The sequence below is a fragment of the Sphingobacterium thalpophilum genome (assembly GCF_901482695.1).
Lineage (GTDB): Bacteria > Bacteroidota > Bacteroidia > Sphingobacteriales > Sphingobacteriaceae > Sphingobacterium > Sphingobacterium thalpophilum.
This window is the reverse complement of sequence record NZ_LR590484.1, coordinates 1266686-1728058: the sequence shown is the minus strand read 5'-3', so window position 1 is coordinate 1728058 and position 461373 is coordinate 1266686. Positions and strand designations below refer to the sequence as shown.

The following is a 461373-nucleotide window of genomic DNA, read 5'->3' as shown; positions in this document are numbered from 1 at the left end:
TCTTCTTTAAGATATTGAAAAAAGCTGTGGCTTTTTACATGGCGCCCTTCCCTGCTGCTTCGAGTTTATAGGGTATCAAGTTAAGACCATGTTATTACCAAGTTCGCCCTCCAGGTACAGTGAGTACACAGTGAGTCTACAATGAGTCCATCTTTTTTAGTGTTTTTCACTGTGGCTACATGTTTTTTTCAAACCGCGATCAGGCCGAACTTATCCTTAACTTGTTACGGTCTTATTGGCAAGAAGGTAGGCGGGAACTGCAATCTCTGTATTTCATCACTTTTTCTCCTTGGGTAGAAATACTTCTGCCATCATGTGGCGTACACTACCGCCACCGCAGGTTTCGATGACATGTAAATCTTGGTGGATGATTTTACCATGTTTCTCCAATTGGGCCGTTTGATACAGTGTGAGTGATGACAGGGCCTTATCCGATAACACAATAAAGCGGTTTCCGTATTTATTTCTAACCTGCAGGCAATTTGCTGCAAAGTGCTCCAATTGATTCTCGTTGATTTCGATGATTTCCTTTCCAGTTTCCCTCAGTTTTTTCAGCAATGTTTCGCGTTCTACCGGATCGTCGATGGCCGAAGGGCACAAAATGGCAAAGTCTTCTCCTACAGCCAATACTACATTGGTATGGTAGATAGGACGCCGCTGACCGTTGACAGTCTGGTAGGCATGGAAGACGACAGGACTATAGTTTTCCGTCCGGCAGTATTCCTCCAGCATTTCGCGGTCTGCCCGTTCGGAAAGGGCACAGTAGGCGACGCGATGTGCACGATCCAATACAAGAGCGCCCGTTCCCTCCAGATATTGTTTGTTATTCTCAGCGCTACTCAGGTCTTTAATCAGTTTGACGTAGTAGCCATTCTGCTTTAAGGGACCTTCGAAATCCAATAAATGTTCTTTGCGGCGGTTGGGAGCGAACATCGGATAAAAAATAATCTTACCGTCCTGGTGGAAGGATACAATGTTGTTGGGAAATATACTGTCTGGACTTTCTGATTTTTCATCGTCCTGAATGACAGTGACCAAAATTCCATGTGATTTTAGCTCATTGACCAAATTGTCAAACTCGTCCTGGGCCTCTTTGTTTAATTCTTCACCGCTTAAATTTTCGATGTCTTTCTGAAAGTAATTGTTGACTGCGGTCTGCTCATTTTTACGGAAGACAGAGGGTCTTACTAAAAGCACACTGTCTGTTACCTGTTTTCTCATGATTTATAATCGTTACTTCGCTGGTTTATATTTGATAAAAGAAATGATCTCATTCGCCTATTGCCGTATCATGGGCTGCTGATCTGTAATTTCGCAATTATGCGCTTTATACCGATATTGTGTATTCAGTTCGGGATGCAGTGCATTGCAGCGGGGACACCCTTTCAGCTGGTCCTTATACTAATGTATCGAAAAATCAGACGCTTTGCAAAAAGAATATCATTTAGAACAGATTTTGGTCTTAGGAAATTAGGGGTATATCGGGTTGTTTTTTGCCAATATATCAAATGAAGAAGCTGCTAGTTGATATATTCTTAATGACACTAGTTGTTGGTTGTTTTTATTGAAATTTTAATCCGCCAAGGACAATCGATTGCATATTAAACCTTCGATAAAACTGACTTTTTATCCACTTTTTTGCTTCGTTTTCAGCCATTTATTTTGCTATCTTTGCTCATCCAAAAAACGACTGTTTATAAGAGAGTTAATTACCTAATTATTATGTCGCTAACTATCTATAAGCGTTAACTTTTTGCACACATGAGCAATATACACTTCCAAGAAAAATTCGAAAGTCGCCACAATGGCCCAAGTCCAGTTGAAGCGAATGAAATGTTGGCCAAATTGGGCGTAACGTCAATTGACCAGCTAATTGACCAAACGGTCCCTTCACAAATCCGCGCTCCAAAACCTTTAAATCTTCCAAAAGCGTTATCTGAGGTCGCTTATTTAAAGCGCATTGCAGAGATCGCGGAGAAAAATAAAGTTTTCAAATCTTTTATCGGCCAAGGTTATTACGACGTTATCCTTCCCGGTGTTATTCAGCGCAACGTATTTGAAAACCCCGGATGGTACACGCAGTATACACCTTATCAGGCGGAGATTGCACAAGGTCGTCTGCAGGCATTGTTAAATTTTCAGACCGTTATTTCTGATTTTACAGGACTGGAGATCGCAAATGCATCCCTTTTGGACGAAGCTACAGCAGCGGCAGAAGCCATGTTTATGTTATACTCGGCTAGAAAAAATAAAGACGCCAATGTCTTCCTGGTTTCTGAGAATACATTTACCCAGACGATTGATGTGCTCAAAACACGGGCATTGTCTTTTGGTATAGAACTAAACATTACTGCGATTTCCGAGGAAGCATTGACCGATGATGTCTTTGCCGCATTTGTTCAATATCCGGCCGCAGACGGTACGATTTTCGATTATAAATCATTTACTGAAGCCGCTCACGCTAAAAATATAACGGTCTGTGCAGCTGCTGACCTCATGAGTTTAGCTTTGTTGACTCCTCCGGGAGAATGGGGTGCCGATGTGGTTGTAGGTAACTCGCAACGCTTTGGTGTACCGATGGGCTTTGGTGGTCCTCATGCAGCATTTTTTGCGACTCGGGATAGTTTTAAACGTAATATCCCTGGCCGTATCATTGGAGTAACGTCCGATTCGAATGGTAAATATGCATTGCGTATGGCACTTCAAACGCGCGAACAGCACATCCGTCGCGATAAAGCTTCGTCCAATATTTGTACGGCGCAGGCGCTATTGGCTATTATGGCTTCGTTCTATGCAGTCTATCATGGGCCTGAAGGAATCAAGAATATTGCATCCCGCATCCATGCATTGGCCAACCTGCTGGATCAAGCCCTACAAGCGCTTGGATATACACAGTTGAATAACGCTTATTTCGATACACTGCGTGTAGACTTAGGCGCACATGCCGGCGCATTGAAGTCAGAAGCGTTAAACAATGAACTGAATTTCTATTATAAGGGGTCACAGGTTTCTGTTTCAATTGACGAAAAAACCACTTATGAGGATATTAAAACAATTGTCAAAGTATTTGCAAAAATTCAGGGTAAGACCTTGAACGATGTAGATTTTGACACTTTAGAACAACAGGTAACTTCAGCGATCCCAACCGAGCTAGTTCGTACGTCTGCCTACTTAACGCATCCAAACTTTAATAGCTACCATTCAGAGCACGAAATGTTGCGTTATATCAAGTCATTGGAGGCCAAAGATCTGTCTCTTTGCCACTCCATGATTCCGTTGGGGTCCTGTACGATGAAGTTGAATGCGACCGCTGAAATGATCCCCGTGACCTGGGCAAGATTTGGCGGGTTGCATCCATTTGCACCAGCGGATCAGACCTCAGGTTATATGCAGATGATCGGTGAACTGAACGACTGGTTGTCCGAAATCACTGGATTTGCGAAGATGAGTTTTCAGCCAAATTCGGGTGCACAGGGTGAGTATACGGGGTTGATGGTGATACGCGCGTATCACGAAAGCCGTGGGGACCACGATCGTAATATCTGTCTGATCCCTGCTTCGGCTCATGGTACCAATCCTGCTTCGGCATCAATGGCTGGTCTTAAAGTCGTCGTCGTGAAATGTGATGAACTTGGGAATATTGATATTCCGGATTTAAAAGCGAAGGCAGAAGAACATGCTGCTCACTTGAATTCATTGATGGTAACTTACCCATCTACGCACGGGGTATTTGAAGAGTCTATCATTGAGGTCTGTGAAATTATCCATGCAAATGGTGGTCAGGTATATATGGACGGTGCGAATATGAATGCACAGGTTGGATTGACCAGTCCGGGTCATATCGGAGCCGATGTTTGTCACCTCAACCTCCATAAAACATTCTGTATTCCGCATGGTGGTGGAGGTCCGGGCATGGGACCTATCGGTGTAGCTAAACATCTTGTACCTTTCCTACCCAACCATGAAGTTGTCTCTACTTCTGGAGAGGAAGGTATCACAGCCGTATCAGCCGCACCATTTGGCTCGGCATCGATCTTGGTTATTTCACACGCTTATATTTCCATGATGGGCGGTGAAGGGCTGACCAATGCGACCAAGACAGCGATCATGAACGCTAACTACATAAAGGCACGTCTTGAAAATGCTTATCCTGTACTTTATTCGGGCAGCAATGGCCGTTGCGCACACGAAATGATCTTGGATTGCAGGGGCTTTAAAAATGCAGGTATCGAAGTGGCGGATATTGCTAAACGTTTGATGGATTACGGATTCCATGCACCGACGGTATCTTTCCCTGTTGCTGGAACTCTGATGGTAGAACCGACAGAATCTGAATCGAAGGCCGAACTGGACCGTTTCTGTGATGCGCTGATTGCCATTCGTCAGGAAATTGCTGCGGTGGAAGCCGGAGAAGCTGATAAAGCAAATAACGTGCTGAAGCATGCGCCTCATACCGCTGCGGTGGTGACTGCCGATGAGTGGGATAGACCCTACAGCCGTCAGACAGCTGCGTATCCACTGGAGTATGTCAAAGAGCGTAAATTCTGGCCTTCTGTTGGCCGTGTCAATGATTCACAGGGAGACCGCACATTAATTTGTTCCTGTCCCTCTATTGAAGAATATGCTGAGGCATAAGGTCCTTCATAAATAGAAACTGCGGGCTGCCAATTTTTTTGGCAGCCCTTTTTGTTTCGTAACTCTTCTGTTATTGGTCGCTCTGACTCCTGATACCATACACTTAGGCGCATCCTTTTATTCACGTTCGTTTCTGCGTACACCCAATACATCAATACCGGTCTGATAGGGCGATTGTATCAATTTAAGCTACATTATGGGGTATATGGGATTTTGGGAGTATATTTGTTCGGAAACACGCCGGAGCCATCAGAATGATGTATTTACATTTGTTCAGTAGAAGATGACATCACCGCTCTATTCACAGTATCGATAACACTATAGAGGCTAGTTTGGGTGTATGTGAACCGTCGTGGACAGGTTAAAGTTGATGCTGTCGGATTTATTCGCACAGTGATGTCCGTGAAAATGAAACGATCATTCCAATACGCTTGGAAAGCAAATTTAAATAAATGAATATAACAGCAAGATTCAGCCTTATAGCCGCAGTAGCATTGATGACCTCCTGCGCAGGCGGCAAGTATGCCAAGACCGAAAAGATATACAAGCAGCAGGCAAAGACTTTTTCTAAGTTGTATCGCCAGTCTCCCGTAACGGGGCAGTTAGAAAAAGTAAATGTAAACGATCAGCAGTGGATCGCTTCGATTAACTTCGGCATCCGGAAGCCTAATTTTGTCGTGATCCATCATACTGCCCAGGACTCCATGGGTCAGACTATTCGTACGTTCCATTCGGCAAAAGCAGGTGTGAGCTCCCATTATGTCGTGGGACGAGATGGAAAGGTCGTGCAGATGGTCAATGATCTTTACCGGGCACATCATGCCGGTCTCGGCAAATGGGGAAATGATACCGATTTAAATTCCTCCTCAATTGGTATCGAACTGGATAATAATGGTACTACGGATCCTTGGACAGACGTGCAAATCAATGCGTTGATCCAATTGCTGACCTACTTAAAAAATACATATAGGATTCCGCAGGCCAACTTTATCGGCCATATGGATTTGGCTCCGACCCGTAAAAATGATCCATCGCGATTCCCATGGAAAAAGCTTGCAGATCAAGGGTTCGGTTACTGGTACGAGGAGTTTTTGGAAACACCGCCGGTGGATTTTAACCCCAAGATGGCGTTACGCATAATTGGTTACGACGTCAGCAATCTGGATGCAGCCATCAAAGCATTTAAAATACACTATATCCAAACGGATGTAAATACCGCTTTTTTGAACGAAAATGATCTTAAGATTTTGTATTCGATCTATAAAAAGTTTTTATAATAAATAGTTTTGAATTTTTTATAGGAGCAGGCCCAAGCGGTTTTACAAGGCAGTTTGCAGATAATTAATTATTTATATCGCGTAATATACTGGTCAAACGCGCGCTTGTAGATCAATTTGAACCAAGGCGTAAAGTGGCTGGGCTGGAGGCTGATTTCACGATCAATGCTTTTTTGGTCCAGATAGCGGACGGCAGCAACTTCGGCAGGGTTAAAGCTTGGTGTGCCAGTGAATTTACCCAAAAGCACATGATCAAATTCGTGTTCGGTGAGGCCGTTTTCAAATTCCGCTCGATAGACAAAGGAAAAGACATCGCGTAAGTCAGATGCTTCTATCCGAAGTTCTTCCTGCAGGCGCCTTTTGGCTGCCTCCAGATTTGTTTCTCCTAGGCGCTGATGCGAACAGCAGCTATTGGTCCACAAGCCGCCGCAATGGTATTTGTCGAGTGCGCGTTGCTGTAGAAGAAGCTCATCATGGTCGTTAAATAAGAAAACACTGAACGCACGATGTAACAGACCTTTTTCGTGCGCCTCGTACTTTTCCATGCTTCCGATCATCGTATCCTCGTGGTCGACCAATATGACATTGTCCTGCTTCATAGGCTCAAAATAACAAAAAAAGCCCAATTTTCGAAAAATTGGGCTATCATTCCTAATATTTGCGATAGACGTCTTAAACGGTTTTTACAAATTTCTCATCGTAATTTTCAATATCGATAATATAACCGTTTTTGATTAAGAACTCAAACAACGGCTTTGCCTCTTCCGAAACCGGCATATTTTGCGTCGTGATAATTTTGTTTTCTTTTTTCAATAAATAAGGATAAGCGTAAAGCTTCACATTTTTATTGAACATACCCGAAATATAAGACAGGAGTTCATTGGTATACAGTTCCTTGTTATAGTTATCGGAATTAAAAATATTTTTTAAGTTGTAAACGTTGGTTGCGATGCCGATATTTTTTGGTTTAAAGTTGCTGATGAATTCAGCAAGGTGATTGTTCCTGCGAAAGTTGCTGACAATAATATTGTTTCCTGTTGCGCATAATTCATCTGCCCGGGAAGCAAATTCCTGCAGGTCCGCATCGGTAATCTCATGCGTATCTTCCAGTAGGTTTCCCATCAGTACCTCGATCAGTACAATCGTGTCGGCATCTGTGGCCCCCGTATTTTTTTTAAACTGTTCGACAGCAAGGTTGAAGAGATCAAAGTTGGGCAGCGATTTTTGGCGATATTTTGTCCGTAGTAGGATGATGTTCTTTTTGTACAGAAAATCTTTGATCTGCACGGCTTTTCCATCGGGCTGAAAGATCGCAGCTTTCGCAAATCCCTTGGCAATGAGATAAAGATTGATAAGCCGCTGATTGACATTTTCAAAAAGAGGTCCGCTCAACTTGACCAAATCGATTTCGACAGATCCTATGGATAGATTGTCGACCAACGATTCAATCATGGTCTGTACATTGTCAGCATAATAGTATGCGGCAAACAGTAAGTTAACACCAATAATTCCCAGTACTTTTTGCTGTAACTGATTATCACTGTCCAGCAGCCTTACATGGACGATGATATCGTTAGTAGGACCGCCGACTTCATGCTGAAAACGAAGGCCGATCCAGCCGTGCGGCTCATTGGTCTTGGTAAAATTGAGCGTGGTCACTGTATCCGCAAAGGCAAAGAATTTTTTATTGCAGTATTTGTCACCATGTAACCGTTCGGTGAGGAGATTGAATTCGTGCGAAAGCATCTTTGTCAGCCGCGTTCTGCTCACGTACCTTCCATCTTCTTCTTCACCATATATTGCATCACTGAATGCCATGTCGTAGGCAGACATGGTTTTAGCGATTGTGCCTGAAGCAGCCCCTGCGTTGAAAAAGTTACGTGCGACTTCCTGTCCCGCACCGATCTCTGCAAACGTCCCATAAATCTCTGGGTTTAGATTTATTTTTAGGGCCTTTCGCTTGGTTTCAAAAATTTCTCTTGCCATGTTACAAAGGTACAAAAATCAGCAGGCTAGTGAAAATTAAAAGTATGAAAGCTAAAAACAGAATAAAATTAGGCTTGTTCTAAAACAAGCCTAATTTATTAAAAGCGTAGAATAAAGCGCTACTATGTAGAGCCTGACTGAATCTGTTGTCCAGAAGCATTTTTTTTGCTTCTGGAAGGGGGACAAGATAGACGTCGATCTCCTCATGATCATCCAATGCCTGTTCCTGCACTTTTCGTCCACCGGTCATCAGGTAAGTGTACGTCACATTTCCGCTCGTCGCCGGATTGGCATAGAGCGTTGCGATCTCCTCTATATGATCAAATGCATAACCAGTCTCTTCCAGCATTTCACGGATTGCGGCATCCACAGGATTTTCGCCGGGTTCCATCGTACCTGCGGGGATTTCCAGTGATAGCATACCAGCACCATGACGGTACTGCTTGATCACCAGTAGTTCATTCTGCTCCGTGATGCCGACCATATTCACCCAGTCCGGATATTCAAGGACATAATAATGATCATTGATCCTACCATCGGGCAGTTCACAGGTATCCTTCCGTAAGGTGGCCCAAGGTTCCTTGCAGATGTACTCCGAAGAAAGTAATTTCCACTTTTCCATCAGCCAATAATATCTTTCATCATACGGTCTACTTTTTCTTCCAGCACCTGCTGCAGCTCAGGATACTCCGCTGTGTCGTTCAGCTGCTCTTTGACAGAACAGTAAAATTTGATTTTGGGCTCTGTACCCGACGGCCGGGCCGATATTACGTCGCCATCGACGGTGATGAACTGCAGCACATCGGACTTGGGCAGTGTGATCCCAGTTTTTTTGCCTGTTTTCATGTCGGTGGTCTGCGAAAGCTGATAATCGCGGATTTCCTTTACCTCAACTCCGCCCAGTGCGGTCGGCAGATTGCGGCGTAGACCCGCCATCATGGCCTGAATTTCCTCCGCACCCGCTTTACCCTTTTTGGTCAGGGAAATCAGTTTCTCCTGGTAGCAGCCAAACTGTTTGTAGATATCCAGGAGCACTTGATAAACTGTTTTGCCCTGAGATTTGAAATAAGCGGTCATTTCAGCCAGAAAAGCACATGAATTCGGTGCGTCTTTGTCACGGACAAGGTCGCCCACGAGGTAACCGTAGCTTTCTTCGCCGCCGGCCAGATACTGGGCCGAATCCCCCAGCTCGGTGATCAGTTCGCCTATGTATTTAAAGCCTGTGAGGGTTTCGTAATGTGTCACACCATAATGGTCAGCGATGTCGGCCTGCAGGTTGCTCGTTACGATAGTTTTGACGATATACGGATTTTGGGCCAGCTGTTTTAACTCACTTTTTGTACTCAGTACATAGTAGATCAGCAGGCTGCCGATCTGATTGCCGTTGAGCAGCTGGAATTGTCCCGCGCTGTTTTTGACAGCAATGCCCACCCGGTCTGCATCCGGGTCGGTGGCCAGCACAAGGTCGGCATCGATTTCTTCCCCTTTCTTTGTCGCCATCGCCATGGCATCCTCTTCTTCCGGATTGGGATAGATCACGGTCGGAAAATTGCCGTCCGGTGTAGCCTGCTCGCTGACGACCGTAACGTTTTCAAAACCCCAGGAAGCAAGCATTTTGGGTACAATCGTGATCCCTGTACCATGGATCGACGAATAGACGATTTTTAGGTCTTTCTGCTCAGCCACAGCCTCCGGATGGATGCTCAGCGCTTTATTGGCGTCGATGTAGATCTGATCGATCTCTTCGCCAACTGGCACAATATTCTGCGTGCTGCCCTCGAATTTAATATCCTTAACCGAAGCAATCGCATTCACTTCGTCGATTACATTTTTGTCATGAGGTGCAGTGAGCTGACAGCCGTCGCTCCAGTAAGCTTTATATCCATTGTATTCCTTCGGATTATGGGAAGCCGTCAGCATGACTCCGCTCTGGCATCCGAAATGACGGATAGCAAAGGACAGCATCGGCGTGGGGCGAAGCTCATTGAAGAGATAGACCCTGATGCCGTTGGCGGCAAATACCTGAGCCACGAGCTGGCCAAAAGCCTGTGAATTGTTGCGGCTGTCATACGATACGGCGACCTTGATATCCTGACCCGGAAATTGCTTCCTCAGGTAATTGGCAAGCCCCTGTGTCGCTTTGCCGATCGTGTATTTGTTCATGCGGTTGGATCCTACCCCCATAATGCCCCGTAGGCCGCCCGTTCCAAATTCAAGATCTTTGTAAAATGAATCAATAAGTTCTGTCTCAGCCTCTTCATCGATCAGCTTTTGAACAGCAGCGCGTGTTTCTTCATCGTAGCTTGAGGTTAACCAACTGTCGACCTTCTGTTGTATCTCTTTATCTAAATTTCCCATTACGTGTTAAAATAAGGCTAAATGTAAAAAAATCTTTTAAGCGTCACAACCGGCATATGCACGGTCAATGACCGTGATATACCACTTTCCTCCCTCTTTCGTGACGTGAAATACCAAGGGCTCTTCCGTGTCGCTAGAGGTCATGATGGCGCGGTAGCTTCGGGCTTCCATATTTTTTAGGCGCTGCAATTCGCTGCTGCTAATTTTTGCATCCAAAATTTCGTTCATAAATCTCGCCGTCTGTGAAAGTTCGTTCGGCCGGCTTTTCTTGTCATAATAGAAGCCTGATTTGTCCCATTTCATTGTTCCGCAATCAAACGCAGGGAGTTTTCCCGATTTTAATGGCCCTTTATAGCTTAATTTTTCGTAAGAATGGTACTCAGGTACCGGCTTGGAAAAGCTAAAGCTGTTTTGATGCACATACGAATCCAGAGCGCCCGGACGATAAATGATATATATACCCAACTTGGGATGAATGTAGTTGTTGATGGTTTTACCATCTTGTTCGGTGTAGGCCTTCGCTATGTTTTCGAGTACCTCTTCTACTGTCTCTATGTCCTCTTTCTTAGGCTCCTTTTGTAGGGTATCGGGCTTGCTCACCGTATCCAAGGGGATGGAATCCTGGGCAATGCGTATCGCTTTGTCTTCTTTTTTATTATTTCTGCAGGACGTTATTCCGGCCGAAAGGGCGATAAGAACAAAGAAAAGGAGTTTTCTCATGTTGTGTTTATTTATTTGATCGTATTTTTTGACGCCAGATTCTCGATAATGGATTTTAAAATCGCGCGTGTAGCGGGCAACCACCATTGCTCCAGAATCCGCTGTATGGTTTCGTCTCTATTTTCGCGCAATTTAAGAATTATTTCCTTTCTGAAGTTTAGTTTTGAGGTTTGCCAGGTGGACTGATTTAATTGCGTGATCTGCTTTATTTTCTTTGTCGCCGTATTAAAGAGGACATTCGCAGGAACAACCTCGTCTACCAAACCCTGTGCTTTTGCTTCCACAGGAGATAACAGTTTTCCTTCAAGTAAGTTTTGGTAAGCATGGCGTTTTCCGATCCAGAATGCATAGAGCAGAAAGATGCTTTCGGGGACAATCAGGCCGACAGGTATTTCGTTGAGGCCAATGACAAAGTTGCCTTCGGCCATAATCCGATAGTCGCAGCATAGCGCCAATACGCAGCCCCCTGCGGGACTATGGCCAGATATAGCGGCCACAATTGGCTTCGGAAAAGCAGCTAGAAGTGTGGTGGTCTCCATAAAAAGTATCCAGAATTCGCTGATCTGCTCTTCATTATAGTTGTATAGGGTGATCAGGTCAAGCCCGGCACTAAAAAAGTTCTCTTTTCCGATCAGGATGATCCCTTGCACGCTGTCGTTGTCCTGGGCGGTTTCCAGTGTGACAATAAGTTCTTTCAGCAACAAGGTGTCGATTGCATTGGACTTTCCACGGTCCAGGAAAATACTTAAGATGCGGTCTTCTATTTTGGTTTTTATATGTTCCATACGCAGCAGTATATAATTATAACGGTTTGTTTGTTGCACTATTGTGGTTTTACTTCTAATAAGTGTTCCTGATGGCCAATTTTTCCCTCCATATCTACTCCTTCGATAGTGATCTTGTATGTTCCGGGTTCGTCGGCGGTGAAAAAATCGAATTGTGTTTTTCCATTTTTATCGGTGATGAGATTGGGCTCCCAGGCAATAGTAGTTCTCAGATCGCGTTTAAGTGCTTGTTTTTGCGTGGCATCATACTGTGGTTTGAAAAAGTTGCGGTTTACATGTAGCCCTTTGGGTACAATTGTAACAATCCCTGTCGGCGTATAGGATGATAATACGGCGTCGCCCGATTTGGTCGTGATGACCAGGACACCATTGCCACCATAGGACCCATAAATTGCCGTGGTGCTGGCAGTACGTAGTACTTCAATGCTGGCGACATCCTGGACATTGATCATGCTGATCTGCTCCGCCTCAATGTACATGCCATCCAAAACGACCTGCATGGGGCTTCCACCGTTTAGTCCCATCGATCGCGTGCTATAGGGGACTCCATTTCGAAACATCACACCTACAAGCCTACCGGCAAGACATTGTTCCAAGGTCGTACAAGTCGACAATTCCTCTGCCGTGATGACCTGATCCGCATTGCCGGGGCCATTTAAATTTCTAGAGTTCTTGTCAGCCTTGTTAACTCTCGTTCGGCTGATCTGGACCTCTTCGAGTACAATGCTTTTCTGGATAATGCCCGCGGCCTCCAGTTCTGCTAAAAACTGCTGGTTGTTTTTAAGCTGGCTGATCAATTCAGTATTGATATCATTGGTCATCAAGGGGTCGTCTTTGCTCTCTTCAATTCGTGGGATCACCGGTTCATCGACAACGATATCCACTCTATTTTTTTCCTTTTTACCCTTGCCTGTCACAATAAATTTGACGCTGTCTGCGAATAGCAGCTCGTCAAAGGCAAATTTGCCTTCTTCGTTGGTTAGGGTATCGATGCTCAGCATCATATTGCTGGTAGGTATCAAGGTAACCGTGGCACCCGGTACAACGGCTTTCCTACCCGTTTTCTTCACGGTGCCTGAAACGGTAAGTCCCTTTTCGGGAGGATACTGCTTTTGGGTGCTGTCAAGATAGTGTTTCCAGTCAAGTTTTCGCCACCCCTGAATGAACATGAGGTTGTCGAGCTCATCCAGCTTGACGTTATTTAAATCCGCAAAGTAGTAGTTGGGGCGTTCAATGAAGCCCCGAAGATCCGATTTTAACAAAAGTTCCGAAACGATGGAGGAGTAATGAAGACCTGTAAGGGTATCGATTTTTGTCAGGTTAACAACAGATGCCGAAAGCGCGGCTATTTTTGAGGTATCACTGCTGCCTTCATGAACGGTGAGACTGGCAAGGACATGGTCACGTGTGCCGAATGCCGGTTTGTTTAACTGTACAGCAATCGGCAGCATTGTTTTTGCGGCGTTGTAGTTAAATACAAGCCTTTCGATAACAGGAACCAGTTGTGCATTGAGAATGGATAGCTGGAGTACTCCTGAAGGAAGTTCTTTCTTTGGAATATTGAACAAGATCTCACCGTGATTTAACTTTTGTTTAGCAGCATGGAGTACCAGACCATTGTACTGTGCAATCAGATACATCTCCTGGCCATTGACGAGGTCCGCAGTCGCCGACAGCTGCGTTACGATTTTGTCTTTGAGGCCTGAGTTAACTGTAAGCGCATAACCCGAAGCTGCTATGGGCGGTATGGAGGCACTTACCGAGCTGCCGTCTTCAAAGGTTGCAGTCGCGATGTATTTTTTTTCCGCATTCAGGATCAGCGGTATACTGCCCATACCGAGCGGATTTGTTTCAAATTCCATCAGTGGAGTCAGATTGTCTTCCAATATTTTTATTTTAGCTTTAAGTCCAAGGCCTGTCGGGGAAAGCACTTTGAAGCCAGTTTTACATAATATATTGTTGACCAGTTCACCACTTTCCGGAAATATCTGGATACTGTTCTGCCGAGTGGGATCGGGGATTCTAAAGCTCTTTAATATCCGTCGTTTGTCTGAGGAGAGAAAGTGCAAAGACAGTAGGCCACCTTTAAAGTCATCTTTTAATTCAAGCGATATGGTTCCGTTTTCGTCGGATTTTAGCCTTCCGGTTCGCTCTTTTTTACCTTCCTGCTTTAATGTGTACTGCACATTGTTGTTTAAAAGGGGCGCCCCTTGGAAAGTCTTCATCCTGATCTGAAAGAATCTCTCCGGACCATCGTTGACAAGTGTACTCTGCGTAACGATGTTGTCCGACCTTCCATTGGTAATCGGGACAACACGTTCGTAAAAATTGGAAGTGGAGTCATTTTGCATCCACTGTGTGTATGCTCTGATTCGGTAGGCTCCTTCAATGAGTGTATCCGGTAGATTGAAGTCGCCGATCCCAAGTCCTAGCGTGACGGGTATTTTAATGCTTTTGACGATGGTATTTGACGGTGAGATCAATTCGATGTTAGCGATCTTGCTGTTGTTGCTGAGGTAATTGAACGGGGCGATCGTACAATACAGTTTAAACCAGATATTTTCACCTGCCGTGTAATCATTCTTATCCAGATGCAGGTAGATTTTTTCGACGGGATGATGTGCACGGTAAGAATCCAGTTTCTGCAGCGTCTGATCAATCTGAGCGAAAGTCAGTAAGGGGAATACCAGGCAATTGATTAATAACAGTATTTTGGCATACATATGACTAAATGTTTCTGGTAAATTAGAAAATATTTTTTCTTTAATCAACTTATAAATCAAAATATTATATCGTGGCAGAGTATTAGCAGCACCGGAAGCCGGTTTGCTCACGGATACAAATTTAAAATGTGTTTTTAAGGTCCGCTGATGGCTGAAAATTAATATAAAAAAAATATATTTGTGCTATGAAAATCCTTATCATCGGTTCGGGAGGCCGTGAGTCCGCCTTCGCCTATACATTGTCGAAAAGTCCACGTTTAGATCAGCTGTTTATTGCGCCCGGTAACGCGGGTACTGGCGCCTATGGGGAAAACGTAAATATAAAGGTTACAGATTTTGAAGCTATCGCTTCCTTTGTGCTCGAAAAAGACATCACGATGGTTGTTGTGGGCCCCGAAGAGCCTCTGGTTAAAGGTATTCATGACTATTTTTTAAACCGGGACGATATAAAACATATTCCGGTGATCGGCCCGCAGCAGGAGGGAGCGCAACTAGAAGGGTCAAAAGATTTTTCAAAACAGTTCATGGATCGCCATGGAATCCCTACAGCAGCGTCACGGTCGTTTGATGCGGCGTCGTTGGATGAGGGATTGTTGTACCTCGAAGGTCAGAAGCTGCCCATCGTATTAAAAGCAGATGGTCTGGCAGCTGGTAAGGGCGTATTGATCTGTGAAACACTTGAGGATGCCAAGGCAGAACTGAAAGCGATGATCGCAGAGGCCAAATTTGGCGATGCGAGCCGTGTCGTTGTAGTGGAAGAGTTTCTAAAAGGGATTGAACTTTCCGTATTTGTGCTTACGGATGGAAATTCATATAAAGTGTTACCATCAGCTAAAGATTACAAGCGCATTGGTGAGGGTGATACCGGTTTGAATACAGGTGGAATGGGTTCCATCTCTCCAGTTCCTTTTGCAGATGATATTTTTTTGAACAAGGTCGAAGAACGTATTATCAAACCTACAGTCGAAGGGCTGAAAAAAGACGGCATTCCTTACAAAGGTTTTATTTTCATCGGTTTAATGAATGTGGGTGGGGATCCATATGTTATTGAGTACAATGTTCGTATGGGAGATCCTGAGACCGAATCTGTGTTGCCACGCATCGAGTCTGACCTCTTGGATCTTCTGGAGGGCGTAGCACAGGGCAACCTTGAGCAACGTTCGTTTACTGTTTCACCGAAGACAGCCGTGACAGTCATGCTGGTCGCAGGCGGCTATCCGGGAGCGTATGAGTCCAGCAAGGAAATCACCAATATAGAAAATGTAAAAGAGTCTCTCGTATTTCATGCCGGTACGAAAGAGCAGGACGGAAAAGTCGTCACAGCCGGAGGAAGGGTCATCGCAGTAACAACCTTGCAGAACACGCTTTTCGAGGCGTTACAGCAAGCTACAGCAGATGCCGGAAGGATCTATTTTGAAGGCAAATATTTCAGACGGGACATCGGCTTCGATCTGATCTAAAAAATATTCGAAATTATTTTTTGCAATTCTGATTTTAAAATCTATATTTGCAGCTCCAAAAGCAATAAAAGCTTCTGGAGCTCATAAAAGGCCCGTTCGTCTAGGGGTTAGGACGCAAGATTTTCATTCTTGAAACAGGGGTTCGATTCCCCTACGGGCTACACATCTAAAAGTCAAAACATACAAAAGCCTGCAAATATTCAATTTGCAGGCTTTTTTGCCTTATGGTGTTTGCCGTTAGAAAGCCCCATTCATAATCAATTCATCCACAGTAGTTTTATTTTTCCTCCTTTGATACAAAATAGCAGACTATTGAGAAAAATCGTTAGTCTCAAAAATTTTACGTTCTCTAATTTTGGATAATCAATTATAGAACGCAGTTCCTAAGAGAAGTATTTGAAAACGTAAATTATAATAATCAACATTTATCTTCTGGCCTAGCAGCCCAATAAACGAAACAGAATTAGTAAAAATGATTTTAACAGGACGTCATGTCTTTTTTTTAGTAAAAATAAGCTAATACCATTTAGCTTTTATAAAATAATCAATTATGTGGAAATCAATTCAAACAACTTACAAGAGCGTAGGGCGGGTGTCGATCCGTTCGTCCTGAAATTGACCTTTAGAAAGTAGTTAAACCAGCATGCTTTTAAATAAAGAATGCTGAAGGAATCAGGTCAAGGACCTGTTCGTTTAGGCATATGTAGAAGGCAGTATTAAGAACAAATTATAACCGAATAATACCTTATGAGAACAAAACAAGTAGCCCACGGAAGGCAGCGCCTCCGTAGCAGACTTTGGGTTTTTATGCTACTCATGCTTGGACTCTGGGCATGCAAAAATGATACACCTGAGATTGGCGGTGAGGCAGCACCTTTCGATCCATCTAAACCTGTTGTGGTCTCCGACTTTGCACCCAAATCAGGCGGAATGGGGCAACGGCTAGTAATCTATGGAAAGAATTTTGGCAATGATCCAAAAAATGTAGAAGTCTTTATCGGCGGGAAAAAAGCTATAGTAATCAATGTTTTGGGTGAGTCACTTTATTGTCTGGTGCCCAAGCAGGCTTTTAAAGGAGATATTGAGGTGCGTGTGGGCGGAGACGAAAAACCTGTTGTCGGCAAAGCAGAAGCGCTTTTTGACTATCAACGCAAACTGGTTGTGTCAACCTTGGCTGGTTATAGAAATGCACGTGGTGATGAGCCCTGGAAAGACGGTAAGTTTAAAGATGCGGATGAAAACAAGATGGCCAGCGGTTTTTGGCTGTCGTCGTTCATGAAGTTTGATCCGCTTAACCCAAAACACTTGTGGGTTACATTCGATGAAAATAACGGTCTTTACCTGATTAATTTCGAGGACAGTACAATCACCAAAAAACGCTCAGATTTCAGTCGACCGCGAAGCGTTGACTTTTCACTGGATGGGAAATATATGATTGTAGCGCAAGACAGGGGAGGTGAAAATGATGAGTCTACCTTATTATTTTCCCGAGCAAGGAATTTTTTGGATAAAGAAGTACTGACAAAAAGCAAGCAATGCAATGGGGCATCTATCCACCCGGTCAATGGTGAAATGTACTTCAATAGCTATGCAAAAGGCGAATTTTACCGTTTCGACCTGAATCAATATTTTATAGATAAAACGACTAAATCAGAGTTCTTATATGTAATCCAGGATCCGCAGTGGGAATATCGGGCGCTGATCCATCCAAGTGGAAATTATGCCTATATCTTGGTCATCAATCAAGGATATATTATGCGGGCCGATTACAATTGGGAAAAAAAGCGATTCAACCAACCCTATCTTATCTGTGGCAAAGTCCGGGAATCTGGTTATAAAGATGGAGTCGGGTCTTCGGCACGGGTCAATCAGCCTTATCAAGGGGTATTCGTCAAAAATCAGGCATATGTGGATGCCGGTAAGCCAGACGTATATGATTTTTATTTTACAGACATGATGAATCATGCGATCCGTGTACTTACACCGGAAGGTGCTGTGACAACTTTTGCCGGCAGGGGAAGTTCAAGTCTCAATAGCAATCCCTATGGTTATGTCAATGGAGACCTGCGCGAAGAAGCCCGTTTTGACCGCCCATCGGGCATCGCCTATAATGAAAAAGAAGGTGCTTTTTATATCGGGGATCGCGAGAATAGACGAATCCGCAAAATAGCATTGGAAGAAATGGATGAAAATGACCAAGATTAACCTAGCATAAAATGATGAATAAAATAGTATTAACCTGTATGTTGCTTCTCGGTATCACCTTCAGTGCGTTGGCACAGGATATTGTGGAAGTAACCGGAGTTGTTGTTGATCCTCAAAAAATTCCATTGATAGGGGTCAGTATTTCTGTGAAAGACGCACCCGGTCTAGGCACAACGACGGACAATAAGGGGCATTATAAGATAAAGGTCGAACGCTACAAAACGCTAGTCTTCTCCTCTGTCGGATATCAAAAACAAGAGATTCTTGTTAAAGATGTCCATTCTATTAATGTGACATTGAAAGAGTCGGAAACCAGCGTGTTAGATGAAGTCGTCGTAACGGGTACCGGTACGCAACGGACGCTCACATCGACTGCTGCAACCAGTAGTGTGGATCTGAGTACGATGAAAGGGAATCCGACATCGAGCATAAGCAACGCGCTGATCGGAAATGCGCCCGGGGTCTTGGGGATGATGCAGTCGGGCCAGCCCGGAAAGAATATTACTGAGTTCTGGATCCGCGGTATTTCTACCTTTGGTGGAGGAGCCTCAGCGCTTATTTTGGTCGATAATATTGAACGGGATATTAATGATATCAATATTGAAGATATCGAAACCATTAATATCCTTAAGGATGCAGCCGTGACCGCGATTTATGGTTCCAAAGGAGCAAATGGCGTTATCTTAATCACAACCAAGCGTGGTAAAGACGGTAAAATTAGTATCAACTTCAAAGATGAGAATATTTACAATACCCGCACGATTACCCCTGAATTTGAAGATGGTGTTAGCTATGCCAATTTATTGAACGAGGCACGTATTACACGGAATTTTGAACCCATTTATCAACCCGAGGAACTGGAAATCTTACGTTTGGGATTGGATCCAGACCTTTATCCGAATGTCAACTGGAAAGACCTCTTACTAAAAGATGGCGCAATGACTTACCGTGCTAATCTCAATATGACCGGCGGTGGAGCTACTGCGCGTTATTTTTTGTCCGGAAGTTATATCGATGAAGGTGGTATGTATAAAACCGACGAAACATTGCGGAATGACTACAATACAAATGCGAACTACAAAAGATATAATTATCGGTTGAATACAGATATTAATGTGACCAAAAGCACGGTGTTAAAAATCGGTGTTGCTGGTTCGCTCAATAAAAGAAATAGCCCCGGCTTGGGAGATAATGATTTTTGGGGAGTGTTATTTGGTTACTCACCAATTCGGACACCAGTACTATACTCAAATGGATATGTTCCTGCCATTGGCACCGGCAATCAGACCAATCCCTGGGTCGTGGCCACACAGACAGGGTACAATGAAAATTGGCAAAATAAGATACAGACGAATATTTCCATCGAACAAAATTTTGATTTTATAACCAAAGGGCTACGTTTTAGAGGTATTATTGGTTACGACACAAATAATGATAATAATATTTACCGCCGAAAATGGCCGGAGCAATGGCGGGCAGAGCGCGCCCGGGATGAAAATGGAAATTTAATATTTACTCATATTTCCGATCCGCGTGAGTTATTTCAGGAAAGTAGCGCTAGTGGTGACCGTCGCGAATTTTACGATATGATGTTCAACTATGACCGAAGTATAGGGAACCATAATATTGGTGCTGTTGCCCGTTTTACGCGCGATGCACTCGTTCGAACCGTCAATCTTGGCGATGATATTAAAAATGGAATCGCAAGAAGGAATCAGGCCTTAGCGGGACGTGTTACCTACAATTGGAAATCGCGTTATATCGCCGATTTTAATTTTGGTTATAATGGCTCGGAAAACTTTGCTCCGGGGAGGCAATATGGTTTTTTCCCGGCTGTTTCAGGGGCATGGAATATTGGGGAGGAACCTTTTGTGAAGGATAATATCTCTTGGATGAATATGTTTAAGGTCCGCTATTCTTGGGGAAGAGTGGGTAACGACCAATTGGCCGGAGGAGCACGGTTCCCTTATTTATCGACGATCTCGGAAGTTGATGGTGGATATGACTGGGCCGATTATGGGTTTATTCGATCGTATCAGGCAATTAAATATAGCCAGGTGGCCTCCCCAAATGTGACGTGGGAAATAGCGACGAAAAGGAACTTAGGATTTGATTTGGCACTCTTTAAGGATAAAATTATTGCCAACCTGGATTTCTTTAATGAAAAACGTACGGGCATTTATATGGCTCGGAATTATTTGCCTGCTCTCGTGGGATTGGAATCCGTTCCTAGTGCCAATGTGGGTGCGGTAAAATCCAGCGGTTTTGATGGTCGTCTATTATATAACCAGAAAGTAGGGGAAGTAAATTTAACTGCCAGAAGTAATATAACCTATAGTAAGAATGAGATTACGGAAATTGACGAAGAAAACAATGTCTATGGTTATCAAAATCAAAAAGGATATCGTGTTGACCAGGCGAAAGGGCTTATCGCTTTAGGCTTGTTTAAAGATTATGATGATATACGTAATAGCCCGAAACAAACATTCGGTACATACCAGCCCGGAGATATCAAATATAAGGATGTTAACGGCGATGGTATCATAGACGATGGTGACCGTGTTGCTATTGGCGCTACGAGACGCCCCAACCTGGTTTATGGGGTGGGTGTATCAGCAAGCTGGAAAAGTCTCGACGTCAGTGTCCACTTTCAGGGAGCGGGAAAATCGACCTTCTTTACCTATGGAAAAACAGTATATGCTTTTAGCGAGGGAGAGTGGGGACAGGTGTTAAAAGGAGTAATGGGCGATAACCGCTGGATTTCTGCCGATATATCGGGCGATCCATCCACCGAAAACCCGAATGCATCATATCCACGATTAAGCTATGGGCCCAATCCGAACAACTTTAGGGAATCGACCTTTTGGTTGAAAAACGGCCAATATGTGCGGTTGAAAACCATCGATATTGGGTATACATTGCCGAAAGAGCTAACGAATCGTATCAAAACCAATAGCATTCGGATTTTTGTCGTGGGATCGAATCTATTCACCTGGTCAAAATTCAAGCTTTGGGACCCGGAGCTGGCGACGCCACGGGGAGAAGATTACCCATTGCCTAAGTCATTTACCTTTGGCATCAATGTTAACCTATAAAATTTATAAAGATGCAACGAAACAAATTATATATTGTGATAACGCTTGTCCTGGGAGCAAGTCTTGTCTCATCTTGCAAAAAAGATTATCTCAAGTCGGATCAGTATTTTAAGGATCGGCTCAATATAGAGAAAACCTTTAAAAGTAAGCGCTATTCGGAAGAATGGTTAGCCCATATATTTGAGGAATTTAAAGGTGAGAATGCCGATGTCGCCAGCAAGGGATTGACACCACATTGTTTTGCAGATGACATGTATTATGGTGATCGTGACAAAGATTATGACCCGTCGAAGAATGAATTGTCGTATAATATGTTCAAAATGGGGCAATATACCGAAAGTGATAAGCAGGGTACATGGGTACAGTCCTATCGCGGTATTCGTAATGCGTCAACCTTCATTCAGTATATTTATATGAATACGGAAATGTCGGCTGTTGAAATATCGGATTATCGCGGTCAGGCACGTTTTGCCCGGGCCTATCTCTATTGGTTACTGCTTCGTAAATACGGCCCGATTCCGTTATTGCCCGACGAGGGGCTAGATTATACCGACAGTTACGACGATTTGGCTATTTCGAGAAATACCTATGAAGAATGTGCTGAATATATCAGTAATGAATTGTTGCAGGCCGCTAAGGAGATGGAAGCTCTCGGTATGAAGCGTGGACAAGATGGTTCAGCACGTCCGACTGTTGGAGCTGCATTAGCTGCGCGGGCCAAGGTACTACTCTATGCCGCGAGCCCATTGGCCAATGGCAATAACTCAAGCTATGCGGCATTGCTGGTGGATAAACAAGGGAAACGTCTGCTCTCTGCAGATTATAAGGAGGAAAAATGGGCCAAAGCAGCGGCGGCGGCGCGGGATGTGATGGAACTGGGCATATATCAGCTGTATACAGCTCCTTTTCAGGAGACCGGTGATGACGCGACTATCACACCTCCTCAGGATCATAATTTTTCCGATAAAAATTGGCCTGCAGGCTGGGCCAATATAGATCCTGAAAAATCTTACGCTCAAGTTTTCGATGGCACACTTTCCGCTTCGGGTAACCCCGAATTAATCTTTACACGCGGGAAAAATCAGCAGAATGAGGGGGTTGACCAAATGGTAATCCATCAATTACCGCGTTCTGCAACAGGATGGAATACACATGGGCTCACGCAGAAGCTGGTGGACGCCTACTACATGAATGATGGTACAGATGTGCCTGGTAAAGATAATGAAATCGGGCGTGGAAATGGTTCACACAGAGTTGCGGGTTACGTTAGCCAGGAAGATTATAACGCAAAAAAATACAGGCCATTACGTCCGGGAGTTTCGCTGCAATATGCTAACCGTGAGCCTCGGTTTTATGCCTCGGTGGCTTTTAATGGCAGCTTTTGGACTTTGCTTAACGAGACGAAAGAGGAAAATCGCAACAAACAAATCTTTTATTATAGCGCGGACCCCAAAGGAAATGGCTTTAACTCTGCTAATGGATATTGGTTGCGCACAGGCTTTGGGGTGAAAAAGTTTGTTCACCCAAGTGATACGTACGAAGGCGGCCTTGGCTCACGTATTGTCGCTAAGGCCGAACCTGCTATCCGTTACGCAGATATTCTGCTTATGTATGCAGAAGCATTAAATGAGTTAAGCGGTTCATATACCGTGCCGTCTTGGCGAGGCGGAAGTTATACGATAAGCCGTGACATCGCCGAAATTAAGAAAGGTATTCAGCCTGTGCGCATCCGTGGCGGCGTACCTGATTATGCTGCCAGTACCTATAGTAGTAAAGACGAACTGCGCAAAACGATAAAGCGAGAGCGTTTTATCGAACTTATGGGCGAAGGGCAACGTTATTACGATTTACGACGCTGGATGGATGCGCCGGTTGAAGAATCCTTGCCTGTGTACGGATGCAATGTCTTGATGAATGAGCAGGAACGGGATCTTTTTCATCAGCCCGTCGCCGTCTGGACATTAAAAACAACTTTTGCAGACAAAATGTGGTTCTGGCCGATCAGTCATACCGAACTTAAACGCAATAAAAACCTGACACAGAACCCAGGATGGACCTATAACGATTAATTAAATCCGAAGCTTATGAATAAGTTATATAAACTGTTGCTGTTGGCCATTTCACTTTTTATCTGTGGCTCATGTAACGACGAATGGAAGGACGAGCAATTTCAACATTATGTTTCTTTTAAGGCCCCTTTAGAAAACGAGGGGGTCACTAACATCTACGTCCGGTATCGAGAAAGTGTTAAGACAACTTTTTATCAACCCTTGGAAGTTAGTGGGTCGACTACAAATGATACAGATCTGCGGGTTAACATAGGTGTCGATGCTGATACGCTCGGCGTGATCAACTATGCGCGCTTCCAGAACAGAGAGGACTTTTATTATAAACAATTGCCTGAAAATTACTATACCATTCCTCCAATCGTCAATCTTAAATCTGGAGATAACACCGGACTATTGCCGATAGACTTTTCCTTAAAGGGCATCGATATGGTGGAAAAATGGGTGCTTCCCTTGACCATATTGGATGACCCGTCCAACACCTACAAAGCCAATCCCCGCAAACATTATAGAAAAGCGTTGTTGCGCATCAATCCTTTCAACAATTATTCGGGGACCTATAGCGGGACCGCCCTGAAAGTCGTTATGGAAGGGCATGAAAACGAAACGCCGATCGTAAAAAGCGAGATCAAGAGTTATGTCGTCGATGAACATACGATTTTCTTTTATGCCGGAAATATTGATGAGGAGCGTAAGGATAGGAAAAATTATAAGGTTTTTGCTACGTTTAACGATAAAGGAGGGGTAAGTTTTCATGCCGAAAACCCTAATATGAAATTTAAAGTCAATAAAGATGCAAGCTATACGGTATCCGAGCAGATGGACGCTGTTCGTCCTTATCTATTGCACCGGTACATTACCCTTAACAATATTGATTATGAATTCACCGATTACACCTTGGTTTCGACTACGGCTATTAAGTTCAAGGTATCCGGTTCATTAATATTGGAACGTCAGCTCAATACGCAGATCCCCGACGAGGATCAAGCGATTGAATGGTAATTTTCTACAAACCATTCGGCATGCTATTGGTTATACCTAAGGTCTAGTAATAGTAATTATGATTGGTATAGTAGGAGGGCTTGGCCCTTATGCGGGCTTAGACATAGCCCGTAAAATCATTGATGAGACAGTGGCAAAGTCCGATCAGGAACATTTGCCACTGTTGTTGTTTTCTTGTCCCGGTCTGATTCCGGACCGTACAGCTTATTTATTGGATCGTACAAATGAAAATCCGGCTAGAGCCATTGCGGCGGTATTAAAGCAGCTGGAGCAGGCTGGTGCGACTGTTGCAGCCATACCATCCAATACGGCCCATGCAGCACCCATCTTTTCGGTCATTCAGGATGAGATGGCCCAGTTCGGCAGTCAGCTGAAATTGCTGCATATCGTCCATGAGACGGTGCGCTTTGTCGAGCAGAATTATCCGCAAAGTACAGTTGGCGTGCTGTCGACGGCAAGTCCCGAATCGTACGGTTTGTACCGGGAACTCTTCATGAAAAAAGGATTCTCTGTGGTCGAGCCCGAAAGTGCGCAGCAGGACAAAGTAAACAGTGCGATCTACGATAAGGATTACGGGATCAAGGCCCAGCCGGAGCCTGTTGCCAACAAAGCGAGAGAAGACCTGCTGATGGTGATGGATGAACTGAAGAAACAAGGGGCACAGGTTATTGTGCTGGGGTGCGCAGAGTTGCCATTGGCCATTCCAGAACGAGATCATAACGGCATGGCCGTGGTCGACCCAAACCGTGTCCTTGCTCGTGCACTTGTCCATGCAGTATATCCTGCTAAGCTCAGGGCACTCTGATTGTATTATTCCTCTTGGTCGGGCTCCTGCGCAGGAGATATCTTCTGCAGTAAGCTGCTGACTTCGTCTTCGGTGGCCGTTAACTTGGCTCTGCATACCTCGATGAGCAGAGAGGCCCGACTGATTTTTTCGGCCAGCTCATCGATATTCGTTGTGCCGTTTTCAATGTCTCTTACAATGGATTGCAGCTCATTGTAGGCATCGGTATAGGTGTAGTTTGTTGGATCCATAAGGTACAAATTACGATTTTTCTTTAATTATCGTCCGGTTTGTGATTTTCTTTTGTCGTATCGGCAGGCTGCATGTCCAGAACGGTGCTGACAACAGTGCCATTTTCCAATAGCGTGTGGATGACATCCCCTGGCGAGAGCTGCTCAATGGACTGAAGTAATCTGCCATTGACTTTTGTGATCGAAAAACCCTGTTTTAGCAGACGCATCGGGTCCGACAGCTGCACGATGCGTTCGGTATGATCCAATGCGGTACGGTGTTCATAGAAACGTAGGCGGATAAGTGCACGGAGTTCATTCTGGAGATCCTGCACGCGGGTACGAGCCCCTTGGAGCTCTCTTTTGCCAGCCCACTGGATCTGAGTCGTCAGTTGGGAGAGCATGTTGCGCTCTTCCTTAAAACGGGAGCGGACAAGTTGCTGTATTCCTTCTGCAGATCTGTCTATGGGGATCGCAAAATTATGGAACTTCTGAATCAGAAAGTCGGCAAGCTCACTGGGCGTTATAGCATTCTTGTAGGCGACCATCTCACTTACTGTATAGTTGGTAGAATGGCCAATTCCAGTTAATACCGGGATTGGAAAGATCGCTATAGCCCGTGCCAGCAGATAATTGTTATAGCTCGATAGGCCCACCTCGCCACCGCCGCCGCGAATAATGGCAACAACGTCAAATTCAGAGATGCGTTCCGCGACAACCGCTAACTGCCTGATGATGGAAGGAATGGACTTATCGCCTTGTAGCAGCGCAGGAAACAGCGTGCACTCTAGCCTATAGCCCCAGGGGTTCTGATGAATGATCTTGTAAAAGTCGGAAAGGCCTTTGCTGGTTTCTACCGAAATAATTGCTATCCTTTTCGGAACTAGCGGAAATGGTAGCATTTTGTTGGCACCATAGATTCCCTCTTCCTTAAGTTTACGGATACTTTCCAGTTTTTCTTTTTCGAGCTCCCCCAAAGTAAAGGTCGGATCGATATCCACTATTCTTAAACTCAAACCATACATAGGATCGTAGGAAATGGCCGCCTGAAACAGCATCGTTATGCCTTCCCTGAGCGGTTCCTGTGCAACTTTCAGAAAATTGGAATTGATGCGGTTAAAATCGGCCTTCCACAGGGTCGATCTGATCTCAGCGACTATTTTGCCGTCCTGCTTTTCAACCAGTTCGGGGTAACAATGCCCCGAATGGGTGTAGTGGTTGAGTTTGTTCATTTCTGCCTTGATCCAATATAAACTCTTGTACCGTTCGGCCAATGTCTTCTGGATACTGCGGCTTACCTCCAGCAGGGAAAAAATCGTTCTATCGTGAATCAGTTCTGGCATTGATCAAACTTACAGAAAAAAAAGATTTTTACCTATGCCCAAAGATGCGGGAATAAGCCGCTTGAAGATTATACGTAACAAAAATGATTTTTTTGGCGGAAAGGTCGACCCGTGTACAATTTATTCGTATTTTTATTTGATAGAACCTAAAAAACGATAAAAACAGAATGAAAAAACGATTTTTTGGGGCGTTATTTGCAGGTTTGTTCTGTATTTCCCCCTTGTTCGCCCAATATAAGTCCAGCTTAAAAAACGAAACCGTCCTTTATAACAATATCGATCAGCTATTGCCTTTAACGCATCTGGACCAACTGCGTATAGCGGTTGTGGTACCCCATGCAGATAAGTACGCAGCTTTTACAGCGCAGTTGTCGCGGTATGCACAAGTCGACCTATTTGATTTCAGCAAGTTTGATGAGAATATTAAATATTATAATACCATCATTGTTGGGGGAAAGGAAGATGACCTGGATGCAGATTGTCTGACCCAGCTCAATCAGGCTGTACGCAACAATAAGAAAGTTATACTTTGTCATTTTGTCGAGAATGAGGTTCAGAAAGAGGCCTTGTCCGGGCATCTGCAATCGGACCTGATTGAACTACAGGCTCCATTTACCGAACTTGGCCAGCGTAATGCGGCGATGTCTATTTTCGGTGGTGTCCCGATTACGGCCGGCGACGTGAAGACTGCCCAAACCAGATTGCAGTACAGTTATGGCACCAGTTCCGGACTGGACCTAAAGAAGCTGACCAAGAAGATCGATGCCATAGCCCAGGAGGCCATCGATAAACAGGCGACGCCGGGAGCTGTCGTTATGGTGATCAAAGACGGGCAAGTGCTGCTCGAAAAATCTTACGGATATCATACCTATTCCAGAGCTGTGCCGACACGGATAAACGATATTTTTGATCTCGCGTCGGTCAGTAAGATAGCAGGCACGACACCTGCTATCATGCGGCTGACTGAACAGAATGTGATCAATCTGGACAGCACAATGGGGTATTACCTCTGGCAGGCACGGATGACCAATAAAAGGGATATCAAACTACGTTCTGTCATGCTCCATGAAGCGGGCTTTACACCATTTATTCCTTTCTACAGACATCTGAAGCCCGGCGATGTAGTAGCTTCGCCGGATCCGCAGCATCAGGTCAAGATGGCTGACAACAGTTATATCCTAAACCATTATTATCGCGATGTAATGTGGCCCGAAATGTTGCGCTCAGCTGTAAAACCTACGGGAAGCTATGTCTATAGTGATATCAGCATGTATGTCATGAAAGAAGTTGCCGAACACCAGACGGCGACACCGTTACAGGAGTATGTGCAGGAACAGTTTTACAGGCCTCTCGGTATGATCCGTGCGGGATATCTGCCAAGAGAGCGGTTCTCGCCATACGAGATTGTTCCGACCGAACAGGATACTTCTTTCCGCCGAACGCTGCTGGAGGGTTACGTACACGATCAGGGAGCAGCCATGGCCGGGGGCGTTGCAGGTCATGCCGGTTTATTCGCTACTGCCAATGACTTGGCGATCTATGGACAACTCCTGCTCAACAGAGGCGAATATGGTGGCGAGCGGTACTTCAAATCCGAAACCGTCGATCTCTTTACCTCCAGACAATCTGCGACAAGTCGCAGAGGGTTGGGCTTTGACCGTTGGGATCCGAATCCAAAAAACGAATATCCCTCCAAGCTGGCCAATAGCAGTGTATTTGGCCATACCGGCTACACAGGTACATGCATCTGGATCGATCCGCAAAACCAGCTGATCTATATTTTTCTGTCCAATCGTGTACACCCGCAGGTCAGCACAAAATTACTCGACCTCAATATCCGCAGCCGTATTCAGGATGCTATTTACGAAACAATCAATGAAGCTAAGAGATGATACGTAACCTGTTGTTGATCGTAGGTATGATAGCTTTTAAGCTGGTCAGTGGGCAGGATGACCGACTGTTTCACGATGATCTTGTCGTGGTCGATGGACACAATGACGTGATCTATGAATCGATTTTGCCCGGAAAAGATATCGGTCAGCGTCTGTCCTCGGGATCCACGGATCTGCCACGGCTAAAAGAAGGAGGTGTAGATGTGCAGGTATTTGCCGTCTGGTCGGACGATGCAAAATGGCGGTCAGGGGCCTTCCGGCATGCCAACGAGCAGCTAGACGCACTGGAAAAAATGATTGCTGCCAATACAGATAAAATTGCGCTGGCCAAATCGTCAGCCGATATTGGTCCCATCCTGCAGGCAGGAAAGATAGCGGCGCTGATAGGTATAGAAGGTGGAAACATGATTGAAAACAGTATCGAGAACCTCGTCAGGCTACATGAACGAGGCGCCAGATACCTGACCTTGACCTGGAACTATAATTTGGCCTGGGCAAGCTGTGCCGCCATGGAGTCTGATAAGACGATGGCGGCGGAAGGAAAAGGACTGACAGCCCTTGGAAAGGAAATCATAAAGAAAATGAATAAGATCGGCATGATGGTCGATTTATCACATGCCGGCGAACAGACCTTCTATGACGTTATCGCTGTTACTGACAAACCCATATTGGTATCGCATAGCAATGCCTACAGCCTTTGTCCGCATCCCCGCAACCTGAAAGATGCGCAGCTGGAAGCCCTGAAAAAAAACGGTGGGGTCGTTGGTGTGAATTTTTATTCCGGTTTTCTGGACCCAGATTACGAAACAAGACTAAAGGCGATCTATAGCAGACACTTTGGGCGGCCAGATGTGAGCATGAGTACCTGGGCCATGTACGAACAGTTGCCTAAGGAGCTGCAGCGTCAGGCCGATGCGCCCTTGTCCAAGTTGTTGGACCATATAGACTATTTGGTCCGCAAAGTGGGCATTGAGCATGTGGCTGTCGGATCTGATTTCGATGGCATAGAATCTGCCCCACAAGGCCTGGAAGATGTCTCTAAATTTCCTGTGCTGACAAAAGCGCTTCTGGAAAGAGGATATAAAAAGGAAGATATTGCCAAAATCATGGGACAAAATTTCCTGAGGATCTTAAAAGAGAATGAAGGCGTACGATAAACGCACGTACCGCGGATTTAGCCCATACTTCGCCAATGCGGGGACAGCTGTAATGTGATTGCTCATTTAACAGTATAATTTGTAATTTCGTAGAATGGCAAAATCAAAATCAGCATACTTCTGTCAAAACTGCGGTTACGAGTCTCCTAAATGGATGGGGCAATGTCCTTCCTGTAAGCAGTGGAACAGTTTTGTGGAAGAAGTAGTCGAAAAGGCGGGCTCGAAAGTTCCGGAATGGCGTAGTACGACAACCGTAGGAAACACCAAACGGGCCAACAAAGCCGCGATCATCCATGAGATTGTCTACCAGGACGAGTCGCGCATTTTGACGCCTGATCAGGAGTTCAATCGCGTGCTCGGCGGAGGCATCGTGCCCGGGTCACTGGTTTTGATAGGCGGTGAGCCCGGAATAGGCAAATCCACGTTGATGTTGCAGTTGGCGCTGTCCATCCCGCAGGTTAAGACGCTTTATATCTCGGGCGAAGAAAGCGAGCAGCAAATCAAGATGCGTGCCGAACGATTGTCGCAGTCGTCCAGAGCCAATTGTTATATCCTGACCGAAACGTCTACACAGAATATATTTAAGCAGATCGAGACCGTGCAGCCCAATGTGATTGTGATCGATTCGATCCAGACTTTGCATTCTGCACAGATCGAATCCGCGCCCGGTTCGGTGTCCCAGGTACGTGAGTGTACTGCCGAATTATTACGCTTTGCCAAAGAAACCAGTACACCCGTATTTATCGTGGGACATATTACCAAAGATGGATCCATCGCTGGGCCGAAAGTCCTCGAGCATATGGTGGATACGGTGCTGCAGTTTGAAGGAGACCGCCACCATGTCTATCGTATATTGCGCGCAGTTAAAAATCGATTCGGTTCGGCTTCCGAGCTCGGTATTTATGAAATGCAGGGATCTGGCCTGCGCGAGGTATCCAATCCTTCAGAGATTATGATCTCGCAACGCGACGAACCGGTGAGCGGCGTTTCTATCGCCGCCATGCTGGAAGGGATGCGGCCGATGATGATCGAAGTGCAGGCGCTGGTCAGCAATTCTGCTTTTGGTACAGCACAACGTTCCTCCACAGGTTATGATACCAAGCGGCTAAATATGCTATTAGCTGTTTTGGAAAAGCGATTTGGTTTCCGGCTGAGTGCACAGGATGTTTTTTTGAATATAGCCGGCGGCCTCCGTGTGGAAGATCCCGCGATCGATCTGGCTGTCATCGTGGCCATTATATCCTCACAGCAGGATATGCCAGTCCGTACCAATCTGACCTTCGCCGGCGAAGTGGGACTTTCAGGGGAGATCCGCGCCGTAAACCGTATCGAACAGCGCATTCAGGAAGCAGAGAAGCTCGGCTTTGACGGTATTTTCATTTCCAAATTCAATACCAAGGGGCTGGACGCCAAAAAATACAATATCGCTATTCGGCCGGTGGCCAAGCTCGAAGATGTCTTTAGCGCTTTATTTGGCTAATACTTCTTTGAGCTTGGCCCGCAAAGCATCGCCGTGCAGGTTTTTTGCAATGATTTTTCCATTGGGGTCGATCAGTACATTCTGCGGAATGGATTTCACACCATACAGTGTACCTACATCGTTTTGCCAGCGCTTTAGGTCCGACACATGGCGCCAATGCAATTTGTCGGCGTGGATGGCTTTGATCCATGAGTTGCGGTCTTTGTCAAAGGAAATGCCGAGAATTTCAAAGTTGTCGCCCTTAAACTGTTGATAGGTTTTCACCAGGTCTGGACTTTCCACGCGGCAGTCGGGGCACCAGGAAGCCCAAAAATCGAGCAAAACATATCTGCCCTTAAAGTCTGACAGCTGCACAGGATTACCCGAGGTATCATTCTGTGTAAATGCAGGCGCCATCTTTCCGATCTGAACGGTCTCAAGCGTATTTAGATATTCTTGAAACTCTTTACCTTCCTCAGAACTCTTGACGGCATCACTTAACGTATTATAAAGCGCCTGTAATTCGGTATATACAGGATCATAACCTCCTACACGCCGTAGATCCACCAAAGTAGAGATCGAATCGGGAGCAGCTTTGACCCTTGCGATATACTCCTCTTTTGTTCGTTCTTTTTTCTGGGCAGATCCCACAAAAGGTAGGATCAAAAAAAGTAGTGTGATGTATTTTATCATATTGCTATCTTGTATATATTTACAAATATAATAAAATCCACTAATCAGGTAGATTAATTAAATGTCAAAAAATGAACTTCAGCCTAATCACTAAACTCCCACATGTCGGTACGACGATCTTTACCAAAATGACAATGCTTGCCAACGAATATGGAGCCCTCAATCTCTCACAGGGATTCCCTGATTTTGATACCGATCCAAGGCTCACAGGCTTGGTGGCCGACGCCATGAAAGAAGGGCACAATCAATACGCTCCCATGATTGGTGTGCAGGCACTGCGTGACACCATCGCAAAAAAATACGAGTCTATATATAATATTTTGGTTGACGCTCAGGATGAGATTACCGTAACTGCCGGCGGGACCCAGGCCATATTCACAGCCATAGCGACTATCGTCAGGCCGGAGGATGAAGTGATTATATTCGAACCCGCTTACGACTGTTATGCCCCTACAGTCGAACTGTTTGGTGGAAAGGTCGTTCCGGTGCGTTTGCTGGCACCGGATTTCCGTATTGACTGGACATATGTAAAGGGGCTGATCAATGACAGAACGAGATTGGTCATCATCAATAACCCGAGCAATCCTACGGGCAAAGTGCTTGGACGAGAAGATCTGGAGACACTTGCTGTACTGCTCGACGGAACGAATGCCCTGCTGTTGAGCGATGAGGTTTACGAACATCTCGTGTTCGATGGCGCGCAGCCCCAGTCTGTTCTGAACATTCCGAGATTGCGGGAGCGGAGTTTTGTGGCAGCATCATTTGGCAAGCTATTACATACAACCGGTTGGAAGGTCGGCTATTGTATAGCCCCTGCGGCCTTTACACACGAGTTTCGGAAAGTGCACCAATTTAACGTGTTCAGTGTCAATACACCCATGCAATATGCGATTGCCGAATATCTGCATGACATCGCATACGTGCGTGGGCTGGCGGATTTTTTTGAAAAAAAGCGTGATTTACTTAAAGCAGGACTCCAGCAGTCCCGTTTCCATGTTCTGCCCTGCGAAGGGACCTATTTCCTGAATTTGGATTACAGCGCCATCAGCAGCGAAAAAGAGGTTGACTTTGCCTGCATGCTGACCCGGCAGCACAAAGTAGCGACCATACCCCTGTCCGCGTTTTATAAAGAGCCTACAGATCAGCAGGTTTTGCGTGTCTGCTTTGCGAAGCAGGATGATACCTTACAGAAAGCGATCAGTATTTTGGCCCATATTTAGGCCCTTTTCATGCTGTGATCTTCTGCTAAAAGGTTTTATTTAAAATATGATTAAAAACTAGGGACTTTATTAAAATTTTGCTTCAACTTAACTCACTAATTTCATAAATTTGTAATTCACGTTTATCAATATATCCATAAAATGGCTAGATTAAATTTATTGGAAGAAACGCGCTTCGAAAGAGTCCCCGTAAGCGTCTATCCAGATCAAAATTCAGCTTCGAAAAACGTTGCAAATCGTATCGCTGAAATTATTCGTGCAAAGCAGGAGAAAGGTGAAAAAGCAGTTCTAGGTCTCGCAACTGGAGCTACGCCGGTGAAGGTTTATCAAGAACTGATCCGCTTGCATAAAGAGGAAGGTTTAAGCTTTAAGAACGTGATTACCTTCAATCTTGACGAATACTACCCCATGCAACCTGATGCCGATCAGAGCTATGTGACATTCATGAACAAAAACCTGTTTGATCACGTGGACATTGATCGGGCTAATGTAAATATTCCAGATGGTACCCTGGCGCCTGAACAAGTGAATGCTTTCTGTGAAGCATATGAGCAGAAGATTACGGCAGCCGGAGGTTTAGATATTCAATTATTAGGCATCGGACGTACCGGCCATATTGGTTTTAACGAACCCGGTTCCGCGCCCAACTCCGGTACGCGTATCGTTACTTTGGATGACCTGACACGCCGCGATGCCTCCCGTGCTTTCGGTGGTAAAGAAAATGTACCTCGAAAAGCCATTACCATGGGCGTAGGTACGATCTTTAAGGCCAGGGAGATCATCTTGATGGCCTGGACCGAAACGAAAGCCGAGATTATCAAAAAAGCTGTAGAAGGCGAGATCTCATCGGAGATTCCGGCAACCTATCTACAGTTATCCGATAATGTGGAGTTTATTCTGGATGAAGCTGCAGCGTCCCTGTTGACCCGCTTCGATCTTCCCTGGCTCGCCGAAGATGTAACCTGGACGCCTTCATTGATTAAAAAGGCCGTTGTATGGTTGTCCTTGGAAATCAACAAACCGATCTTAAAGCTGACAGACGAAGACTATAACAACCACGGTATGGCGAAGTTGGTGACGGAGAACGGTCCCGCTTATAACATCAACATCCGTATTTTTAATGAACTGCAGCATACCATTACCGGATGGCCCGGAGGGAAGCCCAATGTGGATGATTCACAGCGTCCGGAGCGTGCTAATCCGGCCAAGAAGAATGTTATCGTGTTTTCTCCGCACCCTGACGATGATGTGATCTCGATGGGAGGTACCTTTATCCGTCTGGCGGATCAGGGACACAACGTACACGTGGCCTATCAGACCTGTGGGAACACGGCAGTATGGGATGATGATGTGGTGCGCTACCTGGAATTTGCCGAAGACTTAGCCAAGCAGATCGGAGCAGAAGCAGAAGCAGCACAGATCAATAGGATCTATGACGAGGAAAGAGCAATCTTTGCAACGAAAAAGCCCAATCAGATTGATACGGAGCTCGTCCGCAAAATCAAAGCATTGATCCGTAAGGGTGAAGCCATTGCAGGTGCCCGGTTAGTCGGACTACCAGACGAGAATATTCATTTCCAGGATTTGCCGTTCTACGACAGACAGAAATTTGCCAAAGAGGTGTCTTTCGAAGATGATATCCAGCAGACCATGGAATTATTGCGTCAGGTCAAACCGCATCAGGTATTCGCTGCAGGCGATTTTGCTGATCCGCACGGAACACACAAAGTATGTTTCGATATTTTGTTTGAAGCCCTGAAAAGATTAAGCAAAACAGATGAATGGACTAAAGACTGCTGGTTGTGGCTGTACCGGGGGGCATGGCACGAATATCCGATTCATGAAATCGAAATGGCAGTTCCGCTCTCTCCCCAGGAGGTCTATCGCAAACGTCTTGCGATCTTCAAACACCAGTCGCAAAAAGATTTACCTGTATTTCCGGGAGATGATCCGCGCGAGTTCTGGGTCCGTGCAGAAGATCGTACGAGTGAGACTGCAGCCCTGTACGACCGCTTAGGTTTGGCTAACTATGAAGCTATCGAAGCGTTTGTGCGATGGAAGTTTGATTAATACCCTTCGTGTTTAAACAGAAAAGCCCTGAATCTGAGAAGATTCAGGGCTTTTCTGTCTTTAATTGTTCTAAATAAAATAAATTTTATACCTTTGAGGCATCTATTTAGATTAATTAAAAATAATTACCAGTATATTAACATGGACAAACACTTATTTGCACTTGCCTCCACTTGCTTATTTGCGAGCGCTTTATATGGTCAAACTTCCGGAATAGTCAAAGGAAAAGTCATTGATGCCAACGACAATCCACTTAGTTCAGTAACCGTTTCAGTCGGTGATCAAACCGTGCGTACCGATCATAAGGGTCATTTTAGACTGCACGGCGTGGATAAAGATGCGGTGATCCGATTTTCCTATTTAGGCTATCAATCGACATCCATCGATTATGTATTTAGTGCTGCGAGCCGTGAAGTGGTCATCAAGCCGGTGGTTTTGGTGAGCAATGAGCAGGCTATTGATGAGGTTGAGGTGTTCGGTGAGCGTAATAAGAAGCCGAAAGGTCTGGAAATGATCACGCGCATGCCGTTGAAGCCATCGGATCAGATTCAGAGTATCTCTGTTATTTCCAGCAAAGTTATCCAGGATCAGGGTATTCTGACGTTGACAGACGCGGTGCGCAATATTCCGGGGGTCACCCTATTCGGCTCCTACGGTGGTGTCAAAGAATCGCTGTCCACCCGGGGTTTCCGCGGAGTCCCCGTGTTAAAAAATGGGGTGCGGATGGACTCACAGTTTCAGACGGCTTCCGGCGTTGTGGATATGCAGGGAGTGGAATCCATTCAGATGATCAAGGGATCTGCAGCCGTGACTCAGGGCGTTATTACCGATCTCGGTAACGCAGGGGGGGTGATCAATGTGGTAACGAAAACACCAAACTTCACAAATTCGGGCGAAGTCGGGGTACGCGTGGGTAGCTGGGGACAATTCCGGCCTACTTTTGACTTTCAGACCGTACTGGATAAAAAACAGACCGTGGCAATCCGCATGGATGGAGCCTACGAACGGGGCGACAGTTTCCGTAAAGGCGTATCGGCCAACCGCGTATACCTAAACCCTTCGCTGGCCTGGAAACCGACCGACCGAACCACCATAACGATCGAAGGGGACTACTTTAATGATAATCGTACACCGGTCAATTCGGCTGTAAATAGGGATACTTCACAGTCGGTTAATGCACTTTATGTCATTCCCAATAATCGTTTTCTTGGATTTAATTCGGATAATAATAACACGGAAATGAAGAGCTTTATGGGACAGATCAATCATGAATTGACGGATCGTTGGAGTGTACGGGCATCATTTGCTACCTCATCTTATCAGGTAGATAATCAATCTTCATCTGTTAAATTAATTAAGGATAAAGAGTCCAAGTTTAACATGTTTAACAGATTTGTTGGCAGAAACACCCGAGACGATAAAAATAAAACTTTTCAATTTGATTTAATCGGAAAGGATCTCTATACAGGAGGAGTGAAACATTTGGTCCAAGCGGGTGTAGACTATAGAATTGCTGATGCTACCAGTACTAACTATACAGCAACAGTTTCAGGAACGGATATCGCTCCATATGATATCAACGAGAGAAAAGGTGTCGGTATTGATCAGATAGATGTATTGGGAGATTGGACCAATGATTTGTCGGCGGTTGAGTACATTGACAAGAACGGGGTTAAGCAAAAAGGAAAAACGGTAAAATTTACCGCTGGTGAGGGAGTGCGGTCATATTATTCGAGTATAGGCTTTATGGCACAGGATGTGATCGAATTCAATAAATATATTAAAGCTGTTTTAGGTCTGAGATATTCCGAGATTATTACGAAAGATTTTGTTTCCACCGGAAATAAAAAAGAATCCGCATGGAATCCAATGGCTGGATTTATTGTTACACCGTTTGAAAACTTTAACATATTCGGATCCTATACGAATTCGACCAATCTCCGAAGTGCTGCAAATCGTTTAGAAGATGGCACGACTGCTGGCCCATCCCGAACAGAGCAATTTGAAGGTGGAATCAAGTCCGATTGGTTGGAAAATCGCTTACGGTTTAATTTGACTTACTTCCATATTTATACCTCTAATTTAACTAATCAAGCCTACAAACCAGGAAGCTCTATTGAAGAAACGTTTTATTTCAAGGCGGGCTCGCTCTTAAGAGATGGTATCGAAGCGGAATTAAATGGTCGTATATTGGAAAATCTGACGGTGATGTTGGGCTATGCATACCTCAATGCGAGATATGAAGATTCTCCTTCTTACGTAAATGGCTCTGCTCCGATGAATGCTCCAGAACACACCGCAAACGCCTGGGTGCAGTATGTCTTTAATCAGGGCGCCTTAAAAAATCTGAGTTTGAGTGCCGGGGTTTATTATGTTGGAGATCGTCCGGTCAATGAGTACAGCTTGACACCGAATGGGCATGGCGAGTATTATGGAACTGAGCCATTCAATATGCCGGCTTATACCACTTTAAATGCACAGGTCGGGTACAAATGGCGGCGGTTTGATGCCAAAGTGTTTGTCAACAATATCACCAACGAGATCGGTTTAAATTCATACTTCCGTGGCGGATTTATCAATCAGATCGATCCGCGGAATGTGGCAGCTGCATTGAGCTACAAATTTTAATGCACAGTATTAGTTTCTTATTCAATATACCAGGGCCGGTTTTCTAAACCGGCCCTGGTATATTCATTTCGCGTCGAGCTGCCGTATCGCCAACCGCCCCGCGAAGCTATGTGCTAGTAAATGATCACATCGCTAGACCGGCCTGCGGTATCAAATACTTTAAACTGATATTTTTTGCCTTGCTGATAGGGAATACTACCATCCACCTGTTTTGACTGTGCTGTCGGGACGCTGCCATTATCCGTATAGTAAACCTTAAATTCAGGATAATCGGTATTGATCAAGAGTTGATTATTTTCCTGTTTGACACCAATTTTTGGCATGCGGTACCTGTAGCCCCCATTTATGAGTCCAAGCTTTCGCAGTTCATCTTCTCCTAATTTTCTCGCAAAAGCCGTATATGCTTTCCGGTAAGCGGCTTCGTCAAACGAATCCCCTTTTTCCCAGGCCTGTTCTGGTCCCCAGGCGCGGTCGGCAATGGCGATCAGCCGTGGGAATATCATTTCTTCCAGGCGTTGATCCGTTGCGACTTTTTCAGACCACAGCGCCCCCTTGATGCCCAGCAGATTTTGCCTGCCCCTGGCTGTAAGCGTTTCTTTGTTGGTATAAGCTTCTTTTACCAGATCTTTTCCCGTATCGTCCTTACGCAGGTTGATGAAGAAGTTTTCCGGTGCAAATGAGTACGTTTTATTCAGATTGACGGTGCCTACCCAGCTGTGTCCGGGATCTGCAAAGTCGCGGTCCCACGACATATCGAGATAGTTGTTGGCGGCGCTGGTGTAAACCACCTTGTAGCCGGCGTTGGCCAGACGGTAAGCCAGATCTTCCTGTCCTTGCCCGGGCAGGTTGTTCCAGACATTGAGCTGTATACCCGATGTGCCCAAGTCGGCATTGACTTCCATGCCTTTCCCTTTGTTGCGCATACCCATTTCTTCCCAGCCAGACATTGTTAGCCCTTTTTCCTGCACCAATTTGTTGATTTTGGCAATGTATAGTGGCCATACATCCAGTACGTTGCTGATGTTGTTCTGTTGCATGAAGGCGGCCACTTTAGGTGATTTTTCCCAGACGCCACTGGGAGTTTCATCTCCGCCGAGATCGATGATTTTCAGTGGCACGCCGGCTTTATCGTGTATGGCCTTGATTTCGTCGACGACAGTGCTCAAAAAATGATAGGTAGAGGGCAAGGCTGGGTTCATGACGTTGTCGTTCCAGTTTTGCGCCGAGTTATAGACGGACTTGTCCGCTGCGTCGTCAAGCAAAAACTCCTCCGCTTTCTGCTTATTACCATTCTTCATAAAGTGTTCATAGCGTGCACGCATCGCTTTGATGGCTGCTCTGGCATGTCCCGGTGTCTCTACCTCGGGGATGACCTCTATATGCCTTGCCTGTGCATATCGTAAGATCTCCATGTAATCAGCCACGGTATAATACTGTTTTGAGCGGGTTCCAGCTCCAGATCCGTATGCCGGCTGGATGGCCTTTCCACTTTCAAAATCCGTTGAACGATTGGCTCCGACAGCTGTGAGCTCGGGCAGCGAAGGGATTTCCAGGCGCCAGCCTTCGTCGTCAATAAAATGGAAGTGAAACTTGTTCAGTTTATATGTAGCCATCAGGTCAAGGATGCGCAACACTTCGTCCTTGCTGTGAAAGTTGCGCGCTGCGTCCAGCATAAAACCGCGGTAGCCATAACGGGGACTGTCTTCGATCCGGCTGTGTGGTAAAGCAATTGACTTTGCTGTTTTGTGCCATTGCTGATGGTTGAGTAGTGACTTTAAGGACTGGATAGCATAGAAAGCGCCAGCGTTGTCCGTGGCTTCTATGCGGACACCGGCAGCGTCGATTGTAAGGCGGTAAGATTCTGGTTTTAAGCCTTTGGTCTTGATTATACGGATACTGCTTTCTTGTTCCCGACTATTCGAAAGGTGGATCCCCGTATATCTGCTCAGGAAATCGGTTAGGAAAGCACCTTCTTTTGCAAAACCGCTATCGACGAAATATTTGGTACCTGCTTTAAGCGTGAATTTTTTAGTATTGTCGGTCTGTATGCTGGCCGGCATCGGAATGATAGGCTGTGCTGCAACTCCGTCTACGAGTTTATTCTGATCGTACTTATAAGCAAAGTAGTTGACTTTTTCAGTTTCTGATTGAGGAGCCGTTTTGCTGGCTACGTAATCCACAACATCTGTTGCTTTGCCACTTCTGTTATTTTTGAGGTATAAGCCTATCGGGCCATCGGTATAGTTGACCAGTCCGGTGGTTACAAAATCGATATGAACGGTGTCCTGCGGTTTCAGGATGAAATTAGATCTGTGAAAGCTCAGTTCGAAAAGATCTCCATTTCTGTGTGCAATGGCAAAGCGCTTATCAATGGCATTTGGGTCGATGGACCGGATAAAGTTAAACCAGAGACTCCAGTCGTTGAGCTGCAGATTGCTTTTTCCTTTATTTTTGAGGATAAGCGTCGAAACCGGATTTTTTCGAATGTTCTGTCCTTCTTTTACCTGCCAGCTGACCTGTAACTGATCGGCGCTGCTGCCTCGATCCTGTGCAAAGGCACCTTGACCCAAAAGCGTCATGCTAAGGCCAGCATAGAGTAATGGTCTTTTGATTTTTTTTAAATTAGTCATGTTGGTTACTTTTTTCAATGAACCTTAAATATAGCTATTTTACAAGTTCTTAGGATACACCCCGAAAAAAATGAATAAAAATTTTATAAAAATTTGGTGATATTTAGAAAGCTTTCTATATTTGCACACCGAAACACAAAACGGCCCGTTCGTCTAGGGGTTAGGACGCAAGATTTTCATTCTTGAAACAGGGGTTCGATTCCCCTACGGGCTACACATCTAAAAGTCAAAACATACAAAAGCCTGCAAATTAAACGTTTGCGGGATTTTTTGTTTTTCAGTATCTACAAAACTTACACGAATTCCCAATAAAAAAGTGAGTCATTCAGTGAGTCATTTTCGCTCATTTGCTTACTCACTGAAATGGTGGTAATATTCTAATAATCAAGATGTTTAAAAATAAAACATCTTGATCCATTTTAGTTGCAAGGCTAATTTTGCATCGAGTTTCATTGTTTTTTCAATGGCGATGCAGAGCTTGTCCCGAAAGTCGGGACAGGCTTTGTTTGTCTCGTCCTACTATGGGGTTTACAATTGTTTAATAAGATAATTGAATTCCTTTACAATTTGATTTGCATTCAAATTATGTATATTTATCTATTGAAATGTTTCTGCAAAATTAATGGGTGTAAATGCAACTCAACTTCCATTTTTGAAATAAAAATGTATATTTTTAAGCTTCAGAACTTATGGAAAATAAAAAGATCTCAATAAATGACATTGCGAAACACTTAAATATTGCAAAGTCAACCGTGTCATTGATCATTAACGGAAAAGCTGATGAGAGACGCATCAGTAAAGAATTACAGACTAAGGTATTAGATTATGTCAGAGAGGTTCGTTTTTATCCCCATCACTTAGCGCAAAGCCTTGCAACAGGACGGAGCAACAGTATCGGACTTATTGTTGAAGATATTTCTGACTCATTCTTTGGACCAATAGCACTTATGATCGAAAATCTAGCCAAAACGAAAGGTTATAGAATAATGTATAGTAGTACGCTCGGTGACACCAATACAGCCATTGAGATTATCAATTTTTTCAGACGGAGCCAATTAGATGGTTATATTATTGCGCCAACCAAAGGAATAGAAAATATAGTGAAAGAAATGGTCGATGAACATATCCCAATTGTTCTATTTGATCGGGATCCGGTCGAAGGGGTAGATTTCGTCGGAACGAACAACAAGGAAGCAACGATAGAAGCTTGTATGCATCTTTATGATAGGGGTTTTCGTCAGATTGGATTCGTTACACTCGAATCTACACAAAGCCAAATGCATGAGCGATTATCAGGTTATGAACAGGTTATGGTGAAATTAGCTATTGATCCTAAAGTGGCCTTTATACCGTTTGAATCAAAAAAAGCAATCAAACAGCAGCTTATTAAAGATTTTCTTGAGAACAATCCGGAACTGGATGCTATCATCTTTGCAACCAATTATCTTTGTCTAGCAGGATTGGCTGCAATAAATAACCTAACGACTAACACGAAAACGGATTTCGGAATTGTGGCCTTTGACGATCATGAGGCGTTTAACCTGATCTCTCCAACGATCACCGCCGTACGCCAGCCGTTGGAAGAACTAAGTAATAACATCATAAAATTATTGCTAAAGCAAATAGAAAAGCCAACAAGGGATAATGCTAGTCATGTGGTATTGCCCTCAGTGATAAAAACAAGAAAATCATCTGAAAGAAAAAGTTTTACATAGAATAGTATTAAAGGGAAAAAAGACTCCTCAAATTTAAGATATCATGAGTACTAAAATAATCTTCTTCCGATAGGTAGCAATAACTAATCGAAAGAAGATTATTAAAAAAAAGAGTGTAATCAGTTATTATTGCACTTTCATTGAAGAGGCCTTATCATTGCCCGATGGTGTTAATTGAGAAAACAGTGGTGTATCCGTCGTCAACACCCAGTTGATCCCTAAGAAATTCTGGTGTTCATAGATCGTCAAAGTAAGCCCATTTGGTACTCTAGCCGAAGATGCCCAGTCATTTTCAATGCCTCGGGCATTGAGATCAGCTAAGTTATAAGTCCCTCTCGGCAAGAAAACTCCCTTACCACCATAGTGTGCATCTTTGAAAATACTTACTCCATCGATTTTTAAACGGGCAATAACAGGAAAATGATCAGATGGCAATATTTCTCCCGGATCTTTATGGTACCAATCGACTAACCTGGAGGAAACTGACCATTGACCGGTAACAAAGATATGGTCGATCTGACTATCCCCGCTTGGGCTAATGTTCCATCCATTACCGGTAACACGTAATGCAGGCGACTTAGAACCAGCGATATTCCAGCTTTCTTCTAACCATGACGGACTATTAAGCACACTATATGCGGCAGAATTTTGATTTGCATTTAGGTCGCCCATCAGTACCGCCGGAAGATCGCCGATTTTGTTTTGCATATAGGTCAACAAAAGATTCGCACTATTAACCTTAGCATCAGCACCTTTATGATCAAAATGCGTATTAAATACATAAAAGGTCATTGCCGTCTGTTTGTCCTGTAGTTTTATCCAGGTACAAATGCGCTTGTATGCAGCATCCCAGGCAGGCCCTGTAGGGGTTGTGGGAGCTCCGGGCGCCAGCCAAAATGTACCGCTTTCCAAGGCATTAAATTTTGTGTTTTTATAAAATATGGCAGAGTGCTCAGAAGAACTATTTCCTTCTCGTCCTGTGCCCACTTTGCTGTAGCCTTGTAGATCTGAGGCCATGTTGTCCATCTGATTTCCTAAAGCTTCCTGAACCCCGACTACATCACAGTCATGTTCCAAGATTCTTTCTTTGACCAAAGATCGCCTGACCGTCCATGCACGGTTTCCCACATCGGGCGCATCCTGCCGGATATTAAAAGTCATCATGACGTACCCCCCGCTTCCGGCTATTGTTGCTGAACTTTGTACTTCGGTTGGTAAGGACAGCGTTTCGTCAGCCGGTGATGACTTTGCTAAATCTTTCGCACAAGCTGCAAAGATGCAGGTGGACAGAAGTGCCAGCTGCAGTCCATAAATTAATTTTCTCACAATTTATATCTTTTGGTTAACATGAAACAATTACGACTATATCGTTCACTAAGACTATTTCAGATTAAATGTTCCCACAACTGGATAGTGGTCTGACTCTTTGTCCGCCCAAAATTGAACTGCGTAGTCCTTAACTTTAAAAGCCTGGTGAGGTGCATATATTAACCAGTCACAGGTATATGTCGGTTTTGGAGTCGGTACGGTCCATTCACAATTTGAGATTTGACAAGGTAAAGTAAACCATTTCTGCAAAGCTGGCATCGTCTGCGAATTAGGCCGTGAATTCAGGTCAGCGCCTAAAATGATCGGCTGCTTTAAGTTTTTAATTTCCTTCAAAATTTCAGCGATCTGTTTTAAACGGGTGGCATCGTCCTTTTTATAGCCCAGGTGAGTTGTGGCGAAATAAAACTGTTTACCATCCTTTTCCAAGAGCGCATATCCAAAAGATCGCGTATCATCCCCATCATTAGCAACCCCCAGATGAATGGACTTTGTTTGCAAAAGCGGATATTTTGAAAGGATAACATTGCCATAGTCCCCTTTCTTCAGGGTAAGCGCATGTGCAAAAAAATAATATTTCATTCCCGTCAACGCCGCTATTTCCTTTGGAAAATCCATCGGATTCACATCGGTATTGCGTTCTACTTCTTGTAGAGAGACCACATCGGGGTTGACCTTTCTGATTACCGCTGCAATAGCTTCAATACCCATTTTTCGAGCACTATAGATGTTGTAGGTCATCGTTTTGATCTCAACTTCACCGCTCAATTTTTGAGCAGAAGTTTCGTTAGCACTAACTGCCACCAGAAGAGCGGCTATTAAAACAAACAGCAAGAGACGCAAGTTTAAATTTCTTGCTGTAGATAAAGCTATCATCATGATCCTATTCTTTAATTTAAGTAAGAATTTGGTAAAACATATTGTAGTTATTCTATAACTATTTTTCGAATAACGTGATTCCAGGTATCAGCGACGTATAATGCTCCGTCAGGACCAAATTGCAGGCCTTCGGGCTCATAAAATTTTGCTGATGAAGCATTTCCATTCTGCAGGCCATTTGTACCTGCAATACCCGCATAAGTAGTTACCGTACCGTTGGTCGTAATTTTTCGAATACAATGGTTTTTACGATCGGCAACATATAAGTTTCCATCGTTATCCAGATCCATTTGTGCAGGTGTATTAAATCGGGCAGATTCTCCATTTCCCTCCGCATTCCCCGTTGTATTGGCATTTGGTCCAGCAAGTACCTGTACTGTTCCAAAACTCTTGGTGCTTATGTCATAAGGCACACGATAAACACTGTGTGCATTGTAAGCGCCAGAAATATACATGGTTTGACCATCCTTAGAGAAAATGATGTCCATGATATTCACATTTTTTGAATTGACACCAAACAGTCCCTCCAGACTACCGTCGGGTTTTAATCGACATATCTTTCCCCCGGAATATACTCCCACGAATACCTCATCTGTCACTGGGTTAGTTGCGACAGCGGTTAATCCCCCTTGAGCTGACAAAGCTGTCAAATTGTTGTACTTACCTGAAGATCTCGTCATTTTGCCAAGGCCCATGGAGCCATTTGCGTTATTGTCATTAGTAAGAAACAATGTACTCTGATCCATTGAAAAGTCAAAAGACCGGAGGCGTTCAAACAGCGTACTTTCAGAAGCCTTGAGTAAGGTCGTCACATTGTTATTTGATGCTACACGGAGTGCTGCGAAGTTATCTCGGCTGCTCGCCCCCTCTTCGACAAAATAAAGCGCATTATCCTTGCTCCATTTCAAATATCGTGGCCCCGACAATTTGGCTTGGGCATAGTCCCCATCCATATCGTCCTTGGTACTTCCCAAGTACGTATAGACTACAGTCTGGTAGCCATATTCAAAAGCCTGTTTGTAAATATATTCTTTCCCGCCAATGGTCAATTTGACTTTTCCAGAACCGGCATTCTGTGGAATGCGGGCCGTAATGATACGTCCATTTGAACTCAATACCGCCGCGTCCTTATCATTTATGGTCACCTTAATTTTTGTCAGATCTGTTTCAAAGTTGCTTCCGTACAGCGATATCTCAGTTGCGGACCCTCCGGAGATCGGCGTATACTGTGTAATTTGAGCCCCATCAGTTTTATCAGGGTAAGACATGTCACTGCCTTGATCTTTATTACAGCTCACAACGCCCACGCTGAATGCCATCAATGCCGCAAAGCAGAGGTTTCTGGCACCTGACCGTTTAAAAAAACTAATTATTGTCATGGTTTGTTAGGTAAAAATTTTATGGATTTTTGATCAAAAAGTTTGCAACGACCGGAAAATGATCAGATTGCGAATAAGAACTATAATCAACATCATATGTCTCTGTCACTGCTGCATCTGCTGGCGCATACATCAGATAATCTATGGTTCCATCAGGCTTAGGCGTCCCAGCCGTAAAACCGCAATATCCATTGAGGCATCCAGATGTAAACCATTTGGTCAGCACTTTATAGGCTTCTTCCGTAGGTTTGGCATTTAAATCTGCGGACAGAATGACCGGCAATGCAAGATCTTTGGTATATTGGCGGATCAGATCAATTTGATGGAGCCTATTTGCATTATCGGACAAATGATCCAGATGGGTTACGGCGAAATAAAAGTCCTTATTTTCTTTGCTTACCTTGACAGTTCCGAGCGCCCTAATGTATGCATTGGCTTCCGATGTAAGTACATCCAGCAAATATGTTTTCGTCTCTTTGAGGGGAAATTTAGACAGGATTAAATTTCCATACTCACCTTGTGCCAAGTTACGTGCCTTAACAAAATAATAATATGGCATTCCAGTGAGTTCCGAAAGGCGCTTCCCAGTATCAAAATTCAGATTGGCGGAGTTTACCTCCACCTCCTGCAGCCCCACCAGTTCGGGGTCATTTTTCTTAATTACTTCGGCGATAGCCTCTATACCCTTTTTTTGCGCCGAATAGATGTTATATGTCATTGTTTTGACAGATATGCCAGTTACAGGCGGCTCTTCCACCTTGGTATCATTTTTACTACATGAGACCAATGACAAGCCTATTATACCTAATATTACCATTTTTTTCATCTGAGAATTTTTTGTAGGTTTCACTTTGCGTGTTATTTGATCAGTCATTTGCTATCAATTCTATGGTATCACTATAATTCACGACACCGTTTACCGTCGCACTTACCCTGACGTAGATTTTGTTGCCATTTGCCTTGATTTTGTAGAAGTTCTCGACAAATTGTTTGTCATTGGCCAGTTCAAAGACATGTGTACCTTCTTCTATCTTGCCTTTAGCGGTCTTTGTGACATAATTAGCATTATTTTCATCTACTCGCGGTGTATAGTTCCACATGACAGATACATTGGTCAACGTAAAGGATTCATCCGCCTTATCAACCTTAAATGCTATTTCGACCTGGTTTCTTGCGGAAATGGTCGCCGACGCTGCAATACGGGAAAAAGGGGTAGCTTTCAAATCGTACTGCGTCTGCCCATTAACCGTGGTATAGCCTTCACAAACCCCTATAAAAGGACCATTTACGACCACCCTATACTTCCCGTTAAACACTCTATTATTGGTATAAGATCCGTCTGCGTTCGCTCTGAAATCGACAGAAGCAGTCGCATTTGTCCCTATTTCAAATAAAGAAACCAGTACGCCACCCGATCCCTCCACGGGCAGCGGAATAGGCGTGTTTGTTTCCATATCATATACGGTACCGTGCAGTCCACCATTAGGAGCCTCCAGATTATCGATCTCATTTTCACAACTGTTCATGACAGCCATCAGCATAACACCGAGCATAAAAAAAATATTCTTCATACTTATCATAATTTTATACGTTTCAATTAGTTACCGTAGCCCGGGTTCTGAACCAGCTGCGGGTTTGTGCTCAGGTCCGTTGGGCTGATGCGGATATAATAGTTTCTTTCCAGAAACAATCTTTTTTGTTTGGGCGGAACACCGGTTTCGAAAGTAAACTTCTTGCTTTTGACATTGAACCAAGGATATAGTGCTGTACCCCTATAATTGGTAAGCCCCCCTTGCGATTCGTCCAGATGGGCGACCCGCCATCGTTTGAGGTCCCAAAAACGCAGCTTTTCAAAAGCGAGTTCTACCTTTCGCTCCTGTCTTACTTTAGCGACGGATATCGCTTCAAGAGGCTGGATCCCGGCCCGCGAACGAATGGCATTAACCGCCTGGAGAGCCTCTGCGTCTCTTCCGCCGAGCTCTACACAGGCCTCGGCAAGATTGAGATATATCTCACCAAGGCGAAATACTACCCAAGGTGTTTCCGAGCGTTTGGCATCAATATTAGTCATATCCGTAAGCGTTTCATCAAAAAACTTCCGCATATAAAACCCCGTTTTTGAAGCATCCCCCACGTCCGCACCGCCATCTTTGCCGGAAGTATTGTATCTTACACCATCGATTGTAGCCGTATTATCTTTGTCCGGCTGATTCTGTGCCTGATATTTTTGTCCCGAGCCATTCTGTCCGTTGATCACCCCCCGTATCCATTCGACCTTGCTGCCCTTTAAAGGAGCTCCGGGTACATAAATGGAAGCAAATAGACGCGGATCCTTGCCAGCGAAAAGATCGTAGGGACTATCAAAACTACGTGGTGTCCCATCCGTATTTTTTAAGGCCAATTTACCGGGGCTTCCATCGCTGTATTCAAATGCTTCGACCATTTCAAGCGTAGGAGTTACACCGCATCCCCATCCGTCACCGCGATAGGAAAAAGGAGCATTCATCTTATCCCACATGTGACCTTTTCCCGCTGAAACATTGAATGTTTTCTGAAAGATATATTCCCCATTGTCACCATTTACACTTTTGGAAAACAGTTCATAGAAATTCTCCGCTTTGTCGGCATTTTTATTGTAAAGGCTATAGGTACCTGCGTCCAGCAATGCTTTTGAAGCATTGTATGATTCCGTAAAATACCGCGTTGCCTCACTGGATGCTATTCCCACGTATCCACGTGTGACCGCCTCACCGCTTAAATTGGCGTTCGAACCATATTTTGCAATTGAACCAGCATAAAGCGCAGCTCGCGAACATAGAGCAAGCGCGGCACCTTTAGATGCCCTATATTTACTTTCAGCAGTTCTCGATACGGGAAGGATATCACTGATTGCCTTACACTCAGCGATAATAAAATCATACACTTCTGACTCCTTATTTCTTGGCACCTGCAATCCTTCAAAATCACCGGGCACATATTCTTGCGGCACTGTCAGCAGAGGAACTCCTCCATAGCGTTTAACCAGTCCGAAATATTGCATTGCCCTTATCCAGCGTGCTTCAGCGTCGATCACACGTTTTTCTTCCGTACTCAGGACAGCAGTCTCGTTCAGCTTCTTGAGGAAGTCGTTGGTGCGGCGTATCTGTACGTATCTGGTCGCAAACGGATCTTCAAATACATAATCACTATAGGTATATATCGAATTGGCATTACTGAACGCATAATCCTTCTGGTACGCCCCTGTGGCTTCGTCCGACAAGGAAGTCAAGTTGAGCAGATTAGATTTCCCTGTAAACCAGTCGTCAAATTCATCTAATCTTAATCCTTCATCGTACATGGTGACCAGCACGGACTGTATCGCCTGCGGGCTTTCCCAGATCAAATCAGAAGTTATGACACCGCTAGTGAGTTCCCGATCCAGATAATCATTACAGCTATATAAACTCAGTGTAAGTGCACAACTCACAAAGAGAGGACTGAAATATTTCATTTTCATAGTATAACGGTTTTTATAAAACTAAATTAACACCCAAGTTGAATGTTCTCAATTGCGGATAATAACGTAATCGGCTTTGATTGCTTTCAGGGTCTATATTTTTTAATAATTCATCGCTTCCCGTAAAAGTCAGCAAGTTATTGGCATTGAAATAAATTCTGCACCGGTCAATTTTTAAAGACTGTATCCAGCTTTTTGGGAGCGAGTATCCAACTTCCAAAGTTTTTAAGCGCAGATAATCCGCTTTATGTAAGGACCATGAGTTATCGGATCTGTTGTCTACCTGCCCTGTTACACGAGCAGCCGGCATAGTTCCGGGGATCCACTCACTATTGGGATCCGAAGGATCTGCGCGATGCCATCGGTCGGTCATAAAAGCAAAGCCATTGCCGAGTCCCTGCTGTATAAATGGATCGAGGATATCACCGCTGATGTAGATGTCATGACCTGCGGCCCCCTGAAAGAATAACGTCATGTCAAAGCCCTTATAATTAGCTCCTAGATTAAGACCATAATACATTCTTGGCGTTGCACCGTGCCCAATTGGTTCCACATCGTTGCCGTCTATGATCCCATCGCCATTTACATCTTTGAACTTTAAATCACCCGGAAGCAGAGAACGGTTGCCATTATTATCCTGAACGGGAGAGTTTAAGATATCCTCATAAGATGAGAATTGGCCTAAGACCGTCTTTCCCCATCGGATATCTTTATTTCTATCGTTATTATTGTTCTGCCAGTTATCGTAAAGATTGGTTGACGCGGCACGTTCAACATAGCCATATCGAATCCGTGTAACGGAAAAATTAGCCGAAACATTATAGGCAAAATCAGCGATCTTGTTTTTATGGCCGACAGTCCATTCAAATCCAGTATTGATATCAGAATTTAGATTTTCCTGTGGCATAGACTCGCCAAATGTTGTCGGAAAAGTACCTTGTCTTGTCGCCGGTAATCCAGAACGTTCCCTTCTAAACCAGTCGAACTCAGTATTGATCAATCCATTTTTAAAAGAAGCTTCAAACCCTAAATTCATGATATTAGATTCATACCATGTCAACCAAGGATTAGCCATCCCACTGCTTCTCAGCCCCGAAGATAAGCCACCAGTCCCCAGTACATAACTTCCGCCATAAACATATCCATCCAGATATTGGAATGCAGAAAAATCTCCCTCATCGCCGACTTTGGCGTATGAACCCCGGATTTTTACATTGTCAAAGTGGGAGAGGTTTTCCTTGAAGAATTTCTCTTCCGAAATCCGCCAGCCGGCCGACACCCCCGGGAAAAAACCCCATCTCCGGTCGCGTCGAAATTTATAAGACCCATCATAGCGAAAATTCAGTTCAAGCAGATATTTTCGATCATAGGCATAATTAAACCGTCCCACAAGACCAGCGTGAGCCGTTTCCACACTTTTGCCGCTTGTATGCTGGTTCTCGGTGTCCCCCTTACTGATATCGTCAATGATACCGATGGAAGATTCCCTAAATCCTAGAATATCGGTCAAGCGGTCATGATAAGCCTCCCATAACAGTAAACCGCTTACATCATGTTTTTGTCCAAATACACGGTTGTAATTGATAGAATACTGCTGTGTGGGCATATACAGATTTTCCATCTTGGACTCTAGACTGGCCTTTTTTCGCAAAGCGACCTCCGTATACTGTTCATTCGTCTGATTATACTGGTAATCGCTCAGAGCTTTTTGCCAGGTTTTCCATTCGCTATTTTTGTAGTCATAAGCCACCATGGCGCGCAATGAAAGACCGGATACCCAAGGCAGCTTCCAATTGAGGTCCAGCGAGCCATTGAACTCTCTTCTCAGGCGTGACTCATAGCCACTATTATCAATGTAGGAACTATGGATAGGATTGGCCATATTTCCGATTGCCTGCCAGTAATCCGGATTATTGTTGGCATAAATATTATAAATCGGAATAGCCATCTGAGCCTGGGTAAACAGATCATCAGCGCCATATGGTTTCTCACGGTCTTGAAGACGCCCTGTCAATTTAAATCCGACCGTAAAATTTGGCGCGACATTCAGGTCTATATTGGAACGTAAATTATACCTTTTGAAGTTCCAGTCATCTGATTTCAAAATCCCCCCCTGATCTACATATCCGACGGAATTATAATATTTGACCTTATCATTCCCGCCATAGATGCTGACATTGTGCGAACTCTGTGGAGCATTGTTCCGTACCATGGCATCCCACCAGTCGGTACCTTGCGATCCGCTTTTATAACTATCGAGCTGTTCTTGGCTATAGGCAGGCACCCCTGTATACGGATTGGTGTTATAGATCGCTTCATTATACAGTGATGCATATTCGTAAGCGTTCATCATGCGTGGATAGCGGGTTACCTGCTGGATGCCGTAATACCCATTGTATTCCACTTTGGTTTTCGCGTTAGTCCCTTTTTTGGTAGTGACCAGTAATACTCCGTTTGAGCCTTTAAACCCGTACACCGCAGCAGCAGCGTCCTTTAATATCGATATAGATTCAATATCATTTGGATCGACCTGCGCGAAATCCCGTTGTACACCGTCGACGATAACAAGCATGCTGCCGTATCCACGGATATCCACCGAGGCACCATCATCGCCCGGAGCACCGCTGCGCTGTACAGCGCGGATCCCCGGCAGTCTGCCTGCCAGCATATTTGTTACATTCGGTGTTTTCACCTTGATCAGTTCATCGGCCTGTATCGAAGCAACAGCGCCTGTTACGGAAGCACGTTTCTGCACACCATATCCCACCACGACCACCTCATCCATCATCGCTACACTATCCTGTAATATAATGGATAAGTTTGTTCTTCCCCCCAGCATGATTTCCTGACTTTTATAGCCAGTGGCAGATATCAGCAGCGTTTCATCGGGTTCTGCTGCAATGGAAAATTTTCCAGTACCGTCCGTACTGGTTCCGATGGATGGAGTACGCTTTATTTGTACAGTAGCTCCTGCAATCGGATTATTGGCGGCATCCACAACTTGTCCGTTTATCTGGACGGGAGCTTTGGCAATGGACACGTGTATGGGACTATTGTCCCAACGCTCATGTCCGTAAGCCGCGGATGTCATTAGTGCAATCCCTAACAAGCTCGCTTTTAAAGCTTTTTTGTAGGGTACATTCAAATCACGCTGTATCATACTATAAGATTTCTATATGGTTATTATGTTGTAAACGTAGATGTTCTTCAATTTGGCGATATACATCTAAACTTATTTCACTTTAGGCAGCGGATCCAGAGCAGCTGGCTTCTCAGGATCAAAAATGGCCACTCCTACTTTTGAGTCAGCGCAGCCATAGTAGAGAAACCATTTCTGCTGAAAATATACAAGACCTTCAATAAACACTGTACCGTCTACATACTGTCCGCTTTTTTCAAACGCTTCCATGGGCCTTAAAAAAGGCACGTCCATCCTTGCCAATACTTTACCCGGATCTTTGCTGTCGAAAAGAACCTGCCCCGCCGAATAAGTGCCTCTGTTAAACCGCTTATCTCCTTTTTCAGGATGGTTTTTACCGTTGTACAATAGCAGGATTCCTTTATCTGTCAGGATGGCTGGCGGGCCGCATTCTGTTAAAGAACTATCAAAATACCCCTCCCTGGGAGAGATGAATGCTTTCAGTTCACCCCTTTCATCGACAATCGGTTCCCAATCTACCAGATTGTCTGAGGTGGCGCCATATACCCCATGCTCGCCCCAATACATCCAGTACTTCCCGTTTACTTTAGCAATCAGCTGCTTGCCGTGCTCCAGTTTGGTGACGATCGACGCGGATTTATGCGATCTGTTGACCAGGTCAGGCAGTACTTTCGATTTTTTAAAAATAGGGCCATATTTCGTCCAGTTTTTAAGATCCCTTGAGGTGGCCACACCCAAGCGGGGTACTTTTCGGTTCCACTGCGTATAGAACATCACATAGGTGCCATCCGCAGCTTCTGCTATCCGAGGATCCTCAGTTCCGCCTGGCCACTCAAATTCACGCTGACTATCATCTGCGGGATAAAAAACAGGCGTATGCCGGCGATTAAAATGTGTCCCATCCGCACTCGAGGCAAGTCCAAGCCGGGAAGTCCGATGTCCGATTTTTATACCAGTTTTATCTTCGGCCCGATAAAGCACATAAATACTATCGCCTTTTACAACGGCCGCGGGGTTGAAAGTGTCATTATTCTCCCAATGCACTGCTTTTCCATACATGGGATCCATAAAAGTTGTCGTACTATCCGGCTCAATGACTGGGTTTACCCCTGCTGGACGAACAAAACCGCCCATCACCCAGTCTTGGGCAGTATGGGTTTGTTGTTTTTGCGTGCTACAGCCCCAAAAAGTGAACATAATCGTCATTATGGATAGGGGCTTGTACAGATTTTTAATTTGTTTTATCATATTTCAGCTAATTTAATATAGGGTGTTATTGAAAATATATTTATCGTCGTCAAAACAAGTAAACGACTATAGAAAACCGGTTTTGCAAAGCGAAACTAAGAAGTTTATACTACACTATCGCATCATGATGGAGAATTAATAATTATTTAATATGATTAGGGCTCAATTTATTTCCTCAAGTGCTTTACCTTTCGTTTCAGGCATAAATAGGATAAAAACGAACGAAGCAACGACCATCAGTGCATAAAAAAGAAAAACATAATAACCGCCGAGCACGCTCCCTTCTACGATAATGGGAAACACCCAGGATATAATGGCCGCGAACAGCCAATGCGTCGTACTTCCCAGTGAAGAGCCTTGTGCGCGGACCTCATTGGGGAAAATTTCGGCCAGAAACACCCAGATAACAGCCCCCTGTGATAAGGCAAAAGATGCTATAAATCCCATGATATAAAAAAGTAAAAACTGCGGATTTACTCCTTTTAGGCCAAATGCAGCCAATAGCAGGAATAAGAACATGCCGATTGCACCCGTCAGCAGCAATTTCTTCCGGCCAAAACGATCGATAATGCTCATGCCGGCCAAGGTGAAGAGCAAATTGGTACCGCCGATAAAAATAGGCTGAAGGTAGGCCAGCTCTGCATTAAAACCAGCCATTTCAAAGATCCGCGGGGCATAATATAAGATCGCATTGATCCCTGTCATTTGATTGAAGAATGCCAGCAGAACCGCAAAAAGTATCGGCCTGGCATATCTTTTTTGAAATAGGCTGACATTTTTAGCTGGTATTTGGGGCTGGTTGCCCAACATCTCAGCCGCTGTTTCTAGCCGCAGATAACTTGCACGCGCTTTATCGGCCTGTCCGCGCTGCAGCAGCCATCTGGGACTTTCGGGAATGAGATTCAATAACAGCACAAATAATAGGGCAGGAACCGCCATGATACCGAGCATGTATCGCCAGCCGGCAGATTCAACGCTCATAAAGAGAAAATTGGTCAGGTAGGCAGTAAAAATGCCAAGTACGATCATAATCTGAAAGGTTCCTGTAAGTTTGCCCCGGTCTTTTGCTGGCGCTATTTCAGACGTATATACCGGTCCGACCACAGAGCTGATGCCGACAGCAAGTCCGCCCAGCAAACGGAAGAGCAGGAAAAGTTCCCATATGGAAGCTAATGCACAGCCCAACGCCGAGAGCAGGTATAAAGAGGCAACAAAATAAAGCACGGGTTTGCGCCCATAACGGTCGGCCATACGTCCGGCGACTATGGCTCCTATAATGGTCCCGATCAGGGAGATCGATACGGTAAGTCCGTGACGGACAGCATCCAGATGCCAGAGTTTCTGTATAATCTGTTCTGCACCCGAGATTACGGCTGTTTCAAAACCGAACAAAAAGCCGCCCAAAGAAGCGATTAATGTAAATTTCCAGACGGGTTTCATATACTAAATGTCTTAAGGGTTAATCCAAGAAATAAGTTGCGTTCATCAAATGATGCAAGGGACAGATCCACATCAAGGGCAGACCGGAGCTTATCAAAAAAATAGATGTGTGCTTTGGCAATACTGCCTCCAATGATTATTGAATCAGGGTTTAATGGACAGATATATTCCTTAATGAAAGCAACCAGCTGCTCGCTTAAGAAACCAAAAGCTTCCTTTCTGTACTCATCCAGACCATCCAGGTGTACCAAGTCTTTTATATTGCTTACCGGCGCGGATCCAAATACTTCTTTTAAATGCGACAGCATCCCGCGGGTCGAGATCACATCTTCAACGATGCCCGTATGAAATCTTGCTGATCCTAAATTGAGATCTACGATTGTCCCATTTTCATAAAGCGAAGAGCCCAGTCCTGTTCCTAAGGTCAGCCCTACAACGCGCCTAGTTTCCATCTTTTTATTGACAACCTCCCCCAATAAAAAAGCCGAAGCGTCATTATAAAAGTAGATTGACGCTACATCAACACCAGTGATAGCCGAAAAAAATTTTTTTAGATTAACATGTAGCAGGGCTTGATATTTATTCATGCCGTCCATTAAAGATATGCCATTTTCATAATCGAAAGGACCGGGACAGGATATAAAAATTTTGGATGGACGAACCGTGGCTGCGCTCAGCGTCTTATCAATCGTTTCTTTTATCTCAGACAAGATCTGCCCTCTTTCCGCAAGGCTATTTACATTCCCCCGGAAATAGGATCCTTCTAGGACATACCCAGATGACACCTGCACAAGACCCGATGAACAATGTGTACCGCCTAAATCAGCACATAAAAATAAATTGTCAGTATGAGGCATTTTGTTTTTAAAATTGGTTATTAGTAAATAACTCTAGCAAAACCGGTTTTGCTATATATTGCGAATATAGTATATAAATTTTAAAACCAAATATTTTTTATTTTTTTTAACGATTTTTATAATATTCCTAACTGATTCTTCGTTTAGCAGCATTAATATTTGCCACAATGAGTCTATCAAAAAGTATATCACCAAAATATTTTCTGTTCAGCTTGTAAATAAACTGTCTATTTCGGTAATGTTGCCGTTTGACCCACATGTGGAACAACTGATCCATGCACAGTTCTTCCGCTTTCATAGTATCGCTCACGTAGCGGGAAACAAGATGGAGCATCCTCGAATAGAATCTGGAAAATAGTTCATTATACGCCTGCAGGTCATCCTGCCGACAGCCTTGCCATAATTCTATATCAGATACCTGTTTATAGTCCATTTAGATATCGCTAATCCACACAAATTGCTGTTTTAATATTACTTAAATATTAATTTTGCATAAAGACAGCGTATTACTGTTAGGTGCGCGCATAATGCCCCTAACCTTAAGAATTCTAATAATCGAACTATGGCTTAGAAATAAAAGATGTAATTCTTTTTACTTTAATTTAACGATTTAAAAAAACTATACTAACATAAGGTGATTATGTTTATCCAGTTAAAATCCAATAAATGAAAACATACTTTATTCCATTTGTTGCGCTACTTGTCAGTGCAAGTTCTTGTAATCAAACCACTGATCGTCAAGCGCATAAAACCGGAGATGTCGATACGCTACAATTGAAATCGGATGCAAAGTTAAAGACAGCCTTTGGGTTCAACCTCGATCAGATACCTGTCTCGACATCTGAAGTTGGCGAATTTCCATATTTGTCGGCTCCCTTGGGATACCGCCATGCAGGTGAGAAGACCAAATTTTTGGAAGAAAAATACTTCTTTTACAACGACAGCCTAATCAGGAAAGTAAGTGGCCAATATTATTACACCTCGGTATTTAAAGAGGGAGACGTGTTTGAAGACACTTATTTGGTCAGTGAGTACAAAAAGGTTATCGAAAATCTTGGTGGAGTGGAGTTCTACTCAGGTGGGCTACCAGCTTCGGCATCCGAACTCCTTGACAAGGAGCAGCCTGCATACGTATCGGATATGTACGACCCTCGTCCTTATAAGTACAAACAATTCCTGATCCGTACCCCGGAATCGAATATATGGATTGAGCTGTGTCATGGCCTCAACGCTAATCAGGTCGACCTGACGGTGGTGAAAGAAGAAGTTACAAACACAAAAGGAAATTAAAAACATTGAAAGGGATGGAAGCTATAATTATTACCACCGACTTTTCAGAGGCTGCGATGAACGCAGCCCGGTATGCTGCAGGATTATCGAAATCCATCGGGATTAAGCGTATCGTCCTTTATCATTCGTACGACAATGCTCCTGCGGCTACGGATGTTCCGGTTGCCGAAACGGACACGCCCCTGGCGCATGAGGGAAGTCTGTTGGCTCTGGAAATCGTGGAGCGGGAAATCGGCTTGGTGATTGGAAGTGACAGCGGTATCGCCATCGATCTGGTGGCGAATGGGATGCCATTGGAGCTCGGGGTAGAGCAGCTTGCCGAACAATGGCGTACGGGGCTTGTGGTGGTAGGCACCACAGGCAAAAGCGGATTGGAAAAATTCTTTGTAGGGAGCAATACGGTAAGTTTAGCAACCTCCTGCCCGGTACCGCTATTGATCGTACCGAAAGAGGCTAAATTTGAAGCTATCGAAAAGATCGTGTTTGCTTGTGACCTCAAAAAGGTAACCCGAAGTAAGCCGGTATCGGAAATCGGCTGGTGGCTGGACAGGTTTCAGGCGAAGCTGTTGGTGCTGAATGTGGCCTTGGAGGGTAAGCGGTTTGATCCGGATATGATACCGGAGCAGTATAAGATGCACGAATTGCTAGATGGCTTTAACCCTTCGTACCATTATGAGGAGGGGGAAGATATTGCGGAGGAGATTGCCGATTTTGCGGAAGACGAGGAAGCGGGGCTAGTAATAACGGTTCCTAAATCCTACGGATTTTTTGAAGGGTTGTTCCATCGGAGCGTAAGCCGGAAGCTGCTGGATAAATCGGAAGTCCCTTTGCTACTACTGAAAGAAAAACAATAGGTTTGTATAGGTTAACAGATAACACATGAAATTACTTAGCACAATTTTAGTCCTCCTTACGTTATGCTGCAACGGTTCACTGTTTGCCCAATCGGACTTCGAGGGAACCCTGACCACGCGGGTTACCATGGCCGGGGTGGATCTGAGCCGGGTCACAGAAAAAATCGATTACGAAAAGGGAGATATTCAGGAGCAGCTAGCAACGCTATACAAGACCATTCCGGCACAGGACCTCGCCCGGATGCAAATCCTGATGGAACAGAACCCGATGATGGGATTGGCCATGGTCATGACACCGCCGAAAGCGACCATTCATGTCAAGGGTAAGGTTGCTTTTGTAAAAACCCGGGGACTGGGTTACGAAATCCAGCATTACCATAACGAGCAATCGGATGAAGCATTCCTCTATACCGTTTCATTGATCCAACCCGGGGAAGCAGTTACGGCGGCATACAAGCCGTCGCAGGGATATGATGCGCTGTTCACGGATGACAAACGTATCACGGCCGATAATTTCAACGTAGAGCGTTCGCCAAAGACAGCAGACGTAGCTGGGTATACCTGCGCAATGTCCACTTACACGCCAAAGTCGCTGCAGTCTGGGACAGATTCGCCCATGGGAATCCCAAGTGTGCAGGTACATAAGCTTGTGGTGTATACCAGTAAGGATCTCCCCAAGGGAATCAATTTCTCGCATCCTTATTACCTGCCGGAGGACAACGGTATCATGCGCATCGATATCTACCTTACTAACGGAGCGGAACCCACGATGGTTTATGAAATGGTAGAGGTGAAAAAGGCACCGATTAGCGATACCATGCTTGTACCTAAGAAAACGGAGCCTTTGTATGCCCTGACCGACATGAATTACGGAATGAAATTGTTGGGTATCATGATGGGCGGCATGGCGGCCATGGATATGGGGGATGACGAAGGGGATGACGGCGATGACGAGGAAAACGAATAGCGATCAAGGTAGGCTGATATGAAAGTTGCCCTACATACGCGCTACGGCGGTCCGGAAGTGGTCAGCATCGGAGATATTCCCAAGCCTGAGCTTGGTGAACACGATGTTCTGATTCGTGTTCGTGCCGGTACAGTCAACCGTACGGATTGTGGCTTCCGTAGTGCGTAATACTTCATCTCGCGGTTGTTCAGCGGACTTCTCCGTCCTAAGAACCCTGTGCTCGGTTGTGAGTTTGCGGGCGAGGTAGTGGAGCAAATTGGGCGCAGATGAGGTAATCGATTATCAGACGCAGGATTTCACCCAGACCGATCGTCGGTTTGATTTCATATTCCATGCGGTAGGCAAAAGTTCCTTCGGCCAATGTAAACCATTGCTGAAACCCAAGGGGATTTATATATCCACGGAATTGGGAAAGCGTTCGGAGAATATCGGACTGGCGTTGACCACACCGCTCTTTGGTGGTAGGCGGGTCTTGTTCCCGTTGCCGGTGATGCGCAGGGATAATATGCTTTACCTGCGGGATCTGGCACAACAGGGAAGTTTCCGGCCGGTGATCGACCGGAAGTACGCTCTTGACGATATTGTGGAAGCATACCGCTATGTCGAAACCGGGCAGAAGACGGAAATGTTATTATCACGATAGATTAATTGATTTGTGACATGAAATCAAAGCAGCAAAGACTACAGGCGATATTGGATACAGCCACTGACCACAAAAAAGTGTTCGGGACTTCGTTTTGTATCACATACCAAGGACAAATGTGGTGCGGTGCTTCTGGTAATCTACAGACCGAGCAGCCCTATTTTATTGCCAGCACGACGAAGTTGTTTGTTACGGCGGTCATCATGCAGTACCGCACTAAGGGTTTGCTATCATTGGATGATAAACTGACTAAATTCCTTGATGCTGATATCGTCAGTGGGTTGTGTGTATATAAAGGAAAGGATTATTCGAACAATATTACCATTGCCCACCTGTTGGCCCATACATCGGGCATACCGGATTATTTTCAAAAGAAAGACGATAAGGGTGACAGCCTTGAAAAGATGCTCTTGCGAGGGGTTGACCGCAAGTGGAGTTTCGAGCAGGCCATTTCGCGGAGCAAGGAGTTGAAGGCTCCGTTCGCACCAGGGACAAAAGGCAAAGCACATTATGCGGATACCAATTACCAGTTGTTGGGACGGATCCTTGAGATTCTCTCGGGTAAGGAAATCGATCGCGTGTTTGAAGAATTGATTATTGAACCTTTGGGTCTAAAGAAAACCTACCTGTATCGGGACGAGAACGACGAACGCCCGAAGACACTATATTACAAATCGAATACCTTGCATATCCCCAAGGCCATGGCTTCGTTCGGGCCTGACGGTGGCATTGTTTCTACTTCCAAGGAAATGATGGTTTTTCTGGAAGCCTTCTTTGGCGGTGTGTTTTTTCCGACAACATACATTGACGAGATGCGTATTTGGAATAAGATATTCTTTCCGATGCAATCGGGGATAGGCATACATCGCTTTAAATTGCCTTGGTTTTTCGATCCTACAGGTGCGATTCCAGAACTCATCGGACATTCGGGGCTTTCGGGTGCCTTGGCTTATTACAGCCCGTCGAAAGACCTGTTTGTCACGGGAACCGTCAATCAGGTAGCCTATCCGGACACTTCGTTCAGGCTGATGATCAAACTTGTTCAGCAGGTGCTGAAGTAAATCATGGATTTTCCCAAACAACACATTGCCATGGCGGATCGGTTGATTCCACTGCATTACCTGTGTGGATACCGTGCTGCCTCATCCGGTCATGATGGGATATCAAAGAGCATCCTGAAATTCAAAGAGGGCGATACGTTGCATATCGCAGCTTGGGCTGAGGTTGCGCTGCTGGCCTTGCAACAGGCTGGTCTGGGTAAAGGCGACATACTGGTACGGGCACTCGGACATCAGGAAACGGCGGTACTGTGGCGTTCCGACCCTAAACCGATGGATGCGCTTTGCAGGTTTATTGCTGAGAAGTCAGGATGTGCCTATTCGCCGGACATTATTCGTAAAAAGTGGAAGACGGAAAAACTAAGGGGTATGAACCGCGCACAAAGGGAACGGGCCATGGACGGTGCGTATGAATTGGCGCCTGTATTTGGATGGGGACAGCAACGGGTTTGGATCATGGACGATGTAGTGACAACCGGATCAACGGTTCGTGCAATCGCTGCGGCATTATTAAAACGTTATCCAGCGGTAGAGTTGCGTACTTTTTGCCTTGCACGTACTGATGGACATCTTGGTGATTTGGAAAGGGGATTGGTGAAAGGTGAGCATTATGGATGGGATGCGACGGCAGGGAATTGGATGGTCATGGAAGACCCGCTGTCGTATGGGGGTGATTGGTTGCCAAATACGGAGAACTTATACTGTCCTCGGTTTGGGGATGAGGGGACGTGGCTGGTTAGTAACTTATAAGAAGGCTTTACGTTTAGATGTAAAGTCCTAAATAATCGTAACAACAGAAAAGCCGGGAGTGTAACGCCAACTGTGTCATTGGATTTAAAACTTAAATACCTCTTTCCAGTTTGAGCCTATCCCCAAATCTAATATAAAGTTGGGATATGGTCAACCCCCAATTGTGCATTGGCATCGTCCATTTTTTAGAAATATCCTTTATAATCAGATACATTAACTTCATTAGAGCCTGTTCAGAGCTGAAAGCTCCTTTAGACTTGGTGATCTTCCGTATCTGGCGGTGCATACCCTCAATCGGATTTGTTGTGTATATGATCTTGCGAATCTGATCCTCGTATTCAAAGAAAGTGGAAAGGTTGGTCCAGTTATCTATCCAGGATTTGGCAGCGAGAGGGTATTTCCTGCCCCATTTTTCTTCGAAAGATAGGAGGTTTTCATACCCCATTTCTTCGTTTACGGCTTTATAGACCGGCTTTAGATCATCCATTACAAGCTTTTTATCTTTCTCGGTTACGTACCGCATGCTTGTTCTGATCTGGTGGACAATGCACAGTTGGATCTTTGTTTTCGGAAAAATAGCTTCTATGGCTTCTGGGAATCCTTTTAGACCATCAATACAGGCAATAAGGATGTCTTCCACGCCACGCTGCTTAAGGTCAGTAAGAACCGAAAGCCAGAACTTCGCCCCTTCATTTTCTGAACTATAAAGTCCGATCAGCTCTTTTTTACCATCCATACCCACTCCCAGTATGTTATAAATAGCTCTTGATTCTACGGTACCGTTTTGACGGACTTTATAATGCATACAGTCCAGGAAGACAAAAGGATACACCGCTTCCAATGGCCTGCTCCGCCATTCATTCACAGCAGGAAACACACTTTCGGTAATCCGGGATATCTCCGTGGCAGAGATCTCCATGGCGTACATTTCACGGATAAACTCACTTATTGCCCGTGTGCTCATTCCTTTAGCATACATGCTCAGTACATGGCCTTCAAGCTGTTCGGTAATGATTAACTGTCTTTTTGGTACCACTTTCGGTTCGAACGTTCCTGACCTATCCCGTCCTGTTTCAAGCTCAAAAGTTCCGGTATTGAGACCCCGGACTGTCTTTTTTGTTTTGCCGTTGCGCCGGTTGCTATTGCCCGAAGCTTTTTCTTCGTTCAGGTGGTTCTCCAGTTCGCCATCCAGCATCGATTCCAATAGATGCTTCATCAACGGCGCTAGAACGCCATCATTGGGAGACAAACTTTTACCTTCGTAAAGACCTTGCATGGCTTCTGCCTTGAAGCGTTCAAAACGGCAAAGCCCTCTTGAGTTCTTTTTAAAACAAACACTAACGAAAAATCAAATGGGTCTTTTTCTTTCATGACCGTGTCGTTTGAATAATTGAATATAAATAATCTTATCGAATTATTCCGTTGACACAGTTCAAATTACAGTCTCACCTTTGAAGGTTTTCCTGACAATTAACAAATGTTGTGGTTACGTTCTGTCCTTCAAAGCCCTTAATGCCGAGGTAATGGAAATCACATCCACCACTTCCTGCAATCCTGCACCAATCAATGCCGGTAAAACACCGAAGGCTGCAATCAGCATCAGCACGGTACAAACGGCAATGCCAATGAAAACGGATTGACGGGCAATCTTCATCGTTTCTTTGGAAATGAGAATAGTATCACTCACTTTTTGCAGATTGTCTCTTAAAATCACCACATCAGCCGAATCGCTGGCGGCACTCGATCCTTTAGCACCCATCGCAATGCCTACATCGGCAACGGTTAACGACGGTGCATCGTTCACGCCATCACCCACCATTACAACCGGGCGAAATTCGTCGGGCATACTTTTCAGGATTTTCAGTTTGTCTTGAGGCAAACAGCCACCGTGCACTTCCGTAATGCCAATTTCTTTGGCAATGTTTTCAGAAATACTTTGTTTATCGCCGGAAATCATCATAATTTTTTGGACACCCATTTTTAGTAATTGGGCAATGGTTTGCCGGGCTTCGGGACGCACCTCATCGATAAAGGTGATTTCCCCAACATATTTGTCATTCACCGAAACAAACAACGAGGTTTTTTCCGTTTTAATTTGAATGGGTTCAGCCGTTACAAAACTCAGTTTACCTACTTTCACCAGTTTGCCATCAACTTTTCCTTCAATACCATTTCCTTCTATTTCCTTTAAATCTGTTGCCAGAAGAATCGTTTTATCGCCGATATATTTCATCACCGAAACCGCCAAAACGTGGGAAGATTGCTGTTCCACGCTGGCTACAAAATCAATCAGTTCGTCTTTCGAATAAGGATTTTCCGGGTTGATGTTGTCCACGATAAGATCGCCTTTGGTTAAGGTTCCGGTTTTATCGAAGGCAATGGCTTTCATTCTGTCCAGCTTTTCGATGACGGTTCCGGATTTTATCACCACGCCATTTCTGCTGGAACGGCTCATCCCTGCGATCAAGGCAATGGGAGCTGCAAGAATTAATGGGCAGGGTGAAGCCACCACCAAAACTTCAGCAATGCGATTAGGATCTTTGGTAATCAAATAAGCAATTCCAGCAATCAAAAAGGCAACGATGGTAAAAGGCAAAGCATACCGATCCGCCATTCGTACAAAATGAGCAGGCTCTTTTTCGGAATGATGAACCAACTGCACGAGCTGCTGGTACTGGCTGTCTTTGGCGAGTTTGGAAACCTGAATGGTAATGGCTCCCGAGCCATTCACGGAACCCGACCATAGGCTGTTTCCTTTTGTTTTGTTGACCGGTTTGGATTCGCCTGTGAGCGAAGATTCATCCAGCAGCACATCTTCACTCAGTAAAATTCCGTCCACGGGAATAATTTCCTTGGGTTTTACGATGATAAGGTCGCCGATTTTAATATCATCCACCGGAACATCTTCTAAATCGTCACCTGTTTTTTTATGGGCAATTCGGGGGGTGTTATCGAGCAGTGATTTTAAATCTTTTCGGGCTTTCTTCTGAGCGTAATCTTCCAACGAATCACCTCCGGTAATCATAATAAGGATAATGAGTGCCGCCCAGTAATTACCAACGGCTAAGGTTGCTGCAATGGCAGAAATCGCCAAAATATCCACTCCAAAATTCCCGGAACGAATCACATCGATCATTCCTTTAAGAAGAACAATGGACATCAAAATGCCGATTGCCGAAATTAAGATTTTAGCATAATAGGGTTCTTTCAGAATAAATTCCAGAACAAGTGCCACTAAGGCAATGCTGAGAACGAGAATGAATTTAAATATATTTTTCATTTTTATAAAGTTAAAAGTTTAAAGAAAAACCTAATCCCATTGTTTTATTTTGATAAAAGGGATATACAAGAGCACTATTTTTGCTATGATCTTTTGAAAATAATTGACTGACTTTCGGGAACAACCAGTAAGCAACTTCTGCAGAGAGAATACCAATTCCTGCACCGGCAACCACATCACCTACCCAATGTTTGTCATTAAAAATCCGATAAACTCCCGTAAAAACAGCAATCGGATAACCAGTCAAACTTAACCAAATATTTTCATCCTGATATTCCCGAAACATAAAATGTGCTGTTGTAAAAGCAGTTGTAGTATGTCCCGAAGGAAACGACAAATTATTAGAACCATCCGGTCGTTCTTCTTTTACCAAATGCTTGGTAGGTAATACAACAGCACTTGAAATCAACAGTGATGTGCCTAAAATAATACTTCGGTCTTTTAAATTATGTTTTCCTTTAAGTCCAATAGCATTTAATCCATAAACCAATATTGCAGGTACGTATTGGGTATAATTATCCAGTTTTATTTTATCCGGCTGATGCTCCCCAATTTCATATTGGGTGGAACGGTTCAGCTGTTTCAGATCATCAGACGTCAGGCTCAGTATTCCGTATCCGATAAAAACAGAAGGTACAATCAGCTTTTTATATTTAAATTGATAGGCGTGGTCAAATGATTGATCCATCTTTTGACCTGTTACCAAACTATCCGTTTGTGCTATTCCCAATTGATAAACGCACAATATGAGTATCAATAATAAATGTCTCATTCTTAAATTTATTAATCATCTCCGCCAATCATTTTGGAAGCAATTCCCTTTTGAGCTGTTTTTTCTGCCAGCCAAATCCCGCCAAAATGCAAAATAATAAAAATCGAAAACCAGTAAATTGCCCATTTATGAATGGTTTCCATTGTATCTTTCAGGTCTCCATTCCACCATTTCAGGTAGGCTCCGGTGATGGATGAAACAATCACAAACAAGTAAAATAGCAGATAAATAAATCCCTGAAATTTTTCTTTTGCTGATGTATTTGCCGAAAAAGGATTTGGAAAACGAATGCCCTTTACCAACATATAAATGATGCGAACCGCAATGATTACAAAGAAAACATACGCTGCATATTCGTGCCATTGCCACATAGGGGCCAGAATGCTTTTTACTGTTCCGATGGTTTGTTCATTGGTTAAATCAATGCCTTGCATATTTTTTTCAATAGCTCCCAGAATGGCTTTTTTACCCATCCAGTTGATCCGAAGAAATCCGGTGATAAACAAAACCGTCATTAGTAGAGCTGTGCCCCAGTGTAAACCACGATGAAGCGGGGTAAATATTTTTGTTGAATTTCTCATTATTTTAAATTTTTATATCAGATTTTATCTGACTGTTATTCTTCATCTTCACTGGTATTTTTCAACTTCATCAATAAGGTATAGGCGTTTTTGACCACGATTTTCTTACCTTGAAAATCAGCAAAGTTGAGGATTTCAACAAAGCCATTTTCGGAAATTCCCAATGTGACCGGGACCATCTTCCAGGTCTGTTTCCCGGTTTCTGTAAAGACATAACTTTTCCCTTCAAAATCCACCACGCTTTCTTCCGGAATAGCATTGGCAAAAGAATTTTCTGTTTTCACTTCTGCATTCATATACATTCCGGGAATGAGTGCAGGATCGTATTTTTCAAAATGACAATGAACCTCAGCCATGCCGCTTCCGTCCACGTCTTTACTCGTCAGCAAAATTTCACCGGCATATTTTTTTGAAGGATCTACATTGGTATAAGCCACAATCTGTTGCCCGGTTTTCAGCATTTCCAAATCCTTTTCATACACTTTTAAATTGAGGTGAATATCAGAAGGATTGATGAGTTCAAACAGCACATCCGAAGACGTTACATATTTGCCTACATTCACATTCACCTTGCTCACAAAACCGTTGATGGTACTATAGACAGGTACGCTCTGCTGAATATTTCCGGCAGATATCTTAGCCGGATTTATGTTGACCAACTTCAGTTGCTGGGCAATGGAATTCATCAGAATTTGCTGATCGCTCATAATGGATTGTGCCTGCTGCATCACTTTATCACTACTTGCCTGGCTTTGGTTGAGCTTAGTTTGTCGGTTATAATCCAGTTGGGCAAAGTGGTATTTGGATTTTGCCATCAGATAATCCTGCTGCAACTGTACAAACTGCGGATTTTCAATAACGGCAATTAACTGACCTTTAACTACTTTCATCCCTGGCAAAAGGCGGGTGCTTTTCAGATAGCCGCCCAGCGGTGTACTTACGGAAACCAGATTTTGCGGTGGTACATCAATTTTACCGTTGAGTTTCAATACGGTGGAAATATGCTGCATCGACAGTTCCGCGGTTTCAATGGGGGTATTGTGTAACTGTGCATCGGTGAAAATAACCGTGTTTTCGTCTTTCGGATTTGCAGTTTTGGTGGCGGTGGTTTCTTGTTTTTGTTGACATTGAACTGCGGAAAGCAGTACTATCAAGACCAAAAAATAAGAACCGTATAATTTTAATATTTTCATTTTCTTGTCTAATTATATATTGATTTGAAAAATTCTGTTTACTGTTTAAAATATCCTGTTCATCAACTACTGAAGCGTGATATAATTCAGTTCAACCACGCTTTCGTTTAGTTTCAATAGGGCATCTGCATAATTGCTTTTGAGCAAAACTGCCTGATTGACGAGCATTACAAATTCCAGATAATTGATTTCTCCGTTAATGAATTGTTGCTGTGCTGTTTTGGTAATGATGTCTGCATTTTTCAGTTCATCAGTTTCGTAACGGTTGATGATTTCGAGATTCGTTTGATACATTTGCTTGAGCTGTTGCTGTTTTTTCTCTAATGCAAATTCCGTATTATGCCAATCGTTTTCCGCAATGCTTTCCGCCACTTTAGAAGCGTGAATTCTTGCCTTTTGTCCGCCTGAAAATATTGGAATGCCAACACCTACCATCACCGAATGAAACTGTGGTGTAGCAGAATACAGTTTATCATCAGGTCCCATACCTTTCAACGAATTGAGATTATAACCGATTTGCAAACCCGGAAGAAGTCTGGATTTTTCCACTTCGGTTTGTTTGCCGGCAACCGTTTTTTGCTGTTCCAATACATGTAACAAGGGATGCGAAGCATTTTCCTGAAGCAAAAGAACCGGTCTAGAATTTTCCAAAGGAAGATATTCCGTTTCGGAATTGAGCAACCAACTGAACTGCAACTGCAAGGTTTTTATTTCCTGCTGCACTTGTTTCAACTGAATCTCAATCGACGATTTTTGGTTGGAAGCCGTTGTTTTTTCCAGAATATTGCTTTCTCCTGCTTTTAAACGCAAACTGGCTTTGTCTAAAAATTGGGTGTACAGTTGCAACGTTTCATTCAGCAATTTTTCCTTATCTTTCCAATACACCATCTGGAAATAACTTTGGCTGACGGCTTTTTTCAGTTCAAATTCTTTAAGCGAAACATTCAACTGGCTTTTTTTCCATTCTTCGGAATGCAAATTTTTCTGTTTCTGATACACAGTCGGAAAAGCGATGCTCTGTGAAATCCCGAATTTCATATCGTTGTATGCACTATTTATTTGTCCGTAATCTGCTGTAACTGCGGTTTGCGGAATATCGGCATTAGAAGTTTTAATCAATGCTTTGGCATAATCCGAACGCAGTTTTTCATTTTTCAGGTTGCGATTGTTTTGTAACGCTGTTTGCACGGCTTCATCTAAAGAAATTATGGTTTGTGCCTTCATTTTTATTCCTGAAAACAGCATAAAAATCAACAGAACAGAGGCGACATGTTTAGATTTTGGTTTTTTCATTTTAAATCCATTTTCGATATTGACATATAAAAGCGGTAGGACAAAAAGGGTGAGCAAAGTGGCCAATATCAGTCCGCCAATTACCACGGTCGCCAAAGGTCGCTGCACTTCTGCTCCAGCACCTGTGCTTATTGCCATCGGGATAAAGCCGAGGGAGGCAACGGCTGCGGTCATCAACACCGGACGCAATCGGCTTTCGCCGCCATCAATCACAATTCTGACGATATTTCTAATGCCGTTTTTATGCAGTCGGTTAAATTCTGAAATCAATACAATACCGTTCAAAACCGCTACGCCAAAAAGAGCGATAAAACCAACGGCAGCACTGATGCTGAAAGGCATTCCGCGTAAATTCAACATAAATACACCTCCGATGACCGACAACGGAATGGCGGTGTAAATCAGAAGACTTTCTTTAATCGACCTGAACGCCATAAACAACAGGACAAATATCAATGCCAATGCCAGCGGAACGGCAATCATCAACCGTTGTTTGGCGTTGTTCAGATTTTCAAAAGAACCGCCATACGTAATAGAATAGCCGGCCGGAAGTTTAATCTGTTTGTCCACTTTACCCTGCAATTCTTCCACAATGCTTTGCACATCACGGTCTTTGATGTTGAAGCCGACGACAATACGGCGTTGTGCATTTTCACGTTGAATTTGATTGGGACCTTCCACCACATCTACGGTTGCCAGCTGATTGAGCGGGATCTGATTGCCTGCAGGTGTTGGAACCAATAGATTTTGAATATCATTGATGTTTTTTCGGTCACTGGCATTCAGGCGTACTACCATATCAAAGCGTTTTTCGCCTTCAAAAACCAAACCTGTACTCTGTCCGGCAAAAGCGGTATTAATCACCCGATTGACACCTGCAACAGAAAGATGATACTGAGCAATCACGTGACGATTGTATTTTACCACCACCTGCGGAAGCCCGGAAACCGGTTCTATATAAAGGTTTTGTGTACCTTTTACCGTTTCAATGATTTTACCGAGTTGGTTGGCATTTTGCACCAAAGAATCCAGATTATCGCCAAAGATTTTGATGACCACATCCTGTCTTGCACCAGTCATCAGTTCATTAAAACGCATCGCTACCGGATACTGAAAACCAACTGTAATACCGGGCACATCTTCCAGTGCTTTGCTCATTTTTTCTGATAATTCGGGAAACGTTTTGGCGGAAGTCCATTCTTTTTTGTCTTTCAGAATGACCATCATATCCGAAGCATCCATTGGCATCGGATCGGTAGGCACTTCTCCACTTCCTATCTTGGTGACCACTTTTTCCACTTCGGGGAAACGGGTTTTTAAGATATGGGCTGCTTTTTGCGTACTTTCAATCGTGGTGGTAAGGTTGCTGCCCGGTAAAACGCGGGTATCCACCGCAAAATCACCTTCTTCCAAAGACGGAATAAATTCGCCGCCCATTCTGCTTAGCAGAATTATTGCCGTGATGAACAATATCCCGATTATGGTAAAAATGGTTTTCGGAATGCGTAAAACTTTCAGCAAGGTTTTCAAATAAAGCGCTTCTACTTTCTTCATTACCCTGTCCGACCACGAAGGTTTTAAACTTCTTTTCTTCAACAAAACCGAACTCATCATCGGAATGTAGGTTAGGGAAAGCAGAAATGCACCTAATAATGCAAACGCCACCGTTTCTGCCATCGGGCGGAACATTTTCCCTTCAATCCCTTGCAATGTTAGGATCGGAATGTACACAATGAAGATGATAATTTGTCCGAAAACTGCACTGTTCATCATTCTTCCGGCAGATTCTGTAACTACACTATCCATATCATTGGACGGAATTTTCAGCAGGCTCTTGAACTTAGGATTGAGGGATAACTGATGCAGGACGGCTTCTACAATAATGACTGCTCCGTCGATGATTAATCCAAAATCCAGTGCACCCAAACTCATCAGATTGCCGCTCACCCCGAAAAGGTTCATCATACAAATGGCAAAAAGCATTGCTAGTGGAATCACCGAAGCCACGAGCAAGCCGGCTCTGAAATTTCCGAGAAATAAAACGAGGACAAATACCACGATTAAAGCACCTTCCAGAAGGTTTCTCTCTACCGTGCTGATGGCATTATTCACCATTTTGGTACGGTCAAGAAAGGGTTCTATCACCACGCCTTCGGGCAGGGTTTTCTGGATTTGAGCCACTTTGGCTTTTACATCTTTGATGACCTGACTACTGTTGGCACCTTTCAGCATCATCACCACCGCACCGGAAACTTCGCCCTGATCGTTGTAAGTCATCGCTCCGTAACGGGTGGCAAAACCAATTTTGACATCAGCTACATCTCGGATAAACAGCGGTACATCGTTGTTTTTATTGGTAATGGAAATGTTTTGAATATCCTCAATATTGCCCACCAAACCTTCGCTCCGAATGTAGAGAACGGTTGGCCCTTTTTCGATATAAGCACCGCCGGTGTTCTGGTTATTGGCATTCAGTGCATCAAAAACATCATTGATGGTAATGCCGTAAGCATTAAGTCGGTCGGGATTCACGGCAATCTCGTATTGCTTCAATTTACCGCCAAAACTGCTGACTTCCGCTACGCCTTTGACCTGAAGTAGCTGTCGACGCACAATCCAATCCTGAATGGTACGGAGTTCCGTAACGTCGTATTTTTGTTCAAAACCTTCTTTAGGACGAACGACATATTGATAGATTTCGCCCAAACCGGTAGAAATCGGCCCTAATTGCGGTGTTCCGATACCTTGCGGAATTTCATGCTGAACCTGTTGCAGCCGCTCTGCCACTTGTTGTCTTGCCCAATACACATCAATACCATCATCAAAAACAATGGTAACCAAGGACAATCCGAAACGGGAGAAACTGCGGATTTCTTTGAGTCCGGAAATATTGGAGTTCGCCTGTTCAATTGGGAAAGTAACCAGACGTTCGATATCGGTTGCCCCAAAAGACGGAGCGATTGTAATAACCTGCACCTGATTATTGGTAATGTCCGGCACAGCATCAATCGGTAATTTGCTTACCTGATAAGAGCCAATGCCGATTAAACCAAGAACCAATAATGCTATAATGAGTTTGTTCTTTACAGAAAACTCAATGATTTTTGTAAGCATAATTTATTCTGTTAATCGTAAATGATAAATAAAGAGATTTGACGTTTCCAATACATGATCAATCCTACAGGCGGACACAAAATACACCGACTGCCCGAATGAAAGTATTATCAAACAGCAAATGCACGATGAAAGGATTCATCGTGGACATCAAAAAAGATTAACAGAATTTCGGAGGTTGCCAGATGGCAGAAAGGTAATTGTTATCAGAAAATGTATCGTCCAAAGGCAAGGTTTTGGGTTCTTTGCCTACAAGTTTTTTGGTTTCTATATCAATACTAAAAGGGGAGGCAAGTACAAAACTGATATTCAAAACATCGATATGTACGATAAACGGTAATTGTTTGTCTTGTTCATAATCGTCATCGTGTGGATGGTTTTCTAGATGGTTCCCGGCGTAATGAACTTCCAAAAATTGCAAAACAGTAACCTCCGGATTTTTTTCTTTGTGATCGAAATAATGCTCTATAAGTATAGGAAACTTCAATAACTGACCTAATTCAGTTGTCGAAATTAAATACACAGACAATAATAATATTGAAAACATTTTTTTCACTTAACAAAGTTAATAAAAAAGTCTGCTCTCTTTTATAAGACGCTGTAATTTAGAATATTTCAAAATAAATGGGTCTGTAAAATGAACTGTGTCAAGGGGTGATTTCCAGCCCTGCGGGGCTGGAAATCACCCCTTGCGCTTACCGCAAATCTAGCACCATTCTCCCGGGAAACCAAATCGCCAGTTTTTGTGCCGTTACCGCCCAGTTCGCCAAAGGCATCGTCCATTTCTTTTTGATGTTCTGGTGCGCCAGATAGATCAGTTTCAGCAGCGCCATATCCGAAGTAAAAGCCCCTTTTGTCTTGGTCACCTTGCGGACCTGACGGTGGAAGCCCTCGATCGTATTGGTGGTATAGATCAGTCTTCGGATGGCCTTGTCATACCGGAAATACGCCGTCAGTTTTTCCCAGTTACGCCGCCAGGAATCGATGACCACGGTATATTTTTTGCCCCACTTGGCCTCCAGTTCATCCATGCGCAGTTCGGCCTGTTCCAAGGTATCTGCTTGATAGACCGGTTTAAGATCTTTCATGAATTCTTTCTGATCTTTGCTGGCGACGTATTTCAGACTGTTGCGGATCTGGTGCACCACACAGGTCTGAACCTCCGTCTTGGGGAACATCGCCTGAATGGCCTCGGCGAACCCGTTGAGGTTATCGATACAGGCGATCAGGATATCCTCAACGCCGCGGTTCTGAAGGTCGGTCAGTACGCCCATCCAAAAGTTGGCCCCCTCGCTCTCTGACACATACATCCCCAGAAGCTCCTTGTGGCCGTGGCGGTCGATGCCCAGTACATTGTATACCGCACGGGAAACAACCCGGTGGTCCTGCTTCACCTTATAGTGCATCGCATCCATCCACACGATCGTGTAAAGACGGTCCAGGCTCCGCGACTGCCATTCTTTGACCTCCGGTATGATACGGTCCGTAATGGCCGACAATGTACTGTGGCTGATCTCCGTGTCGTACATCACCTTGATATGCTCGCTGATGTCACGGAAGCTCATCCCAAGGCCGTACATCCCCAGTATCTTCTTCTCCAGGCTGTCCGCTAGGATCGTCTCCCGCTTCTTGACAAGCTGCGGATCGTAGCTTGAATGCCGGTCTCTCGGTGTGCTCAGCTCGATCGTACCGTCCGAGGTACGAAGGCGCTTGTGCTGTTTGCCGTTGCGGCGGTTGCCTCGCATGCGCTCAGGCTCATCTAGATGGGCATCCATCTCGGCCTCGAGTGCAGCTTCCAAAAACTTCTTTAATAGCGGAGCGAATGCCCCGTCTTTCCCGTAGAGTGATTCTCCGCTGCGCAGCTGGCGCAGCGCTTTCTCTTTCATTGATTCAAAGTCTAACTCTGTTTCTCTGATGTCCATAATACTATGTCTAAATTAATACTTATTTCTTAATCTTGACACGTTCATTTTACACTCTCGGTCCCCGCTCGTTATCGTTTACTCGAGCGCTCTTATCCGCGGGCTGATATCCTCCAAGGATCTGCATTAGTACGGTGGAGATGATTCCCCGCTATCAGACGGCATGTTGAAAATACTCTCCGGATCCAAATGTATCGTTTTAAGATCTACTTTCAATGTGTCTCCAAACTGTCCAGTGAACTGCTTTGGGCCTTGCTCAGCGCCCGGGTTATAAACCTTGAGTTGGGCCGATGTGGTAGCATATAACACGATATTGAGCAAAATGATGAGATAATATTTCATAACTGAGAATTTAATGGCCTTCAGCTTCTTTTTTTACCAGCATCGTGCGCAACGATACGTATACACCAATGAGTACGATAAGAATACCGGTCAGCACAAGTCCCAGGTACTCCACTACCCAGCCAATGAGTATGGCTACGATGTGAATTTTTCCATTTTCAGGCTGAAACATTTTACCAGAAAGCATGTATATAGCGAAATAAACAAAAAGGCCCAGCCATATAAGGGCATAGATGTAGTGTAAAGGGTTTTTACTAAACTTATATTTTTTAAACATAGCATGTATTTTCTCTCAAATATAGCTCTCAGAACGGTAATTGATTCGGCGATTTACAATTCGATCGCCTGTTTTTATTATTTGCGAATGTCCGTTTGAAACCTCTGTTTAATGATAAAAAAAATCGTAAGCTATTCCCTGGAGAAAAGCTTACGATTCCGAATGTGTCTGTCACGGTTTAAAAATTCGGCTGTCTATGTTATAGCCGGGCATCGACCAGGTTTCGGTCCAGGATGCCTTTGATATCAAAGACGACGGCAGGGTCGTTTTTCAGGTTTTTGAGGTCGAGCTGTACGAACTCGCGGTGTCCCACTGCCAGGATAATGCTGTCATAGCAATCCGATTCCGGCAGTGCCTCCAGCAGGCTGATGCCGGCATGTTTCTTCAGTTCTTCCGGATTTACCCAAGGATCATAGACATCTACATGGAGGCCAAATTCTTTGAGGTCCTGAATCATGTCGATCACTTTACTATTGCGGATGTCAGGACAGTTTTCTTTGAACGTGATGCCCAGCACAAGCGCTCTGGCGCCTTCAAATTTTATATTTTTCTGGATCATAAGTTTGACCACTTTGGAGGCGATGAATGAAGCAATATGGTCGTTCACCTCCCTGCCGGATAGAATCACATGCGGGTGGTATCCCAGCTGTGTTGCCTTTTGCGCGAGATAATATGGGTCTACCGAAATACAGTGGCCGCCCACTAATCCCGGCTTGAAACGCAGAAAATTATATTTTGTGCCGGCAGCGTCAAGGACGTCCTGGGTATCTATGCCAATGCGGTCAAAGATCAGCGCCAGTTCATTCATGAAAGAAATATTGACATCGCGCTGTGCATTTTCAATGACCTTCGCGGCCTCGGCAACTTTTATGGAAGGAGCCAGGTGGGTGCCTGCTTCAATGATAGTCCTGTATAACGCATCCACCGCAATTCCTGCTTCAGGCGTGCTGCCCGAAGTCACTTTCATGACCTTCTGAAGTGAATTGACCTTGTCGCCGGGATTAATACGCTCCGGAGAATAACCGACAAAAAAATCATGATTAAACGTTAATCCCGAGCATTTTTCCAGGACAGGCACACATTCCTCCTCGGTACATCCCGGATACACGGTAGACTCATAGATCACCAAATCGCCGGCCTTGAGCAGTCCGCCAATCATCTTCGATGCCGATAGCAGCGGCGATAGATCCGGTGAATTATACCGGTCAATAGGCGTCGGCACGGTTACGATATAGACGTTGGCGTCGGCGATGTCTTCAATCGTTGAAGTTGCATCATAACCTTTGCTACTGCCGGATGCCGTATACAGATTCCGCGCCCGCATGAGTTCGTCGGCATCGGTCTCCAATGTCCGGTCAATACCGGATTTAAGTTCATGAATACGTGTTTCGTTGATATCGAAGCCAATCACCGGAAAGAAATCAGCGAACGCCAGGGCCAGCGGCAGTCCCACATATCCTTGTCCAATGATGGCAATTTTTTTAATCTGAAAATCTTTCATACATTTATTTAAGGTAAAGATACATTCTTTACGTTGAAATTAGCCTCTTGTCAACCAGCCCCGTCGTCCTGCTGTTGCAATTGCATAAGGTGTAATCCAAAATAAGCTAAAAGCGTAGAAAATGCTGTAGCTGTACGCCCAGAAAGCCTCTTTGGCGTCTGAGTTTTTGGATGCGAAGAAATATGCCTGTATACTCGAGAAGATTAAGATCCCCACGAGCGTGGAGCTCAAGAACATCAGCGGATAGTGAAATACTGTCCAGAGCATCAGTAGCATCAAAGGGTAAGAAAGCAATACCTTTTTCCATTGCATGATCAGTAGGATGCGAGCACCCCATTTAGGTCCTTTCCGGAAGTTTTTGAATGCAAACTGGCTCATCATGATATTTTCACGCACGTTGCTTCGTTCCCAGCGGATAAACATTTTATATAAATTGCGGTAACGTACCGGGGTATCGGTGTAGACATAAGCATTCGACTGAAACAGCACATGGTAACCTTGTTTCAAGATCATGTTGGTCATGGCGCGGTCTTCACCGATGTCAGAGGGCTGACCCATGAAGGTTTGGTTGATCCAGTCTTCCAGACAGTTCATCACCGCCTCCCTGCGGTAACCGGATAGCGCTCCGGGAGTACACATTACGGTGCCGAGCATGCTCTGCGCCGACCGTACAAATTCAAAACTGAATACGAAACTAACATTCAGCATGCGCGGTATGATCGCTTTCTTCGTGTTTAGCACGCGCACATTACCGGCCACGGCACCGCATTCTTTATTGGTCACAAAGGGACTGGCCATATTACGGATCGTGTCTTTCTTGACCACAGAGTCACTGTCAACGGTGATGAACACCTCGCCAGTACCTAAGTGGAAACCACGGTATAACGCATGGCGCTTGCCCATATTCTTGGGCTGCTGATATATTTCCACCCGGTCACCCAACTCCATTTTGGCACGCTGTATCCAGGCAAAAGTATTGTCCTTACTACCGTCATCAATAGCGATGATCTGAAGTTTTTCCTCAGGATAGTCGCTGCCTGCAAGACTGTGTAGCGTATCATAAACAAGCTGTCCTTCATTATAAGCGGGCACAATAATGGTACAGGTCGGAAGTTCCTCGTCCGAAACCGAAGCAATCGGTTTGTACCTGCGGTGCAGGACAACCAAAAATATCAGGAAGCTGATGGCCACCACTGCCAGGAATATACCAAACCCGATTAAGAGCGTACCACCTAGACTGTCCAGACGCTGGAAACGCAAAGCATCAAAATCAGGCTGCAACATGTATACGCCAAACACGGATGCAAATAGTACGATAAAGGTAGCGCCAAAAATTCCGTATTCTTTTAATCCAAAATTGCTGTCTTCGGCTTTCTTTGCTGTTGCCTGAGATCGCTGCTGCTCTTCATTTACGTCGTATACAGCAGGCTGCCAAGGAGTGGTCAGCTGCTTCGATACGATGGAGTTTTCTTTCATGTAATTCATAACCGTTCTATTTTTTGATACACATTCTCTTTTTGTTGCTGTGCACAGTCCCTGGCTTTTTAATTCATCCCGCCAGGGGATATGCCGCTTTTGTAATGAAAATATTACGATTTCCATAAACGCAAAACACATGCCTTTATTTTGTGCCAAAAAATGATGAAGCATGCTAATTGTAACGTTCTTGATACAATATAATTGTTTGTAAATGTTTGATAATCAATAGTATTTACTGGTAATTACACCGATTTTTAACTAAAAACGACAGACTAGCGGCAGACTCGACTTTTAAGATTTTTTAACGTTTCAAACTTTTTCGTGACACAAAAAAGCCTGATGCTGACAGCAGACTGTGTACGAAAAGGGGCAGGGCGGGGGGACTATAAAAAAAGGCGCCCCTTGTCTGGAGCGCCTCTGTACTGGGATATGTTTATCTTTCATCGAAGCTCGTTCAGCTGCCGAATTCCATCAGGTAATTTTTGAGGAAATCGTTCAGATCGCCGTCGAGCACGGCCTGTGTATTCGATGTTTCGTAATTGGTACGCAGGTCTTTGATCAGTTTGTACGGGTGCAGCACATAGTTGCGGATCTGGGATCCCCATTCAATTTTCTTTTTGCTACCCTCAATTGCTGCAGTGGCTTCCTGACGTTTCCGCATTTCGATCTCGTAGAGCTGCGATTTCAACAGGCGCATGGCATTTTCCTTGTTTTGCAGCTGTGATCTGGACTCCTGGTTCTTGATGATGATGCCTGTAGGTTTGTGATGCAGGCGTACCGCGGTTTCGACTTTGTTGACGTTCTGCCCACCGGCGCCGCCCGAACGGAACGTGTCCCATTCGATTTCCGAGTCTTTGACGTCGATTTCAATATTGTCATCGATCAGCGGGTACACATAGACAGAGGCAAATGAAGTATGCCTTTTGGCGTTGGAATCAAATGGCGAAATACGCACCAGGCGGTGTACGCCATTTTCACCCTTGAGGTAGCCATAGGCAAAGTCGCCGGATATCTGTAAGGTCACGCTTTTGATACCTGCCACATCACCTTCCTGCGAATCTTGTTCGGTGACTTTGTAGCCATTTTTCTCGCCCCACATGATGTACATGCGCATGAGCATGGCTGCCCAGTCACAGCTCTCGGTGCCGCCGGCACCGGCCGTGATCTGCAGGATGGCATCCAGCTGATCCTCCTCAGCACTGAGCATATTTTTGAACTCCAGTTCCTCCACCTTTTCCAGTGCGAGCTGATACTGCTCATCGAGTTCCTTTTCGGTAGCGTCGCCCGACTGAAAAAACTCATACATCACCGATGTGTCCTCCACAGCAGCGGCGACTTCATCAAAATGGTCGGTCCATATTTTCTGGTTTTTGATGGCCAGAAGGATTTTTTCCGCAGCCTTGGAGTCATCCCAAAAATTAGGCTCCAGTGTAATGGCCTGGTCTCTTTCTATTTCTGCTTTGCGGACATCAATGTCAAAGATGCCTCCTCAGGGAAGTAACACGATCCCTCAAGTCTTGAATTTGTTCTTTTGTCATACAGCGAATGTATAAAATTTAATTTAAAAAATCAGGAGCGGAGATGCGGCCTGATGCTGTAGCTTACCGATAAGGTACTTTATTATCCTGTTGTGTTGGCTACGACGGGGCTGGCAGGATCAGCTTTGTACCAGATACAAACTTTTGACGTTTTTTTGTTAGTTTTGGTAGCATCAACTGAACAAACCTTGCTGTGCCGCTGTTGCCTGTGTAGGGAGGCGATGCCCAAGGTTCTTATTGACGATTTAAAACAAATAATAACAAAAACAGTATGTTCCCAAAAATTAATTTTACAAAAACACAAGCCTATCATCAGCTGGCAGACCATTATAAGACGATCAGCTCAAAAAGCCTGCGGGAGCTTTTTGCAGCGGATCCGGCACGGTTTGACAAATTTTCCATAGGTTTTGACGATATTTTGCTGGATTATTCCAAAAACCGCATCGATGCGGAGACATTATCCCTATTGATCAATTTGGCTAAAGAATGTCAGTTGTCCGAAGCCATTGCGGCCATGTTTGCCGGCGAACGAATCAATGTGACCGAAAATAGACCAGTATTACACACGGCTTTGAGAAACCAGTCCGATCAGCCGGTGCTGGTAGACGGAAAAGACGTTATGCCAGAGGTTAGAAAGGTGCTGGCGCAGATGAAAGCATTTACCGAAAATATTCTTTCTGGCCAGTGGAAAGGTTATACTGGCAAGCAGATTACCGATGTCGTTAACATTGGTATCGGTGGCTCTGACCTGGGCCCCGTGATGGTGACAGAAGCATTGAAAGCTTACAAAACCCGCTTGAATGTGCATTTTGTTTCGAATGTCGACGGAACGCATATCGCCGAAACACTTAAAAAAGTGGATCCGGAAAGCACTTTGTTCCTGATTGCTTCCAAGACCTTCACCACACAGGAGACCATGGCCAATGCACAAAGCGCCAAAGACTGGTTTTTGCGGAGCGGTGGCAGCCAGCAAGATGTGGCCAGGCATTTCGCCGCATTGAGTACCAACACCCAGGCGGTACAGGCCTTTGGCATAGATCCGCAGAATATGTTTGCGTTCTGGGACTGGGTAGGGGGACGTTATTCGCTGTGGTCTGCAATCGGCCTTTCCATAAGCCTGGCGATCGGTTTCGATAATTTTGAGCAGCTCCTTGCTGGTGCATATGATGCCGACGAGCATTTTAAAACAGCAGCATTCGAGTCCAATATTCCCGTCATTCTGGCGCTATTGGGCATATGGTACAATAACTTCTTTGGTGCCGAGAGCCACGCGATCCTGCCTTACGACCAGTATATGCACCGATTTGCCGCCTACTTCCAGCAGGGGGATATGGAGAGCAACGGCAAATATATTGACCGCAATGGCGAGCAGGTCGACTATCAGACGGGTCCGATCATCTGGGGTGAGCCCGGAACCAACGGACAGCATGCTTTTTACCAGCTGATCCATCAGGGTACCAAACTGATCCCTTGTGATTTTATCGCGCCCGCCAATAGCCTCAACCCGATCGGCAACCATCATCAGCTTTTGCTGTCCAACTTCTTTGCGCAGACCGAAGCCCTGATGAACGGCAAAACCGAAGCGGAAGTCGTTGCCGAACTGCAGAAAGCGGGAAAATCGGCTGCTGAAATCGAAGAACTGAAAGCTTATAAAGTATTTGAAGGCAACCGCCCGACCAACTCCTTTTTATTGAAGAAAATGACGCCGCGCACATTGGGACGGCTGATCGCCTGCTATGAGCACAAGATATTTGTGCAGGGGGTGATCTGGAATATCTATAGCTTTGACCAGTGGGGTGTCGAGCTTGGCAAGCAGCTCGCCAACAACATTCTTCCCGAACTGGAAGATGGCCAGCCTGTCAGCAGCCACGATTCATCCACAAATGGCCTGATCAACACCTACAAAGCATGGCGTGATTAATCCCGCGATCAGATCGATAATGGATTGAGCCTTGCATCATCGCTTTGGCGCTGATGGGAGCGGCATCTTTGAGATCCGCTCCCATTTGCTTTGTTGGGTCTGTGGGGGCCTGAGTTGCCTACCCCATATTTTGGATGTTATCTGATATCGTTTAATGCGATATCCTAAATGCTGCGCTCATAAGTTCTCTTTCTGCTCTCGAAATTCCAATTTTTTCGGCAAGACTTCCCCATTGCTGCACGCTTTCCAAAACTTCTGAGAGAATGCGGTGCATTTGATTCTGATTGAGTCTAAAAAACTTGCCCACATTGTATGCCAGATCAAAATCTAAAGAGTTATTGTCCATATCGATGTTTAATGATAACCCATCCTTTTCAACTGAGGGGTTTAGGTCATAAGCCGGAGATAGTACCCATCCTTCATCGGTCAGGATAAAACCGTGATTTCGAAGATGATCATCTGTATTGGATATAGCGATATTAAAGACCATCCGTCTCCAAAGCTGCTGGAGATTATCATCTACATTGGCGCCATAGCTCTGGATAAATTCGGCGATATCTAAGTAACTTGCAGGGCTGTCGCGTAAAGTACTTTCGTTATTACCTGTCATTGTCATTGCTGATGCGAAATGGATACGATCTTTCTTTTCTCTATCGAAACGTTTGGTGAGAAACGTGTGGTGGTTGCCCGCTATCTTTTCTATTTTACTTGACGACATATGAATCCCCGCTTGAACTGCTAGTTGATAAGCTAAGAATTCCCAGGCCCCTTTGTTATAAGTATCGTTTTTAGAAGGAAATTTGGCAATCCACAGTTCACCATTTTCATCTAGAATATTGGCTTTGGGCCTTGCTCCGCCTAATGAAGAACCCGGAGCCATTAAAACAGCTAGCCATTCTTTTAGATCTGCATTTTGGTCGTCGTTTCTAATCGATCTGCTGCGTATTGCAACTCACGGATTGAGGACCAAGGGGGAGTAGGTCTATCTGTGTTGTCATCTAAAAAAGGGCCATCAGGACTAGTTTTAAAACGTAGTGCTCCCATACGGCATTCGTCATATACGCCTAGTAGATAGTCAATATCGTACAATATTGGGACACTTTCTTTTCGTTCTTTCGCAATCTGAGCGGCACGTCTTTTCATTAATGTCCGTCCCCAGGTATCTGGCATACTATCTAAAAAAATCCCAAAGTTTTCTCTATCGTTAGCGTATTGTGTGCCAGCAAAAAAATGGATGTCGGGGTCTAATAACTGCAGATGCTCTGATTTCAGCCACATTTTATCATACTCAAAACTGAATGATTTTTTACCCTTGCCATAGTGAGCACAAAGGATTCCCATAAATTTCGGGTCAGGCATCCCCTTCCAGTGGGCGTATACAAATATATCAAACTTGCTTTTTGCCATCGTTTACTTCAAGAGTTCCAGATCCTGTAATTTTCTGCCCAATTCGTCATCCGCGGCTAATTTCAATACATCATGCTGTAAACCCAGGACCCGAAGTACATTCAGATAAGCACCGAAGGTTACACTTGTATCGCCTTTTTCTATAAGGTATAATGTCGAGCGTGCAATGCCGGCCCGCTCCGCAACCTGAATAGTTGTTAATTTACGACGTTTCCTGGCCAGTTTTATGTTTTCACCTACCTGCTCCATAAGCTTGTTATACTTAGGGAAAACGATTTGTTTTTATCTGCTCATTTTATCAATAAACTGATATTACAAACAAATTTAATTATTTTGATTGAAATATCGAACAATTTAGTTGAGGCAGCTGGCTTATTGCCTTAGCTCCGCGCTGTGTGGCAGCAGCTTCTTTTAGACATGCTTATGCTGGATGCGGATTGCATTCAAAATGGCCAGTAGGGCGACCCCAACGTCCGCGATGACAGCTTCCCAAAGGGTAGCGACCCCACCTGCGCCCAACAGCAGGACAATGATCTTGACGCCCATGGCCAAGATGACGTTTTGCCAGACGATGCTGCGGGTTATTTTACCAATTTTGATTGCCGCCAGAATCTTGTGCGGTTCATCATTCTGGATGACCACATCTGCCGTTTCTATGGTAGCATCGGCACCAAGTCCGCCCATGGCGATACCCACCTGGGCCAGGGCGACTACCGGGGCGTCATTGACACCGTCGCCGGCAAATGCTACATTTTTTCCTTGGTCGATCAGCTGTTGTACATGCCACACCTTATCCTCGGGCAGCAGATCACCATAGGCTTTATCGACGCCCAGTTCGCCTGCTGTTTCTGCTACCACCGCTGCCTTGTCACCGGAAAGCATCACAGTATATAGTCCCTGGGCACGCATGGCGCTGATGACCTCCTTCGCCTCCGGTTTGTTCCGGTCCGCCACCGTGATATACCCTGCATATTGCTGATCTATGGCGACCAGCACGATGGAGTATACCATCCGGCTGATCTCCTGCGGGTACGCGATCTGATATCTGTCCAGTAGCTTACTGTTGCCGGCAAGCACTGTCTGGCCGTTTATCTTTGCTTTAAGGCCATGGCCCGCAATCTCCTCCACTTCCGAAGCAATCAGATCGCTGCTGTCGTCGGAATAGCGTACGATGGCCTTCGCGATGGGGTGGGTGGAATTGGCTTCGATGGCTTTGGCATAATCCAATAGCCGCTGCTGCTGTCCGTCGGCGGCATGGACCTCACGTACCTCAAATACTCCCTCCGTCAGCGTTCCTGTCTTGTCCATCACCACCGTGTCGACAGCGGTGATCGCATCGAGGAAGTTGCCGCCTTTAAACAAGATACCGTTTCTTGAGGCCAGGCCGATGCCTCCAAAATAGCCCAGGGGAATGGAAACCACCAGCGCACAGGGGCAGCTGATCACCAGAAAGACCAAGCTGCGGTAAAACCAGTCCCGGAAGCTGTAGTCGCTGACGACAAAAAAGGGAATGATGAGCACCAGCAGAGCCAGCGCAAAAATCACCGGTACATACACTTTGGCAAATCGGGAAATAAACAATTGTGTCCTGGATTTACGCGCTGTGGCGTCCTGCACCATTTCCAGTATTTTACTCAGTTTGCTGTCCTGAAATGAGCTACTGACCTTTATTTCAGCCACGGTCTCGAGGTTTATCATGCCTGCCAGTACCGCTTCATCCATATATTTGGTGTCGGGCTTGCTTTCACCGGTCAGTGCGGCCGTGTTAAATGCCGCCCGTTCATTGAGCAGGTGCCCATCCAGCGCCACCTTTTCACCGGCCTTGACCAGGATGGTCTCCCCGATAGCAACTGTCCTTGGATCCACTTCCTGCTGCTGTCCCTCGCGCAGTACCGTTACCCGGTCGGGGCGGATGTCGAGCAGGGACTTAATGGATTTCTTTGCGTTGTCCACAGCTGTATCCTGAAACCATTCACCGATCTGATAGAACACCATCACCGCCACGCCCTCCTCAAATTCGCGGATGGCGAAGGCCCCTAAGGTGGCCGTGCTCATCAGGAAGAATTCGTTGAAGAAATCACCGCGCCGGGCTTTGCGGTAAGCCATCCGGAGAACCGGAAAACCTGCAAGCAGGTAAGCTGCACCGTTCAGCAGCAAGCTGGCACCCAGCGGAAGCGTTAGTTTAAACGCATATTTAAGCAGCAGCAGGATAAGCAGGATCAAGAGGGCAGTCAGCAGGTTACGCTGGGCGATCCACCAGGGGATCTCTTTTTCGGTATGGCCATGTTCGTGTTGGTGTTCACACATATCTGTAAGGGAGTCTGGTAAAATAATTTAAATTTAGCCATTTTTAGCCAGAATAGCGAGCGACGGGACGATTAAATGTTGCCTGCGGCTGGCGATACATGAGCAGAGGATTGTCCGGCGCAACAGACCGGCGAATGCAAGTTATTCGGCTTGCCGGCATAGTTGCGGGTTACGGCGGTGGTAGAGCAGGCACGGTGCCGCGGCAAAAAAAAAGCTGTTTTCCGGTCAGGAATACAGCTTTTTATTCTTGTGCAGTAAGATATCGTTAGTCTTTGTCTCGTGTGACGCTCCCTACGATCATTTCCAGTATTGCCACCACAATTGCAAATAAGGCTGCGGTCCAGAAGCCGCTGACGTCAAACTTATTTCCCAGCAGCGAGTCCGAGAGCAGAACCATCAGAACCGTGATAATAAAAGATACCAGACCCAGCGTCAGCCAGTTTAAGGGGAAGGTAAACAGCCGCAGAATAGAGCCTACAGTGGCATTGACAAATCCGATGACCAGTCCGGTTACAATGGCCCAGCCAAAGCCCGCGACATGGGCTCCCGGAATGATCCAGCAGGCGACCGCCACAACCACTCCTGTGAGTAAAAGACTAATAATAAATTTCATAATATGCGCTAATTAATAAACAGTGAATAAAGTAAGTAATATGATAAATGCCATACAAACGCGATGCCAAACTTAGCTGCCCCCACCCGCCCATCAACATCGCCGGTTCGGGGAGGAAAAAATGCACAACAGAACTAAAAGTATGCAAGCATAGTAAATATTTCGTATATTTAATTTAGAATATAAACTTAACAATATAGTCCAATGAAGAAAATTATCGCATCGTTGATCATGCTACTGACGGCAGTAGCCTTATTCGCCCAGACCGATCCGGTGGTCGGCAAATGGGAAAACCCCAGCGGAGAGGGTCGTGTGGAGATTTATAAAAAAGGAGATAAGTTCTTTGGAAAACTTTACTGGCTCAAGTTTCCCAATAACGAATCCGGCCAGCCCAAAAAAGATATCAAAAATCCCGACAAAGCCCTTCAGGACCGCCATATTCAGGGGCTGGAGATACTGACCGGCTTTAAAAAAGAAGGCAACAGCTATGTGGACGGCAAGATCTATGATCCCAAGACCGGCAAGACCTATAGCTGTAAGATGACCTTAAAAGGAGACAAGCTCGATATCCGGGGCTACGTTGGTGTCAGTCTGCTGGGCCGTACCGAAACCTGGAAACGTATTCATTAGCGGACTGCCGGCAAGCAGGAGAGCATGTAATTCATACCGGCAGCCGGTCTGCCTATTCGGACAGCTGACCACAAGGAAAGGACAGAAATCTGGGGGCGAGAAGAGACAGGACCGGTCTGTCCTGATCCCAGCCGCAGCAGGCGCCACTCGGGACGGCCTGAGGTTGGCGTGCTGGAACAGTAGCGGTCCGCCCGAAAAGTCCAAAAAGGCAATTTGTTTCATCGAAATGAATTGCCTTTTGTTTTTGTGCCGGAATAACAGTATTTTCATCTGCAAATTATAACAATCTCCTTATGGCCGTAAAAATGTCTTATGTCGAAAACGTCAAGCTTGCGCTGCAGTCTATTGTGGGCAACAAGTTGCGGACATTCCTGACAGCATTGATTATTGCCATAGGCATGATGGCCCTGATCGGCGTACTGACATCCATTGACGCCATGAAAAACTCCCTGACCGACTCCTTTTCGTCGATGGGTTCCAACTCCTTCAATATCCGCAACCGGGGACTCAACGTGCAGATCGGCACAGGCGGTACCCGTTCAAAGGTGTTTGCCAATATCACCTATGCGCAGGCCGCCCGGTTCAAACAGAACTTTCACTTCAACGCGACGACCTCCATCAGCGCCAATGTCAGCTGGAACTCCACTGCAAAATTTCAGTCCCAGAAGACCAATCCCAATATCGGGTTGATCGGCACTGATGATAATTATCTTCAGACGTCTGGCTACCTCATCAGTCAAGGCCGCAATTTTTCGGCCCGCGAGGTCGAGACCGGTAGTTCCGTAATCATCATCGGCAGCGAAGTCAGCAAAATGCTTTTCGGCGAGATCATCAATCCTGAAGGCCAGTTTATCACCGTCAACAACATCCGTTACCAGGTCATCGGTGTACTCAAAAGCAAGGGCTCCTCTGCCGGTATGGGTGGCGATAGAGCCTGTTTTATACCCTTGGTCAAGGCTCGGGCCGTGATGCAGGGGGCAGAACCCTCTTACGTGATTACCGTGTCATCCAATGACCCGATGCGGCTGGAAGCCGCCATAGGCGAGGCGACGATTGTATTCCGCAATATCCGTGGGCTCTCTTCGCGGCAGACCAACGATTTTGAGATCACCAAATCAGATGCCGTGGCACAGATGCTGATGCAGAACATGGCCATGGTGACGCTGGGCGCCGTCGTGATTGCCTTCATCACGCTGGTCGGCGCATCCATTGGACTGATGAACATCATGCTCGTATCCGTCACCGAGCGTACCCGGGAGATCGGTATCCGTAAAGCTATCGGGGCCACCCCCAGCGTCATACGCAAGCAATTCCTGATGGAAGCCATCGTCATCTGCATGATCGGCGGATTTGCGGGTATCTTCATCGGTATCTTGATCGGCAACATCCTGGCTCTGCAGCTGGGCACATCCTTTATCATTCCCTGGACTGCGATTATCCTGGGCTTCGCCGTCTGTGGACTTGTGGGCATGCTGTCCGGCTACTACCCTGCCTCCAAAGCATCCAAATTGGATCCCGTGGATGCTCTTCGCTACGAATAGCGCGCCGGCAGCATCCCGGCAGACCCGGCCAGAGGCGGCATAAGCGCACCGCAGGCACTGCATGTGGCCACCAAAGCAAAACTTGTGCAAACGTTTTCATGTTACCCAAACGTTGATTTCTGATGAAATCTCGGTAAATAGTCTGCTCCGGCGGAGGACCGTAGGAATTTATTCCGATGAAAAACTGTAATATTGTATAAAAAATAAATTCAAATTATGTACACTACATTACAACCAGTTTTACAGAAAGAATTGGAAGCAATCAAAGAAGCGGGATTGTATAAACAGGAGCGGATCATTGTCACTCCGCAGGGGGCCGATATCAAAGTGAGCACAGGCCAGGAGGTCGTCAATTTTTGTGCAAACAATTATCTGGGATTGTCCTCACATCCCAAAGTGATTGAGGCCGCCAAAAAGGCGATCGATACCCATGGTTACGGCATGTCTTCGGTACGCTTTATCTGTGGTACGCAGGATGTACATAAGGAATTGGAATCAAAAATTTCGCAGTTTTTAGGAACAGAAGATACGATTTTGTACGCAGCGGCATTTGATGCCAATGGTGGTGTGTTCGAGCCCCTGTTTGGTGCAGAAGATGCCATTATTTCGGACGAACTGAACCACGCCTCGATTATTGACGGGGTACGTCTTTGTAAAGCACAGCGTTTCCGGTACAAAAATGCGGATATGGCGGATCTCGAAGCACAGCTGCAGGCCGCTTCTGGCGCACGGCACAAGATTATCGTCACCGACGGCGCTTTCTCCATGGACGGATCGGTGGCACCGCTGGATCAGATCTGTGACCTGGCCGATAAATATCAGGCCCTGGTCATGATCGACGAATCACACTGTACAGGTTTCATCGGGCCGACAGGCTGTGGGACGCACGAACTCTTCGGGGTCATGGACCGCGTAGATATCATCACGGGTACCCTGGGCAAAGCTTTGGGCGGTGCTTCGGGCGGTTTTACTTCCGGCAAAAAAGAAATTATTGACCTTTTGCGTCAGCGCTCACGCCCTTATCTGTTTTCCAACACCCTGGCTCCGGCGATTGCGGGCGCTTCTGTGGCCGTCCTGGATATGCTGAGCGAAACCACTGCCTTGCGCGATAAGCTGGAATCCAATACCAAGTACTTCCGGGAGAAAATGACTGCTGCAGGATTTGACATCAAGCCCGGCTTCCATCCGATCGTACCCGTTATGCTTTACGATGCCAAGCTGGCGCAGGAATTTGCCGCTAAAATGCTCGACGAAGGCATCTATGTCATTGGTTTCTACTATCCTGTTGTCCCTCAGGGCAAAGCCCGCATCCGTGTGCAGATCTCAGCTGGACATGAGCTGGAGCACCTGGATAAGGCCATTGCTGCCTTTACCAAAGTCGGTAAAGAATTGGGTGTAATCAAATAAAATACACATAGTTATAAATTTTATGGTGCAAAATGTTTATCTTTGCACCCTAAAATTTTATAAAAATATTCTTGCTCAATGCAAAACATTAGAAACATTGCGATCATCGCTCACGTCGACCACGGTAAAACTACGCTTGTAGACAAAATTTTATACTTTACCAATCAATTCAGAGAAAATGAAAATGCTGGTGAATTAATCCTAGACAATAATGATTTAGAGCGTGAGCGCGGGATCACTATTGTATCTAAGAACGTATCAGTAACATATAAAGGTGTTAAAATCAATATCATTGATACCCCTGGTCACGCCGATTTCGGTGGTGAGGTAGAGCGGGTATTGAAGATGGCCGATGGGGTTGTCCTATTGGTGGATGCATTTGAAGGCCCTATGCCGCAGACACGTTTCGTTACCGGTAAAGCACTGGGACTGGGTATCAAGCCTATCGTTGTTGTCAATAAAGTCGATAAGGAAAACTGTCGTCCGGATGAGGTTTACGAAAACGTATTTGACCTCTTCTTCAACCTGGGCGCGACCGAAGAGCAGCTGGACTTTCCCGTGTTATACGGATCGTCAAAACAGGGCTGGATGTCCACAGACTGGAAAAACCGCACCGAGGACTTTACAGACCTATTGGAAGCGATCATCAAATACATCCCTGCGCCTAAGGTATCAGAAGGTACATTGCAGATGCAGGTCACCTCGCTGGATTATTCAACTTTCGTGGGCCGTATCGCGATCGGCCGTGTTGCCCGGGGTACCATCAAAGAAAACCAGCCCGTATCCCTGGTAAAACGGGACGGAAAAGTTGTAAAATCCCGTGTCAAAGAACTTCAGGTATTCGAAGGCCTGGGCCGCATCAAAGTACCGGAAGTACATGCCGGCGATATCTGCGCCGTCGTGGGTATCGAAGGTTTTGATATCGGTGATACGATTGCAGATTTTGAAAATCCAGAGCAGCTGGAGGTTATCGCTATCGATGAGCCTACGATGAACATGCTATTTACCATCAACAACTCGCCATTCTTTGGTAAGGAAGGTAAATTGGTGACTTCACGTAATATTTACGACCGTTTGCAAAAGGAATTGGAGAAAAACTTGGCGCTACGTGTGGTCCCAACAGAATCTCCGGATGCTTGGTTGGTCTATGGCCGTGGTATCCTCCATTTGTCCGTGTTGATCGAGACCATGCGCCGTGAAGGGTATGAGTTGCAGGTCGGCCAGCCACAGGTGATCATCAAAGAGATCGATGGTCAGAAATGTGAGCCAATCGAAGAACTGGTCGTTGACGTTCCTTCAGACGTATCCGGTAAAGTAATTGAGCTGGTTACTCAACGTAAAGGGGAATTATTGATCATGGAAGCAAGAGGTGATATGCAGCATCTGGAATTCTCCATTCCTTCACGCGGTATCATCGGATTGCGTAACAACGTATTGACAGCGACTGCCGGTGAAGCCGTGATGGCACACCGTCTAAAAGGCTATGAGCCTTGGAAAGGAACGATTCCCGGCCGTCTGGCAGGTGTACTCATCTCCCTGGACACAGGTTCGACCACAGCATATTCGATCGATAAATTGCAGGATCGTGGCCGTTTCTTCGTTGATCCGGGCGTGGAAGTATACGAAGGACAGATCCTGGGCGAGCATATCCGTGACAACGATTTGACAATCAATGTGACCAAAGGTAAACAGCTGACCAACATGCGTGCTTCCGGTTCGGATGACAACGTACGTATTGCACCGGCAATTAAATTCTCTTTGGAAGAATGTATGGAATATATCCAGGCGGATGAATACATTGAGGTAACACCACAATCTATCCGTCTGCGCAAAATCTATCTGACAGAAAACGAGCGTAAACAAAACGCTAAAAAATTCCAGTAAGATAGCTTATACGATCATAAAAAAGCCATCGGACTTGCGTTCGATGGCTTTTTTATTTGCCCTTCCGGGGGACAGCCTGACCCTTGTGGGCCCTGATGCCATGACGATCGTTTGCTGTTTCGTATTTCTGTCGTAATTCGATCGCAGGGAACGTCGGGCTTCAGATATCTGTCCTTTATTTCTTTGAACGTACTTCGGCAGCACGATAAGTGTCTCCGTCGGTGCTGTAGATCTTAAACTGTGCTTCGTAACCCTCCGGTACGTAAATCACGATCGGCATGCGGCCATTGTAACGCACGGTTTCGGGCTGTGCACTGACAAAGAGGTTACGCTTTGCCTTGTCAGGGCAGGCCATCATGGTGCCGGCGACTTGACCATCTGTCTTAAAAACGTAGTAGTCGTAGCCCCATCCCTGCAGATCTTTCTTTTCGAGCGATCCAGACAGATGAAAGGCGTTGCAACCATCGACTTCCATCCATTTGCCGACAGCGAATTCAATTTTTTTGTTTTTGTCGTTTTCGGAATAGGGGACCTCGATCACCATTTTCTTATAGCCCTTTTCGGGAGCTGGGAAAATGCTCAGATCTATTTTGTCGATTACCATTTGTGCCTTGCTTACCGTTGTCGATGCAATCAATGCGATTAACATCATGAACATCATTTTGAATACATGTTTTCTCATAACCAATTTTTATTTATATAAACGCACGATTTGTTTATGCTGCTACACACTCCGTGAAATTATATTTTTAAGACTTGGCTAAAGGCAAAAGGATTAATCGAAAATCTATTAAATTTTAAAATAATTGCTTGTGCAATTAAAATGGATTGGTCTTAGATTTGGCTAACGCACGCGACCCGGCAAGGCAGCGGCCTGCGATGGTTTGTAACAAAATCATAAAAATTAGAACCCCTGCTTTTCGCAATCGTATAATTAGCAGTATATTACATGTCCAAACGGAACCTAAATAGTATGATAAAAACAGAAAATCATTTTGATGCCATCGTGATCGGCTCCGGTATATCCGGCGGTTGGGCTGCCAAAGAATGCTGTGAGAAAGGTCTGAAGACACTGGTATTGGACCGGGGTCGGGATGTCCGGCATATTCAGGATTATCCGACCGCTTATTACGATCCCTGGGAATTTCAGCATGGTGGACAGTTGAGCCGTGAGATCCGGGAGCAGAATCCCGTAGCTTCCCGCTGCTATGCCTTCCGCGAGGATGCCCGGCATTTCTTTCTGCCGGACGCTGAGCAGCCTTATATTCAGGAAAAACCTTTTGACTGGATCCGTGCCAATCAGGTGGGCGGCAAGTCGCTGCTCTGGGCCCGGCAGACCCAGCGCTGGTCGAAGTATGATTTTGAAGGGCCCGCCCGGGACGGATTTGCCGTGGACTGGCCGATCCGCTATGAGGATATTGCACCGTGGTACAGCTATGTGGAGCACTTCGCAGGCATATCCGGCAATAAAGACGGCATAGACGCTATGCCCGACGGCGATTTTCTGCCAGCCTGGGAAATGAATGTGGTGGAGAAAGTCATACAGCAGCGCATCATGGCGCGTTACAAAGACCGTTCTGTGATCCAGGGCCGATGTGCCCATTTGACGGCGCCGCGGCAGATTCATGTCGACCAGGGACGCAGCCAGTGTCAGGCACGTAGCCTTTGCCAGCGCGGCTGTCCCTTCGGTGGCTATTTTAGCTCCAATGCTTCGACGCTCCCATGGGCAGCAAAGACCGGCAGGCTGACCCTGCGGCCCCAGTCACTGGTCGAGTCCATCATTTACGACGACAAACGGCAAAAAGCCGTGGGTGTGCGCATCATCGATACAGAAACCAAGGAGACTAAAGCGTACTTTGCGCGAATCATTTTCGTCAATGCCTCCGCGCTGGCCACCAACCTGATCCTGCTCAATTCCACATCCGCCCGTTTTCCCAACGGCCTGGGCAACGATAGCGGCCTGTTGGGAAAATATGTTGCTTTCCACAATTACCTGGGCGCGATTTCTGGTACGGTCGAAGGCTATGCGGACAGCTATTACTACGGACGGCGGCCTACACAGCCGATCATACCCAATTTTAGAAATGTCCAGCGGCAGGAAACAGATTTTCTGCGGGGCTATGCTTCGTTTTTCAGTGCCGGCCGCCCACGCGGGACAGCCTATCAGGGCGACAGCGTGGGAGAGGCCTACAAGGATGGCCTCTGTGAGCCCGGCGGCTGGACTGTATCCATGATGATGCAGGGCGAGACCATCCCTAAGGAAAGCAATCATGTACGGCTGAGCCCAGATCAGAAAGATCCTTATGGCATGCCCCAGCTGATCACAGCCGTCGGCTATGACCCGAATGACTATAAATCCAGGGACGACTTTTTTGTGCAGGGGCAGGAGATGCTGGAGGCGGCCGGAGTTCGCAATCTCATGACCAGCGACAGCGGACAAAATCCCGGACTGGATATCCATGAGATGGGCGGAGTACGCATGGGACACGATCCCCGAACCTCCCTGCTCAACAGATGGAACCAGATGCATCTGGTCAGCAACGTATTTGTTACCGACGGCGCCTGCATGACTTCCACAGGGACACAAAATCCCTCGCTGACCTATATGGCGCTCACGGCGCGGGCAGTGGATTACGCGGTCAGCGAGATGAAAAAGGGCAACTTATAGTCAGACAGATTGCGTAACTTTGTGTGAGATAAGGATTATTATGAGTAAACAGGTGGAGCATACTCCAAAAGAATATATTCAGATTAAAGGGGCGCGGGTCAATAATTTAAAAAATATCGATGTTGATATCCCCAAAAACAAATTGGTCGTCATTACCGGAATGTCGGGTTCAGGGAAATCATCGCTGGCTTTCGATACGCTCTATGCAGAGGGACAGCGGCGTTATGTGGAGAGCCTGTCTTCCTATGCCCGGCAGTTTATGGGACGCATGAATAAGCCGGAGGTGGATTATATCAAAGGCATTGCGCCGGCCATTGCCATCGAGCAGCGGGTGATCACCAGCAATCCACGTTCTACCGTCGGTACATCCACCGAAATATATGACTACCTCAAGCTGCTCTATGCACGTATCGGCAAGACCATATCCCCCATATCCGGACGGGAAGTGACCAAAGACAGCGTGAGCTCCGTCGTCGATCATGCGCTGCAGCTTGGCCCCGGAGAATCCGTCACGATCCTTGCGCCACTAGTGCCCACGCATGGCCGCAAACTCAAAGAGGAACTGTCCCTTTTGCTGCAGAAAGGTTTTGTGCGTGTCGTGTATCAGGACAAGATGCAAAAGATTGAAAGTGTGATCGACGATAAGACCATTGCCAATCAGGATATCCGGAACGGTGAGGTGCTGATCGTCGTGGACCGTGTACGCATCGAGCAGGATGACGATACGATCAACCGCTTATCGGACTCCGTTCAGACTGGATTTTTTGAAGGTAAGGGCGAGCTGTATCTCGAAGTCCATGGCAACAGACAGCATTTCTCGCACAAGTTTGAGCTCGACGGGATGACTTTCGAGGAGCCTTCCCCCAATTTTTTTAGTTTTAACAATCCCTACGGGGCCTGCCGCCGCTGTGAAGGCTATGGCAAGATCATCGGTATAGATCCCGACCTTGTCATCCCCGACAAGAGCCGTTCGGTGTACGATGGTGCCATCGCACCATGGCGGGGTGAGAAAATGGGCGAGTGGCTGCAGGTTCTGATCAAGAATTCGCTGAAGTTTGATTTTCCGATCCATCGGGCCTACTCCGATCTGACGGCCGAACAAAAAGAATTGCTCTGGACCGGAAATAGCTATTTCGCTGGTCTCAACGCATTTTTCGAAGATCTGGAACAGCAGACCTACAAAATTCAGTACCGCGTGATGCTTTCGCGCTACCGCGGCAAGACGGACTGTCCCGACTGCCGTGGGACGAGGCTGCGCAAAGATGCCACCTATGTCAAAGTGGGGGGCAGGTCCATCACGGATATCGTACTCATGCCCCTCGAGGAAGCTTTGGCGTTTTTCAGGCACCTGCCGCTGGAAGGAAATGAGCAGGTCATTGCCAAGCGCCTGCTGGCCGAAATCATCAACCGGCTGCAGTTTCTCTGTGATGTGGGGCTCAGCTACCTCACGCTCAACCGGCTGTCCAATACCCTTTCGGGCGGCGAATCGCAGCGGATCAACCTGGCCACTTCCCTGGGAAGTTCACTTGTCGGATCGATCTATGTGCTCGATGAGCCCAGCATCGGACTGCACCCGCGGGATACACAGCGGCTCATTTCGGTGCTCAAATCCCTGCGTGATGTCGGCAATACCGTCGTCGTGGTCGAGCATGAGCAGGAGATGATGGAGGCTGCCGATTACCTGATCGATATTGGTCCCGAGGCTGGCATCCACGGCGGGGAGATGGTGTTTGCGGGTACCTACGCCGAAATCCTGAACGATAGCAAAAGCCTGACGGGGCGATACCTCAGTGGAAAAAGCCGCATCGAAATACCGAAAAAACGCCGCCCATGGTCGGATAGCATTACCGTCAGGGGAGCGCATGAAAACAACCTCAAGGGGATCGATGTGCAGTTTCCCCTAAATACTTTTACAGTGGTATCGGGCGTATCCGGCTCAGGCAAGACTTCCCTGGTCAAGCGGATCCTTTACCCCGCATTGCAGAAAGCCATTGGCAATTATTCGGGCGAACAGACCGGTGTTTACGATGCGATCGAAGGTGATATTGCCAAGGTAGAACAGATCGAGATGGTCGACCAGAATCCCATCGGGCGCTCGTCCCGCTCCAATCCGGTCACCTATGTCAAAGCCTGGGACGAAATCCGGGCCTTATACGCCAGTCAGGCAGCGGCAAAAGCAGCAGGACTCAAGCCGGCAGCATTTTCGTTCAACGTGGAAGGCGGGCGCTGCGATGTCTGCCAGGGAGAGGGCGAAGTCAAGATCGAAATGCAGTTTATGGCAGATATTGTGCTGCCTTGTGAAGCCTGTGGCGGCAAACGCTTCAAACAGTTTGTGCTGGATGTGCATTACAAAAATAAGTCTGTGGCGGATGTGCTCGAACTGAGTGTAGATGAGGCCATCGAATTTTTCGGCGACCAGCCCAAGATACTGGCCAAGCTGCAGCCCCTGCAGGATGTCGGTCTGGGCTACGTCAAACTCGGACAGTCCTCCAGCACACTGTCAGGCGGTGAGGCCCAGCGGATCAAGCTGGCTTCCTTCCTGATCAAAGGCAACAACAGCAAAAAGACACTCTTTATCTTCGATGAACCGACTACAGGGCTGCACTTTCAGGATATCCAGAAGTTGCTGAAGTCCTTTGATGCATTGATCGATCAGGGCAATAGCATTTTGGTCATCGAACATAATATGGATATGATCAAATCGGCGGACTGGGTCATCGATATCGGTCCCGAAGGAGGCAATAAGGGTGGGCAGCTCGTGTTCGCGGGCCTTCCGGAAGATCTTATCCATTGTAAAGATTCTTATACAGGGCAGTTTTTGAGGGCACATTTAAAAGATTAAATCTTACATTAGCATTGTGTTGTCTGTTCACAATGCCAACAGCCTTGTGAAGGCGACCGAAACGGGATAAAAATAGATGTAAAAACCAACGAATATGTTACGGAGTAGGGATACCGGGACTGATGAGGAATCCTATACTCACACTCACTATACCATACTAAAATGATAAAAAAATTTTTTTTAAGTGTCGTACTTGGAATAGCAGCACTCTCCACCATGGCACAGCAACCGGAAAGACCGAAGCTGGTCGTCGGTCTGATGGTCGACCAGATGCGCTGGGATTATTTATACCGTTTTGCAGACCGGTATGGCAATGATGGCTTCAGACGGCTATTAAAAGAAGGCTTCTCCTGTGAGAATACACTGATCAACTATATTCCGACGTATACCGCGATCGGGCACAGTTCCGTCTACACTGGATCGGTTCCCTCCATTCACGGGATCGCTGGCAATGACTGGATTGAAGAGCAGACCGGCAAAAATATGTACTGCACCCAGGATGACAATGTCGTTGGCGTGGGCACCGTCGAAAAGGAAGGAAAACAGTCACCCCGCAACCTGCTGGCCTCCACGGTGACCGATCAGCTCAAGCTGGCCTCCAACTTTAAATCCAAAGTGATCGGTATTGCCATCAAGGACCGCGGCGGTATACTGCCTGCCGGCCATTTTGCGGATGCCGCCTACTGGTTTGAAGCGAAATCGGGCAACTGGATCACGTCCAATTTCTATATGGACAAATTGCCGAAATGGGTGGAGGACTTCAATAAGAAAAAATTAGCTGAAAAATACCTGAAAGCAGACTGGAAACCTATGTACGACATCAGTACCTATGCTGCCAACAGTATTGCAGACGATAATATATACGAGGGCAAATATCCCGGTGAGGACAAGCCCACCCTACCGCGCGCCACATCCAAATTAATGAAAGACGAAGGTCTTGAGCTGATCAAGACGACTCCGATGGGCAATCAGCTGACCCTGGATCTGGCCAAAGAAGCGATCAAACAGGAGCAGATGGGCAACAATCCAACAAAAAATACAGATTTTCTCTGCGTCAGCCTCTCGGCCACCGATTATGTCGGTCACCGTTATTCCCTGACCGCTGTGGAGATCGAAGATATCTACCTGCAGCTGGATAGGCAGCTGGCTGATTTCTTCGCCTATCTGGACAATACAGTGGGCAAGGGCAATTATACCTTCTTCCTGACCGCAGATCATGGCGCCTCGTACAACTCCCGTTTCTTTATGGATATGAGAGGCAATGGCGGTTACTTCTACTCTCGTCAGATCATTTCGGGACTCAACAAAACGCTGAAAGAAAAATTCGGACAAGAAAAGATTGTAAAGAGCATGATGAACTACCAGGTGCATCTCAACAATCAGCTGATCGACTCGCTGCAGCTGGATCGCGACAAGATCAAGGAAACCATTATCCGTCAGCTGCGCCACACCGACGGGGTGGCCTATGTGGCTGACATGGAAAAAGGCGAGAGCCTGATGATTCCGCAGCCGATCCGCGAGAAGATGATCAATGGTTACAATTTCAAACGCAGCGGCGTGATCCAGATCGTTTGCGAGCCACAGTGGTATGACGGTACACCCCGCTCCACAGGTACGACACACGGGACATGGTCGGGCTACGATTCACATATCCCGTTGGTATTCATGGGCTGGGGCATTAAACCGGGAGTGTCCAACACCGAAGTGCATATCGTTGATATTGCTCCGACCATTGCTGCCCTATTGCACATCACCGAGCCCAACGGAAGTATTGGTAAGCCGATCACAGCCGTATTGGGACAATAAAAGACATCTTTATATATCCAGGGGAGCCCTTAGCATTGCCATCCACTACGATAGCAGCTGCTAAGGGCTCTTCATTGCGTAAAGCCCAGTGTGGTTTTATACTATAGAATAAAAAACGTAAATTTGCAATTCAACAGGGGGTTAACAGATTATGCTTTCCAAAAAGACAAAGTATGCAATAAAGGCACTGATGGTGCTCGGCCGTAATTATGGGAATGAACCGATGCAGATCGTGAAGATTGCGCAGGAAGAAAATATTCCAAAAAAATTTCTGGAACAGATTCTTCTCGAGATGCGCAACGCGGGAATTCTCTACAGTAAGAAAGGTGCAGGTGGTGGCTACAGCCTCAATAAAGCTCCCGAGGATATTTTCTTATCCCAGGTCATGCGGCTGATCGATGGGCCAATTGCGCTGCTACCCTGCGTGAGCCTCAACTTCTACCGTTCCTGCGACGAGTGTATCCAGGAACATGCCTGCGGTATCCGCGATACCTTCGTCGAGGTGCGCAATGCCATGCTGCAGATTCTGAATGATACCAGTATTGCCCATTTAATCAATAAAGAAAAAGAATTGAATCTTAACGTGGACGAAGCGAACTAAATTCGTCTTATATCGTTAAGGAAGGAGGTGTAATATAACTGTTACATCTCCTTTTTTTTATTTATAATATTCTGTTATCTAGTTATTTATTGTTGTCTTTTTTAGCTTTTTTAATCCCTTTTATTTCTTGATTTATTCATTTGATGATTATTTAACATTATTTTACGAATTTTCCGTAGCAACATAGGTATCTTTATTGCGACAACATATAAACGGAAATTATGAAATTAGCCTATCTCTTCCTGTTGATTCTGGTGCTTATGGTCTGCAGTACAGCAGCCTTTGCGCAGCAGAAGCTGTCAGGTACTGTGGTGGACGGTAAAGACCGGGCCAAGCTGTATCAGGCGTCCATCGCACTGCTCAATCCCAAAGACTCTATTTTGATCAAATTTGACCGTACCAAAGAGGACGGAAAGTTTCAGATCAGCAATCTGGATACCGGGACCTATAAAATGGTCGTCTCCTATCCGCAGTATGCGGACTTGGTCAAAGACATACAGGTGGGCGTTCAGGGACTTGATCTCGGTACGGTATCCCTTTCCAAGGCAGCCCTGCTTCTGGAGGAGGTACAGGTGACGGGCAAGATTCCGGTCGTTATCAAGGGCGATACCATCGAATACGATGCGGGCAGCTTTAAGGTCGAGAAGGACGCCAAAGTCGAGGATCTGCTAAAAGTTCTGCCGGGGATCACCATCGACGGAACCGGCAAGATCACCGCCCAGGGCAAGGAGGTCAAAAAAGTATTGCTCGACGGCGAGGAATTTTTTGGCGACGATCCGACGCTGATCACCAAAAATATCCGGTCCGATATGGTCAGCAAGGTGCAGGTATATGAGAAGAAATCTGATCTGGCGGTACGCACTGGCGTTGATGACGGGGAGCGGACGCAGACGATCGATATCCGGCTCAAAGAAGATAAAAAGAAAGGCATGTTCGGCCAGGCGGTTGCCGGAGCAGGAACAGACCGTTATTATGGAGCAAAAGCCATGCTCAACAAATTCAAAGGTTCGCAGAAGATAGCAGCCTACGGCATCCTGGCCAATGATGGCATGGTCGGACTGGGCTTTGAAGACAGTCAGAAATACGGAGTGGGCGGTAGCAGCAACGTGCAGATGATGGACGGGGGTGGCATTATGATATCCTCCAGTGGCGACGGCTCCGATGGTGGATGGGATGGTAAATATTATGGTGGCGGAGTGCCAAAAGCTGTCAATATGGGGGCAAGCTATTCCGACAAGTCGAAGGATGATAAGCACAAGATCAATGTCAACTATAAACGCAGTCAGATTGATGTCGCCAATACCAGTACGTATAACGCGCAGAACAACCTTCCCGAACGTGCTCAGATCGACAATACTGTGACCCAGTCCGAAAACGAAACCAAGTCAAATATCGCAAACCTGCGGTATGATGTAAAGCTCGATTCCTTTTCGGATTTGACCCTGAATATGGGGCTCACCAAATCCAGCCGTGACAATTCATCCTTTTCCGAAGCAGACCAGCGCACACTGGATGGTACCATGATCACCAAGACTTCATCCCGTACGGATATGGACAGTGATCTCGACAAGTTCAATGTCAACGCTATGCTGACACGGCGTTTCAAAAAAGAACGGCGCTCCATTACTTTTGATGTCAATGCTAATACGGACCAGAACCGCTCCAGCACTAAATACTTCTCGGACAACGCGTTTAATAGCGGACGTAGGGATACGATTGATCAATTTAAATATGATAAGCTCAGCAACAATACCTATGGAGCGTCGGTCACTTATACCGAACCCTTATCTAAACGGCTCACGGCAGCAATTGGTTATTCCTTTACCAACAATCAGTCCCGTACGCTCAACCAGTCCTTCGATAAGGATGTTCAAACAGGACAATATACTGTTCTGGATCAGGATATCCTGAACGATTTTGACTTTTCCAGTCTCAAAAATGGCGTGAATGCGTCATTGACTTATAAGTCCAGTTCCTTGACGGTCAACCTCAGCAATAGGGTCGATTTTGAGGATGTCAAGCGGACATATAATAACCTGAATAAGGTTCTCCAACGCGACCAGACTTCGGTCAATCCTAATTTTTCAATAAGCTACAAGATTTCGAAAAGCAAGAATCTGAATTTTCGCTATACAGGACGTACTGCACAGCCCTCGCTGACACAGATTGAGCCGTTGCGCCAGAATGCCCAGCCACTGATCGAGTATCTCGATAATCCGGACTTGAAAGCGGGCTTCAATAATTCGTATTTTATCAACTATAACAGTTATAAACAACTCAAAGACCGTGGTGTCTACTTCTATGTCAGTGCTGACCAGGGCAGGAAGAGCATCAACAATTTTGTTCGTTACAACCTGGAGGAAGGCACGCAGCAGATCTCCTATGTCAATATCGATAAAGACAACTGGCGGATGTATGGTGGTGGATCTTATTACTTTGTGCTCCATAAGAAATGGGGCCTTAAAGCCGATTTAGGGATGCGTGCACAGTACAATAGCCAATTCAGTTATTTGTCTTTGCTGAACGAGGATGCCCAGCTGAACAGGAACCAGACGAAGAGCATTACTGCAGATATCGGATTCAACAGAAACAAAGCCAATAAAATGGACTTTTATGTCAATTTCATGCCCGGCGTTGAACAGATGAGTTCTTATTTGCAGCCAGACCTCAATCGTACTACATTTATGCTGCGCTCGTATGCACAGTTTACCTACTATCTGCCAAAAGATTTTAAGATTTCCATTTCTGCCAACCAGAATTATCAGGCAGCAACCAAGACCCTGCAGTCCATCAACCTGATCAATATGAATGGCTATATCTCTAAAAAATTCCTCAAAGACAAGTCATTGGAAGCGCAGTTGTTTGTCAACGACATCTTTAACAAAAACAATGGGGTATCACGTTATCAGAGCGGTACATCATTTATCCAGACCAGTAATGAGGTCTTGCGGCGTTATGGCATGCTGAAGGTGATCTACAATTTTACCACGATGAACCGTCCATGATCCAAAGACATAAATGAATATTTAAAACATGAAAGGAGACCTCAATGACTAAGCATATAAAACTCATCTTTTGGATAATAGGTCTGTGTACCGGCGTAGCGCATGCCCAGCATGCCTATTTCCCCAGCAGTGGTACGGTGACCTATGAGCGGAAATTTCACGTGCAGAATTTCCTGAAACGCAATTACCTGAACAAACCGGATCTGGACACCTGGGATAAGTTAACGGTAGACAATGCCGTAAAAAATGGTCCTGTGGAAGTGGTCACTCATCATACGCTCAAATTTTACGATAGCGAGACCTTATTTGAAACGGTGCAGGAAGACTACCCTGCGAGTTACCGGAATGTCACACGCTATAACGCCATTCTTCCGGATGCGAAAACCTATATTAACTTCAAAAATCAGGAATATCTGAAACTGCTGCCTTTTGGGGACGAGCAGCTCTTGCTAAAAGACTCACTGCCGGCAGTGAAATGGAAGTACACCGACGAATACCGTCATATTGCCGGATACGATTGTCGCAGGGTCAATGGCATTATTCAGGATTCGATCTATGCCGTCGCCTTCTTTGCGGGGCAGATTCCGATTCCGGGCGGTCCCGAACTCGTGCACGGTCTTCCCGGACTGATACTGGGTATCTCGATTCCCAGTATGAATGTCAATATGTTTGCGACCAAGGTGGAAATCAGCAATGCTCCGGTCTCCAATGTGCTGACCAAGAAAAAGAAGGTCGTGCCCGAATCCAAGGCCGAAATCACGAAAAAGTTGAAAGAAACAGTGTACGATTGGCTGGACGAAAGCGAGTTCAGAAAGCGGCTCCAGAGTGTATTTTTTTAGCGAGGTTCCTCAAGCTCTACAAAAGGTAGTGTTTTAGCTTGATTTCCATATCCGCATATTATTCATGATACTACCCCGAAGTACGAAAAAATAAAATTTTTCGCTATTGGCTGACGAAAGAAAGAAAAAAGCCCAATATGACGGAAGCTTTTCTCCGTCAGCAGCCGAGGACGGGAGCGGCTGGGGGGGAGTTATCATAATTTATTTCCCGACAAACTTGCTGTCACTTAACGTTTTTATAAAGTTGATAATATCCTGTTTTTCCTGTTCGCTTAGCGGTATTCTATTGCCGTTCTCTTTTAAAATAGGATCAAGGTTATCGGCATCTAAAACGCCATTGTCGAAATAATCCAAAACAGCCCTCAAAGTCGGAAACTGGCCGAAACTTCCGTAGGGAGCGGTATATTCGGCATTCCGTAAAGAGGGAACCCGAAAATTCATAAAATCAGCAGGTATTCCTGTCACCCTTGCCCGTCCCGCTTCTTCGGTGCTCGGGTTCAATGGGAAACCGACATTCCGGAAACTCTGGTCTGTAAACAACTCTGTGCTGTGGCAACTTGCACACTTCATTTTAAACGTGTGATAGCCCCGTGCTTCACTTTCTGTGAATATCTCGCCCTCATTTCGTATTACCTTATCGTACTTACTGTTGGCGGAGATGAGTGTATATTGATATTGTGAAAGACTGCGGTAAATTCTGTCGGGAGTAATATCTTCATCGCCAAATGTCTTTCTGAACAACTCTTTGTAATCATGCTCAACCTTTAGCTTTCCAATGACTTCCAAAATAGAAGAGTTCATTTCCTCATGCGTGATGATAGGAACCAAAGGCTGGCTTTCTAATGTAAGTTTGCTTCCGTCCCAATTATAAGACTTCATAAACACCAAATTTTGGATGGGTGGGGTATTCCGAAGCCCAATGCGACCATAAATCCCTATAGCTTGTGCATTATTATCGGCAAAAGCATTGGATTGCCTGTGGCAACTGGCACATGAAATCGTGTTGTTGCCACTAAATTTTTTCTCGTGGAATAGCTTTTCACCTAATTGCACACCATATTCTGTGGGCTTATTTTTGCTTAACGAACTGTTGACTGCCGGGAACCCTTGTGGCATTTCTAATGGGATTTCGGGGTTGTCGTAAGGCATTGGCTCAATATCATCCTCCTTGTTGCACGACAACAACAGCCATAAGATGGATAATATTAGGAGTACTTTTTTCATTGAAATACTTTGTTTTTTATCGGTAATGAAGCTTGTATAAATTGCCAGACACCATTTATGCAGGTTTCATGTATCCGAATGGTATAAAATTGGAGAAAGAACCACCATTGTCCAAGGGATTAGGTGGCTCTTTCTCAACTGTTAGTTATTTACACTTCCAATAGAAAACATTCCCGTCATGTCACTTGAACCATTTCCGCCCACGTTATCTACAAATTTTACCATTTGGACAGCAGTATGGATATTAGGGGTGGCGTTGTCGTTCATACCTGTTCCGGATGTCAACTTAATCGTATTCGTCTTGCCACTAAGGAGCTTATCAAAATCCGCATTGATGGTAATCCGTGGCGCATTCCTGCCGACCACTGCATTGGTTGGAAGTGTAAGGTTAATATCCCTGTAAGCATCTACCCCTTGCGTATAAGCTCCCGCTGTTCCCTCAACAGTACTTCCGGTATGGATAGACAGTGGTTTGTTATCTGTATCGTAGAAACCCTCAATCTTCGTAAAACGGTACCCTGCACCCCATTCCCACATCATTTCGGTATCGTTAGCACCTGCTTCCGCATAGAAATTGGGAAATCTTGCCTCGTCCAATGTGTTCAGTTCCGGTTTCACCCCCAAGCCGAATTTTATCTGCCTGTATTCACCTACCGGAATATTGCTTAACACATAATCCAACGTCTGCGGTTTGGAATGGTTGACCACGGTCGCCCCTTTGTCCAGATCGTTGATATTGTAGGGGATTTCACCGCCGTCCGCCTTTATCAGACGGATGTTGCTGATAACGTATTTCAATTCTGAAAAGTGGTGCACTTGGCCCTCTGCAGAAGTGTTTGCCGTGGCCGTGGAAGATGTCGCATCCCCAAGTACGATAGTCGTATTTTTGAATGTGTTGTTGAAATGTAAAGTGATATTATTGGCTACAGGATTGCCATCGTCCTTGCTACAGGACACCAATACTGATATCGTAACGAATAGTAAGAAATATTTAGTTAATGATTTCATTATGTAATATTTTTAAAAAATTGAAATTTTATTTTTTATTTAGTCATGCTTTTGATACGTCTGTGATAATAAATCAGGCAATGGGCGGCGGCACAAAGATTTCCCTGTAAGGTTCAGTATAGTGGACTTCCTTATACATGGGGATGCCGTTCCAGATCTCAACGGTCAAACGCCGTGTTTCAAATTCCGTAGATGAAATAGGAAGCATATCAACCCGTTGGTAAACACCTATGGAATCAGAGTCGGAATTTTCCATTTTCTGCAATTGCTTTTTCAGATGGCAAATTCCGTGGCATTGCATTTCAGGCTTATTTTTGTTGACACAAAACGCCTTTTCTATCGCTACTTGGTTCAGTTTAAAGTGCATGACGAGTATTGCCTGCTGAAACCCAATCAGCAGCGATAAAAGCATCATCAAAACACTAAAAACCTGTTTCATCCCTTTAAAAATTGAATTTCAACGAAGTGAATATATTGCGCCCCATTCTTGGGATATTGCCCCAATCCGCATAGGTACTGTAATATTCGTTGAGCAGGTTCTCCGCACCGACCTGCAGGACGGTGCTAAAATTTTTGAAACTGAAGGTATAGTCTGTGGATATATTCCAGATCCTATAAGCCGGAGTAAGGTCTTCCCCGTATTCGGGGCTGTAATTCTTCTGCTCAAAATCACCGTTAAGCGAAGTCCGGATACCAAATTTCCCGTGCATAAAATCTAGGGATGTCTGATAGCTCAACGGGCGGATGAACGGTAGATTTCCACCTTTGTAGTCCCTTGCCCGTGCGTAGGTAAGCGTACCTTTCCAATGCAGGCGTTGCAGGATGTCGTAGTGGGCATTCAGTGCTATATTGAAAAGTTTGGCGTGGCTCAATGATGTATAACCTTTTACGCCGACCGATTGATAGTTCATTGGGCTTCCCAAGCTCAAGATCCGGCCGACGATATAATTCTGGATATGGAAATAGTTTACTTTGGCTTCTATGCCCATCTTTTCGTTTTTGAACCCTGCGCTTGCATTGGCCTCATAGGAAATCTCGTTTTTCAAATCGGGGTTTCCGACGTAATCATAACGGTCAAAGCTATTATATATATAATAGCCGTACCCCTCCGAAACGGATGGCGCCCGATGCCCGTACCCTGTTCCAAAGGAGAAATCAAACTGATTGATATGTAGTTGGTAACTGGTGTGCAGGCTCGGCAATACCCTATTTTTTTTCTGAGGTGTGCCGGGATGGAAAATCCAGTTGAACTCCACATATTTGGAACGGTTGTAATTCCAGCCGAGAGATCCTCCGAAATTCAGCTGGCTGATTTCCGAAATGTCCCATGAATTGTTCATCGAAAGCCCTGCAAAACGGGTGGTTACCCACGGCCAGCTATATGCAAACATGGTTTTCTTGCTCCGGTCTTGCGGATACATTGTCATTTCCGCGATGGACAGGTTATCGTACACGTTCAACTGGATTTCGGAACTGTAATTGCCACGGTTCAAGCTGGCTCGGGAAACCAATCCGTAGGTGGTACTCCAGCCCGGCATATCCATGTGGACGAGGTTTTCGGGTCGCTTGGTATCATCCATATAGTGTTCTACCGCATTGAAATAAAGCTTGGTGTCCCAAACATTAAATAATCCGTTTTCAAACAGCTGCTTGTAGGATGCCGATGTGATAATCGCACGGGAAAGCCATAAATCCATCGGAAGTGCCGGGAACCCCACATTATCTGCCCTGTCGTAGATAGCATCCACCCGTACTGAGGAAAGCGGACTTGTTTTGTACGCCAGCCCCAAAGAGGTATTGAATTTTTTGAACTGCGAATGGTTTACCTCCTTATTGTTGCCGTCGTCATAATTACCTGCTTTCCGAAAGGAAACACTACCGTCTGCCACAAACCTGTCGCTGGAATAGGACAGGTTTCCGAGATTGAAAAACTGCCTGTTGTTGAACTCAAATCCTGTTTGGTACGCACCGTTCCACGTCTTTTCAAGACCGAACGGGGTGCTTTTCCTTTTCATGTCAATGCTCCCTCCGACAGTTGCCCCGTGCATATTGCCCTCTTGGCCGGAGGTGATATCAATGGTAGAAAGATTATTGCTTTCCACATAAGAAGTGACCGGATCCATTTTATCCGTACACGCACCGAATACGTGCATACCGTCAATGGTCACGGAGGTGCGTTCAGTACTCATGTTGTTGAGCAGGGGTTCCCATGCGTAGGCTCCCCGTTTGATGAAGCTGATATTGTCGGACGAGGCTAGAAACTCATCCACCGAAACCGCCATTTTCATTTTGGTCTCGATTTTTCGCTTGGCAGTCGCTGTTACTGTTACCTCGTCAAGGGTTTTAGCCGTGTCTTTTTGCACGTGTGTGTGCTGAGCGTTTGTATTTAGTCCAAGAGAAAGAGACAAAAATATAATAGGTAACTTCTTCATACCTTAGAATAAAATGTCAATGTATAATTCGCTTTTCACGCCTTCCACGCCCGGCGTGAAATCCGTTGGTACGACTGTGCCTTTCAAAATTTGCCCCTGCTGGTTCAATAGGATGAAATTCAGCGTCCAGTTACCCGTCATGGTGTAGTTGACCACGCCATGGTACAGGCCATCGTCCTGCTGTGTTAAATCCCTATTGTTGGGCGAGGAATGGTTTCCCATAGACGGCTCCGGCATCCGGGGGTCTAACTGCAAGGTGTAACCGCTTACCTCCGTGTATGAAAACTGCGAGGCATCCGGGAAATTGCCGGATGGAGGATTGGTCGGCCTATTGTATTTATAGATGCCTGCAACCAGTCCGTTTTCGCCAACCTTTGGCTTTTGTGGCGCCAACAAGGCAATGATGTATTGTTCATTATCCTTTCCCGTGAACGTGATCATGTTCAGGTTTTTGTTGGCTTGTTCATGGACATCGATATTCTGGCTGACCGTATGGGACTGGCCTGCAATCGTGAAGCTGATATAAAGCTCCCAGCTGCCATCCGTACCGCTTTCATCCGTAAACACCGAATATCCCGAAAAATAGTCACCGTCTGGACTATAGTCCAAATCGTATCGGTGCGGACAGGAAATCTGATCCCCTTCCGCATTGGTCATGATAGGGAGGAATGTTACAGCGGACGCATTTGCCTTTTCTTTGGTCTGCATATCCGTAATCTTCAAACGGATTTCGTTGTAGCCTTTATAGAACGTTCCGTTCAATGCTTCGATACTGATGCTGTAACCTCCGCTTTTGATGGCAACAGCTTCTTCAAATTCGTGGTATTCGGGGACGACGGTATCAATTTCCGCTTCGTAATCCGTTTTTTCCTTTGTACAGGACAGCACCGCAAGGCATAATGCGGTGAGAAAAAGGAGTGACTTCTTCATTTAGATGAATTGTAAATCCAATGTTTCGTGAAAATTTATTGAAATGGGGTGAACGTAACGGGCATTATCAATTTCGGTCTTGCACCGCCGTTAAGACGATGGACGGAAATCCATTGATAATCTGTCAGGTTGACGCGGAGCTACGTTCTGATGCTGCGATTAGCTAATCGGCGGGCGGAAAACGGATGTATGGTAACTGAACCTGTAATCAATCGGATAAGTCGAAAAAAGGCTTTGGTCGGTTTCTTCCTTAGGTTGGTACATTTTAAAAACAGTGTTCTCTTTATGCACATAAAGAGAATTGTATTCATATACCAACAGATCCTTTTTTGTTTCCTCTTTTTCTTTTTCCTTTATTTTCTTCATCAGCACACATTGGCCATTGCAATGGAGCTGGGGCTTATCTTTGTTTATACATTTTGCGAGGTAATCGGTCAAATGTATCTGATACTCCATGGTCATGATACTGCGATAGAATGATTGCAGTGTCAAGGCGACCAATAGCATATATGTGCAAAGACTTCTCAAAAGTGGTTTGTTTCCTTTTTTTGCCAAATATACACAAACAACCGCTCATATAAATGACAAATATTATTTTTATCAAAAAGAAGACCCTTGTATAAGCGAAAACAAAACACATTCAGCGCTATTGTGAAGCAATATTGTAACTGATATTAAAAGAAAAAAGAAGCCATATCTAACTTTTATCTTTTGATACGACCTCTTATTTTGTTATCTTTTGAAACTCCTGTTGCGGATGTTAGCGTACAGTGCTACCAACTTTTATGCTGGTATCTGGTCGGACAAAATCCAGACGTCCATCAGCGTCCTCGGCCATCAGGATCATCCCCTGGGAAGTGATGCCCTTGATTTCGCGTGGTTCTAGATTGACCAGGATAGACACCTGGCGGCCGACGATTTCTTCGGGGCTAAAATATTCGGCGATTCCCGATACGACGGTGCGCTTGTCGATGCCCGTGTCGATGGTCAGCTTGAGCAGCTTCTTTGTTTTGGCTACTTTCTCTGCTTCCAGAATGGTACCTACGCGGATATCCATTTTGACAAAGTCGTCAAAGCTGATGTTATCCTTTACTGGGGCCACCTTGGCGTTGTCTGCCAGATTTTTGACCTTCGCCTCCGCCAGTTTGTTGAGCTGGAATTCCACCTGTTCGTCTGTTATTTTATCAAACAGCAGCTGTACTTCACCCAGCTGATGGCCGTCCTCGATCAGGTTGTCGCTACCAGCATCCGTCCAGCTGCCCTGTGGGAAGTTGAGCATTTCAAACAGCTTTGTCGCTGTCTTGGGCAGGAATGGCTGTGCCAGCACAGCGAGGTTCGCAACGATCTGGGCAGCTACTCCTAAAATGGTTTTGACCCGTTCTTCATCCGTCTTGATGATTTTCCAGGGTTCTTCATCCGCGAGGTATTTGTTGCCTAGGCGCGCTACATTCATAAACTCGGCCAGTGCTTCGCGGAAGCGGAACTGCTCCAGCGAGGATTTGATTGTGGCGGGGTAAGACTTCAGTTCGTCCAGCACCGACTGGTCTACGGCGGTCTTCGCCGATCCGCTCAACACCTTGCCGTTAAAATATTTGTGTGAAAGCACCATGACGCGGTTGACGAAGTTGCCAAAGATGGCCACCAGTTCATTGTTGACGCGCGCCTGAAAGTCCTTCCAGGTAAATTCAGCATCTGATGTTTCGGGAAGTATGGAGGTGAGCACATACCGGAGCTCATCCTGTTTGCCCGGAAATTCCTGCAGGTACTCATGCAGCCATACCGCATGGTTGCGTGACGTGGAAAGCTTGTCGCCCTCCAGGTTGAGGAACTCATTGGCCGGAATATTTTCAGGCAGGATATAACCGCCATGCGCATGCAATATCGCCGGAAATATGATACAGTGGAATACGATGTTGTCTTTTCCGATAAAGTGGATCAGCGTCGAATCATCGGCGGGGTTTTCCTGCGCCTTCCAGTAATCTTCCCAGTTTTTGCCATGGTCGAGTGCCCACTGTTTGGTCGCTGAGATGTAGCCTATGGGGGCATCCAGCCAGACATACAGTTTCTTGCCCTGTGCTTCTTCGAGCGGCACATCTACCCCCCAGTCGAGATCCCGGGTCATGGAGCGTGGCTGCAGTCCAGATTTGAGCCAGGACTGGCATTGGCCGAATACGTTGGACTTCAGGCTATTTTTCTTGCCCTCGATAAGCCATTTTTCCAGCCAGGGCTGGTATTTGTCCAGTGGAAGGTACCAGTGCTTCGTTTCTTTCAGTACCGGTGTCTTGCCACTTAAGGTAGAGATGGGGTTGATCAGGTCCGTTGGGCTGAGGGAAGTACCGCATTTTTCGCACTGATCCCCATAGGCACCTTCGGACTTACAGTTCGGACAGGTACCGGTGATATAACGGTCTGCCAAAAACTGGTGAAATTCTTCGTCGTAATATTGTTCAGAAAATTTCTCGACAAACTCCCCTTTATTGTATAAGTTGAGGAAAAAATCCTGCGACAGCTGGTGATGTATCGGTTCGGAAGTACGGTGGTAAATGTCAAATGAGATACCAAACTCCTCAAAGCTCTCTTTGATCTGTTTGTTATATTTATCAATAATCTGCTGGGGAGTGATCCCTTCTTTTTTCGCACGGATGGTAATGGCTGCCCCATGTTCATCCGAACCACAGACATAGACCACATCCTTTCCATTCAGACGCAGATAACGTACAAAAATATCTCCGGGGATGTAAGCGCCCGCGAGGTGTCCGATGTGCAGCGGACCATTGGCATATGGTAATGCCGATGTAATCGTATAACGTTTTTTATCTAGAATACTCAATGCTTTAAAGTCAGTTAAAGTTAAGTGAATAAAAAAACAAGCGCTTGTCACTTGTTTCCTTCACAAAGATAATTCAATTTGCGGTATATAACTAAGATAAATTTACGTTTATTTGTAAGCAAGAGCGCTTTACAGCTGGTGCGCGGCCGCGCTTCAGCCGTATGCGCAATTTTTAACAGAAGCAATAAAAGAATATGTCCAGAGTACCTGCTTATCTTCAGCCGGGCGACAAGGTTGCCATCGTCTGTCCGGCCAGTTTTATCCGTGGAAATATCGATGTGGGGATCCGTACCCTGGAGGGCTGGGGGCTGGAGGTGGTCGTCGGCCAGACCGTGAGCACTGCGTACCATCAGTTTGCGGGCGATGACAGTCTGCGTGCTGCCGACCTGCAGTGGGCGCTGGACGATCCTTCCATTAAAGCTGTCTTTGCTGCACGCGGAGGTTACGGCAGTGTGCGCATCATCGATCAGATTGATTTTTCGGCATTTGAAAAACAGCCCAAATGGCTGGTCGGCTTTAGCGATATCACCGTACTGCATAGCCATATTCAGCGCAACTACAAAATTGCAACTATTCACGGACAGATGCCCAAATCCTTCGAATCCGGTACCGAGGCTTCGCTTGATACCCTCCGGAAGGCCCTTTTTGGCGACAACATGGATTTTACCTATACACAGTCGGCTTTCCCCAACCGTCCCGGTGAGGCGACAGGCAAACTGATCGGTGGCAATCTGGCCATTCTGCTGTCCGTCCTGGGATCAGATTCGGACCCCAAATACAGCAACAAGATTCTGTTTATCGAGGATGTCGGTGAGGCTTACTATGCTGTCGACAGGATGCTGTGGGCCCTGAAACGGGCGGGCAAGCTCAGGAAACTGAAAGGACTGATTGTGGGCGGCTTCTCCTCCATGAAAGATAATGATCCCGCTTTTGGGCAGTCTGTGGAGGAAATTGTGTGGGACAAAGTAAAAGAATATGATTTTCCGGTCGCTTTTGGGTACCCCGCGGGGCATATTGATGACAACCATGCGCTGATACTGGGCCGTAAAGTGACCCTGACGACGACGACGGAGTCAGTTAGTTTACAATATATGTAGTATTCAGCATTCCATACCCAATATAACCCGGTCAAACTGAAATAACGAGCATGGCGGCCTGGCTTTTCCAGGCCATCTTTTGGGCGATACTGGTGTTAAAAATGCGGCTGAGCATGCCTTTGTCCCGGTGAAAGCAGACCATCATATCGATATGGTTTTCGTTGATGTACTGGTTGATGCCGGTAGCGATGTCCGAGGTGAGGATGTAGCTGTACATGGGCTGGTAGCTGGCCAGCATCGCTTTCATGGTCTCAATCTCGGCACTGACGGCTTTGTTGGCGGGATCTTCTTTGGTCACATGCACCACATAGACTTCGCTCTTGCGCAGTACTTCTGCGGCGTTGACCAGCAGCCGGTCCAGCTTGAGTTTCACCTCCTTGAGGTTGGTGGCAATCAGCATCTTTTTGGGGATCCGGAATTCAGCCTTAGCTGGTACCACCAGTAAGGGGGTATGACAGTTTTCGATCAGCTTCAGTGTATTGCTGCCCAGCAGCAGTTTTTTGAAGCCGCTCTTACCCGCAGTACCGACGACAACCAGATCGATATCCTCTTCGGCACAGGTGCGGTTGACGCCGTAGCTCAGTTCATATTCTTCTAGTACCACCTTCCAGGCGATTCCCTGCGGAAACAGCTGGATCAGATCTTCCTCCCAGCTATTGAGATCTTTCTGCTTTTCTTCCAGTATCTCGGCATTGCTGATCACGACAGGCTCTGTCCCGACAGTGGGGACCACCTCATAGGTGTGGTAAAGCACCACTTTTTCTATACCCCAGAGCGGAGCCAATTTGGCCGCATATTGAGCAGCAGCATAAGCATTGTCTGAGAAATCCGTTAGTAGCAGTAGATTCTTCATAGCGTTTATAAACGGTCTTTTGCCCTTAAATTACGTATTTAGGATTATAAATGCAATATTTTTCTGCAGAGCAGTACATTTTCTGTTGCCGGTATTCCTGTACGTCTATCTTTCCCCTGATCAAATATGCTTATGGGCCGTTGTTTTTTAATCTATATCAAATAAACGGCTTTTTTTTTGTCCTAACTTTGAGGCAGGCGGGGAGGTGGAGAGTGCGATGACGACCTGACTGGCGGTCTCGCGGTGGTCTGGTTGCAGGTTTGCCTGAGCTGATCGGTGGTCTGATCGTGCGCTATCAGGCGTTTGCGGTAGAGTTATGGCGCAGGGCCCTTGCTAATTTCGATAAATTGGTTATTTTAGAAACAGAAATCAATAATGAACAGTTTTCACAAATCATAATTCTTCAAATATGGCAATTTGGAATTCTTTGGGTAAATATAGAGACACAGGCTTGTTGATCCTGCGTATCGGGTTGGGCGTGATGATGATTATGCATGGACTGCCCAAGCTGCAGGGTGGGCCCGAGCTCTGGGCTGGCGTCGGCAAGGCCATGGGAAATATGGGTATCCATTTTATCCCTGCTTTCTGGGGCTTCATGGCCGCTGCTACCGAAACCGTGGGCGGTCTATTTCTGCTGCTGGGATTATTCTTTAGGCCTTCGGCCTTGCTGCTCGCCTTTACGATGATTGTCGCCGGACTGATGCACCTGTCCAAAGGAGACGGTATCTCAGGCGCATCCCATGCGATCGAATTATTTTTCGTGTTCTTCGGGCTGGTTTTTGTTGGGCCCGGCAGGCATTCCGTAGACAAAAAATAGCCCCTTTATCAACAGGGGCCTTATTTTTTACATGCTGTCCATGGGTATCACCAGCAGGTTGGCAGCGCCGTTCCAGGCGATCTTTTTGGATATGCTCGTTTTAAATAAGCTGGCCAGTAGTCCCTGTTTCTTATGGAAGGACAGGATCAGGTCGATATGCTTTTCCCTGGCGTACTCGGTGATGCTGGTGACAATATCGTCGTGGCTGATATAATCGTAGACCGGTTTGTACTTGTCCAGTCGCTCATGCAGATAGTTGAGTTCCTGTGCCAGTTCTGCCGCAGCACTTTCCCGTTTGGCTACATTCAGTACATAAAGCTGGGCGGAGAAGCTGCCAAGGACCTGGTCCAGGTCAAACAGGCTGAGCTTCCGGTCCACCTCCTTGAGGTCTGTGGTGGCCAGCACATGTTTCGGGATGGCGGGGACGACTTTGTGGGAGACGATCAGCATCGGCCTGTTGCAGATATCCATCAGGGTGATCGCGTTGCTGCCCACCAGTATTTTGGCAAAACCTGTCTGGCCGGTGATTCCCAGCGCGACAAGGTCGATATTCTCGGCATTACAGAGCTCATTCACACCGATAGGAAGATCGACATCTTCCAGCCGGTGGGATAAATCCACCTGCGCAGGAAAGAGCGGCTTTATCTGCTCCATCCATTCCTGCAGTTCCTTTTCTTTAGCCGCTTTTACTTCGTCATTGACCACGACGATCGGTTCGTTGTTCACGATGGTTACGCTGTTGTAAGTGTGGTATACGAGCACAGCTTCGGTGTGCCATGCCTCCGTGCATAGAGCCACTTGCTTTGCCGCCAGCAGGGCATTTTCAGAAAAGTCAGTTAAAAGGAGAATGCGTTTCATAATCGTATCGTTTTTTAGTAAAACAATTAATCTTACGATAAGTTACGAACAAAAGATGAATTTAATGTGAAATGTAGCGCATAGTGATGAAGATCACCAAAAACCTTGATCAGGCAACGGCGCACGAGGTAGGGGGGCGGCAAAAAAAGAAAGGCAACCGTTGTTACGATTGCCTTTCCGCAGGATGCTGGACATCCTTATTTTTTACCCGCAAAGTTGATGATGTAATCGGTCATCACTTTGGCACTTTCGTCTTTTACAAAGTCAAGATCCATTTTCGGCTGCGGTTTGCCTTCCTCCCAGGCTGGTTTGCCCTGGAGTTTCAGCAGCGCATTGATGCGCTCGCGGTTTTTCCGCAGGTTATCGTCTTTCTCTTTTTTGAATTTGTTAAATTCCAGCGGGAATTTGGTGTCTTCATCCTTCTGAGCCTCTTCGATATCCTCTTTCAGGTATTTGTATTCGAGTGAGTTTTTGATGCGGGCTTCATGCAGTGCTTCGAGCTTTTTGTCCACACCGGTCATGTCGGCCACTTTCTTGAAGTTGCTCGACTGGATCTGATCCCATGGCAGGGCTGATTTTTCGGAGCTTTCCCCGAATTTCTCTGCGGAGAACTGCGAAGGGAAGCTGATGTCCGGAGTCACACCCTTATGCTGGGTGCTGCTTCCGTTGACCCGGTAGAATTTGCCCAGGGTGATGTTGATCTGTCCATATTGCGGAGCCCCTTCGGGAGTATCCGGATCTTTCTCACCCGATGCTTTCAGCAATAAGCGGCTTGTGGGGCTGATGATGCGCGACATGTCTATTGCCGACTGCACGGTACCCTTGCCATAACTTTGTGAACCCAGGATCACACCACGGCCATAGTCCTGAATGGCGCCGGCAAAGATCTCTGAAGCCGAAGCTGAGAAGCGGTTGATGATCACGCCCAGCGGGCCATCCCAGGATACCCCCGGATTCTTATCCTCTTCCACATCGATATTATTTTTGGTATCCCGTACCTGTACCACAGGACCTTTGTCGATAAAGAGACCGGTGAGGTCGATGGCTTCCGGAAGCGAGCCTCCGCCATTGAAGCGCAGGTCGATGATTACGGCATCCACTTTCGCCTGTTTGAGCGTATCAAGGATCATGCGCACATCTCTGGTGGTGCTTTTATAGTTGGGATCACGTCTTCTATAGGCATCAAAGTCCATGTAAAATTTCGGGATATTAATGACCCCGACCTTGTACATTTTGCCGTCGGCACCTTTGACGTTCATGATTTCCTTTTTCGCCGACTCTTCCTCCACGACGATCTTTTCCCGTACCAGCGATACGATGCGCGGATGTGCATTCATCGGCTGGCCTGCCGGAATGATTTTGAGGCGTACCACAGTACCCTTAGGGCCTTTTATTTTCGCTACGGCGGCATCCAGTCTCCAGCCGATGATGTCTTCAAATTCACCGTCCTTGCCCTGTGCTACGCCGATAATTTTATCGTTGACCTGGATGGTCTTGTCTTTAAAGATCGGCCCGCCGGGAATAATTTCATTGATGGTCACCGCTTCGTTGTCGATCATCAGTCGGGCACCGATCCCTTCAAAGGTATTGGCCATGCCTTCGTTGAATGCCTGCGCAAATGAAGGGTTGAAGTAAGAAGTATGCGGGTCGACAGCATCCGTCAGTGCCTGCATCACCACCTGAAAAGCATCATTTGCATTCGTTTTCTTGGCCTGGGAGATCAGGTTGACATAGCGTTTCCTGAGCGTTTCCACCTGTTTGGTTTTTGCGCTGTCGGTCGACTTGCCACTGGCCGTTTCGAGATTGAGCAGATCATATTTTACGCGTTTGCGCCATTGATCGTTGGCCTCGTCCGCCGTTTTGAACCAGGCTAATTTTTCACGGTTGGGCTGATAATATTCGTCTTTGGTGAAATCGTGTTTCTTGTCGATTTCCGAAAGCGCATATTGCATCCGGTCCAGGTAGCGTTTCGAATAGGTATTAAAAATATAAAATGCCGACGAGAGGTCGCCATCTCTCATGTCCTGGGCAAGGTTGTGTTTATAAGCCTGAAAGTCATCGATATCGGATTGGAGCAGATAATTTTTACCCTGATCTAGGCTCTTGATCAGATTATCGAAGATAATTCCAGATATCGAATCGTTCATTTTGACCTTTTTGTAGCTGGCATTTTCCAGTAATCCGGTCACTTCTTTGGCGATGATCTGGTGTTGTGTGCTCGGTTTGAGCCCTCCATCATCCGGAAGCGCTACCCGGGGCTTAGAGCCACAGGAGACAATGGATACCACAAAAAGTGCAAATATGAGTTTTCTAAACATATGTTCGACGGTTTTAATAATCATTTTTAAACTAAGACAAATTTGCTGTTATATGCAATCTAACTATTACCGGCGCCCTTACTGCTATCGTCCTGGGTTTTGCCTATTGCCAGTTTTAGTAAGGAATCAAATATATCCGGTGCTCAATTGATAAGCGTGCTAAATTTAGTGAAATTCATAGCACATTAACACAGATTCTAAAAAAATATTTGATTTATCCTCCAATAATTACAAAAAGCTTAAAATTGTCCTCCATTTCTACTCCCGGGTCTTTGGTTGATACATTCTATGCGTAGAGAACACATCAATTGTACAATTCGTTTTTGAGCTGCGTATACGCTTTAAAGGTCTGGTCGGCCGAGGGATAGTCCTTGAGCTCCAGATACACTTCGCCCAGTTTGTCCAGTATCGCCAGTGACAGCTGTTTGTTGTTTTCGTTAGAGGCCAGTTCAGCCGCCTGTATAAACTCTTTGACGGCCACCTTGTAGTTGCCGTCCTGCTGCTTGGAGGCCGCCAGCAGGTACTCGATTTCCGCCAGCTCGCTGCGCAGCTTTTTGGCATTGGCGAGGTCGCGGGCCTGCAGCAAAAACCACTGTGCCTGGGTGAACTTGTTCTGTTTGAAATAGACCTCAGCCAGCATTTCCCAGGCAAAGATCTTCCCTTCGTAGGCTTTCGCCTTGTTGAACAAAGGGATGGCGCTGCGGATGATATTATTTTCGGCGGCCTTATAGTTGCCCTGTCCGGCACGCGCCAGGGCGATCAGGAGCCATGCATTTGCCTGTTCGAGGTAGCTTTTGCTGACCGTGGCATAGCTGTGGTAATTCTGTGCGCTTTCCTCGGCCTGGGCAAAGTTGCCGCTGAACAGCTGAAAGTTGCTGACATTGAGGTTGATCGTCGCAATATCATCCCTGTTGTCCGTGCGGTTGGCCAGCGACAGCGCTTCATACAGAAACCGCGAGGCATTGCTGCTGTCGTTATTTTTGATCGCAGCTAAAGCCGCCTCATTGGCCAGGGCATAGCCGGCGATCCAGTTTTCCGATTTTTTCTGCATTTCGATAACGTTGTTCCATGCTGCGGCATCTGCCGGAGCCGGGCTCATCAGATACCGGAAATGGCCCACATTGTTGGTGCTCCGGAGCTGCAGCAATAGCCGCTGGAACAGCAGCTGCCGGGCGATCTCTTTGCTGAATCCTTTTTTGCCTGAGTAGTTATCTTCGATGATCTCCTCTTCGGTTTTGGGCGGCGGCAGGAAATATACCTCCGGGCCGATGCCCCGAAAGGAAGCATCGTATTTTTTTATCGCTCCCGTATAGTCCTGCGGAGCATCCTGAGCCCTGGCCGTGCCGCCCATTCCGGCGGTCAGGCACAAGACCGTTATTATTAAAGTCCAATAGTTCATCATCATCCCCATGCATTTACGCTATCATTAACGTCTTTTACAAATATGAAAAAAAAGAATGTGAAAAAATGTTAAAGTGGTGTGGAGTAGGCTGTATCAAGTATAGAAAGGGGGAATATGGCGGCTTGAGAAGTCTTGGGATACATGATCAAGTAAAACTAAAATATTTAGTTGTTGTGCCGTTTAATTCTTAAATTTGTGTTATGGCAACACGCATTCCACTCGCAGAACGACTTCGTCCCCATCAGCTGAGCGACTATGTTGGGCAGCAGCATATTGTCGGGCCCGATGCGGTGCTTTATCATGCAATTCAGCAAAAAAATATTCCATCCATGATCCTTTGGGGCCCTCCGGGCGTCGGTAAGACCAGTCTGGCGCTGCTGATTGCCAAGGAGCTGGACCGGCCTTTTTTCTCGCTGAGTGCCATACAGGCTGGCGTAAAAGATATCCGCGAGGTCATCGACAAGGCCGAGCGGCTGATGAATTTCAATCAGGATCAGCCGATCCTGTTTATCGATGAGATCCACCGGTTTTCCAAGTCCCAGCAGGATTCGCTGCTTGGCGCTGTGGAGCGGGGGCTGGTCACGCTGATCGGTGCCACCACCGAAAATCCCTCCTTTGAGGTGATCTCGGCGCTCCTTTCACGCTGTCAGGTGTATGTGCTGGAACATTTGTCGGAGCAGGATCTGATTGGTCTGGTGCAGAAGGCGCTGCATGAGGATGAGTATCTCAAAAAGCAGGATATAACCATCGAAGAGTATGAAGCTCTGCTGCGGCTCTCGGGTGGCGACGCCCGCAAGCTATTGAATGTGCTTGAACTTGTCGTGAATGCCGCCATCCTGCACAGGGAGCCGATCACCAATGCCTTTGTACTGAAGCAGGTGCAGCAGAATATGGCGATCTATGACAAGGCCGGCGAGCAGCATTACGATATTATCTCGGCTTTTATTAAGTCCATCCGCGGGTCGGATCCCAACGCCGCGGTCTATTGGCTGGCACGCATGATCGAAGGGGGCGAAGATCCTTCCTTTATCGCCCGCCGTTTGCTGATTCTGGCTTCGGAAGATATCGGCAACGCCAATCCCAATGCGTTGTTGCTGGCCAATAGCTGCTTTCAGGCCGTCAATGTCATCGGCTGGCCCGAGTCACGTATTATTCTGTCGCAGACGGTGGTGTATCTGGCCAGCTCCGCCAAGAGCAATGCCACCTATGAGGCGATCAACAAGGCACAGGCTCTGGTCAAGCAGACCGGCGATCTTTCGGTGCCGCTGCATCTCCGCAATGCGCCGACCAAGCTGATGAAAAACCTCAACTACGGTGCCGAGTATAAATATGCACACGCCTACCCCGGCAACTTTGTCGTGCAGGAGTTTATGCCCAAGGAAATCAGCGGTACCAAGCTGTATGAGCCCGGACAGAATCCACAGGAGGAGAAGGCGCGGCAGAGCCTGCGGGACAAGTGGAAAGAGAAGTATAGGTATTAGTATGGAGTAAACACTTCATAGGTGACTTCCTTTGTACGTTTCGGGATCATGACGTTTTGTTTGCCAGATATTAAGCTGTCTTTCGAGTCGTTCATCAAAAGTGGGTATTCAGCCCCATCATCCTCTGCACTATACAGGATTAACAACCCGAAAAGCTACGTGAAATTTTGCCAAATTAAGAGCGGGCAATCAAGGGAAAGGTTTTTTCTGATCAATTGAAAACGGACACTTTAAGAGAAAATAAATAGTTGTGAAAAAAGCGCAATTTCTCTATGTTTGTTTTACTAAATGTTTCCATATGAACAAAATGCCTCTACAGCAGCTGGGACGCTGGGCAGCAATTGCGCTGATCGGGCTTTCCGTACTTTCCTGTAAAAAGGACGAGCCCAAGCCAGACCCCGAGCCGGAGCCGACAGACCGTACCGAAGGTCAATATATTAAGGACGAGATTTACAAGTATTATAAGTTATATTCCCTGTGGGCGGATGAGTCTATTCCGGATTACCTAAAAAACCCGGCGCAGTTTACGGATCAATGGAATTCAGCCAATGCCGTTCTCACTCAGCTCAGAAAATTGACGCCAAGGCATAATGCCGAAGGATACAATGACGGCGTTTTTGATCGTTTCTCCACGATGACGGGCGAGAATGACTACGACATAAACAGCCGGGCTGGCCTGAAAATGTATAATGCGGAAGGGTACGGCATCTCTGTTCAATGGTTTTCCGTCGATGATGGTGCGACGGCACAGCCCTATATTTCATTTGTCGAGGGCGGATCCCCCGGAGCGGTTGCGGGATTCATGCGGTCTGATATCATTACTTCAGTTAATGACGACAAGGAGGATTACTCTGTAGGCGTGACCTGTGAAGGTCATCTATGTGACGTCATACCAGCGGACGAGGCAAAGTTCAGCCGTCTTCAGAGCTCAATCCGATTTGCACTTACCGGCTTAAGTCTTACCCTTGAGGTGAAGCGTCCTGAAAATAAGCTGTTCAAAGCATCTATGAGTTACGATGATTCATACGTCATCAATCCTATCTACAAAGACACCGTGTTTACCCGCAGCGGTAAGCATATCGGATATTTTGCCTATTCCTCTTTTGAAGAGATCGAAGATAATGGAGAAGATGATAATAAAGACAAAACCGATGCATTGTTTGCCAAGTTTGAGAGCAAGCAGATCAGTAGTCTGATTGTGGACCTGCGTTACAACGGTGGAGGGGACGTAGAATCGGGCATTTATCTGGCGAATAAGATCGGAGGAACGAAGACTGCCGGTAAACTCATGCTGACCTATGAGATGAATAAATACATGTCCTCCGATGCAGCTTCTTCCCTTCGTAAGGCACTGCGTATTTACGATACATATTTTACGGCTACAAGTGGATTGAGGCTTGACAAAGTCTATTTTCTGGTCAGTGAGGAGACTGCTTCAGCGGCAGAGATGCTGATCAACGTCCTTGTGCCTCATATGGATGTCAAGATCATTGCTTCGGGAAACCGTACTTTTGGAAAGCCTGTCGGATTTTTTGAGCACGAGATTAAATATAACGGCAAAACAAAGGTCTCTTATTGGCCAGCTTCTTTCCTGCTGAAAAATTCGCGCGGCAATCTGGGTGAAAAATATAACAAGGGTACTGAGCGTAATTTACGTGATTATTGGGATGGCTTGGTACCGGATATAGGTGACCTCGGGGATGATGTGTCCGTGGCTGTGGGCGATCCCGGTGATCCCATGCTGGCGGCTGCTCTGGCAGATGCGGCACCTACTGCCGGTACCAGGGCGGCGCTACGGCAAGCATCCAGCCGCAGTATCCACATGCTGGAACAGGGCAAGATCAGTACACTTCCCGAACGCGGAATGTTTAAACGGATGAAATAACGGTAGAACCCAAGATCCGCTCAGCGCACAAGGTGGCCGCTTCGGCGTCGGGCAGGCATTTGAGATGACCTACCGGCACTTCGGCGATCACCTTTTCCAGCAGCGTGTTCATGCGGCCAAAGAGCTCCTTGTTCCAGCGTATAGAGGTACAGCTCGGCAGTACGGCGATAAAACCTTTGAGACCGGGCTGCCATTCAAATACATTGCTGGGGCCCTGTTGCAGGCGCACAAAACCTTTCAAGTGCAGCCGCTCATTTTTATAGCAGGGCGTCTTGCCGCTCCAGGGCGTTCCGTAGATAAAGACACCCGATTCCGTAATGCGGATGGCCGGATTATCGTCATTGAGCAATACCGTGTCGGGAATATGCTTCAGCCAGAGCCGGCTGTGTGTACTCTTGCCGGTGCCGCTCTTGCCGAGGAAGGCAACACCCATCCCGCGGTGGTTGACCACCGAGGCGTGGATCATGATCGTATCATGCAGCAGGCTGGCCTGACCGAAGATCATCATGGCCATCCAGGTGATAACCCCATGCTGCTCCTCCGCCGTGCTCTCCGGAACATATATCGTTGACCGTTCAAAATTGCGGCTGCTGAACTGATACCAGCTGTCGTTGCCCTTGTCGTTGACGATGCTCGTGATAAAGGTATCTCCCTTTTCGTAAAAGCGGAAGCGGTCGCCCCAGGCGATGGACTCATCCGTGCGCAGTATACCCATGTCATCACTTACCGGTGCGCTCTCCAGCGAGATGTCGATCACAATGTCCGCAGCAGCGTGCTGTCTGCGGTGCTCAACATTTGCCCGGAGGCGGACTTGTTATTGTCCGGTTTGGCGGTATTCTTGCCCTTGCAGGCCCAGAGCAGGGTAGCCAGAAGGCCCATGGAAAGAAAGTAACTGAGGGTTGAACTTTTCATGCGATATGTTTAACTATAATGCGATCCAAACTTAGTTAAATCCTGCTTTATTTTCAAGGCCTTTGCCGATGGTTACCCAAATATTCAATAGTATTTCTTAACTTTACCGCAATTTTTAGGAGAATATCGATGCCTTCAGGATTAAGTTTTACCGCGATAGATTTTGAAACAGCCACAGCTAATCAGAATTCAGCCTGTGCCATTGGCCTTGTGGTGGTGGAGCAGGGCATTATTGTGGATGAGTTTTATTCCCTGATCCAGCCGCCGCACAATCAATATATGTGGCAGACGACCAGGGTGCATGGCATCAGACCACGGGATACCGCCAGCGCTCCGACCTTTAAGCAGCTATTTCCACAGATTTACCCACTGATCAGCAACCGTCTGATGGTCGCCCACAACGAGCTTTTTGACCGGGGCGTACTCCGCAAAACGATGCACTATTACAATCTTCCTTACGAGAGCCTGGGGCTCAACGAAAAGTGGGAATGCACCTTTCGAATCTATCAGGGCAAAGGATTTAAGCCGGCGCGCTTAAATGCCTGCTGTGAGGTATTGGGCATCGAGCTCAATCACCACGAAGCCCTGTCCGATGCCCGCGCCTGTGCCAATTTATACCTCCGGCATGCCGATGTGCCTTCTTTGGCATGATTTTTACGTTAAATTTTCGTGTAAAGCTGGCAGCCTGATCTTATAATTCCTATCTTTGAGATAAAGTATAGCTGCCGTTTATTATAAATTATATATTCAATTTGATTATGGTTAATATTCCAGCCAAAGGTATGCGCGTAGGCATTACCTTCAGTGCCTTTGACTTGTTGCACGCGGGGCATATCAAAATGCTCGAGGACGCCAAAAGACAGTGTGATTATTTGATCTGCGGTCTACAGACCGATCCCACCTTGGACCGTCCTGAAAAGAATAAGCCCGCCCAGACTGTAGTGGAGCGGTATATCCAGCTAAAAGGCTGTAAATACGTGGACCAGATTGTCCCTTATGCCACCGAGCAGGATCTGGAAGATATATTACGTTCTTTTAAAATAGATGTCCGCATCGTGGGAGACGAATACCGGGAGAAAAACTTTACGGGCCGCGCGTATTGTGAAGAGAAGGGCATCGAGCTGTATTTTAACAGCCGCGACCACCGATTCTCGAGTTCAGGCCTGCGAAAAATTGTGGCCAAAGCCAATTCAGAAGAACAAACAGTCATAAAATCTATTTAATTTGAAGATCCCTATGAAAATTGGAATTACATTCGGTGTGTTCGACTTACTGCACGCCGGACATATTATGATGCTGGAAGAAGCCAAGCGGCACTGTGATTACCTGATCGTGGGGCTGAATACCGACCCTTCGGAAGTGTTCCCCGAGAAGGCCAAGCCCACCCAGACCATTGTCGAGCGCTACATACAATTGGAAGGCTGCCGGTATGTGGATGAGATCATCCCCTATGAGACCGAGCAGGACCTGATCGATATGATCAAGGCGCTGCCGATCCATATGCGGATTATCGGTGAAGAGTACCGGGATAAGGATTTTTCCGGTCGTCAGTATTGTGTGGAAGAAAATATCGAGATCTATTATAATAAGCGTACGCACCGTTTCTCCAGCGCCGGCCTACGGAAGGTCGTGGCTGACAAAGAAGCGGAAAAAAAATAATCAGCAGATGAGCAATATTATCCATGTTGTATTGACAGGTGGGGTTGGCAGCCGCCTTTGGCCGCTGTCGCGCAAAAGCTATCCCAAACAGTATCTATCCTTGTTTAAGGAAGGCTCATTGTTTGAAATGACCATCAAGCGCAACCAGCCGCTCTGCGGGCAGGTTATCGTGGTGGGCAACCGGGATAACCATAGTCTCAGCCGTGAGGTCATGGAAGACAACAAGATCGATTATATCGATATCGTCGAGGCTACGCCCCGTAATACCGCTGCGGCCATTGCTTTTGCAGCCTTTGCTGCCCAGCCCGACGATATTCTGATTGTGACGCCCTCAGACCATGTGATCGTGGGTGAGCAGGCTTATGCCGAGGCGATCAAGGCTGGGATTGAAAAGGCGAATAAAGGGTATATTGTGACTTTCGGCATACAGCCCACACGGCCGGAGACCGGCTATGGCTATATCGAATACAAAGACGACAAGGTCCTTTCCTTTCGCGAGAAGCCCAATCAGGATACAGCGGAGGATTTTATTGAGCGGGGCAACTTTCTCTGGAACTCGGGTATGTTCTGTTTCCGGGCAGACACCTTTCTGGCTGAATTGCAGACCTTCGAGCCCAAAGTATACGCGACCGCATTCAATGCCTGGCAGCACCGTCAGGATGGTGAGCTTGACTTGGCCCTGTCCAAGGAGATCCCATCCATTTCCATCGACTATGCCGTAATGGAGCGTTCCAAAAAGATCCGCGTCGTGGCCACGAGTTTTCAGTGGTCTGACCTTGGTTCCTTTGAGTCGATGTACGACTATCTGAAGCAGACGGGGCATCCGGTCGATGAAAATGGCAATATGGTCATTGGGACCGACATATACACCGCTTTTGTGGGTATGCGTGATAGTATTCTGGTGCATACCAAAGATGCCATTCTGGTGCTGCAGAAAGAAAAATCCCAGGATGTCAAAAAAATCTACAATACACTCGAACGCCATCAGTCCAAGCTGATCGATTGATTTTTTAAGAGGAAGGGAGTGTCTGGCGGAGGGCCCTTCCTTTCCACTATTTCCTAACCCTGTTCAAATATTTTTGTCGTGCTACATAATTTAACAATAAAATAATATCTATTATCTTTCTGATATTCAGGTGTTTGTAAAATGTCCCTATAATGTCCCCTGAACAAACGTAGTTGATCATAAATTGGTTGCTTATCTTTGAGTAAGTCAATTTTTAATCAACTTACACATATGACATCTGCCATTCTTCTATCTATTTTATTATTTGCAGTAACCTATCTTATTGTTCGCCGAAAACAGCAGCAGCGGCGGTTCAGCCGTCGGGTTGGCATCACCGTACATTATATGTTTCAGGAACGCCCCGGCCAGTATAGTGGTGACCGGCGTGCACGGAGCGGTGTCTTTGTATTCAAGGCCGAGCGCATTGATGAACAGCTCAAGAATATTGTGATCCGTCGCGTAAAACCGCTGCATACTGCACTGGATGTTAATCTTGAACAGATTTTGGTGATCCCTTTTGCCCATGCGGACACTAGACATGCCGATGTTTCGGTACGTTTTAAAGTCATCAAACGGGGGGCGAATATTGAAGACTTGCGGGGAAAGCGTGTAAACATTTCGGGTGTGCTGAATTTTGAACAGGGACGGCCCGAACCCTTTGTAGCCTCGTTACCCATCACGGATGTGTATCAGCGTACAACGGTTTGATTGTTACATAGGAAGCGTGGGCGTGAAATTTTTGCTTCCTATGTAAATGAGCTGTATTTTAGTGTGTTAATGATTATGTTTCACGTGGATTTAGCGATAAGAGGTTATGTTAGTATTTCGCTAACAATTTATTAATTTGCAACTCTGTCCGATATTGAGTACTTTTGTTACTCATTTTGTTGCTAAACCATGCTGGACTCACTGATTACCTCCAAAACCAGACTAAAACTGCTGATCAAGTTTTTTATATCGGCAAGCAACCGTGGTTATCTGCGCGGTCTGGCAGATGAATTCAAGGAATCCACCAATGCCATCCGTAAGGAGCTGAATCAATTGACGGATGCCGGTTACCTGATCCGCGAAGACAATGAACATAAGATTTTTTACCGCGCCAATACGAGGCACTCGCTTTATGCATCCTTACAGGGGCTGATTCATAATTTTTTGGGTATAGAAACGTTTGTGGATAAAGTGCTGGAGCGTGCCGGGGATGTACGGGAGGTAGCCTTGCTGGGCGATTATGCGCAAGGGATCGATTCAGGGCATATTGAGGTCTTGGTGCGTGGTGAATCGCTAAATAAAGATTATTTAAGCCAAGCGGCAGCCAAAGCTGGCACAATACTTGGTAAGAAGGTGTCCGTATACACAGAATTGCCTGAAAAGCCGCAGGGCGTGATTGTACTCTATCAAAAAGAGGACAGTGTCCCGATGGAAAAGAGTGAATAGAAAAATATAATAAAATCTAACTGGAATACTATCAAATGAAAGAAATCAAAAAAATAACTTGTATCGGTGCAGGTTATGTAGGTGGTCCTACCATGTCGGTCATTGCACAGAAAAATCCAAATGTGGTTGTTACAGTCGTCGATCTCAATCAGGCACGTATCGATGCCTGGAATGATACAGATCTTGATAAACTGCCCGTTTACGAGCCGGGACTCGATGCTGTAGTTGCGGAGGCACGTGGACGCAATCTTTTCTTTTCTACGGATGTCGAGAAAGCCATTGATGAGGCCGACATGATTTTTATTTCAGTTAATACGCCGACTAAGACCTATGGTAAGGGAAAAGGGCAGGCCGCAGACCTTAAATATATTGAGCTATGTGCCCGTCAGATTGCCGCGGTGGCTAAGAATGACAAGATTGTTGTTGAAAAATCCACTTTACCCGTACGTACTGCGGCGGCATTAAAGAGTATTTTGGATAATACAGGTAATGGGGTCAATTTTCATATTCTGTCGAATCCGGAGTTTTTGGCCGAAGGTACTGCCATTACCGATTTACACCATCCAGACCGTGTATTGATCGGTGGTGAAGATGCCGAAGCGATCGAATCTTTGGTCAAAGTATATGAGGCCTGGGTACCGCGTGAGCGTATCCTGACCACCAACCTGTGGTCTTCAGAATTGTCTAAGCTTGTGGCAAATGCCTTTTTGGCTCAACGCGTATCCTCTATTAACGCCATTTCGGAATTATGTGAAGTCACAGGTGCCAATGTGGATGAGGTGGCTCGTGCCATTGGTCAGGATAGCCGTATTGGTCCGAAATTTTTAAAAGCATCTGTCGGTTTTGGTGGGTCTTGTTTTCAAAAAGATATTTTAAATTTAGTTTATATTGCGCGATCATACAACCTCACCGCTGTAGCCGATTACTGGGAGCAGGTGATTATATTGAACGATCATCAGAAAGCACGTTTTGCGGAGAATATTATCCAGACGATGTATAACACAGTCAATGGTAAGAAGATCGCGTTTTTGGGTTGGGCATTTAAGAAAGACACCAATGATACCCGGGAGTCTGCGGCTATCTATGTAGCGGATCATTTGTTGGAAGAGGAGGCCCATGTGGTGGTTTATGATCCAAAAGTACCTGCCGAGCAAGTGTACAAAGATTTGGATTATTTGGGCACACGTTCGCCAGAAGAAAACCGTCGTTTGGTCACAGTGATCAATGATCCTTATGAAGCACTTCAAGGTGCACATGCTGTTGCAGTATTGACAGAATGGGATGAGTTTAAAGGATACGACTGGGCCAAGATCAAAGAGGATATGAAAAAACCAGCTTTTGTTTTTGACGGGCGCAAAATATTGGATCGTTCTCAATTGACGACACTTGGGTTCGACTATTATGCTATTGGTGAATAGTTATAAAGGTTTAATTGAAGTCCAGGTCATCTTTCCGATAGAAGCCATGCCGGCTGGCTAGTATGCACATTGTCGGCGTTGTATTCAGGCGGCTAAAGTCGATGGTGTAAAAAGGGGTTGTTAATGATGATTAGATTAATCCAATAAAATGTAATATGAAGACCTTGATCTTGGCGGCATGTTATGCCACACGCCTATGTACAGCATCAGACTTACCTTTAATTCAAACTGCTATTGACCAACGTTGTCATTATGATGCGCCCGGTAATTTGGCAGCGTGGCTTTGTCAGCGCAGTACGGTGTACGTTGGGCCTATTAACGGAAAGAGGTATGATATCGGCGATTTAGCAGCTTATGAATTTGCGCAAAAAGAATTTGGAGAATTAGTAAAAACAACTCATGAACTATAAGAAAATATTGGTAACCGGAGCCGCGGGATTTATCGGCTTTCATCTGTGTAAACGTTTAGCGGACCAAGGAAATGTTGTCGTAGGTTTAGATAATATCAATGATTATTATGATGTTAATTTAAAGTATGCACGACTGCATGAATTGGGGATAGATCGTTCGGAAGCTGAACAATTTAACCATAAAGTGACTTCGAGTATTCATAGTAACTTGACGTTTTTGCGGATGAATTTAGAGGACAGAGAGCAATTACCAACACTTTTTCAAGAAGAATCTTTTGATGCTGTTGTCAATCTGGCCGCACAAGCTGGCGTCCGCTATAGTTTGGAAAATCCAATGGCTTATGTTGACAGCAATATTGTTGGATTTGTCAATATTTTAGAATGCTGCCGACATCACAAGATCGGACATTTAGTTTATGCATCGAGTTCATCCGTATACGGAGAAAATGGCAAGGTACCTTTTTCTGAGGATGACCGTGTTGATTATCCAGTAAGTCTATATGCTGCTACAAAAAAAGCCAATGAGTTGATGGCGCACACATATAGCCATCTTTATCAAATCCCGACATCAGGACTGCGTTTTTTTACAGTATATGGACCATGGGGTAGACCAGATATGGCTCCAATATTATTTGCTTCAGCCATTACTGAAGATCGTCCAATCAAAGTGTTTAATAACGGTCAAATGAGCCGTGATTTTACTTATATTGATGACATTGTCCAAGGAATCATTATTACCCTAAATAACCCGCCAACAATGGATCATGGACAAGCATATTATCAAGTTTTTAATATCGGAAATGGCTCGCCCGTATCTTTAATGGAATTTATAGAAACGTTGGAGATCAATTTAGGTAAAGTTGCAGATAAAAATATGCTACCAATGCAGCCCGGTGATGTGCCAAGAACTTGGGCTGACACTGAACACTTGAATGCACTAGGGTATCACAGTACTACACCGATAAAATCCGGAGTAGCTGAATTTGTAAAATGGTATAATAATTACGTGAAATAGATATATGTTCAAAACGGTTTTAATCACTGGGGGAGCTGGATTTATTGGTTCTCATGTAGTACGTGAATTTGTTAATAAATATTCAGATTATCAAATTATCAATCTCGATGCATTGACTTATGCTGGTAATTTGGAAAATCTGAAAGATATTGAAAGTAAATCTAACTATACTTTCGTTAAAGCTGATATTACAAATGCAGCTGAAATGATAAAGATTTTTGAGCAATATCAACCTGATGGCGTTATTCATTTGGCTGCCGAGTCACATGTTGACAGGTCGATTACAGATCCCACTGCTTTTGTAATGACCAATGTCATTGGAACGGTAAATTTATTAAATGCTGCCCGTCATATTTGGAAAGATAATTTTGAAGGAAAGCGTTTTCATCATGTATCTACTGATGAAGTTTATGGCACATTAGGTGAGTCAGGACTATTTACTGAGTCAACTTCGTATGATCCGCATTCACCGTATTCGGCTTCGAAGGCTTCATCAGATCATTTTGTTCGTGCTTATCATGATACCTATGAATTGCCTGTAGTTTTGACCAATTGTTCTAATAATTACGGACCAAACCACTTTCCTGAAAAATTGATCCCGCTTTGTATCCACAATATTTTAAATGGTAAACCGCTTCCGATCTATGGGGATGGCAAGTATACCAGAGATTGGTTGTTCGTAATAGATCACGCAAAAGCAATTGATTTAGTTTTTCATAATGGGAAAGAGGGTGCATCTTATAACGTAGGAGGATTTAATGAGTGGCAAAATATTGATTTGGTAAAAGAACTTTGCAAGCAAATGGATCAAAAATTAGATCGTGAACAAGGTACCTCGGAACAGTTGATTACTTATGTTAAAGATCGTCCTGGCCACGACCTACGCTATGCTATTGATGCAACTAAAATAAACCAAGAATTGGGATATAGGCCGTCAGTAACTTTTGAAGAAGGCTTGTCTTTAACGATCGATTGGTTTTTAAATAACCAGTCTTGGTTGGAGAATGTTACTTCGGGAGATTACCAGAATTATTATAATAAACAATATAGTAAATAGTACAGCATGAAAGCGACAGAAACAAAGTTAAAAGGCTGTTTTATTTTAGAGCCTACGAAATACGGTGATAGTAGAGGGTACTTTTTTGAAAGCTTTAACGAGCGCACCTTTAATTTATTGACAGGAACCGACACGCATTTCGTGCAGGACAACCAATCTTTTTCCACTAGAGGAGTATTAAGAGGTTTACATGCACAGGCAGGTGAACATGCACAGGCTAAGTTGGTTCGCGTGCTCGAAGGAGAAGTATTGGATGTTGCGGTAGATGTCCGGGAAGGGTCAGCAACTTTCGGTCAACATGTTGGGGTTGTTTTATCTAAGGAAAACAATCTACAACTTTTTGTGCCAAGAGGTTTTCTACATGGTTTTGTTGTGTTAAGTGAAACAGCGACGTTTTTCTATAAATGTGACAATTTTTATAATAAAGAGTCTGAATGTGGTGTACATCCACTTGACCAAGATCTTGCTGTTGATTGGCAGCTTCCTGTAGCGGAATTGTTGCTTTCAGATAAAGATAAGGAGGCATTAAGTTTTAAAGAAGTTTTTGGAGCAAAAGGCTAAAAAAGATGAAGATACTAGTTACAGGAGCCTACGGGCAATTGGGGTCAGAAATCAAGGACCTTAGTGTACAATATGCTGATGAGGTATTTGTTTTCGTTGATCGGGAAGAAATGCCATTGGATGATTTAACGAAAGTTCTAGCGGTTGTAGAATCAGTCAATCCAGATCTTATTGTAAGCGGTGGGGCTTATACCGCTGTTGATAAAGCCGAATCCGAAGCTGAATTGGTGGATGTTATCAATCATCAAGCTGTTGCGGCAATGGCCAAATGGACAAAGGTTAATAACAAAAAGCTTATTCATATTTCTACCGATTATGTGTTTCAGGGAAACAGTAGCACCCCTCTAAAGGAAGATGAACCTACTGATCCGATCAATATCTATGGTCTGACCAAACAAAAGGGAGAACAAGCGATAGCAGAATCTGAGGCGGATGCCATTATTATTCGTACAGCTTGGGTGTATTCAAGCTACGGAGCCAATTTTGTGAAGACCATGATTCGCTTAATGACGGAGCGTGATGAGATTTCCGTTATTGCAGATCAAATAGGTTCACCTACTTACGCTAGAGATTTAGCAAGGGCAATCATGGTAATAGCTCATAGTGACAAATGGGCGAAAGGTATTTTTCACTTTTCAAATGAAGGCGAAATATCTTGGTTTGACTTTGCTGTTGCGATCCGTGATATTAAGCACTTAGATTGTAAAATTCATCCAATTGCGACCGAACAGTATCCAACACCGGCCAGGCGACCGAAATATTCTCTATTAGATAAAACAAAGATCAAGACTACATTTGATGTGAATGTGCCGGCATGGAAGCAAAGCTTATCTGAGATGTTAGTAAAACTTGAAGAGAAATAAACGAAAATAAATCAAGAACGAAAAAACATGAAAGGAATAATTTTAGCGGGGGGATCCGGTACACGTTTACATCCCTTGACTTTGGCTGTTTCTAAGCAATTGATGCCAGTGTATGATAAGCCGATGATTTATTACCCATTATCAACATTGATGCTTGCCGGTATTAGTGAAATATTAATTATTTCGACACCTCAAGATTTACCCAACTTTCATAAACTCTTGGGAGATGGATCCCAGATCGGATGTAAATTCTATTATAAGGAACAGCCTGCTCCAGATGGATTGGCACAAGCTTTCATTTTGGGGGAAGAATTTATAGGTGATGATAAAGTAGCTTTGATCTTAGGCGATAATATTTTTTATGGGTCAGGTATGTCGAAGCTATTGCAGTCATGTGCAGATCCCGATGGAGGATGTGTATTTGCATATCAAGTTCATGATCCAGAGCGCTATGGTGTGGTAGAGTTTGATGACGAAAATAATGTCGTTTCTATTGAGGAAAAACCCAAAGAGCCAAAGTCAAATTATGCTGTCCCAGGACTTTATTTTTATGACAATGACGTTGTAAGAATTGCAAAGAATATCAAGCCTTCTGGACGTGGTGAGTTGGAAATTACAGATGTGAATAGGGAATATTTAGAACAAGGTAGGTTGAAAGTGGGGATATTTGATCGTGGTACAGCCTGGTTGGATACGGGGACTATTCAGTCTTTAATGCAGGCTAGCCAATTTGTGCAGGTTATTGAGGAACGTCAAGGAATGAAAATTGGAGCCATTGAAGAGGTCGCTTATAGAATGGGCTACATTGACAAGGATCAGCTTATCAAAATTGCAGAGCCTTTAAGAAAAAGTGGATATGGTGATTATTTATTAAAAGTTGTTTGGAATGGATAAACGACCTTCCATTTTAAAAAATTCAATATTTCTATTTATCAGGATGATAGTCACTCTGCTGGTTTCTTTGTATACCGTCAGAGTATTATTAGAGGTTTTAGGTATAGTAGATTATGGTATATATAATCTAGTTTATGGAGTTATTACAGGAATTAGTTTCGTGAGTATATCTTTAGCTACGGCGGCACAAAGATTTATGTCGCACGATATGGGCTTGAAAAAATTTAGGAGACTCAGTTTTACTTTTTCCACTATATTCAATCTCTTTTTTATTTTTGGTTTAGTTGTTGGCTTTGTGATGTTTTCGTTTGGTTCTCAAATTGTGCATCAAATAAACATCCCAATAAATCGAATAGATGCAGCGTTGCGTTTGTTGCAGATAACTTCTGTCACTTTCTTTTTTACTCTTATCGTTATTCCATTAAATGCTTTGATAATTTCATATGAGAAAATGAAATTTTTTTCATACTTGACAATATTTGATGTGACGGCTAAACTACTCGTTATCTACTTGTTACAAGTAATATCTTATGACCCATTAGTACTCTATGGGCTATTTCTGCTTCTAATATCATGTCTAAATTTTTTAATTTATGCTCTATTTGTTAAATATTCTCTAAAAGATATAAAATATTTTAGGACGATAGTTAGATCTAGGTTCACGGAAATATTTAATTTCTTTAAATGGAGTTTATTTGGATCTTTAACGACTGTAGCTAATGATCAAGGTGTAAATATCGTGTTAAATTTATTCTTTGGCCCAGCTATTACTGGAAGTAGAGCTATAGCGAATCGAGTCGTGAATGTCTTAAGTCAGCTGAGTAATACCGTTTTTATTGCGGTATCTCCGCAAATTGTTAAATCTTTTGCAGCGAAAGACTTTGATTATACACGTAAGTTAATTCTAGGAAGCTCAAAGCTTACTTTATACCTTATTCTTTTAGTCGTAATTCCGCTTTACATTAATATGGAGTTTATCCTGAAGTTATGGCTCAAAACAATATCGCCAGATATTATAATATTTACTCAAGCGTCGATGTTTTTTGTGCTTTTGTCATGTTTAGAAAACCCCCTCACGCAGCTAGTAAGAGCATATGGCGAAATAAAAACATATCAAATAGCAGTAGGTATGATTACCTTATTGATTATTCCAATAGCTTATTTATTTTTTTATTACGGAGCTAAACCAATTGTGATAGTTTGGATTATGAATATAATTTATTTTATAGCACTTTTCATTCGTATTTACATAGTTAATCTATATCTTAAGATAAATGTACGCTCCTATATTTGGGAAATAATAATCAAGACTATTATTATCTCATCCGTTCCAATAATTATTCATCATTTATTTATTAGCCAAAGGGATTTAATTATATCTTGGATATTTAGATTAGTTGAAGTGGTAGCTTTTAATATTTTATTTATTATTTTGGTCTTTTTAGTTGGATTGAGTGCATATGAAAGGGGAAATATAGTACGATTTTTTAGGAATAAATTAAGATGAAGATCAGTAAACTAACTTCGATTTATTTTTTTGTGCTATTGGTGGCAGCATTAGGTTCTATGTATTTTAGATACTTTTGGGATATAAGACCCTATCTGAGTATTTTAGCAGCGCTAGTTTCTGTTATATATTGTAACATTCTACCAAATAGTTTTAATCGAATAAAAAATTGTAATGTTTTACCTGTACTGCTTTTTCTTGTTTTAAGATGTTATTTGTCTATCGATGAAAATGTCAATGGCATAATATTCTGTTTTTCCGAAATTATTATCGTTACTTTTTTTATTTTATTAAAAGATGACCTTAAGTCACAGTTTTTAGATTATTTCGCGAAAAAATTTGCCATTATACTTGGTATATCTCTTTTTGGTTGGTTTTTGTTTTTATTACGTGTAAGTCTTCCTCATGATATACTTATTTATGGTGACAAGGGGGCTTATCAATATGAAAACTATTATGTATTCTTGAAAATATTCAATCAATATTCTTTGGAAGTTTTCCCTCGCTTTCAGGGACTTTTTTTAGAACCTGGTCATTTAGGATTGTGTTTACCTTTCTTCCTCTATATATATAAGTTTGACTTCAAGAATAACAAATTTTTATATATTTTTCTAATCTCTATTATATTATCTTTTTCTTTAGCAGCATATGTTTTGGTTTTTTTAGCTTTCTTTTTTATAAAAATATCAAACATTAAAAGTTTTGTCAATTTGTTATTGTTAGGTTCTATAGGTCTAGTAGTTATTTTATCGGTTGGATCAGGGGATGATAATGTATTTAATAGGTTAATCTTATCTCGATTAGAGGTCGAGGATGGTACGGTGGCAGGAGATAATAGAACAAACCAAATATTTGATCGGAATTTTGATGAATTTTCAAAATCATCAAAACTGTTTGCAGGTGTGGGAAGTGTGGAGTATACTTCATATGAATGGAAAAAGGGAGCTGCTGGATACAAAGTTTTTATATTTAAATATGGATTGATTGGTCTAGTATTACTAGCAAGTTTTTATATTTCTGTCTGGCGAAAAAACCGTTTAAATTACTATTCGACAGTTCTTTTTTTATTATTTGTATTAAATTTTTACCAACGTGAGTATGCATATTGGTTAATATCTATTTTGATTTTTATATCTGCTATTTCTAATTTTAAAATTTATGTTGAACATGGTAAGCATAATTAATATCCTATTTATTTTGAACTCTTCTTCAAAACATGCGGGATCAAATAAATCTTTTTTAAATATAATTTTAAATTTAGATAAGTCTAAATTTACTCCTATTGTCGTTATTCCTAATAATGGTGAAATTTGTAATATATTCGATGAATATGGAATCAAATATCATATTATTAGTTATTTTCAAGATATTTATCCTTATAGAGAAGGCCTAATTAGGACTCTCTTATTCCCTTTGAATATTCTACGATTTAGATTTACTAATTACAAGGCACAAAGGGAAATTGAAAGTATATCTTATAAGTTCAAGATTGATATAATACATACAAATGTAGGAACTATACATTTTGGCTATCGTGCAAGTTTAAAATGTGCTATTCCGCATATATGGCACCTTAGAGAATATCAAGATTTGGATTTTAATTTTAAACCATTTCCATCCATGTCGGTTTTTAAGAACCTTCTTAAGGTTAACAGTTATAATATAGCAATTTCGAAAGATATTTATAACTATTTCGAATTGAGTAGTTTGAATAGTATCGTAATTTATAACGGTATAAAGAACATTAAGGAAAGAATATTTAACCATTATAAAGACAATTATTTTTTATACGCTGGACGACTAGAAATTAACAAGGGAATTCTTGATCTATTGGAGGTTTTTAAAAATTTTAAAGACGAAAGTAATAGTAGTATTAAGTTATTTATCGCAGGTGATACAAAAAACACTTCTTTTAAAAGAAAGCTGGAAGATTTTTTAAATAAAAACAATTTGTCGAGTAGTGTTTGTTTTTTAGGCATGAGAGATGATATTGATAAGCTTATGCAGAATGCTAAAGCACTTATTGTCCCATCACGTAGTGAAGGGTTTGGAAGGATCACTGTAGAAGCATTATTTAATGGCTGTCTAGTAATTGGATATGATAATGCTGGGACATCGGAGATTTTAAGAGGTAAGAATTATGGCTTCCTCTATAAAAGTCAATTAGAATTAATTCAATATTTGAGAAGGTTTGATAATGATGAAGTCGATTACGTAAAATTGATTAATGAAGCTCATCAAGATGTAATTCAATATTCGAATGAGCAATACATAGAGAAAATACAAAATACTTATATAAATATAATAATGCAAAAACCTTGTAAGTATGAATAATAAAAAAGCTAGAATTATCGCCCTCTATCTACCACAATTTCATCCAATAGAAGAAAATAATAGATGGTGGGGTAAAGGATTTACAGAATGGACGAATGTTGGAAAGGCAAGGCCTTTATTTAAAGGCCATTATCAGCCAAAAGTTCCTTCAGATTTAGGTTATTATGATCTTAGATACCCGGAAATAAGACAACAGCAAGCGGACTTAGCAAAGGATGCCGGTATAGAGGGCTTTTGTTACTGGCAGTATTATTTTGGCGACGGCAAGATGCTCCTAGAGAAACCTTTTGAAGATGTATTAAATTTGGGAAAACCTGATTTCCCATTTTGCTTAGCTTGGGCTAACCACTCTTGGTCAAATAAAACTTGGCAGAAAAGTCGATCGGTGCTTCAATCAGATGGTTTACTGATGGAGCAACTATATGCTGGTAAAAAGCAGTATGAAGAACATTTTTATTATAATTTAAAAGCGTTTAAAGACAAAAGGTATATTACAGTTGATGGAAAGCCAGTGTTTCTCGTTTTTGATCCACATGCAATTCCTGACCCTAAAGTATTTATTGCCACCTGGAATGAACTTGCCTTAGAGAATGGTTTACCAGGTATACATTTTGTAGGTATACAGAGTAGCTTATCTGGCTTCTATTATGATAGTCAGCATAAGAGAGTAAATTATATTCCGAAAAAGAACGAACCAGCAACATCTCGCTATAAAGGTGTCTTAGAACTCGGTTTCGATGCTGTTAACTCTAGGGGGCTTTTCAGAGCCGAATTGAACGTCAAAGGTATAAAAGCAAAGATTTTAAAATATTGTTCTAGAAAATTGAATCTCAATTACATTGATGTTTACAAATACAAGGATATTATAAAACATTTATATGTTGAAGAGGATAAGTGGAATAATGTCTATCCGACTTTATTGCCAAATTGGGATAGAACTCCCCGGAGTGGAAAAGCAGCTATTATTTATCATGATAGCACTCCTGATTTATTCGAGCAACATTTAAAAAAAGCATTAGAGTTGGTGAAAAATAAAGATGAAGATAAAAAGTTGTTATTTCTTATGTCCTGGAATGAATGGGCTGAAGGGAATTACGTTGAACCGGATTTGAGATACGGTACAGGATATCTCGATGTTATAAAAAGAAATATTTTTAAGTGATGAAAATAAAAATTGCTTTTTTGTCTTCTTATTTACCTAAAAAGGGCCCAGTTAAGGTATTGTTAGAGAAGATCAAACACATAGATTATAGTAAGTTCGAGGTTTATATTTATACTTTTAAGAATGAGATTGACCACTCGTATTTAGACGAATTTATAAAATTTCCGGTCAATATAACTCAAATCAAGCAAGGAGGAAAATTTAATATCTTAAAAAAAGCGAAGGTGCTTCAAAAGGAATTAGATGAAAAAGGAATTGAAATAGTTCATTCACATTGTTTGCCAACGCTGTTTATTAGTGTTTTATTAAAGAGAAAGGTTAGGTTTAACACAGTTCATATTTACCCAGGAATTCAACTAAAAAAGAAAAAAGGCGGTTTGATTGGTGGAGTTGTAAATACTCTTAATAAAATGGCATTACGTAAGATTGAATATCCAATTTGTTGTTCACGAAGTATAAGTGAAGAGTTTAAAAACAATGATAATCTAGATTTCCCCTATATCCAGAACGGTGTTAGTAAGATTAATTATCCATATACAGATAGAAATGTGATTTGTCAACAGCTCGGATTAGATCCTTCGTACAGGTATTTCATTTCCTTTGGACGTTTTTCAAAGGAAAAGAATTTCCAATTTTTGATTGAAGCATTTAAAAATATTTCCGATAAAAAGTTCAGATTGATAATACTTGGTGATGGACCATTATATCCTACATTAAAATTGGAGGAAACAGAGTCCATAATTATTCCTGGATTTAAGGAAAATATTTATGATTATCTGTTTATTTCAGACTATTACACTTCTTCGTCTATAACGGAGGGACTTCCCATGTCAGTTTTAGAAGCGATGTCCATGAAAAAACCAGTGCTGCTATCCGATATTGCTCCTCATAAAGAAATTTTAATAGAAGATGGAGCTGGATTATCATATTCATTAAATAATTCTGACGATTTTAAAAAGAAAATTGAAACGTTTAAAGATCTAAGCTATAATGATATGTCGGATGCATCTTATCTTTTATTTAAATCAAACTTTTCATCTGAAATTATGTCGAAGAGGTATCAGAGGCTTTATTTTGCAGTTTATAATGATAAATTCTAATATATGAGTAATTATAGTTTAAAAGAGCGTCTAATAGCTAAGTCGTTATCTAAATTGCCTGGAATTAAAGCAATATTAAAAGATATTTATGTTAGAGTAAATTCTATAATATATAAGGCTCCATATAAATCGTGGATTAATCATGAGCTTGTAAATGAAATTTCTTCCGTAGTTGAACTTGAGAAAGGTCAAGAGGCATTTTTCGGATATTATGACAAATATCCAATGAATAATTCAGGCTGGGTAATAAATCACCTTAGTAGAGGTGATACAAAGTACGATACGGTAAAAGGTGTGAGAGTAGAAATTATTTTGGTTAATATATTTACTAAAGAGGTTATTAGTATCGGTAGCTCTTTAGCATACACTTGGCAGCAGGGGACAAGAGCTCAATGGATAGATGACGACAGACTAATATATAATGATTATCAACTTGAAAATAATTGTTTCATAGCTAATATATATTCTTTGTCTAAAAGAAGTATTATTAAAACTATGCTCTATCCTGTTCAGGATTCTTCGAGCAAAGGTTTTTATCTCTCTCTCAATTATAAGAGATTGATGGCTACAACAAAAGATTATGGCTATAAAGTTGGTAAAGATCTTAGTAAAGAAGAATTATTAAATATTGAAAATGACGGCATTATTTTAATCAATTTTGACGATGAAGAACAAAAGATCTTACATTCTCTAAAAGATATCGCATCTTTGGGAAATCCAAAATATTCATATGGAACTATACATACAGTAAATCATATTATGCTCAATGATTCTGGAACAGGTTTTATTTTTATTCATCGATACTTTGATAAAGGTATTAGACATGATCGATTAATTTATTCTAATTTTGATAAAATAAGCGTATTAGCTGACGAGAATATGGTGAGTCATTGTGCATGGTTAGATGATAGCAATATTGTGGGGTATTTAAGGTATAATAATATTGATGCGTATTATCAAATAAATATTAATTCCCTCAAAATTGAAGCTGTTAGTGGAATGAACGATAATAAAGTTGGCGATGGCCATCCAGCACCTGATAAAGATTTTATAGTTTTTGACTCCTATCCTGATAAATCTCGGCTTCAATCTCTTTTTTTATTTGATAGATCAAAAATGACTTGCGATAAATTAGCTAGTGTGTACCAAAGTACAACATTTAAAGGTCCTTCTCGCTGCGATCTGCATCCCCGTTTCAATATCGAGGATAAAATCATTTTTTTTGACTCTGTGTTTAATGGATCGCGTAATCAATATTATATTAAATTAAAATAGTATGAGTTTTTCCGTGTTAATTTCGTGTTTTGTTAAAGATAATCCTAGTCAACTAGATAAATGTTTAAAGAGTATTTCTGATCAAAGTTTAAAAGCAGATGAAATCGTTTTCGTAAAAGATGGTCCACTAACCGATTCGTTAGAAAATGTTTTGAATTCATATAAAAAAGACCTACCTTTTAAATTTATCTCTTTCGATGTAAATCACGGTTTAGGTTATTCATTAAATCAAGGTTTATTAAAATGTTCATTTGATATAGTTATGAGAATGGATACCGACGATATTTGCTTGAAAGATAGATTCAAACAGCAATATCAATACATGTGCGAACATACCGATGTTGACATATTGGGAGGATGGGCTTACGACATAGATCAAAAGGACAATATAATTGCCGAAAGAAAGTATCCGTCATTATACGAAGACATATACAAATTAATGTGGACGAACCCACTTATACACCCTACAATTTCTTTCAGAAGATCACGAATAATTGATATTGGATCATACAACCCGAAAATCGTTAGGCGGCAGGATTATGATTTATGGATTCGTGCGGCATATGCTGGTTTTAAAATAGAGAATTTGCCTGAGTTTTTAATAAAATATAGATTTACCGATAATTATTATAATAAAAATGGTTTTAAAGTGGCATTTAATCAGGCGATGATGGGATATAGGGGGGCTAAACTGCTTAAACTTCCTTTCTACACACGCCTTGCTGTATTTGCACCCGTTATTCGCACTTTATTACCTAAGAAATTCGTGGGAAGAGTTCATAAATTAATGAATAGGTATGATCCACGTAAGAATATAAAATAACAAAATAGGGATATGAAAAAATTAACCTTAATTTTAGCACTACTAGTTTTTTGTTTAAGTGTAAGATCTCAGCATTTATATATGCGACAAGATTTAAGCAATCAAACTATCGAGTCATTGATCAAAGATAATGGTATTTCTGAATTTAGAATTTTTACTGAATCTAAATTCCTTACTAATGATAACCTAGATTTAAAAAAGTTAGAGAAAAGTATTGTGGATGAAATCCCCAATCCTAAAGACAGTGGTTTTTTGGTTTTAAATTGGGAGGGGGATGGTTTAAAAGAATTATTTAGTCAAAAGAATAATGTGAAATTTACTAATTATATTCAACAATATATTGAAGCCTTGAGATTTGTTAAAAAACTTCGCCCTCAGATTAAATGTGCTTATTATAATATTCCTTTTCCAAGGTATGAATTTACTGATAGAAATCATGCCCAGAGAATAGATAAATTAAATAAAATTATTAGAGAACAGGATTTTCTTGCCCCATCTATGTATATAAGATATCCTAAATCAATTACTAAGAATAGAGAATATATTCGGGCAAATATGGAATTTGCATTAATAGCGGCGATACAATATAATAAACCTATATACCCATTTGTATGGCATAGAGTCAATCCAATCGATAAGAATAATGCCTGGCAACTAGTCCCCCTCAATATTTTTAGAGAGACTATAAAAGAAGTTTTGAATGCAAACTACGGCAATAAAAAAGTTGATGGTATTTTTTGGTGGCATTCGGAAAATAATATTTTTTCAAAAAGAGCTACAACTGGGGAGTTCAAAAGTATCACTAACCGTGAAGAATACCTAAAAAGTCTTTTTATGAAGTATTATCAAACGATCAAATCTTTGACGAAATAATGGATATGAAAATGAACATTAAAGTCTTGGGCGGAACCGGCATGATAGGCCGCAATCTAATTGAGTCCTTAAATTCAGAAGACAATTTGAATCTAAGTGTACTTTCGCTTAGAGATGAGAAATGGAAATCAAATTTTGATAAAGATTGTGATATAGTAATTAATTTGATTGGTAAGGCACATGATCATGATGGATTATCGGACCAGAAGGATTATTATCAAGTTAATGTTGAGCTTATAAAAGAAGTATTTACGGCTTTCTTAAGTTCTAATGCATCGCTTATGATTCATATTAGTTCACTTGCTGCTTTGGAAGAATTTGAAGCCAATATTCCACTGACAGAAAAAGACAAATGTAATCCTGTTTCTTGGTATGGGAAATCTAAATTAGAGGCAGAAAAGTGGTTGTTAAAACAAAAAATTCCTTCCGATAAGAAATTAATAATTCTCCGTCCTCCTATGGTTCATGGTCCAGGAGATAAAGGAAATTTAGGTTTGCTTTATAAATTGATTTCTAAAGGTATACCATATCCGTTATCTTCTTTTGATAATAGTAGGTCATTTATATCGATTACAAATTTTTCTTTTTTTATAAAAAAAATTATAGGAAATAGTGATAAATTGAAAACAGATATTTATCATATAGCCGACGATGAGTCTATTTCTACATCCGAAATTGTAGAGATTATAAAAGAGTCTACAGGTAAAAATGTATTGAACTTACCTATACCAAAATTTTTAATTAGAATTATAGCAAAAATTGGAGATACGGTCCCTATACCATTGAACACTAAAAGATTAAAAAAAATGACTAGTAATTTACTTGTGTCTAATGCTAAAATAAAGACATTGTTACAGATAGATAAATTGCCTTTAACGGCTAGGGATGGTATTAAAGATACAATAAGTACATTTTCAAAAAGTTAAATTTGTGGTTTAATTATTTGATCTTCTACATGATAACCAAATATTAATTTTTATGAAAAGATTCGAGAATACGACTATGTTTGGCTTTTTGCTAAAAGACGGTCCCCGTTGGGTCGTGTTATCAATCGACCTCTTATTGTGTTGGATTTCCTTTGTTTTTAGCTATTTTTTTGTATTGAAGCATAGAGGAGTGATCTCAATTCGGTTAATGCTACTTGAATCTTTGATAGTGTCATGTATTTATTTTAGCGTTTTTTTAGGATTTAAACCTTATCAGAGTATTGTGAGGCGTACTGGTTTACGTGATTTAAAATTGATTGGAAATTGTGTGGCAATATCATTTATTTTCACAATTTTACTTTCTTATCTTTGGGAATTTATTGCTTCTCAAGATTTAGAGGAAAAATATTATTTTTCACAAACGCAATTGCTATTCCATGCATTAATGACGGGAATCGCAATGGCTTCTGTACGTTTATTTTATAAAACCGTATATCACTCATTTTTTTGGAATAATCGACAAAATGCAATCCCAGTGATTTTATTTGGAGCCGGTAATATGGGACACAATACTTACAATCTGTTGCAATTGGGTTCCCGCAATCGGTATAAGGTGGTTGCTATATTGGATGATAATCCAAAGCGAATTGGTCGGTATATACAGGGGGTTCGTATTCGTTCTTTAAATGAACTGAATATGAAGTTGTTGGAGCGTGTTGGAGGAGCCCAAGAATTGGTTATTGCAATCGATACCACTACTCCAGAAAGACTCAAGAATATTTCGGCCAAAGCCGAGCTTTTACCGATCAAGATCAAGATTATACCTAATTCTGCCGCACTCTTGGAAGGACGTGTGGCGACGCAACAAATACGCTCACTCAAAGTTTCGGATCTATTAGGTCGAAAAGCGATAGAATTGAATAATCCCGTTATTAAACAAGCCTTATCAGACAAGGTCGTATTGGTAACGGGGGGAGCTGGCTCCATTGGCTCTGAATTGGTTCGCCAAATTGGTTCGATGTCCTGTAAGCTGGTGGTCTTGGACCAGGCAGAATCAGCACTATACGATATACAGCAAGAGTTGAGGGATTCACCTTATTTTAATGATTTTACATTTATTGTAGGAGATATTCGAGACCGCGATTTTATGGAGGTTATTTTTCAGCAGTATCGTCCACAGCTTATTTTTCATGCGGCAGCCTATAAGCATGTTCCATTGATGGAGGCCAATCCTTACGAAGCCGTATGGACAAATGTATGTGGATCTTATAATTTGGCTTTATTAGCAGATAAATATCAGGTAGAAAAGTTTGTGATGGTCTCAACAGATAAGGCTGTCAATCCGACGAACGTCATGGGTGCTACAAAACGGGTTGCCGAGATTGCAGTTTGTGCTGTCAATCAAACTTCTAATACGTCTTTTATTGTGACTCGTTTTGGCAATGTATTGGGCTCAAATGGATCTGTCATCCCTTTATTTGAGAAACAGATTGATAAAGGCGGGCCTATTACGATTACCCATCCGGATATTACCCGTTTTTTTATGACTATTCCTGAAGCCTGCCAGTTAGTGCAGGAAGCAGGAATAATGGGGAATGGCGGTGAGATATATGTATTTGATATGGGGGAGTCTGTCAAAATTATGGATTTGGCCAAACAGATGATCCGTCTCAAAGGGCTGAGCTATCCGGAAGATATTGATATCAAAATTGTTGGTTTAAGGCCTGGTGAGAAAATATATGAAGAGCTATTGGCGAGCGATGAAAATACGGAAAAAACGCATCATGAAAAAATAATGATTGCCAAAGTAAATACAAAAGATGTCGAACAAAAACGGTTGAAAATTGATGAACTTTGTCAATTGGTGCAAAGAGCAAATCCTGAAAAAAATAAAATGGAGATTGTTGCTTTGATGAAGGCTATTGTGCCGGAATTTAGGTCGCAGAATTCTATTTTTGAATCACTAGATCCATTGAAGGAGCCATTAAATTAAACAGTCAATAAATTACTATACATTACTTAGGAATGATTTACCTACTCATACTGATCGCTTTATTTATTTTGGAATTGGTGTATTTTAAAGTCGCTGATCGTTTTAATATTATTGATAAACCGAATGAACGTTCTTCGCATTCATCCATCACATTGCGGGGCGGTGGCGTTGTTTTTTACTTCGGAGCACTTATTTATTTTATCGTCTCGGGTTTTCAATACCCTTGGTTTTTTCTAGGATTGACCTTAATGACATTAGTATCGTTTTTGGATGATGTATTTACACTATCCAATAAGATAAGACTATTAATACATTTCTCTTCTGTACTATTGATGGCTTATCAGCTCGATCTGTTTGATATGCCTTGGTATTATTTATTGATTGGTTTTATTGTGGTTGTCGGTGTAATTAATGCCTATAACTTTATGGATGGTATCAATGGGATTACGGCTTGTTATAGCCTTGCTGTTGGAGGACTATTGATGATCGTCAATCAAGAAATAAATTTTATTGCCCAAGATCTTTTGATTTTTTCGCTTTCAGGTGTTTTGGTATTTACCTTTTTCAATTTTCGGACGAAAGCAAAATGCTTTGCAGGCGATGTGGGATCCGTAGCTATAGCATACATTCTACTTTTTGCTTTAGGATTACTTATTCTAACAACAGGTAATCTGATTTATATTTTATTTTTGTCTGTTTATGGAGTGGATGCTGTCTGGACTATCATTAGACGCTTATTGCGAAAAGAAAATATTTTTGAAGCCCATAGATCGCATTTATATCAATTTTTAGGAAATGAGGCGGGTGTAAACAAATTATTGATTTCTTTTCTCTACGGAGCTATTCAGGTTGGAATAGGTTGGATTGTGATTCAGTTTTCATCTGAGTCTCTACGATCTCAACTAATTTTTTCAGCAGGTACGGTTGGAGGGCTTAGTGTTATTTATTTGCTATTTAAAACCTATATTATAAAAAGATACGTTAAACAATAATTGTAATGGAAGAATTAAGATATATTCAAGGGGGCGTTGCCAAGGATATGCGTGGACAAATCCGATTTGTCAATGAATTCGATATGAGCTTAGTCAAGCGGTTTTATCTTATTAGGAACGTAGATACTGAATTAATCAGAGGATGGCGAGCGCATCGTATTGAGCAACGCTGGTTTTATGTATTATCAGGAGCTTTTAAGGTGAGTTTAGTACAGATAGATGATTGGGAAGATCCTAATCCATTCATTCCAATTAAAAGTATTGTCCTGGATGCTAATGACATGAAGGTCTTACATGTGCCTGCTGGTTATGGAACAGCCTTTCGTGCATTAACTACTGATAGTGAACTATTGGTTTATGCAGACCATCCTGTAGAGCATGCTCCATTGGATAATTATACATGGAAATCTGATTATTTTAATAATGTCAAATGAAAAGTTAATATTCTCTAAATATAAATTAGGCACAGAAGTTGCTGATGAGGGTAAGCTTCATAAAATTGCTAGTATCTTGTTAAATTTAGTTTTTTGTGAATAAAAAAGTATATTTTTGTCATCGGAGTAGAAGAAATCAATTTTATAATTTAAATAAAACATGCGATTAATTTCAAAACATAGTGTAGCACTCGGAGTATTTTATATATTAGTGCTAATATTATTCTGTTCTTGCGGTTCACGTAGAAATATGGTCTACCTACAGAATGATTCTACACAAATTAACACTATATATGAACAATATATTCCTAAGATACAAACAAATGATATCTTGACAGTTGTCGTGACTGCTGCAGACCCTAAAGTTACCGCACCGTTTAATCCTCTTAGTACGATGATGGCCACAACAATGTCTCAACAGGTTGATCTAGCTTTAAGACCAACATATACAGTTGATAATAACGGTGATATTACTTTGCCTTTGCTTGGTAAGATAAGAATTGCTGGTTTAACGCGTCTAGAGGCAATTGAAAAAATTCGTCTTGAATTAGATCAATATATAAAAGATCCTGGTGTTAACATTAATTTTAATAACTTTAGAGTTTCTGTTTTGGGAGAGGTTGCTAGGCCTGGATCTTTCATTGTACCATCAGAAAGAATTACAGTATTAGAAGCATTAGGTATGGCAGGAGATATGACAATTAGGGGTATTAGGGAAAATGTGCTTATCATTCGTGAGGAAGGGGGGCAAAAAAACGTGCATAGATTAGATTTAACAAAACAAAGTACCTTAAATTCTCCCTACTATTATTTAGCTCAAAATGATGTAATATACGTAGAGCCTAATAAATCTCAAATTAACAATTCTAAATTGGGAGCTAATACCAATGTAATTATCTCCGTCGCTAGTTTATTAATTACTGTTATTTCAGTATTAACTCGTTAATATAATCCATGGAAGTAAAACCTATAAATAATAAGGAAGATCAAGAGGTAATAAACTTAAGACAACTATTCGAACAATATGCTTATTATTGGAAGTGGTTTGTCCTAACGTTATTTGCCACATTAGTTTTAGCGTTGTTTTACCTGCGTTATGCACAGAGATCTTATAATACCACTGCTAAAATTTTATTAAAAGACGAAAAGAGTGCATCTGCTGGTGAGTTGGCGGGTATTGCGGAATTGTCAAGTTCTTTGGGTTTTGGAGGGACACGGGCAGCATTCGTTACTGATCAAATAGAGGTACTAGCGTCCAGGAGGTTGATGCGTAAAGTAGTTGACCAGCATCATTTAAATATCATATACGCTTCAAAAGGTAAAATTAGATCAAATGAACTTCTAGAAAAGGATGTTCCCTTTAAATTGCAAGTGTTTGGTGATCAGGATACTACTAATTTTAAATTGCTCGTTAAAATATCTGGAAAAAACCGTTTAAAAGTTACCGATGTATTATCGGGAGAGAATAAAAATTTTGAATATGGGAAAGAGGGGAAAATTGGGGAAAATCTTATAGCGTTTAATGCAAATAACGAATTCCGCAATATTGTAGATGACTCATATGAAATTAGTGTTGTCCCTAAAAATTGGGCAGTAGATGATTATATCGCTTCTATTAATATTGCACCAAGCAAAGAAATGCAATCTTATATTGTAAATTTTTCAATGATATCAAGTTTAGGTAAGAAAGCTGAGTTGATTTTAAATTCATTGATTGATGTTTATAATGCGGATTTGACTTATGATAAAATGAGGACTACTCGTGCCACATCTGATTTTATTAATAAACGCTTGATGTTGATTTCAAAAGATTTGTCTGGTGCTGATGAGAAAGTTGCTGAATTTAAGATGTCGAATTCTATGGTAGATATGTCTACGGAGGCAAATGTTTTTTTGAATACTGCTTCAGATAATGATAAAAAATCTTTAGAGTATAGGACTCAGTTAAAGTTAGTTGATCATATGAATGCATATCTTAAGGATCAGGAAGATGGTAAGCTATTGCCTTCAAATATAGGTTTACAAGATGCTTCTATTGTTGCGTCTATAACAGCCTATAATCAACTAATACTTGAGCGCGATGACTTATTAAAATCCGCTTCTGATAAAAATCCTACAGTTATTGCGCTAAATGAAAATATATCAGAAAGTAACAAAAATATTCGAAAAGCGCTTCAAAATTATCAAAGAGTCACTCAATTGGCTTTAAATAGTATTGAGGCTAAATCAAAAGAAATTTTGGGTAGAATAAATTCTATTCCTAATCAAGAGCAAGGATTTAAGAAAATTTCAAGACAACAGCAAATTGTTGAATCGCTTTACTTGTTGTTGCTGCAAAAAAGAGAAGAGAGTGAAGTAAAAGCAGCAGCGACACCTGATAATTTGAAGATTATTGACGCTGCTTACACTAATAGTATACCAGTTGCGCCGCGGAAAATGATTGTCATGTTGGGTGCACTAATAATAGGTTTTTTAATCCCATTTGGCCTTCTTTACCTTAAATTCTTATTGGATAATAAAATCCATTCGCGCAAGGATATTGAAGACTTGGTTAAAATACCGGTATTGGGAGAAATTCCTACTGCAGAAGATACCATTGTCCATCTCAATGACCGTTCTTCGCTAGCCGAGGCATTCCGGATTTTACGTACAAATATGAACTTTATGTTTGGCGGGGATCAAAAAGATGCATCTAAGGTTGTATTTGTCACATCAACAATCTCGGGCGAGGGTAAATCATTCGTAACAACCAATTTGGCGCAAATTTTATCCATGTCAGGTAAAAAAGTGGTATTAATTGGTGCGGATATCCGGAGTCCAAAAGTATTGGATTATTTAGGCTTATCGCACTTACAACACACCAATGTTGGTATTACGCAATTCCTAATCAACCCGGATATGGATATTGATAATATCATCATTAAGAAGCCTGGTAACTATGATTTTGATGTCATCTATTCTGGATATATAGCGCCAAATCCAGCGGAGTTGCTCATGAATGGTCACTTCGATGATGTAATCAAATATACGCGTGAACATTATGACTATATCCTAGTAGATACGGCGCCGGTGAGTCTGGTAACAGATACGTTATTGATCGCACATAATGCTGACTTAACCTTATATGTATCGCGGGTCAATTATCTGGACAAACGCTTGCTTCAGGTGCCTAGGGAGTTATATGTAGATGGCAAGTTGAAAAACCTTGCAGCTGTTGTCAACGACGTCGATTTTGCTAGAGGTTACGGTTATGGCTACGGTTATGGCTACGGTTATGGAGACAAAGGCAAGAAGAAAAAAATGGGAATTGCCAAAGTGTGGCAGGACCTAAAAGACCGATTAAATATAAAATAATTCGATACGAATATAGGTTTTGGCCTTATTGTTGTTTAACCCCAAAACGATACGTCGGTTTGGGGTTTTATTATAATAAATAGAGGAAGATTATCGTTTCTGAATTGTAACATCACTAAACACTAATCAATCAGGTGATCCTCTGATCAATAGATAGAGAATGTAAACTTCTCATCTATGACTGAACAAAAACAGGTATAAGAAAAACATATAGACATGAATAAAAAAATACTATTTACCTCTTTAGGAGCTCTAGGTCTCATGATAGGAACAGCATCGGCGCAGTTTTCGCGCCCGGTTAGTATAGGTGCAGGTGCTGGTGTAGCGTACAATCTTACCGACCTAGCGAATGTGAAGGCTAAATTTGCCTTTTATGGTGAAGCAGATTATCTGATCAGTCCTTTTATATCTGTGGGTTTACGTGGTGAAAAGGGAACGTTGGCTGGCCATGGATATAACAGCGAATTTGAAAACCGTTACTTCGCCGGTAACTTAAATGGAAAACTACGTGTAGGACAATTCCTGACCGATGCTAGCAATTATAGTTATTATACCTTGGGAGCGAATACCTTCTCGCGTATTCTTTCGAATGTTTATGTCGGTGCGGGTGCCGGGTTGGTTAAAAATAGAATAAAGCGTCAGATAGATCCCATGTATGCAGAGGCCGTAGCCAATCAGGGCGGTGAACTTGCTGAAGATTTGGGTGAAATCCATTTCGTTTTACCGTTAAATGCGGGGGTAGATATTCCGTTTGGCCGTACCTTGTATGGACCGCAATGGGCAATCAATGTCAACTACCAACATACACTGACCTTTAACGATAATCTGGACGGCATCAAGAATAAGGGCAAGGATCAATACGGCTTTGTGTCACTAGGCGTGAAATATGCATTATTCAACCGAAAATAGAAAAAACTGAACTAATTTAAATAAACAAGAAGATGAATATATATAAAAAAGCCTTTACCAATCGCGCGCTGGGAGCTATAGCCTTGGCAGTTTTGATTGGTTTTTCGGCCTGTAAGTCGAATTCGGCATTATACCAGGCGCCGAAAGTAAATGCGTTTCGCGGGGGTAAGTTGCCTGCGCCTCCGGGCATGGTTTATATTCCTTCGGGTACAATACTCTTTAAGGGATCTTTGGATAGCGGTAATGTGGGCAAGAATGTGAGTTTGAGTGCTTTCTTTATTGATGAAGCGGAAGTGACCAACAAGCAGTACCGTGAATTTGTGAATTGGGTGGCCGACTCTGTCGCCGTAACGGATTACCTGCAGGATGACCAGTATTTTCTGGATATTGCAGGCGAAGAGGTTGGACAGAAACGCATCAACTGGGCGAAAGTGAAAAAGATATCGCCAATATGGAAAAGCAATGATCCTAGCATCCAAGAGCGCATCGCGCCGATGCTCGAAATGCGTGGAAATAGACGGGCATTGAATCCGGAGGTCATCAAATATCGTTTCTCCTATTTGCAATCAAAAGGGAATCTAAAAAAGTCATATGTAACGGATACGGTAGCGGTAATGCCTGTAGAGGATATCTGGAGTAAAGACTTTCCAAATGCTCAGATGGCTTCTTTGGATGCCAATTATTTTACACACCCTTCTTTTGATTACTATCCTGTAGTGGGAGTGACCTGGAGACAGGCACGTGCTTTTACTGATTGGCGTGCTGGCCAAATGGCAGCGACGGTATTGAAAAACTCCTATCTGAACGGTTATCAGCTCAGCTTAAGTTTGCCTACAGAAGCACAATGGCAATATGCGGCTTCCGGCAAACTGGATCCGCAGGATACGATTGCCGGTTCACGGATGACAATTGATGGCGCAGAGGGCAAAAAGAAACTGGCGGTGAATTTTAAACAAGGCGAAGGTACCTACTCGCGTGATGGAGCTACATTTACCCTTCCGGTCAAGTCCTATATGCCGAATGCGTTTGGGGTGTATAACATGGCGGGTAATGTGTCCGAATGGACCCTGGATGCCTATAGCCCTTCGGCTGTGGTATTTGTGAATGACTTGAACCCAGCGCTGTTATACGACGCTGATCCCAAGGATGGGGATGCATTGAAACGTAAAGTGGTGCGCGGTGGTTCTTGGAAAGATAATGGTGAGCAGCTCAACAGTGAGACCCGTAATTATTCGGTGGATTACGAACCGCATTCGTATATCGGTTTTCGCTGCGTGATGTCGGCCTTTGAAATGCCAACGGTGCAAAGTAAAACTCGTAAATATTAATCTAGGCTGTAAACAGAAAACTTGATAACGATGAATAGGAAAATATTGACAACAGTGGCTTTAGCGTTTGTAGCTGGATCGTTGTTCGCTCAGCAGGAAACAACCATTGACACCGTTCCTCCTCAACAGGATACATTGAATAAGGTTATCTCAGCAGCGCCGGTCGCTAGTGGTGAAATAATTCAGGATACGATACCGACCTCAGATGGCTTTTATCAGGCCAATAGCATGGAGGATGCGGTACCTTTTGCGTACCCAGAGGTGAATAAAAAGAATATCCGTTTTTATAAGCGGGTATGGCGGGATATCGATCTGAAAGATGAAAAGAATAATATCTTGGGCATCCCCGGTAACTCATTGATGGAAGTGATCATGAAAGCGATTGAAAAGGGAAAACTTTCCCTCTATAGCCCTGATGACGATTCCTTTAAGGCAAGATTGAATGCACAGGAGGGTATGGCCCGTTTTGCGGATAGTGTACTGGTGCCGATCTTCGACGGTGAGGGTAATCAGATTGATTCCAAAATGACATTGAACGAGTTTGACCCGAGCCGGGTAACGAAGTTCCGTGTTAAAGAAGATATTTTCTTTGACAAGCAGCGTAGCCGCTTGGAAACACGTATCATTGGTGTGGCTCCTTTGATGAACATTACGACATCTGCGGAGCTGGCGGAATCTGTCGGCTCGACACCTGCCTTCTGGCTTTATTTCCCGCAATTGCGCTATAGTTTGGTACAGGTGGATATCTCTGATCCGGACAAAGGTCTTTACGATATGACCATGGACGATTTCTTTGTGCAAAATAAGTTTGCCAGTACCATTGTCCGTGAATCGTCCCCAGGAATGTTGCAGAATGTGAAGGAGACAGAGAATGGCGGGCAGCTATTGGACGGCCGAAAAGTGGAAGAGAAGTTGGAAGCCTACAAAAAGAAATTGTGGAGCAATCCAAAAGGTGTAAAAGCTGAAGAACTTGAAAACAATCAATCGATAAAAGAGAAACAGGAGGTTCAAACCAAGGAAGAGACGGCAGAAGAAGAAAAACTATAAATTATAAACAGGCTTTAGCACGACCGCTAAAGCCTGTTTTTTTTCAATCCTTATCTTTACCGATAAATCGCGAGTAGGTGTGCACTAGCGTAAAGAAAAACTTCACCTGCGCAGCCGCCTATGGTCTATGGGATGAGTTCATCCTTTATATTGTTTGAAGATGGAACGATTAGACCGAATACAATGGGTACGGGTTTTGATGCCTGTACATTCAATCGGTTTTGGAGCAGCGTAAAATTGCAGTAATGGGATGATAGCTGTCAGCATTTCGCTTCGATTAGGCGTAGCCTAAAGAACGGTAATCAGTCCGATATCGATAATTTGGGTATAGAAAAGTAGTCCAAGCTCTATACATCGTTTGATTAATGAGCTGCTGTTGCATGTATTGGTTTTGCGTAGTATATTTTTTCGATGCACCCGAACAGTTAATTGGGATAGCTTAAGCGCTTTGGCAATCTCGATACTGGATTTTCCCTGAGCAATATAGGGAAGAAGTTCGATTTCTCGTTTGGTCAAGATGCATTTGCTGTCACTCTTTCCAAGTTTCTCTGCTAGATCAACTTGATAGAAATCATGACGTCCATTGATGCCCATAACCGTGGCGATATAGTTATTCTTCACTGACAAATGGGAGATATCTGTATGAATATTGAGACTGCTCACCATTTTGTTCTCGCTATCCGAAATAAGGGTAATGCGCTGATGATGAAATAGTCTGTAAGATCCATCGGAAACAAGCATGCGGAAACAATAACATGATTTTAAGGATTTAAGATGCTCTACTCCGATTTCTTTGATTTTAGCATAACAGATTTCTTCGGCACTGAGGACAAAAGGAATATCATCGGGATGGATCAGATCGATAATTTCCTGAAGCCCTGTAGGTACGATTTCGAGGCCGTGTATATGGATTATATTGGGATGTTGGTGACTTAGGCTCTGTGTGCAGATATTGATAAGATAGTAATAGTAATCGCCCGTAAGGAATATTTCTGAAATGAGATCGAGTATTGCCGCTGCGTCCATATCAGAATCATCGGAGGAGAAAATATCGGGATATTTTCCCCAAATGGGTGTCAGTTTATGTTCTTGGTTGCTCATCAGTACAATAATAACAAAGCAAGATTGTGGATAAAATACCCCATTTAGGGTATTTTATAATAGGCCAAACTCAATACTTTTTTTGATCAGGCATCCACTGCTGGAGGTTTTCGTTTTCTTGAGTAGATTTTTTCGATGCACTTGTACGGTGAAAGGGGAAATAAATAATTTCTCGGCTATTTGTATACTTGTAAGTCCCTGAGCGAGTAAATTGAGGACTTCCATTTCACGTTTTGAAAATTTTGGGAGCTTAGCTTCGTTATGCGCTGTTGAGAGCGCCAACTGATGGTAATTCCTCTCGCCTAATGCTTTTACAAGAACAATTTTATTGTTAACGGCTGTTATGTGGTTTATATCTGTATGAATATTAAGGGCCGTGGTAATGCGGCCTTCTTGATCTTGACTCAGATGAATACCTTGATGATGGAAAAGGTGGTAGTGGCCAGATGCAATTTTCATGCGGAAGCAGTATGATGTACGGTACAATTTGCCGATGATTCCCAAGCCCATCTCTTCCATTTTTGATAAGGTGGCTTTTTCTGCTTCATAAACAAAATCCTTATCATCGGGATGAATATAATCGATAATCTCCTTTACAGTGGTTGGGTAGCATTGGCTTCCATGTAACTTAAGTAGATTGTCGTGGATATCATGAATAGTATAATCGGAAATATTGATGACATAGTAATAAAACGGGCCTATCGCCAGCGTCTCAGCTAGGTATTTGCCAAAGGGTACGTTTTTAGAAACCAATTGCTGACTGGCAATAGCATTGGGATAGCTTTCCCAGAGCTCGGCAAGGAGATGTTGCTGTTTTTTCATCTTTTCATTTGGTTATGTATTTTATTTTCTATATGGGAAATACATTTTTTGGATACTGGCTGGGTATCCCTGATTTTTGGTACGGCTAAGATGACTTAAAAATAAGTAAATTAGTGTAAAAAATCAAGGCAGCCTCAACTGGAGGCTGCCTTGATAAATGCGCTGCGTCAATATTGCTTTTTGCGGGAGTAGATGCCAATCTATTTTGATTGTCTGTCGAAGGATTAAAATCGAAATGCTAAAAACACCCGGCTTCCACTAAGTTTTATTTTCTCTTTAACCTGTACCTCCTGTTCTTCAAACTCCTCGATGTCGACATTAAAACTGTGTTTAGAAGAACCCCAGCGCGTTTCAATTTTGCCAGGCTTAGATTGCGCATGGACAGTACAATACGTGAGGATGAAACAGGTTGCCAGTAAAATTACTTTTTTCATAGTTTTAAGATAATTATGTTGCGTTAAGATATTGTTTCAAAATTAGTGGGATAGACTCCGTGGTAAAATACCGCGTTTGGGGTATTTTGTGAAATTTTGATTTTGAATAATTTTATCCTAAATAATTTAAACTCCAACTTGATAGCTTTTGGAGCTTTTCAGATTAACCTATGAAAAGGAGGAAATGATGGTCTTCGCAACAAGTTTAACTTTGTTTTTAGTGTTTATGCCTAGTTTGGTCAATATATTGCTAAGCTTGAGTGTAAGTTTTTATTGGTTTGGTCGAATGTTTACTAGCGGGTATTCCTTTAGACCATGGTTGATGATGGATAGACTATTGATTTGTTATGTGATGATTTCCACTTCTATCGCAGCATTTGCCATCACCAGTTATGCATGGAATGGCGATTTTCAACAATACATTTCCAATGATATGTTTTTGCTTGGTATGGGGATGGCAATTTTAGGGTATCTATTTACAACGATTTTTGTAGCTGTAAGAAGTGTTTTACTCTGGTCTGATGCACATGGCTCGGGGAAAAGAAAATGTTACTGGTATTTGGCTTTTTTACCTTTGTGGTTGTGTTGTTTCTTGGGCGAAATAATCGTGTTTTGCTTAGCTGCAAGCAAGATGAAATAACAGCGTAAACAAATTTAAATTTAAAAAATCAGCTACTCAAAATCCGTTGTTGAGTAGCTGATTTTCTAATTTATCGCTTCACAAATGCGATACCGCTGATGCTTGCAGATCCGCCTGCCGTTAATGGCTTGGATACGGTGTTCCAGACCACGGGATTAAATTGGTTTCCTGTATTGGTCTTTTGGACCATCACGCTGGTGGAACCGCCGTTCAATACAAATGCATCGTAACTGCCTAAGGCTCCCATCAAGACGGCAACATCATTTAAACTGATGCCTACTGAAAAATTGGTGTCGCCTCCGTCGACAACTAAGGCATACATCGTTTTTTTATCTGTCGATAGGCCGATGGCTGTAACTGCTTGAACAACCTCGGAGGTTGTTAAAACGCTATATCCTCGATATCGGACCCAATTGGTGCCGGATACCAGCCCGCTAAATTGATTCAGATCATAAGGCTCAAAGGTAAACTTGGTGGTATCGGCACAATTGCCTATGTAAGGCGTGCCATCCTTGTATATCGCAAAGAAAGGTCTGGTCTTCTCTTTGGTCTTTATATTGCTCGTGGATACATTGATCTGCCGCCCGTTTTTAATGTAGGAATAAGTGGACGATAACGCCGCATTTGTTGCTGCGAGGATCTCGCCGCCTGCGCGTGGTTCGCAGTACTTGGCCATATCACCTATCGGCTGGCTCACATATAGGTAATCATCAAATGCACTCATGATTGAAGGAAAAACCGCTTTTGATGAAAGATCTACAGTGAGCAGTTGAAGGCTCACGCGTTGATCGAGCTTGTTCTGGTAGCGAATATGGGTTCGTACAAGTCCATTGGTTAGGGTAACGGATGAATCGACTAGAAATGTTTTGATGAGGTCGGTCTGCGCCATGAGCTGCTTGGTGATGGGCTCTATTTCCTTGTCTTCTGGAATAATATCGGTGGGCGGAGTTACTATCTCTTTATCGTCAAAGCTGGGATAATCATCCCTTTGCTTGCAGGAATATAGCATGCTGATGCACGTGATGTACAAAAGGACATTTCTTAATATTGTTTTTCTTTTCATATCTATCGAACTAAGAAAAATGAAACATAAGGCTTCATGATGGTGCTGGTAAATCCATCATAGCCCAAAGCATAAATGACATATGACCTGCGGTCCAGGATGGCTCCGGCATTGCTGTAGGAGGCGATTACAGTGCCATTTGTTACCGGAGAGCCCGCCTTGCGGATCTTCCAGGTACGGGTGGCAATGCGGTTGAGCTGGAAATATGGACTTGTTTCCAGGTATTTAATGTCCTTGGCGACAAGTGAGTCTTGTACGGCGATGGCATCTGCGCTCCCAGTGGCCGCAGCACCATAGTACAGGTCTATTGATGGTACATTGGGCATCAGATTGGTAAAGTGATACCTTGCTTGTGTACTGTCGGGCCGTGTGAGGTCTTCTTCATTGAGGATCATTTTTGTGTTCTGCGCCGTATCGGTAATATGAATGGTATAGCGCTTGCCTGCGCTCAGGTTAACGGATGATTCGGCCAAGATAATGGAGTCGCGTCCATCGTCGGTTTTATGTGGAAGGGCAACTTGTACCTTTACGTTGCCGGCTTTCCATTTTAAAAAATCAGGCCGTGAATCTCCGCGGGTATTATACCCGCCGCCGGGAAAGGGCTCGCGTCCCCGAATGAGTGAAGTAACGCGCTGATCGTCAAATTTGACATACATATAGCGGTCATCGGGATATATCGATGCCATATTGATTTTCACGATGACATCATCGGCGCCAAGGAAATCTACTTTTCCAAAGTCCTGAATGGATTTCTCGCATGAATATAGGCCAAAGACACCTAAAGCTAGAAATGCTAAGTTTTTGAATATCTTCATAATGTTTCCTTTAATACGTTAATAAGTTGTTGTAACAAACCAGGTTGGCTTAATCACGTACTCCGGCTCTAATCCGCCCCATCGTTCTAGCTCTGAAGCATTCCATACGTACTCCGAATTGTAGCGTGGTCTAACGCGATAGCAATAATCATTGTAAGTCAGCTGGCTGCCGGCCAATGGAATAAACTGCTTGAATATTTCCGTGTTATAATGATATTTTCTTAAATCACACCATTGTTCGAGACCTCCCCAGCCCCATTGCACAATATACTTTTGTCCCATAATGTCGGCTAGGGTTAGATCAGCAGCTGATAGCGGTATTTCTCCTCCCTTGATGTAATTATCTATTTCAACAGCAGTAATGGATTTTTCATTGGTTGTATTGATGTACTTATTGACGAAGTTCATGTGGGCATAGATACCTTTGATATAGGCCTCATAGGCCTTTGCTGCGTCGCCTTTGATAAAGAGGGCCTCGGCCTTGACCAGTTGCAGCTGCGCATAGGTCATCAATGGAAAATCTGCGGCGTCTCTAAAGATGAATTTGCCTACACCGCTACTGACGTCGCCTAGGATATTTGGAACGGTGGTATTGGATACATTGGGCTCACCACCGACGTAAATACTGTCAACAGGATTATTGATCATCAACATACGCGATAGACGAGGGTCTGTCGATATTTTTGGATTTTCAATAGGTTCGCCCCGCAATCCCCCGGTTAGGTAGCGCACAATAGGCTTACCGGCTCTGTTGTAATAGGATGTGGTATAAAGGCCGAATTTTGAGCTTACCACATTTGCTGTTTCGGATTTGTCGCCGTCAAATTTAACGCCTGCATCATCGGATGGTGAATCAAAGGAGCGGTCCACAAAATAGGCAATCGAGTCGGCATACTTTTCCTTAAAATCGGGTTTATTAACCAAGTGAATGTACTGAAGTGCTTTTAGGCCGTAGACAAATTTGCGCCAGCGGTCCATATTGCCCCGAAAGAGATTATCGCCCTTTTTTGAATTGAGGTTGGCGCTGTAATCGACGGGGCTTTTTTGATCTAGATAATATAATGCAGAATCACACCATACGCGTACTTTAGCATACACTTCTGGTTGGTCATTGTATCTGAAAGATAACTGTTGCGTACGCAAGGCCTCATCGAGAATAATGGGGCCGTGATAGTCGGTCAGCATCTGATAGCCCCAGGCTTTTACGGCATAGCCGATTGCGGCATATTCATATTTCTGATTGGCTATGGCGTCATTGATCATCAACTGCAGGTTTAGTCCGTGATCAAAATAGACCATACGCCACATCACACCGCCAACATCACTTTGCTGTGGAAATCCATGCCGCTCCCAGATTCGGGAGGACTCATCGGTGCTGGCGCCAAGGATGGTCTGATTGAACTTGTTCATCTGACGTTGGTCATTGGCATAACCATTGGCCATTTGATAGATAATGGGTGCTAAAAGCAATTCGGCTTTTACAAGCTGTGGGTTGGACGGGTTTTCATTGATGTCCAGGTATTTTTTACAACTGCTTAATCCGGTGAGGACTAAGAAAATAAGTATATAAAGCGTTGTTCTCATGGTGTATTCCTCCTAAAATCTCATGTTTAAACCAAAATTGAAACCTCTGGGTTTAGCCATATTCCCGTAATCGATTCCGTATCCGCCGATACCGCCTAGTCCTGCTGTATTGCTATTACTTTCGGGATCCAGCCCTGTGTAATTGGTGAACAGGAAGAGATCGGTGGCTGTAAAAAATACGCTGAGTGCGGCTTGTGACGAGATGCGCTGTGTCAGATGTTTGGGTAGGGCATAGCGAAGAGTTACATCCCGAAGCCTAAATGCATAAATGTTTTTCTCGATAAACATCTGCGGTTCGATATTGGTCATATAGTAGGCGGATGCGGAATATGGTGTTACTGCAATGTGGTTTACTGTTGGATTGGCCGTGTTTTCAAGCCCGTCTTCCAATACGCCCTGAATTACCCGCGGGTCTTCCCGATTTAATGTTTTCACAGACTGCCCATAGGTATAGAGTCTATAATCTAGCCCGTTGAGCACATCGCCACCTTTGCGGAGATCCCATAAAAACGTTAGGTAAAAGTTTTTGTAATTGAACTTGTTGACAATTCCAAGTGTATAGTCGGGAATGCGGTCGCCTATCGGATAATACTTATCGGTGCCCGCAATGGGTAAGCCTGTTTGTGGATTGATCAAAATGTCTCCACGCTCGTTTCTTTTAAACTGCGTACCTGTTAGGGTACCCATACTATAGCCTGGCATCACGGAAGACCGTACGCCACTAAGTACCCAGGTGTCTGAATCATAGAGTTCGGGCAATTCTTCAGCAAGCGATAGTACTTTTCCTTTGTATTGGGTAAAATTGAAGGTCATATCCCAGCTGAAATCGTTTTTTTTGATCGGGTTGACGTTGACTTGCAATTCGGTACCATAGGTTTTGACTTCGCCGCCGTTCATCATCCGTAGTACAAAGCCTGAGCCATAGCTCAATCTTGGCAGAATGATCTGTCCTGTGCTTAATCGATTAAAATAGCTGAAATCAAATGTGAGGCGGCGTTTAAAAAAGCCAAATTCGAGTCCTGTTTCAAAATCGCGGGTTTTTTCGGCTTTCAGGTCGGGGTTACCGCCGTTCACTCCGTAAGCAAATCCGCCTCCTGTTGAGAGCTTGGGCTCCAGATTGGATAGGGTATAGTAGCTTTTGAAGGGTGCTTTTCCGGTCGTTCCTACAGAGATGCGGTATTTTCCGTCGCTGAGCCATTGTACTTTATTTTTGAAGAAAGACAGGTCTGAAAAATTAAAGGCCAAGGATGCCGATGGGTAGCCAAAATAGGGATTGTTGGGCATCATGCGGGAGGCTGCATCCAATCGACCTGTTAAATTGAGGTACAGGAGGTTGTCAAGATATCCAAATCCGGCCTGTGCCAAAAATCCGACTGTACGAAAGTTATTGGCAACAGATCGCGCCAGGCGCGTGCTCGGAAAGGTATTGTTGATGCTGTAAAAGTTGGGATCGTAAAAGTCCTCGCCATATTGGGAGTTAGTAAGGGTATTGTAGTCTTTAAATTCTGTTCCCAAGTTTGCTCTAAAACTAATGTCGCGCCCGATTTTTGTATTGGCCGTCGCCATAAATGATCCCGAGAGCACGCGTGCATTGACTTGATACTCATTCATGGAGCCATTGCGTACATTGGTCGAAGACCCTGATCCGGAGTAGGATTGAGGATGGTAAACGCTTTGCCCCTGTGTGTTGGCAAAGTCGATGCCGATGATCCCGTTGAGGCTTAGCCAGTTCGTAGCACGATAGGTAATGTTGGAAGTGGCAAGGAGGCGGTTTACATCATCATTGGCGGTGTTGCGGTATACATCCCAAAAGGGATTATCCAGCTCATTGTAAATATCGGTGCTGTGGAGTACACGATTCCCTTTTTCATCGATCCAGTCCCTCACATCAAACAGCGGGTTGAAGCGCATCAGGGTAATCAGGTAGCCTGTATTGCCTTTACGGACTTTATCGTTTTGTGAATTGATATAGTTGAAAGAGGTGTTAAATTCGAGTTTGTCGTTAAATTTGGCTGTTCCATTGAGGCGGGTCGAAAAGCGCTTATAGCTGGTATTGGGGACGATACCAGTATTGTTGCTGTATTCATTGGACCAGCGGTAAGTCACTTTTTCTGATCCGCCTTCGAAAGAAAGATTATGCTTTTGATTATATCCGGTGCGGAAGAAGTTGTTGACATTGTCTTTGTAGAGCGTGACTCCTTCTGCATATTTTGGTCCCATTGAATAGACCGAATTAGCGGCGTATACACCATTGGTTCCCTGTGCATAAACATATTGCCGCTCGGGGTATTTATTGACCGTTTCAACGCGTCCTGAAAGCGAATAGTTGACGGTAAATTTACCGGCTTTTCCTTTCTTGGTTGTTATGAGAATGGCTCCGCCTGCACCTTGGCTGCCGAATTGGGCTGTCGCCTCGGGGCCTTTCAGGATGGTATAGGTTTCGATATCGTCTGGATTGATATCCATTGCCCGATTGGAGTAATCGAGATCTCGATTTGCTCCATTGCTAGCCAGGTCATTTTCATTCAGTGTGGAGTTGTTGATGGGTACGCCATCGACAACGATAAGGGCATTGTTGTCGCCAGAGATGGAGGCAAAGCCGCGCAGTACAATCTGTGCCGATGCACCTGGCATACCGCTTGTACTATTGATTGAAAGGCCCGGCACACGGCCTTGGAGACCTTGGAAAAACGATTCGCGTTGGGTTTCGGATACATCTGATCCGGCAACGATAGGAGTGGAGTATCCGAGGGTTTTTCGATCACGTTTGACTCCGAAAGCGGTGACTACCACTTCGTCGAGGGACGAACTGTTTTCGGATAGGCTGATGTTGATTACCGACTGCCCCATGAGCGCTTTTTCGATTTGGTTATAACCAACATGTCTAAAGATTAATGTGGCATCTTCTTGTACGGTGATTTTGTACGTTCCACTGTTGTTGGTGATGGACTGCGTGTTTTTGCCTTTTTCGAGAACTGTTACACCGCCTAATGCCGACCCATCTGTCGTAGTGACTTTACCGGTAACGATTTTTTGGGCCAGGGCGACACCATACGTACTCAGTAAACTCACTAGTATTAGCATACTTCTTTTCATAATAAAATTGTGTTTGATTAGTTTCGTTTAACTTAGGTTTTGCCAATACACCTGGTGCTTGGGCAACATAGAAATTGTGCTATTTCATAAAAAATTATAGCGGTTAGAGATCGGTTTGTATATGTTTTATATCAAATATAGCATAAAAATGCAGTGTTTAAAATATTTTTCGATTTTTTTAGGCTGAAATGTGTAATCTATTGAATAAAGACGCATAAATATGCTTCTGTTAATATGGTTTTTAACGCTGTGAAATATGCCAAAGCTACCGAGCAGGTTTATCTTGCAATGTAGGAGGAAAAGACAAGCAAAGAAATTGTACACTATTTGGAAGATCGTGGGATCGGCATTCCACATAAAGATCTGGATGTCATATTTAAAGTCCATGAGCGCGCAGGCAAAGCGCTTGAAGCACAGGGGCCGGAAATAGGTTTGTCCTTAGTCAAAGAGTTGATGGAACGTTCGGACGGTAATGTTAATCTCTCCAGTAAGCTGGGTAAGGGAATGATCATTAACTCGTTTTTTCGAATAATTAGGAGCTGTTTCGTTATTTTGCGCTTATAGGGAGTTTGCTGATGTAAATGATCGCTGTATCGGTAGAAGTTGGATAAGTACGTTCATTGCCTTTAACAGCCCACTCAAAACGTGTACCTTCAGCACCAATGTAAAGTCGGTTTTTCTTGTCGTGGTAAATATAATTCAGTTGTCGACGGAAAGGAAAATCGAGCTTCTGTTCGCCTTTATCAGTGACTCTTACTAGTTTATCTGGCTGCATTAACGGGCGGCCGTATTCTTTGTCGATGATTTCATTGGGCTGTGGGCTGATTTTGTAGGATTCAGTTTCACTGATCTTTGTTTCTTTTCGATTGACCCGTACTTTATCATTGACTTCATAGCCATATTTGCCCTTTGTGCTCCAACTTTTGCCATGATCCCACGAGAATAAAAATGGACTTGTCGAGTGGTCCTGGAAGTTGCTTAAAGCCATCAATTCTCCCTTATACATACTGAAGCTTGGTATGCCAAGTCCAGCATCGTTGACCATTTGCCAAGAAGCTCCTTTATCCGTAGTCATATAAATCTTGTACATGGTGGCCACGACCAAAGTATCGTCAATATTACCGTAAATAGCCGATGTACCTCTGAGCTGTCCCGGGATACTCAATTTCGTCCAGGTAGCATCTCTGGTTTCAATATCAATTAGAGCCTCCGACTCAGAAGAGGCATCCTTTTGGCAAGAGCTAAAACATAAGCCTAGGGCGCAGAGAAAAAGAAGAGGGCGGAGAGTCGTTTTAAATTGCATGTTTTTTGCGATTTGAGTAAACAAGCTGTGTGATTTTTAAGCTTTGTATAATTTTAAAGATCGTTATAATAACTGAAAGTCATATGTGTCCTAAATAAATTTTAGGATTGGATTTCTGTGGTACAAGCATCGCTTTTTTCATCATTTCGATATTGACCCCTTGCCAGATGTTTATTTTCACGAAGATATTCATTCTGATGAATGCGACCAGATTGGACAGGTTCCAGTCATATTTGGCCTTTTTTTGTAAGTATTTTAACAGTAATATGCCAATGAGTGAAGTCCAGATCTGGATCATCACTGCATTTTCAGAAGTCCCTATGAATGTTGATACTTTTAAGCGCTGCTTTAGATGCTTGAAGAAGACTTCGATATGCCAGCGTTCTTTATAGATGTTTGCCACCAAAGAAGCCTTCCACTTCGTATTATTGGTCAAAAAGTGGTACTCATTGCCAGTGGTGCTGTCCCAAAAGTGGACTAGGAAATCCCCAAGCCAGCTGTAATCCACGTAGCCACGGTCCACTACCACCACGCTTCCCTTGGAAAAACTGTAACTACCGGCTCGCTGGCTCTCATGTACTTTTCCATCGGTAATCTGCATAAAAACAGGTAGGCAGCCATCATAATCCAAGACAGTGTGCAGCTTTACGGCACCTTTGGTGCTGCGAAACTTTGCCCAGTCAAATACAGATAGACATAAGGGGATGATGCTTGCATCCATCAGATATACTTTACGCTTTAGCTGACCAAGATCTTTGCGAAAATGGGTGTCCTTTTGCCAAAGCCTATCCAAAACAGAATAGTAAAGATCTTTGAAAAGTTCATGGACAATGAATTCTTTACGCTCTTTAGAGAAACGTCTTGTGTAGCTTTTTTTCATAATTAATAGGAATGTTGTGGGTTTCTACTGGTCAGAGTGAATCTTCCTATCCGGTTCCTTTTCCAGCCACTACAAACTTGATGTTTTTTTGTAAAGTGCAAAAAAATAGTACCCCCCAAGAACTACCCTAATGTTTGATTCTTTTGTTTAATTCCCTGTGGCACAAATCTTACCATGCAGTACGGTAATCTCATCTATCTAGGGACAAGGTTTACCTAGCTGTCGCTTACGGAGTGCCATTTTAGGGAAGCAACGTCCCTTATCATGACCTATCTAGGGACAAAACAGATATGGTAACTTTACCTTAGGGAAAGAGGCAACACTTTACATGTCGAGAAGGAATAGGTGATTTTACAGATTTTATTTGCTAAATATTTTAGTTTTTTACTATCTTTGTATGGATAACCAAAAACTTAATAATGATGGCCAAGAATTTAACCTGCATGGAGCGGATAAGGTCTTTTCCAGGGGCAATACCGCCCGCCCGTATTTTTATGATGTTGCTTTGTGTGACAAGAATACGCATGAAATTTTTTATGACAAGTTAGGGTACAAATTGGTTTCATTACCGATGTTTACTAAAAAACCGGCAGAGCTGGAAACAGTAATGGATCAATGGCTGTATGTACTTAAACACTTGAGCACCATGGATAAGTTGCCCTCATTTTTGGATAAAAGGATATTTGGTCTTATCTTTGAAGTAGGAGAAATAGGAAAATTAACGGAGGAGGATCGCATGTCATATGAATCAAGCCTAAAACATAAACGAGATGCCGAGAGTGTGTTTAATTCGGCTCTACGGTCGGGAGAAGCAATGGGGCATGCTAAAGGTCTTGAGAAAGGTCTAGCAGAAGGTCTTGAGAAAGGTCTTGAGAAAGGTCGTGCAGAAGGCCTTGCAGAGGGAGAACACAAACGGGCTATTGAATCTGCTCGGAAGATGTTGAGCAAGGGTTATAACGAGAAGGACATTAGTGACGTTACCGGTCTTTCCGTTGATGAAATCGAAAAGCTCAAATAGCCTAGTTAGTACATAAATATTGCTGAAGCCATTTCCGAAGGGGAGTGGCTTTTTTCTTCTGATCCGGAATAAGATAATAGCTCTACGGTTGTCAAATTAAATAACTTCGCGATTTGGTTTAACCGTGAGAGATTAAGGTCTGTAATTCCTGCTTCTATTTTTGATAACGAGGGAATTGATATCTCTAATCTCTGTGCAACATCATGTTGGGTCCAGCCCCTTTGCTGCCTAAGTAATCGAATTGCTTTTGCTACCATGGTTATTTAAAAATGAATTGAATGTTAAGATACAAAAATCTGCGCTTCTGTTCGCTGACAAATTTATTTCAGTCATTCTTTGCTGGAACATGTATCATCCAAGAATGCCAAAATAGCGGAGATTGGATTTTCTGTTGTCTATGGTTCACTTTGACTTAATCCGTAAACAGTGCTTCATAAAGAAGCTTAACGTTGGCGCCAGCTTTATCGTTTAGTATTTCGCCCCATCCAGTTGGTATTTTTGTAATAGTGCAAGGAAACGTTCAATCATCTTGTAATTGCATATAGGTCTTTTGCTGAGTGCAGTTCGTCTATCATTCCAATCATCGGAGGTGCGCCATCGCCATAGAAGTATTCGAAGAGTTGGCTAGGTTTAAGTGTTATTTCTTTTTCGTAGAACGATTTCAAAGGTTCCAGATCAGTATAATTTTTTTCATAAGAAAATAGGCTCATTAAACCAATATGGAGGAAATCCCATTTTGTAAATTGCCGTATTTGGAAACGACTGTATTAACTCATGAAGCTCATTTCTTAAGGAGTGGCCGGAGGAAATTTTGTCGTTCATATAAATCATAGCACATAAAATCGGAAAAACCTTTTTCTTTTTTTGCTCATCAGGTACATAGTTCAAAACTCTATTTGTCAAATTTGATGGCCAAGAGTACTTGGTTATCAAAACTCTATTCCATAATCGACTATGATGTGCTATGATATTCCTTATTAGCGTGATTGTCCTGAGCCAACTAGAAAAATCTTTTGCACTACTTAATCCAAACTCGTTGGCGATTTTAGATTTTTCAGGGAGTTGGGGATTTAAGTTGTCGAAAATCTTAGAAAGTGTACCTAATGTGACTACTTCTAATCCTTTCCAAGCCTCGGGATAGTCATCAGGATGGTTTTGGTAATGTTTGACCATAAATTCTTCACTACTCTGACACATATCATTTAGAAGTTTAGACAAGAATTTTATATGTTCTTTTTTATCTTTAAAGATAGATTGGTTTAGATACCATTCTCCTCCATATGACAAGGAAAGATGGTATATCAATTTAGTTCTTAGTGCAATTTCAATCCTTTCGATGGCGTTGAAAACAATCAATCGAAAATGGCGATCAAAATTGTATAAGTCTATAACATCTTCGAATACCGAACCCTGCTTGAAATTATGGTTCACAAAATCAATTTGCATTTCCCACCAATACCCCTTCAATCTATAATAACTAATATTTGCTAGAAAATGTGGCGCTGCGGTGATATCTCGAAACGTCATGTTACGTTGTTGGAGCAGGTTTAACTGATCTTGTATTGTTAAGGGAATTTTTCCAGGCATTAAAAAAATAATTGGCTATAAAATAAAAAAGACCCGCATGCTGTTCTGATGGGAAGCAGTACGAGTACCGTTGGTACAAAAATAATAATATTAGTATTATTATCAAATTTTTTTTTGTAATAAAGCCCCCAAATGTAGATCAGGACGCTAGCTACACGTTGGTTTTCCTTTAAACGGAATAACAATTTAAAATTTTGTGAAACTTCATCTTTAAAGTGATGATAAGCTGTTTTTATTAAAAATATTGTTATTTTTTTGTCGATAACGATTCAATTAGCGCCTTTTGCGTATCTATAAGATCTTTTTGAGTCTGTATAGTTTCTTCTTGCATAGAGATCGTTCGGTTGGCTTGATCCAATTGTTCCTTCAGAAAATTGATTTTTTCCAAAGAAGTATTATTTTCATTTTCGTAGAACGATCTGAAAGGTTCAAGATCGGTATAATATTTAAGAAAATTGTGGTTTAATGCTGCGGTATAGAGTGCTAACTTTTGTATTGATAGTGTTTCTTGCTTTAAATCATATTCAATGTTTTGGGAATTTTTTACTTTTATTTCTTCCATCAAACGAGCATTGCTAATACCTTGATTCTTTGCCTCTCTTTTTATTATATCACCGATATGAATTTTCATAACATTGCTTTGAGATTACCAAAAATATTTTGGATTTAACCAATATATTTTTGGTTGTTAAATTGTATTTACTTATATTTGTGTCATAATCAGTTCGCTGATTGAGTCTCGTCAACTAAAACCAGCAATTTTATCGACGCGAGACCTTTAGGAGCATATTGTCCCAATTTTGTATATTTGTACAATTTTTGGGAGAAGCTCCTACTGGAAACCGTGTCAGGTCCTTGCTGGTACCATGTTGGCGGTGGAAGGTAGGAGCTTTTCCTTTTGTTAATTCTTACTTCCTTCTCGAGACTCTTTAATTAACCAAATCGTTAGATTATGAAGCTAAATGAGTCACTCACAATCACAGCAGTACACCAGATCAAGGATCAGTGTCATCGGCTTGCACTATCGCTGCTCATCAAGAACAAATACTGCCCACCGGAGTAGTATCAAACAATATTAAAATCAACAGCACTTAATACCAGCGGTATTAAAAATGGGCATAGTAAGCGCCAAAAAGGCCTACTTAGCTCCATGTTGTTGATTTAGCCGACCTGATTTGTTTGCAGTCCATGCCGACAAATATAATTTCTACTCTTTTTTCGTTTAGCAGCTTAAAAGTAAGGAATTTATTGTTGAGGAACAAAAACTGAAAACAAAACGATATAGAGATTCTATAAAAAAGGTCGGTTTTTAATTTTTCCTGCGGATGCGGTATCGTCCATATGAATTTACCTGTAATTGTCTAAAACCGCATCTGAGAACCTATAATAGTTCTATTATTTACCGGAGAGGTCTAGGCTCGACGCCCTGAAAGGAAATTGCTGATCCCGATCGGACAGGATGTCTCTGCCTTAGACCACTCCATTAAAAACCTAAAAATGAGACAATTTTTTGGGGCAGGAGAGGTCTTGCCCAGTCGAAAGACAATGAAACTGTATAGTACCCTGCTATCTATCCTATGGTTTTCTATGTTTAGTTTATCGGCTCAGACGCCCCGCAAGGACAGTGGGGCCGGCGGGCCTATGGATTTTATTCTACAGGGGATCGTCGTATCGGCCAGCGACGGTAAGCCATTACAGGGGGTATCAGTGCGTGTAGACGCCGAAAACCTCCGTACCTCGTGCAAGAAGGATGGTACATTTAACCTGTCCGTTCAGCACCGAAAGGGGAAGGTCCGATTTACCTGCCTGGGGTTTAAACCACTGGATACCGGATATGTAACCGGAGTGCCGCTCACCATTAAATTGCTTCCGCTGGAGAACCAGCTGGAGGAAGTAGAGGTGGTATCCACAGGCTATCAAAAGATTCCAAAAGAAAGGGCCACAGGGAGCTTTGAGTTTGTGGATAGCAAGTTGCTGAATAGAAAGGTTTCAATGGACTTCCTGAGTCGTCTGGAGGATGTAGTCACCAGCATATCGGCGACTAAAGTATATGGCGAAAATAGAGGGGTACTGCCCAATATCAATATCAGAGGCCGAAGCTCCATCCGCTCCAATATCTGGCCACTGATCGTAGTGGACGGGTTTCCCTATAACGGCGATTTTAACAACATCAACCCCAATGACATCGAAAATGTCACTATTCTCAAAGACGCTGCCGCTTCCTCCATCTGGGGAGCGCAGTCGGGAAACGGGATTATAGTTGTAACCACCAAAAAAGGAAAGTTCAACAGCAGATTTTCAGTAGCTGTAAACAGTAACCTCACAGTAGAGAATAAACCGGATCTCTATTATCTTCCGCAGATGAATTCTTCGGACTTTATAGATGTCGAACTCATGCTGAATGAGAAAGGCTATTATAAGAACAGAATGGATAACCGGAGTTTTATCATGAGCCCGGTAGTTAAATTACTGAAGCGTTTTAGGGATGGAAAAATTACTGGAGACCAACTGGAAGCTTCGATAGACCAGCTCCGTAACGTTGATATGCGTGATGACTTCTTGAAATATGTCTACCGTAATCCCATCAGGCAGCAGTATAATGTGCAGCTTTCGGGTGGAGGGAACCTCCTCAGCACGATCTTCTCGTTCGGATATGACAGGCAGCTTAATCGGCTGGTGACATCATCCGCTGACCGCGTCTCTATAAAGAACAATACAGTGTTCAGGCCCACCAGCAAGCTGGAGTTTACACTTGGAACACAGTACACTGAATATGGGACCAAAGACTCCTATATGCCCGTTGCCTATAATGAGATGGGACTGGGCTACGGCAATTATCCTTATATGCGGCTGGCTGATTATAACGGTACGGCACTGATCGTGGACGCTATAGGACTGAATGCTGACTTTCGTGATACCATCGGTGGAGGGCGCCTGTTGGACTGGAATTACCGGCCACTGGATGAACTGCATCAGAGTACAATGAAGGGGTCAACCAAGGAAACAATGTTATCGTTCTCATCCAGCTACGCGTTATCGCCCCAGCTGAAATTTTCTGTTCTCTATAATTATCGCACCTCGGCTAAACAGGATGAATACTGGCGCGGCATAGGTACGGTACAGCAGCGTACCGAAATCAACTATTTCACCAGCTGGGACAAAGAAGGAATACGATGGAATATGCCTGTGGGTGATTTTCTGCAGACCTTTATTCAGCGCAGTGCATCACATCAGGGCCGCGTGCAGGCGATGTACCATAAAGCGTTCAATTCACAGCACGAGCTGAGTCTACTTGCTGGTGCAGAGGTCAGGCAGCAGGTTGACGAGGTAAACACATCCACGTTTTATGGATATGATCCCGAGACAATGAGTTATCAGCCGGTAGACTTGGTGACTTACCATCCTTATCTTAATGGAATGTCGGGCACGAAACGTATCCCGGACTATAACCAAAAAGGCAGACTGACCAATCGGTATACTTCCTTTTTTGTGAATGGATCCTATACTATTCTGGGCCGGTACGTCCTGAGTGCAAGTGCACGGAAAGATGCGTCCAACCTGTTTGGCGTCAGGACCAATGATAAAGGTCAGCCCTTCTGGTCTGTCGGCGCCGCTTGGACAGTTTCGGGAGAGCCTTTTTTCCCTAAGGAAGTACTGGATTTTCTAAAATTTAGGATGACACATGGCTACAACGGGAATGTGAACAATAGTACTTCGGCCCTGCCAGTTATCTATAAATCCATGCAAACTCATTACCTGACAGGTCTTCCCTATGCTTATATGCTCAATCCGCCAAACCCGATGTTGCGGTGGGAAACGGTGGGTATGTGGAACTGGGGACTGGACTTCAGGGCACTGAATGATCGGCTGGGTGGTTCACTGGAGTACTATATCAAATCACCAAAGGACCTTATCGCCGAAACGCGAATCGATCTTACAACAGGTTTCTCAACCAGTAACGTCAACAGTGCCAACCTGAAAGGAAAAGGGATAGATCTGACCCTGTATGCTATCAATATGAAGACGAAGAATTTTGAATGGCGTACTGACGCGAATCTGGCCTATAGTCGTACAAAAGTAACAAAATCTTTTATTGCCGAACCTCTGGGTAAATATTACTTGTCGGGTGCCTTCGGAAATATCGTTACCCCAGTCGAAGGTGGAGACCTCTATGGCCTGATCTCCTACAAATGGGCGGGACTGGACCCGGTTGACGGAAGTCCCCAAGGGTATGTAAATGGGGAAATTTCAAAAGATTATTTCGCGATCGTCAATGATACCCGGCTAGATCAGATGGATAACCTGGGATCCGTCCTGCCTCTATATTTTGGATCGATACGCAATTCGTTCAGGTACAAGAAATTTGATCTTTCCTTTAATATCTCTCTGCAGCTGGGGCATAAGTTTATGCGTAAATCTATTGATTACAGCGCTCTCATTACTGGCTTTGTCGGGCATTCGGACTATGCCCTACGGTGGCAAAATCCGGGTGATGAACTTCGTACAAATGTGCCGGCTTTCAATTATCCGGCAAACTACAATGCCGATTATTTCTATAACTATTCAAGCGCGCTAGTGGCCTCGGCAGATCAGATCAAATGGCGGGATCTACAGCTAGGCTTTAATCCCATAGTAAAAGGACTGCAGGATTGCCGGATCTACCTGTACTGCAATAATATCATGAAAATATGGCGGGCCAATAAATATGGCATAGACCCTGAATTTGGGAATAATCCGCCCGACCCCTTCGCATGTTCCCTTGGACTGAGTTTTAAATTTTAAAATGATGATAATGAAACAATCACTTCTTATACTGATTACGCTTGGACTGATGTCCTGCAGCGGTTATCTGGATGTCAAACCCGATATACGTATGGATGTGCCTAATACATTGGAAGACTGCGAACTGCTGCTCAATGATTATGGCAACCTGAACATGACTTCGCCAGCTGCTACGCTGATTGCGGGAGAAGAGTTTTACCTGAATGCCGAAAACTGGTATAGTGTCACGAATCTGGATGACAGGAATGCCTATACCTGGTCGGATGAACAGGGGGTAAGGGGTATGGGATGGCAGGGACCCTACCGTACTATATTTCTTGCCAACCAGGTGCTCCAAGTTCTCGAGAAGCTTCCAAGGGATGAGCAGAACTTGTCAAAATATAACGACATACTAGGTAAGGCACTGTTCTTTCGAGCATTCGCTTACCATCAGCTTGCACAGCTGTACTGCCTAACTTACGATAAAAATACCGCTAAAAATGAGCTGGGATTGCCACTGAAACAAACACCTGACCTAGTCATGGTAAATGGCAGGTCCTCACTGGAGGATACCTATCAATTTATTCTGCAGGACTATACAAAAGCATCACATCTGCTGTCAATAACCGCGCAGGCTAAAAGCCTTCCCAATAGGACAGCAGCCTTTGCAGGGCTTGCCAGAGTGTACCTCGATATGCAACTGTATGACCGCTCGTTTCAATATGCGGATTCGGCCTGGCGCCTCCAGCCTCGGTTGATGGATTTTAATGTGCTTGATAGCAATAGCGAATCACCGATACCCAAAAACAATGAAGAAGTCATATTCTCAGCATTGACCCCGTATTCCGAAGCGCTCGGCAGTTATTACTCTCGGATCAATCCCTCCCTGATGAACCTGTATATGCAAGGAGATCTTCGCAAGAAGGTTTTTTACCGAGAAAACCAGGATGAACCCGGCACTTTTGGCTATAAGGCCAACTATGAGCAGACTGAATCTGGGTCATTTGTGGGGCTGACGACAGGCGAGGTGATCTTGATCCGGGCTGAAAGTGCAAGCCGTCTGAACCGGCAAGATATTGCCCTGAAAGATCTAAACATGCTGTTTGCCAGCAGGTTTAAAAACGATGAGAATATCAAATATATCGAAGACGATCCGCAAAAGATCCTGTCTATGATATTGGCCGAAAGGAGACGTGAACTGGTCTTTCGGGGACGCAGATGGGCTGATCTCAAAAGACTGAACAAGGAACCAGCCCATCAGACAGAGCTGCAGCGGACGCTGGACGGAAAGGTCTATACGCTCCCCGCGGGGAGCCTGGGCTATGCGTTTTTAATACCACAGGCCGTGATCGAATTAAATCCAACTATACAACAGAACAAAAGATAAAGCACGATGAAAATAGTACAGTTAATCATAGCAGTATTTGTCTCTATATATACTGCCCAAGCACAACATAAAAAGAATATTGACCGGAGCTGGGAGCTTGCTGTTGGGAGTGAACTGCCCAGATTGCCAATTATGGATGTGCTCAATGACAAGACCGACAAAGTTGATCTGAACAAATTTAAGGATAGACTGGTTATCCTGGATTTTTGGGATACCAGCTGTGTCACCTGTATCGAACTGATGCCCGATGTCAAAAAGGTGCAGGAGCAGATGGGGGATAAAGTGAAGATATTGATGGTCACAGCGCAGTCAAAGCAGGCGATTCAAAAGTTTTTCAGAAATAATGGATATCTTAAAGAGAGAAATGCCTTTTTGCCCAGTATCGTGGGTGATAGCTTGCTCCATCGTTATTTCCCACACCGTGGTGTGCCTCATACAGTTTTTATTTACAAAGGAACGGTAAAAGCTGTCACCTATGCCGATTATATTAAACCTGAATTTATAAACCAGCTTATCGCTACCGGTAAACTGGATGTGCAGGTAAAAAATGATTTCAATGACCGCGTGGTGGGACAAGAACCTACTGGAGAAAATGTCATTGGCAGGGTTCTGGTCACTGGCTTTCAGCCTGAACTCGCTGCAGACGGTGGTCTGCCGATAACGCAGGATCCGAATACTGGAAATTTTATCTGCCGGATAAACAATGCCGAAACACTTGGCGCTTACCAGCGTCTCTTTGCTCAGCTCGAAAAACCGAAGTTTCTCTGGATCCCCGGTCGTATTATCTGGAAGGTAAAGGATAAAAATAAATATAGGTATCAGGAAGGCAGCGGGGGACGCAATCTGTGGAAGTCTAAACATGCCATCTGCTACCAGCGGATCAGCAGGGATACCCTGCCAAAAGCAGCGATGGCGGAAATGGCAATACAGGATCTCAATTTTTTTCTTGGTCTGAACGTTTATAAATCTCGGGCTGTACAAGATGTGATTGTCATAAAAAAAGTGGAAGGGAAACAACAAAAGGTAGCTGCAAAAGCTGGGGGGCAAACTGTAGAAGGCGCCGAGAGTGTAGCTTTTCTACTGGATCTATCCGGTTTGTATCCACCGACGATAGATGAATCGGGATATAAGGGTGTGCTAGAGCTTGGAGCTTATGATAGTCTTGAGGCCCTGAATGAACAATTGGCTTACTACGGACTGCAGGCTGTGATGGATAGAAGGGAAATCGAGGTTATGGTCTTTGAGGAAAGAAGATAGACCTAAATTAGGGGCCCTTTTGGGGCCCCTTTCAATTGAAATAATTTCAGGTACTATCGTGTATTTCTTAGCTGAACGTTGGAGCTGCTAGCTGTATTATTCAGTGCATTGATCATTTCGTCCTTTAAAGCAGGAGTCAGGATCGGTTTATTGTTTGCATCTGGTGAAGCTTGCACCGCACAGATATGATTGTCGCCGCTACAGGTAGGTGTGCCTGTGGAGGTATAATCATTGGGATCTGTCGCGGTTCCGTTCGCTTTTAATTGAAACCATGCCATAATCGTATGATTTAAATTGTCTAACTTAGATTTATGAATTGATCACAGTGCTGCTGTCCATATCGGTCAAAAGCTGGACAGTACACTGGCCCCGCGTCCGCACATAGCGGGCGCTTTGGTTTGGCGGTGGGACTCCTTATTCTGCCAGACCATTTTATTCCTCACCGCCGGCGCGGGAATACGGCAAACTTACGTCTGTACCATCTGACGGTAAGACCGGTGCAGCAACAACCTGCCGACAGGCTCATCCGAGCCTCCGCAAGGTAACGCGCAGCCTCCCGCAGCATAGCTGCATGGCTCCATCGCTGTTTGCCCACAATTGAGCAACTGGAGCATTCCGCCGGGCAATGCCCGTCTCCTTGTCCTTTGCCGTTGGTCTGTGTCTGCTTCATGCTTGTCATTTTTGTTTCGTTCCTCTGGCTTGTATCAGGTAGCTGTAGGGCGCTCTTTTTATCCGTCCGGTCCCTTGCGATGGCCTGATCTTATAAGCCTTTAGGCCGATCGGTCATCCGGTCATGGATGGGAGAGGAGACATCCGTAATCGTCCGTCCGATCAACTACAGTAAAGTTAGTCGGCAAAACAGCTGTTTAAATTTCATATTTATGAGAAAATAACCTCATATTTCTGTGATTTTCATGTAATTAGGGTGTTGGTCTTATACGCCGTCTGCGCACTCCTCTTGCTCCTTTGCTATCTACAAAGCCGAATAGGTATTGGGGTTGATCCCCAAAAAAGAGCAGATATCTTTGATGCGGCAATAACGTGCGGCAAGGGGATAATGCCTCCTGAATGCTTCTTTTTTTTCTTTGGAACTCATGTTGATCAGCCTTCCCCGAAAGGTGCGCTCTGACAACAGATGGGCGAGAATAGCGTTGAGCTGTTCGGAAAACCGCGGGTGACGCTGGATAATGCCGACAATATCGGGCTGACGGATCAGAATGGCCATGCTGTCCTGTTCGGCCTGAAAATAAATGTCTTCTTCGATGGGGGTATGATAGATGGCCTCATTCGCGCCGATAAAATCCAGCACTTCCGAGCAGATAGTACTTCCGGCAGTGTAATCGCGGCGTTTGATCACCATCCCCTCGAGCAGAATATGCAGATCATAAGGCTGTGCCAGCAGAATTTTTCCTTTCTTGATGGACTGGGGCTGTATCATGCTTTTGAGCTCCTGACGAAGAGCCGGCCCCACAGGGCCGGACTGTTCTAAGATGGCATAAAATTGATTTTCATAAGTTAGGTTGGTCATGGTACTAACTGTAATTGAATTGTATGATTAATAATCTGCTGTAGCTGGCGGTATCACTGCTCATGGGAGTAAAACGCTGTGTGACGCTGCCGGTCTTGCTATTGCCGCCGCCTTCTTCGGGGGGCTCACGTTCCAGTAGAATAGGAATGCGCAAGGCAATGGCCCCGGCGACCTGCGATGCAAAATAGTCCTGTGCAGCACTGCCCAGATCGGCTGCATACTGTAGCTGTGCTGCAGTCAGCTGAAAGCGCTCGGGCAGCCAGCCCAGAAGGTCGGTCTCAATATAAATTCTTTCCTCTTCGATCACGATAGGATGTTGCGCATAAAGATAATTTTGCCAGTTCCGGACGCCCGGTCCATCGAAACTGAATTGTTGATTTTCCATATGTATATCAAATTAAAACAGCCAATATACAGCCGAAAGCGCTCTTGAATGCCTGTTTTTGATCATTAAAAAATCCAATCCCGATTTTTTATCATCTAACCCACTCGATGATCCATCCAATCGGGTTTGGATAAATTGCTATTTATAGTTATATTGTGTTCCTAAAAGTGTTGGTTGATTAACATGTGCGCTGTATAACGAAATCGTTTATATTTTTCATGATGCCTTCTATTAAGTCCTATTTACAAGTTTTTCCGATTTTGTGGTGGTGTGGTTTATTGCTGATCGCTTCTGGGGCCGTGGCGCTCTTTCCTTTTGACAACATGTCCTTCGGTTATCTGATTAAACCGAATGTGCTGGTTGTGCTCGTCAATACCTTCTGTATCGGTGTTGCTATCCTCAGTATCGAGTTTTGGGTGGGTTATCAGGTTTTTATTTCGGGTTTTTGGCGGCGGGCGGCCGGTAGAGCGGTACTGATGCATGCCCTGGGCGGGGTGGCATTGCCTGCCATCATCGCCTTTGGATTGATTTTGCTCGTTTATCCGGCTTCTATTGTCGATGATCCGCGCTTCCAATGGGATATTTTATTTATGCTGCTGCTCTTGATCATACTGAACTACTGGCTGGCCAACCGAATACTCCAGTATGAACTCAAAATCGGGGCAGATGGCACACAGAAGCTGATCAATGATAGAGATCGTCTAGCACAGCAGATCGAATTTTTGAAATCGGAAATAGGCCATTATAAAAACGATGTCCAGCAGTATAAACTACTAACCGTTACGACCGATAAGACAGTCAATGGCCTCATCGAAGGTAAGAATATACTCGCTATGCAGCTGGATGAACTACGGATGGAAAACAGCCGCCAGCTGCAGCGGGTTCAACAGTTGGAGGACGAAAGAAGCCTTGAGGTCCGGGGGCGTGCCCGGGCCGAGGCGCGTAATCAGGAACTCCTGCTGGAGATCGCCGAACTCAGGGCATTGGCCCAGCAGAGTAGCGAGGCTGCTGCCCATCAAACGGATCGGTCGGAGACCGTATTTCACTTTAAGGTAAATGGTGCTGAAATTGCTATTTTCGAACAGGATATAGCGTATTGCTATGGCCATCATCGCAAAGGAGAGGATTCTTTTCAGGAAATTGTGCTGATGGATGGAACCAAATATCATCCGGGCTTGAAATCACTGAGCGATCTGCTCAAGATATTCCCCTCGCTCAAACATATCTCGCGCAATCACCTGATCTCGGGACAGGCCATAGTAAACTACGAGATGCTCCGGGGAAACACACCTGTACTAACAATTTTGCACCTTAAGGAACGGATTGAATATGGCGAATCGTATCGCAGGAAACAGGCGGGCTGGAAAAATTGGCTGGCGGCACAGCTCGCCATGAACCAGAAGAAAGCTGCTGCGATGTCTCCGGAACCGCTACCGCTGGAAAAAGCTCCGTAGCGGACGGACTGAGACGGATTGTCCGACGGGTGAATCAGCCCTCTCCTGCTGATTCGGCCTGGGGTTACATCAGGCTGTCCCGTACCTGCTGCTCATCCAGATAAAAATAGTTTGCAAATAGTTTGATGGGGATGGCCGTCCTTGGCGGCAGGGCATATGCCGCTCTGATATCTTCAAATACGCGGTAACACTGCCGCTCGGTTTTGCCCAGCAGGGGCGCCGCCTCCCGTGGGTAGATCAGCATTCGATTGTTCTTTTTCATTGTTTTGATTTTTGGAGGCTCCAAAAGTCATATCAGGCCGGGATAGGAAGGTGGATCAGGCATAGATAGAGCAGCGGTAAAGCAGTACCTAAGCATAAATACAGTACTTATAGTGTACTAAAACTGCACTTTCAATGCACTTACAGTGCACTTAGCATACACTTGGCCCATGTTGAAACGGTACATGGTGCAACGAGGCTCACCGCAACTGTTGTACTGGCTTATCGATGCTTGGTCTGTGCTTTACGGCTACTTGGTCATCGGGGCTGCAGCTATTGGTCTGATTCCTCTCCATGGCTTCAAGAGGCCATGTTAATAACTTGAAGGTACTCGTTTTTTTTGTAGTTAGCGGTCTTTTTTGGCCATTTTTTCCGCCCGTTGACATTTCTTCCAACCCTTTTCGGCCCTTTCAGCATCTTCGTCCTGTCAACATCAGATAATGTCATGGCAAAACAAGTCAGTTTAATCAAATTAAAAGGGAACGTCGGGGACCTTTCCTTTTTTAAATCAAAAACAATCGGTTATCAGGCGCGTATGAAGACCGGGGTTTCGGCCGAGCGCATCGCAACAGATCCTGCCTTTGCCCGCACCCGGGAAAATGGCAGCGAATTTGGCCGCGCACATCAGTATGGCAAGAAGCTACGGGATCTGCTGCGTGATGCACTGTTCCAAAATTCGGACAGTAAGTTTAGCAACCGTCTGGCAAATAGGTTTTTGAAAGTGATCCAAAGTGATATGGAAAGCGCCCGTGGCGAGCGGATCCTGAAGGCTCAAAATCTGGTCATGCTGCAGGATCTCGAATGCAATGACCGGGCCAAGCTGGGGGATATATCCCTGGTGCCCATCACGCTCGATTACGACCGCCTGAGCGGGGACGGCACGCTGGAGTGCATGGGGCTCATCCCGCACCTCAACATCGCCAAACTGCAGGGGGCCACGCATGTGCGCCATACGCTCGTGCTGCAGGAATTTAGTGGCGAGGACAGTGATCAGCGGCCGGTCATCAACAGGTCCACGTATATCGCGCTGCGCGATACTGCTCCGATGAATCTGCAGCTGACGGCCACGCTCCAGGCCGATGCAGCCAAGTCTGTCCTGCTGCTGGCGGGCATGGAATACTTCCAGCTGGTCAACGGCGCATATTATCCGCTGTCCAATGGGAGGTACAATGCGCTTACCATTAAACAGGTGTATGTGCCTTAGGGAAGGGTAAGCAGCCTGTAGGTGAAGACCGTAGATGGCGGGCGGCACTGCCCAAAGTCTACGGTGCTTTGGCTGCCCTTGATCGCTGTAATCTTTTAAAAATTATTATTCAGACAATGATGAGTTAAAACTAAAGAAATGCCAATCAAACACACCTTGAGGCTCCACCGGACTTATGGAACCCAGGGCACCAACGGAACCCTATATTACAATAACCAAAAGATCTGTCATACGATAGAACTGCCCGACCGCAACAATCAGCGGCGCCTGAGCTGTATTCCGGCAGGTACCTACAGACTTAAGAAACAGCAGTTCAGGAAAAATGGCGAGCAGATCGCCATTACCAATGTCCTGGGCCGCGAGGCCATCATGTTTCATGCGGCAAACGATGCCCAACGGGATCTGCAGGGCTGTATCGCACCGGTAACCACGCTCAAAGGCGAGGGGAGAGGTGAGGAAAGCCAGAAGGCACTCATTAAACTCAAAGCGCTTGTATATAGCCTCTGGGATATGAACGAAGAGGTGTTTCTCCATATATCCTAGCCAGCTGGATTTCAATGTTAAGTATCAGATCACTTAAAACTTAATGCAATGAAAAAAGTAATCCATAAAATCGGCCGGGCGCTTCAGGTAGTCTTATCGGCTCCGGTAAAATTACCGGGAAAGGTGCCGGCGTTTCTAAAATACTTGGCTATCGGCCTGGGCATCATGGAGACTGTCATTGATGAGGACCCGCCGATAAGCGGAAGCGAGAAGGCTGACCAACGTCCCGAAGATCAGGAGAATCTGCAAAAAGAACCCGAGCAGGATGTGAACAGGACAAGCCTGGCGGAGAAAGGAATGGAACATGAAACTCAATGATATACGCATGGGCGTCCTGGGAGGGACAATGTGTTCCTTATGGGCGAGTGTCTCTTTGGGCGACATGCTGCAGACGCTTTTGACAGCTGCACTGGGGACACTGGTCAGCTTCGCGACTAGCCAGTTACTTGGCAGATGGACCAAGCGTAAAAAGTGACATAAACAGTATCACAGCACCGGAAAGCTGTGCTGCGGTTTAAGTTTTAATTAATGATAGCCATGGCCGTGAAAATTTCAGATTTTCGCGGCCTTATTGCTTTGTCGATAGCGCAGATAGACAACGGTCTTATTGGTCTATCCCATACTTAGCTAAGGTCTGGACGCTAGTGTACCGTTACCGCGTTCTGGTGGAGACCATAGCGGTTTTTAAAGGTGACCGTGGCCAGTGCCGTCCCGTTACATACAGTTATTCTGTATTCCGTACTTCGCTGGAATTCCGTTATCTAAGTTATCAGATATTCGATCACAGTGAGCAATAAAAAGGCAGGAGCGAGAGAAAGGTCTTGAAAAAGGTCTTAAGAACGGTATAGAAAAAGGCAAGATTGAGGGCAAGATCGAAGGCAAGATTGAAATGCTGAGGGAGCTAGGTTTCACAATTGTTGAAATCTGCCAAAAGCTCGGCATGAGCAAGCCTGATGTGGAGAAGTTTGGTAAGAATGTAGGAATATGGCTTTTCCATAGATCAAGTTGCATTTAGTCAAATGAATAGAACTTACGTTATCAAAACTATACTGATGTAAAGTATACAGTTGTTGTCGATCAATTCGAAATAGACCTAAATAAACATAGCGATTTTATAAGGATGAAATGAGCCGACACGGATATCCGGATAAAACCTTTGGCATGTTTGTCAATAGCGACAGCCTCGTTCGGATAATAACAATTAGGGGAACTAAGCCTAAGAATGCCTATCCCTATGAAGGTGGCAGCGGGGCTGAGATGATTTTACAGATTTTATTTGCTAAATATTTTAGTTTTTTTCTATATTTGTATGGATAACCAAAAACTTAATAATGATGGCCAAATTGAAATATATTGGTAAATACGTTGATCCCAGTACCGACTTTGGTTGGAAGCTTTATTTCGGGCGTGAGGAAAATAAAATCCTCTTGATCGAATTCCTCAATAGCTTATTTGAAGGAGAGAAAATAATTTCTGATTTATTCTACAAATCCGTAGAATATGATGGTGATCAGGAAGATATGAGACGGGTCGTCTTGGATTTACATTGTATCGGAAATGATGGTGAGTTATTTATCATTGAAATGCAGCAATTATTCCAAGAATTTTTTAGGGATCGCGCTGTTTATTATACTTCGCGTCTGATTAATAAACAATTGTCAAGGGGAAAGAAAGGAAATGATTACTGTCTGCCTGAGGTGTATTTTATTGGTGTTTTAGAATTTAACCTGCATGGAGCGGATAAGGTCTTTTCCAGGGGCAATACCGCCCGCCCGTATTTTTATGATGTTGCTTTGTGTGACAAGAATACGCATGAAATTTTTTATGACAAGTTAGGGTACAAATTGGTTTCATTACCGATGTTTACTAAAAAACCGGCAGAGCTGGAAACAGTAATGGATCAATGGCTGTATGTACTTAAACACTTGAGCACCATGGATAAGTTGCCCTCATTTTTGGATAAAAGGATATTTGGTCTTATCTTTGAGGTAGGAGAAATAGGAAAATTAACGGAGGAGGATCGCATGTCATATGAATCAAGCCTAAAACATAAACGAGATGCCGAGAGCGTGTTTAATTCGGCTCTACGGTCGGGAGAAGCAATGGGGCATGCTAAAGGTCTCGCGAAAGGTCTCGCGAAAGGTCTTGAGAAAGGTCTTGAGAAAGGTCTCGCTAAAGGTCTAGCAGAAGGTCTTGAGAAAGGTCGTGCAGAAGGCCTTGCAGAGGGAGAACACAAACAGGCTATTGAATCTGCTCGGAAGATGTTGAGCAAGGGTTATAACGAGAAGGACATTAGTGAGGTTACCGGTCTTTCCGTTGATGAAATCGAAAAGCTCAAATAGCCTGGCTATTACATAAATATTGCTGAAGCCATTTCCGAAGGGGAGTGGCTTTTTTCTTCTGATCCGGAATAAGATAATAGGGTATTTAAAAATTACTTGATTGTTAAGATACAAAAATAGCTGCGTTTCCATGTGTCGACAAAACTCTTTCAGTCATTCTTTGCTGAGAAAGCTGCTTACTGCCAGTAGAGAGTTTACAAAATGAATACGATCTTGAATTATTGATATTTTATTTTCCATTTTGTGGTTAAAATCAAGATCAATTACTTCCTGCGGACGATGATACTGAACCCAGTTTTTTAGTTTTTATAACAACTATATGGAATGGGCTGAAAAGAAAAGGGACAGTCAAGGACAGGGCGGACTTAGTGTTATTTAATTTAATAATTTAATAACACGGATTCATTGCTAGAACTGGCCTGAATTTTTAATTTTGGCCAATTCATCCGGCACAATTAAATAGACATGTCCTTAAATAAGGAGAAATTTGATCAGCTATATTATCAATATCATCAATCTGTATTTCTTAACATAAGAAAATACATCAAAGATAATGATATCGCTCAGGATGTTTTACAGGAAGTATTTGTCTCCTTGTGGGAGAATAAAGACAACCTCTCCTATGAAAGGAATATTGCAGGCTGGCTTTTTGTCGTAAGTTCAAACAAAGCGATATCCTACTTTAAAAAACACATTAACAAAAATCTCTTTTTATCTATTGATGCATCCGAAATAGCAGATTTTTCTTTGGACGAATCCGAAGAACTGGCATCGCAGATATACGACATTCAGTGGTCAATTTTGGAAAAAGCTATCGATGATTTACCCCAAAAAAGAAGGGAAGTGTTTTGCCTGTGCAAGTTGCAAGGCTATTCTTATACAGATGTGGCCAGCCAGTTAGGTATATCTATAGAATCCGTAAAGGATTATATTAAGAAATCGAATAAAAGCATTATCAGATATATTGAAGAACACTATAACAGGGACGAAACTTTGATTCAGGGACTTTTGCTAATTCTCTTGATGGGTTGTTCGTTTTAATGGTTATTATGTTTTTTTGTGTTAACATTTTCTTGATATAAAATTAACCTCTATTCGACCCCCCTTTTTATCCATACCTGTGTATTTAGAATATTAGTATGAGCAAACGTATATCAAAATATTGGCAAGGACAGCTTGATCACCAGGAGATGAGAGCACTCCTGAAGGAACTTGATGAGAAGGAGATAGAGATCTCCGCTCTTAATAGTCCCTTGTTTGATTTGACAGAGGAAGAAATAGCAGAACCTTTGCCATACGATACCGAACTTATGTTAGCAAGCATCCATCTGAGAACAAATAAAATAACGCTAAAGCCAGCCAGAAGAATAAGCCAGTTGTACCGATGGTTTGCAGCGGCTTGTGCGCTATTTGTTCTGGGATTTCTATTCCACTACTACATTGGATCGGGAAACAGTGGTGGTAAGGAAGTGGCAGATAAAAAATGGACGTATGAGCAGTCGAACAATTCGGTCCAGAATATCCAGTTAAACTTACCTGATGGGTCTTCTGTGTCACTCTCCCCAAATAGTAGTATAAGATATCGATTTGAAGAGAAAACACACCGTAGGATGGTAGCGTTGGTCGGAGGGGCTGTCTTCGTCGTCCATAAAGACCCTAACGCTCCTTTCACTGTCTTCAATAATGGTTTTGAGACAACCGCATTGGGCACAGCATTTTCAGTTGACGATAAAAAGAGGAAGAATTTTGTTGAAATACATCTTTTGGAAGGCAAAGTAGTTGTCAAGAATACAACAAAAGGCTCCTTTAATATCAAGGATACTTATTTAAATCCTGGTGACAGGCTAAAGCTCGACTTGCAGGTCCGGTCGGCTACTTTAGAGCGGTATCAAGCCAGAGAAAAAAGGGAGCGGTCAAAGCCTCAATCTTTACGGGTAATTACTTCCCGGTTAAAGGATAATGGGAAAACTGATGATTTAAACTTTATACAAACATCGTTAGCTGAAGTATTTGAACGTGTTGGACAAGCCCGAAATATTTTGATCGTATTTTCTGAAGAAGATATCGCAGGCCTGACATTCACCGGAAATCTAAATAACATAACAAATATACATGTTTTACTGAATGGAATTTGCGCAACCAATCAATTAACATTTAAGTATGAAAATAATAAGTATACTATTGTAAAAACTGACTAAAAAGTAATCAAGTAAAATTTTATGGAAACACAAAAAAACGGCTTTCTGAGTCGAAAGGGTCTTCTATTGTCCAAAATAAAGCAACGTTGCAGGACGCTTGTTAATTTAGAAGGCGCGGTAGTCGCTTATGGAAGCTTATTGTTGATGTGCATGTTATCGCTGGGGAGCTATGCTCAAAACAAAGCAGCTGGACTCATCAAAGGTGTTGTGATCGATGAGCAAGGGAATCCGCTTTCATCGGTTACCGTATCTATTTTAGATAGCCTGGGGGGAGTTATATCCAACCAGTCGACTACCGCAAATGGAATGTTCGAGATAAAGCAATTGCTTGTTGGAGATACGGTTTTTGTAAACTTTAATTCTGTCGGTTTCAAAACACAGCAGCTAAAAAATTTCATCGTAAAGGGAAATGACAACAATTCTTTGTTGATAACGCTGGCCAAAGACAATACCAATCTGGATGAAGTGGTAGTGGTTGGATTTGGAAAACAGCGTAAGATTACCCTGACGGGAGCTGTTGCTTCAGTAGAAACGAAAGAACTAAAGCAGTCTGCGGTATCTAATCTTTCAAGCGCGTTGGTGGGAAGGCTGCCGGGGCTGATCGCGAGACAATCTTCCGGTGAGGCTGGTGCAAATGGCTCTTCGATTTGGCTACGTGGCCAATCAACTTATTCGGGCGGCAATGGACCCTTGATCATGATTGATGGGGTGCCCCGCGATGGCTTTGAATTCATAGATCCCAATGAAGTAGAGTCCATCACGATTTTAAAGGATGCATCTTCTACAGCGGTTTATGGGGTGCGGGGCGCCAATGGTGTCGTCTTGGTGACAACAAAAAGGGGAAATGAGGGAAAACCAAATGTGCAATTCAGTTATGAAAATGCGATTAATGAACCGACAAGACTCCCAGAATACCCGAATTCAGTCGACTATTTCCGCTACTACCGAAGAGGATTGATCAATGATGGCCGTTATTCAGAGGCTGAAATCTATACAGACGAGTACATTTCCCGATTCGACCGCTCCATTCACTGGGATCCATCTCTACAGTATGAATATTTGTATCCGAGTGTCAGCTGGCTCGACTATATGTTGAAGGACTATTCTTGGCGTCGGACAGCGAATGTAAATGTAACTGGTGGGGGAGACCGTTTCAAATATTTTGTATCGGGATCTTATATGAATGAGAATGGTATTTATGCCCATGATGATGCAATAAAAGAGTATAATATTCAGGCAAATGAACAGCGTTTTAATTTTAGGTCTAATATTGATTTGAAAATCAGCGATATCTTTAATGCGGAGCTAGGATTAGCTACCATTGTGCGTAACCGGAATTATCCAACACCGACATCAACTGATTTTTTTACTTCTTTAAAATATACTGCTCCTTATGAAATGCCTGTGTTCAATCCCGATGGATCGATCGCTGAACCGGCTCGGGGAAGCAGTAATCCCTATGCCCAATTAACACAACGCGGGTACAAACGTATGTTGACACCCTACCTACAGGGAACAGTGGGGGTGACTGCCAAGCTTGATTTTCTGACGAAAGGTTTGTCGGCACGGACTCGATTTTCTTATGATGCAAAAAATGAAGGCGGATTTAGAAGAACCAAAAATTATTGGTCTTATCAATATGAGGGGGATGATAAATACAGTCAAGTAAAACAGGGCCAAGATTTTTTGAATTACGAGCCTGCATATGATAACTATGAATTGAATATCAATCCTGAGTTTTATATCAACTACAACCGGAAATTTGGTGCACATGACCTAACAGGTATGATCTTATATCGACTGACTAGCAAATCAAAACGTGCCGACAATTATATTGATGCTTTGCCGTATCGTGAACAGGGATTGGTATCGCGTTTGGCCTACAGTTATCAGGACCGGTATTTTGCAGAAGCCAATTTTGGGTACAATGGCTCTGAAAACTTTATTAAAGGGCGCCGTTTTGGTTTCTTTCCATCTTTTTCCATCGGATGGGCAATCAACCGAGAAAACTTCCTAAAAGATGCTGCATGGCTCGATCTACTAAAGATCAGGGCTTCACATGGTAAGGTTGGAAACCAGGATCCACAGACACGCTTTGCTTACCAGAGTAAATGGAACCTTGCAAGTGGCGGCTATACCTTCGGCTATGATTACCAGACGGGAATGAGTGGCGCTATTGAAGAAAAAATTGGCAACGAACTCGTTACCTGGGAAACTGCACGGATGACTAACATTGGTTTAGATATCAATATCAAAAATGGGCTATTCGAATTTACAGGAGACATCTTCAAAGAACGTAGAAAAGATATCTTTACAACTTCTTCGAGGATCAGTTCAGCCCTATTGGGTATTCCGGCAGGGCTATTGCCGACAGTAAATGCGGGCGTAGTTGAAAACAGAGGTTTTGAGCTGGACCTAAGGCATAGCCTACGTATCAGCAAAGACTTTAGCTATTTTCTAAGGGCGAACTATACCTATGCAAAAAACAAAATTCTGGATTATCTCGAAGAACCATCTTCAGACCGTCCCTGGCAGACACGCAAGGGGCGTCAGCTGACCGACATACAGACTTATATTTCAGAAGGATACTTCAAAGACCGGGATGATATTGCCAACTCGCCCTCACAGTCGTTTTTTGGTGTGGCCCAACCGGGAGATATTAAGTATCGTGATATCAACGGCGATGAGAAGATTGATTCTTATGACCTTACATATTTAGGTAAATCATCCGAACCGACCTCAATTTTGGGTGCAGCAATGGGATTTTCCTATAAAGGGTTGGATATCTCAGCACTATTCCAAGGTGGTTTTGGACGTAGTGTATTTATCGATGGTTGGACCATGTTTGGTGCTAATCTGGAATTTAGACAGGTAATGAAGGTCGTCGCTACGGACTATTGGACACCGGAAAACCAACAGGCAACATTTCCACGGCCGATGAGCCAAAAGACACCCAATAATACGCAGCGTAGCACTCATTATTTAAGAAACGGAAATTATGTTCGCCTGAAAAATATGGAAATCGGATTTACGCTTCCGCAACATTGGTCCCGGAAAATTGCGGCTTCTAAGGTCCGCCTCTATGTTAACGGAAATAATCTATTTACATGGGATAAAGTAAAGTTGTTCGATCCTGAGGAAAATTACGGATCGCCTGGTTATCCATTGATGGCCACTTATAATTTTGGTGTAAACGTTGGTTTTTAACTTGAAAAAATGAAAATAAAAATTAATATTCTTACAATCGGGATGGCTGTTTCGGCCGTGCTGACAATCGTCGGGTGCAGCAAATTTTTGGATGTTGTGCCCTCTGAATTCCATAAAGAGGAAAATGTATTTGAAGATATCAAACAAGCCGAAAAAGAAGTTACCAGACTCTATGATAACCTGCCGATCTATTTTGATGCAAATGGGGGGAGTAATAATATCCTGTCGCCATCCTCGGATGAAACCTACCATAATTGGGATCAGAGTAATGCCCGTCTTTATGAGCAAGGCGCTTGGAACCCTGTGACAAACCCATTAGGCAATTGGGAGGAAACTTATCAAAACGTACGCATTGCCTACCACTTTCTAGAAAATATTGATCAGGTACCTGTATTGAACGATGCACAACGTGAACGTTATCTGACAGTGGTCATACCACGCTATAAATGTGAGGTTAAGTTCCTTTTGGCATTCTATTATTTTGAACTCTTTAAACGATATGGGGCCGTACCGCTAATTGACCGTCATTATAGTGTTTTGGATATGGATGAGGTATTGAGAAAAGACCGTAGACCTGTCGACGAAGTAGTTAACTTTATCGTAAAGCTCTGTGATGAGGCTGCATCGGGATTGCCTTTATCTTATGAGGATGACTTAAGTGAATATGGCAGGGCAACTAAAGGAGCGGCATTGGCATTAAAAGCAAAGACACTTTTGTATGCGGCGAGCCCGCTTTTTAATGGAGGGGAGCTTGATGGTAAGGGGATTACAGTCAATGGGCAGGATGTGAAGACAACTTTACTCGCGGTAAAAAACAGTGATGGGACGGCGTTATTTCCACAGCAATATGATAAAGAAAAATGGAAAAAAGCAGCGGATGCAGCGAAGGAAGTGATTGATCTCGGTATGTATAGCCTCCATAGTATTCAGCAGGAATTGTTTTACATACGTAACCGTACGGAGGTGATCTGGCACAAACAGATCGGCTCGCGTACTGCGGGTAGTTGGGATGCGAAGTTGATGCCCAATGGTACGGACTACGGCAGTCAGGGATCTCTCAGCGTTACCAATGCTTTCGTAGATTCGTACGAAATGAAAAATGGTTTACCAATAGATGATCCCCGCTCTGGATATGTGCGCGACGCCTGGACGGATACAACCATGAATGTGTTTAGAAACCAAAAGTGGCAAAAAGTCGATGTTCGGATCAGGAGTCTTTACCATAATCGTGATCCGCGTATGTATACGGATATCTACTTTAACGGACAACCGCTTTTACACCGTAATGTGATCACGGAATACGTGACCAATCTTGGAAATAATAATGATGGTTGGGGAGGTAAAACAGGACAGAACACGCGCACTGGATATTATGTACAGAAAACTGTAGCGCCTACGCAAGACCCTAAAAATAAAGCTATAAGCAATATGCGTAACGGAATTTATATCCGGTTGGCTGAGGTCTACCTTTGGTATGCCGAAGCAATGAACGAATATCTGGATGCTCCCAGTCAAGATGTATACGTAGCAATCAATCAGGTCAGGAAGCGTGTTGGTATGCCTGAACTTCCTATTTCCTCACGCGCAGAAGATCTTACCAAAGCAGGGATGCGAACGAGGATCAGAAATGAACGTAAGATCGAATTGTTTACGGAAGGACATCGATTTTTTGATATCCGGCGTTGGCTTATCGCACATACGGATGAATGCACGGAGTTGATAGGATTAAATATCAATGCTTCGGGAGAGAGTTTCTACAAGCCTACCGCATTTAAAAACGGAAAACGTGTGTTTACAATTAACCACTATTTGATGCCTTTGCCTACGGCAGAGGTCATGAAAGCTCCTGGAGTGCTGATTCAAAACTATGGTTGGTAATGTCTAGAAATTCAATTATATAATTGCTGTCATAGTTTCTGTGGCAGTAGGGTATTTAAAATAATTTGGCTATTTTTAAATAAGGATTTCTTTATTTAATTTTGTGAGGCCAATTTTAAATAAGTGCTTATTCTATTTAAAATTTCATCGTAATTTTATTTCAATGAAAGATTTCAAACCAGGAAATATATCAATCAAGGTTATTATAAAAGCTTTCAGCCCACTGAACTTAACAAACAATGGCTATTGGATGATATGGAGATACAACAATTGCTATCAAATGCCGATCGACAGATGGGAAGATTAGATATGTATTCTGAATACATTCCTAATATAGATTTGTTCATCAGCATGCATGTGGCCAAGGAAGCTACACAAAGTAGCAAAATCGAGGGTACACAAACCAATATAGAGGTTATTATTGTTATGGCCTGTTAAAAGTCTTTAGAGGAAGATAGCGAATAAAGGCAAGCGTTGAAGAGGGGATTTCAATCGCGCAGAAGCTCAAGAAACGGGTATGATTGTAGCCGATATCGCTGAAGGTATCGGCCTTTCGTTGAGAAAAATCGAAAGCTCAAATAGCTTGGCTATTACATAAATATTGCTGAAGCCATTTCCGGAGGGGAGTGGCTTTTTTTATATTAAGCTGCTGTGGAGACTGTACAGGTGCTCATATAATAGTATGATCTTTTTCTGAAGATGGATAATTTCGTCGTCGCGCTGTTGTATCTTTTCCGAAAGTACTTTTACCTTATCAGCCTCCTCTTCAACCTCTTCTGATCCAGAATAAGATAATAGCTGTACGGTTGTCAAATTAAATAACTCTGCGATTTGGTTTAACCGTGAGAGATTAAGGTCTGTAATTCCTGCTTCTATTTTTGATAATGAGGGAATTGATATTTGTAATCTCTGTGCAACATCATGTTGGGTCCAGCCCCTTTGCTGCCTAAGTAATCGAATTGCTTTTGCTACCATGGTTATTTAAAAATTAATTGAATGTTAAGATACAAAATTCTGCGCTTCTGTTCGCTGACAAATTTATTTCAATCATTCTTTGCTGGAACATGTATCATCCAAGAATGCCAAAATAGCGGAGATTGGATTTTCTGTTGTCTATGGTTCACTTTGACGTAATCCGTAAACAGTGATTCATAAAGAACTTAATAACCGTGAAGAAGATGGGCCAATAATTGGAGATGAATGTTAAAGAAATTGCATACACATTCAATTACGAGAACCACGGCTATTTTGTCCGCTTTTTTACGAAACATAAAGGAATATCACCCACCAGTTTCAGAAAGCAATTTTAAAAGTATATTCTCCGATATATTTTCATGAAAAGCACAGCCATTCGGTTGTGCTTTTTTTATGTTTATCTCTTTCTGCCACCTAAAAATATACAGTTCCGTAAATGAATGCACTCTTTTTGGGCAAAAAGTGCAATTCAAAGCGAAAGCTGTCCATTGTAAGGCCTGAAGAATAAGAGCAACTTTGTATTATCAAAAATAACAACAACAATAAATAGTTAAAGATCATGAAAAAATTAGTTTTAGCAGTCGTATTATTGACAACCTTCATTTCAAATATTGTATTATCACAAACTAAAAGAACTCCTGCATCCTTTGGAAGAGAAGAATATATTGAAGTGGAGAAAAATGTAAAACTCCATGTAACCGACCTTGGTGAGGGAGAGCCCATTGTTTTGATTCACGGATGGCCCCTGAGCGATGCGATGTATGAATATCAATCTGCTGATTTTATCCAAAAAGGCTATCGTGTAATCGGTATTACGTTAAGAGGTTTCGGATTGTCTGATAAACCCGGAGGCAAATATAATTACGATGTGTTTGCCGATGATATCAAAGTTGTTTTGGACAAATTGGATATTAAAAATGCTACAATGGGCGGATTTTCGATGGGGGGCGCCACAGTGATCCACTATGTAGCCAAATACAACGCTGCTCACGTTTCAAAAATGGCATTATTTGGAGCGGCAGCACCAATTTGGACAAAGCGTGCAGACTTTAATTATGGGCTATGGACCAAGGAAGACGTTAACGGATTGATCAATCTGAACAATACCAACCGTCCGGAATTATTCGCCACATTTGGTAAGATATTTCCTGCCAATGAGACCAGCGTTTCTCAAGGTCACGGCGCTTGGTTAGGCGGCATCCAGGCTCAGGCATCACCTTATGCAATGGCTGAAGGATTGAAAACTTTGAGAGATACTGATCTGCGTAATGATTTGAAAAAAATAACAATTCCTACTTTGATCCTACACGGTAAATTAGATAAAATCTGTTCTTTTGACCTGGCAGAACAAATGAATATCTTACTAAAGAATTCAACTTTAGTTCCTTTCGAAAAAAGTGGTCATGCACTCTTCATCGAAGAATTGGATAAATTTAACGGCGAATTATTAAACTTCATCAAAAAATAAGGGAATTACAGGATGAGGTTAGTCTACAGCTAACCTCATTTTTTTACTATTAAAATTACCTGAAATGCACAGACTTATCATACTTTTCCTCGCGCTGACATTATTATCCTGCAGTACCAAAAGGCAAATCATAGCATTAAAACATAAGGGTTTGCCAAAAGAAGTGGGACCTTACAGCCATTCGACCAATTACGGTGATCTCATTTTTGTATCGGGTCAAATTGGCTTAGACCCAAAAACCAATACGATAAAAAACGATATAGAAGAACAAACGGTTCAGATTATGGAAAATGTAAAGATTATCTTAGAAAATAACCAATCCGACTTCCAACACATTACCAAGACCACGATCTTTTTAACAGATATAAAACAGTTTGAAACCATTAATAAAATTTATGAGCGTTATTTTACGAATAATTTGCCGGCAAGAAGTACGGTCGAAGTTTCTTCCTTAGCTAAGAATGCGAGTATCGAAATTGAATGTATTGCTGTTAAACGTTGATAAAAGCTGCTGTAAAAAGGTGGATTATTTTGTCAGAACTATGCAAATGATATAAAAGGCGAAAGCCTAAAACACCATTAGCTGAGAGCCTGACAGCTTATTAATTCTCGATGAAGGGATCTCATTCTTGGTTTATTGTTCTGGGGCCAAAAGCAAATAATAATTGTATTATCAGATTCTCAAACTTTCAACAGGATTTGTTGTAGCTGCACGATACGTTTGCCAAAAAATGGTGAAGAATGTTGTCAGAAAAACGATCACTGCGGCAATTCCCATCATCCACCATTCCATTTGTACCCTATATGCATAAGTCTGCAACCAAGAGTTCAGGAGTATCCAGGCCATGGGGGCGGACATCGCAAATGCCAGGGCGACCAGCTTAATGAAATCCGACGAAATGAGCATTATGACGCTCCATACCGATGCCCCTAAGACCTTACGGATTCCGATCTCCTTAACCCTCCTTGCAGTGGCAGACAGTGCCAGCGCGAAAAGCCCCATACAGGAAATGACGATGGCGATACCGGAGCCTATCATTACGATCTTTGAAAATGTCCGGTCCTTTCTATATAGGTTATTTGCATTCTCATCCAGATAGGATGCCGGATTGGTGGCATTCGGATTAACCTTTTTCCATACCGCCCAAATATTTTCCATTGTTTTAGGAAGAAAATCCGTCTCTACCTTGATAAAGATATATTCAATATCTGATGCATTTCCATTAATGGAAAGACTCAATGGTTCCACTTTCTTCCGCAGATGCTGAAAGTGAAAGTCATCGACTACTCCAATAACCGTACTCCCACCGTTGAGCGCAATCTTTTTCCCTAAAATCCGTTCAATGCCGCCCATCTGCTCTGCCATCTTGCGATTAACGATCACGGCAGCGGTATCTGTATGCATAGTACGGTCGAAATCACGCCCCGCAAGTAACCTGATTTCCAGAGTCTTGAAAAAATCATAATCCACGCGCATATAATTGGTACTGTAATCCCTGTCTTCCTGTGAAAACTTCAAAATGCTACTTCGCAAGGTACCATCGCTGCCCAGCCCCAGGTTTGCGTCAGATGCGCTCAAGGATTTTATCCATGTCTCCTTCGAGAGCTCTGCCCGCATCCTTTCCAATGCCTGTCCTTTGTCGATCCCCTTACCTATCGGAATACTGATGACCTCAGTTGCATTATATCCGAGGGAACGGGTTGCCAGGTATTCAATCTGTGAACTGACGACAATTGACGAAATGATAAAAAGAATCGTTATGGAAAACTGGAGCACTGTCAGTCCGCTCCTTAGCCTGGACGATTTGATGGTAACGTCTCCCCTTAAAGATTCATTCGAGCTCATACGGGCAATTTTGAAGGCAGGATATCCACCGGCCAGCAGGGTAACCGATAAAAAAGCACCGATAAAAAAGATTAGGGTTTCGGGGGAGAACAATGAAGATAGTTCAAGCCTGTAGTTTAACATTGAATTGTATTCGGAAAGGGCCAGCCAAGCAAAGAACAGACCAATGATCAAAGACAGGAAGCATACAAAGAACGTTTCCAACCATAAATGGACCGCTAGATCTTTGCGCGTTGCTCCAAGTATCTTCCTTGTGCCGATCTCCCTGCTGCGCTGCAAAGAACCCGCGAGCGTAAGACTGACAAAATTCGTACATGCCGTTATCAGGATGAGTCCCGCCACTGCCAGCAATATCCATGGATAGAAAGACGGTGGGCCGCCCGAAATACCGAAACTGTTGAGATGATAGTCCTTGATGGAAATGAGGTTGAGGGAAAACAGATCCCCCAGTTCCTCCGAACTTCCGCCTGAGTTTTTCCGTCCAACGATCTCATCTCTGTAATGGAGTTCGGTGAATGCCCTGGTTTCTCGCGCAAAATCGATGTTCTCTACGGTTCTATCCCGGAGCTTTAATATAACATCATGGTTCTGGGAAGTCCAGTTATCCCTGTCCGTCCTATAGTTTGGTTGAAGTTCGAACCTTAAGAGTGAACTGAAGCGGATGCTGGAATTTTGAGGAGTCTCGCCAAGGACGGCTGAAATGACCTTCTGCTCCCAAGTTCCGTCAATGTTGACGCTAACCATCCTTCCAATGACGTCGACAGATCCGAACAGGTTACGGGCCATGTTTTCCTCTATTGCTATATTTCCGATGTCATTTAATGCATTTTTATCACCTGAAATAAGAGGAAAGGAAAATATCGACAGGAAGTCATCGTCCACATACCTGCTAGTGGATACCAACTCCCTATCGCCGTTCTTCAGTAGAATACTCCCGCTGGCCATCCTGCTGATGTATTCAATTCCGGCGATCTCTTCCTTAAGGGCAGGAGCCAAGGGAGCTGCCATTGAGGAATTGTACCTCGCCCCGTTTTCATCGTAGCTCTTGCTATATAGCCAACCGATACGCTCCGCATCTTCATGAAAGCTATCGTAGGACAGTTCAAACCTGGCCGTAAGGAACAGCAATATCGCCGTCGCCAAAGACACTGACATCCCAACAACGTGTACGATGCTTACCGTTCCGCGTTTTAGCATTGCGCGTAAAATGACCCTTAAATTTACCATTTCAGTAGGTTTATCGATTATTTATACCAAGATCAGCCTGCAACCATGGCCTGCACAATCCGGAAAGTGTCCTTAAATTGATTGAATTCGGAAATTCTTCCTTCTTCTATTCTGTATTCGGCAAAGAACGGTACTTTAAAAGCATTCCTGCTGGCCCTATCGTCCCGGAATAGTATCCCTTTACAAAAACCGTTTCCCCAAAGGCGAAAAAATCGTTGGCAACAGATTGCCAGTCCGTCCACTCACATCGCAGCCCTGCAAAAACATGCCCGAGCACTTCGCTGATTCCGACGCATATCCCTCTCCCGGGTAATCCGTCCATCTGGTTCCAACGCATATCCTGGGATAACAATTGAGCAATGCGATAATCGTTCCCTGAAGGAACTGTACAGCTCCCTGACAATTGCGATATTCTTTTCTTCCATACAGGCTTGTTCAATTTCGATAGGCCAAGAACTGTATCGGATAGGAACGGACGATACTCGGGCCGCTTTCGAGCTTGACAATCTTACCTTCTTTCCAATAGCAGGCTTTTCCGAACTGTTCCCCGCCAACGTATATCTCCCCATTTATCCGCTGTAGAAAAGAAGCCTTGGTAAGCGGCAGCAGTGGATCGGTCTCCAGCTCGGTCCTGGTCACGGATAGCTCACTCAGGTCGGTCTGCGTATCTACCCGGAGAAAAAACGCTCGGTTATTATTTTTTTCCCAGCCGGGTACAGAGAGTATATTGCCTTCCATCATACCCTTTCCAAAATTATATCTTTCTGTAGGCAACTTGAGCACATAGCGCACCACTTTTCCCGTCTCAGGATCTATGCTTAACAATAGGTACGCAGGATTTTTATCATCATTCCGAATAGCGCTGACCAACAGCACCAATCTGCCCATCTGGTTATAATATGCTGAATGGACGTGCTGCTCGCCATATCCTTCCAGATCGGCCCTTACCTTCTCGATTCCCCGGATCTGGTGGGCTAAACTGATCTCTATAGCTCCTTGCAGATACGTTGCCTTGAGCGAGATCAGACCAGTAGGGATCTTGAAAAGTGCAAATGATATATCCGCTGGCATGTCCAGTTTCTCAATTCCCAACAGATTATCGATCTTATATACGTAACTGATGGTTCGATATCCCGTGGTCTGACAGGAGGCGTGAAGGTACAGGTTTCCTTGGGCATCGGTGTGATGGGCATAGAGGTTTTCCTGCCGATCCGTCATCAGCGTAAGGTGCACTTCATCAGAGAGCACTTTTTTCCCCTCATAGGTAAATAGAACTACCCGTGCCCTTCCCGCAATGAGCTCCGTGCCGAAATAGACGAGATTACGGCCACCGCCAATCTGTAATTCATGCGCACCGCTGAGCCAGATCTTATCGTGGTTCAGTGGAATGAACGTCGTACTGCTTCCGCCTTCAGCTTTCCAGATGGAGGGAATACCGTTGGAAGTTGTTTTGGTACTTTCGACCCCGAGTACATCGATCTTTAGGCCCTCACCCTGTTGGGGCTCGGGTTCCTTCCTGTTACATCCGATCAAGATGATCGCTGAAAGGATCACTATTGCTTTGCTGAACATGTCATATCTTGATAAATTCCACCCTTCGGTTCTTGGCCCGGCCTGATGCCGTCGCATTTTCGGATACCGGCTCCGTTTCTCCCTTGCCCGAGGTCATCAGCCTTTCACCATCAATTCCTGAGGTTCTCACCAGCCAATCTTTTACCGCTTCGGCACGCTTGCCACTGAGGGCAAGGTTGCCCGAATCATCGCCCACCCCATCAGTGTGGCCCACTATGTTGAGACGGATTGCTGGCTCTTGCTCCAGGATAGCAGCGATCGTTCGCAATACCCCAGCGGATTCCGGTTTTATGGAAGCCGAAGCGGTTTCGAACAGGATGCCCGTGGTAGCAAATCGGCCTTCCTCAAGGAGCTTACGTCTGGTATCCGGGATCCCTTTTGCAATTTTGATATTACCTATGAAAACACCGATCTGTTCATCTTTATAGGGACTGCTGCCCAAGCGCAGGAACAGCTGGTTCATAACTCCTTCTTTAGCGATCCCTTTGGGTACATCATATAGCTTCTGGCCGTCTATCCAGATGCGCAAACGCTCTTTTTGGCCTTGGACCGCTACATGGACAGGCCGACCATACCAGTTCTTTACAGCCGGATTCCTCTCGGGAGCGCTGTGGAAATGACGGACATATCCAACATGGCTCTCCAGATTGATATTCCCCGCATCCGCGAGCGGCGAGATTTCCATATAGAATGACTTGGTCCCCTTGGGATCGACCAGTAGCTTATTGGAACTTGGCGATTCTTTTCCGGATGCCAGAAGTCCGAACTGGAACGAAGGGGGGAGCCAACCCTTGAAATCGATATCCATCACAAGATCGAATTCAACGGTAAAATCGCTACCAAATGATTTTTCATTATCCGTTAGGGAGACACTGTTCTGGACAAGTCGAAGCCATTTTCCGCCGATACCGTCCAGGGATACGATTACCGAGCTCCTGTTGCTGTTCCATCCAGCTGGAAGTTCGCCCAGAGCTTCTGTGGAGAAATCATTCGCATATAGGAGCGTATCTCCCGGTTCGAAATCGTACCTACTGAACGACCCTATGGGTTTCCTCCCTTTTTGGGTCCTAGGAACAGATTCACCCGAATCCTCTTCTCCATTTTTGGAATTGTCTTCTCCTGCAGATTCGATCACCTTGTCCATACCTTTGTTTAATGCCTTATCGGTCTGCTCAAGTATTTTTCGGGTTGCCGTGTTCTCTACCTTGCCCTTTATCTTTTTTAATATGGACTGGGCACTGGCATCCATGGATATGCTGGTGAGTATACTGATCCATGCAATTGATGCTATGAATGCATTTGATATTGTATTTTTCATATGGGTTTGATATTGATAGTCCGTAAGGACAAAAATATAATGGACCTGGATGGACAAACGATCTTTTCGACCAACGGCCCTAATTTTCCGATAGAGGTGCTGGAGGCTAGACGAAAATGATTACAGTTTAAATGCAACCCCCACGTTCAGTACCGTAGCGCCGTAACCAAGCTCTGCCAATGCACCTACCTTTTGCGAAGCCCAGTATCTGGTTCCGATATGAACGCCCCACATAAATCCTCCGGCTGATGCAGAAACAGGTTCGGAGCCATCTCCCGACCACTTAACAGATGCTACGTTATAACCGAGCATCGCACCACCATAAGGATCGAACCTTTCCGAATTTACCTTCAGGTGGTAGGATCCCCTTGCTGCAGCCAGGACATAGCTATATTTCCATTCTCCGTACTCATTATAGCTTTCCTTCTTTCTGGCATAGGCAAGGTAGCCGCCAACACTGATGCGGTCAGAGACAGCTTGCTCATAACTGACTCCCACAGGGATGCCCAAGCCCCCGCCAATGCCCACACCGCCATTTAAAAGTTTGTCGCCTTGCTTAAAAGACTGTGCAAAAGAATTGTTGCTGCCCAGCAGCAGGACCATGGCTGCCGCTCCGATTGTTTTTATTGGATTCATATATAATTATTTAAGATTCAATTTTTTCACTCGTCAGCAGACGGAATACCGAAGCTGACTCGGCAAAGCTATCGTGATTCATAAGGTTTTAATTAAGTACTACCCAACATGAGATTTACGTAGGCTCTGTGTGAACTCACCGTTGCCCTTTCATTAAGTAATACTACTGAGGTTCTTTTTTGAGAAATACTACCCTAAGAATCGACTGTTGGTAAGGCTATTTTTGTTACCATGAGAATCTTCTATCTTTTATTTTTGGCCTCCGCACTGGGGTGCGGCAAAAAGGACACAGCTCCCGAAAATTCCGGAAAAGTCAGCGGAACGGTAAGGGACGGTGCGGGCTCACCGATACCGGGGGTCCAGATCATCGTGGACAACAGTATATTCTTCAACAGCAACCTCTCCACAAAAACAACATCTGAAGGGAATTACACTCTGGCGCTCCCAAAAACCGGAAGCTGGTACGCATTTGCAGTCCACAGGGTACCGTTCAACGGAAAGACCTATGAGTGCTATCTACATCCCGAGGATCCAACGGGGTTTGGACCCGAGGGTGCTGTGCGTCATTTCTCCTGGAAGCTCTCCGGTCAGAAAGCAGCTCCTTTAACCGGCCATTATGGAGGGACAGTAACCGTCGATAACTTTCCCGGCCTCTATCTGGAAACAGACAAGATAAGGTTTACCCTTATCCCACAGGGCAATCTAATCGATGGTTCCCAGGGACAGATCTTGGAAAGGTACGCTACGGACGGACAGCAGATCCTGGATGTTCCGATCGGCCGATATAAGATCACCGCCCGCTATAATGGCGAAGCCCTAAAACTCCGCAGATGGAACACCGAAGATAGCTTTGCAACTGAACTGATCCTTGACTTTGAGCCGCAGATCGCCGCTCAGTGCGACAATTGTCTTAAGCTGGAATATAATAGATAACCATGATAAAATATTTGTTAGGAACCGCTGCATTGATTTTGCTGTTGACATCTTGCGCCAAGGACGACGCCGTTCTGCCGGAACAGCACGGCCAAAAAATCGTTATTCCGCCATCCAATGGAAACCCGGGCACTCTTCCCGTCACCGTGGAACTTCCTGCGGGGCTGATCGGGGTAAGCAGGATCCACGACAAGCAGAACGGGCTCAGCATAGAAAAATACCTGATCACCGTCCCGCCGACCGAGCGGTACGGTGGTGGCCGGGATACGACCACGGTCTATATAGGAATGGCATGTCTGAACAAAAACAGGTCCATGCCCTGGTACGATAACATCGGACCCGAACAGGTATTCCCCATATCCAGGAACAATTACCCCAAATTTATAGTTTCCACAGACCCGAACTTACGCAAACTGCTTGAGCTGCTCCAAGGACATCCCGGACTTAAGGTCAATGCGCACTGGGATCCGGTAGCTGCGCATGAGGAAGATTACGTGGTTCCCGAATGGATGAAGATACACAAGAGATCCAGGACATTATCTGGGATGTCACCGACGGTTTTGGGCTGACGCACGCTAAGATGGCCGAGTTCAGGGAAAAATTAAAACAGTATCGATAGTACAGATATACCATAAATATTCATGAAAAAAGCATATCCATTACTAACCATATTCACTTTGTGTTGGACTTTGGCTCTTGGACAGCAGATCCAGGGCCGGGTTACCGATATCCATAACGTACCCCTACAGGGGGCTACGATCAACATCTACCGACAGGACAGCGGAACTCCTATCGAATCGGTCAGTTCGGATTCCACCGGCCGGTATATATTCGAAAAGCTGACCGTTGGGATATACTATCAGGTCAAAAGTACAATGGTCGGTTTTGAAGCCTGGGCAAAAGATTCTATCCTGATAAAACAGCCTACATCTTTAGAACTGCATATCGCGATGGAGCCCAGCTCCAGCAATTTAGCTGAGGTGACCGTAACCGCAGAAAGGGCTTATATCGAAAAACGTCACGACAGAACGGTAGTAAATCCAGATATCATGTTGTCCAGTACCGGAGGAACGGCGCTGGAGGCCCTTGAAAAATCACCCGGTGTTCTGCTTGATCAGAGCGGAAACATCCGTCTCTCGGGAAAATCAGGTGTTTCCGTGTATATTGACGACCGACCGACCAACCTTGTCGGTGAGCAGCTACGGGAATTTCTACGTACTGTTCCGGTAGCCCAGATCGACCGGATAGAACTGATGACAAATCCACCGGCAAACTACGACGCTGCGGGAAGCGGGGGAATCATCGCAATCCATACCAAACGATATCGATCTAAGGGTATACATGGAGGTGTGAGCCTTGCCTATCAGCAGGGAAAATATGGACAGACAAACAATAGCGCCGATATTGCATTCAACAACTTCAAATGGGCACTGTCGGCCACTACCTCATTTTCGACAACGGACACCTATACCGATCTGGATATTCTCCGTAAATTCGAGGGCGGACAATCCCTCATGTCTCCGATATTTTCGCAGGATACCTGGATCAGGAGAAAGGGTACTTCCCTATCAGGCCGGATCGGAGCGGATTATTTTATGGATGAAAAGAGCACGATCGGTGTCAACCTGAACCTTAGGTCCTCTCCACTTGAACTGAAATCCTTAGGGGAAAGCCGATTTATTTCATCTCCCGAAAACCCTGACTCTATCCTGATCGCAAACAACATCGAAGAGCGTACATTTTCCAACTTGGGAGCAAATCTCAATTACCGCTATAAAAAACCGGAATCTGGGCAGAAGCTTACCATTGACCTTGATTTCCTTAACTATAGGGGAAACAACGAACAGCTTTTTGATAATTCCACCTATCTCCCGGGAGGTGAAGCAACCGCTTTCGAATCACAGCTCGGAAGGGTACCTAACGATATCAAGATCTATTCCGCAAAGGCAGATTTTGTCCATCCCTTTAAAGAGACCATACGTATATCATCGGGGCTCAAGACCAGCAGTACCTTCACCGACAACGATGCGGACTTTTACAGGATATTCGAAGACGACATGGTAGTCGACCTCGAAAAGACGAACCATTTCCGGTTCAGGGAATCTATCCATTCCGCCTTCACCAGTATTGACGGGAAATATGGGAAGTGGAGTTATCAGGCCGGTTTGCGCTTTGAAGGAACCATCTCCAGTGGACACCAACTGGGCAACGGAATGCAGCCGGATTCTTCGTTCAACAGAAGGCACTTTGACTTTTTCCCAACCGTCTATCTGCAGTACAGGCCCTCAGCTGAAAGCAAACATACCATAAGCCTGAATTACGGAAGACGGATCGATCGCCCACATTATGCCTGGTTGAATCCATTCGTGACCCCATTTGACAAATATACCTATTACGTCGGTACGCCGTATCTGAGGCCTTCCTTCATAAATCAAACAGAGCTTTTATACACTTTCCAGCCACTTGTCGATTTCACGCTTGCCTACGCAAAGGTTAAGGACCTCATGAGCGAAACCATCCGGATCGAGGATGGGGTCTACTACAGTCAGCAGGGCAATCTGGGGTCCTTGAAGACTTTGAGCGCCACGCTCAATGTTACCTATAGCCCGATAGAGAAGTTCACTCTTACCGGCCATACGGCAATACATCACCTCCATACCAAAAGTGCAATCTATGGACAGCAGCTCGATACCAAGGGAACATTTATGCTGATCAGGCCAACACTCACCTATAAGCCTTCCGAAAAATGGTCCTTTCAGGTGGACGGTGAATATCAGGGAGGTCAGAAATTCGCACAGTTTAACATGAAGGAACGCACAAGGGTAAATTCTGCCATCAATTTCAAGATGAATGCCGGATGTTCCTTTAATCTCGCTATAAATGATATTTTCCACAGCGATATCAATGCGGGCGAAATAGGCTATCTGTCCGGAACCTATGCGACCTTCTCTACTTTGCGCGATTCAAGGACCGTCAACCTGTCCTTTAGATACCGGTTTACCAAAGGTGCCAAGAACGATCGGCAATATCAGGGAGGCGGGGCGCAGAGCGAGCAGCAGCGAACATAGATGAAAGGTTCAGACCAGGACAGTTTTGACTGTCCTGTCAAACTATTCAGACGGCGGACAGACACTAACGTTTGATACGAGCCCGGAAGGGTGAAGGCGTTTCTTCCATGTATTTCGATAGGTTTCTTTATGCAGATGAAGGCCCCATTTGGATCTGCATGGTTTTCGATCTTTTTAGATATGGTCATTCTTCGGAGAGTACTATCGTATGGCCCGTATATTCTTTAGTGGAACAGAGAATGGGAGGCAGGTCAGCACTGAGGACATGCCTGAACCTGGCCGATGCAAAGGGAGACCTTTTCCTTCCGAGTTCAAATTCATGGGACACTACTTTCATCCCCGTAACCTTCCCCTCCAACATTTCATAGTCGATGAACCTTCTGCCACAAATACGGTTTGTTCCTTCTTTTATGATAGAAACAACCGCACTGACCGGGTCACCATTTTTGGAGTAGCTGATTTCCATCTTCTGGGTTTGGCCTGCACCGGTCATAACGATCCGGTTGAGCCTTCCGGAAAGGTTGTAGCCAAAATTCATAAACTCATCCTCCTCCGGGCAGTTATAAGAAACGATCCTCTGCAAATTATCGTATTGCATCCGAAAAGTGGAAGTATCTCCGTTTTCGTAAACGGTATAACTATCTGGTAGCGAATAGAAAATAGGGGTAGTGGCATCCGTGCGGCAAGATACCGACATCAGCCCCAGACCACCCAGGATAACGAGCAATTTTAGTCTAGTCATGTTTAGGTGAAAAAATTTTACGCGAATTTCACTCAATTGGATGGAACGATTAACCGTTCATCTACCGCAATCCGCAAATGCGTAAAACTACGGCCATCATCGACGCTGGAATAGAGTTGTCTTGTTCAGAAGATGAGTTCCCTGACCATCGGAACGTACTGCTTGCCTACCCCGATCTCGATCTCTCCGCTCACAAGGAGATAAAATCTCCTGACATCCCTATAGAGTTCCTGCACATGTTCCAGATTGACCATGTAGGACCGGTGGACCCGCATAAACTTATCGGGATCAAGCCTCTGACTGAGTACCCCTATACCATGGTTGCTGAGATAGGCGCTACTGTCGGTGGTATAGATCCAGGTATAGTCCCGGTCTGCCCGCAAATAGGTGATCTCAGGTACATTCACCTTTATTAGCCTGCCGCCTTTTTCCAAAAATATACGACCGGGGTATCCGGCCTGCCGGGCTGAGGAAAATGGTCTGGCCGCTTCAGGGGTACCGATACGGATCAAGGTTCGTTTGAGATTTTCTGTACAGATAGGTCGGCGAAGGTAGCCCGTGGCACCATGGTCGATTGCCCTGACCGCATCTTCCGCATTATCCTGGGCTGGCTTCAGGACAATCAGGTAGAATCAAGGTGCATGACCGCCGAAGAGCGCTACTACAAATTGATGGAGGCCCAGCCAAAAGTGATCCAGACCGTCCCACAGAAATACATAGCTTCCCTTCTGGGTATCCACCAGGACAGTCTGAGCCGTATCAGGAAAGGGCTGGCACAGAGGGGACAGATCAGATAAGCCCCCTCAGGTAGGCCTCCCTGACCAATCCGGCCGCAGTCCTGATATTGAGCTTTTGGTTCAGGCTATGCCGGTGCGACTCCACGGTCCGAATGCTGAGAAAGAGCCTATCGGCGATTTCCTGATTGGAATGTTCATGCGCGATCAATGCCAGTACTTCACATTCCCGGCTCGTCAGCTTTACGTTCACTGCAGCATTCCTACCTGTAATGGCCTGATCTATTATGGAACGTTCGATCTCCCTATCGATGAACTGTTTTCCGGACATTACACTCATGATGGCTTCAACAAGTCCTTCCCGATCAGTTCCCTTCAAAAGATAGCCCATCGCTCCGTTTCTCATCATCTTCCTCACGTAAAGGACCTCGTCATGGTTGGTAAGAGCGATAATGGGCAGCTCAGGACATTTCTCAAGAATCTTCAGACAGAGTGCCGTTCCATCGGTGTCGGGAAGCTCGATATCGAGCAGCAGAACATCTGGAACCGTTCTCTGCAGTGCAGAGAGAAGATCCTCTCCGCTTTGGGCCTTTAGCACCACTTCAAACTGCTGGAAGGTATCCAGCATCTGGACAAGCCCCTCTATGATCAGGGGATGGTCATCCACTATTCCTATCGTTGTCATATCTATAATTTTTCTACAAAGTAACTGATCGTCATTATCTCTTTCTACCGTACTTCTACCCATAGGAGAAATTAAGGTATGTCCACTTCACCATCTATTTTATAGGAACTGAACCGATCTCGAAATAGATTGTAGTACCGTTGCCAAGAGAAGTGCGGATTTCAATAGCTCCGCCCAGTTTTGTGACCCTGGAGACAAGTCCGCTCAGTCCCAACCCTTTCCTAGGGGCATTATTTTTGTCGAAGCCTATGCCATTGTCCTCAACGGTTATCCGTAAGATCCTCCCATTGCCCTCAAGCTGCACGATCCCTTCGGTTGCTCCTGAATGCTTCACCATATTGGTAACGGCCTCCTGAACCGTTCTATAGAGCGTCAATTCTACGGTTCTTTCAAATCGGGGAATATCGCCAATGGGATAAAAATCAATGGAAAGTCCGTTAGGTATCGGAAAGATCGTTCAGAAACTCGATCCTTCCCTCTTCATACGGGTACACAGGTCCTTTATTGTCAACCTGTCGAAGATCGAACGCATAGTGAGGACAGGATCCTGTACCTCTCTCTTTATGGACGATGGACATGAGATTATCGTGGGTAAGTCTTACCTTGCGAAAATCAAACCTTTTCTTCTCTAGCCAGTGCGGATTGATCCGCAACATCCGGAAGAATCCTACGTTTTCCTCACTATCATAGGGATTTTATTTTGAAATCGATCTTTACATCCCTTCTTTCGGTGATCCCACACCCTTTGTTGCTATAAAACACAGGTCCATCATAGGTGCCCGTGATAAACCCTCTCGCCCTGGTTATCCGCGTGTTCCCACCGTATTTATGTTCCCCCGTGCCACATTCCAAGTACATGTTGGCAAACATCTTTGGGGTTCCGCCTTCTAAAATAGAAACTCCAAGAAATGATTGACCAGCCGCGTTTCCACCAGGATAACTTCCTGCCTCTGTACCAAAGCAGAACAAGGTCACCTGATGATTTCCTTTTTCGTCCTGGGAACCCACCGTTATCTGTCCGCCCATGACCGCGCCGCTCAATCCTCCGGAAAGATCCAGAAGTTTACCTCCAATATTTAGATAGAAATAGGTTTCCTTCTCCAGACGGATCTTGGTCAATAAGATTAATTTTCCGAATTTCCGCCTGCCATTAGGTGCTTTTGGATCACTGACATATCCATTTTTACTTTCTACTTCCACCTGGATTTCGACATCTTCCGTTTTGGTTATATTATGGGGCGCATAATATATCGCATCCCCCAGGACCATACTGGAATTGATCCTGGGCGAGAGCATTCCGGCACCTGAAATTATTTTCCAGTTCTTTACCAGAATATCATTTGATCTTCCGATGTCCTCCAATGCAGCGAGCGGAACACTGTCGATGTGGTTGTTTGCGTTCAATGCCCCGAGTATCTGCTCCATCAGCTTCAGTTTAACCTCGCCGCCACTTCCCACAGATTTTTTGTCCTTTCGAAGTGTCACCTGATCCAACCATACCCAGTCACTGAAATGGGAGGTAGTCGTACTGACGTGTTTCGTCCCACTGTCGAGGGCCGTTGAAACCCCGCACCAGACACCGTCATTACGTTGGAAGGCGATCATTCTGGAAATTGGATTACCGGGGCCAAAGGGCTCGTGGTTAAAGGTTATCTTGACAGGCTTCTTAAAAATCCGACCTTCTGGTATGAGTCTATAGGCAGGCCTTTCAGACAGTCCGTCATGGGTGTTGCTGATGGGTTGTATACCAAATAGTGTTGGTTCCCCTACAGCTCCGGGCGGCACGTCAAGCCGTACCTGTCCTTCCAGCTCCAGAGATCCTCCTGATGAACTGATGGTCTTTGTGATCCCCTCACCTGATGCGGTTCCCTTTTCCCGCTGTATGGGATCTGAAACAGCAGGTAAAGGCTCCTCTCTTGAAGGATCCCTGTCCTTTTTGCACGAAAGAAAAAGAAAAATAAGTAGGAAAGGTATATACTTCATTGCTTAACGGGTTTTATGCAATTATAACATCCAATGTTCATTGCTGAAACCCACTTTCGACCAAGCGACTAATTAGGGGGACAAAGGCTACATGGGCCTGACAAAAAGAATATCGTCCAAAGACATATATTAAGGACGGGATGCTGATTTTCTAAAAGGGAAACCCCTGCTATGGTCTCTCCGTTGGTACTGACGATTCGTTAATCTGTCAAATCGGACCGTTCGTCGATTCAATGAATTAGCTCTCAAAAAAAAGACGATCTTTAGATCAAAAAAATAGAAATATGGAATTTTTTTCAAATCGGATCGGGGCTAAATACAGAATGCTTTTTCTGTATCTTCTGATCTCATTCATGAGCATAAAAGTTTGGGCTGGTAACAGAATATCCGAACCGCTCAGAATAGCAACCTATACCTATGGGAATAACACTAGAATGGAAAACCTGCGCCCTTTGGCCGATCTTATTGAAAAAAGATTTGGGACCAAAGTAGAGTTAACAAGCTACAATGACATCAACGATCTGGTAACAGCTATCACTCAAGGGAAAGTGGACATCTCATTTATCAGCACAATGGGAAATCTGGTACTCAATAACGGAAAGCACAAACATGCTATGGAAGCGGTTCTGACCATGGAGGTTCCTCAAAATGCATCCGTAAAATATAGAACGGCATTCGTTGTACCGCGGGAATCGGATATTGTTTCCCTGAAGGATATCAGTCACCTCAAGGGCATTCGACTTGCATTGGTAAGCCCCGAATCTACCTCGGGCAACCTTATTCCAAGGTTTGTACTAGAAAAGATGGGAATTAGTTCTGTTGGATCTTTTTTCGGGAATATCAGTTATGCGGGGTCACACAGGTCGGCACTCGAACATGTCCTTGATGGGCACGCTGATATGGCTGCTTTCGGGAGTTCGGAGTATACGGAATACGTGAAAAAAAATGGAAATAACAGTAAAATAAGACTTGTACAGTTGTCAGACCCGATCCCACTTGGACCTGTACTGTTCAATGGATCTCTTGATAAAGATTTCCAACAAAAGCTGAAACAGCTATTGACCTCGCTCCATATAGAGTATCCACTGGTTTTTTCAAAGATTACGCAAGGATGGATAGAAGCGATCGGTGCAGAAAAATTCATAGCCATAGACCCCGATTATTATGAAACCTATATTGATTCAAAAGACAGGTAAGCTTCCCCAAATTAAGACTGCATAATTTTACAAATTTCTCACTTCCCTCACTTCATCCCAGGGTGTCAAACAGGTAACAGTCCAGCACATTTTCACGGTGGGTTCCATTCAATCTTTCCACATTCCTTTCCTGTCGATCCCGATCTTGCTGTTAAATATGACAAACTGCTATATTTCATCTCGATGTTTAAGGGGGGATTTTTTTTTGGTCCTTCCTTTCATAGAATCAGCCGTCGATGCCAATTATAGACATATTTTAGTGGTGAAAATTAATTTACATATCATTGTTTTATTTTCAGGCAGGTTTCTTATCTTTATAAGACAGGAATTATAGTCATTTTTTAAGCAATCTATTAGCAAATTTTAACCTATTGTGTCATGTTTCTAAGGAAAATTCATGTGCTGGGTTGGGTAGCAATGTTTTTCGCTGTTCAAGTCTGCCGGGGTCAACAATTGCCACTAAATCATAATATTGTTCCCAATTCACCGGCGGTAACAGAGTTTGGAAGATTTACCAACGTTCCAGTCGGAAGATATACGGGAACGCCTGAAATTTCAGTTCCTCTGGATGTCCTACAATTTGGCGATCTCAAAGTGCCCATTTCAATCAATTATCATGGCGGGGGCATACTTGTTGAACAGGTTTCTACAAGTTTGGGAATTGGATGGTCATTGAATGCAGGTGGAGCAGTCAGCTGGAACGTCAGAAAGGAGCACGACCTCAGTGTTTTAAACAGAAAAGTGATGACAAAAGAGGAAATTGATGCCGGAATTTATCTTCCGAATCTTCACGATGCCATAAGCCCATCCGTAGATACCGAACCGGATATTTTCTCCTATAATTTTCTTGGTTTTTCAGGTCAGATCCTTATGGACCGAGACGGTAAATTTTATGATATACGCGGAAAGGAAGACCTGGCCTTTACACGTGACGGATATGGGCTCAAAGCAATTGACCTATTTGGAAATGAATACAGTTTCATGGATGAAGAGCGCGCCCAGGTAAAAAATAAACCATTGTCTGGATCTTTTAGCAACCCAACAGTGCTCTCCCAGTCTGGACCGGAAAATGTAAGCACCGCAACTACCGCTTTGTACCTCACCAAAATAACTTCAGCTGATAAAAAACAATGGATCGAATTCAGCTATTCTGACGAACAGTATACAATCGATTCCAGAGTCTATGGAAGTATATACTTCGACCCTATAGACATCAAATGGAAAGAATCAGCAGGAAGCACCGTCAGGCATGTCAATGGGGGAACAGTCTACAGCATGACCATTCCGGGAGGCACTTTTGGTAAAACACAGACTACGCACTTCTCAAAACGTATCAGTAAGATCAGAAGCAGTAACGGTGAATATTTTTTATTTCAATATGCTGCACAGCCGCGCAAGGATCTATTAGGTTCCTACGCCCTTAGAGGGATCTCGCATTACAGTGCAGGGAATGAACTGTTGAAGGACTGGCAGTTTGAACAAGGGTACTTTGAGTCTACTGTAAAATTTGGCGCAGGCACTGCGAACGATGAAAGCCAAAATTTTCGGCTGAAGCTATTGGCAGTAACGGAAATAGCTGGCATTACGGGCGGCGGAACGGTGAAAAAAGTTCACAGATTTAGCTATTATGGTGATGATCCCAGTGAGCATCAGATGCCTTATCGCACTTCCATGCATGGAGCAGACCATTGGGGTTATCTGAATTCGGAAACTACATTTGATGAATCTAGAAAGATTAACAATATTTTTCCCAATCTAAGTGACCTCTCCTCACTGGACAGGGAAACAATTGACAGATACGGAAACTTGGGGTCTGCAGTTACTTATGATGAGCTGCCGGGCAAAATGAGGTTTCCTCAGGGAAGTAACAAAGAGGTGAATGCAGAGTATGCAGTAACGTATTCACTTAAATCCATCACTTACCCGACCGGGGGAAGATCCATTTTCCTTTATGAGCCTCATGATTATTCTTATGCGGGCAGCCAACGGCAGGCTGTCACCAGATCCGGAGGTCTACGAATTAGAGAAATCCGCAACTATTCTTCTGACAGTGTCTATACCTATCAGCGTTACAGTTATCTCCATGATTATGGCAAGCCCTCCAGTTATAGTTCGGGGAGCATTATCAATGTGCCAAACCATATTACACAGACCGTGATGGCTGTTAATCCCAATAACGGGAGCGGAACCGGCCAACGTTCGCTGGATGTTTTCCTACGGATGAATTCCGGCTCGTTTACGCCCAGATATTCTGCCGGCGGTGATTATATCGGCTACGCGGAAGTTATCGAAGAATCCGGCCCCGGAAAGACGTTCTACGAGTATTACTCCATAAAAGATGCACCCAACAGTTACTTTATGCTGCTATATAGTCATGTGGGATCAAGAACATCACCCTATAATTTGCAATATGCGTATGCTCCCTATCCATCGCTGTTTAATAACAGTGGCTCCTATTTCTCACCGTTTTTATTTCAGCCATCCTCGAGCGGATATAATGGGCATATATATGTTAGAGGACACCTAAAGGCTCGCAAGATCTATAACTCGGCTAATAAAATGGTTCAGAAAGAAGATCTGCAGTACAATTTTGTTCCGACAAGAAAAATTTATGGAATGATGCCTTTCCGTTTTGATCAGTCCTATGGTGGAGGTGTCTCTGTGGAACAGGAGACAGATCTCGGAATTTATTGGCATCAGCTGGGAAAAGCAGAACTGCGCTCCAGCACGGTCACTGAAACTTTTGAAAATGGAAGTTTTGAAAAGAAAGAAAAATATGCTTATAACAGCTATGGACTCCTAAATGAGAAGGTATCATTTCTTTCGGGCGGGGATTCATTGGTTACAAAACTGCGCTATCCGACGGATATAACGACATCAGTTTATCCCCAGATGGTACAGAAAAGAATGATTAATTTTCCCGTAGAATCCGTCCTATTGAGAAATGGTAAATTAATAAAAGCGCAGATTCAGACCTATACCATGAACGGCACGGCATTTCTGCCCAAGGATACCTATTCGCTGGGAGCCAGAGGTAGTGCTACTTATCAGTTCTTTAACGGAATAGCCAGGGATTCAAGGATGAACAAACCGGAAAATTTGATATCGCGCTATGACGCCAATAATAATCTCCAAGAACGTACCGATGCATCGGGTGTGAGGTCAGTATATCTTTGGGACAAAGACAAGAGATTATTGGCAGAGTGCCGAAATATTGATTATACAACGGTAAAAACTGTTTTCCCGGCAATAGAAACGGATTCATTTACAGTCCTTGACGTGGACAGGTTAAGAAGCCTTTTGCCTACAGCTATGATAACTACCTTCCGGTATTCGAAATTTGGGACTATTTCACGGGTCACAGACTTTAACGGTGTCGAAACAAAATATGAGTATGATGAACTCGGCAGACTGAGATCTCAAAAGGATTTCAACGACGATATAATTGAACAATATATTTACAAGTATCAGGTCGATTAATATGAAAAATTACCTTCTTCTGCTCGTGCATCTGATTTTCTTTGCATTTCCATTACTGGGACAGAAAACCTATAATCTGCCCGCACTCACATCTTTACGTCAGCAGTTTGAACTTGATGGCCATCAGGTAAAAACCGGTGAAAACCCGACAGTTCTTGTGTATTTCACACTGTTGGAAAAGACAGATCTTGAAGTTCTTGTCACCGGTACACTGAACAGCATTTTTAGGTATTCACAGCCGCAGCAGAATCTTACCAGCTTCAATAGGTTCAATGGTACATATAAAGTTCCCTCTCTGGAGGCTGGCTCTTATTATATGGTGCTCACCTCGACCTATGCAACACCTCCCAATACCACATATGACTTTTATTCCCAACTTACGTTTACTTCCTACAGGTATGTTCCTCCGGTCACTCCAGAACCTGTGGAGCCCGACCTTTCACAGTTACCCAATATTTTCCCGACAAGCGCCGGTAATTATATAATTACCTCCCGGCCCCGGACAGCTGTTAAAACTGCGACTTTTAATCCGCTGACCGAACAAGTTTCCGTGAATTTTTTTGATGGTCAGGGAAGATTAATCCAGATTTTGGAGAAGGGGGCTTCACCTTCCAAGAAAGATATTATCCGTCTTGTGGGGTATGATACTTATGGACGGAAGAGTGAAAATTGGCTGCCTGTTGAAAGCTCCTCGGCAACGGGTACATATAACCTTCCCTCTGCTGTAAGGACTGCGGCTATTTCATTCTATGCAGACAGTGTTCCCTACAGCCGGCCTGTATATGAAAAAGATCCGCGCCAGAAAAATATACAGAATTTCGGTCCGGGCAGGGAATGGAAAGTCAATGGACGCTCTAATTCATTGGATTCCTACACTAATACCGGAGTCTCTGTGCAGGATAGATTTACCTGTATTAAGTATATGATCGAAGCTGGACGTGTCAAAAAAAATGGATTCTGGCTATCAGGAGACTTAAGTGTAACTGAGCGAAAGGATGAAAATAATAACTTGGTCCTCGAATTCAGGGATAAATCCGATCAGCTTCTGTTGTCCAGAAGGATTAAAGGTACAGAATATTTTGACACTTATTATGTTCTCGATTTTTATGGCAACATTGCCTTTGTTCTTCCTCCTGGAGTACAGGCTGAAGCGTCCACGGGACTAATCCCCACAGCTGATATTGATAATATCTGCTTTCAGTACAAATATGACGAAAAGGATAGAGTAGTTGAGAAAAAGCTTCCCGGTAAAGACTGGGAACACATTGTTTACAATATTTACGATCGTGTTGTCCTCATCCAGCATGGACTCCAACGCCAGAAGGCGACAAAGGAATGGCTCTACACAAAATATGACGTACATGGCCGTACAGTCGAACAGGGTATATTTAAAAGTAACCTCCTGCGGGATTCCCTGCAGAAAATTCTGGACGCTGAAAAGATAACAGCTACGACTTCCCTTTTCGAAACCAGGTCTTCTGGAACTGCTGTTTATGACAATAAAAGCTATCCTCGTACTCAGATCACTCCTCTTCAGACATTTTTCTTCGATGATTATACCTTTAAGGCAGCCACTGTCCTGCCCTTTACATCGGCAGATTCTACATCAGCCGTAAAAATGCTCCGAACAGGCAGCCTGACGAGGAATATTGATGGTACGTCACCGCTGATGCGCGTGTTTTATTATAACAAAAAAGGACATATTATTCAGCAGGCCGGCCAGAATCACCTTGGAGGAACAGACTATCAGACGAACAGTTATAGTTTTACAGGTGAATTGCTCCAGAGTACACGATTGCACACCTCCGCTCCCGCAGGGCAGCAGACTGTTATCTCAACAACGAATAGTTATGATCATGCCGGAAGACTGCTTGATATACGAAAAAAGATCGGCTCACAGGCAGAAATTATCCAGAGCCGCCGCAGCTATGATGCTGTGGGTAGGCTGGCAAAAGTAAAGTTGCACAGTGAGAATAGTGGAACAGGCTTTCTTACCGAACTCAGTTACGTGCATAATGTGAGAGGATGGTTAAACAGTATTTCATCTCTGATATTTTCTGAAAATCTCTATTATGAATCGGCGATATCGGGTGCCGAGCGACAATTTAACGGTAATATTTCGGTGCAGGACTGGAAAAATGGGAGCAATTCTCAACAGCAACGTTTTATATATAAATATGACAGTCTTGATCGCCTGATCAGTGGGATCAGTACAGGGGCGGGGATGAGCGAAGTGATGTCGTATGACCCACGAGGAAACGTCAGAACACTGTCGAGGGACGGGCAGCTGACCAATTATAGTTATCAGGGAAATAGACTTACGGTGCTTTCTGGCAACATATCAGGAAATTATGCTTATGATTTGAATGGGAATGCCATAAAGGACCGTCTCGGTCTGAACGTTACGTATAACCATCTAAATTTGCCGGGAAATATTAACAGGCCACAGACCGGAACCTTGCCAGCTCTAGTGCAGACAAATCTTTATGATGCTAACGGAACAAAATTAAGAAAGACGGTCACACTGGGAAGTATAACCACCCAACGCGATTATGTTGACGGTATCGAGTATAATAAAGTGAGCACAGGACAGGCTGTCATTGAAAGAATTGCGACAGAAGATGGTTATCTGCAGAATAACGGCGGGAATTATAGTTATCAATATTATCTTGCTGATCACCTTGGGAATACCAGAGCCGTGATAAAGCGTGGTGCAACTGGAACCAGTGTAGAGGTGATTCAGAGGCAGGATTATTATCCCTTTGGAAAAACAAAATCTGTTTTGTCTGGAAGTATTAATCGCTATCTTTATAACGGAAAAGAAGCACTGGAAGAAATTGGTAACCAGTATGATTACGGGGCTAGATTTTATGATGCTGAAATTGGGCGATGGAATGTGGTGGATCCGAAAGCAGAACAAGGAAGAAGGTTATCTCCATATAATTATGCGTTCAATAATCCGATACGATTTATTGATCCCGATGGAATGTGGCCGGATGATCCACCACCATTTGACATAAGTGATCCTTTTGGCAATGGAATGTCATTTGTCGAAAATCTTTATTGGGGTGCTCGGGACGCAATTACCTCGGCCGCTGTAACTGCAACTACTTACGTACAATCTTTGGTTACGGATCAGCCAGTTCAAGAAATCCAATATACTTATTCTGAGAATGGGAGGAGTGGTTCTCTTGCCAATGTTTCTGGGAATAAGCATGTTGCAACAGCGTTATCATTAGTAAATGCAGCGGCTTCTTTGCCTGTTGGAGGAGGGAATGGTGCGCTTTTAACTAAGACGCCAGGAGTGACATCATCTGCGGCAGATATTGTTAAAAGTTTGTCAAAGAGTTCCAATGTTGCTGATGTTGTTCAAGATGTGGCTAAAGTTGCTGCTAAGCCATCTTTGGTTGCGCAAGCAGAAAAAATCTCAGGAACATTAATGGGCGGGCGTAATTCTGTTACGTTGTCAACACCAAAACAGCAAATAAGATTTGATCTAAAGGGCAGAGCGCACGCAGGAGTGGAGACACCACATAAACAAGTTTATAATAAGAATATGGTCAATGGAGAGGTGAAGAGTATAACTAGAGCGAGTAAGGAAGCCGTTTCAATGACCCAACAAGAAATTAGAGCGGTAAGAAAATGGCTAGAGAAACAGTAAAGAGAAAGATCAGTTTGCCTCAATCTGAATTATTTAGAAACATTGCAGAGGTGGACTTGGGTGATACTTATTTGGATCTGCACAATGACTATGAATGCGTTAGATTAGAGTACAAAGTAGAAGATAAAGAATGTCGTCTTACTTTTAAGCGTGTCAATATGAAAACTGAGTCCAGTTATGAGCTAGTTGACTTAGTGTTTATTGATTCTGTAATGCAGACTTGTTCATTTGTTTTTGATGAAGGTGTGCTTGATGATTTTAAGACAATTGACCTGTTATATCGAGGTCGGTTTGAAAATAGTAATGGTCTAACTGAGTTTGATAGCTTTGGGCGATCGTTTTACTATATAAATTTTTATAGTGGAATACAGTTAAATGTATTTGCAATAGAGTTGATAGTTGAACTTTAGAACACCTATGGTGGTAAGTTAAAAAGGCGGTTTGAAGCTGCCACAGAATCGGGCGGACTACAAAAAAGTCGTGGTAACCAGTATGATTACGGGGCCAGATTATATGATGCTGAGATCGGCAGGTGGAACGTGGTGGATCCAGCGGCAGATATGATGAGGAGGCACAGCCCATATAATTATGCTTATAATAATCCGATCAGGTTTATTGATCCTGAGGGGATGGCACCTAGAACTGGTCAACATGGTATGTATTACGACTATGATGAACAACGCTATCGTGATGAAGACGGTAATGATGTGAGTCTTGATCAAGCAATGGCCTACCACCAACAAGGAGGAGATCAGGAAGATCCTAAGAAAAAGAAGCTTTCACCAGAAGAGGTGGATAGACTTAATAAAGAGTCGCTCCAATGGCAGAATGGTGTTTTAAGAAAATTCAATAAGGGGTTGTTATGGACCCGAATGCTTTTTTCTGGTTTTGGTGGGGAAAAATCACTGACCATGACAAAAGGATTGAGAGGAGGGTGGATTAATTTTGGTTCCAGCACAGGTAGCTTGGTTATTCAAGCTGGTGGAAAATTCTCTGCAAATGAGGTTGCTGCTGCAAACTATCTTAAAGATCAAGGGTATAAAGTCATTCTAAGAAGTCCAGTTGGTACTAGAGCTGGGGGGCAAACATCTGATTTAGTTGTAAATGGGGTGAATTATGATGTTTATACCCCAGTAACAAATAGTGTTAATGCGATTGTTTCCGCAGTTGCTCGAAAAAACTCTCAAGCGGTAGGAATCGTCATAGATCTTTCGAAAACAAACGTTGTGGGTAATCAGTTGAATAATATTTTACAAAGAGTCCAAGGCGCAGGAGCTATTAATATTAAAAATATTATTATAATGCCAAAATAATTATTGTTATGCCAAAAGTAAGATGTATTTGTGATTATGTGATTAGCTTGAGTGAAATACCGAGTTCCAATCAATATCTGATGATATCGGATGTTTCTTTTGAGAAATATTTTAATATAGAAATAAAAGCCGAGGAATTGTATAGCGAAATGAAAATAGTTGCGCACTGTCCGAATTGCGGTAGATTACACGTTTTTTATAATGGGTTTGATAAAGACCCAGTTGTTTATCGAATAGACGGCTAGATGTCGACAACGCCCTATCCGATAAGGATTGGGCGTTGTTGTATTATTCGAGTATCGCCTGCATCTTGCTTTTAGCAAGGAATGCATCTAGCAAGGCAAGTACATGTTCCTTTTCACTTTCAATGGGCTTTTTCAATATCCTGAAACCTTTCCACTGTCCTATGGTCAAAGGCCATTTCGCTTGTATCACCAGCGAGACACCAAAGGCAGCCCAGATCAACCGTGCGCTGCTGTCGCTCCGCTACTGGTTTACCTTCAGAATAAAACGGGCTCTGCACAGGGCAATCCTGCATCGGGTTTACGGTCAAGGGAGCGGTAAGAAATATACCTACAGGGTTACTGAAACGAAAGGAGCCGGATAATCTTTATGAAAGTTATGTCATAAAAGACGATCGTGCCTACCGTAATAAAACACTATTGTTATATCTGGGCTCAACGCTTGGAGAGCCGGAAACCCTTCACCGTCCAACCAGCCAGCACATTGTTGCCTTTATCCTGCTAAACCACTTTCACGGCACTAAAGGGCTGTCCTAAAGTCCGGTTCCACCGAAACCGATGAACAGACCAACCGTAGAATACCGCTTGCAGAAACCAATAAACTGCTATCTTTGGGTAGGTAAAGTTCTTTGAGAAAGGCGGTTTGCAGCTGCCACAGAATCGGGCGGACTACGAAAAGTCGTGGTAACCAGTACGATTACGGGGCGAGATTCTATGACGCAGAAATTGGACGGTGGAACGTGGTGGATCCAGCGGCAGATATGATGAGGAGGCACAGCCCATATAATTATGCTTTTAATAATCCGATCAGGTTTATTGATCCTGACGGGATGGCACCCAGAGCTGGTCAACATGGTATGTACTATGACTATGATGAACAACGATACCGTGATGAGCAAGGGAATGATGTAAGCCTTTATCAAGCAATGGCTTATCATCAGTAAGGTGGAGATCAGGAAGATCCTCCAAAGGAGAAGCTTTCACCAGAAGAAGTTGATAGACTTAATAAAGAGTCGATGCCGGTTTCATTTCCACAAGCGGGGAAATGAACTTTTTACTGGTCTGCTCGAATCAGTCCTTGGGTGGAGCGAATATTTCAGGCGACGGAATCGCTATTTTACTGTGCAAAATGCAGCAGTCGGACGGAAAAATCTCCCCTTCTGGGCGAGTTGTCGGTCAGATTGGCTCAAATGTGCTCAATATAAATTAACATGAAAAGGCCATCAATAAAATAGGAAAAGCGCTGGCGCTGGTATTGGCGGCGCCGATAAAATTGCCGGGAAACCTATCTTCACCACAAATTATTATCTTTGCGGGTTCCTAAGTGGCCTGATTATTGTATCTAGTGCGACCGGTTACGTTATACTAAAACGTTGAATGGAGCGTTTTGTCATTTTACTGAATTATTGCTTATTATACTTAGATGAGTAACTTGTGGAGAGGAGGCTTGTCCGTCAACAAGCCGCGGTGGATCATACTGCTGTTGGATATGATCTTGGTAGCTGTCGCTTTTTTTGTCAGTTATGTACTAATTTTTAAACATCGCGGAGGTGTCGTGATCGATAAGATGATCGCTCAGTCCCTGGCCGTAGCAGCAGTGTACCTCATCTGGTTCTGTATTTTCGGCACCTATAAGGGAGTGGTGCATAAAGTTGGTATCCGCGAGCTGCAGCGTATTGTACTCGCTGTTGTGCTGGCCTACTTGTCGGCCGAACTGATCGCCAAGTTGATCGAATTTGCCCATCCTTCGTTTGACTTCTTAACATTTATTCTTCCGTTTTCGGATACGCAGCTGCTGTTCCATGCGCTGATAGCGGGATTTGGGATGACATTCAGCCGGGTGCTTTATCGGGCGCTGTACCACGAGCTGGTCTGGGGCAACAAGGACAACCGTATTCCGGTCATCCTCTTCGGCGCAGGCAATATGGGGAATACAACCTTCCACTTTATCCATACCACTTCGCGCAATAAATACCGCATTGTCGCCATCATGGACGACAACCCGCACCGCATAGGCAACCGTATCCAGGGCTTTAAAATCCACGATATCAATAATCTCAATAAGCAGTTTGTGCAGCGGCATGGTAATGCCGCCGAACTCATTGTGGCGATAGATAACCGTACTCCTGAGCGTTTAAACAAGGTGTTTACACTGGCCGAGCCTATCCCTTTGGTCGTCAAGATCATTCCGGATACGGCGCGTCTGCTTGCCGGCGAAGTGGCAACGCGGCAGATCCGCAGTCTGCGTATCGAGGATCTGCTGGGGCGCAAGCCGATTGATCTGGATAACCCGGCTATTGCGGCGGAAATGCAGGATCAGACGGTGCTGGTGACCGGCGGTGCCGGCTCCATAGGCGGCGAACTGGTGCGGCAGCTGGCGCTGGTGGACATCAAACAGTTGATTGTGATGGATCAGGCGGAGTCGGCCTTGTATGATATTCAGCAGGAACTGAGTGCATACGCCAACTTTGACCGATGTGTCTTTATTGTCGGCAATGTCCGCGACGAAATATTTATGGACAAGTTGTTTGCGGCGTATAGACCGACATACGTCTTTCATGCCGCTGCCTATAAACATGTGCCGCTGATGGAGGCCAATCCGTATGAATCTATCCTGACCAATGTCTGGGGATCGTATAATGTGGCTTCGCTAGCGGATAAATACGGGGTGTCCAAATTTGTGATGGTTTCTACCGACAAAGCGGTCAACCCGACCAACGTCATGGGGGCAACAAAACGGGTGGCGGAGATCGCCGTGACAGCGGTAAACCTGCAGTCAAAGACCAATTTTATCGTGACGCGCTTTGGAAACGTATTAGGGTCCAACGGCTCGGTCATTCCCCTTTTTGAAAAGCAGATGCAGAAGGGCGGACCGCTGACGATCACGGATCCGGAGATCACCCGCTATTTTATGACTATTCCTGAGGCCTGCCAGCTCGTGCAGGAGGCTGCGGTGATGGGCAAGGGCGGCGAGATATTCGTCTTCGATATGGGACAGCCGGTCAAGATCATGGATCTGGCCAAACAGATGATCCGCCTCAAAGGCTATCACTATCCGGAAGATATTGATATCAAAATCGTCGGTCTGCGCCCGGGCGAAAAGATCTATGAGGAACTGCTGGCCAATGATGAGAATACAGAAAAGACGTATCACGAGAAGATCATGATCGCCAAGGTCAATACGGCGGATATCCACCTGCAAAAAGACAGGGTACAGCGTTTATGCAGCTTTGCGCGCACGGCAGACCCGAATGAGGGGAAAATGGAACTTGTGCGCATGATCAAGGAAATCGTGCCTGAATACCGCTCGCAGAATTCGGTCTTTTCGGCTTTGGACAAATAGTGTTCCGGATAGCGCAATTCTCGAACCGTAACTTTATCGGTCTATTCCTCGGGAAGTTAGGGGTGTCTCTGTGATTACCCTATTTAGATCAGCCCTCTGAAAAATGCTTCTTTCACCAGTCCTGCGGTGGTTTTTATATTCAATTTCTGATTTAAACTATGACGGTGGGACTCGACCGTGCGTACGCTCAGAAAGAGGCGCTCGGCGATTTCCTGGTTGGAATACTCGTTGGCAATGAGTTCCAGGATCTCTAATTCCCGATTGGTGAGTTTGACAGGAGCTGGTGTTTTTTTGCCTTGAATGGTTTGCTCAAGAATGCTTTGCTGAATCTTCTTGTCTATATACTGTTTCCCTGACTTGACAGTATGGATAGCTTCAAGCAGACTTTGCTTATCCGTACTTTTGAGTAGATATCCCCGCGCCCCCTTTTTTATCATCTTTCTGATATAGGAAATATCATCATGATTGGTGAGTGCTATAATGGCCATATTCGGACAGCGCGTCAAAATATCACCGCATAGGTCTATACCGTTGGAATCTGGCAATTCAATGTCCAGTAAAAGTACTTCGGGAACTGAAGTCACCAGATATTGCAGGAGCTCGTCGCCACGCTGGGCAGTAAACAGAATGTTAATGTCCCTTTCCTGTTGAAGGAGTGTTGTCAGGCCATTGATGATCAATGGGTGATCGTCGGTTATTGCAATTGTCGTCATCGTTGTTCTCGTATTTAAGTATCTTTTAGTGCTTGCGGTATAGCAAAGAAAGCTTGGTTCAAGCTGCCCCTGCAGCTGCATATCCAGCACGTCCGGAGGCAAAGTGCCGGGCAGCGCTTAAAATATCAGTTCCTTTATCGTCGGGAGATAGCTGCGGCCGACATTTAGCTCGACATTATTGGGCAACGTGATAAAGAGCTTGCTGATATCCTTGTAACAGCCATCGATATAGTCAAGATTGATGACATACGACCGGTGTATGCGGATAAACTGATGGGGGTCCAGACGGCTGATAAGTTTCCCTATACCGTAATTGCTGAGAAATGTTTCGCCAGACACCGTATGCACCCAGCAGTAATCTTTGTCCGCTTTTAGATAGGCAATTTCCGCAATGGGAATCTTTGTCAGTCGGTTTCCCTTTTCCAGTAAAATATGGCGGGGATAGGAATGGGCTTTGCAATGGACTTCGCTGCTTATTTCCCGCTGTCCTGCCAGCTTCTGAAGGGTGATCTGTAACCGCTGCAAAGTGAAAGGCTTGGGAAGATAATCCACGACATCATATTCAAAAGCTCTTGCTGCATGGGACGTGCAGCAAGAGGTCAATATAATCGAAGGGCTGCATTCCAGGCGGTCAAGGATCTCAAAACCATTGAGTCCCGGAAGCTGCACGTCCAGAAACACAGCATCCGGCTGGAGTGAGTTGATATACCGGAGCGCTTCTACACCATTACAGCACTCGAGGAAGCCAGCAGGGTAATCACTTCGCTTAATATAGTCGATAAGCTGCTGGCGCAAAGAGCTGTCTGAATCTACGATAATCAAAGTCTGTTTTTTCATGATAAATAGTATTCGTTCCTATGTGTTCCCGCTGTTTATTCGTGCACTAAATTTGATTGTTTTCCAGGCTTCATGGTTCTTCAAAATTAACGATATAGGGCAGCGATCCGAACTGACATATGTCAGAAAAAACGTCTGCTTGCTACAGGTATCGACAGCGATCGGGACCGACTGGCGCATTTTGTTATTTTAATTTGAAAGCCATGCCTACATTCAGTACGCCCAGTCCATATCCGACTTCAGCAAATGCGCCTACCTTGGTGTTGAACCAGTATTTTGAACCGATATGCAATGCCCAGAAAAATCCACCTGATGAAGCTGAAACGGGGACCTCATCGGCACCATCCCATTTAACGGAAGCAATGTTGTATCCTAACATCAATCCGGCATAGGGATCAAACTTCGAATGTACTTTGAGATGGTACGAACTTCTGCCGGCCAGCAGGATATGACTGTATTTCCAGTTCCCATAATCGCCAAGGGATTCTTTTTTGGCTGAATACCCGCCATAGACGCCCACACTGATCTGCTCATGGACAGCGTGCTCATAGCTTACGCCAATGGGGATGCCTAGGCTGCCGCCGATGCCGACACTGAGATTAATGGTATTGTCCCCTTGTTGGAAGGATTGGGCAGAAGAGTCTGCTGCATAGCATAGACTTGCCATAAATAGGATGTTTTTAAATTTAATCATGTGGTCTTCAGTATTTATGCAAACAAAAGTAGACAAGACCCGGGAGCTAATTATCCGTGCTAGTACGGAATCGCTTAATTAGGTACCAGCGGCCTGATGACGGCCGAACGCCTGCATGCGCAGTTGATTCCGTATGATTACTTATATTTTTTTTCCGGAACTACTACGCTGGTGCCGTAAAGCGGACGGTCGTAATTTTGCTTTGATTTAAACTCGAAGAGATATTATTCTAATGAAAATGTACGTATTAGCAGGCCTCTGTTCATCACATATCGCCTGGGCGAAGGATAACGGGACCCAATGACAAAGGTGTGGTCTTTTACCTCCATCCGGACAATCCGAATGAATTTGGCGGAGAAGGAGCGGCACGCAACTTGGTCTGGAGACTGAAGGGACAGCGCCCGCTACCACTATCGGGGCACTATGGCGGAATGGTGACAGCTGACCGGTTTCCGGGGGTAGACCTCGAAACAAAAGAAGTCGTATATCGCGTTGTGCCGCAAGGTCCGCTGATCGATGGCGCTGTGGGAGAGTCGATCACGCGTAAGGCTGCGGATGGACATCAATTTGATAACTGTTTTATGTTGGAGTATACTAAATAATGGAATGATGAAATTATTAAATCTAATTTTTTTGTGTTTATTCATCGTTGTTTCCTGTTCGCCCGATAAGGATCTACAGGTCATTGACCCGGGCGATGACGACGATAGTAAAATAATCATTGGAAGTTCACGCGAGCAGCCGGGGCTGGGAAAAAGTACAGCGTATCCCAATGGGCGTGTTCTGCAGCTGCCCGAAGGAATCCGCATTGTGAAAAGAGAGCACCACAAGTTTGATCCGAGTATAGATAAGCTGTACGCGCATGCCAATTTTTTCTATGTTGATGTTAATCTCGTGAATGACCGCATGCCGGGTACGCCGCCCGTGACGGTGGAATTTCCTCCGGGCCTTTTGGTCGTGAGCATGGACCATGATAAACAGAACGGGCTGAGTATCGGTCGGTACCTGGTGCCTGTTCCGCCCACCCAGAGAGTGGGCGGCGGCAGGGATACGACAACGATTTACATCGGCATGGCCTGTGTCAATGAATCTCGCTCCATGCCCTGGTATGATAATCAGGGGGACGAAATGAGGTATCCCATCTCCCGCAATAATTTTGAAGACTTTTTAGTCACCACAGACAGGAATCTATTGCAGTTTATCGATATCCTAAAGGACTATCCCAAGCTGAAGGTAACAAAGCATTGGGATCCGGTAGAAGCGCACGAGCCTGATTATGTAACGCCGGACTGGATGAAAATTCACGATAAAATCCAGGGGCTGATCTGGCAGATTACGGATGGGCATGGGATCAGCAAAGCGGAGATCGACACCTTAAAAAAGGAGCTTGCGAAGCTATAACGACGGGTGCGCATGGGAAGATGCCTTATTGCGATAGGCACCTATTGTTTTTTTTGTTATTTTAGAGCTGGAACAATTTATCCCTAAATAGCTATCTATATGGTCCCCGAGGCTCTTTTTAAACAGGTCTGTACGTTTGCAGGTGAACAGGGTATCTTTTTTACGCCGGAAGAATTCCTTATCATCCGCGAACACACGGTACATGCTGTTCTGCCCGCCCATACGGTTTTGATGGAACAGGGGAAAAGAGTGGATACCTTGTACTTTTTAAACCGGGGAATAGCCAGATTGTACCGTGTGCATAATGAAGTTGATCATACCTTAGGTATCGTATCGACCAATTACTTTCTGTCGACTCCGCTCTTTATACAGAGTGAAGATCCGTCGACCTGCTCTTTGGAGTCGCTAAGCGAAATCGACGTGCTGATATGGGATAAAGCGAGCGTCCTGTTCCTTAAAAACACGATCCCCAAAATGCAGGAAATGGAATTGGCGATCATGGTCAAATTGTTGAATTGGCTGCAGGAAAATCAGATCAATGCGATCTGCATGACTGCTGAGGAGCGCTATATTCATCTGATGGACACCCAGCCCTTGGTTATTCAGCAGGTAGCGCTTAAATACATCGCATCACTGCTTGGTATCCATCAGGATAGCCTCAGCAGGATCCGGAAAAATATCAGTCAAAAGCCCGGTATGGCCGCGGGTAGGCGATAGCGTCGTCATTAATTGAGGCGGCCAACGACGCTGTCAGCAGATCTACCGCTATTGATTTCAATAAAAATAGAGGTCCCTTTCGCTGAGGACCGGATATCCATGTTTCCCTGGAGCTTTTCGACACGGGCTTTTAAGCTATCTAACCCTATACCCCCGGACGATACATGTGCGGTGTCAAATCCTCTGCCATCATCCTCAATGGTAATCAGTAATTGTTCATGGCAGGCCATCACCTGGATGATGCCCGCTGTGGCATCCGCATGTTTGAGCATATTAGTCACGCATTCCTGGATAATCCGGTATATGGACAGCTGTGCACTTTTGTCTAATGTTGGAAGCTCACCGCTCATATAGCAGTGCAGTGGGAATCCGGAAGCGTTTATTCGCTGGCAAAAGGACTGTATGGCCTGACTAAAACCCTCTTTAAGAATGATTTCCGGTGCAAGGTTGTGGGAAATACTACGGATTTCGCCTATGGCGATATCAATCAGACTGCTGACGTCTCGCAGCATTCCTGAATACGGGATGTTCTCCAGTGCATTGATATGGAGTTTTGCGGCAGATAGGATGCTGGCTACGCCATCATGCAGTTCCTTGGCTGTGCGTGCTTTTTCTTTTTCTTCTCCTGCCAGTTGTGCTTCAATAAGTTTTATCCGTATCCTCGACCGCTGTATTTTTTGTTTTTGTATATGGAGCAGCCAGAGCGTCACGAGTGTGATGATAAGAATAGTGATGCAGAGGATAAAGATGATATGCCACTTGTTCTTCTTGTCCAGGAGCATGGATTGTTCCAGTATTTTGAGGTCGCGCTTTGTAATATTGTTTCTCGCTTCTGCTGTTTGATACCGGATTTCCAGTTCCTCTATATTTCTCTTTGCTTCCTGGATACTTAGGGAATCTTTAAGCTGTGTCTGCATTCGGTAAAGTTCAAGCGCATGCTTATAGTTTCCGAGGCCTTCATTGATAGCTGCACCGGCCTGAAGCAGCTCGATCAGCTGCGGTGCCGCGAGCTGCGTCTTCGACAGTTTGAGTGCTTTTTTGAAATATTGTCCCGCTTGGTTCAGATCACCTTTTTCGCTGAATACTTTTGAGATACCCCAAAGGGTATATACTTCGTGGCCAAGCAGGGATTTTGGCCGTAGGGCCAATGCACGCTGAAAGGTCTGCAATGATAGCGTATAGCGTTTTTGCATCCGATAGACATCACCAAGATTATTGAGCGCCTTGATCTGCATCTGTGCGTCATTGTTCGATCGGCCTATGGCAAGGTATTGGTGGCCATGACGGATGGCTTCGGAGAATCTGCCCATAATGGCTTCGGCGACCATGATGTTGACCAGGCTATTTCCTATGGCGACAGTATCGCGCTGCAGTCTGGCAATTTCGAAGGACTGCCGGGCATAACGCAGACCTTTTTCCGGGTCGTTCAGATCCATGGAGAGTGAGCTCAGATTATTAAGATATTTTCTTCTATCCGACGAATCTTTGGCTGTTGGTCGGGGGAGTGTAGCGGCAATGTCCAACGCCTTAATAAGCTGTTCGGAAGCATCTTTCAGTCGTCCTAAGGCTTGGTGCTGTAACGCGATTAAATTGTAGGCCGCTGCCATTCTAGGCAGATCCTGCAGCTGCTGGCTGATTTCCAGAGCCATTCGCGCAAAGATCATGGCCTCACTGAAGCGCGTCTGGTTATAGAGAAACACTCCATAGTTCCCTGCGTAAAGTAGGCGCCCATGGCTGTTGGCCAGTTTCTCGGCAAGCTTCCCAGCATGTTTGAAATAGTATTCTGCAGAGTCAGGAGACCCTTTGCTGTCGTGCTCCTTAGCCCTGTTGATCAACGCCGCAATCTGCGTGCTGTCCTGATCTTGCGGAAGAGGCGGTTCAGCGCAGCTTATTGTTAACTTGTCCGGGATGGTAAGACACAGACAGGATGGACTGCAGAGTAGCATGCCTGCGGTCAAAAGACAAACAATAAACAAATAAAATATTCTGGACATTCCATACGGATATTAAAAAATCAAACCTTATGCGATTAAAAATAAGTTTACATCACACTTTTTACCTTCAGTTTCGCCAAACGGCTCTATCAGCCGATGAAATGCATATATAGACGATAAAGGTGTGCCGGATCTTGCGGTTGCGTACTAACCCTGAAATCTCCTTATCCCGATCATTACGCTGTTATGCAATTGGCTTGCCGTGTAATTTTGTGTCATATGTCCCGGGAAGCTGCTGATTGGACCGCACACCTAGGCAAGTTGTAAACCAAAAATAGAATAGAAGCATGAGAAAAATTTTGTTGATTCTGATCGCTGGCATATTTGTTCTGTCCTGCAAACGTGATGATAGCGCAGGAGAAGAACCCGATAAGGAAAAGCTGGCATTTCCTTTTATGAACGTGGGAAACCAGTGGAATTATACAATGTTGACAGCGGAGGGAAATACCGAGGTTAGCTATAAGATCGTCGATAAATCCAAGGAGGGGTACTTTAAGGTACTGCTTGGTTTTGTCGGGTCGGAGTTTCCGCCGGTGGAGCACTATTGGCATGCTGACCAAAAGCACTTTGCTATGTCAACAGACTGGCCGGAAAGCACTGAGAAATTTACGTTGTTGAAGCGTGACTGTAAAGTGGGAGATCACTGGCAGTATTTTATTCCTGCGCCTCTGGATCCCAAAAGTGATGACCTCTGGGGCGAAATAACGTACAAGGTGCTGGAGGCTAATAGTAAAGTGTCGGCGATGGGGCAGGTATTTAACGATGTGTACAAGATAAGACATACAGCATCTTCGTACCCCCAGTATTTTGCGGACTATTATATTAGCCTGTCTTCTGGAATGATCAAGCTGGAGGGGATGGGCTACGTGCGGATTGAAGACGATGAGGGCGACCGGGTCGAGTACTTTCCTTTGGAGTGGCGGCTGAAATCAAAGAATTTTTAGCCTTTGTATGGTGTAGACCGGGAAAGGGGCGGAATACTTTCGAAACAAATAGCTATCTTTAAGTAACTAATAAAAAAATGAATTGGTTATGAAGGAGTTATGCTTTTTTATAGTACTTGTTCTTGCTTTGGGAAGTCATTCGTCGGCACAGGACAAATTTGATCCGGTGAGCTGGAAAGCGCCCTACAGCCTTAGCCTGGACGGCTGGGGAATAGAGCGTTTCCCAATACCCATAGATTTTGCACCGGAAATCTCCTATAAAGGTGTGGAGGACGTGCGCTTTACTACCGGATGGAGCAATCCGCAAAGCGATGAGTATTGGTCCTATGCGTTTCTTTGGTACGTGGAGGGCGTTCAGAAGCCCGATGCCAAGACAATCGAAAAGCATCTGTCCATGTATTTTGATGGACTCTTAAATCGCAATATCGAAAAGCGCGCGCTTCCTAAAGAACTGATCAAAAAGACCAGGACCGAACTCAGAAAACAGCCCAAACCTGAGGGCAGCGATGAGGCGACCTATACGGGTACAGTGGAAATGGTGGATTATATGGGTAAAAAGCCGATGACGCTTCAGGCTACTTTACACCTAAGAAAGCCCGGTACGGATCATACGATTATCTTCCATCAGTTTTCTCCGCAGAAGAGAACGGCTCCTGTCTGGGGAAAGTTAAATGGTCTGTGGAATACTTTTGTTCCTATAGTCGATCAATAGTGGCCCTTTGAAGCGACTTCTGCTAATCAAGGTGGTATGTTGCGATACTAGTGGATGCTCAAGTGCTTAACAGGTTGGTTAACTGGCACTAATACAAAAATCCGAATAGCCACAACGGGATTTTATTGCCGAAGCCCGTCTCTATACCATCTGCCGCAATGAGGTAGTTGCCGGTGTCGCGGACCTGTTTGGTGCCTTTGTTTTTGCCTCCGACTTCAATATGGATATTGTTGACTAAAAAATCGCCGGTCTGTGGCTCGGATACGTCCAGTCCCGCATTGATGAATTGATTCAGCAAAAAGGTCTCCCTTAGATTTCCCTGATTGGGCTCCGGATGCAGGGCGTACGAAAGGTTTGTGTTTTCTAAGAATATTTTGTCTGGTTTTTGTAACCGGGATACACCTTTGCCCGAAACAGACAGGACGTTCAGAAGTCTTGCGTCGCTAAGTTGGTATATAAATTCCAGAATGCGGTCCCGGGAAATGTCCATTTTTGCTGCCAGAGCAGAAATATTGGGTTTGAACGGAGCGGATTCTGCAATGACAGCTAATAATTTTTTTACTTTTACCGCTGTCCCCGCATTGTATGAGGCCGTATAGGCCAGATCAGTGTCTACTACGGCGTCGATCACCTGTTCGAGTTTAGGAAGATACTCCTGTTCTCCTTCGGTAAATATCGGAAGATAGCCCAGCTGTAGATATTTTGCGAATGCAGGTAAGGGACGCATCTTTGACGTGATGTCCAGAGCAATCTCACGGTGGCTTGCCTGTATATCCTCAAATGATAGGGCCGGAAACGAGGCTGTACCGGAAAACAGGAGATATTCACGCAGAGACAGCCCTGCCAATGCATAACTGACCACTCTTCTGCTGAGATCTGCCTGGCCACGGTAGATGTCGAGTGCCGAGGAGGCAGAAAATATAACACGGAGCTGGGGGATGCCATCATAGATGTTTTTGAGCTCCCTGGACCAGTTTGGGTATTTGTGCACTTCATCAATGACGAGCAGCTCTCCACCTTGCTTAAACCATTCCATCGCCGTGTCTAGCAAACTGTGGTTATAGAACCAGGTATGGTCTGCAGTCACATACAGACTTTTCTCCTTTAAAGTCCCGATGTCATATTTTATATGTTGCAATAAGAGGGTTGTCTTTCCCGCTCCACGTGGACCTTTGATGCCTATCATACGCTGGTTCCAGTTTATCTGTTCGTGAAGATATCGCCGGAAATCATTGTTGACACTTTGTAAAAGAATGTCCTGAAAATGAATTAAAGTTTCCATATCGCTTTGCTAGATTACAAATATACTACAAATTACAGTTTTTAAACTACAATAAGTAGTTTATTTTGTTGTTTCAAAACTGCAATTTCTGATATATTTTGTCGAATCAAAATGGCAATTTGTATTATTGGTCCGGAAAATTGGCCTTTGGAGCTGGTTTTACTATCGGATTGTCATAATTAGAACAATAGTTCTAATTTTAATAAAGAAAGTGTACATTTACTTCTGAAGTCTGCCGCCTGCACCAAGGCTGAACGGACATTTAAAATCTTTTACTATGGCAGAAGTATATCACTTAAATTGTGTCAGGATCGTCACTCCTTTTCGTGAGAATGTGAGCGGACACTGCCTGCTGATCAGAGAGGATAAGCAGATGGCGCTGATCGATACAGGCATCGGATTGTTGGATACGCGTTATCCGGAGGAAAGGATAGGGCGCGAACTGGTGAACATGGTCGGTTACCGCTTTGATGAAAAGACCACGGCCATTGAGCAGATCAAAGCCCTGGGCCTGGATCCGGAAGATGTCCGCGACTGCGTCATCTCGCATCTGGATAATGACCATATCGGGGGGCTGGCGGATTTCCCCCAGGCTACCGTGCATGTCGGAACGGAAGAGTACGCCAATTTCCGGTCGGGCAACCCCAGATATTTGACAACCCCATTGCAGCACAATCCGCCGGTCAGGACATATGCCAGCTCAGCTGATCGCTGGTTTGGCCTGGAAGCACGCAAGGTGCATACTGCGCTGGATACGGAAATCTTGTTGATCCCGTTGTTTGGACATACCCACGGCCACTGTGGTGTGGCTGTAAAGCTCGACGACCGCTGGATGTTGTATGTGGCCGACGCCTACTATCTGCGTGATGAACTATACGATCCCGGACATCCTGTCCATCAGCTGGCCGAAGCCAGAGCCGACGACAATATGATGCGGATCGCTACCGTGGAGCGGATCCGTGAGCTGATCGCTTCGCAGCCACAGATCAGTGTTTTCGGCTATCACGATATCGACGAATTTGCCGGATACGCCGCGGCGGACTAAACTTCATAGGACGGCCCCGCCTTATCGCACAAGCCCCTTCGTCGCAAAGGGATGTCAGCACTTTGGACTTTACTTTGCAGGTGCGCGTGATCGCTGAATAAACTCTTTTGGCGTCTGGTTAAAGGCTTTGATAAACGCCTTGGTGAAATAGGAGGCTGAGGTAAAGCCGACCAGAAAGGCGACTTCGTTGATGCGATAATCGGATTCCAGCAATAGGGTGCAGGCACGTTTTAGCCGGTAATTCCGCACATAGTCACCCGGAGATGTACCGGCGATCGCCTTTAATTTTCGCTGGAAGTTGGAACGGCTGATCTTAAATATATCGACCAGCGATTCGACATTGAACTGCTCGTCCGAAAGGTGTTTCTCGATTTCGGCATTGAGCTGCGTGAGGAAGGCTTCATCACGGGCATTTGTTGCCAGAGACGAATAGGGTGACAAGGGCGAAGCATGGAAATTCTCCAGCAGATGCTTCCGGTTTTGCAGCAGGCTGCTGATCTGGGCCTTTAAAAAAGCCACCGAAAAAGGTTTTTCCATAAATACGTCTGCCCCCGACAGCAGCCCCTCTACTTTGGTCGCATTCTGTATTTTGGCGGAAAGCAGAATGACGGGGATATGGGAATAGTTGATGTCATTTTTCAGACGCTTGGCAAAGGTGATCCCGTCCATCTCCGGCATCATGATGTCGGAGATCACCAAGCTGTAAACACAGCTGTCCAGCATCTGCAAGGCCTGGCCGGCGCTGTCGGCAATATCGATATGATAGGCGGGAGCCAGTGCATGGCTGATAAAGGCCGTGATGTCGGGATTGTCGTCGACGATGAGAATCTGCGTCTGGTGGGGCTCATTGCTGTCCAAGGAAAGCTGCTCCGCCTTTTGTGGTACTGTTTCCGATGCGGGAGCCGGCATGTCCCGGAGACTGAAAATAAACCTGCTACCCCTGGGCTGCTCGTCTTCGATTTTTATCTCGGCGCCCAGCCGGTTGGTCAGGTGCTTGACCAGCGACAACCCGATGCCCGTGCCGCCGCGGTCCTGATTGGAACTGAGCTGATAGAAGGGATCGAATACCAGCTTTTTAAATTCGTCGGGTATTCCCGGCCCATCGTCTGAAACGCTAATGGTAAAGGTACCGTCCGGCTGTCTGTCCAGACGTACCCGGATGTAGGACCGGGCAAACTTGCTGGCATTGGTGAGCAGATTGCTCAGGATCTTGATCAGGGCGTCCAGATCGGTCTCGACAACCAGTGCCTGATCCCGGGGGATAGACAGGTCAAACCGGACTTTGTTGCGGTGGACTGATTTTCTGAACCTGTCGTAGAGATCTTCCAGTAAGTTCCCCAGATCGACGGGCTCGGGATGCAGCGACTGTTCGTTTTCATCCATTTTACGGAAGTCCAGCAGCTGATTGATCAGCACGGTCAGCCGCTCACAGTTTTTTTCTATGATTCGGAGGTTGTGCATGGTTTCCTGATCGCTATTTTCCTGCTGGATGATCTCTTCTAAAGGGGCGGTGATCAGGCTCAGGGGCGTCCGGATCTCATGGGCGATATTGGTGAAAAAATCTATTTTGGACCGGAAGGATTTTTGTTCCTGCTCCGACTGGAAGGCCAGCAGATGGCGAGCCTGCTTGCGCTTGTTGGCCCGGATGTAATAGCGCAGGCACACATAGCATAAGGCCAGCATCAACAGCACATAGGCGACCTTGGCCGGAAGGGAAAGCCACAGCGGCGGCAATATTTCGATCTGCACGGCTGCACCCGTCTCGTTCCACAGGCCATCATTATTGGACGCTTTTACATGGAAGACATAGGTGCCGGGCGATAGATTGACATAGCTGACACTTTTTGTATTGCCGGCCATGGTCCATTCTTCGTCGGCTCCCTCGAGTTTATAGGCATACTGATTTTTGCTGGGCGAGGCAAAGCTCAGACTCACAAAGGAGATCGTGAAGGACGAAAACCGGTGGGTCAGGACGATCTTTTCGCTGCGGTGCAACTGTACCTGGATGTCCTGCTCTACCTGCGGATCGCGATTGTTCAATAGCTGGATCTGGGTGATGAACACCGAGGGGCGGACCTGATTTTTTACCGTGCTGATTTCATCGGGATAGAAGCTGGTAAATCCATTGATCCCACCAAAGTAAAATCGCCCGTCTCGGCCTTTGAAGGAGGCCTTGAAGTTAAACTGGTTGGTCGAAAACCCGTTTTCGGTGGTATAGAGCCTGTAATTTTTAGGGTCGTCGGGGTGAAAACAGATAATGCCTTTGTTGCTGCTCAGCCAGAGGTTGCCCTGTGGATGCCGAAAGCGAATTTCTGATGCCCGGCTTCTGGTATCATAAAAATATGCGTTCGCCGCAGGAGGCGCCTTCATTTAAGACCAGTGACAGCTGGCAGGTACGGGAGGACCGCCTGAGTACACCATTGACCGGTATATTCAATGCACCGTCCAATACATACTATACGGTTATCCGGCTGGACAAAATCAACCGGGATGCGCTGACCACACACCAGAGCGGTGAAGTTATCCTAAGTGGGAAGACGGATCTCGGATTTACGGGCTTTAAAAACGAAGGCGGCGCTCCGGCGCTGGTCTTTGGCTTCCCTTATCATGAAGCTCCTAAGACGTATCTCCGAAAATTGACGCTGGCTCCGGAGGTTGTCACCTTTGAAAAACTGGAAAAGGGGGAGACACGCCAGCTGTCCTGGGAGATCAGCGAAGGACAGGCCTCCAGTTACGGTGATTTTGTATCCAAAGTATGGACCTATTCCTTCGACAGGCAAAAACCGGCGGCACTTACACCGGATTATACACCGGCACAGGCGAAGGACATTCTGGCAAACTTCTTTAAGGAAAGTTATGTAGATAACCAGCCATTAAAATACTATTCAGGTGTACACATGCGCACGGCCGACTGCAAGAGCACGGGCTCTGCAGAAGTCGGCTTTGTAGGACGGGTATTGCTCAACGCCTACAACGCACTGGAGTATGGCGAAGCGCAGGAGCAAGCGGAGCTGGTTGCCCATGCGAAGGCAATCTTTGACAGCTATCTCCAGCATGGATTTACCAAAAATGGATTTTTTCGTGAGTTTGTGGACTTTACCCACGGCAACGAGACCCAGGAATACAGTATCCGCAGACAGTCGGAAGGCATCTTTGCGGTGCTGAATTATCTCTGTTACGAAAAGAAAAAGGGCCGGAAGCATCCTGAATGGGAGCAGCGTATTAAACGGCTGTTGACCAACTTTGCTGCCCTGCAGCAGGCGGACGGCAGCTTCCCGCGCAAATTTGATGATCAGCTTCAGGTAAAAGACGGCAGTGGCGGCAGTACACCGTCGGCAACCGTGCCTCTGGTCATGGCTTCTGTGTATTTCAAACAAAAAGAATATCTGCGGCAGGCCCAGCTATCTGCGGCCTATCTCGAGCGGGAGATTATCTCCAGGTCGGATTACTTCTCGTCGACCCTGGATGCCAATTGCGAAGATAAAGAGGCTTCCTTGTATGCCTCCACGGCGATTTATTACCTGGCCCAGGTCAGTAAGGGAAAGGAGCGGCAGCACTATGTAGAGCAGTGTAAGAAAGCGGCCTATTTTTGTCTGACCTGGTATTATACCTGGGATGTGCCCTTTGCCACCGGACAGATGTTGGGCGATGTGGGCTTTAAATCCCGCGGCTGGGGAAATGTATCTGTGGAAAACAACCACGTCGATGTGTTTATTTTTGAATTTGCGGCTGTGCTGGACTGGCTCGCCGGTGAAACCAAAGAACAGCGGCTGGCGGCTTTTTCAAATGTCATCAAGAGTTCGATGTTACAGTTGATGCCGGTGAAAGGCCGTCTTTTCGATATAGCCAAAGTGGGCTATTATCCGGAGGTTGTCCAGCATACCAATTGGGATTATGGAAAAAATGGAAAAGGGTTTTACAACGATATCTTCGCCCCGGGATGGACGGTTGCTTCCCTTTGGGAGTTGCTGAGCCCCTCCAGAACAGCAGATTTTCTGGAAACAGCAGGCAAATAATTGTAGGTGTTTATTGGAGCCACATCGTGAGATGTGGCTTTTATACTTTCAGGGGTGAATATATTTTCAGGGGCGAACGACCTATTTGAGGGGTGAACTGCAAAAAACGCCCAGTGAACGACCTGTTCGATGAGCGAAATGCAAAAAGGCCTTGTGAATACTGCAAGGGATGGCATAGACGTTCAAGCTGACTTTTACTTTTTTAAGAATGAACTGGGCGAGAGTCCAAATCTTTTTTTAAAGGCTGCAGAAAAATGATTGCTCCGTTGGTAGCCTACTTTGCCTGCAATTTCTGAAATGTTCCAATAATGAGCGTAAGATTCGGTCAGCAATTTGTACGCTAGATTCATCCGCTGCTCAACAATAAAATCATGTATCGTGACACCAAAGAGTTCTTTAAATCCCGCCTGTAATTTCGTTCGGTTCATATGGGACAAATAGGATAATTCATCAATACTATGATGTTTTGTGAGGTCGGAGATGATCTTTTCTCTGACAAAATGCAATTGTTCGATATCTGCTTTGGAGTAGCGCTGCTGCTGTCTGCCCTTTCCTGTGCCCTGAACCTGAAAAAGTTGATGAGCCAATAACTCCATGAGTTTGGCCTCGAGATACAGGCGTTTGATGTTTCCTGCATAGGGACATTCCAAAAGATCCTGTACGGCACGAAAAATCTGGGGCGAAATCAGATGCGATCTGCCTCCTAACAATGCGGGCCTGCCCGATGCAATGTCATCGACAAAATCCATCGCGGGGGAGGGGGATGTCCCGATATGCTGCCGGATCCATTTTTCTGAAATTTCTATCTCGACGGTAACGGCATCCTTACATGGTGGATCCACCAACCTGCCGTTTAATTCCGGAACATAAAAGAAGCTGAACTCGCCTTCGGAAATCGGCACTGCAAATGTTTTGTTTTGATGAAAATAATAAGCTGATCCTCCTGATATCTCAAAATGCATCTGTAGATAGGGGGCGTCAGAGCGTACCCATATTTCACGCTCATGCGCCTGCGATCGCTTATACACATTGATGTACACACCATCCAGATGAATACGCCTGCGTTCCAGGTACATGTCCTTGTCTTGCTTGATATCTACCGTCTCGATAAGGTCATATTCCTTGGGAATAACGTAGCCTTCGGGCTCCTCCAGGAGCGAGAGCAGTTCATTTCGATGCGTATTCAACAGTTCTATATTCATGGTAGCTTGTTTCCTCGTAAATAACAAGTAAGAGATCCCATCCCCAACTTAGGTTCCGCGATTGCAGAATTTGTACATATTGCTGCAGATTTCGTAGGCAAAGATAGATAATTTTGGCTTTAATTTAAACTAATTCTAAATAGTGTTTGTTGATGAAGCCGATTCACAAGTGTCTATGTTATATTTTTCTGCTGCTTTTTATAGGGGTACGTCCTGTCGAAGGACAGACAAAAGGCGGCCTCATCAAGGGCTATGTGTACGACGAAAAAGGGCATCCTGTCTCTGGAGCGACAGTCATCGTGCGCAACAATAGCATGCAGATCACGACGGATGGCAGTGGGCGCTTTTCGTTTGACCTGCCGCCTGACAAAGAATACAGCATTCAGGCCGGCTTTTTGGGTAAGGGGATCCAGGTCAAAAATGTTTATTTGCATAAGAACCGCGACAGCCGGCTATCGTTTATTCTCGTCGACGAGATCACCAGCCTTGCGGAAGTTCATGTAAGCGGGGAAAACCGGAATCAAAAAGCGCGGAATGCGCTTGTCAAGGCTGAGATTATAGATACGAAGGCTGCACAGGCAAAGGCTGTAACCTTGGTGGAACTGATGAATCGTGCAGCGGGTGTACGCGTCCGGCAATCGGGAGGACTGGGCAGCAATACGAACGTCATGCTCAACGGGTTTCAGGGTAAGTCCATCAAGCTATTTAAAGATGGTATTCCCACGGATTACCTCGGTGCTTCGTATAACATTTCGTCTATACCGGTCAATATGCTGGAAAGGGTGGAGGTATACAAAGGTGTGCTGCCGACTGAAATCGGTGCTGACGCGCTCGGCGGTGCCGTCAATATGGTCTCGAGAACGGAAAGTTCACGATATGCGGCCTTATCCTATGAAATAGGATCCTTTAACACACATCGTGCCTCCGTCAACTTGAAAAGCAGTGCCGGAAAAAGTCATTTTTACTGGGGCCTGGATGGGTTCTATAATTATTCGGATAATGATTATAAAGTGACCGCGAATATCCCCGATCCGGACAAATCGACGGTGTCTGCGGAGACTGTCAGATTATTTCACAATCAGTTTAAACAGGCGTATGCTGAGCTCTATGGGGGCTGGTCCAATCTGAGCTGGGCAGATGAGCTCCGTGTGGGGTGGACAGCTTTTCGAATTGATCGCGATAACCAGTTCGCGGCCTTGATGGAAAAGCCTTTCGGAGCAGCCAAAGCAAGTGAACATGCAGCCATCATTCCGACAGTACGTTATAAGAAAGATTTTTGGGATCATAAATTAACGATAGACCAGTTTTTGGTATACAGCAGGATCCGCGGCCGTCAGATCGATACGTTAAGCGGCTCGTACGATTGGTATGGGACCTATCATCCACCAGTGGATGCCAACAGGCGCGGTGAATCCGGCAATCCGACCTTAGCATCGTATACGTACTCGAACTTTACATCACGGACAGGATTGGTCTATCGAACTGCCGCTAATAGTAGCTTATCATTCAATGTAGTATATAACGATTACGGCCGTACGGGAAAGGATCCTTACGGTCCCACGACCGCGGGAAGCAACCCTGTGGACCTGCAGTCCTTGCCGGCAAGCTATCAGAAAGTGGTTGCCGGTCTGGGCTGGAAAACCGAATTATTGGAAAATAAGCTGGAAAATCTGTTCCAGGTAAAATACTATTATGCAAAAACTGCGGGGCAGGAAGTCAATATCAATACCGGATACCTCAACGAAAATACGTCCAGGGCGGATGTATCGAAACTTGGTGTCGCGGAGTCCATTAAATACAATTTATCCAAACGCACTTATCTGAGGCTTTCAGGCGAATTGGCGACGCGGCTGCCTGAGCAGACCGAGATCCTCGGCAATGGTGCATATGTATTGTCTAATTTTGCCATTAGGCCCGAGAAAAGTACCAACGGAAACATAGGTATCCGAACGAGACCAAACGATAAGGTTGATATCGAACTGAACAGTTTCTACCGGATCACCAAAGATATGATCATCACAGTGCCTGTCAATTTGCTGTATTCGCAAAGTGTCAATGTCGAATCTGTGCGGGGAATAGGCTTTGAGGCGGATATCCGATACACTCCCGGATCCTGGCTTTCCTTATACGCCAATGGTACCTATCAGGACTTCCGCTTATACCATATCGACAATCCCCTGATGGATTATCTGGAGGGAGCTCGCCTGCGGAATACGCCTTATTTTTTTGCGAATGTCGGCGCATCATCGGCTTTTTCCAATGTGTTCAGGAAAAGGGACAAGCTACAGGCCTACTATAACATGGCCTATGTGCACCAATACTATCTGAATTACATTCCCAGAAATACAGAACCTGATGGATTTTTGGGGCTTTGGGGCAAAGCCAAGGTCGATGCTCCCAATATTATTCCTTCACAGACGGTACATGCTGTGGGACTGCTATGGCAGCCAGAGTCCGCATTGCCCTTGACCGTCAATGTGGAATGCAAGAACCTATTCGATGCAGCTGTGTTTGACAACTTTAAAGTTCAGAACGCTGGCCGTAGCTTCCACCTGAAATTAAACTATATCCTGAAATATTAATAACTGAAACCAATACAATCATGAGAAAACATCTGTTAAGTGCATTTGCGCTGGTTCTGCTGGCTGGCACGGCACTCATCTCCTGTAAGAAAGACGAAACCTCCGGTGAGGGAAATGGCAATAATCCTGCGACGAACGCAAAATATGTCCTGCTAACCGCCGAGTGGGCAGTGAGTGATGGTTCGGGCTATTATGCGGCCTATAATGAGGTCCCGGCAGGTGAGGTAGACAACATCGGCGGCTATTCCTTGCAGTCCCGAAATTATGGCGGCTTCCGTACATTCAAAAACTGGATATTCAACCGGCAGAGACTGTCAGGTGAAACGGGCATTGTCCGTTATGGAATCGGTGCAAACGGAAAATTCGAGGAAACGGGCTTTATCAAGTGCGGCACCTCCGCCCAGCATCTTGAGGTAGATGAAACCACCGGCTTTTATTTCGATGCAGACCGCGGCAAAACCAAGATTCAAAAGTTCAATCCGACGACGATGCAACGGACAGGAGAAATTGACTTGTCATCAGTCGTTGAAAAAGGAACGGACATCAGTACCAATGTATACATCGGTAACCAGACATTGATTGCCAAGGAGGGCAAGTTATTTGTCAATGTAACTTATTCCCGCAAAGATGGTAATGGACATAATGATAATACCCGCAATTACCGCCTGGCTGTCGTGGACATTGCTACGGAAAGGGTGGAAAAGGTCATCATTCATCCCGTAGCCAAAAATCACGGTTATTCTACCTCCGAGTTCCCTGCCTGGATCAAGGGAAGCGATGGCGCATTATATGTATTGACAACGGGCTGGAATACCAATGAGGACAAAATTCTCCAGGCTGAAAAATCCTTTATTTTCAGGATCAAGGCCGGTGAAACTGATTTTGACAAAAACTGGGAGCTGAGCGCGACAGATCTAGGGATGCCGGAAGGGGCACTTTTGTGGAGTTTCCGGGAGCTGAACGGCAAGTTATATGTGGACTGTTCGAAGGATAAAATTATTGTTCCGGGACTGACCAACCTGAATACCAATATATATAAATTTTTTGAAGTGGATATCGCCACTAAAAAAGCTACGGAGATCACCGGTGCACCGCTGACGGTCTTTGGGCTTTCTACCGGTAATGTGGAGGTTGTTGATAATCAGGTCTTTTTACGGGTGGTAAACCGGACACAGAGACTCAATGGATATTATCGTGTGAATTTGTCAGATCACACTGCCTCACCGGCTTTTAATGTCATCAGAGGAGGGGAAGTAAGTGGCTTTGTCCGTTTGGAAAATAAATAATCATATATGGAAATCTTGAAAGTAAATTTAAAAGATGAATCGGCGGCATTGAAGGAACTCTGGTCGCTCAAGCAGGTCGCCCGAGTTAATGATCATGTGGTCAATATGGCGAAGATCAAAGGCGAATTTGAAATGCATACACATGAAAATGGTGAAAAGCTATTTTATGTGGTCGAGGGTGTGCTGTTCATCGAATTTGCCGATGGGGATAGCATCGAGGTCGGAACGGGTGAATTTGTGGTCATCCCTAAAGGCTCCTGGCATAAACCTTATGCACATGAGGAGACAACTATTTTATTTTTCGAATCCAGATAGGTTTATATAAAGTGCGTTGGTCTTTGCTGCTGTGCTGTTTAATACTTTTTGCTGCTGTCTCCGTTTTGTTGGGTGTGGAACGGCTGGATCTGGCCAGTTTGTTCCACCCGGGGGCAGGTAATCGCGACGTGCTATGGATCAGCCGTATCCCGCGTACTGTAACGCTGATCCTGACAGGGGCAGGGCTCTCCATCTGCGGTGTCATCCTGCAGCAGCTTACGCAGAACAAGTTTATATCCCCTACAACGGCGGGGACCTTGGATGCTGCCAAACTGGGTGTTTTGTTCGGCCTGCTGTTTTTTCCGCAGTCGGGATTATTGACAAAACTTATTTTTGGTATGTTCTTCTGTTTTTCGCTGACTGCACTCTTTACCTTTTCCATGATCCCGGTTGTCAAACGGAGCACTGTGCTTATACCGGTTTTTGGCGTGATGTACGGTTACATCCTGAATGCCGTCGCTAATGTCATTGGCGTGCAGTTCAACATTGTTCAGAATATGGAAAGCTGGATGGTGGGCAATTTTGCCAAAACATTGAAGGGGCAATACGAGGTGATCTATATCCTGCTACCGCTGTTTGCTGTCTGTTATTGCTATGCCAACCGTTTTACGATCGTGGGGCTGGGCAGGGATTTTACTTCCAGCATAGGGGTTAATTACATGGCTGTAACCTGCGTAGGACTGATGCTCACATCCATCATGGTCAGCATAACCCTGCTAACCGTAGGTTCTATTCCGTTCATCGATCTGGTGATCCCCAATCTGGTATCGCTCATACACGGCGACAATTTAAGGAAGAACCTGCCTTACATGGCCTGTTACGGTGCGATAACGCTGGTTGTCTGTGATATCATGGGCAGGGTTGTAATTTATCCTTACGAGATACCCTGCAGTATGATCGTCGGTTCGCTGGGCGCGCTGCTGTTTTTGTTCATCTTAATCAGAAAAGGAAGATGAGCAGACAGGCAGTGATCATAAATCTGGCAGCCCTGCTCATGATGGTGCTATTTGTGTTTTTTCGCGCCGATATAAGCGACGTTTTCATCATGACAGGTAGGCTGGAGCGACTATTTACGTTGGTACTGGTCAGTCTGACCCTGGCCTATTCCACCATCGTGTTCCAGACGATCTCGGCAAACAGGATCCTGACGCCGTCATTGATGGGCTATGAACATCTTTTTGTGCTCTCACAGGTCCTGATGTTGATGGCTTTAGGCTCCGGTAGTGAACTCGTGCGCTCAAAACTGTGGAGTTTTGTTTTTTCGACGGCGATCATGACAGCGTATTCGTTCGCTCTATATGTATTGCTGTTTCGCAACCATAAGAAAAACGTGTACTATATTCTTCTGATCGGTCTGGTGCTGGGCATGTTTTTTAGTGCAACGACGCAATTCCTACAGATGGCCATCGACCCAAACGAGTATGGATATGTGCAGAGCGCCATGTTCTCCTCGTTAGGACGGACGTCGATAGATACACTGGCTATCGCTTTGCTGGTTGTGGCTGCCCTGCTCCTGTATGTCAAGCGTTATTTCCGGTATTTGGACGTGCTCAGCCTCGGCAGGGAGTACGCTCTCGGCCTCGGGGTGGACTATGATGACCTTGTTAGAAAACAGCTTCTGGCTATTTCAGTGCTGGTATCCGTGTCCACGGCTCTTGTCGGGCCGATTACCTTCGTTGGCATATTTGTCTCCGGTATTACCTACAGGCTGTCCGCCACAGCCTCTCATGCGCGGACCATTGGATTGGCTGCCGGAATTGCATTGATACTGATGACCGGAGCCCAGTTTGCCATCGAACATATCCTTAATTATAGACACAGCCTCAGTGTACTTATCAATCTGCTTGGGGGGAGTTACTTTTTTGTCCTTATGATCAAACAGCTTCGGAAATAATATGATAGAAATTCAATCAATTTGCAAAAAATATGGACAGCATCCCGTCCTGAAAAATATCAGCCTGTCCATCCCGAAAGGAAAAGTGGTGTCGCTGATTGGCCCCAACGGTGCTGGGAAAAGCACGCTGTTGTCGCTCGTCGCCCGTCTGGAAAAACCTGGACAAGGAACAATAACCCTGGACGGAATAGGGCTCAACAGTTATCCTTTGAGCACGCTGTCCAAAAAGCTGTCCTTTCTCAAGCAGCATCATGTATTTGACCTCAAGCTAAAAGTGTCCGAAATCATCGGTTTCGGTCGCTTTCCGCATAGCCGGGGGCGATTGAATCAGGAAGATCATCAAAAAATAGAGGATGCCATCGCCATGATGGATCTTTCGGCGATCCGGGATGCCTACATAGATGAAATAAGCGGCGGACAGCGACAGCTCGCATTTTTGGCAATGATCATCGCGCAGGATACCGAATATATTTTGCTGGATGAACCACTCAATAATCTCGATATGAAACATGCTGTTGATATCATGCAGACGGTCCGCCGACTGGTCAGGGATTTTGGCAGGACGGTCATCGCGGTGATCCACGATATTAATTTCGCGGCGAACTATTCGGACTATATCGTCGGTCTCAAAGGGGGAGAGGTCGTCTTCTGCGGTGAGACAGCGCATATGGTAAACGAAGAAATGCTCCGGAAGCTATATGGTATTGACTTCCGCATTATGCGGGATGACACGACAGTACTATGTAATTATTATAAGATATAACATGTATAATTCTCTAAATCATCACATATGAATAAAAACCTTTTTAACATACTATTTGCGGCCAGTATATTGACTTTCACGGCCTGTGACAATCCAAGCCGGACAGCCGCGGGCGAGACTGTCTCCGTGCAGCACGAATTGGGTACGGCCCAAGTGCCTGTACAGCCCCGGAGAGTCGTGGTCTTTGATGTGGGCACATTGGAAACGCTGGATGAACTACACATCCCGGTGGCGGGTATTCCCAAAGATTACATGGCAAAGCATCTTGAAAAATATAGAAAAGATCCGAATGTACAGGATGCCGGCTCGATCATCCAGCCTAATCTGGAGCGGGTGAATCAGATAAAGCCCGATTTGGTGGTTATTTCGGCAGTAACGTCCAGAGAATATGAACAACTGTCAAAAATTGCTCCCACCATTTATCTTGGCGTCAAAAACGAAAATTATATGCAATCTGTTATCGACAATCTGAATACCATCGGTGACATCTTCGGCGTTCGGGATAAGACAGACCAGAAAGTAGCTGAAATAAAACGTAAAATCGAAACAGCAGTAAAAACCATAAGCGCCAGCCCGAAGAAAAGCATGGTATTGATGTACAATGCGGGCGCTTTCAGTACATTTGGCAACAACTCCAGGTATGGGTTTCTGTATACCGACCTGAAAGCTGTACCGGCGGATGAAAATAAGCAGGCAGGGGTACACGGAACGGTGGTATCGAGTGAGTATATCAGCCGTGTCAATCCTGATATACTGTATATCATCGACAGGAATGAGATCATGCTGGGAGAGAAGACCGATAAAGACGAAATAGAAAATGCATTGATTCAGAAAACCAATGCATTCAAGAACAACCGTATTATTCATGTGGACCCGAACGTCTGGTACCTGTCAGGTGGGGGAACATACTCCCTGAACCGGATGTTGGATGATGTATTAAAAGGATATGAGTGAATCAGATGAGGGCTATCCGTGGAAGAGATCTTTTTTTCTTCCTGCGACGCAGCAGCAATTTCCTTTGGGACGGGCAGGGATGAACGTCCTGCTTGAGAATCGAATAAATAGGGCTTTCCGTCGTTTTGGAAAGCCCTATTTTATTCGTGTTTACCTGCCGGTTGTCCTCTCATTTTTTGTCCCACCACACTTTCGACAGGAATGAGTCACCATTGCTCATCCTGGACACGGCTTCTTTTAGGTTGGCCTCGTTTAGTTGCGCTTCTTCGCTGGAATAGATCGCGCGTCTGGGAATCTGGCCATTGGTCGAACCGGCATTAGGTCCGGGGGTCAGCCTCGGGTAGCCTGTGCGCCGCCACTCGGCGAAGGCCTCCATATCCCTGCCAAAAAGATGGATCCATTTCTGGGTCGCTATACGCTCCATTTTCTGATCATCGGTCAGCCCATTCAGATTAAGCACAGTCTGCGCATAGGCTGTTGGTACTGACGCCAGGTTATATGGGGGCAGAGCCAAAGCAGCCTTTACACCTTCGGTAAAGTAGGTCTGCGCGTCAGCGCTCGTCGCCCCCCATCCAAGCAGTGCAGCTTCAGCTTTGTAAAAGCAAACGTCCGAATAGGTAAACGAATAGCTCGGAATGGGACTGAAGGTCAGACTAAACCATGTCGATTTGTTGGCTGTGGAATAGTTGGCACGGATCAATTGGGATAGCTGGTCGTCAGTAAGGGCGACTCCAATACCTTGATAGGTTATGGTTCCACCGATATTGACCGGCTCGGCGAGCAGGCTCAGCCTCGGATCATTGTATTCTTTTAGTTTGTCCACCAGCGTATTGGCCAGATACCGCAGGTCGGCACTGCCGGTCGTCATCTGTCGTAGAATTGGGTTTTGATTCTCGGCCTGAGCATCGTTGAATGTGGCAACCGCTGCGTTGTCGCTGTTGCTCGAAAGTAGCCCCATGGGCGAGGTCATGGCCTCAGTGACCGTCTTTTGCGCCAGACTGGAGTTTGCATACCGCATGCGCATGCCCAGCCTCAGCTTGAGCGAATTGCCGAATTTTTTCCATTTTGCAATATTGCCTTTGTAGAAAAAATCAGAAGACCCGTAGGTCTGATCGCCATCGTTGAGCTTCGCCAGCGCTGCATCTACCCGCTGGATCAATGCAGGGTAAATCGCCTCCTGTTTATCGAATTTCGGAGTGCGATTGATCTCTTTATTACTTGTGGTCACCTCAGTGTAGGGAATGTCGCCGAAGAGATCGGTCAGCCGCTGGTAGAGGTAGGCTTCGTAGAGCTCGGCAATAGCCAGCTTGCTACGTCCTTCGGGACTATTTTCTTTGCCGCCCAGCTCTTGCTTGATCTGTACAATATTGCGGAGCAAGGTATAGTGCTGCGACCAGATCAGGTTTTCAGGACCCTCGAAATATCGGGATACCGGTACAACAGGGCCTCCTGCCCAATGTTGTATCCAGGATCCAAATTTATTGTTCGGGAGTTCGCCCGATTCCTGGAAAGTACCATCCCGCAGGATGCGGGCAAGCAATAACGCAGGGTCTACGGCCGTGACCGAGGTGGGTGGCGTGTTGATCCGCTCGAAATCTTTGGTGCAGGAGCTCAGTCCTGTCAACAGCATCAACACGGCCGCAAATGTATTTTTCAATAATATCGTTTTCATCCGTTTGTCTTCTTTAAATTATACAATAATTGTTTCAGGGGCTCGCTTTACGACTGCCGACCGGTGCGGCTTGATGAGCGCACTGTCCGGTTGCGCAATGAACGATTTACAAGCCGACGGTAAGGTTAATACCAAATGTGCGCATCATCGGCAACGACGTAGACTCAATACCTATGGAACTGTTGTTCACGTTGAAGGCGGAAGCTTCAGGGGAAAACCCGTCCGTCTTTCGCTGGAAGTAAAAGAGGTTGCGGCCATAAACGCCCAGTTTGAGCGAGTTGATCACTCGGTGGGGTATTAGCTTTTTGGGAAAAGTGTAGGATAAGCTGATTTCGCGCATGGCAATGTAACTCATATCATTGACCATCTCCTCAGAGACCATGACTTCCTTGTCGCTGGCAACCATGTTCCAGTAATCTTGTGCGTTGACCTGCTTCGTGTTTTTGGTACCGGTACTTGTCCAGTTTCCGGAACCGTCCTGCTGCGCCACCATGCCTTCGGCAACGTAGGTGCCGTCACGTCCTGCTACTGTTTTCTGCGTGGTTCCATAAATGATCTGTTCGCGATTGGACTGCGAAAACACGACTCCGCCCTGCCGGATATCGACCAAAGCATACAGGTTGAAGCCTTTGTATTTAAGGGTGTTGGCAAATCCTCCCAGCCAGTCGGGCTGCGCGTTTCCAAGGTCGGTCTGCACGCGACCCGCAGTACGCAGGGGCAGCCCTGTGGCCGGATCGATCAGCCTATTTCCCTGTGCATCTTTGATCCAGGCGAATTGCGTGCCGATCAGCTGGCCAAATGGTTTGCCAACTTCGGCTACAACATTGATCCCGCGATCCGTGGCCAACAGGAAGCTTTCTACGCCGGGGTAGAGCGACTCGACTTTATTGCGGTTGCGGTTGTAGTTGAAGGTGGTATTCCATTCGAAGCCCGATTCGGTCCGCAGGGGCGTCGCCCCCAGCACAAACTCAATACCTCTGTTGCTGATCTCGCCGGCGTTGATTCTATTTTTCACATACAGGCTCGAAGGGGCAATGGGCACATCAAGAATCTGATTTTTGGTCTTTGCCTGATAGTAGGTGAAAGAGAAGGATAACCTGCTCTTCAGGAATCTCAGGTCGGCCCCGGCTTCAACGGAGGTGGTCAGCTCGTTTTTTAGGTTGGGGTCGGGAATGATTTCGGTATAGGACGCCATGGGCACTCCACCATGGGTATACTGGTTGAGACTATAGGTGCCCGTCAGCTGGTAAGGATTGCCCGAACTGCCGGCCTGAGCCCAGGAAGCCCGGATCTTTGCAAAGGATAGCGCCTCGGACTGCCATTTGAAGGCATCTGACAGGACGAGACTCGAACTGATGGAAGGATAAAAGAAGGAGCTGTTTTCTTTGGACAATGTGGAAGACCAGTCGTTGCGGGCAGAGAAATCGACAAACCAGTAGTCCTTGTAACTGAACTGTCCGGAAAGATAGGCTGAATTGATCTTGGACTCAATCAGGTCGAAAATATAGGTATTGGTAGTTGTATTGTTGATCACAAAGAGATCGGGTACTATAAACTGGTTGCCCGAATTGCCAGTCATACGCAGATATCTGTTTTGATGGCTGGCACCGAGATTGACACTTAACTTTAGATCTTCCGCGAGCTTAAAGTTGGAGCTGGCGAGAATATCGTAGTTGTCCTCACGGGCGCGGATCACTTCTTCGCGGATATCTCCTTTTCGGTTTAAGCTCTGGTAGGTGTTGATCGGACGATAGCGGAAACGCTGGTCCGTGTAGTAGTCTGTTCCCCCGGTGGCTGTCACTTTGAGCCATGGCGCAACATCATAGCTGAGCCGAAGCAAACCGATGAGGCGGTCGCGTCGGTCTTCGTTGTGGTTTTCGTGGATCGTCCAGAAGGGGTTGGCCGTGGAACTGTTGGTCGCATAGGTCTTTTCCAGCCCTTCTGTCAGCCCTGAAAAGCCAAGCTGCCGGCTTATCTCCTCCGCAGTCCATTTGTACTGGGCGAGGATATCGTTGCCCAGGCTGCGCGGCTGACTGATAAACAGGTAGGCGGGATTGTCCGCCGCATCGGCCATGGTCGGCCGGTTTTGTCCCTTCTGAGCGATATAGTTGGCCTTAATGTCGATATGAAAACGGTCGGTTATCTTGGCCTGCGTTCGCAGCCCGAAGTTGTTTCTTTTGAGTGTATTGGTCGGGATATAGCCCTTCACATCGGTATTGGCAAAAGAAAAGCGATAGTTAACTTTGTCGGTTCCCCCGTCAATACTTAGGTTGTTGACAAATTGTTTTTCCGTCTGAAAGAATGACCCGTAGGTATCGGCCTGGGGAGTCAGCTGCAGAACATGACCATAGGCATCTTCGTAGGTTTGTCCTTCCATTTTGGCACCCCAGCTACCCCGGGTGGTACGGTCGCGCCCAGCGCTCATTTTGGGTAGGCCGCTGTAACCAAACTTGAGGGCATCACTCATCGAAACAATCGTGCCATCGTCTTTTCGGAAGTGGGTAAAGGTACCGTTCAGCCCCTGGCCATAGACATTCTGAAAATCGGGCAGCACGAGGGCATTGCCCAAAGAGAAGTCTGTCCCATAGTTAAACCGCGTTTTTCCGGCTTTCCCTGATTTTGTCGTAATCAGGATAACCCCATTGCTGCCTCTCTGCCCATACAATGCCGCGGCATTGGGGCCCTTCAGCACCGACATGGTTTCAATATCTTCGGGATTGATGTTGCCGATGCCGTCACCATAATCTGTGCCGCCCGACTGGTTGGGGGAGGAGATGTTCTGATTGTCTATAGGCACGCCGTCAACAACATACAGAGGCTGACTGTTGCCGATCAGGGAATTGTTGCCGCGGATGACGACCTTCGAGGATCCTCCGGCGCCCGAGGCCGCACGGCTCACTTGCACGCCGGCCACCTTGCCCGATAGCGCATTGGCCACATTGGTCTCCTTGCCCTGTGTCAGTTCATCGCCTTTGAGTTCGGCGACGGTATAACCGAGAGCTTTTTTCTCCCGTTTGATCCCAAGTGCCGTGACTACGACTTCCTGCAGATTTTCGGCTACAGACTCCAGGCTGATCGTGATCGCAAGTTTATCCCTTTCGGTAATGGTATAATCCGTAAGTTCCTTGCTCTGATACCCGATCGACGATACACTGATTTTGTAACCCTGACCGGGAGGGATCTGATCCAGTGCAAAGGTTCCATCGGGTCTGCTGGTGGTGCTTTTTTTCAGCCCGCTTGCCGCATTGTGGACCGTGACGGTGGCCGAGGGTATCGGCCTGCCGGCCTCATCTTTGATGATTCCGGTAATTGATGCTTGCTCTTGTGCTTGAGCGACGAGACAGCTCGACGATAGCAGGCCCATGAGACCAAGACGGAGTGCCCAGTTGACATCGGCACGAATGCTGGATCTTAACAGCAGCATAGTGAGAACACGATGCCTGGAAGGTAAATAATTGTGCATAATTTATGGGTTAAATAGTGAATTTATTCGTTCTGTATCGTTATGCTGATCCGGTGAAGCTGCTGGATATCCGCGAGTATACGCCGGTAAACCTCTGCCGTGTCGGTGTAGGTGCCGCTGTAGTATTTGTCCTGAATATCTTGTGCATCGTAATTTAGCTTGACGGGGCAGTTGTGACTGATGATACGGAGCACATCCTCCAGCGGCAGGTTCTTGAAAAATAGCTGTCCGGCGGTGTTGCGGTACGACCCTCTTTGGCTGCTCCGTGTGGCAGTGATGCGTGTCTCGGCAACAATCTGCTGGTCGCGGCTGATGCTGATCTCCTCCTCGGGCATAAACTGTAGCTTCAGCGCATTGCCGTCCGGATGTTGACGGGTGCCCTGCACTTCAATGCGCCCTTCGTGCAACTTTATTTTCGTGATGGACGTACCGAGCGCATCTACAGTAAAAATAGTGCCTAGTGCAGTCGTGGTTAGTCCAGTCGTATGCACCCGGAAGGGCTTACTCTTATCTTTGGCTACAATAAATCTGGCTTTCCCTTTTAACTGGATGTCACGGGATTGCGTGGTACTGAAATCAGCGCTGAATTTGACTTCGGAATTGGGATAGAGCTCAATTCCGGAGCCGTCGGGCGCCGTCAACGAAAGCACCGTGTTGCCCGAATTGATGTAATACAGGTTGCCCGGCTGTACAGGAGACGGAACACTCGGTGGTGAGGCAGCCCGCTGGGCAGTGATGGGCTCTGGTGACGGAAGCTGGGTATACACCAGCCACAGGCCAATGCCAGCCGTCAATATAGCCGCTGCATAGCGCAACCATTTAGCGGTATGGTGACTGCCGCCACCGAGGCCCAATTGTTTAAACAGACTGACTTTTAGAGTGGACTTGTTGTCAAAGTCCGGCGGCCTGTCCTGCTGTTGCCACTCTGACTCCGGCATGTAGTCGGCCAGGTCAAGTTCCTGATTAGCCAGTGCATTTTCTATAGCAGTGACTTCTTCTGCGCTTGCTCCGCCGCTCAGATACTTGTCAATCAGTGTTTTTGTAATCTTCATATAGAAAGATTACGATTGAAAAACGCGTATCCCCCAAAAAAAAATTACAAATTTGTCAGCATCAAGATGCCGATAAACAGCGCCTTTCGGATGGTTTTTAAAGCGAGCGCCAGTTGGTTTTCTACTGTTTTGGTGGAAATGGACAATTTTTGTGCAATCTCTTTGTGCGATAGCTGGGAAAATCGGCTCAGCATAAAGATCTGCCGGCGCCTGTAGGGCAATGTCTCGACAATCTGCTGCAGCCCACTGGCAAGCTGTTTGGCCTGATAGTCCTCCTGGGGACTATACTGTAGGATCGGAGCGGGCTGGCACTGCAGGAGTTTGTTTCTATGGTATTCGGCTTTGACCAAGTCGATGACGGTGGTCCGCGTGATACAGAAAAGCTGGGATTCTATGCTGGCCTCAACATTTTTGTGGCACATGTTGTGCCAGAGCTTGATGAAAACGCGCTGCACCGTTTCTTCGGCCAGGTAGGACGATCTGGTTTTATGGAGCGCATACTGGTATACTTTGGGGCTCCATCGGTCGAAGTATTCCTCGAATTTTCGGGCATTGAGCGAAAGGTCAGTTTCCATAGTATAGGCTTGGAATACCTGAATATAGGGATAATGTTTGTCTGCTCAAAGTCTTTCAGGCATTTATTTTACCAGCATTAAAAAATAAATCCTTAACTTAAAGGATCAAAACCATAAATGATGAAGGGCCAGATCATTATCTTTTTTATTTTCCTGGGTTTTTCTTTTGCTTCGGCACAGACCGCTTCTCAGCAGACATCTACATCCGATCCCAACCTCTGGATACAGCAGCAGCTCCAAAAAGCGAAAACAGGGACCGTGCTAAAGAATTACGAAGGAAGTTTTTTCAGAAGGGATTCTGTCCGTATTGTTGGCTATATAGACGGCTATAAAACGACGATGGGGTTTAGTAGTGGCATCATTTACAGCGACAATTTACTGACCAGGGAGGAATATCCATCCACGATCCAGATCTATCCCGACGGTCGTTTTGAAGTCAGCTATCCGGCCGTGTTTCCCCAGATGTCTTATCTGATGCTCAACGATAATGTATATAACTATTACATCGAACCTGGCCATACGCTGGTCATGCTGTTCAGGGTGGCTCCGGACAATAAACTTCAACTGTTGCAGTATAAGGGCCCCCTGGCTGCGGAAAACCAGCAGCTGCTTGATTTTAAATGGCAAGACAATCGGAGGGCATTTTATGACAACATCGAAAAAATGTTGAAGGAAAGACCGCTGCAGCAGACCAAGGAGCTGCTGCTCGCCAAATGGGATAGCGTGCAGGGGGAGGTAAGTGATCGTCTGGCACAGTCCAGCTACACGGCCAAAGTAAAGCAGCTGATTCGCGCGGACGTGGCCATAAATTATGCGGCGCAGCTCATGGACGCCGAAATGTACCGTGCCAATTTTTCAAGACAGGATACGTTAAATCCTTACCTTAGGCAAGCTCCGGCCGATTATTTTGATTTTATCAAGCGGCTAGATCTTAATGACCGCACACTGTTGGTCACACCTCAATTTTCTTCTTTTATCAACCGGTTTGAGTATTCTCCTTTATTTCAGCCTGAAGGATATTATCAACTACTGAATGCAGGGCGAGGTGCTGATCAGTATGCGATCCTGGATTCACTTAATCAAGTGGCCAATCCGGCCTTGGCGGGTACTCTGCTGACCGAGGTGGCCAAGCTCAGAACATTGAAGGCTAATATCTCCGCTGCTAAGGACACGGCCCGGATCAATGTCATTTCAGCGAGGCTGTTGAAGCGATTGACGAATAAGGACCTGAAGGATGAGGCTCTGGCATTGACGGCACGGATAAAGAGATCGGCGGATGGATATGTCCTGCCTCAGACGGCTGCCGCTGCCGTATTCAAAAAGCTGACGGACAAATATCGCGGCAAAGTGGTCATCGTGGACTTTTGGGCGCAGTGGTGCGGCCCCTGCCGTGCAGGAATTGAATCCATGCGCGAAAAGCGGATAAAACTCAAGGACAATCCCAATCTTGTATTTGTGTTTGTAACCGACAGCAGCGGCACGCCGGATATGAACTTCTACAACGACTATGTGGTCAAAAATCTGATGCACGAAAGTTATATTGTCTCGGCAGATGAATATTTGGGCCTCCGTGAGCTGTTTAAATTTAATGGGATACCGCGGTACATTCTGATGGACCCGGATGGTAGAATCAGAAATGATCATTTCTCGCTCCACAACTGGCGCTATGAGCTGCCGAGAAATTATCCGAAGTTATTTACCCACCAGATGATGCAGGGGATTTAACTCCCGAAGGCTGCTTTATTGCCCTCTTCCTTACTGCGCTTGGTTGAAACTGGCTCGGGACCCACGACCTGAAGCATTAGTGCCTGCCAAGGCATCCCTAATCTTTTGTTATTGTTAACGAAACAATTTCTTAATGGATATTTTCAATCTTTGGAAAGTTTTGATTTTTAGGTGTTTGTGATAGCGTTTCAGTCCGCTGTTTATGTTTTGATAACGGATTGTTTATGCATGGTTCCTTTTTGTAACGCTCCGCTGGATCTTGCTGACCCGAATAATTTTCAACTTCGCAGCAGTCGACAATGAAAACCAAAATCAAATAATTAAGCAAAGATGAAAACACTTTTTACCTCATTACTGATCTTTTTAACGGTCATATGGTGCCATGCGCAGCAGGGTACGGGCGTTATTTCCGGTAAAGTGATTGAGAACATGACAAAGGCTTCTCTTCCGGGAGCTTCAGTGCGGCTCAATGTGGGCAACCGCTATACGGTCTCCGACCAGACAGGGGATTTTGAGTTTCTGAAAGTGCCTGAAGGGACCTATATCGTTGAAGTCGTATATATGGGCTATAAGCCGCAGCGTAAGGAAGTCACCGTGACCAAGGGGGGCAATTCAACCGTCAACTTGATCCTGGAAGATGCCGCTATACAGATGGACCAGGTGGAGGTGCTCAGTGACCGCGCACGGGGGCAGGCGCGGGCACTCAATCAGCAGAAAAATAAATCCAATATCACCAATATCATCTCGTCCGATCAGGTAGGCCGTTTTCCCGATGCCAATATTGGTGAGGCACTGCGACGTGTCCCCGGCATCACGATGCAGAATGATCAGGGTGAAGCGCGCAACATCATCATCAGGGGACTGGCTCCCGAACTGAATTCAGTGACATTAAATGGTGACCGCATACCTTCTGCCGAAGGGGACAACAGGCGGGTACAGATGGACCTGATTCCGTCGGACATGATCTCGAGTATCGAAGTCAATAAAACGCTGACCTCAGATATGGATGCCGATGCCATAGGCGGCTCGGTCAACCTGATCACCCGTGCCTCACCCAATGGGGAGCGCATCTCGGCTACCTTGTCTTCTGGTTATAATCCGATCCGCGACAAAGCGCTGTACACCGGCGCATTTGTGTATGGCAACCGCTTTGCCAAAAAGGCCATTGGTATGGTGCTGAGCGGCTCCTACAATAATAACGTGTACGGATCGGACAATGTCGAAGCGGTATGGGCGAAGGATGATTTCGGCAATACATTCGTCGAGGAGATGGACATCCGGAAATACGATGTACAGCGTATCCGCCGCAGTGTGGCAGCTGCCTTTGATTTTAAATTGAGCCCAAACCACAGCCTCTATGCCAATGCCATGTACAACTGGCGGGACGACCGCGAGAACAGGTACCGCATGCGTATCGATGATATCGAGCCACAATATAATGGTGACAATGGGATCACAGGATATAAGGGCCGCATCGGTATCCAGACCAAAGGGGGAATAGACAACGATCGTAATAAAATGGCACGCCTCGAGGATCAGCGGGTACAGAACTACTCGTTGCGCGGTGAGCACTTGCTTTCGGCAGACCTGGATATGGACTGGACGCTGAGCTATTCCAAAGCAAGAGAATACCGCCCCAACGAACGTTACATCTTGTTCCGCCAGAAGAATAATACCCTTAACTTTACAGGGACAGATGAATTTCCGCTGTTTAACCCCGTAAATTTTGATGCCAACGGCGTTGGCCTGAACACGATATCGGAAAATACCGACCTCACTGAAGAGGATGAACTGGGCGCAAAAATAAATTTTAGACTGCCTCTTTCATTAGTGAAGGGGCAGAAAGGCCGCTTACGCTTTGGTGGGCGCCTGAGACTCAAAAATAAGGATAGAAACAATAATTTCATCGAGTATAGCCCAGTCAATGAGGATTTGATTCCGAACTTAGGATCTATCCCGCATGTTTTTTTTGATGGTAAGAATTTCCAGCCGGGTGAGCAATATGTACCGGGACTGTTTGCGAGCAGAGCTTATCTGGCGAGCCTGAATCTGACTGACCAGAATGTCTTTACAGGGGAAGAGAATCCGTCCGAGTTTTTGGCTCTCAATTACACTGCCAAGGAAAAGATCTATGCGGGGTATCTGCGCTGGGATCAGGATATTACAGACAAATTATCGTTGATTGCGGGCTTACGTCTTGAACATACCAAAATTGACTACACGGGTAATATCATCGAAAACGAAGAAGATCTGGCCGGTACGCGTAGTTCAGAGAATAGCTACACTGACCTGTTGCCAAGCCTGGCCGTAAAATATCAGGCGAATGATGATCTGGTACTCCGGGGTGCTTTCACAACAGCGCTGGCGAGACCAAACTATTATGCACTGACGCCTTTTGTGGGCATTGTAGCCGGTGATGAGGCCATTGCAGCGGGCAATCCGGACCTGGACGCCACCAATGCCTATAACCTTGACCTGATGGCCGAGCAGTACTTCAAATCGGTGGGTATTCTTTCAGGCGGACTGTTCTATAAACATCTGAAAAACTTTATTTATACCTATGCTGACCGCGCGTATACACAGTCCAAGTTTGCCAGTGATTTTCCTGATCTGACCAATCCGATTCCGGATGGGGAGCAGTGGGCATTCACGCAAAACCGCAATGGCGAAAGTGTCAATGTATATGGTTTTGAGGTGGCGGTACAACGACAGCTGGACTTCTTGCCAGGCAAATTCCTGCGCGGTTTTGGTATCTATGCCAACTATACCTTCACGAAGTCCAGAGCCAGAGGCATTACCAACAGTGACGGTGAGCCAAGGCAGCATGTTAGCTTGCCGGGGACAGCTCCGCATATGCTGAATGCCTCACTCTCTTGGGAAAATAAACGCTTTGCAGCACGTCTGTCGGCGAATTATACGGCCGCTTACATCGACGAACTGGGTGGTGATGCTTTTGGGGACGTCTTCTATGACAAGCAGTTCTTCTTGGACGCCAATGCTTCTTATAAAGTTTCTAAAGTCGCCCGTTTCTTTGCCGAAGCAACCAATCTGACGAACCAGCCGCTGCGGTACTATCAGGGAGTGGCGGCCCAGAGCAGACAGATGGAGTATTACCGTCCACGGTACAACTTCGGGGTGAAGTTTGACTTTTAAAATTCGTATACTAGCAGCATGATAAAAAAGTGTATAGGAACCTTGATTATTATATTTTGTGTGCTGGGCCTCGTCCGGCCACAAAATACCGCTGCTACTGCATCGCAAACGCATCCTTCCGATGCGGCTTTTGTTGCACAGAATGAAATTTTACAGCAGGCCCGGACCGATGGTGACTTGCTCAAGGAGGCACGAGCGCTACAGCGTATGGGCCAGATCTGTTATCAGATGGGGCTGTTCACGCAGTCCCTCGATTATCATATGAAAGCGGATGAGATCTTCCGTTCCGACAGAAATGAACAGCAGATGGCAGACAACCTCAATGATCTGGCTCTACTTTTTCTGATTACCAAACAGCAAAATGACGCCCGCACAGCTTATTTTAAAGCGCTGCACACTTTTCAGCGGCTCGGCGATCAAAAGGCTATAGCGCGTACCTATGCCAGCATCGGCCATCTTTACGAGAAAATTGCAAACTATGACAGCGCTTTTTTTTATCAGGAAAAAGCCATGTCCCTCTTTGAACGCATCGGCGATAGCGAAGGGATAGCGCTGGTCCACGACAACCTGGGCAGCATCTATGAAGATAAGCTGCAGTTTGACCAGGCTCATTTCCATTTTTCGAGGGCGCTGGACTGGTTTGAACAGGGTAGCAATACCGAAATACGTATTGATGTCTATAACAACATGGGGGATGTATACCGCAAAAAAGGCGATTATACACAGGCGCTGCATTACACGCGAAAAGCCGAGGCACTGGCCAGAAGCACCAATGCGTACAGCAGGCTGAGCAGCGCATATAGAGACCTGGGTAAGACGTATTACTTTCTAAAAAAAAGCGACAGTACCTTCTATTACCTCGAACTAAGCCGGGAATATTTCTTAAAGTCTTATTCCGAGGAAAGCAAAAAACAGGAAGCCTTATTGAAAGTGATCTATGGCCTCGACCGAAAAGAAATGCAGCTTGCCGAAATGGAGCAACAGAAAAAGATCTCCAGGGCGATCTATATTGTCTCGGGTATTGTGGTCGTGTTTTTTATCCTGGTGGCTGCTATTGTCATCCGTAACCAACGGTACCGGATGCGGCGCGAAATTGAGATCAGCCGTCGGGAGGAGGCGCTGCTGAAGACACAGCAGGAGCTGCTTGAAATTGACCTGAACAATAAGAAGATGCAGGAAGAGCAGCTGAAGGAAAGTCTGCACAATAAAGCGCGTGAAATCACAGTACATACCCTGCAGTCCATTCAAAAAAATCAATTACTGGAAGACATCAGTGCAACATTGAAAGAGATGATCAAAAGCGATGGCCGCAGCTACAAGAAGGAGCTGCGTGCCCTGCTAAATAAAATCAATCTGAACTTTCATCAGGATAACTACTGGGAAGACTTCAGACGGATTTTCGAAGAAATCAACCAGGAGTTTTTTGACAAACTGCAGGAGATCAATCCGGGGCTATCGGCTACGGAGATCAAATTCATCTCACTGATCAAACTCAATATGAACAGCAAAGACATCGCTGCGCTGCTGGGCGTATCGAGCGATAGCCTCCGTGTAGCACGATACCGCCTCCGAAAAAAATTGAAATTAGAACAAGGGAGTAGTCTAACTGCCTTTATACAATCCATTTAAGGGTGCATGTTGCTTTTTTGTTGCGCTCAAATAAGGCGCTGTACACTATTTGTAACGCTAGATTTGGGGTGTAATCCGACAGAAAATCACAATTTGGCCCTTACTAAAGCAAATGATATGAATAAGCTAAAAACATTATTTTTCGCATCGTGTGCGACAGGCCTTTGTGCGACTAGCCTAGATGTATATGCGGATCAGAACGTAGCCCGCACAGACACTTTACAGGCTACAGTAATTACAGAGCACGTCAGGCACGATTCTGATGATCCGGCGATATGGATCAATCCAGCTGATGCGGGCAAGAGCCTGATTATCGGTACCGATAAAGATAAGGATGGCGCCTTGTATGCCTTTGACTTAACCGGCAAGATCGTGAAGCGTGTTGGTGGCATCCAGCGCCCCAACAATGTGGACATTGCCTACGGCTTTGAGCTGAACGGCAAAAAGGTTGATATCGCCGTCACGACAGAGCGAAATGCGAATAAGATCCGTGTTTTCTCGCTGCCCGACCTGCAGCCGATTGATAATGGCGGAATAGAGGTGTTTGTGGGTGAACAGGACAGAGACCCCATGGGTATCGCATTGTATACGCGCCCTTCAGATCAGCGTATTTTTGCAATTGTAGGACGTAAAACGGGACCACAGGATAATTATTTATGGCAATACGAGCTGAAACCCAGCAATGGAGCGGTCACAGGAACAGTGGTACGCAAATTTGGCCGGTATAGCGGCAAAAAAGAAATTGAAGCTATTGCAGTGGACAATGAGCTGGGATATGTATACTACTCGGATGAGCAGACTGGTGTGCGCAAATACCTGGCAGATCCGGATGCGAAAGATAACAGTGAACTGGCTTTATTTGCCCAGACGGGCTTCTCGGTGGATCACGAAGGGATTGCCATCTATAAAACCGGCGACAAAACTGGCTACATACTGGTTTCCAATCAAGGCTCGCAGCGTTTTATGGTATACCCACGTGAAGGAAGCGCAGGTAATCCGCACCGTTACGAGCTGCTTGCGGAGATTCCGGTGAGCGCGATGGAAACAGACGGGGCAGATGCTACCCAAGTCAGTTTGGGACCGCAGTTCCCAAAAGGTATCTTTGTGGCGATGAGCACAGACCGTACATTCCACGTTTACGATTGGAGGTCCGTTGAGGAAAAGATAAGAGCTGCAAGTCAGCAATAAAACGGTAACGGATCGTATTTATACCCGTTCGCGCAAGTTTGATACGGGTCATCTGATAAAGGGCGTAGGGATGGCACAGACTTTGAATTCTACTCATAAACAATAGTATTCACATTAACACATCAACTTATGAGAAAATGGATTCAGTTTTTGGGCTTAAGTACCCTAATCTTAACCGTAGTGATCGGATTTGCCTCTTGTAGCAAAGATGACGACCCTTCGGACAATGATCTCTTTATTGGAAAATATGAAGGTACGATCGGATTTGATGACCTGGATAACAATGACAATGACGTGGCCTCAGCTCGCGGGACGGTTACCGTCACAAAGCTGGGGGATACGTATAATTTTGCGTTCGGAAATGGAATTCCCAATTTAAATGGGGTTGATTTTGAACAGAAAGGTAATGTCCTGGTCAATATTGGTACTGCGGGTACTGGAGTGATCCGTATCGATGCGGGAAAATTGACCATCGCCTATACAAAGGATGGCAAAGCATGGACTGCAGACTGTGAACGTTAACGGGATTATATCTCTTTATTTTAGAGCCATCCGACAACGGATGGCTCTTTCTTTTGGGCATGGCCCGTCTGTTTCGGTACTATGCTATTTTATTTGTAACCGGGATTCTGTTTCAGAGGATCACCATCTTTATTGTTTAGCAGTATTTCATTTAATGGAATAGGAAGCAGGACATTGTGATCCTGAAAGCCTGTAATAATCTTATTGGCCGGAGCCTGATCACCGTTGCGTGCGATACGTTCTTTCAGTTTATTCATGCGCACCAGCGTCATGCGACGGTTTTCTTCGGCAATGAGTTCACGGGCGCGTTCATCCAGAATGAAGTCGATGGAGAGGTCTCCTGCCGCAACACGGCCCAGACTGGCATTTCCGGATTCGGCCCGTGCGGATTTGAAGGAGCGGTCGCGCAGTTTGTTGATATCTTCGGCAGCTCCGGCGATGTTCCCTCTGCGTAATCTCGCTTCAGCGCGTAAAAGATAAGTTTCAGCAAAGCGCATCACAGGCCAGTCTTTGACAAGTGCATAACCAAAGTCATCTATGGGATCGTATCCGCCCCATTTCGTTGGAAATGGATACCAGACTTCGAGGCTGTCGGTGCGGAACGGTATCACTTTGTCGCCTGTCTTGATCGTGATGTTTTTGACACCAGCCCCTTCATTCACGCGGTAGCCATCGGCATCAATACCAATTATCCTGCTAAAGCCCGGTCTGTTGTAATTTGTGGTGCGCCTTATATTGTAGTTGCTGTTTCGGATGTCGCCGCCGAGGCCTTTCCATACGGTGTACTTCATGAAATTGCTCAGTCGAAGCCGGCCGTTGCCCCGTCCGCCAAGCGAATCGGCGTTCACCATGCCATCCCATTTGTGATAGGCCGGCTGCCACACGCGGCGGTGCTGCGGGTTGTCTATCGTACCGCCATTGATCGACCGGTTGTATTCGACTTCAAATGTCCAAATGGCTTCGGTATTACCCTGGCTACGCCGCATATTGCCCTGACGGAACATATCGCGGTAAAAATCGCCGCCTTCGGTTAGGTACTTGCCGTAGCGGGCATCCACCAGCTTATAATTGCCACCGTCAATGATAGCTGTCGTCATGGCCTCTGCCTGAGCAAAGTAAGCCGCATCCCGCATGCCCATGCGTAAATAAACTTCTGCCGCCAGCTGTCGGGCCATATCTTTATTGATGCGGCTTGGAGCCGCAGCCTTACCCAGGTCGGGAAGTTCCTTGATCGCGTAACTAAGGTCCGTTTCAATCAATTTATCAACCTCCGTCGCAGCGGTTCGGGTATAGTTAAAGGTCGGTACTTTTATCGAACTGGTCAACAGTGGTACATCTCCCCAGAGCGTCACCAGCATGTTGTAAGCGTAGGCACGGAAAAATCGTGCTTCGGCACTGGCCTGTGGGTTGCTGTCACCTACCCCATCAATGAGCAGGTTGGCGTTGTTAATAAAGACATAGCAGCGCTCCCATAGATAATTGACGCCACCGTTTTCTGAATTGAGATCGGCATATTGGTAAAAGGCGTTTTCCACGCCTTCGGTAGCGCCGGCGCTGGCGATGTCCGTGCCGATCTGCCAGCAGGAAAGAAATCCTTGCCGGCTGCTCATACCCCACAGCTGTCCAAAGTTATAATGTAAACCCAGCAGCCTGTTTTCGACAGTGGTTGGATCCACCACGTTGGCGTCATAGTTGGAATAGGGCTTTTCGGTCAGGTAGTCCTTGCCACAGGAGCTGGCGCCCAGCATAGCCATCGCCAACAGCGAATAGATTACGGTATATTTTTTCATCGTCTTTTTCTTTAATCGTTAAAAATTTAGGTTAACACCCAGGACATATGTCCGCACCATAGGGTAGTTGAGGTTGTCATTGGCAGAGCCACGCGTGATATCCCGTGCCTCAGGATCCCAGCCCAGCCAGTTGGTCCAGGTGTAGAGGTTGCGGCCGCTAGCGTATACGGTCAGTCCACCCACGCCCAGCCTACTGGCCACCTGCTGCGGCAGGGTATAGCTCAGCGTCACATCTTTCAGACGGGTAAAGCTCGCGTTGGAAGGGAAACCATAGCCATGGACATTGGAGTGGTTGCCCAATGAGCGCCATTCGTTGCTTTTATTCTCGGGGGTCCAGTAGCCCAGTGCTGCCGGCGTACTCCGTCGGCCCATTTCGTCTGATGCCGCACCGATCTGTGGATTGTTGCGCAGTGCACCCTGTACGGTATTGATGAAAATGTTGAGCGTAAAATCTTTGTACGTGAAGGTATTGGTCAGACCTGCAGTCCATTTGGGCGCGGTCTGGCCGAGCACGGAACGGTCGCCTTCGCCGATCTTTCCATCGCCGTCCAGATCGGCAAGCTTGAGGTCTCCGGCCTGGGCGGCATCGTCCCAGCCCTTATTGGCACCTGATGCAATCTCGTCTTCCTGCCAGATGCCGACTTTAGTGAAGTCATAAATGACTCCTACAGGCTGGCCAATAAACCAGCGGTTGCCCAGATCTTCCTGCCCATTCCCATAAACCTCCTTGATCTTATTTTTATTCCGGGAGAAGACTAAGGTAGATGACCAGTTAAAATGATCCTTCACAATGTTCTTTGTGTTGAGTGTCAGGTCGATACCGGTGTTTTCGAGTTTGCCCATATTGGCAAACACTTCCGTGAATCCGGTGAGCTTAGGAAGGAACTGCCGCAGCAGCATATCGTATGTACTCGATTTATAGACATCAACGCTACCCGAAATTCGGTTGTTAAACAGTCCAAAGTCTATCCCTGTATTCAGTCCTTTTGTTTTTTCCCATTGCAGGTTGTCATTCCCCATCTGCGTGCGGATCGTGAGTGCGGTGTTGGACAGTCCATTCATGGCCATGGGGTAGGCGTTCATCAGAAATTGGGTCTGATAGATGCTGATGGCTTCATTGCCCGAAAGACCATAGGATATACGCCATTTCAGATTGCTGATCACGTCCTTGCTGTTCTGCATAAACGATTCATTATGAATATTCCAGGCTGCGGCTGCTGAAGGGAACGCCCCATACTTGTTGTTGCTGCCAAACACCGACGAGCCATCTCTCCTTACCGTGAGGGTCAGCATATAACGGCTGTCATAACTATAATTTAAGCGTCCCATCTGGGAGATGGTGCGATAGAGGTCGGCTTGGGAGCCCACCTTCTGTGTGTTGGCTGTGCCCAAATTGCCCCATTCAAGCGCATCATTTGGAAAGATCTCTCCAGTGGCAATGGCTCGCTGCCAGTACTTGCTTTTTGCAGCATACAGCCCCGTAAAATCAAAGTGGTGTTTGTCGATGTCTTTGCTATAGGTCAGGATATTCTCCACGGTATAGGACTGGGTTTCGCTATTCGTGATGCTGCCCATTCCCGAAAAGTTGTACACGGATTCGCCCTCGTAGTAGTTTTCACGCACGGGGACATAGGAGTAACCGGCATTCAGCTTATATTTTAATCCGGCCAACGGCTTGAAGAGCTCTCCAAAATTGACTTCTGCGTAACCGTTCAATGAAATATTGAACTGTCGGCGTTGCGGATCCAGTGTGGTGGGCAAGAGGGGGTTGGCCCAGAGCTGCTCGGAATACATAGGATACTGCGTCAATGTGCCGTCCGCGTTGTACATCCGCGCATAGGGACTCATCGCCGCGGCCTGGAGTAGATTTGCGCGGCCACCGTCTCTATTGTGCGCCACGATAAAGGAGGAGGTCCCTACCGATAAATACTTCGTGGCTTTAAAATCAGTATTCGTCCGGAAAGAATATCTTTTGTAATTATAGCCCAGCACCACACCTTTCTGATTGAGGTAGTCTCCCGACACGAAATATTTAGCGTTTTCACTACCTCCAGATAGGCTAACATTGTGATTTTGCACAACTCCGGTCTGCATTACGGCATCCAGCCAGTCTGTGGTAATTCCATTTTTATAGTTGTCGTATTCGTATTCATTGCGTACAGGACCGCCATTGAACAGGCTGGTGTTGGTGATACGGGCATACTCCGCATAACGCTTGAGCAGTTCTTCGCCGGATACGGGTTCGGGTACGTGCGCCGCTTGTTCTATGCCACCATAACCGCTATAGCGGATGGAGGGCTTACCGGTGGTGCCGCGCTTGGTCGTAATCAGGATGACGCCATTGGAACCGTTGACACCATAGATGGCCACAGCAGAAGGGTCTTTAAGTACCTCCACGGACTCAATATCATTCGGGTTGATATCGTTAATGGACCCGTCGGTGCGGGTCAGTGGAATACCGTCGACCACGATGTAAGGTTCGGAGTTGGCATTGATCGAGTTTCTTCCTCGCACCTGTGCTGACGGGCTATCGCCGGGGATAGACGACGACTGCGTTACGGTCACATTGGACACCGCTCCCTGAATGGCCTGCATGACATTGTTTACCGGGATCTTGGAAAGCCGGTCTTTGGGGACTGAGGCTACCGACCCAGTGATGTCAGACCGTTTTTGACTGCCGTAGCCCACTACCACCAGTTCTTCGAGGACATTCTCTGCCGGCAGGAGGGTGATGTCAACTGTCTTTTGCTGTCCGACGGGCACCTGTTTTTCCTGATAGCCCACAGAGGTGATGATCAGCGTGCTTCCCGAGGGAGCCTGGATTGAAAAGTTTCCCTGCGCAGTGGACTGTACGGATTCGGAACTGCCCTTTACCCGGATCGTGACACCGGCAATACCCTTGCCGGCGCTATCGCGGATCGTACCTTTCAAGCTGGATTCCTGCCCGTAGCTGGACAGGGCAATCAAAAAAAGGCTGTTCAACAGAAGGCCTTTTTTGGCGTACTTGCTATAGTAATGATGTAGCATAATAGATTTTTATAATTGATTGGAAAAATTTACTCTACAGGCTATACGGTGTTGTATAGCCTGTTACAAAGGTCGTCGGGAAGGAGGAATGAAGTGTTTAATTAGGGTTCAATTCAGTTGAAATTGGTGTCAAATAAGGTTTTATCCTTGCCTTTCCAGCGTACTTCGACACGATCGCGATGCTGTCTGACTGTTGGGAACAGTTCATCGTCGCTCCAGGTTGCGCCGGATTTTTTCCACAACTGCAGGGTGATAAGCCGTTGATCGGCCGATGGACCCAGTGACAGATGACTGCTGAGCACCTTACTTTTGTCTGCAACAGGATGAAGTCCTTCACAGGCGACCGCCTGCACTCCCTGCCAGCCCAGAAGGGGTACCATGGCCAGCTGGTATTCGCCATTATCTATGATTACGGCAGTCAGGTTCTTACGCTTCCGTTCGGAGATCTGGACCGGCTGATTGTGCCGCTGAGGGAGGGCATAATGCCCCAGCCGAAGCGAGAGAGCAGGCTTGGAGGAGATCCGGTCACAGCGTAGAATGCCATTCGGCAACGGCTTTTCATGGAGTTCTATCCGTACTGTAGAGTCCCCGGCCAGCGATCCCACACGGCTGTAGATCTGTCCATCATATCCGCTAAACTGGTATAGACGCAGCGATTCCCATGCATCGCCTGCAACGGAAAAGGCATAGTTCATCGATACCAAACCATCTCTTCCATCTGCTTGCCAGGGGAAGGCGCTGTTATAGGCCAGCTTATTGTAATTTTCCGTGCCTTGGTAGTACCCTACCGTCCGGCTCGAGTTGCAGGAACGGATCTCCGATGCGCCAATAGCAGCATAGTCGGTGATCAGCAGCCCGGCGTCTTTGACATAGCTATTCCATACCTTGTTGCTGGCGATTTCACGATCCCAGGGACCCAGGTTTTCCCGGGCAGTCCAGAAGCTGCTGTCGTCTGGGATAAGTAAGCCCAGAAAAAACTTACCCAGCCAATAGGCGCTTCCTCTACAGCTGTATTCCTGTACCGCCGGCTCAAAGGCACCGTAAAAACCTAATGTGGGTACGCCGTCCTTCAGGAAATCGGGATGCTGCAAAAATTGGAGCAGGCTGCCCGAGGCAATCCTGCGCATCCAGCCGTAATTGATGGCTGGGTCTTCCAGCTCGCCCAGCAAAGCAAAGGGCACAGCGGCGCCCATACGGTAGGATATGCTGCGCCCCCACATGATCATTTCACCGTTTCTGCTGAACAGATAAGGATAGCTGTTGGCCACATCACGCAAATTGGATCGAAATCGGTCAGCTAGTTCAGGATACATGCGGGGTCCGTAATACTTGGCCCACAGCGACCCGTAGAGCTGAAAGGCCCACATGCTGTAGTAATCGTAATAGGGACTGTCGTTGTACCATCCATCGCCTTTGTAGTCGGCGAGGCATTTTTCCAGTAGGTTTTTCAGGTACGTTTCAGGTACCGTATAGCCACGGCTTTTGAAAAAGCTCAGGATCATGATATTGAAAAAACGCCAGTTCATCTCAATGGTGGGGCCTTTGCCGTAACTCAGCATGGTATGGGCCAGACTGTCTTTTGCTGCCTGGGGGAGTGGGTCCCATAGCACTTCGGGTGCAGCCATAAGGGATACCGCCAGGCCGCCAAATTCAACCAGTTTTTGGCTCGGTCCGCCCTTTTCTGGAAGCGGAGCGATATAAGTGCCGGAACTGGGATCAATAAGCCGCTGCAGCTGATGCCGGTAGTAATCAGCTACCCGTATTCCCCGGATCGTATAATTCGGATCTTCCTTCAGCAGCGGCAGTGCGACAAACAGTGTCCGGCACAATCCTTCGAGTTTCTCGGTTTCTGTGTGGACACCATCTCTCGGGTAACTCCGTCCGGGCTGTTTGGCAAATTGCATGGGACTGTCGAGGTTATGGATCACCGAAAATGCTCCTTCCAATAAATAGGAAGCTGCATCCAGCCAGTGCTGCCGCGTCATTCCCGTGTAAGGACTTTGCTCAAAATCCGGGCGAACTAGTTCAAAACGGCTATCAGGACTCCATTCGATCACTTTGATGGTTGTAGGGTCAGCGCTGGATAAACCTTCAGCATCTTTTTGTACCGTTGATTGCACAAATAGCCCGATTTTGCGACTCTTTTTCCATAACTCTGTGTCCAGACTGGGCTCCCAGGCCCCCACGGACTCTTCACTCAAATCATAAAGCTGTGGCACCCCGTCTTTCAGGCCTTTGACATGCAGTACACTGGGGCGTGAACCACGTTCGGCATCCCGTATAACCATCGTCACGGCGGCCTCTTCATTTTTTCCGCTAACCAGCAGTTGTGGCCGCGCTATGGGAATTTCTTTTGTTCCCTGGCCGCTCAGGCTAAAAGACGTTTTCCTGTAGTCGAACGAACGGATATGCCATTGCCCCTGTTGTAGATAGATAATTCTATACTGTGGAATATGGCTGTGTTGGTCGCGCCAGTAGGTCGCAATATAGGGGTTACCTGCTTCGTCCGCAGCCATGGAGGTCTGGTTGATGAGTTCATGTCCCTGTGGAATGTGGGCAGCATACTCAGCGGTGGCAGCATTTATCGGGAGGCTGTAGACTGTTCCCCTGCTGTTCTGCCAGGTCAGACCTCCATCTCTGGAGCAGGCATAGGCCATGTCGTGATTGCTGGCGACATCGGGACTCTCCCGCCAGACCCAGGAGAGGTGTATGGTGCCGTTGTCGTCCACACAGCTTTGCCAGTAGGCATTGCGCTTCCCCTCACCGTCGATCAGGTTGCTATGCACGCGTGTCCACCTGTCTTGCTTGTCATCATACCTATTGATGACAAGGTTGCCGTTGCCAGATCCACCATCACGGTATAAGAAGAGCAACTGCCCATTGGGAAGCTTTAAGAATTCGGGATAAGTCACCGATGTCTCTTTGTCACCGGTCATTGCGCGTTCGGGGCCGAGAAGCAAGCTGTTGGGTTTCACCGTGCGTGCATAACGTAACTTGCTGTTGTGCTGGTCCCAGCAGACATGCAGGTATCCAGCACCGTCAACTATGATGCTGATGATATTGTGGGCGTCTTGTGCATGGCCCTTGTAGGCCGTGCGACTGAGTTCCCAGTCCGCCGCGGACAACAGGCGTCTGCCGAGAACGACATAGCTATCATCGTCATAATAGGCGATGTACTGGTACTTATCATTGCTGACCAGGGAATTTTTGCGGAATACTGCGGTATTCACGGTATTTTTTGCCCAGCCTTTTCCCACGGGTATGGTATTGATGGAGGGATGCTGGGCCATGATGTGCTGTCCACTGAGCAGGAGAACTGTCCAGCACAATGCGATGTTGAAAATCTCTTTTATGTTCATCTGTCACTCTTTTTTTCGCTCCATGCCTGATGCATGGAGCTGGTTTTTTCTTTTTATGGAATTGCCTGGCTATGGTCTTTCGTCCAGTTCTGGCCTGACCAGATACGTTTGGCGCTCCAGTCCTGTGCTTCGGCTGTCCAAAAGGGGGCATCGGAAGGAAGCCCCAGCGGCAAAAAGATCATAGTACATAAATAAGGGCTGCCTTGGTTGTTGTAGAAATCGGTCAGTCCGGGCTGATCACCATATAAGCCGAGTGTCAGCCAACCCTGACGGTAAGTGTCGGGGCTTTCTGTTGTTTTTTTTAGTACTGCTGATAAGGCGGCGCGTACCTGTCCCGGAGCCAGTTCCTGGGGAAGGCGCTGCTTGAGGGCCATATCGGCCAGGTGATGGAAGGCGCCGGCGCGATAGATCAGCGAGCGGCCAGAAGGCGGAAAACTGCCATCCGCATTGATCAGTCGCTCCTGAATAACCGCATAGCGCTTATTACGCTGCCTGATCTTACCAAACATAGGGTCATAGTTCTTCGTCTTCTCCTGGATGACATCCATGATGCCGCCAAGGAAGGGATGAATAACATAACTGTTATAATAGTCAAAGGCATAATGTGGACCGTCTTTATACATACCATCCCCTACATACCAGAGTTCGAGCTGCTGCAGGGCATAGTCGACGCGCATCACATCCCATTCTGTACTGTATCGAGCCAGAAAAGCTTCATTCATGGCAGAAAAGAGCAACCAGTTGGAGTAGACGGGGCGGAATTGTCGGGTAGAGCGTATGGAAGCGACCAAGCGCTGTCTTGAAACCTCATCGAGCTGCTGCCAGAGCCAGGGGCTACGCACAAAGGCCAGTGATATAAAAGCGGCATCGACCAGCTGCTGGCCGCCGATGTCAAAGCGCATAAAATCATGGGCATTGCTGTCCAGCGCGTTTTTCAGGCCGGCCAATGTCCAGGCCCGGTATTGCCTGCGCAGGGCGATCTCTGCTGGAGATCCGTCTTCCAGTCCCAGCCAGGGACTGATGCCAGCCAGTACACGACCCAGTACTTCTACATATTGTACCTTGATGCGGTGCTCCTTGTTGTCGACCTGTGCTGCCGTGATCTGCGGCATCTGGATGCGCAGGCTATCTTGCGCCAGGCTACGGAGCACAGGCCGCACCATACGGTCCATTTGCTGTAGCCAAAACTCCCGCCCTGTTTCCACAGGCACGGCTGTTTGTTTTTTCTTTCCCTGTGCATAACCTGTGCTGCTCAGCAACAGGATAGATGCGATATATAGCAACTGCTTGATCATCATGTATCAGTTTATTGTCGGTCAAGATAACGGTACATTTGTGTGCCCGCCAACAGAAAAGCGCCTACGCCAAAGGGGGCTGTGGAGTGGGCGTCAACGACCTGTCCGGGTATAGCCTTCTCGCCAATGGGCTGAATGTAGCCAACCCGCCCATCGGGCTGCACCGCGGTTTCACTGAGGTAGCGCCAGCCCAACAATGCCGCATCCTGATATTTCTGTGCGGTCAGCAACCCATGGTTGATTCCCCACAGCAGTCCATAGGTAAAAAATGCGGTCCCGCTGGTTTCTCTGCCGGGCGCATGCTGCGGATCCAGCATGCTGCGTGTCCAAAAGCCCTCGGGCTGCTGACAGGCAACAATAGCGGCAGCCATGGCCTCGAACCGGGTTTTATAGTGGCTGTAATGGGGTGAGTTTGGAGTAAGGTCCTCCATGACCTTGGCTAGCGCAGCAAATACCCAGCCGTCGCCACGTGCCCAGAAATCTTTTTTTCCTTGCGTGGTTTTGTGTTTGGGATATACATATTTAGCATCGCGATAATAGAGTTTCTCCTGCTCGTCATACATGATGCTGTCAGCATACTGCATATAGGTAAACAGTTTGTCCAGATACTGCGGGTCATGTGTCAGTTTATACATCTTGGTCATCACGGGCATCACCATATACAGGCCGTCTGCCCACCACCAGTAATCGTTGTTGGCCGTGTGAATCTGATAATTCATAACCTCCTTTGCGCGGGCAATTTTATGTGGCTGGGGTGCAAGCTGGTAAAGGTCGATATAGACCTGGAAACAGATCTGCCAGTCCCCGAAAAGGACATGGTCGTCTGTCTCGCCATAGCTATACTTCCAGTTTGACTTATTGTCAGATTTTGCTCCCTTCCAGCCATTGTGTTCGGCCCAGTCTTCGGAATACCGTAAATAGCTTTTTAGAGGCTGGATTTTGTACAGTTCCATGTTGCCGGTATGATACGCTGCCTGGTCCCAAAATGCCCATACCTGGGGTTTGTGATGTGACTGCCAGTACTTGTTGACCTGATTGAGCTGCTCGAGAACAGCCTGCTTCTGGGATTTTTGTCCGAAAGACAGCTGTGTGAAAAGTAATAAACATAGAGTAAAATAGCTACGCATAATCTCAGATTTAAATTGTTTGTCATCTCTTTTGAGTAGGACAAAGCTACTTTAAACAGGTGCAACCGATGTTTAAAATGGGGTTAATCATCACCTAAAATAAGATCATTTCCCCACGCAATGAGTTAAAAACCGGTTTATGTTCTTTGAGAAACATAAATGTAAAATAAACATTTATACTTTTCAAAACATTCTCTATCTTTAGCAGGAACAATAACCAATTGATTCAGCCAGCACGTTAAACCACGGGATTATGGTACGTATTATCCAAATGATCATTTTGTTCTTCCTGTCTACTCTGGTAGCGGGACCGCTTTACGGACAGCATATGGCACTGGATCCGATGGCCAAAAATTACGAGTTGCCTTCATTGACAATCAATCAGACCATACAAGATGATGAGGGGTATATCTGGTTTGCTTCCACGCAGGGGCTTAGCCGTTTTGACGCTTACAACATTCTTAATTTTAAACTGCGGGATACCGATGGGAAGGTTGCTCCCGACCAGAGTATCCGTACACTGGCAGCTTATGGGCATTACCTGGTTTTGGGTAGTGAGAAGGGTGTTTATCTGCTTGACAAGCGAAATTATAACTTGGCTCCTCTTCAGGATAAAAGACTGAAAAACATACGGATAAATACTTTATTGGTCGACCATCTTCAGCGATTATGGATCGGGACGGACGACGGGCTATTCATTTACGATAAACATTTGAATCCATTGACAGAGCGACAGTTGTCCGGTATCCTGGACCGGAATATGCGGGCGCATACGGTCAATGCGATCTTTGAGGATAAGCAGGGCAATATCTGGATCGGTGTCTGGAATCTGGGGCTTTTCCGGCTGGCACCGGGCAGTAGGCAGCTAAAGTCCTATCCGAAGCTGGGTGATCGTAATGCGCCATATAAGCTTATGCAGGACCACAGGGGGCAGCTGTGGATCTGTACCTGGGGAGATGGGCTCTACCTGTTTGATCCGGACAAGACTGACAACCCTTACCGGGAAATCGTGATAAAAAACAAACGACGGCATGTCGATAAAGAAGACTTATTCTATAATATTGTCCAGGACCCACATCGGCACTACATATGGGTATTATCGTTTTCGGGCATCACTACAATACACTATAAGGGGGATCAATTGCAGGAGATCGATCTATCTGCCTATTTTGATCAGACAACCAATATCTTTAACGATATTTATGCAGATCGATATGGTACGCTTTGGCTTGCGGTAGGCGGCAAGGGCGTGTCCATGTTGAGTTTTAATAAGCCGGTTGTCCGTAATTATGCCTTCAGCCAGATCAAAGAGCAATATAGTATTGCGCCCAATATCAATATGCTCTACCGCGATGCCAAAGGGATGTTGTGGTTCAATCTGGAGCGATTGGGATTCGGCAGTTTTCAACCCAAAAATGGGAAACTCAGTACCTATAGCAACTCAGACTTCAGGGATCTGATCTCGATACGGGCCGTGACCTCGGCTATTGATGTCGAAGACCAGCTGTGGGTAGGTTCGGCTTATGAAGCATCGATCAACGTCTTTAAACGCACACGCACCGGTATCGGATTGTCACATAAGATCGACCTGCAACAGCTTTCCCGCGGAGGAATCCCGTCTTTTTTCTATAAGGACAGCGCACAGCAGGTCTGGATTGCGACCAGCCGGGGGCTGCTGCTCAGCAGACCGCAATCTGCAGCCCCGGAGCTGATAACCAGTATCCGGGATCAGCCTGTCAGTATTGCAGAAGACAATAAAAATGGCCTATGGGTCGCCACCAAAAGTAGTGGCCTATATTACCTGCGCCGGGATCGACCACAGTCTGTCATCCTGCATATCGGAAAGGAAACTCCGGTACTGAATACTGACCAGATCGAAACAATGGATATAGACCGGTATGGAAATCTCTGGATTGGCACCAAAAGTAATCGGCTGCTATGGTATCAGACCGTGGCCAACAAAGCGGAAGAGGTGGCCAATACGGCTCTGTTTGCAAAAAATCAGTTGCTTGATATTGTCTGCCTGCCACATCATATTTGGCTGTCCACGACGCGTAATCTGTATAAGATCGATCCGCTGAGCAAACGTATCAACGAATTTACTGCTTCGGATAGCCTGCAGGTCAGCATGTTTTCAAAACGCGCATTTGCCGTGGACAAGCAGCAGCATGCTGTCTTCTTTGGAGGATACAATGGTGTGGTGCGGCTCGATGATAATAGCGTAATCAGCAATTTTAAGGAAAAAGTACGCATTACCGACGTCAAGGTCAACAATAAATCTATCATTCTGGCAGGCAAAACTGGAAAATTCAGCGCCGGTTTGGAGCAGCTGACCCTAAGTCCTGATGACCAGAACATTGAAATCGCATTTTCCACATTGCCCTTCACTCAGCATGATAAGATCCGTTACGCCTACAAGCTAGAGGGGGTTGATGATGACTGGATCCTGGCCCCCAGAGACCGTCTGTTTGCTACCTACAATAATCTAAGCAAAGGCAATTATCGCTTTCTGGTCAAAGCTACGGATCTGAATAATCAGTGGAACGAGGCTATTACTGAGATCGACATCAACAAAAGCCCTGCATTTTATGAAAGCAACCTGGCTTATGCCTGCTATGTCCTGCTGCTAGGGGGGCTGTTATTTGTATTTATCAGTTATTCTTTCAACCGGATCAAGTTGCGCAGCGATCTTAAGGTAGCCCAGATCGAGAAGGAAAAAGCGAATGAACTGGCGCAGTCCAAGCTCAGCTACTTCACCAGCGTGTCCCATGATCTGCTGACCCCGCTGACCATCATCTCCTGCCTGGTCGATGATGTGCAGATGACGACCAAAAATAACCTTGAGCAGTTTGACAATATGCGCCTCAATTTAAGCCGCCTGAAACGACTGCTCCAGCAGATTCTCGACTTCCGGAAAATGGAGCACAATACGATCAAGCTCCAGGTCAGTCATGCGCATTTCCCATCCTTTGTTGACCGCCTGGCAAAGTCTCATTTTGGACCTATTGCCAAAAAAAAGAATATTCAGTTTGAAATACTGCATGGTGAGTGTCCAGAGACGGTCTTCTATGATGAGGATAAAATTGACAAGGTGTTGTTCAATCTGCTTTCCAATGCCTTTAAGTATACGACGCCCGGTGGTCATGTCTCGCTGTCCTATTATGTTGGGGCACTGGCAGACAACGAATTTCTCCACATCTATGTCCGTGATAATGGGGAAGGAATAGATCCTGCCGAACTGGAGAAGATATTTACCCCTTTTTATGCCAACGGATCATCGGTACATCCCGAAAGCAACGGTATTGGATTGTCTGTCAGCAAACAGCTCATTGAGATGCATGGCGGCCGTATCGAAGTGGAGAGTGTACCACAGCAGGGCAGTATTTTCCAGGTTATTATTCCAATAAACAGGAGCTATTATGTGGAGCGGAATATCCCAATCATTGATGGATTGTTTTCCACAACTTTAGCGGATCATCCTGTGGCGACAGCGATGACAGCTCCATCGATTCCAGCATATACCAGCGAAAACCGGCTACAGCTGCTTTTGGTAGAAGATAATGAAGAACTGAGAAATACGATGTGCAATATCCTTTCGAGAACCTATCAGGTACACCTTGCCGCGCATGGCAGGGAGGGGCTTGAAAAAATTGAGCAGCACGAGATAGACATTGTGGTAAGCGATATTATGATGCCCGAAATGGATGGACTGAGTTTTTGCAGGGCGATTAAATCGAATACCGAATATAATCATATTCCGGTATTGCTGCTTACGGCCAAAAGCAGTCCGGAGGACCGGATTGAGTGCTATCAGGCAGGAGCAGATGGCTACATCAGCAAGCCGTTTGATGTCAAGGTACTGGAAGCGAAGATGCAGAGTTTTATTATTAATAAACGGTGTAAACAGCAGCATTTCCACAGTAATACAGAGATCAATATTGCAGCCCTGGATTACACTCCCACAGACGAACGATTTCTACAGAAGATGATCGCAGCCATTGAAGAGCATCTGGGGGATGACCAATTTGATGTGCTTCGGCTGGGCGACCTCCTGGGGCTATCAAAGTCTACATTGTACCGCAAAACAAAGGTGCTGCTGAATATCTCACCCAGTGAATTTATTAAAAATATACGCTTAAAACATGCCTGTCAGCTGATGGAAAGAGACCGCTCAATCACCGTAAGTGAAGTGGCTTATGAAACAGGGTTTACTGACCCCCGTTACTTCGCCACCTGCTTTAAGACTGCTTTTGGACTGACGCCGAGCGAGTATCAGAAAAATGCACATGAAGCAGCACCAGGCTTTTCTGCGAAGTAAACTGCGTAGCCCATTTTTAGGTTCTCTTCATCTATCGCCGGGGTCAAAATACGAAATCTTACACTATTGAATTTTGAGAATAGAATCCATAAGCGCGCCCAAGAAAAATAAGGTAAACATTGCTACAACGTTTTAACCGGTGTATAAAGTATCAGGGCTAAAAATTCGGTGAAATAATTATTAAATGTTATTTGTACATTTAATAATTATTCTTATATTGCAACAGAAATAATACAATAACCAATTTTAAACAATGCTGCTAATTCACAAATCCAAATTCGGAATATGGGGGTTTTTAGTGCTATTATCCCTGTTTTTTTCCTTATGCTCGGCTTATGGCCAAGAGGGCTATACCCTAAAGGGTACGATTACCGACACGCAAAATAAAGCACTTGCGGGTATTAGTGTGAGACTGATTGGAACCAATGTGGTCACTCAGACGGATGCCCAAGGACAGTATGAGCTGCTGGTACCCGCCTTGCAGGGTAAATTATCGATCTCATATCTAGGTTATGTGCCTCAGACGCTGCTATTAACAGTGGGCAAGACCACCTATAATGCTGTCCTGCAGCAGGAGCTTCGCCAGATGGACGAAGTGGTGGTGGTGGGCTATGGGACACAGCGCAAGAAGGATATTACCGGAGCTGTGGCGATTGTGGATATGGATGATGCGAAGAAGTTTTCAACCAATGATGTTGGCAGCATGCTGCAGGGACGTGTTGCGGGGGTATCGGTGAGCAGCGACGGCCAGCCCGGAGCAATGCCTCAGGTGCGGTTACGGGGTATTTCTACCTTCAACAATGCTGATCCGCTATATGTTGTTGACGGAGTGCCGCTGAGTGGTGTGCCCAGGGAGCTCAATCCAAATGACATTGAGTCGATGCAGGTGCTTAAAGATGCATCAGCAGGTGCTATATACGGTTCGCGAGCCGCAAATGGTGTCATCATCGTCACAACAAAAAAGGGTCGTCAGGATGCTCCTCCGCGGGTGGACTACAGCGCTTACTATGGTATCGACAAGGTCTGGCAGACCATGCCGGTGACCAATGCCTATAACTATCAGATGCTGAACAACGAAGCGCGGTACAACGCCAACAATAAACCTCTGGCACCAGGAAATGATCCCAGTTCACCGCGTTTTATCAAAGATGTGAATACGGACTGGCAGAAAGAAGGGCTTAAATCGGGGCGCCGGCACAATCAAAATATTTCACTGAGTGGTGGTGGTGCACACAATACGTATATGGTTTCCCTGGATCTGTTTGACAATACAGGTACTTTTGTGGGCAACGGACCGGATTATAAACGTTATACGGGCAGGGCTAATTTGACGCAGGAGCTGGGGCGGGTGCGGCTGGGGCAAACCGTAGCTTATGCCTATTCGCGCGAAAATGCCTTGGTGACAGGCGACGGCATATTGGCGGGAGGAAGACCTCCCTTGATCAATGATCTCGTCTTTGCTATCCCAACCATGCCCGTGTATGATCCCAATAGATTGGGCGGATTTGGTGGCACATCAAGCGATCTACACGATGCGATTTCGCTCAATGGCATCGGCTTCAATAGTTTGATCAAGAACAACACGACCGTTGGACGTTTTACCTCTACCTTATGGGGCGAACTGGATATCGTGCGGAGTGATAAACATAAACTCAAATATAAGATCAACTTTGGCTACGATATCAATGAAGTACGGGACAAAACCTTTACACCCAAATTCAATCTCGGATACTTCTTCATCAACAATATCAACCGTCTCAACGACAACAGCCGGCGTTATGAAAATGTGCTGCTCGAGAATACGCTGAATTACGAGTTTAAACAAAATAGCCATCAGCTGAGTGTTCTTGTGGGACAGATGTATCAAAAATATTCTGTCTGGAACCGCTATATTACCGGAACTGGGTTCAGCAATGAAGAGTTTGACAATCTTCAGAACGCTGCCGAGACCAGTGCCCGCGATCTGAGCGATTTTAATGCACTTGCTTCGTATCTCGGTCGCGCCAACTATAATTATGACGACCGCTATCTGCTGACGGCCACTGTGCGGCGCGATGCTTCTTCACGCTTCAGAAAAAGTAATCGTGTCGGCTACTTTCCATCCTTCGCGGGGGGCTGGCGTATCAGCAATGAAAAGTTCTTTCCCCAGACCAATGATTGGATCAACGATCTCAAAATACGCGGCAGCTGGGGTAAACTGGGGAACGAAAATATCGGCAATTATCTGTATCAGGCAGTAATTAATCCTTCAGTGGTATATACTTTTGCGGGACAGCGCATCTTGGGCGGGACACAGACCAGTGTGGTCTCCGAAGACTTAAAATGGGAAGACCGTATCACCAGCAACATCGGCTTTGATGCGCGACTACTAAGGAATAAGCTCGATCTTTCTGCAGAGTATTACTCGAGCAAAAGCCAGGATATCCTTGTACCTATCCCTATTCCTTTTTCCGTAGGTTCTATCAATCAGGCGCCTATCGTCAATGCTGGTACTTTGCGCAATAGCGGTATTGAAGTTTCTTTTACCTATCATAAAAGCAGTGGTGAATTCACCTACGATATCGGGGCTAACTTTACGACAATAAAAAACAAAGTGCTCAGCTTGGGAAACGATATTAAGGCGAGAGTCGATGGGCATTTCCGTACCGAAGTAGGGCAGGAAGTCGGCCGGCACTATGGCTTTATCAGCGAAGGAATTTTCAAAACGCAGGAGCAGGTGGACAACCATCCCAAACAGTTTGATGGTGCTGCTGTAGGGGATGTCATTTATAAGGATATCAATGGCGATGGGCTGATCAATGACAATGACCGTACGGACCTCGGCAGTGGTTTGCCAAAATATCAATATGGCTTTAACTTCAATGCGGCTTTCAAGAATTTCGACTTTGCTCTTTTTGCCTCCGGAATGGGAAAATATCTAATCAATAGCCGGTTGTACCGAGACCTGATGCATACCGGAGGTGACGCTAATTACCACCAGGATATGCTCGATCGGTTTACTTCTACGAATACCGACACCGATATCCCGAGGCTGAACTGGGAAGACCCAAACCGCAACTGGGAGAACTCCAATAGAAAGAGCTGGCTGCAAGATGGAACATATCTGCGCATCAATACCTTATCACTGGGCTATAACTTTCCGAAGTCAATGATTCCGTATGTCGCAAAAGCAAGAGTATACGTGACCGCGCAGAACCTGTATACTTTTCAGAAATATAAATCGTATAATCCCGATTACACCTATGGCGTGTTTACCCCGGGACTTGACAATGGATCGTATCCCAAGCCCCGGACGATCTTATTTGGTGTACAGCTTGGATTTTAACCTTTAGAAACGAAGACGATGAATAGAACATGGTTGATCGCAGCAGTGACGGTAGCACTGACTGCTTGCGATAGTAAACTGGAACTGACTAACCCCAATTTTCCGACGACAGCAACATATTGGAAAAATGCCGCGCAGGCAGATGCAGGCACTGTAGCCATATACAATGCGCTGGCACTCGAGGGAACTTATACGCGCTCTTTTCCGGGCCTTTCCGATAGCCGTGGTGATGACGTGCAGGGCAGTAGCCCCTGGACCGACCTGGTTCAGGTAGGCCGCTTTACCATACCGAGCAACTCTGCTCCAGTGGAATGGATATGGCGGGATCATTATATTATCATCAACAGGGCCAATCAAGTATTAAAAAACGTACCGGATATCGCTGATGCAGAATTTACGGATGGACATAAAAACAGGATCCTTGGACAGGCTTATTTTCTGCGTGCCTTTGCATATTTCAACCTGATCAATACCTTTCAGAAAGTTCCGCTCGTGACGCAGCCGCCCGAAGGAAAAGAGCAATATTATCCTGCTACGGCAAGCCCGGAAGAGGTGTGGAAGCAAATTGTTGAAGACCTGAAACAGGCGGAGGTGCTGTTGCCTTTGAGCTATAAAGATGTGACAGGACCGGATGCAGGGCAAACAGGGCGGGCCACCAAAGGCGCCGCCGCCGGATTGCTGGGGAAAGTGTATATGTATACGAAACAATTTGCTGCCGCTGTCGAACAATTCGAAAAATTTACCAAGGCCGGCGGGGAGCTGCACAATGTTTATCAGCTGATGGCCGACTACCGCCACAACTTCGATACGCAGCATGAAAACAATGCAGAATCACTGTTTGAAATCCAATTCACTGCCGAAGGGGGAACCGATGGTAACTGGGCGGGCGAACCAAACGCCAACTGGCGGCAGTTTTGCGCATTAGCCGTGACCTATGCGCCTCCGGGTGAATCTTGGGGCGGCTATAAGGATTATGAACCCAGTCCGGGCCTCTATACTGCATTTAAGAAGGAAAAAACAGTGGATGGTAAAAGCGATCCAAGGCTTCTGGCTACGATCGCATCGTACGAAGCGGCGGACAATTCCACCAAAATCTACGGCCGTGACTGGCCATATGCCTCCAGAGACGTTAAGTACTTACGTAAATGGACGCATGATGGTCTAGATATACTGGAAAAGGAGTCCTTTGAATCAGGCGGCATCAATTACCGTGTATTGCGCTATGCGGATATCCTGCTGCTGTATGCTGAGGCGCTCAACGAAGTGAACCGGACAGCCGAAGCGTATACGTATATACAACAGGTCAGAGACAGGGCGAAATTGCCGGCGCTTGCCTCCAGCAAACCGAATATGAACCAGGTACAGATGCGTGAGCAGATCGCACACGAGCGATTGCTGGAATTTGCTGTCGAAGGGCAGCGGATACAGGATATCATTCGCTGGGGCTGGCTGTATGACCAAACGAAGCTAGCGGAACTTAGAACCAGAGATTCTGATTTTAACAGCTGGAGAGCCGGCCGTGAATATCTTCCAATACCGTTTAATGAGCTGAATTATAACAAAAATTTATCACCCAACAGCGCTAACTGATGGGAACAAACTTGAACGAATATGAACAAAAATAGCGTACGTTGTCTGGTCCTTATGTTGCTGGCAGGCTTCAGTGCCTCTTGTCAGAAGGATAAGTTTAATAACCAGCCGCTCACTGAAACAGATCCGGGCATATTCGCACCGAAGCCATTTGATATTGCCGATATCAAGGATACTTACGGAAATATTCAGAGTTACGCTTTCACGGGGCAGTGGGGGCCGTATAATCTGCATGATCCTTCAATTATTAAAGACGGCGACTGGTATTATTGTTTTAGTACCGATGTTGCCTATGGGCAAAGCATTAAGCCGGGTATTATGGTGCGCCGTTCCAGAAACTTGGTCGAGTGGGAGTTTCGTGGTTGGGCCTACGATGGCCTGCCAAAACAAGCGGTCAACTACATTACGGGTGTCAAAAGTGATTATAAGCCTAACGAAGGTGTCTGGGCTCCCTATATCCTGAAAGTAGGCAACGAATTTCGCTTATATTACGCTGTGGCGTCCAACGGTTTTCGGGTGAGTGCCATTGGCCTGCTGACCTCGACATCGCTCGATGGTCCCTGGCTGGAGAAGGGGCTTGCCGTCCAGTCAAAGACTGAGGGCCCTGGTACCAATGCGATCGATCCCTCCGTTGTGATTACCCCAGAAGGTCAACATTATCTGTATTACGGATCGGCATGGGACGGTCTATTTGTTGTGAAGCTGGACCCCGCAACTGGGCTACCGCTGCAAAAGGGAGACTTGGGTACGTTGATCGTACGCCGTGGAAAGACAAATGGTGTCTATAACGGAAACCTTGAAGCCCCGGAAATCATCTACAATGCTGATCAAAAGAAATACTTTCTATTTGTGTCCTACGACTGGATCAACACCAAATACAATGTACGGGTGTTTCGTTCGGACGCACCTACTGGCCCTTTTGTAGACTGGAATGGTGAGCGTGCCGATGTAGCTGCAGACCATGTGGATCAGATTGTATTGGGACCTTATGCTTTTAAAGACCATGCGGGGTGGCAGGGCACTGCCCATTGCTCCGTCTTTAAAGACGAGAAGGGCAGTTATTTTATGGCCACGCAGGGAAGGCCCGCTGTCGACCCCCTTTTCATGGTCATGCATGTGCGCCGAATGTTCTGGTCAGACAATGGTTGGCCGATGGTCAGTCCTGAACGTTATGCTGCTGTTGCTCAGACCCCGATTACGAAGGCGGAAATTGTGGGCGAATATGAGCAGATTATCCATGGCTATGTCCGAGTACCGGGTTATGCTGAAACACAGACCGATCCCAATATCAACCACGCCGTCGAAGTGAATCCGATATTGCAGGCCGATGGTACAATATTCGGTGATGTGGCCAATACCTGGGCCTTTGATCCCCAGACAAACAGCCTTGAATTGCGTTGGGCCGGGGGTGCATTCATAGACAAATACAAGGTATCGCGTGAGCGCGACTGGGAGCGGGGCGTGAAGTCTACGCTCGTCATGACAGGCTACAATGGTAGTGGCTTGGGAATATGGTTGAAAAAAGTTAAATAAAATGCAAATGAAGAAGTTTATATTGGGCATTATATGCTCGTTGCTGCTTGGCAATGGATGGGCGCAGCAGGCTGCGCCCATCATCCATGACCCTGTCCTGATCAAAGAGAACGGAACTTATTATCTTTTTGCCACTGGGCAGGGTATAACGGTCATGTCATCGAAAGATCTAAAAACGTGGAAGCCTGAAGCTCCTGTCTTCAATCAGCCTCCACAATGGGCAGTGAAAGCAGTTCCCACGTTCACAGGCCATATATGGGCTCCAGATATCAGCTATCACAATGGAAAATTTATGCTTTATTACAGTATTTCGGCTTTCGGTAAAAATACCTCTTGTATCGGTCTGGCAACAACACCGACGCTCGACCCGAATGCTGCGGATTTCAAGTGGACCGATCATGGTCTGATCATCCAGTCGTTTCCCGGAAAGACGAACTGGAATGCGATAGACCCCAATTTTATCAAGAATGTTAATGGTGACAGCTATCTGAGTTTCGGTTCATTTTGGGATGGTCTTAAATTGATCAAGCTCAAAGCGGACGGAACCGCTGTGGACGATGATCTGACTGCGATTCCGACGATAGCGAGCCGCAAACCGGATCCTACAGCACCGAATCCGCCAGCAGTAGACGATAATCCCAAAGATGCAGGCGGGAATGCTATCGAAGCCCCTTTTATCTACCGCCACGGAGGGTACTATTACCTTTTTGCGTCCATTGATTATTGCTGCAAGGGCCCTAGAAGCACCTATAAGATGATCGTGGGCCGAGCCAAAGACGTACAGGGCCCCTACCTGGACGACGAGGGCAGGGACATGGCTCGCGGTGGGGGCAAGCTTGTGCTCGAGGGCAACACAGATTGGCACGGCGTAGGACACAATGCGGTTTTCAGGGACGGAAAGGAAGAATATCTGGCGTTTCACGGCTATGATGCACATGATCAGGGCAAGCCGAAGTTACGCATCGAGAAAATGACCTGGGATAAGGCAGGATGGCCGGTACTAACAAAATAAACGGATGCTTGATGCACTGCCGACCGGTCTCCACCGTATGACTGTTATCCACACCATGAATAAGCTGGGGTAGTGTATACATTGCTTATGGGTAATCTCATCAGGTTAAAAAATCTGAGTTGCATATTTACCACGGTGAAGTCTATAGTTCAGGAGAAACGGAGATGCTGAATGCAATTGAGCGCTGTCGAGTGCGTTGGCAGCCGCTTTCTTTAGGCTATAATGCTATTACGAAACCAGTTGTAGCCTTGCAATCGCTCCGGATCAGCTAAAAGAGCGGTTTCGTCCTGAAAATAGACCCACGTTCGTTTCGGTTTACCCAAACCGACACCGTAGTCCCAAGGCGCCTGATGTTTCTTGATGATTCCATCTCCTACATAGCGTTGCAGCACCATCTGGATTCGCTCCGGTGTAACATCAATACCATAGTCGCGGGCAAAATCCACGGCCATCTGAAATAAGGTGCGCGGACGTTGAAAGTAATCCGTGCTGCTTACAATGAGACTGATCTGGTCGCGGTGTTTTTTTGCTTTTTCGAATTTCTCCTGAGATGCCAGACTACTTTCTTTCTTCGCGATGGTTGCTGCCTGTTTGCGCTTTTCTTGCTCTGCAGCCTGACCTATGGCAGAAAGTTCTACTTGTCCGCTTAACTTCCTGTTAAAGTCACAGAATGTGGTCAGATCGATTGCCAGGAATGCACAGATTCTTATGATCGCCTCTAGGGTAATCGGAGTGGTTCCTTTGGCGTAGCCCTCAAGGGACCGGGTGTTGATGCCCGCTATCGGACCAAGCTCCTGAACAGAAAGTTTTGTCAGGCGTAAAATCTCGTGGATACGGCGGGACACCGCTTTAGAAAGCTCGTTTTTTTTTGTAAATCTCTTAATGTAATCCTTTACCATCAATGTCATTATTCATGATTTGGTTTATAATAAAGCGAAATAGGTGGCTGCTAAGTAAAGATAATATTTTTTCTCCAATTTACCTATTTCTGCTCTTTTGGCCATGCTTACCGTTGAGGCGCTGTTAACGCTGCCGGATATATTTAGGTTTTTTCAGTATTTCGCGAAGTTGTTCTTCCGTATATTGTTTGCTGCCGAGCCTGTTTAATTTAAATCCACATACCAAGCGAAGGCCATTCATGGAGAAAAAACGTTTCTCATAGATCTCTCTGCTGTATCCCGTCAGTTCGAGCAGTCTGCTGCGGGGCATACCATTTTCATATCCATGTGCTATACTCTGTGTCCTATACAGCTCGGCCAGTTGTTTTTTGCTGAGTTTGCAGCGCTCTGGCGTTTTATGGATAGGTTGTTGTCCGATCGATTGCAGGAATTTGTTCAGGGGCAGTCCTGTTTTCCACTTCATGCCGCCGCTGCTGATCTTCATCTTAGCCTCCAGCTCCTTGGTGGTCGGCGCCCTGCCAAGCGACTTAGCCAGACTGAGATAATGGTCTTGAATGCTAAATTTGGTCACAGGGATTTTGGTCCCTGCCAGATAACACAGATTATTCCAGCCAAATTTTTTTTTGAGATACCAGACTGAGGGATAGTTATCGGGTTTGAGGCGCGCGTAATCTTTGTAATGTTTGATGCGATGTTTTTTGATCAGTTTGACTACCTTCTCCCTGGCTTCGGATTCTGTCATCGTCGTTATCCGAAAGTACGAGGACAGACCGGCATATTCCAGCACATCGGCCCAGGTGTTGACCTCAAAATGGGCAAAGTAAGACCGAAAATTATAGAGCCCATTACTTTTAACGCAATCGGCGATACTAGGAGAACGCCGGTGCTTGAGGTAAAACTTGACCAGCGAATTTTTCAGCCTCCCTTTGGAAGGGATTCTCCGGTCATTGGGATCAAATCCAGCGGCAGCAATAAACTTGTTCCAAGTACCAAAATAGCTTACAATAGTCCCTATGCGAGGGGTAAACTCACGGCGCATGGGGATGCGTCCATTGGCGTCATAAAAATCTTTTACCATGCCAATTAACTCTGCCGAAATTTCCGCTTTGGTTCTGCTGTTGGGTGTTAATCCAGCCGCCGTGATAAACTGGTTCCATGTGCCAAAATAACGGCGGGCAATCGTATTGACATCTTCCATCTCCCGGCGCACAGGCGTCCGATTATGTTTTTTATAAAATTCGTTGACTTTGGAAAAAGCATGCTTAATGATCTCTTCCTGCATTTCTTAAATTGTATAAATTAATGGTTTATCTAGGTTATGATAGACACTTATTAAAGATAATAATTTTCTTTATAGCGTCAAAAAAATGCGGCCTTGTTATTTGACAATTTTATGTGATAGAAATTTCCTGCCCGCCAGCTTGAATACCGTAACTTTAAATAACTTATGATATATGGAGAGGGGGAGTATTTAAAAACAAGTTTATTTAAATGAAAAAGCAACAGATAAAACACACAGACCTGCAGGTTGCGCCGATCAATTTCGGCGGCAATGTTTTTGGATGGACATTGGATGAAAAACAATCTTTCGATATTCTGGATAAGTTTGTCGGAGCCGGATTTAATTTTATCGATACAGCAGATACGTATTCGTGGTGGGTGAACGGACGTGGAGGGCAGTCTGAAGAGATTATCGGAAAATGGCTCAAAAGTCGTGGACGCCGACAGGACCTGGTGATTGCCACCAAGGTTGGCTCAGAAACCAAGGAACATGGTTTTGATATTTCCAGGAAGCATATCCTCCAGTCCGCCGACGAGTCTCTGCACCGGCTGGGGGTAGACCATATCGATTTGTATTATACGCATTTTGATGATAAAGTTACCCCTGTTGAGGAAACGCTGTCTGCTTATGACGAGCTGATCAGGGCGGGTAAGGTGCGCTATATCGCAGCCTCAAACGTCTCTCCTCAGCGCCTTATCGAAAGCTTCTCGCTCGCGGAGGAACATGGGCTGCCGAGATATGTGGCCCTGCAGCCACATTATAACCTGGTCGAACGCTCAGGCTTTGAAAATGACTACGCCCCGCTGGTTGAAAAATATGACCTGAGTGTCTTCCCCTACTGGTCGCTGGCGGCAGGTTTTCTGACCGGTAAATACCGGTCAGTAGATGATTTCGAGAAAACCACTAGAGGAGCCGGCATTAAAAAATACTTTGACGAAAAAGGAAAAGCCGTACTAAAGGCTCTGGATACTGTGGCCGAAAAATACGACGCTAAACAGGCAACCGTGGCATTGGCCTGGCTATTGGCCAACCCCTTGGTCACAGCTCCAATTGTCAGTGCAACCAGTGAAAGCCAGCTACAGACCTTAATAGCAGCACCGGATCTCCAATTGGATCAGGAAGATATTGGGCTGCTGGATCAGGCTAGTCAAGAGTAAACGACATGGCCATAGACTGCCATACCAGGAGTGATAAAAAAAATGAAAGGGGTACCGACAGCGCTGCGGTACCCCTGATTATTAAGGGAAAAAAGGAATCAGACTTAATTTTGCCGTTTAATACTGAGACTGAGATAGCGGCTGTTGTCAAAACCGCTCAAGGCGTTGACCATCACGGCACCATATTTTTCGTCCGGTGTTTTGAAATAAAATAGGCTGCCCACCTTGAGATCCTCGAGTTTCAGATTGCTCGTCTTACGCGATATTGCGTTGCTCTGAATAGCCGCTCCGGAAGTCAATGTATTTAAAAATGCACTAGCCTGATTGTTTTGAATACCCGAAAAATAGGTCACACGACCCTTGCCTGCCAAGCCCGTGAAGTCAAATGCGCCAAACGGAATGGGATCAGCCTGCAGTGAATAGATGCTATATTTATAAGTAATATTTCCATTAGGCTCTATTGTATACGTTCTATACATGCCCAGATCTATTTTTTCGGGATGGAGAAGAGCTTCGGCGTAAGTGTACGTTTTGCCTTCTACCAAGTCCATAAAACAGGCGCTGCTTCGATCTACACTGTCCGGCATATACAGATTGCGACTGTTCAGGTGAACATAATCGGACAGCACATTGAAGGTAACAGCGGTATAACCGTCGCCCATAAAGACGCCCTCACGATCGACGGCCATAATCCGGAAGGTCGTCTTGCCGACCTTATCTGCCCGGATTTTATAAACGTAGCGAAAGTTTCTTTTTTCTGTTTCTCCTAATGGTATCTTCAGGGCAGCTGCTCCGGCACCATTATAAAAAATCCAGACTTGATGCATGTCTTTGGATTTGGAGCTGATCGTAAAGTCAACATGGATGGAATCTCCCACAGCCACCTCCTTATAGGTGCCGATATTTAATTCGTTCTCCTGATGGAGGGTGACCGACACATCCTCAAATAAATTGAAAATATTGTCACCCTCGCGTTTACAGGAAAATAGCATGACCAATAGCAAGAGTAATAGCAAATTAGCCCTCTGCTGTAAACAGCCTGATACGATATGTTTTAAATTAGTGCGCTTCATGATTTAATCGTTTAATGGGTCAAATGTTCCGCCTTCATAACCGATGGTCTGCTCGAGCAATGGCGACGAATTCATAAAGGTGTTGGGAAGCGGATAGAAATAATAATATTCACGGAAGGCAAAAGCACCATTGGAGCTTTCTGAACGTAGGTTGTAAGGGTACTTAAAGTAGGTCAGCACCGTATCCCGGTTGTCCATGTCCAGGGTTTCCCTATGCAGGATACCGGTTTGATTTTGAGCTTCCAGGATTTTCTTCGCAGCTTCTGACTTGGCCTCGAATAGATAGGTTTGTATGGTCCCCTCCAGCGTATGCATGCGGCGTGTGCGGCGCAGATCATGATAGCGCTTACCTTCAAAAGCAAATTCGATCTGCCGCTCGTTCATCAGCAGGTCACGCATCTGCTCTTTGTTGGTCGCAAGCGCCAGTCCGTAATCAAAGCTGCCCTGTTCGATGCCGGCGCGCTGGCGGATGCTGCGCACAAGCTCTTTAGCCAATGTTAGATTGCCTGTTTCGTTGGCTGCTTCAGCATAGTTCATCATGACTTCGGCAAAACGGATTTCGATCCAGTCCATGCCATTTCCGCCCATATCATTGGCGATTCCCACAGCTGCAGATGAAAGCGCCGGATTGACAAATTTTTTGCAGTAAAACGACTTGATCGATGGTTCGCCCGCGGCATTGCTGTAATTCCACTGGCGACGATTGTTTTTACCGCTTAATGGCCATTCGGCACCGTTGTATACAATGGTGTTTTTGAATCTTGGGTCCCTGTTTTTCCAGAACAGGGCATCGTCGTAAAGGGAATTGCTGCTGTTGGCCGGAGTGCCGTCTTTCATGCGGTATGCATGGAGCAGAAGAGTGCTGGGGACATAATAGTCCGCCGGAGAGCCGCCCTCCGATGCCGGACGCGAAGCCCGCTCAACAATCGTATACCGTTTGGGTGAGGTAGCCGAATAGGAGCGGACTACGACCGCTTCGGTATTGGCACTGCCTTCTTTTAAGAAAATTTCAGCGTAATTGGGCATAAGGGCTCGACCTGCGGCGATACATAGGTCATACGCTTCTTTGCTGGCCTGCAATGCCGTCTCCCAGCGTTTGGCTTCAAAGGGATGTGTGGGATTATCCGTTGGATTAAACTGCGGACTTGCCCAATAGAGCAGTGCTTTGGCTTTGAGAGCGGCCGCAGCAGCTTTAGTGATTTTGCCACGGCCGGTGGCATCGTCCCAGGTAACGCCATCAAGGTTGACCATAGCCGAATCGAGATCTTTCACAATCTGTCCAAAACAGGCTCTGGCGGAGGCCCGGCCCTCGAGTTTCAGATCGTCCGGATTTTGGGGCTCAATTACAAGTGGGACGCCTCCATAGAGCCGTGTAAGCTCAAAATAAACCAATGCCCGTAGTGTGTAAAACTGGCCCAGAAACTTCTTCTTCACGTCGTAGGGCAGATTGCCGTCCGGAATATAGGCAATGGCGTTGTTGCAGCGCGCGATATCAAAATAACGGTTATCGCCAATATTGGTGCCCTGGTATTTGGTCGCGATGTATTTGACATCATTGAGCGTGATTTCACCGCTCAGTCCCAGTACTTTTTTGCTGGGACCATTCGTGCCCGAGAAATAATTTTCATCACTGGCGTAATGCATCTGCATGTCATTGGTCGTGATCTCATGGGGATGAGTAGGCATGATCATCGAATAGGTACCGGCCAGATAGTATTCTATTGCACCTTCATTATCCCAGATACGTGCGTCGAGGCCCCCGTGATCGACCAGCTCAAAAAAATCATCTTTACAACTCTGTGTCAGGAGGGCTGTACTGGAGGCCAATAGTATGGCTATGATATAGTTAAAATGTCTTTTCATGTGTCTACGTGTTAAATGCCAAAGTTCAAACCAAAGGAAAGTGTCCGGATCGTCGGGTAGTTATAGATGGACGAAGAATAAGGGTCACGATGTTTAAACGGTGCGACGATTGTCCATAAGTTGTTGCCCGAAAGCATGAGTTTGAGTGAGCGCACATTGATCTTGTCGGTAAAACTTTTTGGAACAGTCCAGTTAAATACCATATTATTGATACGGATGGTTGTGCCGTCTTCTGCCCAGAATGTCGAGTTCCACTTTTTCATCATGGCAGCATCATCATACCGGGGAAAACGGCCATTGGGATTGTCCAGTGACCAGTGATCTTCCCAGAAACTGGGTACATTGACCTTCTCAGTAGGGGCGGTCATGGCCTGTGACTCATAGAAAGCTTTGCCACCGAAGACTGCACGGAAGTTGGTGTTCAGTGAAAACGATTTGTAAGCTAGGCCGATAGTGATACCCGTAGAAAAAATTGGGTCCGTATTGTCAAACATGGTGGTCAGATCTTTTTCGGTTATCTTGCCATCACCATTGGTGTCTTCATACACTGTCCAGCCGACCTGGGGTACTTTACCATCAATGGTGTAATTGGGGTTCTGGGCCAGAAAATTATCCACATCCTGCTGCGTGCGCAGCATATCGACATAGATCAGCCCGTAGTTGCCGGTATTATATTTACGGGAGTCTGTACCCATCTCGACCTTCCAGTCTGGGTAGGAGAAATCCCAGAGCTGGAATTTATTGAAGAACATTTGCGTGGTATAGCTGCCCGAGTAGCCAAAGTTCATATTGGTGGAAAGTCTAAGTCCATTGGAAAACGTGTTCTGGTAGCCCAGCGAAAACTCGGTGCCCCAGCCATTGCGCTTTTGGTAATTGACCACCGGTGCTCTGAATCCGGCATACATCGGAAAGTTTTCATCATTTCCTTTGTCGAATACGTCGTAAGAACGGCGGAAGTAGTACTCAAAACCGAAACTCAATTTATTGTCAAACCAGCGCGATTCGATACCAAAGTTAAAGGTGCGGTGTTTTTCCCAGGAGATATCGGGATTAGCAATGATGGTAGGGTTGAGCGATGCGACCGGCGTTTCGCCATAGAGGTAGCCTGTATTGACCAAATCTACACTAAAACGGTCCTGCCATAGGCGGGCGTTGACACGATCTTCGCCCACAAGGCCGTAGTTGGCCCGTAGTTTCAGGTAGCTGATATACTTCAGATCCTTAAAAAAATTCTCATCGCTGACGACCCATCCTGTGGCAACTGTAGGGAACAATCCCCAGATATTGCCTTTAGCAAAGCGGGATGAAGCATCCAGCCGCGTGATGACTTCAAGGAGATATCTTTTCTTGTAGTCGTAATTGAAGCGGCCAAAGAACGAACGTTTTACTGCCTCTTCGATCGAACGGAGATTGTTCGTGAACGTAGACGGGTCGAATGCCCAGTACTCATCCAGATTCAGGAGCTGCTGGTTGGTCCAAAAGGCGGAGAGGCCTTCGGAGTTGGATGCAGACTGCTCTGCACCGATCATCAGATTCATGTTGTGCTGACCAAAGCTATTGGCGTATTGGACAACGACATTGCCCTGATAACTATTCCCCTTGCCCAAAGAGGGTGCGATCCTTGTCTTGTTGCCCTCCATCCGGAATACTTTATCCACCGTATTGGTATAGAGCTGATTGTTGTTACCTCTGCGAACAAATTCATAAAGATCATACGCTGGAAGGTATTCCTGGCCGCTAGATGAAGTGCCGGAATGTGACACCTGTATGCGCGCATTAAAACCTTTTAAAGCTTTTGGAGCATAATTCAGCGAAGCATTGATGCTATAGTTGGAATTATTGCGTTTTTGGTAATAGCCGGAATTGATGATAGCCAGCGGGTTAGTATTGCTGTTGGCGTTGATATTCGAGAAGTTGACGGGAAGGCCATCGATCTGAATCGGAACCCATTGCGGGGTGGTGATCAAGGTCTGATAAAAATTCTGATCCCGGTCGTCCGACAGGCTGTTTTGGCTGTTGGTCTTGGTATTGTTAACGTTAAAAGCGATATCTGCTTTTAGACCATCAATGATTTCGGCATTGAAGCCTGACCGGAAGGAATATTTCTGCTGGCTCATGCCGGCATAGTTACCATCTTCTTTCTGATAACTACCCCCTGCAAAAAAGGTAACTTTTTCGCTGCCCCCGGAGATAGACAAGTTGTGCCGCTCCATTTTTGAGGGCTTCCATAGCTCATCATACCAGCTTTTGTAAGGGTTGGTCTGCAGATAGGCGAGGTCTTCGTCAGAAAAGAAGGATGTGGGCTGTGCATTGTTCAACGCAAAGGTCTCATTCAATAATTTGGCATGCTGATAAGCAGACAACATTTTGGGCTTGACCGTGGCATCTGAAATGCCGATATAGCCGTTGTAACTCAGCTGTGTCTTGCCAGCCTGCCCTCTTTTAGTGGTGACAAGGATAACTCCTTTGGCTCCCGAAGCCCCATAGATTGCCGCCGAGGCATCTTTTAGAATGGATATACTCTCGACCATCGAAGCGTCCAGGTTTTCAAAAACATCCGAAGTGGAGATGATGCCATCAATAACGTATAGCGGTTCGTTGGTCACTCCTTGTAACTTGGCTTGATCTGAAGCGAACGCATTTCTGACGTTGAGGGTGACAGCTGCCCCGGGGCGGCCAGACGATTCGCTCACCCCCAGGCCGGCCACGCGGTCGCGTAAGGCGGCTGCAATATTGGCCGCAGGGATATCCTGGATTTCCTTGGGATCGACTGACGCTACCGCGCCTAGTACTTCTCCTCTCTTTTTGCTGCCGTAGCCCACAACAACTACCTCATCGATACTGGCATTGGGTTCCAGCCGGATCGTAATACTTGTCTTTCCTTTCATATCGATTTCCTGGACTTTATAGCCAATATAACTGACAATGATGACCTGGTTGTCAGATGGCAGGTTGATATGAAATACCCCGTCTTCATCAGTTTTGACGCCCGCTTTACTGCCTTTGACCAAGATAGTGGCGCCGTGGACAGGCTTTCCTTCCGGATCAAGCACACGGCCCGTGATACCGGCAAACCTGGTGTTCAGCAACAGGGGCCTTTCCGGTAGACTGCCGGCATAGCCCAGGGATGAAGACAGTACCATCAACGGGCAGAGGAACTGAATGCTGCTTTTCAGAAGTGATCTTGTTAATAATCGATTATTCATGCTGTATGGTTATGTTTATAATAGGTACAAAGAAAAAAATTGGTGTTACGGCTAATGATAATAATTGGTTTTCCCTTTTCATGCTCTCCGGTACGTATGTACAGTGAAACATCCAATAATGGAATTGTACTGTGTTGAGGATACGTTTACAGAGAAATATGTGCTGCAATAATGAAAATTAATTTTTGTTCAACTGTCCTGAACTGTTGGTCTCTTTGTCCAATATGTCTGCATGTACTTGTATTGTGTACATGTTTGCTACAGAAATGTGTAGTCTTGGCGTCAAGGAAGGCGGCAGGACAAAAAAAGCCTGCTCCTTTAGAAAGGGCAGGCTTTTGCGGTATATACTGGTGATATTATCTAGTTGGCCGTCAGCGCAACTGCATTGAGCTGTCTGGGGCTTCCATCGGGCCCTACAGCCACGATGTTGTCAAAAATGACACGGGTACCCGGTACGATGTTGTTCAGTGCCGAAGACATGCTTGAGCTGAGCTGTCCGCCCGAGGTGGAGAGGACGATGGCGTCGGCACGTGGCTTGGCGATGATCATCGTAAATTTGGTCACTTTAAATGACGCGTCAAAGTCGAAGTTGTCGAGTTTGGCAAAAAGGGCATTTTGTGCTTTGAGGGCTACAGTAGCCATTGATCCACCCGTTTTACCGGCAAACTTAGCTATTGGATCAGGGATCCGTTTGACACGGAACTCCGTCGAGCTCAGCGTCTGTGTTTTGCCCGGAGCGACTTCGGCAGATACCGTGATGCGGGCTGTGCCCGGAGAACTTACCCTAACATTGTATTTACCACCACCGGCACTGGAAATGCTGCCACCGCTCATGCTGACGCGGATTTTGTCCGTCGGTGTACCCGGTGCAGATACCGAAATGGGATTATTCACACCGATATACAGGACGTTCATCTTGTCTGGAGAGACCACAGCTGAAGGACGGGCCACCTGATAGGTCTGCTGCGGTGTGCGGTATTCCTTAAACGTGCCATCTGTCTGCTTTACGCGGATCACGCCGGTCCAGGTGAAGATCCCTTCCCTGTTGGTCGCAACACTGTATACACCTTTTCCATCGACAACCTGTAGGGCCGAACCGTTTACCGAGATCGCAGGTTCAGATTTTGAATCGGACGCTGTCAGGAATACTTCCGCTTTATAGGGTTGTCCCTGGATCAGGTAAGAGCTGGGTGCTACCGCTACCGCCGCAAACTTGTCCAGATTCACCACGGCCTGATCCATCTTACCGAGAATGATTTTGACAATATCAGACTCTGCATTTTGTGCATCGGTCTGAATTTTGGTCAGAATGGTCATGGCGGCCGTCAATGGTGTACCGCTGCCAAAATTGATCTCCTCCCAAGATTTTTTACCATTGACGGATTTCTCGGGATCTTTGGCTTCCAATGAGAAGGATACCGTTTTTTGTTCTTCAGGTGTCAGTAGGGCCAATAGTTTGGCTCGGGTCTGATTGATCTTGTCTTTCAGTACAGTTGCCTTCTTTTCATTGATCATCAGATTGGGGGCGATGTCTTCGTTTTCACGTTTGACCAGGTCGCCTCGCTCTTCATCATAGCCGCCGCCCTGCTTCACAAACTCCTCCTTGAGGGAGGCGATGTATTGATTGAGCTCGCCGATGATGGCCTGTGCCTTTTTGGCTTTTTCATAGATGGGCTTTGCCCGGGCTGGTTCCTCCTTTAATTTGCTATTTTCAAATGCGGTAAACAGCTGCTGTACCGCCGTGTTGACATTTGATTTGGATGTCTCCAGACTGTTGTTGATATTTTTGAATGCGTCCAAGATCGAATCCGGTACATTGAGTGCCAGTAAGGCAAGCAAGACCAGATAGAGGATGCCGATCATCCGCTGCCTTGGCGTTTCTCTTCCTAATGCCATTGTTGTTGAATTAAGTTATACAAGAATAAATTAGATGCGTGGCTGGTTCATGGCACTGAGCATATTGCCATAGATGGCGTTGAGTGCGTTGAGATTTTTGGCCAGCTTGCCAACTTCTTCTTTGAATGCTTTGGAGTCGTCCAGCGATTCGTTGAAGTTCTGCATGGTATAACTGAGGTTCTCGTAAAACTTGTTCATGGACTGTAGGTGAGATGCCGAGTCGCGCAGCTCGCGCTCGTACATGGCATTGAGCTGACTCAGGTTGGTCGTGAGGCTCCTGACCTGATCATGGTAGCTAGCGGTATCCCCCGAAGTGTTGGACATCGCCACCAGGTTTTCAGAAGCTTTTTCAAAGGCCGTGCTCAGGTGGTCAAACTTAGAGGTTGCTGTCCGCAATTTCTGGGTAAACTCTTCCGTGGCTAAGGAGACATCGGAGAGCCTGTTGATGGCAGATACTTTTTCGCTAAAATCACGTAATCCGCGGCCCAGATTTTCGATACTGGCAGGCTCGATGTTAGCATCGGCAAACATTTTGTCCAAAGCAGCAGTAGCGGAGGGACCTGCAGGCTGTGCAACGACAGCTTTGCCCCGGGCAGGGAGTTCGCCGTTAAAGTTATCGTCCAGTTCAGGATAGACGCGTGACCAGTCAGGCTCAGGCGGCGGGGGATTGAATCCCATCAGAAAGAATAGAAAAGCCTCTACGCCAAGTCCGATTCCAATCATATAGTTGGCTGTACTGCCGCCGATATGCAGGATCTTGAAGAGTACGCCGATAATGACGATACTCGCACCCCAGGATATGGCCACGTTCAGCCATCTTGAATTGTCTTTTTTCTTGCTCATAGTTTTGTATGTGTGTGTTGGTTTAATTTTCTTGGAAAGCTCTGATTATGTTTAACGCCTTTTACCCCTGTATAACGCCAGTTGTATATTTTCTATTATATCAAACGTATTGAAAAGCATGATTATTTAGTGCTGATTCTAATCGGCACTAATTAAACAAAAAACATACCAAAAACAATCCTTTACGCAGGCTTTTTGATCTGCGGATGTTGTTTTAGAGAGCCTTGATCCATCCATTTTCTCAAAATAAAACAAACGTTCCCGCGGTTGAGCAGTTATTTTATAAGAACTAAGATGTATAAATAACAGAAAACATACTCTTATGGCTGATATATTCATTCGACTTTCAGAGACCTGGCCGGCATGGCTCTGGAATATTGCGTTAATCTTATTTTCATTTCTGGTCGGCATCTTGATTAAAATGATTTTTATTCCCCTGCTGCGCCGGCAGGCCATCGAGCAGTCTTCCTATTCGCTGTTCCGCTCCTTTATCAGGCGCTTCAACCGTGTGCTAAGCATTTTTATTCCACTGGTTATTTTCAATAGCCTGCTTCCTTTTTCCCATTTCAATACAACGACCCTACGTGTGGTTTCCAGACTGAATGAGATTCTGCTGGTCGCATTTTTTGCTGTCGCCTTGATCCAGGCCATTAAAGTTTTTGAAGACTATCTCTACCATCGTTTCGATGTCAACAAGGAGAATAATCTGCGTGAACGTAAAGTCAGAACCCAGATCGTCTTTATCCGCAAGGTAGTGGTCACCATTATCATCCTGGTATCTCTGGCGATCATCTTACTGAGTTTTGAAAGTATGCAGAAAATAGGAGCAGGGTTGCTCACGGGGGTGGGGGTAGGTGGAATTATCATCGGTTTTGCCGCCCAAAAGTCACTTGGCAACTTGCTGGCGGGTTTTCAGATTGCTTTTACGCAGCCGATACGTATGGATGACGTACTGGTAGTAGAGGGCGAATGGGGACGTGTTGAAGAGATCAACCTCACCTATGTGGTGGTGAATATCTGGGACAAACGGCGGCTGGTATTGCCGATTACTTATTTTATTGAGAAACCCTTCCAGAACTGGACCCGTACAACTGCTGAAATCCTGGGGACGGTATTTATCTATACTGACTTTACAATACCTGTACAGCAGCTGCGCGAGAAGCTGACGGCCCTGCTGACTGGCCATCCTCTCTGGGATGGCCAGGTCAATGTGCTCCAGGTCACTGATTTCAAGGAGCAAACTATGGAGATCCGTTGTCTGATGAGCTGCCGCAATTCGGGGCAGGCTTTTGATCTCCGCTGTTACATACGGGAAAAGATGATCGAATATATCCGGACCAACTTTCCCGACGCACTGTCCAAGACACGGATTGAATACCTTCCCGCGGCTGAAAAAACGTGATAGCTTTAATGGTTTATTCATAACCGGATTTTTTCAGAAGGCATATACGCGTCAAATTATATATTTGTAATGATTTTATGAGATTGCTATGCTTATACTCTTTGCCATTATCTCGGGGCTCCTGATTGTGCTGAGCTTGATGCCTTTCATTCAGAGCCAGCACTGGGTCTTTCGGGTGGCCGAATTTATCAAACTGCAGCTCTTGGTCTTCCAGGTGCCCGCTCTAGCCTGGGGGCTTTATCTGCTTGACGAAGCGCCCTGGGTCTGGGGATTAGAGGTCATGCAGGCAGCATTGATACTCTATCATGTTTACATCTTGGTGCGTTATACGAAGTTTTGGCGCCGCGAGAAATATGAAAAAGGTAAGGATGCATCGGATAGCATTAAGATTATTTCCTGTAATGTACTGCAATTTAATAAAGAACACGAACGGTTTGTTGCGCTGGTCAAAAAAGAGCAACCGCAGATCTTTCTGACGATGGAAAGCGATGCGGTGTGGGAAAAGGCGCTCCGTGTACTCGAAGTAGATTATCCAAATACTGTGAAGGTGACTCTCGACAATACCTACGGTATGCACTTTTACACAAACCTGAAAATTAATAAAAGTCAGGTGCATTACTTTGTCGCCGACGATATTCCCAGTATTGAAGCCGAACTCGAAACAGCCGATGGTCACCGCTTTATCTTTTTTGCGGTACATCCGCCACCACCTAGTCCGACGGAGGAGGAAAATTCCAAAGAGCGGGATGGCGACCTGCTCAGTGTGGCCAAACGGGTACGGGACTATAAAATGCCTGTGGTAGTCACCGGGGACTTTAATAATGTGGCCTGGGCAAAATCCTCTGTATTGTTCAAAAAAACAAGTAAGCTGATCGATGCACGCATTGGAAGGGGGATCCTATCCACATTCCATGCCAATTATTGGTTTTTCCGGGTGCCGCTCGATCTGCTGTTTCATAGCCCTAATGTGTTTATTGATAAGCTATTTATCTACCCTTCTGTGGGGTCCGATCATTTTCCGATGGGGTGTACCTTTTTTATTGATCGCTATTCGGACGAGCAGGCAGAAGATATAGAACATCTGGAGCCCGGAGACATGGCCGAAGTCAATGAAATGATCGCGGAGGGCCGTGAAGAAGAAAGCGATAACCGTGATTAGCATTCTTTTATCTGATTTTCAGTGTATATTCCCGCATAGGAGCAACTGAGAAATAACCCAAAGCATTATTGCTGATATTGGACTGCGGATTTCCGGGGGCAGCGTTGCTCAGGTTGTTCCGCTGGTATTCATTCCAGTACCGGTAGGTATTTTCATCTACACAATAGCGGCGTACAACGATATCATCACCGGGGGAGAGGTCGGTTTCTAGATCCGAGATGTAATGTGTGACTTTCAGCCCATCGTTAAACTGATCATCTTGTACACTGGCAAAACGGAACGGCTTCCCGTTGATGGAGAGGGTATACATATAATAGTTCGGGACTTTGCCAGGGTCCTTGAATGTCATGGTGACAAAGAAGTAACTCTCGCCGGCGAGTTTTCTCTCAAAGGTTCCGGTGGAATCCACGTTAACATAGCTGGACATTTTGCTGTTTGACATATAGATCTGTTGCTGCAGAGAGACTTTTAGCCTATATTGGCGCCCATTGACAGGCATAAAGTTGCGATGAACGTAGTTGCCGTCTTTTTCGTATTGGAATGTATAGCTGTGGTTCTGATCGTCGGTGACAACCACGGTGGCACCTTTTATTCCTGAACTGTTGACTGGCTGATCAAATCCGACTGAGCGTGATATGCGGATGCGCTGTATAGCACTCGCATCGGTAATTTGGGCGTCTATCACCAAGCGTGCGCTTGCTGTATTCAGGTCGATGTCTATTTTCTCTTCACATGCAGTAAACAACAGCAGAAGACAGGGGAAAATTAAGTGTTTTTTCATGGTCATGCGGTCTAAAATTTAAAGTTCCAGGTCAAAGAAGGGACGATGCCGAAAAGCACAATTTTGTAAGCTTCTGTCAGGTTTGGATTGGCCTTATTTTCCCGGAAGTCGATCGTATAGGCGTTCTTGCGGTTGTAGAGATTATATATGCCGAGCGTCCAGCTGGAGCGGAATCCCTTGTTTGTTTTCCCGGGGCTATATGTTGCTCCTAAGTCCAGACGGTGGTAGTCTGGCATACGATAGCCATTTCGTTCGGTATAATAGAACATGGAACGTCCATTGACCAGGTATTTGCCGCTTGGAAAGGTTACTGCATTCCCCGTATTAAACACGAAGGTGGCGCCGATGGTCCAGCTTGGTGTGAGAGCATAGTTGGCGACGACGGCGAGATCATGGCTGCGGTCCTGCCGTGCATTAAACCATCTGCCCTGATTGATAGAAGCAAACTTCCGCTGGCTTTTAGACAAGGTATAGCTGAGCCAGCCGGTGAGCCGGCCGCTATGTTTACGGAAATAGCCTTCCAGGCCATACGCGCGGCCAATTCCAAAAAGCAATTCGCCTTCGAAATGGCTGTTGGCCTGTAGGGTGGCACCATTGCGCACATCGATCTGGTTACGCAGGCGTTTATAGTAGGTCTCGATAGACAGATCATATTGGCTATTCAAAAATTTTTGAAAATAGCCAAAGCTGGCCTGATCGACCATCTGAGGCTTGATCCTTAGGCTACTTAGCACATACTGGTCCGTGGGCAGGCTCGAGCTTGTGTTGGACAGCTGATGTAAGTTCTGCACCAGACGGTTGTAAGATAATTTGAGACTACGCCGCTCATCAAGCAATAAGCTGGCGGCCAATCGGGGCTCTAGATTGATATAATGTTTGGCAATACGGCTTTCGTCACGCTTTTCAGCAATAGGTTTGCCTGCTTGGTCAAATTGATAAAAGGTGCGGGGCCCCAGTACCATAAAGTCATGCATATGGATGCCATAATTGAGAGAGATTCTGTCTGTCGGCTTCCATTCATGCAGCAGATAGCCTCCCAGATCAAGCCCGCGCTGATTCTCCATGGCAGTGGGATTGACCGACTGATTGATGTCGGAGGATAAGTTGGCCGGCCGGATCCGTTGTAATAATAGGCTAGCCCCTGCACGGACGATGTGCTGTTCATTTACATAATAGGAGATATCCTGCTTGGCCTCTACATTCTCGATGGTGGAAGCAACCTGAAAGTCTGTCTGTTCGCTCGACACACCTGCATTGTAGTTGAATCGACTGTATATCAGTGAACTGTTGCTGGTTATCTTGTCAGTAAATCGGTGACTTAAACGTGCAGTAGCCGTGCTGTTGCTCCAGCTAAGGCTAAACAGGTCACTGTATTTTAACTCGTCTCTTCCGTGGTAGCCCGATAGGTAAAGCGACGTTTTCTTGCCTAAATGAAAGCTGAGCTTGCTATTCAGGTCATAGAAATAGAGCTTGTTGTCTGCCATGGCTTTATCCTTTACCAATTTTAGAAAGGAGTCAGCATATGAGCGGCGGGCACTGAAAAGGAATGAACTCTTATCCTGCGCGATCGGGCCCTCGACCTTCAGTCTGGAGGCAATAACACCAAGTCCGCCCTCTCCTGTAAAATGCTTTTTATTACCTTCCAGCATTGAAATATCCAGCACCGAGGCAATACGGCCGCCAAATTGGGCAGGAATACCACCTTTGTAAAGCTGTATGTCCCGAATGGCGTCTGCGTTGAACGACGAGAAGAAACCTAGCAGATGGGACGGGTTATAGATGGTCGCTTGGTCCAGGAGAACCAAATTCTGACCTACGTCACCGCCACGAACGGTAAAATGCGCTGATCCCTCACCGCCGCTTTGTACCCCCGGCAAGAGCTGTATAGTCTTCAATACGTCTTGTTCGCCAAGCAGGGCCGGTACATCCCTAATTTCTTTGATGCTAAGATGAACTGTGCCTGACTGCGGACCGTCTAGCGCTTGGCCTTGCCGCGGACGCGACACCAGGACCTCCTCAAGGATCTGGGGTAACGGTTGCAGCGCATAATCCCGTAAAAGCGGTTGATTTACGCTGATGCTATGCTGTTGCCGCTGATACTGGGGATGGCTAACCGATAGTCGATACGTTCCGGCAGGGAGCATCAGTTTGTAAAAGCCTTGGGCATTGGTAGATGTAACTGTGCTATCGGGCTCCATACGGATTGTGGCCCCAGATAGTGGCTTACCTGTGGCCGCATCGTGAACTGTACCACTTATCGTAAACTGCTGCGCAAAAGTGGCACAAGGAAATAGCACACAGGTGATCGGAATCATGTACTGAATGAACGGAATCATTAAGAATTTGGTCTAGATTGATAATCATACAGCCAATTTGCTGTTAATCTTTTATTAATATTTATTTCTATAGTTTAAACACATGTGTGATTGCAATCGTTTCATTTTTTTCATCCGGATTAGCTATTATGTAACGCTTTTGGTACATAAATATTGTTCTTATATGGCCGTATATGGGGTAAACACCTTCTTCTGCAGCAAAAAGACCCCGGCAAAACGACATAATTTGCAGAGTAATTGACTGAAAATTGCTAATTTAACGATGACTAAGCAGTGGACTAAATTCTAACTAATGGGTAAAGATTATTATGATAGCCTGATGGCAGAATTACAATCGAAAACAATTGACGCCTTACGCTTTCCGCTGATTGTCGGGGTGGTGTTTATTCATACCGACTTTTCCGACATTATTTTAGACGGACAAAAGCAGATCGATTTTGGGAATTTTCCCGTTTTTTCTTCCATTTTTTTCCTATTTTCCAAGCTAATTTTCGAGGTCTGTGTGCCGTTGTTCTTTTTTATTTCTGGCTTTCTGTTTTTTTATAAGACGGAGGGATTTTCCAGGGAGACCTATGTGCAAAAATTGAAAAATCGCGTACGTTCGTTGTTGGTCCCCTATATTTTCTGGAATTTTGTTGTGATATTGTTCTTTTTCCTCGCCCAGACTTTTCTGCCGGAGGGTATGCTGTCGGGCAGGAACAAGCTAATTATCGATTATAGCCTCTCCGATTGGCTGTGGTCATTTTGGGATACTTCCCATATCAATCCGCATCTGGAGAAGACCCTGCCGATCAATTCTCCATTCTGGTTTATCCGGGACCTGATTGTGGTTGTGCTGTGTACTCCACTATTGTACTGGCTACTCAAAAAATGGGGGCTGTATGTGGTCTTGGCATTTGGGCTGCTTTGGGTTTTGTATCCTTATTTCTACAGGCCCGGACTGAGCACCGCCTCGTTCTTCTTCTTTACTGCGGGAGCTTATTTTAGTATACACAAGATAAACTTTGTCGAAATGATGAAGCCTTTGTTTTTTAGGTTGTTACCTGTGTATCTGCTATTGGCCGTTGCGGCATTTTACCTGTTGGGCAGCATATGGTGGAGCTACCTGTATTGCGCCGAAGTGCTGCTCGGTCTTGTGCTCGCCGTTGCTTTAACCGCTGGTGGGATTGAAAAAGGAAAGTGGCAGCCCAATAACTTCTTGACCAGCGGGGCCTTTTTTATTTTTGCTTATCACCGCTTACCGCTGGTATTTGTGATTAAATTTTTGTTTAAATTGGTTCGTCCTCAATCGGATATTTTACTGTTGGTTTTATACTTGGCCGCTCCCGGGCTGATTATTGTTCTGGGCTTGGTGGGTTATAGCTTTTTAAAGCAATGGATGCCCCGCTTTATGGCTGCTGTCGGTGGTGACCGCTAGTGGTATATGTAATTATGAAGAGATATAAATGGTTTAGTATAGGCTTGTTCGCATTGATCGCCGGAATCCTGCTTATAAAATATGTGTCGGGGATCGTCGATAGAAATAGGTACAAGCGGCTCAAGACGGAGTTTGTATTTGCAGATATTATCAATCTTGGCTGTACGTCGCCCAAAAATCAGGGTGCTTCCAATACTTGCTGGTCCTACACAGGTAACTCATTTTTGGAGTCGGAGATGATCCGGATGGGAAAGGATCCTGTGGAAATTTCACAGATTTATACAGCGAGACAGGCCTATCTGGATAAAGCCCGTAATTTTGTTCGTCTTCATGGTGGCATGTATATGGGCGAAGGCGGGCAGCTACTGGACGTATTGCACGTATTTCGCAAATATGGGGCAATGCCAAGATCAGCCTATTCCGGCTTGTACGGCGCCCAGACGTACAACGACTTTAGGAAGATGACACCCATGCTACGTGCGATGCTCAAGGTGCTGGTCAAAAGCAAACCGTTGGCACGCCATTGGGAAGAGGCGTATCAGGCGGCGCTCGATAAGCATTTGGGGGAAGTGCCGGCTAACTTCGAGTACAAAGGTAAGACCTATACTGCGCGCAGCTTTGCCGACCAGGTCATCGGGATCAATCCGGATGATTATATCGGTCTGGCTTCGGTGACTGATCAGCCTTATTTTAAACCTTTTGTGCTCCTGGTGCCGGACAACTGGTCTTTTCACAATTTTTACAATGTGCCCATGCAGGACCTGACCCAGATTATTGATGGCGCCCTGCGCAAGGGCTATACGGTGGCCTGGACCACTGATGTATCAGAAAAAGGGTTCTCCTGGCCGTATGGTATAGCTTATGTCCCAGAAAAAGACTTTGAAAATCTCCCGGACGAGGACAAGGAAGCCATGTTTGTAAAGCCACAGCCCGAACGGAAGGTCACTGCCGAGGAGCGCCAGAGGGCTTTTGATGACTGGAGTACCACTGACGATCATGCGATGCATATTGTGGGGCTTGCCAAAGACCAATATGATAAAGAATATTATATGGTCAAAAATTCATGGGGCAAAACGAATAATTTCAAAGGCTTTATGTATGTGACCAAGGAATTTGTAAGGTACAAAACCATTACGCTGATGTTGCATAGGGATGCGCTGGAGACAGCGATCAAAACTAAAATTAAGCCCAATTCCTAAATGTTTCCATAATCTGATGGAATTTTTGCTGTATGAAAGACATCAAACATACAGCAAAGCTGGTGGCGACGCTGATTTCAATTGGCCTGCTGAGCGCTTCAGATCCTGTCTATGCACAGCAAAGTCCTGCTAAACCCGATAAGGTACATCACGCCGAACCGTTATACAATGATCTGGTGCGCGATTTGGGCGCCCGAAAAGGAGAAAAGGAAATTAATGTAGGGGCAGATATCAAAAAGATGAAAGACGCCGATGAATATGGCTATTTGATGGAATATGAATTTGCGCCGGTCAACCGTCTGGGCCTTGAAGTAGAGACGGATTTTGCCTATTCAAAAAGTAAGGTGGCAGGTTCCGGTTCGAGCAATGCACTCGAACGGTTGCGTTTATCTTCTCAATACTCTTTTTATGTTTCTAAGCCACATGCCACGACTCTGGCGGTTGGATACACGCAGATTTTTAACTTCGTGGAAGGCGGAACAGCCTTTAATCCCTTTTTTATTGCAGCCAAAAGCTGGCATAGCAATTGGCATACCTTGATTTATACAGGGCCGGAGCTGGCATACCGGTATAAAACGCGGAAGGCGGAACTGAACTGGCAGATCAATACTTCTTTTCATTATACACTGCCTCAGTCGGATCACTTTATTGGTTTGGAAATCAATCAGGTGGTTGCTAATGGTAGGTTGGAAACCACACTGCATCCTCAGGTTAAGCTGGGGCTGAATGATAAGCTGGCTATTGGTATGGCGGTAGGTCTTCCGGTTGGGGACAGGGAGGATAGTGTCAGTTCTTTTTTCCGGCTGATCTACCAATTGTGATGAATACTGGCCAAAAGAACTCGGCAAAAGCCCAAAGACTTGCCGAGTATAGGTATTTCAAGTGTAAGGAATAGGATGGACTATACTGAAGATCAAAATTTTTGATTGGTCCAATACCTTTTTGACCACCCCGTCGTTAAGAAATATAGTGTGTTGATTGTCAGCTTTTTTTGTTGATGTGATATGGATGTGAAAGGTTATTTTTATGATATTGTTTATCGAAATGCTAATCTTTGTCATGGAGCAAAATCAAAAATGGCAAAGAATAAATCAGAGCTGAAGATGGTCATTCCTGCAGATTTAAGTAAGAGGCTTAGCGGCTTCGGATTATACAAGTTGGCAAAGTACGTTCAGGTAATAGACGGTGACGGCGGTTCGGACCGTTTTTATATTATCAAAACATTCGGTCCAACTGTCATTCAGGTGGGAGCCGAATATATGGATCTCCAGACTGGACAGCTGCTCTTCATTTCGCCCGGAAAAACAATACATCTACCCAAGGATACCCAGACCCGAGGTTACCTCATCTCGTTTACTCAGAAATTTTATGAGCGCTCTAGCTCGGATACGAGAATGCTCAACTCGGCTTTATTCTTTGCAGACGAACCGGCGGTTAAGGTCAATGATGAACTTCGCAACGAGGAGCTATTTAATGTGCATATTGTGGATCGTATATATGCTGCCATGGAACAGGGTACCGAGATATTGGACCTAGTGGTACATCACTGTATTGAGTCCCTCTTATTGGAAGGCTATTATAAGCTTTCGCTTAATGGTATCACTGAAAAGCTCAGCAAGTCTGCCAACCAATCACTTGTCAATACCTTCAGCGTACTGGTCCATAAATACTATCGGAAACACACTAACGTACAGTTTTATGCGGATAAATTGCATGTTACACCGCGCAGACTGAGTGATTTGTGTACGGCGTATACAGGAAAATCTGCAAAAACCATCATATCGGACATTGTGGGTAAAGAGGCTGTACGTCTGATCCGACATAGTAATCTGTCCATTGCACAGATTGCTTATGAAATGGGGTTTAAGGACGAGTCGAATTTCAGAAACTTTGTCAAAAAGAAAACCGGGCATATTCCCCGTATGCATCGGCAATCTGAGGAGCATTAAATTGACTCTCAAGAGTATATAATGGAGTATCTCTTGGACAGCTTTCCAGCGAGATGCAATTAACAATGTCGCACATTTTCTGAGGTTATCCCAATACGTGATATCAGTGTTCAGGGGTTGACAAAGTGTGGCCAGATGCTCTAGTATAACTGTCTGGGCGTAGAAAAACGAAAAATAGGCTATGCAAAAAATAGGCTATGCTCTCCGATGATGACCTTAACAATTGCGTAAAGGGGAAAGGGATAGGATGCCAAAAAGTGTGATACGGATGTGAAAGCCATTTTTTTTTGGTTTTTGAAGCGATTGACAATCTTTGTATCGGAGATAATAAATCATGACGGACAACTCCTTTGTCAGCGTGAATGGTGAAACATAAGAAGAAAATTACACAATAAGGGACATATGATCCTCCCCGCGGATAGTCAAATTATGGAACCGTTTCGGGAAGAGTATCGTGATAATTGAAACAATATTTTGCTAGTTGCCCTCAGGATTCGATGGGTATGAATGTAGGTGTGTATTGTATTGCAAGTACAACCACCTGTCTGATTCACTCGACATAAAAAACAGCAGATTACAAATCTGGTACTTAGTCACATTCTTAAATCCAGGGAGAGAGAAGATGAAAGTAACGCAGGACGATATACTTTGATACTGAGTTTTGTTGGTGGCGGACTACTGTTGACGGGCATTTATTTTATCTGGAATGCGAATCGCAAACGTCGGCTCCAGGGAAAACATGAAGATGCATTATCTGAACGGGAGAATGTGAATAAGATGCTATCGATAAACAATAAGGAACTTTCTGAACAAGTAGAAGAAAATAAGTTCAATAATTTGCTGGCGCTCGCTAAGAGTAATAACCCTGAGTTCTTGATCTTGTTCAGTGAGTTATATCCTGAGTTTATAGAGGCCCTGAAGGATATGGATCCAAAGATCAGAAGTACAGAACTGGAGTTCTGCGCCATGGCCTACCTCAATTTCTCGACCAAAAACATTGCCGAATATACTTTTGTGACCATACGTGCAGTGCAGGTACGGAAAAACAGATTGCGTAAGAAGTTTAACATCCCTTCGGACGAAGATTTTAACAGCTGGATGCGTGAAAAGATAAAAGTTAATATTTAATCAAATAAAAAACGCGGCCATCTCCGCATTAATACGGCTGCGTTTTGTTAATACCCGGGTTTGCGCCAAGACGTTACCGGTATTATTCATTTGGAAAACGCAGTCTGACCGTAGTACCTTTTCCAAGTTTGCTTTCGAGGCGCAGATCTCCGCCGAGCATCTGCATTAGCCGGCTGGCCAACGTCAGACCGATGCCAGATCCGCTAGTGGTAGGCGGCGTATTTTGTGCTCTGTAGAAAGCTGATTTAACTTTGAATAGTTCCTCTTCAGGGATACCAATACCATTATCACTAATGGTATAGACAATTCCCTGTGCATTTACTATGCTGTTAATTTCTACTTCAGGATCCTGAGAATGAGCTGAGTATTGTACGGCATTCCCGATAATGGCGGAAAAAATCTGGGTTAACGTGCCCTTCTCTCCGTAGACAGGACGCAAATCCGCGGTTGAAAGTAGACATGTAGGATTGTCGTATTTTATTTTGCACTCTTCAAAAATCGGCTGGATAAGAAGGTGTATAGCAATTTGCTCTTTAACAAAGGAAAAACTTTTGGAGCGCATAAATTCCACCGTTTTGTTGATGATTTCCTCCATATTATTTACACTCTCCTCTAGATTTGATAACCATCGTTGATGCATCTGGGATAATTCGGCTTGGCGCTGGAAAAAAGCAACGCTCAATTTCGCTGAAGAAAGCGGATTTTTTAAATCATGGGATAATGTATGTGTAATCATCTGAAGCTCATTATTGGTACTGATAAGGATTTCACGGGTCTTAGCTTCTTCTTTTGTTCTTAAAAATACTGCTTTACCGATCATTCTATCTAAACTTTTCATGAATGAGATGTCCTCATCGTTCCAAAAGATCGCGGTGTCCAGTATTTCGGTTTCGGTGAGAATAAATTCCTGTTTACTCTCATCATCTTTTATCGCTTTGGATTCTTCGAGTTCCAAAATCGTAAATTTACTTTCGTTTCTAAACCATATAATCCAGTGGTCTCTTTCATCTGCTACACGCAATGCGGCTACTCCCGCAATACGTAGCGGTTCGTCAAATAACTGTTTGCGTTTAAGCCTGAAGTTATTGTCTTTGAACAGATTTTTACCGGTCTGTCTGATGATATCGACCATTTTGCTGATTTGTTTATTGGAAGGTACACTACCCTGTTTGGTAATCACGCCATGATGATAAATGGCTACTCCGTCGGCGTGTGCTAAGCTTGCAATACTGTCTAGATGTTGTAATAAACAATAATTTAGTGAACGGCCAGAGGTAAGCTGTTCATCCAGCTGATTTTTTGTCTCTTTTATAATTGCATAAAAGCTTTCTCCTTTTTGGTTTAGCAGTTGTTTTTGACGTATGGCGGCATTTTGGACCAGCAGTTGGCATAGTACACGTTTCTGATAGTCAATTTTTTTGGGTTGTCGGTTTATGCCGATCACGATTCCCCATAAGATATTGTTGATGACAATGGGTATTGCTAGTGTCGAACTGGCGCCAATCAGTTTGCTAAACTTGGGTTTTTGTGGTAAGGGAGAATATTCTATGGGAATATGTGATAGCGACAGCCGTGTGCACAATTTTTGCTCACGATCTTCCATGTCGGGAATATATACGGATTCATTTCCAGAAAAGAAAGTATAAAGGGCGTCGGATATAAAGGTTTTCGAGAAAAGTTTTCCGGCAAAAGATGATTCAGTACAGGTCGAATATAATATTTTGCTGGTACGATCTTCAAAAATCTGAGCGACCGTAATCACATCAAATGCTGATATATGCTGTACCGCATTTATTAATGTGTGCCACATAGCTCCCGCATTATCATAGGCAGAAAAATGGAACGCATTTATTTGTTTGGAGAATATGACTTCTTCTATTTTTTCTTCTATACGGATAAAAAAATGCCCTTTGTGTGCACAGAGGTGCAAGTAGTAAGCAGAGTCATTGTCTTTAACAACAAATGTTGTTCCAGTGGTTGGTATTTGGGAGATATCATTCAGAATGGTCGATAGCTCCGATGGTAAATCGAAGAGACTTTCTAAAAAAGTAGGTAAGTGAATCCCCAGCAAGCTCTGGATATCTGAGCCTGAAGTCAGCATGTTTTCACTTAGGCCAACGATCGTTTTATCAGGTGCCATGATGAGGAACCTTCCGCTGGTTTGTATGGGCAAATAATTGACTGAATTCATCTTTTCGACTTGAGCCATAATGAAAATAAATACATAGTAAGTTAATGCTTTTCTTTCGGATTAGCAAGTCATACATTGCGATGTTTTTGAATGTTCACTGTTATTGGAACTGGTTATCTGGAGGGTGTGTTGAAGGGTTTAGAAAGAGAATTTTCTTTCTATCCGAAACTGGTCGGTAATGATTACTTATTTTTATTTGTCCGAAAATATAAAAAAGGTCTACGGCTAATAGGGCGATCACATTCAGCGCGGGGTAAGGCCTTACGGTGAAGAGTTTCGTTGCCCACGTATTTTCGGAGTAAACTGTATAGCCTTTCGCTGCTAAAATTCATGTTGTGATCCTTACGGAAATCTACAGTCATCTGTTCCAGCGTTTTCGGTTCGAAGAAATAGTCTGACGCAATAACCATATAGCGGACAAATTCCCGTTGTTGTTTTAGGTCGCTAAGACCGGATTTGTCGATGGGCTCGATGGTGTTTTTCAGTAATAAATTTTGCCGCACCAGCATCACCTCGTTTTTGAACCGAGACAGGTTGGGCGCTTTGGCAATATTGTTACTTAGTGTATATTCCGGATTAAAAAAATCAGACAATGAAATGGAGAATGGCTGGCATATTTTAGCTACATGTTCGACAGAAATAGTAAGCGTTTTGTTATAATGACTGCGCAGTGGTCCGGGATTGAGCCCCGTAAATTGCGCGAGGCCGTCAAGAGAGAGCCCAGTCAGGTTCATGAGGGTGGTCAGCCTTGATGATATCAGTGTTGCTAATTCATTGTTTGTAACTTTTCCCATTTTTTTTGTTATAATATGTTGTCTGTCAGCTAAGTGGAGTGTATTTGCTGATCGTGACAAAAAGGAATGGGACAAACGCCTTCGTCCCATTCTATCCATTAATATTATCAAGCCAAACGCAAAAAAAATGACTCGATGGCCCAAAAGTAAAAAATCTAAATGGAAATGACCGTGTAAAAATTTACTAAAATCGTGTAAAAATGGGATGGTGTAGTAAAATAACTACAAAATGGGAATTAATAAATGGCGATTATGGGATACAATAGGAGCTCTAAAATGAGCTCCTATTGTTAGTTTACACGCTCACTTAAGTGAGCGGAATTTGCATTTTAGTCCGGAAGAACTGGATTTGGGTTGTAGCCTGGTGCATTTCCATTCCATGCAGTATTGCGCACGCAACGCACGTTCATCAGGGACGATTTAACGACATTGATGCTGCCTAACAAATCTATTGCCAACGCATTTGTTGATCGGTAAGATCTAAAGCCTGTGTCGGTGGCAGGCGGTAAAACTGAGAGAAGTCCAGTAGCTGTATGCCCTAGGAAGTGATTTACACCAAGTCCGATCAACGGTGTTCCTAATAGACGGTCGTTGGTCCAGAAGGCAGTATATTTATTTGGTGTATCGCCTATACCTTCGTGCAACTTTTAAGGGACAAAAGTTGTATTGGCTTTTATTGTAATTTCCTTTTTGTTAGTTATTTAGGATTTATTTTTAATAGTGTTTTTGTTACACTATGCGGGTGCTTTTTATACATTTTTAAAATATAAAATATGAAAACAAAAAAAGAAATTTTACTGAATGCGGATGTCCGCTTGCCTTATGAGACACCTTGTGTCAATACCCAAAACGTGGAGCTTGAATACAGTGTTGCGGCGGGGTCAGTACAAGGTACAATGATGGCAGACGGAAACCCAAAGTCAAGATGTAGAATGGAATTAAATCGGGGTGTAATAATTGGTGGTGTAAACAATCTTTTTATGAAAAAACTTACAATAAATCTTAGATTAGCATCTTTCGTGTTACTAACAGTGTGGCTTTCGTCTTGTAGCAAGGATAGTGGTCAGGCTATGATCGAAACCGGGACGACTGTGCGTTTGAATATAGGACAGAGTTACATTAAGGCTGACCCTATTAAAACTGACCCTATTAAAACTGCTTCGGTAGGTCGTAGTTATGCAGCAGCGACGCAAACTGTTGAAATTCCTTTTGACAATCAATATATCCTGATAGCTACGTTAAAGGAGGAGGTCGCGCCGTCTTACTCGGGAATCAGAGCCGCTAATCGAGCAACAGCTGCTTCCACAAATGCTGAGCAGCATGCGTTAAAAGAGGGGACAACTTATTATGTCGCGATATTTGATATGGCTGGCGTCTACAAGGAGACGAAGACCTTTACGCAAGACGCGATGCACAGGACTTTGCGATTGAAGCGGGTAAATATACATTTATTATTTATGCTTCGGGTACCAATAAGGCATTGCCAAGGATTGAAGCTGGAGCAACTTTAAGTGCTGTGAATTTTACAGGTTTGACAGCTGACCAGGACTTTATGCTGGATCAGGTGGAATATGAAGTGAAAGAAGGTCAAAACGTTCTGAATGCCGATTTAGCACATTTGTTTACACAAGTGTCATTGAAATTTGATGCATCCGCTATAGGCGAAGTTGGTAGTATTGCCGGCGCGAGCATCGAGCCTTCCAATGCTGCTGTCGACGTGGCTCTATCCGATGGTGCCCTTTCGTTTAAAGGGGATGTAAATCCAGTTACGTTTCATTTGAAAAATACATCAGGTTCGGTCATTAATTCGGATTCGACTTTTATTACGACGTCGGCAACGAGTAATGGAATCGTCCGATTGAAGGGGGTATCTATCGGTGGGAGTGCGGCGAAAGATGTGGACAAGGGCGGCTGGGATCTGAAGCCAGGCGTAAAATACATCTTGGAATTTACATTGAAAGCTCCTCTTGGAGGAATAAATTCAGGAGGCCATATTTGGGCGCCCGGGAACTTGGTGTAGGACAATGGGAAATATAGCTTTGCTGCACCAAATCAGCTAGCCAGCGAGTGGTATTATAATTGGTTAACACCTGTGGGCGTGGGTACCGCTCCAACCTATAAGGAAATGCTGACATATAACGTCGACAGGGATCCATGTAAAATGGTGGATAAGGCTTGGCGTACTCCTTCTAAAGCTGACTTTGAGTCGTTGTTTGCCGAGGCTGGTGCCGCAACGGACTGGCAATATAAATATTATGGTGCTGAAGGCGTGTTCTATGGCGGTACTGATTTATCAGTCATGTCTTCAAATCCGGAGCCATACCTCTTTTTTCCAGGTTTAAACAGCGGAACTTCCTTCTATTGGAGCTCTAATGATATTGCCGGTGCGGACGAATCGACAGCGTCAAGTGTAAAGTTCGGTGGCTATAATAAACCGAGCAATTTTGGTAGCGATAGTAAAGAGAAAGGATTCCAGATCCGCTGTGTGAGAAACTAGGACATTGACAGTATACCACAATTGACTAATGCGTTCAATTGAAGCACATCCTTATTTCAAGGATGCGCTTTTTTTGTGTGTAAATTATTGCTAAATTCGTGCGGCCTATTGTTATTGAGCGTGTTCAGGCGGTTTTTTCGATAATTAGAATCTATGGAATTTGGAGTTCATCGTGTGATTGGGGTAGAGCGGGGGTCTTCGGGTATGGGTGATGCAGTGGCAGCAGATAATTATATTGTACTTTTTGTCTCTGCTGGCGGCTGTAGGGTAAAAATTAATCAGGACATTGTTGAAATTGGCGAATACAGCCTCGTATTGGTGCCGCGGGGAGTACATATCGATGCCGATCCAAGCGAGACACGGGGTTTTTTGATTATCTATTTCTCTGAGAGTTTTTTTGCCCGTACAGATGTTGATGCTGCCTTTCTGCGCAATTTTAAATCATTTAATAAACAGGAGTATACATATAGATTGCTGAGCGTGCCCAAGGAATACGCTACTTATTATGACTTTGTAGGTACGCAGCTGAAGCTTTCCAAACTCAATTATAATCAGGCTATCTATAGAGATCTGGCTTATAATATAGTCAAACAGATTGTGCTGCTGGCTGCCATTCACATGGAGGAGAGGCAGTCCGGTGAAATGCTGGGGCATGGCTCTGATATTGCCCTGGTCAGGCATTTTCAAGAATTGGTACGGCAGCAGGTCAAAAAAGAAAAGCAGGTGGCCTTTTACGCTGCACAGCTCAATATCGGAAGCAAAAAGTTAACCAATCTGACCAAATCTGCGCTCGGCGTGACCCCTAAAGAGGTGATTGTTGGGGAACTTTTGCGCGAGGCGAAAAAGCTGCTTACAGAGGCTTCCTATAGCATTAAGCAAATAGCCTGGGAACTTGGTTATACCGATGTCAATAATTTTAGTACCTTTTTTTTAAAAGAAATCGGAATGACTCCCAGTGAATACCGTAAGCGCTGGCAATTATAAGTAGCGTATTGTATTAAAAAAAATACAGTCTAAAAAAGGAAAAACGCTGGTCTTTATTCTTTCGTTTTTACAATAACAGTTATATTTATAGTAAAACAACGAAAGCGTATGAAAGAGGTTGCATTGTTTTTGGCATTGGGGGGTATAGCGACTGCTGCCTCGGCACAGACAACGGTCAAGCTGAATGTGGTATTGCACGATGTGCAACACCTGGCGATCAATCCTGACCAGTCGACTGTTACGTTAGCTTATCATACACTTGACGATTATCAAAACGGTGTCGAGTCTGTCCAAAAGAGGCACCTTTCTATTTTTAGTACGTCGAGCTACGAGGTAAAAGTTAAATTGGCAAATCAGGCTTTCGTCAGACTTGATGGTGAGCAGATGAATGCGTTTCCTGTTCCGCCCATACGTGTGAAAGCAAGGGCGGTGAACGCTCATGTATCAAAAAAAATGGAAGCCAATCCACTTTCAACACGGGAGGAAGTGCTCATTGCTTCGGATTCACCTACTTTTGATGCGCTTTTCGATGTATCATATCACGGCCCCGGTGCCAATGAATTGATCAATTACGTGGAAAAGAATAAAGCCGTGACTTTTACCAATGATGTGCTTTATAGTATTGAAACCAAGTAAAATCAGCCATTTTTATTTTCTGCTAACTTTCCTGCATCAAGCTTTATGGCTGTAGGTATTGCCTTGTAGCTGAACAGCTACAAGAAACTACAAGGTCTCCTTTTCATACTTTTTAGGACGAAATTCATACTTTTTGCCGAGAGTGGCGATGTACCTTTGTATTGTCCCAAGAGGATAAATGAAAAGAATTAATACCTTAAAAATAAAAAAAATAAAATGAAAAAAATTATTTTCGCCGCAATCGCTGTTATGGGTTCATTGTCTTTCGCTAACGCACAATCATCTGCAAAGGTAAAATTGAACGTCGAACTGAATCCCTTCCAGTCTATTGAAATTGGAAGTGGAGCAGGCCAGAGCAATGATGGAAATGGCGTCACTTCGGGTTACGATGATGAGGTTACTTTAAAGTACGAAAAAGCTGCTGACTACACCAACGGGGTGCAAAAATTGGTAGCCAAACAACTGAAAGTGTCTTCAGTCGGTTCAGGGTACAAGATTAAAGCTTCCCTATCTGCAAATGGCAACTTTACCAAGGTTGCAGGGAATGGTGCCGGATCGTATGATGCAAAAAAACTGGTGGAAATTCAGGTTGGAGGCCAGTCCGCAAGTACTGATGTGAACATGGAGTTTGGACCGTTTGGAAATACAAGTACTGCTGAATCTTCTGTATTAGGAAAAGAGCTGGATGTGAAATACATCGGTAAGCCTCTTAGTGAGACTACTGTAAAAGATCTATTGGGCAATGGCGGCAAAGATACCAAAGCAAAATACACCATTGATGTGGTATACACAATCGCGGCAAATTAAACAAAGACCCTAAACCCTACGAAAAACATGCGCATACAGGTATCTCCGGATACCTGTATTTTGTATATTTTAGGCCAATGAATTTAAGCTTATGAAACAGATCACCTTTTCAATTTTATTTTTATGTACTGTGTTGGCCGGATTTTCGCAGACTGGGTTAACTGTGGGACCACCAAGGCTTTATTTTGTAGGTGATGCCGGACAGGCGCAGACGCAATTTCTGGATGTCACTAATCCAAGTAAGGATTATACACTTGAACTTGGTGTATCCTTCGAGGATTGGGCATACTCTGTCTATGGTGATAACGTTTTGAGTCCGAAGGGAACGCTGGCTACTAGCTGCGCGGACTGGCTATCGGTATCGGAATCTTATTTTTCTTTGAAGCCCGGAGAATCCAAACGTCTGCAGCTGCATATGCAGGTACCGCAGAATGCGAAGTTCAGCGCGGATGTACCGGTGCATACAACCATGCTTTTCGTGACACAGTTGAATCCAAGAGCCCGCGAAAAACAGGAGGGGGCAAATATCCGTCTCGCTGTGCGTTCAGGGGTGAAAGTTTATCACCGATTTAACGGCAGGGAAGCACCTGACCTGGAAATCACAAATTTGCTACACAAGGATCTGGATACATTGGGCCAGTTCTTAGAAATAAGTTACGAAGTCACCGGAAATATATGGCTGGAAGGACGCATGAGGGCTGAATTCCTAAATCAGGATACCGGAGAAAAAACGGTCGTGGATAATCTTAATTTTTATTGCCTGCCCGGAGATAAGCGCATGCAGTATATAGGGATTCCAAAGACATTGAAATCGGGCAGCTATCTAGCTTCTATATTGGCATTTTATGGCGATCAGGACGTAGTAAAGATCGCGGAACTGGAGTTTAAACATGTGGCAAAAAATTAGATCCTTTAGTCTGCTGAGCGGAATTATTTTCCTCACTGCGGCTGTCCATGCACAATTGAGATTTTCGGTTTGGTCAGACAACTATTTCGAAGTCACTTCCTATCTGGGAAAAACAACAGGCGACCGTTTTAATGTTTTCCAGTTTGATCTCAATGGAACAGCTGTTAACGAACGTGACTGGAGTTTGGGAGTACGGTTACTAGGGCCGATACGTACTATTGCAGGCGGGAAAAATCGAAGTGGCAATACTTTTCCTCCAGATAAGATCAGTCTCCGCTGGACTGCGGACAATAATGATCCCGCTTTCCGCCTGGATGGCATTGGCGCTAGCCGCAACCCAATTGTTCTTCAGAATAGTAACGAAGTTCTGTTAATTGACCGGGCAAAACAGCCAATCAGTAGCAATGGGAGATACTATGTGCAATATCAATTGTATAGTGCATTGACGATAGCGCAAGGAAAGTATTTGGATGACTACCTTAGCCCTGACCAGTACACCTACTTAAAATATCGTATTCCACTATTGTTTACGTTATATAATGGACAGGGGAAAATAATTGGAACGCAGGAGATTAATTATGAGATGCAGTTGCCTCCGCGTCTGACAGATGGGGCCATGGTCGATATGGAGCCTGATTATAGCTTGGAGATTGCTGCTGAAGCGGCAAATGCTACTTTGCAGTTTTCGACGCAAAAGGACTATTTGCAAGGGGTAGCCCTACAGATGCCAGATGCAATACGTGTACATTCGGTGACCGACTTTGAGCTAAGGGTAAAAGCACTGGAACCGGAAATAGTAAGAAACGGAGGCGGTACTCTTCCTTTGTCCATATTATCGCTTCAGCTGACTCCTGGAGGTGGTCTGAATAAAATAAAAACCAATCCTAAGATCTCGTTAAGCGCACAGGAGCAAATGTTGTTGTCTGCTGCTTCGGCTGATAAAAAGCAGGTGCAATCATTTAACGTTGGCTACTGGGCCAACCTGACACCCGGACAGGTGAGCGAATCCAAATCGGGAGCCTATAGTGTGTCGCTGTTATACCTGTTGATCCCTCAGTAACCGGATGTAAACGTGTCCAGCAAATATTACCATATCGTTAAAAGCTTTCTTTTGGGGTGGCTTCTGTTGGCGGGGCAGTTTATATACGGGCAGTCTGCGGTGTCCGTTGAGTTAGGCGTTGCAGACCATGTCCAGTTAGAGGCCGGTTTAAATAGCATCGATCTGCAGCTGTATAATTCCTCTATGGAAACTTTTATCGGTAGGATCGATTTTGTGCTGCCGCAGGGACTCGGGACATTGGGGGCAACGCAGATACCCGTAAATATACCCGCTGGGAAAAAGCGTTTTTTTAGCCAGCGCTTGCAGGGTAAGGCGCTTTCTCGATTGAAAGGACAGCAGCTGAAGATTGAACTGCGCAGTGCTACGGGTACCTTGCTCCAAACCAAATTGGTGACCATTGATGTCCCCTTAAAACGAGGAGTGATCCTGCAGGATCTTACTGCACAACAGTACCTCAGACAGGTCGGTGATTCGATCTTTATAAAAGCTCGTGCGATCAACATCGGTACGACGGATGAACAGCTAAAACTCTTATACTCATCTCCCGATCGTATTGGAAATACCAAATTTCAGGAGCAGAGCCTTAATCTTTCAGCGGGTAAAGACACCGTATTGATGCTACGTTTTGTCGTTGAAAAATATATGTTAAAGCGTGCTCAATATACCGTTGCCATAACTGGGCTTTATGAAAACGGAGATGTGTTCGGAAATCTGTCCATCTTGCTGTCCAATATGGCTGCGGACAGAAATTATCAGCAGTTGTTTGATAATAGAGGCAATCTGGCAGCTTATTCCCGTAATTTTATCGATATCCAGATGGACAATCTGCTTGGTGAGCAGCAGTCGTACTATCTTCAGTCTGAAGGCGAGTATCGGCTGATCGGTGGTCAGCTGCGTTACAGCGCTTATCTGACCAAGACCGGTGGTGTGGAACAGCCAACCTTGAGCAATACTTTTGCCTCTTTTCAAAAAGGAAGGAATATCTATACCCTCGGGCATATTCAGGAAAGTATGGAGGCGCCAGTTTACGGAAGGGGACTAAAATTCGATCATCTGGATACCTCGAGGGCTGCGAATTTTGCTGTTGGTATTTTGCAGCATCGTGTGGATCTCCTTGATTATAGCGATTTAAACGAAGCAGGAGTCACGGTCTTCGGAAAGCTGGTACTCGGGGAGAATAAGCCTGAGCGCTATCGCTATGAAGGGCAGCTTTTTTACAGTCGAAATACCGCAGACAGCACCACGGGTTTACTTTGGAGTAACAGCTTTGATCTGCTCAAGCAAAAAGATGCGGGAAAAATGGTTATGCGTATGTTTGTAGGTGCTGGTCTAGAGTCCCGGAATATGATGGTCGCTTCGGGAGATTCGTCCATGCCATCCCTGGCCTTGGGGCTGCGCGTGGACCGAAGGCTTGCAAAATGGAATTTTAGTGCGGATAATTTTTATAGTTCACCATATTATACTGGCAACCGCCGCGGCGCCCTTCAGTTGGCAGAGCGGGTTAGTCGTCAGTGGGGAAAGCTCTCCACGAATCTGAGCTACACTTTTTACCGTTATAATCCAAGTTATCTAAATGAGCGGTTCCTGAATTATGCCAGTCAGTCATCGCGCTGGGATTTGAGTATGTACAGACCGCTAACTCCGTTCCTGACTTTGTCTGTGGTGCCCAATTACAACAAAGAAAAAGGTACGTATGCTTTGACGGATGGCATACGTGATCTTGCATTTGAATCCTGGCGGATATTGTCAAACTTAACTATTCGCTCCAGGGATATGCAGCACAGTGTTAATTTGATAACAGAGACGGGATTGGTGTCAGGACTATTGCAGGGCAATGGTAATTTGATTCTGAGGTCGGATCTCAATTACAATTACAGAAGCCTGAACCTCTCTGCTTCTTATCAGGAGGGTGTCTTTCAGCTTGCTGATCTGGTAAGTGCCATGGTCCTAGGCCGGCCTTTAGGTAGCCGATTTTCCCTAGGTGCACGTGTGGGTGGGCAATTTCTACAAAATAGATTGCAGTGGTCTGCCAATGCACGTGTAAATAAGAGCCATAGTTATGGAGACAGTTACGGAGGCAATGCGAGCTTTAATTATCGTGTACTCAAAAATACAATGGTGACGGGGCTTTTTCAGTATAACTATAGCGCAGTAAAAGCTGGATACAATTATGATTTTAATAATCTCCGGATCGGGATCAGACAAAACTTGAACGGATCAAACATTAATCGTCCAGCAGTGAAAACTGGTGATTTACGGATTTTTTGCTTTTACGACCACAATTTTAATGGCGTGTTTGATGGAGATGACCAGCCGGCATCAGCGCATAGTTTTACCATAAAAGGAATTTTGTTTGTGTCTGATCAATCTGGCCATGCTTCATTTAAAAAACTACCTTATGGATCTTATCTGTTATTTTCTCCCAAGCAGGGACAATATATGGCATTGTCAAAAGAGCTGATTGTCCAGCAAGGAAATATGCAGATTCAGGTCCCTTTGCAGCGTGGCGGCACTGTGAAAGGAAAAATTAATATTGAATACACCCCCGGGCTCAGTCTTGAAACAGACCTTAATCTGGATATACACAGTATAGTTGCGAAAGATGCGAATGGAACAACAGTTTCGATACGAGTAGACAAAGATGGACGATTTGAGGCAGGACTACCACTTGGACGCTATAGTTTCTATTTGGATGCGACCAAATTTCCAGAGCATGTTTTTTCAGATGCTGAAGCACAGACAGCCACAATCGAAATAGGTGACGAATTGGTGCTTGAACCTTTTGTGTTAAAAGTGAAGTCAAAAAAGGTCAATGTCAAACGGTTTGGGCAGTAAGCTCTTCCATTTCAAAACCTATCCTGCGACGTTTTGCGATTTGCCTGTGTCGAAATAGTCAAGTAGACTCTCATTCAGAATAGGTGATGTTCTTAACATATCGCGGACAGGGTATTTTTCTGCAATATTTTTTAAAGCTTCTAAGTGTCGCTCATGATGAAGATCGGTGCCCGCAAAATCATACATTCCTGATTTGAGTAAGGTCATTGCAATGGCCTTACAGTCAACCCCGTAGTATCGGCTAAGCGATAAGAGGTTCAACTGCAACAGACATCCTGCATCTTTAATCTGCTTATAGATATTAAAATTGCTATGATAATAATTATAGCGTTCGGGGTGTGCGAGAACGGGTTTGTAACCGAGTTTCTGAATGGCCAAAATGGTGTGAAAAAGCGCTTTTGATTCCGATAGATAAGACATCTCAATCAGCACATATCCTCCCGGCATGACACATAGTTCATCTTGTTGCAATAACGTAGGCAATCCATCATCAATCATATGCTCGGCTGCAGCGAAAATGTCCGCGTCACGTCCTTTATCCCTCAGGCCGTTCGTCAGATTTGCCTGGGCCGCATCAATACTCATTTTATCATTGGGATGTACTCCAGCCATAATGTGTGGCGTACAGATAAACTTTTTTAATCCCAAGCGCTGAAGTTCCTGAATGTATACAATCGAGTCTTTTACAGACTGGCTTCCATCATCTATCCCCGGCAGCAGATGGTTGTGCATATCAACACCTAGAAATTCCAGCTGGGCTAAGGGCCTCACAGACGATGACCTTGTAGTTTTGAACAGTTTGCTGAAGAAACTCATAATATATAATTCAAGTTTATGGTATTCCTTGTCTTTCAATATGTTTGCAAACAATATGCCAAATGTAGTGTTTTTAAGAAGGGCAGTTTAGAATAAGCGATATTTTTGTCGAATCGGAATAAATTTGGAAACATGTTTAGCTTAGTTTTTTTATTTTGCTTCCGTTTGTAACAGTTTCGGTATAATACTTGCTTGTTCCTCCTGGAAATAGGTGGATGCTGTATATGGACAGTAGGGTGTTATTTTTTTAATGATTTTGTAGATTGATTATTAAAATTTGATTATCTTGGCGTTCTTATTCTGAAATTGGAAAGAGCCATATGCGCTGTGCGGAATATTTAATTCGTTGCAGTATCTACTGTTGATAAGAACATAAACTAAAAGGAAGAAAAAGCTATGATGGGATCTCTATGGGATTTGAGAAAACGTTTGCGCAAGGATAATCCGCGGTGGGTCATTTTGTTGATCGATATGTGGTTCGTCTTTGCCAGTTATGTGTTTTCAAATTACGTTGTTAATAATTTCAAGGGTGTATTTGACGCTGAGCTTATGCTTAAAAAGCTGGTGCTCGTATTACCGGTATATTTTGTGCTATTTTTGTGCTATAATACCTTCAGAGGGATTGTACGCCAAACGGGCATTCGGGACACGATCAAGATATTCAAGACAATAGCAGCTGCTTATCTGGTTTTGATGTTGCTTACTTTTGGCATTAAAGCCGTATTTCATAAAGGGACGCTGGCTGGAGACTATTTACGTCTTTCTTACGGTGTTTTGACAATGCAGGCCTGTATTCTACTCGTCATGATGGTGGGAGCGCGTGTAGTATACCGAACGATTTATGAATATTTATTCCTACCTGCCAGAAAAGTGGAGAATGTCCTCATCTTTGGGGCCTCGCGGCCGGGACTGGTCTCTTTCTCTTTATTAAAAGAGGACCCTCGGATAAAATATCAGGTCGTAGCCTTTGTCGAGGACAAAATTTCGCGCATTGGCAAAAGGCTGGCTGGCCTCAAAATCAAAGATATTACTGAAATCACCAAAGAATATACTGACAAACATCATATCACGCAGGTGATTATTGCCGTTGAGAATAATGATCCTGAGCGTTTAGAATATGTATCGGACTGGTTTCAGAACCTTGGGCTCGAACTCAAGATTATGCCGCCGGCACGTATATTGCTCAACTCAGGCGCCAAGCGCGAAATCCGGCCACTGAAAATTGAAGACTTACTTGGCCGCAAACCTATTAAACTGGACCATCCTGAGATTGAGCAAGAAATGCAAGGCAAGGTAATCTTAGTGACTGGAGCAGCAGGTTCTATCGGTTCGGAACTGGCCCGGCAGATTGCAAGGCGGCACTATAAAAAACTGATCCTCCTGGATCAGGCTGAATCCGCCTTATATGATATACAGCAATCCATCAAGGCGACACAGCCAGAGCATCTGCATTGCATCGTCGCGGATGTGCGTAATTATGCGTTTATGCAGAATATCTTTGCACAATATAAACCGGATCTGGTGTTTCATGCGGCGGCGTACAAACACGTGCCGCTGATGGAGGCAAATCCGTATGAATCTATTCAGACCAATGTGCTGGGTAGCAAGATTGTCGCCGATCTCTGTATGAAATACGGTGCCAAGAAGATGGTGATGGTCTCTACAGATAAGGCTGTCAATCCGACCAATGTTATGGGGGCCACTAAACGTATGGCCGAAATCTATGTCAGCAGCTGCACTGGCAAGTCCAGCACCAGCTTTATCATTACCCGTTTTGGAAACGTATTGGGTTCAAATGGTTCGGTCATCCCGCTCTTTGAAAAACAAATGGAAAACGGCGGCCCGCTAACTTTGACGCATCCGGAGATCACGCGTTTCTTCATGACGATACCCGAAGCCTGCCAGCTGGTACAGGAAGCGGGTGTCATGGGCAAAGGTGGAGAAATTTTTGTCTTTGATATGGGCAAGTCTGTCAAAATCATGGATTTGGCCAAGCGAATGATCAAGCTCAAAGGCTACCGTTATCCCGAAGATATCGATATTAAGATCGTTGGTCTGCGGCCCGGAGAGAAAATATATGAGGAGCTATTGGCCAACAATGAGAACACGGTCAAAACGCATCACCCTAAAATTATGATTGCCAAGGTAAATCATGATGAATTGCCGTTGAAAGCCGAACGCATCAACGCACTCTGCCAGCAGATTGTTGACGCTGATCAGCAGTTGCCGGATTTTATGAAGCTAGTGGCCGGCATGAAGCAGATTGTCCCAGAATTTAAATCCCAGAACTCTGAATACGAGGTGCTGGATGGTTTAGCTGAGCAGGAGCTGGTCGAAGAGGTGCCTGTCTATACGTTGTCCAAAAAAGCATAAAAGCATCCATGACAAGGAGACAGGGCAGAAAATAGATTCCTGTATAAATAACAAAGTCCTAATCCTAGGACTTTTTGCGTTTGTAGGGTGACTGTGGCGGATAAAACTTGTCAATTAATAAAAATCAAGCTAATTTTAACGTGGAATTTAATTTTACAGTAACTTCCGGAGACCAGTTCAGGATAGAACTGGCCGATAACCGAATCATATGAGTAAAAAAATATTAATTACAGGTGGAGCAGGATTTATTGGTTCGCACGTCGTGCGCGAATTTGTCCTTAAATACCCCCATTATCAGATTATCAACCTGGACGCCCTGACTTATGCGGGCAATCTGGAAAATCTGAAAGACATCGAAGGCTATGCTAACTATATTTTTGTGAAAGCTGATATTACCGATCAGCCGGCTGTTCGAGCTGTTTTTGATCAATATAAGCCGGATGGCGTAATCCACCTGGCTGCTGAGTCGCACGTAGACCGCTCAATAACTGACCCGAATGCTTTTGTGATGACCAATGTTATCGGTACTGTAAATTTGTTGAACGCCGCACGGGAGCTGTGGAAAGATAATTTTGAAGGGAAGCGTTTTCACCATGTCTCCACGGATGAGGTTTTCGGAGCGCTGGGCGACACAGGCTTTTTTACAGAGGATACCAAATATGATCCGCATTCACCTTATTCTGCTTCCAAAGCAAGTTCGGACCATTTTGTGCGCGCATACCACGACACGTATGGATTACCAATTGTCCTGACCAATTGCTCAAACAATTACGGGCCGAATCATTTTCCGGAAAAGCTAATCCCACTCTGTATCCATAATATATTAAATAATAAACCTCTACCCGTCTACGGTGATGGTAAATATACGCGCGACTGGCTTTTTGTGATTGACCATGCCAAAGCAATAGATCTGGTGTTTCATGACGGCAAAAATGGAGATTCGTACAATATCGGCGGGTTTAACGAATGGCAAAATATTGATCTGATCAAGGAGTTGTGCCGACAGATGGACATCAAACTTGGTCATGCGGAAGGTACCTCGGCCGCACTGATTACCTTTGTGAAAGATCGTCCCGGACATGATCTGCGTTATGCGATAGACGCCACCAAAATTAATCAGGAATTGGGCTGGAAACCCTCGGTGACATTTGAAGAAGGACTGTCTCTGACCATCGACTGGTTTTTATCCAATCAGGAATGGTTGGACCATGTGACGTCGGGAGATTATGAGAACTATTATAACAGGCAGTACAACGGCGCATAGCTATGAAGTATACAGAAACTAAACTCATGGGCTGCTTTATCCTGGAGCCGACGGTATTTGAGGATGAGAGAGGCTATTTTTTTGAATCCTACAATGAAAATAAACTGACACCCATTTTGGGATATACACCGCGATTTGTGCAGGATAATCAGTCTAAATCGCAATATGGTGTCGTTCGCGGATTACATATGCAGACCGGTGAGCATGCACAGGCTAAACTGGTGCGCGTATTAGAAGGGCGAGTGCTGGATGTGGTGGTAGACGTCCGCTCGGGGTCAGCAACTTTCGGAGCGCATGTCGCAGTAGAGCTCTCTGCCGAAAATAGAAAACAGCTTTTCGTTCCACGTGGATTCTTACATGGTTTTTCGGTCCTCTCCGAGCAAGCTGTATTTTTCTATAAATGTGACAACGCTTACAATAGGGAGTCGGAAGACGGTATAGATCCCTTGGACCCGCAATTGGCCATTGACTGGCAGCTGATGCCCGAAGAGATGATCCTTTCGCAAAAGGACAGAGAAGCACAGCGCTTTGCTGAACTATGTGATAAATTGCAGGCTTAATGTCTTTAACGCTTTTGTCACCTTCGTGCCATGCTATATGACGGGTATAACTTATATCATTTGCGGCATGTCGTTTGTGCAAAAACAGCTTTGTATACTGAGAGAACAAAAAAATATAGATAGATGAAGATCGTCATTACAGGGGCCTCCGGACAGTTGGGGTCTGAATTGCGGGAGCTGTTGCCAGGCAGCGAAAAAGAGTGCTATTTTTTGGACCGTAAACAGTTGCCGCTGGATCAGACCGAATTGATTCAGGATATTTTAGGCATGTATCAGCCAGATCTCATTATTCATGCCGGCGCTTACACAGCGGTCGATCAGGCTGAGGACGAGCCCGGTCTGGCCAATCTGGTCAATCATCTCGCCTGTGAAGAAATTGCCCAGTATTGCCGGCTCCATGGGGCTAAACTGATCGCGGTCTCTACAGATTATGTTTTTGATGGCAACTCAGCGGTGCCTTTGAAGGAGGATGCGCCGACTGGTCCTGTAAATGTCTATGGGCAGACTAAGCTGGCGGGCGAAAAGGCCATCCAAAAGTGGTGTGCAGAGGCAATTATTATCCGCACTTCATGGGTCTATTCATCCTTTGGTAAAAACTTCGTCAAGACTATGTGCCGGCTGATGGCAGAACGGGATGAGGTGCGGGTGATCAATGACCAGATCGGAAGCCCTACGTATGCTGCTGATCTGGCAAAGGCAATTTTGAAAATTGCGGATTCGCCAAACTGGCAGGCTGGGATATACCATTACAGCAACGAAGGTGAAATTTCCTGGTATGACTTCGCTGTAGCTATAAGGGATATCCGTTCGTTTGACTGTAAGGTCACACCCATTCCGACCACCGCTTATCCGACTCCGGCAAAACGTCCACAGTATTCTCTTTTGGACAAAGCCAAGATAAAGGCAGCCTATGCTGTGGAGGTGCCGGATTGGAAGTCGAGCTTGATGCGTATGCTGGACGAATGAAGCTATATCAAGAAGTGTTAGGAACTCTCTAAATCCCATCATAAAAATGAAAGGAATTATATTAGCGGGCGGGTCAGGAACCCGCTTACATCCCTTAACATTGGCTGTGAGCAAGCAGCTGATGCCGGTCTATGATAAACCGATGATCTATTATCCATTATCTACCTTGATGCTTGCGGGTATCCGTGAGATTTTGATCATCTCCACACCGCAGGATTTGCCCAATTTTCAAAAACTGCTCGGGGACGGGTCTCAGCTGGGTTGCCGTTTTGAATATAAAGAACAGCCTAGTCCAGATGGACTGGCACAGGCCTTTATTTTGGGAGCAGACTTCATCGGCAACGATAAGGTGGCGCTGATCCTTGGGGACAATATCTTTTACGGATCAGGGCTGTCAAAGCTCCTGCAGTCGAGCGCAGATCCGGATGGTGGTATTGTGTTTGCGTATCCAGTACATGATCCCGAACGCTATGGGGTGGTCGAATTTGATTCCAGCAAAAAAGTGATTTCCATCGAAGAAAAGCCGGCCCAGCCTAAATCAAACTATGCCGTTCCGGGAATCTATTTTTATGATAATGAAGTGGTATCCATTGCTAGAAACATCCGACCGTCGGCGCGCGGGGAGCTGGAGATCACTGACGTCAATAGCGAGTATTTGCGTCGGGGAAAACTACAAGTAGGTATATTCGATCGGGGTACAGCCTGGCTGGATACCGGAACAATACAGTCGTTGATGCAGGCCGGCCAGTTTGTGCAGGTCATTGAAGAACGGCAGGGGATGAAGATCGGTGCTATCGAAGAAGTAGCGTACCGCATGGGATATATTGACCGGCCCCAATTATTGAAAATCGCTGAGCCTTTGTGCAAATCAGGCTATGGCGAATACTTAAAACGGATTACTTTATAATCGTTTCAGCCAGTATCATCTTACAAGTAGAATTTTGTTTTATCGTATAAAAATACCATTGTAAGCCTTCTATGTACAATTGCTGCAAGACAGTCCCAATCCGCTATCTTTGCGCTCAATACTCTATATGACAGCATCGAAAAGAATCTATCAAATTGACCTGTTTCGCTTTATAGCGGCATCCGCTGTGCTGCTCTATCATTATCTTTATCGGGGCTATAAAGCCGGCAACATGTCTTTACTGCGCTTTGATGGGGTCGGCGAGTATTTTAAGTATAATTACCTGGGGGTGGATCTGTTTTTTATGATCAGCGGTTTTGTGATCGCTTTTTCGATCAAACATCTTTCCCTATCCAAATTTTGCTATTCACGCTTCAGGCGCCTTTACCCCATGTATTGGCTCTGCCTGTTGCTGACATGTGGGGTGACTTACTTTTGGGGAGCTCCGCGATATCAGGTTACCTTCTCGCAATTGCTGGCCAATTTGACAATGGCACAGAAGTTATTTGGCGTAGGGGATATTGATGGTGCCTATTGGTCACTCTATGTTGAGCTGAAATTTTACCTGATTATTGCCATATTATTGATTATTAACCGGTTCAGGAAAATCAGCCTGGATTATCTGGTCTACGGATGGCTGCTGCTGTCAAGCCTGCATCTGTTTGTCGGTCCTTCGCTAGTTTATGATGCGCTACATGAATTTTTTATCCTAGACTGGAGCGCGTATTTTATAGCAGGGATCATCTTTTGCCAGATCCGATTGCAGGGTCTGAAGCTGAAACATGTATTCCTGCTGCTCTATTGCCTTTACCTTTCCATTGACGGTGCGGTAGGCCGGATCCACTGGCTGGAACGAACCTTCCACAGCGACTTTTCGCCCTATATCATTGGCAGTACCCTGGTGCTCTTTTATGCGTTGATGCTGCTCGTTTCCTGTAATCGGCTAGAGGGACTCAATTCAGCCAAATGGGTCAAAGTTGGTATGCTGACCTATCCTTTATATTTGATTCACCAGCATATCGGCTTTATTCTGTTTAATCACCTACATCCATACCTGAATAAATATATGCTTGTTACATCGGTGACCTTGCTGATGCTGGCTGTGGCATATCTACTGTCCGAATGCATTGAACCTCGATTGCTGAAACTTTTTAAGCTCCCTAGTCGCGGGGCCTAGCTAACTTTTTGTAGCTCTACGCCAGAATTTGCCACTGCAACAGCCGTATTCACAGCGCAGCTCCCGCCGATCCTGATGTACACGTTGCAACGACGCTGTGATCTCCAAATGACGTGCTGCGGTTTGTGCTGGCAGCACTTAAAAGACTATATTGCCTTGATGGATAAGCGATTTGACGGGTGAAATGCGGGAGACCGCCTCGGCTGAACAGCTCGCGTCGATCAGCACCACGTTGGCCTCGTCACCGGCCTTTGGCCATTGTTGTCTGCCTTTATCATCCAGTGGGATGGGGCCGGCGGTAGCTAGTTTGAGCATGCGCGAAAGGCCATACTCAGTGACCTGTCCATATACCTGGGCCGCCAAATTAGCTTTTTGCAGCACGCTGCCGGTACCGAAGGTGTTCCAATGGTCGACAATGCTGTCGTTGCCGGTCATCACGGTAACTTTGTTTTCCAGCAAGGTCGGAATAGGCATGATCAGGCCGGCAAATGGAATGGTGGAAACAATGCCGATCTGTGCCGCACCCAGCTTTTCGGCGATTTCCTGCTGCCTGGCTTTGTCGAGCTTAGCGAGGACAAAACAATGGCTCAAAAAGGTCTTGCCCTTGAGTGCTGGATTTTCATCCACTTTCTGGATCAGATATTCCACGGTCTTTAATCCAGACTCGCCCGATTCGTGCAGATGAATATCAATCCCTTTATCGTGATCAAGCGCCAGCTGCACCGTGAAATCCATGGTCTTCTCGATAGCGCCGTCAATGGTGAAGGGATCTACACCGCCGATATAATCGATATTGGTCTTTGCGGCTTCTTTAAGATAGGGCACCGTATCGGTATAATAAACACCATGCTGCGGAAAGGCGACAAGTTCGGCTCCGAAACTATCTTTCTTGTGGTCCAGTGCAAGCTGCAGGTGATGCAGGGAGTCCAGTTTGGAGGTCGGCTCAATATTGACATGGCTGCGCGCAAAGCCGGTGCCATTGGACTGCAGCAGCTCAATGAGTTTTTCGGCTTTAAAGGTTGAGTTTTTCAAGAGTTCGGGCAGCAACTGCTGTTCGAGAGCAATCATGCCCTTGACACCGCCGGCCCCGCGCCGTACCGCCTGCCACTTGTCACCATAAAATGTTTTATCCAAATGGATGTGCATATCCCTAAACGAGGGCAGCATCAGCATGCCCCTGGCGTCAACGGCATTCGGATCGTTGCTGTTGGGACCGATGCTTTTGATCTTACCGGATTCGATGCGTACGGAGAAGAGTGCGGTCTTGGTAGCAAGGACATGGCCTCCTGCATCATAATCGAAGCCCGTTTCCAGCAGTACGTTTTTAAGGGTGTAAGCGGTCGTGCTTAATTGTCCGGTCTGATTCGATGAAAGGGAAGATTCTTGCTGTTCATCTGCGAATAACGTACTTGATATAAACGTGCTGCCCGCCAATGTCAAGGCGGTATTGCGTATAAATTCTTTGCGTGTCAAGGCTATTGGTTTCATCTGATTTCTGTTTGTGTCATCACCTGCTGCAGCTGATTCATCATGTGTGCCAGCTCAATACAAAGATAGATAACCGAATGCCGCTATTTGCTGGGCAATTTCTGCCATTTCTTGTGTGATTTATCTCTTCTCTCTAAAATCGCTGGGACTCATACCTGTCTGCTGCTTAAAAAAATTGGAGAAGTAGGCCTGATCTGCAAAACCCAGCGAATAGGTAATTTCCTTGATGGAGGACTCTGTGCTTTGCAGAAGGCGTTTGGCTTCCACACAGATACGCTGGTGAATCAGCTGTGTGGCTGATATCCTGAGGTGTCTTTTGCAGAGGATATTCAGGTAGTTGGGCGAGATATGCAGTTTTTCGGCATAAAAGGCGACCATCTTCTGTTCCCTAAAGAATTCATCAATCAGCATATTAAACCGGGCCAGCCGTGGCACGTTCTGATACACTTTGAATTCGGTAAAAACATGTTCGGCCTCCCGGCTGACGATGGCGGCGATCACTCCGGCGCGCGCCGTGATTAGCGGAATAAGTGAATGTTCGCGTTCCAGCTCTTTTTTTACGGACTCAAATTCGTAATGCAGCTGTTCGAAAGCTTCGGTCGTCAAGTCAATTACCGGATGATTTTGGTAGTTGGTAAAGGAAAAACGGAAAAAGGGCGCAAAGTGCTCGAAGAATGCCCGGTCAATCATCAGCTGATAGCCAATGGTGCCATCGTAAATATGCCATTTGTGCATCTGACCGGGGAACAGCACATGCACCTGATGGTTTTTGATCGGGTAGTCTATGGAGTCAATCGTATGTGTGCCAGAGGCTCTGTCGAATAAATTGAGGATAAAAAAATCATGTTTATGTGGCTTATCGATCACCCTTTCCCCATGCAGCTCATTGAAAAGAAGTTCCTCGCGGCCAGCCGTTTGTCCTTTACGGAAACCGTCCAGCCCAATGACTGGCGCCCAGATGTTAGTATTGCGTTTATCCATGATCATGATCTCTGACCTAAAATACAAAACTGGTCCGAGCTTTTGAGGCCCTGGCGTCAAAAATTAACCCTGGTCCTTTTCCCAATTGTTTCCTAAATTCAGTATACATTTGCATCTGACAGCAGTGCAATGCGCAGTCCTGAATCGTGCCGGCTTGGAGTTTCGCTGTCATACAGTATAATAAAGGTTGACTCAATGAAAATACTTGTAATTGAAGACGAAGTGGAATTGAGGGAAACGCTGAAAGCTTCCCTGACCAAAGAAGATTATGTGGTGGAGACTGCAAGTGATTTCTATACCGCGCTTGATAAGGTGCTGGTCTATGATTACGATTGTATTCTGCTGGATGTCATGCTTCCGGGCGGCAGTGGCCTTCAGGTGCTGGAGCAGCTAAAAAAAGAGGGCAAGTCGGACAATGTGATCATTATATCTGCGAAGGACTCCTTGGACGATAAATTGAACGGACTGGAGCTTGGGGCAGATGATTATCTGACCAAACCTTTTCATATTGCTGAGCTAAATGCACGTATTAAAGCTGTCCTGCGCCGCAAGCAGCGGGACGGCAAAGACACGCTTGAAATGGGCAACATCGTGTTGGATCTGCATGAGCGCAACCTGTTGATTGCAGGTGAGGCCGTCGCACTCAACAGGAAGGAGTTTGATATCCTTCATTATTTCTTGTTGAACAAAAATCGTCTCGTGAGCAAAAGTGCCCTGGCAGAGCATGTATGGGGCGACAATACGGACCAGGCCGATAATCTAGATTTTATCTATTCGCAGATAAAAAATCTGCGTAAAAAATTTTTGGCGAAGCAGGCAGATGTGGACTTTGAGGCAGTCTACGGGGTAGGTTATAAACTGGTGAAAAAATGAAGTTAGCGAATCAGACCCTTAAATATTTCTCCGTTTCGGTGCTTGTCGTCATCGCACTGTGGTCAACAGTGTTTTACTTATTTATGCTGGAAGCCATCCATGACAATATTGATGAAGAACTGGAAAACCAGAAGCGCCTGATTATTCAGGAGCTGACGGAAGATGAAACGGTATCTCCGGATCTGGAATTCGGGATAAACAACTATAAGGTACGTGAAATTACCGAGCAACAAGCGCTCAACATGAAAAATGTCTATAAGGACACCATGCTGTATATGCAGGATGACGATGATCCCGAACCGGAACTAGAGCCTGTGCGTATGCTAACTACCGCCTTTGTGCATAAAGGACACTATTATGAGCTATCCATTATCAACTCGATGATTGAAGAGAGTGACTTGATCAAAAATCTGTTTTATTCTGTCCTGATCCTGTTTGTGTTGCTGGTGATCAGCATCGTCTCGATCAATAGGGTGGTCATTCAGCGGCTATGGAGCCCATTATATCGCTTTCTGGAACAGTTGGCCAGGTTTAGGCTGGGTAAAACTGCAGATAAGCCTGCGATGGATACCAAGATACAGGAGTTTAAGGATCTGCAGCTGGCTGTGGCCACATTGATTCACCATAATGAAGAGATCTATGAACAGCAGAAGCAGTTTATTGGCAATGCTTCACATGAGCTGCAGACCCCACTGGCGATCATGATCAACAAACTGGAAATGCTGGCGGAGACGCAGGGTCTGCAACCCGAGCAGTCGGAAATCCTTGCGGATCTGCTGCATACGGCTGAGCGCCTGGTGCGCTTAAACAAATCATTGCTACTGCTCACCAAAATTGAAAATAAGCAGTTCTTCGATAATGAGGAGATTTCCATCAACGGGCTGGTCGGGCATTTGGTGGAAGAGCTGGAGGATATGGCTGCATTTAAACGTGTAGAGATCCGGGTGGAGCAGCAAAGCCAGCTAAGCGCACGGCTTGATGCCGCTCTGGCCAATATCATTGTGGCCAATTTACTGCGAAACGCGCTATTTCATAATATCGAGGGGGGGTATGTGCATATGACCTTGACGGATAAACTGCTGCAGGTAGCCAACACGGGCGGTCAGCCTCCCTTGGATGCAGACAAGGTGTTCTCCCGGTTTTACAAATCTGATGCCGCAGCCCGCGGTACTGGGCTAGGTCTGGCGATCGTACAGGCGATATGCAACCTGTATGGTTTTGGACTTTCATATCGACATGAACAGCAGCAACATATCTTTACAGTAGTTTTTTATCCGGCTTAAGGTATATTCCCAAATGTTTACAGAATCAGGGCTTTCCTTTGTTGTACATTGAAGGTTGTACATTAAAATAATTAAGTCATGAAACATAGAACGATATGGGGTGCAATGCTGCTGACATTATCAGCGATGGGAGCTGTAGCACAGGATATTCCCCAGAGTCAGGTGCCTGCACTTGTGGTCAACAGTCTGCAGCAGCAATTCCCAAAAGCTAAAAATATAGACTGGGAGCTAAAGAACGGTTTGTATGAAGCGGAATTTGAAACGGGATTGTTTGGCAGCGATCACGAGCTGTGGATCCAGCATAATGGAAAAATTGTCCGTCACAAGGAAGATCTGTCTAAAAATGACCTGCCAAAAGCAGTTTTGGCAAAAGTCAGAAAAGACTTCAGGGGCTATCGTCTGGAAGATGTCAAAAGGATTACAGAAGGGCGGAAAGTGTGCTATGCTTTTGAGGTAAAAAGCAGCCGTGATGAATGGAAACTGATGATGGACCCTAATGGCAATGTTCTGGAAAAGCGGAGGGACTAAGCCCTGCAGCTGCCGGATTAAAAACACCTTGCCAGCATTCTTAACTGCTGGCAAGGTGTTTTTTATGAAGTTTAATGTCCCCCTTCTTCGGCATGCAGTTCAAAAGTCAGGCGGACGATATCCTGCCCGGCGAATTTGCTTGCATAGTCGCTTAGGTTCCAGTCAACACGGGTCACACTTGCTTTGGTTGTCGCATCGTCAAACTTTCTAAGGACATACGTTACCTCTTTTTCACCGGCATTGTCCTTTCCGGCTGTAAAATAGCTGATGATGCCTGTTGTTTCAACGGCTCCGCTGACAGCAGTGCCATCGCCGTAGGTGGCTTCCTTGGGCTGGAATACAGCTCCGGTAGACGTGCTGCTATTGGGGTTCAGAACAAAACCACCGCCTGTCAGGAAGGCCTTATAGAATGATGCCGTTGCTTTGTCCTTGATGTACTGGCCTTGGATTTCCTTGCCTGATGCATCAAACTGCTTGAACTCGATCTTATAAACAGCTTCAGGGCTGATATCAGCGTGTGCACCCGATAGTGCTTTGCCGTCGTTGCCAAAGCTGACGGTAAGTGGCTCTACACCTGTTTTTTCAGCGATATCATGGAAATGGTCTCCGTGGGCATGCGCATCTACTTCGGTAAAGATCAGCTTAAATGCTACCTTCGCCTCAGCTGCCTCAATGGTCAGTGGTGACTCTACCGTTGTCGACGCTCCAGCTTTATCAGTTACTGTCAGGTGAAAGTGATAGGTGCCTGCCGGAGCTTCAGATGGAATATCGACATGCTCGTGGAAGTTCGCATTTTTCACACCTATATACTTTCCTTCGGTATACGTTTTGCTGAATTTGAAATTGGCGCCACCTTCCTGGTGGATCTCAATGTCAATCTTATCGATCAGCGCTTCGGCTACAATTTCTGCCTCGAGATGCAGATCTGCCCCCGCCTTGGCCGTCTTGTTGTTGCCCGAACCGATTTCAAGTGCACTGATCTGTGGTTTTACCCCTGCCGGAATATCGACGTCATCTTTTTTACAGGAAGATAAAAAGCCAATTAGTAGTGCAGTAAATAGCATCAGTAAATTAATGTTTCTGGTTTTCATGTGCATTGGATTTAAAAGTTTAGTCATTCGTTTTGTTATTTCATCTGAACTGTTCGCTTATTCTACGATGCGTATGCTGATTCCCTTTTGGAGACTCCAGCCGGACTGATCGGTTACCTGGATCATAAAATGATAATTGCCCGGATCTACTGTTGCCGGAACTTCAATGTCAAGCTGCGCATCATACTGCCGGGGCTGGCCGGAGATATTGACGGTCTTGACATAGACAAAAGGAGCTACCGGTGTTTTGACAGGATCTAAGGGGCACTCTTCCACCTCCGTGCTATGTGAATGATGGTCAAAATTGTGATGCACATTCAGACTATAGCTGCCCAGCGCTACATTGTCGGACAATCGGGCGCGAAAGGTAAACGAAGTACCACGCTTTACCTCACTGCATTGTTTTGGAAAAGCGCTGCCCCAACTGATATCGATCTGGGGCTTTTCCGTGTCAATGTTTTCCTTGTCTTTCTTACAGCCTGTGACTGTGCTTAACATCAGGGCTGCGATTGCATATTTTGTTAATGTTCTCATGAGTGGGTATGTATTTTTCTGTATCTCACATCCTGCCTAAGGGAATGCCCATCGAAAGGACCACATTGCGTCCTTGTTCGGGTAATGCGATAAGCCGATAAAAGTTCGTATGTTCCATATATTTACGGTCGAAAATATTCAGTACCTGCAGCCGCAGCTGAATGTTGGAGCGGCAGATCTGAAGCTGTGTGCCAGCCCGAAAGTTAACTAACTGATAACCATGGGTCTGATCTTCCGGAGGTACAACGCTGGATTGGCGGGCGGTCCATTTGCAGTCCAGTGAAAAGTAGGACTCTTTAAAATAAAGACTATTTTTGGGCATCCAGCTTAGGTCTAGAAGAGCCGAAGGCGCCGGCGAAAAGGGTAAGGTATACCCTTTTTTCGCTCCTGATAGCTGCTCAGAACGGATATAATCGGCCAGAAGTTCGATCTTCCAGCGGGCAAGTGGCCGGTACTCCAGCCTGAGCTCGGCCCCATATCGGCGTACTTTACTCTCGGCGTATTCGAATATTTGGTTGCCGGCTCCGTAGTACTGGTCGTAACCCGCAGTCGGATTGAGATAGATATAGTTGGAGAAGTAATTGAAAAATGGCGTGAACGCAATCGACAGCCGCTCAGGTCGCCAGGCAAGGGAGAAGTCCACTTGGTAAGACTGTTCGGGTGATAGGGATGCATTACCTTTCTCATAGCTGAAATAATGATAATTGACACCGTTGGCAGCGAGCTCCTGTGCGGAAGGCAAGCGGAAGCTTTTGCCCACCGTTAACTTCGTCTCCCAGGATCCGGCTTGTGTCGCCATACCCAGTGACCATACGAGGCTATTAAAGTTGCGTTTGAGCTGTTGTGCGCGAACCAAATATTGGTCGGGCTGGTTTTCCAGCTGGGATGCAAACCAGTCTCTGTACAAGTCACTGTTGATCTGGCTGTAATCATAGCGCAATGCGCCATACAATGTCGTATGTGCGTTTATGGGATAACGATCGTAAATAAACAGGCCCAGCGCCTTTTGGCGAAAAGCAGGAATGAGAAAGCTCCAGCCGTTGATCGTATTGTGCTGATATTCACTGTTGATTCCGATGGTAAGACGGTGAGAGCCCAGACCAAACTGGTCTCTGGCGGCAAGGGTATAGATATGCTTATCATACAGCCGCTCGAGCTGGATGGGAATGCGCATCGTGTCGGGGTACACGGGCGGCATATATCCATGCGCAGTATAATGGTTGTACTCCCGTCGATAATTGCGCTGATAGCCTAGATCTATATCTACCTGATGTGAACCCAAGGTAAACGTATTGCGGTTTAGCAGCTTAAAATGGTCAATCCGTTGGCTGGGAAAAAGAATATCCCGGTGCGATCTGTCGTACAATGCTGTATCTACTCCCCGGGGTTCCAGTCCGTGTGCATTGGCAAAAAAGCCGGCATGGGTATGGTAGTTGCTCAGGTAGAGCATGGAGGAAAATCGATCTCCCAGATATCCGCCACGCAGCTGGAAATGTCGTTCCCGCCCTGCGGTATTGCGTACATATCCATTCTTAAGCCTCACGGGGTAGTTGTATACATGCACCGTATCGGTGGGAACACGGTAATCACCATAATCCAGGTAAGTGAAGCCGCCTCCAAACACCCAGTTTTTGCGGCGTCCTTGCAGCTGCAGCGAACCGCCGAGTGTCGCATTATTCGATTTTGCCAGTAAATTCAGCGTGCCCTTGAAGCCGTCGTGCGGCAATTCGGCTGGCGGTGATAAGCGGATAACACCGCCAATCGCATCAGATCCATACATAAATGAGGCTGCGCCCTTGATGATTTCGGCTGTTCCGACGCTGAACTGATCAATTTCGAGACCATGGTCTAGACCCCATTGCTGTCCTTCGTGTTTAATACCGTTTTCTACGGTGGCAACACGGTTGAAACCGAGACCGCGCACCTGGGGTTTGGACTGGTTGGCTCCGATGCCGATTGCATGCACACCCGGAAGGCGGCTCAAGGTTTGCATCAGACTGCCAGCCTGATATTTTTGTATAGAATCCGCTGTGAGTTTGTCAACAGTCATCGCTCCAACTTCTGTCTGCTTATACAAACTTCCATCTACGCGTACTTCCTGCAATCCGATATCCTTAGTTGGTTGTTCCTGCGCGGTTGCCTGCCGCAGGATAAAAGTTGCCATGAGGAGAATAAGAATGCTACGCCTGTTCATCAAGTTCTATATGCTTGTAAAATTATATTTGCAATTAAGTTGCAACAAAGATAGATAAAAAGAATTTAAAAGCAACTATGTTGCGTGTTTTTAAATAAGAATACTTGCTGGAATATGGTCAGTAATGGCAAAGTTTTTGTATATTTTGGCTTCTTCAGTGAAAGAAGTATATTTTATAGGTAACAATGCTTTTATATGCAATTAAGACAAGAATATCAGCGAAAAATCGCTCAGGTGCAATCAGGGGAACTATCTTTTGCTGCTGATTTGCCCAAAACGATACCTCCGGTATTATGGTTTGATGGCCTGGCTTATTTTGAAGTCCATATGGATGAGCCTGAATCTAATCGGCTGTATGATGCCTTATTTGAAAAAGGAGCCGATTTCCCGGCAAACTTATATTTGGATAATGAAGATTACCTGTTCTTCAGCGAGCGGGTGCGGTACCTGCTTGAGCGCTATGCGCAGCAGCATCCGCAGGCTTGGGTCGAGTTGGGCATGCAGTATGTTTTATGCCGGCGGCATGTGGTCGATAAACAGAAGGCTTCATTGTACTTAAGGAAGGCTATCGAGGCACAGGTGCCCGTGGCGCAGGCCTTATATTTGTATTATAATCAACTGGGCGTACTCTCCGATCTGGAACGTGATGAGGCCAAGATACAGCTGAATGCTCTCGCCACATCAGGCAACGTGTGGGGGATTGCCTATGCCGCGCATCTAAATGTCTGGACTGACCGATTTGAAGAAGTGCCTGAACAGATTGCCGTACTGCGTGACTCAGATGACGAAAAACTGTTGCGCCATTATTACGAAGCATTGCAGTTCTACTTCTCGCGTAAGGCAGACCGGGGCAGACAGCTGGAAGTACTCGAAGAAGGCATTGCCAAAGCGGATTCGCGCTACTGCCGATTTGTGGCTACCGAGCTCAAACGTGCAGCGGCCACTACAACAAACGAACTGCAATCACTGATTCCAGACTATCAGGAAGTGTTCGAATATGGGATAACGGATGCCGCAGTACAGATCGCATTGATCAAATTGCAGATGCTGGGTGCTGAAGCAAACAATAAGCAGCAGGATGAACAAGATATCGTTTTCTATCTGCAAAAGGCTTACGACTACAACAACAATTATGCGGATTACAGACTTGCCTGTCTGTACCTTTATAATGACAGCATGCTGGATCAGGAAAAGGGCTTAGCCTTACTTACTCAGCTTGATGAAGAGTCTGATTATGCCGAAGCACAAATAGAGCTTGCTGAGATTTATCTGGAAGGCCGCTTGCTGCCGGCCGATGAACAGCAGGCTTGGGAGCGTTATGAGAAATTGGCGGCTAAGGACATCCCTTATGCCAAGCTGAGGCTGGGAAATATGCTGGAATATGGCTACAATGGAACGGAACCGGACTATCAGGCCGCTTTTGCATATTATAGGGATGCGGCACAGGCGAAGCTGCCACAGGCTTTGTACCAGGTGGGCCGATATATCAAATACGGTATCCATGGGACGGCGCCCGACGCTATAGCTGCACTACCTTATTTTGAAGAGGCTGCTGGCTATAATAATGCCGCCGCAGTCGTCGAACTCGGGTTAGCGAGTGAGCTACAGAGCGAACCGGACTATAAGCAGGCTTTTGACTATTTTGCCCGTGCAGCGGAACTGGGTTATCCTTATGCCTATTATCTCAAAGGACTTTATCTGGAACAGGATTACCACGGTGCCGGTGCGCCGCAGCCGGCTGAAGCGTTTGCTGCTTTTGAGGCTGGGGCAAGCATGCACGACCTCAATTGCCTGTATGAGCTAGGACGTTGTTACCGCGGGGGAATCGGCACTGAGGTCAATCTGGACAAAATGATCGACCTCTACCAGCAGGCGGCCGAGCGTAATCACGTCCGGGCAATGACCGACCTAGCGCTGTGTTATGAGTATGGGTTTGCTGTTGCGCAAGACCCTTATAAAGCCTCTGAATACATCACGAAGGCAGCTGATCTGGGTTTCCCTTATGCACAATACGTGCTTGGCCGGTACTACCTGAATGGCCTGGTGCAGCAGGATACGGCCAGGGGCCTGCAGTTGCTGGAGCAGGCTGCAAACCAGCAGGTCGGAGAAGCGCTGCTGCTGCTTGGTGACTATTACTTCTTTGACTATGAGCAGCTGGAAGAGTATGATAAAGGTTTTGCCTATTACCAGCGTGCGCAGCAGCTTGGCTACCTGAGTGATGGGCTGGGCATGTGCTATGAGTTTGGAGTCGGCGTGGAAGCGCATCCGCCGACAGCTTTTTCTTACTATAAGCAGGCCGCCGAGCGCGGCAACCAGGAGGCTATATATCGCCTGGCGAGATGTTATTATTTTGGGATCGGCACCGACGAGGACAAAAAAGCAGCTTTCCGGAACTTTTTGGAAGTTGCCCATCAGGGGAATACTTACGCCAGCTATTTCGCCGGTGTGCAGCTGCTTGGAGGCGAAGGGGTCGAAGCCGATCTCAACGAAGGGGTGGAATGGATCAGGAAAGCGGCCGAGGCAGAGAATGCGGAAGCGCAATTTAAACTTGCCAATTGTTATCTGATGGGAGACGGCGTGGAGGAAGATGAAGATATAGCGCTGGAATGGTTCGAAAGGGCTGCCGCAAACGGACACGAAGAAGCTATCCGCCTGACAAAAAAAACGAGAAGGTAACTCACTATGACAGCAAAAAAATCATATCAGTTTCAAGTAAATTTAAAAGGTATGATCGCATTGCTCTCCGAGCATCTCTATAGCGATCCCAATACGTTCGTCCGTGAGCTACTGCAAAATGCAGTGGATGCCATCACGGCACTCAAACACCTGGATCAGGATCATCAAGGAAAAGTCACGATTGCCTTACCGGACCGGGACCGGCCGAAATTCATCTTTGAGGATAATGGTATAGGTCTTAAAGAGGCAGATATCCACCAATTTTTATCGGTGATTGGCGAGAGCTCCAAAAGCAAGGATATCCAGGATGCCAAAGATTTTATAGGCAAGTTTGGTATCGGGTTGCTGTCCTGCTTTGTCGTGAGCGACGAAATTGTTGTGGAAACCAAGTCAGCCCGTGAGCAGATCCCGCTGCGATGGACAGCCCATGCCGCAGGTGATTATAAAATCGAACGGATGCAAGAGGATATGCCGATCGGTACCCGTGTTATTTTGACACCCAAAAAGCAATATAAATACATCTTCGATCCCGATTATTTTGAAAAGAAGATCCGGTATTATGGCGACGCCTTACGTGAGCGCATCGCGCTGCAGGTCGGGAAGACTGAAAAAATTATCCACGAGGACCAGCCCAGATGGCTATCATCTTCCGTAGACAAAGAGGAGCTGCTGGCAATAGGCAAAGATATTTTTCATGTGAACTTTCTGGACGCCATTCCTTTCGAAACGACGGCAGGAAAGGCAAAGGGTGTGCTGTATATTCTGCCCTTCCGCACGCAGTTTAGCAGCAAGCAGCGTCACCGAATCTATCTGAGACGTATGTTTCTGTCGGAGGAAGATCAGTCCCTGCTACCCAATTGGGCCTTTTTTGTGCGGATGCTGGTCAACACGGAGGAGCTCAGTGCGACGGCTTCCCGGGAGTCGCTGATGAAGAATGATCTCCTGCGCCAAGCCCGCAAAGAGATTGCCGTACTGTTGAAGACTTATTTGCAGCAGGTAAAGAAGATCGATTTTGAGGTATATCAACGCATTATCCAGACACATTACCTGCATCTGAAAGCTTTTGCACTGGAGGATGCTGATTTTCTGGACATCTTTCTGGCAGATATCCCGTTTGAGACCAATCGTGGACAACGAAGCTTTCAGAATATCATCGATCAGCAGCAACAGGTACATTATTGCGCCGACTTTGAAGACTTTAAGCAAATTGACCGTATGGCGGATACCCAGGGCATGCTACTTGTCAATGCTTCCTATACGTTTGATACAGAGTTGTTGCGCAAAATAAAGCAGCGTTATCCCCAGTACAGGATCACGGAGATGTCGCCGGGACAGTTGTTGGGGACTTTTCAAGCTCTCGAGGAAGAGGAAGCGGGTCAGTACGAAGCTTTCGCCACCCGCGTCCAGAAAATCCTCGACGATTATACCTGTACCTTGGAAATCCGAAGATTTAAGCCGGTGGATACACCGGCAATATTCACCAAGATGGATCAGAACAATGTACAGCAGACGATCAGCCAGTTGAAAGATAATGCCAATCCCTTCGCACGTGTGCTGCAGTCGGCCCCAAAACACAAAGTCAAGAACACACTATGTCTCAATGTGGATAATGGACTGGTCAACAGTATTCTGGAAATTAAAGATCCTTATCTGTTGCGCTCGGTAATAGAAGTCCTCTATGTACAGGCATTGATCTTGGGGAAATACCCAGTGCAGGACCGGGAAATGAAAGTCATGAACGATGCGCTGAAAAATTTGATCGTCATGGGATTGGATAATTTTGTGAATCTTTAAGAAGTAACGAAACCATATGTATACACTTAAAATACAGAAATTACGGAATCAAATAGACCGTATTGACAATACACTGGAAAAAGTTAATTTATTGACCCAGGCAATCCGTATTGCTGATGAAAACGAGGATATCGAATGGGGCTATGAACTACGGCTCGAACTGATCAATGAGGAGATTGACCTGGCATATTCGACCGAGTCGCTGCCTGCTTTCGCCTGGGTACTGCAGGCCTACGATGAAAATCCGGATCTTTTTAGTGAGGAAGATTTTTTATGGCAGTATAAGTGGATGATGTCTGAGTTATACGATAATCCCGAAGTCAGCCGTGAGCAGATTGATGCTGCATTATCGGATTTTGAGATGCGGCTGCTCCGCAATGGTTATGGCAGACGGGCTATACACAATGAGGAACTGAGCGATGCGCTGGCACAGCGTGATCTTGATGCTGTGGAGCTGGCCCTGCAAAAAGTAAAAGCGTCGCAGCGTGACGATATGAGCGACTGTGAAGCCTGCGAGATGGATGCTGAAGTCTCTGCAGCCTTATTAAAAAGCGGCTATGCGGCGGCAACCGAAAAGGCACTGCCTTTAGTGGAAAAGCAATTTACCTGTGCACATGTGCCTTTGCGTACAACTGTAAACCTAGCTTATGAGGGATATAGGAACGGCGACATGGAAAAAGCTCTGCAAATGGCCCAGCAAGCCGAACAAGAAATCTATAAGAAGGAAAGAGATTCTTCGATATTGCTATCAGCTATTAAACTGGCGACTTATTTTTCCTATACTGATCTGCCGAAGGCCAAAGAATGGATCGAAAGGTATCTGCCTTGGGCCGATGGCCCCGATAACAGACGGATGTTCCAGCTAGCCTGCCATATGGAGGAAGCAATGCGTCAATTTGATCCAGAAGAGCTGTTTGATCTCGAGCTAAAAGAATCGCACAATCTTTTTCAGGGAAGACAGCAGTACCAAGCAAAGGAAATCGCTGCACATTACCGCAGGCTGGCCGAAGAGCTGGCCCAGCGTTTCGATCAGCGAAATGGAAATAATAACTTCCGGAAACAGTTGAACATGGCCTGACCGACCTGTAATTAAATCCCTGATTTCAGCGATAGGGAGGTGATTATTAGGGGAGTATCTTTGCATAGGGAGCTGGGGAAAAGTGGTGAATTGAACTTGCGAAGAATAATACTTATTAAATTAAACAATATCAACGATGATCAAAAAAGTTATTACAGGCATCATGACCGCAGCGGTGCTGTCGATGTCAAGTTGTGGCGGAACAAAGGACCCGGCGGCGTACAACAATTCAATTATTACCGTCATTAATGGAAGTGAAAAACATATTACGGATATGAACGCAGCCATGAATGCTTCGGATTATGCAAAAGCAGAAGAGGTACGTACAACATGGGAAAAAGCGCTGAACGAGGATATCAGGAAAGTAGAAGACCTGGGCGATTTTAAAGGGGATGCAACTTTCCAGAAAGCGGTGCTTGATGGGTTGAATGGTTATAAAAAAATCGTCACGGAAGACTATCCGAAACTGATCGAATTGCGCAAGAAAAATACAGCAGATCCGGCAGCGGAATCGGCATTGCTCGACAATATCAACAAAGCGTTTGAAAACATGAGTAATGGGGTAAATAAAGCGTCAACTGAATTTGAAAGTAAATATAAAGGATAGATGACCCTTTCATCCGTTGTAAAGAAGCCGTGTCAGCAGATACGGCTTCTTTTTTTGTGTTTATTGACCGAATGAAATTTTACTGGATGATGATAGAGATGTAAACGAAATGTTAAAGCGGCGCTTCTTGTCCTGCATTCTTATATTTTTATGTAGCTTTATATGCATAAAGCCAGCAAGAACCTGTAATCGAAGGACTAAATAGCTTAGTGATATGGGTTTATCGTTGTTTAATATAGTTATCCGAATGAAAGTTTTATCCGTTTTATCTACAATTGTCATCCTGTTTTTCCTCTTGTCCGCGATGACGCTTTACGCTCAGAAAGATCAAAAGAAATTAGACTATTTGGTACTGATGAGTGGGGATACTCTTTATGGGAAGATTTCCTCCGTAAAAGATCGTAAACTCAAATTTGAAAGTGAGCAAAAGGAGAAGGTGACCTTTGCTCCCGACCAGGTCTTTCGTGCATATTGGGAAGCGAAACAGAAAGTATATGCGCCATCGTACGTGGAAAATGGGCTGGAACCCGTGCCGGGCACCTCACCACAGATGTACCAGCTGAGCCGTGCTGCTGACCTCGAACCTACTTTCGCTGAGGTATTGGTCGATGGCGAAATTATGGCTTATTATGTCTCAGAACTTCATTTCGGCGGGGGCGGGGGCATCATGTTTGGAAGCGGGGGTTCAGGTACCGTGATGGGCGTAGGGTTCAGTAAAACCAAGTATGCCTATGCCTTAAAAAAAGCAACCGGAGAGGTCATTGAAATTAACAGTAATACCAACGGTCTGTTTAGCAATAGTAAAAAGAAACGTACCGTCACATTGGGACGGTTGATCAATGACGAACCGGAATTGTTTGCTGAGTTCGAAAAAGAGAAAAAATACAATTATGACCTGTTTATAAAATATATCATGCGGTACAATGAGCTGCAACGCGCCAAGCAATCGGCGCAAGAAGCCGACAAACGCTTTATCTACTAACAGGCCCGTGGGCTTTGCAATTAAATCAACATCACATGCTTATTGTTTCTACTGTTCTAATCATGCTATCGGCCTATGGGCTTTGGCTTCTGTTTGAAAAAGCTGGCCGTCGCGGCTGGGAGGCTATTGTGCCGGTCTATAGCCAATGGGTTCAGGCGCAGATCACGGGCCGGCCGGTTTGGTATGTCGCCCTGCTGTTAATTCCTATAGTAAATGTGTTTGTCTTCTACAACCTTTACCTGGATTTTATCCATTGCTTCGGCAAGCGAAGATTTTGGGAAAACTGTGCTGCGGTGTTGCTGCCCTTTGTTGTATTGCCGCTATGGGGAAGGGACAAAAATGTCCGTTTTCTGAACGGATTATATGCTAAAAATCTCGAAACGGCACGTTCGGAAGGAAAAGTGTTGTCACAAAAAGAGCAGCTCGTCCTACTCCAGCAATCGTATCAGGAGTTTAAGATGAAGTATCCTTATAAGAAATCCATGGTACGTGAGTGGGCGGACGCCATTGTGTTTGCGACGGTGGCAGCAACCCTGATTCGTGGATTTTTGCTGGAAGCATTTATGATCCCTTCGGGCTCCATGCAGCAGACCCTGCTGATCGGAGATTATCTGTTTGTCAGCAAGCTGAATTATGGGCCCCGCATCCCCAATACACCCATTGCTTTCCCTTTTGCACACCACACCATGCCGCTCATAGGGGGGAAAGCTTTTTCGGAACTCATCAAAATTCCCTATAAACGTCTTCCGGGCTTTCAGCAGATCAAACGCAATGATGTGATTGTATTTAATGCGCCGGCAGGAGACACCGTGGCGGTGGAAAATCCAGATGAGACCTACTACGATCTGGTCCGTCGGATGGGCGTCGATGCCGTGCATCGGCAATATACGATCCAGACACGGCCTGTGGATAAACGCGAACATTTGATCAAGCGCTGCGTGGGAATGCCTGGTGACAAAATAAGCATGAAAAATGCTGTTCTCTATGTCAACGACCAGCCCGGTTTTGTTGCTCCCGAAAGCCAGATGGATTATACTGTTGTAACGGACGGTACAGGTCTGGACGAACAGCGTCTCAGAGATATGGGAATAGAGACTCATCAGATCCAGCCCGGTGTATATATTATTTTTCTGACAGCTGAACAGGCGCAGATGGTTAAATCCTGGTCTAATGTCAAATCGATGCAGGTGAACCTGCGTGCACCGGGAGAGACTGAAATCAATACCTTCCCCAACGATCCACAATATAAATGGAACTACGATAACTTTGGCCCCTTTGTCATTCCGCGTAAAGGTATGAAAGTACCGCTTAATGCCCAGACATTGCCTCTTTATGAACGCGCTATACGTGTGTACGAACACAACGTTTTGGAAAACCGAACGGATGGCCTATACCTCAACGGAAAAAAAGCAGACTCCTATACGTTTAAGATGGACTATTATTGGATGATGGGGGATAATAGACACAATTCGCTGGATGCAAGAGACTGGGGATTTGTACCTGAAGACCATATCGTCGGCAAGGCCCTGTTTACCTGGATGAGCTGGAATGCGGATGGAAGAGGACTTTCTAAAATACGCTGGAACCGGATTTTTAAAGGGATCAATTAGAAATTTGTTTTTGAGTTTCGGTGAGTAACCATTTTCACTTGAAAATATCCGGCTGACTGCTGATCAAAAATCACTTTGTTGAAAAGCTCTGAGGGGAATAGTCCACTCGGAGCTTTGTGTTTTACGCCGATTGTTAGACCTACAAGGACCTTCTTAAAAGTGTTCTCTTATTTCAAAAGCCTGCTTTCCCATCTGCGGTTTCACGCAAATAAGCTTCCAAAATAATTATTTAAATGTTCGCACATTTTTAATTAAATATTCAGATGTGTTAAACTTCTTTAAGAATATTATAAAACGATCCGCCGAGATTGCAAATGTCGCCAGATTATGCAAACGTTTGCTTCGATTGCGCAATCGATTTCGTGGTTTTCATTATGTATGACTTTAGGAATATTATTCTATCATTGCTACATACAATCAATTATTACAAGGACTTTGGGTCCAACTTTTATTGAAGCCGAGACGACAAGTATTTACTAGCCGAATAGTACCAATTTTTTAATGCCTAAGACATAAATCGAATGAAAAGACTATTTTGTTTTTTATTTCTTGTCCCAATGATTCCCAATGTAAAGGCTAATTACCTTAATATTTGGACTTCAAGACAAGATACTTCAGAACTTAACGAGGTTGACAAGCGCCTGCTCAAAGGCCGGTTAGCATCATTGCTGCAAAAACAACACGTCGAAGACAGTGTAAGTTTAAGAAACGTTGAAACACTACCTCTTATCAGTATTCCGGAACTGTTAAAAGGGCAGGTAGCTGGTCTCTACGTGCAAGAAGCGACAGGTGAGCCCGGAACGCCGAAGAACATGGTGCTTCGTGGGTTAGGGGCCCCATTGTTTGAAACCAAAGATGCTGTTCATGTCCAGCCCGCAGTATTTGTCAACGGAATACCAATCGCACGGGATAACAACTTTGCTTATTCGATCCAGCAGTATCAATTTAACCGAATTGGTCCCGGAACAGACAATTTTGCAGGTATTGACTTGTCAACTGTCGAATCGGTCGAGGTGATAAAAGATCCGGTTAAATTAGCCAAGCTGGGGCCATTAGCTGCTAATGGAGCCATCTGGATATTAACTAAGCCAGGTAAGGATGGCGCACGCCAAATTTCCATCAATACCTATGTTGGTCTTGCAACAAAACCTATAGTAACTCCCGTAAATGCTCAGTATGAGAATATGTTCAGATCTATATTTTATAGTAAATATGGATCTGCTACCGATCGCTTGAACTATCCGGGCTATCTGAGCGATTCGACTAATGTGAATTATTATGGACCAGCAAACTGGGATAAGGAATATTATAAAACTACTCCTGTTTATGGTGGGAGTATTGGTATTCGTGGGGGCAGCGATCGCGCGAACTTCTCCTTTGTAGGGGCCTATACAAAAAATGCAAGTTCGGCAGACAAAACGAATATTGAAAGGTATAATGCGCTATTCAATGTCAACATGGCTCCGTTTAAATGGCTCAATTTCGGCGCAACAGTCAATGCGAGCCGGAGTTTGCGAGATCGTAACCGCAGTCTACGCGATCGATTTGGCGAAGCCTCTTATGTCCCCGATCTATCCGTCCCAATTTCGCCAAATAAGGAAATGTACGCGCAATATCTGGACATCTATAGATCCGCATTGGATAAGAATACTGTTAATTTTTTGAACTCTTTAGTAACACTGGATCTTTATTTTCTGAAAAATCTGAAGTTTAATACTTCTTTGGGAATTGATTATTCTGAGGGTGCAAGACAGGCATTCTTTCCAGGGTCATTGATGGAAACTAACAACTATATGTCGGGTTATTTCGGTTTCAACCAACGTTTGGTGTACAACAATCGCCTCGACTATAAGTTGGAATTTCAGGATCAGCATAAGTTGAACCTCGCATTTGGATCATCTTATACTCAGGATCTTTATCGTTACAATTATGCTCGTGCGTATGACGGGCCAAATGATTTTATCAAAGTTAATGTTGTCGAAGGCGATCCCAATGAAAGCAACTATCTGCTTCCAATCGGAGGGTTATATGTCAATCGATACAACAATCGAGAAGATTTTCGGTTGCATTCAATGTATTTGGCCGCCGATTACAGATACAAAAATCTCCTTGATTTGAATGCTGTTTTACGTTACGACGGCTCCTCAACCATGCAGCCCGATTCGCGTTGGTTAATGACTCCATCATTTGCTGCAAAGTACCATTTGATCTCCGAGGATGACTCGGGACTGTTTAACCATCTGGGGATAAAGGCTGCTTGGGCGAGGATTGGAAAACCGGTGTTTACGAGTAAATATGCCATTGGCCCGAACTATACGGCTGATTTAAATTGGGGGTCCGAAAAGTCCTTGGTGTCGTATAATGGTTTTGCAGTCGCATCTAGACCTTATTCGGAAGGCTGGGTAGGCTATGGGATTAAATGGCCATATACGGATCATGCAGAATTGACTCTTGACGGAACACTATTGGAACGGAAGATTGATTTTGAAGTATCCTTATACCAAAAGAAAGATGCAAATCAGCTGATTAATTCACCTATTCCTGCTGAATACGGTTATTCAGGCCAAATTATTAACGGTCTCAGTGTAAAAAATACTGGCGTAGACCTTAGCTTGGCAGCCAAGCTACTGGCCAATCCCGAGTCTCTGCAATGGAATACATCGTTAAATCTAAACTATAACCAAAACAAGTTGACATCACTTCCTGATGGACGTAAACGGTTGAAAGTGAATGGTCGATTGCTTGAGGTAGGAGAAGCTATTGACCAGTTTTGGTTGTACGAGAATCAAGGGGCATATGATAATGAAGCGAGCATTCCGGTGCAAAATGGACAAAAACTGCAGTTTGACGGAGTTGATTTTGCTGCTGGCGATCCTGTTTGGAAAGACCAAAATGGTGATTTCAAAATTAATGACGACGACCGCATACTGAAAGGACATGCTATGCCAAAGGTAACAGGTTCATTTCAAAATTATTTTCAGTATAAAGGTTTCGATCTGAATATGCAATGGTATTTCGCTCTCGGACATAAAGCATTGAACCAGCGGGCTTCAAATAAGTATAATTTCATCAATACGGAAAATACCAATTCTTTGGACGGTATCCGGGAAGTGTTCCACTGGCAACAGGATGTTGATATGAACAAATATCCGATTTACAATCCTTGGAGCCCCATTGTTGCTTACCGTATAGATCAGGATCTGTTTTTGGAAAATGCTTCATTTTTAAAATTGAGAGCGTTAACGGTGGGCTATGACCTGTCTCAATTGAGTGGTGTGAAGGAGAAGATAAAGACAATTCAGAGAGCGTATGTGTATGTATCTGGTACCAACTTATTGACGATTTCCAAGTTTTCAGGAGCTGATCCCGAATTGATAGATTTTAATGGATACTATAGTGGGTACGGCTTGCCATTATCTCCAATAGTTTCCTTAGGCGTTAAGCTAGATCTGTAATTATTTAATATAGAAAAGACTATGAAAAGATATAATCGATGGGCCGTAATTTTATTGATAGTATTGAGCGTCAATGTGATTACGAGTTCGTGTAACAAAAAATTGGATATAGTAGCATCCAATCTCGGCTCTGAGAAATTGGAATGGCAATCCATATCTGATACCCGGGCGCATTTGATGGGTATCTACGGTTTAATGCGGGCCGCACTGGTTGATAATTACGGACATTGGGTATACGGAGAGATGCGTTATGGTGATTTCACGCCATATTCTCGTGCTGATCTTCGGGTAGTGCAAGAAAATAAACTAAAAGCTGCGTATCCATTAATCAAGGATCTGACCGATTGGCGCAGATTCTATGCGGTCATCAATGCGGCATCGCTTTTTATTGAACGCGCTCCAGAAGTTATGGAGAAAGATAAACGCTATACCGAGCGGGATATGAAATATGATGTCGCCCAAGCTCGTACGATTCGCGCTTTAATGTACTTCTATATGGTCCGTATATGGGGGGACGTACCTCTGCTGAAAGACTCTTATGACAATGGCTCATTTGTGGAGGTGGGAAGGTCTACCGAAGCTACGGTTTTGGCTTTTGCTGAGTCGGAACTATTGGCCGCAGCACAAGATCTGCCCTATCGATATGCTGTAGGCACGCAGACTTATTATGGTGAACAATACGCTATTTGGGTTGGTGTATTAGTTAATAAAATTACCGCCTATTCGCTTTTAGCGCATGTGGCAGCATGGCAGGGCAAGTATATTAATGCGGAGGTATACTCAAAATTTGTGATTGACAACTTTGGACAAGCTTCGCTGGAGTTATTGTCAACACCTGCATTAGTGAATCCGACCGAAGGGCTTTTTGGCCCAAGTACACGCGCCCAAATATTGGCCATCCGCTCTTCCTATGAATTGGGGGAGGCAGCAAATACTGGGCATATCGAATCGCTGACCTTGGGTTACCCAATTGTCACAAAAGCCAAACCCGATATCTATGTCGGTAGAGATACCATTAATAAATTGTTCGATGATGTTAACGATACGCGCTTTGGTATTGATTCCATATCGGGGTTGGTCCGGACCAATTACTTCACCAATTATAATGGCGATATCCCAATCTTTAGTAAAATCAAGGTGATTCGTAATGGTGGAGGAGATTCTGATTTCTCCATTTTTGGATCCAATCTAGTTTTTACAAGGCTGGAAGAAATATATTTGTTGCAAGCTGAAGCTAAAGCTGTACTCAACCAACGCGATGACGCCATCAAATACCTCAATATTATTAAAGAACGTCGTGGTCTCAAACCATATATAAGTAACTCACCGAAGGATCTTCTGGAAGAGATCTTCTTGGAGAGAAGACGCGAACTGATGGGAGAAGGCTGGCGCTGGTACGACCAGGTCCGTTTGGCAAAGATTAAGAAAAATAATCCGGTCATGAACGATTTGATTCAAAAAGGTGGAATCTATTGGCCGATCTCTACAGATGTGCTTGAACGAAATTCCAAACTGGAGCAAAACGCATATTGGAAATAACAGAACAGATGATCATGAAAAACAAAAATATTTTTTTAGGCTTTTTTCTAATTGTATTGCTGGCGGGGATAGTGGGTTGTAAAAAAGGCAATAATTATTATGAAAACTTTGAACTGAGATATACTGAATATGACGGCACTTCGCTCGAATTTCTGGAGTCTCAGGGGACTACCTATGACTCTTTATTGCTGGTACTGGAGCGTGTCCCAGCTATACGGGCCAAACTGAAAGATACCGATGCAAAGCTTACATTTTTCGCCATGACAAACAGTAGTTTCACCAATGCACTCGACGCAATGAATGGCGTTCGAAAAGCAGGAAACAGACTCCCTCTATATCTTGAGGACATTCCCCAGTTAATTCTTGATAGCCTAACCTACCATTATGCCTTTGAAGGTATATACGATACCCCTTATCTGCGGAATTTCGTTGAAGGTAAGGTGATCAAATCAGTAGATGACTATGATATGAGCTTAAAATATAAAGTGACCTCTGCATCTGGAATAATAGGTGGGGGGCAACAGCAGATTATATTGAGCGATATGAATAGGTCTATTTTTCAGCGTTACTGGCAGGAGAGTGCAACCTCAGTTGTGAATATTCGCACACGCAACGGTATGCTACACGTGCTGGCTCCTAGTCATAATTTCGGATTTAGTAAACTGGCTAAGTTATTAAATAAATAGCATGAAAATGAAAATATTAAAATCAGTAAAACAGCTACTAATGATCGGGGTAGGACTTTTCATGCTCATGTCATGCAAAAAATTTATTCCTGATGACCAGGACTCCCTAGGAACTGATGTGGTCTATAATACCAATGAATTCATGCCCTTATTGGGAAGAAACACGTTTTACAACAATATTGTCAACATCGGGCAGAACACTTCACAGCCATTGACCTTTAAAATTGTGAATGTACGGGATATTGATGGTCAGCCATCCGTACTTTTTGAAGATAAATTTCCAGTAAAAGTCTGGACAAAATCATATAGCGGTGAGGAGAAATCGCTTGAAGAGATCGAAAATAAACGTAAGACCGAATATCGACCAATTCTCGAGATACTTCAGAAATCAGGAAATATCAATTTCTGGGGGCAGTCTGTGAATTCAAACTTTGTCAAGACCCAGCCCGACTCTGGATATGTATTCGATATCGAGGTGAGCAATACAGGAGGGCGTAGGTATCTGAGAAACTTCAAATTGAAACCGTATCGTGAACGTCCTTTCGAACCCAGTATTATGGATCCTGTGACGGGATTGTCACCATTGCCTTATACCCATCCTATAACCACCACTAATTTATTAGGTGAACGAACGGATCTACTTATTTTTCCCAATGAGATCAATGTCTATTTTAATAAACTGGAAAGCAAAGATAAAGGGAACAAGACATTAACAATAAGCTTTTTGGATTCTTTAGGTCGGCCAATCGACGTCAGGAAATTTGCAGCTACAGAATGGGGTAAACTGGTTCATGGATTTAACCACAGGTTTGAAAATGGGAAAGTCATCTACGATGTTGCTTATCCCATACCATTGGCGCCCATTAAAACCGATTATACAACTGCTGATGGCGGAGCGGCTGTGATGGATTTTAAATTCCGCCGGCGCAATCAGTTTGGTTTCTTACAGGACTGTGGCCTACGGATGCAATTTGAAATCTATGAGGAAGGAGACTGGGAAATACAGTTCCGTTTCATGTATGAAACACCAAAGTTTGAATGATGACCGACCAACTAATTAGCTTGAAGATTATGAAAAAAATTTGTATACTATTTACTTTCATTTGCACTTTGTTTATGGAGGAGGCTTGGGCACAGACCATGATCAAGGGGATAGTGAAAGGGAATGACAATAGGGCGCTCAGTGGCGTATCTATACGATTGGAAAACCCCAGGAGAGATCTAGGAAAAACAGGCGACGATGGGCGATTTGTAATTTCTGTACCTAACAGCGGCGTGATGGTGTTTTCTTATCAGGGGTATCGTACAGAAAAATATACCATTGTCGCAGGGAAAAAAGAATATAATATAACCTTGGAGAGCACAGCGCAAGAGCTTGAAGAGACAGTTGTCGTAGGATATCAACAGCGCAAAAGAGAAACATTGACCGGCTCGGTTGTCACAATTTCTGGTAAAGAAATACAGGATATCCCTTCTGGAAACTTTGTTGACCTGTTACAAGGTAAAGTTGCGGGTCTGAATATTCAGAACAATACCGGGAGCCCAGGTATGCGCGGAACCATGGCCATCCGCGGTATGTCCAATTTCAATGTTTCAGGCAGTGGCGACAATACCTTTGTGACGCCCACGTCCCCACTGTTCGTTATAGACGGCGTTCCTATTGATGACAACTCGGGGTACCAGTACGGTTTTGAGACTGCGGGGCCAGGGGTATCGCCAATTTCCATGATCCCACCTGAAGATATCGAAGATATCACTGTTATGAAGGATGCACAAGCAACAGCTTTATATGGCTCACGTGGGGCTTATGGTGTTATCCAAGTACGTACTAAACGAGGCAATTCAAAAGTACCGATTGTACAATACCAAGGACAGTTTTTCTTATCTGCGGTACCTCAGCTACGCAAGGTGATCGGCGGTAAAGGTGAGCGGATGGTTCGTATAGAGCAAATCTTGATGAACGACACCACCCTGGCTGCTGCATTGCGTCGTATCAATGATTCACCTATATTGGCAGATTCTCTTAACCCGTATTATAACAACTCAACCGACTGGCAATCTTTTTTCTATCGCAATACCTATAACCAGACACACAATGTGAATATATCTGGGGGCCAACGTGTATTCAATTACAAAGCGAATATGAATTACTACGACGAGAACGGTATCATTGCCAATACAGGCTTTAAAAGATACACGCTGCAATCCAATATGCAATATGAGCCTAGTGACCGCTTTAGAATGATGACGAATATCAATGTGAACTTGGCGCAAAACAAGATGGGCTCAGGTAACGCCCTAATGCAAACGGGGGTGGGAAAGTCTGTTAACACGACGTCACTTTATCCTTCTCCCTCGTTATTCTCAGGTAGTATGGGAGCTCTATCGGCACTTGGTGTCGATGATCAAAACAAGACTGGTAACTATGTCGGCCAATTGGAATTGCAGTATGTGCCCATCAAGGATGTGAGGGCGTCGGTGACATTAAATTATAACTATACAACAGCAACTAAGGATCGTTATACACCAGAGGTGCTTCTGGGCAATTCTTCTGAAGTTTACAGTTATTACAGCAACAAGAGTAAAGTGTATAACCGCAATCAACTATCCTACGTAAAAGCAATAAAAGAGAAGCACCTTTTTAATGTGTACGGATTTACGGAAATGGAAATATCGGCTTCGTCGGAAGACCTTTCCAAGGTTCGGGGAACAGCAAATGATCAGTTTCAGACGGGTATCAGTTATAATACACGGAACACGTTGGGCGGTTTATTAAACTCATTGAATAATTTCAGATCGGTCGCCTATGCCGGAAGTTTTTCTTACAACTATGATGCTAAGTATATTCTTGATCTGACCTATCGAATTGATGGTAGCTCGTTGACAGGGGGCGCAACGCCTTGGACCAAAAATCCTTCGGCGGGCCTACGTTGGAATTTTAAGAAAGAGAAATTTATGGAAGATGTGGAATGGTGGGACACAGGCTTCTTAAGAGGGTCGGTCGGGCGGACTATTTCCCCGTCAGGATCACTGTCAGATATTTATGGATGGTATAAGGTGGATGATGAACGTTATAATAATAGGCCCACCACATCACTGGATCTACAGATTGCGCCAAATACAGGTTTGGTTCCCCAATCGACCACGCAGTGGTCGCTGGCTGCAGAATTAGGGTTTTTCAATAGCTCTTTATACGTTACATATGAAACATACTACAAGCAGTCCGATAAGATTTTGCGTAAAAAACCGATTGCGAACCACAATGCTTTTGCAAACGTGTTAACAAATGAATCGGCCATGGTCAATAGAGGGCATGAGTTAAGTATACAATATAGGCCAAAACTGGCAAGTTCGGACTGGGAGCTCAATACGACAGCGACATTTGCTATAAACCGAGATTATGTAACCTCTTTACCCGATGGCGCACGTCAGTTGTTGCAAGCTGACAACTCAGGTTATAACCTGCCACAATTTTACCGCTTGGGTCGCAATGCATTCACTTTTGTATTGTATGATTATAAAGGGGTGTATACATCGGATGATCAGGTACCGGTAAATCCCTTGACAGGCCTTCGTTATCGAGCGGGAGGACAAATGAACGAAGGTAAATTCTTCCGCGCCGGAGACCCTATTTTTACGGATCTAAATGGAGATTATATTCTCGATGAAAATGATTTGGTATATGTCGGAAATTCGCAGCCGGGGATTACTGGTGGATTGTACCTATATAGCCGGTTTAAAAATTGGTCTTTGCGTACACAACTATCCTATACGCTGGACCGCGATATTCTAAATACCGCTTTGACTGATCGATTCCGTAACTACTCGGACCCAAGTGGGCAAAATTACGGAAATGGAGCTCCGGGAGCATATGTCCCTCTGGACGCTTATAATGTGTGGCGGCAGCTTGGCGATAATGCGGATTATCCGAATGTATCAGATTTTACGCGTCTGACACTATATAATCCCTATCGGTATAATTCGACAATGTTTATGGAAGATGGATCTTATGTAAAGATTAACTCGATCACAGTGGGGTATAATTTTGACAGAGACTGGGCCCGCCGCTTTGGCATATCATCGGCACGGATCAATCTGACTGCAAATAACGTGTATACGTTTAGCAAATACTCTGGACCTGATCCAGAGCTGGTTACCGGCGTAGGACGCGACGGTTCCAATGGATATCCAAGTAGAAGAACCTATTCTTTGGGGGTAAGTGTACAATTCTAAGTTCTAATTATTATGAAAAAGACATTTTTATATCTAATTATTTTAGGAGCTTCTTTAGGTTTGAGCTCATGCGGAAAGGGTTTTCTAGATATCACGCAGATCGATAAGTTGACCGGGAATAATTATTGGACCCGGCAGGCGGATGTGGAACAGTATATGGGTGGAATATATTCAACTTTCAGGGAAGCGACAATGACTAATATCTTTTTCCCTGCTTCTGGGGACTTGCGTTGCGCTCCAACGAATAGGACAAGTGCAACGGGCGGATCTGGAAGAGATTATATCACTTACCTTAAAAATAATGACCTCAATACACTAATGGCAAGGGAGCCCGATTTTTCATATTTCGGCTTCCCCAAAATAACACAGTGGAACAACTTTTATAAGATGGTTCAAAACGCCAATATTGTAATTTACCAGCTGGAAACTCGGGAGATGCCCTTCCTTAGTGAAAACATGAAAAAAGCGTACAAAGCCGAAGCAGTTTTTCTACGTTCGCTGGCTTACTTTTTTATGGTACGTTTATATGGCGACGTGCCTTATTATACAGATATAAATACGAGTCCATTACCACGGACCAATATGTTTACAGTATTAAAAAACCTGTCGGCGGACCTAGATGCGACGTATAAGGATCTGCCCTGGACTTATGATGATCCATCTATCGTAGCTGTGAAAGCGATGCGTGGTGCAGCATTAGCACTGAATATGCATATTAACATGTGGATAGCGGGGTTAGGTACCGATGATAAAACTGTGCTATATCAGAAAGTTGCGGATATGGGAAGAGAACTGATGGAAGAAAACGGCGGGGCCTACGCCTTATTGGATCTGAGCAGGACCAAAGAAATTTTTAAAGGTCGCACAAAAGAAGGGCTGTTTGAAATTGTTCAAAATTTCAATTATGGAGAGAGCTTTCATTTATCGGCCTCTTATTCGGATTATGTGCTACATGCTCCTAACAAAGTGACGACAAAATCATACATCTATTACGATCCTAAGTTTATGGAAAAAATGTATCCGCCGGCCGAAGATGATCAGCGGAAAGTGTACTGGTTTGACAAAGATATTTACGCAACGAACGGTGATTTTCAGTGTCTTAAATTTTCGAATGTATTTATGGAAGAGGGTGAAGACAACAACCCCGACGATAATCAGATGGTTTTCCGTTATGCTGACCCGATCTTATTGAGGGCGGAAGCCTTGGCCGAACTGGGAAAAGATGAAGAGGCTCGGACTGTGGTCAATGTAATTCGCAACCGCGCCAAAGCGGCTCCTATACGGCATAGCGGCGAAGAACTGAAGGACGCAATTTGGTGGGAACGTGTAAGAGAATTATTGGGAGAGGCAAATTTCTTTTATGATCTGGTGCGCACCAAAAAGGTCATTAATTCTGAATATACCTATGCCCCTATGTCTGTTGCTGCATTCAACGCGGGAGGTTGGACTTGGCCAATTGATAAGTCGGCATTAACAAACAATCCATATATGCAATTAAATAATTATTGGAACTAAAGGAATAGATTATGGAAAAAATTTGGAAATATACTCTTTTGTCATTGATGCTAGCCTGTTTATTTTCAGCGTGCAAAAAAGAAGATTATATCGATACTGGTGTCAATGACCCAAAGTTTAAAGGTACAATTTGGAACTACTTGGAATCAAGACCTGATATGTTCGATACGTTGATGGTAGCGCTGAAGGCGGCCAAGCTGGATGATGTGCTAAAAAATGATGAAGTCACTTTCTTTGCTCCTCCGGACCCTTGTATTTTGAAATCTGTCTGGGTGCTGAACCAAATGTTGTTTCGCTCCGGTCAGGATTCGATCACCAAGCTTGAGCAGATCAGACCTGAAGTGTGGAAAAAATATCTGTCAAGATATATTTTTAAAGGAAAAAATGTAGCCAAAGATTATCGCCAGCTTGATACACTGAATTTAGCAGCCTTTCCAGGTGGTGTGTATAAAAATATTTTTGGGGAAGATATGAATATCGGGGTACTCTATAACGATGTTATCAGCAAAAATGAAAGTTCGGGTGGTACACAGGTCATTAAATACGCCGGATATCGTCAGCTTTATTTAAATTATCCATATTCCATCAGTGTGCCGGAGGAAATTAAGGATTATTTTGTTCCTTTTATCACTGCTCCGGTCGCAACTTCTGATATCCAGCCGACCAATGGTGTTTTACATGTACTGCAATTTTCAAAACATTCCTTTGGTTTTCAGAACAGTGAATTTGCAGATGAGGCCTATTTGTTAGGAGTGCTCCCAAAATAAGACTTATTAATATATGAGAAGAAATTTAATAACCAAAATAGGTGCCTTGATGGCTGCAATTTTTGTATTTGCTGCTTGTAATAAGGACATAATAACCGGTACAGATCCTTATGCTGGAGGAAGACAGTCGGCAGGTGTTGGATTTTATATTAATTATCCGGAACCTGGCACTGCAAAACCCGGCGAATTGGTGGATTTTTATGTAAAAGGGTTAAAAGGTAAGGTGGATAAAATCAATTTTTTCGTCAACAACACACCCGTAGAGATTGTCGCAGCTAGAGATTCCTTGGTAACGATCAAGGTGCCAGCGCTGGTTACCTCAGGGGACGCGAAAATTGTTGTAGACGATGAGGTATTTTATGGCCCCCGACTGGAAATTGAAGGGAATACTTCCGTTGATGAGAACTATGGAATGGTGAATGGGTTTAATGGTAGTGTCTATGATATTTTGCCAAATGCAGGGGGATTCATTGTTGCGGGCTCTTTCTCGAATTTTGAAAAAGAGGCAATTACAGAAAACGTCTCCGAAAATAACAAGGTTTATCGAAATGGTGTACATTTTATTGATGCTAACGGCAAGTCGAATGCAAATATGAAGTTCGGATCCGGGACCTATGGTGGGGGGTTCATTAGATCTATTGCAAAAACAAATGACGGTAAGTTTATTTTTGCCGGTGCTTTATCCACTTTTGCCAAACGAGCGGTCAATAATATAGTCCGTGTTAATAATAATGGTGCTATCGACTCAATGATTGTTGAAGTTATCAATCCCAGCAATGATCCCAAAAACTCATTGGATACCGTATCAGCTTTTAACGGCGGCGTAAATAATACCATTCTTCGGACTTTTACGACGTCCGACAATAAAGTCATTGCTGTTGGCAACTTTACCAATCATTTTAAGATTGACTATAACTATTCTTCACGTGAAACCCGGAAATATGTTATATCGAATGCCAAAGGAGTTATCCGCATGAAGGAAGATGGTTCATTGGATTCGGCATTTGCGCTGAATAACCCTGGTGCGAACGGTCAGATTATGGATGCGGCAATGATTGATAATGATCGTATCGTCATCGTAGGAGCATTTACAACTTATAATGGCAAAGCGGCCAACGGTATTGCGTGTATCAAAGCCGACGGTTCACTGGATGAAACTATTACTTTAAAGGGTAATATTAACCGATTATATAGCCTGAACTATAACAGTTCATTAAAAAAACTGGCTGTCGTAGGCTTATTCAATGGTGCCGGTGCTTATGGAAAGATAAATAATGTTGCGCTGATAAATATGGACGGTACTATTGATGAGACTTTCATTATCCGTGATATAGGGACAGGAATCCTCAATTATGCACAGGTGCTTGATAACGGTCAGGTTGTTGTCGAGGGGACCCAGAATAGCTATGCTGGAACACCGAGAGCAAACCTCCTGATTTTGGAAAAAAATGGCGAATTGTTGCAAAAATACAATTCATTAGGACCATTTACAGGCTCAGTTTCCAAGATTATAGAAACGAAATCTTCGCTCGGTGAGCCAGCGTTGTTACTGGGTGGTACGATTTTTAAGTTAGGACAAAAAACTGTAGGCAACTTCTTGCGTCTGGAGGTAAGGAATTAATCCAATAAATAAAACAGGCTATGATTAAGTATTTAAAAATTTTCAAACATATATCTTTTACACTTAGTGTCTTAGTGATATTAGTGGCGTGCAACAAAGACTTTCCTAATCTGCTTCAGAACTTTAATGAGGCAAAGGAAAATCCTGAGAGCAGGGATAAGGTGCTGCTGGTCGTAGTAGATGGTCTTTCGGGGCCGGCGATGCTGGAAATTGCGCCCCCGAATATTGAACAGATGACACGTAATGGACTGGTTACTTACGGAAGCCTGGCTGATCCGACGACGGATTTCGAAGTCACTAATCAATCAGTTGCAGCAGCGTTATTGACAGGGGTGAACAGCGCGAAAAACAAGGCCGTTGGTACCGACCTAGACGAAATTGATCTGAATAACTATCCAACTATTTTCACGAAGCTAAAGAATAACGCCACCAGTCTGAACTCTAGCCTTTTTACATCAGACGCCAAATATGGTACTGTATTCGGCAAGGATGCCGATGTAAAGGTAGCGGAAAATGATCAGGCGGTTGTGGATGCGGCAACACAAGCGTTGTCCAATACCGAATCAGATTTGAATGTTATTCATCTAACGGAGGTTGATAAGGCGGGAAAATCTTCAACTTATACACCCGATGACTCAAAATATGCCGCTGCAATCAGCGTAATGGACAAACAGGTGTTATTGTTATGGGAATCCATTAAGAAGAGATCTACTTTTGGCACTGAAAATTGGATCGTGATCGTTACTTCTGCGCGGGGCGGTGTCTCAACGGGCCCAGTCACTGATTTTACACCATACGGTGATCGTAAGAGAGAAACGTATACGCTGTTTTACTCGCCAAAATTCTCTAAGAAGATTGTGCCAAGGCCCAATTCAACCGAGATCCCATTTGTTGCAAATGCTACCCGTTATACGTATGCCAGCAACAATCAGGTCATTGGTAAACTGGCGGACCCCAGTACGTTCAATATGGGAACAGGCAGCGACTGGACTATGACGTTATTTTTAAAACACAATATCCCGAATTCAGCATATAATTATCCTATATTTTTTGCGAAACGCGTGGAAGGCTTTACGGGAGCCGGTTGGAACTTTTTTTTGGAAGGCAATTACTGGGGCTTTAATAGTTCAATAGCTGGACAGGCGTTTGGACCTCCTATAAACGACGGAGAATGGCATGCATTGACCGTAGTGATTAAGAGAAGTGGCAGTCAGGATTCTGTATATGTGTATACTGATGGAACCAATGCTACTGTTTCGGGTAAGTCTTCTCAGGTAGGAGCCAATGGAAACAATTTGGACAATTCAAGCCCTTTGACATTGGGTTACAATCCCGGAAACGGAAACACAGATTGCAATATTTCCATCTGTAATGTTCAGATCTATAACCGCGCGTTTTCAGCTGAGGAAGTGAAACGATATGGGGGAGTAACACATATCGATGAAACTTACCCTTTCTGGAATGACCTCCAGGGATATTGGCCGGGTTATGATGATGTCAACACAACTATACTTACAGAAAAAACGGGTAAAGGGGCAGGCAATTTCAAATTGACAGGTCCCGTAGCCTGGACGAGCTTTAATGAGCTGGTGCCGTTTTTTCGGCCACCTATTGCGGAGTCCTTCTATCGCTTAGTGCCTAATGCGGTAGATATACCATTTATGATCTATCAATGGCTGGGGGTTTCGGTCGAATCGGCTTGGAATTTAGATGGGAAAAGCTGGACACCTAACTATACGCAAATTAGAAAATAACCAAATTTTGACCTAATGAGAAAGAGATATTTAGTTTTTGGATTATTTGTAGGACTGATCACTTTTGCATCGTCCTGCAGTAAATATGGGGCTGAATTTCCGGACGGTTACCAATCGGGAGACTCTACGGAAACGCCGTTATTGACAGATACAACGATGGGAAAAGCAGATAAAAGCTTGTACCACAAAGCTCGTATATACCCAGGATTGGTCGGAGAAAATGTTGCTCGCATAAAAGATACAACTATTTCGATGTTAATGGATAGGAAATACGTGAGCTCATACCAATATAAAGTCAGTGTAACGCCGGCGCCAATTTATACAACCGGACTATATGCTCCTGCCGGCGAAGTTATTAGAATCACGGTGCCACAAGGCATCAGCGGATTGACGGTACAGATTGGTGTGCACACAGACAATATTACCGGAAAGGATGCTCCTCGTAGAGATCCTATGTTGTTTACAAGAAAGGAGTTATTTCCCGGTACAAACTACATTAAGAACTTATACGGTGGAACGATTTGGATTATCAACCAGAAAGCAAGTACTGCTCCCGTTAATATACATGTGACCGGTGCTGTCAAATCCACCGATTTTATTCTGGGAAAGACAGCAGTTGCCGATTGGAAAAAACAGGTCCTGACACAAGATGTTCCTTGGATGGATCTGATTGGGCAACGGGTTGCTTTTTCCGTGCCGCGGTCGCTTGTTGTCAAATTTATTCAGACGGGAAAAATGGATCAGGTCGATGAAGCATTGCGTCTGTGGGATGAAACCTATGTTAAAGATTACTATAATTGGATGGGACTTTCGGCAAATGCTGCGGAGCAAGTAAACCGGTATCCGGACTTTTGGGAAAGAGGTGTCATGGACATCCATCCATCACTCGGATATGCGCATAGTGGCAGTCCTTGGGTAATGCAGGAAGATGAATATTGGTTAGACGAACTAACAAATCCAAATACGATCAGAAAGGGGATGTCCTGGGGCTCTTATCATGAGGTAGGACACAATTATCAGGCGACATGGGCATGGAGCTGGTCAGATTTGACGGAGACTACGAATAACCTGTTTATTTTCAATGCGGCGCGTAATCGTGGTGTTACTTCCCGAATTGACTTCCATCCGGCGCTTAAGACTTCCATCCCTGCCGCATTAAAGTTTGCTGCCTTAACATCTGCTAAAAGTTTCTCCAATTTTCCGGCCGAACTGGGGATTGATGCAGATGATCCATTTGCACGATTGACGCCTTTTCTGCAGATTTTTGATAAGGTAACAGGAAAAAATGGCGAGCCAGGCTGGGATTTTTTTCCATACATCTATAGTAAGGCTAGGAATGAGAATTTTGCGACATCTTTAGACCAGGGAAAACGGGATTACTTTTATCGTCAGCTATGTAATTTTGCCGGAAAGGATTTTAATAGATTTTTTATCGCTTGGGGAATCCCTGTAAGTAGTTCGGCGAAGCGCGAAATGCGTGAAAAGTATCCGCCAATGGACCGGGCTATCTGGGAGTACAATCCTTTGACATTTTCTGGCGGAGACGGGGTGTTACAACCGCGTTATTTCCTGCCTAGTGGTTTGTTTGAGTTCACCGCCAATGTGGCCACGGCTACTAATGAGAGTACAGGTAAGTTCAGTGCCATGACCGATGGGGATCCGAATACCTACTGGCACACTTGTTGGTCCGGCTGCTCGATCCCAACGACACTTCCTGTAGAGCTCACCATGAATATGAAAGAGGTCAATGTATTTAAAGGCTTTTATTATAAAAATCGCGCAAATGCCACATTTGCAACTAAGGTCAACGTCTATATCAGCCGCGATAACAAAAATTGGACGGATATGGGCCAGTTTGCTCTGGGTAGTGCTTCTCAGACAACTGCACAGAATGCCGCGTTGAAGGAATTTGCTTTTCCCAACTTAGTGGAGGCACAATATGTGAAGTTTGTGTTCCCAGATCCAAATACAGGGGGCGCAAATCACGTGGCTATTGCTGAAATAGGGGTGTTTTACGATATATAAACTGAAGTTATGAAAATAATATTTATTAATATAAAGAAGATCTTACTCTTTGTCATGTGGGCAGTATGTCTGGTAAGCTGCACAAAATATGCTAATCCGCCTGCTATTTATGAGGATTATGAGCAAAACCTGCAGCAACCCGTTAAAAGGAAAATACTATTTATTTCCATCGATGGGTTGGTAGGGCAGGAATTAAAAAAGAATGTGCCAGTCAATATTGGCGAATTGCTGAAGACAAGTAAATATACCTTCAATGCTTTGGCTGATGAGAATACAAGCAACCCATCCTCCTGGATGACCATGATGAGTGGTGTGACTTACTCCAATCATCATATTATCGACGAGTCCTACATTCCGAGACCAAATGAAGATGACCCACATGGGAATGTAGCCGGTTACCCTTCAATGTTATATCGTATTGCCACCGTGGCACCTTCCCTTAAAACCACCGTGGTCTCGAGGTCTGCTACTTTGAATGACAAGTTGCTTGTCAGCGCAAACGAGACTTATACTGGATCTTCCGACGAAGAAGTAAAGTCCAAAGTATTGAATTTATTCGATACCAAAAATACCGACTTTATGATTGTCCAATTTACTTCTGTATTAGAAGCGGGGGAAAAAGGCGGATTTACAGCAGATAATAGCGATTATATAAACGCTATAAAAAAGGTGGATGGTTATATCGGAGAGATTCATAAAGGCCTGACGGGGCGCAGGAATTATCAAAATGAAGATTGGCTCGTGATACTCACATCTAATCACGGCGGTATCGGTAATTCTTATGGAGGAGGATCTTCGCAGGAACGAAATACTTTTGCTATATTCCAGAATAAAAATTTTAAAGGGGCTGAACTTACTGGCAGACCAATGAGTTATGTCCGCATGTGGGGATACGACGGTACCGGGAATAAACCCTTGGGGGTGAGAGCTGTTAGTGACAATATCGGCAATGCCAGCGACTATGATGTGGCGACCACGAAAGAATTGACGATTTCGGCCCGATTGAGATTTAATTTAAATAACACCATTATTTCTTCGACTTATCAACCGAATACCTACAACTATTGGTACTCCGGGATATTCGGTAAGGATTCTAATACTTCTTTAGCTACTCCCGGGTGGATGTACTATACCTGGGGAAATGATTTGCAGGTGAAAATAAGCGATGGTGTTAAGGAAGCTACTTGTCAGACCGCGAAAATAAATGGCGAATGGTATACCATGACAACGGTCATCAAGGCTATAGGGAATGACCAGATTAATATCAAGATTTATAACAATGGTACATTGGCACAGGAGACGACAACTTCTGGTATGAATGTGGCGAATATCAAGACGAACGATCCGTTGATTTTTGGCTATAGGCCCAATATTTCTTACGATTTGGTGGATTTCGATGTGTCCAATGTATCTATTTTTAATAAGGCTTTTACACAGGAAGAAATACGTAATTCTTTATGCTTTGAAGGTGAACTAACGCAGTCTTCGGTCGCAAATAGCCTGAAGGGGTACTGGAAAATGTCGCCCGATCAGATCGGGGTAATCAAAAATGAGATTTCTGGGAAGAGTGCTATGGGGCTTACAGGAGATTTTTATGCTAGGATGACGTCTGAAGTTATTCCTTGTGAGTTGGGCGACAATGCTGTATTTGTTCAGGCAGCTGATTTTTTTCCTCAGATATTTTATTGGTTGGAAGTACGGACATTAAAGGACTGGAAACTTGAAGGGCAGGTGTTTTTGAATAGATATGAAGTAGAATTTTTAATGCCTAAACAATAAGAATTAGATGGTAAATCCTCAACCCATCCTGGTTGATGGGATAAACTTAATTATTAGTGATGAAAAGGAAAATGAAAAAGAGCTGGGCATTCAATGTCATTTTGGGAATACTGGTGTTATTTATGGTGGGTTGCAAAGAGGAAGAGCTTGTATTTCCTCGACAAACAGAGCAGGAGCCTATCGTAACTGAAACAAGACCAACAGCCAGACCTACAAACTTGACGTATGTGTCAGCCTATAATCAGAATGTGGAAATACATTGGCCGGCTTTGTCAGACCGTGTTGTAAAAGCTAAGGTTAGATATACAGATGGCGGGCAAGACAGAACAGTTGATGTCTCCAAGTTCGATGTCCCGTTGGTCATACATTTAAGCGAACTAAAAAATTATGATTTTTCGTTGCAATATTTTACTGCCGACGGTACGGGTTCCAAAGTTACGAGGACCGCGTTGACGCCGAGAGCATATGAGGCTGACTATAAAATAGAGAATGTTTCTGTGCATCCGGTCCCTGGTGGTGTGACATTTATCTTTCCCAATACTTCCACACGTGAATTGCCCGGGACATTGTCTTATACGGTGGGCGGAAAATCTTTTGAGGTTAGCCTAAAAGGCAATATTAAAGATACGGTAACGATCTCGAATTTAACAGACGAAACTAAAAAGATAAATTTTAGTTTAAGACTTCAGGACGATGAATGGAACCGAGCTCCAGCAACACAAGTAGAAATGGCACCTGGTTTAATTACATATAAATTAATGTTGCCGACAGTTTTTTCATACATGAGCGGAAGCGATGCGGTTTTGGTCTGGGATAATACGACTAAAGATCCGGTTACAGTGCGGGTGCAATATGAATTGAATGGTGTAAAAAAAACAGCTAAAGTAGAGGGAAATACGGATGTTAAAGGAAAATTGACGTTCGACGTGCAGGGAAAGGCGACAACGTTCACGTACACATTCGAAACTGAAGGCCTCACGTCCCCAGAACACAAGCTCCAAGTGAATCCATTAGCACCCTTAAATAAATTGTCATGGACGGCAGAAGCATCTTCAACAGAGACCAATGAAGGAGCAGCGAACGGGAAAGCGCAGAGTCTGATAGACGGCGATATCAATACCTATTGGCATTCTACATGGTCTTCTACTAATAATCCGGTCTATCCACACTGGTTTATTATTGATTTGAGTAAAACAGAGATTTTAGGAAGCATTGGGATGATAAGACGTCATAATAATACAACTGGCGGCTTTAAGACGTTCAATGTAGAAATTTCTTTAGATAAGGTTAACTGGTCTATGATTGCTGAAGGCTTGACGTTTAATTCAGCTGATAGCCCAGCGGCATGGCAGGACTATAGCCTGACGCCCGTCAAAGCGAGATATATTCGGATTACGATGACGGCTCCGATGAACAGCGCGACTTCCACCCACCTGGCCGAATTCAGGACACATGCTTATTAACGCTGATTATCAGTCTGACTAAATAGGTAGGAGGGCGCTCATTACTATATTGCCCTCGGAAAGTTCTGCATTTCTGGGGGCATTTAATGAAATGCCTATTTTAGTCGGTTTACCTGAATTATCCTAGCATCCTGGACGACTGTATAAGGAAAGGTTATATATTAATCAAGTTCCATATTTACCTAGATATTACATATTTCTTAGTTAGATTTCTGTTAGGTTTAGTTTAGCTAGTACCTAATGAAAACCTAAACTAAACCTAAACAAACCCTAAGTAAAGCCTATCTAAATATATATGTTGTGTTCTGCCAGATTGCCCTTTGGCCGTTGGACCGGATATCCGTAGCTGGTCGTGCGCTTCCGGCCTGTATCGGCCCGGCAGTCAGCAGATCGTGTGTCCGGAGTGCGTGTGTCCGTACTGCCCCATGTTTTCTCCGGCTGTGGTGCACCGGGGATCCACTGCTGCTCCGTGCCTTATCCGCATCTGGGGCAGGATGACCGTGGAGTGAGAACAGGGCTCTGGGGCGCTGAGAGCGTGCAGGACACGGACTCAACACGGACTCAGCACGGAAACAGGGCGGAGCCACCGTGCTGATGGCATGCTGCTGTCCTGCAGTGAGAGCCAAGGATTATCGGAGTATTGCGGGCTCTGGTAACCCGTCTTCAGGATCTGTTCCCCGGGCTCCGGGGGGAGGCGTCGCTGTTGGCCATGGTGCCGGGATTCCCGTCCGCCTGCCGGTCGGCCGGAGTCTTTCCGTTCAGATGGTTTGCCCCGGGCCGGATTTTCCGGCCCCGGCTCAAACGCCCGTCCATCTTTCGGGGGAGCTGGCTGCTCTGCCCTCTGCGGTCCGGCAGAACTGCGCCCGGCTCCGGGCGGCTTCTGCTCTGCCCTGCATCCGGATAGCATTCTGCTTAACCGGATGCTTTCCGCGGAGATTTTTGCTTCTGCCCGTCCTTGCGGCCCCTGTTCTGCGGTCCCGGAGCCGCCGGTTTCAAAAACAATCGTCCACCTGTCCAGCGGGTTAGGGCAAAAACGGAAAAAATAAGGACAGAAGTCTTGGAAGTTTGTTCCAAAAGTTTCTATCTTTGCACCACTCCGCAAGGGAGGGCGGGCTGCTCCGGAAGAAGCAGCCATGAAAAAAGAAGGGTTCAACGGTAGCTGAACGCGGAAACCGGAAAAAGAAAGCCAAAAAAAAACTTCAGAAAGTTTTTGGAAGTCCGGAAAAGATTCCTACCTTTGCAGTCCCGCAGGAAACGGCGGAAAAAACAAAAAAAGATAAAGAGGGCGCAATGCCCGTCTGAATATAGCGGATACGGAAGTTGAAGCGCATAAAGTTCTTTAATAATACACAATCATGTAGCGTGACGGGCAGACAGACGAAAGTCGGAAGTCATGGAACAGATTCAATCAATCCGTTCAATTCGGTCCGAGATCAGAGATATTAAAAAAGAATTCTGATTATTATAAATAGTCGGAATCAGAAACTTCATTTTACAATGGAGAGTTTGATCCTGGCTCAGGATGAACGCTAGCGGCAGGCCTAATACATGCAAGTCGGACGGGATCCATCGGTAGCTTGCTATCAATGGTGAGAGTGGCGCACGGGTGCGTAACGCGTGAGCAACCTGCCTCCATCAGGGGGATAGCCTCTCGAAAGAGAGATTAACACCGCATAACATAATTTTCCGGCATCGGAGGATTATTAAATATTTATAGGATGGAGATGGGCTCGCGTGACATTAGCTAGTTGGTGGGGTAACGGCCCACCAAGGCGACGATGTCTAGGGGCTCTGAGAGGAGAATCCCCCACACTGGTACTGAGACACGGACCAGACTCCTACGGGAGGCAGCAGTAAGGAATATTGGTCAATGGGCGGAAGCCTGAACCAGCCATGCCGCGTGCAGGATGACTGCCCTATGGGTTGTAAACTGCTTTTGTCCGGGAATAAACCTCCTTACGAGTAGGGAGCTGAATGTACCGGAAGAATAAGGATCGGCTAACTCCGTGCCAGCAGCCGCGGTAATACGGAGGATCCGAGCGTTATCCGGATTTATTGGGTTTAAAGGGTGCGTAGGCGGCCCGTTAAGTCAGGGGTGAAATACGGTGGCTCAACCATCGCAGTGCCTTTGATACTGACGGGCTTGAATCCATATGAAGTGGGCGGAATAAGACAAGTAGCGGTGAAATGCATAGATATGTCTTAGAACTCCGATTGCGAAGGCAGCTCACTAAGCTGGTATTGACGCTGATGCACGAAAGCGTGGGGATCGAACAGGATTAGATACCCTGGTAGTCCACGCCCTAAACGATGATAACTCGATGTTGGCGATAGACAGCCAGCGTCCCAGCGAAAGCGTTAAGTTATCCACCTGGGGAGTACGCCCGCAAGGGTGAAACTCAAAGGAATTGACGGGGGCCCGCACAAGCGGAGGAGCATGTGGTTTAATTCGATGATACGCGAGGAACCTTACCCGGGCTTGAAAGTTAGTGGAGGATGCAGAGACGCATCCGTCCTTCGGGACACGAAACTAGGTGCTGCATGGCTGTCGTCAGCTCGTGCCGTGAGGTGTTGGGTTAAGTCCCGCAACGAGCGCAACCCCTATGTTTAGTTGCCAGCATGTTATGGTGGGGACTCTAAACAGACTGCCTGTGCAAACAGTGAGGAAGGTGGGGACGACGTCAAGTCATCATGGCCCTTACGTCCGGGGCTACACACGTGCTACAATGGACGGTACAGCGGGCAGCTAGCTGGCAACAGCATGCTAATCTCTAAAAGCCGTTCACAGTTCGGATCGGGGTCTGCAACTCGACCCCGTGAAGTTGGATTCGCTAGTAATCGCGTATCAGCAATGACGCGGTGAATACGTTCCCGGGCCTTGTACACACCGCCCGTCAAGCCATGAAAGTTGGGGGTACCTAAAGCATGTTACCGCGAGGAGCGTGTCAGGGTAAAACCGATAATTGGGGCTAAGTCGTAACAAGGTAGCCGTACCGGAAGGTGCGGCTGGAATACCTCCTTTCTAGAGCATCGCGGACCGTTGCCCGTCACGTACCACATGATTGAAAAGAAGAAAACATCAGAAGAAAGTGCCCTCCCCTTAAAGGAGCGGTCCCGGAAGGAGAGATGGAATAATACAGCTAGTCCCGTAGCTCAGTTGGTCAGAGCACTACACTGATAATGTAGGGGTCAGCAGTTCAAATCTGCTCGGGACTACGGATAGAAAAGGGGAATTAGCTCAGCTGGCTAGAGCACCTGCCTTGCACGCAGGGGGTCAACGGTTCGAATCCGTTATTCTCCACGAGATAGTATATAGTATTTAGTATATAGTATTTAGAGATGATATGGCGACATATAATGATCTTAATACTAACATCTAACTACTTATATCTACCAAAGAGTTCTTTGACATACTGAAAGAGAAAAAAAATTACAAGAGAAGACAACAGTAGGGATAATGTCAGTGATGGCATATCCATGCAGCTTCCCGGCGGGCAAAAGGGCCGGGGGGTGAAGAAAGTAAATAAGGGCACACGGGGGATGCCTAGGCTCTCAGAGGCGATGAAGGACGTGATAAGCTGCGATAAGCTTTGGGGATCGGCAAATGCGAAATGATCCAAAGATTTCCGAATGGGGTAACCCGGCTATTTGAAGAATAGCCGTATGATACGCGAACGCGCTGAACTGAAACATCTAAGTAGGCGTAGGAGAAGAAAATAACAATGATTTCCCAAGTAGTGGCGAGCGAACGGGAAAGAGCCCAAACCGTTCATGTTACGGCATGGACGGGGTTGTAGGACCACGATATTGTACTGTGCTATGAACTGGAAGCAGGTGGGAAACTGCGCGACAAGGGTGAGAGCCCCGTACAGGTAAAGAATACAGGCATAGTGGTATCCTGAGTACCGCGGGACCGGAGAAATCCTGTGGGAATCGGCCAGCACCATCTGGCAAGGCTAAATACTCCTGAGAGACCGATAGTGGACCAGTACCGTGAGGGAAAGGTGAAAAGAACCCCGAACAGGGGAGTGAAAAGAACCTGAAACCGTGTGCTTACAAGCGGTTGGAGCGGAGTAGTTCCGTGACAGCGTGCCTTTTGCATAATGAGCCTACGAGTTACTCTTGTCTGGCAAGGTTAAGTCCTTCAGGGGCGCAGCCGAAGCGAAAGCGAGTCTTAACAGGGCGCATAGTCAGATGAGGTAGACGCGAAACCCTGTGATCTACCCTTGGGCAGGTTGAAGTTGCAGTAACATGTAATGGAGGACCGAACCGATAAACGTTGAAAAGTTTCCGGATGACCTGAGGGTAGGGGTGAAAGGCCAATCAAACTGGGAAATAGCTCGTACTCCCCGAAATGTTTTTAGGAACAGCGTGAGAATAGAGTCTATCAGAGGTAGAGCTACCGATTGGGTGCGGGGGAGTCAAATCCTACCAAATCCAGACGAACTCCGAATGCTGGTAGATATGTCTTGCAGTGAGGCTTTGGGTGCTAAGGTCCAAGGCCGAGAGGGAAAGAACCCAGACCATCAGCTAAGGTCCCCAAATCCGTTCTAAGTTGAACTAACGAGGTCCGGCTGCCCAGACAGCTAGGATGTTGGCTTGGAAGCAGCCATTCATTTAAAGAGTGCGTAACAGCTCACTAGTCGAGCGGCCGGGCGTGGATAATAAACGGGCATCAAGAACGGTACCGAAGCTATGGATTTGTACTGAAAGATGTACAACTGGTAGGGGAGCATTCCATCGCCGGGGAAGCACAGTGGTAATGCTGTGTGGAGGTTATGGAAAAGCAAATGTAGGCATAAGTAACGATAAGGCGGGTGGGAAACCCGCCCACCGAAAGACCAAGGTTTCCTGATCAACGTTAATCGGATCAGGGTCAGTCGGGACCTAAGGCGCACCCGAAGGGGGCAGGCCGATGGACAACTGGTTAATATTCCAGTACTCTTTTTAACTGCGATGTGGTGACGGAGTAGTGACACTGCCGCGAACTGACGGAATAGTTCGTTGAAAGGCGTAGGTATTGGAGCTGTAGGCAAATCCGCAGCTCCAGCTGAACCCCAATAGTACAGCAAAGCTCCGGCGGCGCTGATAGAGCAGGTAATCAGACTTCCAAGAAAACCCGCTAAGCTCCAGGTTAAGAAGACCCGTACCGCAAACCGACACAGGTGGTCGAGGAGAGAATCCTAAGGTGCTCGAGTGAATCATGGCTAAGGAACTCGGCAAAATGGCCCTGTAACTTCGGGAGAAGGGGCGCTGTCTCAGCGATGAGCAGCCGCAGTGAAAAGGCCCAGGCGACTGTTTAACAAAAACATATGGCTTTGCAAAATCGGAAGATGAAGTATAAGGCCTGACACCTGCCCGGTGCTGGAAGGTTAAGAGGGGATGTCATCGCAAGAGAAGCATTGAATCGAAGCCCCAGTAAACGGCGGCCGTAACTATAACGGTCCTAAGGTAGCGAAATTCCTTGTCGGGTAAGTTCCGACCTGCACGAATGGTGTAACGATCTGGGCGCTGTCTCAGCCATGAGCTCGGTGAAATTGTGGTATCGGTGAAGACGCCGGTTACCCGCAACGGGACGGAAAGACCCCATGCACCTTCACTATAGCTTAACATTGGGACTGGGTACAGGATGTGTAGGATAGGCGGGAGATATTGAAGCGGGTTCGCCAGGATCCGTGGAATCGCCCTTGAAATACCGCCCTTTCTGTATCCGGTTTCTAACTCCGCAGTGCGGAGGACATTGTTTGGTGGGTAGTTTGACTGGGGTGGTCGCCTCCAAAAAGGTAACGGAGGCTTTCAAAGGTAAGCTCAGTACGCTTGGTAACCGTACGGGGAGTGCAATGGCATAAGCTTGCTTGACTGTGAGACCTACAAGTCGAACAGGGTCGAAAGACGGACATAGTGATCCGGTGGTTCTGTATGGAAGGGCCATCGCTCAAAGGATAAAAGGTACGCTGGGGATAACAGGCTGATCTCCCCCAAGAGCTCATATCGACGGGGAGGTTTGGCACCTCGATGTCGGCTCGTCACATCCTGGGGCTGGAGAAGGTCCCAAGGGTTGGGCTGTTCGCCCATTAAAGTGGCACGCGAGCTGGGTTCAGAACGTCGCGAGACAGTTCGGTCCCTATCTGTTGTGGGCGTTGGAAGTTTGGGTGGATCTGACCTTAGTACGAGAGGACCGGGTTGGACAGACCTCTGGTGAACCTGTTATGCCGCCAGGTGTACGGCAGGGTAGCTACGTCTGGAGCAGATAAGCGCTGAAAGCATCTAAGTGCGAAACTGGCCACGAGATGAGACTTCCTGACAGGGCCGTAGAAGATGACTACGTTGATAGGCCACAGGTGTAAAGGTTGAGAGACCATAGCCGAGTGGTACTAATAGCCCGAAGCTTTCTCAAGCAGACAGACACTGTTGTCTTCCTCTTTAATTTTTGAACACTCTTTCGGTATATATGTCAGTATGGTGCGTGCTGCCGGACCGGTATTTTCCCTGCAGGGGGAACCTGAATACCATCATCCAGCTGCTTGATACCATAAATGATCTTTAGGTGCCTATATCGGCGGTGTCTACCTCTTCCCATTCCGAACAGAGCAGTCAAGCCCGCCAGAGCCGATGGTATTGCCGTAACAGGTGGGAGAGTAGGTCGGTGCCTTTTTTTACACGGAAGCCCTTGCTGGAAACAGTCAAGGGCTTCTTCCGTTTACAGCGGTACTTGCTGCGCGCAGCTGGATGACCCGGAGGGAACCGCTCTCTCTGCGATACCGGAAACGGTTTATGGGCGTCTACGGTCCTGTTATACTGCCGTACGGTCATAAAAGTCCAGCATCATCCCGGCCTTATGGTATATTCCTTTATTCTTTTCGCCCATAGTCAGTCGACATCTAGTTAGAGTCACGCTTCCAGCTTTTACTACGACCTTATTTACCTTTTGGGGTTACTTATACACCTTCGCACGTATTTGAAAGTATCCGTGAAATTTCTCTTTGTTTCCATTGTCTGGCAACTTAATTAAAGAAATCGTTATGAACATGTAGTCGGTGATCTATTTTCAGTGATTTCACTATAGTATTTAGAAAGTCCGGCGCTGCGATTTGAAATCTTTAGTTGTTTTCTTTTCTCATTGACATAGTATATTATCGGCGATAACCTGAAGTCAATTGAATTATGGTTTGTATGATGCAAAAGGTTATTGAATGTTGAAAATTTACTTTAAAGTGCGCTTAATTCGACTGCTGAATAAACAAATAAATATCCTTAGCCTAATTAATTGTTAACGGGATGAGTTGAAGTAACGAATGCCTCATGTTTGTCTGATATAATCCTTTTAATACTAGATTTTGTCGGATTTTGCTATAGTGTGTTAGGTAAGTGGTATAAGTGTGATAGCTATGTGATAGGGCAGTTTTACCTGTTAATCGAATACAATATTAATCTTTGTAGGGTTAAAAAAGCCAGATATTGATTTCGTTAACTAACTATACAAAAACATGAGAAGAATTAAAATTATGGAAAAGAAAATCTACATGAAACCTGCGATAGACATTGTGCAGGTACAGATGGAAGAAGGCATCGCTGCCGGATCCAATGGTTCGGGCCAGCCCGGTGGCGGATCCGGTGTTCAGGAGAATGATTGGACCAACGGTGGATCAGAAACTAAAGATCCAAATAGCGGTGAATGGTGGCAATAAACTAACAGTCTAAACTCTAATACCAAAATATGAAAATAACGTATTCAATCGCAAAGATTAAATTATCTGTTGCGGCACTTTTAATTATAGCTGCTTCCTGTAGTAAAGATAAAGCAAACAACAACCTTGAAGTAAATCAGGGCGGTGTGCGGCTTACACTAATGGAAGGAGAGTTTACTGACAATGAATCGATCAATACGAAGGCCTCATCAAATCGCACAGTAGTAGAGCCTGCTGTGCTGTATAAGGAGGTGCAGTCTGGTCCTTTTACGGTGACTGCAGAACTTTCAGAAAACACTACTGCGTCGGGACTAAAGGCATCTGCTGGTAAAAAAGCGGCAGCCAAACCTCTTTCGTTAAGAGGGGCCGTGAAATATCGCATTGTGGCGTTTGAAACGGATGGTACCTATGTCGATCAGGCAGTAGGCGACGCTTCTGATCCGAATCAGGTCTTTTTTGGAGATAAGCTTGTAGCGGGACAAAAGTATAACTTTTTTATCTATTCTTTCGGTTCGACGACAGATGATCCGCCTGCTGTGGATCCCTCCAAGAATATGTTTCCCACGAGTGATCCGAATAGCGGATTCACATTAAATTATCCGGGCGTTACGGAAAGTAATGGAGACTATATGTGTGCTGTTGAGAAGGATGTGACAATCCTCGGCAATAATACGGCAACACCGTTGACAACGCCACTGCAACACATGTTTACGCGTGTCAACATTCTGGTTGATAACAGCGATGCTACCGGCACTTTTGGACAGGCTAATTATCAGAAGGGAGGATACATGTCAGAAGCTGCTGTGAATGGTTTTATCGATTATACTCCGGGCTCAGTTACTGCGCCAATTGTTGATATGAGTACGGGAAAGGTTATTGCCGGCACTGGGGTCAATCAAGCTCCTGATTATTATCAGATGCAGAACCTCAGTACAACCGCGCAGACAGTCATTGTAAATCAGCAAGGGCTACCGGATTTTCAATTTGCTATTAAGATCAATGCGGGAAGTATCAAAGTAGGACATGATGTTAATCCTAATGATGTTTATTTCAGCTTTTCGAATGATGGCCAGGGCCTTAAACCAGGCTATTCATATACCCTGAAACTACGTTTTAACAGCGACCGCTATGTGAATGCATCCAATCAGACGAGAAGTGCTACAGATGCTGATGCGCGCTATGCCGTCATAGCTGGGCATCGCTGGGATCGCTATAATCTTGGAGTGGCCAATCTGAATCCAGCAGTTAATGATCCAGATGCTGTGCCATCAAACCAGGGCTTATATGGAAATTATTATCAATGGGGGCGTCAGGCTGCTGTAGCGAATGCGTACAGCGGCGATGGCGCAATTGCGGGATGGAACACGACGCCCGCACCTGATGGTTCCTGGAACAGCGGCACAGAAGCTGCTCCTGTCAAGGCGCCATTGGATCCTTGTGGTACGGGAGATCGAGTACCTACGCCGGCAGAATATACCCGCTTAGGAAATAGTACGCGACACACGTCCATCGGAAATTGGATTCCATTTTCGGGTACTTCAGTTGGATTAGGAGACTTCACTGCAGCGCATGTTATGACGAGCCGAAAAAGTAGCGATATCAAATTGAGTTTTCCGGCTGCTGGCCATAGAGAAACCGTTGATGGATCACAACGCGTTAGACAAAGTTCTGCAATTTATTGGTTAAATACAGAAGTGGGCGGAAATGATCGAGCAAGACAGGGACGTGGTTTCCAGACCTCTTGGGATACATCCAACTACTTTAAAAGAGCTGGTTACCCAGTACGTTGTATTCAGGACAAATAAGCACTCTATATCTACCTTGAAGCTATAGATGGGTAATGGAATGCCGACAGCAATATTATGTTGTCGGCATTCTTTTTTGATCTATTGCTTGTCGATAGGCTTGTCATCGTACAGCTATACATGGTATTTGTAGACTATATACCAACCCTCGCGCTTCGGCTGTAGGGCAGTGTCGAAGGTTTTCTTGTGATTAAGACCGTTTTCTCATGAATGAAACTTGTTTTTAAACAAGATATTAGCGGTCTGCCGAGGTTAGGATCTGTTTCAATGTTGCCATCTGAAAGGGTTTGACCATGACACCATCAAATTGATACACTTGTCCTTCCGGTACCCGCACGCTTACCTGGGACTCGTCCGATGTCAATGCGATAACAATACTTTTTGAACCCTGTGCCGCATTTTGATCTTTCACAAAGTTCAAAATGTCCCAGCCATTCAGTTCTTTCATATTGAGATCTGTGATGACAACATCGGCAGCATTGGATTGAAGGTAAGCTTTGGCTACATCTGAGTCTTGGAAGATCTGCACATTTTTAAACTGCTGTAAACTCTGCTTGACAAACATATTGTTGATCGGGTTGTCATCGATCACAACAAAGCGTAAGTCTGCAGGTAGCTTGTACGATTTGACTATTTGCTTAGCAACTCTCTGCTCATCGATGACGGGCACAGTCAGCGTGAAGGTTGAGCCTCTTCCCTGCTCACTCCTGACGGACAAGGTGCCGTTCAGCTGTTCAGCCATGAGCTTGGAGATATGCAAACCGAGACCGAAGCTATTCTTGGACTTAATATCAGTCATATAATATTGTTCAAAAATATGCTCCTGATCTTTGGCGGCGATCCCTTTTCCTGTATCGATGACCTGTACATGCAAGGCTTTAGCACCTTCAGATGTCATAGAAGCCCGTACTTCAACCTGCCCTTTATCGGTATATTTAATTGCATTGCTGAGTAGATTTGACACAATCTGCCGTACGCGATAAGCGCCACTTTTGATCAGGATGTCCTGATCTATGTTGATTTGGCTAATTAGCTTTAATCCTTTTTTGTCTGCCTGGCTTCGATGCATTTTTATCAGATTGGTCAATAGCTGGGCAGGAGAAAAATACTCCTCTTTGATTTCCAGCATGCCTGATTCCAGCTTGCCAAGATTGAGGATGTCCTCAACGGTGACGTTAATGTCGTGGATATCTTCCGTAATGGTGTCGAGCAGTGCAGGACTGACCCGATTGTTAGTGGTATTGTCCTTTATGAGGTCAATGATACTCACCAGTGAATTTAACGGGGTACGGACATCGTGGCTGACATTAGCCAGTATGCTCGCCTTTTCCTTCGCTGTACGCAGTGCGTAGTCCCTCGCTGCCGTGAGCTTCCGCTCATAGATTATCGTATTGTAATGGTAATACAAAAGTAAAGTGACCATGACAATCATTAGCACAATAGATGCAATCACCTGATTGCCGAAAATAGCCGAATTCTCCTTATATAAACTAAAGTCTTTTATTTCGGCAGCTCTCAGTGTTTCGTCTTCATGGCTCTTGATCTTCAGCAAAGCTGTACTGATCGTGCTGAATAAAGCGTAATTAGATTGCAATAACTGCCGTTCTTTTTGCTGTAGCTGCGCAAAGGAATGGCGTATTTTGCTGAAATCCTGTTTGTAGAACGATTCATTCTGCTCGATTAAAGTCTGAATCTGGCTGTGTATCGCTTTGATCTGATTTACATTAAACTGCTGCTCTAATTTATCGGCAACTAAGGTGTCATTTTTAGCTTTGAAAATCCGGTTGAAGAGACTTACTTTTTTTCGGACGATGGTGTCTTTTTTGGTTACATTCAACGCAGTATCCCGCAATATACGGTTGATCACAGAATCTGCATCGATCCTGTTCTTTCCCGGAAGAACGGAACGGTTCGTTTTTGTGAGGAGGGACAAGGAGTCTTTCGCCAAAAAGATCATATTGTCGACCGATTGTTTAATCCGCGCAAATTCATCGGAAAGGTGGATATTATGTTCCAAAGGTGCTGCGTTCGAGAAAGAAATCCCTTTTTGTGATGATAGAATAGATAGGGAATCGATGTAAAAACGAAGGCTGTCCAGACTCTTTGTATAATTCGCCAGGTTTTCAGCACTAAAATCTACCGTATAGGTGCGGAAAGCGCTTCCTGCCACATTATAAGAAGCGAAAAGCCTAAAAAATAAGCTCGTTAGCTGGTTCTTTGAACCGTAGGCTTTGTTCAACCGGGCTTCGGTTTTTTGGTATTCTATATATTGGTAGGTGAATATCGATCCGATATACACTAAAGAAACAATGAGGAAAGCAATCAAAATTGTCCTGAAAATAAATATTTTTTTATTGTTTTTCACGGTAGTATTCTTTCATCCAATAAATTAACTATAGCCTATTTTATCTGTTTGGAAATCAAATTTAAGACTAATATGTGAGAATAGATGACCGGATTGTCAAGATATAGCTACATTATAGCAAAATAGCATAAGCGTGTTGATCCTGTCGAGCTGTAAACAGCTGGTTCGGATGTACCGACTTTGTTCCGAGTATTATAAAATTTTAATAATTAACCTGAATTGATCGAATAATTTAAGATGGTATTTAGAAAAAAATATATAAAATCGTTTGAATTTTACGATCTTTTATTTAATTTCCTGTATTACTAACTGTCTTTTGTTATTTTTTTATAAAAGACATATAAACTAAAACCTGTGGTAAACTGTTATGTAACTCTTATCTAAACCACCATCTTAATTATGAAAAAGAACTATCTTTTTTACAGGAAAGCAAGGCCATTAAGCTTATTGGGCCTTGGTCTTTTGTGCTCGTCTCCTAATGTGTTCGCGAGCTATTCTGAGTCGGCAATCTTGCATGCTGTAGCCGAACAGCAACAGATTTCGGGTCAGGTCAAAAACGAAAAGGGTGAACCGCTTGCTGGGGCCACGATTACCGTCAAAGGCACTACAGTGCAGGCCTCCACCAATGTAAACGGCATCTTTTCTATAAGGGCCAAACAGGGCGATATCCTGATCGTCAATTACCAGGGCTATGCACGGCAGGAAGTAACTGCTGCAGCCGGAACTGTTTCCGTCACCATGATATCGAATGCGGAGTCACTGGAGGAAGTAGTCATCGTGGGCTACGGGAAGCAGAAGAAAGGAAACCTGACCGGAGCAGTGGCAGCCGTCAACTCGGAGCAGCTCAAAAACATCTCTCCCTCCAACCTGTCGAATACCTTGGCTGGACGGGCCGCTGGCGTCAACGTCACGAATACCTCCGGCATGGCGGGGGCTTCTTCATCGCTACGTATTCGGGGCGCATCCGTCGAACCACTTTATGTCATTGATGGTGTTGTCCGTGACAAGGCAGCCTTTGATGCCCTGGAGGCCAATGAGGTCGATCAGATGAGTTTTCTGAAAGATGCCGGTACTGCCGCAGTATATGGCACCCGTGCAGGGAATGGAGTGGTACTGGTAACCACAAAAAAAGGAACGTCGCAGGCTCCGGTATTCAACGTGCAGAGCAACTATTCGTTTAGTTCGCCCACGCAGACACTGCTAGCCAATTTAACCACGGCAACAGATGAACTGATCTACCAAAATAGGGTCTCACAATTTCGCTGGGAACAGGGGGATAAAATTGATCCCTGGACAGCACCGAACGGACAGCGTGAGTTTGATTATTTTAAAGATAAAAATTACAATGCCAATGATGTCATCTGGCGTAATCCCTTTAGCCATCGCCAGTCTATTGCCGTCAATGGTGGGGGCGATAAGATTACTTACTATGCCTTGCTGAGTTATCGGAAAGAAGATGGTTCTTACAAATCACTGGAGCACGAAAAGTTCAATCTACGGAGTAATATCTCTGCGAAGATCAGCGACGCCTTCAGCATGGATTTTAATATTTCAGCTAACCAGACCAACTCCAACCGTTTCTTTTGGCCGTTCAGTACTTCGGCAAATGATGATGATTTTGATGTGTCGGATTTTTATCGTGTGACGTTCAACTGGCCAAAGATGTATCCCTTTTATCTGAAAGCAGACGGTACACCGAGTAATACACCTACAGCTTATCCGGTACAGACACCGATGGGAAGCTGGCAGGCCTGGAATGTCATCGACCAGGTTATCGGAGACCGTTATATCGACCGTAAAGTCCGTCAGGTAAACCCGATCATGACGCTCAATCTCAAACTGGACAAATGGGTGGAAGGTTTGTCTACAAAGTTAATGGGAAGTTATGTTGCAGAAGATTACATGCGCAAACGTTACATGAGCTTTCAGAAAAACTATACCTTTACATCCCTCGATCCTGACAACAACCGTTTTATACCTGCCCCGCCTTCGGAAGATCGGATAAATATTTTCACCTTTAGCCAAGCGCAACCCTTTATGGATTATAACCCACAGCGGAAGTGGCAGTATCAGCTCAACTGGTTCCTGAATTATAACCGCAAGTTTGGCCAGCATGGACTGGACGCGCTGGTTGTTTATGAGCAATTCAAGTCAGGGACAACCAATATTACCTCCAGGGCTGAGAATCCGGTCATCCCATTGGATCAGATGTATATTTATCCAACGGACAGGAGCATGCGGTCCACGGACGCTTTCGAGTTGATGGATTCAAGGCGGGGCGTCATCGGGCGGGCCAACTATAACTATGCCGATAAATATATCGCCGAATTCTCGTTCCGCTACGACGGTTCGCCGCTGTTTCCCAATGATAAACGCTGGGGTTTCTTCCCCTCGATGTCCCTGGGCTGGCGTGTGTCGGATGAAAATTTCTTCTCATCCCTCAAGAATACCGTTAGTGACCTAAAATTAAGAGCCTCATACGGAAGTTCGGGTAACTTTGTTGATGTGGAAGGCTATTCGATACTTCCCTATTCCTATATGGAGAAATATAGTTCGATCATCACTTCCCGGTCGGGCAGTAGAACTCCGGTGCCCGGATATATTTTCGGAGATAGCTATTACACCGGATTGACCTACCTGGATAACCCCACGATGAACCTAACCTGGACGAAGTCGAAGAGTTATAATGTCGGTATCGATTTTGGTTTTGCAAACAATAAACTGACCGGAAGCCTGGATGGATTTATCCGTAAGGAAACAGATATCCTGGGTACTAGAGGAATCAAGGTGCCGGACAACTATGGCCGGGCACTTGCCCCCGAAAACTACGCCGCCCGAAGTTTTAGAGGAGGGGAGCTCTCACTCAACTGGAATGATAAAGTGGGAGAGGTGTCTTATGGGCTGAACGCCAATATGGGCTATGCCAAAGATCGTTGGGATATTTTTGATGAAGAGCCATCTTATGGTCCCGGAGGCAGAGAACATTTCCGTTCTAAAGTGGGACGCCCCGAAAACAGGATTATCGGCCTGGAAGCTTCGGGGCTAGTGCGCTCACAGGCAGAAGCAGATGCACTAAAAGAAAAAGGCTTTAAGACCTACGGGCGTGATCCTTATCCGGGAATGATCCTTTATAGGGATATCCGTGGACAGAATTATTCCGATCAGCCCGACGGTATTATTGATGACAATGATATGCAGCTGCTGTCGGAAAATAATACACCTCGCATCAACTATGGATTTGGGTTTAATGCAAGCTGGAAAGGAATCTATCTATCAGCGCTGTTCCAAGGTGTATTAGCCTATGACCGTGTCATCAGCAATCAGGAAGGCGCGGGGATGCGTCAGCATGGGGACACCTTTAGGCCTTACTATCCGATCTGGACTTCAGATGTCTGGACACCGGAGAACCCCGATGCAAAATATCCGCGTCCCGTAGGATACAACTGGCAGGAATCTGGTGCTGCATCTTCCACGTTCTGGATCCGAAACGGTGCGTATATGCGGTTAAGAGATCTAAATGTGTCATATACATTACCCCAGTCCATCACGGAGAAAATCAAAATGAAAAGTGTCAATGTGTTCTTAAATGGAACTAATTTGTTCGTTTTTTCGCCGATGAAGGAGTTTCACGATCCCGAACAAAAAATGTATGATTCCTATCCTGTGATGAAGACATTTACGCTAGGGCTTGATGTTAAATTTTAATTGCTTTTAAAGATGAAAAAAATATTTTATCCTTTGATTGCCTTAGCATTGGCAACGGCATCTTGTAAAAATGTTCTGGATATTGAAGATCTGAACTCGGTCAATGAAGATAGAGTGTGGAATGATCCAAATCTGGTCAATGCTTATCTGGCCAATCTATACACGTTGTTTGGAAACTGGAACAGTGGGGCAGATAACAATTCGCAGCAACTTGCTGGAATCAACTTTTCGCTGAATGCTGTTACCGTTAACAATTCGGCTTATAAAGCATGGGATTATACGACAATCCGGAAGATAAATACCGCTATCCAAAAGGTCAGCGGAAGCACAGGACTAAATGACGCGACCAAAAAATCGATACTGGGACAGGCGCTGTTCATGCGGGCTTATATGTACTTTAACATGGTTAAATATCATGGTGGTGTGCCCTATATTACCAAACCACAGGATCTGGAAGAGGACGACCTGAAAGTTCCCCGCAACTCAACCAAAGAGTGCTTTGATCTGATCGTCAAAGATCTGGATGAAGCCATGGGGTATTTGCCGATGACGATCGGTAAGGGTGCTGCGGATTATGGACGCATTGATGGCAACTTTGCTCTCGCTTTTAAGGCGAAAGTATTATTGTATAAGGCATCGCCACAGTTCAATCCTTCCAATCCATACGGAAACGCCTACTGGGCTGAAGCACATGCGGTCAACAAGCTGGCTTACGAGCAGCTCAAGGCCCAAGGTTATAGTCTGACCGCAGATTACGCAAATATTGCCCTTGTTGAAAAGGGGCCTGAAGTGGTCTTTGCTGTGATCAATTCCTATCCCAATAAAGTGGCCAACTGGGATAACGGAGTACGCCCGGGGTCGGAGAGCCGGGGAACAGCCAGCGCTGTACCTACCTGGGACTTTGTCAAAGAGTTTCCAATGAAGGACGGAAAACTTTATTCTGATCCGAGCAGCAAATACCATAAAACTGATGTCCAGTTTGTCCAGTCCTATTGGGAAAACCGTGACCCCCGCTTCGATAAGTCAATCGTCTGGAACGGGAAGATCTATGAGGTTTCTGGCAAAACCGGCAAGCGGCAGTACACTTCCCTGGGGATAGCAGATGCATTGGACAACTTTGGAGTGAATCCCAACGCTGGGACTACCTCTTCCAACAGAGACCGTTATACGGGATTTTTTATCCTGAAGAACTCCAAGCTCTCATTGCGGCAAACCCAGGTGGAGACGCAGTATGACGTTGATTTTGTACTGATGCGCTATGCTGAAGTGATGTTGAATTATGCTGAAACGGCGAATGAAACCGGTGATCTGGCCACAGCCATGTCGATCTTGAAACAGATACGCATGCGGGCAGGTATCGAACCGGGCGCGGACAATAACTACGGCATTGTTGCCGGCAACAAAACAGAAATGCGTGAGGCCTTATTGGCCGAGCGGAATATCGAATTCTGTTTTGAGGGGCATCGCTTTTGGGACCTCCGGAGGCTGCGCAGACTATCTGTACTGAACAATACAACGAAGCACGGGGTGGAGGCTATTGCCATCAATCCGGATGGCTCCGAAATGGATCTGAAAGCTGCAGCTAATCTGGCGAAGAGTTATCAGCTGAAGGAAAATCAATTTAAATATAATGTGCTACAGGTACCCAGCACGGGCAATAAGGTTAATCTAGTTCCCGACACCTATTATTTTTTCCCGATTGCACAATCAGTGATCGATAAGAATCCAAGCATCAAACAGAATAAAGATTGGGGTGGCGAGTTTAATCCGACATTAGAATAAGTTGATTTAAATTGCAGGAAAAAAATACGGGGAGCTCCTTTTGGAGCTCCCCGCTTGTATTAAGGGAAGGATGTTCTTGTATAGTTATTCCAGCTCGATTAATTTTTGTTTTGCAGCGTTCTGTTTTTCTTCCTGCAGGATAGCTACCTGAAGATTGCATACCAATGTTAGAATAATAAGCACAACGAAAGCTACAGGAAAGATCAGGCCGATGATCACGGCCAAAAGCAAAGAAATGTTTATATACTCCTGATCCGCTTTGGACGAAACTTTTAGACGCGCATGTCTAAATGATTCAAAAAGATCCTGAAATGCCTTTGTGATTGTTTTACCGTTAATACTGAATGTCGTTTTAGTTGTCATGATGTTTATTGTCTTTATGTTTTATTTCCTTATTTGATATCTCAAAGGTAAGGCGGATTTGCCGGATGGAGTAGCCGCATTAGGTCAATCGGCAGGGAATCTCGGTAAATAGCTTACATTCATCGGTCAATGGTTGGGGAATCATCTATTTAAAGACCTACATGTTCTGTTTTCGACTGGGTTGGTCCAGCAATCTCTTGCTTATAAGCAGGGTCGTAGTTCCAGTTGATACGATCTGTCAATACTTCACCATCCTTTTGAGTTACTTTTGCTTCGAGGATATTGGCTCCTTGTTTGAGTCTGACATTTTCAAAGATGTAGTGTACGTCTGTCTGTCCTTTTTTGCTGCCTGTAATAGTCCTACCATTAACGATCAAGGTCGGTTTGCCTCTGTTGGAATAAACGGTGACAGGAGTCATTTCATTGCCGCGGTTGATCATACGGCGTTGCGTAATATAGAGGACAGGCTCCTTGCTCCAGTTGGCCTTGTACCAATAGAATCCGTCTTTCTTTAATTTTCTGTCAAAAGAAACCAATCCCTTATAATTCCGTGGATTAACATTCAGGGCCGTGATCGGCGTGGCAAAATCGAAGGTATTCCAGACATAAGAGCCAAGGAAGATTGGATTTTTGGTGATGACGCCCCAGTGAACTTCATGAAATTTGGTCGCATATTCTTCTGGAAAAAAGTATGGATTGCTCCATTGATTGCCAAAATTGCCGACGGTCTCAGCCTGATCTTCGGGAATTGCCTCGGCACCGTATTCAGAAAAGATGATTTTGTAGTCTTTAAACTCACGGCTGATGCGCTTGGCCCAGGAAGCCACATCATCATCCTTTTCGGATTTGTCTTCAAGTTCGCCATTGTACCAGCCAAAATAATGATTGATTCCCTGTACATCTGCATTGTTGTTGACAGGATGGTCGATGATGTTGTATCCACTGACAGACACAGTATAACGGTCAGGATCTTCGGATTTGGCCAGGTCATTCAATTTGCTGGTCAGCTCGACTGTGTAAGCTGTCGGACTATAGACTTCATTATGCATCCCCCAGATATAAATCGACGGATGATTGAAATTCTGCCTGATCAGTTCTTTTAGCTGTTGTTGGGCATTGTTATCTTCCAGGGTTGTCACGCGGTTGACAAAAGGAATCTCAGCCCAGACGACTAAGCCTATGCTATCACATTTTGAATAGAAATATGCCGACTGCTGATAATGGGCCAAACGGATAGAAGTTGCTCCCATTTCCTTGATGATAGCCAGATCTTCGTCGTGATCGGCGTTGCTTAATGCAGAGCCCTTGCCCCAGCGGTCTTGGTGGCGGCAGACCCCATATAAGGGGTATTTTATATCATTTAAAAAGAAGCCCTGTCCAGTGCGCAATTCAAATTTGCGAATGCCCAGCGGGCTGACCACTTCATCGATGACCTGCTCACCCTTCTTTATCTGGGTGACCACACGGTAAAGATATGGATCATCCAGACCCTGCCATAGGTGTGGGGCTTTGATGGATAGCTGCTGCGTGATGATCTGCCGGCCTTGTGGTGGCACCGTGTAAGCAGTTGTCTGTTTTGCTTTCACAGATCCATCTTTTTCAACTATCGTGGTGAGCAGCTCAATTGGCTGGGTATGGCCAGATTTGTTGTCAATCTTTACCTTAACAGCGATATCTGCAGCTTTTTTTGATACATTTTTTTGCGTGATATAGACGCCTTCTGAAGCGAAATCGTTGACAGCAATATGGATATCATCCGTCACGATAAGTTCAACGGGCCGGTAAATGCCACCATACATGGGGAATAAGGTATGATTGACCGGAATAACCTGTGGGCTGGCCTCATTGTTTACTTTGACCAATAGCTCGTTTTCTTTGCCCAGTTGGAGCATGCCCGTCAATTCGAACACGAATGCGGAGTAGCCTCCCTGGTGCCTTCCCACAAAGCTGTAATTGCCATTGCGTTGGCTGTTATCATAGGTGATATCGTTTTTTACTTCTTTGGCTGGAAGAGGATTATTATTCAAGTACAGCTCCGTTTGGGTATTGACGCCCTCAAACCGGATAAAGATACGTTTCCCCTTCCAGCTTATCTGTGGTACGAAAGTCTTGCGATAGAAGGCATCACCGGTATAGAAACGTTCATTTTTTCCGAGGCTTCCGGGCCGGATATCCTGTTGCTGCATATCTATTGCGTTCCAAGTATGTGGCAAGTTAACCAGCTGCCACCTTCCCTCAAATGTGAGATGATAGTCCAGAGGAGAAACGGAGAAAGGGCCTTTTTTGAAAGACCAGTTTGAATTGAACGGAATAACAGTTCGGGCCTGCGAGTTTGTCCAGGTCATTCCAATAAAGAACAGCATGTAAAAAATCCTTTTGATCATAGGGTTTTTAAATTAGGGTAATTGTTTCGTTTCCAAATATAGCCAACAAAAATACAATCGCTAATGCGTCCATTTTTCAGTGGTTTTATTTATGAAAATATATTTATATTGTGTTATATATTTGTAGTATAAGTTTGTATTTATTTCTTAATTAATCTGTTTGTATAAAATACACTACAACGTTTTCGAGAGTTGCGCAAACGATTGAGTGCTTTGGACCCAGGGTAATAACTTAATAATTTCTTTACAATTGCATCGGATAAGAACCAAGTACCAACACTGACAAACCTTAGAAAACATGATATGAATAGACCCGATTACTTACATCAACTTAGAAAGACGAAATTATACTGCCATCTCGCTTTCTTAACTCCAGTCGTTGCGTTTTCGCTGTTAGATACTGCGCAAGCAGCATATCTGCGGCCAAAGGCGGTGAAAAGTATATCTTCGGCAGCAGTTTCTGCTGGCCTTCAGCAGAAGATCAATGGGCAGGTGCTGGACGAGCACGGTAAGCCGGTTGTCGGGGCGACCATATCTGAGAAGGGTACTGCGCATTCGACTTCAACCGACAGTCAGGGGCGGTTTTCTTTGTCTGTATCTTCGCCCTCTGCCATTCTGGTCATTAATTACATTGGCTATGCTTCTCGGGAAGTGACGGCGAATCAGGCGTCTCAGGTCACCTTGATGAAGTCTGAAGATTTATTGGAAGAAGTGGTTGTGGTAGGATATGGATCACAAAAAAAGACCAACTTGACAAGTGCGGTCTCCCAAGTGGATATGAAAGTTTTGCAAAATAGGCCTGCGCCGACGGTGGCGAACCTATTGCAGGGAGCTGCACCCGGATTGGTGGTGACCAGACAGTCCGGAAGGCCGGGAGATCAGGGACTGAACATACAGATCCGCGGTGCTTCATCGGCAAACGGAAGTGTCACCCCGCTTTATGTGATTGATGGTGTCATCAGCTCAGAAGAAACTTTCATCGCACTTAATCCAAATGACATCGAAAACATCAGTGTCCTGAAAGATGGTGGCGCAACCGCAATTTATGGAGCACAGTCCGCCGGAGGGGTAATTCTGATTACAACAAAAAAGGGGCAAAAGGGTCCTTCGCGGATTTCTTTAATGAGCAATATGGCCTGGCAGATGCCGTCAAATATGCCGGATCGTCTTACCCTTGTTGAGGAAATGAAGTATATGAATCTTGGCCGCGCAAATGCCGGCCTGGCACCCGAATATAATGAGGAAGACCTCAATTATGCGGTCAATGGTCCCGTGTTTGTCGAAGGCGCGAATGGGCAGTGGCGTACCTATAACCAGCAAAATTTGATTGATCAGGTGGCGAAGAAGTCTTATAACCTTTACAATCATAACCTACAGATTACGGGGGGCAATGAAAAGGTAACCTATATGGCTTCGTTGGGAAATATGAGCCAGGCCGGAATGTTCAAAGTCGGAGAGGATCACTTTGAACGCTGGAATGCCCGTGCCAATATTTCTGCACAGGTCAACAAATATGTTAAGCTGGATGTTGGATCTGCCTACATTAACCAAGCCACAGATAACCCACAAGATGGCGGCTATGGTATTGACGGTGGGGGAAATGGCATCTTGAGGCAATTTTATTCTTCGCGCATGCGTTTCCCGCTTTATAATGAGGACGGTACGTACTATCGAAGCGGCAGCTCTTCCGCGATAGGCTATGCGCTCATGAAAGACGGAGGTTTTAACCGTGACCGCAAGGATATCTATTTCAACAATGTCACTGCAACCTTTAATAACTTTATCAAAGGGTTGGATATCAAGTTGATGTATAGCCGCGAAAATACAGCGCGGGAAAACAGGAATTTCAAGCGTACTGTCACCTATTATTCGGGACCGTCCAAGTCAACAGCCAGCCAGCTGAACAATCCGAATAATTATTCAGTCACGAATTACAAAACCTTGTCCGAAAACTATCAGGCACTTGTGGATTATAATTTCAAGCTTGGTACATTACATAATTTCCATGTAATGGGGGGCTATCAGTACCAGTCATACGACTATCAGTATATCACCGCAAGCACAAAAAATCTATTTGTTAACGATAATCCAAGCTTAAATTTTACTTCGGATCCGATTAATAAGTCACATAATCAGTTTGCGCAACGTTCAGAGTCCCAGTCGTTTTTTGGACGCTTTAACTACAATTATGACGAAAGATACCTTTTTGAAGCAACCGTGAGAAGTGACGAAAGCTCCAGATTGTATCCCGGTAGCCGTAGGAAAGTGTTTCCATCGTTTTCGGCGGGCTGGAACATGGGCAGAGAACAGTGGTTTGAAAACATCTCCCATATCGTCAGTGACCTAAAACCCCGTATTTCCTGGGGAAAAGTGGGTTCACAGATCGGTGTCGGGTACTATGATTTTCTGGCGCAGCTAAACACCGGACCGAATTCAGAGCCGGGGAAGACAGGTGTTGTATTGGGGGATACCAAACAAACCTATACGTATCAGGATTTAATTCCAGCAATAGGTGTCAGCTGGGAAACCGTAGAAACGCAGAACATAGGTCTGGATTTTAGCTTTTTAAATCATAAGCTGAAAGGATCATTTGATTATTATAACAAATACAACAACAATATGTTGGTGTCCGTCCGACTGCCGGCCACAGTGGGAATCAATGTGCCCATGTCCAATGACGGCAGACTAAAAACCTGGGGTTGGGAGTTTAACATAGGTTATGGTAACAAAGTGGGAGAGGATTTTACCTATAATGTCAACTTTAACCTCGCGGACAATCAGAATAAAGTATTGCGCTATGGTGGCGCCGATGACATCGTCAAGCCCGGTGTAAACGGCGGTAAAGACGATAAAGGCAAAATTATTTTAGTGGAGGGATATGCGCTGAATTCGATCTGGGGTTATCTTGCAGATGGCTATTTTCAGACCGAGGCGGATCTTGCCAAGGCCCCTAGCTATGAGAAGCTCCTGAATAAGGCCGGGGTGCCCGGACTGGGAGATATAAGATATGTTGATATGGATGGCGATGGGAAAATCAGTCCCGGCGGTGAGCGGTTAGATGATCTGGGTGATTTAGTTTATCTGGGTGACACCAATCCCAGGTATCAGTATGGAATTAATATCAACTTGAGCTATAAGAATTTTGATTTCGGCATGTTTATTCAGGGCATTGCGAAACGGAAATTTAAGCCGAGTAACGAGCTGATCCAGCCTTTGCTGTTCTCTTGGTATATGCCGATGTCTTTCCAGACAGATTACTGGACACCAGACAATCGCGATGCAGCCTTTCCGAGACCATATCTCGAGGGAACACATAATTTCCAGCCCTCCAGCAAATGGTTTTTAAATGGTGCTTATGCGCGCCTGAAGAACATACAAGTTGGGTATACTTTGACAAAAGAGCAGATCAAAAGACTGCCGTTTGCACGTGTGAGATTCTATGCTTCGGGCGAAGACCTGTTCACGTTGTCAAAAATGGGCGTGTTTAAAGGCGTAGTTGATCCTGAAATGAAACCTACGCGAGAAGGAACGACCAAGGAGATTGCTTCTCCATATCCATTCGCCAGAACAGTATCTTTCGGAATAAACCTTGACTTTTAATAATGATTAACATGAAAAAGAGATTTATATATATACTTTTATCCTCGATTGCCTTTGCGTCGGTATCCTCATGTAAGATAGATGAAATTCCTGAAACAACGGTCAACGATGTAAATTTTTGGAACACAGTAGCGGATCTGCGCCTTGCTGCCAACTATTTTTATACCACCTTGCCAGGGTTGACACAAAAGGAGGTCAACATGGACAATTGGTCAACCGACGCCTATCCGAACGATAAAGGTGATCCTATTTCGGACGGCTCACGCGTAAGGCCGGCTGAGAGCGACGATTATAATTATTATCATATATTCCAGGCCAATAAACTGATCGAAAAATCAGCAGAAGTACTGGCAAAAGGAGGCGATCCGACTCAGGTGAATTGGTACGTGGGTGAAGCCCGTTTTTTTAGGGCATGGTATTATTTTGAGATGTTAAAACGGTTTGGTGGCGTACCGCTCATAACGAAAACAATGGGTGTCGATGACCCAGATGTCTTTCTGCCACGTGCTTCGAGAGAACAAGTCCTGGAGCTGATCTTTAGTGACCTGGACTTTGCAGCAAGCAGCTTGCGAAATGCAGATGAAGTGAATGCGGCAAAAGAATATGGACGGATTACAAAAACTGCGGCACTGGCGTTTAAGTCCCGGGTTGCACTATTTGAAGGCACCCGGGAGAAGTTTCATCACTATGGGGATGCCAATAAGCACTTAACGATGGCCAAAGAAGCGGCAGAGGCTGTCATGAATTCCCATATGCACGCCTTATTTTCACAGCCTGCAGGGACAGGAGAAACAGGAAACGACGCTTACTTTAATCTGTTCCAGCTCGCTGGAGAGGGGCGGGCGAACAAAGAGAATATCATTGTCAGAGCGTACGGTGTAAATCAGGAAAACAGTGTGGTATCTACCGCGGTACAGCGTTATTATGAGGGAAATTCTGTCGTTCCGACACAAAATTTTGTCGACAACTATCTGATGGTAGATGGGCTTCCTACAGACAAGTCACCTCTGTATCAGGAGCCCAACAGTACGACAACACATGCGGAATATTTCAGGAAACGGGACCCAAGAATGTCTTTTACCTTGTTTAAACGGGGAGATGAATACATCTCTGGCGGAAAGTACACCATTCCTAATCCCAGCAGGCAACGCAGCGGCTTTGGTATCCGTAAATATGCAAATGAGCCGTTCTGGGCAAGACAGGCCTCTTATATCGATAGGCCGGTTTTACGTTACGCAGAAGTGCTCCTGAATTATGCTGAGGCGGTGTATGAACTGCGGGGGGCTATTTCTGATGCTGATTTGGATAAAACAGTTAATCTATTGCGTGCGCGCTTGCCTGAGGTAAATATCGGCACAGATGTTGTGCCGAATTTTGTCCCCATGGCCAAATTGAGCAATGCTTTTGTAGCCAGCAATGGTCTGGATATGCGGCAGGAAATACGCCGGGAGAGACATGTCGAACTCGCGTTCGAAGGATTTGCCTACTGGGACTTATTGCGTTGGAAAACGGCAGAAGTGGAGATGCCCAAAACCTTGTATGGAAGCTACTTATTTTCGGAATATTTAACGGACAAAAACGAGAAATGGGATGCCAAAACTCCTGTAAATGCCAGGAACTATATTATTTTACAAGACGCTTCTTTGAGAACGTTTGATCCCAAAAAAGATTATTTATGGCCAATACCCTCTTCAGAGATCACTAAAAATGATAAAATTACGCAAAACCCAGGTTGGGAATAGGAGAGTCTACCTGCTGTGCATTGCATTTTTGGTGCTGCAATCTGCCCGGGCACAGATACACATTATTCCGCAGCCGCTTCACATAAAGGCTACGGGGAAATCGTTTGTTGTAAAGAAATCCATCGCCGTTTGGACAGATCCTCAATTTGCTTCATCACTGCAGTATTTCCGCCGGCTTATATTAAGTAAATATGGTGTGACGAGTTATGGCAGCGCTGATGCGAAAGCGGCAGAGCTCTATCTGGCGAAAGACGGAAATATCGGTAAAGAGGGGTATAGAATCTCGATGACCGAAGCTGCAATAAAAATATATGCTTCTGAGAGTTCAGGTGTCATCAATGCCTTGTCGAGTGTGGATCAATTACTAGCGGGAGCCGAAAGTATGGACGCGGGGTTCGTATTACCAGCTTTGGAAATTGAAGATAAACCACGGTTTTCTTGGCGTGGGTTTATGCTTGACGAATCCAGACATTTTTTTGGTAAGGAGAAAGTAAAGTCGCTGTTGGACTGGATGGCTTTTTATAAGCTGAACAAATTTCATTGGCATCTGACCGATGAACCTGCATGGCGGCTGACTATACAGCGATACCCTTGGCTAACACAAATAGGCGGGATTGGCAATTATCTTGATCCGTATGCCGCACCACAGTATTATAGTCAGGCAGATATCAGCGAAATTATCAGTTATGCAGCTGAGCGCAATATCGAAGTTGTTCCAGAAATAGATATGCCCGGTCATGCGACAGCCGCTAATCGGGCTTATCCCTTCTTGTCAGGCGGCGGCAATGATAAACATCCGGACTTTACTTTTCATCCGGCCAAGAATTCAACCTATTCCTTTTTGACAAATGTTTTAAGGGAGGTAAAATCGCTATTTCCTTCCGATTATGTTCATTTAGGTGGCGATGAGGTGGCCTTTGGCAGTGATGCCTGGAACAGCGATAGTAAGGTTCAGGAACTTAAAAGAAGTGCTGGACTAAAAACCAATAAGGCGGTAGAAGAATATTTTATACGTCGTATGGCCGATTCGGTAGCTGAGATGAACGGAAAAATCATTGTTTGGGATGAGATGGCCGATGCCGGTCTTTCGGCAGATCGCACGATCATGATGTGGTGGCGTCATGATAAACCCGAACAGCTGAACAAAGTATTGAGTAAGGGATATCAGACCCTGTTGACTCCCAGACTTCCGATGTATTTTGATTTTGTGCAGCAGGAAAATCACAGGTATGGCCGGAAGTGGGGAAAAGCTTTTAACCCTTTATTGGATGTCTACAATTTTGCGGGTGACGAACTGGATAGTCTCGGAGCAAAGAAAGGACAGATTCTGGGTATTCAGGCCAATCTTTGGACGGAGACTGTAACGAATACCAACCGGCTGGACTATCTGGTATTTCCAAGAATCGCTGCACTGGCTGAAGCGGCCTGGACGCCGGGCGGGAAGCGTAATTTTGAACAATTTTCAACGACGTTGAAAAAGCACCTGCTGCTGTACCGCGACCAGGGCCTATATTACTTTGATCCGTTTAAAGACGGTAATCCGGAGCCAGCGGTAATTAGAAAATCGCAAAAACAGTATATAGATCATCCAAATTAAACGATTTTTCAGGAATGTCTGATTTACACATAGATGTGCTTTCAGTTATTAAAATAGATAAATGAGATACAACAAATTGATCACCGCTTTACTTTTAGGGGCTGTATTTACCCATATACCTGCAGCTTATTCTCAATGGACGGGGCCCCGTAAAAAAGTCGAAAAAAGAATTGACCTAAAATACGGACCATTGACACCGGCACATCGTAAAGACGAGGCGATGGAGCGGTTCCGCAATTATGGCTTCGGACAATTTATCCATTGGGGGCTATATGCTATACCGGGGAATGAATGGAATGGGGTAAGTGCACGGAAAGGAGCCGCAGCTTCGGAGTGGATACGTACCTGGAGCGGGCCAACGGCTCCAAAAAATTGGAAAAATATCTATGATCAATTGTACAAGCAATTTAATCCCAAGGGATTCGACGCCGGAGTGTGGGCGAGGCAGGCGAAAGAAATGGGGGCCAAATATCTTATTTTCACCACGAAGCATCATGACGGGTTTGCGCTTTGGCCTTCAAAATATACGGATTATACCGTTCAAAAAAGTCCTTATAAACAGGATATCGTGAAGCAGGTTGTAGATGCCTATACCGCAGAAGGAATTGATGTGTTTTTGTATTTTTCGATTATGGAATGGAATAATTCCAACTATATGGCCAAGGCACCGTCCACGGCCGGAGAAAAAGCGAAGTTTGCTAAGTTTTTGGCCTATACGCGCAATCAATTACTGGAGCTTCTTGAAAACTATCCGCAAATAAAAGGCTTCTGGTTCGATGGTACCTGGGACCAGTCATGGATTCAGGCCTATGATTTTACCTATAAACTGGAAAAGGAGCTCCGCGATAAACATCCCGGATTAATTATCGGCAGCCGTTTCAGGAATGACGAATATGGCAAACGCCATTTTGACTCCAACGGTGATATGTTGGGCGATTATGAGCAGGGCTGGGAACGGAAAATGCCTAAGGAGTTTGAATGGCTCGAAGGGCGTGACTGGGACTGCGTGATGACTATACCACCCAATGGCTGGGGGTTCATGAAAGATTGGTCCGGTCTTTATACCAAAACTTCGGATGATCTGATCGATATGTTGATGAACTGTGTTTCGATGAACGGGAATTTTGTTCTGAACTTTGGGCCAGACGGAAATGGCCGGATGCATCCCGGAGAAGACAGACTGGCAAAAGAAATTGGCGACTGGATAAAGGTCAATGGGGAGGCTGTATACGGTGTTCGACATGCTGGTCTTGCTCCATCAAGGCTGGGATACTTTACACGAAAAGAGGATAACTTATATCTGACGGTGTTTAACCGGCCTGTCAATAATATTGTGCGTATTGCTGTGCCTAAGACTGCCGCAGAGGTACCCGTCGCGGCAAAGTTGCTGCAAAATGGCCAATCTCTGGAGTTGAAACATGTGGACATGGGATTGGATCTTGACAAAAATACGTATTATGATATTGTCCTACCGGAAGTGTATGTTTCAAGTAAGCCCTTTGTCCTGAAAATGCAATTGGGTAGCCCAAAAACACAAAGTGAAAAGTTAATGGATGCGAAAATGTAGTGCATCTAAACTGTGAAAGTGGAACTCAAACAAAGCTGGTTTGAGTCCCACTTTCTTTATAGGATGCCAAGCAATTGTTCAGGTTGGTGGATAATATGGTCTGCACCGTGTGTTCTCAGTTCGTCTTCGTCCCGGAAACCCCAGGTCACACCAATCGCAGTTACCCCAGCGTTTTTCGCGGTGTCCATGTCCACAGAAGAATCCCCTACATAATAACAGTCTTTTTTAGCTACTTGCAATGCATCTAAGGTATCAAGCACAATGTCCGGATCAGGCTTGGCCGGCCGGCCTGTTCGATGCCCCAAGATCAGGTCAAAAGGGATGTCCGGAAAGTATTGTGTCATCAAAGGAATGACAGCCTCATGATACTTGTTGGATGCTACAGAGATCAGATAGCCCAGTGATTTTAGCTGTTCGAGTAAAGAAACAATACCGGGGTAAGGCTGTGTATGCGTTACGGCTTTTTGTTCATACTGACGTTTAAAGGCGCTTAATAGGACTGATATTGTACTTTCTGAGCGGGCCTCTTCGGGTAGTGCGCGTTCGATAAGTTTCTGTACACCATTGCCTACAAATTTTTTATAGGCAGCAAGCTCATGGATTGGGTAGCCGTACTCTTGCAGGACTGCATTGCAGCTGTCGCCAAGGTCCCGGAGGGTGTCGAGCAATGTCCCGTCCAGATCAAATATGATTAACTTCATGAAGCTAATCTAGTGAAAAACGTTGATTGATTTATGGCATTATATGCGGATTGTCCGGTGTTTTTTGCAATGGCCCTGCGCTTTTTGCATGACGTGGGGTAAACTAAAGCCGGAACTCTTCGAGATTGAGTTCCGGCCATCTTTAATGTTGCACAACCTGGTTGATTGTATATTATTTTACCAGATAGATTAATGTCGGAAAGTGGTCCGAGAATCCGTTGATAAAAACGCCTCCCGAGAAGGTTCGGTGTGGATAACCTTTGTTCCGGCCCTCCTGCTGCACGAGGAAATCTCTATTGAAAATTTCGGCTTTGGCAAATCGGAGGCCTTTGTTTTTATTTTCTAAAAGCGGCTTTGAGATAATAATCTGATCAAAAAGATTCCATTGTCCCTGATAACCCAGTGAGCCAATACCTCGGTCGTAGAATTTCCACATTGTATTGAATAATCCCTGAGTAGGGACATCTTGTGGATTTTTCTTTGCCTCCAAAACTTCCTTTACACTTTTGTTGTTGGGATCATCGTTTAAATCACCCATGATGATAATCTTGGCTTCAGGATTTTCGCGGTATAGCGAGTCGCAGATGCCCTTGGTAATTGTGGCTGCAAATTCCCGTAGTTCTGAGGATTTGTTGCCATAACGTGAGGGCCAGTGGTTGACGATGATGTGTAGGGTGTCGCCGGCGACAGTCCCCGACACCAGCAACTGGTCCCTTGTTTTGAAATTGGGGTTGTCGGGCAGTACAAATGGATATACCCGATCGTGGAAAGGGGTGAAGAAGGCTGGATTGTACAGAAATCCCACATCCACACCGCGGCGGTCCGGAGAATCGTGATGTATAATCTGTAGGTCTAAACCGCCGAGCTGTGGATCTCGGGCCAGATCTTCAAGGACCCTGCGGTTTTCGATCTCCGCTACTCCAAGAGCGATAGGTCCCAGACTCGAAACAGGTGAGCCAATTGCACGGATTGCCCGTGCCATATTTTTTATTTTCTGCCGATATTTTGTTTCTGTCCATGTGTTGGCTCCCGTTGGAGTAAACTCATCGTCATTGATGGTGGAGTCCTTTATGGGATCATATAAGTTCTCCAGATTATAAAATGCGATGGGGTATACCCTGCGGTTGCTCTGTGCAGTACACAGCTGCATCCCAGATAAAACAAGACACAAAATATAGCCGATCTGTCTGTAGTTCATGTATAGTTTATTTAGTAACAATAATGGTGTTGTCTGACCCGTTTCCGGCCTTTGCGCCCTGGATCTTAATATTGTCGAGTCTGAAGCCGTAAGCATTTTCGGATCCGGTCATCGTGAACTCCACGGTACTTGTCGCAGCCGCAGCAATATTCGGAATGCTGATGGTATAGTATTTATTTCGTTCATCTGTTGAGCTGATGGTGACAGGCGTACTCGGGACTGTGTAGCTTGTTCCATTTATTTTTACTTTCATGGCATTTAGATTCGTTGTTTCTCCAACATTATAGATATTGGGGACTAGCTGGTAACTCAATGTAAGGCCAGTTTTGTTGTCAGTCTGTATTCCAGAGATCTTTAAGGTAACATCTTTGTTGGCTGGAAACCATACGGAAGCGCTGATGCCACTTGCGGTACGGATGTCGGCTACACCACTTTCTTCTGTGTAGAGTACAGGCGACTTCATATCGAAATCGGTAAAATCTGCAATTTTTGGCCGGTTGCCACTTGGGTAAGTCCCGTCGCCAAAAGTTTCACTAAAGAGCACATCATCCGCTCCGGGATCGGTTGGTGAGGTTCCGGCGTCGGTGCCATCAAAGTCGATAACGTCGGTTTTGTCCCTTAAAAACAGCTGCCAGCCGCCATTGAAACGGCCTAATATGCCGATCAATGTTCCTTTGCCTTTGGGCAGGATCTCTTTGGCAAAGCTTGAATAGTTGCTGTTACGGACGTCTAATGTTTTACCATTGGGGTCTTTCACGACTTCGGTGACAGTCGCATCGCCACCTGCAAAAGCGTTGACCCCGCCGTTTGTAAAACGCACATTTTTGATAACAACCAATTTATTGACCATAGAAGCATCCAATTTGGAAAGGTCAATTTCCAGGGGCATGAGGTTGGCGGTGTTGGGCCATCCGCTTACTTTGCAGTGCTCTTTGAAGATCTCCCATGCAATGCGGTTGGCGTTGGTGCCACTGAAGCCGATCTGCAGTTCGCCCCCATATTTTACCATAGAAAGACCTTTTAGGCTGACGTAGACCTCCTGACCTGCACGAAATGTCGTATAAATACTGTTTTGGTCAATCCCCATGTTGATGGCAGCGGTCTGATCCTGAATATATAACTGTTTATAGATATTACCGGAGATGTCATTACCGGTCACCATCGCTTTGATAACCAGGTCCTCATCAATGACCTTCGGTTCGGAGATGTTGGCATATTTCTCTTTTAAAGCGGCGATGGTTGTGTTGGCGCCGGGGCCATTATAGGCAGGCTCGGTGAGCAGGGGCGCTTCATGTTCACGCTTACAGGCGCCTGCAAGTAAGATAAGTCCGATGCAGAGGAGTGATAGCATGGACGTATAGACAATTTGTATATTTTTTTTGTTCATCGTTATTGAGATTAAAATCTATAAGATACATTGAAAAAACAGTTGATTCCCTGCATGTAGTAATATTTGGATGCAAACTTATTCGGTGCCGTAATATCCAGACGCGCATTTTCGAAACCGCCTGTCCGGATATTTTTGTTGTTTAATAAGTTGTTAACTGCCAGATTGAAATTCATTGATTTCCGGTTTTTCAGGTAGAGTATTTTACCGATAGACACATCGACAGTGGTACTGTTTTTTAATTTCTCCTGTTGTGTTAAGCTATGATACGCATCGTTTTGTTCAGGATCATACGGATTGATGGATGTATAGTTAGATGCCAGTTGGCGAAGTGGTGCTTTTGCCAGATACATATCTCCGGCATAATTTACATTGGCGCCGAAGAACCAGTAATCGACAAAATAACGAAGACCCAATGTTCCGGCCGTCTGCGGCATTCCACCCACATAATAATTGTTGAGGTATACCATTTCGCGTTCATTGTTGATCAGCCCATTCTCTGAGTTCTGTGCGCCCATTGGATTATTGCTGTAATAATATTCTGCCTTCGTAGCTGCAAGATCAATACTCCAGTTGTTGTCCACTTTATACGTCATTCCCAGTTCCACGCCCCGGTTTATCTGATTCATGTCTTTTAGACCGTGATTGATAAAGGTACGGGCAGCATCGTTGTAATAGCTTTGTCGGCTGATCAGGTCGGTAAAGTTGGTCTGAAAAGCGGATATCCTCCCGTTTATTTTCGGTAGTGAGAAGATGTAACTGATATCTGTCGAGAATATTTTCGCACTTTTGAGATCTTCAAAGGTAAAATCGCTTACCCTGGGAGAGATGTATGCATCATTTGCCAAAGGCGCTTTGGTCTGATAGCTGATTTTGGCGTTCACCAGGTGGCGGCCGTTGAATTTGTAGGTTAAGCCACCTTTGAAGGCATAATCAACAAAATGATGCTCCTGACCTTTTCCGTAAGAGTTGGTGGGAAAGCGTCCGTTCTTCATATACCCAATCCGTTGGAAACTACTGTACGAAAGCTGTGTGGCGTAGAAAAAATCAATGTTGGAATAACTGTACTCATTTTGTAGCCAGGCGTTCGCAGACTTGATATTGATATTGTAGCGGTATCCAAAGGTGTCGCCGTTATGTGCTTTAAAGTTGGGGTTCAGTAGGTCATTTTGGCTTTGAACAGTATTCTGTCCAAAATCGCGTTCTGAAAATTTGTCAATATCAAGCACATATTCGGCACCTAATAAATCATCCACAGTTTTATATTGTTGAGATTGAGATCCTTTGGCACCGATACCCAAAGTCAGTTTGGAATGTTCATTGATGGTCTTGTTGAGCGTGGAGTTGAAACTGCTTTCCAGAAGATCACTGTGACGTTTTTCAAGCATGTAGATGGCTGCACCGTCGTTGAGCTTGTTCTCGAGTTTATTAACCAGATACAAGTTGTCCCAATCCACCTGGGATATTCTGGCAGACTGCCAGAGTGCTGTATACTGCTGTTTGGTGATGGAATCCGTAAAATAGCTGGGCAGGTTGCGGTAATAATCTGGTCTGGGGTCAGGTCCGTTGTACCAGTTTAGGGCCGTACTGGCATACTTTCCATAGTGCAGTGATATTCCCGTTGTCAGCTTGGTATTAGGATCTATTTTCCAGATATGGGAGAGGACTGCAGTGGGGTCATAGGCTGTCACAACGCGTGAATTCCGGATTTTTCCGTCTTGATATCCCCAGTTGGGATTGTATAGGTTGTTGTCAAGCAGGTCGTAGGCTTCCTGGAATGATCCAGATTGTTGACCCCGTTTCACCGGCGAGCCAAAAGTGACCAGAGACAAACTATGCTGGCCTTGCCTGAACTGTTTCTCAATCGATAGCGCATAGGAAAAGTTGTTGTAAAACGTTCCCTGGATATTGCCTTTGTCAGCGTAGCGGCCACCGATAAGACCTGTAAAGGCCCAGCCATTGTCCAGTAGTCCTGTTGAATAGCTGAACATCCCGCGGCTGTAGTAGTTGCGGTTGGTATAAGTTGCTGTCGCTTTTGTGCCCTTGGCAAATGTACTGGCCCGCATGTTGATATTTTCAGAGCCGCCGATGGAACCGAACGTGAAGGTGGATGCATCCATAGCATTGTTCTCATCCCCATTCCTGGTCAGATCGTTGATGGCTCCAATGGATGCATAATTGAACACGCCCCGGAGCTGATCATTAAAATGTACGCCATTGATATATTTCTGCTCGTACCTATTATTATATCCCCGCACCCGAAATCGGAATGGAGATAGCTGATAGCCGATTTTGTTAATATATACGTCATTGGACAGGATGATCTTGGCCGCTATATTTTGATCGAAAGACTCATTGTCATCGTCCAGCAGGTCATCTGCCGCCATGCCCAGCAGGACCGTATTATCATTGTCATTGCTCGGAAGCACAAAGATATCTTCCATATCGAGCAGTCCTGATGCAGGAATCTGAATGGTGATTTTGGTCTCCTGAATATTACCGCCGGTGATGAGAATAGTTTCTGCTCCGGGTTTTAATTTGGGCAGATTAAAATTACCTTTCGAATTGGTGACGACTGATTTCTGATTTTTTTCGAAAACCAGTCTTACGTTAGAAAACGGTTCTTTGCTCACCTGATTGCGGACAATACCCTGTACATTGGCCTGCTGGGCGAAGATAGGTGTACTGGCAGCAGATAAGAGTGCAAATAGTATGTATTTTTTATACATATCCTGGGGTTAAATAGTGAGTTGTGTTAAGATAGCAAATGCAACACACGGTCAGTGTGTTGCATTGAATATGCTTGTGTTGTTGTATGTTTATTTTTGACCGGTCAAAGCCAGGTCATCCAGTCGTATACCAACGGTATTTGCTGTTCCAGCCACCGCTATTGAAATTGTGGAGTTTGCGGGAATGCTTGTTTCCGATGATAAATCGATTTCCAATGGATATTTGGTATTTGTTTTATAACCGTTTTCGTCAGAGAAGACCGTAGCAGCTGGAGAATAGCTTTTACCATTAAAGGTGACGACAATATTTTTGGCATCAAATGCCGAAGCCGCGCTATTGCTGTTTACGCCCAGGACGAATTTAAATTTCAACTTGGTTGCTCCTGTTGTATTGATGTCAGATACGGTGAATTTCGCATCCGCATTAGCAGGTACCCAAACATTGTTATCATTAAAGCCTGTGTAGCGAATAGATAATTTTCCGGCATCCAATGTGTATTTAACAGCGGTGTTGGACCAGCCGGTAAATTTGTCGAAATCGGTATTGGAGGCGACTTTTTCCGTCCCGAATCCTTCTTCATACAACGTCTGTTCGACTGGGTCAGTACCACCACCATTGTCCTCATCTTTGCCGATCGTATAAGATCCGGACGGTATGTCGGTCCAGTCGGTGATATTTCCTGAGGCAACTACCGCTGTATTGTTGCCTGCTTCTTCCTGTAACGTGATATTGTACGTGTATTTTTTACCAGCCTCATAGCTAGTTGTCGATGGTAAAGTCCAGGTGTAGGTCTCACTACCGATCTTAAATTCAACTTTTGCATTCGTCACATTTGCCACTGGGAGTAAAATGGCTTCTGCCATAGTGCTCGAGGCCGCAGCAACCGTTTTTGCACTGATCGCGGCAGGGTTGCCGGCAGCAGTCAAGGTGCCTGTAGCCAGGTCGAAGCTGGCTGTGGTATTAAAACCGTTGTAGGTTACGGTTAAACCAGTTAATGTGCTTACGCCTTTTCCGGCGGTAACGGTTAAGTTAACCTTACTGAGCTTATGGCTAAATTGTAGTTGAGCATCAGGATTGTTTTTATTGACACCGGCCACATTGTTTGCATACAACAGGTCAATCTTATTCTGTTGTGTCTGGTCGCTTATATCGACAGGGTAGATGCCGTTGCTGATTGTTGATTGATATGGATAGTAAGCAATAAAGTCTACACTGGACCCATCTGAGGGGTAGAGAATTTCCTCAGTTGCGCTGCCTGCGCTGAAGTTGCCATCACCATTGGTGGTGACATATTGTTTGTTGCCGGCCAGTACATTGCTCAGCCCGCTGCCGGCTTTCATGAAGACACCGATCGCGTCATTGGCTTCCCATTTGTCTCCGGCTGCCTTTGTGCTCACCTGATTGGAAATTGTGGAAGAAAAAGTTACTGCTTTGGTGATGTCCTGTTCCGGAAGAGGTGCCTTCTGGCAGGCGCTTGTAACGGCTGCGGCCGTAGCCAGGAATAAAAGTTGGTTTACTTTCATAATTAAAATGAATTGATATGACTAAATCGTTTATTAATTATTTCCAGATGGAGGTATTGATATTTCCTTTTTGCATGCTGTCGAGATCGGGGAAGAACGTAAATCCGGTTGCTTTTTCAAGATCACTTACAGATAGTCTGTAAGCATCGAATGTAACTCCGGATGGCGGTGTTACGTTATCTATTTTGTAAGCGATGGTGTAATATTCCGTCCCTTTTTTCATGGCCAGGGCTTTGAAGTAATACTTCGGTATGGCAATGTCTTTTCCATCATTGTCCCGGGCATAGTCAAGCGCGCTGCTGGTCGCTGTGGTAGGCATGGCCCCTGTTACAACATACATGGTATCACATTGCGCTGTCCAGGTCCTGATCTTCGTTTCCAGGTTTGCCCAAATTCCCTGGTTGAGGCGTGAGGCTTGCGCCGTCATGTTCGTGAAATAGAAAGTCGTTCTATTTTGCGAAATAGTGAGATTACGGTCCGCACTTGGGATCTGATGCCCGCGGTCATACCCTGAGGGCTGGAAACCTTTAAACAAAGTCGGTTGAAAAGCCGTTGATATACTCGGGTCGTACTGCCAGTCGTCTGTACGGTTGCCCGAACCCAGGATGCTGCTATACAGCGGATAGGCGACCCAATACGCCATCTTTAATTTTTTGTCATATAGCATGGCATAATTGCGTGTCGTATTTGCTTCAGGCATAAAATGCTGTATAAAAACTTCGTCGTTCGTCAAACTGTTCATTTTTGGAATTTCCAAGTAGGCCTGAGAATTACCTATTCCCCCACTCGGCTTTCCATTGTCAATTGTAATCGCAAAGCTATACCGGTTTCCGGCGGCCAAGTCTTTTAAAGCTTGGTTTTGAGGCACCGTCCAAGTGTAGCTATCGCCATTTGGGGCGACAAACTTAATTGCTTTACCCGAGATGTCTTCTCCGGGAAGAAGGATAAATTCTACTTTAGCGGTATTGTTGGTCCCAGCGGTTACCTTTGCGGTGACCTCCTTTTTTGATTCCTGGTTGACTGACAGCTTTCCTGTGGTTAGGTCAAATCCGGCTGAAGTGTTTACTGCCGGCATTTTCACAGTAATCTGATTCGCTTCTAAAGCCGATGTATTGGTGACCGAAAGGCTGATGCTGATCTTGCTGAGTTGCCGTACGAAGGTCAAGGGTATGGTCGTGTTGTTTTTACCGATGTTCTTTGCATTGGCAGCATACATAAAGTCCAATGTTTCTGGTTTGGACTGATCACTTAAATCGATTGGATATAAAAAATCCGTTAACGGCTTATACGGATAGTATGCGATGAAATCCACGGAAATATCAGGCATAAAAACTGGAGTTGCACTGGTGAATGTGCTGCCATTGAAGGAGAATAAACGGTTGTTGGTCTGATCAACGATGGATGAGGAGCTCAGGGGCTGGCCGGACCTGAACATATACACAGCGATCTGATCGTTTTTATCCCATGTTGTTCCTGTGGCTTTGGTATTGATCTGGCCGACAATCGTAGGTGTGAATTGTATTGCGGATTGCCCGACGCCGACTTCTTTTTTTTGGCACGAATTGAATGTAAGCAAAGCAATCATAAAAAAAGCTATTCGACACACATGATGTTGTGGAATAGTTATGATCTTATAAATCATGTTGACAGTTAGTGTTTGTTAATAATGTAAAGGCAAAAATACTTAAGTTGGGTTAAATAAATGTGAAGATTCTGTGTTCTTTTACACGAATACCGCACTAAATAACGTATGTGTTTGATTTTAAGGGGTGTTTTCTCGGTAAAATATTTCTAATTTTTCGAAAACGGTGAAAATTAACCCCAATTTATAGGCAGTTACAGATTATATTGCATATAAAAGTGAATTTATTTAGGTTTGTTAGCAAATTAACTTTTATGAATGCCCGATATTTTCGATTTTTTTTAGTTCTGTTGTTTCCGCTTATTTTTCTCTTTAATAGTTGCGGCGACAAGGAAGACGTTGTAAGCGAAGGGGGGAACCGTGCTGTTTTGGTTTATATTGGTGCGAATAATAATCTCGTTGCGGATGCTTATCGTAGTATCAACGCGATGGAGGAAGGTATGCTCGGGCTCCGTTCGGACGTGTACGTCTACGCCCAGCTGGCTGGCGTATCTCCCAAGATTTATAAGATAGTGGGCGATGGTAGCCCTGAGATAAAAAGTACCGTTATTAAATCCTATGGGGATCAGGACTCCGCAGACCCGGCTGTGATGAAACAGATTCTCCAGGATATGCAGCGGTACGCAGGTAAGCGTCCTTTGGGCCTTGTCCTGTGGTCCCATGCAACAAATTGGCTGCCGAACACCAATATAAAATTGATGTCGTTTAACGATGATAGGGGGAATAAAACCGAACTGAAAGACCTGGAGGCGATTATCCCTGCCGGACTTGACTTTCTAATGTTCGACGCTTGCTCGATGGCGAGTGTGGAGGTGCTGTATCAGCTTCGGGACAAAGCGAAATATACGATCGCTTCACCCGCGGAAGTTTTGTCGACCAGTATGCCCTACCATCTGGTCCTGCGACATCTGCTCGATACCGATCTGGAACGGGGCATGAAATCCACGGCTGAAGCCTATTTTAATTTTTATAACCAGCTTAATGGATTATATCGCTCGGCAACGATTTCGGTTGTCAATAATCAACATTGGGCAGCGCTAGCGGATGAGGTGCATACTGCATTGACGATATCACCGGTTTCTACCCTCTATAGGGACAATTTGCAACGGCTGGATTTTGATGAGAAGTCGCTGTCAGCGGGCTTTGATTTTCTTGATTTTGTAGATCAGCATATGTCGCCGTCCGAGAGCATGGGGATTAAAAATGCTGTGTCCAGACTGCTTGTCTATAAAGCACATACTCCGGCTTTCCTGGGTAAACCTATTTTGAAATTTTCGGGTTTATCCTGTTATGTACCCAGTGAAATGAATAAATGGGTACATCCTTACTACAATTCCCTCCAGTGGGCCAAAGATAGCGGGTTTAGTTCGTTTGTAAAGGAATGACCACGGTGGCCTGCGGGCTTCAGAATTTTCCCTGAAATCAGCTAGAAAAATACATTTTCGCTTTTAATAAATTTGTTGAATAAAAAATAGCACAATCTTTGCTTGTCTTGCGGGACATATATTGATTTGACAGATTATTGATCGTTACCACATTATAATGGCAAAAATATTTAAAGCGAAAAGTATATGGGGCAGATGTTATGTGATTATCTGCGCGCTGCTTCTGACGGTGTCTTTATCCAGCTGTTTTGACTTTGTCGAACAGATCGATTTAAAATCCAATGGCTCAGGACATATTGCAGCTACATTGAATTTAAGTAAAAGCAAAACGAAAGTAGCCTCCCTGATGAAGATGAAGAGTATAAAGGGGATAAGGATACCTTCACAGACTGAAATAGAAAAGGAGATCAAAGCAGCCGTCGATCTTCTGAAACAGACCAAAGGAATTACCAATGTGAAATATCAGACTGATTTTTCCAACTACATCGTTAATATCTCCTGCGATTTTAGTCAGATAGAATCACTCAACGCCTTTTCGGATATTTTGGCCAACCGGTTTAAGACGAAGATCTCAAACGTCAACAGATATTATTATGATGCGCAGAACCGTGTTTTTGAACGCAAGTTTGTGACATCTGGGCAATGGAAAACAAAATTCAGCCAGTTGGGTAGCGATAATACCGCACAGTTTGCCGACGCATTTTACACACAGATTGTCCGTTTCGACAGGGGGATCATGACACAGGCCAATGCCAAAGCAAAAGTTGCGGGCAACAAGAAGGGCGTGCTTGTGAAATTGCCGTTCACGGACCTGGTATATGGCAAATCTACTTTAGCAAATAAAATTACCTTAACAAAATAGCGGATGTGAAACCTATAGGTAAGTCATAGCGACCTCGACGGTCTTGATTTACATGGATTCATTAGTGATAAAAAACAACAAACAGATGAAATTGAAATTTTTATTAACGGGATTGGCGTGCTTATCGTTCATGGGCGGGGTGAAATCGCAGGATTTGATCAAGCAGATACCCGCAGATGCTGGCCTTATGGCTGCATTCAATATAAAGGAGATTGTCCAGAAGGCCAACGCGGATAAGTTGAATCAGCTGCTTCAGAAAGCGGGTCTTTTCAAACAAATTGAAAAATCCGGTGCGACAGTAGGGCAGGATATCAAGAATTTAGGCATCGACTTATCGCAAAATGCGTATTTCTATACGCGAAACACAGACAGTGTGGATTTTTACGAATTCATATTCCCTCTGGCTGATAAAACACAGTTCGAAAAGTTGCTGCTTGATGCCGGGGAACCTCGTCCGTTTGCCAACGGATACACCCGCGTAGGCATGAAGCCGGGCAGTATGCTGATCTATAATGACCGGATCGCCCGTTTTATTTCGGCTTCCGTAGAAAGCACATTTTTTGAGAATGATTCTGTTGCAAGCCGTTATGGCATAAAGAAAGTTACTTATATGCCTCCGGCTGCGGATTATGGTGAAGTAGACTCAGCGGCGGTCCTGGTAGATTCTACGGCGGTGATTATAGAAGAAGGTGAAAAGATGCTGGAGGTGCCTACGCCGCCAGTACTGGAAAGCGCGGAGCCTGATACGATCGTGACCGATATTGAAGAGATGGCAGCTGATGCTGCTGCTGAAGCGGTGGAAATGCATGATCCGGCTTATTATGACTCGCTTTACACCGATTACGAAGATCAAAACCGAAGAAATGACTCCATCCGGAATGCGTTGCGTGATGAATGGCTGGAGGCCGAGGCAACGCGTCTGTTGTCTGGGACTTTCACACCATTGTCCATGGCTGATCAGCACAAGGTGGTAAAAGATCTGGGCTTGATCCGCTTATATGTGCCGCGTGTGGAAGAGCTTTATCGCGGGCTTCTGTCGTATAAAACTATTCCTTATCTATATATGGGTGTTGATATGGAAAAATTCAGGACTGGATATCAGGATGGGGTACTGGATTTGCTACAGGACGGAAATGTCCTGAAATTACGGGGCTCCATTGGTTTGGACCGTGAACTCGCGGAAATGTGCAAACGTCTATATGCTCAGAAGCCGAATCGCAGGTTCAGCAAGTATCTGACCGACAAAACCCTTGGCTTCTTCAATTTCAATATGAATTCAGAAGCCTATCTGCGTGAAATGCCGACCTATGCGGCCAAATATTATGGCGGACTGCTCGGTGCGAAAAAAGACATCGTGGAGTGGGGAATGCTGGCGCTGCAGATTGCACTGGACGAAAAAGCAATTGCACAGGTGATGCCCGGCGATCATCTTGTTGTGGTCAACGGGCTGCGCAAATTTAGAAGAGAATATATCGACTATAGCTACGATGAGGATTACAATGCAACGGAAGTAAAAAAGACAAAAGAGGAAACGCTTCCGGTCTTTATCTGGATGTTTACCTCCAAAGATCAACGGTTGTTTAAAAGAGGGCTGGATATGGCCGTTACCAAATCCATTGGCCGGATAGAGGATGGCATCTATGCTTTTGCAGCCAAAAAAGCCGTAGATTTTCCGATGTATGTGCTTTTAAAAGATGATTTGGTGATGGTGAGTAATGACTCGTTATCCCTACATGATATCCATCACAACAAGATGGCTGCGGTCCCGAATAAAGAGTTTATCAAACTGATGAAACAAAATAAGATGGCAGCAGCGTTCGATCTGCAGAAGCTGCCGGCGATGTTGAAGGAAATGGGCGTGAACCCGGGACGACAGCTGCAACAGACCATGGAGCAACTAAATCAGTATGGCAGCACGGCAATAACGTCAAAAGGTATTGTGGCCAATCGAATGGAGGCAGAAATGTCAACGAAATTGCCACAGACGAAGGATGGAGCCATAAGTTATCTGATTGACCAGATCCTGCTGGAAATCGGTAGAAATTAAAATAACATGCTGCATCAAACAGATTAAAGATTGATTTTGTTTGATGCAATGTTTGTAATATTATGGTTATATTTTTGTTATGTTAATGCAATATTAAGTTTGTGTGTAGCATTTATGTTATTTTTGGAGTTTAATAGGTTAAAATAATATAGTAAATAACGATTTATGATATGGGGATATTTTCAAAACTGTTTGGAAACAAAACTCAAGACTCGAAAATAAAGGTTGTGGGTAAGCTAGCTTTCCTGGAAGTTGATATGCATAACCATATTCTTCCGGGCATAGATGATGGATGTCAATCTGTCGAGCAGTCCATTGACCTGCTGAAAGGCTTGGGAAGGATGGGCTTTGAAAAATTTATTTGTACACCACATATTATGGAGGGTGTTCACCCCAATTCAATTCGTACCATTGAAGCTGCAAAAGATCAATTGGTGAAAGGCACGAAAGATCTGCCCAATTCGCCTGAAATATTTCATGCTGCTGAGCACATGATCGATGATGGGATTGCGAGGTTGATTGATTCGAACGAACTTTGTGTTATGCCGGGTGGCTACGTGCTGATCGAGATGTCTTACCTACAGGAGTCAAAGGCCTTGTTCAAGACTATTCTGGACATTCAGAACTTGGGCTATCAGCCCATATTGGCCCATCCCGAACGCTACAATTATTACCATTATAATTTTAACATGTATAAGCAGATAAAAGATGCTGGCTGTATGCTGCAGCTGAATCTGCTTTCTATCAGTAGGTATTATGGTGTTGAAGTGAAATCTGCTGCGCTGACGATGATCAAGTCGGGTATGTATGATTTTGTCGGTACAGATGCTCATCACAGCCGGCACTTGGCCGCACTGGAAGATGTGGTGGCTAAATATCCCGTGCGAGATCTGCTCAAGACCTGTACGATTCTCAACCCTACGCTCCAGGATCATCTAGGTAATACCAACAACGTAATAGCGGCGGGTTAAAGATCATAAATATGGAATCAACAAAAAAAGATGCCTGAATGGGCATCTTTTTTTTGTTGATGGTGATTTCGCTATGAAGTAGTATGCGGATCTCTCTGATTGCATAAAATTGCATTATTTTTCGCAGCTGTTTGTGCCCCGTCATCATGGATATTTCGAAAATTTGGCTACTTTTGGATTTAGCATTTTTCATATGAGAGGAAACAGAATTTTTATTCAGGATTGGATTGCACACCATACTTACCAGAAGACAAATGAAATAGATAGTTATTATTTGAAAGTTGCAAATGAGATCAATGATAATCTGTCCACTTTGTGGTTTGAAGATTCGGAAACCAATGATTTGATCCACACAGACGCGTTAAGAACATTGAGTATTTACCTTACCTGCTATTTAGAAGATGTCATTGCGAGCGCGGGAATATTTGCAGCCTTCAGAAGCATCCATAAAGAATTGTACAATCAATTTTTACCTTTCTATCAGGATGATAACCTTGCTGACTACTATCCGGAAGATATCAATAGTGAAGATGTGGCGGTGCTGACCTGGCTATTTTTTAGTGAACGTAATCCGCATCTTTTTATCGACCCCCATGGCCGTTTGATACAATTGGTAACAGATCTGGCCTATGCGGTTTTGGAGACCCATTACGAAGTCGCTCCGGAAAATGCAAAGTTAAGATTGGAATATACACTAGGTGAAGAAGCCAGCTATTTTGAGGTTCGCAACTTTATAGAGAAGCTTGTTGCGACCAATTACCTGACTGCGGGTGAATATAATACTAACCTGAACCAGCTCATGCATGTTGCTGAGTTAGGCCGTTACCAGCATGATCAAGCGCAACTGCAGCAGATGGTCTACCGCGTGCGGGACAATCATTTCAATAATTACAGGCTTCATCTGTTTGCGCTGAAGTCGTCAGAGTTTGCGGCGGCGGTAGTCGGACCGCAGCACGGACTCTATCAGACTGTCAAAACATTAGGCGACCGTATCCATAGTTTTTTCTCGTATATCAAAGCAGACGAGCAGTTTGTGCATGTCAAGCATATCGGGACGAAAGTGCCTTTCAAGATTTATCGGGATTCTATCCAGAAATTTGTGGAGCCCACAGAGCCTATATCTTTTTATATGGAAATTGTACCCTGGAAAGATGCCTGGAACCTTTCTGGAATTATGACGGTTGTCGGGCCTGAGGAAATCAATTTTGATCTGCCGGAGCAATATGAGATGACGTATCGGATTGAAGCCATGCAAGGCAAGGACAAGAGCCTGAAGAAAAACGAGAAACAACTTCGGGATATGGGCAAGCTGTTCCAGTCCAAACAGGGGGCAGCAGTAGCTTTTATGGAGGGTAAGGACGTAAAAGCGTTTGCAGAAGAATTCTTTAAAACCTATCAGCAAAAATACCCGGATAAAGAAGATTCTCCTTTACCGGAATCTAATTTAGATATCGCGGATGAGGCAAAAGTTACGCTTTTCTTTAATCCCAAAACAGGGCTTGAAGTATTCGGGGGAATAGAGGAGTTTTTCCCGCTGCCGCATAACCCCTTTATTGATAAAGAAGGTGATGATAAGGAAACTACCTTGCCTTTCGCTCGTTATTTTCTGAATCTTTTGGTTGAGGACTTTTTCCCGAGTGAGCTACCTAAGTATTATGCGGCTCTATTTAAAGCGGAAGTTGACAAGCAATTTTTCTTTCCGCTAGAAGAAAATGTACTGGATTTCTTCCTACGGTTTTATAAACGCGGCAGCTATTTCCTTGGGCCGTTTCCACTGCTGAAATAGACAATCTTTTAGTCAGCATCCAGCGCTTAATGAGCGCTACATTGCGGTGGGAGATGATCAAAGAAAAGGACCAGATCCATGAGGTACTGGTCCTTTTTTATGCATAGGGGATCTGCCTCAATCGATTGCGTTGCTGTTTGTTAAAATCGTTACACAAAAAAGCGACTGTTAATAGATATATTCGCTATGAAACCAATGTATTTATAGGAGAAAACAATAATTTGCAGTTATGGATAGTAGAAGAGATTTTATCAAGAAGGCATCTTTATTGGCCGGCGTTTTTGGTTTTCAGAACGCAGTCCCAGAGGCGATACAGCGTGCATTAGCTATTGAACCTGTTGCTGGAAGCAGCTTTTTAGATGCCGAACATATCGTTCTTTTGATGCAGGAAAACCGTTCCTTTGATCACAGCTTCGGAACCTTGCGGGGAGTCCGCGGATTTAATGATCCCAGGGCGATCAGACTGCCTTCCGGCAACCCCGTATGGTTGCAATCCAGCGATTCTGGCACCACCTACTCTCCCTTTCGCTTAGATATCAAGAATTCGAATGCCGCCTGGACAGGCAATCTGCCTCACTCCTGGGAAAATCAGATGGCGGCCAGAAATAAAGGTAAACATGATAACTGGATCGAGGCAAAACGTCCGGGAGGGAAAGTCTTAAGTGAAATACCGCTGACCATGGGCTATTATACCCGCGAAGACATTCCCTTTTACTATGCGTTGGCGGACGCCTTCACTATATGCGACCAACATTTTTGTTCCTCTATCACGGGGACAACGACAAACCGTCACTTTTTTTGGACCGGCACCTGCGTGCCAGAGCCGGGTGCCAAGCCTTTGGTTCGCAACTCCGATATCTATTTCAACCGGTGGGCGCATTGGAAAACATATCCTGAACGGTTGGAGGAAGCGGGAATCACCTGGAAGGTATATCAGAATGAAGTCAGTATGGAAAGTGGTCTCGATGGCGAGGAATTGCTCGGTAACTTTACCGACAATAATCTTGAATGGTTTGCCCAATATCATATCGGATTCAAAAAGAGTCATCTGGAATTTATGCGTAAACGGGTGGCCGAATTGCCCGCTGAGATTCAGGAGATCGAGCGGTCTCTATCTGCCGGTACGGCCGAGAGCGTTCAGAAAAGTAAGAATAAGCTTAAACAAAAGCAGGAGCAGCTGAAGAGTTACAGCGCGAAGCTAAATAGATTCGCGGAGGACGCGTACCAGCAGCTGCCCAGGTCACAAAGAGCACTACATGAGAAAGCCTTTCAGACCAATGAGGCGGATCCTTATTACCGCGAAACCACTACAGTGACTCACGAAGGAGAGCAGATCAAGGTGCCGAAGGGAGATGTATTGTATCAGTTTAGAAAAGATGTAGCGTCAGGTCACTTGCCAACCGTATCGTGGCTCGTGGCTCCGCAATGTTTCTCGGATCACCCCAGTGCACCGATGTATGGCGCTTGGTACGTATCGGAGATTTTGAATATTCTGACTGAAAATCCGGAAGTCTGGAAGAAAACAATTTTTATCCTCAACTATGATGAGAATGACGGTTATTTTGACCATGTGCCACCGTTCGTTGCTCCTGATCCAGCCGATCCTCGATCAGGTAAAACCTCGGCCGGATTGGATTATAGCGGTGAATATGTGAGTTTGGAACAGGAACTGGCGGATGGCGAGAAAAAGGAGAATGCTACCGAAGGGCCTGTCGGACTGGGGTATCGGGTTCCGTTGATTGTTGCATCACCTTGGTCCCGGGGCGGCTGGGTAAATTCCGAAGTGTGTGATATCACCTCTACTATCCAATTTATGGAGTATTTTTTTGCGCATAAACTGGGTAAGCAGGTGGAGGAAAGCAATATCAGCTCATGGCGCCGTGCTATTACGGGTAATCTGACTTCGGTATTCCGGAAGGCGGATGCTGTAGATCCTGTGGATTTGCCATTTTTGGACCGTAATCAGCAAATTTATGATATTGACCGTGCGAAGGCCAAACCGCTGCCGAATAACTTTCATGTGTGGACCGCCGAGGATATGGAAAAGTTGCGGTCTCTGGGACACTCTGATCTATTGGCAAGGCAGGAGAAAGGACAGAAAAATTCCAGCGCTCTAGCTTACGAGCTTTATAGCGATGCCACTGTCGATGCCACTGGCGGCAAGATAGCGATTACGATGAGGGCGGGAAACAAGGTGTTCGGAAGTCAATCACTAAACAGCCCTTTTAACGTTTATAGCGGTTCAGGTTATAAAGATGGCGTGAGTTTTTGGCCTTTTGCTGTGGTTGCGGGAGAATCATTAAACTTTGAATGGGATCTAGCTGACTTTAAAGAGGGCTATTATGATCTAACGGTCTATGGTCCGAATGGCTTTATGCGTGGATTTAAAGGTAAGAATGAGCCCCTTTCGGTTGTGGCTACCTATGAGATCGGGAAGAAAGGCGTCCCGACAGGAAATGTCATTGTCGAGGTGAGCAATCAAGGCGAAAAACCCCTGCCTGTGCAAATCAAAGATAATGCATACAGCAGCTGGAAAAAGAATGCCGTAGTCGGCGCCGGCCGATCGGTAAGATGGATTGTGGAGTCCCATCAGGTTGAGGGATGGTATGACGTTTCGGTACAGATCTCGGGAAGCCAATATGTGCGTCAATTTGCCGGGCGTGTAGAGACAGGCAAACATTCCAAAACTGATCCGCAGTTGGGTTAACCAAGGCCATAGAATGCAAGCAGAATACAGATCTATGTTTGTTAGAAATCCCCCAGTTGTTGAATGCTGGGGGATTTTGGTATGATTGGCAGACAGTTATTTTTTTAGCCATTCTTCGAGCAGCACTTTTAGCTTGGGATCGCTCGGGCGTGGGCTATCCGCTGAAATCAGGTTGCCGGCTTTGTCTATCAATAGGTAGCGTGGGATACCATTTACTTTATAAGGACGAGTATGGTATTCAGTTTTTGTAAAAATCATAAGACGGAAGGCTGGGAAAAACTTCCGTTTTTTTGAATTCATATTCTTTTTTATATCTTTACTAATACGTTTTAGTACAAAAATTTTTATATACTCCTAAATAATGAAGAAATCATTTAGTGTTTTTCTGGGCTCATTGTTGTCTTTGGGTTTGTTTTGCGCAAAACCGGTTTTGGCTCAGAAATTTCGAGGACAGCAAATCGAGGCTGTCGATCTGGTAAATCCGTTGATGGGTACGGAGTCCAAATTTGAGCTCTCCAACGGTAATACTTATCCCGCTATTGCGAGACCGTGGGGGATGAATATGTGGACACCGCAAACCGGCAAAAATGGGGATGGCTGGCAGTATCAGTATACTGCCGATAAGATCCGCGGTCTTAAACAAACGCATCAGCCTTCACCCTGGATGAACGATTATGGTGTTTTCTCGATTATGCCCGTTACCGGTAAACCTGTTTTTGATCAAGATGAGCGGGCGAGCTGGTTTTCTCATAAAGCGGAAATTGTAAAACCTTATTACTACTCGGTTTACCTGGCTGATCATGATGTCACTGCGGAGATGACACCGACCGAACGTGCAGCCATGTTCCGGATCTCCTTCAACAAGACTGATGATGCCTATATTGTTTTGGATGCCTACGATAAAGGATCTGAAGTGCAGATTATCCCTGAAAAAAATATGATTATCGGTTATTCGTCGAAATATGCCCGTGGTCCGTTGCCGGAGAATTTTCGGAATTATTTTGTTCTTGTCTTCGATCAGCCCTTTGCTAGCGTAGCGACATGGGAAGGAAAGGAGAAGAAAAATGGGCAATTGCAGATTAAAGGAAACCACACCGGAGCAATCGTCGGTTTTAAGATCACAGATAAGTCTAAACCTGTTCAGGTCAAAGTAGCTTCTTCTTTTATCAGTGCTGAGCAGGCGATGTTGAATTTGAATGAACTCGGCAATAAATCGTTCGATCAGATTAAGGAGGATGGCCGTCAGATCTGGAATGCGACGCTGGGTAAGATTAAAGTCGAGGGAGATGATATTGATCAGCTGCGTACATTTTATTCGACAATGTACCGCACCTTGTTTTTTCCGAATAAACTATATGAGATCGACGCCCAGGGCAAGATTGTCCATTACAGCCCCTATAATGGCAAGACGCTACCGGGTTACCTGTTTGGCGGAACAGGTTTTTGGGATACCTTTAGAGCCTTGTATCCTTTCTTAAATTTTATGTATCCTTCCATTAATAAGGAGATGCAGGAAGGGTTACTCAATGCGTATCTGGAGGGCGGTTTTCTGCCTGAATGGAGCAGCCCCGGATATGCTGATATTATGGTCGGTAACAACTCTGCTTCGGTCGTTTCGGATGCTTATATGAAAGGTCTTCGGGGCTATGATATCGATAAGCTGTACGAGGCACTGCTACATGGAGCAAATCATGAAGGGCCAATGACTGCTGTCGGACGTAAAGGAGTGGACTATTACAATAGCCTGGGGTATGTGCCATATGATGTTAAAATCAATGAAAATGCCGCCCGTACATTGGAATATGCCTATGATGACTTTACGATCTATCAGCTGGCCAAAGCGCTCAGCCGTCCAAAAGCAGAAATTGATCTGTATGCAAAACGTGCACAGAACTATAAAAATCTTTTTGATCCTTCCACAAACCTGATGCGTGGCAAAAATAAGGACGGAAAATTCCAGACACCTTTCAATCCACTCAAATGGGGAGACGCATTTACGGAAGGAAATAGCTGGCATTATTCCTGGAGTGTCTTCCACGATGTGAAGGGATTGATTGATTTGATGGGGGGCGAGAAAACCTTTGTCAATATGCTGGATTCGGTATTTGTTCAGGCTCCTGATTTCGATGATAGTTATTATGGTGGTGTGATCCATGAAATCCGTGAAATGCAGGTGGCCAACATGGGACAGTATGCGCATGGCAATCAACCCATTCAACATATGCCTTATTTGTATAATTATGCTGGTCAGCCATGGAAAACACAATATTGGGTACGTCAGGTCATGGACAGGATGTACAAACCCACTCCTGACGGTTACTGTGGTGATGAAGACAATGGACAGACTTCAGCCTGGTACGTGTTTTCGGCTCTGGGATTCTACCCTGTCTGTCCAGCGACGGATGAATATGTACTAGGAGCTCCTTTGTTTAAAAAGGCCACGTTAACTTTTGATAATGGCAAAACCCTGACTATAGATGCTCCAAAGAACTCAAGTGAAAATATATATGTCAATGCCCTGCAGATGAATGGCCAAAGTTATGGTAAAAACTGGTTGAGTCACAAGGCTCTGCACGAGGGGGGAGACCTGCACTTTGACATGGCATCGGCACCTAATTACAATAGAGGCAACACGGCAGATGCTGCTCCTTATTCGATGTCCAACGAGCTGAAGATGGGTGCACCTAAGGCGACTAAGTCAAAAAAGAAAAAATAATAAGCCATGATGAACGTTAAATTTTTGAACACGGCTTTTGCTGCCCTGGGTCTTCTGTTTTCCTTTTCGCTTTCTGCGCAGGATAACTGGCAGCATACCGAAAACGACCGGAAGGTTGCGGTCGAAGTTGACAGTATCACCAAAGGCGGTTATACCTTGATCTGGATAAATAAAGACAAGGATTTTAATCCGGCGCTGAAGGTGAGATTGCAGGATGCGTATTTCACGAATTACCCTAAGCTGGCCAAAAAGTATAACCCGAAGACGATAAAAAAAGTGTCATTTGTCATTGATCCTGATTACAAAGGTGTAGCGGCAACAGCGGGTGGAATCGTTAGGTATAGCCCTGCCTGGTTTGCCAAAAATCCGGGCGATATCGATGTGGTGACGCATGAAGTCATGCATATTGTGCAAGCTTATCCGGAAGGTGCCGGCCCTTGGTGGATAACTGAGGGAATTGCCGATTTTGTGCGTTTTGAGGATGGTCTGGATAATGCCGGAGCAAACTGGAAACTGCCCGAATTTACGGAAAAACAGAAGTACACCGATTCGTACCGTACTACAGCACGATTTTTTTATTGGATCAACAAGCATATAAAGAAGGATTTTGTTAAAAAATTGGACGCGGCCATGCGCAATAAAACCTATAACGAGGATTTTTGGAAAATGCAGACGGGAAAGACTATTGATGAGTTGTGGGCAGCTTATAGCCAAAATCCGACGATCTAATTCTGAAGAGATGAATATAAAAAGTTTAGTCTGTTTGGGGCTACTGTCTTTCCCCTGTTTATTGAGAGCACAGGAGACCAAACTTATTCAATATGTGAAGCCCCTGATCGGAACTGCCCGTATGGGCCACACCTTTCCGGGGGCCACGGTTCCCTTTGGCGCGGTGCAATTAAGCCCAGATACAGATACCCTATCTTATGCCGTGAACGGACGGTATAATGGCGATGTCTATAAATACTGTGCCGGCTATCAGTATGATGACCCGACGATCGTAGGATTTAGTCATACCCATTTCAGTGGTACAGGGCATTCGGATCTGGGGGATATATTGGTTATGCCTACTCAGGGCAAAGTGCAGCTTAACCCCGGCACCGCCAGCCGTCCGGAGGAGGGCTATCGGTCGCCTTATTCCCATGCCAATGAACGTGCCGAACCCAACTACTACAGTGTGCTGCTCGACAAGCACCGGATTAAAGCGGAAATGACCACCACTACCCGAGTAGGTATACATCGTTATACCTTCTCACAGTCTGATGCTTCTCATCTTATTCTCGACTTGACAGCGGGAATCTATAATTATGAAGGAAAAAATGTGTGGACAGTAGTGAAGGTATTGAATGATTCGACACTTGTGGGATACCGGCAGACAAATGGCTGGTCAAGGACCCGCACAGTATATTTTGCTATAAAGACGTCAAAGCCTTTCAAGAATTACGGAGCGAAATACGAAGATGGGAAAACAGTGTATAATGGTTTCTGGCGTAAGTTTGATCAGCAAAACAACTTCCCTGATTTGGCTGCGCATAACATCAAACTGCATCTGGACTTCGATACGAAGGAGCAGGAGGCGGTCCTGATGAAGGTCGCACTCAGCCCGGTAAGTATGAAAAATGCACTGAGCAATATGCAGATAGAAGTTCCGGATTGGAATTTCGAAGCATATGTCAGGCAAGGACAGCTTGCCTGGGAAAAGGAACTGCGAAAGATTGAGGCGGATATGCTGAACAAGGAAGATCTGGTCAATTTTTATACGGCCATGTATCATGCCAGTTTAATGCCAACCATATATATGGACCAAAATGGAGAGTATAAAGGTTTGGATCAGGAAGTACACCGTGCAGACGGTTTTACAAACTATACTTCCTTTTCACTGTGGGATACGTTCAGGGCTTTCCATCCGCTCTTGAATCTGATCAATCCGTCACGCAATGCAGACATGGTGGCCTCCATGATGGCACATTATGAGCAGAGTGTGTTAAAGATGTTGCCAATCTGGTCACATTATGCCAATGACAACTGGTGTATGAGTGGTTATCATTCGGTTTCGGTCATTGCGGACGCTATTCTAAAAGGCGTTTATAAAGGAGATCCAGAAGCAGCTTTACAGGCCTGCGTGCAGACAGCGAATGCGAGAAGGTATGAAGGCATCGGACCTTATATGGATAAGGGATATGTACCTGATGACGTCTCTGGCACCTCGGTGTCCAATACCTTGGAGTATGCCTATGATGATTGGTGTATTGCACAGCTGGCTAAAAAACTGGGCAAGGATAATATTTACCAAACGTTTTCGAAACGGGCCGCAAGCTGGAAGTCGCTTTACGATAAATCGATCGGTTTTATGCGTCCAAAAGATTCTACAGGTAAATTTAGGCCTGCCTTCGATGTCCTGGATACGCACGGACAAGGATTTATTGAAGGCAACTCCTGGAATTACAGCCTATATGTACCTCATCAGCCGGTTGAGCTGATGGAGCTGATGGGCGGAAAGAAGAAACTGGAGATTTATCTGGACTCTTTATTTACGATGGAGCTGCCGGATAAATATTTTGAGCATACCGAAGACATTACCAGGGACGGAATTATTGGAAACTATGTGCACGGAAATGAGCCATCGCATCATGTCGCTTATCTATACAATATCACGGGCAGCCCCTGGAAAGCGCAGGCCCGTTTACGTCAGATCATCCGTAATCAATACCACAATGGGCATGCTGGTCTGGGAGGTAATGATGACTGCGGGCAGATGTCGGCCTGGTATCTTTTCACAGCACTTGGATTTTATCCTGTTGCGCCCGGAGAAGACAGCTACTGGATTGGCAGCCCATTGGTCAAATCGGCAAAAATTAACTTTGAAAGCGGTAAGAGCCTCGTGGTGACCGCGCATAACCAGTCTGAAAAGAATGTGTATGTGAAATCAGTTTCCTTGAACGGCCGGCGACTGACTGACTGGAAGCTTTCCTTCCAGGAGATCATTAATGGTGGCACGCTGCTCTTTGAAATGGGGCCGAAACCGAATACGTAAGAAGTCTGCAGCGTAATGAGACGATCGCATGTATACAAGTGGATAGCTGTCTGTTGCTTTTTATTATTTTTAGTGTTGCAATATCTTATGATTGCACGATCCTATGACATTAAAAGGAGTCAGCTATTCCAAAAAGAAAAACGGGAAATCAGGGCCGTCTATAACAGACACATCTTGAATGATAAAATATATCCTGGAGGGCAAAAGCTTATTGATACGGCCTTGATCCCGCACATGAATCGTCTTAAATATAGGTATGAGGAAAATACGATTGCTTTTTATGCTTTAAGAGATAGTCTTTCGGAACAGTTGTGTGCTAAGCTCCGGAGTGAATCAACCATGGATAGCCTTTTTCAGGTGATTCAATCAGAGGTTGGCCTAGGCGAAGGTTTTGGTTATTCATTAGTGTTAAAAGAGGTTTCAATAACCTTCGATGCGAGAACATTCATTCCAATTATTGATTTTGCAGAAGATCAATTTCTTCTTATTGGAGGTGATCCTCAGTTTATAGAAGCAGAGAATTTGGTCTCATCTATCGCTGTAGCGGCGAATAGTAAAATGTCCAATCGTGTGGCCTTCGCTTTATACGTGGGAAATACCCACACCGTCCTGTCGGTTCTCAAGGCTATTTTTCCATTGCTACTCCTCTCCGGATGTTGCATTACTGGAATTATTGGGCTTTACTGGGGCACTTATCGTAATTGGATGAAACAGAAACGGATGGCGGAAATGGCTTCTGATTTTATTAATAATGTTACCCATGAATTTAATACCCCTTTAACTACGATACGTATTGCATTATCAAATATAGCGGCAAAGGTATCCAAGGAAGAGAAATTAAAAATTTCGGCAACACTCGACACTATGGGGCGCCAAATAAAGCGCCTGGATAGATTGGTTAACAAGGCCATAGATTTGAGTATTTTTAATCAGGAACAAATCATTTTTGAGGAATGCTCTCTTGTGGAACTTTTGGGTCAACTCAAGCAGGATCTCGCCGTCCTAATTCATGAAAACACCAATATTCACATAACAACAGCGACGGTAGGCCAAGATGTTAAGGTTCTCGTAAACCCATTTCTGTTTGTAACCATGATCAATAATTTGGTTGATAATGGGCTCAAATATAATAACGCGAGGTATAAGGAAATTGACATTCATCTTGGATATGCTGCGAACAATGGATTAGTCCTTGCAGTCCAGGACAATGGAATAGGAATATCCGATAGCCAATTGCCACATATTTTTACTAAAGGGTACCGGGGCAAACGGTATGCGCGCTCGACCGGCTTAGGATTGGGCCTGTTTTTCGTTATGGAAGTCGTCCGAATCCACCGATGGCATATTGAAGTTAAATCAGATGAACAACGTGGAACCACCTTTTTTATATTTATGCCAATAATCAATTAACATGTCAATGTATGACCATATATTATTGATTGAGGACGATATTGATTTGGCAACCATGCTAGGGGATTATCTGTCAAATAGTGGATTTGAAGTTACTCATGTTATATCAGCCGAAGATGGTATGAGTCAATATGAGGTAAATAAGTTTGGCATTTTAATAGTCGATATACAATTGCCCAATTGGGACGGATTCCAATTTGTAGAATACATTTCTCAGATAAATAGAAACCAATATTTCCTGTTCCTGACGGCACGTTTGTCAAAGATTGACCGTTTGAGGGGGCTACGTTTAGGTGGAAACGATTATATTACAAAACCTTTTGATGTAGAGGAACTCGTTCTTAAATTGCGTAATTACGTCGTCAAGCATGATGTTTACTCGCATAAATCTTTAAATGTGGGTGATATAAAACTAGATTATAATTTATTGGCTATCGAGTTTCAAGACAAATCTCGGCAGCTAGTCTCGCCTCGGGAATTTGAACTGTGGAGTTTTCTTTTGAACAAACCCAATATACTTCTTAAGAGAGAAGAGATTCTCATGGCGCTTTGGGGCGAAAATGATTATTTTCTTGGGCGTAGTCTCGATGTCTTTATCTGTAAGATCAGGAAGATGCTGAAAAGATCGCGGTACGTCGCCATCAAGACAGTTTACAAAGTAGGGTTTATCTTAGAAGTCAATTCGGATAATTGTCATTAACGATCGATTAACAAGTTTCTCGCTTCTTTCTTTTTACTTTTACTAAAACGAATTAGTTTTTTAAGTGGAAATTCTTTTTCAGAACATATTCCTATGTTTTGAAATGGGCCCGCTGACCAATTGTTGTATTAGTAAAACCAAGAATAAATTTTTTTATTTATGAAAAGAAAGGTAATTCCATTATTTCTTACTCTTTCGGTTTGTAGTCCTTATTTGCAAGCCGAACTGAGGAGCCCTTCGGATCCCATTTACGCGAAACAGGAGAAAATCGTCATTGAGGGAACCGTCACCAATAATTCAACAGGAAAGGTATTGCAGGGTGTCAGCGTGGTTGTAAAAGGTCTTGGCAAATCCACCAAGACGGACGCGGCCGGCAAGTATCGCATTGAAGTACCTTATAAGGATGCGGTTCTAACGTTTTCCTATATCGGATTTCAGCCACAGCAAATTGAATTAGCGGGCCGAACAACAATAACAGTAAGCCTTGTTGAAGATGTAAGAGCGTTGGAGGATGTTGTCGTGGTGGGGTATACAACGCAAAAAAAGAAAAATGTTGTCGGTGCAGTTGCCACGATTACAACAAAAGATCTAGTGCAAAGTCCTGCTGCTAACATTAATAATATGTTGGCCGGGCGATTGCCGGGGTTGGTTGTCAACCAATATGCAGGTGGGGAGCCGGGAGTGGACCGCTCTGAGCTTTTTATTCGAGGTAAATCTACTTACGGCAATCAATCTCCAATTATTATTGTTGATGGGATCGAGCGGGATATGAGCTATCTGGCTCCAGATGAAATAGAGACCGTTTCTATACTGAAGGATGCGGCGGCGACAGCTCCCTATGGTATTCGTGGTGCAAATGGTGTAATTGTTGTAACGACAAAACGCGGGCAATCAGCGGATAAGGCTACAGTCGATTTTAAGGCGTCATACGGATTGAATACTCCAGCCCAATTACCAGAGCTGCTTGGATCTGCTGATTATGCTACACTTTATAATGAAGCGTTAATTAATGATGCAAAGCTATCTGGTGGGAATGTTGATAACCTGAAGTTATTTAGTCCTGAGGCTATTGATAGTTTCAGAAAGGCCAAGGGAGATAACTCAGATGGTCTCGGGTATAACTGGGATTATTTCGATTACATTTTTAGAACTGCACCTCAGCATGAATATAACCTATCTATACGTGGAGGTAACGAAATTGCTAAGTATTTCGTTATGGGCGGTTATATGGGGCAAGATAATAATTATGATCATGTCGATTTATCGAAATATAGTGTAGCGCCTAAATTTCAACGCTATAATTTTAGATCAAATATTGATGTTAATATTACAAAAAACCTATGGGTAAAATTAAATCTCGGGGCACGGATCACGAACCGTACCTCCCCGGGCACTTCGGCGGGTAGATTAATGACCTTAGCCATGACTCAGCCTCCATATTTACCCATCGTGTTGGATCCCAACAACCAACCATCCACACAGCAATATTTGCTAAACAATCCTTCAGGTTTATTGTTTGGTAACCAAATCTATCGTTTCAACGTTCTGGGCGAATTGACCAGATCTGGTTATCATACAGAGAAAAATACCTATTTAGAGGGCAGTTTTGCTGTTGGTTGGAATATGGATTTTATCACAAAAGGCCTTTCTGTTGACGGAGTGTTTTCCTATGATGCGAAGGAACAGCAGTGGGTGAGACGTGAATTGGGAACATATAGTGAAGGTTACAGGGTGTACCCCAATTATGCGACTTTCCAACCTACCAATGGTATAGATATTTTTATGAATCCGGGACATTATGAGGGTACATATACCAATGGGAATAAATACACCGTTGACCAAACCGTAGGCAACAATTTTACGCAGAGTAGTCCTTTTAATAGAACTTTTTTGCAAGCAAAAATAAACTATAATCGTCTATTCAATGAGAAGCACCAAGTCACTGGAATGTTATTATTCAATCGATCGAGCCAATCTGTGTATGATGCTGGAAATTCGAGAGCCAGTGTAGATATCCGGTATCAAGGCATGACGGGGCAATTCACTTACAATTATCTGGAGAAATATTTGGCTGAGTTCAATTTCGGATACAATGGATCTGAAAATTTTATTGAAGGTAAGCGGTATGGCTTTTTTCCTGCAGGAGCATTGGGATGGGTGATAAGTAAAGAAAAATTCATGGACGGCACCAAAGATTGGCTCAGCTTTCTGAAACTGAGAGCATCCATGGGACTTGTTGGAAATGACAAAATGCCCGGTGATGCGCGGTTCGGATACCTCGCTTTTTTTCAGGGAGGAGATGGCTACAGCTTTGGAGAACAGAACTTTAACAATGGGCAAAGTGGACTCCGGGAAGGGCGTTTAGCGAATGAGAACATCACTTGGGAGAAGTCTAGGAAAACTAACATTGGTCTCGATATGGGATTAATAAATAACAAGATGAATTTCAGTGTTGATGTGTTTGAAGACTATCGTTATGATATCATTACCGAGCTTGGTAGCGACGATATTGGATTCCCGGGGGTGGTTGGCAAAGGATCACCACTCATCAACATCGGGAAGGTACGTAATCGTGGTATCGACATTGAAATGACTTATTCCGACATGATAGGAGACCATTTGAGATTTTTTTTAAAGCCTAATTTTACCTTTTCGCGAAACAAACTGGTCTATAGGCAAGAGGTGCCACGTCAATACGAATATCGACAAGCTACTGGCAAGCGATTATATGAGAACTTTGTGTACGTCTTTGATCATTTTGTGAAGGATCAAGCCGAGGCAGACCAGTTAAATCAAAGTAATTTTCAGCCTTGGGGAATTGTAGGCCCCGGGGACGTGGTTTATAAAGATTTAAATGGAGATGGCAAGATCACTGACCTGGGTGATCGGACTGTCATGGGAAACCCAAGGAGCCCGGAAATTCAGTTTGGACTACCTATGTCTTTACAATATAAGGGATTCGATTTTAGTCTTTTATTTCAAGGAGCGTTAAACTCATCCATTTTATTGAAAGATGCGGCTGTATGGGATTTCCCGACTTTTGATCAAGATAAGCTGGGTTCAGTGAGACCACTGCACATGGGACGATGGACTCCGGAAACTGCGACGACAGCGACCTATCCAGCTTTGCATATCGGTAATTCGGAGAATAACAAAAACAGTAATAGTAGCTTATTCTTATACGACGCAAAATATTTGCGGCTTAAAAATATTGAAATTGGTTATAATCTTCCAAAAGACTTGATTAAGAAAATAGGTCTGAATCAATTGCGTGTTTATGCGCAAGGAATGAATCTATTTACATGGTCTGGGCTTAAAGATTTGAGCATTGATCCCGAAATGGGAAATACCAGTGGGTACTGGTATCCGATCTTAAAAGTGTATAATTTTGGGATAAACCTTAATTTTTAACCTTTATGAATCTTTTAAAAATGAAAAAATATGTTTTATTTATAGCCACTTGTCTTGCATTGGCAATCACTAGTTGTAACAAGTATTTAGACAAGCTACCGGATGATCAGATTCGTGAAGATGAGGTTTTTACGCGGTATGAGAAAGTCAATCAGCTTGTAACGGATGTATATGCGAAAGCGAAGGGAGTCAATCAGCCGATTTCTTGGTTTTATCATTTTTCAAGTGCAGCTATAACAGATGAAGCGGAAGGATCAACCGTTGAAGGCAACATTACTAACCGTTATAATACCGGTGATTGGAATATCAATGAATTACCTGGTGATAATGGCCAGTTCTGGAACAGTATGTATGATGGAATCCGTCGAACAAATGTTATCCTGGAAGGAATAAAAAAATATAATACACCCGACGATATTTTGGAGCCAGGGTCGCTACCTATGCGCATAGGGGAAGTGTATTTCTTAAGGGCTTATTTCCATCTAATGGCTGTACGAATTTATGGTGAGGTACCCTATATCGATCATGTCATAACAGCAACTGAGAACATGAATTTTGAACGGGAATCTGTACATAGGGTTATAGAAAAAATTGTGGCTGATGCGACTTTAGCCTACAACGCTGTACCAGAAAAATGGGAGGGACAGAATTTTGGACGTATTGATAAAGGTGCCTGTCTTGGATTGATAGCTGAAGCACGTTGGATCGGAGCAACTCCTCTTTGGAATGGTGCCGCTGCTAAGGGTTATAACGGGAGCCGCAAGTTCGAAGCCGAATATGCAACTGCCGATCCTCAGCGTTGGGTCAAAGCTAAGGAAGCTGCGAAAGCGGTTTTAGATTTTACTGTTTCCGGCGGAAAGCGTTATAGTCTTTATCAGAAATATTCAGCTTCAGATTTTGGAGACAGCGGCGGTCAGAATACAAGTAACTCTACGGTATATACTCGGCTTTGGCAAATGTTTTACGATATGGAAGCCTTTAAAAGCGAGTATGTACTCTTTTTTACGCGTTATAAAGGTGAAGGTTGGTTTGGCGATGTCTATCCTCCTAGCCGAGGAGGCGGAGCACGCCAAATGCCAGTCCAAGAGCAAGTGGATGAATATGAATATATATCTCCTGATGGTTATGGCTATCCAATCTATAGTGTCAAAGCTAAACAAGATGGTTATGACGATGCAAATCCATACGTTTCTGTAAAAAGAGATCCGCGATTTTATCGTGATATTATATTTCATGGGGCGGCATTCCGGGGTGGAAATAATAATCCTTCGCAAACGAATGTGGCCAGTGGAGCTGACCAAATCGGCGCAAATAATGCAACCCGTACCGGTTATTACTTAAGAAAGTTTCTACAGGAGGCTTGGAATAAGAATGGTAGCGTTATTATTAGTGCTCCACCCGTTTGGCGTTTGCCTGACTTTATTTACATCTATGCCGAAGCGGTAAATGAGCTCGATGGACCGACCCAAGAGATTTATGATCTAATCAATCAGGTGAGATCAAGATCCTTCATGGTCCCGATGCCAAAGAGTACGCTTGGTGACAAAAATTTAATGCGGGAGTATATCTACAGGGAAAGAAGAGTGGAATTTTTCTACGAAAATAAGCGAGCTTTTGATAGTAGACTGTACCTTGAACCCAGCAGTTCGACGGAAAAAGCGAAGTATGAGCGTTTCACCGCTTCTGGTAGTTCAAACAGCGAAAGGAGTATAAATTATTGGAAAACATACAATAGTTCTTATCCTAAACTGCAGAATATGATCAATGGAATGCGACCTGTTGAGGATGCAAACGGTAAGATACAGATAGGTGACAAAAGGTATCGGATGGAGCGTTTCTTTGTCGAAAGTCGGGTATTTGAAGCCCCTAAACATTATTTATTTCCTATTTTGAATTCAGAACTTCAGAAATCTCCTTCGTTGGGACAAAATCCCGGCTGGTAATTTTCCTGATAACAGAAAGTCCCACAATCAATCTTATGTTTGGCTGTGGGATTTTTTTGTAACCATCTTGTGAAGATATCCTGAATTTTGCCCACCTTTTAAAATTCTTGTCTATATTTACTAATTCGTTTTAGCTTTTTAGCTCCGAAGGAATTGTGTCAACCAAATAAACAGATATGTTCAATATTAAAAAATTAAGTGGAGGAGTCCTTTTGTTGCTGCTCGCCTGCGCCGGGAAGGCACAGCAAGTATCTCCTGTAGATTATGTGAACCCACTGATCGGAACCGAGTCCAAATATGAATTGTCCAACGGGAATACCTATCCTGCGATTGCACGCCCCTGGGGAATGAACTTTTGGACACCACAGACCGGTAACATGGGGGACGGCTGGGTATATACCTATACCGCCGATAAAATCAAAGGATTTAAACAGACCCATCAGCCCAGTCCCTGGAATAATGATTATGGCCAGTTTTCATTAATGCCAGTAACAGGTAGACCCGAATTTGACCAGGAGAAGCGCGCTAGCTGGTTTTCACATAAGGCAGAGGTGGCCAAGCCTTACTATTACAGCGTTTATCTGGCCGATCATGATGTGACCACCGAACTTAGTCCTACACAGCGGGCCGCTATCTTCCAGTTCACTTTTCCTAAAACCGACAGTGCCTATGTCATTATCGATGCCTTTGATAAAGGTTCCTATATCAAGGTGATTCCACAGGAAAATAAGATCATCGGTTATTCGACAAAAAATAGCGGTGGTGTTCCCGACAATTTCAAAAATTATTTTGTGATCACCTTTGACCAGCCTTTTTCGTACTCTACGGGTGTAAAAAGCGGGCAAATCAAAGGTAATGAACTTGAAATCCAAGATAATCACGCCGGTGCAATAGTTGGGTTTCGGGCATTAAAAAGAGGAGACAAGGTCATGGCTAGGGTTGCATCCTCATTTATCAGTTTTGAGCAGGCGGAACGTAATTTGAACGAAGTAGAAAACAAAACGTTTGAGGAGGTCGTCCGTGAAGGGAGAGCGCAGTGGAATGAGGTCCTGGGACGTATTCAGATTGAAGATCACAACATAGACCGGCTGCGTACTTTCTATTCCTGTCTATACCGTTCGACCTTGTTTCCACGGGATTTTTCTGAGATCGACGCTTCCGGAAACCGTATGCACTACAGCCCCTATAACGGACAGGTACTGCCGGGCGAGATGTTTACGGATACCGGTTTCTGGGATACGTTCCGAAGCTTGTTTCCTCTGCTCAATTTATTATATCCGTCCATGAATGACCGTATGCAGGAGGGCTTAGTCAATGCGTACAAAGAAAGCGGATTCCTTCCTGAATGGGCGTCACCCGGACATCGCGCTTCTATGATTGGCAATAACTCGGCCTCGGTTGTCGCCGATGCGCTGATCACCAGCCGCAAGGGATATGACAAGGAGCTGCTATGGGAAGCGTTGAAACACGGAGCCCACCATGCTTATCCGGAACATTCTTCTACCGGCCGTTTTGGTTATGAATATTATAACAAACTGGGGTATATCCCTGCCGATGTAAAAGTGGATCAGAATGTGGCCCGCTCACTGGAATATGCTTACAATGACTGGTGTATATACACCTATGGAAAAGCCCTGGGCAAACCCAAATCGGAGACAGCGATCTACGCTCAGCGAGCGTTGAATTACCGAAATCTTTTTGATCCTACCACAAAGCTGATGCGTGGTAAAAATTCCGACGGCTCATTGGTGGCTAACTTTGATCCCAGCGCATGGTCCCGGGAATATACAGAAGGAAATGCCTGGCATTGGAGCTTTTGTGTATTTCATGATCCACAGGGGCTCATTGACCTGATGGGCGGAAACAAATCTTTCGTTGCCATGCTGGATACCGTGTTTGTTATTCCAAGTTATGAGGGCATGAAAAGCCGGAGCATGATTCACGAAATGCGGGAAATGCAGGTGATGAACATGGGACAATACGCGCATGGTAATCAGCCGATTCAGCATATGCCCTACCTTTATAACTACGCGGGCCAGCCTTGGAAAGCGCAATATTGGGTACGGAAGATTATGGATAAGTTATACCTTCCGACGCCTGATGGTTACTGTGGTGATGAGGACAATGGGCAGACATCAGCTTGGTATGTGTTCTCTTCGTTGGGATTCTACCCCGTTGCGCCCGGATCTGGCGAATACGTAATTGGTTCCCCCCAGTTTGACAAAGTGACATTGAAACTAGAAAACGGCAAACAGGTCCATATTCGCGCGAATGGTCAAGGCACCGATCGTGTATATGTGGATCAGCTCCGTTGGGACGGTAAGCTGTATGAGAAAAACTATATCCGCTATGCGGATTTACTGAAAGGCGCAGATCTAGATTTCACGATGAGCGATGAGCCCAATACAAAACGTGGTATCCGGAAGGAAGACGCACCCTATTCCTTTAGTAATGATAAAATAAAGTAAGCTGAACAATGAGACGACAAAATGTACTTACTTTTTTGTGCTGCTGTTTGATTTCCTTATGGCAGGCAGCGGGATTTGCTCAGGACAGATTGCATCTTACGATTGGCAGCTATAACATCCGCTACGATAATGCAGGCGACCGGCAGGCTGGAAACGGCTGGGAGCAACGTCTTCCTGTCATAGCCTCATTAATTGATTTTGTGGATTATGACGTCTTTGGCGCGCAGGAGGTGTTGGCGTCGCAGCTTGAGGATCTCAAAAAATCGCTCCCTGCGTATGACTATGTGGGAGTAGGCCGGGATGACGGCAAAGTAGCCGGTGAGTTTGCTCCGATCTTTTTTAAGAAAGACAAGTTCCGAAAATTGAAAACTGGGGTCTTCTGGCTTTCACAATCCCCCGGGCAACCGTCAAAAGGCTGGGATGCTGCTCTGCCGCGGATCTGTACCTGGGTGCAGCTGGAGCACATCCGGTCAGGACAGAAGTTATGGTACTTTAATCTGCATATGGATCACGTGGGGATTCAGGCGAGAGAGGAAAGCAGTAAATTGGTCGTGAACAAAATGCGGGAACTGGCCAAAAATGACCGTGCGATCTTGACCGGAGATTTTAACGTAGATCAGCATAATACAATCTATTCCACCTTGCAGCAATCGGGTTTTATCCGTGATAGCTACGCACTTGCCCCAAGCAAGTTGGCTTGGAACGGTACATTTAATGCTTTTGATAATAACCTTTGGACGGACAGCCGGATAGACCATGTGTTTGTCACCCCAAGCATCAAGGTGAGACATTATGCTGTATTAACTGAGTCTTACCGGAGCCCGAAAGAGGATCAGCAAGAGGTGAAGAAGGGAGACTTCCCCAAAGAGCTTTCTTTTAAGCAGTATGAAACCAGACTTCCCTCGGACCATTTTCCGGTTGTGGTAAAAATAGACATGTGAAAAGAAGCGGTACATCGGCTAAATCCACGACAAACCATGACAGCAATTTTGTGGCTGTCATGGTTTTTTTACATGAATACCACACTGTTGGTGTTCTAAAATCCTATCTTTGTGGTGCAAAAATTCGATATGCTAGGTAAATTATTCTATTATTTTACACTCTTTGCTTACCTCAACCTGCTGACGTATGAATCTTTTTCATCCGCGACGGGTCAGGTATTGCATGCGGGTGAGACGATCGTAGAATATTTTCTTGATGATATACTGGATTTAGAACCTATTCACTCTTCTCCGGAGGAGAAAGTACTGCTGCAGGACGACTACCGTATCTTTTCGCTTAACAATCAGGTGCTGTCGGTCTTCATCTTTATCTTTGGGATTTTATTCACAGCCTTCTGTTTTTCGAAGGATAAAGTTCACCCATTTTACCGCTCCAAGACGCTTTGTCTACCCGGCTATTACCGTTTTCTCTATCGGTTCAGGCCATTCTAGCTACAGTCTCTTATCTTCCTGCTGACGTCTAAAATCCGCTGTGCTTTTTCCGGATGGTTTACAGCACAATTGGCTTTGGGCCCTATGGTTATGGGGCGCTTTTAGATCTCATTCCATTTAACATTTACATTTTTTATCGTTTTATGAAGAAATTACTTGCATTGTGCCTTTTGTTGGGTACGGTAGGTTCGCTGGCTTCATGCCGCTCCTCCAACGCTAATGCTGATCAAAAAGAAGAAATTAAAAACATACCGGTTACGCCGCTGATTGTTATGGATACAACTGTGTATCAAGAATACATTGCGGATATACAGGCGTTTAAAAATGTGGAGGTGCGCTCCAAACTGAACGGATTCCTTGACAAAATCTATGTGGATGAGGGAGCCTGGGTGAAAAAAGGCCAGGTGCTGTTCAAATACAACAACGAAGAGTACCGTGCTGAGCTGGCAAAGGCCAAGGCGCAGTATGATAATTCCATTGCTGAGGCTCAGAAAATAAAGCTGGAGATGGAACGGACCCAGAAGTTGGTGGATAAAAATATTGTGAGCCCTTCAGAGTATAATCTGCTGAAGATACAGTTAAAGGCTGCGAATTCGAAAATTGAAGAGGCACGGGCGCTCGTCAATCAAGCCCAGACCAAATTGGACTATACCGTGATCCATGCTCCATTTGATGGCCGCATTGACCGTATATTATTGAAGGAAGGCTCTTTGCTAACGGAAGGAAGTCTTATTACCACCATTTCGGACCTCAGTCAGGTCAATGTGTATTTTGATATCTCCGAACGCGAATACCTGACCATGATGCAGGACAAACTGAACGGTAAGGACACCAAGAAGACCGTGAAATTAATTCTGGCGAACGGTGCTTTATATCCACATGAAGGGGTCGCTCACATTGTCGAAAGTGAATTTGAAGCAAATACCGGATCGATTTCATTACGGGTACAGTTCCCCAATGCTGAACATATCTTAAAGCATGGGGCAACAGGAAAAATTGCGGTCCCTATGGAAACCGGACAGCATACCTTTGTACACCAAAAATCCGTATTTGAAATTCAGGACAAGACCTACGTCTATACCATGCAGTCCGATAGCACGGTTAAAATGACACCTTTTGTAGCCGGATCGCGGGTTGGACATTACTATATTGTCGAAGGTGGCCTGGATCCCAATGTCAAGGTGGTCTACGAGGGCGTGCAGAATTTGCGTAATGGCATGAAGATTAACCCAAAATTGAGGAAGCTGTAGCGGAGGATAAATTATGTTTGAAACATTTATAAGGAGACCGATATTATCGTTGGTCATTTCGGTGTTTATCACACTACTTGGATTACTAGCATTATTCACCCTGCCCATTACGCAGTTTCCGGATATTGTACCTCCATCAGTGGTTGTAAATGCCAATTATACCGGTGCGAACGCCGAGGTAAGTACCAATGCCGTTGCCATTCCTCTGGAGAAGGCCATCAACGGTGTTGCGGGGATGACCTATATGACTTCGGTGTCGACCAATAATGGTAGTACTGTTATCCAGATCTTTTTTGAAGTTGGAACAGACCCGGATATTGCGGCCGTGAACGTACAGAACAGGGTAACGACCGTTCTGGATGAGCTGCCCGAGGAGGTTATCAAAGCTGGTGTCACCACCGAGAAGGAAGTGAATTCCATGCTGATGTATCTCAATGTGTATACCGATGATGAAACGGCAGACGAACGCTTTATATATAATTTCACGGATATCAATATCCTGAAAGAGCTGAAACGTATTGAAGGAGTGGGCCGTGCGCAGATCATGGGCATGCGAGACTATGCGATGCGCATATGGGTAAAACCAGACCGGATGGCCGCATATAATATCTCTACGGAAGACGTTGTTGCTTCGTTGCGCAAGCAGAATATTGAGGCCGCGCCCGGACAAACAGGGATCAGCTCGGATAAAATGCGGAATATGCAGCAATATGTATTGCGCTATCCCGGTAAGTTTACAGAAATAGATGAATACGCGAATATCCCGATAAGAGCTAATTCAAACGGCTCCATTATCCGTATCAAGGATATTGCAGATGTAGAATTCGGTTCGCTGGATTATGAAATGGTGTCCAAGACGGACGGACGGCCTTCGGCATCAATCATGCTGAAGCAGTTGCCTGGCTCCAATGCGCAGGAGGTTATTCAACGGGTCAAAGACCGTATGGCCGAACTGAAGGAAACAACTTTCCCGGCAGGGATGACCTATACCATGGGATATGATGTCTCGCGGTTTTTGGATGCGTCTATTTCATCGGTGATCAAGACCTTGTTGGAGGCATTCCTATTGGTGTTCATTGTCGTGTTTATCTTTTTACAGGATTTCAGGGCGACGGTAATTCCGATTTTGGCTGTTCCGGTCTGTCTGATCGGCGCCTTATTTTTCATGCAGATGTTGGGTTTCTCTATCAACTTGCTGACGCTCTTCGCTCTGGTACTTGCCATCGGTATTGTGGTGGATAATGGGATCGTGGTCGTGGAGGCTGTGTATGCAAAGATGGAAGAGGAACATTTACAGCCGATGGAAGCCACTTTAGAAGCGATGAAGGAGGTCGGCGGAGCCGTTGTGGCTATCACACTCGTCATGTCGGCAGTGTTTGTGCCTGTGGCTTTTCTTTCAGGACCTGTGGGGATATTTTATAGGCAATTTTCATTGACATTGGCTGCTGCCATTGTCATCTCCGGTATCAATGCACTGACCTTGACACCAGCTTTATGTGCACTGTTTTTGAGGTCACCGCATGACCGTAAACCTTCTAACAACTGGCTGGATCGATTCTTTAAAAAATTCAACCTGCTCTACGATAAAACTGCGGCGGGCTATAAGGGCCTCTTAGTAAAAACAAGTGCGCGGAGAGGGCTAACGCTCCTTTTATTGGCAGGTTTCTTTGTGGCGACCTGGGGCAGTAGTGCCATATTACCGTCGGGCTTTATTCCAACTGAGGATCAGGGAATGATTTATGTGTCCGTAACGACACCACCGGGAGCTACAGTAGACCGAACCGAACGTATTTTGGATAAGATCGATTCGGTGTCCCGGAAGCTGGATGTGGTTGAGACAGTCTCCACGCTTTCAGGTTACAGCATTGTTACCGAGGTGTCCGGTGCATCCTACGGTATGGGGATGATTAACCTTAAACCATGGAAGGAGCGCAGCCAGACAGTGGACGATGTCATCAGGGAATTACGGGAGAAGACCAAAGATTTTGCGGATGCCCAGATCGACTTTTTCCCGCCGCCAACAGTTCCGGGATTTGGAAACTCTTCTGGATTTGAGCTCCGTTTACTGGACCGTAGCGGCAATGAGGACCTCACCAAGACGGCGGAAGTGCTGCAGCAATTTATGGACAAAATGGAGGGAAGTGAAGTTCTGCAGGATATCAGTTCCAGCTTCGACGTTAACTTTCCACAGTATATGTTGAAAGTAGATTACGACATGGCTGCCAAGAAAGGGATATCCGTCGAAAACGCCATGAACACCTTACAAACACTCATGGGAAGTCTTTACGCAACGAACTTTATCCGGTATGGGCAGATGTATAAGGTCATGGTACAGGCGGGGCCTGAATATCGTAGACGGCCCGAAGATGTACTCCGCCTATATGTGAAAAACGAAACCGGAGAAATGGTGCCCTACAATGCGTTTATTTCTATGGAGCGCATCTATGGACCTGAGCAGATCACGCGTTACAATATGTTCAGTTCGGCGATGATCACAGGCCAGTCTTCACCGGGATTCAGTTCGGGCCAAGCGATTGAAGAGGTGGAGAGGATTGCTTCCGAGCTGCCGCAGGGCTATAGTATTGAATGGTCCGGAATGACGCGGGAGCAGGTAATTTCTGGCAATCAGGCGCTATACATCTTCGCTTTATGTCTATTGTTTGTGTATCTGTTGTTATGCGCACAGTACGAAAGCTTTTTATTGCCTTTGCCGGTGCTCCTTTGTCTTCCGGCAGGTATATTTGGTGCGTTTATCTTCCTGAAAGTATTTGGCCTGGAAAACAATATCTACGCACAGGTTGCGTTGGTCATGCTGATCGGTTTGCTCGGTAAAAACGCCATTCTGATCGTAGAGTATGCCAATCTGAAATACAAGCAGGGTATGGATATTGTCACTGCCTCGATCGAAGGTGCTGTCGCCCGTTTGCGTCCTATTCTGATGACTTCTTTTGCCTTTGTCGCGGGGTTGATCCCACTTATGATGGCCAGTGGTGCGGGAGCTCTGGGAAATCGCAGCATTGGTACAGCTGCCGTTGGTGGTATGCTTATCGGAACAATTCTGGGTGTGATTGTCATTCCGGGGCTCGTGATTTTATTTTCAAAAAGAGAAAATAAAAAACAGGTAGTCAAACAGGTTTCCCTTGTGATTGCTGCCTTGATGATGTTTGGCAGCTGTGCGGTCCCCAAAAAGTCTGCTCCGCCGGAGAAAGTTGTTACTCCTGCAGCTTTTTCAGAAAAGGCTATATCGGACAGTGTCCATATCGGTGGCCGCTCCTGGCGCGAGATTTTCAAGGACCCTCTTTTAGTTGCGCTGATCGACTCAGCGCTGCGGAATAATATGGATATCCGGCAGTCGATCCTACGCCTTGAATCTGCGCAGGCTTACTTTAAACAACGGAAAGCAGCGCTGGGGCCCACTGTAGAGGCAGCTGTGGAAGGTGGAATTCGAAAATATGGGCATTATACCGAATCGGGAATTGGAAATTATGATTCCAACTTTTCGGATAACCTGAAAAGTGATGAAAAACTTCCTGAGCCCTTTATTCCTGATTATTTTATCGGGCTGCGTTCTTCTTGGGAAATCGATCTCTGGGGAAAACTAAAAAATCAGAAGCGGGCCGCATATTTTGGTTTTTTGGCCGAACAGGAAGGAAAACGTCTACTTGAAACCGAACTGGTCTCGAATATTGCCACGGCGTATTACGAGCTGATGGCCCTGGATCAAAAAATTAAGGTCTATAACCGTAATATTGAGCTACATAAGAATGCGCTGGAAGTGGTCGAACTCAAAAAAGACGCAGGTTATGCAACCGAACTCTCGGTACAACAATTTAAGGCCCTGTTGGCGACTTCTAAATCGGCTAAGGAACAGCTGCTCCAAGAGATTGCGCTTTGGGAGCACCATATCAACGGCTTGCTGGGGCGCTATTATCAGCCAATAAACAGAAGTACTTATGCGGAGAATACCAACTTGTATCACGCCATGAGTTTTGGTACACCGGATGATCTGGTCAACCAGCGACCGGATATCAAAGCAGCCTATCTGAAAATGCTCGCTTCGTCAAATCAGCAGGAGGCTTCGCGTTTAGCGTTTTTACCTTCTGTTGCCATCAGCCCTTTTATCGGGTTACAAAGTTTCCATTTTAACAAATTATTCAATCTGGATAAATCGATAGCGTATAATCTATTTGGCGGTATTACGCTGCCAATATTTAATCAACGCCAACTGAAGACCCAATACGAGGTAGCAAAGGCAGATTATGGTATTGCATTTATTGACTACGAAAAATCGGTCATTAACGCGTATAACGAAGTTTCCAATGTAATCATGACGCAGGAAGCAATTGCCAGGCGCCGTACGTATGTAGACGAGCGGGTAACGGCGTTGGAGCGCTCCATCGAAGCGGCTCAGGAATTGTTTATTGCAGGCCGGGTCACTTCATTGGATGTGGTTACTGCACAACGCGAATCGCTGGAGGCACAGATTGGGAAGGTCGAGCTCGAGAAGGAGAATACCCTGAACCAGATTTTGTTGTATAAAGCCCTGGGCGGAGGCTGGAAATAAATTCGCCTCCTTGATACAAAAACTATTTTTCATGCGATAAAGAATTAAATTGTTAATTCTTGGACCCGATCTTGGGTCAGGAAAAGAGGCCGTCGGGAGATGTCCTCTTTTTTGTTGTTATTTTTATGTAGTTTAGCCTGAACGAAGTCGAACCGAACTTATGTTGAAGCGTATTTTTCTTTCTCTTGTTTTCACCCAGTTGTTTTTTCACTTAACTGCTCAGGAGCTTTCGGATAGCACCAAGGTGCTGCAGCGACTGGCTTATCTGATGGAAAATCAGAAGGTTTATGTTAAAAATCGGGAAGATAGGCTGGAAAAATTAAAACAGGAAGCCAAGGCACTTGAAGGTAATCCGGAGAAGTTTTTCCGAAAAAATTATGAAATCTTTGAAAATTATAAAAAGTTTGATTCAGATGCTGCATTGACTTATATTATGCTATGTCAAAAACTGGCGTCTACCGGAAGTGATTCGCTCCGGACTTTGATCAATCTCGATCTAGCTTGGGTTTATTCGACGATCGGCCGTTATATCGAAGCATCCCGGTTATTGAATACAATTCAACCTTCGAGACTGGATAATGGACTGTTGGCGAAATATTATGATACCTACAGTGCTTTTTATAGCCATTACGGACAGAGTAACAACCGATCCGAATATTACCAGGCCAGTGAACGTTACCGGGATTCCTTGTTGTCGGTCTTACCAAGATCTTCTGTTGAATACCGCACTACGACTGCTATTAAAACCTTGTTCAACGGGAACCGGGATGACGCCAAAAGACAATTTTTGGCACTTTGGAAGGAAGGGAAGGACCGTATTGAGCAACGGGCAATGATAGCGTATTTTATGGGCCTGATCTATAAATACGAAAAGGATAAAAGAAGTCAGATCTATTATCTTTCGATATCAGCAAGTGCAGATATCGAAATGGCCAATCGCGATAATGCATCTTTTCACGATCTCGCGCTTACTTACTACGACCAGCAGGATTTCGACCGCGCTTTTCAGTTTATTGAAAAAGCTATTGATGATGCGATGCTGTGTAAAGTGCGCTATCGGATTATCGAGGGTACATCTTCTTATCCGATTATCAATGCTGCCTACCAGCAAAAAATAAGCAAACAGAATAAGCAGCTGGTTGCTTTGGTGACCGTAGTCAGCATTTTATTGATCGGTGTCATTATCGGTTTGGTCGTTATCTACCGGCAGGTTAAACATTTACGCAGAATTCGCTCAGCATTGTCAGCTACAAACCAGCAGCTGCTTGCACTAAATCAGGAGATCAATCAGACAAACCTGAAGCTAGCGGAGTCCAATCATATCAAAGAGGAATATATCGCCCAGTTCTTTGATATGTGTTCGAGCTACATTGACAAGATGGAAGACATCCGAAAAGCTTTGTTAAAGCGGGCTACCAATCAGCAATGGGAAGCACTGCGGGAACAATTGAAATCGACACAAATGGAAGAGCGGGAAGTCCAACAGCTCTATGTCAATTTTGACCGTATTTTTTTGAATTTATATCCTACTTTTATTGAAGAATTCAATGCATTGCTGCAGGAGGATGAGAAGATCTATCCCAAAAAATCAGAGCTGCTGAATACTGAGCTGCGGATCTTTGCATTGATCCGCCTGGGCATTCATGATTCCGTCAGGATCGCAAGCTTCCTTCGGTATTCCCTTCGTACAGTCTACAACTACCGGACGAAGGTGCGCAACAAAGCCGCAGGCGACAGGGATGCCTTTGAAGCTGCCGTGTGCCAGATCGCCGTCATTGACAGGCGTTGATCTGCCAGAAACCGCAGAAGGCCCCTGCTACACGTGCTCCCAGTGTGTAAAGTAGGTACTTTTTATCCTGTGTCTTTGTTGGTAAGCTGCTTGTTTTTAGTTTGTTGTGTTTTATTCTCAGTACTTTTTAACGACTAAGCCTTTTTTTCCTGTTGATGTCCCTTTAGTTTTGTTTTGGGCGATAGAGCAGGGGAAACTCATCGCTATTTGGAATAACCAAATCATTAAACAATAACCAATTTTTTTTCATATGATTTACTTTACTCGAAAAGTAGGCTTTTTAATTGGGCTAGCTTTCCTGTTTACCTTGAATGTGGCCTTTGCGCAAAACAAGCTACAGGTGCGCGGGCAGGTGCTGAATGCGGTGGACCGAAAGCCTTTGGGTGGTGTTACCATTTCGGATCAAGAAGCAAACAACGCGGTATCTACCAATGCCGAAGGCCGGTTTCAGATCTCGGTGCCTCCGGGGTCACGTCTGCTGTTTTCGTTTGTCGGTTTTGATAGCAAAGAGCTTGTTGCGGAAAACGAGACTGTGACAGTGCTATTGAGCCCGTCTACCAACGTATTGGAAGATGTTGTTGTCATTGGGTACGGGTCCGTCAGGCGTAAAGATGTCACGACCGCGATCGCTTCTGTCTCCACTCAGGATTTGGAGAAGCGTCCTATCGTGAATGTGGGGCAGGCAATTCAGGGCAAGGCGGCGGGGGTAGCCGTGATGCAGCCCAATGGAACTCCAGGAGCGGAAATGTCTATCCGTGTGCGTGGAACAACATCATTTAATGCAAGCAATGCGCCCTTATATGTGGTCGATGGTGTCCCTGTGGACAATATTAAATTTTTAACACCTGCCGACGTTGCTGACATTCAAATTTTAAAAGATGCATCGTCTGCGGCCATCTATGGTTCAAGAGCTGCAAATGGTGTCGTATTGATCACAACCAAAACCGGCAGAAGCGGACAGGCTAAAATTAGTGTGAATGCACAGTATACCGCCAATGTTGTCGACAATACATTTCAAGTACTGAATGTACAGCAGTACCGGGAACTGCAGAATGAAATCGGACTAGTGTCTTTACCAGAAGGATTAACCGATCAGACCGACTGGTTTAAGGAGGCATACCAGACCGGTATCCAGCAAAATTATCAATTCTCTGTCACCGATGGAACAGAAAAACTGCGCTACTTTCTGTCCGGTGGATATCTAAATGAGAAAGGCACATTGGAAGGTTCATTTTTTAAGCGCTATAATTTCAGAGCAAATGTTGACAATCAGGTGCGCAAATGGTTAAAAGTGTCTGCCAACATCAACTATGCCGACTATAACGATAATGGAATTATTTCCGGTACGGGAGCTAATCGTGGCGGAGTAGTTTTATCGGTGATCAATACGCCGACCTATGCTCCTGTTTGGGATCCCCTGAATCCCGAGCAGTATTATAATAATTTTTATGGTGTCAGTGGCATAACCAGTCCTGCTGAAAATCTGGCAAGGAGTAAATACAACAACAACCGTGAAAACCGCCTGCTTGCGACTGGCAGTGCATTGATCAGTTTTTGGCCAGAGCTTACCTTAAAAAGTGCATTTACGATGGATCGCAGAAATGCCATAAAGACGGTATTTTTGGATCCGATCTCCACAACCTACGGCCGCAGCCAGCACGGAACTGGGTCTGATCTGAGAAATATGAATACAGTTTTGACCTGGGATAATGTGCTGACCTACACCAAAGCTTTTGGCAGCCATCACCTAGAGGCCATGGGGGGAAGTTCCTGGACAGACTCAAAATATACCAACAGCTATATCAACGGATCCCACTTCCGGGATGAAGTCATTCAGACCTTGAATGCAGCGAATAAAATTGCCTGGGATAATACAGGATCTGGCGGCTCGGCCTGGGGAATCATGTCGTACTTTGCGCGCGCAATGTACAACTATGATGGAAAATATCTGCTGACAGCGAATATGCGTGCGGATGGTTCGTCCAAGCTGCATCCCGATCACCGTTGGGGATATTTTCCTTCTGTTTCTGCAGCTTGGCGGTTGTCTTCTGAAGGTTTTATGGAAAATATTACCTGGATTAACGATCTAAAGCTACGTGGAGGGTGGGGAGAGACCGGCAATCAGTCAGGAGTGGGCGATTATGCCTATCTACAGCGCTATAACTTTAAGCGTTTTGAATGGTATAATGATCTGTATAAAGAAGCGGTGCCGGCCATCGTTCCGGCCAACCTTCGGACAAAAGATCTGACTTGGGAAACCACTTCACAGGCCAATATCGGGATTGACTTTTCTGTGCTGAACAATAGGCTCACGCTCGCGGCTGATTACTATCATAAGAAGACAACAGATATGCTGATGTGGGTTACTTTGCCGGCATCCGCATCAACGATTTCGACTTCCATACAGCGCAATGAAGGGGAGATGACGAATAAAGGGTTTGAATTTGCAGTCGACTCAAAGAATTTGACCCAAGGATTTGTCTGGAACACCAATTTTAATATTTCTTTTAATAAAAATAGGTTGGACAAACTGGAGACGAAACAGATCTACGATGATGCGGTGACAAGTGAAAATGTGAATGAAAAAGTGGTCAGAAATACACCGGGCCGTCCTTTGGGCAACTTCTTTGGTTATATCAGCGAGGGGGTGGATCCTGAAACGGGCAACCTACGGTACCTTGATGTCAACGGAGATGGGAAAGTGACGGTTACTGACCAAACTTTTATCGGTAATCCAAACCCCAAATTTACCTATGGGATGACCAACAGTTTTTCATGGAAAAATATTGATCTCAGTATTTTTATCCAGGGTACTTATGGCAATGATATTTATAATGCAAGCCGGATGGAGACGGAAGGAATGTATGATGGAAAAAACCAGACGACAAGAGTGCTTGACCGCTGGCGGGTACCAGGGCAGATGACCGATGTTCCCAAAGCTGGCTTTAATATAAAAAACTCCACCTATTTTGTGGAAGACGGTAGCTACCTGCGTGTAAAGAATATTTCACTTGGTTATACGATAGCGCCCGAACGGCTGAAACGTATCGGCATACAAAAGTTACAGCCCTATTTTTCGGCTAGCAATCTATTGACCTGGACAAAGTATTCGGGAATGGATCCTGAAGTAAACCAATATGGAGACAGTGGGGCTGTACAGGGCATTGACTGGGGGACCTACCCACATAGCCGCTCATTTGTGTTGGGAATAAATATTGAATTTTAATTGCATATATCATGAAATTGATCATAAAATATAGTTTTTTGATAACGTTGCCAATGGTGTTGTTATATTCCTGTTCATTGGTACGGGATCCTCTGGATAGCTATTCGGATGTTACCGAAGGGGTGACGGAGGGTGGCAAAAATATTGTTTTTAAGGACAGGGCTGCCGTCGAATCTTATTTGGCCACGCTCTATCAACAAATGAAAGATCGCCAGGAACATTGGTATGTGGACTTATTGTTGATTGGTGACGCACATTCTGACAATGCATATGCGGGAACTACGGGGGCTGAGGTAGTGCCTTTCGAGAATAATTCAATCGAAGGGTCCAACTCGGTTTTATTACGGGACTGGAACCGTTATCTGGAGGATATCGCCAGAGCAAACCGGTTAATCATCCATGTAGACAGTGTTGCAGACAAATCGTTGAGTGCTACTGAAATAAAAACGATCAAAGCACAGGGGAAATTATTCCGCGCGCTGGTTACATTCGATATGGTGCGCATCTTCGGTTCCATTCCTTTGTCAACTACTGAAGCGCCGGACATTACCGCAGAAAACATTGGAGAGGTTTATAAAGATTACTTTCCTAAGCAGTTAAGGGAAGAGGAGGTCTATCAACAGATTGCAAAAGACTGTCTCGATGCCTTGGCAGATGCTCCGACTAACAATGCTGCTAACAAAACCCTTTTTACAAAGTCTGTTGCCAGAGCCATGCTTGCCAAAGTATACGCTGAAAAACCAATTCGTGATTACGCAAAAGTCATTCAGTACGCAGACGAACTGGCCGCGGACGGTTTTTCTTTAAATGCAAATTATGCTGACCTGTATGCGCTGAATGCCAGCAATACAGATTTAGCACAACGCAACACCAGAGAGTCAATCTTGGAAGCGCAGTTTTTCCCAGGGGGAGGAAATTGGGCGTCATGGATGTTTGGACGAGATCTATCCAACTATGACGTCAATTTTTCCTGGGCCAAATGGGTGACTCCTTCACGTGATCTGATCCAGACCTATACCAATGAAGGGGATCAGGTCCGAATGGAGCAAGCAATCGTGTATTATGCTGCGAAATGGAGTAACTATTATCCCGCGAACCATTATCCATTTATGTTTAAGCTGCGTTCGGGACTGAACAGTATTATCAAGCTTCGTTACGCAGATATTCTATTACTCAAAGCGGAAGCATTACTGATGCAAAGCAGTCCTAACCTTGCAGCTGCGGCCGACATTATTGACCAAATTCGGCAACGGGTGAAGCTGCCGAAGCTACCGGCCGGTCTGCGTTCCGATAAAGAAGCTCTATTGGAAGCTTATTTGAAGGAACGTCGTCTGGAATTGGCTTTCGAAGGACAGCGGTGGTTTGATCTGGTGCGTCTGAATAAGGTGGAGCAGGTCATGAATGCTGTGTACGCAAAAGACCCGGGGCGAAAAGCACAGTTGTATCCTTTCGATGAAAAATCTTATAGACTTGCGGTTCCGCAGTCTGCTATTGATGACAATCCCAACCTGGTGCAAAATCCAGGGTATTAATTCATGACTTTTATGAAACGTAATAATAAAACTATGATATACACTTTCTTGTTGTCCTGTCTGGTTGCAGCAACATCTTGTAATCGTGATAGCTATACGCCTTCACAGATGGACGATATTAAAAATAACGGTGACGTCACTATTTACACGACTACAGGAAGCCGGTCTTCAGATTTCGGAAAACGATTTGTAGATTTCAGCTCTAAGTTCAATATGTCGCCCAACACAATCACAGTGAATCCCGCGCAAAAATTCCAGACGATGGACGGGTTTGGGGCAGCAGTGACCGGTTCAACCTGTTACAACCTAATGAAAATGAATAAGGAGGACCGCCGCAAATTCCTCACGGAGACATTTTCGGACAAAGAGGGAATGGGAATGAGCTATATCCGTATTGCTATCGGATGCTCCGACTTCTCGCTGAGCGAATACACCTGCTGGGATAAAGAAGGAAAAGAAAATTTCGGCCTGCAATCAGAAGAACTTCACTATATTATTCCTGTGCTCAAAGAAATATTGGCCATCAATCCCCAGGTTAAAATCATGGGTTCGCCATGGACACCCCCAAAATGGATGAAGGTAAACAATCTCGTGGATTTAAAGCCTTTTGATTCATGGACGAGCGGGCAGCTAAATCCAAAATATTATCAGGACTATGGCTGGTATTTTGTTCAATGGCTACAGGCCATGAAAAAAGAAGGCATCCCTGTGCATGCAATCACTGTACAAAATGAACCTTTAAATAGGAAGAACTCGGCTTCAATGTACATGTCCTGGCAGGAGCAACAAGCATTTATCAAACAGTCTCTGGGCCCCCAGTTGAAATCGGCTGGTCTGGCAACAAAGATCTATGCCTTCGACCACAATTACAATTACGACAATATGGCTGACCAGGAAGACTATCCGGTCAAAATTTATAACGATGCCGGAGCAGCGTCCTTTATCGCTGGCGCGGCTTATCACAACTACGGTGGTGATAAAGCCGAATTGCTTGATATTCAGCGTCAACGTCCAGATAAAGAACTGGTCTTTACCGAAACCTCGATCGGGGAATGGAACGACGGGCGTAATTTGGAAAAACGCCTTATGGAAGACATGAGGGAAGTTGCTTTAGGTACAGTTAATAACTGGTGTAGGGCAGTAATCGTATGGAACCTGATGCTGGATACGGACAAAGGCCCAAATCGCGAAGGCGGATGCCAGACTTGCTATGGCGCCGTGGATATCAATAAAGCGAATTACAAAACGATAACGCGCAACTCCCACTATTACATCGTTGGGCATTTAGCGGCGGTCGTAAAACCCGGGGCCACACGTATTGGCGCGTCGGGTTATACCGCAGATGGATTGGTTTATACTGCGTTTCAGAACACAGACGGAACCTACGCCCTTGTTTTATTGAATGATGCCGGAGATAGCCGTAAGATTACAATAGCTGATGGAAAGCACCATTTTAGCTATGATGTGCCGGCTAAATCGGTAGTTTCTTATCGTTGGTCAAATTAAAGCTTGAGATGATGAAAAGACAGCACATGAATATACTGATTGGAGTCGCTGCCATACTCACCGTCAGTTCCTGTAAAAAGGATGAAAAATACGTCTATCAAATCGGAGACCCAAAGATTGAATGGAAAGCCGCTGTTTCCGAAGCACATTTTGGAGATAGTCTGGAGTTTGAGGTGCACGTATCTGATAACGAAGTCGCATTATCGACGGTCAAAGCACAGTTATTTTTTACGGACGATAAAGTCGCTGAAACGGTGATACGAACAAAGGAAAACGGAGATTACAAGGGGAAAATTTACATTCCATTCTTAAAGAATATTCCGGATGGAAAAGCGACACTCAAATTTGTCCTGCAAAATATTAGCCAGAAGAGCACCGAAAAGTCTTTTGATATTGATTTAAGCCGTCCGGATTTCCTCTATTTGACGTTGGTAACAGCAGCTAGGTCCTATAAGATGGAGAAGATAAGCCAACACCAATACGCGGCAACGGAGAATTTTCCGTTTTCTGTAAAAGGCTATATTCAGACCCCAAAAGTAGGTACAAATGGCCAGGTCATGAATTTTGGATGGGTCAATAACGCGATAGACTTAGGTGCCACTGCGGACATCCCTTTTTCAAATTCAACTTCCGGCGTATATAGCATTGCCTTTAATACGTTGACCTACCAGGCATCACCTTTTATTATTGCTTATGCGGTTAATGGAACGGTGTTTAATCGGATCGATGATACGCATTTTAAAGCTGAATTGAACATGGTCAAAGGAGAAGCGGTCACAATTGACGGGATCGAAGATCTGAAAGACTGGTGGATAGATCCCGACTTCTTTACGACATCTGGACAGGGAGGGCTTTCGTTTAACGGGATGAACGGAAAGTATCGTATCACTGCAGATTTTACCCTGAAGTATTTTAATGTGGAAGCCATGAATGGCAATGAGCTTGCCACGCTGCAGGCCGATGGTTCAGGAGCGATATGGATTATCGGAGAAGGCATCGGAAAACCAAAAGTATCCACAAATCAGGTTGGCTGGAATACGGATAAAGCACTTTGCATGGTGCCTGTCGGGAATAAAAAATATCAGGCCACGGTGACAGCCGGTACCTCCATGAATTCGGATAACATCAATTTCAAATTTTTCCATCAGAAGGGCTGGGGTGGAGAATTTGGCGGAGCGGATGTGACAACGACCAGTGATCTCATTTTTATTGGAAATGGCACGAACGGGCGTGATTCCGGAAATCTAGGTATAAAAACCGGCAAAGTACTAGAAGTGGGTAAGACTTATATCTTTACTATGGATCTTTCGGCAGGAAATAAGAAGGCTGTGTTGACGGTCAATGAAAAATAAGCTTTCTTTTCTTTTCAGTCCCCGGGCAGCGCTTGCGCCGGGGACTGATGTTTTGTATACGAATAGACCAACCCGTCCCATTGTTTTTAAACTATGCTCCGGTGATAGAAAAAATTATTAGCGTTTGGTTGTACGTGTTACCGTTGTAATCTTTATATTTGCGGTATTGTCATTTCATGAAAGCGAAACAGTTCATATGGATCATATTGCCTTTGATGCTCCTCCAGAGCTTCTCGACAGTATGGTTATGGACTATTTTTGAACTCAACAGGGATTATATAGCGCGCAATGAATGTATTAATCGTTTCAATGAAAAAGCCCTTTCCTGTAGGGGACAATGTATCCTGATGAAAAAAATGCGTGAGCATGAGGAAAAAGAACAGAAAAACCTTGAAACGCGCATTATTGATGTTGTCTTTATCAACAACCAGTTAAATTTCACTTTCGAAACTTCTGTCTTCGACGAAGTTGCTTTAAGCTTTTCTTTTCCAGAAATGAAAGAGAATTACGCTTACCGCCCTATCTTCTCCATTTTCCACCCTCCATTGGTTTAAACGTTATAGGAGTTACGTATTGACACGCTAGTGTTTAGACTACTGTGCCAATTCTTTTGTCTTAGAAAATTTAAATCAAATTACATGTACACAATTTTTCCGAAGGGAATTACTGTGACTGTATTTTCATGCGGCTTATGGCTAGCATCAGCCTGTTCCTCTTCCAATACGGGAGAGCGATTACCCATCTTGGGTGAAAGGGAGGTAGTACATAAGATTATTGATGGAAATAAGGTCACGGATACCCTATATCACATTATTCCAGACTTCGAACTGCTGGATCAGGATAGCACGGTCGTTTCAAAAAAGAGTCTTCAAGGGAAGATTTATCTGGCAGACTTTTTCTTTACGCGATGTCCGACAATCTGTCCTATTACTGCCCGGAACCTATTGCAGATCGCCCGACATTTTGAGCATGATCCAAGGGTGGTATTTCTGTCGCATACGGTAGATCCTATGTACGATCGTCCTTATGTACTGAAACGTTATGCTACTGAACTGGGAGCTCCGAAAAACTGGTTTTTCCTGAACGGTCCGAAAAATGAGGTATATCCACTTGCAGGCGCTGAAGGCTATTTTTCTTTTGCACAGGAGAATAAGGATGCACCCGGCGGTTTTGATCACAGTGGTGCTTTCAGTCTTGTAGATACCAGATTTCATGTACGTGCTGTATACGATGGCACTCAAATGGATTCTATCCCTAAAATTATTGCCGATATCCAGCTCCTGTTAGATAAAGGCTAATACAAACCACATAAAAAAATGGACTTTATAAAAATAGCTTTATTATATACTGTTGTATTAACGGCCGCGCTTACCGCAGTTTCATGCGCAGACAAAAGCGTAAGCAAAAACAGTGTAAGTGCAACGGATTCAACCGTATTCGGTATACCTGAAGAGTCTGGACTGTATCTTTTGGCAGATACATCAATCAAGGGCCATGCATACACTGTATATGGCGGCACAAAACTCAGTAATAAATATCATACGATTTATTTAAAGGTGAAAGACAAGAATGGCAGACCTGTCGACGATAAAGCCCTGGATCTCTATCCCGAAATGAATATGGGGCAGATGAAACATGGCGGACCTTACGAGCATCCCATACCATTGGGCGAAGGCTGGTATAAAAGCAACGTGGTTTTTATCATGGCTGACATTCCGGACATGGGGACAGGCTGGCATTTGCACATTATTCGTGGGGAGGAAACAGCAAGAGATACCGTGGCGATCAAGATTCCGGTTTCGCCAGCCTCACTTATGCGCACGACGAGCTCGGGCACCCGGGACGACAGCCGGGTATTTCTGTCTTGCCTCTTGCCTGATACAGTGAAACAGGGCAAGATGCCGATCCAGTTCTTGATGAATAAAATGGACCATCATCACTTCCCGGCATTAGACGGTTATGAGGTCAGATTTAAGACTGATATGCCTGGGATGAGGCATGACTCCCCGGATAATAAAGGTGCTGTCAGTGCCGGTAATGGTTATTACGAAGGGCTGATAAACTTTAGCATGGCCGGGGACTGGGAGATCAATGTGGAACTGTGGAAAGACGGTAAAAAAGCCAATCAGGATGAAATCAAATACCACGTACACGTCACTCCATAATAGAGGAAGTCATCCAAACAGAAATTAAGCATATAACAAGATTTAAAGTAAAAAACATGAAAACAGTATATTTTACCATCAGAACATTCATTTTGAGTATTTCGCTCCTGTTTGGAGTAAGCTGCAGCAAGAAAGAGGCACCTATGCCGGATAATACGAAGAAAGGGCTATTCTCCATCGAATTTGACAATATTGTCGGCGATGAGACCCTGGGATTTGATCCACGTGTGTATAAGAATGCGAAAGGTGAAGCCTTTCGCATCAAGACCTTACGTTATTTTATCAGCAATATTAAACTTTACAAGGCGGATGGTACTGAATATATCGTTCCCCAAGAAAAAAGCTACTTTTTTATGGAGGGGTCTGATAGGAGAAGCAGATTTGCAAAGGTAGAAGTACCTGAAGGAGATTATAATAAAGTAAAGTTCATCGTAGGCGTTGATAGCGCAAGAAGTACGATGCCCACCGAAGATCGTCAGGGAGTGCTTTCGTTTAATCCCGAAGCAGGACACGACGGCATGTACTGGGGCTGGAACCAGGGGTATATTTTCTTCAAGCTGGAGGGGTATTGCGATGGGATCTCTGATGACCAACAGGGAGATCCTACGGGCAATAAACAGTTTAGATATCATATCGGGGGCTATGGAGGATACAATCCCAAAGCGCCTACGCTCAACAACATCAAGGAAGTCACTATAGACCTGAATCCAGCAGGAATCGCCCAGGTACGGGAGGGGCTACGCAGCAATGTACACCTTTTTGTTGATGTGTTAAAGATTTTCAATGGACCTTATACTTTCTCGATCGTGCAACATCCGACTGTGATGTTCAGTGATTTTAGCCAGAATATTGCAAATAATTTTTTGTCGATGTTTACACACGACCATACTGAGAATTTTGTCAAAAGTGAATCAGAACTGTAGCCATGAAAAAGTTCCTTGTCATTGGGCTGCTGTTAGGGCTCGTGTGGGCCTGTAAAAAAGCAGATGATATTGCCGGAGACATCTTTGTGGGATTTGTTCGTCCGGGTAATTTCCCTGAGCCTGTCTATAAATTTGAGCGAAACCCGATTACAGAAGATGTTTTTGAACTGGGGCGACAGTTGTTTTACGAACCTCGTCTCTCACGCAACAATACCATCGCCTGTGGAAGTTGTCATATTCTTTCCGCTGCCTTCACCCATCATGGCCATGATGTGAGCCATGGTATCGACGATCGTCTGGGTATACGTAATCCCATGCCTATTTTCAATATGGCCTGGCAGCGAGAATTTTTCTGGGATGGTGGTGTCTTTGACCTGGATATGTCGCCGGTCAACGCCATTACAAATCCGGTAGAAATGGACGAATCCGTGAGCAATGTGCTGAGCAAACTGCGGAAGGACTCGGATTATCAGCAGCGTTTTAAAAAAGCCTTTGGCAGCGCAGGTATTACGGACGAACGTTTCTTCAAAGCGCTTTCACAGTTTATGCTCATGGCGATCAGTGCCAATGCTAAGTATGATCAGGTCATGCGGAAAGAGAATGGTGCCAGGTTTACCGAGCCTGAAAAGAAAGGGTACGTGTTTTTTCAGGCCAATTGCGCACGATGCCATGCCGAACCGCTTTTTACGGACCGCGATTACCACAACAACGGCCTATCGCCCAATCATGCAAATGATATTGGCAGGGATACGGTGACTTTAAATCATAACGACAGGTATAAGTTCAAAACTCCAAGCCTGCGAAATCTTTCCTATACAGGACCTTATATGCACGACGGCAGGTTCCTGACATTGGATCGCGTACTGGAACATTATCGCACAGGAATGGTCGATTCAAAAACTGTGGATAGTGGTTTCCGTAAAGCTGACGGTACTTTGGGCATTGCGATGACCGAGGAAGAAAAAGCTAATCTGCTCGCTTTCCTCAGGACGCTGAATGATGATTCTTTTGTCAGCAACAAAAAGCTGGGCGAGCCTGGAAATACTGGGTTTGTGGTCAACTAATAAATTAATTGTGAATGAAAAAACTCGCTTCTGAAGGCGAAAAAAAACAAATTAGATGAAGTCGATAACGATAAAATTACTTCTATTGCTATTTATTGGGCTGCCCTTATCCTCTAGGGCCTGTGACATCTGCGGTTGTGGTGTTGGAAGCTATTATATTGGTATTCTTCCGCAGTTCAATAAACGTTTTGTCGGGGTACGCTACCAATACAAAAGTTTGCAGACGCATCTTGGTCCTACAGGCAACCGTATTCCGATCAGTGCAGAAGAAACGTATCAAAGTCTGGAACTCTGGGGCGCTTGGAATTTGGGAAGCCGCTGGCGTATCATGGCAATAGTTCCCTATAATTTCAATGCGAGAAATATTCCGGGCAGTGGCGAAGTTGGGCGAATGAATGGCCTCGGCGATATTGTGGTCTATGGTTATTATAAAATTTTTGAACAAATGGGCAGTACCAAATCGAATCAGATGTTTAATCATTCGCTCTGGGTAGGTGCGGGAGTGAAAGCTCCTTCGGGCAAATATGATCCTGCGCAACGTTCAGCTACTAGCCAGGATGCACCAAATAATTTTCAGCTGGGTACGGCGAGCACAGATTTCATGATCAATCTGGCTTATGATATCAGGGTGATGGATCTGGGGCTCAACACCAATGTCAGCTATAAAATGAATACTGAAAATAAATATGACTACCGTTATGGAAACAAGTTGTCCGTGAATTCACTCCTGTATTATAAGGTTAATATAAAAGATAGGGTACGGCTTTCTCCCAATGCCGGAGTTGGCTATGAAACGCAACCCAAGGACGTCAGTATGCAGCGCTATGATGTAGCGCAGTCAGGAGGTTATAGCCTGGCCGGGATTGCGGGCATTGAAGTCAATATAGGCAAGGTTAACCTTGGGGCAAATTACCAAACTTTGCTGTCACAGAAGCTGGCAGATGGAAGGGCCAAGGCAGGAGGCCGATGGCTGACGCATATATCATATAGTTTTTAAACATAACAAAGGAAAATATGAAAAAAAGAATCAATGTCATCCTTTCCTGTCTTGGCCTTGCAGCTTTTGTGGCTTGTGGCGGAAGCGAACGGCAAAAAACAGAAAAGACGACTACTACGGCAGCTGAGATGGCTTCGTCAGAGAGCACACGTATGCTGGATTACAAAATGGACGGGTCAAAAGGTGTGGGCTCGGTCACATCCTTCGAGCACAAAGCCTTTGATGCACAGCTGGCGAGCAAAGGCGTCGAATTATTTGTTGCCAAATGTGCCATGTGTCATAGCTTTGATAGAACTGTAGTAGGCCCATCGTTAGATGGTGTTATCAAGCGTCGTACTCCAGAATGGATTATGAACATGATGCTTGACCCAGCCACAATGCTAGAAAAAGATCCAGATGCAAAAGCATTAAGTAAAGACTTTTCGTCGCCGATGGTTAGCCTTGGACTACAGCGGGAGGAGGCAAGGGCGATTTTGGAATACTTGCGCGAACGTAATAGCGGGGATAAATAAATCTGTGTTTCACTGTCCGCGTATGTAGAAGAATTCGGATAGCAATTGACCTGGTCCGGTAGCTGGAATAGTGCCGTTTCACTCCGGGTACTGGATCGGGTACATTCGAGGACTTAGAAAAATAGATCAACCAGCTGTCTGGCTTCTTTGACATCATGGACACGCAGCAGCTGTACACCTCTCTCGAGCAATAAGGTGTTGAGTGCTGTGGTGCCGTTCAGTGCTTCTTGCGCCGTAATTCCTAATTTTTTGTAGATCATCGATTTACGGGATATGCCACCTAAAATAGGGAGACCAAAATAATGCAGCTCTTCGATGCGGTACAATAATTCATAGTTTTGTTCCACTGTTTTGGCGAAGCCAAAGCCGGGGTCTATAATAATATCTTTCACACCAAGGTCTCGTAATTGTGCTATCCGTTCGCCCAGAAAAATGGCGACATCCGTTACAATATCGCTGTATGTTGTCTGCTCTTGCATATTCTCGGGGGTGCCCCGCATATGCATCAGGATATAGGGCACTTGGTATTTAGCTACAGTTGCAAACATCTCCTCGTCAAGTGTACCGCCGGATACGTCGTTGACAATATGCACACCGGCATCGATAGCAGCTGCAGCAACGTCTGCACGAAATGTGTCGATGGATAGGATGGCTTCTGGAAAGGCTTTCTTGATAGCATGGATTGGTGGAAGTGCGCGGTCCATCTCTTCCTGCGAGGATATCAGGGGAGCACCCGGACGGGAAGAATACGCGCCGATATCAAGAATATGGGCGCCCGACTGCAATAGTGCTGTCGCTTTTTTTAATGCCTCATCAACAGTCGTATGTTCGCCGCCATCGTAAAAGGAGTCAGGAGTCACATTGAGAATTCCCATAATGACCGGTTTTTCAAAGGTCAGCAAGGTACCGCCGACATTGATAGACTGAGATCTCGCTGTATGGAATTTTTTCATTTTACCACAAGCACAGCATCTGCGATGATGCTGATATCTTTTTTAGGTTGTGTAATCAGGCTAATTTCGGCTTGCGATTTACCAAGGTCTTTTGCGACATGCTGTAAGTCTGCGACAGATGTTTCTTTTTTCCTGGCTACGCCTTCCACGACTACTGTTCTGCCGATGATATCTGCAGGCATAAAGAAGCCGTAATCTTTGAAGCGCACCATTACCGGCTCTCCTGAATCGCGCTGTAAGGTCATGAAGCAGCCTTTCTTTTTACAGACTTCCACCACTTTCCCTTCGATTTTGCCCTGGAAAGTACTCTTATTGCTGAGCACTTTATCTAGCTTATTTACGGTAATTGCATGGTCTGCGACAATTTCTTTCCCATATTTTACGCCGGGTCTTGCCGGTGGTATTACTTTCTTTTGCGCGTGTGACTGACTGCTAACAGCAAGGACCAACGAAAACAATAAAACGATTTTTTTCATGTTATTTCCGTATAAATTCAAATTTGCCACTTGAATCGAGTTTCATGATGGTGGACGATCTACCATCGGTCTTAACATCCCTGTCGTATGCTACAATATAATCAACCCCGTTTTTGATCTCAGGTGAAATTTCATCAAAGTCTTTTGCCGAAGGTTCGCCGCTGATGTTGGCTGAGGTGGAGATAATGGGTTTGCGAAAACGCTGCAAAAGTTGTTCGCAAAAAGCATGTTTGACAACTCGAATGCCAATGGATCCGTCCGCCGCAATTGCATTGGGCGCCAGGTTTTTGGCATTCGAGTAGACGATTGTCAAGGGTTTGTCTGTATATTCAATAAGTTGATAAGCAACATCTGGGATATCGTTAACATAACTGGCCAATTGGTTTTCGTTATGCAGCAGGATGATTAGGCTCTTGGTTTTATCGCGTCCTTTCAGCTGATAGATTTTTTCTACAGCCTCCGGATTGGTGGCGTCACAGCCTATTCCCCAGATTGTATCAGTTGGGTATAAGATCAGGCCACCATTTTTTAGCGTTTCCAGTGCTTTATTCAAATCCTCACGTTCGACAAATGTGCTCATTTTTTATCTGTATTTATTCCTGCCCTTAAGTTTAAACTGCTACGTTGTGGTCGCGTAGGGCGTCGTTCAAAGAGGTTTTCTTATCGGTAGATTCTTTACGTTGACCAATGATCAGTGCACAAGGTACCTGGTATTCCCCTGCGGCAAATTTTTTGGTGTATGAACCCGGGATTACGACTGACCGTGCTGGAACATAACCTTTATATTCAACAGGTTCGGGGCCGGTGACGTCAATAATTTTTGTGGAAGCTGTCAATACGACATTCGCGCCCAATACCGCCTCCTTCTCAACGCGAACACCTTCGACAACAATGGCTCTGGAACCTACAAATACGTTATCTTCGATGATCACCGGAGCAGCCTGAACCGGCTCCAATACACCACCGATACCAACTCCGCCACTTAAATGTACATGTTTGCCGATCTGTGCACAAGAACCTACTGTTGCCCACGTGTCGACCATTGTGCCTTCGTCAACATAAGCACCGATGTTAACATACGAAGGCATCATAATAACCCCTTTGGCCAGATATGCGCCTAAGCGCGCAGAAGCACCCGGAACAACGCGTACACCCGTGTGTTTGTAGTCCGTTTTTAACTTCATTTTATCGTGAAATACGAAAGGGCCTGCAGTCATTTCACGCATATCATTGATCGGGAAATACAAGATAACAGCTTTTTTGATCCAGTCGTTTACATGCCATCTGGTACCAATCAATTCCGCTACGCGGATCTCACCGCTGTCCAACTTCATGATGACAGTACGAATAGCTTCCGAATATTCCTTATACTCTAATAATTGTCTATCTTCCCACGCTTCCTCAATCAGTTTTTTTAGTGGCTCTACCATATTATTTGTTTGCTTATATGAATTTGTTTATTTTGATGTACAAACTTAGATAAAGTTGTATATAAAAGCAACTTTATCAGTCGCTCCGCTGGTGTCAAAATGCCGCTTAATTCGGAGATCTGTTAATAATTAAGCAGGGGCGCTACGATAATCTGCTAATATAACTATTTTTGTACTATGGCTGCTACATCAGAAAAATTAAGAATTGACAAATATTTATGGTCAATCAGAGTATTTAAAACGCGTACTTTAGCTACTGAAGCCTGTAAGGCTGGGCGAGTGAAGCTGAATGGTCAGAATATTAAGCCTTCTTATGAGGTTAAAATTGGGGATGTTTATCATATTCAGAAAGGTATAGAGAAAAAAGTCGTTAAGGTTATTGGCCTGCTGGAGCGCCGGGTAGATGCGAAGACGGCGGTCCAATTTTATGAGGACCAGACACCTGTCGAAGAGACGGTAGGCTATAAATCAATGTTTCATGCACCAGTGCTCAAACGTGACCGTGGCACAGGGCGTCCCACCAAAAAAGACAGACGTGAAATTGATGACCTTCAGGCATCAGACTGGTGGGACAAGGAGGATGAGTAAGGCTTGGGGTGTACTGTTTCTGCCTTAATGGAATTTAAGGGCAATGAGGTCTTAAAGCAAGCCAAAGGGTCATCGACCAGATAGGTTAGAGATATTTTTCGAGCTCATCAAACTGTATATCGCCATGGGAGGCATCATACAGGCTCTTTTTGCCTTCAATAATAATAATCTGGGGGGACTGGTGTTCAACCTGCCAGCGTTGCGCGATTTCGTTGGATAGTGCTCTATAACGCAACAGGTCCAAGAGATAGATTGTATAATCACGGTCGGCCGTATTGGCCATGCGCTCAAGACTTCGCTTGGCCATATTGCTAATCCCGCAGGTGGTGCTGTGCTTGAAAATAGCTGATCTCGTATCCGATTGATAAAGGTCTTCCAGCTGTTCTTCAGTATTCAGTTCTATCCAATTGATCATATTACAATTCTTTAAATTTTTTTTGTTCTACTTGCACGAATGAAGAAATAGCGGGAAATATACAGGTTTTTTTGTCGTTGCCAGCTGCATTAAAGACACTGGGCAACCGGATGCCGTCCCCGATCTCTTTATACTTGCTCACTTCATACGTGACTTTCCCGTTGCTATCTGTGTATTCGTAGCGGGTGATTTCGCCAGTGTTTTGGTCGATATAAAGGAGTCCATCCAGTTTTTCGCCAAAGACCGGACCTGATGAGCTGATGTTAACGACGGCTAGTTTCTGCCCGCCAATAAACCGTTCATCCTGATTTTTAAGCTGTACATTCTTTTGTTCGATCAGGGTTGGTAGCAATAAAAGGCTTAAGTCGGCAAATAACTGACTTTTGATAGACCGTTTTATTTCCTGACCATCGCTGACGCTATTTCCAGCAACAAATAGTTTCTCGCCGCCAGCACCCTTATAATTAAATAGGTACGTGACCTGATCTGCTCCGCTATAGCCATCAAAGCGGCATTCGCCGGTGGAGCGGTTGAAGAGAAACTTACGTTCCTCGTTGGAAAGTTGTTCTGATACCACATTGCCTTTGGCTGAAAAAGCCAGATATTGCAGAGAGTCCCATTTCTGTTTTCCTCCTATACTGCTCCAGACCTGCTTGCTGAGGCTGTCATTTTGCGCAAAGATGAGTTTTGGGCAGAATATCGTCAACAGGAATACTAAAAGTATATTCGATAATGTTCTCATAATCATATAAAAAAATAAAAATCGATTAATAAGATATTCTATATTTTATTAACCGATCTATTTAAACTAAAAGTATTTGTGCGTGTAATAAGTTGGCCCAAAATACTTTTTCATGATTAAAATACTAGACAAAATTGATACCAAACTAGAATTTCTGCGCTATGGTAGCCATCTGAATTGCGGTGATCGCAGCCTCTTCGCCTTTATTGCCGTGTTTGCCACCTGCGCGGTCCAAGGCCTGCTGAAGATTGTCCGTTGTCAGCACGCCGAAGATAACAGGTTTGTTATATTTCAGTCCAACATTAGAAATCCCGTTAGCCACGGCATTGCAGATAAAGTCGAAATGTCTGGTTTCGCCCTGGATCACACAGCCTAAACAAATGACTGCATCAAAACTTTGGTTTCTCAATGCGATATCTGCTCCGGAGGTTAGTTCGAAGCTTCCGGGGACCTCAATGATTTCGATATTGCTTTCTTTTGCACCGTGCTTCTCTAAGCCGGAGATTGCACCATTCAATAACGCGCCGGTAATCTCTGCGTTCCATTGTGCCACTACTATTGCAAATCTGAACGGGCTTGCATCCGCAACTTGAATATGCGAAAAGTCGGATAAATTTTTAATGCTACTTGCCATAATAGGAGCAAAGATAATGAATTAGACGGTCACAAAAAAAGGGGCTATCAAATAGTCCCTTTTCTCGTGATTTAAGATCTTTATAGATGCGCTTGTACTCTGCCTAACAGACCGTCGATTGTCGAGGCCTCCTGACTTTCGGGGAAGTCTGTTTTGATTTTTTTATACGCAGTTTCTGCACTTTTATAATCGTTTTGCGCTTCATATACAAGACCCAATTTTTTCAAAAATAACGGGGTGGTGTACGAATTGCTCGATTTCTCCGAAGCTTGTTTGTAGTAGTCTGCTGCTTTTTTGTAATCCTTTAGTTCAGAATAAGCATCACCGGTAAGACCGATGACCAGTGGGTCTAAAATCTGACTGCCGGTTGGCGAATATTTTTCGAGTGCCTTTACTGCTTCATCAAATTTTCCCTGACGTAAGTAAAGGCCACCTAAATAAGCGTTAGCAATATTAGCCGATTTTGTATTTGAATATTCTTCAGCAATTTGTTTAAATCCAAGGAAGGATCCGTCACCAGAGATAGCTTTGTTTTGTAATGAATCGATGGGGGCAAGCTGCTCTGCTTTATACATCCGGTTGGAAGCCTCTTCGGCTCTAGGCTGTAAATAAAGCTTCTGATACCCGAAATAAAGAAGAATCAAAACAACGACACCGCCTAAGATAAAGACTACGCTCTTCTGATTATCTTGAAAAAAAGATCCTTTTGAAGGTTTGAAACCTTGATTTGTATTATTTGTATTTTTAGACATTACTAATCAGTAAAATATGGATTGCAAAAATACACTTTTCGGGCAAATTTGCAAGCGTTTTACAATTTTAAAATGAATTAACTTTTGCGTTCTGACTCATTTGACAGCTCAATTTCCTTGTCCAGCTGTTCATAGATGGAATTTTTACTTTTAAACTCCGGTACAATGATTTTCATTTGATAGACAACCTCGTTTTTGTTTTGTGTCGCTAAACGGCGGTTTAGTTCATCGAGTTTGAGGCTCACGATGCTGTAATCATTTTCCCGTACTTTGGCAATCATAATTTTCTCGTGATGTGTGGGGAGGGTGTTTTCCAAGTCGTTTAATAGCTCTTCGTACAGTTTTTCCCCGGGTCTTAATCCTGTGAATTTTATTTCGATATCTTCGTTAGGTTTGAAACCCGAAAGCCGGATCATTTTCTTCGCAAGTTCAACAATCTTGACCGATTTGCCCATGTCAAAGACGAATATCTCTCCTCCCTGTCCCATAGCCCCAGCTTCCAGTACTAAGCGGCAGGCCTCAGGAATCGTCATAAAATAGCGCGTGATTTCGGGGTGGGTTACCGTAACAGGCCCTCCTTTTTGAATTTGGTCTCTGAACCTGGGTATTACCGATCCGTTTGAGCCGAGTACATTGCCAAAGCGGGTGGTAATGAATTTCGTATTCGCGGTGCCGTGAGTCTGGCTCTCCAGATGGTTGTTTAGGGACTGCACATATATTTCGGCTATGCGTTTTGTTGCACCCATAATATTGGTGGGGTTGACTGCTTTATCTGTGGACACAAACACAAATTTTTCGACCTGAAATTCCACGGCCAGATCAGCAAGGTTTTTTGTCCCCATGACATTGGTCTGCACAGCTTCCAGAGGGTGGTTTTCCATCATAGGCACATGCTTATAGGCCGCTGCGTGATACACATAATGGGGCTTGAAGGTTTCAAAGAGCAGGCGCATTCTTTTCGTGCTCCGGATATCTGCAATATATGTGTGGTACACCTGATTGGGAAATTCATCCTGCAGGTCCAATTGCAAATTGTGTAACGGTGATTCAGCCTGGTCGCAAAGAATAATCATCTGCGGTTCATATTTTCCCAACTGGGAGGCAATTTCGCTTCCAATGGAACCTGCCGCACCGGTGACCAATATCCTTTTGCCCTTTGTCTGGTTCAGGATATGGTCGTCATTGATTTTAATCGGATCGCGTTCGAGCAGATCCTCGATTTTTATTTTCTGTATCTGATTGGGATTGAGGTCCCCATTCATTATCTTTTTCACTGGTGGAAGCGTCAGGATACTGACATTGCGTTCTAATGCTATGTCTGTAATTTCGTTTTTGCGTTCCGACGGAATGTTGTGCGAGGCAATGATGACTTCCTCAACGTTGAGGGTGCCGATCAGATGGCTGAACTTTTTCGAGGAATAGATTTTGGTTCCGTCGATGACTTTGTTGATTTTCTGGTCGTTGTCATCCAAAAATCCGATGATGGCATTTTTGGAGCGAATATCGTGATCTAAGGTTCTTTTGACTGCAATGCCCAAATCTCCTGCACCATAGATCAGCGTTTTCTTTCTGGTGCCATTCACTTTCTTGGTATAGAGAAAGAAAATCTTTATGATAGTCCGGTAAACGGTCAGAATTAGAAAGGAAAACAGGGCAAAGAATATAATCAATGCGGTAGGAATGTTGCGTTCAATTTCGTTGGCCTGAATGATTAATTTGATCACCAAAAGAACGAAGACACTGAATATGATCGTCGATAATATGCGTATGGAATCTATCGCGCTTGTGTAACGAATTATCCCTGTATACATCTTGAACAGGTAAAAAGACAAAGAGCAGACGCTGATAAAAAGGATGAATCGGATACTGAAGTCTATGTCAGTTAGAAAGTCAAAGTTAAAGTCGTAATAAATGACGTTTGCGAGGAGATAAGCCATGGAGACGCTGAAAATATCCAACAAAAAGATGATCCATCTGGGTACGATACTGACTTTACTAAGCATGTTATTATATCTGTTTTACTAAGACAAATGTAGAGAATTTTGCGTCATTCCAATGGGCTTTGTGGTATAATATTCCTGTAGAAGCAAGCATATTCATCTTCGTTTTGATTAGATTGATTATTTATCGTAATTTTAGCTAAAGTCAATTTAATAAGATGAATGAGTTAGGGAAGCTTGCGAATCAGGCCATGATTTCTCCAAAAGAGATGTTGTTTGAGAAGAAAAAGAATGCAAAAAGTCTTTTTATCGGTATTCCAAAAGAAATCTCCTTCCAGGAAAAGCGTATATGCTTGACTCCATTGGCGGTTGCCTTGTTGGTCGAGAATGGGCATGAGGTCGTGATTGAAACTGGTGCGGGTGCCGGGGCGAACTTTTTGGACCATCACTACAGCGAGCAGGGCGCGCGGATTGTTTCTTCCAGGGAGGAGGTGTATCAGGCCGATCTGATCATTAAAGTAGGCAGCCCGACTGTGGCAGAAGTTAAGTTGATGAAGGAGAGACAACTGCTATTGTCGTCGCAGCAGCCCTCGCTGATGAATGTGGAGGTACTGAAAGCATTGATGCATAAAAAGATTACTGCGATTTCCTATGAGTATTTAAGAGATGAGGGCGGTTGTTTGGCGGTGGTTCGCGCTATGAGCGAAATTGTGGGGGCGACAGCGACTTTGATTGCCGGTGAATATTTGAGCAATGCATTTGGGGGGAAGGGCCTGATGCTCGGAGGAGTTACAGGAGTAGCTTCGACGGAGGTCGTGATTATAGGTGCTGGGACCGTAGGCGAGCAGGCTGCACGAACGGCGCTGGCGCTCGGAGCGGAGGTGAAGGTATTTGACAATTCCATCTATAAACTGAGACGGCTGCAAAATAATCTGGGCAGCAGGGTTTTTACATCTGTGATACAACCGATTATTTTAAATAAAGCTGTTATTAGTTCAGACGTCGTCATTGGTGCATTGCGTGCCCGCAATGGGCGTTCGGCCTGCGTAATTTCCGAAGAAACGGTGTCCAAAATGAAGCCTAATTCGGTGATTATCGATGTGAGTATTGATCAAGGCGGAAATTTTGAGACCTCAGAGGTAACTTCACACGATAAGCCTGTCTTTCGCAAATTTGATGTGATTCATTATTGTGTCCCCAATATTGCTTCGCGTGTGGCGCGGACAGCCACCTATGCCATGAGCAATATTTTCACCTCTATATTGTTGGATTTTGCGGAGCTCGGAGGCCTGAGAAATGCCATCTGGAAGAATCCGGGGATCAGGAGTTCCATTTACCTTTATCAGGGCAACCTGACGAATGCTGATATGGCCGACCGCTTTAATATGACTGCCAAAGATCTGGATCTATTGGTCGTGTCTTCACTATAAAATATACATGAACAAACTTAAACCGATGAAAAGAATTATTATGATCTTATTTTCTTTGATCTCATTGACAAAGGCTCAGGATGCAACAAACCTATATGCAGATAGTATTCCTAACACAACGGATAATCCGCAGGCTCTTACCGAAAAAAATGTTCCCAAAATATTTGCCTATATACCGGAGGGCCCTGCAATAAAGAATATTGCTGTTCTCGTTATCCCTGGAGGTGGCTATTCGCATATCGCCATGGATCATGAAGGACATGCTGTGGCCAAAGAACTCGTGAAAAATGGGTATGCTGCATATGTGTTACAGTATAGACTGCCATCGCCGAATATTATGCGGGATAAGAGTATAGGGCCACTTCAGGACGCACAGCGTGCGATGCAGTTGATCAGAACCACGCATCCCGAGTTCAAAAAAGTGGGTGTGATCGGATTTTCTGCAGGTGGGCATCTGGCTTCTACTTTGATTACCAAGTTTAAAAAAGATTATATTTCTAACCCTGGTCACATTTCCCTCAGACCCGATTTCGCGGGACTGATTTATCCTGTGATCTCCATGGAGAATGATGTTACGCACAAGGGATCACGCATCAATCTGATTGGCGAAAATCCGTCGGAGGATATGATCAAGCTTTTTTCCTCCGACCTGCAGGTATCCTCCGATGTATGCCCGGTCTTCTTTGTGCACGCTAAAGATGATACTGCCGTTCCGATTGAGAATAGTTACCGGATGATGGCGGCACTTGACAAGGCGCATGTGGCCAACAAACTCTATACGTTTAAACAGGGCGGGCATGGATTCGGCCTGATCAACAAGACTTCGGATAAAATGTGGTTTGATGCCTTTTTATCCTGGCTTTCCCAATTGTAAATAAAACGGTTGGGTAATGGCTCTGTAGAGGTTAGAAAGCAATCCAGTCTGAAATTGTCAGATCTACAGCTTGTTTTTTCTCAGGAACAAGCTGTGAGGTGCTGATGCAATGCAGGTCAAGCAGGTTGTTAGTGACAACGATCTCGTAATAGAAGCCCCGGAATTTAACCTCTTTGACAAAGAAGGGTGAGTGTTCTGCAGGGCTGATGGAGATCCATTCCTGATGTATAGCGATGGTTTTATCTCCTGCTATGCCCAAATGTACAGCTTTTTCGGCGGATAAGATGTTGCTTTTTGCTAATAGCTGAGCCGTGTAAGGGTGGGAGGGTCTGGTATACAGGCGGTGGGGGTCATTCTGATCCAGGATCTTTCCCGACTTCATGACAATAAGATCGTCTGCCAATGCAAGTACTTCGGTAGGGTCATGTGATACTAAGATGATGGTAAGGCCTGTCTCTCTGACAATAGATTTGATGTCCTGCTGCAGGGTGTCGCGGAATGAGGCGTCGACCTGATTGAAAGGCTCGTCCATTAGCAGCACCTCCGGTTCATTGATGAGAGCTCGGCAGATGGCGACGCGCTGTTTTTCACCACCGCTGATATCAGCTACCCTTTTTTTCGCCAAGTGGGCTATCCGCAGCCTGCTCAATATTTCGGCGGTCTTATCCTCTTTACGCTTAATGTCGGTGTTTGGTAACTGTGAAGCCACATTGTCCCATACGTTCGCATAGGTATTAAGGTCGTCAAAGCCCTGTGAGACGAGCTTCATGGCATCGTGTCCAGGGATTAATTTGTCTTTGCGGGTCGGGACCTGCCAGCCTTTATAGCGGACAGTTCCGTTTGAGGGCTCCAATAGGCCATATATCAATCGGAGCAATGTGCTTTTTCCACTGCCCGATTCCCCAATTATAGCTGTTATCTTTCCTTCTTCAATCGCAAAGGAAGCGTCTTCCACGGCCAGCTGTTCGTTATTTTCGTGGAACGAAAAGCTTAACTGCTGCGCGTGGATTGCAGCCAGTCCCGGTACATGGGTGTCTGAAGGAATATACTGACAGGAGGATGAATGAGCCATAATGGGGGAGATGGGATTAAGAAATGGATATGTTACGTGTGTTGGTGTCGAGAATGCTGATATGTATTTCTTTCGCTTCTTCCGGAAGGAGATTCGGAATTTTCTCAGGCCATTCGACAAAACAATAAGCACCTGAATAAAAATATTCCTCGTAGCCGAAATCAAACGCTTCCTGCTCGTCCTTGATTCTGTAAAAATCAAAATGATAGATCGGCCCAGCGTCGGACGCATACTCATTCACGATGGAAAATGTCGGACTTGAGGTGCTATCTTTTACACCAAGCTGTTCGCACAAGGACTTAACAAAGGTTGTTTTCCCTGCTCCCATTGGCCCATATAATAGAAATATACGAGTCGTAGGGAAACTATTTAAAAGCGATTGTGCTGCAACAGCAAGATCTGCTGTCGAGTTTACGATAATTTCCATACTGCAAAATTACTATTTCGGTAAGTATGTCGCAAAGGGGATGATCATTTCTTCCAAAGATATGCCACCGTGCTGAAATGTTCCATTGAAATAATTGACAAATTGATTGTAATTATTCGGATAGACGAAATAGAAATCCTCTTTAGCGAAGGCATACGTAGAACTGACATGCAGCTTGGGCAGCTGTGCCTCATGTGGGTTCTTGATGGCAAAGACATCCTTTTCGATATAATTCAGGTTTTTTCCTTGCTTATACCTCAGATTTGTATTGGTATTTCGGTCACCAACTATTTTACTCGGTTTTTTTACTCGTATTGTACCGTGGTCGGTAGTCACAATAACACGAACTTTTTTTTGTGACAACCATTTTAGGACTTCGAGCAACGGGGAATGTTCAAACCAGGATAGGGTAAGAGATCGGTAAGCGCCTTCGTCATTTGCCAGCTCGCGGATCATTGAACTATCCGTCCGCGCATGGGACAGCATGTCGACAAAGTTGTAAACCAGTACATTGAGCTGATTGTGCAGCAGGTTGCCTAAGTTGTCTAAGACGTCCTTGCCTTGTTCCAGCGTCAGGACTTTTGTATAAGAGTGTTTGATAGGCTTACGGTAAAGTCTTTTTATCTGATCCTCCAAAAATTTATCTTC

At 44.9% G+C, this 461373-nt stretch carries 349 protein-coding genes, 4 tRNA genes, 3 rRNA genes and 1 pseudogene (1 of these 357 running past the window's edge); 219 read left to right on the top strand and 138 right to left on the bottom strand.

Annotated features, from left to right (window positions below; translation table 11 throughout):
- Positions 1-276: 276 nt before the first annotated feature.
- Positions 277-1221 carry a citrulline utilization hydrolase CtlX gene (gene ctlX, locus FGL37_RS07325; RefSeq protein ID WP_028071070.1) on the bottom strand — a complete coding sequence of 315 codons (945 nt, stop codon included), beginning with the start codon at positions 1219-1221 and terminating at the stop codon, positions 277-279.
- Positions 1222-1761: 540 nt separating this feature from the next.
- Between ctlX and gcvP the strand changes: the two genes are divergently transcribed.
- Both gcvP and FGL37_RS07315 read left to right on the top strand, forming a co-directional pair.
- A complete protein-coding gene (gcvP, locus tag FGL37_RS07320; RefSeq protein ID WP_028071069.1) occupies positions 1762-4635 on the top strand; it encodes an aminomethyl-transferring glycine dehydrogenase in 2874 nt (957 codons plus the stop codon).
- A 452-nt stretch (positions 4636-5087) separates the two neighbouring features.
- A complete protein-coding gene (locus tag FGL37_RS07315) occupies positions 5088-5912 on the top strand; it encodes an N-acetylmuramoyl-L-alanine amidase (protein WP_028071068.1) in 825 nt (274 codons plus the stop codon).
- Positions 5913-5980: 68 nt separating this feature from the next.
- Here the strand turns inward: FGL37_RS07315 and idi are convergent, their stop codons facing one another.
- From idi to FGL37_RS07280, 7 genes are all read right to left on the bottom strand, one after another.
- Positions 5981-6511, bottom strand: coding sequence for an isopentenyl-diphosphate Delta-isomerase (gene idi, locus FGL37_RS07310; protein WP_028071067.1), 531 nt, complete (start codon positions 6509-6511; stop codon positions 5981-5983).
- 73 nt (positions 6512-6584) lie between these two features.
- On the bottom strand, positions 6585-7898 hold the full coding sequence (locus FGL37_RS07305) for a hypothetical protein (RefSeq protein ID WP_028071066.1): 1314 nt from the start codon (positions 7896-7898) through the stop codon (positions 6585-6587).
- Positions 7899-7977: 79 nt separating this feature from the next.
- A complete protein-coding gene (locus FGL37_RS07300) occupies positions 7978-8520 on the bottom strand; it encodes an NUDIX hydrolase (RefSeq protein WP_028071065.1) in 543 nt (180 codons plus the stop codon).
- Positions 8520-10256, bottom strand: a complete 1737-nt coding sequence (locus FGL37_RS07295) for a phospho-sugar mutase (protein ID WP_028071064.1) — start codon at positions 10254-10256, stop codon at positions 8520-8522. The genes FGL37_RS07300 and FGL37_RS07295 overlap by 1 nt, the downstream gene beginning before the upstream one ends.
- A gap of 36 nt (positions 10257-10292) precedes the next feature.
- Positions 10293-10976, bottom strand: coding sequence for a hypothetical protein (locus FGL37_RS07290; RefSeq protein WP_028071063.1), 684 nt, complete (start codon positions 10974-10976; stop codon positions 10293-10295).
- Between the two features lie 11 nt (positions 10977-10987).
- On the bottom strand, positions 10988-11761 hold the full coding sequence (locus tag FGL37_RS07285) for an enoyl-CoA hydratase/isomerase family protein (RefSeq protein ID WP_028071062.1): 774 nt from the start codon (positions 11759-11761) through the stop codon (positions 10988-10990).
- Between the two features lie 38 nt (positions 11762-11799).
- Entirely contained in the window at positions 11800-14484 is a 2685-nt protein-coding gene (locus FGL37_RS07280; RefSeq protein WP_138096732.1) for a carboxypeptidase-like regulatory domain-containing protein, read from the bottom strand.
- A 185-nt stretch (positions 14485-14669) separates the two neighbouring features.
- Here FGL37_RS07280 and purD point away from each other — a divergent pair, with 185 nt between their 5' ends.
- The 7 genes from purD to FGL37_RS07245 all read left to right on the top strand — a co-directional run bounded on the left by purD (position 14670) and on the right by FGL37_RS07245 (position 25117).
- Positions 14670-15944, top strand: coding sequence for a phosphoribosylamine--glycine ligase (gene purD, locus FGL37_RS07275; protein ID WP_028071060.1), 1275 nt, complete (start codon positions 14670-14672; stop codon positions 15942-15944).
- An 89-nt stretch (positions 15945-16033) separates the two neighbouring features.
- A tRNA-Glu gene (locus tag FGL37_RS07270) sits at positions 16034-16105 on the top strand.
- A 586-nt stretch (positions 16106-16691) separates the two neighbouring features.
- Entirely contained in the window at positions 16692-18149 is a 1458-nt protein-coding gene (locus FGL37_RS07265) for an IPT/TIG domain-containing protein (RefSeq protein ID WP_037532754.1), read from the top strand.
- An 11-nt stretch (positions 18150-18160) separates the two neighbouring features.
- A complete protein-coding gene (locus tag FGL37_RS07260) occupies positions 18161-21244 on the top strand; it encodes a SusC/RagA family TonB-linked outer membrane protein (protein WP_232048650.1) in 3084 nt (1027 codons plus the stop codon).
- An 11-nt stretch (positions 21245-21255) separates the two neighbouring features.
- On the top strand, positions 21256-23313 hold the full coding sequence (locus FGL37_RS07255; RefSeq protein WP_028069421.1) for a RagB/SusD family nutrient uptake outer membrane protein: 2058 nt from the start codon (positions 21256-21258) through the stop codon (positions 23311-23313).
- A 15-nt stretch (positions 23314-23328) separates the two neighbouring features.
- Positions 23329-24312 carry a DUF4973 domain-containing protein gene (locus FGL37_RS07250; protein ID WP_028069420.1) on the top strand — a complete coding sequence of 328 codons (984 nt, stop codon included), beginning with the start codon at positions 23329-23331 and terminating at the stop codon, positions 24310-24312.
- 58 nt (positions 24313-24370) lie between these two features.
- Positions 24371-25117, top strand: coding sequence for an aspartate/glutamate racemase family protein (locus FGL37_RS07245; protein WP_028069419.1), 747 nt, complete (start codon positions 24371-24373; stop codon positions 25115-25117).
- Between the two features lie 5 nt (positions 25118-25122).
- Here the strand turns inward: FGL37_RS07245 and xseB are convergent, their stop codons facing one another.
- Both xseB and xseA read right to left on the bottom strand, forming a co-directional pair.
- Positions 25123-25347 (bottom strand): exodeoxyribonuclease VII small subunit, encoded by a 225-nt coding sequence (xseB, locus tag FGL37_RS07240; protein WP_028069418.1) that lies wholly within the window; start codon positions 25345-25347, stop codon positions 25123-25125.
- A gap of 23 nt (positions 25348-25370) precedes the next feature.
- Positions 25371-26669 (bottom strand): exodeoxyribonuclease VII large subunit, encoded by a 1299-nt coding sequence (gene xseA / locus FGL37_RS07235; protein WP_051606720.1) that lies wholly within the window; start codon positions 26667-26669, stop codon positions 25371-25373.
- Positions 26670-26836: 167 nt separating this feature from the next.
- Between xseA and FGL37_RS07230 the strand changes: the two genes are divergently transcribed.
- From FGL37_RS07230 to radA, 3 genes are all read left to right on the top strand, one after another.
- Entirely contained in the window at positions 26837-28561 is a 1725-nt protein-coding gene (locus FGL37_RS07230) for a serine hydrolase domain-containing protein (RefSeq protein WP_051606718.1), read from the top strand.
- Positions 28558-29718 carry a dipeptidase gene (locus FGL37_RS07225; protein ID WP_028069417.1) on the top strand — a complete coding sequence of 387 codons (1161 nt, stop codon included), beginning with the start codon at positions 28558-28560 and terminating at the stop codon, positions 29716-29718. The genes FGL37_RS07230 and FGL37_RS07225 overlap by 4 nt, the downstream gene beginning before the upstream one ends.
- Positions 29719-29812: 94 nt before the next feature.
- Positions 29813-31198, top strand: coding sequence for a DNA repair protein RadA (gene radA, locus FGL37_RS07220; protein WP_028069416.1), 1386 nt, complete (start codon positions 29813-29815; stop codon positions 31196-31198).
- On the opposite strand, the gene FGL37_RS07215 is transcribed toward radA, so the two are convergent.
- Positions 31187-31870 carry a peroxiredoxin family protein gene (locus FGL37_RS07215; RefSeq protein ID WP_028069415.1) on the bottom strand — a complete coding sequence of 228 codons (684 nt, stop codon included), beginning with the start codon at positions 31868-31870 and terminating at the stop codon, positions 31187-31189. The genes radA and FGL37_RS07215 overlap by 12 nt on opposite strands.
- A gap of 71 nt (positions 31871-31941) precedes the next feature.
- On the opposite strand from FGL37_RS07215, the gene FGL37_RS07210 reads away from it, so the two are divergent.
- From FGL37_RS07210 to FGL37_RS07200, 3 genes are all read left to right on the top strand, one after another.
- Entirely contained in the window at positions 31942-33090 is a 1149-nt protein-coding gene (locus tag FGL37_RS07210; protein WP_028069414.1) for a methionine aminotransferase, read from the top strand.
- Positions 33091-33231: 141 nt separating this feature from the next.
- The gene (nagB, locus tag FGL37_RS07205; protein ID WP_028069413.1) at positions 33232-35160 is read left to right on the top strand and encodes a glucosamine-6-phosphate deaminase; all 1929 of its coding nucleotides are present in this window, start codon (positions 33232-33234) and stop codon (positions 35158-35160) included.
- A 141-nt stretch (positions 35161-35301) separates the two neighbouring features.
- Positions 35302-37788, top strand: a complete 2487-nt coding sequence (locus FGL37_RS07200) for a TonB-dependent siderophore receptor (RefSeq protein WP_028069412.1) — start codon at positions 35302-35304, stop codon at positions 37786-37788.
- Between the two features lie 113 nt (positions 37789-37901).
- On the opposite strand, the gene FGL37_RS07195 is transcribed toward FGL37_RS07200, so the two are convergent.
- Complete coding sequence (locus FGL37_RS07195) at positions 37902-40418, bottom strand: family 20 glycosylhydrolase (protein WP_051606716.1); 2517 nt, start codon at positions 40416-40418, stop codon at positions 37902-37904.
- Positions 40419-40560: 142 nt separating this feature from the next.
- On the opposite strand from FGL37_RS07195, the gene FGL37_RS07190 reads away from it, so the two are divergent.
- Both FGL37_RS07190 and FGL37_RS07185 read left to right on the top strand, forming a co-directional pair.
- Positions 40561-40632, top strand: a tRNA-Glu gene (locus FGL37_RS07190).
- A 475-nt stretch (positions 40633-41107) separates the two neighbouring features.
- A complete protein-coding gene (locus FGL37_RS07185; protein ID WP_028069410.1) occupies positions 41108-42133 on the top strand; it encodes a LacI family DNA-binding transcriptional regulator in 1026 nt (341 codons plus the stop codon).
- Positions 42134-42259: 126 nt separating this feature from the next.
- Here FGL37_RS07185 and FGL37_RS07180 read toward each other — a convergent pair whose 3' ends face one another.
- From FGL37_RS07180 to FGL37_RS07130, 11 genes are all read right to left on the bottom strand, one after another.
- Complete coding sequence (locus tag FGL37_RS07180; RefSeq protein WP_051606714.1) at positions 42260-43459, bottom strand: endonuclease/exonuclease/phosphatase family protein; 1200 nt, start codon at positions 43457-43459, stop codon at positions 42260-42262.
- A 54-nt stretch (positions 43460-43513) separates the two neighbouring features.
- Complete coding sequence (locus FGL37_RS07175; protein WP_197734461.1) at positions 43514-44338, bottom strand: endonuclease/exonuclease/phosphatase family protein; 825 nt, start codon at positions 44336-44338, stop codon at positions 43514-43516.
- A gap of 47 nt (positions 44339-44385) precedes the next feature.
- Positions 44386-45717 (bottom strand): IPT/TIG domain-containing protein, encoded by a 1332-nt coding sequence (locus FGL37_RS07170; RefSeq protein ID WP_028069408.1) that lies wholly within the window; start codon positions 45715-45717, stop codon positions 44386-44388.
- Positions 45718-45736: 19 nt separating this feature from the next.
- Positions 45737-46543: an endonuclease/exonuclease/phosphatase family protein gene (locus FGL37_RS07165; protein ID WP_028069407.1), complete on the bottom strand. Its 807-nt coding sequence runs from the start codon at positions 46541-46543 to the stop codon at positions 45737-45739.
- 40 nt (positions 46544-46583) lie between these two features.
- Positions 46584-47288: a DUF3823 domain-containing protein gene (locus FGL37_RS07160; protein WP_197734460.1), complete on the bottom strand. Its 705-nt coding sequence runs from the start codon at positions 47286-47288 to the stop codon at positions 46584-46586.
- Positions 47289-47314: 26 nt separating this feature from the next.
- Positions 47315-49213 (bottom strand): RagB/SusD family nutrient uptake outer membrane protein, encoded by a 1899-nt coding sequence (locus FGL37_RS07155; protein ID WP_197734459.1) that lies wholly within the window; start codon positions 49211-49213, stop codon positions 47315-47317.
- Positions 49214-49226: 13 nt separating this feature from the next.
- Positions 49227-52373, bottom strand: a complete 3147-nt coding sequence (locus FGL37_RS07150) for a SusC/RagA family TonB-linked outer membrane protein (RefSeq protein WP_051606709.1) — start codon at positions 52371-52373, stop codon at positions 49227-49229.
- Between the two features lie 72 nt (positions 52374-52445).
- The gene (locus FGL37_RS07145) at positions 52446-53621 is read right to left on the bottom strand and encodes a beta-1,2-mannosidase (RefSeq protein WP_037532750.1); all 1176 of its coding nucleotides are present in this window, start codon (positions 53619-53621) and stop codon (positions 52446-52448) included.
- 162 nt (positions 53622-53783) lie between these two features.
- Positions 53784-55061, bottom strand: coding sequence for a sugar porter family MFS transporter (locus FGL37_RS07140; protein WP_028069403.1), 1278 nt, complete (start codon positions 55059-55061; stop codon positions 53784-53786).
- A complete protein-coding gene (locus tag FGL37_RS07135) occupies positions 55058-55918 on the bottom strand; it encodes an ROK family protein (RefSeq protein ID WP_028069402.1) in 861 nt (286 codons plus the stop codon). The genes FGL37_RS07140 and FGL37_RS07135 overlap by 4 nt, the downstream gene beginning before the upstream one ends.
- A gap of 127 nt (positions 55919-56045) precedes the next feature.
- A complete protein-coding gene (locus FGL37_RS07130; RefSeq protein ID WP_028069401.1) occupies positions 56046-56351 on the bottom strand; it encodes an RNA polymerase sigma factor in 306 nt (101 codons plus the stop codon).
- Between the two features lie 233 nt (positions 56352-56584).
- On the opposite strand from FGL37_RS07130, the gene FGL37_RS07125 reads away from it, so the two are divergent.
- The 7 genes from FGL37_RS07125 to FGL37_RS07100 all read left to right on the top strand — a co-directional run bounded on the left by FGL37_RS07125 (position 56585) and on the right by FGL37_RS07100 (position 61480).
- A complete protein-coding gene (locus tag FGL37_RS07125) occupies positions 56585-57208 on the top strand; it encodes a hypothetical protein (RefSeq protein WP_028069400.1) in 624 nt (207 codons plus the stop codon).
- Between the two features lie 14 nt (positions 57209-57222).
- The gene (locus FGL37_RS07120) at positions 57223-58062 is read left to right on the top strand and encodes a universal stress protein (RefSeq protein ID WP_028069399.1); all 840 of its coding nucleotides are present in this window, start codon (positions 57223-57225) and stop codon (positions 58060-58062) included.
- Positions 58063-58087: 25 nt separating this feature from the next.
- Complete coding sequence (locus tag FGL37_RS07115; RefSeq protein ID WP_028069398.1) at positions 58088-59029, top strand: hypothetical protein; 942 nt, start codon at positions 58088-58090, stop codon at positions 59027-59029.
- 18 nt (positions 59030-59047) lie between these two features.
- Positions 59048-59197 (top strand): hypothetical protein, encoded by a 150-nt coding sequence (locus FGL37_RS25535; protein WP_197734458.1) that lies wholly within the window; start codon positions 59048-59050, stop codon positions 59195-59197.
- A gap of 88 nt (positions 59198-59285) precedes the next feature.
- The gene (locus FGL37_RS25530) at positions 59286-59672 is read left to right on the top strand and encodes a zinc-binding dehydrogenase (protein WP_028069397.1); all 387 of its coding nucleotides are present in this window, start codon (positions 59286-59288) and stop codon (positions 59670-59672) included.
- Positions 59673-59689: 17 nt separating this feature from the next.
- Complete coding sequence (locus tag FGL37_RS07105; RefSeq protein ID WP_028069396.1) at positions 59690-60733, top strand: serine hydrolase domain-containing protein; 1044 nt, start codon at positions 59690-59692, stop codon at positions 60731-60733.
- A gap of 3 nt (positions 60734-60736) precedes the next feature.
- Complete coding sequence (locus FGL37_RS07100; protein ID WP_138096730.1) at positions 60737-61480, top strand: ComF family protein; 744 nt, start codon at positions 60737-60739, stop codon at positions 61478-61480.
- Between the two features lie 91 nt (positions 61481-61571).
- Here the strand turns inward: FGL37_RS07100 and FGL37_RS07095 are convergent, their stop codons facing one another.
- The 12 genes from FGL37_RS07095 to prfB all read right to left on the bottom strand — a co-directional run bounded on the left by FGL37_RS07095 (position 61572) and on the right by prfB (position 78772).
- The gene (locus tag FGL37_RS07095; RefSeq protein WP_051606705.1) at positions 61572-62756 is read right to left on the bottom strand and encodes an IS256 family transposase; all 1185 of its coding nucleotides are present in this window, start codon (positions 62754-62756) and stop codon (positions 61572-61574) included.
- Between the two features lie 210 nt (positions 62757-62966).
- Entirely contained in the window at positions 62967-64760 is a 1794-nt protein-coding gene (locus tag FGL37_RS07090) for a heavy metal translocating P-type ATPase (RefSeq protein ID WP_028069395.1), read from the bottom strand.
- Between the two features lie 10 nt (positions 64761-64770).
- Positions 64771-65532 (bottom strand): phosphatase PAP2 family protein, encoded by a 762-nt coding sequence (locus FGL37_RS07085; RefSeq protein WP_028069394.1) that lies wholly within the window; start codon positions 65530-65532, stop codon positions 64771-64773.
- Positions 65533-65543: 11 nt separating this feature from the next.
- On the bottom strand, positions 65544-66113 hold the full coding sequence (locus FGL37_RS07080; RefSeq protein ID WP_028069393.1) for a cytochrome b/b6 domain-containing protein: 570 nt from the start codon (positions 66111-66113) through the stop codon (positions 65544-65546).
- Between the two features lie 35 nt (positions 66114-66148).
- Entirely contained in the window at positions 66149-67306 is a 1158-nt protein-coding gene (locus tag FGL37_RS07075; RefSeq protein ID WP_028069392.1) for an efflux RND transporter periplasmic adaptor subunit, read from the bottom strand.
- Between the two features lie 66 nt (positions 67307-67372).
- Entirely contained in the window at positions 67373-71713 is a 4341-nt protein-coding gene (locus FGL37_RS07070) for a CusA/CzcA family heavy metal efflux RND transporter (RefSeq protein WP_028069391.1), read from the bottom strand.
- A 160-nt stretch (positions 71714-71873) separates the two neighbouring features.
- Positions 71874-72260 carry a hypothetical protein gene (locus FGL37_RS07065; protein ID WP_051606704.1) on the bottom strand — a complete coding sequence of 129 codons (387 nt, stop codon included), beginning with the start codon at positions 72258-72260 and terminating at the stop codon, positions 71874-71876.
- 148 nt (positions 72261-72408) lie between these two features.
- Positions 72409-73635 (bottom strand): IS256 family transposase, encoded by a 1227-nt coding sequence (locus FGL37_RS07060; RefSeq protein ID WP_028069389.1) that lies wholly within the window; start codon positions 73633-73635, stop codon positions 72409-72411.
- A 352-nt stretch (positions 73636-73987) separates the two neighbouring features.
- Entirely contained in the window at positions 73988-74254 is a 267-nt protein-coding gene (locus tag FGL37_RS07055; protein ID WP_028069387.1) for a hypothetical protein, read from the bottom strand.
- A gap of 199 nt (positions 74255-74453) precedes the next feature.
- Positions 74454-75755 carry a nucleotide sugar dehydrogenase gene (locus tag FGL37_RS07050; RefSeq protein ID WP_028069386.1) on the bottom strand — a complete coding sequence of 434 codons (1302 nt, stop codon included), beginning with the start codon at positions 75753-75755 and terminating at the stop codon, positions 74454-74456.
- 39 nt (positions 75756-75794) lie between these two features.
- Positions 75795-77240 carry a glycosyltransferase family 2 protein gene (locus tag FGL37_RS07045; RefSeq protein WP_197734457.1) on the bottom strand — a complete coding sequence of 482 codons (1446 nt, stop codon included), beginning with the start codon at positions 77238-77240 and terminating at the stop codon, positions 75795-75797.
- Between the two features lie 448 nt (positions 77241-77688).
- Positions 77689-78772, bottom strand: a protein-coding gene (prfB, locus tag FGL37_RS07040; RefSeq protein WP_138096728.1) for a peptide chain release factor 2 whose coding sequence is annotated in 2 segments (ribosomal slippage) — positions 77689-78711 and positions 78713-78772 — 1083 coding nt in all. Because the reading frame shifts where the segments join, the coding sequence is not laid out codon by codon here.
- Between the two features lie 271 nt (positions 78773-79043).
- Between prfB and pgi the strand changes: the two genes are divergently transcribed.
- Complete coding sequence (gene pgi / locus FGL37_RS07035) at positions 79044-80693, top strand: glucose-6-phosphate isomerase (RefSeq protein WP_028069383.1); 1650 nt, start codon at positions 79044-79046, stop codon at positions 80691-80693.
- Positions 80694-80844: 151 nt separating this feature from the next.
- Here pgi and FGL37_RS25715 read toward each other — a convergent pair whose 3' ends face one another.
- The 5 genes from FGL37_RS25715 to FGL37_RS07015 all read right to left on the bottom strand — a co-directional run bounded on the left by FGL37_RS25715 (position 80845) and on the right by FGL37_RS07015 (position 85020).
- Positions 80845-81573, bottom strand: coding sequence for a type II toxin-antitoxin system HipA family toxin (locus FGL37_RS25715; RefSeq protein ID WP_232048649.1), 729 nt, complete (start codon positions 81571-81573; stop codon positions 80845-80847).
- Positions 81574-81593: 20 nt separating this feature from the next.
- A complete protein-coding gene (locus tag FGL37_RS25710) occupies positions 81594-82100 on the bottom strand; it encodes a hypothetical protein (protein WP_232048648.1) in 507 nt (168 codons plus the stop codon).
- A gap of 3 nt (positions 82101-82103) precedes the next feature.
- Positions 82104-82349 carry a helix-turn-helix domain-containing protein gene (locus FGL37_RS07025; RefSeq protein ID WP_051606702.1) on the bottom strand — a complete coding sequence of 82 codons (246 nt, stop codon included), beginning with the start codon at positions 82347-82349 and terminating at the stop codon, positions 82104-82106.
- 162 nt (positions 82350-82511) lie between these two features.
- On the bottom strand, positions 82512-84407 hold the full coding sequence (locus tag FGL37_RS07020) for a heavy metal translocating P-type ATPase (protein ID WP_028069381.1): 1896 nt from the start codon (positions 84405-84407) through the stop codon (positions 82512-82514).
- Between the two features lie 265 nt (positions 84408-84672).
- Positions 84673-85020, bottom strand: a complete 348-nt coding sequence (locus FGL37_RS07015; RefSeq protein WP_028069380.1) for a phage holin family protein — start codon at positions 85018-85020, stop codon at positions 84673-84675.
- A gap of 204 nt (positions 85021-85224) precedes the next feature.
- Between FGL37_RS07015 and FGL37_RS07010 the strand changes: the two genes are divergently transcribed.
- From FGL37_RS07010 to typA, 4 genes are all read left to right on the top strand, one after another.
- Positions 85225-85650: a DUF2147 domain-containing protein gene (locus FGL37_RS07010; protein ID WP_028069379.1), complete on the top strand. Its 426-nt coding sequence runs from the start codon at positions 85225-85227 to the stop codon at positions 85648-85650.
- A 293-nt stretch (positions 85651-85943) separates the two neighbouring features.
- Positions 85944-87191 (top strand): ABC transporter permease, encoded by a 1248-nt coding sequence (locus FGL37_RS07005; RefSeq protein WP_037532746.1) that lies wholly within the window; start codon positions 85944-85946, stop codon positions 87189-87191.
- A gap of 216 nt (positions 87192-87407) precedes the next feature.
- On the top strand, positions 87408-88598 hold the full coding sequence (kbl, locus tag FGL37_RS07000; protein WP_028069377.1) for a glycine C-acetyltransferase: 1191 nt from the start codon (positions 87408-87410) through the stop codon (positions 88596-88598).
- Between the two features lie 78 nt (positions 88599-88676).
- A complete protein-coding gene (gene typA / locus FGL37_RS06995) occupies positions 88677-90482 on the top strand; it encodes a translational GTPase TypA (protein WP_028069376.1) in 1806 nt (601 codons plus the stop codon).
- Positions 90483-90657: 175 nt separating this feature from the next.
- On the opposite strand, the gene FGL37_RS06990 is transcribed toward typA, so the two are convergent.
- The gene (locus FGL37_RS06990; protein ID WP_081817832.1) at positions 90658-91164 is read right to left on the bottom strand and encodes an ecotin; all 507 of its coding nucleotides are present in this window, start codon (positions 91162-91164) and stop codon (positions 90658-90660) included.
- 267 nt (positions 91165-91431) lie between these two features.
- On the opposite strand from FGL37_RS06990, the gene FGL37_RS06985 reads away from it, so the two are divergent.
- From FGL37_RS06985 to FGL37_RS06960, 6 genes are all read left to right on the top strand, one after another.
- Positions 91432-93150, top strand: coding sequence for a GMC oxidoreductase (locus FGL37_RS06985; RefSeq protein WP_051606700.1), 1719 nt, complete (start codon positions 91432-91434; stop codon positions 93148-93150).
- A 40-nt stretch (positions 93151-93190) separates the two neighbouring features.
- Positions 93191-95992, top strand: a complete 2802-nt coding sequence (gene uvrA, locus FGL37_RS06980; RefSeq protein ID WP_028069373.1) for an excinuclease ABC subunit UvrA — start codon at positions 93191-93193, stop codon at positions 95990-95992.
- A gap of 162 nt (positions 95993-96154) precedes the next feature.
- Positions 96155-97798: an alkaline phosphatase PafA gene (gene pafA, locus FGL37_RS06975; protein WP_028069372.1), complete on the top strand. Its 1644-nt coding sequence runs from the start codon at positions 96155-96157 to the stop codon at positions 97796-97798.
- A gap of 151 nt (positions 97799-97949) precedes the next feature.
- The gene (locus FGL37_RS06970; protein WP_028069371.1) at positions 97950-98399 is read left to right on the top strand and encodes an RrF2 family transcriptional regulator; all 450 of its coding nucleotides are present in this window, start codon (positions 97950-97952) and stop codon (positions 98397-98399) included.
- Between the two features lie 221 nt (positions 98400-98620).
- Positions 98621-101404 (top strand): outer membrane beta-barrel protein, encoded by a 2784-nt coding sequence (locus tag FGL37_RS06965; protein WP_051606698.1) that lies wholly within the window; start codon positions 98621-98623, stop codon positions 101402-101404.
- Between the two features lie 44 nt (positions 101405-101448).
- Positions 101449-102243 (top strand): GLPGLI family protein, encoded by a 795-nt coding sequence (locus tag FGL37_RS06960; RefSeq protein WP_051606696.1) that lies wholly within the window; start codon positions 101449-101451, stop codon positions 102241-102243.
- A gap of 201 nt (positions 102244-102444) precedes the next feature.
- Here FGL37_RS06960 and FGL37_RS06955 read toward each other — a convergent pair whose 3' ends face one another.
- The 7 genes from FGL37_RS06955 to metG form a co-directional block, all read right to left on the bottom strand.
- Positions 102445-103467, bottom strand: a complete 1023-nt coding sequence (locus FGL37_RS06955) for a cytochrome-c peroxidase (protein ID WP_028069369.1) — start codon at positions 103465-103467, stop codon at positions 102445-102447.
- 141 nt (positions 103468-103608) lie between these two features.
- Positions 103609-104475 carry an MbnP family protein gene (locus tag FGL37_RS06950; RefSeq protein ID WP_028069368.1) on the bottom strand — a complete coding sequence of 289 codons (867 nt, stop codon included), beginning with the start codon at positions 104473-104475 and terminating at the stop codon, positions 103609-103611.
- A 73-nt stretch (positions 104476-104548) separates the two neighbouring features.
- A complete protein-coding gene (locus FGL37_RS06945; RefSeq protein WP_051606695.1) occupies positions 104549-104914 on the bottom strand; it encodes a hypothetical protein in 366 nt (121 codons plus the stop codon).
- 4 nt (positions 104915-104918) lie between these two features.
- Positions 104919-106907, bottom strand: a complete 1989-nt coding sequence (locus FGL37_RS06940) for a TonB-dependent receptor plug domain-containing protein (RefSeq protein ID WP_028069367.1) — start codon at positions 106905-106907, stop codon at positions 104919-104921.
- 3 nt (positions 106908-106910) lie between these two features.
- Positions 106911-107837, bottom strand: a complete 927-nt coding sequence (locus tag FGL37_RS06935) for a hypothetical protein (RefSeq protein WP_028069366.1) — start codon at positions 107835-107837, stop codon at positions 106911-106913.
- Positions 107838-107996: 159 nt separating this feature from the next.
- Positions 107997-108365: a hypothetical protein gene (locus FGL37_RS06930; RefSeq protein WP_138096726.1), complete on the bottom strand. Its 369-nt coding sequence runs from the start codon at positions 108363-108365 to the stop codon at positions 107997-107999.
- A 232-nt stretch (positions 108366-108597) separates the two neighbouring features.
- A complete protein-coding gene (gene metG, locus FGL37_RS06925; RefSeq protein WP_081817831.1) occupies positions 108598-110667 on the bottom strand; it encodes a methionine--tRNA ligase in 2070 nt (689 codons plus the stop codon).
- A gap of 194 nt (positions 110668-110861) precedes the next feature.
- Between metG and FGL37_RS06920 the strand changes: the two genes are divergently transcribed.
- Positions 110862-111764: a S66 peptidase family protein gene (locus FGL37_RS06920; protein ID WP_028069364.1), complete on the top strand. Its 903-nt coding sequence runs from the start codon at positions 110862-110864 to the stop codon at positions 111762-111764.
- A 31-nt stretch (positions 111765-111795) separates the two neighbouring features.
- On the opposite strand, the gene FGL37_RS06915 is transcribed toward FGL37_RS06920, so the two are convergent.
- Positions 111796-112617, bottom strand: a complete 822-nt coding sequence (locus FGL37_RS06915; protein ID WP_028069363.1) for a universal stress protein — start codon at positions 112615-112617, stop codon at positions 111796-111798.
- A 409-nt stretch (positions 112618-113026) separates the two neighbouring features.
- On the opposite strand from FGL37_RS06915, the gene FGL37_RS06910 reads away from it, so the two are divergent.
- A complete protein-coding gene (locus FGL37_RS06910; protein ID WP_028069362.1) occupies positions 113027-113434 on the top strand; it encodes a DoxX family protein in 408 nt (135 codons plus the stop codon).
- A gap of 27 nt (positions 113435-113461) precedes the next feature.
- Here the strand turns inward: FGL37_RS06910 and FGL37_RS06905 are convergent, their stop codons facing one another.
- From FGL37_RS06905 to FGL37_RS06895, 3 genes are all read right to left on the bottom strand, one after another.
- Positions 113462-114292, bottom strand: coding sequence for a universal stress protein (locus FGL37_RS06905; RefSeq protein ID WP_028069361.1), 831 nt, complete (start codon positions 114290-114292; stop codon positions 113462-113464).
- 197 nt (positions 114293-114489) lie between these two features.
- A complete protein-coding gene (locus FGL37_RS06900; protein ID WP_138096724.1) occupies positions 114490-116610 on the bottom strand; it encodes a carboxy terminal-processing peptidase in 2121 nt (706 codons plus the stop codon).
- 304 nt (positions 116611-116914) lie between these two features.
- Positions 116915-118015 carry a tetratricopeptide repeat protein gene (locus FGL37_RS06895; protein ID WP_160169480.1) on the bottom strand — a complete coding sequence of 367 codons (1101 nt, stop codon included), beginning with the start codon at positions 118013-118015 and terminating at the stop codon, positions 116915-116917.
- 197 nt (positions 118016-118212) lie between these two features.
- On the opposite strand from FGL37_RS06895, the gene FGL37_RS06890 reads away from it, so the two are divergent.
- Positions 118213-119493 (top strand): replication-associated recombination protein A, encoded by a 1281-nt coding sequence (locus tag FGL37_RS06890; protein ID WP_028069358.1) that lies wholly within the window; start codon positions 118213-118215, stop codon positions 119491-119493.
- A gap of 298 nt (positions 119494-119791) precedes the next feature.
- Positions 119792-121378, top strand: coding sequence for a S41 family peptidase (locus FGL37_RS06885; RefSeq protein ID WP_028069357.1), 1587 nt, complete (start codon positions 119792-119794; stop codon positions 121376-121378).
- On the opposite strand, the gene FGL37_RS06880 is transcribed toward FGL37_RS06885, so the two are convergent.
- Both FGL37_RS06880 and FGL37_RS25350 read right to left on the bottom strand, forming a co-directional pair.
- The gene (locus FGL37_RS06880; RefSeq protein WP_051606691.1) at positions 121362-122135 is read right to left on the bottom strand and encodes a hypothetical protein; all 774 of its coding nucleotides are present in this window, start codon (positions 122133-122135) and stop codon (positions 121362-121364) included. The two genes, FGL37_RS06885 and FGL37_RS06880, sit on opposite strands and share 17 nt — an antisense overlap.
- Positions 122132-122290: a hypothetical protein gene (locus FGL37_RS25350; protein ID WP_160169479.1), complete on the bottom strand. Its 159-nt coding sequence runs from the start codon at positions 122288-122290 to the stop codon at positions 122132-122134. Before FGL37_RS25350 ends, FGL37_RS06880 begins: the two co-directional genes overlap by 4 nt.
- Before the next feature lie 129 nt (positions 122291-122419).
- Between FGL37_RS25350 and FGL37_RS06875 the strand changes: the two genes are divergently transcribed.
- From FGL37_RS06875 to porN, 30 genes are all read left to right on the top strand, one after another.
- Positions 122420-122941 (top strand): 3'-5' exonuclease, encoded by a 522-nt coding sequence (locus FGL37_RS06875; RefSeq protein ID WP_037532740.1) that lies wholly within the window; start codon positions 122420-122422, stop codon positions 122939-122941.
- Between the two features lie 107 nt (positions 122942-123048).
- The gene (locus tag FGL37_RS06870) at positions 123049-123513 is read left to right on the top strand and encodes an adenylyltransferase/cytidyltransferase family protein (protein WP_197734456.1); all 465 of its coding nucleotides are present in this window, start codon (positions 123049-123051) and stop codon (positions 123511-123513) included.
- Between the two features lie 13 nt (positions 123514-123526).
- Positions 123527-123949: an adenylyltransferase/cytidyltransferase family protein gene (locus tag FGL37_RS06865; RefSeq protein ID WP_028069354.1), complete on the top strand. Its 423-nt coding sequence runs from the start codon at positions 123527-123529 to the stop codon at positions 123947-123949.
- 7 nt (positions 123950-123956) lie between these two features.
- Positions 123957-124955: a mannose-1-phosphate guanylyltransferase gene (locus FGL37_RS06860; RefSeq protein ID WP_028069353.1), complete on the top strand. Its 999-nt coding sequence runs from the start codon at positions 123957-123959 to the stop codon at positions 124953-124955.
- 231 nt (positions 124956-125186) lie between these two features.
- Complete coding sequence (locus FGL37_RS06855; RefSeq protein WP_028069352.1) at positions 125187-125663, top strand: hypothetical protein; 477 nt, start codon at positions 125187-125189, stop codon at positions 125661-125663.
- Positions 125664-125852: 189 nt separating this feature from the next.
- Positions 125853-126389, top strand: coding sequence for a hypothetical protein (locus tag FGL37_RS06850; RefSeq protein ID WP_028069351.1), 537 nt, complete (start codon positions 125853-125855; stop codon positions 126387-126389).
- Positions 126390-126424: 35 nt separating this feature from the next.
- Positions 126425-127807 (top strand): nucleotide sugar dehydrogenase, encoded by a 1383-nt coding sequence (locus tag FGL37_RS06845; RefSeq protein WP_028069350.1) that lies wholly within the window; start codon positions 126425-126427, stop codon positions 127805-127807.
- A gap of 155 nt (positions 127808-127962) precedes the next feature.
- Complete coding sequence (locus tag FGL37_RS06840) at positions 127963-128217, top strand: hypothetical protein (protein WP_028069349.1); 255 nt, start codon at positions 127963-127965, stop codon at positions 128215-128217.
- On the top strand, positions 128207-129232 hold the full coding sequence (locus FGL37_RS06835) for an NAD-dependent epimerase (protein ID WP_028069348.1): 1026 nt from the start codon (positions 128207-128209) through the stop codon (positions 129230-129232). Before FGL37_RS06840 ends, FGL37_RS06835 begins: the two co-directional genes overlap by 11 nt.
- Before the next feature lie 4 nt (positions 129233-129236).
- Complete coding sequence (gene rfbB / locus FGL37_RS06830) at positions 129237-130289, top strand: dTDP-glucose 4,6-dehydratase (RefSeq protein ID WP_028069347.1); 1053 nt, start codon at positions 129237-129239, stop codon at positions 130287-130289.
- Between the two features lie 6 nt (positions 130290-130295).
- Positions 130296-130850, top strand: coding sequence for a dTDP-4-dehydrorhamnose 3,5-epimerase (rfbC, locus tag FGL37_RS06825; RefSeq protein WP_028069346.1), 555 nt, complete (start codon positions 130296-130298; stop codon positions 130848-130850).
- 5 nt (positions 130851-130855) lie between these two features.
- A complete protein-coding gene (gene rfbD / locus FGL37_RS06820; protein ID WP_028069345.1) occupies positions 130856-131713 on the top strand; it encodes a dTDP-4-dehydrorhamnose reductase in 858 nt (285 codons plus the stop codon).
- A gap of 27 nt (positions 131714-131740) precedes the next feature.
- A complete protein-coding gene (gene rfbA / locus FGL37_RS06815) occupies positions 131741-132607 on the top strand; it encodes a glucose-1-phosphate thymidylyltransferase RfbA (RefSeq protein WP_028069344.1) in 867 nt (288 codons plus the stop codon).
- Positions 132600-134114 (top strand): lipopolysaccharide biosynthesis protein, encoded by a 1515-nt coding sequence (locus FGL37_RS06810; RefSeq protein WP_028069343.1) that lies wholly within the window; start codon positions 132600-132602, stop codon positions 134112-134114. Before rfbA (FGL37_RS06815) ends, FGL37_RS06810 begins: the two co-directional genes overlap by 8 nt.
- Positions 134111-135298 carry a hypothetical protein gene (locus FGL37_RS06805; protein WP_028069342.1) on the top strand — a complete coding sequence of 396 codons (1188 nt, stop codon included), beginning with the start codon at positions 134111-134113 and terminating at the stop codon, positions 135296-135298. Before FGL37_RS06810 ends, FGL37_RS06805 begins: the two co-directional genes overlap by 4 nt.
- Entirely contained in the window at positions 135282-136448 is a 1167-nt protein-coding gene (locus FGL37_RS06800) for a glycosyltransferase family 4 protein (protein WP_160169478.1), read from the top strand. Before FGL37_RS06805 ends, FGL37_RS06800 begins: the two co-directional genes overlap by 17 nt.
- Positions 136441-137610 (top strand): glycoside hydrolase family 99-like domain-containing protein, encoded by a 1170-nt coding sequence (locus FGL37_RS06795; protein ID WP_028069340.1) that lies wholly within the window; start codon positions 136441-136443, stop codon positions 137608-137610. The genes FGL37_RS06800 and FGL37_RS06795 overlap by 8 nt, the downstream gene beginning before the upstream one ends.
- Positions 137610-138710: a glycosyltransferase gene (locus FGL37_RS06790; RefSeq protein WP_028069339.1), complete on the top strand. Its 1101-nt coding sequence runs from the start codon at positions 137610-137612 to the stop codon at positions 138708-138710. Before FGL37_RS06795 ends, FGL37_RS06790 begins: the two co-directional genes overlap by 1 nt.
- Before the next feature lie 3 nt (positions 138711-138713).
- Positions 138714-139985 (top strand): hypothetical protein, encoded by a 1272-nt coding sequence (locus FGL37_RS06785; protein WP_028069338.1) that lies wholly within the window; start codon positions 138714-138716, stop codon positions 139983-139985.
- Position 139986: 1 nt separating this feature from the next.
- A complete protein-coding gene (locus tag FGL37_RS06780) occupies positions 139987-140808 on the top strand; it encodes a glycosyltransferase (protein ID WP_028069337.1) in 822 nt (273 codons plus the stop codon).
- A gap of 12 nt (positions 140809-140820) precedes the next feature.
- On the top strand, positions 140821-141681 hold the full coding sequence (locus tag FGL37_RS06775) for a hypothetical protein (RefSeq protein WP_138096722.1): 861 nt from the start codon (positions 140821-140823) through the stop codon (positions 141679-141681).
- 5 nt (positions 141682-141686) lie between these two features.
- Positions 141687-142607 (top strand): NAD-dependent epimerase/dehydratase family protein, encoded by a 921-nt coding sequence (locus FGL37_RS06770; protein ID WP_232048647.1) that lies wholly within the window; start codon positions 141687-141689, stop codon positions 142605-142607.
- A 52-nt stretch (positions 142608-142659) separates the two neighbouring features.
- Positions 142660-144600 carry a polysaccharide biosynthesis protein gene (locus FGL37_RS06765; RefSeq protein WP_232048646.1) on the top strand — a complete coding sequence of 647 codons (1941 nt, stop codon included), beginning with the start codon at positions 142660-142662 and terminating at the stop codon, positions 144598-144600.
- A gap of 32 nt (positions 144601-144632) precedes the next feature.
- Positions 144633-145592, top strand: a complete 960-nt coding sequence (locus tag FGL37_RS06760) for an MraY family glycosyltransferase (RefSeq protein ID WP_028069333.1) — start codon at positions 144633-144635, stop codon at positions 145590-145592.
- A 5-nt stretch (positions 145593-145597) separates the two neighbouring features.
- The gene (locus tag FGL37_RS06755; RefSeq protein ID WP_028069332.1) at positions 145598-146026 is read left to right on the top strand and encodes a WxcM-like domain-containing protein; all 429 of its coding nucleotides are present in this window, start codon (positions 145598-145600) and stop codon (positions 146024-146026) included.
- Positions 146027-146186: 160 nt separating this feature from the next.
- Positions 146187-146972, top strand: a complete 786-nt coding sequence (locus FGL37_RS06750; protein WP_028069331.1) for a polysaccharide biosynthesis/export family protein — start codon at positions 146187-146189, stop codon at positions 146970-146972.
- An 8-nt stretch (positions 146973-146980) separates the two neighbouring features.
- Positions 146981-149380, top strand: a complete 2400-nt coding sequence (locus FGL37_RS06745) for a GumC family protein (protein ID WP_028069330.1) — start codon at positions 146981-146983, stop codon at positions 149378-149380.
- 216 nt (positions 149381-149596) lie between these two features.
- Positions 149597-150289 (top strand): outer membrane beta-barrel protein, encoded by a 693-nt coding sequence (locus tag FGL37_RS06740; protein WP_081817830.1) that lies wholly within the window; start codon positions 149597-149599, stop codon positions 150287-150289.
- Between the two features lie 32 nt (positions 150290-150321).
- Entirely contained in the window at positions 150322-151617 is a 1296-nt protein-coding gene (porK, locus tag FGL37_RS06735; protein ID WP_051606690.1) for a T9SS ring complex lipoprotein PorK/GldK, read from the top strand.
- Positions 151618-151647: 30 nt separating this feature from the next.
- Complete coding sequence (porN, locus tag FGL37_RS06730; RefSeq protein ID WP_028069328.1) at positions 151648-152664, top strand: type IX secretion system ring subunit PorN/GldN; 1017 nt, start codon at positions 151648-151650, stop codon at positions 152662-152664.
- A 288-nt stretch (positions 152665-152952) separates the two neighbouring features.
- Here porN and FGL37_RS06725 read toward each other — a convergent pair whose 3' ends face one another.
- The 3 genes from FGL37_RS06725 to FGL37_RS06715 form a co-directional block, all read right to left on the bottom strand.
- The gene (locus FGL37_RS06725; protein ID WP_051606689.1) at positions 152953-153765 is read right to left on the bottom strand and encodes a LuxR C-terminal-related transcriptional regulator; all 813 of its coding nucleotides are present in this window, start codon (positions 153763-153765) and stop codon (positions 152953-152955) included.
- Positions 153766-153819: 54 nt separating this feature from the next.
- Positions 153820-154587, bottom strand: coding sequence for a LuxR C-terminal-related transcriptional regulator (locus FGL37_RS06720; protein ID WP_028069327.1), 768 nt, complete (start codon positions 154585-154587; stop codon positions 153820-153822).
- A gap of 224 nt (positions 154588-154811) precedes the next feature.
- The gene (locus FGL37_RS06715; RefSeq protein WP_028069326.1) at positions 154812-155021 is read right to left on the bottom strand and encodes a hypothetical protein; all 210 of its coding nucleotides are present in this window, start codon (positions 155019-155021) and stop codon (positions 154812-154814) included.
- A 322-nt stretch (positions 155022-155343) separates the two neighbouring features.
- Between FGL37_RS06715 and FGL37_RS06710 the strand changes: the two genes are divergently transcribed.
- Positions 155344-155661 carry a hypothetical protein gene (locus tag FGL37_RS06710; RefSeq protein ID WP_138096720.1) on the top strand — a complete coding sequence of 106 codons (318 nt, stop codon included), beginning with the start codon at positions 155344-155346 and terminating at the stop codon, positions 155659-155661.
- Between the two features lie 70 nt (positions 155662-155731).
- Here FGL37_RS06710 and FGL37_RS06705 read toward each other — a convergent pair whose 3' ends face one another.
- From FGL37_RS06705 to FGL37_RS06690, 4 genes are read right to left on the bottom strand one after another with little or no spacing between them, the layout of a single operon-like run.
- On the bottom strand, positions 155732-156724 hold the full coding sequence (locus tag FGL37_RS06705; protein ID WP_051606688.1) for a phosphodiester glycosidase family protein: 993 nt from the start codon (positions 156722-156724) through the stop codon (positions 155732-155734).
- 2 nt (positions 156725-156726) lie between these two features.
- Positions 156727-157539, bottom strand: coding sequence for a DUF4397 domain-containing protein (locus tag FGL37_RS06700; protein ID WP_051606686.1), 813 nt, complete (start codon positions 157537-157539; stop codon positions 156727-156729).
- A gap of 18 nt (positions 157540-157557) precedes the next feature.
- A complete protein-coding gene (locus FGL37_RS06695; RefSeq protein ID WP_028069322.1) occupies positions 157558-159123 on the bottom strand; it encodes a SusD/RagB family nutrient-binding outer membrane lipoprotein in 1566 nt (521 codons plus the stop codon).
- 12 nt (positions 159124-159135) lie between these two features.
- The gene (locus FGL37_RS06690) at positions 159136-162219 is read right to left on the bottom strand and encodes a SusC/RagA family TonB-linked outer membrane protein (protein ID WP_028069321.1); all 3084 of its coding nucleotides are present in this window, start codon (positions 162217-162219) and stop codon (positions 159136-159138) included.
- A gap of 327 nt (positions 162220-162546) precedes the next feature.
- Here FGL37_RS06690 and FGL37_RS26090 point away from each other — a divergent pair, with 327 nt between their 5' ends.
- Positions 162547-162783, top strand: coding sequence for an ATP-binding protein (locus FGL37_RS26090; RefSeq protein WP_037532735.1), 237 nt, complete (start codon positions 162547-162549; stop codon positions 162781-162783).
- Here FGL37_RS26090 and FGL37_RS06680 read toward each other — a convergent pair.
- Complete coding sequence (locus FGL37_RS06680) at positions 162767-163522, bottom strand: beta propeller repeat protein (RefSeq protein ID WP_028069319.1); 756 nt, start codon at positions 163520-163522, stop codon at positions 162767-162769. The genes FGL37_RS26090 and FGL37_RS06680 overlap by 17 nt on opposite strands.
- A gap of 79 nt (positions 163523-163601) precedes the next feature.
- Positions 163602-164402: a transposase gene (locus FGL37_RS06675; protein WP_051606684.1), complete on the bottom strand. Its 801-nt coding sequence runs from the start codon at positions 164400-164402 to the stop codon at positions 163602-163604.
- A 397-nt stretch (positions 164403-164799) separates the two neighbouring features.
- On the opposite strand from FGL37_RS06675, the gene FGL37_RS06670 reads away from it, so the two are divergent.
- Entirely contained in the window at positions 164800-165420 is a 621-nt protein-coding gene (locus FGL37_RS06670; protein WP_051606682.1) for a PD-(D/E)XK nuclease family transposase, read from the top strand.
- A 5-nt stretch (positions 165421-165425) separates the two neighbouring features.
- On the opposite strand, the gene FGL37_RS06665 is transcribed toward FGL37_RS06670, so the two are convergent.
- The 3 genes from FGL37_RS06665 to FGL37_RS06655 all read right to left on the bottom strand — a co-directional run bounded on the left by FGL37_RS06665 (position 165426) and on the right by FGL37_RS06655 (position 167638).
- Positions 165426-165677 (bottom strand): helix-turn-helix domain-containing protein, encoded by a 252-nt coding sequence (locus FGL37_RS06665; protein ID WP_051606680.1) that lies wholly within the window; start codon positions 165675-165677, stop codon positions 165426-165428.
- 433 nt (positions 165678-166110) lie between these two features.
- Positions 166111-167007 carry an Abi family protein gene (locus tag FGL37_RS06660; protein ID WP_028069317.1) on the bottom strand — a complete coding sequence of 299 codons (897 nt, stop codon included), beginning with the start codon at positions 167005-167007 and terminating at the stop codon, positions 166111-166113.
- Between the two features lie 247 nt (positions 167008-167254).
- The gene (locus FGL37_RS06655) at positions 167255-167638 is read right to left on the bottom strand and encodes a hypothetical protein (RefSeq protein WP_028069315.1); all 384 of its coding nucleotides are present in this window, start codon (positions 167636-167638) and stop codon (positions 167255-167257) included.
- Between the two features lie 866 nt (positions 167639-168504).
- On the opposite strand from FGL37_RS06655, the gene FGL37_RS06650 reads away from it, so the two are divergent.
- Genes FGL37_RS06650 through FGL37_RS06640 form a run of 3 tightly spaced genes read left to right on the top strand, consistent with a single transcriptional unit; the run spans position 168505 to position 174412 of the window.
- The gene (locus FGL37_RS06650; RefSeq protein WP_138096718.1) at positions 168505-171789 is read left to right on the top strand and encodes a SusC/RagA family TonB-linked outer membrane protein; all 3285 of its coding nucleotides are present in this window, start codon (positions 168505-168507) and stop codon (positions 171787-171789) included.
- A 10-nt stretch (positions 171790-171799) separates the two neighbouring features.
- Positions 171800-173155, top strand: coding sequence for a RagB/SusD family nutrient uptake outer membrane protein (locus tag FGL37_RS06645; RefSeq protein ID WP_028069313.1), 1356 nt, complete (start codon positions 171800-171802; stop codon positions 173153-173155).
- A 6-nt stretch (positions 173156-173161) separates the two neighbouring features.
- Positions 173162-174412, top strand: coding sequence for a TlpA family protein disulfide reductase (locus tag FGL37_RS06640; protein WP_028069312.1), 1251 nt, complete (start codon positions 173162-173164; stop codon positions 174410-174412).
- 53 nt (positions 174413-174465) lie between these two features.
- Here the strand turns inward: FGL37_RS06640 and FGL37_RS06635 are convergent, their stop codons facing one another.
- From FGL37_RS06635 to FGL37_RS06620, 4 genes are all read right to left on the bottom strand, one after another.
- Positions 174466-174690: a hypothetical protein gene (locus FGL37_RS06635; protein WP_028069311.1), complete on the bottom strand. Its 225-nt coding sequence runs from the start codon at positions 174688-174690 to the stop codon at positions 174466-174468.
- Positions 174691-174851: 161 nt separating this feature from the next.
- Positions 174852-175091, bottom strand: coding sequence for a hypothetical protein (locus tag FGL37_RS06630; protein WP_138096716.1), 240 nt, complete (start codon positions 175089-175091; stop codon positions 174852-174854).
- 294 nt (positions 175092-175385) lie between these two features.
- Positions 175386-175940: a cyclic nucleotide-binding domain-containing protein gene (locus FGL37_RS06625; RefSeq protein ID WP_028069310.1), complete on the bottom strand. Its 555-nt coding sequence runs from the start codon at positions 175938-175940 to the stop codon at positions 175386-175388.
- A 4-nt stretch (positions 175941-175944) separates the two neighbouring features.
- Entirely contained in the window at positions 175945-176325 is a 381-nt protein-coding gene (locus FGL37_RS06620) for a hypothetical protein (protein WP_028069309.1), read from the bottom strand.
- Between the two features lie 218 nt (positions 176326-176543).
- Here FGL37_RS06620 and FGL37_RS06615 point away from each other — a divergent pair, with 218 nt between their 5' ends.
- A complete protein-coding gene (locus tag FGL37_RS06615) occupies positions 176544-177779 on the top strand; it encodes a hypothetical protein (RefSeq protein ID WP_028069308.1) in 1236 nt (411 codons plus the stop codon).
- Between the two features lie 64 nt (positions 177780-177843).
- On the opposite strand, the gene FGL37_RS06610 is transcribed toward FGL37_RS06615, so the two are convergent.
- Complete coding sequence (locus tag FGL37_RS06610; RefSeq protein WP_028069307.1) at positions 177844-178041, bottom strand: hypothetical protein; 198 nt, start codon at positions 178039-178041, stop codon at positions 177844-177846.
- Positions 178042-178485: 444 nt separating this feature from the next.
- Between FGL37_RS06610 and FGL37_RS06605 the strand changes: the two genes are divergently transcribed.
- From FGL37_RS06605 to FGL37_RS26085, 10 genes are all read left to right on the top strand, one after another.
- Positions 178486-179244, top strand: a complete 759-nt coding sequence (locus FGL37_RS06605) for a hypothetical protein (protein ID WP_028069306.1) — start codon at positions 178486-178488, stop codon at positions 179242-179244.
- Between the two features lie 138 nt (positions 179245-179382).
- Positions 179383-179787: a DUF5675 family protein gene (locus tag FGL37_RS06600; protein ID WP_028069305.1), complete on the top strand. Its 405-nt coding sequence runs from the start codon at positions 179383-179385 to the stop codon at positions 179785-179787.
- A gap of 48 nt (positions 179788-179835) precedes the next feature.
- Positions 179836-180105: a hypothetical protein gene (locus FGL37_RS06595; RefSeq protein WP_028069304.1), complete on the top strand. Its 270-nt coding sequence runs from the start codon at positions 179836-179838 to the stop codon at positions 180103-180105.
- Entirely contained in the window at positions 180092-180262 is a 171-nt protein-coding gene (locus tag FGL37_RS25345; protein ID WP_160169477.1) for a hypothetical protein, read from the top strand. Before FGL37_RS06595 ends, FGL37_RS25345 begins: the two co-directional genes overlap by 14 nt.
- Before the next feature lie 868 nt (positions 180263-181130).
- Positions 181131-182129: an Rpn family recombination-promoting nuclease/putative transposase gene (locus tag FGL37_RS06590; protein WP_160169476.1), complete on the top strand. Its 999-nt coding sequence runs from the start codon at positions 181131-181133 to the stop codon at positions 182127-182129.
- Between the two features lie 465 nt (positions 182130-182594).
- Positions 182595-183170 carry an RNA polymerase sigma factor gene (locus tag FGL37_RS06585; protein WP_028069301.1) on the top strand — a complete coding sequence of 192 codons (576 nt, stop codon included), beginning with the start codon at positions 182595-182597 and terminating at the stop codon, positions 183168-183170.
- Positions 183171-183268: 98 nt separating this feature from the next.
- The gene (locus FGL37_RS06580; protein ID WP_028069300.1) at positions 183269-184327 is read left to right on the top strand and encodes a FecR family protein; all 1059 of its coding nucleotides are present in this window, start codon (positions 183269-183271) and stop codon (positions 184325-184327) included.
- Between the two features lie 21 nt (positions 184328-184348).
- A complete protein-coding gene (locus FGL37_RS06575) occupies positions 184349-187534 on the top strand; it encodes a SusC/RagA family TonB-linked outer membrane protein (RefSeq protein ID WP_051606677.1) in 3186 nt (1061 codons plus the stop codon).
- 9 nt (positions 187535-187543) lie between these two features.
- Complete coding sequence (locus FGL37_RS06570) at positions 187544-189412, top strand: RagB/SusD family nutrient uptake outer membrane protein (protein WP_028069298.1); 1869 nt, start codon at positions 187544-187546, stop codon at positions 189410-189412.
- A gap of 255 nt (positions 189413-189667) precedes the next feature.
- Positions 189668-189850: a Fic/DOC family N-terminal domain-containing protein gene (locus tag FGL37_RS26085; RefSeq protein WP_037532723.1), complete on the top strand. Its 183-nt coding sequence runs from the start codon at positions 189668-189670 to the stop codon at positions 189848-189850.
- A 198-nt stretch (positions 189851-190048) separates the two neighbouring features.
- Here FGL37_RS26085 and FGL37_RS06560 read toward each other — a convergent pair whose 3' ends face one another.
- Entirely contained in the window at positions 190049-190387 is a 339-nt protein-coding gene (locus FGL37_RS06560; RefSeq protein ID WP_037532721.1) for a helix-turn-helix domain-containing protein, read from the bottom strand.
- Positions 190388-190608: 221 nt separating this feature from the next.
- Between FGL37_RS06560 and FGL37_RS26080 the strand changes: the two genes are divergently transcribed.
- From FGL37_RS26080 to FGL37_RS06545, 3 genes are all read left to right on the top strand, one after another.
- The gene (locus FGL37_RS26080; protein WP_138096714.1) at positions 190609-190722 is read left to right on the top strand and encodes a helix-turn-helix domain-containing protein; all 114 of its coding nucleotides are present in this window, start codon (positions 190609-190611) and stop codon (positions 190720-190722) included.
- A 224-nt stretch (positions 190723-190946) separates the two neighbouring features.
- Positions 190947-191855 carry an alpha/beta fold hydrolase gene (locus FGL37_RS06550; RefSeq protein WP_028069296.1) on the top strand — a complete coding sequence of 303 codons (909 nt, stop codon included), beginning with the start codon at positions 190947-190949 and terminating at the stop codon, positions 191853-191855.
- Positions 191856-192006: 151 nt separating this feature from the next.
- On the top strand, positions 192007-192357 hold the full coding sequence (locus FGL37_RS06545; RefSeq protein ID WP_197734454.1) for a RidA family protein: 351 nt from the start codon (positions 192007-192009) through the stop codon (positions 192355-192357).
- A gap of 171 nt (positions 192358-192528) precedes the next feature.
- On the opposite strand, the gene FGL37_RS06540 is transcribed toward FGL37_RS06545, so the two are convergent.
- From FGL37_RS06540 to FGL37_RS06525, 4 genes are all read right to left on the bottom strand, one after another.
- Positions 192529-194928, bottom strand: a complete 2400-nt coding sequence (locus FGL37_RS06540) for an ABC transporter permease (RefSeq protein WP_081817827.1) — start codon at positions 194926-194928, stop codon at positions 192529-192531.
- A 435-nt stretch (positions 194929-195363) separates the two neighbouring features.
- A complete protein-coding gene (locus tag FGL37_RS06535; protein ID WP_028069292.1) occupies positions 195364-196500 on the bottom strand; it encodes a hypothetical protein in 1137 nt (378 codons plus the stop codon).
- A gap of 1 nt (position 196501) precedes the next feature.
- Complete coding sequence (locus tag FGL37_RS06530) at positions 196502-197818, bottom strand: OmpA family protein (protein ID WP_028069291.1); 1317 nt, start codon at positions 197816-197818, stop codon at positions 196502-196504.
- Between the two features lie 120 nt (positions 197819-197938).
- Positions 197939-198454: a hypothetical protein gene (locus FGL37_RS06525; RefSeq protein ID WP_051606675.1), complete on the bottom strand. Its 516-nt coding sequence runs from the start codon at positions 198452-198454 to the stop codon at positions 197939-197941.
- A gap of 231 nt (positions 198455-198685) precedes the next feature.
- Between FGL37_RS06525 and FGL37_RS06520 the strand changes: the two genes are divergently transcribed.
- From FGL37_RS06520 to FGL37_RS06510, 3 genes are all read left to right on the top strand, one after another.
- Positions 198686-199387, top strand: coding sequence for a carboxypeptidase-like regulatory domain-containing protein (locus tag FGL37_RS06520; protein WP_051606673.1), 702 nt, complete (start codon positions 198686-198688; stop codon positions 199385-199387).
- Between the two features lie 2 nt (positions 199388-199389).
- Positions 199390-199956 carry a hypothetical protein gene (locus FGL37_RS06515; RefSeq protein WP_028069289.1) on the top strand — a complete coding sequence of 189 codons (567 nt, stop codon included), beginning with the start codon at positions 199390-199392 and terminating at the stop codon, positions 199954-199956.
- 72 nt (positions 199957-200028) lie between these two features.
- Positions 200029-202455: a TonB-dependent receptor gene (locus FGL37_RS06510; protein WP_081817826.1), complete on the top strand. Its 2427-nt coding sequence runs from the start codon at positions 200029-200031 to the stop codon at positions 202453-202455.
- 184 nt (positions 202456-202639) lie between these two features.
- Here FGL37_RS06510 and FGL37_RS06505 read toward each other — a convergent pair whose 3' ends face one another.
- Entirely contained in the window at positions 202640-203197 is a 558-nt protein-coding gene (locus tag FGL37_RS06505) for a hypothetical protein (protein WP_028069287.1), read from the bottom strand.
- A 125-nt stretch (positions 203198-203322) separates the two neighbouring features.
- Entirely contained in the window at positions 203323-203709 is a 387-nt protein-coding gene (locus FGL37_RS06500) for a LytR/AlgR family response regulator transcription factor (RefSeq protein WP_051606668.1), read from the bottom strand.
- Positions 203710-203763: 54 nt separating this feature from the next.
- On the opposite strand from FGL37_RS06500, the gene FGL37_RS06495 reads away from it, so the two are divergent.
- The gene (locus FGL37_RS06495) at positions 203764-203994 is read left to right on the top strand and encodes a cyclic nucleotide-binding domain-containing protein (RefSeq protein ID WP_028069286.1); all 231 of its coding nucleotides are present in this window, start codon (positions 203764-203766) and stop codon (positions 203992-203994) included.
- On the opposite strand, the gene FGL37_RS06490 is transcribed toward FGL37_RS06495, so the two are convergent.
- Positions 203987-204616, bottom strand: coding sequence for a response regulator (locus tag FGL37_RS06490; protein WP_028069285.1), 630 nt, complete (start codon positions 204614-204616; stop codon positions 203987-203989). The two genes, FGL37_RS06495 and FGL37_RS06490, sit on opposite strands and share 8 nt — an antisense overlap.
- A 94-nt stretch (positions 204617-204710) precedes the next feature.
- Positions 204711-204992: a sensor histidine kinase gene (locus tag FGL37_RS06485; protein ID WP_028069284.1), complete on the bottom strand. Its 282-nt coding sequence runs from the start codon at positions 204990-204992 to the stop codon at positions 204711-204713.
- 49 nt (positions 204993-205041) lie between these two features.
- Between FGL37_RS06485 and FGL37_RS06480 the strand changes: the two genes are divergently transcribed.
- Positions 205042-205248, top strand: coding sequence for a LytTR family DNA-binding domain-containing protein (locus FGL37_RS06480; protein ID WP_081817824.1), 207 nt, complete (start codon positions 205042-205044; stop codon positions 205246-205248).
- A gap of 52 nt (positions 205249-205300) precedes the next feature.
- Here the strand turns inward: FGL37_RS06480 and FGL37_RS06475 are convergent, their stop codons facing one another.
- Entirely contained in the window at positions 205301-206599 is a 1299-nt protein-coding gene (locus tag FGL37_RS06475) for a hypothetical protein (protein ID WP_028069283.1), read from the bottom strand.
- 284 nt (positions 206600-206883) lie between these two features.
- Here FGL37_RS06475 and FGL37_RS06470 point away from each other — a divergent pair, with 284 nt between their 5' ends.
- The 11 genes and pseudogenes from FGL37_RS06470 (at position 206884) to FGL37_RS06430 (ending at position 219834) form a co-directional block, all read left to right on the top strand.
- The gene (locus FGL37_RS06470) at positions 206884-207795 is read left to right on the top strand and encodes a phosphate/phosphite/phosphonate ABC transporter substrate-binding protein (RefSeq protein ID WP_028069282.1); all 912 of its coding nucleotides are present in this window, start codon (positions 206884-206886) and stop codon (positions 207793-207795) included.
- Between the two features lie 378 nt (positions 207796-208173).
- Positions 208174-211275 (top strand): RHS repeat domain-containing protein, encoded by a 3102-nt coding sequence (locus FGL37_RS06465; protein WP_028069281.1) that lies wholly within the window; start codon positions 208174-208176, stop codon positions 211273-211275.
- A 1-nt stretch (position 211276) separates the two neighbouring features.
- On the top strand, positions 211277-214936 hold the full coding sequence (locus FGL37_RS06460; protein ID WP_028069280.1) for a DUF6443 domain-containing protein: 3660 nt from the start codon (positions 211277-211279) through the stop codon (positions 214934-214936).
- Positions 214918-215346 carry a sortase family protein gene (locus tag FGL37_RS06455; RefSeq protein WP_028069279.1) on the top strand — a complete coding sequence of 143 codons (429 nt, stop codon included), beginning with the start codon at positions 214918-214920 and terminating at the stop codon, positions 215344-215346. Before FGL37_RS06460 ends, FGL37_RS06455 begins: the two co-directional genes overlap by 19 nt.
- A 75-nt stretch (positions 215347-215421) precedes the next feature.
- Positions 215422-215556: pseudogene (locus FGL37_RS25915) on the top strand (RHS repeat-associated core domain-containing protein); the annotation flags it as partial.
- A gap of 9 nt (positions 215557-215565) precedes the next feature.
- Positions 215566-216249 (top strand): CdiA C-terminal domain-containing protein, encoded by a 684-nt coding sequence (locus FGL37_RS25485; protein WP_028069278.1) that lies wholly within the window; start codon positions 215566-215568, stop codon positions 216247-216249.
- Positions 216250-216257: 8 nt separating this feature from the next.
- Positions 216258-216494: a DUF8617 domain-containing protein gene (locus FGL37_RS26225; protein WP_081817823.1), complete on the top strand. Its 237-nt coding sequence runs from the start codon at positions 216258-216260 to the stop codon at positions 216492-216494.
- Between the two features lie 161 nt (positions 216495-216655).
- Positions 216656-216856: a hypothetical protein gene (locus FGL37_RS06440; RefSeq protein WP_138096712.1), complete on the top strand. Its 201-nt coding sequence runs from the start codon at positions 216656-216658 to the stop codon at positions 216854-216856.
- 264 nt (positions 216857-217120) lie between these two features.
- A complete protein-coding gene (locus FGL37_RS06435; RefSeq protein WP_028069276.1) occupies positions 217121-217435 on the top strand; it encodes an RHS repeat-associated core domain-containing protein in 315 nt (104 codons plus the stop codon).
- Positions 217436-217536: 101 nt separating this feature from the next.
- Entirely contained in the window at positions 217537-217701 is a 165-nt protein-coding gene (locus tag FGL37_RS25700; protein WP_160169475.1) for a hypothetical protein, read from the top strand.
- A gap of 213 nt (positions 217702-217914) precedes the next feature.
- Complete coding sequence (locus FGL37_RS06430; protein ID WP_028069275.1) at positions 217915-219834, top strand: polysaccharide biosynthesis protein; 1920 nt, start codon at positions 217915-217917, stop codon at positions 219832-219834.
- An 83-nt stretch (positions 219835-219917) separates the two neighbouring features.
- On the opposite strand, the gene FGL37_RS06425 is transcribed toward FGL37_RS06430, so the two are convergent.
- The 3 genes from FGL37_RS06425 to FGL37_RS06415 form a co-directional block, all read right to left on the bottom strand.
- A complete protein-coding gene (locus FGL37_RS06425) occupies positions 219918-220547 on the bottom strand; it encodes a response regulator (RefSeq protein ID WP_028069274.1) in 630 nt (209 codons plus the stop codon).
- 117 nt (positions 220548-220664) lie between these two features.
- Entirely contained in the window at positions 220665-221384 is a 720-nt protein-coding gene (locus FGL37_RS06420; protein WP_028069273.1) for a LytR/AlgR family response regulator transcription factor, read from the bottom strand.
- Positions 221385-221568: 184 nt separating this feature from the next.
- Positions 221569-222051, bottom strand: a complete 483-nt coding sequence (locus tag FGL37_RS06415; RefSeq protein ID WP_138096710.1) for a hypothetical protein — start codon at positions 222049-222051, stop codon at positions 221569-221571.
- 338 nt (positions 222052-222389) lie between these two features.
- On the opposite strand from FGL37_RS06415, the gene FGL37_RS06410 reads away from it, so the two are divergent.
- The 3 genes from FGL37_RS06410 (at position 222390) to FGL37_RS06400 (ending at position 224196) form a co-directional block, all read left to right on the top strand.
- A complete protein-coding gene (locus tag FGL37_RS06410) occupies positions 222390-222680 on the top strand; it encodes a hypothetical protein (RefSeq protein WP_028069270.1) in 291 nt (96 codons plus the stop codon).
- A gap of 4 nt (positions 222681-222684) precedes the next feature.
- Positions 222685-223479, top strand: a complete 795-nt coding sequence (locus FGL37_RS06405) for a hypothetical protein (protein ID WP_028069269.1) — start codon at positions 222685-222687, stop codon at positions 223477-223479.
- 99 nt (positions 223480-223578) lie between these two features.
- Positions 223579-224196, top strand: a complete 618-nt coding sequence (locus FGL37_RS06400; protein ID WP_028069268.1) for a Crp/Fnr family transcriptional regulator — start codon at positions 223579-223581, stop codon at positions 224194-224196.
- Positions 224197-224204: 8 nt separating this feature from the next.
- Here the strand turns inward: FGL37_RS06400 and FGL37_RS06395 are convergent, their stop codons facing one another.
- The gene (locus FGL37_RS06395) at positions 224205-226190 is read right to left on the bottom strand and encodes an ATP-binding protein (protein ID WP_081817822.1); all 1986 of its coding nucleotides are present in this window, start codon (positions 226188-226190) and stop codon (positions 224205-224207) included.
- 287 nt (positions 226191-226477) lie between these two features.
- Between FGL37_RS06395 and FGL37_RS06390 the strand changes: the two genes are divergently transcribed.
- Both FGL37_RS06390 and FGL37_RS06385 read left to right on the top strand, forming a co-directional pair.
- Positions 226478-227134 carry a hypothetical protein gene (locus tag FGL37_RS06390; protein ID WP_028069266.1) on the top strand — a complete coding sequence of 219 codons (657 nt, stop codon included), beginning with the start codon at positions 226478-226480 and terminating at the stop codon, positions 227132-227134.
- Positions 227135-227222: 88 nt separating this feature from the next.
- Positions 227223-227846, top strand: a complete 624-nt coding sequence (locus FGL37_RS06385; RefSeq protein ID WP_028069265.1) for a hypothetical protein — start codon at positions 227223-227225, stop codon at positions 227844-227846.
- Between the two features lie 88 nt (positions 227847-227934).
- Here the strand turns inward: FGL37_RS06385 and FGL37_RS06380 are convergent, their stop codons facing one another.
- Complete coding sequence (locus tag FGL37_RS06380; protein ID WP_028069264.1) at positions 227935-229128, bottom strand: ATP-binding protein; 1194 nt, start codon at positions 229126-229128, stop codon at positions 227935-227937.
- Positions 229129-229405: 277 nt separating this feature from the next.
- Between FGL37_RS06380 and FGL37_RS06375 the strand changes: the two genes are divergently transcribed.
- Positions 229406-230173, top strand: a complete 768-nt coding sequence (locus tag FGL37_RS06375; protein WP_028069263.1) for an MBL fold metallo-hydrolase — start codon at positions 229406-229408, stop codon at positions 230171-230173.
- 69 nt (positions 230174-230242) lie between these two features.
- Here the strand turns inward: FGL37_RS06375 and FGL37_RS06370 are convergent, their stop codons facing one another.
- A complete protein-coding gene (locus FGL37_RS06370) occupies positions 230243-232543 on the bottom strand; it encodes a hybrid sensor histidine kinase/response regulator transcription factor (protein WP_081817821.1) in 2301 nt (766 codons plus the stop codon).
- Between FGL37_RS06370 and FGL37_RS06365 the strand changes: the two genes are divergently transcribed.
- On the top strand, positions 232516-234189 hold the full coding sequence (locus FGL37_RS06365; RefSeq protein ID WP_197734453.1) for a hypothetical protein: 1674 nt from the start codon (positions 232516-232518) through the stop codon (positions 234187-234189). The genes FGL37_RS06370 and FGL37_RS06365 overlap by 28 nt on opposite strands.
- A 194-nt stretch (positions 234190-234383) precedes the next feature.
- Here the strand turns inward: FGL37_RS06365 and FGL37_RS06360 are convergent, their stop codons facing one another.
- Entirely contained in the window at positions 234384-235391 is a 1008-nt protein-coding gene (locus FGL37_RS06360; protein WP_051606663.1) for a helix-turn-helix domain-containing protein, read from the bottom strand.
- A 152-nt stretch (positions 235392-235543) separates the two neighbouring features.
- On the opposite strand from FGL37_RS06360, the gene FGL37_RS06355 reads away from it, so the two are divergent.
- From FGL37_RS06355 to FGL37_RS06325, 7 genes are read left to right on the top strand one after another with little or no spacing between them, the layout of a single operon-like run.
- On the top strand, positions 235544-237973 hold the full coding sequence (locus FGL37_RS06355) for a TonB-dependent receptor plug domain-containing protein (RefSeq protein ID WP_051606662.1): 2430 nt from the start codon (positions 235544-235546) through the stop codon (positions 237971-237973).
- A gap of 20 nt (positions 237974-237993) precedes the next feature.
- Entirely contained in the window at positions 237994-239259 is a 1266-nt protein-coding gene (locus FGL37_RS06350; RefSeq protein WP_028069261.1) for a DUF4374 domain-containing protein, read from the top strand.
- Positions 239260-239265: 6 nt separating this feature from the next.
- Positions 239266-239574 carry a cupin domain-containing protein gene (locus FGL37_RS06345; protein ID WP_051606660.1) on the top strand — a complete coding sequence of 103 codons (309 nt, stop codon included), beginning with the start codon at positions 239266-239268 and terminating at the stop codon, positions 239572-239574.
- Positions 239575-239585: 11 nt separating this feature from the next.
- Positions 239586-240530 (top strand): ABC transporter permease, encoded by a 945-nt coding sequence (locus tag FGL37_RS06340; protein ID WP_081817820.1) that lies wholly within the window; start codon positions 239586-239588, stop codon positions 240528-240530.
- Positions 240527-241468 carry an iron chelate uptake ABC transporter family permease subunit gene (locus FGL37_RS06335; protein ID WP_028069258.1) on the top strand — a complete coding sequence of 314 codons (942 nt, stop codon included), beginning with the start codon at positions 240527-240529 and terminating at the stop codon, positions 241466-241468. The genes FGL37_RS06340 and FGL37_RS06335 overlap by 4 nt, the downstream gene beginning before the upstream one ends.
- A 1-nt stretch (position 241469) precedes the next feature.
- Positions 241470-242231, top strand: coding sequence for an iron ABC transporter ATP-binding protein (locus FGL37_RS06330; protein ID WP_028069257.1), 762 nt, complete (start codon positions 241470-241472; stop codon positions 242229-242231).
- A gap of 27 nt (positions 242232-242258) precedes the next feature.
- Positions 242259-243185 (top strand): siderophore ABC transporter substrate-binding protein, encoded by a 927-nt coding sequence (locus FGL37_RS06325; RefSeq protein WP_028069256.1) that lies wholly within the window; start codon positions 242259-242261, stop codon positions 243183-243185.
- A 169-nt stretch (positions 243186-243354) separates the two neighbouring features.
- Here the strand turns inward: FGL37_RS06325 and FGL37_RS06320 are convergent, their stop codons facing one another.
- The 4 genes from FGL37_RS06320 to FGL37_RS06305 form a co-directional block, all read right to left on the bottom strand.
- On the bottom strand, positions 243355-244857 hold the full coding sequence (locus FGL37_RS06320) for a SusD/RagB family nutrient-binding outer membrane lipoprotein (RefSeq protein WP_037532718.1): 1503 nt from the start codon (positions 244855-244857) through the stop codon (positions 243355-243357).
- 106 nt (positions 244858-244963) lie between these two features.
- Positions 244964-248320: a SusC/RagA family TonB-linked outer membrane protein gene (locus FGL37_RS06315; RefSeq protein WP_051606659.1), complete on the bottom strand. Its 3357-nt coding sequence runs from the start codon at positions 248318-248320 to the stop codon at positions 244964-244966.
- Between the two features lie 23 nt (positions 248321-248343).
- The gene (locus tag FGL37_RS06310; protein WP_028069254.1) at positions 248344-249372 is read right to left on the bottom strand and encodes a FecR family protein; all 1029 of its coding nucleotides are present in this window, start codon (positions 249370-249372) and stop codon (positions 248344-248346) included.
- 44 nt (positions 249373-249416) lie between these two features.
- The gene (locus tag FGL37_RS06305) at positions 249417-249947 is read right to left on the bottom strand and encodes an RNA polymerase sigma factor (protein ID WP_028069253.1); all 531 of its coding nucleotides are present in this window, start codon (positions 249945-249947) and stop codon (positions 249417-249419) included.
- A gap of 117 nt (positions 249948-250064) precedes the next feature.
- On the opposite strand from FGL37_RS06305, the gene FGL37_RS06300 reads away from it, so the two are divergent.
- From FGL37_RS06300 to FGL37_RS06280, 5 genes are all read left to right on the top strand, one after another.
- Positions 250065-251672, top strand: coding sequence for a TlpA family protein disulfide reductase (locus FGL37_RS06300; protein WP_081817819.1), 1608 nt, complete (start codon positions 250065-250067; stop codon positions 251670-251672).
- A gap of 330 nt (positions 251673-252002) precedes the next feature.
- Entirely contained in the window at positions 252003-254825 is a 2823-nt protein-coding gene (locus FGL37_RS06295; RefSeq protein WP_051606658.1) for a TonB-dependent receptor, read from the top strand.
- Between the two features lie 42 nt (positions 254826-254867).
- Positions 254868-256454 carry a tetratricopeptide repeat protein gene (locus tag FGL37_RS06290; RefSeq protein ID WP_160169474.1) on the top strand — a complete coding sequence of 529 codons (1587 nt, stop codon included), beginning with the start codon at positions 254868-254870 and terminating at the stop codon, positions 256452-256454.
- A gap of 117 nt (positions 256455-256571) precedes the next feature.
- On the top strand, positions 256572-257642 hold the full coding sequence (locus FGL37_RS06285; RefSeq protein WP_028069249.1) for a phytase: 1071 nt from the start codon (positions 256572-256574) through the stop codon (positions 257640-257642).
- Between the two features lie 129 nt (positions 257643-257771).
- A complete protein-coding gene (locus tag FGL37_RS06280) occupies positions 257772-258164 on the top strand; it encodes a hypothetical protein (RefSeq protein WP_028069248.1) in 393 nt (130 codons plus the stop codon).
- A gap of 89 nt (positions 258165-258253) precedes the next feature.
- Here the strand turns inward: FGL37_RS06280 and FGL37_RS06275 are convergent, their stop codons facing one another.
- From FGL37_RS06275 to FGL37_RS06255, 5 genes are all read right to left on the bottom strand, one after another.
- On the bottom strand, positions 258254-259954 hold the full coding sequence (locus tag FGL37_RS06275) for a RagB/SusD family nutrient uptake outer membrane protein (protein WP_028069247.1): 1701 nt from the start codon (positions 259952-259954) through the stop codon (positions 258254-258256).
- An 18-nt stretch (positions 259955-259972) separates the two neighbouring features.
- Positions 259973-262981, bottom strand: a complete 3009-nt coding sequence (locus FGL37_RS06270) for a SusC/RagA family TonB-linked outer membrane protein (RefSeq protein ID WP_051606655.1) — start codon at positions 262979-262981, stop codon at positions 259973-259975.
- A 113-nt stretch (positions 262982-263094) separates the two neighbouring features.
- The gene (locus FGL37_RS06265; protein ID WP_081817818.1) at positions 263095-266340 is read right to left on the bottom strand and encodes a BNR-4 repeat-containing protein; all 3246 of its coding nucleotides are present in this window, start codon (positions 266338-266340) and stop codon (positions 263095-263097) included.
- Between the two features lie 53 nt (positions 266341-266393).
- Positions 266394-267638: a DUF2264 domain-containing protein gene (locus FGL37_RS06260; RefSeq protein WP_028069245.1), complete on the bottom strand. Its 1245-nt coding sequence runs from the start codon at positions 267636-267638 to the stop codon at positions 266394-266396.
- 8 nt (positions 267639-267646) lie between these two features.
- A complete protein-coding gene (locus tag FGL37_RS06255; protein ID WP_037532709.1) occupies positions 267647-268762 on the bottom strand; it encodes a glycoside hydrolase family 88/105 protein in 1116 nt (371 codons plus the stop codon).
- 253 nt (positions 268763-269015) lie between these two features.
- Between FGL37_RS06255 and FGL37_RS06250 the strand changes: the two genes are divergently transcribed.
- The 5 genes from FGL37_RS06250 (at position 269016) to FGL37_RS06230 (ending at position 280540) form a co-directional block, all read left to right on the top strand.
- Positions 269016-273080: a hybrid sensor histidine kinase/response regulator transcription factor gene (locus FGL37_RS06250; protein WP_028069243.1), complete on the top strand. Its 4065-nt coding sequence runs from the start codon at positions 269016-269018 to the stop codon at positions 273078-273080.
- A gap of 253 nt (positions 273081-273333) precedes the next feature.
- Positions 273334-276405, top strand: coding sequence for a SusC/RagA family TonB-linked outer membrane protein (locus FGL37_RS06245; protein ID WP_051606654.1), 3072 nt, complete (start codon positions 273334-273336; stop codon positions 276403-276405).
- A gap of 18 nt (positions 276406-276423) precedes the next feature.
- A complete protein-coding gene (locus FGL37_RS06240) occupies positions 276424-277995 on the top strand; it encodes a RagB/SusD family nutrient uptake outer membrane protein (protein WP_028069242.1) in 1572 nt (523 codons plus the stop codon).
- Between the two features lie 21 nt (positions 277996-278016).
- Positions 278017-279528, top strand: a complete 1512-nt coding sequence (locus tag FGL37_RS06235) for an arabinan endo-1,5-alpha-L-arabinosidase (protein WP_081817817.1) — start codon at positions 278017-278019, stop codon at positions 279526-279528.
- 7 nt (positions 279529-279535) lie between these two features.
- Complete coding sequence (locus tag FGL37_RS06230) at positions 279536-280540, top strand: family 43 glycosylhydrolase (RefSeq protein ID WP_028069241.1); 1005 nt, start codon at positions 279536-279538, stop codon at positions 280538-280540.
- 212 nt (positions 280541-280752) lie between these two features.
- Here the strand turns inward: FGL37_RS06230 and FGL37_RS06225 are convergent, their stop codons facing one another.
- Together FGL37_RS06225 and FGL37_RS06220 are read right to left on the bottom strand one after the other, a co-directional pair.
- The gene (locus tag FGL37_RS06225) at positions 280753-281439 is read right to left on the bottom strand and encodes a helix-turn-helix domain-containing protein (RefSeq protein WP_160169473.1); all 687 of its coding nucleotides are present in this window, start codon (positions 281437-281439) and stop codon (positions 280753-280755) included.
- A gap of 124 nt (positions 281440-281563) precedes the next feature.
- Positions 281564-282721 carry a homing endonuclease associated repeat-containing protein gene (locus tag FGL37_RS06220; RefSeq protein WP_028069239.1) on the bottom strand — a complete coding sequence of 386 codons (1158 nt, stop codon included), beginning with the start codon at positions 282719-282721 and terminating at the stop codon, positions 281564-281566.
- 209 nt (positions 282722-282930) lie between these two features.
- On the opposite strand from FGL37_RS06220, the gene FGL37_RS06215 reads away from it, so the two are divergent.
- A complete protein-coding gene (locus FGL37_RS06215) occupies positions 282931-283878 on the top strand; it encodes an aldo/keto reductase (RefSeq protein WP_028069238.1) in 948 nt (315 codons plus the stop codon).
- 104 nt (positions 283879-283982) lie between these two features.
- On the opposite strand, the gene FGL37_RS06210 is transcribed toward FGL37_RS06215, so the two are convergent.
- The 5 genes from FGL37_RS06210 to porL form a co-directional block, all read right to left on the bottom strand.
- Complete coding sequence (locus tag FGL37_RS06210) at positions 283983-284951, bottom strand: hypothetical protein (protein ID WP_028069237.1); 969 nt, start codon at positions 284949-284951, stop codon at positions 283983-283985.
- A 3-nt stretch (positions 284952-284954) separates the two neighbouring features.
- Positions 284955-286814 carry a RagB/SusD family nutrient uptake outer membrane protein gene (locus tag FGL37_RS06205; protein ID WP_028069236.1) on the bottom strand — a complete coding sequence of 620 codons (1860 nt, stop codon included), beginning with the start codon at positions 286812-286814 and terminating at the stop codon, positions 284955-284957.
- An 11-nt stretch (positions 286815-286825) separates the two neighbouring features.
- Positions 286826-290020 (bottom strand): SusC/RagA family TonB-linked outer membrane protein, encoded by a 3195-nt coding sequence (locus FGL37_RS06200; protein WP_028069235.1) that lies wholly within the window; start codon positions 290018-290020, stop codon positions 286826-286828.
- Between the two features lie 360 nt (positions 290021-290380).
- On the bottom strand, positions 290381-291916 hold the full coding sequence (porM, locus tag FGL37_RS06195) for a type IX secretion system motor protein PorM/GldM (RefSeq protein WP_028069234.1): 1536 nt from the start codon (positions 291914-291916) through the stop codon (positions 290381-290383).
- Positions 291917-291946: 30 nt separating this feature from the next.
- Positions 291947-292759 carry a type IX secretion system motor protein PorL/GldL gene (gene porL, locus FGL37_RS06190; protein WP_028069233.1) on the bottom strand — a complete coding sequence of 271 codons (813 nt, stop codon included), beginning with the start codon at positions 292757-292759 and terminating at the stop codon, positions 291947-291949.
- Between the two features lie 322 nt (positions 292760-293081).
- Between porL and FGL37_RS06185 the strand changes: the two genes are divergently transcribed.
- Both FGL37_RS06185 and FGL37_RS06180 read left to right on the top strand, forming a co-directional pair.
- Complete coding sequence (locus FGL37_RS06185) at positions 293082-294161, top strand: mechanosensitive ion channel family protein (protein ID WP_028069232.1); 1080 nt, start codon at positions 293082-293084, stop codon at positions 294159-294161.
- Between the two features lie 88 nt (positions 294162-294249).
- Entirely contained in the window at positions 294250-295320 is a 1071-nt protein-coding gene (locus FGL37_RS06180; protein WP_028069231.1) for an endonuclease/exonuclease/phosphatase family protein, read from the top strand.
- 7 nt (positions 295321-295327) lie between these two features.
- Here the strand turns inward: FGL37_RS06180 and FGL37_RS06175 are convergent, their stop codons facing one another.
- Positions 295328-296101 (bottom strand): DUF4249 domain-containing protein, encoded by a 774-nt coding sequence (locus FGL37_RS06175; RefSeq protein ID WP_028069230.1) that lies wholly within the window; start codon positions 296099-296101, stop codon positions 295328-295330.
- A gap of 11 nt (positions 296102-296112) precedes the next feature.
- Positions 296113-298437 (bottom strand): TonB-dependent receptor, encoded by a 2325-nt coding sequence (locus FGL37_RS06170; RefSeq protein ID WP_028069229.1) that lies wholly within the window; start codon positions 298435-298437, stop codon positions 296113-296115.
- Between the two features lie 292 nt (positions 298438-298729).
- On the opposite strand from FGL37_RS06170, the gene FGL37_RS06165 reads away from it, so the two are divergent.
- The 5 genes from FGL37_RS06165 (at position 298730) to FGL37_RS06145 (ending at position 304130) form a co-directional block, all read left to right on the top strand.
- Positions 298730-299854, top strand: coding sequence for an acyltransferase family protein (locus tag FGL37_RS06165; RefSeq protein WP_028069228.1), 1125 nt, complete (start codon positions 298730-298732; stop codon positions 299852-299854).
- A gap of 14 nt (positions 299855-299868) precedes the next feature.
- A complete protein-coding gene (locus FGL37_RS06160; protein ID WP_051606727.1) occupies positions 299869-301053 on the top strand; it encodes a C1 family peptidase in 1185 nt (394 codons plus the stop codon).
- A gap of 32 nt (positions 301054-301085) precedes the next feature.
- On the top strand, positions 301086-301874 hold the full coding sequence (locus FGL37_RS06155) for an HAEPLYID family protein (protein ID WP_028069227.1): 789 nt from the start codon (positions 301086-301088) through the stop codon (positions 301872-301874).
- A gap of 255 nt (positions 301875-302129) precedes the next feature.
- Complete coding sequence (locus FGL37_RS06150) at positions 302130-303002, top strand: helix-turn-helix domain-containing protein (protein ID WP_160169472.1); 873 nt, start codon at positions 302130-302132, stop codon at positions 303000-303002.
- A gap of 648 nt (positions 303003-303650) precedes the next feature.
- Positions 303651-304130 (top strand): helix-turn-helix transcriptional regulator, encoded by a 480-nt coding sequence (locus FGL37_RS06145; RefSeq protein ID WP_028069225.1) that lies wholly within the window; start codon positions 303651-303653, stop codon positions 304128-304130.
- 82 nt (positions 304131-304212) lie between these two features.
- Here FGL37_RS06145 and FGL37_RS06140 read toward each other — a convergent pair whose 3' ends face one another.
- The 3 genes from FGL37_RS06140 to FGL37_RS06130 all read right to left on the bottom strand — a co-directional run bounded on the left by FGL37_RS06140 (position 304213) and on the right by FGL37_RS06130 (position 307759).
- Complete coding sequence (locus FGL37_RS06140; RefSeq protein ID WP_160169471.1) at positions 304213-306321, bottom strand: GAF domain-containing sensor histidine kinase; 2109 nt, start codon at positions 306319-306321, stop codon at positions 304213-304215.
- Between the two features lie 182 nt (positions 306322-306503).
- The gene (locus tag FGL37_RS06135; RefSeq protein ID WP_138096706.1) at positions 306504-307115 is read right to left on the bottom strand and encodes a helix-turn-helix domain-containing protein; all 612 of its coding nucleotides are present in this window, start codon (positions 307113-307115) and stop codon (positions 306504-306506) included.
- Between the two features lie 329 nt (positions 307116-307444).
- The gene (locus FGL37_RS06130; RefSeq protein WP_138096704.1) at positions 307445-307759 is read right to left on the bottom strand and encodes a hypothetical protein; all 315 of its coding nucleotides are present in this window, start codon (positions 307757-307759) and stop codon (positions 307445-307447) included.
- A gap of 129 nt (positions 307760-307888) precedes the next feature.
- Between FGL37_RS06130 and FGL37_RS06125 the strand changes: the two genes are divergently transcribed.
- The 9 genes from FGL37_RS06125 to FGL37_RS06085 all read left to right on the top strand — a co-directional run bounded on the left by FGL37_RS06125 (position 307889) and on the right by FGL37_RS06085 (position 316841).
- The gene (locus FGL37_RS06125; RefSeq protein ID WP_028069221.1) at positions 307889-308626 is read left to right on the top strand and encodes a hypothetical protein; all 738 of its coding nucleotides are present in this window, start codon (positions 307889-307891) and stop codon (positions 308624-308626) included.
- A 5-nt stretch (positions 308627-308631) separates the two neighbouring features.
- Positions 308632-309135, top strand: a complete 504-nt coding sequence (locus tag FGL37_RS06120) for a hypothetical protein (protein ID WP_138096702.1) — start codon at positions 308632-308634, stop codon at positions 309133-309135.
- Positions 309136-309240: 105 nt separating this feature from the next.
- Positions 309241-309612, top strand: a complete 372-nt coding sequence (locus FGL37_RS06115; protein WP_138096700.1) for a hypothetical protein — start codon at positions 309241-309243, stop codon at positions 309610-309612.
- Between the two features lie 153 nt (positions 309613-309765).
- On the top strand, positions 309766-310596 hold the full coding sequence (locus tag FGL37_RS06110) for a helix-turn-helix domain-containing protein (protein ID WP_051606647.1): 831 nt from the start codon (positions 309766-309768) through the stop codon (positions 310594-310596).
- Positions 310597-310704: 108 nt separating this feature from the next.
- Complete coding sequence (locus tag FGL37_RS06105; protein ID WP_028069218.1) at positions 310705-311232, top strand: hypothetical protein; 528 nt, start codon at positions 310705-310707, stop codon at positions 311230-311232.
- Between the two features lie 216 nt (positions 311233-311448).
- Positions 311449-312039 (top strand): hypothetical protein, encoded by a 591-nt coding sequence (locus FGL37_RS06100; protein WP_051606645.1) that lies wholly within the window; start codon positions 311449-311451, stop codon positions 312037-312039.
- A 91-nt stretch (positions 312040-312130) separates the two neighbouring features.
- Positions 312131-312946: a fimbrial biogenesis chaperone gene (locus FGL37_RS06095; protein ID WP_028069217.1), complete on the top strand. Its 816-nt coding sequence runs from the start codon at positions 312131-312133 to the stop codon at positions 312944-312946.
- Positions 312930-314006, top strand: a complete 1077-nt coding sequence (locus FGL37_RS06090) for a hypothetical protein (RefSeq protein WP_028069216.1) — start codon at positions 312930-312932, stop codon at positions 314004-314006. Before FGL37_RS06095 ends, FGL37_RS06090 begins: the two co-directional genes overlap by 17 nt.
- Positions 314007-314018: 12 nt before the next feature.
- On the top strand, positions 314019-316841 hold the full coding sequence (locus tag FGL37_RS06085; protein WP_138096698.1) for an MSCRAMM family protein: 2823 nt from the start codon (positions 314019-314021) through the stop codon (positions 316839-316841).
- 18 nt (positions 316842-316859) lie between these two features.
- Here the strand turns inward: FGL37_RS06085 and FGL37_RS06080 are convergent, their stop codons facing one another.
- Positions 316860-317657 carry a tyrosine-protein phosphatase gene (locus FGL37_RS06080; RefSeq protein WP_051606725.1) on the bottom strand — a complete coding sequence of 266 codons (798 nt, stop codon included), beginning with the start codon at positions 317655-317657 and terminating at the stop codon, positions 316860-316862.
- A gap of 396 nt (positions 317658-318053) precedes the next feature.
- Here FGL37_RS06080 and FGL37_RS06075 point away from each other — a divergent pair, with 396 nt between their 5' ends.
- The 6 genes from FGL37_RS06075 to FGL37_RS06050 all read left to right on the top strand — a co-directional run bounded on the left by FGL37_RS06075 (position 318054) and on the right by FGL37_RS06050 (position 324904).
- Positions 318054-320030, top strand: a complete 1977-nt coding sequence (locus FGL37_RS06075; RefSeq protein ID WP_232048645.1) for a polysaccharide biosynthesis protein — start codon at positions 318054-318056, stop codon at positions 320028-320030.
- Between the two features lie 208 nt (positions 320031-320238).
- Positions 320239-321294: a dTDP-glucose 4,6-dehydratase gene (gene rfbB / locus FGL37_RS06070; RefSeq protein ID WP_028069214.1), complete on the top strand. Its 1056-nt coding sequence runs from the start codon at positions 320239-320241 to the stop codon at positions 321292-321294.
- 2 nt (positions 321295-321296) lie between these two features.
- The gene (gene rfbC / locus FGL37_RS06065; RefSeq protein ID WP_028069213.1) at positions 321297-321854 is read left to right on the top strand and encodes a dTDP-4-dehydrorhamnose 3,5-epimerase; all 558 of its coding nucleotides are present in this window, start codon (positions 321297-321299) and stop codon (positions 321852-321854) included.
- Positions 321855-321977: 123 nt separating this feature from the next.
- Positions 321978-322820 (top strand): dTDP-4-dehydrorhamnose reductase, encoded by an 843-nt coding sequence (rfbD, locus tag FGL37_RS06060; protein WP_028069212.1) that lies wholly within the window; start codon positions 321978-321980, stop codon positions 322818-322820.
- A gap of 46 nt (positions 322821-322866) precedes the next feature.
- The gene (gene rfbA, locus FGL37_RS06055; RefSeq protein WP_028069211.1) at positions 322867-323727 is read left to right on the top strand and encodes a glucose-1-phosphate thymidylyltransferase RfbA; all 861 of its coding nucleotides are present in this window, start codon (positions 322867-322869) and stop codon (positions 323725-323727) included.
- 127 nt (positions 323728-323854) lie between these two features.
- Entirely contained in the window at positions 323855-324904 is a 1050-nt protein-coding gene (locus tag FGL37_RS06050) for an acyltransferase family protein (protein WP_028069210.1), read from the top strand.
- Positions 324905-325042: 138 nt separating this feature from the next.
- Here the strand turns inward: FGL37_RS06050 and FGL37_RS06045 are convergent, their stop codons facing one another.
- Positions 325043-326392, bottom strand: coding sequence for an amidohydrolase (locus tag FGL37_RS06045; protein ID WP_028069209.1), 1350 nt, complete (start codon positions 326390-326392; stop codon positions 325043-325045).
- A 120-nt stretch (positions 326393-326512) separates the two neighbouring features.
- On the bottom strand, positions 326513-327379 hold the full coding sequence (locus FGL37_RS06040) for a helix-turn-helix domain-containing protein (protein WP_197734452.1): 867 nt from the start codon (positions 327377-327379) through the stop codon (positions 326513-326515).
- A gap of 189 nt (positions 327380-327568) precedes the next feature.
- Here FGL37_RS06040 and FGL37_RS06035 point away from each other — a divergent pair, with 189 nt between their 5' ends.
- The 3 genes from FGL37_RS06035 (at position 327569) to FGL37_RS06025 (ending at position 330057) form a co-directional block, all read left to right on the top strand.
- On the top strand, positions 327569-328246 hold the full coding sequence (locus tag FGL37_RS06035; RefSeq protein ID WP_028069207.1) for a response regulator transcription factor: 678 nt from the start codon (positions 327569-327571) through the stop codon (positions 328244-328246).
- Complete coding sequence (locus FGL37_RS06030; protein ID WP_028069206.1) at positions 328243-329529, top strand: sensor histidine kinase; 1287 nt, start codon at positions 328243-328245, stop codon at positions 329527-329529. The genes FGL37_RS06035 and FGL37_RS06030 overlap by 4 nt, the downstream gene beginning before the upstream one ends.
- 78 nt (positions 329530-329607) lie before the next feature.
- Positions 329608-330057: a PepSY-like domain-containing protein gene (locus FGL37_RS06025; RefSeq protein WP_028069205.1), complete on the top strand. Its 450-nt coding sequence runs from the start codon at positions 329608-329610 to the stop codon at positions 330055-330057.
- Between the two features lie 71 nt (positions 330058-330128).
- Here FGL37_RS06025 and FGL37_RS06020 read toward each other — a convergent pair whose 3' ends face one another.
- Genes FGL37_RS06020 through FGL37_RS06010 form a run of 3 tightly spaced genes read right to left on the bottom strand, consistent with a single transcriptional unit; the run spans position 330129 to position 333846 of the window.
- Positions 330129-331148 (bottom strand): DUF4625 domain-containing protein, encoded by a 1020-nt coding sequence (locus tag FGL37_RS06020; RefSeq protein ID WP_051606643.1) that lies wholly within the window; start codon positions 331146-331148, stop codon positions 330129-330131.
- A 57-nt stretch (positions 331149-331205) separates the two neighbouring features.
- Positions 331206-331682, bottom strand: a complete 477-nt coding sequence (locus tag FGL37_RS06015) for a DUF4625 domain-containing protein (protein WP_028069204.1) — start codon at positions 331680-331682, stop codon at positions 331206-331208.
- Positions 331683-331707: 25 nt separating this feature from the next.
- The gene (locus FGL37_RS06010) at positions 331708-333846 is read right to left on the bottom strand and encodes a TonB-dependent receptor (RefSeq protein WP_160169470.1); all 2139 of its coding nucleotides are present in this window, start codon (positions 333844-333846) and stop codon (positions 331708-331710) included.
- 225 nt (positions 333847-334071) lie between these two features.
- Here FGL37_RS06010 and FGL37_RS06005 point away from each other — a divergent pair, with 225 nt between their 5' ends.
- The 18 genes from FGL37_RS06005 to FGL37_RS05920 all read left to right on the top strand — a co-directional run bounded on the left by FGL37_RS06005 (position 334072) and on the right by FGL37_RS05920 (position 363460).
- Positions 334072-336552 carry a tetratricopeptide repeat protein gene (locus FGL37_RS06005; RefSeq protein ID WP_028069203.1) on the top strand — a complete coding sequence of 827 codons (2481 nt, stop codon included), beginning with the start codon at positions 334072-334074 and terminating at the stop codon, positions 336550-336552.
- A 6-nt stretch (positions 336553-336558) separates the two neighbouring features.
- Positions 336559-338346: an HSP90 family protein gene (locus FGL37_RS06000; protein ID WP_028069202.1), complete on the top strand. Its 1788-nt coding sequence runs from the start codon at positions 336559-336561 to the stop codon at positions 338344-338346.
- Positions 338347-338362: 16 nt separating this feature from the next.
- Positions 338363-339424 (top strand): hypothetical protein, encoded by a 1062-nt coding sequence (locus tag FGL37_RS05995; RefSeq protein WP_028069201.1) that lies wholly within the window; start codon positions 338363-338365, stop codon positions 339422-339424.
- A 136-nt stretch (positions 339425-339560) separates the two neighbouring features.
- Positions 339561-340031 (top strand): LIC11966 family surface protein, encoded by a 471-nt coding sequence (locus tag FGL37_RS05990; protein ID WP_051606641.1) that lies wholly within the window; start codon positions 339561-339563, stop codon positions 340029-340031.
- A 247-nt stretch (positions 340032-340278) separates the two neighbouring features.
- Positions 340279-341013, top strand: a complete 735-nt coding sequence (locus FGL37_RS05985; RefSeq protein ID WP_138096695.1) for a hypothetical protein — start codon at positions 340279-340281, stop codon at positions 341011-341013.
- Positions 341014-341048: 35 nt separating this feature from the next.
- Positions 341049-342623: a signal peptidase I gene (gene lepB, locus FGL37_RS05980; protein WP_028069198.1), complete on the top strand. Its 1575-nt coding sequence runs from the start codon at positions 341049-341051 to the stop codon at positions 342621-342623.
- A 521-nt stretch (positions 342624-343144) separates the two neighbouring features.
- Positions 343145-346078 carry a SusC/RagA family TonB-linked outer membrane protein gene (locus FGL37_RS05975; protein WP_037532699.1) on the top strand — a complete coding sequence of 978 codons (2934 nt, stop codon included), beginning with the start codon at positions 343145-343147 and terminating at the stop codon, positions 346076-346078.
- A 21-nt stretch (positions 346079-346099) separates the two neighbouring features.
- A complete protein-coding gene (locus tag FGL37_RS05970) occupies positions 346100-347617 on the top strand; it encodes a RagB/SusD family nutrient uptake outer membrane protein (RefSeq protein ID WP_028069196.1) in 1518 nt (505 codons plus the stop codon).
- 14 nt (positions 347618-347631) lie between these two features.
- A complete protein-coding gene (locus FGL37_RS05965) occupies positions 347632-348303 on the top strand; it encodes a hypothetical protein (protein WP_232048643.1) in 672 nt (223 codons plus the stop codon).
- A gap of 7 nt (positions 348304-348310) precedes the next feature.
- Entirely contained in the window at positions 348311-349345 is a 1035-nt protein-coding gene (locus FGL37_RS05960; protein ID WP_160169469.1) for a DUF5007 domain-containing protein, read from the top strand.
- A gap of 29 nt (positions 349346-349374) precedes the next feature.
- On the top strand, positions 349375-352536 hold the full coding sequence (locus FGL37_RS05955; RefSeq protein WP_028069193.1) for a SusC/RagA family TonB-linked outer membrane protein: 3162 nt from the start codon (positions 349375-349377) through the stop codon (positions 352534-352536).
- Between the two features lie 12 nt (positions 352537-352548).
- On the top strand, positions 352549-354051 hold the full coding sequence (locus FGL37_RS05950; protein ID WP_028069192.1) for a RagB/SusD family nutrient uptake outer membrane protein: 1503 nt from the start codon (positions 352549-352551) through the stop codon (positions 354049-354051).
- 11 nt (positions 354052-354062) lie between these two features.
- Positions 354063-354818 (top strand): fasciclin domain-containing protein, encoded by a 756-nt coding sequence (locus FGL37_RS05945; RefSeq protein WP_138096694.1) that lies wholly within the window; start codon positions 354063-354065, stop codon positions 354816-354818.
- A 13-nt stretch (positions 354819-354831) separates the two neighbouring features.
- Complete coding sequence (locus FGL37_RS05940) at positions 354832-356439, top strand: DUF5008 domain-containing protein (RefSeq protein ID WP_028069191.1); 1608 nt, start codon at positions 354832-354834, stop codon at positions 356437-356439.
- A 20-nt stretch (positions 356440-356459) separates the two neighbouring features.
- Positions 356460-358193, top strand: coding sequence for a LamG-like jellyroll fold domain-containing protein (locus tag FGL37_RS05935; RefSeq protein WP_051606639.1), 1734 nt, complete (start codon positions 356460-356462; stop codon positions 358191-358193).
- Positions 358194-358208: 15 nt separating this feature from the next.
- Positions 358209-360218 (top strand): M60 family metallopeptidase, encoded by a 2010-nt coding sequence (locus tag FGL37_RS05930; protein WP_028069190.1) that lies wholly within the window; start codon positions 358209-358211, stop codon positions 360216-360218.
- Between the two features lie 9 nt (positions 360219-360227).
- Positions 360228-361997: an alkaline phosphatase family protein gene (locus FGL37_RS05925; RefSeq protein ID WP_081817816.1), complete on the top strand. Its 1770-nt coding sequence runs from the start codon at positions 360228-360230 to the stop codon at positions 361995-361997.
- A gap of 59 nt (positions 361998-362056) precedes the next feature.
- A complete protein-coding gene (locus tag FGL37_RS05920; protein ID WP_028069188.1) occupies positions 362057-363460 on the top strand; it encodes a discoidin domain-containing protein in 1404 nt (467 codons plus the stop codon).
- Between the two features lie 550 nt (positions 363461-364010).
- Here FGL37_RS05920 and FGL37_RS05915 read toward each other — a convergent pair.
- Positions 364011-364595 carry a hypothetical protein gene (locus FGL37_RS05915; RefSeq protein WP_138096692.1) on the bottom strand — a complete coding sequence of 195 codons (585 nt, stop codon included), beginning with the start codon at positions 364593-364595 and terminating at the stop codon, positions 364011-364013.
- A gap of 359 nt (positions 364596-364954) precedes the next feature.
- Here FGL37_RS05915 and FGL37_RS05910 point away from each other — a divergent pair.
- The 7 genes from FGL37_RS05910 to FGL37_RS05880 all read left to right on the top strand — a co-directional run bounded on the left by FGL37_RS05910 (position 364955) and on the right by FGL37_RS05880 (position 372953).
- Positions 364955-366482 (top strand): 16S ribosomal RNA (locus FGL37_RS05910).
- A 120-nt stretch (positions 366483-366602) separates the two neighbouring features.
- Positions 366603-366676, top strand: a tRNA-Ile gene (locus FGL37_RS05905).
- Positions 366677-366687: 11 nt separating this feature from the next.
- Positions 366688-366761, top strand: a tRNA-Ala gene (locus FGL37_RS05900).
- Positions 366762-366973: 212 nt separating this feature from the next.
- Positions 366974-369857: ribosomal RNA gene (locus FGL37_RS05895) — 23S ribosomal RNA — on the top strand.
- A gap of 146 nt (positions 369858-370003) precedes the next feature.
- Positions 370004-370115, top strand: a 5S ribosomal RNA gene (rrf, locus tag FGL37_RS05890).
- Together the 16S, 23S and 5S rRNA genes with 2 tRNA genes alongside form the textbook arrangement of a ribosomal RNA operon.
- A gap of 832 nt (positions 370116-370947) precedes the next feature.
- Positions 370948-371148, top strand: a complete 201-nt coding sequence (locus FGL37_RS05885; protein ID WP_028070810.1) for a hypothetical protein — start codon at positions 370948-370950, stop codon at positions 371146-371148.
- 29 nt (positions 371149-371177) lie between these two features.
- Positions 371178-372953: a hypothetical protein gene (locus tag FGL37_RS05880; protein ID WP_051607073.1), complete on the top strand. Its 1776-nt coding sequence runs from the start codon at positions 371178-371180 to the stop codon at positions 372951-372953.
- A gap of 235 nt (positions 372954-373188) precedes the next feature.
- Here FGL37_RS05880 and FGL37_RS05875 read toward each other — a convergent pair whose 3' ends face one another.
- Positions 373189-375318, bottom strand: a complete 2130-nt coding sequence (locus tag FGL37_RS05875; RefSeq protein WP_028070809.1) for an ATP-binding response regulator — start codon at positions 375316-375318, stop codon at positions 373189-373191.
- Between the two features lie 399 nt (positions 375319-375717).
- Here FGL37_RS05875 and FGL37_RS05870 point away from each other — a divergent pair, with 399 nt between their 5' ends.
- Complete coding sequence (locus tag FGL37_RS05870; RefSeq protein ID WP_037533775.1) at positions 375718-379023, top strand: SusC/RagA family TonB-linked outer membrane protein; 3306 nt, start codon at positions 375718-375720, stop codon at positions 379021-379023.
- A 12-nt stretch (positions 379024-379035) separates the two neighbouring features.
- Positions 379036-380805 carry a RagB/SusD family nutrient uptake outer membrane protein gene (locus FGL37_RS05865; RefSeq protein WP_028070808.1) on the top strand — a complete coding sequence of 590 codons (1770 nt, stop codon included), beginning with the start codon at positions 379036-379038 and terminating at the stop codon, positions 380803-380805.
- 84 nt (positions 380806-380889) lie between these two features.
- Here the strand turns inward: FGL37_RS05865 and FGL37_RS05860 are convergent, their stop codons facing one another.
- On the bottom strand, positions 380890-381168 hold the full coding sequence (locus FGL37_RS05860; RefSeq protein ID WP_028070807.1) for a DUF4342 domain-containing protein: 279 nt from the start codon (positions 381166-381168) through the stop codon (positions 380890-380892).
- Positions 381169-381317: 149 nt separating this feature from the next.
- Complete coding sequence (locus FGL37_RS05855) at positions 381318-383552, bottom strand: glycoside hydrolase family 2 protein (protein WP_028070806.1); 2235 nt, start codon at positions 383550-383552, stop codon at positions 381318-381320.
- 303 nt (positions 383553-383855) lie between these two features.
- Here FGL37_RS05855 and FGL37_RS05850 point away from each other — a divergent pair, with 303 nt between their 5' ends.
- The 4 genes from FGL37_RS05850 to FGL37_RS05835 all read left to right on the top strand — a co-directional run bounded on the left by FGL37_RS05850 (position 383856) and on the right by FGL37_RS05835 (position 392058).
- On the top strand, positions 383856-387152 hold the full coding sequence (locus FGL37_RS05850) for a SusC/RagA family TonB-linked outer membrane protein (RefSeq protein WP_081817919.1): 3297 nt from the start codon (positions 383856-383858) through the stop codon (positions 387150-387152).
- An 11-nt stretch (positions 387153-387163) separates the two neighbouring features.
- Positions 387164-388894 carry a RagB/SusD family nutrient uptake outer membrane protein gene (locus FGL37_RS05845; protein ID WP_028070804.1) on the top strand — a complete coding sequence of 577 codons (1731 nt, stop codon included), beginning with the start codon at positions 387164-387166 and terminating at the stop codon, positions 388892-388894.
- Entirely contained in the window at positions 388860-390491 is a 1632-nt protein-coding gene (locus FGL37_RS05840; protein WP_028070803.1) for a beta-N-acetylhexosaminidase, read from the top strand. Before FGL37_RS05845 ends, FGL37_RS05840 begins: the two co-directional genes overlap by 35 nt.
- Positions 390492-390552: 61 nt before the next feature.
- Positions 390553-392058: an alpha-L-fucosidase gene (locus FGL37_RS05835; protein WP_028070802.1), complete on the top strand. Its 1506-nt coding sequence runs from the start codon at positions 390553-390555 to the stop codon at positions 392056-392058.
- Positions 392059-392114: 56 nt separating this feature from the next.
- Here FGL37_RS05835 and FGL37_RS05830 read toward each other — a convergent pair whose 3' ends face one another.
- The 6 genes from FGL37_RS05830 to FGL37_RS05805 all read right to left on the bottom strand — a co-directional run bounded on the left by FGL37_RS05830 (position 392115) and on the right by FGL37_RS05805 (position 401182).
- Positions 392115-392759 carry an HAD family hydrolase gene (locus tag FGL37_RS05830; RefSeq protein ID WP_037533774.1) on the bottom strand — a complete coding sequence of 215 codons (645 nt, stop codon included), beginning with the start codon at positions 392757-392759 and terminating at the stop codon, positions 392115-392117.
- A gap of 172 nt (positions 392760-392931) precedes the next feature.
- Positions 392932-393957 carry an endonuclease/exonuclease/phosphatase family protein gene (locus tag FGL37_RS05825; protein WP_028070800.1) on the bottom strand — a complete coding sequence of 342 codons (1026 nt, stop codon included), beginning with the start codon at positions 393955-393957 and terminating at the stop codon, positions 392932-392934.
- Between the two features lie 7 nt (positions 393958-393964).
- Entirely contained in the window at positions 393965-395344 is a 1380-nt protein-coding gene (locus tag FGL37_RS05820; RefSeq protein ID WP_028070799.1) for a DUF5689 domain-containing protein, read from the bottom strand.
- An 11-nt stretch (positions 395345-395355) separates the two neighbouring features.
- On the bottom strand, positions 395356-398073 hold the full coding sequence (locus FGL37_RS05815) for a TonB-dependent receptor (RefSeq protein WP_028070798.1): 2718 nt from the start codon (positions 398071-398073) through the stop codon (positions 395356-395358).
- Positions 398074-398163: 90 nt separating this feature from the next.
- The gene (locus FGL37_RS05810) at positions 398164-399597 is read right to left on the bottom strand and encodes a fimbrillin family protein (RefSeq protein ID WP_028070797.1); all 1434 of its coding nucleotides are present in this window, start codon (positions 399595-399597) and stop codon (positions 398164-398166) included.
- A gap of 37 nt (positions 399598-399634) precedes the next feature.
- Positions 399635-401182, bottom strand: a complete 1548-nt coding sequence (locus tag FGL37_RS05805; protein ID WP_037533773.1) for a DNA/RNA non-specific endonuclease — start codon at positions 401180-401182, stop codon at positions 399635-399637.
- 311 nt (positions 401183-401493) lie between these two features.
- Here FGL37_RS05805 and FGL37_RS05800 point away from each other — a divergent pair, with 311 nt between their 5' ends.
- The 6 genes from FGL37_RS05800 to FGL37_RS05775 all read left to right on the top strand — a co-directional run bounded on the left by FGL37_RS05800 (position 401494) and on the right by FGL37_RS05775 (position 410997).
- Positions 401494-402624, top strand: a complete 1131-nt coding sequence (locus tag FGL37_RS05800; protein ID WP_028070795.1) for a clostripain-related cysteine peptidase — start codon at positions 401494-401496, stop codon at positions 402622-402624.
- A gap of 157 nt (positions 402625-402781) precedes the next feature.
- Positions 402782-403486 carry a hypothetical protein gene (locus FGL37_RS05795; protein ID WP_051607071.1) on the top strand — a complete coding sequence of 235 codons (705 nt, stop codon included), beginning with the start codon at positions 402782-402784 and terminating at the stop codon, positions 403484-403486.
- A gap of 85 nt (positions 403487-403571) precedes the next feature.
- Positions 403572-405533 carry a hypothetical protein gene (locus FGL37_RS05790; RefSeq protein WP_138096690.1) on the top strand — a complete coding sequence of 654 codons (1962 nt, stop codon included), beginning with the start codon at positions 403572-403574 and terminating at the stop codon, positions 405531-405533.
- Between the two features lie 170 nt (positions 405534-405703).
- Complete coding sequence (locus FGL37_RS05785; protein WP_232048642.1) at positions 405704-406504, top strand: tyrosine-protein phosphatase; 801 nt, start codon at positions 405704-405706, stop codon at positions 406502-406504.
- A gap of 193 nt (positions 406505-406697) precedes the next feature.
- Positions 406698-408290, top strand: coding sequence for a DUF3843 family protein (locus FGL37_RS05780; protein ID WP_138096688.1), 1593 nt, complete (start codon positions 406698-406700; stop codon positions 408288-408290).
- Between the two features lie 229 nt (positions 408291-408519).
- Positions 408520-410997: a phosphocholine-specific phospholipase C gene (locus FGL37_RS05775; RefSeq protein ID WP_028070791.1), complete on the top strand. Its 2478-nt coding sequence runs from the start codon at positions 408520-408522 to the stop codon at positions 410995-410997.
- Between the two features lie 96 nt (positions 410998-411093).
- Here FGL37_RS05775 and FGL37_RS25520 read toward each other — a convergent pair whose 3' ends face one another.
- The gene (locus FGL37_RS25520) at positions 411094-411297 is read right to left on the bottom strand and encodes a TlpA family protein disulfide reductase (RefSeq protein ID WP_028070790.1); all 204 of its coding nucleotides are present in this window, start codon (positions 411295-411297) and stop codon (positions 411094-411096) included.
- A 61-nt stretch (positions 411298-411358) separates the two neighbouring features.
- Between FGL37_RS25520 and FGL37_RS05765 the strand changes: the two genes are divergently transcribed.
- The 24 genes from FGL37_RS05765 to FGL37_RS05650 all read left to right on the top strand — a co-directional run bounded on the left by FGL37_RS05765 (position 411359) and on the right by FGL37_RS05650 (position 448992).
- Positions 411359-413713, top strand: a complete 2355-nt coding sequence (locus FGL37_RS05765) for a GH92 family glycosyl hydrolase (RefSeq protein ID WP_051607069.1) — start codon at positions 411359-411361, stop codon at positions 413711-413713.
- A gap of 6 nt (positions 413714-413719) precedes the next feature.
- The gene (locus FGL37_RS05760; RefSeq protein ID WP_051607068.1) at positions 413720-414442 is read left to right on the top strand and encodes a basic secretory protein-like protein; all 723 of its coding nucleotides are present in this window, start codon (positions 413720-413722) and stop codon (positions 414440-414442) included.
- 10 nt (positions 414443-414452) lie between these two features.
- Positions 414453-416747, top strand: coding sequence for a GH92 family glycosyl hydrolase (locus FGL37_RS05755; RefSeq protein WP_028070787.1), 2295 nt, complete (start codon positions 414453-414455; stop codon positions 416745-416747).
- 174 nt (positions 416748-416921) lie between these two features.
- Positions 416922-418157: a sensor histidine kinase gene (locus FGL37_RS05750; RefSeq protein WP_160169511.1), complete on the top strand. Its 1236-nt coding sequence runs from the start codon at positions 416922-416924 to the stop codon at positions 418155-418157.
- Positions 418158-418164: 7 nt separating this feature from the next.
- Positions 418165-418857, top strand: coding sequence for a response regulator transcription factor (locus FGL37_RS05745; RefSeq protein WP_028070785.1), 693 nt, complete (start codon positions 418165-418167; stop codon positions 418855-418857).
- A 159-nt stretch (positions 418858-419016) separates the two neighbouring features.
- On the top strand, positions 419017-422268 hold the full coding sequence (locus tag FGL37_RS05740) for a SusC/RagA family TonB-linked outer membrane protein (RefSeq protein ID WP_028070784.1): 3252 nt from the start codon (positions 419017-419019) through the stop codon (positions 422266-422268).
- A 5-nt stretch (positions 422269-422273) separates the two neighbouring features.
- Positions 422274-424211, top strand: coding sequence for a RagB/SusD family nutrient uptake outer membrane protein (locus FGL37_RS05735; protein WP_197734451.1), 1938 nt, complete (start codon positions 422274-422276; stop codon positions 424209-424211).
- Positions 424212-424387: 176 nt separating this feature from the next.
- The gene (locus FGL37_RS05730) at positions 424388-426679 is read left to right on the top strand and encodes a GH92 family glycosyl hydrolase (protein ID WP_081817917.1); all 2292 of its coding nucleotides are present in this window, start codon (positions 424388-424390) and stop codon (positions 426677-426679) included.
- Positions 426680-426687: 8 nt separating this feature from the next.
- On the top strand, positions 426688-427620 hold the full coding sequence (locus FGL37_RS05725) for an endonuclease/exonuclease/phosphatase family protein (RefSeq protein ID WP_028070781.1): 933 nt from the start codon (positions 426688-426690) through the stop codon (positions 427618-427620).
- Between the two features lie 129 nt (positions 427621-427749).
- Positions 427750-428112, top strand: a complete 363-nt coding sequence (locus tag FGL37_RS05720) for a hypothetical protein (RefSeq protein ID WP_028070780.1) — start codon at positions 427750-427752, stop codon at positions 428110-428112.
- Positions 428113-428255: 143 nt separating this feature from the next.
- Positions 428256-429362, top strand: a complete 1107-nt coding sequence (locus FGL37_RS05715) for an efflux RND transporter periplasmic adaptor subunit (RefSeq protein ID WP_028070779.1) — start codon at positions 428256-428258, stop codon at positions 429360-429362.
- 13 nt (positions 429363-429375) lie between these two features.
- The gene (locus tag FGL37_RS05710) at positions 429376-433926 is read left to right on the top strand and encodes an efflux RND transporter permease subunit (RefSeq protein ID WP_028070778.1); all 4551 of its coding nucleotides are present in this window, start codon (positions 429376-429378) and stop codon (positions 433924-433926) included.
- A gap of 160 nt (positions 433927-434086) precedes the next feature.
- Positions 434087-435715, top strand: a complete 1629-nt coding sequence (gene susR, locus FGL37_RS05705; protein ID WP_028070777.1) for a SusR family glycan utilization regulator — start codon at positions 434087-434089, stop codon at positions 435713-435715.
- 250 nt (positions 435716-435965) lie between these two features.
- Complete coding sequence (locus tag FGL37_RS05700; protein WP_028070776.1) at positions 435966-438941, top strand: SusC/RagA family TonB-linked outer membrane protein; 2976 nt, start codon at positions 435966-435968, stop codon at positions 438939-438941.
- An 11-nt stretch (positions 438942-438952) separates the two neighbouring features.
- Complete coding sequence (locus FGL37_RS05695; protein WP_028070775.1) at positions 438953-440473, top strand: RagB/SusD family nutrient uptake outer membrane protein; 1521 nt, start codon at positions 438953-438955, stop codon at positions 440471-440473.
- Between the two features lie 33 nt (positions 440474-440506).
- Complete coding sequence (locus FGL37_RS05690; protein ID WP_138096686.1) at positions 440507-441979, top strand: endo-1,6-beta-glucanase; 1473 nt, start codon at positions 440507-440509, stop codon at positions 441977-441979.
- A 26-nt stretch (positions 441980-442005) separates the two neighbouring features.
- Positions 442006-443331, top strand: coding sequence for a DUF5125 domain-containing protein (locus FGL37_RS05685; protein WP_232048641.1), 1326 nt, complete (start codon positions 442006-442008; stop codon positions 443329-443331).
- Positions 443332-443507: 176 nt separating this feature from the next.
- A complete protein-coding gene (locus FGL37_RS05680; RefSeq protein WP_051607064.1) occupies positions 443508-443885 on the top strand; it encodes a hypothetical protein in 378 nt (125 codons plus the stop codon).
- An 84-nt stretch (positions 443886-443969) separates the two neighbouring features.
- The gene (locus FGL37_RS05675; protein ID WP_051607062.1) at positions 443970-444629 is read left to right on the top strand and encodes an SCO family protein; all 660 of its coding nucleotides are present in this window, start codon (positions 443970-443972) and stop codon (positions 444627-444629) included.
- Positions 444630-444647: 18 nt separating this feature from the next.
- Positions 444648-445496, top strand: coding sequence for a FixH family protein (locus FGL37_RS05670; protein WP_051607060.1), 849 nt, complete (start codon positions 444648-444650; stop codon positions 445494-445496).
- 56 nt (positions 445497-445552) lie between these two features.
- Positions 445553-446419: an MbnP family protein gene (locus tag FGL37_RS05665; protein WP_028070771.1), complete on the top strand. Its 867-nt coding sequence runs from the start codon at positions 445553-445555 to the stop codon at positions 446417-446419.
- A 2-nt stretch (positions 446420-446421) separates the two neighbouring features.
- Positions 446422-447483 (top strand): cytochrome-c peroxidase, encoded by a 1062-nt coding sequence (locus FGL37_RS05660; RefSeq protein ID WP_028070770.1) that lies wholly within the window; start codon positions 446422-446424, stop codon positions 447481-447483.
- Between the two features lie 55 nt (positions 447484-447538).
- On the top strand, positions 447539-448480 hold the full coding sequence (locus tag FGL37_RS05655) for a transporter family protein (RefSeq protein WP_028070769.1): 942 nt from the start codon (positions 447539-447541) through the stop codon (positions 448478-448480).
- Positions 448481-448497: 17 nt separating this feature from the next.
- Positions 448498-448992: a c-type cytochrome gene (locus FGL37_RS05650; protein WP_037533771.1), complete on the top strand. Its 495-nt coding sequence runs from the start codon at positions 448498-448500 to the stop codon at positions 448990-448992.
- A 113-nt stretch (positions 448993-449105) separates the two neighbouring features.
- On the opposite strand, the gene folP is transcribed toward FGL37_RS05650, so the two are convergent.
- The 4 genes from folP to FGL37_RS05630 are packed head-to-tail and all read right to left on the bottom strand — an operon-like array spanning position 449106 to position 451851.
- Positions 449106-449945, bottom strand: a complete 840-nt coding sequence (folP, locus tag FGL37_RS05645; protein WP_028070768.1) for a dihydropteroate synthase — start codon at positions 449943-449945, stop codon at positions 449106-449108.
- Positions 449942-450421 carry a DUF4920 domain-containing protein gene (locus tag FGL37_RS05640; RefSeq protein ID WP_028070767.1) on the bottom strand — a complete coding sequence of 160 codons (480 nt, stop codon included), beginning with the start codon at positions 450419-450421 and terminating at the stop codon, positions 449942-449944. The genes folP and FGL37_RS05640 overlap by 4 nt, the downstream gene beginning before the upstream one ends.
- A 1-nt stretch (position 450422) precedes the next feature.
- Positions 450423-451001 carry an L-threonylcarbamoyladenylate synthase gene (locus FGL37_RS05635; protein WP_028070766.1) on the bottom strand — a complete coding sequence of 193 codons (579 nt, stop codon included), beginning with the start codon at positions 450999-451001 and terminating at the stop codon, positions 450423-450425.
- 31 nt (positions 451002-451032) lie between these two features.
- Positions 451033-451851 carry a 2,3,4,5-tetrahydropyridine-2,6-dicarboxylate N-succinyltransferase gene (locus FGL37_RS05630; protein WP_028070765.1) on the bottom strand — a complete coding sequence of 273 codons (819 nt, stop codon included), beginning with the start codon at positions 451849-451851 and terminating at the stop codon, positions 451033-451035.
- Positions 451852-452028: 177 nt separating this feature from the next.
- On the opposite strand from FGL37_RS05630, the gene FGL37_RS05625 reads away from it, so the two are divergent.
- Positions 452029-452439 carry an Hsp15 family ribosome-associated heat shock protein gene (locus FGL37_RS05625; RefSeq protein ID WP_028070764.1) on the top strand — a complete coding sequence of 137 codons (411 nt, stop codon included), beginning with the start codon at positions 452029-452031 and terminating at the stop codon, positions 452437-452439.
- 85 nt (positions 452440-452524) lie between these two features.
- On the opposite strand, the gene ytxJ is transcribed toward FGL37_RS05625, so the two are convergent.
- The 5 genes from ytxJ to FGL37_RS05600 form a co-directional block, all read right to left on the bottom strand.
- A complete protein-coding gene (ytxJ, locus tag FGL37_RS05620; RefSeq protein ID WP_051607058.1) occupies positions 452525-452854 on the bottom strand; it encodes a bacillithiol system redox-active protein YtxJ in 330 nt (109 codons plus the stop codon).
- A 1-nt stretch (position 452855) separates the two neighbouring features.
- The gene (locus FGL37_RS05615; protein WP_138096684.1) at positions 452856-453596 is read right to left on the bottom strand and encodes a hypothetical protein; all 741 of its coding nucleotides are present in this window, start codon (positions 453594-453596) and stop codon (positions 452856-452858) included.
- Between the two features lie 145 nt (positions 453597-453741).
- On the bottom strand, positions 453742-454230 hold the full coding sequence (gene ribH, locus FGL37_RS05610) for a 6,7-dimethyl-8-ribityllumazine synthase (RefSeq protein WP_028070761.1): 489 nt from the start codon (positions 454228-454230) through the stop codon (positions 453742-453744).
- Between the two features lie 80 nt (positions 454231-454310).
- Positions 454311-454982 carry a tetratricopeptide repeat protein gene (locus FGL37_RS05605; protein ID WP_028070760.1) on the bottom strand — a complete coding sequence of 224 codons (672 nt, stop codon included), beginning with the start codon at positions 454980-454982 and terminating at the stop codon, positions 454311-454313.
- A gap of 77 nt (positions 454983-455059) precedes the next feature.
- A complete protein-coding gene (locus FGL37_RS05600; RefSeq protein WP_028070759.1) occupies positions 455060-456985 on the bottom strand; it encodes a nucleoside-diphosphate sugar epimerase/dehydratase in 1926 nt (641 codons plus the stop codon).
- A 155-nt stretch (positions 456986-457140) separates the two neighbouring features.
- Here FGL37_RS05600 and FGL37_RS05595 point away from each other — a divergent pair, with 155 nt between their 5' ends.
- Positions 457141-458352 carry an alanine dehydrogenase gene (locus FGL37_RS05595; RefSeq protein ID WP_028070758.1) on the top strand — a complete coding sequence of 404 codons (1212 nt, stop codon included), beginning with the start codon at positions 457141-457143 and terminating at the stop codon, positions 458350-458352.
- A gap of 25 nt (positions 458353-458377) precedes the next feature.
- Complete coding sequence (locus tag FGL37_RS05590; protein ID WP_028070757.1) at positions 458378-459226, top strand: alpha/beta hydrolase; 849 nt, start codon at positions 458378-458380, stop codon at positions 459224-459226.
- A 31-nt stretch (positions 459227-459257) separates the two neighbouring features.
- Here FGL37_RS05590 and FGL37_RS05585 read toward each other — a convergent pair whose 3' ends face one another.
- The 3 genes in view from FGL37_RS05585 to porX are tightly spaced (at most 16 nt apart) and all read right to left on the bottom strand, a layout consistent with a single transcriptional unit that may run on beyond the window.
- Positions 459258-460298 carry an ABC transporter ATP-binding protein gene (locus FGL37_RS05585; RefSeq protein ID WP_028070756.1) on the bottom strand — a complete coding sequence of 347 codons (1041 nt, stop codon included), beginning with the start codon at positions 460296-460298 and terminating at the stop codon, positions 459258-459260.
- A gap of 16 nt (positions 460299-460314) precedes the next feature.
- Positions 460315-460725, bottom strand: a complete 411-nt coding sequence (tsaE, locus tag FGL37_RS05580; protein ID WP_028070755.1) for a tRNA (adenosine(37)-N6)-threonylcarbamoyltransferase complex ATPase subunit type 1 TsaE — start codon at positions 460723-460725, stop codon at positions 460315-460317.
- Positions 460726-460737: 12 nt separating this feature from the next.
- Positions 460738-461373, bottom strand: partial view of a T9SS response regulator signal transducer PorX gene (gene porX, locus FGL37_RS05575; RefSeq protein WP_028070754.1) — the 3' end only. 918 nt of this gene lie beyond the right edge of the window; only the last 636 of its 1554 coding nucleotides appear in the window; its start codon lies off the right edge, out of view; the stop codon is at positions 460738-460740.

What these genes read in the sequence shown, in the direction of transcription:
- FGL37_RS05755 (WP_028070787.1), top strand. Translation starts at nt 414,453, where the DNA reads ATGAATATAAAAAGTTTAGTCTGTTTGGGGCTACTGTCTTTCCCCTGT.
- FGL37_RS06900 (WP_138096724.1), bottom strand. Translation starts at nt 116,610, where the DNA reads ATGTTTAGAAAACTCATATTTGCACTTTTTGTGGTATCCATTGTCTCC.
- FGL37_RS05940 (WP_028069191.1), top strand. Translation starts at nt 354,832, where the DNA reads ATGAGAAGAAATTTAATAACCAAAATAGGTGCCTTGATGGCTGCAATT.
- FGL37_RS07305 (WP_028071066.1), bottom strand. Translation starts at nt 7,898, where the DNA reads ATGGCAAGAGAAATTTTTGAAACCAAGCGAAAGGCCCTAAAAATAAAT.
- FGL37_RS06095 (WP_028069217.1), top strand. Translation starts at nt 312,131, where the DNA reads ATGAAACAGATCACCTTTTCAATTTTATTTTTATGTACTGTGTTGGCC.
- FGL37_RS06615 (WP_028069308.1), top strand. Translation starts at nt 176,544, where the DNA reads ATGATGCCTTCTATTAAGTCCTATTTACAAGTTTTTCCGATTTTGTGG.
- FGL37_RS06405 (WP_028069269.1), top strand. Translation starts at nt 222,685, where the DNA reads ATGATGAAATTATTAAATCTAATTTTTTTGTGTTTATTCATCGTTGTT.
- FGL37_RS05995 (WP_028069201.1), top strand. Translation starts at nt 338,363, where the DNA reads ATGTATACACTTAAAATACAGAAATTACGGAATCAAATAGACCGTATT.
- FGL37_RS05830 (WP_037533774.1), bottom strand. Translation starts at nt 392,759, where the DNA reads ATGAAGTTAATCATATTTGATCTGGACGGGACATTGCTCGACACCCTC.
- FGL37_RS06015 (WP_028069204.1), bottom strand. Translation starts at nt 331,682, where the DNA reads ATGAGAACATTAACAAAATATGCAATCGCAGCCCTGATGTTAAGCACA.
- FGL37_RS06215 (WP_028069238.1), top strand. Translation starts at nt 282,931, where the DNA reads ATGAAAAAGCAACAGATAAAACACACAGACCTGCAGGTTGCGCCGATC.
- FGL37_RS07095 (WP_051606705.1), bottom strand. Translation starts at nt 62,756, where the DNA reads ATGCAAGGTCTTTACGAAGGTAAAAGTTTGTCTCCCAATGATGGCGTT.
- FGL37_RS07245 (WP_028069419.1), top strand. Translation starts at nt 24,371, where the DNA reads ATGATTGGTATAGTAGGAGGGCTTGGCCCTTATGCGGGCTTAGACATA.
- FGL37_RS05930 (WP_028069190.1), top strand. Translation starts at nt 358,209, where the DNA reads ATGAGAAAGAGATATTTAGTTTTTGGATTATTTGTAGGACTGATCACT.
- FGL37_RS05820 (WP_028070799.1), bottom strand. Translation starts at nt 395,344, where the DNA reads ATGAACAAAAAAAATATACAAATTGTCTATACGTCCATGCTATCACTC.
- FGL37_RS06890 (WP_028069358.1), top strand. Translation starts at nt 118,213, where the DNA reads ATGGCAACACGCATTCCACTCGCAGAACGACTTCGTCCCCATCAGCTG.
- FGL37_RS06375 (WP_028069263.1), top strand. Translation starts at nt 229,406, where the DNA reads ATGGCAGAAGTATATCACTTAAATTGTGTCAGGATCGTCACTCCTTTT.
- FGL37_RS25715 (WP_232048649.1), bottom strand. Translation starts at nt 81,573, where the DNA reads ATGGCTCCGGGTTCTTCATTAGGCGGAGCAAGGCCCAAAGCCAATATT.
- FGL37_RS06885 (WP_028069357.1), top strand. Translation starts at nt 119,792, where the DNA reads ATGAACAAAATGCCTCTACAGCAGCTGGGACGCTGGGCAGCAATTGCG.
- FGL37_RS06775 (WP_138096722.1), top strand. Translation starts at nt 140,821, where the DNA reads ATGAAAAAATTAACCTTAATTTTAGCACTACTAGTTTTTTGTTTAAGT.
- FGL37_RS06625 (WP_028069310.1), bottom strand. Translation starts at nt 175,940, where the DNA reads ATGACCAACCTAACTTATGAAAATCAATTTTATGCCATCTTAGAACAG.
- FGL37_RS07125 (WP_028069400.1), top strand. Translation starts at nt 56,585, where the DNA reads ATGAAAACATACTTTATTCCATTTGTTGCGCTACTTGTCAGTGCAAGT.
- FGL37_RS06165 (WP_028069228.1), top strand. Translation starts at nt 298,730, where the DNA reads ATGGGTAAAGATTATTATGATAGCCTGATGGCAGAATTACAATCGAAA.
- uvrA (WP_028069373.1), top strand. Translation starts at nt 93,191, where the DNA reads ATGAGTAAACAGGTGGAGCATACTCCAAAAGAATATATTCAGATTAAA.
- FGL37_RS06655 (WP_028069315.1), bottom strand. Translation starts at nt 167,638, where the DNA reads ATGAAAATTCATATCGGTGATATAATAAAAAGAGAGGCAAAGAATCAA.
- FGL37_RS07045 (WP_197734457.1), bottom strand. Translation starts at nt 77,240, where the DNA reads ATGAATTACATGAAAGAAAACTCCATCGTATCGAAGCAGCTGACCACT.
- FGL37_RS05960 (WP_160169469.1), top strand. Translation starts at nt 348,311, where the DNA reads ATGAAAATATTAAAATCAGTAAAACAGCTACTAATGATCGGGGTAGGA.
- FGL37_RS07160 (WP_197734460.1), bottom strand. Translation starts at nt 47,288, where the DNA reads ATGAAGAATATTTTTTTTATGCTCGGTGTTATGCTGATGGCTGTCATG.
- FGL37_RS06770 (WP_232048647.1), top strand. Translation starts at nt 141,687, where the DNA reads ATGAAAATGAACATTAAAGTCTTGGGCGGAACCGGCATGATAGGCCGC.
- FGL37_RS05590 (WP_028070757.1), top strand. Translation starts at nt 458,378, where the DNA reads ATGAAAAGAATTATTATGATCTTATTTTCTTTGATCTCATTGACAAAG.
- FGL37_RS05865 (WP_028070808.1), top strand. Translation starts at nt 379,036, where the DNA reads ATGAAAAAAATATTTTATCCTTTGATTGCCTTAGCATTGGCAACGGCA.
- FGL37_RS06650 (WP_138096718.1), top strand. Translation starts at nt 168,505, where the DNA reads ATGAGACAATTTTTTGGGGCAGGAGAGGTCTTGCCCAGTCGAAAGACA.
- FGL37_RS05630 (WP_028070765.1), bottom strand. Translation starts at nt 451,851, where the DNA reads ATGGTAGAGCCACTAAAAAAACTGATTGAGGAAGCGTGGGAAGATAGA.
- FGL37_RS06035 (WP_028069207.1), top strand. Translation starts at nt 327,569, where the DNA reads ATGAAAATACTTGTAATTGAAGACGAAGTGGAATTGAGGGAAACGCTG.
- FGL37_RS05685 (WP_232048641.1), top strand. Translation starts at nt 442,006, where the DNA reads ATGAATATACTGATTGGAGTCGCTGCCATACTCACCGTCAGTTCCTGT.
- FGL37_RS05775 (WP_028070791.1), top strand. Translation starts at nt 408,520, where the DNA reads ATGGATAGTAGAAGAGATTTTATCAAGAAGGCATCTTTATTGGCCGGC.
- FGL37_RS06240 (WP_028069242.1), top strand. Translation starts at nt 276,424, where the DNA reads ATGAATAGAACATGGTTGATCGCAGCAGTGACGGTAGCACTGACTGCT.
- FGL37_RS06080 (WP_051606725.1), bottom strand. Translation starts at nt 317,657, where the DNA reads ATGAGTTTCTTCAGCAAACTGTTCAAAACTACAAGGTCATCGTCTGTG.
- nagB (WP_028069413.1), top strand. Translation starts at nt 33,232, where the DNA reads ATGGCTAGATTAAATTTATTGGAAGAAACGCGCTTCGAAAGAGTCCCC.
- FGL37_RS25350 (WP_160169479.1), bottom strand. Translation starts at nt 122,290, where the DNA reads ATGAAAAGTTCAACCCTCAGTTACTTTCTTTCCATGGGCCTTCTGGCT.
- FGL37_RS07075 (WP_028069392.1), bottom strand. Translation starts at nt 67,306, where the DNA reads ATGAAAATATTAAAATTATACGGTTCTTATTTTTTGGTCTTGATAGTA.
- FGL37_RS06845 (WP_028069350.1), top strand. Translation starts at nt 126,425, where the DNA reads ATGAAAGAAATCAAAAAAATAACTTGTATCGGTGCAGGTTATGTAGGT.
- FGL37_RS06895 (WP_160169480.1), bottom strand. Translation starts at nt 118,015, where the DNA reads ATGATGATGAACTATTGGACTTTAATAATAACGGTCTTGTGCCTGACC.
- FGL37_RS06200 (WP_028069235.1), bottom strand. Translation starts at nt 290,020, where the DNA reads ATGAATAATCGATTATTAACAAGATCACTTCTGAAAAGCAGCATTCAG.
- ytxJ (WP_051607058.1), bottom strand. Translation starts at nt 452,854, where the DNA reads ATGATCAATTGGATAGAACTGAATACTGAAGAACAGCTGGAAGACCTT.
- FGL37_RS07150 (WP_051606709.1), bottom strand. Translation starts at nt 52,373, where the DNA reads ATGATACAGCGTGATTTGAATGTACCCTACAAAAAAGCTTTAAAAGCG.
- FGL37_RS06220 (WP_028069239.1), bottom strand. Translation starts at nt 282,721, where the DNA reads ATGCAGGAAGAGATCATTAAGCATGCTTTTTCCAAAGTCAACGAATTT.
- FGL37_RS06850 (WP_028069351.1), top strand. Translation starts at nt 125,853, where the DNA reads ATGCTGGACTCACTGATTACCTCCAAAACCAGACTAAAACTGCTGATC.
- FGL37_RS06420 (WP_028069273.1), bottom strand. Translation starts at nt 221,384, where the DNA reads ATGAAAAAACAGACTTTGATTATCGTAGATTCAGACAGCTCTTTGCGC.
- FGL37_RS05950 (WP_028069192.1), top strand. Translation starts at nt 352,549, where the DNA reads ATGAAAAAGACATTTTTATATCTAATTATTTTAGGAGCTTCTTTAGGT.
- xseB (WP_028069418.1), bottom strand. Translation starts at nt 25,347, where the DNA reads ATGGATCCAACAAACTACACCTATACCGATGCCTACAATGAGCTGCAA.
- FGL37_RS06470 (WP_028069282.1), top strand. Translation starts at nt 206,884, where the DNA reads ATGGAATTTTTTTCAAATCGGATCGGGGCTAAATACAGAATGCTTTTT.
- FGL37_RS06020 (WP_051606643.1), bottom strand. Translation starts at nt 331,148, where the DNA reads ATGAAAACCAGAAACATTAATTTACTGATGCTATTTACTGCACTACTA.
- FGL37_RS07315 (WP_028071068.1), top strand. Translation starts at nt 5,088, where the DNA reads ATGAATATAACAGCAAGATTCAGCCTTATAGCCGCAGTAGCATTGATG.
- FGL37_RS06965 (WP_051606698.1), top strand. Translation starts at nt 98,621, where the DNA reads ATGAAATTAGCCTATCTCTTCCTGTTGATTCTGGTGCTTATGGTCTGC.
- FGL37_RS06395 (WP_081817822.1), bottom strand. Translation starts at nt 226,190, where the DNA reads ATGTCCAGAATATTTTATTTGTTTATTGTTTGTCTTTTGACCGCAGGC.
- FGL37_RS06180 (WP_028069231.1), top strand. Translation starts at nt 294,250, where the DNA reads ATGCTTATACTCTTTGCCATTATCTCGGGGCTCCTGATTGTGCTGAGC.
- FGL37_RS07145 (WP_037532750.1), bottom strand. Translation starts at nt 53,621, where the DNA reads ATGATAAAACAAATTAAAAATCTGTACAAGCCCCTATCCATAATGACG.
- FGL37_RS06715 (WP_028069326.1), bottom strand. Translation starts at nt 155,021, where the DNA reads ATGAAAAAAGTAATTTTACTGGCAACCTGTTTCATCCTCACGTATTGT.
- FGL37_RS06310 (WP_028069254.1), bottom strand. Translation starts at nt 249,372, where the DNA reads ATGAAGATTACAAAAACACTGATTGACAAGTATCTGAGCGGCGGAGCA.
- FGL37_RS06440 (WP_138096712.1), top strand. Translation starts at nt 216,656, where the DNA reads ATGGTCAAAGGCCATTTCGCTTGTATCACCAGCGAGACACCAAAGGCA.
- FGL37_RS06710 (WP_138096720.1), top strand. Translation starts at nt 155,344, where the DNA reads ATGATGGATAGACTATTGATTTGTTATGTGATGATTTCCACTTCTATC.
- FGL37_RS06865 (WP_028069354.1), top strand. Translation starts at nt 123,527, where the DNA reads ATGAAAATTGGAATTACATTCGGTGTGTTCGACTTACTGCACGCCGGA.
- FGL37_RS06150 (WP_160169472.1), top strand. Translation starts at nt 302,130, where the DNA reads ATGGCAAAGAATAAATCAGAGCTGAAGATGGTCATTCCTGCAGATTTA.
- FGL37_RS07060 (WP_028069389.1), bottom strand. Translation starts at nt 73,635, where the DNA reads ATGGACATCAGAGAAACAGAGTTAGACTTTGAATCAATGAAAGAGAAA.
- FGL37_RS06465 (WP_028069281.1), top strand. Translation starts at nt 208,174, where the DNA reads ATGTTTCTAAGGAAAATTCATGTGCTGGGTTGGGTAGCAATGTTTTTC.
- FGL37_RS07005 (WP_037532746.1), top strand. Translation starts at nt 85,944, where the DNA reads ATGGCCGTAAAAATGTCTTATGTCGAAAACGTCAAGCTTGCGCTGCAG.
- FGL37_RS07120 (WP_028069399.1), top strand. Translation starts at nt 57,223, where the DNA reads ATGGAAGCTATAATTATTACCACCGACTTTTCAGAGGCTGCGATGAAC.
- FGL37_RS05670 (WP_051607060.1), top strand. Translation starts at nt 444,648, where the DNA reads ATGGACTTTATAAAAATAGCTTTATTATATACTGTTGTATTAACGGCC.
- FGL37_RS07170 (WP_028069408.1), bottom strand. Translation starts at nt 45,717, where the DNA reads ATGACAATAATTAGTTTTTTTAAACGGTCAGGTGCCAGAAACCTCTGC.
- FGL37_RS07090 (WP_028069395.1), bottom strand. Translation starts at nt 64,760, where the DNA reads ATGAAAAATATATTTAAATTCATTCTCGTTCTCAGCATTGCCTTAGTG.
- FGL37_RS07055 (WP_028069387.1), bottom strand. Translation starts at nt 74,254, where the DNA reads ATGTTTAAAAAATATAAGTTTAGTAAAAACCCTTTACACTACATCTAT.
- FGL37_RS07010 (WP_028069379.1), top strand. Translation starts at nt 85,225, where the DNA reads ATGAAGAAAATTATCGCATCGTTGATCATGCTACTGACGGCAGTAGCC.
- FGL37_RS05860 (WP_028070807.1), bottom strand. Translation starts at nt 381,168, where the DNA reads ATGACAACTAAAACGACATTCAGTATTAACGGTAAAACAATCACAAAG.
- FGL37_RS07195 (WP_051606716.1), bottom strand. Translation starts at nt 40,418, where the DNA reads ATGACTAATTTAAAAAAAATCAAAAGACCATTACTCTATGCTGGCCTT.
- FGL37_RS06160 (WP_051606727.1), top strand. Translation starts at nt 299,869, where the DNA reads ATGAAGAGATATAAATGGTTTAGTATAGGCTTGTTCGCATTGATCGCC.
- FGL37_RS05965 (WP_232048643.1), top strand. Translation starts at nt 347,632, where the DNA reads ATGAAAAACAAAAATATTTTTTTAGGCTTTTTTCTAATTGTATTGCTG.
- FGL37_RS06335 (WP_028069258.1), top strand. Translation starts at nt 240,527, where the DNA reads ATGAGCAGACAGGCAGTGATCATAAATCTGGCAGCCCTGCTCATGATG.
- FGL37_RS06855 (WP_028069352.1), top strand. Translation starts at nt 125,187, where the DNA reads ATGACATCTGCCATTCTTCTATCTATTTTATTATTTGCAGTAACCTAT.
- FGL37_RS05660 (WP_028070770.1), top strand. Translation starts at nt 446,422, where the DNA reads ATGAAAAAGTTCCTTGTCATTGGGCTGCTGTTAGGGCTCGTGTGGGCC.
- FGL37_RS06520 (WP_051606673.1), top strand. Translation starts at nt 198,686, where the DNA reads ATGAGAATCTTCTATCTTTTATTTTTGGCCTCCGCACTGGGGTGCGGC.
- FGL37_RS06990 (WP_081817832.1), bottom strand. Translation starts at nt 91,164, where the DNA reads ATGAGAAAACATGTATTCAAAATGATGTTCATGATGTTAATCGCATTG.
- FGL37_RS06400 (WP_028069268.1), top strand. Translation starts at nt 223,579, where the DNA reads ATGGTCCCCGAGGCTCTTTTTAAACAGGTCTGTACGTTTGCAGGTGAA.
- FGL37_RS05700 (WP_028070776.1), top strand. Translation starts at nt 435,966, where the DNA reads ATGATTTACTTTACTCGAAAAGTAGGCTTTTTAATTGGGCTAGCTTTC.
- FGL37_RS06490 (WP_028069285.1), bottom strand. Translation starts at nt 204,616, where the DNA reads ATGACAACGATAGGAATAGTGGATGACCATCCCCTGATCATAGAGGGG.
- FGL37_RS06790 (WP_028069339.1), top strand. Translation starts at nt 137,610, where the DNA reads ATGAAAATAAAAATTGCTTTTTTGTCTTCTTATTTACCTAAAAAGGGC.
- porN (WP_028069328.1), top strand. Translation starts at nt 151,648, where the DNA reads ATGAATAGGAAAATATTGACAACAGTGGCTTTAGCGTTTGTAGCTGGA.
- FGL37_RS25520 (WP_028070790.1), bottom strand. Translation starts at nt 411,297, where the DNA reads ATGAATTCAAAAAAACGGAAGTTTTTCCCAGCCTTCCGTCTTATGATT.
- FGL37_RS26085 (WP_037532723.1), top strand. Translation starts at nt 189,668, where the DNA reads ATGGAGATACAACAATTGCTATCAAATGCCGATCGACAGATGGGAAGA.
- FGL37_RS06875 (WP_037532740.1), top strand. Translation starts at nt 122,420, where the DNA reads ATGCCTTCAGGATTAAGTTTTACCGCGATAGATTTTGAAACAGCCACA.
- FGL37_RS07140 (WP_028069403.1), bottom strand. Translation starts at nt 55,061, where the DNA reads ATGAAACCCGTCTGGAAATTTACATTAATCGCTTCTTTGGGCGGCTTT.
- FGL37_RS05785 (WP_232048642.1), top strand. Translation starts at nt 405,704, where the DNA reads ATGGGGATATTTTCAAAACTGTTTGGAAACAAAACTCAAGACTCGAAA.
- FGL37_RS06235 (WP_081817817.1), top strand. Translation starts at nt 278,017, where the DNA reads ATGAACAAAAATAGCGTACGTTGTCTGGTCCTTATGTTGCTGGCAGGC.
- ctlX (WP_028071070.1), bottom strand. Translation starts at nt 1,221, where the DNA reads ATGAGAAAACAGGTAACAGACAGTGTGCTTTTAGTAAGACCCTCTGTC.
- FGL37_RS06230 (WP_028069241.1), top strand. Translation starts at nt 279,536, where the DNA reads ATGAAGAAGTTTATATTGGGCATTATATGCTCGTTGCTGCTTGGCAAT.
- FGL37_RS25345 (WP_160169477.1), top strand. Translation starts at nt 180,092, where the DNA reads ATGAAACTCAATGATATACGCATGGGCGTCCTGGGAGGGACAATGTGT.
- FGL37_RS06025 (WP_028069205.1), top strand. Translation starts at nt 329,608, where the DNA reads ATGAAACATAGAACGATATGGGGTGCAATGCTGCTGACATTATCAGCG.
- FGL37_RS06645 (WP_028069313.1), top strand. Translation starts at nt 171,800, where the DNA reads ATGAAACAATCACTTCTTATACTGATTACGCTTGGACTGATGTCCTGC.
- FGL37_RS07165 (WP_028069407.1), bottom strand. Translation starts at nt 46,543, where the DNA reads ATGAAAAAAATGGTAATATTAGGTATAATAGGCTTGTCATTGGTCTCA.
- FGL37_RS05640 (WP_028070767.1), bottom strand. Translation starts at nt 450,421, where the DNA reads ATGAAAAAAATCGTTTTATTGTTTTCGTTGGTCCTTGCTGTTAGCAGT.
- FGL37_RS25710 (WP_232048648.1), bottom strand. Translation starts at nt 82,100, where the DNA reads ATGGCAAAAAGCAAGTTTGATATATTTGTATACGCCCACTGGAAGGGG.
- FGL37_RS06530 (WP_028069291.1), bottom strand. Translation starts at nt 197,818, where the DNA reads ATGAAAAATACAATATCAAATGCATTCATAGCATCAATTGCATGGATC.
- FGL37_RS05745 (WP_028070785.1), top strand. Translation starts at nt 418,165, where the DNA reads ATGTATGACCATATATTATTGATTGAGGACGATATTGATTTGGCAACC.
- rfbB (WP_028069347.1), top strand. Translation starts at nt 129,237, where the DNA reads ATGTTCAAAACGGTTTTAATCACTGGGGGAGCTGGATTTATTGGTTCT.
- FGL37_RS06370 (WP_081817821.1), bottom strand. Translation starts at nt 232,543, where the DNA reads ATGAAGGCGCCTCCTGCGGCGAACGCATATTTTTATGATACCAGAAGC.
- FGL37_RS06460 (WP_028069280.1), top strand. Translation starts at nt 211,277, where the DNA reads ATGAAAAATTACCTTCTTCTGCTCGTGCATCTGATTTTCTTTGCATTT.
- pgi (WP_028069383.1), top strand. Translation starts at nt 79,044, where the DNA reads ATGTTCCCAAAAATTAATTTTACAAAAACACAAGCCTATCATCAGCTG.
- FGL37_RS06040 (WP_197734452.1), bottom strand. Translation starts at nt 327,379, where the DNA reads ATGATCATGGATAAACGCAATACTAACATCTGGGCGCCAGTCATTGGG.
- FGL37_RS06745 (WP_028069330.1), top strand. Translation starts at nt 146,981, where the DNA reads ATGGAAGTAAAACCTATAAATAATAAGGAAGATCAAGAGGTAATAAAC.
- FGL37_RS07130 (WP_028069401.1), bottom strand. Translation starts at nt 56,351, where the DNA reads ATGGACTATAAACAGGTATCTGATATAGAATTATGGCAAGGCTGTCGG.
- FGL37_RS05825 (WP_028070800.1), bottom strand. Translation starts at nt 393,957, where the DNA reads ATGAACTACAGACAGATCGGCTATATTTTGTGTCTTGTTTTATCTGGG.
- FGL37_RS06350 (WP_028069261.1), top strand. Translation starts at nt 237,994, where the DNA reads ATGAGAAAACATCTGTTAAGTGCATTTGCGCTGGTTCTGCTGGCTGGC.
- porK (WP_051606690.1), top strand. Translation starts at nt 150,322, where the DNA reads ATGAATATATATAAAAAAGCCTTTACCAATCGCGCGCTGGGAGCTATA.
- FGL37_RS07215 (WP_028069415.1), bottom strand. Translation starts at nt 31,870, where the DNA reads ATGATAAAATACATCACACTACTTTTTTTGATCCTACCTTTTGTGGGA.
- FGL37_RS05985 (WP_138096695.1), top strand. Translation starts at nt 340,279, where the DNA reads ATGAAAGTTTTATCCGTTTTATCTACAATTGTCATCCTGTTTTTCCTC.
- FGL37_RS07300 (WP_028071065.1), bottom strand. Translation starts at nt 8,520, where the DNA reads ATGGAAAAGTGGAAATTACTTTCTTCGGAGTACATCTGCAAGGAACCT.
- FGL37_RS06755 (WP_028069332.1), top strand. Translation starts at nt 145,598, where the DNA reads ATGGAAGAATTAAGATATATTCAAGGGGGCGTTGCCAAGGATATGCGT.
- FGL37_RS06275 (WP_028069247.1), bottom strand. Translation starts at nt 259,954, where the DNA reads ATGAAAAAATATACCGTAATCTATTCGCTGTTGGCGATGGCTATGCTG.
- FGL37_RS06265 (WP_081817818.1), bottom strand. Translation starts at nt 266,340, where the DNA reads ATGAACATAAAAGAGATTTTCAACATCGCATTGTGCTGGACAGTTCTC.
- FGL37_RS06475 (WP_028069283.1), bottom strand. Translation starts at nt 206,599, where the DNA reads ATGAAGTATATACCTTTCCTACTTATTTTTCTTTTTCTTTCGTGCAAA.
- FGL37_RS05870 (WP_037533775.1), top strand. Translation starts at nt 375,718, where the DNA reads ATGAAAAAGAACTATCTTTTTTACAGGAAAGCAAGGCCATTAAGCTTA.
- FGL37_RS05650 (WP_037533771.1), top strand. Translation starts at nt 448,498, where the DNA reads ATGAAAAAAAGAATCAATGTCATCCTTTCCTGTCTTGGCCTTGCAGCT.
- FGL37_RS05675 (WP_051607062.1), top strand. Translation starts at nt 443,970, where the DNA reads ATGTACACAATTTTTCCGAAGGGAATTACTGTGACTGTATTTTCATGC.
- FGL37_RS06250 (WP_028069243.1), top strand. Translation starts at nt 269,016, where the DNA reads ATGGTACGTATTATCCAAATGATCATTTTGTTCTTCCTGTCTACTCTG.
- FGL37_RS06090 (WP_028069216.1), top strand. Translation starts at nt 312,930, where the DNA reads ATGTGGCAAAAAATTAGATCCTTTAGTCTGCTGAGCGGAATTATTTTC.
- FGL37_RS06795 (WP_028069340.1), top strand. Translation starts at nt 136,441, where the DNA reads ATGAATAATAAAAAAGCTAGAATTATCGCCCTCTATCTACCACAATTT.
- FGL37_RS05585 (WP_028070756.1), bottom strand. Translation starts at nt 460,298, where the DNA reads ATGGCTCATTCATCCTCCTGTCAGTATATTCCTTCAGACACCCATGTA.
- FGL37_RS05945 (WP_138096694.1), top strand. Translation starts at nt 354,063, where the DNA reads ATGGAAAAAATTTGGAAATATACTCTTTTGTCATTGATGCTAGCCTGT.
- FGL37_RS07135 (WP_028069402.1), bottom strand. Translation starts at nt 55,918, where the DNA reads ATGCCTCATACTGACAATTTATTTTTATGTGCTGATTTAGGCGGTACA.
- FGL37_RS06255 (WP_037532709.1), bottom strand. Translation starts at nt 268,762, where the DNA reads ATGCGTAGCTATTTTACTCTATGTTTATTACTTTTCACACAGCTGTCT.
- FGL37_RS07185 (WP_028069410.1), top strand. Translation starts at nt 41,108, where the DNA reads ATGGAAAATAAAAAGATCTCAATAAATGACATTGCGAAACACTTAAAT.
- FGL37_RS07100 (WP_138096730.1), top strand. Translation starts at nt 60,737, where the DNA reads ATGGATTTTCCCAAACAACACATTGCCATGGCGGATCGGTTGATTCCA.
- FGL37_RS06100 (WP_051606645.1), top strand. Translation starts at nt 311,449, where the DNA reads ATGAAAAAAATTATTTTCGCCGCAATCGCTGTTATGGGTTCATTGTCT.
- FGL37_RS05615 (WP_138096684.1), bottom strand. Translation starts at nt 453,596, where the DNA reads ATGAGAACATTATCGAATATACTTTTAGTATTCCTGTTGACGATATTC.
- FGL37_RS06985 (WP_051606700.1), top strand. Translation starts at nt 91,432, where the DNA reads ATGTCCAAACGGAACCTAAATAGTATGATAAAAACAGAAAATCATTTT.
- FGL37_RS06550 (WP_028069296.1), top strand. Translation starts at nt 190,947, where the DNA reads ATGAAAAAATTAGTTTTAGCAGTCGTATTATTGACAACCTTCATTTCA.
- FGL37_RS06575 (WP_051606677.1), top strand. Translation starts at nt 184,349, where the DNA reads ATGGAAACACAAAAAAACGGCTTTCTGAGTCGAAAGGGTCTTCTATTG.
- FGL37_RS06570 (WP_028069298.1), top strand. Translation starts at nt 187,544, where the DNA reads ATGAAAATAAAAATTAATATTCTTACAATCGGGATGGCTGTTTCGGCC.
- FGL37_RS06260 (WP_028069245.1), bottom strand. Translation starts at nt 267,638, where the DNA reads ATGATGATCAAGCAGTTGCTATATATCGCATCTATCCTGTTGCTGAGC.
- FGL37_RS05815 (WP_028070798.1), bottom strand. Translation starts at nt 398,073, where the DNA reads ATGTATAAAAAATACATACTATTTGCACTCTTATCTGCTGCCAGTACA.
- FGL37_RS06425 (WP_028069274.1), bottom strand. Translation starts at nt 220,547, where the DNA reads ATGACGACAATTGCAATAACCGACGATCACCCATTGATCATCAATGGC.
- FGL37_RS06285 (WP_028069249.1), top strand. Translation starts at nt 256,572, where the DNA reads ATGAATAAGCTAAAAACATTATTTTTCGCATCGTGTGCGACAGGCCTT.
- FGL37_RS06360 (WP_051606663.1), bottom strand. Translation starts at nt 235,391, where the DNA reads ATGAATATAGAACTGTTGAATACGCATCGAAATGAACTGCTCTCGCTC.
- FGL37_RS06665 (WP_051606680.1), bottom strand. Translation starts at nt 165,677, where the DNA reads ATGGTAGCAAAAGCAATTCGATTACTTAGGCAGCAAAGGGGCTGGACC.
- FGL37_RS05810 (WP_028070797.1), bottom strand. Translation starts at nt 399,597, where the DNA reads ATGAAAGTAAACCAACTTTTATTCCTGGCTACGGCCGCAGCCGTTACA.
- FGL37_RS06580 (WP_028069300.1), top strand. Translation starts at nt 183,269, where the DNA reads ATGAGCAAACGTATATCAAAATATTGGCAAGGACAGCTTGATCACCAG.
- FGL37_RS05740 (WP_028070784.1), top strand. Translation starts at nt 419,017, where the DNA reads ATGAAAAGAAAGGTAATTCCATTATTTCTTACTCTTTCGGTTTGTAGT.
- FGL37_RS06765 (WP_232048646.1), top strand. Translation starts at nt 142,660, where the DNA reads ATGAAAAGATTCGAGAATACGACTATGTTTGGCTTTTTGCTAAAAGAC.
- FGL37_RS05800 (WP_028070795.1), top strand. Translation starts at nt 401,494, where the DNA reads ATGAATGCCCGATATTTTCGATTTTTTTTAGTTCTGTTGTTTCCGCTT.
- FGL37_RS06030 (WP_028069206.1), top strand. Translation starts at nt 328,243, where the DNA reads ATGAAGTTAGCGAATCAGACCCTTAAATATTTCTCCGTTTCGGTGCTT.
- FGL37_RS05970 (WP_028069196.1), top strand. Translation starts at nt 346,100, where the DNA reads ATGAAAAGATATAATCGATGGGCCGTAATTTTATTGATAGTATTGAGC.
- FGL37_RS06300 (WP_081817819.1), top strand. Translation starts at nt 250,065, where the DNA reads ATGATGAAGGGCCAGATCATTATCTTTTTTATTTTCCTGGGTTTTTCT.
- FGL37_RS06750 (WP_028069331.1), top strand. Translation starts at nt 146,187, where the DNA reads ATGCGATTAATTTCAAAACATAGTGTAGCACTCGGAGTATTTTATATA.
- FGL37_RS06920 (WP_028069364.1), top strand. Translation starts at nt 110,862, where the DNA reads ATGTCCAGAGTACCTGCTTATCTTCAGCCGGGCGACAAGGTTGCCATC.
- FGL37_RS05935 (WP_051606639.1), top strand. Translation starts at nt 356,460, where the DNA reads ATGATTAAGTATTTAAAAATTTTCAAACATATATCTTTTACACTTAGT.
- FGL37_RS05920 (WP_028069188.1), top strand. Translation starts at nt 362,057, where the DNA reads ATGAAAAGGAAAATGAAAAAGAGCTGGGCATTCAATGTCATTTTGGGA.
- idi (WP_028071067.1), bottom strand. Translation starts at nt 6,511, where the DNA reads ATGAAGCAGGACAATGTCATATTGGTCGACCACGAGGATACGATGATC.
- FGL37_RS06305 (WP_028069253.1), bottom strand. Translation starts at nt 249,947, where the DNA reads ATGGAAACTGACCTTTCGCTCAATGCCCGAAAATTCGAGGAATACTTC.
- FGL37_RS06635 (WP_028069311.1), bottom strand. Translation starts at nt 174,690, where the DNA reads ATGGCATGGTTTCAATTAAAAGCGAACGGAACCGCGACAGATCCCAAT.
- FGL37_RS05885 (WP_028070810.1), top strand. Translation starts at nt 370,948, where the DNA reads ATGAGAAGAATTAAAATTATGGAAAAGAAAATCTACATGAAACCTGCG.
- FGL37_RS06870 (WP_197734456.1), top strand. Translation starts at nt 123,049, where the DNA reads ATGGTTAATATTCCAGCCAAAGGTATGCGCGTAGGCATTACCTTCAGT.
- FGL37_RS07175 (WP_197734461.1), bottom strand. Translation starts at nt 44,338, where the DNA reads ATGATGATAGCTTTATCTACAGCAAGAAATTTAAACTTGCGTCTCTTG.
- FGL37_RS06115 (WP_138096700.1), top strand. Translation starts at nt 309,241, where the DNA reads ATGCTGACATATAACGTCGACAGGGATCCATGTAAAATGGTGGATAAG.
- FGL37_RS05710 (WP_028070778.1), top strand. Translation starts at nt 429,376, where the DNA reads ATGTTTGAAACATTTATAAGGAGACCGATATTATCGTTGGTCATTTCG.
- typA (WP_028069376.1), top strand. Translation starts at nt 88,677, where the DNA reads ATGCAAAACATTAGAAACATTGCGATCATCGCTCACGTCGACCACGGT.
- FGL37_RS06535 (WP_028069292.1), bottom strand. Translation starts at nt 196,500, where the DNA reads ATGTTCAGCAAAGCAATAGTGATCCTTTCAGCGATCATCTTGATCGGA.
- FGL37_RS05695 (WP_028070775.1), top strand. Translation starts at nt 438,953, where the DNA reads ATGAAATTGATCATAAAATATAGTTTTTTGATAACGTTGCCAATGGTG.
- FGL37_RS06245 (WP_051606654.1), top strand. Translation starts at nt 273,334, where the DNA reads ATGCTGCTAATTCACAAATCCAAATTCGGAATATGGGGGTTTTTAGTG.
- FGL37_RS06835 (WP_028069348.1), top strand. Translation starts at nt 128,207, where the DNA reads ATGAACTATAAGAAAATATTGGTAACCGGAGCCGCGGGATTTATCGGC.
- FGL37_RS06125 (WP_028069221.1), top strand. Translation starts at nt 307,889, where the DNA reads ATGAAAACAAAAAAAGAAATTTTACTGAATGCGGATGTCCGCTTGCCT.
- FGL37_RS06725 (WP_051606689.1), bottom strand. Translation starts at nt 153,765, where the DNA reads ATGAGCAACCAAGAACATAAACTGACACCCATTTGGGGAAAATATCCC.
- radA (WP_028069416.1), top strand. Translation starts at nt 29,813, where the DNA reads ATGGCAAAATCAAAATCAGCATACTTCTGTCAAAACTGCGGTTACGAG.
- FGL37_RS07230 (WP_051606718.1), top strand. Translation starts at nt 26,837, where the DNA reads ATGAAAAAACGATTTTTTGGGGCGTTATTTGCAGGTTTGTTCTGTATT.
- FGL37_RS06005 (WP_028069203.1), top strand. Translation starts at nt 334,072, where the DNA reads ATGCAATTAAGACAAGAATATCAGCGAAAAATCGCTCAGGTGCAATCA.
- FGL37_RS07020 (WP_028069381.1), bottom strand. Translation starts at nt 84,407, where the DNA reads ATGTGTGAACACCAACACGAACATGGCCATACCGAAAAAGAGATCCCC.
- FGL37_RS05635 (WP_028070766.1), bottom strand. Translation starts at nt 451,001, where the DNA reads ATGAGCACATTTGTCGAACGTGAGGATTTGAATAAAGCACTGGAAACG.
- tsaE (WP_028070755.1), bottom strand. Translation starts at nt 460,725, where the DNA reads ATGGAAATTATCGTAAACTCGACAGCAGATCTTGCTGTTGCAGCACAA.
- FGL37_RS06620 (WP_028069309.1), bottom strand. Translation starts at nt 176,325, where the DNA reads ATGGAAAATCAACAATTCAGTTTCGATGGACCGGGCGTCCGGAACTGG.
- FGL37_RS06155 (WP_028069227.1), top strand. Translation starts at nt 301,086, where the DNA reads ATGAAAGACATCAAACATACAGCAAAGCTGGTGGCGACGCTGATTTCA.
- FGL37_RS06205 (WP_028069236.1), bottom strand. Translation starts at nt 286,814, where the DNA reads ATGAAAAGACATTTTAACTATATCATAGCCATACTATTGGCCTCCAGT.
- rfbD (WP_028069345.1), top strand. Translation starts at nt 130,856, where the DNA reads ATGAAGATACTAGTTACAGGAGCCTACGGGCAATTGGGGTCAGAAATC.
- FGL37_RS07265 (WP_037532754.1), top strand. Translation starts at nt 16,692, where the DNA reads ATGAGAACAAAACAAGTAGCCCACGGAAGGCAGCGCCTCCGTAGCAGA.
- FGL37_RS06860 (WP_028069353.1), top strand. Translation starts at nt 123,957, where the DNA reads ATGAGCAATATTATCCATGTTGTATTGACAGGTGGGGTTGGCAGCCGC.
- FGL37_RS06175 (WP_028069230.1), bottom strand. Translation starts at nt 296,101, where the DNA reads ATGAAAAAACACTTAATTTTCCCCTGTCTTCTGCTGTTGTTTACTGCA.
- FGL37_RS07070 (WP_028069391.1), bottom strand. Translation starts at nt 71,713, where the DNA reads ATGCTTACAAAAATCATTGAGTTTTCTGTAAAGAACAAACTCATTATA.
- FGL37_RS06330 (WP_028069257.1), top strand. Translation starts at nt 241,470, where the DNA reads ATGATAGAAATTCAATCAATTTGCAAAAAATATGGACAGCATCCCGTC.
- FGL37_RS06525 (WP_051606675.1), bottom strand. Translation starts at nt 198,454, where the DNA reads ATGAATCCAATAAAAACAATCGGAGCGGCAGCCATGGTCCTGCTGCTG.
- FGL37_RS06415 (WP_138096710.1), bottom strand. Translation starts at nt 222,051, where the DNA reads ATGGCAAGTCTATGCTATGCAGCAGACTCTTCTGCCCAATCCTTCCAA.
- FGL37_RS06515 (WP_028069289.1), top strand. Translation starts at nt 199,390, where the DNA reads ATGATAAAATATTTGTTAGGAACCGCTGCATTGATTTTGCTGTTGACA.
- FGL37_RS06970 (WP_028069371.1), top strand. Translation starts at nt 97,950, where the DNA reads ATGCTTTCCAAAAAGACAAAGTATGCAATAAAGGCACTGATGGTGCTC.
- FGL37_RS06455 (WP_028069279.1), top strand. Translation starts at nt 214,918, where the DNA reads ATGGCTAGAGAAACAGTAAAGAGAAAGATCAGTTTGCCTCAATCTGAA.
- FGL37_RS05715 (WP_028070779.1), top strand. Translation starts at nt 428,256, where the DNA reads ATGAAGAAATTACTTGCATTGTGCCTTTTGTTGGGTACGGTAGGTTCG.
- FGL37_RS07050 (WP_028069386.1), bottom strand. Translation starts at nt 75,755, where the DNA reads ATGAAAGATTTTCAGATTAAAAAAATTGCCATCATTGGACAAGGATAT.
- FGL37_RS05975 (WP_037532699.1), top strand. Translation starts at nt 343,145, where the DNA reads ATGAAAAGACTATTTTGTTTTTTATTTCTTGTCCCAATGATTCCCAAT.
- FGL37_RS06810 (WP_028069343.1), top strand. Translation starts at nt 132,600, where the DNA reads ATGGATAAACGACCTTCCATTTTAAAAAATTCAATATTTCTATTTATC.
- FGL37_RS07290 (WP_028071063.1), bottom strand. Translation starts at nt 10,976, where the DNA reads ATGAGAAAACTCCTTTTCTTTGTTCTTATCGCCCTTTCGGCCGGAATA.
- FGL37_RS06960 (WP_051606696.1), top strand. Translation starts at nt 101,449, where the DNA reads ATGACTAAGCATATAAAACTCATCTTTTGGATAATAGGTCTGTGTACC.
- FGL37_RS06320 (WP_037532718.1), bottom strand. Translation starts at nt 244,857, where the DNA reads ATGAAAACGATATTATTGAAAAATACATTTGCGGCCGTGTTGATGCTG.
- kbl (WP_028069377.1), top strand. Translation starts at nt 87,408, where the DNA reads ATGTACACTACATTACAACCAGTTTTACAGAAAGAATTGGAAGCAATC.
- FGL37_RS06140 (WP_160169471.1), bottom strand. Translation starts at nt 306,321, where the DNA reads ATGAATTCAGTCAATTATTTGCCCATACAAACCAGCGGAAGGTTCCTC.
- FGL37_RS06910 (WP_028069362.1), top strand. Translation starts at nt 113,027, where the DNA reads ATGGCAATTTGGAATTCTTTGGGTAAATATAGAGACACAGGCTTGTTG.
- folP (WP_028070768.1), bottom strand. Translation starts at nt 449,945, where the DNA reads ATGAAAAAATTCCATACAGCGAGATCTCAGTCTATCAATGTCGGCGGT.
- porM (WP_028069234.1), bottom strand. Translation starts at nt 291,916, where the DNA reads ATGGCATTAGGAAGAGAAACGCCAAGGCAGCGGATGATCGGCATCCTC.
- FGL37_RS06690 (WP_028069321.1), bottom strand. Translation starts at nt 162,219, where the DNA reads ATGAAAAGAAGTATGCTAATACTAGTGAGTTTACTGAGTACGTATGGT.
- FGL37_RS06110 (WP_051606647.1), top strand. Translation starts at nt 309,766, where the DNA reads ATGGAATTTGGAGTTCATCGTGTGATTGGGGTAGAGCGGGGGTCTTCG.
- FGL37_RS06105 (WP_028069218.1), top strand. Translation starts at nt 310,705, where the DNA reads ATGAAAGAGGTTGCATTGTTTTTGGCATTGGGGGGTATAGCGACTGCT.
- FGL37_RS06700 (WP_051606686.1), bottom strand. Translation starts at nt 157,539, where the DNA reads ATGAAGATATTCAAAAACTTAGCATTTCTAGCTTTAGGTGTCTTTGGC.
- FGL37_RS05855 (WP_028070806.1), bottom strand. Translation starts at nt 383,552, where the DNA reads ATGATCAAAAGGATTTTTTACATGCTGTTCTTTATTGGAATGACCTGG.
- FGL37_RS05990 (WP_051606641.1), top strand. Translation starts at nt 339,561, where the DNA reads ATGATCAAAAAAGTTATTACAGGCATCATGACCGCAGCGGTGCTGTCG.
- FGL37_RS26080 (WP_138096714.1), top strand. Translation starts at nt 190,609, where the DNA reads ATGAATGTTAAAGAAATTGCATACACATTCAATTACGAGAACCACGGC.
- FGL37_RS06905 (WP_028069361.1), bottom strand. Translation starts at nt 114,292, where the DNA reads ATGAAACGCATTCTCCTTTTAACTGACTTTTCTGAAAATGCCCTGCTG.
- FGL37_RS06365 (WP_197734453.1), top strand. Translation starts at nt 232,516, where the DNA reads ATGCGTTCGCCGCAGGAGGCGCCTTCATTTAAGACCAGTGACAGCTGG.
- FGL37_RS07115 (WP_028069398.1), top strand. Translation starts at nt 58,088, where the DNA reads ATGAAATTACTTAGCACAATTTTAGTCCTCCTTACGTTATGCTGCAAC.
- FGL37_RS06390 (WP_028069266.1), top strand. Translation starts at nt 226,478, where the DNA reads ATGAGAAAAATTTTGTTGATTCTGATCGCTGGCATATTTGTTCTGTCC.
- FGL37_RS06135 (WP_138096706.1), bottom strand. Translation starts at nt 307,115, where the DNA reads ATGGGAAAAGTTACAAACAATGAATTAGCAACACTGATATCATCAAGG.
- FGL37_RS06540 (WP_081817827.1), bottom strand. Translation starts at nt 194,928, where the DNA reads ATGGTAAATTTAAGGGTCATTTTACGCGCAATGCTAAAACGCGGAACG.
- FGL37_RS06295 (WP_051606658.1), top strand. Translation starts at nt 252,003, where the DNA reads ATGAAAACACTTTTTACCTCATTACTGATCTTTTTAACGGTCATATGG.
- FGL37_RS06480 (WP_081817824.1), top strand. Translation starts at nt 205,042, where the DNA reads ATGGAAAGTCCGTTAGGTATCGGAAAGATCGTTCAGAAACTCGATCCT.
- purD (WP_028071060.1), top strand. Translation starts at nt 14,670, where the DNA reads ATGAAAATCCTTATCATCGGTTCGGGAGGCCGTGAGTCCGCCTTCGCC.
- rfbC (WP_028069213.1), top strand. Translation starts at nt 321,297, where the DNA reads ATGAAGTATACAGAAACTAAACTCATGGGCTGCTTTATCCTGGAGCCG.
- FGL37_RS05680 (WP_051607064.1), top strand. Translation starts at nt 443,508, where the DNA reads ATGAAAGCGAAACAGTTCATATGGATCATATTGCCTTTGATGCTCCTC.
- FGL37_RS06660 (WP_028069317.1), bottom strand. Translation starts at nt 167,007, where the DNA reads ATGCCTGGAAAAATTCCCTTAACAATACAAGATCAGTTAAACCTGCTC.
- FGL37_RS06600 (WP_028069305.1), top strand. Translation starts at nt 179,383, where the DNA reads ATGCCAATCAAACACACCTTGAGGCTCCACCGGACTTATGGAACCCAG.
- FGL37_RS06955 (WP_028069369.1), bottom strand. Translation starts at nt 103,467, where the DNA reads ATGAAAAAAGTACTCCTAATATTATCCATCTTATGGCTGTTGTTGTCG.
- FGL37_RS05600 (WP_028070759.1), bottom strand. Translation starts at nt 456,985, where the DNA reads ATGCTTAGTAAAGTCAGTATCGTACCCAGATGGATCATCTTTTTGTTG.
- FGL37_RS06780 (WP_028069337.1), top strand. Translation starts at nt 139,987, where the DNA reads ATGAGTTTTTCCGTGTTAATTTCGTGTTTTGTTAAAGATAATCCTAGT.
- FGL37_RS06840 (WP_028069349.1), top strand. Translation starts at nt 127,963, where the DNA reads ATGAAGACCTTGATCTTGGCGGCATGTTATGCCACACGCCTATGTACA.
- FGL37_RS06785 (WP_028069338.1), top strand. Translation starts at nt 138,714, where the DNA reads ATGAGTAATTATAGTTTAAAAGAGCGTCTAATAGCTAAGTCGTTATCT.
- pafA (WP_028069372.1), top strand. Translation starts at nt 96,155, where the DNA reads ATGATAAAAAAATTTTTTTTAAGTGTCGTACTTGGAATAGCAGCACTC.
- FGL37_RS06315 (WP_051606659.1), bottom strand. Translation starts at nt 248,320, where the DNA reads ATGCACAATTATTTACCTTCCAGGCATCGTGTTCTCACTATGCTGCTG.
- FGL37_RS05915 (WP_138096692.1), bottom strand. Translation starts at nt 364,595, where the DNA reads ATGGCTGCTTCTTCCGGAGCAGCCCGCCCTCCCTTGCGGAGTGGTGCA.
- FGL37_RS05765 (WP_051607069.1), top strand. Translation starts at nt 411,359, where the DNA reads ATGAAGAAATCATTTAGTGTTTTTCTGGGCTCATTGTTGTCTTTGGGT.
- FGL37_RS05625 (WP_028070764.1), top strand. Translation starts at nt 452,029, where the DNA reads ATGGCTGCTACATCAGAAAAATTAAGAATTGACAAATATTTATGGTCA.
- FGL37_RS05880 (WP_051607073.1), top strand. Translation starts at nt 371,178, where the DNA reads ATGAAAATAACGTATTCAATCGCAAAGATTAAATTATCTGTTGCGGCA.
- FGL37_RS05805 (WP_037533773.1), bottom strand. Translation starts at nt 401,182, where the DNA reads ATGATTGCTTTGCTTACATTCAATTCGTGCCAAAAAAAAGAAGTCGGC.
- FGL37_RS07155 (WP_197734459.1), bottom strand. Translation starts at nt 49,213, where the DNA reads ATGAAAATGAAATATTTCAGTCCTCTCTTTGTGAGTTGTGCACTTACA.
- FGL37_RS06585 (WP_028069301.1), top strand. Translation starts at nt 182,595, where the DNA reads ATGTCCTTAAATAAGGAGAAATTTGATCAGCTATATTATCAATATCAT.
- FGL37_RS06495 (WP_028069286.1), top strand. Translation starts at nt 203,764, where the DNA reads ATGGTCGATTGCCCTGACCGCATCTTCCGCATTATCCTGGGCTGGCTT.
- FGL37_RS06945 (WP_051606695.1), bottom strand. Translation starts at nt 104,914, where the DNA reads ATGAAACAGGTTTTTAGTGTTTTGATGATGCTTTTATCGCTGCTGATT.
- FGL37_RS05595 (WP_028070758.1), top strand. Translation starts at nt 457,141, where the DNA reads ATGAATGAGTTAGGGAAGCTTGCGAATCAGGCCATGATTTCTCCAAAA.
- FGL37_RS06325 (WP_028069256.1), top strand. Translation starts at nt 242,259, where the DNA reads ATGAATAAAAACCTTTTTAACATACTATTTGCGGCCAGTATATTGACT.
- FGL37_RS25700 (WP_160169475.1), top strand. Translation starts at nt 217,537, where the DNA reads ATGAACTTTTTACTGGTCTGCTCGAATCAGTCCTTGGGTGGAGCGAAT.
- FGL37_RS05605 (WP_028070760.1), bottom strand. Translation starts at nt 454,982, where the DNA reads ATGTCTAAAAATACAAATAATACAAATCAAGGTTTCAAACCTTCAAAA.
- FGL37_RS06380 (WP_028069264.1), bottom strand. Translation starts at nt 229,128, where the DNA reads ATGGAAACTTTAATTCATTTTCAGGACATTCTTTTACAAAGTGTCAAC.
- FGL37_RS25535 (WP_197734458.1), top strand. Translation starts at nt 59,048, where the DNA reads ATGAAAGTTGCCCTACATACGCGCTACGGCGGTCCGGAAGTGGTCAGC.
- FGL37_RS06595 (WP_028069304.1), top strand. Translation starts at nt 179,836, where the DNA reads ATGAAAAAAGTAATCCATAAAATCGGCCGGGCGCTTCAGGTAGTCTTA.
- FGL37_RS06280 (WP_028069248.1), top strand. Translation starts at nt 257,772, where the DNA reads ATGAGAAAATGGATTCAGTTTTTGGGCTTAAGTACCCTAATCTTAACC.
- FGL37_RS06705 (WP_051606688.1), bottom strand. Translation starts at nt 156,724, where the DNA reads ATGAAAAGAAAAACAATATTAAGAAATGTCCTTTTGTACATCACGTGC.
- lepB (WP_028069198.1), top strand. Translation starts at nt 341,049, where the DNA reads ATGCTTATTGTTTCTACTGTTCTAATCATGCTATCGGCCTATGGGCTT.
- FGL37_RS07280 (WP_138096732.1), bottom strand. Translation starts at nt 14,484, where the DNA reads ATGTATGCCAAAATACTGTTATTAATCAATTGCCTGGTATTCCCCTTA.
- FGL37_RS05690 (WP_138096686.1), top strand. Translation starts at nt 440,507, where the DNA reads ATGATATACACTTTCTTGTTGTCCTGTCTGGTTGCAGCAACATCTTGT.
- FGL37_RS07260 (WP_232048650.1), top strand. Translation starts at nt 18,161, where the DNA reads ATGATGAATAAAATAGTATTAACCTGTATGTTGCTTCTCGGTATCACC.
- rfbC (WP_028069346.1), top strand. Translation starts at nt 130,296, where the DNA reads ATGAAAGCGACAGAAACAAAGTTAAAAGGCTGTTTTATTTTAGAGCCT.
- FGL37_RS06505 (WP_028069287.1), bottom strand. Translation starts at nt 203,197, where the DNA reads ATGACTAGACTAAAATTGCTCGTTATCCTGGGTGGTCTGGGGCTGATG.
- FGL37_RS06680 (WP_028069319.1), bottom strand. Translation starts at nt 163,522, where the DNA reads ATGCAATTTAAAACGACTCTCCGCCCTCTTCTTTTTCTCTGCGCCCTA.
- FGL37_RS06560 (WP_037532721.1), bottom strand. Translation starts at nt 190,387, where the DNA reads ATGGTAGCAAAAGCAATTCGATTACTTAGGCAGCAAAGGGGCTGGACC.
- rfbA (WP_028069211.1), top strand. Translation starts at nt 322,867, where the DNA reads ATGAAAGGAATTATATTAGCGGGCGGGTCAGGAACCCGCTTACATCCC.
- FGL37_RS06385 (WP_028069265.1), top strand. Translation starts at nt 227,223, where the DNA reads ATGAAGGAGTTATGCTTTTTTATAGTACTTGTTCTTGCTTTGGGAAGT.
- FGL37_RS06940 (WP_028069367.1), bottom strand. Translation starts at nt 106,907, where the DNA reads ATGAAGAAGTTACCTATTATATTTTTGTCTCTTTCTCTTGGACTAAAT.
- FGL37_RS06510 (WP_081817826.1), top strand. Translation starts at nt 200,029, where the DNA reads ATGAAAAAAGCATATCCATTACTAACCATATTCACTTTGTGTTGGACT.
- FGL37_RS05795 (WP_051607071.1), top strand. Translation starts at nt 402,782, where the DNA reads ATGGCAAAAATATTTAAAGCGAAAAGTATATGGGGCAGATGTTATGTG.
- FGL37_RS07025 (WP_051606702.1), bottom strand. Translation starts at nt 82,349, where the DNA reads ATGGAGCAGGTAGGTGAAAACATAAAACTGGCCAGGAAACGTCGTAAA.
- FGL37_RS07285 (WP_028071062.1), bottom strand. Translation starts at nt 11,761, where the DNA reads ATGGAACATATAAAAACCAAAATAGAAGACCGCATCTTAAGTATTTTC.
- FGL37_RS05720 (WP_028070780.1), top strand. Translation starts at nt 427,750, where the DNA reads ATGCTAGGTAAATTATTCTATTATTTTACACTCTTTGCTTACCTCAAC.
- FGL37_RS06950 (WP_028069368.1), bottom strand. Translation starts at nt 104,475, where the DNA reads ATGAAATCATTAACTAAATATTTCTTACTATTCGTTACGATATCAGTA.
- FGL37_RS06185 (WP_028069232.1), top strand. Translation starts at nt 293,082, where the DNA reads ATGGCTGATATATTCATTCGACTTTCAGAGACCTGGCCGGCATGGCTC.
- FGL37_RS06270 (WP_051606655.1), bottom strand. Translation starts at nt 262,981, where the DNA reads ATGCTACATCATTACTATAGCAAGTACGCCAAAAAAGGCCTTCTGTTG.
- FGL37_RS06760 (WP_028069333.1), top strand. Translation starts at nt 144,633, where the DNA reads ATGATTTACCTACTCATACTGATCGCTTTATTTATTTTGGAATTGGTG.
- FGL37_RS06605 (WP_028069306.1), top strand. Translation starts at nt 178,486, where the DNA reads ATGGCAAAACAAGTCAGTTTAATCAAATTAAAAGGGAACGTCGGGGAC.
- susR (WP_028070777.1), top strand. Translation starts at nt 434,087, where the DNA reads ATGTTGAAGCGTATTTTTCTTTCTCTTGTTTTCACCCAGTTGTTTTTT.
- FGL37_RS06010 (WP_160169470.1), bottom strand. Translation starts at nt 333,846, where the DNA reads ATGGCAACTTTTATCCTGCGGCAGGCAACCGCGCAGGAACAACCAACT.
- gcvP (WP_028071069.1), top strand. Translation starts at nt 1,762, where the DNA reads ATGAGCAATATACACTTCCAAGAAAAATTCGAAAGTCGCCACAATGGC.
- FGL37_RS06355 (WP_051606662.1), top strand. Translation starts at nt 235,544, where the DNA reads ATGAAGCCGATTCACAAGTGTCTATGTTATATTTTTCTGCTGCTTTTT.
- FGL37_RS07295 (WP_028071064.1), bottom strand. Translation starts at nt 10,256, where the DNA reads ATGGGAAATTTAGATAAAGAGATACAACAGAAGGTCGACAGTTGGTTA.
- FGL37_RS06225 (WP_160169473.1), bottom strand. Translation starts at nt 281,439, where the DNA reads ATGGTAAAGGATTACATTAAGAGATTTACAAAAAAAAACGAGCTTTCT.
- FGL37_RS06805 (WP_028069342.1), top strand. Translation starts at nt 134,111, where the DNA reads ATGAAGATCAGTAAACTAACTTCGATTTATTTTTTTGTGCTATTGGTG.
- FGL37_RS06075 (WP_232048645.1), top strand. Translation starts at nt 318,054, where the DNA reads ATGATGGGATCTCTATGGGATTTGAGAAAACGTTTGCGCAAGGATAAT.
- FGL37_RS06695 (WP_028069322.1), bottom strand. Translation starts at nt 159,123, where the DNA reads ATGAGAACAACGCTTTATATACTTATTTTCTTAGTCCTCACCGGATTA.
- FGL37_RS06610 (WP_028069307.1), bottom strand. Translation starts at nt 178,041, where the DNA reads ATGAAAAAGAACAATCGAATGCTGATCTACCCACGGGAGGCGGCGCCC.
- FGL37_RS06640 (WP_028069312.1), top strand. Translation starts at nt 173,162, where the DNA reads ATGAAAATAGTACAGTTAATCATAGCAGTATTTGTCTCTATATATACT.
- FGL37_RS06675 (WP_051606684.1), bottom strand. Translation starts at nt 164,402, where the DNA reads ATGAAAAAAAGCTACACAAGACGTTTCTCTAAAGAGCGTAAAGAATTC.
- FGL37_RS06210 (WP_028069237.1), bottom strand. Translation starts at nt 284,951, where the DNA reads ATGAAGCGCACTAATTTAAAACATATCGTATCAGGCTGTTTACAGCAG.
- FGL37_RS07255 (WP_028069421.1), top strand. Translation starts at nt 21,256, where the DNA reads ATGCAACGAAACAAATTATATATTGTGATAACGCTTGTCCTGGGAGCA.
- FGL37_RS07210 (WP_028069414.1), top strand. Translation starts at nt 31,942, where the DNA reads ATGAACTTCAGCCTAATCACTAAACTCCCACATGTCGGTACGACGATC.
- FGL37_RS06045 (WP_028069209.1), bottom strand. Translation starts at nt 326,392, where the DNA reads ATGAAACCAATAGCCTTGACACGCAAAGAATTTATACGCAATACCGCC.
- FGL37_RS07085 (WP_028069394.1), bottom strand. Translation starts at nt 65,532, where the DNA reads ATGAGACATTTATTATTGATACTCATATTGTGCGTTTATCAATTGGGA.
- FGL37_RS06935 (WP_028069366.1), bottom strand. Translation starts at nt 107,837, where the DNA reads ATGAAGAAGTCACTCCTTTTTCTCACCGCATTATGCCTTGCGGTGCTG.
- FGL37_RS05925 (WP_081817816.1), top strand. Translation starts at nt 360,228, where the DNA reads ATGAAAATAATATTTATTAATATAAAGAAGATCTTACTCTTTGTCATG.
- FGL37_RS06670 (WP_051606682.1), top strand. Translation starts at nt 164,800, where the DNA reads ATGGATAACCAAAAACTTAATAATGATGGCCAAGAATTTAACCTGCAT.
- FGL37_RS07200 (WP_028069412.1), top strand. Translation starts at nt 35,302, where the DNA reads ATGGACAAACACTTATTTGCACTTGCCTCCACTTGCTTATTTGCGAGC.
- FGL37_RS05725 (WP_028070781.1), top strand. Translation starts at nt 426,688, where the DNA reads ATGAGACGACAAAATGTACTTACTTTTTTGTGCTGCTGTTTGATTTCC.
- rfbA (WP_028069344.1), top strand. Translation starts at nt 131,741, where the DNA reads ATGAAAGGAATAATTTTAGCGGGGGGATCCGGTACACGTTTACATCCC.
- FGL37_RS25485 (WP_028069278.1), top strand. Translation starts at nt 215,566, where the DNA reads ATGGCACCTAGAACTGGTCAACATGGTATGTATTACGACTATGATGAA.
- FGL37_RS06800 (WP_160169478.1), top strand. Translation starts at nt 135,282, where the DNA reads ATGGTAAGCATAATTAATATCCTATTTATTTTGAACTCTTCTTCAAAA.
- FGL37_RS06000 (WP_028069202.1), top strand. Translation starts at nt 336,559, where the DNA reads ATGACAGCAAAAAAATCATATCAGTTTCAAGTAAATTTAAAAGGTATG.
- FGL37_RS05760 (WP_051607068.1), top strand. Translation starts at nt 413,720, where the DNA reads ATGATGAACGTTAAATTTTTGAACACGGCTTTTGCTGCCCTGGGTCTT.
- FGL37_RS06430 (WP_028069275.1), top strand. Translation starts at nt 217,915, where the DNA reads ATGAGTAACTTGTGGAGAGGAGGCTTGTCCGTCAACAAGCCGCGGTGG.
- FGL37_RS07065 (WP_051606704.1), bottom strand. Translation starts at nt 72,260, where the DNA reads ATGTTTTCAATATTATTATTGTCTGTGTATTTAATTTCGACAACTGAA.
- FGL37_RS05780 (WP_138096688.1), top strand. Translation starts at nt 406,698, where the DNA reads ATGAGAGGAAACAGAATTTTTATTCAGGATTGGATTGCACACCATACT.
- FGL37_RS05790 (WP_138096690.1), top strand. Translation starts at nt 403,572, where the DNA reads ATGAAATTGAAATTTTTATTAACGGGATTGGCGTGCTTATCGTTCATG.
- FGL37_RS05665 (WP_028070771.1), top strand. Translation starts at nt 445,553, where the DNA reads ATGAAAACAGTATATTTTACCATCAGAACATTCATTTTGAGTATTTCG.
- FGL37_RS06050 (WP_028069210.1), top strand. Translation starts at nt 323,855, where the DNA reads ATGACAGCATCGAAAAGAATCTATCAAATTGACCTGTTTCGCTTTATA.
- porL (WP_028069233.1), bottom strand. Translation starts at nt 292,759, where the DNA reads ATGAGCAAGAAAAAAGACAATTCAAGATGGCTGAACGTGGCCATATCC.
- FGL37_RS06630 (WP_138096716.1), bottom strand. Translation starts at nt 175,091, where the DNA reads ATGACAAGCATGAAGCAGACACAGACCAACGGCAAAGGACAAGGAGAC.
- rfbD (WP_028069212.1), top strand. Translation starts at nt 321,978, where the DNA reads ATGAAGATCGTCATTACAGGGGCCTCCGGACAGTTGGGGTCTGAATTG.
- xseA (WP_051606720.1), bottom strand. Translation starts at nt 26,669, where the DNA reads ATGCCAGAACTGATTCACGATAGAACGATTTTTTCCCTGCTGGAGGTA.
- FGL37_RS05735 (WP_197734451.1), top strand. Translation starts at nt 422,274, where the DNA reads ATGAATCTTTTAAAAATGAAAAAATATGTTTTATTTATAGCCACTTGT.
- FGL37_RS07250 (WP_028069420.1), top strand. Translation starts at nt 23,329, where the DNA reads ATGAATAAGTTATATAAACTGTTGCTGTTGGCCATTTCACTTTTTATC.
- ribH (WP_028070761.1), bottom strand. Translation starts at nt 454,230, where the DNA reads ATGGCAAGTAGCATTAAAAATTTATCCGACTTTTCGCATATTCAAGTT.
- FGL37_RS06720 (WP_028069327.1), bottom strand. Translation starts at nt 154,587, where the DNA reads ATGAAAAAACAGCAACATCTCCTTGCCGAGCTCTGGGAAAGCTATCCC.
- FGL37_RS07080 (WP_028069393.1), bottom strand. Translation starts at nt 66,113, where the DNA reads ATGAGAAATTCAACAAAAATATTTACCCCGCTTCATCGTGGTTTACAC.
- FGL37_RS06915 (WP_028069363.1), bottom strand. Translation starts at nt 112,617, where the DNA reads ATGAAGAATCTACTGCTACTAACGGATTTCTCAGACAATGCTTATGCT.
- FGL37_RS26225 (WP_081817823.1), top strand. Translation starts at nt 216,258, where the DNA reads ATGCCAAAAGTAAGATGTATTTGTGATTATGTGATTAGCTTGAGTGAA.
- FGL37_RS06170 (WP_028069229.1), bottom strand. Translation starts at nt 298,437, where the DNA reads ATGATTCCGTTCATTCAGTACATGATTCCGATCACCTGTGTGCTATTT.
- FGL37_RS05730 (WP_081817917.1), top strand. Translation starts at nt 424,388, where the DNA reads ATGTTCAATATTAAAAAATTAAGTGGAGGAGTCCTTTTGTTGCTGCTC.
- FGL37_RS05655 (WP_028070769.1), top strand. Translation starts at nt 447,539, where the DNA reads ATGAAGTCGATAACGATAAAATTACTTCTATTGCTATTTATTGGGCTG.
- FGL37_RS05840 (WP_028070803.1), top strand. Translation starts at nt 388,860, where the DNA reads ATGATAAAATTACGCAAAACCCAGGTTGGGAATAGGAGAGTCTACCTG.
- rfbB (WP_028069214.1), top strand. Translation starts at nt 320,239, where the DNA reads ATGAGTAAAAAAATATTAATTACAGGTGGAGCAGGATTTATTGGTTCG.
- FGL37_RS07105 (WP_028069396.1), top strand. Translation starts at nt 59,690, where the DNA reads ATGAAATCAAAGCAGCAAAGACTACAGGCGATATTGGATACAGCCACT.
- FGL37_RS05845 (WP_028070804.1), top strand. Translation starts at nt 387,164, where the DNA reads ATGAAAAAGAGATTTATATATATACTTTTATCCTCGATTGCCTTTGCG.
- FGL37_RS05835 (WP_028070802.1), top strand. Translation starts at nt 390,553, where the DNA reads ATGAGATACAACAAATTGATCACCGCTTTACTTTTAGGGGCTGTATTT.
- FGL37_RS07015 (WP_028069380.1), bottom strand. Translation starts at nt 85,020, where the DNA reads ATGAAATTTATTATTAGTCTTTTACTCACAGGAGTGGTTGTGGCGGTC.
- FGL37_RS05850 (WP_081817919.1), top strand. Translation starts at nt 383,856, where the DNA reads ATGAATAGACCCGATTACTTACATCAACTTAGAAAGACGAAATTATAC.
- FGL37_RS07225 (WP_028069417.1), top strand. Translation starts at nt 28,558, where the DNA reads ATGATACGTAACCTGTTGTTGATCGTAGGTATGATAGCTTTTAAGCTG.
- FGL37_RS05955 (WP_028069193.1), top strand. Translation starts at nt 349,375, where the DNA reads ATGAAAAAAATTTGTATACTATTTACTTTCATTTGCACTTTGTTTATG.
- FGL37_RS06345 (WP_051606660.1), top strand. Translation starts at nt 239,266, where the DNA reads ATGGAAATCTTGAAAGTAAATTTAAAAGATGAATCGGCGGCATTGAAG.
- FGL37_RS06740 (WP_081817830.1), top strand. Translation starts at nt 149,597, where the DNA reads ATGAATAAAAAAATACTATTTACCTCTTTAGGAGCTCTAGGTCTCATG.